Source organism: Aeropyrum camini SY1 = JCM 12091, assembly GCF_000591035.1.
In the GTDB taxonomy this organism is placed as follows: domain Archaea; phylum Thermoproteota; class Thermoprotei_A; order Sulfolobales; family Acidilobaceae; genus Aeropyrum; species Aeropyrum camini.
This window is the reverse complement of record NC_022521.1, coordinates 1,144,214-1,595,994: the sequence shown is the minus strand read 5'-3', so window position 1 is coordinate 1,595,994 and position 451,781 is coordinate 1,144,214. Positions and strand designations below refer to the sequence as shown.

Here is a 451,781-nt window from a genome sequence, read left to right as displayed (position 1 = left end):
ATTTGTAGTTATCATGAACAAATATGGGTTTTCTTGTGCTAACCGTAGCTTTGCTTCGGTGACGTTTTTCCCAGGCTTCGCCTGCTATTAGCGGCTTCTCTATTCCCAGCTTCTTTAGGAGGCTCTCGGGGGTTCCTGAGTATCCGGGGGTCAATAGTATGTATGCCGCCTCGTCAATGTTAGGGGTCCGTCTGAACTCTAGGCTGCCTGGCTTATCTAGCCTAGCTATTGTCGCTTTATACCTGATGCCTCTCCTCGAAAATTCTAGCTCTAGCCTTTTTTAACTTAATTTAGTCAAGGCCGCAGTGTTACTTATGGTTATAAAAATCGGGAAAAAGATACCTGTCTAAAGCTAGTTTTAAATAATGCTTTATCGCTTGATATCTTAGTGTTAGAGCTAACGCATAGAAAAGAAGACATAGGGCTTTAGGAGGCTCCGGAATAGCATTAATATCTCGTGTAAAATAGTTTCCAGCCTAATTTACCCGTCTCAATAAGCTCCTTCAAACATTTCCGCTCGGGTTTGATATTACTTGTGTGAATGATTCGCCGTTTAACCTAGTGAAATGAGATTTTTAGAGAGATTAAATATCTCTGAGGCAACCTCCCTGCTCACGCCTGTAAACGGGGGGTTATTCTTACCATTGGAAAAGGCATACAATTCTTCTTTGAGATCCTGAAAGACTTTATCAATTTCCTCTGACAGCTGAGTGTCAGGTAGTTGAGAGCAGTTGAGATGGTTTCTAACAATGTCTAATATTAATACATTAAGGTAGGTCTCCATATTCAAAAATCCCTCCCTTAACTCGAAGGGCATTTCTAAGCCTGCTCCCGAGTAGGCTATCTGTAAGTACCTATTGAGTTCGACTAGAGCGTCCCTTTCGTCCTCAAGCATGCTTTTGTACATTGCGGCTTTACCAGGCTCTGAATCTTCAAAGTGTGTAAAGTTACAATCGTATTTTTCTAGATCGTTTCTCAGGAGAGACAGCCAGGTGCCGAGGTGGGCTAACCGTTTACTCTCTTCATAAGCACCGTAGAGCGCTGTTCTCTGAATAGAGTCTAATCTATTGTTGTGTTCATGTATATAAGTTATCGTGGGTGTTAGAATGGCAAGAACAAGTATTACAATAAGCAGTACACACACCTTAAAAGGCTTAGTTAGACGTAGATTCAAGGGTTTCCCCTTTTTCGCTAATAGTTGGCCAATATTAAAAGCCTACTCTGCAGCATACATAATCCAGCTCGCCAACGTTCATAGCGCCGATGACTCAGTAGCGGCCTCATCACATCCCAAAACGCCGAGCAGCTAAGAGTCGCAGGCTTCCACTATGAGTATCTACGCCTACCTAGCCTATATGATCTAAGTAGGGTATAGCGCTTAGCCTACAGTCTTCCCTAGACAAAACCCAAGGCCTGTAGCCTCGGTAGCGACTACACTCCCATTTCGCCGAGAGGTTAGTGAAGCCCGCCTCACCTCATAAGAGCTACCCTGTAGACAGGAGGCGGTTGAGTACACCGCAGCCACGAGATGCACCGAGGAGGGAGGAGGGAAGCGAGGGTTTAACCCTCATAAGACTCCCACACAAAGCCTACGCCACCAAGCTAGCTTACAGGAGGGCTAAGAAGATAGCTAAGTCGTGGCGGGGCCCGTCGAGATTCGGAGCCTGGAACCACCAGCTCCGTAGACCCACGCTATAAATGTTAAGATTGCATGATTGCTTGGAAGAATGCGATATATACTCCTCAATGATTATTTTATGATAATGTAATATTATAATGTAATATTTTGAGGGTAGAGGTTTTAGAGTGCCCAAGACCCTTCCATATTAGTTACATAGTTAGTTATAGAGCATTCAAACTGCTAAAGCCCATGTTGGCCTAGATGAGATGAGGAGAAGGTTCTTACTACGATGAGAAGCATGTGAAGAGTAATATTATAGGGTATTTCGGAGACCGATTGGATCCATTAGCGGTAAAGTGAGCCTGTATTGCGCAAGCCTCACACTAGTGATGATCCTCGAGATGTGGAAGAGAGCAACCCTGCTCAGCAAGTTCTAGAGTCTTAAAGTAAACATTAATTATGAGTCTAATAGAGTTGGGGAAGAAGCTAATAGGATTACATCACGCAAGGTCATTTAAACTTACTACGTTTACCGTGTCACTCGCAATACGAGAGAGTTTTTGATCTTCTGTTACAAGCACTAGGTTATATTTTGCGGCTAAGGCTATATAAGACGCATCATAAATTGTTGCCCCCTTGGAGACCGCTATTCGGAATATACTTTGCTCGAGACCCCTGGGCTCGAGTACGACCATTTCACGGATTACTTCCGTAAAGTCGCTGACCAGGGAGCCAGCCTCCTCTGGATCAAGCCTATGTAGCAGGTTAGCCTCTTTCCAGAAGGCATTGAGAACTTCATATACTGTTAGCCACTGTATTGCTTGCCCACCCAGTGGCACTAGTTTAACCTCTCTAAGTGCCCTAACGATGCTTGATGCATCAAACAAGTAAGTGGGTCTCGTCATCTCGCCTCCCTATCCTCGCGGATCAGCCTCACTACTTCATCCACATCTATCTTAGCTAGTATATTGCCCTTCCTCTTTAGCCTTCTCTCTAACTCCACTAATTTACGCCGGCGCACCTCCTCCTCGAGGGTCCTTCTTATAAGCTCGGAGACGTTAATGTTCAACCGTTTAGCCTCTTCTAGAAGCTCCCTCCTAACCTTAGCAGAGACAGTAACATACCTACCCATACGGTAGACACACCATGTAGGATATTATATGGCTACAACTTATAAGAACTATGGCATGGATATGCATTAAATCAAAGCCTCTATCCCGTAGACACGTTGGAACATAGCCAAAATCGAAATGCTCAGACCTTAAATTAAGAAGGGCTAGTAGAGAACTAGCTTCTAACTTCCAGCCCCACACAAGCCGCCATTAAGACTTCAGAAAACATTAAAGGACTACTATTATTGATTTTATGAGAGTCTTCAGATAGAACCAGCCTGGAGGCTGTATGAGAAGGACACAGATATTCCAGACCAAAAGGAAGCCCTCTGAAACCATTAGCAGTTGTAGAGTCTACCATTACACCATGTTGAGGGGGGCTTGAAGGGAGTTAAAGGGTTATCGGAAGCTTGCAGAAAAGCGGGAAAGTAGCTAGGCTGAAGAGCCTTTTGCAGTCTCTAACTTAGATTATTTATTGTATTTATCAGCATATAGTTCTTCGAGACAACTGCTGTGCTGAGAGTTTCTGGAAAACTGGTTATCTGGTTATATTAACAAAAACAAATTAGGAGCAATATGATGCATTGTATGCTTGAAGAGGATCTAGCAAAACGCTTAAGTGGCGGGCCCGCCGGGATTAGAGACCCGGGACCCCAGCGGCTCCGAAGGCCCGAGACATATAAACGACGTTTCCAGCGGAAACCATGGTTTGCAAACGTGTTTCGCTAATGATAATCGTACAAGATACCCAATGATGATAATCTGGAAACATCCAGCCTATAGGAAAGGCTTATTGCCTCAACACCCTAAGCTTATGCTTAGGGCTAGGATATGTCTAAGGTTATTAGAGTGAAGTATGAGAATGGAGTTCTCAAACCTCTCGAACCTTTGGATCTAGAAGAAGGCGAGGTTCTGCTAGTATCAATTAAGAAGCCAGTAAGAAAACTCTTTGGGATTCTCAAGAGAAGGAATCCTCGAGTCAAACCTGAAGATGTTGAGAGGGTTATAGAGGAGGCAGAGATTGAAGGTCCTCTATGACTCTAACGTACTAATAAAGTATCTGGCCGGAGATGATAAGGCAAGAACCCTAGTAGAGAAGGTAATTAACGGAGAGTGGGAAGGATTCATTACGGGAATAGTAGTCAGCGAGACTATATACATTTACTTAAGACTTGCATTAGATGTCCCCCGCTATAAGCTTAGAGAGCTAATTATCAAGCAAGATGAGAGGATTAATAACCTCCTAGAGGAAGATATAAGACCCCTCCTCTCCTTCTTCAACCTAATAACGACGGAGACTAACATCGAGGAGCTCTTAGACATTATAGAAAGCTATGGACTACTACCTAATGATGCATTAATAGCAGTAGCCGCACTCAAACATGGCATAAGCACAATTTCTACTTTCGACGAGGACTTCAGACGAGTTCCGTGGCTAAGAGTTATTCCCTAGTCTCCCGAGAAATTATCGGCTAGGATTATTAGTAGTGAAATCGGGAATTACTCGTTTTCCTGCCTAGGTTTATAAGTTATAGCCTCCTCCTAGGGGGGAGATAGTTTATATATAGGTCTAGCGGCGGGCCCGCCGGGATTAGAGACCCGGGACCCCAGCGGCTCCGAAGGCCCGAGACATATAAACGACGTTTCCAGCGGAAACCATGGTTTGCAAACACTCTTCACGAGCTATTATCAGTTAGGGCATCAATTATGATAATCTGGAGACATCCAGCTTTTCGGGAAAGGCTAATTGGCTAGATAGCCTATAAGATTAGGTTGGGTGCAAAGAGTGTCCAAGGTAGTTAGAGTGAGATATAAGGGCGGCGTATTGGTGCCTGAGGAGCCGCTTGACATGGAGGAGAACAAGGAGCTTCTCGTTAAGATAATTGATGTAGAGGAGAGGAGAAGGATACTAGAGAGGTATCGGGGTGCATTGGGCCGTGTAGACGCAGAACTCCTAGAGGAGGCGGTAGAGGAGGCCGAGCATCTTTGATATACGTCGACTCTAACGCTCTAGTCTACCTGCTACATGATGTAAAGCCGAAATCAGACCTGGTCATTGATGCCCTATCCAGTAGCGATGAAGTATATACTAGTCTTAGGACAATAGAGGAGGCCTCATACATTCTTGTGAGGATATACTTAAGCAAGCACTATGGAGCCAGAGGTATACATCAAATACGAGAAATAATAAGAAAATACGGCTTAGAACCTGTCAAAGACGAGTTAGCTACTCTACGCCGCTTGCTATCTGATTATAACGTAATAATCCTGCAAGATAAGGCAACTATAAATGAAATACACGAGACAATGATTAAGTATAAATTGCTTCCAGGAGACGCCATTATAGCCTTAACATGTAAACACTATGGAGTAGATACAATTCTCACATTCGATGAGGACTTTAGACGAGTACCATGGCTAAAAGTTAATCCTTAAAATCTAAAGGTGGGTAACTATTCTATCACGTGATTATCAAGGCTGAAGAGGCATAATCCATAGTCTGAGATTTTACAGGTTTAATTCATCCCTCCCGATGTTAACGATGGCGTAGAAGATGTTGTGGCGGGCCCGCCGGGATTTGAACCCGGGACCGCCGGCTCCGAAGGCCGGCGCTCTGTCCTGGCTGAGCTACGGGCCCTCCTTATTGGTTTTGTTGCTTGTGGGTGTGTTATGGTTTTCCTGGGGTGTAATTGTGGTGTCTAGGGGGGTTGTGGTTTTTGTGCTGCTTGGCTTGGTTTCGCTGTTTGCTGATTTGACTTATGAGGGTGCTCGGGGTGTTGTTGGGCCTTATCTGGAGTTTCTTGAGGCTGGGCTTGCTGTTGCTGCTGCTGTTTCCGTGGGTGATCTTGTTGCTTATGTTGCGCGGCTCTTCGGGGGCTTGCTCGCGTATAGGCTAGGGTCTAGCGGCGCATACTGGGGGCTGGTGTTTCTAGGTTATACTGTCAACCTGGTTGCAGTCCCCCTCCTCGCATTTGCGGGAAGGTGGGAGGAGGCTTTCCTCCTGGTTCTCGTGGAGAGAGCTGGTAAGGGGTTGAGGGCTCCTGCTAGAGATGCTATTTTAGCCGAGGTTTCTGGGGGGCTGGGCCGGGGGGTTGTTTATGCGGTTCACGAGGCCATGGACCAGGTGGGGGCTATCTTGGGGCCACTGCTGGTTATGGCGGCTCTCTCCAGCGGTTTTGGGTATAGTGGCGTCTTCACGCTTCTAGGGGTTCCCGCCCTCGTCTCCCTGCTTCTACTCATCCTCGCTTACATACTCTACCCTAGTCTAAAGTCTGCCGAGAAGCCGCATGGAGGCCATCCGCCGTTTGTGAAGGTGGTGCCGTTGGCCGCTGCGGCTGGGCTCTCCATGGCGGGGTTCATCCACTGGATCCACGCCTCTTTCAGGTACAGCGTTCAGGGTGTTGACACCTCTTTGATAGCAGGGGCCTACGCTGTGGCTATGCTTGTCGACGCCCTGGCCGCAATCGCACTGGGAGTCGCCTACGATAAGGTCACACGCGGTGTAGTCGCCCTCGTCCCCCTTGTGGCGGCGGCGTCAAGCCTGGCAGTGCTACTGGGCGCACCGCTAGCCCTGGCAGCCATACTGTGGGGCGTGGCCATGGGCGGGTTCCAGAGTGTTTTCCGGTCGTTAGTGGCAGACTCCCTTGAACCACGCCTGAGGGGGCTGGGGTTTGGCGTGGTCTACTTCGCCATGGGGCTGGGGTGGAGTGTTGGGAACATTGCTATGGCAAGTCTGCCCGTGTGGGCGGGTGCTGCCGTGGCGTTGTTAGCGGATGGAGGAGGAGCGGTTGCAATGCTGAGGCTAGCTAAAAAACAAGGGGGATAAAAGTATAGTAGGGGCTCGCTAGGCCTCTCCAGCCTCCCTCAGCCTGCTTATCTCCTCCACCAGGAGTGGCCTGACTAACTCGTTGGTGTACTCGGTAAGCTCTGTAATAAGGGCTGTGAACCCGTTCGTACAGCCCCTCGCCGTCGGTATCAGGTGGGCCGAGGCAAAACGGCTAAACAGTTTGAGGTATCTTACCACCTCCTCCCTATCATCCCTCGCAAGAGCCATCGCCGCCTCGCGAAGGATGCTCGAGGCGAAGGCGAGCTGGACGGCCAGGTGGTCCGGCCGCAAGGGCTCTCCAGCCGAGTAGCCGTGGTTCTCGTAGAAAGCCTCTACAGTCTTCCTCCAGACAAGCCTAGCAGCCTTTGTGAGGTCCTGGCGGCAGTCGGTGGATGTGAGCCTCGCTGCATCCTCCGTGCTCAATCTCTTGACGGCTTCCTTGAGCTCCGCTACAAGCTTTTCAGCCGCGGGGGAAATGTCGTCCAGACCATCATCTATATCGTCTCCGGTTGCCTTGTAGAGAAGTAGAGCTGAGGCGAGACCAAATATGTTGGAGACGCCTAGGAAAAAAGTGGGGTTTAGGTTGTGGATATGCTTCCCCAAGGCTATGATCCTCCCTACCATACTATGTATGGATAGGTCTTCTCGAACTCGTGCTTCTCCCCCGTCTTCCGTATCCTGGCTACGTTGAAGTAGTATGCCTGGGCTGCCCCTATTATGCTTAGAAGCGGCCATCCTCCGAGGCTTGGGTCGCTCATCTCCGCCACGTTGGGGGTTATTCCGTTGAACCTCCACTTGTCTGGCTCTGCCTGGTTATAGTATGCTGGGGTGCTCTTTGTGAAGAGCACCTTCTTCTTGAGCTCGGGAAGCCTCTTCACCGGGTTGACAGCGTCCTCAGGTATTTCCTCCCTCTCAGGCAACTCCTTTATGAGGCTCGCTAGCCTGCTGTCCTTGACCTCGAAGTAGCTTGGCTTCTTTACAACTGTGTCTGCCCACCTCCCCATGCCGTATGGAACCATTATGACGCCGGGTGGGACGGTGGGCTCCACAACGACGGGTGCCTTGAACCTGCCAGTTGGTGTTTCAACCTCTACAACGTCTCCTGTCTCTAGGCCAAGCTTCTCAGCGTCCTTCGGGTTAACGACCAGATAGTTCTCGGGCGATATCTGCTTTATAGCGTAGTAGAACTGGCTCCTGTGCTTCGTGAACAGTGGGCCCGTGGTGAATACTAGGTGGAATGGGTACTCGCTTTCCGGATAGATCTCCCTGAGGGGCGTTCCGTAGAAGCTCTTTGAGCCGCCCTTGACTGGTGCGTAGGTTGATGGCGGTATGTACTTGGGTCCTCCCCAGAACTTGGCTCCCGTGACGCTGTTCCTAGTCTTGGCGAGGTCCTCGTTCCATAGCATTAGCGTCTTCTTGAACTTCTTCCTCTTGTTTGGCACCTTCCTCTTAGACACTCCGTTGGGATGGAATGACTCCTCGTAGCTTGTGAAGACCCCTCCCCTTGCGAGCATGTATGCTACGTACGGCCACTCGTCCGGTATTAGGTGCTTGAACTTGGCCACCGGGTAGTTCTCCTCCACGAATTTGACCTCCTCCTCCGGCACGTTTTCTGGTATGATTCCCATGTCCTTAGCGTGCATGGCGGCGTTGGCGTACACTCTCATTATATAGTCCCACAGGTTGTCGAGGTCGTAGCTCTTACCCTCGTGGTACTTTAGACCCTTTATCGCCCCCTTGCCAAAGCCCGGCATACCGAGGGCCTTGCCAGTGTCTATGAAGAACTCCCAGAAGCTAGCATACCTCTCCGGCTCGCCTATCTTCTGTGTGAGCGGCATGACGACAGGGCTTCTCGCAGCCTCCGCTAGAAGCACTCCACCGCTGCTCGCATACAGGTATTGCATGCCTAGCGTGCCTGTCTCGAGGTAAGTTGTATCGGGGACGATATAGTCAGCGTAGAGCATGGTCTCGTTTATGGTTGTAGTTATTGCTATGAACAAGGGTAGCTTTTTAGTGTCCTTAAGCACCTCTATGAACTTCACTCCATAGTTGGCGGCGAGCACCGGGTTGGCGTAGAATAGTATTAGGGCGCCCATCTTGTATGGATACTCTTCCGCTATGCCTGCGAATATCTCGGTGTAGCTCTCCTCGGGAGTGTGCGGGTACCACGGCCTCTTAGCGGGGTACGGGTTCTCCCCCTTCTTCACCTTGAGCCAGTACTCTAAGGTGTCCTCATACTTTGCTTTATGCCTGTCTATCGGCGGGCCCCACTTCACAGGCTCTCCGAAGCCCTTCTTATCGACATGGTAGACGTAGCTGTTATACTTGGTATGGCCTGCCCTGGCCAGGAGGCCTCCCTTCCTATGATAGTTCCCTACTAGGGTGTCGAGAGCCCTGTATGCCCAGACAGCGTATTCGCCGTTGGAGTGCATCCCCACACCGCGGTGGATGTATGTGCCTGCCATTGGGGCCGCTTCGGCGAAATCCCTAGCCATCTCCAGGACTTTCTCCCTCCATTCCCTGAACTCGCTGGAGCCGGGCTCGTAGGGGCTGGCTATGGATAGCCACTGGTCTATGCTTCGGGAGAGGGCCTCGTCCTTTAGGATCCGGAATGAGGTTTTCACCTTGACTCTCTCGCCGGTTGTGAGAACTACCTCTCCCTCCCAGTCTATCTCGGCCTTATCCACGCTGTCGTAAGTTGCAAGGCCTTCTTCCGTGAATACGACTGGCTTGTCGCTGTCTTCCAGCCCCACGTCTTTAGCCTTCAGATACTCGCCCCACTTCTCGTGGCCCTCCTCCATTATGACTAGCCAGGTGGCGTTGCTATGCACGGGATAGCCCTTCCGTTCAGCCGCCTCCTCGTTGGGTATCTCGAGGAACTCCTTGTTGTACTTCTCATTCTCAATTATCCACCTGATGAGGGCGAATGCCAGAGCTGCGTCGTAGCCGGGCTTTATCGGAATCCAGACTATGTTCCCGCCAGCATCGGTTCTCGGAGCAGTGGGGTTTACGTAGTAAATCTTGAGATCGCCCTCTCCAGCCCTGGATATCAGGAGGCCCTGGCCCGTGGCGCCCGGGTGGAGTCTGCCCATGCTAGCCCCGGCCATTATGATTACCTTGCTGCTGACAGGATCCGGCTGTATGTCATGGTAGCCCGCCCAGAGGTAGTTTGCAGCGTAATATCCAAGCTGGCATGAGCTAGTGTGCCTTAGCCAGTTAACACTACCGAAACCGGCTATCCAGCGGGCGCTCATGTAGTCGGTGTGTCCCTGGCCCCTGCCCCTGAGGTAAGCGACCATGTTAGCCTTAGTCCCGAGATCCGGCCTGTCAGGGTCAATCAGTATGTCCTCTAGCTTGAGGCCCTTCTCACCCAATATTTTAGACCACTTCTCTTTAAACTCCTCTATCTTCATTACTATATCCTCGTAGCTAGTCTCGGGCTTCTTCGCATACTCGAGAATCTCTTGCACATCCTTCTTCATATCAGACAATATGGCGTTGGGGTCTTCAAACCCGGCTTCCCTCAGCTTTCCGTATACGAAGAAGTCCCTCAGGCCCGGCAGCCTCTCGCCTGTCTCCTCTATCACACCGCCCTCGACAACCTCCATTATCAGCTGCTCCCAGGAGATCGGCTTCCACTTACCACTCCCCCTAGGACCAGCCCTCTTGAGTGGCACCAGAACTCTGTACGGGTCGTATAGGTAGTATATTCCATCCTGCCCTCTGGGGCAGAGGGTGCCGTGCCACTTGGTTAGCGCCTCCTTGACTGGGGTATTGTACGGTAGATGGTAGAACCGGAGGTGCTGGCTACCGAGCTTACCATTGCCGTTGAGCGACACAGCCCTGTTGTATGGGTGGTACGGGTTCCCCTCTATCCTCTCCACAATCTCGAGATCTCCTACCTTCACAACTCTAGCCTTTATCCCACACCTCACGTTGCAGCCAAGGCATGACGAGTAGACGTACCTCACGTTAGCTCCCATCTGAAGGTCGGGAGCTATTCTCTCGAACTTCGGACGGACTAGCTGTGATAGCACCGGCTGCAGTCCTGCTCCCGCTACAAGGAGGGAGGCTATGGCGATTGAGCCCTTAACGAAATCACGACGACTAACCATATTCCATCACCTCCCCTCCCCAGCGATATCCCATCTTGAAGCGAACTTGCCGTTCCACGGGAAGATCCAAAGCAGTATTGTAAATACGAACACCGTCCAGGCGAGGCCACCAACGAGTAGGCGGATCTCCCAGCCTTCTATAGCATACTCTAAGAAGCCGGCCTCGGTTCTCGAGAGCAGCTGAGGGACTATCACCACGAGCCACTTGTTTAGTATCTCCGTAACAACAGCCAGGGCGGCTATAGCGGCTACAGAGTGTATGTTCTCTCTAACCTTCGGTATCAGCAGAGACACGAGTAGAATTAGCGCAAGTATATAGTATGCGTTGTCTATGAACATGGACCCCCTGAGAGACTCGTAGTATTCTATACCCTCTCCCGGGAGCAGGTAATACCCTACTCTAAGTATTTCTGAGGTTATCTCCGTAACCAGGGCTGCTGCTAGGCCAAAGAGCATTATTAGGCTCAGCGTCTTCATGGTTCCGGCATCGATGCTCTCTCCAGGCGAAAATCTTGCCGCTATGTAGTATGCTACTGTTACAAGAGCCGCTCCCGAGAATACTGCTGAGGCCAGTAGCCTTATAGGCAGGCTGGGGTCAACCCAAAGTATTCTCGACTTAATGCTTGCCAGGAGTATGTCGAAGTATCCGTGGAAGAGTATAGCGAGGATCACTCCTATGATGGAGAGGATTTTTACAACCCTTCTGTCCCTCTCCACATCTTCTCTACTATATCCCCTGCCAAGCGATAGTATCCTGTAGATGATATTTCCTGTCGCTTCTGCCTTAGCAGCCATGTCGGCCCTGTACACGAAGATGAGGTTAAGCAGCGCCACTACGAGCAGAGGGATATACAGTATACCGAAGAACGCCATGGGCGATACTCCCGGATAGGCGTCGGAGGGTATAACGTGGGGTCTCAGGAAGATCTCGAAGGCTCTCTGAGGCTGCTTCAAATCGACCATGGGGAATATGGGGGCTGATATCAGAAGTCCCACGCTTATTATTAGCGATAGCCCCGCGACCCTGTATAGCCGCTTTACGCCGAATCCGTAGGCCAGCGCGCTCACTAGGTAGCTGCCAGCGAGTATTCCTGTCATGAGGGGGTAGACTACTAGGAGCACCCCCCATATTGCCCCTCCTGCTTTAAAGTCGTACGCCATCTCGTTGGGCAGAATGTTGCCGAACTCGGGGAAAACCTCGAACACTTCACCCACACTCACAACCCATCACCCCCTACTAGGTGTTAGCCTCTTGGGGCAAGTCCTTGTAGAATATCTGTGGGTCGTTGCCGGTCCACGGCTTGAGCTGCTGGACATTGTTGCTCTTTATGAGCTTCGAAACCTCGCTTTCTTCGTCGGCAAGCTCGCCGAACACCCTTGCACCCGTCGGACAGGCCTCTACACAGGCGGGAAGCATGTCGGAGTATATTCTGTGGACGCAGAAGGTGCACTTGTCCGCGACTCCTTTGATGGGGTTGTAGAACCTAGCTCCGTAGGGGCAGTTCTGTATACATGCCCCACAGCCTATACATAGGTCGTCATCCACGAGGACAATGCCGTCCTCGTTGACGTAAGTTGCCTTTACAGGACAGACCTCAACACAGGACGGGTTATCACAGTGGTTGCACTGTTTGGGGACATAAACGGGAGTACCGTCCTCCTTCACATACCTTTCTATCCAAGTCCTATATACTCCTATAGGCAAATTGTTCTCGTGGGCACAGGCAACGACACACGCGTAGCAGCCGTAGCACTTGTCGACGTCAATAAACATCGCAAAGCGTCTGCCTCTTACCCTCTCGCTGGCTGCCTGAGACTTTATTGTGACGGATCCTAGCAGTATGAGGGATGACGTTGCCACTGCCGCTTTTGCTGTCTTCTTCAGGAACTCTCTCCTCGTATTGCACGTGCTACATGATGCTGAAGGGGAACGCTTCATTAGGCACCCCTCCCTCATGCCTATATATTGTAATATACAGTTTGATATTGGCTATCCAAGCACATATTTATAATTTTTAAAATATACAATTGTTCCTGATACTATAAATGTCGCGAAGAACAAAGCTTAAATACCGTACTTGTTTCTTGGAGGATTTTCCGCTTACTCATAATGGTCCCAGGCATTACCGCAATCTTCAGAACAGGACATAGACTTAATTCTTAATCCCACTTAAGTGGTCTATCAGGTATTATATATGTTATCGTGGATTAGCAGCCTATAACGGCTGCTTCGGGGGTGAGGCCTTGTCTGAGGAGGCTCTTCCCTTCGAGGAGAGGTACTATCCTGACGCTGAGAAGTATCTTGGTTATTACAGGAAGAGTATAGAGAATATCGAGCGCTTCTGGGATGAGAGAGCCAGGGAGCTCGTATGGCTTAAGCCGTGGCACCAGGTTTTGGATAGAGAGAAAGCCCCGTTCTACCGGTGGTTCGTGGGGGGAGAGACGAACATAAACCTCAACGCGCTTGACAGGTGGATTGGGACCAGTGTAGAGAACAAGGTGGCCTACTATTGGGAAGGGGAGCCGGGGGACAGGAGAGTTCTCAGCTACGGCGACCTCTATAGGGAAGTTAACAGGCTAGCTTACGCCTTGAAGGAGTATATCAGCGTAAAGCCAGGGGACAGGGTTGCGATCTACCTTCCGATGATACCCGAGCTACCCATATCCATGCTCGCCGTGACCAGAATCGGGGCCATACACAGTGTGGTCTTCTCGGGGTTCAGCAGCTGGGCACTCGCCGACAGGATTGTCGACGCTAAGGCGGATGTACTCATAACTGCGGACGGCTTCTACAGGAGAGGGAGGATAGTAGATCTCAAGAAGAACGCCGACGAGGCTGTGAAGCTCGCCGCCGATCAGGGTGTCAGGGTTAGGAAGGTTATAGTCGTGAAGAGGGCTGGAAACGAGGTCAGGTGGAGCAGCGAGCTCAACGTTTGGTACCACGACCTTATGAAGGAGGTGCCTGAGAAGGTCTATGTGAAGCCAGAGCCGAGGAAGTCTGACGACGTGCTCTTCATACTCTACACCAGCGGGACGACAGGAAAGCCCAAGGGTATAATGCACAGCGTAGGCGGTTACATGACCTACGTCTACAATGTATTCCGCTGGAACTGGGATCCAAGGCCCGAGGACGTTTTCTGGACTGCAGCGGATATAGGCTGGATAACGGGCCACACCTACATAGTCTACGGCCCGCTGATGCACGGCGAAACCCAGATCATGTACGAGGGGGCTCCAGACTATCCGAACCCCGGTAGGATCTGGGAGATGGTGGAGCGCTACGGAGTAACGGTCTTCTACACCAGCCCCACCCTTCTCAGGCTGCTCAGGAAGTATGGGGACGAGTGGGTTGAGGGCAGAGACTTCTCCCGGCTAAGGCTACTGGGTACTGTGGGGGAGCCGATTAACCCTGAGGTGTGGAAGTGGTACTACGAGAAGATAGGCTGGAAGAGTGCGCCCATAGTCGATACGTGGTGGCAGACAGAGACGGGGGCGGCAATGATAAGCCCCGCGCCCGGGATAGCGCTGGTCCCTCTGAAGCCGGGCAGCGCTACGCTCCCGCTACCTGGGATTGTGGCTGACGTCCTGACAAGTGACGGAAGGCAGGCAGGTCCGGGTGAGAAGGGCTATCTGGTAGTGAGGGAGCCGTGGCCTGGCATGATGCTGGGTATATGGGGAGATCCAGATAGGTATGTGAGGACCTACTGGACCAGGTTCAGCAGGCCAGAGGAGGGAGTCTGGATCTACTACCCGGCGGACTATGCCGTTAAGGATAGCGACGGCTACTTCTGGATACTAGGCAGGGCGGACGAGGTCCTCAACGTGGCTGGCCACAGGATAGGGACGATAGAGCTTGAGGACGCTCTCCTAACGCACCCAGCAGTAAGCGAGGCGGCGGTGGTAGGTGCGCCCGACCCGGTTAAGGGTGAGGTTCCAGTAGCCTTCGTCGTCCTAAGAGCCGGCTACGAGCCTAGCGAGAAACTAGAGAAGGAGCTTAGGGAGACGGTGAGGAGGCTGATAGGACCTATTGCAGAACCCTCCAGGATATACTTCGTGGAGAAGCTTCCGAAGACTAGGAGTGGCAAGATAATGAGGAGGATAATGATAAGCCTGCTGCGCGGCCAGCCAGTCGGTGATGTCACAACACTTGAGGATCCAAGTGCTGTAGACGCTGTTAGGAAGGCGCTAGAGAGGGGGAAAACGGGATAACAGGATTCGACACCCGTCATTCTAGCTAGTTTTTATTAAGCACCTCTCGTCCACAACTTCCAAACCATGTTTTTAACGGGTGGCCGACCAACCCTATCAAAGCAGAGAGGATAACTATGCCTTCCAGAGTCGAGGGTAAACTCGTACTAGCAATAGCCATAGCCCTCGTGGGAGCAGCCGCCCTCTCAGTGGCCGCTCTTATGGCGGGGCAGTTCATCGTCAAGATGAGGGTCGACGTGCCTGGGGCTCAGCTTAGCCCTGATACCGTCGAAATCCCCCTAGAGATAGACACCCCCCAGGGGCGGGAGGTCCTCGCCGAGGCAGCAGTTCTAAGGGTTTACGGCGAGGGAGTGGCAGTCAAGTTCAAAGCTCTCGAGCCGGAGGTTCATGGCAGTGTAAGCCTGATAGCCAGTGCAACCATAACCCTGGAGGGTGCTGGGGGAAATACCGTTATTCATATGCCATGCATTCTAGACCTTAACGTGGGCTGTGTAAGGCCTCTCGCCATAATACCCGGATACGACTCCCCCCTACCTTTAAGCCCAGGAGAGTACAAGGTTAGCATCGAAATAGCATGGTCATCTGCTTCAGGAAAAGGCGAGATAAACCTGCCAGTCACTATAGAATACATTGTAGAGGGGCAACAGCCCTAGCACCATATACGGGGGGCTTATCAGTTCGTGTCTAAAGGCTTTTTAGGGTGTTTGTAGAAGTTTCCAGGAATCGGCCGACCCATAATGTGAAAACGACTGAAGCTTGTCCACCCCACGTCATTCAGTAGTTTTAAAGAGCAGGCAGGCCACTATCATCTTGTGGATCCAGCGATGACTGACATTCTTCCTGACAGCGAGGTCCTCGGCATAATTAAGCGGGCAGTGTTGATGCGGTTTGGAAGTAAGGGGCTGTTTAGAGTCGAGAGGGCTTAACGTGCGGGATACTAAGTTAACACTGAACGGGTAATCTACAGTCCTGGGGGGCTTACCGAGTCCCAGTGTTACTGTATAATCGCCTGCATCCTCCGGTTTACCAGTCTTACAGAATCTTGTAAATTGGGAGGCTTAGACATGTTACTCCTCCCATGCAAGCCTGGAACTGCCGTATCCCGAGCTCAACAACTTTGAACCCGTGTTGCTCCAGAAGATCTCGAGTCTGGTTGTAACCCGCTGGCAAGAGAACTTTGCCGCCGCCTAGGTTTAGGAGGTTTGCGGCCTCCCTCTCCTCCCAGGGTATTTCTATCACGTCGAAACCATGCCGCCTGAATATGCTTCTATCGTAGAGGCCTTCGGCAGAAGCTATAGCCGACCCCCCCAGGTAGCCTAGGTAGGAGAGCAGGTGGAGTCCTTTAACCCTGACCGTCTCGATGTTGACGCCTGGGAACGCTTTTCTCAGGGTTTCTACGCCATCCATGCTAGTCCTCGAGGACAGGCCAGCAAAGACCACTCCCTCTCCGGTGACTAGAACATCGCCCCCCTCTAGTGTTCCGGGTGGTCTCACACGAATTATCTCAAAACCCCTGGCCGAGAGTATAGGTGCCACATGATTCTCCTCGCCCCTCCTGGGGGAGGCGCCGAAGCGGGCTAGAACGGCGACTCCACTCCTCCCTCCAACCACGGCCGTGTCCTGTATGAAAACGCTGTCAGGATAGTCCTCCAACGGCTCCAACTCATTAACAGTGATGCCAGCGGAGCGGAGACTCTCAACATAGCCTCTATACTGGGCCTGAGCCTCCTCATAGCTGAACTTCGCGGCCCCTCGATACCCCGGCTCGGTTATGCAGCGCGACATAGAGTGTGGTGGCCTCCTCGTGAGAACCGTGTCGAAAATCCTGCCGCCCATCCTTACCAATCCACCTGCCGCCGTGTCCCCAGGGGTTATTGTATATAGCCCTCTATTCAAAATATGTATCCCGATAAATGCGATTACCTCGTAATCCACGGGATGGCGGTGGGGTGTGTATTGTCGAGGGTGAGGAAGGCCGGGTTTATAGAGTTGGAGGGCCTCGCTATAAACGGTCTACTGAGGAGCGCCAGGCTAGAGGAGTGTGACAACCCCCGGGGGTGGTATAGGGTGGTTGCTGAGGGTGTGGACGGCGAGGTCCTGGAAACGCCCTGTGCAGAGGCAGATGCGGCCAGGAGGTTCCTAGCGGTGGTAAACAGCTATCTGGGTAGATGGGGTGGGCTACCGCAGGGAGAGAAGTGATACTTGGTAGAGGAAGGGCCATCACGTATGCCTTTAAACGTGATTCGAATAAATGTTTAGCTTTTAGCCTTCGTGTAAATCAATTAGGTTTTATCATTCTAGAGGGTGATAAGCATAATAATACGGAGCTCAATATAATGATTATAGAGGGATAGGCCACCCCATGGGGGGAGGACCCCCCGGTATTGAAAGTCCTGGGGGGTGGGAGGTTATGCTGAGGCTCAAGCAGGAGCCCCCCAGGAGTGTTGAGAGGCCTCTAAGGGTTGGTGTTCTCAGGAGGGAGAATGGTCAGAGGTATATTGAGATAGATGGTAGGAGAATAGGGGTTGGCGGTCCCCTCCCTGCTGTTAGGGAGGGTGAGAGGCTCGTTAAATACACGGGAAGCATATGCCCCTACTGCCTCAGGCTCCTGCCGGCTGTGATTGTTGCGAGGGGAGGCAGGCTCTATATAAGGAAGAAGTGTCCCAAGCACGGTGAGATAGAGGACCTCTACTACGGTGACGAGAGGTTCTACTGGAGGCAGATGAGGTGGGAGGAAACGGGCCTCGGCCTGGCGGGAGCCGGCCCATACACCACGGCCACTGCACCTTGTCCCTATGCATGTGGCCTTTGCAGCCTCCACGAGAACCATAGCGCACTGGTCAACATAGTGGTGACGAATAGATGCGACCTCTCGTGCTTCTACTGTTTCTTCTACGCTGAGAGGGCTGGCTACATCTACGAGCCAAGCATAGAGCAGATAAAGTTCATGGTGAGGCAGGTTGCGAGGCAGAGGCAGGGGAGTGATGTACACGTTAACATCCAGATAACAGGCGGAGAGCCAACCGTGAGGGAGGACCTTGTAGACGTTGTAAAGGCTATCAAGGAGGCGGGGGCGCACTATATACAGCTTAACACCAACGGCATAAACGTCGCCCGCAGATACATAGACAATCCCCCGGGGGCTGTCGAGTATGTAAGGAGCCTCAGGGAGGCCGGGGTCAGCGTTGTCTACATGAGCTTCGACGGCGTCACACCCAAGGCCAACTGGAAGAACCACTACGAAGCCCCCTTCGCACTCAAAGCCTTCAAGAAGGGCGGCCTGGACAACGTTGTCCTCGTCCCAACAGTCATAAGGACGATCAACGACCACGAGGTGGGAGATATAATCAGGTTCGCGGGCAAGCATATCGACGCCGTCAGGGGAGTTAACTTCCAGCCAGTCAGCCTAACAGGCATGATGAGAAAGCATGAGAGGGAGAGGATGAGGATTACCATACCCGACGTTATAAAGAGGATAGAGGAGCAGACCGATGGCCAAATACCCATGGATGCCTGGTACCCCGTTCCCGTTGTGGCGAAGTTCGTCAAAGCGATAGACGCCCTAACAGGCAAGCTCTACGACACTCTCAGCAACCACCCCGCCTGCGGCTCGGCGACCTACGTATTCGCCCTCGAGAGGGACAGATATGGAGTGCCCAGAAGGTTCCTCCCTATAACCGAGGTCATAGATGTGGAGGGCTTCATCGAGTTCCTCGAGGAGGAGAGGATAAAGCTTGAGCACAACGGCGGCAAGCTGTCCAGGCTTAAAGCGGCGGCGGAGATAGCGTGGGTGGCTAGGAGGTTCATAGACTTCAACAGGATGCCGAGGAACCTGGACATATACAAGCTTATAATAAGCATATTCCTGAGGAAGAACTACGAAGCCATAAAAGCGTTCCACAAGAAGACCCTCTTCCTCGGTATGATGCACTTCATGGACAGGTACAACTACGACATAACAAGGGTTAGAAGATGCAACATACACTACGCCCTCCCCGACGGGAGACTTGTCCCCTTCTGCGCCTTCAACGTGCTCGAAGACATCTACAGGGACAACGTGCAGAAGCGCTACGCCAAGGCCAAGAACCTCAGGATAAAAGGGTTCAACCCAGGCGAGAAGTACGACAGGAGGAGGTATATCAGGAGGATCCTAGAGAGCCCAATATACAGGGAGGCGTACAGGGGCATAATAGATGTAGACGCCGTGGCCAAGCTACCACCACCCTCTCCCCACGGGCAGTAAAGGCTGGAGGGCGGTTGAAACTCGGTGGAGGCGCGAGAGTCTTAGTAGCTAGCCCTGGCCAATCAGTATTCCCTAGAAGTAAATGCATAATTATATAGGCAGTACCTCCTGCTAGGCTAAAAATAGTCGGCAGAGTTTTGATTCGTCTAAAACTCCTTCGAACCGATATACACCCTACGCTTTAACAGTGTTAATGGTGAATAAGTTTGGTAACTGACTACCCAGGCCCTCTGGTTAGTATCGAATGGCTCGAAGCCAACATCAAGAGAAGCGATGTAAAAGTTATCGAGGTAGATTACGACCCGGCTACAGCCTACTTCGTAGGCCACATCCCCGGAGCACTCCTCATAGACTGGAAGAGAGATCTCAACAAGTATCCGGAGAGAGACATCATAGACCCCGTGGGCTTCGAGAAGCTAATGGCAAGGCTCGGAGTAGAGAATGGAGACCACGTTATCCTCTACGGAGACTACAACAACTGGTTTGCCGCCTTCACCTACTGGGTCTTCAAGATGTACGGCCACCAGAGGCTAAGCCTCCTAGATGGGGGTAGGAGTAAGTGGATCGCCCTAGGGAAGCCGATGTCAAGGCCCGCCAGCAAGGAGCCGCCTCGTGCCGATAGGGAGAGCAGTTACAGAGTAGTCACAGTCGACAGCAGATACCGCGTTTTCTTCCTAGACGTATTGAGAAGGCTGCACAACCCCAACACCGTGCTAGTCGACGTCAGAAGCCCCGAGGAGTACAGGGGAGACATAACAGCCCCGCCAGAGTACCCTGAGGAGCAGGCCCAGAGGGGTGGCCACATACCCGGGGCCCTAAACATACCCTGGAAGCAAGCAGTGAGGGACGACGGGACCTTTAAATCGCCCGAGGAGCTTAGAAGCCTCTACGAGACCAAAGGAGTAACACCGGATAAGGAGGTGATAATGTACTGCCGGATAGGGGAGAGAGCCTCCCACACATGGTTCGTGCTCAAAGAGCTGCTGGGCTATCCCAACGTCGCGGTATACGACGGCTCCTGGAGCGAGTGGGGCAACATGGTTAGGGCCCCCGTGAAGCGGGGGGACGAGCCCTGAGCGGAGAACTCGACGTCAGAATCATAGACTTCAGAAAGATCGAGGACAAGTGTGGAATGCCCAAGATTGAGGCCTTCGAAACCTACGTCGCACAGCTTGCAAGGCCCGGGGAGGTCTACGAGGTTGTGATGAGAGACCCCGACACGTGGCTGGCGGTCCAGAAAATAGCCGAGGATATGGGGTTCGAGGTCCTAGAGGCTGGTAGGAGGGATGATGAGAAGGTTTACTATGTGAGGATACGGCTGGCTGTATAGAAGTGCTGATAAAGGTCTCCAAGGGTTTAGTGTTGGAGGGAGGATTAGGACCTTGTGTAACCTTTTTTGCATGAGTAATAGCAAAAGGCTTTAGCTATCCCGATGTTAAATGTCTAGCTTTCACTATTTAAATCCCGGCAGTACCGCCTGGCAACATGGATTGGTAGCCTTGGCGTTAGCCAGCAACTCGAGGCTACTCATTGCTGCCGGCGCCGTTTTTCTTCTGTTGATCCTAGTTGCAGCCGCTTTCGTCATAACATCTAGAGGGGGAGGAGAGGCGCCTGAGACCGGAAGAGCTACGGGCACGACTACACCACCCGAGGCTACAGGCGGGGAGACCACAACGCCAGCTGCTTATGAGGTTACGACTTCCTCGGTGACGACGGAACAAACCAAGCCTATCACTGTACTGGTTCTCTTCGACGTTGGCGGTAGGGGCGATCTCAGTTTTAACGACATGGCTGCGCTAGGGGCTGATAGGGCGGCTGAGGAGCTCGGCGTGGATGTAGTTTTTCAGACGCCCCAGAGCCTGGCGGTCATGGAGAGTGTTCTAGATGCTGCAAGTAGGAGTGGCGAGTATGATCTAATCGTCCTTGTAGGCTTCCTATGGCAGGAGCCGCTTGAGAAGGTCGCGCCTAGATACCCGGAGCAGAAGTACGCTTTGATAGACGCCGCCACTAGGGAGAGGTATGACAACGTGGCGAGCTACCTCTTCAGGGAGCAGGAGGTGGCAAGCCTTGTCGGCATAATCGCGGCCGACATAGCCAACAACATCTCCCAGGCTACCGGCGAGGAGGCTAAAGCGGGTGCTGTCGCGGGGATGGACATACCCCCGCTCTGGAGATTCCACATAGGTTACCTCTATGGAGTCCAGTACTACAACCAGGCCATGGGTACGGACGTCGAGATGGTGTGGACGTATACAGGCAGGTTTGACGATCCAACGCTGGGCAAGACTACAGCGGAGCAAATGCTACAGCAGGGAGTCAGGGTCTTCTACGGGGTAGCAGGGCTCACACACGTGGGCATGTTCAACGCAGTCAAGGAAGCCGCCTCGAGAGGGGTTACAGCCTTCAGCATAGGCCAGGACGCTAGCCAGGAGTGGTACGACCCTCAGACTATAATTATAAGTGGTTTGAAGAGGGTTGACGTGGCGGTCTATACTGCCATAAAGGATGTTGTGGATGGGAGGTTCAGAGGCGGCATAGTAAGCTTGGGCCTCAAGGAGGGCGGCTTAGGGCTGAGCGACGAGGAGATTATAAAGTACTTCGCCGAGATAGCGGCGGAGACCGGCCAGCTACCGGAGGGCTTGACGCCGGAGAAGGTGGTCGAGATAGTTATGTCCCAGAGGGAGAAGTGGATAAGCGACGACGGGTGGAGGCTTGTGGAAGAGTTGAAGCAGAAGATTATCAATGGAGAGATAAAGTTCGTGACACCGCAAGACCACGACACTTACGACAGCATAATAGAGGAGCTAAAGGCTGGAAACCTTGAGGCTGCGCTAGAATCTTAGGCCGGGTGGAGCTATCCCGCCACACTCTTTTTATCCCAACCGAACTCTATGGATACTTGTTAACTGGAGTTAAGGCAGTGTTATCCAAGGAAAATGTTAAGTGAGACAGGGCTCCGGGGACCGAGGCCTTCACGGGTGGCTACGGTATGAGCGGAAACGGCTCCGGCGACGCTGGCCTCGCCGTTGCTATGAGGGGCATAGTAAAGGTTTACCCGGACGGTGTAAAGGCTCTAGACAACGTTGACTTCACCCTAAGGGCTGGCGAGGTACACGCTCTCCTCGGCGAGAACGGGGCGGGTAAGACCACGTTAATGAGGATACTCTACGGAGAGATCAAGCCTACGGAGGGGGAGATTTATGTTTGGGGCCGGAAGGTCTCCTGGAGGGGGCCGTGGGATGCTATAAGGAATGGGATAGCCATGGTTTACCAGCAGTTCAGGCTAGTCGAGAGTATGGCTGTTGAGGAGAATATTGCAATATACCTCTCCAGCCTAGGCCTTGGGAGGAGTGAAGCTCGGAGGAGGACGCTGGAGACTGCGGAGAGGCTTGGACTCGAGATTGACCTCGGAAAGACGGTTGCAGAGCTTCCCATGGGTGCGAGACAGCGTGTCGAGATTATAAAGGCCCTGAGCGGAGGCGCGAAGGTCCTCATACTTGACGAGCCTACTAGCAACCTTACACTCCTCGAAGCGGAGAAACTGTTCTCAACCCTGAGACTGCTTAGGGACATGGGTGTCAGCGTGGTCTACATCACCCACAAGCTGAGCGAGGTCCTGAGGGTTGCTGATAGGGTTACGGTCCTCAGAAGGGGTAGGGTCTCGGCGGTCATTGAGGATGTAGGAAGAACGAGTGAGGAGGAGCTGGCGAGACTCATGGTCGGCACCCTCCCCCCACCTACCTCTAGGCCGCCGGGCAAGGTGGGGCGTAAGCTCCTGAGCGTAAGCAAGGTTAGCGTCGTTGTGGATGGCGTAGAGCGGGTTAGGGAGGTAAGCATAGAGGTTAGAGAAGGCGAGATTGTGGGGATCGCTGGCGTTGCGGGTAACGGGCAGGAGGAGCTTGTAGACGCTATAATAGGCCTCCGGAGGCCGGTTAGGGGGAGCATAGAGGTACAGGGGAGAAGGATTGAGAAGAGCCTCGACTTCTACAGGGCTGGAGGCGGCTACATAGCTGGTGACAGGGGGAAGGTCCTCGCAATGGACTATAGTGTCGCCGAAAACATCGCATTCCTCTACTACACAGCCTCCAAAACCCTCCTCCTGAGGAGGAGCAAGCTGGAGGACCTTTTTAGGGGGCTCGTGGAGAGGTTTAGGCTGGTGGCTAGGAGCCCATGGACTCCCGTGGGCAGGCTGAGCGGCGGTAACCAGCAGAAGGTTATTGTGGGGTCCGAGGTCCTCAGGGGGTTCAAGCTACTAGTGGCTGTCAACCCGACGCAGGGGTTAGACATTGCCACAACGTCCTTCGTCCGCAACATCCTCTCGGAACTCGCGAGGCAAGGAGCCGGAATACTGCTCGTATCAACAGACCTGGATGAGATCCTAGAGCTGAGCGATAGGATATACGTGATGTCCGGAGGCCGGGTCACAGGCGTTCCCGAAAGGGGTCAGGCTACTCCTGAGAAGCTGGGGGTGCTCATGGGTGTCTAGAATACCGGTAGCTATAGGCCTGGGAGACCTCGGCCTGACCCTAGCGGCAGTCGCCCTGGGCTTGGCAGCGGGAGCTATCATCCTCGCCCTCGGGGGGGCTGATCCTCTGAGTGGTGTGGCAGACATTCTCCTGAGCTTCATCTACTACCAGGAGATATTTCTGGTGAGGTCCTCTATTCTGGTTATGACTGCCCTCGCGTTTGCGATCCCATTGAGGATGGGTTTCTTCAACATAGGGGCGGAGGGGCAGCTTTATGCGGGGGCGGCGGCCGCCCTAGTCGCAGCCCTCACACTCCCCCACACCCCTCTCCCCGCATTATTGGCCGCAGCGGCTGCGGGGGGTCTCATGGGGCTGTTCGCTGGGCTCCTCAGGGTGAAGCTGAACATTAACGAGGTCCTCACCACCATAATGCTCAACTGGATAGCATTCTGGAGCCTCAGGTATGTTGTTGTCGAGTATCTCGCGGACCCCATATACTCTCACCTGACCCTCGAGGTGCCTCCGGAGGCCAGGATTCCCTGGATACCAAGTGAACTCCTCCCGGCCCCCCTCGGAGAACATCTAAGGTCAGGGTTCCCCACGATAGTCTTTCTCTCGCTTGCCACAGCGCTAGCCGCCTGGGCAATCATTTATAGGACGGTGCCCGGTCTCAGATATAGGTTCGCGGGTGCAAACGAGTATGCAGCGGCCAGCAGGGGCGTGACCGTCGAGAGAGTCAAGCTCGCCTCCATGGCTGCCGCGGGAGTCCTGGCGGGCTTGGGAGGCGCCCTCCTAATATTGGGACATAGTTATAGGATAGATTCGACCCTCTCAGGCCTCTTCGGCTACGGCTTCGAGGGCATCGGGGTAGCCCTAATCGGCAGGAATAACCCTCTAGGCATAGTAGTGGCTAGCCTATTCGTGGGAGACCTGGCATCCGGGAGCGAGAGGATACAGGTCACGGCCCGGATCCCAGCTGAGCTGGCGGACGTTGTCAACGGCGCGATTATATTCACCGTGGCAGCCCTCTCGGGCCTAAGATACACAGGCATACCGCGAAGGCTCCGCTCTATAGCTGGAAGGCGGGGGTGAGGGCCTGTTGACACTGGTGGAGGCTGTTCTGGGGGACTTCACTAGTCTGGCCCTGCTCGCGGCATCAGCAATGGTCCCTATAACGCTAGCTTCTATAGGTGAGATAGCCTCTGAGAGGGCCGGGATTGTGAACATAGGGCTTGAGGGCATAATGCTTGCGTCAGCCTGGGCTGCTGTGGCTGTCTACATAATGACGGGCTGGGGCCCTCTGGCAGGCTACCTGTTAGGAGCACTTTTAGGGCTTTCTATAGGCGTTCTCCACGGCGTTGTGAGCGTATATCTGAAGGGCGACCAGATAGTTACGGGTGTAGGGTTGAACATCTTCTCGGCGGGAGCCACGGTAGTTGGGACCTACATGCTGTGGGGCACCTTCTCAAACAGCCCCCCTGTAGAGCCCATGCCAGGCTTCGTGATAGCGGGTGTAAGGATAAGCCCCATGGTGCCTATATCCCTCGCCGCCGGGGCTGCCGTCTGGCTCTTCCTATACAGGACCACAACTGGGCTAAGGCTGAGGTCCTGTGGCGAGGATCCTAGGAGCGCGGAGGCTATGGGTGTTAACGTTGCCCTCTACCAGATTGCCGCTGCAGGGTTCGCGGGCCTCATGGCGGGATTAGCTGGGGCGTACCTCAGCATAGACTACCAGGGGGTATTCGCCAAGAACATGACGGCTGGTCGCGGGTTTATAGCCCTCGCCAACGTAGCCTTCAGCGGCTGGAACCCCCTGGTGGCCCTGTTGGGCAGCTACGTGTTCGGCTTTTCAGAGGCGCTCGCGATATATCTCAACATAGTCTTGGAGGCAACGGCTGCGAGCAACCTGGTAAACACTATACCTTACATAGCAACACTGGCTGCAGTCACCCTAATAGCCTTCAGGAAGCCAAGGATGCCCGCCTGGCTAGGCCGCCCCTACATCAAAGAATAGTGGCAGGGGAGTTACACATAAACCACAATCATTTAATTAGTCCTTAACCGTATACGGAGGACCTCCGGAGCGAACCACCGTCTCCTCCACGAAATTCATGTTATGTAGCATCGCTGGATAGCCGGACGAGTCTCAAGCACCCACGAGGTGCTCGGGAGTAGTCGATGAACCTGCTGAGGATCAAGGGGTTATAGCAAAGCCTAACGGTGCCAGACAAACATCACCCCCTCCAGCCTAGCGTAACTACTCTCTGTCCGGGCCTCCCACCTAACGTGGAGGCAAGTGGCTGAAAGACGCTATCCCGCCGTGAGTGCGGTAAGCTAGCCAATAGATAACGGCTTTGCTTCACTTCTATTCGACCCTGCTGAGTCTCAGAACCTTGTCGTCTCTCCCTCGCGGAGTCCCCCTTCCATCCTTGTTGCTTGTGGCCACCAGTATGGAGCCGTCCCGGTCGAACACGATATCCCTAAGCCTCCCAAATCTCCCTTCAAAGGCCTTCTCGGCCACTACACCCTCAGATGAACTCAGTATTTTGACTCTAAGAATCATCTGGCCCCTCAGACAAGCTATCAGAAGGTCACCCTCAAGCCCCCTAAACTGGCCGCCTCTAACGAAAGAGGCTCCAGAAGGTGCCCAGGTCTCTCTACCGCTCTCGACAATGGGGTCTATGAACCCCTCCGCACCGGCTTTGCCCACCGTGTCGGGCCATCCATAGTTGCCCCCGGGGGCTACAACGTTGACCTCATCCCTACCTGTGGGGCCGTGCTCGGTGGCCACTAGGAAGCCCTTGGAGGGATGCCAGTCGAGACCTTGGGGGTTCCTGTGGCCATAGCTGTACACTGGAGATCCCGGGAAGGGGTTGTCGGGAGGCAGGCCGCCGTCCTCGTCAACTCTCAATATCTTGCCTTCAAGGCTACCCAGGTCCTGGGCTAGTCTTGGCCTGGCGGCATCCCCCGTCGTTATGTAGAGGGCTCCGTCGGGGCCGAATCTTATCCTCCCCCCATTGTGGATAATACCCCCTGGTATCCCGTCTACAATGGCCTCTGACGCTATAATCTTCATGCTGTGTCTGTCAACCCTTAATCTAACAACCCTGTTGTATACATCACTACCCCTGAAGTAGCTGAGGTATCCGTATAGGTAGGGTTTTGAGGGGAACTCTGGGTGGAGAGCTATACCCAGGAAACCCGCTTCCCCCACGCTAGCAACGCTGGCGGTGTAAGCCAGCTTCTTAGAGCCCCTAGCATCCACGTATACAAGCCTCCCAGGCCTCTCGCTCACAAAGAAACTCCCATCCCCTAGAGGAGCTATTGACCATGGTACCTCTAAGTCCTCAGCAACAACCTCAACTACAGCAATTGGCTCCAGCGACTCTCCCCCCGTCTTTTCAGCAACACCTTCCTCACTCCCAGCCTCCGGGAGCTGGCGTCTCGGTGGTGAAAGCACGTACGCTAGTGTTCCAAGCGAAGCCACGGCTCCTGCTATGGCCAATAGCTTGAGGAATCTCCTCCGACTTATGCCCCCCATTGTTGTACGGTGGCCTCCTCAACGCCTCACTTTAAGGCCTCTACCCCTAGTCTCCTCACTATTCTGGAGGTATCAAGGGAATTAACGGCGAGCCTCCACTGCAGCCTCCCTCCAGCCTCAAGTCTCTCAACAACCCCCAGGACCTCTAGCCTCCTCAGGTGTGATAGGGTCTCGCCGAGGGCGAGATACTTGCCCAAAGGTGGGAGGCTGCCCCAGTTCTCAGCCCCCCTCCATCTGACCCTTTGTGCAACCTCGAAGGCCGTTGCTTTACCTATCTTGCCTAGTATGTTAACTATCTCCCCTAGCCTATCCACGTGGTGGGCTATAAGCTCTCTGGTCCTTGTAGCCACATCTTTTATTGGGTCTCCGTGGCCCGGGAGCCCCTGGTAACCATCCATCTCCCTGGCTATCCTGCTAAGGCTAGATAGATAGTCTCCCAGGGGGTCGGAGTCCAGGCTGTGCAGTGACACGTGCGGCGTTATGCCTGGGAGCACGGTATCGCCCAATAGGACCTTCCTCCTACCATGGGAGACCAGTACTATGTGGCCAGGCGTGTGGCCGGGAGTCTCCATCACGAGGTAATACCCGTGCCCCGGCATCCCAATCCTATCGCCCTCTCCCAGAGGCTTGGGACTCAGCTCCGCCACAGCACCATAAGCCTCGGCCACCCTGACGGCCGGGGAGGACCTCGCTATCTCCTCGAGAACCGTCCTGGGAGTCCCGGCTAGGGCGAGCAACTCCAGGGCCCCTCGGAAATACTGTTCCACCCCAACGTGTAGAAGGAGTTCCAAATCGCCCCTTGCTAGCATAAGCTCAGCCCCCAGAGCCTCACACAGAATAGCAGCCCCCGTTAGATGGTCTACATGGTAGTGGGTGACTACAACCCTTTCCAGCGAGCGGGGGTCTACGCCAAACCTCCTAAGCCCCTTTAATAGCGTGTATACGCTCTTCCCCGAGAACATGCCTGAGTCCACCAGTACCGTTGTCGGCCCCTCTGTGAAGGCGTAGACATTGACGCTACCGAGATCCCCTATGGGAATCCAAGCCTCAACCCTAAACGGCATCCCGCCCTGCACCTTTCCCGAATACCCTCGATAACGGCCGGGCCTCTTCGTCCTGCCAAGGTACATTAGCGGCCTATATGTTTGTTTCCGGGCTACACATTCCCCCGTGGAAGTCGTCGACGGTGTAAACAGCCTTAGCCTCCCCCCAGGAATATGTCGTGATCGCCAGCCTCAACAACGTCCACAAGCTCCAGCTCCACAGCGGCTGAAGCCTCCGCTATCAAGGGAGCCCCAAGGACCTCGCCCCTCACAATGTTCAAACCCGCCTCCTTTATCTTACCCGGGAGTATCCTCTCGGACACGTCGCCGAGGAACGGAGCCTTATCAGCGAGCCTAAAGTCTAGGAGGTTGGAAAGCGAATACTCCACTATCACTCAAAAGGTTGTATGTAAACCTCTCGGGTGCTATAGCCACAGCCATGATAGGGGGTGTGAAGGAGGCCTGCATCCACCACGTAGCCAGCATGCCCCCCGCACGGCCCTGGTGCTCTGTGGTGACCACAACTGGTATGACGGGGTAGAGGACCCGTTCTAGGGCATCCAGGCTAATCCTCCCAACAGGGCCACACCAGCTAAAGATCCCACTATGTTAACAACGTATAAAGTGCAAGCCCTGTCAGGCTTAGTCCTCGAGGAGTCTGGTAGGAGGCGGTCTCATATAGTCTTATAGTCTGGGGTCAGGGTTATAGTTTGGATGTAGATATATACTTTAGAAATACGAGTAATGATTGAGAAGGTGGGGCGTGTTTGAAAAACGATTATATGGTGGTGGCCGAAGGCCTGGTGAAAGATTACGGCGGGTTCAGGGCTGTGGATGGAGTGGGCTTCAAGATAAACAGGGGAGAGCTGTTCTCCCTTCTAGGGCCTAACGGTGCGGGCAAGACCACCACTATAAAGATGCTGAGTACGCTCCTAAAGCCGACGAGCGGCGAGGCTTGGATAGCCAGCTATAGTATAGTTAGGGAGGCGGGGATGGTTAGGAGGGTCATAGGCCTAGTCCCCCAGGACCTCACAGCGGACGATGAGATGAGCGGGTGGGACAACGTGTATATACAGGCGAGGCTCTATGGGCTACCCCCTGGCGAGGCGAGGGAGAGGACTAGGGAGGTCCTCGAGTATCTAGACCTAATGGAGGCGGCTCGCAGGAGGGTGGCCACGTACAGCGGGGGTATGAGGAGGAAGCTGGAGATTGCGATGAGCCTTGTCCACAGCCCCAAGGTCCTCTTCCTGGACGAGCCCACCCTGGGCCTGGACGTGCACTCGAGGAGGAGCTTGTGGAGGTATATCGAGGACCTCAAGAGGGGAGGCGTGACCATACTACTTACAACCCACTACATGGAGGAGGCCGAGATCCTCTCGGACAGGGTCGCGATCATCGATAGGGGGAGAATCGTGGCCGAGGGCACTGCAGACGAGCTGAAGGCTAGGGTGAAGGGGGAGACTATCTATATCGAGCTGAAGGATCCGGCTTACATAGAGCCCCTCACCCAGACCCTGAGAGTGAAGCTCGGCCTCGAACCCAGCGTGGTGGAAGGCAGGGTTTCGCTTAGGGTGGACCGGGCCGACACGATGCTGCCGGAGCTCGCCAAGGCTCTAAACGGCTTTCCTGTGAAGTCTATCAGTATCTCAAGGGCGACGCTTGAAGACGTCTTCATAGAGCTTACGGGAAGAACCCTAACAGGGGGAGAAGAGCCCTTCGACCCGTTTAAATACAGGAGGATGATCAGGGGGGTGAGGTGAGATGGCTGGGATCATAGTATCAACCTTCATCCTCACCAGGAGGGAGATAGTTAAGTGGGTTAACAGGAGGTCAGTTCTCGTCGTCAGCATTATCACACCCATATTCTGGATAGCCCTCTTCGGCAAGAGCTTCAACCTCTACAACCTCGTCCAAACCAGCGACCCCAGCCTGAGCCCCGCCGTGGCGGAGGCTGTCAGGACTGTTATGACGAAGAGACTAGAGAGGGTTTTCGGGACGCCTGACTACTTCACATACGTCGCGACAGGCATGCTCGCCGTGTTCAGCCTCTTCCAGAGCATGTTCGGGGCTGTGGGGGTCGTCTTCGACAGGAGAATAGGATATCTAACCAGGCTCCTAGCCTCCCCCATACCCAGGTTCAGCATATTCGCCTCAAAGGTCCTGGGAACCCTGTTCAGGATAACGGTGCTGAGCCTCGTACTCCTCGCCATAGCCTACCCCCTGGGGCTCCACCTCAAGCCTGGGATAACGATCGTGGACTTCGTGATGGCGTGGATAGTACTCATGCTAATGAGCCTAGGCCTCTCATCAATATTCACGGGGATGGCCTTCAACATATCACACCAGGAGGTCCTCTTCGCCCTGGCAAACCTCATAAACCTACCACTCATGTTCACCTCCAGCGCCCTCTTCCCTATAGACCTCATGCCTAACTGGCTCAGAACAGTGGCCCAGGTTAACCCAATAACACACGCAGCCGACCTTGTGAGATACTATCTCGTGGGGAAGCCCATCGACAATCCAACGGTGTCAACAGCATACCTAACCATACTAACCCTACTCCTACTAGTCGCCGGCTACATGCTTGCGAGAAACGGTGTTAAGGAGGCCTGACGAGACCCATACCCCAGGGACACGCATCCTTCCACCCCGTTTATATAGGCGGAATAGTATTCCCGCGGACCTCTAGTAAACCGTGACCCCTATCTAACCTGGTATGGTGCTTACCGCGTGGACAGCCCCACATACCCTGTTGACAAGATATTCCTAACTAATTGCGAGGCCACGCCGGGCCTTCCCGTCTTCTGCCTAGAGAGGTGGCAGAGCAGCCTCGAGAACAGCGCTAGATACCTCCTGAGCGAGAGCGGGGTTGAGCCTCCCTCTGCGGATGCCCTTGTTGAGATGGGGATAGACCTTGATATCAAGGGTGCCGTGCTGGGTTATGGATGGACTCTCGGCGAGCCGGGGCTTAGGGAGAGTGTGGCTGGCGTCTACTACCGGGGACTGGTGAGTAGAGAGCACGTGATCATAACCACCGGCTCAGCCGAGGCGAACCTACTCTCCGTTATAGCCCTAGTTGCCCCTGGTGACCGCGTCGTCTTTGACATGCCCAACTATATGCAAATACACGGTCTCCTCAGGATGAGGGGCGCGAGAATCCTGGAGGTTTGGAGGAGGCGGGAGCACGGGTGGAACTTAGACCCCGGGTTCTACGTAGAGTTGATTAGGAGGGAGAAGCCCCGGGCCGTGTTCATAACCAACCCCAACAACCCAACCGGTGCCGTCGACGGCTACAAGACCTTAACAGAGATCGCTGCGGAAGCCGCGAGAGCGGGCTCCACCCTGGTTTTCGACGAGCTGTACAGAGGCCTTGAACACTCGGCCGAGCCAGCCCCCACGATTCTAGAGCCAGCACTGGAACACGGGGCCAACGCTATATCCGTCTCGGGGCTATCCAAGGTCTACGGCCTCCCAGGCCTGAGGATAGGATGGGCGGCGGCAACCTCTAGGAGGCTCAGGGATAGGTTGTGGATGGTTAAAGACTACACAACAATATCCCCGCCAAAGCCTAGCGAGCACATCGCGAGCCAGATCCTGGAGAAGGGGGCGTGGACCCGGCTAGCCGAGAGAGGGAAAAAGATAGTTCTCTCTAACCTACGCCTCCTCGAGGACCTCACGACGCGAGCGCCGTCGGTAAACCTGTGGAAGCCCGGGGCAGGAGCCTACGCTATGCTCGAGACGGGGGTTGAGGATACTATAGCTTTCTCTCTAGACCTCTACAAAACCCACGGTGTCCTTGTAAACCCTGGAGAATGCTTCGGACTACCTGGAACGCTGAGGATAGGCCTAGGCCATGAGAATAGGGAAGAGTTCAGGAGGGCCGTGGAGCTGACTGTAGAAATGCTGGGGAGCTACGCCGACTAGCATCCATAATTACAATCTATATCTACAAGAGTAGTAGTGTATAATGGAGTGTAAAGGGCTGGAACCCCAAGGCTCGTCAACACGGGTTTAGCCGGGTCTCCTATACCCCCAGGTAAGCCTGCTTTAGCCGGGGGTCTTTCTGCAGCTCCTCAGGCTCGCCCTCCAGGACTATCCTCCCATTCTCCAGTATGTAGCCGTAGTCCGCTATGCTAAGGGATATGTGCACATTCTGCTCGACCAGCAACACGGTCTTCCCCTCCTCGTCCCTGAGCCTCTTTAGTATGGATGCTATCTCCTGGACGAGCTTCGGCGCCAGACCCAGGCTAGGCTCGTCTAGCATGAGGACCTCGGGGCCGGTCATAAGCCCCCTGGCTATGGCTAGCATCTGCTGTTCGCCCCCGCTCAGGGTGCCAGCCTTCTGGTTCAGCCTCTCCTTAAGTCTTGGGAAGAGGTTGAACACTATCTCGAGGTTCTCCTCCATCCTAGCCCTTGCCCTGGGAGGGGTTGCGCCTAGAACGAGGTTCTCGTGTACAGTTAGGTTTGGCCAGAGCCTCCTTCCCTCGGGGACTAGAACCAGGCCCATCTCCACTCTCCTGTGGGTTGGAAGCCTTGTTACGTTGGCCTGGCTGAAGATTATTCTCCCCTTCCATGCAGAGAGCACGCCCATTATGGTCCAGAGGGTTGTGGTCTTGCCCGCCCCGTTGCTTCCTAGCAGGGCTGTTATCCCCCCCTTCTCGACGCGTAGCGATACTCCGAATAGAATCTGCGTCTCGCCATAGCCCGACGCTACATCACGAACCTCTAGAAGAGGGTGTGACACCACTAGCCACCCCTCCTTCTCACAAACTTGAGGGCCACTTCAGGGTCTCCAAGGTACGCTGTTATCACCTCAGGGTCGGAGGCCACCTCCTCCGGCTCCCCCTCAGCTATCTTCCGCCCGAAATGTAGCACCACTACCCTGTCCGCAATGTTCATTACAGCATGCATAATATGCTCGATCATCATTATGGTTGCCCCCACTCCCGCCTCACATTATCCAATAGACATAGCATTCTCTCCACCTCCACCGGTGTCAGGCCTGCGAGGACCTCGTCCAGGAGGAGGAGCCTAGGCCTTGCCGCGAGGTCACGGGCTAGCTCTAGCCTCTTCTTCTCCTGTATGTTTAGGACCTTGGCCGGGAGATCCGCCTTGCCGTCGAGGCCTACGAATCTAAGGGCCTCAAGCGCGGCCTCACGGGCCTCATCCTCGCTCCTGGCGCTCCCTCCGAAGAGGGTGCCTATCATAGCGTTCTCAAGCACTGTAAGGTCTGGGAACGGCTTGACGATCTGGTGGGTCCTCGCTATACCCAGCCTCGCAACCCGGTAGGGCTTCCAGCCTGTTATCTCGACCTCCTCACCCCCCCCGTCCGGTAGACCACTCTCCCGCCGTCCGGCCTGTAAACACCTGTTATCACGTTGAAGAGGGTAGCCTTCCCCGCTCCATTCGGGCCTATGACACCGAGTATCTCGCCCTCCCTCGCCTCGAGGGAAACATTATCTAGGGCCACCAAGCCGCCGAACCTCCTCGTCACCCTATCAACCCTCAGAACTGCTGTACCCGCCACAACCAACCACCCCCAGCAACTCTACTCGAGTATACTCCTAAGCCTGGGCATCCTCTCCCTGACCACCCCCACTACCCCCCGTGGCGCGAACGATACGACTAGGATTATGAGGGCTCCGAGTATGAGCAGGGAGAGCTGTGCGGCGATAACCTGCGTGTACCATTTCAGGGGATAGTATATGAAGGCTCCGACTAAAGGGCCTGTGAACGTTCCTATCCCGCCTATCGAGTTCTCCAGTATCATTATAACGCTGTGTGACAGCGAGAAGTAGCCTGCTACGTTGAAGGAGGTTCTGAAGGCGTCCGCCACCCCCCACATGCTGGCGAGAACACCGGCCGTCACGAAGGCGGCTAGCTTATACCTATAAGTATCCACACCCATGACCTCCGCGGCATCCTCATCCTCCCTTATAGCTGCCAGACCTGTGCCAAACCTAGAGACTCTTACATAGTAGGCTATCAGCACGGTCAGTAGAAAGACTGCGAAGTGGAGCCAGTAAAGCTTCACAGTAGTTAGCCCCATGTTCGGGAAGGGAACCTTCTCCCCCACCGAGTTTTCGAAACTCCTCATAACAAACCTCGCTATATTCATCACGGCAAAGTTAAGCCCTATAGTGGCGATGGCGAAGAAGGCGCCCCTCAGCCTAAGGACAGCGGCCCCGATCGTCGCCGCCACGATGGCTGAGAGGAGGCCAGCTAGGAGGAGGCTCTCAATATAATATAGTATTAGGCTGCCGGTGGGCAGGAACCCCCCGCTCTGGGCTACAGCACCAAGTATTTCATCTCTGGCCATCTCGCCCACGACATAAGTGGCTGAGAAGCCTCCAATCCCTATGAAGACGGAGTGCCCGAAGCTCACGTAGCCGGCATAGCTCATGATAACGGCCATCGAGAGGCTGAGGCCTATGAGCCTCATCAAATCCATAGCCTGGCTAATCATAAGGGTAGAGCCCGTGGAGGGGCCAGCAAGGCCTACTAGAGCTGCAGCTCCTAGCAGTATCGCTGGGACAACGGCGCTACGCCTAGGCAACGCCCACCACCTCACGTCTTCTCGCCGAAGAGGCCCTGAGGCCTCACTACCAGCATCACAATGAGTATAATGAATGCTGCGGCCAGTGCAAGGGCTTGCTGGCCCGTGGTCGAGAATATCAGCTGATATATGACACCTAGTATGATACCCCCTAGAAAAGTGCCTATAATGTTACCCAGGCCCCCCAGTACTACTACTATGAAATCAAGGGGGGCTATGTCTATCTCGGCGTCTAGGGTGACCGACTTGGTGTATATTATGTAGAGTACCCCCGCTACAGTGGCGAAGACTGTTGATATGATTGTGGTCCAGAGCTTGACCTTGACCGGGTCAACGCCAACTAGAGCCAGCGCCCTAGAATCCTGAGCGACCGCCCTAATATAGAGCCCTAGCCTGGTCCTGGTTAGGAGCATGTGGGCAGCGGCCATAACTGCGAGTGAGAGTAGAGCCACGAGGATCCTGGTCTTCTCCACTGCAACGCCAAACACCGTAAAGTTGGCGGCTTCCAGGGCGCCCAGTATATTGATGGTTCTGTGGAATACTCCGGAGGTATAAATTGATGTATAACGAAGTGGCTACCATATATGACGAGGCCAGCGCCAAAGGTTGTCATGAGCGTGGCCATCTCTTCCCTAAGCGTTATAGTGTCTATCCTCCCTATAATCATGTGGAGTGAAATGTAGTAGAGGGCCGCCCCCAGCGGGACGCCCACTAACCCGGCTAGGACGAGGGCGTGTATCGGGCTTAACCCCATGGCCGTAACCATGAAGGCCGCCGCCATAGCTCCGAACACAACGGCGTGGCCGTGGGCCAGGTTTACAACCTTCATTACACCCCAGATTAGAGTAAGCCCTATTGCGATGACGCCTAGGAGGCTGCCGAAGAGAACCCCGTTTATCAAGCCGCTTAACAGGGTGGCGGCTGTAACCTGCAATCCGCCTGTACACCCTCCCGTATCCCTTCCTCTGTACAGCTAGGCAGAGGCCTGGGTTATGGTTGGCTGAAGCCCAAAGCTAAACTATGTCTAGGGCTAACGCCTCGTTAGTACTAACACGGCCGCGGCCAGTATTATGATGGCTATCACTATCGCTGCTATCGCGGCTGTAGAGAGTCCGGCCTCCTCGGCTTTGGTAGTTGTTGTGATTTCACCAGCTCCTTGGGTGGGTTGTTTGGTTTCTCCGGGGCTGGCCGTCTCCTCTGCGGGCCACCAGTTGGTCGGTGCTATGAGCGGGTCTCTCTCAGCCACCTCAGGCGGATATGTTATGTGCCTCTCCCTCCTGCCACTGCATGAGTAGCATGGGGTGTCCTATCTGCTTGCCGGTGGCAGGGTCTATCTCCAGCGGTCCGAAGAATGTCATAATTTTTAGGCCGTTGAAGGCCTCCCGCACCTTATCGCTATCCCTAACCGCGTCAGAGCCGTAGAGCTGGTACGCCTTCTTTATAGCCTCCACCAGGTAGACGACAGCAGCCCCAGTCTCCGCCGCCTGGTAAGCTGGTGACTCTAGGTTTGGGCACTCCTGCTTGAACAGGCTTAGCCACTCATCTGTAGTCGGGCCAGCCCACTGTAGCCATAGCTCCTGGGCTTTCTGGGGAGAGTAGGGGGCTCTCTCCACTGGCTTGAGAAGGCCACGCCGTTTACAACATCATTCCCTAGCTCCTCCTTAAACTTAGGCTGGGCCGGAGCCACGAGTATAGCAAGGAACTTGAGCTTCCACCCGAGGCTGTGTGCCTGGCCGACCAGGGCTTTACCATCCTCGTAGTGGCCACCGCCCAAGAGTACATCGGCACCTCTGTTAATAGCCTCCTGTATGAACGTCGAGAAGTCTTTGGTCCCAGCCTCGTAGTCGGCCTCGTATACCACCTGGAGCCCTAGCTCGCTTATCCTATCCTTCAAGCCCTCCTTAACCTTTTGGGCGAAGGGCTTGTTCTCAAATATCAGCGCTATCTTCGCCCCCGGAATTTCATCGGCAACAAGCTCTGCCGCCGTCTCCATGTATCTGCTTGCGGGTGTGAGGACCTGGACTATATACCTGTAACCCTGCTCGACTATCGAGTCGCTGGCGCCGCCATGACTCAATATCAGCTTGCCCTTCTCGTTCGCGACCGGAAGGGCTGCAAGTGTTAGAGTACTGCTGTAGGGCGCGAGGAGGAAGTCCACGCCGTCCTCCTCCACAAGCTTCGTGTAGAGGCTAGCTATATTGTCCTTCTTAGACTCGTCATCATAGTAGACGAGCTGGAGCTTGTACTTCTTACCTCCCACGTCGAAGCCGCCCTGATCGTTATACCACTTTATAGCAGCTTTTATGCCGCAGAGGGCCTGTAAACCTTCTGTCTGTACTTCCCGGTCAAGCTTATTGTTATACCTATCTTTATCGTCTCACCCGAAACCTGCTCGGTGTAGACATCGGCGGCGGCGTATAGGGAAAAGAGGGGCGACGCGAGCAGGACGGCGAGGATGGTGAGGGCAGCAGCCTTGCTAAAAGACGGCCGCAATATATACACCTGGATATATCACTAATCCCACATTGGGGGGGTAATATTTTTAATGTGCTTTATAAGACCGCAGTTTACCAAATAGGTTAGTTAGGGTTCTTAAGGAGGTCGTTGTTGATAGCCCTACTGATTTGTAATAGTATCATAGTTCCATGTTGAAATTTTGGGATAGCGTAACCGTGGAAAGTCGATGGTGCATCCTCTTGGGCCGCCGACAGGTATCACCTTCTATATATAATGTGGAGTAGAAGTCTCGCCAGGGTGTCTGGCCGCGTGAACTCCCAGCGGAGGCTAGCATTCATAGTAGCCTCGGCACTAGGTATATCCACCATGACCAACGCCCCCACCCTGGCAAGCGGATATGGCCTCGCGTTCGCAGCCGAGTATTACGCTGTGCTTGCATACAGGCCTAGGGAGGCTGCACTCTATATACTGGCCGCACACCTCCTGGCTCTACCTATCCTGGTTCTCTCAAAGGCTGTATTCCCCGTTGTTGCTCTAGCGAGCCTCTTCCTCCGCCCAGTAGGCGTTTACGCCGCTGGCATGCTGGCGAGGGGTAGTGGGCCAGCCACCGCTGCTATTGTTCTCGCGGGTGTTGAGCAGCTCGAGGCCCTTAGCGTCGCGATTCTGTATTATGGTGACGACGGGATACACGCCTCTCTAGCCATTTACGGAGTCTTAACAACCCCGTTCGTCTACATGGCATTCAAATCAATAAGGAATGGAGACTCTGTAGGTGCCGCAGCCTCCCTGACCGCGCTAATCCTCTACTGGCTCGGCACATACTCGCTGCCCGCAGTACCCGCGGTTGCAGCGTCCGCCGGGGTCCTGTTGATTCTCCACGTTCGGGAGACGATTGTAAGAGGGGGCACAGCCTCTAAGGCCCTAGCCCTCGCATCCACGGCTCTCATAATCCTCGGCCTGGCGCTGGGGGGAGGTCCCCTGGCCCTCAACTCGAAGGCCGCCCTATACCCGTTTAACCCCAACAGCTATAGTGGGGAGAGGTGGGCGCAGCTGGAGCCTGGGGAGTGTCCGCCATCGAGTAACGTGTTCTCTGAAACTCACACCCCTGAAAGGCTCAGGATAGTCGATACATGTATCACCGTTGAAGGTAGGGTGTCTTCCATACCTAGCTTCGCCAGCGATGGGGACTTCTTCTTCGACATAGAGCCGGTAGATAAGGGTCTTCTCGGGATCGGCAACCACATACTACGCAGGGGAGGGCTTCACATCGAGGTGGTCCCAGGCGACTACTTCGAGGTCCTCGGACACCTGGGCGGCGGAGTATGCCCTGGAGACGTTGTCAGGGTGACCGGGGTATACGTCTTCGACACCGACCATGGAATGTGGGCAGAGGTTCACCCGGCCTTCTCTATAGTGATTCTCGAGAGGGAGAGCGGCCAAAACTGGCCAGCTTGTGTTCAAGGAGTTGAAGCAGGGGGATAAGCCTCCCAGGACGTCTAGGTTTCGACTTAACCCAATGTCAAGTACTTTCTTAAACACCGTGCTGATAACGATACCGGCTTGACTCTCTAGGGTCTAACATACATATCATTAAGTGGGATGCCGAGTAAAAGCCAAGCTTCACGGGGACGGTCTCTCTAGCCAGTAAAATGCTGGTATACTTCCGACCTGCGGTGACCGAAGGTGGGTCACCTCCTATAGTTGAGTGTTATTGCCATTATGGCCGCCGCCGTGCCTATGAGAGTGCTCCCGTCATCGCCCAGCAACGCCACGAGCCACAGCGGTATAGAGCCCCCAACCCCCAGCGCAATCACAGCAAGCTTTACAGCCGCAGCTGCAAAGAGGCCCGACTTTAAGCCCCTTAGGTAAGCCCGGCCCATCCGGTATAGCCTGGGCGCGTCTGCAACGCCGTTGACGAGAACCGCGTCGGCAAGACTCCTCACAGCATCTATATTGCCCACCGCCACCCCCAGGTCGCTGGCTGCTAGGGCTTCGAGATCGTTCACGCCATCTCCAATCATTGAGACTGGCCCGTACTTCTCCCGTACCCTTCTAATAACCTCTAGCTTGTCCTCCGGCTTGAGCTCCGCATAGTACTCCTCGATACCCAGCTCCCTAGCAATCTTCTCAACCTTATTTCTCCTATCACCGCTAGCCAGAACTAGCTTGAGCCCCATCCTCTTCATCTCGCCTATAGCAGCCTTTGTCTTCTCACTAACCTCCTCACTCATACATATAGCCATGGTTGTCCCATCTATATGCGCGAACACGGGCACCTCATCGCCACAAGGGTTTCCCGGCCTTAAGCCGACCTCCTCCTCCAAGAACTTCTCCGACCCGAGGAGGAGTGTCCTGCCTGAGACAACAGCCCTCAGCCCCTTTCCAGGAACCTCCTCAACCCTCTCCACGCTCCCCATGGGCTTCCAATGCCTCGCTATCGCTATGCTAAGTGGGTGTAGGCTTGTTGAGGCCGCGGCTGCCACGAGATTGAGCAGACCGTCCCGGCTTGCCACACCCCTCAGGACAACAACCCTTGAGGGCTTGAGCGTGCCCATCGTTATGGTTCCAGTCTTGTCTAGTACCACAGCCCTTATCTTGCCAGCCGACTCAAGACTCCTGCCCCCCCTAGCGACTATTCCTCTTGTTGCGAGGGTTGCTATGGAGTAGCTGGTTGCCGCCGAGCTGGCTATTATAAAGGCGCTGGGGCAGCCTGCGAGTAGGAGGACCACGCTCTTCTCAGGTCCTAAAATAACATATGCAGCAGTGAAAGCGCCTATAACAATCACAATCATATACGGAGCGAGCCTGTCTATGAGCCTCTGCGTGGCCCCTTTCTCCCGAAGAAGCTCAAGGGCGTTCGAGACTATCCGCTGAATAGTGGACTCCGAGCTGGTTTTCAGAGCCTTCACCTTAACCGGCTGGCCGACGTTGATCGCTCCACTCTCTATAGCTCTACCGCTCTCCACCGTGACAGGCTCGCTCTCGCCTGTTATCAGTCTGAGGTCGAATACACCTGTGTCGAGGAGCACACCGTCCACCGGTACCGCTTCTCCCTTCCTGACTAGAACCACATCTCCAGGCTTGACCTGTGAGGGGTCAACCTCCTCTATAGCTCCATTCCTAATAACCCTAACCCTCTTGGGAATCAGCTTCCTAGCCTCGTCGAGCCGCCGGAGCGCCAGCTTTTCAACCTGTGCCTCTAGACTCTCCGCAAAGCTGTATAGGAGCATAATTATTAGGCCTTCGAGAACTATGCTGTGGTACGCTAGTATGAACCCTACTATTGCCATTAGAAGCTCTACAGTTAGTCTCTTCTCAAGAACCAGCTCCCTGACTGCTGCTATAGAGATTATGAGAGTCACGACCCAGATCGCGGCTATAGAAACCTCACTTACACCGAGAAACCACAGTAGTATACCTGCTATGCTTAATAATCCCGTAACAATGAATACTTCTTTTTCTGCATGATGACCATTTTCATCTTCATCCATGGCGTGCTTGCGTTTTTGTTCTTCGCTCACTACGCTCCACCCCACCACTACTTTTGGGTTTCTCAAGGTATATTAAAATTCAACAGTACCTAATGAAAGTTTATTAACTTGCTAAATAGAATTTATTAAAGGGTGACACGGATGGTAGCAGTCATCAGCGTGAGTCTACCCGACGACCTTGTTAAGAAGGTAGACAGGGCTGTAGAACAGTATGGTTACAGGAGTAGAAGCGACCTAATAAAAACCGCGCTCCAGACATTCCTAGAGGGTGAGGGTAACAAGTCGTCAGGCAATTATAGGCTCATTGTTGTGCTAAGCGACCATAAGGCGAGCCCGTATGTTGACAAAAACATAGTCGGCCTGATACACAGCTACAGTGAGGAGCTAATAGCACTCTATCACCAAATACTCCAAGGCCCCTACTGCATAACAATAGCCGTCGTGGGAGGCAAAGACGATTGGAGAACAATAGTCAGAAAGCTGAGGAGCCTCAACGGAGTGCTAGGAGTACAGTCTCTACCCATATGAGAAGATCGCACATAGAAGCGGGACACTAACAGAGTGGGCTCTACAGAGGAGATAGACCGTTTTCCACAATGCCAAATCCTCAATCATTATAGGTTCCCCGGGGAACTATTACAGCATAACTATTTAGCTTAAGCGAATCATAGCCACTCTCCTTTAATTCGATCTAGGAATATGCTGTTCTCAGACCACCATAAAACTTGGGTACAGTTGATTAGATGGAGGTACAGAGGGTGCTCGCCGTCTTGCCCGCCAGGCGGATATTTGCCCTAGCGGCTGCTATGATTCTACTCGTTACCGCTGGCTACACAGCTTACAACATAGTTAAGACTCCAGAGTCCAATAGCCAGCCTGGGAAGGCTGCAGAGCTGGGTCACATAGACTTCAAGACCATAGATGGCGAGACAGTCAGCCTCGCCGATGTTGAGGGGAGAGTTGTTATCCTCTGGTTTATGGCTGCCTGGTGCCCCTCCTGCGTGTATATGGCGGACGTGTTAAATAGTCTCCATGATGAGTATGATGGGATTACGATTATAGCTGTTGACTTTTGGACAAAAGAGTCTTTAGAGGTTCTGGGCTTAAATAAGCCTGGCTACCCGCCCCCAGACTCTCCGGAGATGTTTAGAAGATTCGTGAATAGTTATGGGGACCCCACGTGGATATTAGTTATGGATGATGGAACCTTAGTCAAGAGGTTCGACGTCAAATCTATAGATTACATAGTGATCATGGACAGGTCAGGCAATATCCTATACACCGGTGCGGCCCCAAGCCTCGCCGAGCTCGAGTCTGTAATTAAAAACTTTCTAACGGGGTGAAGTCCCGTGACGAATCCTAGACCGGGTGGGCTGGTAAGAGGCTTACTGCTTAAACCTTACATCTCATCCCTAAGAATCTTGTCGAATCCAAGGTGGAAAAAGCTGTTCCTCATGGTGTTTACCGGGTTTCTAACGTTATACCTGCCAGCATCAGGCATGCTTAGGCTAGTAAGCTCTTCCAGTATATCAGCCTCGGTATTTCCAAGCCTCATAGCACCCAGCTTACCAGCCGTAGCAGTCTCCCTGGGCAAGATGGTGCTAGTGCTTGACACGCCGCTCATTCTACTCGGTGCTATTGTCAGCTCATACTTCGCCCTCAATATCACACTAATAATGTACCTTAGCTCGGATGAATGCGACTGCAATGTAGGGTCTAACGATATTGACAAGACTGGACCAGTAGGGGGTAGATTAACATTGTTAAGAACCATAGCCTCAACCGCAATACCATTGTTAGCTGCATCCTCCTGCTGTATAGGAGTCCTGCCGGTGGCACTCTCAATTATGGGCCTTAGCCTAGGATCCCTGGCCTTCACCCTGATACTAGCCAAGTACTGGATCCCTCTTGCCGTAGCATCCCTTATCCTACTACACTACAACACTTACACTCTATCGAAGAGAATCTCTAGCCGAGGAGGTCTGAGGCTCGGGAAACTACCCAGTTAAACAGCATGGACACCGGTTTTAACAGGCAATTCAAACACCAGCTACTAGTGAGGGTGGCATTTTGAAACCCGGGTCTAGAGGGTTGGATGCAATAGATGTTGAGATATTGAGGATACTGGCTAGAGACTGTACCACCACCACAAAAGAGATCTCCCAGGCGGTGGGAGTGAGCGTCCCTAACGTGAGGAAAAGGATTAGAAGGCTGAGGGCGCTTGGAGTGCTTAAAGGCTGTAGAGCATCAATCGACCCTGAGGTCCTAGGCACGCTAACCTACCTAATACTTTTCCAGGCCCCCGAAGGCAGGGGAGGCAATGGAGAAGTTTCCATACTAAGATCTGGCGGAGTAGAGAGGATATTCTATTCGTCTAAACGGGGGCTCGGAGCTGCTATCGCAAGGACGATCGACCCCTCCGGTGTTGAAAAGATTGTGGGGGATATAGAGAATGCTGGCTTCAACGTCGTAAAAACCATATACATTGACAAGGAGGTAGGCGACGAGCCCTGGGTCCCCGAAAAGCCTCTTGAAAGGGTTCAGCCAAAGTGCTCCTTCTGCCAGAGCATAATAGTTGGCAGGCCGTACACTGTTGTACTAGAGGACGGGAGAATCCTTGTTTTCCATAACGAGAGGTGTGCAGAAGCCTATTTCAAACTAGGCCCTCATACTAGAAGCAAACACTAGTAAAGAATTTCTAACCTCCCAGTTCATTGAGGCGCCAGGGTTCAAGGTCTTTGATGAAAAGCTAGACTAATTTTTCAGCGCTATGGACGGCTTTCCTCTATATTTTCATTGTTTCCAACATTACCTCATATGAAATTTTCCTCTATTAATACCAGAAGAGATCAAATATATATCAGTGGCTCTCCATGTTAAACTTATTAATTCATGACGCATGTCCTAAGGGATGGTTAACGAGTGTCCGAAGGAAATAACGGTGGGCAAGATAAGGGCTTGAGGATCACCAGGAGGGAGTTTCTCGCAGCAGCAGGTGCCGGGGCGGCTGCTTTCATCGTCGGAGCTGTCGTAGGGAGAACGGCTTTTCCAAAGGAGAAGGAGGTTATAAAGCCAGGGCCTACTGAGACCGTGACAGCCACGACTACTGAGACGGCTACTGTCACACAGACTCAGACGCAGGTCCAGCTTGTCGAGAAAAAGTATCCCAGGGTTAAGATAGCCAATATCAGCGAGCTCAACACCGGCCAGCCTGTCTTCAAAGAGTACATAGGCCATAGAATCGTTGTTATTAAGCTTGGTGAAGAGGCCGTCAACGGAGTAGGCCCGGAGAAGGATGTTGTAGCGTTCAGCATGCTATGCACCCACATGGGCGGCTTCCTGATATTCGATAGCAACACTAAAACCCTAGTCTGCCCTCTGCACTTCTCCCAGTTCGACCCAGCCAAGGGCGGCCAGCCAGTGATCGGCCACGCCACAGAGTATCTACCCCAGGTTATCCTCGAGTACGACGAGGCCACTGGGGACATTTACGCCGTAGGTTTTACGGCCTTGGTGTATGGGCGTTATGATAACCTTCAGGGGGTGAAGGCGTAATGGTGTATCCTAGGAGAGGAAGGGTTCCCTTACCCCCCAAGGGGGCGCAGCGCTACACGACCATGTGCCAGTTCTGCAACGTCGGATGCGGCTATGACGTGTACGTCTGGCCTGCTGGCGCAGAGGGCTTCCCAGAGCCTGGGGGGCACGGCATCGAGTATAAGATAGTCGACGAGGCTTATGGGAGGAATCTTGTGAAGCAGCCGGACTTTACAAAGGAGCACGTGGGTCTGAGCGCGGAGGAGGGAGAGCCCTGGATCTCCGAGGCTATGGTTGTAAAGACGATAAGGAGGACCTGGGAGAAGGGTAGAGGCACAGGAAGCTGGAGAGAGGTTTACGTCGCACAGATACCCAGCCCCGAGTGCCCCATAAACTGGGGCAACCATTCGGTGAGGGGGGGAACGCAGGCTGAGAGGATATGGAGCCCATGGAACATAGCAGGCGAGAGGAGGCTGACAAAGCCCCTCGTAAGGTTCGGAGGAAGGCTAGAGCCTGTCTCCTGGGAGTACGCGATCGACCTTGTGGCCAGGGTCGTGAAAGGCACTATAGACAAGTGGGGCGTAGAGAGGCCTGGATGGGGTAAGGAGGGCCACGCCGTATTCGCACACCGTATGGACCATGGGGGCGGCGGAGGAGGTGGAATGATATTCAACACGGTAGTCGGCCTATTCTTCTTCTACGGCGTTAGAACGGCTTTCGCCAGGATACACAACAGGCCGTTCTTCGGCCCCGAGAACCCTGCGGCGGGCGATGCAGGTCCCGGCGCCATGAACACCTCCTACCATGACCTGAGGCTAGCGGACGTGATAATACTTTGGGGCGCCAACTCGTACTCGACAGCTACTGTCATGTTCGTAAAACACGTCCTGGACAACCTGAGGGGGGCTACCAAGGGTGAGAAGCAGAAGTGGTTCAACCCCGGGGAGCCGATAATAGACAGCAGAATAATAATAGTTGATCCCAGGAGAACTGAGAGCGTCGAGGCGGCTGAAGCCGCTGCGGGGAAGGATAGGGTCCTGCACCTCCAGATTAAGCCGGGTACCGACATAGTGCTGGCTAACGCCATAGCCAGGGTTATATACGAGAGATACAGGGATGTGGTGGACGAGTTTGTAAACCACTATAGAAGCGCCGCCTCCAGCTGGGGCTTCAACTGGGACGAGGACGGCTTCCAGAAATACCTCTCAGACGCCCTCCAAGTTGGCAAGAAGAGTCTGGACGAGGTCCTCGCGGAGGCCGAGAGCATCACCGGGGTGCCGAGGGATAAGATAGAGCTTGCTGCAAAGTGGATAGCCGAGCGTAAGAGCGGCGGGTATCCCAAGAGAGTATGGCTAATGTACGAGAAGGGCATAATATGGAACCAGAACTACAGGTCGATATACAGCCTCTTCGACCTCTGCATGATAGCGGGCGCCACCAGAGGCGTCCCAGGATGCGGCTGCCAGAGGCAGGGAGGCCATCAGGAGGGCTTCGCAAGCCCTGCCCCCCCACCGCCGCCGTGGACGGAGGAAAGGCACCACATAGCCTACCCCGACAAGAGCCTGTACGACGAGTACTACAACACCAAGTACCCTAGGGCCGACTATTTCATGCCCACAACTGACTTCAGGCTCGCCAATGGAGAAGGGAAGGTGCTATGGGTCATAGACATGGATAACTACAGGCTAGCCCCCAACTCCCAGAGGCTCAAGGCTGTCGTAGGCGATAGAGCCTGGAGAGTCACCAGGTACGTGTTCGCCGAGGCCTACGCCAACGTAGGGGGGAAGGAGTCGCAGCCTAACTACGACCCCGGAGCCCTAGAGCCCGTGATAACAACGCCGCCCTCCTCGAAGGAGTACGCGGAGAAGGTCCTCCAGGCTCTCGAGGAGACGGGAGGCCTCTTCGTCATAGTAGAGGACATATACCCGACGTTCATGGTTGAAGATGCCCATGTCGTCCTGCCCGCTGCTTTCAACAATGGCGAGTGGCCTGACGTCAGGATGGGAGTCCACGAGAGGAGGTTCAGGATAGCCGATGCCTGGCTAGATCCACCTGGCGAGGCCAAACCAGACTGGTGGATACTGGCCAACGTCGCCAAGAGAATAGTGGAGCTTTATGAGGAGGAGGGCAGGGGCGACGACCCTGTTGCAGAAAGGTTTAGGAAGGCCTTCCAGCCCATCTGGGATGCTATGGAGGCTAACGCGAGGGATCCGAGTGTTGAGGTTGAGAACGAGATTTTCAAGACCTATATAGCCAATGCTGACGAGGCCTACGCGCGTCTGGGAGTACACTGGGAGGTCCAGTTCTGGACGCCCGAATTCAAGAAGCTCGACCTCAACATAATGAGGAAGCTGAGGACTATAGGGACAGTGCTGCCCATAACAAAGCTAGATGTGAAGCCCGACGGCACCATCGAGGTCAGAGGCGTCGTCAACCTCATGGAGCCCGCCCTCAACGACACCTACAGAGAGGAGGTAGTGGTGGTGAAGCCCGACGGCACCATCACAAGGAAAATCGAGGTTGTCCCGTCCAACGAGACAGTCAGGAGCTACGTCCCAGGCCATCTAAAGCCATGGCCTGCTGTCTGGGATAAGTATCCGCCCTACGTGGACGAGCTGATAAGGAAGGGCTACAAGTACTGGGTAGTGAACGGTAGATACAACGCCATCTGGCAGACAGGCTATGCCGACCCGAATGTAGTTGAGATAATGGCCAGGCACCCCATGAACATCGTCCAGGTCAACCCGGATGACGCCGCTAAGGAGGGTCTAGAGAGCGGTGACATAGTAGTTGTGTACAACGACTATGGATCCACAACAGCCATGGTATGGGTGACCAGGGTCGTGGCCCCCGGAACAATATTCCTTATCATGGCCCATCCCAAAGCCGTGGGCGCCAACGCAGTGACAACACCGAGCGTGGACCCAGCAGCACAGAACCCGGACTACAAGCTAACCCTCGCAAACATAAGGAAGATTGGAAGAGCCCACGAGACGTTGCTAAAGACAGTGACATTCAAGGAGATAAAGTTCGCCGTCCGCTAGCCGTACTCACACCCCTAAACAAAATTTTCTCTAAGCTTTTTAACCCCTAATTCTCCTTTCCCCATCCTTAATTTTCCCACATCTTTGAGGCTATGGTTTGGAGGATATGTTTCTTAACCTTATTAGCCCAGACACTATATGTCGATTTAATAACAAGATATTTCAATAGTTTTATACATGTAGAACCTGTGTAGGCGTGGAAGGTGGTAAATTGGCCCAGAACAGGACTTTAGTGATGGCGGCCGCGGCTGCAGTGGTTATTTTAGTAATCCTGATAGCGGGGTACATGCTACTGGGGGGAGGCGGGGCTGAGCAGCAGCCCACGGCCACAGAGACGGGTACGGGGAAAGCCACCGAGACCTCTCCCACAGGAGAGAAGACGGTTATTCGGTGGGGTACTTCCAGGGTAGGCTCCAGCGGGTATAAAGCATTAACAACTCTGGCCCAGGTCCTAAACCGTGAGATACCCCGGAGATAGAGATAGTTGTTGAGCCCCAGTCCGGCGCCATAGCCAGCATGAAAGGGTTCGCCACAGGCGATCTCGACGGGGCCTACGGGGCGGATATAGCGTTCAGAGAGATGTACACTGGCACCGGGAGGTTCGAGGGGTTCAAGGCGGATAGGCTGCCTGTACAAACCCTATGGGTCTTCACTATAGACATAGGCCTCGCCGTGCCCAAGGATAAGGCGGGGGAGTTCAAATGCTGGAGCGACTTAGACGGTAAGACAATATTCACGCTACCACTGGGCTGGGATACGGGAACGGCGTTGAGGAAGGCTCTGGACACCCTTGGTATAAAGTACGAGCATAAAGAGCTTGATCTAGAGGCCGTTGCAACCAGCCTCAGCAGGGGAGACATAGTAGCCACAGGTGTTTATGTGACGGGTGAGAGGAGTGTCGCGCCGTGGATACAGAACATGCTGGCCCAGATAGACCTAGTGGTCGTAAACCCGTGTCCAGAGGAAGTTCAGAAGCTGGAGCAGGCTGGCATACCTGTCGCCAGGGTGTCCGCAAATGCCTTCCCAGAGCCGGTGGGTGTTGACGAGTTTGTGGGTGTCAGGATATTCTACGGGTTCCATACGGGCCTGAACCTCAGCGAAGATATAGTCTATAAGATTGTTAAGGCGACGTACGAGAACATAGACGAGCTTGCGAGCCTCGACCCCGCGTTCAGCCAGCTCAAAAACGACTTCGTGGGATTCCAGGTTCAGGCTATAGACTCGCTGGCAGATCTAGTCCCTGTCCATCCAGGACTCGCCAAGTTCCTGAAGGAGATGGGGGCCTGGAAGGACGAGTGGAGAATAGCGGGCTCCTCCTAGAGAGAAACTCGCTCAGAGAGGGTGCATACACCGCTTTGAGGCTGGGAAAGCCGCGGGCCGAGGACCTCTATCTTGTAGCTTCCCTGTTTTTTACAGTAGCCCTCCTATACTACTACTACACAGGGCTTGGCGGGCCGATTCTCCTAGCTACAGTTATGGTCCCCTACACAGTGTTTCTAACCCTCCTATCCCTCTATTTGAAAGGCGGGCCTGTAGCCAGGCTACCGAGAGCCCTCAACGCCGGAATAGTTGTCCTCAGCCTGCTAGCCGCCCTCACCGTCTCAGGCTATATAACAGCCGAGTTCAGAGAGCTGAACACTGTTAGGCTAGGGTCATACAACACCCTCGACATCATAATAGGCGGGATCGCCTTCTCCATGGTTATGTTTGCAGTCCTCCTGAAATACAGGGCGATATTCATACTCAACGCACTCCTATTCCTCTACACACTAAACGGGAGCTGGGCCCCCTACCCGTTCGACCACCCCGGAATAAGGTTGGAGCGGATAATCACCGCTATGAGCGTAGAATTCGAGACGGGCGTATTCGAGAAGCTTCCCCAGCTCGCCCTCACCCTTATAGGGGCGTTCATGCTTTTCATAAGCATAGCTCAGGCCTTCGGTGCCGTAGACAGTGTAATACGCCTTGTAATAGGGGTCCTCGGCTCTAGGCCTAGGCTCCTTCCACAGGCTGCTGTTGTAGGCAGCATGATTATTGCGATGGTCAGCGGAAGTGGGGCGGCTAACGCGGCATCCACGGGTAGTATAACGATACCGCTGATGAAGAGGGCTGGCATGCCCCCGGTAAAGGCTGCAGCGATAGAGACGGCGTCGAGCATTGGAGGCCAGCTTATGCCCCCGATAATGGGTATAAGCGCCTTCGTGATGGCCGACTATCTTGGAGTGTCCTACTTCGACGTGGTGGCCAGGGGCTGGGCGCCAGCTCTCATATACTATATAGGGCTTGCCCTGGCGGTCTATCTAGCATCTAGAGCCTTTCTAGCGGGCTCCACAACCTTGAAGCTGGAGTACGGCAAGCTAGAGGTGTACAAGGCTTCTAGCCTGGTGGCCTCAATACTCCTCCTGATTATTCTTATGGGGCTGAAGAGGGAGTACCCCGCCTACGCTGCCCTACAGTCATCCATCCTACTATTGGCTTTACTAGCCGCTTCTGAAGGGGCCGCCGGGAGTGGCCTTAGGGACAGGGCTGGTAGAATCCTCGGGAGGCTTGCAGAGGCCCTCAAGATATTCTCCGGCTTCGTCGCAGACATCACCATACTCCTAGCGGCCCTGGGCGTGATGACCGGGCTGATGACTATAACAGGAGTTCCCACGAGAGTCGGCTTCCTGCTCCTCGAAGTGGGCGCCGGGAACAAGCTCCTACTGGTCGCCCTAGCGTTCGTCTTCGGCTACCTAGTAGGCCTCGGCCTCCCGCCAGTGGTTACCTACATATTGACCGTGGTCGTTATAGGCCCCTACATGCTTCAAGCCGGGTTTAACCCCTGGGCGGTCCACTTCTACGCTTTCCTACTCGGAGTTATGAGCGAGCTCAGCCCCCCAACCAGTGTGACGGCCGCCGTTACAAGCAGGATAGCCGGTTCAGGGTTTGTAGAAACCATGCTGGAGGCATTGAGATTCGCCATACCCCTATTCACGGTGATGGTTGGAGTTCTGCTGGAGCCGGGCCTTGTAGCAGAGCCAGGCCTACCCCAGCTCATACCTGCGTTTAAGGTGCTCGCAGCCACTATAGCGGTTGTGGCGGGGCTAAGCGGGGGGTTCCACATCCTGATTAGACTGGCGGCAATCGCTATAGGGCTAGCCATACTCGTACTTATCTAGCAGACCCACCCTCCCTCCATCACTTACACAGCGAGTCTATTCTAGCCGACTCGGCCTCAAGCCTCTTAAGGAGGCTCAACACGCTTGCCACCCTCTCCCGATCAAGACCATACTCCCTAGCCTCTAGCAGAACATCAGAAGATAGAACTCTTGATAGAATCCTCAATTCCCTCGCTAGACTAGGCAGCCACTTGCAGTCCGCCGGGTCTGGTCTCCAGCCCTCAAGCACATGGAGCGCCTCAACAAGATACGACTCCACCTCAGATAGAAAGGCGTCGCCGATCCTCCCACCCCTCCTGGCAGCGAGCCTCCAGATACTCCTGTACACGTCAATCCATGACAATGCCCTGACCCTCCGAGCCGGGTTTGCCCCGGGCTACTCTGAAACGTCCCCCACCACAGCCCCAACGGCTTCTACAAGCTCTTTGGGGTTGAATTCTAGAAGGGTGTTTACACTGCCCCCTCCTCCGTACACCCTCTCCCTGTTAAGAAGGGAAGAGTCAACCACGACAACAATGCCCTGGGGGAGAGCTACCGGGGGGACGCCGCCTACGGGATAGCCTGTCAACTCCAGGACCTCCCCCGGCCTCGCTAGCCTGACGGGCTTGCCCACCAGCCACCCCAGCTTCCTCAGGCTGAGCCTCCTGCCCCCCGGGACTATAACGGCATAAGCGTTGCCCTCGCTGTCAAGCGCTATGAGAGTCTTCACAATATTGGACTCGTCCACACCCACCCATCTGGCGGCCTCAGCTACCGTACGGGTAGAGCCGGGCATCTCAAGGAGCCTCCAGCTTAGGCCTCTGGCTTTGATCCACTCCTCAACCTTACCCGTCATAGGCGACACCCTATCACGCTACCAAGCTGTACACATACTGTGCAGGGTTAAGCTGGCCCTCAGTATATACGTAGTTTCGCAGCTGGCTAGAGTTTTTCTAGCATCCTAATGCATGTAAGGCAGGCCTGAGTCTCGCCTATAGGTTCCTGAGCCTTTCAACCCCTCTAGCTTGAGGCGCGATTCTATAGACACCTCCGCCTGCGGGGCTGAAGCTGGTTCCAAGCCTTCCAGCAACGCCCTCCCTCAATGCCAGGTGGTATACGGTGGAGGAGGCCATTCCTGCCGCCCCTGAGTCTTCGAATATAAAGTGCTGGTAGTACCTCTTCACCTCCTCCCCCAAGTCATCCCGGCTCCCCGCCGCCAGGTATAAGGCGGGCTCAAGCCTTCCTGCCGAGTCCTTCAGGGTGAGAACCGCTATGTTGTAGGCCGTCTTCACGTGTTCATAATGTTTTGCTAGAAGCCCGCTGAGGTCCTCGCCAGTCAGCTCCGCCTCCCTGGCTATAGAAAGCGCTAGTAGGTGTGAGTCGGTGTATCCCTCCGCCCTAACCCCGAGAGAGGCGGCTAGGCTAGACTTCTCCAAGGACCCGTTGTGAGCCAGGTAGAACTCCATAACGCCATCCCTCATAACAGCCTTAACAGCGAACGGGTGGGCATTCGCAGTGCCACGCGGCGAACCCCTACTGGCGCGGCGTGCATGGATTATGAGGAAGGCCTCGCCAGCATCTTCAAGAAGCCTCCCAACCCTACTCGCAGCGCGCCGTAGCCCCTCGAGGTTCTCGGAACAGTCGTCAGACGGCCCCCCATAGGCGTCGAATCTTTCATAAACGGCAAACCAGCCCTCCTCACCCTTCCTACTCAGAAGTATGAAACCGTATCCATGACAGTGCCTCGCATCATCATGGATGCGATCCAGGTACGGATCATATTCCGCGGCGCTGGCAACAAGAGAGGCGAGCCTGCCCAGGAGCCTAGCCCCCTCGGGGCTCCAGGCATAGCCAGCTAGAAGCCTGCACAAACAGTTGCAACCCCCAAAGGCCCAGAGACATAGTTTTATGGTACACAAGCTAATTATGCTATCAGCTCACCTACCCTTGAGTGCTAGAGCCAGCCGAGCCTTCAACTTTAACCCTATTTTCCTCGTAGAGTACGAGGCCGATGCCCATAAGGACAATGGCCATGAGCAGTGCCTCGACAATCTCAAGCTTCTCACCCAGTATAATCCACGCCAGCGCCGCCGCCCCCACCGGCTCGCCCAAAATGGGGACAGTAGCTGCTAGGAGGCTGAGCCTGCGTAGGAGAAGGTTTATCAGGGTGTGCCCGCCCAGCATGGGGAGTAGTGCTAGGAGGGCTAGGTAGAGGTAGACCTCTTCATTGTAGCCTGTGAGGGGCGCCTTGACAACTAGGATCGTTAGTAGGGCGCTCACCAGGGCTGCGGAGCCGTAGACTGGGAGGGTATACTCTAGGGTGGTGTACCTCTGCCTGAGACCCTTACCTATCGAGAAGTAGGCTGCCACCGCCAGCATCCCGGCGAAGGCCAGCAGAAACCCCTTCAGCGGGTCGCCTCCCGGGGGCGAGCTCGCCCCATGGCTCGAGTAGAAGGCTATACCCGCGACTCCCGCCATAGCGGCAAAAGCGCCTAGGAGCTGTAGCGGGGTGTACCTTTCCCTGAACACCCGGTAGCCGACAAGGGCTAGGACAGCCGGGTAGCTGTCGACCACGGTGACGCTCATGGCGACGCTCATGTGGAAAAGGCTGGCCATCCAGAGGTCGAAGTGAAGGGCGAGGGCTGTGCCGGAGGCTATAGACAGTAGAAGGTCCATGCCTTGTGGGAGGCTAGGCCTCCTGTGGGAGCCAAGGGCGTATGCGGCGGCCAGTATGGAGGCGGTGAGTATCGTGCTGAGAACCAGCCTCCACGTCGCCGCCGCGAAGCCGTGGACGCCAGCGAGCCTAACCAGTATCGACGCTGTGGATACGTTCGCCACAGCAATAGCTAGGACAGCATACTCCCACCTCACGATTCCATATTGTCCTGTGGAGAATAGTCTTCCCAACAATGAGCCCCTCAGAGGTAAGTATCTTGACTATAGTAGAGACTTTAACATGTTTCGCCGACAAGTCACGGAGAAGGTGGATGTTTCTTGGCTCGACACGCCTGCATCCTAGGCCCAGCAGCGGCTGCCGCAGCGTGGATTGTCATAGGTGTCTCCTGGGCTTTAAACTCTGGATGGTTCGTGTTCACGGAGCATGCCTTCAGCGATCTCGGCGGCGGGGCTGCAAGGTATCCCTGGGTCTATAATTATGGCTTGATACTGGTTGGCCTCATGGTCGTCCTCTACTCCCTATGCCCCTACAAGGTCTCCCTCAACAAGATCGAGGCATTCGGCTCCGGCCTCCTCCTAACAGCGGGTATTTTTCTCTCCCTCATAGGCGTCTACCCGGCGGGGACCAGGCCCCACGTGTTCGTCTCTACATGGTTCTTCGTACAGATGGATATGGCCCTCATAGCACTCTCGCTCGGAGCCTACAAGGTGCGACGAAGTAGCGTAAGCCTAGCATCCCTCCTGATATCCCTCGTGGCCTTCCCCGTCTACATACTTGTAGGCCTGACTGCTGGCTGGCCCAGCGCCGCTGTGGCGGAGGCGTACGGGATTGTGGTGATAGACGTCGTTGTCCTTCTACTCACTCTGGACTATCTCGGCCGGCGGGTATAGACTCCGCCCTAAGTATCCGCCCGAGTAGAACATGCTATAGGGCTGGAGGGGTGTAGACCGCTTCCTTGACCGGAGAACCGAAGTGCCAGAGGCCAAACAGGCTGGCCTCGGCGGGGAGCAGGTATCTGAGGCAACACTCCTGCGACCCCGTCGACTGGCGACCCTGGGGTGTTGAGGCTTTCGAGACGGCTAGAAGGCTAGACAAGCCCCTGTTCGTCAGCGTGGGCTACAGCTCCTGCCACTGGTGCCACGTGATGCAGAGGGAGAGCTTCTCAGACCCAATGGTGGCCGATGTCCTCAACAGGGTGTTCGTCATGGTAAAGGTGGACAGGGAGGAGAGGCCGGACGTTGACAGCATGCTTATGAGGTACTGTGCCCTGGCAAGCGGGAGCTGCGGGTGGCCGCTCAACGTCGTCCTGACGCCAGACGGTAAGCCGTTCTACGTCGCCACCTACATACCCAAGGAGAGCCTCGTGGCGCTGGCGATATCCCTAGAGAGGCTGTGGAGGGAGAGGAGGGCAGAGGTCCTGGAGGTCGCTGAGAGGGCCAGCGCCATGCTAGACCAGTACAAGCTGGCCCTAGCCCCAGGCAGAATACCCAAGCCCGGGGACCTGCTGGAGAGGGCTGTATCCACCCTGGAGGGAGCCTACGACCCGGCCTACGGCGGCTTTGGAAGGGGCATGAAGTTCCCCATTCACCAAGCCCTCCTACTCCACGCCAGAGCCTCCCTCACCGGGGATTCGAGAGCCCTAAGCATGCTCACCGGCACCCTAGACCACATGCTCTTCAGCGGGGTATACGATCTGGTCGAGGGCGGGCTCCACAGGTACAGCATAACCAGGGACTGGAGGCTGCCGCACTACGAGAAGATGCTGTACGACCAGGCGTGGATAATCCAGGTCCTCACCGAGGCTTACATAGCCTCGGGCGACAGGGTATACCTCGACTTCGCCCTATCCACACTAGAATTCGCCAAGTCCTGGCTCTGGACGGGGAGGGGCTTCGCGTCGAGCGTGGACGCCGACACGAGCGAGGGCGAGGGGGCCTACTACACCTTCACCCTGGAGGAGGCGGAGGCCTACGGCGGCCTCCCGCCCGAGGCCATAGGCCTCTTCAACCTTTCGCGGGAGGGGAATGTCTTCGACGAGGCCACCGGTGCTAGGACCGGGAGGAACCTCCTCCACGTGGGGGAGCGGCTGGAGAGGGCTGCTGAGAAGCTGGGGTTAACCCCGGATAGGGCCTGGGAGGTCCTCTGGGAGGCTAGAAAGGTCCTCATAAATGTTAGGGGTGGGAGGGAGAGACCTAGGGTTGACGGGAAAGTTCTAACAGACTGGAACGGCATGATGCTCCACGCGCTAGCCCACCTCTACTGGGCCACGCGCGACCCCCAGGTCCTAGAGCCCGCCAGAGCCCTGTGGAGGCTCGTGGAGGAGAGGATGGACGGAGACAGGATCAGCCACGCCTGCTATGGAAACGCCGAGTGCGTCGAGGGCATGCTGCCTGACTACGCCTATCCCGCCGCCGCGCTCACAGCCCTCTACACAGTGACGGGAGAATCCGAGGCTCTAGAGACCGCCAGGAGCCTGGTAAAGGATATGATAGACCTGCTGTGGAGCCCCGGGGGAGGGTATTTCAGGCTCTCTCCACCAGGCCCGCACAACCCAGACACGCCCGCCGACGTGGAGGACACGGCCTACCCCGGAGCCTACGGCACCGCGGTCCACGCGCTTCTACTAGTCCACAGGGCCACCGGGTGGATGAGGGCTAGGGAGGCGGCCCTCAGGGCTCTTAGAAGGGTTGCGGCGAGGCTGGAGCAGGATCCAGTGGCCCACGCATCACTAGCCCTGGCCACCCTAAACACCGCCCCCCTCGCCGTCGAGGTCTTCGCCCAGGGGGCTGGCGAGGGTTTCAGGGGCGAGGTCCTCGAGAGAGTATACAACCCCTACCTGGTACTCCACATAAGCCCGAGGCCCGAGGACCTCAGGAGGCTGGTAGAGTACGCGGCCTCAATGCCCCCCGTGGAGGGCGGTAGGCCTACGTTCTACATTTGCCACGGCGGCGTATGCTGCGAGCCGCTGAAGGACAAGTGGAGTGCCCTAGATGTGGTAGCGCGGCTTTCGAAGAAGCTGGGGTAGACGGCCCCCGGTGTGGGTGTTGAGCCGGTTTGGCGGGGAGGCTCTCGCTAGCCTAGAGCATAGGATATCCTGACCTTCCTGCTAATCCTGTCGAGAAGCCTCCAGTCCCCGTAGCTCAGCCTCCACCCGGCTGCCCCCGCGTTCTCCCTCGCCTGCTCAGGGCTCTTCGCCCCCGGTATTGGTATGGTGTTCTCGCTGTAGCCAATGATCCAGTTTAGAGCGACCTGGCTGGGGGTCTTGCCATACCTCTCGGCGAGGCTCTTTAGAGCCCCGGCGATCTCGAGTATCTGAGCGTAGTTCTCTGGGTGGTAGACGGCGTCTCTAGACCTAAGCTTCTCGTCGCTCCTGACTTCCTCGAGGCTGTACTTACCGAGCACAGCGCCCTTGGCGAGGGGGCTCCAGGTGAGGAGGGACGCTCCGAGCTTCTCCGCGAGGGGTATGATCTCCTGCTCAGCCTCACGCTCCACGAGGTTAAACCTGTACTGCATAACCTCGACATCAATCCTTGACAGGCAGCTTCTGAAAGCCTCTACCATAGGCGGGGGGTGGTTGCTGAGCCCCACATACCCGATTCTACCCAGGGCTACGAGCCTTTCAAGAGCCCTGGCGTACTCGCAGGCGGGGACGTGCCTCCATATGGGTGGCCAGTGAACCTGCATGACGTCTATGCTATCGACGCCAAGCCGTCTAAGGCTTATCTCTACAGCCTTGAACACGTCGTCGCGCCCAAGGAGCTCGCCAGGTATCTTAGAGGCTATGACAACCTCTCCCCTCGCCACTCCGATATCCCTGAGCGCCCTGCCCACAAACTCCTCACTAACACCTCTGCCGTAGAGGTATGCAGTATCTATGAGGTTGATACCCGCCTCCACCGCTGCCTCTATTATCGACTTGGCCGCGGCATAGTCGGTGACGCCCCAGAACTCGCTGAACTGCCACGTGCCCAGCCCTACCCGCGAGACTTTTATACCAGTCTTTCCGAGTCTAGAATACTCCACAGGCTGTACACCAAGCCTTAACCCTGTTCAGGCCCGCCGCATTTATAGTACAATGAGCGTCTTGCCTCCCCCTTCAGGAGGGGGTTGTATAGGGGCCTCCCGCCCGGGGTTACAGGCTGGAGGTGGCTAGAGTATAACAACCTCGACCCCCGCAGGGTCCCGATAGACCCCGGGCTCCGCTTCTCCCCCGGGCGGCTTCATAGTATAGCTCCTAAGACCCACCGCATACCTCTCCGGCCTGGCGCCCCTCACCCCCCACGCCGTCTCCCATATGTTCGCAGCCACGTGGTGATGGTAGTCTCCATAGGCGAAGAACAGCGCCCCCGGGTATCCTCTCTCCGTCACAACCATACCCAGAACCCCCGCGTAGAATCGTTCGGCCTCTCCGAGATCAGCCACCTTGAGGTGTATATGGCCTATTGAAGCCCTGTACTCCATGGGGGAGCCCGCCTCGGCAAGCACCCTTGGTTCTAGAGGCTTCGTCACCAGCCTCCGGCAGGGCTCATCCTTATCCCAGTAGACCTCCACACCGTTTCCCTCCGGGTCGAGTGTGTAGAGTGCTATTGTGAAGCAGTGGTCCGAAGCCCCTAGGAGGAGAGACCCCATCTCCCTAAGCTTACCCAGGACAGCCCGCAGCGCCCCGGGACTGTCCACGGTGAAGGCTATATGGTAGAGGCCTGAGGCGCCGGGAGGCGGCTTCTCAGCCTGTGGGTTGTGCTGGAGCACCAGCTCCGACCCGGCCTCCAGCCTGTAGACAAGCCCTCCAGGCACTGGCTCTGGCTTGCTGTCGAGGATGGACGAGTAGAACCGGGCTGCCGCTTCAAGCCTCCTAACCGTCAGTATAGCTTTTCTTATTACGAAGCCGTGGCGCATCATAGCCACCCTTAGTTATTTATGAGCCCCGCCAGGAGCGAGCCCCCGTCTACATGAGAGGTTACGCGTAGGAAAGCCTCTAGTATCTGTAGTAAGCACAGTTTCCACCTAACGTGAACAAAATTTACTAGATAAAGTAGATATGTTTTGTATATCACAGGCGTATTGGAGGTGTTATAAAGGGTGGAAGGGCATGACTGCCCCATCACAGCTGCGAGCAAGGTTCTAGCCAGGAAGTGGAGCCTCGTGATAGTTTACCATCTCCTAGACGGTGAGAAGGGGTTCGCAGAGCTAGAGAAGAGTATAAAGGCTATATCGTCTAAGACGCTATCCGAAACCCTCGAGGACCTCAGGAAGCTAGGAGTTGTTGAGAGGATAATAGAGCCTGGCCCTCCAGTCAGGGTCAGATACAGGCTGACAGACATGGGGAGAGACCTAAGGGGGGTTATACTAGAGCTCGCCAAATGGTCCTGCAAGTGGGTATCCCCTAGTAGACACTGTAACGATATTATCGACAAGATCGCCCCCACAGCCCGCCTCGACGAGCCCCAGAAAAGCCTCACCCTTCAGCATACACGGCAAATAGAATAATTAGGAGAACACTAGACCCCAGGGGACCGGAGGGTGCCTCCGATATTATGGTTTGCGCCACATCTACTCTTCGGGGGAGTCGGGGGGGCTGTTGCTCGGGGCCGGAGGTCGTGAAGCCTCATGGCATATGTTATTGAGGCTGAGGGGCTGGTCAAGGAGTATAGGATGGGGCTGCTCCCATGGAGAGCTAGGATAGTCAGGGCCCTGGACGGGGTGGACCTTAGGGTAGCCAGGGGTACACTCTTCTCGCTGCTAGGACCTAACGGGGCCGGGAAGACGACTCTAGTCAAGATACTCTCAACCCTTCTCATACCCGACAGGGGGTGGGCGAGGGTCTCAGGCTTCGACGTGGTCGAGGAGGCTGGCGAGGTGAGGAGGAGGATAGGGGTTGTACTCGGAGGTGAGAGGGCGCTGTACTGGAGGCTCTCAGGCTGGGACAACCTATGGTTCTTCAGCCAACTCTACGGCATACCCCCCAGGGAGGCTAGGAGGAGGGTTAGAGAGCTTCTGGAGCTGGTGGGTCTGGAGGAGTGGGCTCACGTGAGGGTTGAGAACTATTCTAAGGGTATGAAGCAGCGGCTCCACATAGCTCGGGGGCTCATAAACGATCCCGAGGTCCTCCTCCTGGACGAGCCCACAATAGGCCTTGACCCGAAGGCCGCCAGGGAGGTGAGGGGGATTGTCAGGAGGATTGTGAGGGAAGGGCGGACTGTACTCCTCACCACACACTACATGGTTGAGGCGGAGGAGCTGTCGGACAGGGTTGCCATAATCAACGGTGGCAGGATAGTGGCTGAGGGGGCGCCAGAGGACCTCAAGTCTCTGGTCAGTGGTGGCAGTATTGTGGAGCTTAGGGTGGCCGGAGGTGTGGGGGTAAGGGAGGCGGTGGAGAGGCTGGGCGGGAGGGTTATTAGCGTGGGCGAGGTTGACGGGGCTAGAGTGTTCAAGGTGCTCGTCCCCGAGCCAGACTTCTTCATAGAAGCCCTGCTCAGCGAGCTTCCCAGGCTCGACGCCAGGATTAGGGGGCTCGACGTTAGAAGCCCGAGCCTAGAGGACGTGTTCATTAAGCTAACCGGTGGTGGGCGGGAGTGAGCCTCGGGTATCATGTCAGGGTTGCCACGGCTGTGGCCATCAGGGATTTCAAGATAAGGATAACATACATACCCTGGATAATCAACAGCCTCCTCCAGCCCATAGTCTGGACCTACATACTGATATACACCTATAGGGCCGTTATAGGAGGCGCTTCACAGCCTCTCCAGCAGCACGGGTGGCCGTCGGACTATGTAGGCTTCCTAATACTCGGCCAGGTCCTCCTTAGCCTGTTCAACGCGCTGAACTGGAGGGCGGGAATGGCTATACAGAGGGAGAGGTGGTTTGGGACTCTAGAGATAGTTTTCCTAACCCCAGCCAGCCGTCTAATAATGCTTGCGGGCTCCAGCATCTACGGCTTGATAGACGCGGGATGGATAAGCTTCACCGCCGCCGTTATAGTCTTTCTGGCCACGGGGACGGGGTTCCACGTTCAAGACCCAGCAGCAGCCGTGCTGTCACTGTTGATGGCGGTGGCGGGGGCTGTATCCATGGGCATAGGCCTCGCGGGCCTCTACGTTCTAACCCGCTCGGCCGGCCCCCTCGCTGTGGCTATCCAGTATCCCCTAAGGTTCTTCTCAGGCTCCTCCTTCCCACTAACAATCCTCCCCGCAGCCCTCCAGTACGTCGGCTACGCGCTCCCCCTCACCTACGGGATAGAGGCAGCCAGGATGGCTCTCCTGGAGGGCGCCTCTCTAGGGGATGTGTACCCGTTGATCCTCAGGCTCGCCGCCATATCACTCGTAAGCATGTCCCTTGGGATACTATTCGTGAGGTGGGCTGAGAGCCTTGCGAAGAAGTACGGGTGGCTCCACACATTCTAACCGGGCTCCCCCATCCCGGGCTAGAGTCCTGCTGGCGAGCGCCGAGGTTTACGCGAAGGACCTGCTAGCACTCTACAGCACGTGGGGCTTCATGCTGGTGCGCCTCAGCGTCCCCATGTTCATGATAGCCACAGCCTGGGCTGTGTCGAGGCTCGCTGGTGGGGCGAGCCCATTCGAGTCCCTCGGCTACGGCGACTATGTAGCCTTCGTAGCCATAGGATTCTCCCTCTACAGCCTACTAACCGCGACCCTTTTCGACGTTGGTGAGAGGCTTCACAGGGAGCTTGTACAGGGCACTCTTGAGGCCGTCCTGGTAACCCCGGCCAGCAGGTTCGCATGGCTCTTCGGAAACGCCCTGGGTAGCCTGGTGGTGAGCCTTATGGACCTTGTTATCGTGCTGGCGTACTACAGCCTCATATTTGGAGCAGGCGGTCTCCACCTGGATGCAGCGCCCCAGGCCGTCCTGGCCCTAGCCCTGGGCTTCGTGGGGATGCTTGGAATGGGCCTCCTACTAGGGGGTATCGTTGTTAACTTGAAGGAGCCGCACGCATTCAACGTTATGCTCACCCCCTTCCTTATGCTGCTATCCGGGATGATGTTCCCCGTGGAGGTCCTCCCCAGCCCGCTTAAGGGGGCGGCCGAGCTAGTGCCCCTAACCCTAACCCTAGAGGCTGTGAGAAGCCTCCTGCTCAAAGGCGAGGACTTCTCGTCGCTTGAAGGGCTGCCGCAAAGCTAGCCCTGGAGGCTGTTGTCTACACTCTAACAGGGTATGTGGTGTTCAAGGCGCTTGAGGGGAGGGCTAGGAGGAGCGGCGGGCTCACGAAATTCTAAAGGGCCCGCTCCCTATACTACGCCCGCCTGGCTCACATGCTCATCCTGAGGGTGTAGTCGAGGTTGAGGGGCGGTATGTCGTCGCGGTCCACCTTAACCTCCACCAGGGCGGGTCCCGGTGAGGAGAGGACCTCGAGCGCCCCACCCTCATCACCAGGCCTGCTGACCTTGGCGTAGCGGACTCCGAAAGCCTCTGCCAGCCTCGAGAAGTCTGGGTTGGAGAGGAGTGTCTCATAGACTCTACCACCCTTCTGGAGGACTTGCCTAAGGTAGAGGACCTTGTACGAGTCGTCGTTCACCAGCACTATCTTCACGTCGAGGCCTTCCCTCACAATAGTCTCTATATCCTGCACAGTCATCATGAGCTCCCCATCCCCGGCAACGCAGAGGTGGTAATCGCCGGGAAGGGCTTTAGAAGATCCTATAACCGCGGGTAGGGCGTAGCCCATGGCCCCGAGGTTGGTTGCGGCCAGGAAGCCCCCAGGCCTGTATATCCGGATGTGGTTGTAGGCGTATAGTATATGCGTCCCCTGCCCGCCGCTCACTATCCTGCCCCGAGGCATTCTCGAGTTTAGCAGCCTGAAGAACCTGTCTGGATTTGCAAGCCTAGTACTCCTCCTAACCGCCTCATCCAGCATGACCCCCCACTCCCTTCTAAAGCCAGCCACCATCCTTTCCCACTCCTCGAGCCTCCTCGCCCCGCCCGCCATCTCCGAGAGCTCCTCGAGGGCCCTCACGGGGCTGGCGTTGACAAGGTCATAGTAGCGGGGCCTAGCCTTTGTAGAGGGATCCTGGGATATCATGACCACGTCGCCCTGCGGCAGCATGTTGTAGCCGTAGGTCGTTATATCGTCGAACTCGTGGCCTAGGACAAGCACCATATCGCTAGACTCGAAAGCCCTGTCAGCCGCCAGGCTCCCGCCGCCGAATCCGATACGCCCTAGGCAGCGGGGGTGGTCCTCCGGGCAAGCCCCCCTCCCGTTCCCGCTGACCACGATATAGGCTCCAGTGGCCTCCGCAAGCCTCAGAAGCCTCTCCTGGCTAAACCACGGATTATATACAAGCTCCCCCGACGCAAGTATCACCGGCCTCTTAGCCTCCATCAGCATCGAGAAGAGCGTTTTACCGTGACCCCCCAGCCCGGGGCCTGCTACGGGGGTGCGGGGGATGCGTTTTAAAGCCTCCTCGCTAATGCTAGCGTTAGACCTCCACAGGTCCTCGGGCACCTCGACAACCGCGGGGCCCATGGGCGGGGATAGGGCGCTCCTCAGAGCCTCGGCGAGCGTGTCGAGGACCTCGCCAGGGCTCTCAACAACACCATAGTACTTGGCTAGGGGACGGGCTATCGAGGCCTGGTCGACCTCGAGCCAGGCGTCAAGACCCCTGAGCCTCCTCCTAACACCCCCGCTGACCAGGAGAAGAGGGACGCGATCCTTAAAGGCTATACCCAGGCTGATAGCGGTGTTCAGGAACCCCGGGCCCGCGTGAACTGCAGCGGCCGCCAGACGCCGGGTTACCCTGTACTCGGCGTCCGCGGCCGACACCGCTACCTGCTCGTGCCTCGTAGTCACAAAATCTATCCTATCCCGGTGGTCGTACAGGGCGTCAAGGAAGTCGACTATGCTAGTCCCAATAATGCCGTATACCCTCTCTACACCCGCCGCCGCCAGCCCCCTGGCTATAGCCTCGGCCACGGTTGCCACAGACAATCACCCACCGTTTAGGTCCATGTTCACGACGGCCTCGGGCTTGCCTCCCTTCAGCACCCTCACCACATTTTCAATGGAGAACTGTATGATCCTAGACCTGGCGTCCGTGTTCGCCCCCGCTATATGGGGCGTAAGTATGAGGTTCGCCTCACCCTCGGCCGCAGCCTTGATGAGCGGATGGTCGGGGGGAGGCGGCTCCCTGCTGTAAACGTCCACTGCAGCCCCAGCTATCCACCTCTCCCTGACTGCCCTCGCCAGGGCCTCCTCATCCACGATCTCACCCCGGGACGGGTTTATGAGTACCGCCGTAGGCTTCATCATCCTCAGCTCGCCCTCACCTATCATGCCCCGGGTCTCCCTGGTTAGGGGTACGTGTATAGACACCACGTCACTCTCCCTCAATAGACGCGGCAGGCTCCTATACTCAACCCCCAGCTCCCGCTCGGCATCCTCCATCCTAACCTTGTCGAAGTACACTACACTGACGCCGAAGGGCCTGAGGCGTCTAGCCACCTCCCTCCCTATCCGGCCAAGGCCTATGATACCCCATGTCTTACCCTGCAGGTCGAAAGTACCCATCTCCATGAGCCTCCACTGCGGCCAGCCGCCCGCAACCGTCTCCCTATGGGCGTAGATGAGGCGCTTCAGGAGGGCGAGGCCAGCCATTATCGTGTACTCTGCAACAGAGACAGCGTTAGCGCCACCCGCGTTTGCCACCGGGATACCGTGCTTTGCACACGCCTCAACGTCTATATGATCGTAGCCCGTGCTGGGCTGCTGTATAAGCCTAACCTTCTCCATAGCCGCGCACATCTCAGCGTCTATCCTCATCTGGAAAGTATAGTCGCCGATCACCACATCAGCGTCCCTCAGCTCCTGTAGGACCCTATCCCTGGGGAGCCCTGCTACACTCACAACCTTGATATCGCCAACCTCCCTCTTATAAGGGTCGAAGAGGGCCTCCACGAACTGCGCGGGCAGCGGGCTCATAGAGACTATCTTAAACGCCACTGAACCCTCACCAAGACCTCATAAAGCCCCCGCCCGCTATTTATTCATGTAAAAATTTATGTAATGTACAGTGGCCATATGGGGGGAAGATAATACATGGGTCTCACCAGGCCACACACGAGATAGGAAGGCAAGGGCGAACAAACCTTGGGGTGCAGGCAGTGGGTATAGTGAAGGCGTTAATAGGCTTCGACAAGTCGGACTTAGAAGCCCTACGGCGGGACAGCAGGGAAAGCAGGAGAAGGATAGAGGAGCTGGAGCGGCCCTATCAGCGCTTGAGGAGAAGATAATGGAGATCCAGGCGGTGATAAGCGGGGGGAAGCCTCTAGGTGTTGAGGGCGAGAAGGTCGGGGCGGAAGCCCGGGAGGCATCCCGTTATGTTGATAACGACGGGGGCGAAGAAAACGGTGGGTTGGAGGCTGAGGACCTAATACTCTCCTATCTCGAGAACAGCGAGGCAACCCCCTCTGAGCTGATCCGGCGAACAGGACTGTCGAAGAATCGGGTTTACAACATCCTTAAGCACCTTGTGGATAAAGGTGTTGTTGAGAAGAGGAGAGATGGTAGACGCGTAGTCTATAGCTTAAGGAGGGTTGAGCCGCAGGCAGCCTCCTCCAACCAGGGGTAACTGGAGATACGTGTCGCATTCTACATATTGATAGGCCGGAGAGAGTGCCGTAGCCACGAGAGCATCCTCGAGGGTATGGGCCGCGGCTAGGTGCGCCTACCCGCGTTTATAGACAGCACGTGGCCAGTTATACCCCGGCTCCTGCTAGGGTCTGCCAGGAAGAGTATGGCCTCCGCTACATCTTCGGGCTTAAGTATGATCCTGAGGGGGTGGAGGCTCGCTATCCTCTCCCTCTTCTCCGGCGTGTCTAGGAAGCTCCTCGTCATGTCCGTCTCGACAAAGCTAGGGGCTACGGCGTTAACCCTTATACCAAGGCTTGCGAGCTGGACTGCCAGCCTCTTCGTGAGCCCTATAACACCCGCCTTGCTGGCCGAGTACGCTACACCCGCCACAACATTCCCCGTCTCCCCCGCGATGCTGGCGACATTAACTATGGAGGCCCAGGGAGCCCTCTTCATGAGGGGTAGCAGAGACCTAGTCATCAGGAACACCCCCGTGAGGTTAACCCTCAGTGTCTCCTCCCACTCCTCGATAGACGTCTCCTCAACCCCGCCGAGCTGTAGAACGCCTGCGGCGTTGACCACCACATTCAGATAGGGGACGAGCTCGCCGACCCTCGAAGACATTGAAGAAACGCTAGCAGGATCGCCAACATCAACCCCGACAGCATAAGCCTCGGGAGCCCCCAGCCTCTTAGCCTCCTCCACCACCTTCTCCGCAAGGTCAGCCCTACGCCGGTAAGCGACTACCACGCTCCACCCCTCGCGTGCAAAACGGAGAGCAGTAGCCCTCCCAATACCCCTACTACCACCAGTGATAAGAGCATAAACACTACTCAACTTCTTCTCTCCTGCGTTGTAGAATTTCGGCGCTCCCCTTAAAAACTCAATGTCAACAATTTATCGAAGGCAAGATTATTATGTTCAAAAAACCAATACTATTTTGTCGGAACCAGGGCCATAAACATCTGCTAGGTATCTAGAAATGTGTATGATTTTACTTGCACTCCAATTAGTCTCAACAAATATATCGCAAACCAGCTCGGGATTCCTGAACTCGCTGCCATCTTCATGCTCATCTACATCATTAACAACATACCTGTGAGAATTTGGCAGCCCAATCGGTAAGTCTTATTTGGATATATACGAGTTAGTGTAGAGGAATTTGACTACATTGACTAGAACATCTTTCCAACGCCTAACTCTCATTTCTCCACATGTTGTAACATGTTGTAATAATAAATTTAGGAGGAACTCTTTCACCAGAATAAACATCTCTTCCTATAAGCTTCAAAGCTATTTCACTAATCCTCTCACCAGTTAACGTTCTTCCCCGCCTTCTACGTCTCTCAGCTTTTCTAATTTCTTCATCTAAAGTCATCAAATCAACGCCGTAAATACCATTTACCCATCCAGACCTGATACTCCAAGGATCCTTAACCCCTTCACTCATTAATCTGCTCTCTAGTAATTGCCTCCATAGCCATCTCAATAACTTATAGAACGTCTCAGGAGGAGGAGTTTTCAATAGATCCACTTCATCTAATGCTGTGTTAAACTTACAATTATACATGATCCATCTTCTTCCATCGGTTATAACCAGGTGGCTAACTTAGTGGTTAAGATATGCCTCACATTTGCTAATCTCATCCATAAGCCTATCCGGGCTAACGCCCAGCCTTTTTGCTTCAACAACGATGATAGGATTACCATTAATTTTCAAAGCATAATCTGCAGTAACGCCACTGTCGAACTTATATTCTTTCTCTACGAGTCGAGGATCTCTTACGTCCCACCCTAGAATAGCTAATATTGGCTCTATTAGAGCTGATTTTGTGGTGGCCTCTGTAAGAGTTTTCTTTGTTTTCTTTTTGGGCTCATACTCACGTATTTTCTCTAAAGCTTCGATGATAACGTTGACTATTTTATCTAAAGACAATCCATGTACACCCAATAATTAAAATAATTTTATATTTCAAATTAATTTTTCCCATTATAAATAACCAATTAACTAGGCTAGTTATTAGTATATAGAGCTTTTGAAAATTGATTCTCACAAGCTGTAAAACAAGATATTATCCTAATATGCCAAAAGTAGGTCATCTAAATTTTATGGACAAGATAAGATTATGGCTGATCTAGTCAGTCTATTTTAATCGGCGGCTAGCTCTCTACCTCGTGGTAGGCTGTTAAGCAGTTTTTCCGCGTTGAGCCGGAGTATCGCCTCCTTATCGCTCTCGTCAATTTCTAGCGATAGAATCTCCTTAGCGGCTGTCGCCACGTTATAGCCGGAGACGTATGGGTAGTCGCTTCCGAAGAGGATTTTGTCAGCGAAGCCCTCTTTAGCGGCCATAGCTGCGAAGAAGGGGTCTGCCGCGCTTGTGTCGGCGTAGACGTTCTCCAGATGGAGTGCCTTGAGGGTTTCCTCGAAGAATATTCCGGGTTTGAGGGCGCTGTAGGCTCCAAGGTGCGCTATTACGAAGGTTAGGTTCTCGAACCTCTTGGCTGCGTTGGCCACGTAGCTAGGCCTCGCCTCGCTGCAGAACCTGGTGAGCTCCCATGGTCCTGGGTCGCAGCCTGTGTGTACTACGACCAGCCCTCCCGCCTCCTCCACAGCCCGGTAAACCTTGTTTAGCCTTGGGCTGTCGGGCCGTGTGAAGTGGAAGGTGGGGAATACCTTAACCCCGAGTATGGTGGGATCACTTCTGACAATCTCTGCGATCTCCTCTTCACGGCCTGGAGAGTAAGACACTATAATGTGGAAGAACTTGGGGTCCACAGTCTTACACGCCTTGAGGTCCTCAGGCCCCCTCCTGTGCTTGTGGAAGTCCCCAAGGAAGTCTTCCAGGAATTTCTCCGGCTCCATAACCATCCGGCCGATATATCCCACCTGTTGGAAGGCTAGGAGGTCGAAGTCCTCCATAGCCGCATCGACGATCTCACGGGGTGTGACCCTGCGTTTTACGGCCTCGAGGCTCGCGTCCACACCTATAACGATAGCCCCCACAGCCCCAGCAGTCAGCTCCTCGAGCAGCAGCCGGCGGCATGACTTTGCAGGGTCCCTTATCCAGTATGGCATATGCACGTGGAAGTCTATGAACTCCACATCAGCTCCCTTCAACCTTCCCGGCACCACCGCCACTTCTACCGGCTCCGGTGAGGGGCCACCAGAATCTACTCTTCAGTAGTGCCATCGCCGGGGGTATAAGCAGTAGGGAGGCTAGTATCCCTGCGAGTATAACTCCTAGGGAGAGGCTCACGCCTATCGCCTGCAGAGCCTCGACCCTGCTTAGGGTGAGCCCGGCGTAGGCTCCGCCCATTATGAAGGCTAAGCCAAGGACTAGGCCTGTGCCTGTTGAGGCGGCTTCGATATAGTATCTCGAGCCGTCTCCCTTGAGGAAGGCTTCCCGAGCGTGGTTCACGTAGAAGCTTATATAGTCCATTCCCACTCCGAGCAGCGCCGCGGCCAGAAGCACAGGGGCGAACCATGGCGGCTCGATGCCTGTCTGGCTTGATAGGAGGCTTACAGTGGATAGGGACCAGGCCGCCGCGAAGAGTATACTGGCCACGCCTGAGAGGGCTGCTGGTATGCTGCCGTAGAACACTGATATGATTGCCGCCACCAGGAGAGCGGCCGCCGGTATGACCCTACTGTAGAACGCCCTATATAGGTAGTCTCTCAGGTCGAGGTTTATAGCCGCACTACCTCCCACCAAACTGTCTGGGTCGACCTCCTTAACCCTGCTCCTCAGCTGCTCGACACACTCCACGGCCTCAGTGTTTAGGGGGTTTGTGTCGAGGACGACATATACCAGCCTGCCATCCGCCTCCGCCTCCCTAACGCACTCCAGATCATCGGCAGCATCAGCAACAGTGGACGCTATGGAAGCAGTGGAGGCCACTATATACTGTGGGAACAGCCTGGGGGCGTCGTACTCGCTTAACAGGTGCTGCATAGACTCGTACACCCCCGTCCCCTTAGGGAGGCTTATCATAATGTCAAAGCTCCCCTGGAAGCCGGTGGCAGCGTAGTACACCCCCGCTAAACCAGCGACAACAAGGATGGGGAGTAGAATGGGCGCCGCCCTTCCAGCGGTCGAGACTAAGCCTTTGAATAGCCTGGACCCTGGCTGGTAGGACTTGTAAGGGCAGGTGGGGAACCACAGCACACTGGCCCACCCTACGAGGGCTAGTATGGCGGGTGTTAGGGTGAGGCTAGCCACGGCCACGGAAAGTATTGCTATCGGTACTGTGGCTCCTATGGACTTCACGAAGGGGAACTCGAAGGCGAGCATTAGGGAGGAGAAGCCTGCCGCAGCCGCGAAAGCCCCAGCTAGCACGGGCCTCACACTCTGGGAGGCCGCTTTACCCGCCGCCTCCCAGGCTCCTCGAGAGCCTCTCATGTTGTCCCGGAACTTCTTGGTCACGTAGGCGGAGTAGTCTATACCCAGGCCGAGGCCTGTTGTGAACACTATAGCCCTCGACTGGCTTGTGACATCCACTATATCGTTGGATGCGAGGAAGTATAGGATGGCGAGGGCTACCGTGAGGCCCGCGCCTATACCTATGAAGGGTATTATGACCCCTAGGATGGTGCCTATAACCACCGCCAGTATTGCAACCACGATGATGGAGCTTGCCATATCGCTCCTCCTGAGGTCCTCCACCACGGCGTCCTGCAGCTCTTTCCTTAGGGCCTCCTCGCCCGCCAGCATTACCCTAGAGTCAGTGCCCAGAGCATCATCCACAAGCCTCTTGACATCCTCAGAAGCAGACTTAACCTCCTCATAGCCTCCCCTGCCTAGGTAGACTATGAGGAAGCCTTCCATGTCATCCTCAACAAGAACACCCTTGAACCCCTCTAAAACATTAGCAGCAGCCTCGTAAGCAGCCTCCTCAACCAGCCTTTGGACAACGGCCCCCTCATCACCCTCCCTCCATGCCTCCTCAGCAGCGCTGGCAGCCTTCTCCGCAAGGTCCTCCGGCATGCCCTGGAGAATCATCTGCTGCTGAAGGTATAATCTTATCCTTGAGAGGGCCTCCTCCTCGGTGAGGGGTGGCGTAGGCTTCAGCACGGCCTCCGCTATATCTATGGCTTGGGGTGGCGTGTTAGACAGAACTAGCCTGGCCGCCGCCTCCTCGACCATTCCCCGGACAACCAGCCCTGCCACTTCCGGAGGTAGACCTGAAACCCGGGATACTAGGGCTTCTAGAGCCTCGTCTAACGCCTCCCCAGAAGCTATGGCGCCCGAGGCCTCTGGGTCGTAGGCAGTTAGTATCGAAGCGAGGTCCTCAGGCTGTAATGTCGTGGTGTTTGCCTCCGCTAAGGCTAGTTGAGCGGAGGCGAGGGCGGCGGTTTGTAGGTAGGAGTTGTAGTCTCCTCTAGCGAACGCCGCTGCCAGAGCCTCTCCGTACTCCGGCGGAAGGCCTCTTGCCAGGAGAACCTGAGCCACTGCCTTTTGGAGGGCCTTTTCGGCCGCCTCCTCTGTGCAACCCTCTGAAAGGAGTGTGTCTACGTAGAGGCTGTATGCATCCTTAACGTTGTCCGGCAGCCGTGAGGCGGCCTCCTCCGCCACAGCCCTTGCCGCAGCGTTAGTTACCTGCCCAGCGATATCCTCAACTACAGCCTTTAGCCTAACCTGACCCGCCTTAGCGTCCTCAGCCATGAATAGCTTTAGCTCCGGTGCCTGGGAAACGGCCTGCAGCCACGCCTGGTGGTAGGCTTGAAGGAGGCTGGTCTCTCCTATCTTTGCCGCCGCTGCCTTATATGCTATTTGGGCCGCGGTAGCGTTGTCAAATGCTCCCGGGCCTCCGAGGTTGAGAGTCTCTGTGTACACGTAAACTATGAAACCCCTCTCGACAGGGTCGAGGTCCGCCTCCGGAACGTATGTGAGCAGTGTTACGACCGTTATGTCGACATCCTGGAGGCCCGTGGTATAGGCGTTGGTGTAGAACTCCAGAGCCCCTTCAGTTCTGACTACGTCTAGGTATATAGACGCGTATACAGGGCCAACGCTGCTGCAAATCTCTATAACAGGGGTTGAGGCCGACTCCATGACGCCCCTTAAAGCGGCTAGCTCTCCCCATGAAGACGCTAGGCTGGAGTAGGCCTTGTCAGTCTCCACTAGAAGGAGCTTCAGGCTGTCCGTCGACTCTGCAAGGCTCTCAAGCCTCCCCGACGCTTCCTGGTAGGACTTCCATATGCTATAGCCGCCTTCGAAGGCCTGCACTCCCCCCTCCACAGCCTGCTCCAGCGCGGGCTCCAGGCTCTCCACAGCTTTGTCCACAATATCTATCCATGAGAACAAACTATATTTCACTCCCAGCTCGTCGTAACCGTGATTCTTCAGCGCCCTATAGCTGGAGGGGTCCAAAGGCTTCTCCAGGCCAGCGACCAGTATTAGAGCGTCGGCGGAGCCCAGAACCCCCAGAACACTTGCAGACCCGCTCTGCCCCTCCTCGCTTAGTATCTTCGCTACCTCCTCCTCAGCCATCCTACTCTCCGCAGTCTCCGGCAGGAACGACTCGGTCTCTGTGACCAGCACCTCGTCGAGCTTTAGCGCATACGGTGCCAGTAGCGCGGCGACTATGAACCAAGCTACAAGTATTAGTATGTGGTAGCGAGCCACCGCCTTGTAGAGAACCCTCGGCAAAAGCCTCGACACCCGAAATATGGGGCGTTAACGGAAAATGGTTATAAACGATACACGGTTAGAGTTTAGTGTAAAAAGGTTTCTACCCTCTAACCCGCCCCGCCTGAGACGGTTAGACACGGTTTTTGAGGTCCTCAAGCGATACAACCCTCCTAACATGGTAGATCTCCCCAGCGATGACCCCGTCATCCCTCGTTACACGCACCAACACGGAGACACTCCTCCCTGCCACTCCGACAATCCTAGCATTAACCAAAACCCTCCCGCCTACAGGGACTGGGGCAAGGTGTCTCACAAGCGCCTCGACGCCCACGCTAACAATATCCTCAGGGAGACGCCGATCCAGGCACTCCCTCGCGGTCACCTCGCCGTAGAGCAGCATGTAAGGTGTGGCGAGGACCTCTAGTCCCCGGCTCCTGAGATGCGCGGCGGCGTGCCCCTCCTCAACAACCCATTCCCTCTCGCAGAAGATTCCCTCAAGCCCGTCTAAACCTAGCATCACCCCACCCACCTCATAGTTACAGGCGCCACACCTTAATTGAGCCCATGGGGATTATCAGGTGTTAGGAGAAAGCCCTGGGCATTATACCCCGCAGACCGTCGAATATAATGGATACCGCGAAACCAACCATGAGAAAGGCTGTAAACTTTGCTACCAGCAACGAGCCGTGCCGCCCTAGTAGCCTGGTTAGCCTGAGACTCGCATAGAGTATAGGGTATGCCACGGCCAGGTTGACCGCAATGGCTATCAGGGCCACAGCAACACCGCTCGAGCCCATTATGTACATTACAGTCGCTATACTCCCAGGACCCGCAAGCAGGGGCGTTGCAAGCGGAAACACAGCGACCTCGTCGCCAGAGGGCTCCGAGTAGCCTATCTTGATTTCGAAGAGGTCTGCCGTAGCGTAGATCAAGAGTAGAAGGCCAGCCGCCACTTTGAACTCGTCCATAGAGACCCCAAGTATGTCGAGAACCGCAGAGCCTATGAGGGTGAAGGATAACAGTATCGCTCCTGCACTCGCCAATGCAGTCCTTACTATCCTCTCCCTCTCCCCCTCCGGCCTCCTAGACACTATAGAGGCTACATAAGGCGACACGCCTACGGGGTCAAGCACTATGAAGAGGAGTATTATAGACGATACGATAGAATATATATCCGTCATGAGGCTGCCCCCCGAGGGGTGACTAATTGCAGCCTCCAGCTTGGAGGGCTGCCTCGATAAACGACTCTAACTTCTCAGGCGGTACCAGCCCAACCAGACGGCCCGCCTCCCTACCTCTTATAAACGCTATTATTGTTGGTGTGCCCATTATCCCGAGAGCGTCACTCATGAACGGAAATCTAGCCAGGTTAACTGCTGTAAAGAGGGCTTTCCCGCGGTAGAAGCCCGCTGCCTCCTCAAACACCGGTTTAAGCATCCGGCAGTAGGGGCATGTGGGGGTGTAGAAGAACGCTATAACCACCTTACAGTTACTCAGCATATCCCTCAGCTCTCCAGGCTCGAGGACCTCGACCACGGCGTCGCCATAATCCACTCTACAGCAGGTTGTAGCCTCCCTGACGATGCTGGCCGCCTTTCTCCTCAGTATCTCCCTAAGCTCCGGGTCAACCTCCATTCCAACCACCCCCGACCCCCCCCCGGGGGTTTCAGGGCCAGGTAGTAAGCATGGATGCCGACGGTGAAATATATGGCGGAATAAATATCAGGACAGTCTGTAGAGCGGGGTTTGTGGTGGCTGAGGTGGAATGCATATTCTGCAGGATAGTAAGGGGAGAGGCGGAAGCCTACACGGTCTATAAGGGCAACGGCGTGACCGTCTTCCTCGACAGATACCCGGCGTCGAAGGGCCACGTACTTGTCGTTCCAGACGAGCACTATGAGAGTGTCCACACAGCCCCACCCAGGGTGGCTGCCAAGGTATGGCTGGCCGCCTCGGCAATAGCGCGTTACTACAGGGAGAAGGCTGGGGCCCCGGCTGTTAACGTGTTGACAAACAGTGGCAGGTACGCGGGACAGATTATATTCCACTTCCACGTCCACGTCATACCCAGGTGGGGGCCGCCCAGGAGCTTCTGGGGAGACCGGCACGAGATAACCCCGAGGGAGGCTAAGGAGGTCCTGGAGATGCTTCAGGGTGTTGGAAAGCTCGTTGAAACATACCTCAGCGAGCTAGGCCTGAGGGTAGACTGAAACTCCCCCGGGGGCCTCCTCCCAGGGGGTTTTAGGTTCGTAAATATCACACCCCTTCCGGAATAATAGAATGTTTGGATTTTCCATGGACGGCACGCTACTTTATGGGGATGCCGGAGAATGGCATTGGAGAGGGTTCTCATAGTCGACGGCTACAATGACGAGCCTGGAGGGCTTGGCGTTCCACCATACATCGACGTATACCCACGATACATAGCTGGGGCGCTGTGGAGCGTGGACAAGAGTATCCGAGTAGACTACGTGGATGTGGATAGATTCAGGAGGAGCAGGACCTGGCTCCAGAGGGCTACAGGGTATGACGTTGTCGTTTTTATAGCTGGAGTTGTAGTGCCCGGGAGGTATATTGGTGCAAAGCCTGCTGAGCCGGAGGAGCTTATTACCTGGGCTAAATTGATAGAGGGGCCTCTCAAGATACTGGCCGGCCCGGCGGCCAAGTGGGGTCTCGGCGTTAAAGGGGGAACCATAGCGTATCCTCCCTGGAAGTTCAGGAGGGAGGGTTTCGACATCCTTGTCACTGGTGATGTTGACGAGTACTTCCTAGACCTGGCTCTACACGGCGTGGAGAGGGCTGATCCAGGGAGGGTTAGAGAGGACTACAGTATAGTCGACAGGATAGCACCTATAGGCGCTAGAATCGTTAAGCAACACCCCAGCTACGGCCGTAACCTTATTGCGGAGATAGAGACCTACAGGGGCTGCGCACGCTGGATCTCAGGAGGCTGCAGCTTCTGCGTCGAGCCCCTTAGAGGTAGGCCTATACAGAGGAGCCCCGAAGCTATAGCAAGAGAAGCGGAGGCCCTGTATAGAGCAGGCGTGCTCCACTTCAGACTCGGGAGACAGGCGGACATACTGGTATACGGCTCCCCAGGGCTGGACAGCGAGGAGTGGCCCCCTCCAAACCCTAGAGCCCTTGAGCGTCTGTTCACCGGAATCAGGAGCGCCGCGCCGGGGCTACGGGTTCTACACATCGACAACGTCAACCCCGGCACCATAATAAGGTATCCCATGGCCTCGGAGAAGGCGCTAAAGACTATTGTAGAGCTGCACACACCAGGGGACGTAGCTGCTATGGGCTTGGAAACCGCTGACCCCAGGGTAGCCAAGATAAACAACCTTAACACCCATCCCGAGGACGTTCTCGAGGCTATTAGAATCGTAAATAAGGTAGGCTCACAACGCGGATGGAACGGCATGCCCCATCTCCTACCCGGCATAAACTTTATACTGGGCCTCCCCGGCGAGAGGGGCGAATCCTACAGGCTCAATAGGGAGTTCCTAGAGACTCTTCTCAAAGAGAGGCTACTCGTAAGGAGAGTAAATGTCAGACGGATCCTGATACTTCCAGTAGCAAGGGCCTCTAGAATGGACGCAGGCATCTGGGGTAGGAGGGAGAGGCTCGCCTCCAGCTTTATAAAGTGGGTGAGGAGCGTGTTCGACCCTCAAATGCTCTCCATTATAGCCCCCAGGGGAACAGTGCTGCGAAGCCTTTGGGTTGAGGAGTGCTCCGACGGCATCTGCTACGCAAGACAGCCCGGGAGCTACCCCCTCATAACCGCTATCAAATGTAGACTACCGCGCGGAACCCTACTGGACAGGGTGATGGTCACTGGGGTTCATTCGGGGAGGAGCGTCGAGGGCGTCCCCTTGCCTCTCTCGCGGTATTCCAAGAACAGTCTGGTAAAGACTGTGGAAGGTCTAGGAGAACCAACGGGTGAGAGTGGCTGGCTCTGCAGCTAGCTACGCCCGAGTAAACCTAAACAATATAAGCCCGCGGCTTAACCCCTTAGCAAGCTTTTGAAGGGTTTATAAGGAAGCGTGGGGAAATGCTGTTTACCCCTATGAAATCTCTCAATCGTCCGAAAGTCTAATTTATACATAGAGGGGTGGGTCCTGCTGAGCAGTGTGGAGACGAGGAGCTGCGGCTCCATAGATTGCCTGGAGACCTCTGAAACTCTTGAATCCGAAGTTGAGGCTGAATCCGTCGATGCCGAGTTCTACAGAAAGATATATGTGGGGCTGACTGTAGCTAGTTTAAAGCATTTCCTCTACAGCTCGCTTGCGGGGCTCGTGTGGTCCTTCTCTCTATTTTCGATATTAGTGGGCTCTATAACTATATGGGGCTTCGACTCTGATATGGCGCCAAACTATCTAGCATTAGTGCCCGCTAGCCTAACTTGGCTTATCCCCAAGATAGTATCCCTGGGTTTTGCGGAGACGTTCATCACCCTAATGTTCCTCCAGTTTATACTACTTGCCCTAGGACTGTGGATCTATTTTATATACAGAATGGTCACCTACCTTAGGTCTGCTTTCTACCTGGCTGTAGTGGCTAAGACGAACCCTATGCTCCCAGGCCTCTCAGGCTACCTGATGCTGGTATCCTCATTAATGGTTTTCATCGGCCTTCTAACAATATACACGGCCCCAGGCACAATGGTCTACCTCGCTGGCAACATTGTATTCATGATTGGCTTGTCACTATACGCATTTAACCTCAGCGACTCTCTACGCCTTGCACGGGTCAACACTAAGATACCCTTCTACATACTGTTAGCCGCCCCGGTAGCCCACATGGTCAATACAGCAGTAGGCCTGCTCGGCTTTACAGGTTTTGCCATGCAGTTCATAGCATCCCTCGCTCTACTAGCAAGGCTAAGGAAGAGCTTAAACAGGCTCTACGGTTCTAACGGGGAGGACGTTATTGAGGCGATCTCTAAAGCCCTAAACGGGTAGCCCTCCTACCGGGTCAGAGGAGGGCGGTGAGCCAAAAGTATGGGCCTTCCAGCCTTATATCCCGGCTTGGTGTTGCCCTTACTTCCTTACACGCTCGAGAGGAGATAAGGGGAAGAGATCTCTAATAGCCAGCTAGGAGTGTGGCTAGGATGATTTGAAAGTGGGCCTGTATGCTGCTATTACGTAGGCTAGCAGCAGTAGGAGTGTAGCCCCTTGAAGTACTATCCTGGCGATTTCCATGTAGTGGTAGTATCCAACCATTACAGACAGCAGGCCCCCTATAACGTTCTTGGGGTGCAAAAGACTCTCCTCGCCCACATTCAGCAGCTGCACCTTTGCACCTAGTATGCCCAGTTCTATACCCTCCTCCTCGAACCACTCAAGCAGCTCGTGGGTGCCGTATCCCACTAGCCCGGACGCTACGAAGGCCAGCAGTATCGAGGTCCCCATGAAGAATGTTCTAAGGTTTATCCTCATGCCCAGCCAGTACACGGCTACTCCTAGGGCGAGTGCGCCAAGGGTGCCGGCTCCGACACCTACGGTAGTAGACATTGGGTTTGCCACAAGAAAGGGCGCTGTTATCAGGACGATCTCTAGGACCTCGCGGAAGACGAATATGAAAGTGATGATGGCTACAGCGCTGGCCGAGAGACCCGAGGCTAGCTTCGCCTCTATCTCTCCCTTAATCTTTGGACCATGCCTGACCCCCCAGACTATTACAGTCCCTATTACCAGTGCAGCGAGGTACGACATACCAGCCTCCACGAGCTCCTTCTCTGGGAACCCCTTGAAAACAGTATATATGCCGGCCCCTAGGATGACGCCCAGAGCCACACTCAAGAGGGCGGACGCGTGAACTATCTTGACCTTCGCGTGCTCTCCCATCTTCTTTAGCAGCATAATTATTATTGTGCTTAGCAGTATAGCCTCGAAAGCTTCTCTGAACGCTACCAAGCCGGTCGCCAGAGCCTCGCTCAAGTTTAACACCGTTTACATGTATTTGAAGCAGCAGGCTTTAACCCCTGTTAAAATTGAACGGTGTTTTACGTAAAAACAGTTTCCAACATAACCTGGCTCGGAGGTCCCGCGAGCCTAAGGGCGCCACTCTATTTTTCTAATGTTAACCCGAGTGCTAGGCCGAAAACTGACATGAGGAAGTCTAGGACGTCCCTGAAGCTTATTATACCCACTGGGACACCCTTCTCGTCGACTACTGGGAGGTGTCTGACGTTGGTCTCGCTCATCTTTCTAACAACTGTTAGCAAGTCGTCGTCGGGTCTAACGACTATTGGGTTTTCCGTCATTATCTCCCAGACCTTATGCTTAGTGGGGTCCCAGGCCTCGCTCACCACATAAACTATATCCCTCTCGGTCACTATACCGCGCAGTCTACCCTCTTCATCTACAACAAGCACACTTCCTATCAAGTTATCCACCATAAGCTTGGCGGCACGGGTCACCGGCTCCTCGGGCCTGACGGTTACAACCTCTGTAATCATAATGTCGCTTGCCCTGACGGGGATTCTCCTCTTCTTCCTTATGAAGACTACCATGAATATTCACCCCATATGACTTAGTTGTCCCCCGCAGCAATATTATGTATAGCGAAAGCCTAAAGGGCTTCTATTGTTAAATTTCAGCTAGCCCTGGACGACTCTACGTAACACGACTATATATCCCGTGAAGCTGGCCAGCCACTCTCCCGGTCTAACCGCCCCTGGAGACAAGTTTATAGTCCTTGCCATGGTCTCAACACCCCCCTGTAGCATCCATCCGCCGGGTAGGTGATCCAGAAGTTTCTCCAGCTGGGTCGACGTAGGTACGAAAGCCACCGCCACAGCACTAGGCTTAACCTCGGGCCCGAGGCTCTCCAGGGCGCTCCAAGGGTCTGGCATGTCTAGCACAACGCCGTCCAGAGGTCCTACGCCCTCCACGGCAGCGGGGTCTCTAACGTCTCCCAGCTTCAGGTCAACACAGTCCAGGAGGCCAGCGGATTCCAGGTTTCTCCGCGCAGCCTCCAGGTTCTCACGTTTAACGTCCAGGCCTATCAGCCTGCCTGTGGGGCAGAGCCCCATAGCAAGGACTGTTGTTAGAAAACCGCTCCCCACCCCCGCCTCAAGTAGCCTCGCTTCCGGCCTGGCGCCGGCTAGGATCGCTATCAACCCTGAGTCCTTTGGGTAGATAACCTGTGTCCTCCTTTCGTAGAACCCCTCCATAAGCTCGGCTATACTAGGTTTCACAACTGCAACGGCTCCAAGCCGGCTCCGTAGGAGGACTCCCCATGGCTTCCCCAATATTTTCCGGGCTGCTATGACGCCCGCTATTGTCGAGTATGTGGACTCGGCGGATATCCTTATATAGTAGCTCCTCCGCTCGCCCTTCATAGACTCAGCTATCAAAACAGCGGGGCAACCCTCTGCAACTACCTCGCACCCGTCAGCCCCCAAGCCCGCCAACCCCCGCTATGGCGGGCGTTATGAAAATCTCAATGACGGCTGCAGCGAGAAGCATCGGAACGGTTACAGCGTACATGGCCAGAGTATTCTCCACAGTTTGGCGGAGGCCCCTGCAGTAGATTAGGCACCTCATGCCAAAACCGACACTCGCCAAAAATGCAGGTATCTCGAGGACTCCATGGGGTATGATTAGCAGGAGAGCCACAGTTAAGTTCAAATCCTTCACGTCCACCGCGTATTTGAGAGCGGTCCCCACAATGTAGCCGTTGAGGCCGACCACCGATAGACCAGGTAGTATAAGTAGTATTGTTAACACGTATGTGAGGGTGGCTGCCAGGAGGTTGTTTATAAATATCCCGAGGGGCCGAAGCGCAGGAGGTAGCTTAAGGATCAATCCAGCCTTTTCTGATAGCGGATCCAGGAGGGTATAGTCGGGTTTCACATAGCCTACCCAGACACCAGCTAGGAATGCTACAGCACCCAGGGAGAAGCCCAGCAGCACTATTCCCAGGCCCGGCAGCCTCCTACGGGTCAAGCTCTTCCTCCCCCCTTGCAAACATTCACTACTCCGGGGTTCACGAGTGAGAGCAGGTTACCTCCGCCGGGCCTGAAGGCTATAACGCTAACTACGGCGAAGCCCCCAGCCTTTAGCTCGAGAGCCCCGCCAACAAGCTCAATTATGGTTTCCTCCATCCAGGGGTTGTGCCCGACAAGTATGACACCGTCATCGACACCGAACTTCTCAAGATCTTCTAGCCCAACACCAGAGTCGGGGGCTAGCCAATCGGCTATAGCATAGCTCAGTTTCAGCGTTCTGGCCAGGATCTCGGCCGTCTCTACAGCCCTTCGGTAGGGGGACGATAAAATCTTCTTGAAGCCGGCGCCCAGGAGGAGCCGGCCTCCGCACTCCACCTGCATAACACCCTCCCGGGTGAGCCTCCTCTCCCTGTCGCTCACTCCCTCCCTCCGGGGCTCTGCCTTACCGTGTCTGTAGAACACTATCAAAGCCAACAGATGATCACCCCAAGACCCCGTGGTAAAGTATCCTATAGAGAACTAAATTATTGGACGGCCCTAGCAGCCTAACGGAGGGGAGCCCGATTGGCTAGGGTTGTGGGGATAGATCCTGGAACCGGTTCAATGGATGTTCTCGGTTTCGACGACGAGTCAGGAAGAGTTTTCCTGGAGGAGTCTATCCCCAGGGATGAGGTGACCAGGGACCCCTCACTCCCCCTAAGGATTGTTGAGGAGGCCTCCAGGAGGATTGGCGGTCTAGACGCTGTTGTGGCGCCGAGCGGCTATGGCATGCCCCTTAAGAGGGCTGCCGAGGCTACCGCCTGGGATATTTGCGAGGCCACGTTTATCCACTCCAGCGACGAGGTCCTGGGCCTCAGGATAGTGGGGCTTAGGAGGCTCATGGCCCTCTTCTCCGCTTCAAGCCTTCCAGCGTGGTTCACCCCCGGCGTGATACACCTCCCAACGGTTCCATCTTGGAGGAAGGTTGGGAGGATTGACATGGGGACGGCGGATAAGCTCTACACTGTCGCGGCGGCCTTGAAGACAGAGGTGGAGTCCCATGGTGTGGCTCCGAAGGCTGCGAGGTTTATCGCGGTCGAGGCAGGCATGGCGTACACGGCCGCTATAGCCGTTGTTGACGGGAAGGTTGTGGACGGTGTTGGAGGTACCAGCGGGTTCCACGGTTTCATGGGGGGAGGAGCTATGGACGGGGAGGTTGCTTATGCCCTCGCAGCTGTGGCTCCAAGGTTCAGCAAGGCCATGCTTTTCAAGGGAGGCGCCGGATGGCTGGCGGGTGTTTCATCGCCTGCCGAGCTCGAGGAAAAGGCTCACGGGGCCGCCGCGCCTAGCGCCGAGGCTGCTCTGGAGATGCTGGGAGAGGGCGTGGTTAAGAGTGTGGCGGCACTGCTGCCATCCCTCAGGCCGGAGGGAGGGGTTGTCAGGGTTTACGTGTCTGGTAGGCTATTCTCCCACGGGCGGCTGGGGAGGGAGCTTGAGGGTAGGCTCGAGGACTTCATAAGCTCCCTAGGCCTAACCCCCCGTATACTCAGGGTTGAAAGGCTAGGCTCCAAGACTAAAGAGGGGGCTACTGGCGCAGCATTGATAGCCAGCGGCCTCGCGGGAGGCCGGTACAAGTGGATCGTCGACCAGCTCGAGCTCGCGAGGTCCTCGGGCAGCATATTCGACCATCTCCCGGTTGACGATGACCTCAGGAAGGCCATTAGGCTTGAGTTTAGGAGCTGCGCCCCCTTAGGCGAGGCTTAATAGCCCTACAGGCTAACCTAGACAGGGGTGCCCAGGATAATGGCAGTACAGCCTAGGAAGATAGACGTCTACGACTCCGTCCACCCCCCGCGATGTACGAGCTGCGGCAGAATAGTAGAGCCAGGCTCTACAGCTACTCGGTTCCCCTGCCCGAACTGTGGGGAGGTAGAGATTTGGCGCTGCAGCAGGTGCAGGAAGCAGGGCGCAACCTACACCTGCCCGAACTGCGGCTTCACAGGGCCGTAACAAAGGGGTGAAACGCTATGGCCAGGGTTGCGGTTGTAGTGAAGGTATATCCAGATGATGTCAGCATCGAGCCTAAGACGCTGGCCGAGAGGATTAAATCCAAGCTCCCCCAGGGCTACGAGGTACTGGCAGAGGGGGAAGTACCCATAGCATTCGGCCTTAAAGCACTAAAGCTAGTCATAGCCATGAACGAGGAGACAGAAGGTGGTACCGAAGAGGTCGAGCAATTCCTGAGGAACATAGAGGGTGTTCAAGAGGTAGAGGTAGAAAGCGTCTCGAGGATGCAGTAAAATGGCTCCTTTACTGAGCGAGGAGAACCACAGGGAGAGCACCTGGGACTGGGAGAGCCCCGCTGTATCCAGAGAGTGCGGCACCCCTTCGAAGCCGAAGAGGCGGGAGAAGAAAAGACCTGAAGACGGGGAGAGGGAAAGGGAGAAGGATGGTGACGAATAGGGGGTCCGCCCTCCTCATTAGAACTCGAGCATCCCCCAGTGTTGGAAAAAGGGGGGTAACACCCCGGGGCCCCCAAACTCTTAATTAATAATCCCCCCTCTCCAAGTTCTATAGTGGGGATTAGAGGGCCTTGTCCAGCAGCGGTTTCGGCGTTAGAAGGCCGGTTAAGGAGGCTATACTCAGGGTTGCGGAGGCTAAGCCTAGGGATTCGGGCAGGAAGAGGGTTAGAATCGATATCGACATAATGAAGGAGCTGGGGGTTGAGCCTGGCGATGTTGTCGAGATTGAGGGTAAGAAGAAGACTGTTGCCGTAGTCATGCCAGCATACCCTGAGGATATGGGTCTCGACATAATAAGGATGGACGGTATACTGAGGAGGAACGCTGACGTAAATATTGGTGAGAAGGTTATTGTAAGGAAGACGAGTGTCAGAACCGCCACCAAGGTCAAGCTCGCCCCAGTCAGCTATACCATGACTGTTGACGAGGGCTTCAAGAGGTATGTGAAGAAGAAGCTGCAGGGCGTACCCATAACCGAGGGCGATATCGTTGTCGTCCCCGTCATAGGCCAGGCTGTCCAGCTGCAGGTGGTCGATGCGAGGCCTAAGGGCGCGGTGATTGTTGCCGAGGAGACTATAGTAGACGTTCTCGAAAAGCCGGTGGCACAGAGCAGAGTTCCTAAGGTCACCTACGAGGATATAGGGGGTCTTAAGGAGGTAATCGAGAAGGTTAGGGAAATGGTAGAGCTCCCGCTGAGGCACCCGGAGATCTTCAAGAGGCTGGGGATAGAGCCTCCGAAGGGTATTCTCCTCTACGGGCCTCCGGGTACTGGTAAGACTCTGCTCGCAAAGGCCGTTGCAAACGAGGCCGACGCGTACTTCATCTCTATTAACGGCCCGGAGATTATGAGCAAGTATTATGGGGAGAGCGAGCAGAGGCTTAGGGAGATATTTGAGGAGGCCAAGAAGAACGCGCCCAGCATTATATTCATAGACGAGATAGACGCCATCGCCCCCAAGAGGGACGAGGTCGTCGGGGAGGTCGAGAGAAGGGTTGTGGCCCAGCTCCTAGCCCTGATGGACGGGCTTGAGGCTCGGGGGAACGTGATAGTCATTGCAGCCACCAACAGGCCCAACGCCATAGACCCTGCGCTGAGGAGGCCCGGAAGGTTCGACAGGGAGATCGAGGTCCCCCTGCCCGACAAGCATGGGAGGCTTGAGATACTGCAGATACACACCCGGCACATGCCCCTGGCGGAGGACGTGGATCTGGAGAAGCTCGCCGAGATGACGAAGGGCTTCACGGGGGCTGACCTCGCCGCCCTGGCGAGAGAGGCGGCCATGTACGCCCTTAGAAGGTATCTACCCGAGATAGACCTCGAGCAGGAGTCCATACCCGTGGAGGTCCTAGAGAAGATGGTAGTGACTATGGAGGACTTCCTCAAAGCACTGAGGGAGATAACCCCCAGCGGGCTCAGGGAGATCCAGATAGAGGTTCCCGAGGTTAGGTGGAGCGATATAGGTGGCCTTGAGGATGTCAAGCAGGAGCTGAGGGAGGTTGTTGAATGGCCTCTCAAGCACCCCGAAGCTTTCACGAGGATGGGTATTAGGCCTCCTAGGGGTGTGTTGTTGTTTGGCCCTCCGGGTACTGGTAAGACTTTGCTTGCTAAGGCTGTTGCCACTGAGAGCGGGGCGAACTTCATAGCCGTCAGGGGGCCGGAGATACTGAGCAAGTGGGTAGGAGAGAGCGAAAGAGCCATAAGAGAGATATTCGCTAAGGCGAGGCAGCACGCCCCCGCCGTAGTATTCTTCGACGAGATAGACGCCATAGCCCCGGTGAGAGGTACCGACGTGGGTACCAGGGTGACGGAGAGGATTGTCAGCCAGCTGCTGACCGAGATAGACGGGGTCTCAGACCTTCACGACGTCGTTGTAGTTGCCGCCACAAACAGACCGGACATGGTTGACCCGGCCCTCATGAGGCCTGGGAGGCTCGAGAAGATGATATACGTCCCGCCGCCCGACTTCAGCTCGAGGCTCGAGATCCTCAGGATACACACAAGGAAGGTTCCACTGGCCGAAGACGTGGATCTAGCGGAGATAGCCAGAAGAACGGAGGGCTACACAGGCGCCGATATAGAGGCCCTGGTCAGGGAGGCTAGCCTCGCAGCGTTGAGGGAGGATATAAACGCGGTCGAAGTGTCCATGAGACACTTCGAGACGGCGCTGAAGAAGGTGAAGCCTAGCGTGACACCGCAGATGGTAGAATATTATAAGAGGTGGCTCGAGACGGTCAAGCAGAGGCAGGAGGAAGCCAAGAGAGAAGCCCCCACCATAACACTTTGAACACGCCCCCGCTACACGGAATGGGGTGGGATAGCTGTGAGTTCGAGGAGCGAGACCTGGGTTCCCTCCACTCTAAGAAACCTGGTTTACGAGACCATAGTCAAGAGGACTAAGAACGGGCAGACGCCGATAACGGAGAGCGACCTCATACTCTACCTTGAAAACGAAGGGCTTAAAGCGAGTAGGAGGGAGATAGTGAACATTCTCATGGAGCTAGAGACCCACGGCTACGTGAGAGTTAAGAGTAGCGGTGAGGAGGAGAGGCTAATCATATACACCGGTAGGTGATCGGCACTCAAAGTATGATACAGGTTATCTCTCCTCCAGCACCCAAGCTATACTACGGCTGGGGGATGAAGTGCGAACCCCCCTCTTGACTCTTCGAGGGGTGGCGTCGCTGAGCCCCTCACGTCCCGGCCTGGGGGGTTGTGATGTGGGGCCAAAGCGCTGACCCGCGTCCAGGGTGTTGTGTTGTTGAGGCTGGTTGCCGCTACTGGCGATATCCACTCCCCGCGCTACCTTAACCTGCTCAGCCACGCCCTGAAATCGTGGAGTGGCGGAGAGCCGTGTATGGTTTTGCTCGCTGGAGATCTAGTCGAGAGGGGACGTGCCCACGCGTTCTCCCCCGCGTTTAGACTGTTAAGGGAAAGGTTCGACAGCTCGGTGTTCGTAGGCGTGTTCGGCAATGAAGACTGGGAAAGGGAGGAGATGGCCAGGCTTTACCGTGAGGTGGTTTGGCTGGATGACTCCGTCTACACAGGTGATTGTGGCGGGAGCAGCGTCGCTGTTGTAGGCTCCACAGGGTCTCTAGACAGGCTGACTGCGTGGCAGAGGAGGAATATGCCTTGGCTGGCCGACGTGTTTAGGAGGAGGCCCAGGGTTCTCGAGGGGCTCGTGAGGGAGGCGCGGCGCGAGGCTGACTATGTCATCCTTCTAACCCACTATGGAGTGGCCCGGGCCACTGTGGAGGGTGAAGACCCGAAGATACATCCTTACTTGTATAGCAGTAGTATGGAGAGGATGCTCTCCAGGGCAAGGCCAGACGCGGCTGTTCATGCACACGCCCACAACGGCAGGCCCTACGCCATTGTACACGGGGTCCCCGTCTATAACGTTAGCCTCCCGCTAGTCAGGAGAATAGTGGACGTTAAGTTGGGTAGGATGCGGTTAGACGCGTTCCTCTAGCATAGACAGCACGGCCTCGGCCAGCACCCCACCATCCTCCGGGTCCAGCGCGCCGTGGGTGGTTAGCTTTATGTCGAACACCCTCTCGGGCCTGGCCAGCGACAGTATATCCCCCGTCCTCACACCCCACGGGACGCCTCCCATCATGGAGGCTTCAACAGCCCTCCTCCAGACACTCCCCGAGAAGAGATAGACCCTACCCCACCCAGACACAAGCACTACACTAGACCTCTCCAGGACACCCCTGGTAGGGGCGGCTATATCACTGTTTGACTCTGCAACAATGAGGCCGCCCCTATTTAAAAGGCTATCCAGGCAGGTGTCAGCAGCCTTCGACGCAGGCTCCCCAAGAACCTCAGCTATAAAACCGGGCTTCACCTTGAAGGGAGGAGGTTTAATGTGGGAGATAGCATCCTCAAGAGCCTTCCTAACACCCCTCGGCACCTCTTGTAGCACGCCGTCGGCCATTAAATGTATAGTGGACAATCCCCTCGCTAGACACTCGCTCACCCTAACTACAGCGAGATTGCCAGCCAGCAAGAGTAGGAAGCCGCTCGGACTGCCCACGGTTTTGTATGGCGGGAGTGAAAAGCCAGCAACAGGGTTCATAACCCTCAAATCGAGGTCCTCGCCAGACGCTCTGTAGAGCTTTAGGGTGTCCCACGTTACCAGGAAGCCCCTCTTCTCCGTCTCCTCCAGGACCTCAGGATGCAGCCACATGTTAGTAGCCCCAGCAGGCTTGAAGCCTTTCGCTTCGAGACCGAGAGATCTGAACGAAGCCAACAATCCTGCTGCAAGACTTGTTTTACCACTATCCTCCCCTAGACCAGCGACTAGGACTAAACTACCCCCCTTCAAAACGCGCTAACCCCCCATAGGGGGTCTCTACACCCTTCTATCCCAGCTTCCCGGGGGGGCTAGAGGCCCCGCGGCGGAGCTGTGGGCACTCTCTTCTTCGGTAGGTAGAGGGGACTCCTCCGGTTCCTAGTGAAGAGGACTAGCACCCCTTCTTCTTCGAGAATGCGCAGCACCCGGCGGGCTATGCTAACCTTTATCCCCATTTTCTGGGCTAGCTTGTGAGGTGTAACCCACTTCTCCCTCTCAACCTCCCTCCTCGCCTGTGCCACAAGCTTTTCCGTAACCTCTGGTATGATCTCCTTAAACCCCTGCTGCTTCTCGCCCTCTTTCGCCGTTTGGGCCTTCCTCTTTGCCATACCCTACTCACCACAGTCTCTAGGCTCGGTCCTTCAGGGTTTATTAGTTAATGGCACCCGGGGGGCAGAAACATTAGATCAAGGGGTGTATGGGAGCCTCTTGCCGCTGGGCTCCACCGCCCCCTATGACCCCGCACCCCAGTGAAAAGAGGTGGTGTGGGCGAGGAGGGAACCGCACCACGATGAGACAGGAAGACACGGAGTGGTACGGTTAGAGGAAGCGGCTATACCCTCAATGCCTTCTCAAGCTCTTTCTTAACCTCCATCTTCCTCTCCCTGAATATCCTCTTGTCCATCTCTTCGACTCTCCCTGTTATCAGGGGGGTGAACTCCATGTGCCTCAGCACGTCCTTCTCTAGGTCCACGCCCGGCGCCACCTCCACTAGTCTTAGCCCGCCGCTTTCGAGCCTGAACACGGCTCTCTCGGTTATGTAGAGCACCTCCTGGTCGTTGTACTCCATGGCTGAGCGGGGGTTGTACAGGATCTTGTACACGCTCCTCACAAACTTCCTTATATCCCCCTCCCGCCTGATTACAAGCCTGCCCTCCTCGGCAACAATGTCTCGCTTACCAGCGGTGAATCCTCCGGCGAAGTACAGGTTAGGGCTTCCAGCTGCTATCACGGAGAAGCCGCCCGGGCCGGGCAGCCTGTCAGGCAGTATACTCGAGTTCACGTTTCCCTCCCTGTCCACCTGGAGGAATCCAAGGCTGGCGGCGTCGAGTATGCCTCCCTCGTATATTGTGAATTGGTCAGGTATGCTGAGCATAGCGTAAGGGCTTATAGCCAGTCCAAAGTCGGGGCCTGTAAACGGTATCCCGCCCCACGGGCCCGATTCTATGGTTATCTCCATGTACTCGGCTACATCCTCCTCAACTGCCACGTGGGCTACAAGGCTGGGTATGCCAACCCCAAGATTGACTATTATAGGTCTGCCCTCCTTCGCCACAAGCTTGGCCATCTCAAGAAGCACCCTCCTAGCTATGATCTTCCTGTGGTCGAGCGGCAGGGGCTCGGCGAAGGCTGGGGATAAGGGTGTTATTATCTCTCCGCTCACCCTCCTATCCATATCCATGGAAGCTCCCTGCCAGTGTTTCTCCCTCGGAGCTACTACTACATAGTCTATTAGAGGACCTGGGACCGCAACGTTCTTGGCACGTATGTTGCCGAACCTCGCAACCCTTAGGACCTGGACTATGTTGAAACCCCTTCTCGGCCTCGCTTTAACCGCCTGTGCAATGTTGAGTATGGTCCCCTGTATCCCCTCGTCCTCAATGCTCACGTTGCCCTTCTCATCTGCTGTTGACCCGCGTAGGAGGCCGACCTCCGGCTTGGGAGCCTGGTAAAGTATATATTCTCTCCCATCTATCTCGAGAATCCTGCCCCTAACCCTGCCTGCCTTCCTAGCCTTCTCGTTGAGCGCGCATCCACCTAGGCGAGGGTCGAGGAACGTGTTAACGCCTACCCTGCTGAGCACGCCAGGCCGGCCGCTTCCAACCTCCCTGAACCAGTACGCCATTATACCAATGCTCCAGGTGTAGGCTTCGAACCACTCCTCTATAATCATCTTCTGCAAAGTCCTGCTCCAGCCGTAGAAGGGTAGTAGCATCCCCGAGATGAACCCTTCCTCCCCCCTCCTGTACATGTCCTCGGCAATCCTGTCTATACCCCTACCAGGAACTCCTGGGAAGGTGTCGCTAATTATGAACAGGTCCCTTGGGTGTCCGGTTTTCAGGTATAGCCTATAAAGCTCCTCGACGAGGTACTCCGGCGTCATAGCCATGTTAAAACCGCTTATGGCAACGACGGATCCATCCTTGATGTTGGCTAGCGCTTCCTCAGCGGTAACAGTTTTCCCTAGCCCCAGGTATGAGATTTCTTCAAACGACAAAAGACAGCCACCACACCTAATTGTTAGAGGGTCTGCCTTCAAAAAGTGAGGGTCGAGTTTACGCGGTTGACAAGCTATTAGGTTGGTGGAGAGGTTTGGGATGTAAAAAGCCTGTGAAGATCTTCATCTCGGACCACGCCTCAGGGGTGAAAAGGGTGTTCATCGCCTACCTCCATCCCAGAGGGTGTATGGGCGCCTCCTCAACCCACCTCGACATACCGGAAGACGCCTTGAGGGGGACTATCATAGGTGCCATAGCCCTTAGCCGCGGTGCAAAGATTCGAGTCTCAACCATAGATGGCTGCTTCAAGCTTGAATACCAAGACTTCCCTCCGGTGGTTATGTGTGTTGAGGGTGTTGAGCCGAAGAGGGGAGTAGGGTATGTCAAGAGGAGGGAAAGGGGAAGAATATACCTCAGCCTACCATGCCTCCATACATAGCTATCCATAGGACTTCACAGGTTCGGTGAGTAGATGACCAGGCAGCCGTTCAACCTCCCTAACCTCCTTCAAAACCAGCCTTCTCCCTAGAAGTGCCAGCAATATGAGCAGGGACGCCGAGACGGCGAAGGGTGCCATAGGAGACAGGGCGTCGTATAAGAGTCCGCCTATATAGGGGCCTGGGGCTCCCGATATACTTCTAACCGTGTTCACCTGGGTATAGCCCGTCCCGCCCTCCCCCCTAAGCATTGCCACCATCTTATTGTACGAGGGGACCCAGCTGGCTATGGAGACTCCCATAGAAACCATCGCTATGTAGACCCTTATGGGCGTGGGGTCCGTGAGCAGGAGGGCTGTTAGAGCGCCCACAGCCTCGCTGACCACCAGCCCGAGGACAGCGCCCAACCTGTCGACAAGCCTGCCAGCCAGGGGCAGGGTAGCCGTCTGAACAACGCCACTTACGGTCACCGCCAGCCCGGCCTGGAACTCGGAGAAGCCGTGGTTGTAGAGGTGGGCTGTTAGCATTTGGAACCAGAGGCTCCACGACAGCCTGTCGACACCTATGAACACGAGAAACCTGCCGAAGCCTGCATCTGGTTTGATCAGGCTCAAGTACGCCTCTAGAACGCTCCCAGGCCTGCTAACCTCGCGGAGATTCACGCGAGTGGAGAGTAGTGTAAATAGCAGGAGACCCATTAGACTTGAGGCGGCGAGGACCTCGAACGCGCCCCGGAACCCAAGAGCCCCTGAGATGTAGCCTCCCGCTGCTGGCCCAACAAGCCGTGAAGCGCTGAAAACGCTGCTCGTGACACCAACGATGTAGCCTAGGCTGTTTACATCTATGCTTCTGGCGAGGAAGCTCATCCTGGAGGGCTGGCCCGCCATAAACGATAGGAGGAATAAGAGGTAGCTGGCTGTGAGGCCGCTTAGACCGGGTTCCATAATGAGGATGGCGATTCCAGCGAACTGGAGTATACCCGTTATGATAACCCATATTCGCGGCCCCATCCTGTCTATATAGACCCCGAGCGCTGGCAAGACCAGTGCGGAGAACAGGCTTGAAACGGCGATCACTCCACCTATACTCTCCATGCTGTAGCCGAGGCTCCGCATGTACATAGGGAACAGGGCCATATAGCCGCCGACCGCAAACCCCCTGAACACGTTGTACGCCGCTACAGCTAGTGCAGCCCTGTTTAACCCTCCCCACCCCTCTTCCGGCTCGCTGTTCTCGCTGTAGCCGTGGAGAGGGCTTGTAGTCTGGAGTAGATATAGAGAGGGCATAGACTTCCCAGGAGCCGCTAAGCCTTCTTCCTGAGGAGGGCGTAGAAAAAGCCTGTAACACCGTGCTTATGGGGCCAGGCCCTCATCGTCCCCGGCAGTATTGGCGACTCTTCGTACGGCCCGTGTAGTGGCACCAACTCCAGGTTACCCCACTTTTTTAGGGCGTGAAGTATAACATCCTCACCCTCCTCCGCAAGTATGCTGCACACCGTATACAGTATCAGGCCGCCGGGCTTCACAACCTCTACGGCGGCATCCAACAGGGTCTTTTGAAGCCTCTGAAGCTCCATTACTCTCTCTCTGTTGAGCCTCCACCGGGCGTCCACATTCTTGTGAAGGCCGCCGGTGGTGCTGCAAGGCGGGTCCAGGAGAACCTTGTCCACGCTCTCTCTACCCACTATTCTGGCGGCATTGGCGGCGTCCGCCTTCACCACTGCTATAGATGGCTCCGTGCCTGTGGCCTCTACGAGAGCCTTCATCCTCCTGAGCCTATCCCAGTATATGTCGAACCCCACTATCCTAGCTTGGAGCCTGGAGAGTTCGGCGAGGTGAGTGGTTTTACCGCCTGGGGCGGCACACATATCGAGAATTAGCTCCCCCGGCATCGGGCTGAGGAGAGGCGCCGCAGCTGCACTTGACTCGTCCTGCGGCACTATCTTCCCCTCGGCCAGCAGCTTTGCTAGGGTATCGTTGAATGGTCCCTTGTATCTTATTACACCCTCTACTCTCTCTGAAGGCCATGCGTAGAGGCCGCTAGATCTTATAGTCTTATAGACTTCTTCAAAGCTCGCTTTTAGCGTGTTCACCCTCACGCTGTTTACTGACGGTCTGTTTATCGCGTTCAGCAGCCTTTCAAGCTCTTCATCACCTGTAATAAGCCTCCTGGCCATCTGCACGATGTCAGTAGGCACCATATATTTCGCCATGAACTCTTCCTCCAGTGTCGAGGGCTTCCAGGGATCGTCGAGGAGCCTCTCGACAACCTTGTGCACAAGTCTAGCCCTTCTCCACCCGTAGCGGGAAGCCAGGATTGGGAGGCCGTGGCGGAGGAGAGCTGAGACAAGACTCCTGTCCCCCGTCTCGTCGAACTGGGCAAGATATGCAGCCAGCCTAAGGGCCTGTCTTAGCATCGGGTCGAAGCCACGTAGCTCTTCAAGTGGTAATCCCAAAGCATGGGCCACGGTTCTATCGAGAACCCCCTGCATCCTAAACATCTTGTACATGATCGCGGTGAAAACCCTGTCATACTTGGAGCCGATAAGGCCGTGGCGGGCGAAGATCTCTCTCTTACTAACCTGGGCAGGCTTCCTCTTTTCGGCCGCCTCAAGCGCCTCCAGCAGAGCCCTGATCTCCCTTGCCCCGTATCTGAGCACCAGCTAGTACACCCCGGCTTGAATCTCCAGGAAATCCCCTCTAGCGAATATTGGCCTGGGATAGTATAGTTATGTCTATTCCTGGGTGGACATGGTGGAGGGTCTCGAGAAGTTTAAGGGGCTCTTCGACGCGCTAGAACCTAGGAGCGAGGGTCAGAAGGAGCTTAAAGAAGCTCTTCTCTCCGACGTGGACTTAGTCGGCGTCTTCGGCCCCACCGGCACAGGGAAGAGTCTATTCTCCATAATCTACGGGATAGCAATGGTTGCCGAGGGCAAGTTTAGGAGGGTAGTCCTCGCAAGGCCAGTTATAGATGTTGTTACGGGGCGAGAACTAACAGTTATGACTGACGCCCAGTCATATAGAAGGCTTGCCGCAGAATATCTAATGGACATCCTCTCGGGTTTCCTAGGGGAGGAGAGGGTCAGGGAGGTGTTGTCGAGCGAGAGCCTCGTTCTCGTAGACCCACATTTCCTGAGGGGTAGAACGTTCGACAGCAGCGTCATTATAGTGGACGACTCGCAGAGCATGCCACCCGAGGCTATAGTGGAGATTATCACGAGGCTCGGCACGGGGAGCAAGCTGATAGTCATCGGGGATCCTGTGTTCCAGAGGACAGTCGAGCCGGGAATGGATGGTGCTAGTATGGCCAGGGAGATCCTTAGCAACGAGCCCACCGCTGAGGTCGTTGATCTGGGGTTAAAGGATATTGTTAGGCCAGGTGCAAAGAGAGGAGTCAAAATGCTCATGGAGCTGCTGATGAGGAAGAGGGAGTTAAACCAGGCTGAAAAAGAAGTTATAGAGGCTGCCCGGGTACACTCGCCAGACGCAGACATAATTACAGCCGTCGACCTCCAGGACGCGAAGAGGAGATGGGGTATTGAAAGCGACCACGTCCCCGACGTGCTTGTCATAGTTAAAGAAGGCCACCTGGGCCGTTTCATCGGCAAGGGCGGCGAGAGGATCGAGAAGATAGAGGGTGATACAGGACTTAAAATCAGGGCTATAGAGCATACTCTAGACTTGAAGGAGATAGTCAGGGCGGTACACCCAGTCAGCTGGATACACAAGCACGTCATAGACTTCGACTTCGCTGGTCCCCAGCTCAAAATAAAGGTGGGTAAAGAGCATATGGGCCCTATGCTGGGGCAGAAGGGGACTCACATAAGGTTCTTAGACGAGATAGTGAGGAAGCTCCTCGGTGTTGGCGTGTTCGTCGAGGAGGCCGAGGAGAGGCGGAGGAGGCGGAAGAGGAGATAGCGCCCCAGGGCCTAATCCTCGTAGAGCTCGACCCTAATCCTAGCCTTAACCCTGTCCCTCGAGAAAGGCGGTGTCTCCGGTCCTAGCTCCACAGCTATCACAACCGGATTGCCCATGTCATCCGTAAACCTAACCTCAGCAACATAAGTCGGCTGGGGGCCTCCCCTCTCCATCATCCTCATCATACCCTCGTAGAGCCTCGAAATAGCCATCTGAAGGGCCACAGGGCTTGAGAAGTCCTCAGGTTTAAGGCTAAGCCTCAGAAAGTCTTTAACAACCCTCCCTATCCTAGCCTCCCCCTCGAAATCCTTCGAAACGCCCTGCTCCAAATCAACCACCCGCAGATACCCCTCCATAGCCCGTCAAGTTGCCCTCCCAGATAAATAAACACTAGCCGCAAGCCCTCAAACATAGGAGAGAAAGGGCCAGCGCCGACAATATGGATAAATGCATCACCGTGCACCAGAGACAGAAAGCACCGGCCACAAAAACCTCCAGATAAACTAGGTAGGGAACCATGACTGCACCTACGAGGGAGAGAATTGTCGTGGAGTAAAGGAAAATCCTAGAGCCCTTAACCCAGTAGGCCAACGCCGCTAGAGACAAAAAAGTAAAATACACTGGAGCAATCACGCTCAAATGAACAACGCCAAACAACACAGCCTGGGGAATACTATAAACACTGGAGCAATCGACAACAGCTAAACCGACGTCACCAATCTCGCAAACACCAGAGCCAGTAGAGTACTCGAAATAGCCAGCAATACTGGCGGCGTAGCCAAGTAGGGCAGCGGCGAGAAGAACCGCTGAAATCCTCGACAAGCAGACCACACCCACAACACACAACTTACTATTACACAAGGAGGGGAAAAGCCTTCACTAAACCCCCCCTTATAAACCTGTAGGCCCACAATAAGCACCTTAACACATTATAAGCAAAGGCCCACAATAAGCACACAGGAGTCCAGGGTTCCTGAGGGCCCTGGACCACCCGAAACCGGATGCCAGGGGCCGAGCCCAACAGGGCCCGAGAGGCCTATGGCGGGGAGACCCGAGCATTAGGCAGCCCGAGAGACTAGCCCTCGGGGGGCTCCGAAAGGGCCTCCAAGGCGGCCCCCCACCGCCTTGGAGAGACCCTGGGGGCGGAGAGCCGGCCGGCCTAGTCTCTCGGGCTGCTCACGCTCGGGCTCCTCCGCCCACGCTTCTCGGGCCTACATGAGCTCGGCTCCCTGCTCCTAACTCCGGTTTCGGGCCTAGGGCCCTCAGGAACCCTGGACTCCGCCTCTCATCCAATTACTCCGTACTTTTAGAAATTAGGAGAATGGGAAGGTTATGGTAAATATTCAAAATATTCTCCGTCGATGTCTTGCCCGAGTAAAGAAAGATTTATTCTTCTCCTCCTCTCCAGGAGGTTTGGGTTCTATATTGGGGGTCAGGCGAGGGTACTCTCCCCATCCTGGCTTCGGCCCTAAAGCGTCTCTTCATCCCCATTCCCGGGTTCTTCGAGTATGGTGTGTTTATTAGGGTTTCTAAGATTTCTCGAATTAGAATTTTGGGGGATCCACTAGTTTCCAAGCTATGTCTTTAGCCTTCTCAAGCTTTCTCTGGTGATCCGCTAGGAATCTCTCCAGCTTTTCCCAAGCTATCTGCTTGCATTCTCCACATAGTATTTTCCCGAGTCTGCAGCTAGTGTATATGTGCTTCACTTCATCGTCATCAGGCATCAGGTGGTATAGGTCCATGTGATACACGCTACATATCTCGGGTATGCCGCCCAGTCTCCTCTGCTCTTCAGCCGTTGCCCTGCCTCCTGTCAGAGCTCTGAAGAGTTTCCTCCTAGCAGTCTCTGGAGGGTCTGTGAGGAATATAGTGGAGTCTGGCCTGCTACTGCTCATCTTCTTCCCGTCAAGACCTGGCTGGAGCTTGTGGTACGTGCTGGCGGGCCTTTCAAGCTCTACCACGCCCGTCATACGATCGGCCAGGTCTCTTGTGAGCCTTAGGTGGGGATCTTGGTCTGCGCCTACAGGAACTACTACGTATCGGTAGCCGCCGTACTCCTCAAGCTGTACGTGGAGTATGTCGGCCGCCTGGGTTAGCGAGGCCATTATCTTTGCGGGTGTAAGCCCGCCGTAGATAGCCTCCATCTCTGCAGCTGTAACTTTCCCTGAGAATAGCTGGATTAGCCTGTAGTACGGTGTTCCCCTGTTAGTCTGGAAGTAGAATTCCGTATCCTTAGGGTCGAGGCCCAGGGCTATCATGTTAGCTATATACTCCTCAACAGCTATCTTCACAGCCTCATCTCTACCTATCCTTCTAACTGCGAAAGCCTCTGCATCGGCTATGGCTATAAAAACCTTGAAACCATTCCTCTGGAGGTATATGAGCTGGTCTACTGTGAGTTTGTGGCCGAAGTGGAACTTCCCGCTAGGCATGAATCCCGTCAGCACTGCAACAGGCTCGCCCCTAGCCTTCGCCTCTAAGATCTTGTCGAAGTCCCTATGACCAAAGATTATGCCTCTCCTCATTAGGATGCTAGGCTCCATACCAACCCTGCGCAGTAGAGGCAGAATATCGCTGAAAGGTCTAATACCAAACGTGTGCAAAAGCCTATCATAATCCTTTATCTCGACTGCCCCCCATGGATCGAGCCTGTCAGCCGCCACAAACGCTGACCACCTCATAAACGCGAACCCACGCTAGGAGTCTTAAAATTTAAGCCCAACCTCTATGCAACTCTAACCCAAAAAGTGGGTTGGTATGGCTAGTCTGAGTTGATGCTCTTCTCTATCGAGCATCGAGCTAAGTGAACCTATACTGTATCCCCCTACCGCTCCTCGGGTATCTCCATGAAATCTTGTCTTTAGGAGTTATAACCCTACAGAGGGCACACTCAACGCATCCTTCATAGCTGAAGAGAAGCTCCTCGCCCATTTCCGTATAGCATGCAGCAGGGCATAGAAGCGCGAGGGCCTTTTTAGGTATTCCCCTCTGGTTTTCGGCGCCCCTGGGGATCTCTATGTGGGGGTCCTCAGCAACGTCCCACACGTTCCTCTGGAGTATGTCCTCTATGCTCAGCATTCTATCCTCTACCTTGGTCGACACCGCCTCCCTTCACCCCACTTATGGAGTCACGCTCTTTAGAGGGCTTATTTAGCAGCCCATCTGCATCCCTGGGGCTTTACTGTCCACATCTATAACTACTATTCCTCCCCCACGGCTCCTGGCCCACTCCCCCAGGGTTTTTGCCATGGATGATGTTGTGACTACAACTATCCTCCCCTTCAGGTTGCTGATTGCTTGTATGGCCTCATCAGCGCTAGCAGCTTCAAGTGTTTCATCAGGCCTTAAACCCTTGACAGCAAGCCACCTGAGTATACGGGATAGAGCCTGCTCGTCTTCCTTAGGTGCGAGAGCTACTATGACTCTTGTGCCTCCACTACCCCCCGCTTGGGTTAGCTCTTTTAGCCTCGAAAATATCCTGGAGAGCAAAGGGCTGTGCACCGAAAATTTTGTAGTTATATTGGCTAGTATAACTGTTGTAGTATAGATTCCAGTTAGATAAACCCGCCAGGGGTTAGCCGCCGCGTATGAGGCCGAGTAGCTCGGGGCCAGCGTAAGAGGCGGAGTAGCCTAGAGTATCCTCTATCTCGAGGAGCCTGTTGTATTTCGAGGTTCTCTCGCTTCTAGCAGGAGCCCCCGCCTTAATCATTAGGGCCCCGGTTGCAACTGAGAGGTCTGCTATGAATGTATCCTCAGTATCGCCGCTCCTGTGGCTAACAATATGAGCTACCCCTCTATCCCTTGCAGCCTGAATAGCCTCTAGCGCTTCAGTTAGAGTCCCTACCTGATTCACCTTTACAAGTAGCCCGGTGACAGCTCCGTCGGCGGAGGCTTCCTTGACTCTCTCGGGATTAGTTACGAGAAGGTCGTCCCCAACAATTAGGGTTCTCGCCGAGAGGGCTTCGACCGCCGCTTTAAAACTTTCAAAGTCGTCCTCGCTGAACGGATCCTCGAGATAAACTATTGGATAGTTCTCAACGAGTCTCTGGTATATGTTGAGGAGCTCTTCTCTTGAAATGGCCTTGCCCTCAACGAGATAGCGGCCGTCCCTGTAGAGCTGACTGGCTGCAGCATCGATTCCAAGGGATACTTCGCGGCCAGGCTCGTAGCCAGCCTTCTCGACAGCCTGAACCAGAGTCTGGAGAGGCTCCTCCGCCTTTCTCATAGGCGGGGCAAACCCTCCCTCATCCCCAACGTTAACCGCGGTTGCGCCGTACCTCTCCTTAAGCAGCCCCCTAAGCTCTCCATAGATCTCCACAGCAGCCCTTATGGCGTCCGTGAAGCTGTTGAACCCGTGAGGCACTATCATGAACTCCTGGAAATCCAAGTCGTTACCTGCGTGAACACCGCCATTTATGACGTTGAGTATAGGTATTGGCAGTCTCCTAGCCCCTGCACCCCCCAGGTACTGGAACAGCTCGAGCCCAGCCTGGTCTGCGGCGGCTCGAGCTGTCGCTATGCTTAGAGCAGTGGTAGTATTCCCTCCAATCCTAGACTTGTTAGGAGTTCCGTCAAGCTCTATCAAGAGCCTGTCTATATACGACTGCCTCCTGGAATCCACGCCCTCCAGCCTGGGGGCTACTATCGTGTTTACTATAGCCACTGCCCTTGAGACACCCTTACCCCTCCACTTCCTCCCTCCGTCCCTAAGCTCCACAGCCTCCCTCTCACCCCTGCTGGCGCCGCTAGGCGCTATACCCCAGCCATACCCCCCGCCAGCCAACTCTACGTAGGCCTTGATAGTTGGGTTCCCTCGGCTGTCGATAACCTGGAGCGCCCTGACGCGTCTTATATTGAAAGCTTCTCCACCCACCTTCCAACACCGCATATACCACGGGTTGGAGGGCTGCCCGTTTAAGCCTCCCCAGGGGAAACTCTAGCTTGAGGCGGCCAGCATCCGGGGGCATCTACTTTGAGGATACTTATAGTTGGAGCGGGGAGGGTTGGTAGAGAGCTCGCTAAGAGGCTTAGCCATGCAGGCTACTCTGTCACTATCGTCGACAAGGACGGGGAGAAGCTCGAGATAGCACAGAGCGAGGCTGACGTAGAGGGGTTGCAGATCGACGTTACGGATCCACGCTTCTACAGCGAGATAGATATACCTAGTTACGACGTTCTTGTCGCCGCCACTGACAGAGACGAGGTTAACCTCTTCCTAGTCGCGATGGCCATGGCCTATGGAATGGAGAAGATCTATGTTAGGGTTAGGATGAAGGAGACGGTTAGGATCCTGACGACTCTGGGAGTCCACGACATGATAGTAGAGCCTGACATCATTGCCGGGCTCCTCTACTCCAGCATAACAGGCAAGGGCAGGCCCATCCTGATATCAGACGTCTTCGTTGGCCGGTATGTTGTGGCAGCAGCTACGGTGACTAAACAGAGCCCCGTCAGGGGCCAGAGGCTGAAAAACTTGCTGAAGCTAAGGGATCTCGAGGGGAGAGTTAAAGTCTTGGCTGTTTTCGACGGCAACGAGCTTAGGGACCCAGAAGAGATTTCAACTATAGAAGAGGGGCATACAATAATAGCCCTAGTCGACAGGGAGTATTTGGAAGAGTTCGCGAAACTCTACTAGCAGAATAACCAGCCGGGGTGTGTGAGCCTAGTGGAGCAGCCCCGGTGTAGTGCCTGAGCTGGGGTGTAGTAGGCGTTGGCCAGGATGTCTCTCACCAGCGATCTACAAGCTATCTTGCCAAGCTATGAGTCCCTCATAGAGATATCGATGCGGCTCGCAGAGGCCTTCCTAGTAGTTTTAGCGGGGTTGGCCGCCGTTCTTTTCGTGAGGAGCCTCACCAGGAGGCTCACGGCGGCTAGGATATTGGATGAGAGCAGCGCCTCCCCCTTCTACAGGCTCTCAAGAGATCTCATAGTACTGATAACTATCATGGTTGCCCTCTACGTAGTCACAGGAAGCAGGTTCATCATAATACTCATAGCCGTCCTCCTGGCGGCAATCCTCCTGGCAACATGGGATCTCCTTATGAATATGGCGGCGTACTACGCCATAATAATCACAAGAATAGTCAGCAGAGACGAGTACATCATAATGCCGAACGGGGTTAGAGGGTGGGTTAGGGATGTGCGGCCTCTCTTCGTCATCGTGGAGACAAAGTATGGGGTGTACCACGTGCCCAACTCAACAATGCTCAGGCTCGGGGTGCTGACGAAGCGGGAGAGGTCGTACTACAGGCTAACGGTGCGCGTCTGGGGACTCCCGAGTCAGCAGCTTATAGATAACGTGAAGGACGCTTTAGATAACGTAGTAAACACTCTCCTCCCAGAGGAAGAGAGGTCGGTAGTGATGAAGCGGGTCATCATAGACGAGATCTCTGAAGATAGTGTAACCATAAGAGTTATAGTAGGCATGCCCCACACCGAGCCACGGCCCGAGAGGCTCGCAGACTTTGTGGAGCGGCTTTCGAGAAGGCTCCAGGAACACGGGATTAACCACTCTATAACCCTCGAAGAACAAGAAGGATATGAACAGAGGTGGGGTGCTACCCTTGGCTAGGAGGAAGAAGCAGAAGGACCCGTACATATGCCCCTCCTGCGGCGCTAGGGCGGGAGAGGTTGAGAAGACGTGGACACTAGTATCGCCACTTCCCGACAGGTACGGTAGAATAACCATAACTGTCATGGCAGTCTTAACCTGCCGGGAGTGCGGCTACAGCTGGAAGGCTCCTATACAGAAGATGAAGACCGGTGGTGACGAGGAGGCGGCCGCACGTGGCGAGGAGCCGCCCCGGCGTCCCGGACAGGTAATAGAGCTCGACCTCGACGAGATATTAAAGGGGGAGGAATAGCCTCATATAGATAAACGATTCTTTCACTCACTCCCACTCTATCGTTGAGGGAGGCTTGCTGGTGATATCATACACAACCCTGACGACCTCGGGTATCTCGCTAGTTATCCGCCACGCTATCCGCTCAAGAAGCCACCACGGCAGCTCCGCAGGCTTTGCAGTCATCGCGTCCATAGACTCCACAGCCCTCAAGGCGACCACATAGCCGTAGCTCCTGGAGTCTCCCCTCACCCCCGTTGCCTTTGAAGCAGTTAGAACAGCAAAGTACTGCCAAAGCCTCCCACTCAGGCCAGCCGACTCCACCTCTTCCCTAACTATGGCGTCTGCATGGCGGACTATCCTCAGCTTCTCCCGCGTCAGAGGCCCTTCCACCCTCACAGCCAGCCCAGGCCCGGGTACGGGCTGTTTCCACACCAGCTCCCTCGGGATTCCCAGCTTCTCGGCGATAACCCTAACCTCATCCTTGTAGAAGAGTCTAAGCGGCTCAACCAGCTTTAGCCCCATATCCCTGGGAAGACCCCCGACGTTATGGTGCGTCTTTATAACGTCTGCCCCGGGGCTGGCCCCACTCTCTATGACATCCGGGTAGATAGTCCCCTGCACTAGATATTCTGCCCCTAACTCCCGGGCCACTAGCTCCAGGACCTCAGCGTAGAGACGGCCCACCACACGCCTCTTCTCCTCAGGATCAGCCACCCCTTCCAGTGCGGATAGAAACTGCTCCCCAGCGTCGATAATCATGGGCTCTATACCAACTGTGGATAGTAGTTTTAGAACTCTCTCCACCTCGCCCTCCGGATGTAATCCATGATCTATGAAGACCGGGTGTAGCCTGTCTCCTAGGGCTTTCTTGGCGATGAGGGCGGCTACAGTGCTGTCAACGCCGCCGCTAACCGCAGCTACAGCACGTGCATCGCCGACCTGCAGCCTGACACCCTCCACAAGCTCAGACACCATATCCCCTGGTCTCCAGCTCCGGGGGACTCCAACAACTGAAAGGAAGTTATCCAACAACTCCATACCGAACTGGCTATGCCTAACCTCCGGGTGCCACTGAACACCGAAAACCCGGCTCCCCAGCTCCATAGCAGCAACGGGGCTCCCGGGGCTCCTAGCCAAGACTTTGGCTCCACGGGGGGGCCGTAGAACTGCGTCGTAATGGCTCATCCAGACCTTAAACTTAGCTGGAAGGCCGTCTAGCAGAAGGCCGTGGTCGAGGACCTCGACCTCGGTGGGGCCGAACTCGGGGAGGGGGCTCCTGCCCACCTCGCCTCCCAACACCTTCGCGAGGAGCTGGTGGCCATAGCATATACCCAGGACGGGTTTTCCGGATTCAATCGCCATTAACGCCGCCTCGTCGTGCCGGGACTCCCACACACTGCCTGGGCCTCCGCTTAAAATGACCCCAGCCGACCGGGAAACTGCATCGCCAACAGCATCTAGGTTAACAGCCGGTACAATCTCGCTGTAAACACCCAGCTCTCTTATCCTCCGTGCGATGAGGTGGGCATACTGGCCTCCAAAGTCTACTACCAGGACGCTGTCTAGATCCCAGGCCTTACCCATATATCTAGCCCCGTTTTTGAGTTTCAGCTGGCTAAGGGTGATATTTAGGGTGATGGAGGGATCCGGCCGCAAGGCACCCGCCTTCATCGCCCTCCGCGTGACACGCGGGCCTACGGCGGGCACGGGTCCACTTGAACACTTTAGCCTCCATCTCTAATATTCATTAACGCCCTCCAACATGCCAGTGTCGCCCGGCCCCGAGCAAACCGTCCGGTAATAGATATTACAGACAGGCTCGATAGAGGGGTTATGGTGGAGCCTCTATGGTTCTATACACTAAGCCACCCAGTGTTACCGCCTCAGACGAAGCGTTCTTCGGGAGGCGGACGCCAGTCATAGTCCCCGTGTTCAAGGAGGGCGACTCCATAAAGCTTCCCGAGGGGCTTCCCGAGGACCTAGCCTCTCTGATTAGAGACGGCTATGTCTCGAAGGCCGTCTCACCCGAGCCTGGGAGCACCGCAAAACTCCCTTATAAAGGCGGGTTGGTTGTTACTGCTGGCTGCGGTGCACCAGGCGATCTTGAGGGGGTTAGAAGGGGGTTTGCAGCGGCATCGAGACAGGTTATAGACTCGTTCGAGGAAGCCCAGCTCTACCTATCGGGCTTGGATTCCAATTCTTCCACCGAAGCTCTAATCGGATCTCTCCTCGGCGCCTACAGGCTTGAGGAGTTCAAGAACACCAGGAAGAGGAAGCTCCAGAAGCTCTGGCTGTACGGAGGCAGTCCTAGGGTAGACTATGCACAGGCTATTGCAGAGGGGGTTTATCTAGCTAGAGATATAGCAAACGCGCCGCCGCACAGGCTACCTCCGGCTAAGCTGGCCGCCACTGTTAAGGACCTCTTCTCCCAGTTCGATAATGTTGACGTAGAGATATTCAGCTACGAGAGGCTGGTTGAGGATGGTTTCGGGGGTATAGTGAGTGTTGGTATGGGTAGTGATGAGAAGCCTAGACTGATAATAATAAGGTACACGGGCGGTTCCGGCGAGCCTATAGCACTCGTAGGAAAGGCGGTTGTATTCGACAGCGGAGGCATCAACCTCAAGCCAAGCCAGGGCATGACCCTGATGAGGGCTGATAAAGCTGGCGGAGCAGCAGTTGCAGGAGCCCTATGGGCGGCAGCTAGGCTGGGGATTAAGGCTAACCTCGTAGGCCTTATACCAGCTGTTATAAACGTTCCCAGCGGCTCGTCATACCTGCCAAGCGACGTCATAAGAATGTGGGACGGCACGCTAGTTGAAATAACTAACACGGACGCAGAGGGAAGACTAATTCTAGCGGATGCTATAGCCTATGCTGCAAAACAGCTCGGGGCGAAGACCGTTATAGATCTTGCCACCCTGACGGGCGCCATTGTAGTGGCCCTAGGGCCGCTCATAGCTGGCCTCTTCACCCGCAGTGACAGCCTGGCAAAGGCTTTCGAAGAAGCCTCAAAGATAACTGGAGAGAAGCTTTGGAGGATGCCGATGGAAGACGAGTATGCCAAGAGCCTGACACAGCCTGCACAAGCCGGGGAGATAGTGAACGCCGCCCAGAGATACGGGGGAGCCATATTCGGCGCCCTCTTCCTAGAAAGGTTCGCACACGGTAAGGAGTTCGCACACCTGGATATAGCGGGGCCAGGCATAGCTTTCGAGGCGGGGAGCCTAGCACCGCCCTACTGGCCGGAGAAGGGCATGGCTCCCGGGTATGGTGTGAGGCTTCTGATAGAGGTCCTCAACAGCCGGGCGGGAGGGGGTGGCTAGCCGTTGGGAGTGTTCGACAAGTGTAAACCGCTCATCGGGGTAGTACACCTCCCGCCGCTACCAGGCTCGACAGGCTACAGAACCCGCCGCTACCCCCCCAGGCTCGGGAAGCTATGGAGCCTCGAAGATATAATAGAGTACGCCGTGTCAGAGGCCTCCGTATACGAGGAGGCGGGCTTCGAAGGGGTTATACTGGAGAACTACGGTGACACTCCCTACCCGAAGAACCCGGGCCTCATGCAAGTGGCGGCCATGACCAGGATTGTGAGGGAGGTGGCTTCGAGGTTAAACATACCTATAGGGGTCAACATGCTCAGAAACGGTAGCGTTGAAGCACTAGCCTCTGCCTACTCAGGCGGGGGGAGCTTCATACGTATAAACAGCCTGTGCGAGACCCGACTGTCCCCCGAGGGTATCATAGAGCCCGACGCCGCCCGCCTCGCGAAAAGCCTAGCACTACTAGGCATTTTAGAGGAGAGACGTATAGAAATGCTAGCGGATGTTGACGTGAAACACAGCTACCCACTGGCTGAGACAAACATAGCCCAGACTGTCAGAGACTGTATAGAGAGGAGCGGAGTACCAATAGCGGCAATAGTAATAACCGGCCACGCCACGGGAGGACCTCCAGACACTGACGAGGTAGTCACCGCGGCCAGGACAGCCGCAGAATATGATGTTAAAACAATAGTTGGAAGCGGCATATCACAGCTAAACCTATCGAAATACTGGCACATAGCAGACGGGTTCATAATAGGTTCTAGCATAAAGCTCGGAGGAAAACCCTGGAACCCGATAGACAAGGAAAAAGCCAGGCTATTGGCATCACTAGCAGAAAGGCTTAGAAGGATAACAGAAGGTTGCTGACTCCAGAACCAGCATGCATCCTCCCCAGAGCGGAATCACAAGGTTACAAGGCTAACCCGGGTAGGATGGAGAGTAAAACCCGGACTGAGGTGCCGCAAGGCACCGGTGAAGACTCCTAGTCCAACTGACTACCCAATTAGAAGCTGCCCCAAGAGCATATAAGAATACTTTCCATGACAAATTTTTCACAGCACCTGCGGTTACATGGGCCGAAACAAACACCGGTTCCAGGTTACCGGGCCAACGGGATTTTGGCTTTAGTTTAAGAGAATAGAGGAGACCAGACCAGCTGATAGGAAATACAGGGACGGAGTTTAGCTTAATGACTGCTATAACACACGCAGGATTTCAGGGGGTTAGTGTTGGCTACAGCTTACCAGATCGCCCAGCTGCTTCATGTGCTTGCGGCTTCTATTTGGATAGGCGGTCATATCATAATTGCCTTAGGATACCTACCCAGGTTCATAACCACGGGTGATTTCAGACCTCTCCAGGAATTTGAAAGCGTCTACGAGAAAATAGGGTTGCCGAGTCTGGCGGTAGCGGCTATCACTGGGATGTACATGGCAACCCAGCTTGGCTGGCCCCGCGGAGCCGTCAGCAGCCTAGTCAACCTTAAGATACTGCTCTTGGCCGCCATAGTGTTGTTGGCTGTTGACGCCCGGTTCAGGATAATAAGGAGGCATAGACGAGGGTATAGTATAAGTAGAGTCGACATGGCTGCCCATATTATAGCTGTCACCTTAATATCCATTATCCTAGCCGTAGTAGGGTGGGAGATAAGATATTAGAAGGGGGTTCCCCTTCAGAGCGGGATAACAGGGACCTCCCCAAACCTCTTCAGGAAAACCTCGTCGCCAGGCTCCACCCCGTCTATAGGGATTATTCTAACACCTACTACGCCGCCCTTCGTCCTAGAGTAAGCCCTTGCATCTAGAAAGAGCCCGGCAACACTGTCTATAGAAGCCGGGGTCACTGCCATATCGAGGCCAGCTAGACACACTCCTGAAAGCCTAAGGAGATCCCTAGCCGAGGTCTCAAGCTCAGCAACCCTGACTTTCAGCTTAGAATCCTCCGCAACAGGGAGTTGAACCTCGTTGAAACCAACGGTTTTCCCCAGCCTGGAAGCTGCATCGGCTATCGTCTCGTTAACAAGCCTTAGACCGTGGGCGAATCCCGGCTCCGGAAGCCTAACGCCAGCAACTTCCTCTACGAGTGCAAGGCTAGACTCCTCCATCCAGGGCGAGACGCTTAAATCTACACCGGCGAACGACCCGCCTACAGCCTTCGCCACAGCCTCGGTATACTCTTTCGAGACGCGTGCCGCATAAACGATGGAATCGCCTACAGCCGAGAGCCCGCCTGTTCTAAAGCTCTCCAACAGGAACCTCGGGTATAGGAGAGCCGCAGTCACACTCCTGGCCCTGCCCGGGCTGGTTGCGAGCGGGAAGTAAGGGGTTAGAAGGCCTGTTCCCAGCGGGTTTAAACCTATGTGCACTGCAAGATCAGGGCTCTTATCGCTCAGGCTGTGTATAAGGCGGGAGTAGCCTCTAGCCTCTTCCCAGGAGCCCTCGACGAGTGCCAAGCTTAGGAAGAACCCTCTCTCGAGGATGTCATTTACAGCATCAAAATCGCTGGGCGAAGCTCTATGTAGGCCGAGATTTATAAATACTCCCTCGCCTTCGACTAGATGCTCCAGCTCGGCCGCCCTCCTCACAGACTCCGCAATATTACCCCCTGACGCTAGCACCGCCCTGAGGCTCCAAACCTCAACACCCCTCTCAGCGGTTACACGATCAATAACCTCCTTAGCCTTAAAGACTGAATCCTCGATAATGCCTACATCAGCGTTGGCCTCAAAATGGATCGTAATAGCCCTTAACTTGAACCCAGGGTCTGCCAAAACAATCCCCCTCCAAACTAGATGAAACCCCAGGGTAAAAACCTGGAGTATACCCGAAGCGTCGCTCGGATTCAATAGCCCCGCTGGAAAGAATGCACAGCTGAGCGTTTACTCCTCCCAAGGATAAACCTAGTCTCATCCTGTGTAGAACAGGCTCTAATTCTCATCGTTTATAAAAGGCCGGGAGGGGCCCCGGTCATCCATCCCCCGGGTTGCGGGAGCGTCGCAAAGAAGCTAGCATAGTCCGGGGCCCACCCGTAAGTTAGGTAATTTACAGTGAGAAGCTTTATAGTGATCATCGATCGAGAAGGCTAGGTGTTAGTACTAGGGGGCTATCGGTCTAAACTCATGCTCTTAACTGTGTATGGCCTAATACTTACTAGGTCAATACGATATATCACTTTATACTCATATTTTTCAGATATTCCCAAAGCCCGATACCTCCCTTCGATAATATGTAAAATTTATTAATAATCAATGCATATCATTATGTTATGGTGTGTAACAGGAAATGTCCGAAGAGGTGGAGGTTAAGAGGGCAAGAGTATCAAGAGTTATAAAAAACAACATGATTGATTTTAGGCTAGCACAGATCATTGAGGCTTTAACCCGTTACTCAACGGAGGAAGGCCTACCGCCTTCTATAAAGTCTTATGCACAGAAGCTCGGCCTGGCAGAGAGAAATTTATACAAGCTTGTTCAGAGGGCCAGAGCTGCTGGCTTCCAGTTTGGAGTCTCTATAAACTATGAGAGACTCGACCTTAGCCAGGTCGTCATAGTCGGCAACAGCCCCATACTAGCCGATGTACCGCCTAAGAGCACAGCCAGGCTTCTCGACGGCCGTTTCATGCAAACGTTCATAGTTCCCGAAAACTGTCTTGAAGAGTTTGCCAACAGCGTTGAAGCAGACGATATATATTTCGCACGCCTGGTATGGGGCTCGAGGCCCGCCCTGGCCAGTATACCCTACATCCGGATGGATCCATACTACAAGCCTGACAAGAGTGTTCTTGACAGTATGAAAAAAGTGTTTATGGAAGTGTATGAGAAAGGGCTTCCCGACATCGCAGGCCGAAGGTACCCCGCTGACAAAGTCGTTGTCCTCCTTCTACTGGAGGCGAACATAGACGCCCTACGGAGCGTTGCAAGCATGGCAAGAACCTACGGGCTGAGCCTGATAAAGACCCAGCGGAAGTACTACAGGCTTTGGAAGAGGAGGGCGATACTGGGCTACAGACTCAGGTGCGCCCCATACTGCACACCCAGCGGTATAGTAGCGGTCCTGAGGCACCACGATCCTGAAAGGCTGGCATACGCCCTCCCAGTCATGCCACCTGTCGCGAGCGCAGCAGTTGCCACTAGCCATGCTGACAAGAAGCCTGTAGTGCTGTTACAGACAATGGGGTCGGGCGAGACGGTGCACCATGTTATGAGGATTCTCAGGGATATGGGCGTGGCCATAGACAGGATCTACCCCTATACAAGCCCGGAGAGCTTGACTAGGGAGGCTATTAAGAAGGCCTACCTGGCACCTATAGGAACACCGTTGGAATGCCCCAAAGTCCTGATGGGAGCTCCCTGAAAAGACAGGTTTGGTACTAGCCGAGAACAGTATTAGGGAGGACCAGACAGCCGTGGCCTTTGACTAAAGATTAAAAAGGGGTTTTGTTTGAGGTCCTCGCCGTGAGGTTTACGGTTTACCTTAGGCAAACCTAGCCTCTGTCTTCGGCGCTCTTCTCCTCCAACTCTTCCTCTATCCCCAGCGCCTGGGCTATCTCCTTGTATCTGTTCCGGATCGTAACCTCGGTAACGCCCACTACATGTGCTATTTCCTTCTGTGTCTTCCTGATTCCGTGTTTGAGAGCGGCTAGATATACAGCAGCTCCCGCAAGTCCACCCGGGTCTTTACCGGCTGTTAGACCTTTCTTCCGGGAGAGATCTATGATTTTGATAGCCTCTATGGCGACGTGCTCCGGTAGGCCTAATGCGCTTATTATAGTGTAGACGAAGTTCTCGGGCTTCCGCACAGGTATTTTTATGTTAAGGTCTCTCACCAGGAGCCTATAGCTCCTGGCGACATCCCTACGAGTCTCAGCATCAACATTCCCCTTCATAGCCTTTATAATATCGGTCAGGCTATGCGGCAGGCCGTGTATACGCGAAGCTGCATAGAGGGAGGCGGCGACTATGCTCTCTATGCTCCTACCCCTGGTGAGCCCCTTCTCCATAGCCTCCCTATATATCTTGCTTGCATCCTCAACCACTATCTCCGGCATACCCATCCTGCTGGCGACCTCGTTAATCAGGGATAGTGCTGTCTGCAGGTTCTTGTCGACACTCGTTAGAGGTCTAGCCGAGAGGCGTGGGGGCCTTCTAGGCAATATCTTCCTCTGCTTAATACCCTTGGGCCCGTGGTCCCTGGGGTGCTCGAGGCTCGCCTCCACACCCATATAGTGGTGGGAGTACTTGAGAGGACCTCCATAGTGGGTCTTCTGCTGTCTCTCCTCGGGTGTGTACGCCTTAACATCGCTCTCCGTACCTATAATATCCTCCCCAATTATCTCGCCAGTGTCGGCGCATATCTTCAGCCCCCTAACCGGGTCTGTGACTATGTTTTTACACTTGATCTCCCCGCTTTCCTCCCCCGAGGAGCCCTCGTCGTAGGGTATTTCCGAAACCATTTCAAGCACCCAAAATATATAGGTTACCGCTCATGTTATGGGCGATACCTTTATAAATCTTGGAGAGGGGTGTTAATAAGCTTTTCTGTCTAAATACGTTTTGAGAGGTGTTCGTATATAAACTTGAGGGCGTTCCTATAGACTTTCAGCCTGTTTTCTAGCTTAACTACACCATGCCCTTCGTCCTCTAGCCTAAGATACTCAACTCTCACGCCCAGCGATGAGAGCGCGTTAACAAGCTGCTCCGCTTCGCTCACGGGGACTCGCGGGTCCTTAGCACCGTGAATCACCATTAGGGGGGCCTTTATATTCTCTACATAGCTTATGGGGCTAAGCTTCAGCATCACCTCGCCATGGACTTCAGGGTCCCCATACTCGGCTATACGGTATTTCCTCCTGTAGGGGCTTGTATTCCTGATAAAAGTGACTAAGTTCACTATCCCAACAATCTCGACACCACATGCCCATAGATCAGGGTATAGAGCGAGAGACATAAGCGTCAGGTAGCCGCCGTAGGAGCCGCCCATAACACATAGCCTAGAGCCGTCTACCAGCCCCGCCTCGACAGCCGCCCTGACGGCGTGGTAAACATCGTGAACAGCGTTTATACGCTTCTCCACGTCGTCGAGGTGGACAAACCTCCTCCCATAGCCCAGCGAACCCCTATAGTTGGGTGCTATAGTCGCTATACCCATAGCCGCCAGCGACTGCGGAAAAACGTTAAACCTAACTCTCTCCTGGCTCTCTGGCCCCCCGTGTAGGTAGACGACGGCTGGCGGAGGGTTGGAAAGCGGCTCGGGAGGCGGATAGAACAAAGCCCTTATCTCCAGACCGTCAAAGCTCTTATAGGAGAAGTGCTGTGGCTCCACAAAGACCTCTTCTTTCAACCATGCCTTCGGGCTCCTAGTAAGCCTTGAAACCTCATCACCGAGCTTTACAAGGTAGATTTCTACACCCTGCTTAGGAGTGCTGAGGGAGAGAGCCGCTAGGCTCAGACCCTCGTTGAGGTCCATGTTGAGGAGGGTTCCTCTGGGCAGACCTTCAATAGGGTGGGGGTTGAGAAGCCTCCCTCCCCAGTCTATCTTCGCGGTGTAAATCCTGCTTTCTCCATCAACGTTTATCGAGTATAGCACCGTGTTCCCAGAGATTTCAAGCGCCTCCACGTCCCATTCTTCCTTTAAGACGAGCCGCCTCTCGCCTGTTTCGATGTCTAGAAGCGCGATGCCTGCGAACTCACTGTCCATGTTGCTTATAATCATGGCTTTCCCTCTCCCTATTGGGCGGGGAGCTATGTTTAGCTCCTCGCCGCTGTGTCTTGTAAGTATTCTTACTTCGCCATTGTCAACGTTAACCACAACTATATCGCTATCAAGATTCGTGTTCCTCTTAACAGCCAATAACCTCCTATCGTCAAGCCATGAAGACGCGGCTACGATGCCCTCCCCCTCAGCCACCATTCTAGTCTCTCCCCGCGCTAGATCAAACACGTAAAAGTCAAAGTCGACCCCGTTCCTCCTGTTGCTCGTGAAAGCGAGTAGCCTGCCGTCTGGGCTCCAGGGGCCTAGCATGTTAATGCTATCGTCCTCGCCAGACACGAGCTTTACGCCCTGCTCCTCTCCCGCTATGTAGATAGACCACTTTTCATCCCCGTCCCTGTCCGTGGAAAAAGCTACAAGCCCATCGGGCGAGATCTCGAGGGATCCGACCCGCCTCTCCCAGGGAAGCCACAGGTCGCTGAATCCGTTACAGCTTCTCCACAAGTTGGGCTGGTTAGACGCGGCATCCGAAATGTAGTATATACAGCCTGTTGAAGGGTCTATCCGGGGGGTGTGGGAAGTCTTGATAGCTAGAAACCTCCTGACAAGTATGTCTATATCCAAACCGAATGCCACCGGGTTTTAGCGGGTTAGGCCGTGGAAATTAAAACCCTAGAGGGTTTCGAGCTTAGCACCCTCCTCAGCCATCGACGCGGTAAAGGCTTGGGCGGCGTCCCCGGTCACAGACCTTAGCCCACTCTCAGCCTCCTCCTCCCGAAATAGCCCTATAACGCAGCCACCCCATCCCGCGCCGGTTAGCTTAGATCCCAGGGCGCCAGCCCTTCTCATCCGGTAAACTAGCGTTTCTATTTCGAGGGATGAAGCTCCCAGGGCCGATAGGAGTCCCTGGGCTGCGTTCATAAGGAGGCCCAGCCTCTCCGCGTCACCCCTCTCGATAGCCCCACGGGCCTCCCGCGATATTACGTCTGCCGCCGTGTATATATGGTTGGAGGCTTCCCCGAGTGATTCGGCAACGGAGAGAACATGCTCAACGACATCCCTGGTCTGTCTTTCGATCCCTGTGTCGGCAATGAGAAGCGTAACTCCTGCGAGCCTCTGCTCTAGTCTAACGGGCTCCTCGCCCCTCTTATAGGCTAAAACCCCTCCCTTCACGGCTATAGTAACGTCAACACCGCTCGGCCTGCTATGAGCTATTCTCTCACCCTCCATAGCCACGCTATAGAGCTCCTCCTCAGACAGGGGATCCCCGTGCATGGCAGAGTATGCGAGGGCGTAGGCCACCATGCTGGCTGCGCTGCTCCCTAGCCCAGCCCTCGGCGGAATTTTGCTCTCCACCAATATCCGATGGGGCACTACGCTGTAACCCCTGGCAGCTAGGCTCCTCAACACCGCCATGTAAGGCTCGAGAACGGTGCTCACGCTAGCCGCGGTTCCTTGTCCGGGAAGGGGGGCATGGTGGCGCCCCAACATGCTGCTCTCCAGAACTATACCGTCTCCTCCGCTCTCAACGGTGACACGCAGCCTCCTACCTATGGCCGTTACTATAGCCATGGAGCCTCTGACGACGAAGTGCTCGCCAACTATTATAACCTTCCCCGGGGCCGAAGCGCTAGCAGCCTCCCTCATCGGGTTCACCCCAGACGGGGACTATTACAGGACTATCCTGAATGTACGTTTTGCCTAGGAGAAGCGCGATCTCAGCCTTAGCCAGCTCGTATCCTATGTATCCAGCGTGCTCGCATGAGACAGGGAACCTAGATGTTAGGGCTCTGAGAAGGCTTGTAGGCTTTCTGCCCTCAAAGGTAACAGGCTCACCCCCCCTAGGGTAGAAGGTGAGCATTATTACCCCCCTCTCGTGGTCGACCTGTATATGCGCGTAGCCAGCATTGTCCATAGCGGGCGGTATGTAGCCGACGCTAACCCTCTCACCCTCGGGGTGTACTGGCTTGGGCGGCTTTCTAGGCTGCTTCACCACGAAGAGCCTAGTGAAAGGTATCCTCGCAGAGAGTAGGGCCTTAGCTGCAGAAGCGTAGCTCACAGCCTCTGCGGCCTCAGCTGTGGAGCGGTAAGACTTGTAGCTGTCCTCGACGACATAGTAAAGGGAGGCTCCAGCCTCGAGCGCCAGCAGGGCGAGAAGGGCATGGACGCCATGGCTGTCTGCCTGCACCTCTTCAGCAACATTGGCCGCAGAAAAGACGAGAGGCACGCTCAGCAGCCCAGAGGCTCTCCTCAGCCTCTCGAGGCTCTCTAGAAGCCCTAGTGGAGGGGGCGAGAGGCTGACGTCTACGACAATCTTATGATACCCCGAGGACCTCAAACCCCCGACAGCACTGGCAAGCTCCTCAGGCCGCTCACCCGAAACCATAATAAACGCGTCCCCAGGTAGACGTTTCTCCCTAGTCAGCTCCACCGTCAGGCCAATGGGCACTATAACGCCAGAGGCTCCGGCGTCTAGAGCTGAGGATGCATGGTCCATGGTTGGAGTTTCTGCAATCACTGGCGCCTCTTTAAGAGCTGACAAGGCCAGCCGCACCTTATTATATACAACCTTAGGCTCGTCATCGAACCCGGTTCCCACAGCCACTATAGAAGCCCCATCCCCCTCCATCCGGGCTGCAAGCCTTGGAATCTCCCTCTCGGAAGCCGTAGGGGGTATCTCAGCGACAACCAGCATAGGAGGAGGCCTCAGAGGTATCCTAACCCTCCCCACTCTAAAAGCCTCCTTAACAACTATCTTCGACGCGTAGTCACCAAGATTAACAACCTCCTCAGCAGGTCTCTCGGGGTCTAGCTTCCCGCCGGAGCTAAGAATGCCTATTATATCCGGTATATAGACCGGGCTAACTGTACCCTTATAGACGGGCCTACCAACAACCCTCGATATCTCCCTAGCGTCCCCCCTTACATGGCCCGGTATAACCAGCACATCAGCCGACCTAGCCCTATCCAGCAAGTCCTTCTTCGAAGCCAGTATCTTTGCTATCGTCCTGGCGCTCAACATCCCTATAGCGTGCACCGGAAGGTCTATAACCTCGGCTTCGAACCCCGACTCCCTGAGTATATCCTCCACTAGCCTTCTCGCCGACCTGCTCGTTATCAATCCAACCCTTATTCTACCCTTCAGAAGCAATCCCCCCGGGTTGGCTGGAGCCGAGTTGCCATTAGGCTAGAGATTTGAAGCTCTCTAAGACCCTCTCAGCACTACTCGTACCTATAATGTCAGCCCCGGCTCCCACGGCCAGTATGGCGTCAATACCCGTCTTTATGCCTCCACTAGCCTTAACACCCAGCCCAATAGGCTTCGCCAGCCTTGCGAGCCTGTAAACCGTCAATGGATCCCCGCCCTTGGTATAAACCCCCGTGCTAGTCTTCACAACATCAGCCCCCGCCCTCCTAGACGAGTCTACCAAAAGGGAGAGCTTATCGTCGTCCCAGAGGGGAGCCTCCAATATGACTTTCACCAAAGCCCCATAGCCCTTCGCAAGCCTCACTATATCTGACACCTCTCTATACACCCCGTCGGGGCCCAGCGAGAAGTTGGGAACAACATCAAGCTCCTTAACACCGGCCTCTAGCACCGCCTGGGCTTCCACAAGCTTCGCCTCGAGGAGTGTCTGGCCTAGAGGGAAGCCTATAACGCTGCACAGCTTAACCCCGAGCTTCTCGGCAAGCTTAGACACCCTAATAGAGTGGGCCGGAGTCAGCACTGCACATCTAAACCCATGCTCCGCAGCCTTTTTGACGAGGTCCTCCGCATCAGCCTCTGTAGCCTTGGGGTTTAAGAGTGTAGAGTCAATCCTAGCCGCGAGGTCCTCTGGGCCCCCGATCCTCTCCAGGCCCTGCTGCAGTATCTCTCTAGCTGAGGGCAACCCGGATACCCCCTCCAGACTACAAGTGGTGCGGAGGACTATTAGATTACCGCATCTGCAATCCAAAGGTTATATTTGCTCTATGCCAACATCTTAATACTAACCCACAGCAGGACAAATGATTCCCCTACAAGCCTCAATTATAAAGTAGGTGTCTAGTATTGGCGGCTGCTGAAGATCTTAAGAAAAAGTTCGAAGAGCTTTTCCAAAAGGCTAAGGAGAGCCTCCCCGAGGTACAGTCGTGGAACAAAGTCTACCAGATAGTACTCGAGGACGGCGGCGAATTCTACATTGAGATAAGCGGCGGCGAACTAAAGATCGCCGACGGCAGGCATCCAAGCCCAATAGCCACCCTAACGCTCACCAGCGACACATTGAAGGAGATTCTAGACGGCCAGACGGACGCGATGAAAGCCTTCATGATGAGAAAGCTGAAAATAACCGGGAACGTCCTAGACACAATGAATCTAAAACGGATAATCGACGCTGGCCTAGGCCGGCTCTAACCACCCCTCCATAGCATGCATGCTGGCCTCGAGAAGTCTCCCCTGGCTATTTTTAGCAGGGTATAGTATTTGTTGAAGCTCCTCCCCACTAACCCCGCCTCAACGCCCTCCAACCTCATCAACGCCACATCACACATCCCAGCACCCTCGGTTATAATGGGTGGCTCGACACGCAACGCCTCATAGCCCCAACCTAAAATCCCCCTGAGCAGGTAGCGCGGCAGCCCCGGATCCTTCACACCCTGCAGCCTGGCAACAAGCATAGCCTGCCTAGCCTCGTCCCAAGGATCGAGCGTATTCCAGGCCGCGTTGTCTGTTCCGAAGGAAATCTTCACTCCAACCCTGTAGGCTTCTGCTACCGGGGGGAGGCCGATGCCGTGCCACATATTGCTACGTGGGGAGAGGACCAGTATAATATCGTTCTCCCTAAGAAGCACTAGGTCCTCGCGGGATAGGTGCGTGCCGTGTATAATCGCATCTACACCTATATCCAGCGCCGCTTCAAGGTCCCCCTGCAGCCTCATCTCCCTAGTCTCTGCAACGTGAGCGTGTATCGTCATGCCACTGTTGCGTAGGGGGCGAACCCTCTTGGGGTCTATGTCGAGAGGGCTGTTCAACCCGATGCCATCGCATCCCTCGAGCCCGTAAGGATCCCCAGGCCTTCCCATGAGCGCTATCGAGGTGTACAGAAGCCCCAGACTCGAGAGGACCTCCCTCACCGGGAGGCAGCCTCCAGCAGCTGGCTCCCTGAAGTCGGCCGCCGCCTTAACACCCAGTTCCTCTAGAGCCCTGTAAACTTCGACAGCAGCCTCTGCACACGCCTTCTCGCCCGCCTGCTGGAGCAGCAGGTGCTTCAGCCCTCTTGGAGGCGCCACGAGTTCCTCAAGCCCAAGCTCGCTCCCCACCTCGGGCCACTGAACGTCGCTGGAGTGTATGTGAGCGTTAACCGTGGGAGGTAGGGCTATAGTGTATTTGGGAGACGACTCTGGGCACGAGTCAGATGAGGCTATTGATGATAATGCACCGTCATGCTCGTCGAAAGACAGGCAGACAGCCTCTCTGGCCTCCAGCTCCTCACCTATGAGAGCGTAGTCTACCCTCACCGACAGCATGCTGATATCCCAACTCTTAACTTTAAGGTGTCGCAGTAGAATTGATATAATAATCCCGGCTTTCAGCGGCCATATAAAGGGGTCTATAAGGTAAGAAGAAGGGTGTAAATACACTATGAGTATGTACCTCAGCAGGAACCGGATAATATTGAGCCAGGCCTTCATTATATTGTATTCTCTACTGGCCTCTATCCTTGGGCGCAACTGGAAGACTTTTGCCGTTATAATAGTACTCTTCATAATCCTCAGCGTCATCATGTCAAGGAGATCTAAAGGCCCCCTCGGTGTTAAGGCCGACCCCGCCGAGATAGAATCGGCGAGAAGGCTTTACGAGGAGAAGGGGGCCAGGGAGCTGCAGATGAAGGATGAGGGGCTCGCGAGCGATCTGCAGGAGCAGTCTAAAGCGCTCATGTCAATGAACCTGATTATGATCGTGGGTCTAGCCTATTTTATACTGTTCTGGAGGTTCATAGACCCGCTGTACGAGTTTATGATTTCTAACGTGACGTCGCACGAGCTTTTAGCGCATTTCTTAGCTTTCCTAGCATATTTTGAAGGCTACTTCCTAGTCAACACTGTAACCGCCTACGTAGTGTCAAAGAGGTCTGGACCGATGATAACAATAAACATGCCTACCGAGTATTCTGTTAGTGAAAAAGGAATAGTCTACAAGGGGCTGCTCTCTAAGACAGCGATTCCCTTCCCCCTGCCCGAGGGTGTTAAGGTCAGCGTTAACGAGCAGAGGAAGTTCGTGGAGATAAGGAAAGTCAACACTAAAACCGACTTCAGGCTGAGGCTCTACGCGCGTAACCCCAAGAGGCTCTACACTATAATAGAGCGTTACGGCCTCGGAAGCCGCGAGAGCCGCCGGGAGGAAGGCTAATGTGCTCCTCCTTCGAAGATAACCTGATGCCAGCCCTAGACGCTGTTTCCGCCACAATCCTGTGGACCCTAGCAAGCAGGTTCACCAGCCTCTCCTCCTCCCTGGCCTGCGCGTAGACTCTGAGCTTTGGCTCTGTGCCGCTTTTCCTAACTAGGAGCCACGAGCCATCCTCATAGTCTATCCTAACCCCGTCTATAGGTAGAATGCCCACTGCGCTGCCTGTTAGGGAGTGGGACAGCTCTTCAACAACTTGCTCGTAGAGCCTATCCCTCTCATTCTCTCCCCCGAGAACGTACGAGACCCTGGCCGAGGGGTAGTACGGCAGCATGTCAAGAAGTTCTCTAGGGCTCTTCCTGGTTGATAGGGATATGTGTGCTATTAGGGCAGCCTGATATATGCCGTCCACCCAAAGGCCCCAATCAGGGTCTATTAGCTTCCAGGGCTCGGCGGCTAGGACCGCGTCGGCCTCCTGGAGGAGCTTCTCATGTATCTTACCTAGCCTGCTCCTAATTATACTCCCGCCGAGCTCCTCAACCACCTCCTCCACCTCAGACCCCACGTCAACAGAGACCACCACAGAGCCCCTCTTCTCCCGCAGCTTCCACCATGCTAGCAGAGCTATCACCAGGTCCTGCTTGACGAAACCATATCCAGGGACTCCCAGAGCAGTCCTATCAGCGTCTCCATCGTGGGCTATAAAAGCGTGCACCCCAAGCGCCGAGGAGGCTTTTATGAACGGCTTGAGCACGTCGGGCCTAGGCTCTGGGTGTCTGCCCGGGAAGTGTCCGTCGGGGTGGCAGTTGAGGGTATACACTCTGCTAACGCCTATGCTCCTCAGTATAATTGGTGTGACTCCGCTGGCCGCGCCGTTGGCGCAGTCTACTGCTACTGACAGGTCGCCGCCGCCTTTTACGCTGGCCCTAGCAATAATGTCTTCCATGTAGTAGCTCAGCATCTCCCTCTCGATTCTAAGTATACCGACGGAGTTCCAGTCTGCAAGGTAGCCCTCAACCCCCGCCTCTATGATAGACTCAAGCTCCTCCTCCTCGATCCTGGTGAGCTCCATACCCTTCCCGTCGACAATCTTTATCCCATTATCCCAGGGCGGGTTGTGGCTTGCAGTAACCATAATGCCAGCCTTGCTCCCGCTCCTCACAACCGAGTACGACGCGGCCGGGAGAGGCGCTTGGCCTACCAGTATAGCGTCTACACCGCCAGCCATAACCCCTGAAGCCGCCATACTGGCTAGCAGAGGGCTCGTGGTTCTAACATCATGCGCGACGACAATGCTACCGCCGCTCCCCACATATCCCGCAAGGGCTAGTCCAACCTGGAAGGCTAGGAGGGGGGTTACCTTCCTGAGATACCTTCCCCTTATCCCCGCGGTCCCGAAGAGCCTAACGCTCCCCCCCATTTCGCTCACCGCCGCGCTTCAGGCTGGAAAAGACGCCCTCGGGAGGGCCCACGTATATGGCGGCGAGCCTTCCCTCTCTCACCCTAAAGGGCTTCACCAGCACAAGAATATCGGGCCTCCCGAGGTCGACTCTCCTCTCTATGCCTTCCGCAATAATCTTCACAGCCTCCATACGAGGAATCTCCCTCCCTTCCCGGAGAAGCCGGGCTTCAAGCCTTATCGCGAAGCTTCCCGGACGCTCGGCTGTGAGTAGGCTGTGCACAGCCTTCCTAACCTCCTCAACCTCGGCAGGCACAATTCGAGTCACCGGTATCACCCTGAGGACAGGCGTGTCCTCGGGCAGCCGTTCCTCGAGGCGTCTCCTAAGCTCTATCGGATCCTTGTATGAGGCCCTGGCGAATATCACGTTCATCCTCGTAGCTATTATGTAGACCTCCCCAAGGGCGTACCTCAGATCCTCGATAGCCACGTCCCTATACTCCCGGTAGGGGAGGAAAGAGGCTATCAAGTTGGCCTCGTATATCGAACGCCGCCTCCCCCTAAACCACATTCCCCTATTATCCCTCACTGAAAATGTGAAATGTGAAAAGTTTAAATACCCGGGTGTGTTATCACCTGTCTGGTGCCCAAGTGAGATGGAAGAAACAGTATCCAGCAGCCTTTACCAGGTTGCCAGGACGCTTAAGAACGAGCTGCTTAAGATAGGCGAGATCATATCCCGCCACTCATCCCAGATACTAGTGGATGTGGATAGTGAGAACCTACCCAAAGTGCTCTCCAAGCACAGGGTAGCGGTGCTACTATTCACCGCGGAATGGTGCGGCAGGTGCATACTAATGCAAGATACACTTGCCAGGATCGCAAGCAGGCTCTTCAGAGACGACATCGTCTTCGGCCGGGTAGACGTTGACAGGGCTTTCAGCGTCGCCGAGAGGTATGGTATACAGCACATACCCACAACGTTAATAATAGTTGACGGAAAGGTTGTGGACGCCCTAGTCGGTAGCGTAAGCGAGGAGAAGCTCCTAGAGAGGATATCCCGCGAGCTGGTCGGCGGGAAATCAAACTAGAGGTTAAAAGCTGGAAAGCGAATATCCACTTGTCCTTTTATAGCAGCCGAGGTCCTCGCTTCCCCGCATACTAGGATCTCCGGGAAGGAGCTAGCCTCCCTCCTGCCCCTATAAACAGGGGTTAAGCTAGACCTAACCATAATCGCCTGGCAGCCGAGCTCTAATGATGAGTAGGAGCTAGATGTTAGTAGGAGCTAGATAAGTGTGCTGGCGCGGGTGTAATGCCGGTGGGGCCGGGGGCGTAGCGAGAGTGTAAGGAGGGTTCTAAAGTGGGGTGGCTTTCCGATAGGATAGACAATGCCAGGGTTGGCCCGCTACTAACCCTAGTTGCGATGGTTGCCGCTGTCTTTGCAGCCACTTATGTATTCGAGATTATCGCGGAGAAGGGGGGCCATTTCAGCCTGGGGGTTGTAGAGTTCGAGTTTGAGGTTGAGTACGACATACTCGTTATCGTCCTCGTCGCCTTCTACATCCTAGTCGCCACGAGGATAGCCCACATTGTAGGTCTGCCGCCCGGGGTGGTTGAGATCGTAATGGGCGCCCAACTGGCGTTCTGGGGCGTCAAGTCCACCGAGGTCCTCGCCCTTCTAGCGGCAATAGGGGCGAACCTGCTTCTCTTCATGGCGGGAAGCGAGATCGACCTTGCCCTCCTCAGGGGCATATTGCCTCAGGCTGTTATAGTGGCTTTAGTTTCAGCCCTAGCCCCCCTGGCTTTGACAGCTGCTCTCCACATTACCCTGGGGCTTAATCTGACCTCCTCCCTAGTCATATTTGCATCGCTCTCGGCCACCAGCGTGGCCCTCACCTACCTCCTCCTCTCTTCTTACAGGCTGGTGAGGAGTAGGCTGGGCCAGCTCGCACTTGCCTCGGCTATGCTCCTCGACCTCTCAGGCATGGTTATGCTTAACATAGCCACCGCCTCTATCAGCCCCAGCTTAGCATTCTACATAGCTATACTGCTAGCTGCTCTACTCCTCTACCCCCTACTACCCCGGCTGGGTGGTGCTCCCTTCGAGGCTGAGATTAGGCTTATAACTATGACGGTGATCATACTCGGGTTTCTCAGCGACTTTGTGGGGGTCCATAGTGTACTAACAAGCTTCATACTCGGGGTGATAGCGTCGGAGACCGTGAGGACGAGGGTGCAGCTCCGGGAGAAGCTCGAGAGCCTGGCAACGGGGTTCTTCACGCCGTTCTTCTTCATAGCCTCGGGGATGAGCATCGACCCGGGGATACCCCTCCACTACGTAGCCCTGGCCCTCGCGGGGGGCGTTGCCCTTGCTCTGGCGAGGACCTACACCGTCTACATCTACTTTAGGTTCACCGGCTCAAGCAGGAGGTCCTCGCTTATAGCTGCATCGAGCACTGCCATGCTACTGACGGTGACGATAATAGCCGCGTCGGTCGGCCTCCAGCTCGGCCTTATAGACAGCCTTATGTACTCCATGCTGGTGTGGATAGTGGTGGGCACTATACTAGGCTCCTTCGCCCTTGTGAAGATGCGCTAAACACTCGATATAACAGCCCCCACGTTATCAACGCTAGTAGCCCAAACACGGCCCCCACCAACCTTCTCGACAGCCTTCCTGGCAGCATCCACTACGTCGGAGACCCTCCTTGCAGGGACGAGCCCGTAGACGGTTGGCCCCCAGCTGCTCTGAAGGCCGCTCCAAGCCCCCGCATCGACAATCGCGCTGATTATCTCCTCGGCCTCGCTGCAACAGTACACCCCGCCCTGCTCTCCAGCCCAGTACTCGCCGAGCCTTCTGTTAAACTCGCCCATCCACCTCGCAGCGTCGCCCCACCTGCCCTCGGCCGCGTTTGCCATTATACCGAGTAGAACAACCCTCGACGCCCACCCCGCCATGCCGGGGTCCATAGAAGGCATCCTAGAGAGCAGCTCCTCCTCCCTCCTCTTAATATCAAGGATCCGCGGTATAGGCCTCTCGGGAAGCGCGGCCACCACCCTGACCGATCTTGGAACATGCATCCTGAAAACCAGGGGTGGGGGTCTCCGCTCCCCCCTTACGAAGCCACCGTCCACTATGAGCCCCCCCTGCTCGAAGCTGTAGAGGCCTAGGGCTGATACCAGGCTCCTCCCCGCCGCGACTGCGAGCTCCTTTAAGTCGAGAGGCTCTATCCCGCATATCCTGTATACGGATGCCCCTATTGATAGGGCGAGAGCGGTGGTGGAGCCTAGGCCAACGTGGGCTGGTATCTCCCTATGGATCCTGAGTCTCACACCCCCAACACTACACCCCCGGGATTCAGCCTTCTCCAGGTACAGCCTGGCGAACCTCTCTACATCCCCCCTACGGCCACCCCCCAAGACCTCGACTCCCCGACCCGGGGAGGCTTCCAGGACTAGCCTGGGCTCTTCCAGCGCCAGGCCAACGGTACCGTAGAGCCTGCCTATGGAGCCTTCTATATCATAGTTGCCAGCGTGTACATGGCTTGGCGCCGAGATTCTTACGGCGTTGAACACCCGCCTACACCCTCTGACTCTGTTTACGCCCCAGACGTATATCCCTCCCGGGCGGGCACACCTTAGCAACCTGGGTGGTTAGAGTGGTCGAGTGGGTAGAACCCTCATTTGACAGGGATAAGCTGAGGAGCGTCATGGCGAGGGCTGAAGCAGTATTATCGGAGAAGGATAAGGCTAGGGAGGAGGCCATAAGGCTGGCCAGGGATGTAGTCAGGTACTCAGGGTGGGCCGTGACCGCCGTGCACAAGGGGAGTCTAGAGGAGGCTAGAGGCCATCTCAGAAGAGCCGAGGAAGCCGTCGGCAGCATGAGAAGGGTGTTGGAGCCGCACCCCGACCTCATGTCCTCGGGCTTCGCCAACAACGCTTTCAGCGAGTACGTTGAGGCAAGGCTATTTATAGACGTTATAACAGGGAGGGGCCTAAGCTCCCCCGAGGAGCTTGTGGTACCTATAGTCCCCTACCTCCAAGGCTTAGGAGACCTGGTTGGGGAGCTTAGGCGTCTCGCGCTAGAGCTTGTCAGGAGAGGCGAGTTCAAGAAGGCTTGGGCCCTGCTGGACATAATGGAGGCTATCTACCTTGAGCTCAGGAGCCTGGACTACCCGGAGGCCCTGCTCCCGGGGGTGAGGCACAAAGCTGACGTTGCAAGGAGGCTTGTGGACGATACTAAAGCTATGCTTGCCGACCTCGAGTCTAGATCTCATCTTGAAGCTAGGTTGAAGGATGTTTTGAAAAGGCTAGAGGCCTAGGCTGGCTAGCTCTCTCTGCGCAGCCTCCAGCCCGAGACCCAGCCTCGCCTCCCTATAGCCCAGGCTGGCTAGGGCCCGCTCCACCGCTGCTACCGTCGCTACTAGATCATTGGCGTCCACCTCACCCATGTGGCCAACTCTAAAGATCCTCCCCTTCAAACTCCCCAGACCCCCTGCTATCTCGACGCCCCTCTTCCTCATCTCACTGTAGAAGCTGGGCCACTCGACACCTTGGGGCAGGTAAACTGCGGTGACGGTCCAGGCCCTGAAGGGCTCTTCCGCCACCAGCTTCAGCCCTAGAGCCTCCATAGCGCTTGTGAAGGCTCTGGAGAGGGCGCGGTGCCTCTCGAACCTGTTCTCCAGACCCTCCCTAAATATCCTCTTCAGGCTAGCGTTCAACGCGAACACAAGGTTTACAGCAGGCGTGATATGGTAATTCCTGGTAGACTCCATCTCGCGGGAGAGTGAGAGGAAGTCGAAGTATATCCCCCGGGGCTCCTTCTTCTCCAGCTCCCTAGAATACTCGCTGCTGAAGGCTACTATAGCCAGCCCCGGGGGTGTGCTGAGGGCTTTCTGGCTCCCAGTTAGGGCGACATCAACACCCCATTCATCCAGCCTCAGGTCCATGCCCCCCACGCTTGCTATACCATCCACCACAAGCCTGGCACCCCTCTTCTTCACAGCCCTCGCCACCTCCTCTATAGGGTTGGCCACAGAGGTGCTAGTCTCGACGTGCTGTATGAAAACCGCGTCGACATCGCCGGCCTTGTCGAGAGCATCTTCAACATCAGCCGCACCGAAGCCCCTGCCCACGGGTGACTCAACCACCATCACCGAAGCCCCTAGAGACCTTAGGATCCTCTCGAAGTAGCCCCCGAAGAACCCTGCTTTAAGCACTAGAGCCCGGGTGCCGCGGCCTGCCACGCTTCTAACAGCGAACTCCATGCCGAGGCTGCCACTACCGGGTAATAGGAAGACCCTTCCCGAGGTCCTGAACAGCTTCTGGAGCATCCCCACGGTTTCGCTGTGGATCTCGTCGAACTCGGGGGATGTGTGGCTTATCACGGGCTTGGCCATAGAAAGAAGTACCTCAGGGTCGACTGGTGTAGGGCCTGGAATCATGAGTAGCCTAGCCATATATCCTACACCATCAAATCAAAAATGATAGTTAGAAGTAAAACGCTGTGCAAGTAGGGAGGTATAAACCCGTAAATCCGGTGTCAAAGCTCGCCGGCAACACTGAGCAGCCTAGCCAGCGCTACGGGTAGCGGCGTTCCAGCTTCCCTGGCTGCTTCCAAAAGAGCCTCCGCTATCGTGGGCTCCTCATAGTCCGCCTCGAACAGGCGGGCCAGGACACCAACGCTAATCTCCGGCAGAGCCTTGAAGAACCAGGGGTCGCTCATCACCCTCTCTATCCCCCTGTGCCTAACCAGCTCCTTATAGACGAAGCTCGACTTCAGCTTCTCCTCATACACCCTGAGTGTTTCCTCGCTAGTGTCTCCCTTAGAGAGGGCGTGGATTATGGTTTCGGCGGCGAGCTTGCCGCTGTAGGCCGCGAAGTCAACCCCCCTTATGGTGTAGCCCGTGTTCAAGAGCAGCCCGGCCGCGTCGCCAACTACAACAAGGCCGCTTATGGCGAGCTTCCGGGGCATGTAGCCCAGGCCCCCCTCTATTGCGAGCCTTCCACCATACTCTGCTATGTCGCCGCCAGCCCAGAACCTCTTGAAGTAAGGGTGGAGCCTCAGCCTCTCCACCATCCTGCTCACATGCTCTCTTATCAGACCCCTCTCAGCAGCCTCCACCGCGGATGCAACCCTCAATACTATGCCGACGCTGACGCTGTCGTTCATAGTGTATACGAAGCCTCCCCCGGGCAGCCAGTTGGTAATGTCGCCTGCGATAAGCCATGCTAACCCCTCCTTCCTGTCCAGGCCGAACCTAGCCTCTATCTCGTCGGGCTTCAGCCTAATCACCTCCTTGACGCCTAGGGCGAGCCGCGAGGGATCCGGGGGGTCTACAAGGCCGAGCCTCTCCAGCAGCATCCTGTTTACGCCCTCGGCGTCGACAACAACCCTGGCCTTCACCTCGTCCCCGCCGCTCCTAACGCCGGCGACACTGCCATCCTTAACCAGTATCTCGTCGACAACGACCTCGTCCACAACAAGCGCCCCAGCCTCCTCAGCCTTGGCGGCCATCCACTTCACAAGCTCAGGCAGGTATGTGGTGAACGCGACAGGCCTCCCCAACCTATACTCCACAGTCGCCACTCTATCGCCCTTCGTCAGGCTGAACCTCTCAACCCTAACCCACCGGTGTATAGGAGCCTTCCTGTCCAGGTCTGGCCACACATCCCTCAGAGGCTGGGCGTAGACCTTGCCGCCGAAGAGGCTCTTGGCACCCGGCTCCCTACCCCTCTCCAGCACGAGAACCTTAAAACCCGCTCTCGCCAGGACCGTGGCGGCGGCTAGCCCCCCCGGGCCGCCGCCAACGACAACCACGTCGTAACTGCCCTCAACACCCTGGGCCGACACCGCACTCAACCCCCTAGCATCTAAGCCTGGCCCCCCTGAGGGGCGGTTCTCAGAGCCTCCGGGCCGAGCAGCTCCTCAAGGTACCTACTCCTCTCCTCCTTAAGCCTCCTAAGCTCCTCTATGAGGGCGGGTATAACCTCCCTGTAGTCAGCGACGAGGGCATAGTCGGCCTGTCTCATGATAGGGGCGTTCTCATCTATGTTCACAGCCACTATCCTCCTAGCCTCCCTCACGCCGACCATGTGCTGTGCAGAGCCGCTTATGCCAACGGCTATGTAGAGAATAGGTTTCACGCTCTTACCCGTCTGCCCAACCTGCCTCTCGGGAGGTATCCAGCCCGCGTCAACCGCCTTCCTCGAACCCGCTATAACCCCGCCCAGGAGCTGGGCCAGCTCCTCGAGTATTCTAAACCCCTCAGGGCTTCCCAGACCCCTTCCGCCCGATACTATGACCTCAGCCTTCTCTATAGGAACCTCGCTCCTTGGTATCTTAACCCTGTTCACAAGCCTCGTCATGGGCTCGGGAGGCTCCACCTCCTCCCTCACGATCCTGCCCTGCCGTTCCTGCCTCCTCTCAGGGAGGGGGAACACGTTGGGCCTTGCAGTCCCGATCTGGGGTCTCCTAAACGGGGTTCTGATGTACGCAAGCATTATAGCCGAGAATGGGGGCCTTATCAGGAGCACGTCCTTAGTCTTAGGGTCTACGTCGAAGTCTGTGCAGTCGGCTGTTATACCCGTTTTGAGCGTGTTGGCCACATAGGGCGCCATCTCCCTGCCGCGAGCTGTGGCTGCGAAAAGTATGACGGAGGGCTTATACTTGAGGGAAAGCTCTACTATGACGCTCCCCACGACATCAGGATAATACTCGGACAGCCTCTCATGCTCCACCACTATAACCTCGTCTGCACCCCTCTCTATCATCTCCCCCGCTAGACGGCTAGCGCCGGGAGGACCGGCTATAACCCCCACAACATCCTCGCCAAGCTTATCAGCAATCCTCCTAGCGGGGGTTAGCATCTGTAGGCTCGCCTCGCTTATGCCACGCTCGTCGAGCTCCGCCACAACCCAGACGTTCCTGAACTCCTCAGGCTGCTCGCAGGGCCACAGGCTACATATCTTCTCGCAGTCAACCCTGCCCACGGGCCATCACCCTCCCCACAGGGCTTTGAGTATGAGGTCCCTGGTCTCACTATCAGTCAAAAGCTTCCTAAGGAGCCATCTAGCCCCGTCCCTCGGGTCCCTCGGCCTATAAACCTCAGCCCTCCTCGGGATCTCTGGGAGGTAGGTGACCTTGGCGACTATTGTAGGGCTACCTTTTAAGCCGACACACCTCGGGTCGAGGCCGAGGTCCTTGTTTGAGACGATCTTGTACGGCCTCTCCCTCTTGAACCTCAGCTTGCCTGACAGGGTTACCTCCCGGGGCTTGAAGGCCCTTATTGCGACTGAAGCCACCGCCGGGAGAGGGAGCTCATACGTCTCTATATAGTTCTCGACAGTCCTCTCCACCACAAGCCTTCCGTCGCTGATAGCGGCCTTGCGGACGTAGTAGACGTAGGGCCACTGAAGCCAGCTAGCCACCTGCGCCCCTATATGGGCTGTGCTCGAATCTATAGTCTCCTGGCCGAAGAGAGCCAGGTCAACCCTCCCCCTCTCCCTCTCGATATACTTTATACCCTCGGATAGGACGTAGCTTGTCGCCAGGGTGTCTGCGCCTGCAAAAGCCCTGTCGCTAAACATGTAGCCATAGTCAACCCCCATGCCTATCAAGTGCTCCAGCCCCTTCAGGGCTGGCGGCGGGCCCATGGTAACCGCTATAACCTCCCCACCGTACTGGTCCCTCAGCCGTAGAGCCAGCTCCACAGCAGCCAGGTCTGGAGGGTTGATGATGCTCGGGACACCCTGCCTTATCAGGGTGCCAGTCTTGGGATCTATCCTAACCGCCTGAGTGTTCGGCACCCATTTAAACCCTACTACGATGCGCAGCCCCATCACGAGGACCCGGCTTAGTAGGGGGGCTTCCGCGGCGATAAACTCTAGTCATACAAGCCAGTATACACCAGGGCCTGAAAGGTATATTTACAGCGGGCTGGATACGGGTTAACATAGACCCTCCGGAGCCTGTGTAGATGTTTAACCATTATCCTGCAGCGGCCCGCCGAAAACATCTAGCTAAACACGCGCTTCCCCCCTCACCCTGCCGTCCGCCGCCATGGCGGCTATGCTCCTCCTCAAGTATTCCACGTCTCCTAGGGATAGGGATTTCTCGAGGGCGTTCAGCGCCTCGTCCGGGTCGACGTGAAGCCTGTTTAAGGCTAGGCTCTCAAGCAATGCAGCCACCGCCAGGGCTAGGCTCCCCCTGCCTAAAGGCTCCATGCTCGCAATCTCGAAAGCAAGCTGGGCTGACTCAGCCGTCCTCCTCTCCAGGCAACTACCCCTTATCTTACGGTAGACTGTCAAGGCCTGGACCCTAGAGGCCTCGAGGAGCTGTGCTGCATCATCCCTGGGGGTTATGGTGGCTAGACTGAGCCTGTAAACCTCTGACGCCAGCCTCGCTATACTTTTGAGGTCGAGATGTCTCGATCTGCAGGATCCTTGCAAGATCCCCCCGTGGTCCCACCAGCCACTTCAAACCTTTATAAGCATACTTTCGGCTTCCAATATAGAGGTGTTCGGCGGGACATTGGACAGAGAAGCCCTCGACAGGAAGAGAGCGTGGGTCACCAAGGGGCCTATAGTGAAGGTCATACTGGCCCTGGCTACCCCTATAGTCGCTGCCAGGCTATTAGCGGCCACGCAGGAGAGCGTCGACGCCATATTCCTAGGGAGGGTTAGCACCGAAGATCTCGCCGCGCCCGCCGCCGCCAGCCCGCTCCTATGGCTCTTCGCGGGCCTCGGGATGGGGGTTAACACCACACTAACCACCCTAGTGTCTCAGGCGATAGGCGCTAGAGACTATGCATCCGCCCAGAGGTACGCCTCCCAACTCCTAGGCGCCACCCTAATACTGGGAGTAGCCAGCGCCCTAGCCATAATACTCGCCGCTCAGACCGTCTTCATACTCCAGGGCTTCACAGGCAGGAGCCTGGAGGTAGCGCTGGCCTACACTCTCGTCGAGGCTCTAGGCATGCCCTTCATGCTAGCCCTCTTCTACTTCAACGCCATAATGGCGGCCTCCGGCGACACCAGAACCCCATTCAAGGTCTCAGCCCTCTCAAGCATACTCAACGTGCTTCTCGACCCCATACTCATATTCGGCCTCATAATGCTACCTCCCCTAGGAGCGGTTGGGGCTGCGGTCGCAACAGTCCTCGCCAGGGCAGCGGCCGTCTCCATAGCCTTCTACCTACTATTCAAGGGCGCACCCGGTTTCAGTGTGAAGCCCAGCATGCCAAGCCGGCGGCTCCTTGGTCTAATGCTGCGCATAGGCGGCCCCGTTTCGCTCCAGAGGCTTGTTGTTAGCTTGGGATTCCTGGTTATGATGGGGATAGTGGCGAGGCTCGGGCCCCCCGTGGTTGCGGCTTACAACGTCTCCCTAGTTATAATACACATAGTCCAGTCCGCCACATTCGGCTTCAACATAGCAACGGCGACAGTAGTGGGTCAGAACCTCGGAGCGGGTAACATCCCAAGGGCGATTAAAGCGGCGTATGTGGGGGTGGCCCTCGTGTTCGGCCTCCTCTTCATAGGGGCTCTCGCCATAATAGGTGGTAGAGAGGTTCTTGTCTCAATATTCACCAGCATAGATGAGGTGCAGTTCTACGCTGAACGGATGATATCCATAGTAGCACTGGGCATGCCATTCCTGGGCGCGTTCTTCACGGCCATGGGGGTAGCCCGGGGGAGCGGCAGGACGGCTTTCATATCAGCCCTGGGGATCGCAAGGCTATGGCTACTACGGATACCAACAGCATACATCCTAGTCTACATGTACACGCTAGAAGACATGGGAGTGTGGCTCGCTATGACCCTCAGCAACATAGCCGCAGGCACCCTGGCAACAGCATGGGTGGCCAGCAGAACATGGGCAAAGCCTCTAGTGAAACGCAAAATACCCAAAACACCCAGCGAGAAAACCCCCGCCATCCCGGAGCCAACAATAAACAACACGGGCTAGCCAAAACAAGAGGAAAACAGGACGCTAAAGCCTTAGAGAGCTTGAAACCCCCCGCTTATAGTTAAAAACCGCCAATAGCCAGGAAAACATTCATGGATCAGGCAATAGCCTGCGCGGGCGGCCGTCGTCTAGCCTGGACTAGGACGCCGGCCTTCCAAGCCGGTGGTCCCGGGTTCAAATCCCGGCGGCCGCACCACACGACGGCAAATCAGATAGCTGAGGTGATATCGATATCTTCCTAGTCACAATATTAAGTTTACGGTGAGCTGGGATCCGACAATGTAACGTTATGGAGTGTACAGTTCATGAATGACAGCGTTCTTAGCCTTACGTTGTCCGATAGCCTGTATAGCGTCAGGTTTGACTGCCTATAGGCTACCTGTACTAGGTTCGCTCTCTCCAGGGCGTTAACATGTTTTATCACGTTTTTATGGCTCATTCTAACGTTCCTCGCTATCTTCCTTATAGAGGCGGGTTTTCCCAGCTCGGCTAGGTAAAAAAGTATTTTCATCTTAGGATCCTCCTGGTAAAGACTCATAATCTGGTTTAGGAAGTGCTGTAGCTCGTCCTCACACCTCGTGCTAGCTCTTTCCCCTCCCTTACTGCCTTTACCCATATATACCATACCCTGTTAGATTTAAACTCATCCCTTATCATATTACAGGTGTTCTACAAAAACCCTTATAAGCATATTGTGTAATGTACAGAACGTATCTTTATTAATCTATGTGTAATATCAAATCAAATGTATTTCTCTATAATTTGGTTTTTGTATCTTGTAATCCAGTCTTATTTTTACCAATCTACAAAAATTCATTCAGTTTTTTCGTCCTTCCGCTTCAACGCTATGAGAGCCTTCGGTATAAGTAGTGTGTAGCCAAGGTACAGTAGAATAATGACTGTTGAAACGGCGGCTAGGTTAAGGTAGAACCCCGTGTAATTCTTCACGTATACCGCCTCTATCTTCGCTGGGCCGGTGACGATGGCTGTGTCGCTGGGTTTGCTACTGTTGAAATCGCCTTTCCACCCGGCAAATACATATTTTATGCCGTACCCCGAGCTGACAGTCTCTGGGGCGTAAAGCTTTACTTTCTCGCCTAGAGAATACCATCCGTCGCCCCTGAGGTCCTGGATCTGCAGCACGTTCGACTCAACATCAACCCGGTATTGGACCTGCCATGTCGCCACAAGCCTAAGCGGCTTCTCAACATTAATGGTTAGTCTGGGACTAGGCGACTCCACGTCCCCCGTCCAGCCTGTGAATACGTACCTGGTATCCTCTCCAGCCTCCACAATATCTGGCACGCTCACCACAGCTATATCCCCGCTTCTGTAGTATCCCGAGCCCTCCACCTCTCCCACGGGCGTTAGAGCCTCCACATAGTAGTACCTGTCGTACTGTGCAACAAGTTGTGCAGGCGCCAAGACTTTCAGGCTGAGTGTTCTCGAGTCGAGGTCGACATCAGGATCCACAGCACCGCTTTCAACCTTCCAACCCGAGAAGCGCCACAACGCCTCGCCATCGCCCACCTCCTCCTGCGCAGTCACCGTTATTATCGAGCCCTCCTCGAACCATCCCCCCTCAGTCACCTGTGCCCCCTCAACTTCGGCTGAAACCTGAATCCTGTACTCTATCTTCCAGTAGGCCTTCACCGTCTTAGGCTCAAAGAGGTAAATGGATGTTTGGCTTAACTCGGGGTTATACCTCTCGCTCCACCTCAAGAAGGAGGCTCTCACTCCATCCCCAATTTCTATAGTATCGTCAACGCTTATCTCAACCAGGCTTCCCGCCGGATACCACCCCGAGCCCTTTGAGCTACCGTAGGGCGAAACCACCTCCAGGAAATACTGTTTTTCATACACAGCCACCACAGACTTGGGCTTATCCGCTACCACTGATACCTGCTTCTGATTTTCGCCGGTGTTCCACGTTTTGAAGACATACCTTTCACCGTCATCTGTGTACCATGTGTCTACTATCACCTCAACAGTATGTGTCGAACCCTCTTCCCATTCTAGCCGGATTGGCTGGGACGTGCTGGGGAAATAGATCACCCCATCCACGCTTATAGGCAGGCCAGAGGGGTAGGTGGCCACGTATATCCTTACGGTGTTCTCCTCCTGGGCATTAGCCGCTGGAGAGGCCAGGGTGAGCATGCCCAGGAGGAGTATCATCAGAGCTATCAGTTGTTTCAAATCTATTATACCACGTGGTATTTGTACTTTCAGATAGTTATATGTTCGGCACGTCATCATTGCCAAGCCACGTGACATCTCATCACCCACCGCCATACCAGAAAACACCGCTGGCTAGCCTCGTAAGATTGCGTTGAGCGCCTGTTTAAGCCATAGAGAAACTCCGCCGACATCAGGCACTACCCCGATCACCCTCCCCCTAACTTGCTCGGGCTTGACAGGGTCAGAGTCGGGGGCTTCGTTCGCGTCCCCCTTAGTTATGTACTCTATAGAGCCTCCGCCGCCTTCTCGAACCTCTATAACCCTATGTATCACCGGGCCGTTGGTGCTAGCATAGAGAATCACATCCCCAATTTTAACATCTCCAGGATCAACGCTCGAGACTATGACTATATCTCCCCTCTCAAGCTCGGGTTCCATGCTGCCCGATAACACCACTAGGGCGTAGTATCCGAGCAGGCCGTGGCTGAGCCACACTCCTACCACTGCGAGTATAGACAACCCTATCATGAGCCTGTCGGCTAGGGTTAGAGGCGATCCTAATGTTGGTTGGGCGGTCATCGATAGAAAAGTTATGACTATGACAGCCACAATAACATGCACTAGTATAGCGTCCGTTGTATACACGTTAGGAAGCACGGGCATCATAACCCATGCTAGAGCCGTCGGTAGCCTTAGGGAGACCGAGCCTATGTAGCCGTAGTATAGGCTTGCCACCCCGGCTGCCAGGTTAACTGAAAGCAATGGGAAAGCCCAGGAAGCAAAGTTTCTTACCCCCTCCCCCGATGTTAGACCCTCAACCTGAGATGGATTGAGATAAACAGCCATGATGAGCAGTGTTGACATTAGTATCGCTAATGCTGGACGCCTGTATCCCGTCCTCCAGATAAAAGAGGTCCTTAAGGCCTCCTCGCCAGCCACAAGTGCTAGAGATAATACAGAGTTGTAGAGTATATAATAAGGTGTGTGGATATAGGGGCTCTTACCTAGCCCCGTTAAAACGGTTCCAAATACAACGTATAGAGAAGCCATGAGGACTCCAGCGCCAAACGGTGCCAGCGGCGGGTACCTGCCGAGAACGCCCGAACTATGTATAAGGGGGCGCATAGCAATGAACCCGCCAGCCCCCAGTATGGCGGCTGTAAGAAGCCGGGCATCACCTCCTATGACGCCTAATCGCATGAGCCAGTGTGCCATAGCAGCTGAAAGGAGCAACGGCACTAAACTGCTCAGGCTGTTAATAGTCGATTCCGGAAGCCTCTCCCCGGCTGAGCCATGAAGCCGCGGCCCAGTCCCCCTGCTCTCCAAGTATAGCAATCCCCCTAGGGTCCGCAGTCAAAGCTGGTGTTGAACGTCTCAGCTGCGTCTTTCCAGTATACATAGTTATCCTGGTCTCCATTGACTAACGCGTCCTCAACAGCGGCTATGAGCGAAGAAGCGTCATAGACTGTGCCATCATAACTTATTTCGTAGCCATCCGCATACCCGGAGACGTGGTTGAGCCATAAGGCGAGAAGCTGAGCCTCAACCTTCTCTTCCATATCTGCGTAGGGCGGCTTAAGCACCGCTAGTGCCTCAGCCGCTCTGTCATAGATAGACGGCTGGTCGAAACTGAAAATCTGGGAAGAGCCGTTTATGGCTAGGAGCATGTCATCTAGTTCAGAGAGGGAGAAGAAACCACTCCCCTGAATTCCTAGAGCCGCCGAAAACTGGTGCTGCCAGAACCCCTTGCTCCTGGGGCAAGTGTAATCCGCGACAGATACTCCCACTGAGATGTTCAAATCCTCACTCCACAACCCTTTAGACGGTGGTATTGACAGGGCGGCCGCTAGGATCGTTAGTAGTACTAGCACTATGGCAAGCCCTGGCGGACTCCGAGTTCTTCCATCGGACTTCAAAGAGATACATCCCAAATATTATAGTTATAATTCAAAGTATATAAGTTTTTGCACAATAATATCGGATTTAATCGAGAAAAAATAAAATGTTCACCCCGCAAGGGGTGTATAGGCCCTATGCTCGCTTCTGCCCGTTACAGCGTCTACTCCTACCAGTAGCCTAGGTTAGTCCTCCGACACAACCATGTCGTACTCGTTCCACTGAACAGCCTGGAGTACAACACAGAAGTTGTAGACCTGGTTCTCATCAGCCTCCTGGACCACCACTATATCCATGCCCATAGCGGCGTCCTCAAGAGGCTCCAGCTGAACGCCGAAGTTGTTACCCCACCACATCAGTATGTCACCGTCGAAGAGGTAGACTCCTTGGTCTTCAATTTCGTTCTTATTTATCTCGTGATATGGACCATGGTCTATTGTGTTATCGCAGTTCTCGTCTATCCAAACCTGAGCTATCTTTATAGGAACAGTGCCATTGTTTCTAACGTCGAATGTTAGCTGTGTGTAGTAGAATGGGTATGCATTGTATATGTTGAACTCTAGTGTATCCCAGTCGCCGTCACCATCGGTATCATGTGGTATCACTTCGTCGCAGCCGACGTCCTTTGTCACCCTCACCGGCGACTGACCACTCCAGTCATAAGGCGAGGAGAACGGTGGGGTTCCCTGCGGGTATAGGTTCCAGTCGTCTCCAGATAACGGTGCTGTACTTTCTGGGTCACCATCGTCGGGTAAGTAGCATGGGTCCTTGCTTTGCCAGCTGTTGTCTATGAACTCCCAGTCAACTTCGCCTGTGTCTGCTGTCATGCTTATACTAAGGTCCTCGCTCCAGAGTGCAAAAGCTCCTGCAAGGGCAGAGACAGCCATTACTGCGAGCAGTGTTGCCAACACGCCAGTCTGTTTATTCATTTTCACCACATCCTTCATTGTTCATTTATATAAAAATATTATGAAATTTAGGTTATACCTCCGTCACACCTAGTCTATATCCTTGTTATTACGGTGAGGTGAACTCGTTCCACTGGACTACCTGAATTTCTATTGTCGCATTGTATGTCGAGTTCTCATCAGCATCGTTGCTAAGGTGAATCACCAGGAAGTCGTAGCCAACGTCACCAGGTTCGAGCTGTGTGCCAACTACAAAAGTATCCGGCGGGTTTAGATCTAGGTCATCATAGAAGCCGAACTCCTCGGCAACTGGAGATATCTCATCGGTTGTGAATTCAATTGACTGCACCTTGAGCGGTATAGTGCCAGTGTTCTCAAGGTTCAGCTCACACCAGTATGTTATGCTGGGGTATGCGTTCGTTATGGTAACGTCGATACTCTTACCGTCTTCACTCAATACACAGGATATGCTGGACACATCCTTGACCGTGGGATCAGGCTCGCCCATGCTGGTTGCTATGTCTTCCTCGTTGTCGCCCATACCTTCTACACTTAGAGCTGCGTCGAGCTCTCCCGTCTCGACCGTAACGTCGATCGTTAGGAGCTCGTCCCACAGGGCGAACACGCCCCCGAGACCCGCGGCCGCCAGCAGCGCCAGCATTAGCACTGCAGGGGCCTTAGCTATGTCTCCTAGACTCAAGATGTTTACACCTTTTTCTTTTGGATTCTTGACGCCAGGAAGCCATTGTCCTTGGCGGGTGCACGCACCCGCCTCGGCCCCTAGAGGGGTTTTGGCTCTCCTGGAGTCCGGTAGTTGTTAGTAAGGTGATAGTAAACTTACAGGTTGCCCACCACGCGTTACCCCAGGTTTATAAGCATCCTCTATATCCTCGGACTGTTAAGACGGCTTAACATATAAAACCTTAATTTATATCCTCCGACATGAGGTTTTACTCTTGGCCAGTGGTAAAGGTGGGAAGTTGTGAGCCTCAGCCACCTCGGGCCTGAGAGGAAGCTTGCGCTGGCCGCTATCTTGGGAGGGCTGGCGGTCTCCCTCAGCGTCATCAGGATTGATGTAGGGCCTACAAAGGCTTTGCCGTGGCAGCATATGGTTAACGTGGTCGCGGGCGTCATCCTCGGGCCGTGGTGGGCCAGCGGTCTCGCCCTCGCCGTTGGGCTCGTTAGAATGGCCCTCGGTATTGGGACCATCTACAGCATCCCCGGCGGCATACCAGGCGCTCTTCTTGTAGGTCTGGGTGCAGTGGCCCTGCTGAGGCTAGGTAGAAACCCCATACCGGCGGGTCTTCTGGAGCCTCTCGGCACCGCCGTCGTAGGCTTCCTCCTTGCCCTCTACATTTTCGCTCCTCTCATGGGGGATGTCGAGGCGTGGAGAAGCGCGTTGACAGTTATATGGCTGGGGTGGCTTGCCAGCACTCTTATAGGAACAACCTTAGGTGTGGCGGCGCTCGTAGCGCTGGAGAGGAGCGGGGTTGTACGGCTCAGGCCTCCTGATAGTGGGCGAGCAGGGGAGGGGTAAGACGAGGCTTACATGGTACATAGCCAGCCTCCTAGCCAGGCTGGGGCTAGAGGTTGTGGTGGCTGACTTCGCCCCTGACGTTGCAGGCGTGGGGAGGCCGCTCCCCCCAATACCGGGTGCCAGGGTGCTGAGGCCCCGGGGGCTTAGGGCGCCTAGGCTGGAGTCGCGGGGAGACTGTAGAGTGGCGTGGAGGCTGGCCAGGTATAACGCTGTGCGGACAAGCAAAGTGTTGGAGGAGGCTGCGGGGGAGCCTGGGGATGTGTTGGTTGTGAACGACGCCACCATCCACCTCCACTCAGGCGGCCTAGGGCTTCTGCTAAAAGCCGTGGCTAGACACAAGGCCAGCGTGGTCAACGCCTACCTCGGTAGGAGCCTTGGGGGTGGATGTGGTATAGCGGCGAGGGAGGCCCGCATGGTCGCCATGCTGGGGGAGGTCCTGGGTAGGGTGTGGAGGGTTTGACTGTACTCCGGCTTAGGGGGGTGTGGTACCGCTACCCGGGTGGAGATTGGGTGCTGAGGGGTGTAAGCCTTGAGGCCCCAAGGGGTGTCACGCTTCTAGCAGGCCCCACCGGGGGTGGGAAATCCACTATTCTGAGGGTGGCTGCGGGGCTGGCGACGAGGATATATGGAGGCGAGCTGAAGGGGGAGGTCGAGGCTCTCGGGAAGCCTATGCTGGTACCCCAGGATTACGACCTCTTCATCCTCTCGCTGACGCCCCGGGAGGAGCTGGAGTACTGTTTCGAGTCCTCTGGCCTGCCGCCGTGGGAGGCCCGGAGGGAGGCGGTGAGGCTGGCTGAGGAGCTGGGCATCGAGGACCTCCTCGACAGGAGGGTTTCCAGGCTCTCTGCGGGGGAGAGGCAGAGGGTTGCTATCGCCAGCGCCCTGGCTCTCGGTGCGGAGGTGCTACTGCTAGACGAGCCCCTCGCCTACCAGGACCCGGTTGGCGTGGGGAGGCTCCTCGGACTACTGCAGAGGCTGGAATTGGAGGGTGTGGTCGTGGCGGAGCATAGAGTACACTACCTCCTGCCTATAGCCAGGAGCATATACCTCGTGGCCGAGGGCAGAGCCCGGCCTCTGGGCCGGGAAGAGGCGGGCCAGGTGCTGGCGGAGGTCCTAGAGCCGGGGTTGGGGGGTGTGGAGTCGTGTACGCGTGGCTGTTCCAAGGGGTGAGTGTTTGGGGGAGACTGTGGGAGGTGTCCCTCTCCATCCCCACTGGTGTAACAGCAGTCCTAGGGGCGAACGGCAGCGGGAAAACGACGCTCCTCAAACTCGCAGCGAGGCTGCTCAAGCCTGATAAAGGCCTGGTCATAGGGCCTAGGAGGGTTGGGGCAGCCCTACAGAACCCCTATCTAGGCTTCCTAGGCCCCACTGTGGCCGAGGACCTGGCCAGAACCGCTGGAGGTAGGGGTGCAGCCCTCAGCCTCCTTAGGGAGGCTGGGCTGGAGTATGCCGCGGAGAGGAGCCCCTTCACGCTAAGCATGGGGGAGGCCAGGATACTCTCTGTCCTCATGGCCGTCTCCTGGCAGCCTGAGGCGGTTGTTATAGACGAGCCCACGAGCGGTCTTGACGTGAGTGGGCGGAGGTGGCTCGCCAGGGTTATAGCGGGGCTGGACACGCCGGTCCTCATAGCAGGCCATGACCTAGACTTTGCCGCCGCAGTGGCGGACTGGGCCGTCGTCCTGGGCGAGGGTAGGGTTAGGGCTGAAGGCTATATGGACACAATACTCGAGACGATATCTAGGAGGCCTGATCTAGGGCTGGAGCCCGGTCCCGCGGTCAAGGCGGCTCTAGAGCGGGGGTTAGACCCGCGCTGCACGGCTCGATGTGTTTACGGTGTTGGACGGTGAGCCCGAGGCTGCATCCCCTCACAGCCATGGCCTCTATACTAGCAGTGTTCACCCTACTCTACCTTGACAAGCCCATAACCGCGACACTCCTGGGTGCAGCCCTAGCAGTTGCGGGCGGGGTGTTCACACGCGCCCCCGGTCTAGTCCTATGGCTCGCCGTCCCCACCCTCGCCGTAGTGTGGGTATTCCACGGTCTAGAGGCCGCAGTCGATACTTCGCTTAGGGTCCTCTCAGTCGCCCTAGCCTCCAGCGGGAGCCTCTCTATGGTCGGGCTCCACGAGTTCAGGCGCTTCCTAGAGGCCCTGGGCCTTAGCCCCAGGCTGGCTATACTCCCTGTGCTTATAGCCAGGCAGGCTGACGCCTCCATCAGCCAGGTGCTCGAGGCTCTCGACGCTCTTAGGGGGAGGGGGCTTAGGGGTTGGAGGGCTGTGGCGGGGCTGGCTATCCCCCTCCTAGCCTCGGCCTTCTCCTCCTCAGCTATACTGGCGGAGGCTATCGCAGCCAAGGTGCCTGGGGAGAGGCGTGGCCCGCGTGGCCTCCGTGCGGTGGGGAGGCCTGGTGTCTGGGACGCGGCGGCTGCAGCATTCACACTCGCCCTCCTGCTCGCCGGGGTTCTCCTGGGCCTGCCTTGAAGAGCCTGGTACATGCTAATAGTCTTTACTACTGGCATGTATAAAATAACACTGGCTCTCCGGGGGTGTGCTGTAGTGGCTCCTGTGAGGAGGACGAGGATCCCCGTCGCGTTGACTATCGCGGGCAGCGACAGCGGGGGTGGGGCCGGTATACAGGCTGACCTGAAGACGTTCGCCGTCATGGGAGTCCATGGAACCTCAGCCATAACAAGTATAACAGCCCAGAACACCCTCGAAGTCAGGGCCATCCACGACGTGCCCCCCGAGGTTGTTAAAGCTCAGGTCGAGGCTGTTGCCGACGACCTGGGGGTGGACGCTGCTAAGACGGGTATGCTCAGCAACACGGGGATAATACAGGCCGTTGCAGAGGTTGTCGACAGGTACGGCTTCCCCCTGGTAGTTGACCCCGTCATGGTCGCCAAGAGCGGGGCCAGGCTTCTGAGGCCCGAGGCGGAGGAGGCTCTGAAGAAGCTCATAATACCTCGTGCAACCGTTGTTACCCCCAACGCCCCCGAGGCCGAGGTCCTCACCGGGGTTAGGGTTGTAGACCTCGATAGCGCCAGGGAGGCGGCGAGGATTATAGTTGAGGAGATGGGCGCGGAGGCTGCGGTCGTCAAGGGGGGCCACCTCAGGGGGGAGTACGTGGTAGACGTCCTCTACCATAAGGGGGGTTACAGGCTTTTCAAGGAGAGGAGGATAGAGAAGGCCACCACCCACGGGACGGGCTGTGCATTCAGCGCAGCCATAGCGGCGGGCCTCGCCAAGGGGAGGAGCGTGGAGGAGGCTGTTGAGGTCGCTAAAAAGTTCATAACCATGGCCGTGGACTATGGCCTGGAGATAGGGGGTGGCCACGGCCCTGTGAACCCGGTGGCCTGGCAGGCCATACCCGCGGGGAGGTGGGAGGTCCTGGAGAACCTCGAGAAGGCCGGGGAGATGCTTAGGCAGGCCGAGGATGTAGTTCACCCCCTCGTACCCGAGGTCCTCATGAACCTGGCCATGGCGATACCCTACCCCTACGCCAGAACCCCTCTAGACGTTGCTGCGTTCCCAGGGAGGATAGGGGTGTATATGGGTAGGCTCGTCTTCAAGGGCAAGCCCGAGTTCGGGGCCTCCAGGCATATGGCCCGCCTGGTCCTCGCTGCAATGAGCATTAACCCCGACATCAGGGCTGCAGCCAACATTAGATATTCGAGGGAGGTGGTTAGGGCGGCCGAGGACCTCGGGCTCCAGGTCTACCGGGGTGATAGGGGTGCTGAGCCTCCTGATGTTAAGGCTAGGGAGGGGGGGACCCTCCCCTGGATGCTTAGGAGGGCCTACGAGGGCCTCGGCAGGCTGCCTGAAGTGATATATGATGAGGGTGAGGTGGGTAAGGAGCCGATGGTGAGGGTGCTAGGGAGGACGGCGGTGGATGTAGCCCGGGTGATAGTTGATATAGCCAGGCGGGTCGCCCGGGGCTAGCGTGGAGCACGCCCCTCTAGGCCTCCACCCTTCTTGAAGCAGCTTTTCTAAGCCTGTTCATGACGGCGAGGCCGATTCCCCTCTCAGGGAACGGCAGGATTATAGCGACGTCAACCGCGCCTACCTCGTCGATCCGGCGGAGAGTCTTGAAGAGCCTCCTAGCGGCCACGGTCGTATCGTATAGGGGTCCCAGCCTGAATATCCAGGCTGGCTTGGCGCCCCGTCGCAGCAGCATGGAGGCTACGGTGTCGACGAGCTCGTCGGGGCCGGCGAGGGCGAAGCGCATCCCCCGGGCCTTCACAGCCTCCCTTACAGCAGCCTCGATAACCCTCTCAACAGCCCGGGGGTCGCCGTCGATTAGTATCAAGGGTGTTTCCGGGGCGTAGTGTCTATACTTCATCCCTGGCGCCAGAGGCCTCTCCGAAGCCCTGAGCCCCCTGGCCTCCGGGGGGACAACTACCCGCTCCCCCAGCAGCTTCTCGAGGACCTCCACGGGTATGGGGCCGGGCCTTAGCAGCACGGGAGGGGTCCTGGTGAGATCCACTATTGTCGACTCTACCCCGAAGAAGGTCTCGCCAGCATCGAGTATCACATCAACCCTGCAGTCCAGATCCCTCACGACATGCTCACCGCTGGTCGGGCTCGGCCTTCCGCTCGGGTTGGCGCTCGGAGCCGCAACAGGCCTGCCAGCAGCCTCTATCATCTCCAGGGCTACCCTGTGGGCGGGCATCCTGACGGCCACCGTGCCGAGGCCGGCGGTGACGACGCTGGGGACCTCGGGGCTCTTGGGGAGCACGACCGTTAATGGTCCTGGCCACAGCTTCTCCACGAGCTTGAGAGCCCTCTCCGGAATCTCGGCGGCCACCAGACGGGCCATCCTGAGGCTTGATACATGGACTATCAACGGGTTGTCAGGGGGCCTCCCCTTAACCTCGAATATCCTGGCCGCCGCCCGGGGATTCAGGGCATCCGCCCCCAGGCCGTAGACGGTCTCCGTGGGGAAGGCAACTAGCCCCCCGCGCTTTATAGTCTCGGCGGCCCTTTCTACAGCCCTCCTGTCAGGCTTCTCGGGGTCCAGCCTGTATATCTCGCAGCTCCTCCCCACCCCGGTTGAGGACCTCACTGAGCTCCACCCCTACCCTAGAATCCTCGGTAAGGCCGAAGAGGTCCCGGGAGATCTTTCTCACCGCATCCTTCAGCGTGGTCATCACCTTGTGCTCCCTAACCCCCAGCTCCTGGGCCACCTCTCCCCAGCTCTTAGCCTGGAGCACCTTAGCCACCAGGACCTTCTTCTCAAGCTCCCCCAGCTTAGGCCTGGCCTGGGGCTCCATAACCCAGTAGGAGAGGGCCAGCTCGCGTATTATGTCGGTCGCCGCCTCGTAAGTCATGGGCCCGTAGTTGTAGATCCAGAGCCTGTCCAGCTGTATCCTCGTAAGCCTGGGCCTGTAGCCGGGCTCGAGCGCCTTAGGCTCCATCTCGAGCAGGAGCATCGCGTCGCCGAGCTCCATGTCGCTGTAGGTGTCGTGGAGGCTGTTCAGCAGTTTAAGCTTGAACTCTCTGGCCGCAACCATTATCGCCTTCTCGGCCCTATCGGTTATGGGCTTCATGACGAGGCTCGTGTACTCACCGCTGACAGGGTTCCTGTCCGGGCTGAGGTGGAGTACCAGGAACCCGTTCTTAAGCCAGAACCTGAGGAGCTGCTCGTTTATGCCGAAGCCGCTGCCCAGCCAGTCGTAGCCTCTCTCCACGCTCTCCTCGTAGAGCCTCGAAAGGAGCCAGCTGCCAACCCCCCTTCCCTGGACTTCGGGGTGTGTGGCTATCCTGACTATCCTCCACCCGACCATCCTTCCAAACTCCCGTATCCTAGCGTGCTTCAGCATCCTGTCGGGTATTATGTTGCCCGCGATCTTCTCCCCCCTCAGAAGCCTGTCTATCAGGTCCTCACCAAGACCACCCTCTTCAGCCACCTGGGCCGCGCTGACGATCTTCCCCTTCCCCGAGGTCCTCACAGCCCTTATGCTGTGATGGGGGGCATCAGCCAGCATACCAAGGTCGTCGGGCTCGTTCCTATAGTGGGCTAGAACGTATATCCCGAAGAGCTGCCTCAGCGTGTCCTCGCCCTCCGGGCTGAAGAGCCAGCTGGGGTCGAGCTTGAGGTACTCTAGCCTCCCCTCCCTTATATCCTCCAGGTCCTCCTCATCCAGCTCAGCCGGCTCCGCGTTGAGGAGCAGGGTGTTGTAGAGCCACTTTTCAATCGGGTCTTCGGGGGCGTATCTTATGGGCTCTTCCATCTTAAACTCCCTTATTATCGTGTCGCCGCTCTTCTTCACAGCGGAGAGGAACCTGACGTTGAAGCCCCTGCCTGCTCCCTCGTAGCCGTGTATCGTGGCTGAGAACACGAGCCTCCTATGAGCCCTCCATATCTTGTGGAGGAGTGGTACGTGTATCCCGCTCGCCTCGTCCACCGCCACTATATCCCCCTGAAGCCTCACCACCGTCGCCGGCTCCCAGTACTCGAGGCTGAACTTCCTCCCCTGGATCTCTATTATCCTGCCCCCCCTCCTCACGGGCTTGGGGTCTAGCCCTAGGGTCTCCGCAGTCTTTAGAGCGAGCTCCATAAGGCTCTGAACGTTGCCGGGGCTGGGCGCCGTCACTATTATCCTCACCCTATGTTTGACCTTGCCCAGCTCGTTGGCCAGCGCCACGAGGCCTATGCCGAGGGCGCTGCTCTTACCGCGGCCCCTGTCAGCGGTTATCACAATCATCTTCCTCCTCCCGCGAGGCGGCTTGTCGTAGAGCCACTCAATCAGCCTCACCGCCTCGAGCTGGTCCTGGGTTAGGGCGAGCCTGTACACCTCGGGTGGGAAGAGGCTCTTCTTAGGGGGCTTTGGCTCCCGCCTCCTGTACTCGCCCGGCTCCTCAGGCTCGCCGCTCAAGATCTTCCTCGAGTCAGCGTCGTAGACTATGATGCCCCTGTTGTGCTCCAGGAGCTTCCTCTTAAACCATGTTATGAATATGTGCCTCGGCTCCTCATGGCCCGGGACTAGAAGGTTTCTCTTGAAGAGGGTTAGGGACCTGTCCCACCTGTCCCAGGATGGCGCCTGCAGTATGATGATGCCACCCCCCTCGACAACCTCCACCAGCCTCCCCACATCGTTCGGCTTGAGGTCGTTAGTCAAGTCGAGGACGAGCGCCTGGAACGTGGTGCCCAGGAACCTGTCGCTCTCCTCATACCTGGCCGTAACCTGCTCTAGCATACTCCCCTTCTCCTTCACAGCCCTCTTAACAATCTCCTTCCTCAGCCTGGCGTCGTCGAACTCGTCGTGGAACATGTAGAGGATCTTGAGCGGCCTCCTCTCCACCGTCCTGCGGTAAACCCTCTCAAAGTATAGGAGGAGCCTTGCAGTGCCGGCACCAACCCTCACGGGGTCGGAGCCGCTGACGACCACCATCACCCTATGCCTCTTAGGTATGGCAACCCTTAGAGCGGCGCCCACAAGCCTCACTAGCCTTGTAAACCCCGGCCCGGCAGCCCTGTTGAGGTCCTTCAGCACCTCTATAGCCTCCCGCTCAATCTCAACCCTGCTCTTCAACACCCACCAGCCCCCCGGCCCGGCGACGTGTGGGCGGGCGCCCGGGGCATGCTCCCTCTTAGGAGGAGCACCTTGTGTAGGGTAGAATGGGTGGAGGGTTTAAAATATGGTGACTGGGATGGGCTCCCCTAGGGTCACGCTTGTGCCGAGGGCTTGAAGTGTAGTATGTCCAGTATGTTGCCCTTCCTCTCCTCCGGCGGCCTGAAGACGGGCTCCACAGGCATCCCTATATATATCTCTTCTGGATCTGCATCTACATAGTGGACTAGGGCGCCCTCAGCGTCTTCCGGCGCTATCACGGCTATGATGATCGGCTTCTCCAGAGGCTTCCCCTCCAGGCTCTCGTGGACCACGGTGTAGGATTCCACATACCACGGCCCGAGGACCTCGGCGATCTCGCCCCTAGTCATGTCGGGGCAGAAGGTGGTAGGCGGCACGTAGACTGTGTCGCCACACTTGGTACCAACTATCCTTCCCTCACGCAGTGCCTTAGCAAACTCTAGGCCGTGAAGCCCCGGGGTGTATACATACTTCTCAACCTCCATCCTCCCCGGAAACCTGTAGACCGTCCACGGGTTTTTACTCCACTGGGCGTTCACAACCGCCACCCCCCTAGCTTTTCACGGGCTCGAAGCACTCTAAATCCGTCACGCTGCCTATCCTCTCCTCTGGAGGCCTCCACCGCGGCCTAACCTTCATCCCTATAACCCTCCCCGTCATAACGTCCTCCTCGCTGACGCCGCACAGCTTGTGGAACATGCCCGGGAACTCGTACTCGTCCCCTTTTCCAGAGTAGCCTGGCGCATAGAGCCTCACCACCGCTATTATCTCCGGCTTCTCCATCCTCTCCCTGAAAGTTGAGATGTAGCTAACAACAGCCGTGTGGACCTCGCCCTCACCACTAACCTCGACCCACTCGCCCGTGGGCGCGAAGCAGTATTCGCAGTAGCTCCTAGGAGGCACGTAGACCCGGCCGCAGCGCGGGCACCTAACCCCCAGTATCCTCCCCTCTCTAAGGCCCTGGAGGAACCTGCTCTGCGCCTGGCCTGCGGAGAACATGTACTTGGCCTCCGGAGTATGCTCCACCAGGCCGGGGAGAGCCCTTAGATCCTTATCGCTGAGGTAAGTACCGGGGAGCTTCTTACCGCCATCAGGCACCACACACCACCCCCCTAGTTGCCCATGACCACAACCGTCCCGGCCTGCATAAGGTCGCCCCAGGCCTGGGCGACGCCCCGGTGCACCGGCTTCTTCACCTGTCTGGCGCCAGCCTCGTATCTGAGCTGCCAGAACAGCTCGGCAGCCTTCATAAGCCCCGCAGCGGCTATGGGGTTGCCCACCCCGAGGAGGCCGCCGCTGGGGCTTGTGGGCAGCTCCCCGCTCCTGTCAAACCACCCCTCCTCCAGGAGCTTGGGCGCCTCGCACGGCCTCGCCAGCATTAGCCCTTCTATATGGTGGAGCTCCTTATAGTCGAATGGGTCGTAGGGCTCCGCGAAGTCTATGTCCCTCCACGGCCTCTCGATGGCAGCCATCTTGTAGGCCATCCTGGCCGCGTACTGCACGTACCTAGGATAGCCAAGCTCCCTGTTGTACCAGTGTGTATTATCCAGGGTCCAGCCGACGCCCTCTATCCAGACGGGGCTATCGGTTATCCTCCTCGCCTCGTTCTCGCTCGCCAACACGAGGGCGGCGGCACCGTCGCTAACCGGGCTGACGTCCAGCCTGTTGACTGGCCACACGAGGACCTCGCTGTTCAGCACATCCTCCACGGTAATGTTTGCAGCAGCCTGGGCCGCGGGGTGGTCGAGGGCATTCCTCTTGTTCTTAACGCTCACCAGTGCTATCGTCTCCTTGGAGGCGTTGCACTTGTGCATGTACCTCCTCATCTCCAGCGCGAAGATCCACAGGAGGTTCGGGCCGAGAGGCCTCTCTAGCACGGGGTCCCAGATGTAGGCGAACACTCCCTGGGGGTGGGGTCTGGCAGGGCTCATCTTCTCCTCGGCTACAGCCAGCACGGTCCTGCATAGGCCGCTGGCGACGTGCCACCACGCTGCTATAGGCACGAAAACACCCGTGCCGCCGCCGACGTAGACCCTCACAGTAGGCTTGAAGAGGCCTCCGCTGCCGTCAGCCAGGTACTCGCCCTTCATGTGCACCCCGTCGAAGGCGTCTGGGGCGCTGCCGATTACGACGCAGTCTATGTCCCTGATTGTTAGGCCGGCGGAGTCGAGAGCCTGCTTCGCCGCCTCCCACGCGAGCTCCCGGGGCGTCTCCAGCATTCTCCTCCTGAAAAGGGTGATGCCCGCCCCCACTACAGCTACCTTACTCTTAACATGGATGTTAGGCCTGGAAACCATCACACATACACCCCCACAATAGAGTTCTAGACCCCGAGTATAACCGCCATGGCGGTCCGGGTAGGGGGCCCACGCCAGGAGACAACCAAAGCCCTCTCCCTCCCTGGCTCAATCTCCTCACCCATAGACAGCAACCTCTCGTAGGCCTCCAGAACCCGGCATCCCCCGGTAGCCTCTAGGGCCACGCCCGCGGCCAGGCTCCCCCCGCTGGGGTTTACTGGGTAGCTTCCCGTCGGCTCCGTGTCACCGGCCTCCAGCATGCTGTAGGCCTCCTCCGCGCTGGCTATGCCAGCCTCCTCCATGGAGAGTATCTCCATGAAGGAGTACCTGTCCTCGAGCTCGGCAAAGCTTGTAAAGGTCTGCGGCTTTCCGCTCAGCCCTGCCATGGCCTTGGCCATATCCACGGCCATTCTAATGCTGGGCATCGCATCCCACTGGTGCCACGCCAGCGAGCCGGTTCCAGACTCGGTAGACCAGCCAACCCCCTCTATCCATACCGGCGTGTCTGTATGCCTCCTAGCGGCCTCCTCGCTCGCCACCAGCATGACTATTGCAGCGTCGCTGAAGGGGGCTATATCATACCACGTCAAGGGATCAACAACTGGCTTAGCCGATAACACGTCTCCAACGGTCACAGGAGCGGCGTGGCCAGCCCTAGGGTTGGAGAGCCCCGCGTTCTTGTTCTTAGCAGCCACCATAGCCAGGGTCTCTCTTCCAACGCCCGTTCTGGCTAGGAACGCGTTAGCCATAAGCCCTCCCAGGAAGTGGGGGTTCGGAGGGTTGAGGGGCCTCAGGTAGAGGGGGTCTAGAGCCATGTCGAGCACCCCCTTCATGGTGGCTATGTCGCTCGGCTTTGCGTGGGCCTCGACAGCGACAAGGTCGAAATAGCCTGTCCTCACGAGCATCACAGCCTGTCCGAGGCACTGGATAAAGTCTCCGGCAACCGTTGAGGTGGGCCTGAGTACCCCCCCTATGGGCTCTGGGGCGAACTCGTCGGTTATCGCTATCCCCTCCCAGTAGTCCTCCTGGCAGGAGAAGAAGGCGTCCACATCCCTCCTAGGGTCCACGCCTGCCCGGCTATAGGCCCGCATAGCCGCCTCGAACATCATTTCCCTGAAACTGAGCTCCCCTACTTCAGGCTTGAACCCGTACCAGCCTGCGGAGACTATAGCAGCCCTGGCCAACTCGGAGCCCTCTTAACCTAAGGGTTTGGTGTAGTGCTGAAATAGTGTCCGCCTTGGCGTGTAATGACTCGCCAGCCCTTATCGCTGGGCTCGGTTTTGATTCTTGGACGAGTGGCTCTTCGATAGTATATATTTTAGTAAGTTGAAACAACTTGACTGCCTCCCGCCCCCGGGTAATGTTGATGTAGAGGGGTGGGTTTATTGGGGGATGAGGTTAGGCGGCCCTTCCTCGAGGCCTTCGGCGAGTCTTTGGAGCGCAGAGTCAGGGGGGTTATGCCCGACCCGTTCATCTTCGCCATACTCCTGACTTTCATAGCCATAATACTCGACCTAATCCTGCTCAGGCCCATCCAGCATGTGGGGCTGGGTGGCACTGTCAAGTTCCTAGTCTACAGCGCGTGGTACGGCGGCTTCTGGAAGCTCCTCACCTTCAGCATGCAGATGACCCTTATACTGGTGACGGGCTACGTAATAGCCTACCACCCCCTCGTATACAGAATTCTCTCCAGGATAGCGAGGCTGCCGAGGGACACGAAGCAGGCCGCGGTTCTAGCGGCCGGAGTCTCCATAGCCCTCTCCTACCTCAGCTGGGGCCTCAGCCTAATCGGCGGTGCTATACTGGCTAGGGAGATAGGGAGACAGGCCTCCCTGCAGGGGAGGAAGATCCATTATCCAGCGGTCGTAGCCGCCGCGTACAGCGGGCTCGGGCTAACCTGGCACTGGGGCCTCACCGCCAGCGCCCCGCTCCTGATGAACACGCCGGGCCACTTCCTGGCTAGCGTTGTGAAGGAACTCTACGGCACGGAGACCGTGCCCCTCTCACAGACCATCTTCCACCCCTACACCATCATAAACTTCCTGCTGATAACTCTGGCCGCCCTGGCTATCTACTGGCTTATAAGCCCATCACGAGGGCCGGTTAGGGGGATAGAGGAGTTCGATCCTGAAGCTCTTAAGGAGGAGGCCCCCTCGGGCGAGAAGCCTAGGGTGGAGACTCTCGCGGACAGGCTGGAGAACTCGAGAGCCCTAGCGATACTCACCGTCATCCTCGGCTTCACGGCGGTCGCCATAGAGCTGTACACGAGGGGGATAAGCAGGGCGCTCAACCTGAACACTATGAACTTCATATTCCTCATGACAGGCCTCCTACTATACGCGAACCCCATGAGCTACGCCAGAGCCTTCTACAGGAGCGTCACCTCCGCAGCAGGTGTTATACTGCAGTTCCACTTCTACGCCGGCATCTTCGGCCTTCTCAACACGCCGTTCGAGCCCCTTGGCAGGAGCTCTGCCCAGATAATTGCAGAGGGTCTTGCCAACGTGTCAACACCCTTCATATGGCCTGTGGTGGCATTCATAACCGCAGGCATAGTCAACCTTTTCATACCCAGCGGCGGCGGGGAATGGGCTGCCATAGGCGAGATACTCGTTAGGGCTGGCCACGAGCTAGGAGTCCCTATAGGTAAGACTATAATAGCTTATGGCTTCGGAGACTCGTGGACAAACCTCCTCCAGCCATTCTGGGCGATACCGCTGCTCGACATAACCAGGACGAGGGCCAGAGATGTCTTCGGCTACACCATAGCCCTAATGATACTTATAGCCCCCGTGGCCGCGGTAACATTAACCCTAATACCCTACTAGCCAGGCTTTCCCACCTTTTTAGAGGTTTAGGAGCGGCGGGGCCCGGTGTCTACCGCCTGCCGCTCAGCTTTCTCGCCTCCCTCTCGGTCTCCCTGAGTATGAGTATGTCTCCTATCCTGACAGGGCCTATAACGTTCCTGGTCAGTATCCTACCCTTATCCCTGCCCTCCAGTATCCTAACTCTAACCTGCGTCACCTCACCAGTAACCCCTGTACGGCCTATTATCTGTATAACTTCGGCTGGGAAACCGAACTCCTCTATAACGCTACTCCTCTCCCCCTCTCTAGCCGACAACCCTTCAGGCACCCCGGGGGATGTCATGGGGGTGAAGACTATTAAGCCTCTCGCATAACCCTCAAGGGTGTTGGGTGTCCATAGAATGCCCAAGTCGAGGACCTGCAGCTTCTGCGGCGGGAGCATAGAACCCGGCACAGGGGTTATGTACGTGCTCAGGAACGGCCAGGTACTCTGGTTCTGTAGCAGCAAGTGCTACAAGAACTTCGTGAAGCTTAGGCGGAAGCCCGATAGGCTAGAATGGGTTAGGAAGGTTAAGAAGAGCCTGCTGGACTAGGGCGCCCGCCACCCGTTCATGGGGGCCTCTTCGGCGGTGTGGAGGGGTGTCTGGCGAGGAGGGTGGCCTAGCCAGGCTGGCTGTTAAGACTGTGCTTATAACACCTAGCGGCGCCCTCTCCCCAGGCCCCCTCTCCCTAAGCGCCATAGTGGCGGGCGCCTACCTAGGGTGGGTGGGGGGCGTTTTCGTGGCTCTCGGCCACATGGCCTTCGAACTCCCCTTCGTGTTCCTCCTTCTAAAGGCTAGCTCCTCTATCGAGTTGTACATAAAGAGGCTCTACCGCCCACTTACCACCGCCATCTCGCTCTTTATACTCTACTTCTCGATCCTATCCTTCGAAGCCGCAGCCAGAGGCCCTGGGGCGGGTAACAGCGCCATACCCCTCGAGCCTTCTAGCTATGCCACCGCCTTTGTAATAGGCGTGGTACTCACGGGGTTCAACGCCCACTTCCTCCTCTGGTGGGTTAGCGTAGGCTTCCCACTGATAACGGGGGCTGCAAGGAGCCCTCCCCTCGGGGCGCTGGTTATGTATGCTAGCCACGTGTGGATGGACTTCGCTTGGCTTGCACTCCTAGCGGGGATGGGTGATGTGGCGTCCACGTTCGCCCCAGCCTACAGGGCCCTAATGGCTCTGGTGGGGCTTATGCTCCTCCTCTTCGCATTCGACCTCCTGGCCAGAGCCTGGCTCGGCAAGCGCCTCCTCCCACTCTAGTGTTAGGGGAGCCACCCCTGCGCCCCGCTGAGCGGCGTATCCTTATTATCCCTACGATCCAGAGTCAAAGCCCCGGTGGAGTCGAATGGCTGTGGAGAGGACTCTCCTCGTGGTCAAGCCGGACGGCGTGGTGAGGAGGCTTATAGGCGAGGTGGTGTCGAGGGTGGAGAGGAAGGGGCTTAAAATAGTTGCCATGAAGATGATGAGGCTGACGAGGGAGAAGGCTGAGGAGTTCTACAGTGTCCACAGGGATAAGCCCTTCTTCGGTGAGCTGGTGGAGTTTATAACCAGCGGCCCGGTCGTGGCGATGGTAGTCGAGGGTGATGAAGCTGTGAACGTTGTCAGGCTGATGATAGGGGCTACCGACGGGAGGAAGGCTGCGCCTGGAACTATACGAGGCGACTTCAGCCTCGATATAATGAAGAACATAGTTCACGCCAGCGACTCTCCTGAAAGCTTCCAGAGGGAGTTCAAGGTTCTGTTCAGCGAGTCGGACGTTGTTGAGTGGTAGACAGTGGCTGAGGGCGTCTAGCCCTCGCTCCTCTAGCCCGCACGCTTTATTTTAAGCCTGAGAAGCACCTTGCTGTATTCGCTGTCCCCCGCCTTCCTCTTAATCTCCGCTATCTCCCTGAGAACGTCGAGCTCGTCCTTAGACACGAGGTCCTTGAACTCGGTGAGTATATTGTAGGCGTGCTGGGCCGGGACGTTCGTGTAGAGTATATCCCCCTCGCTGGCGTGCCTCCCTATAAGTATCCTCCCCTGTATCGAGATGGCAACGGCCGCCCCGAGCCTTGCCTCCTCGAGGCTCCTGTCCCTATCCTTTATAGCCATTATCCTCCCCAGCTCCCTCCCCTGGCTGTCCATAACCGGGTAGCCCGGCCTTATCACGCCCCCGAGGACCTCGACGCCGACTATGGCGGGGTCGCTCCTCCTGAACACGTAGCCCGGCAGTATCCTGAACTTCCCGGGCCTGATCAGACTGTTGAGCGCCCTCAGCCTCTCGGCCTCCTTCTCGCTCTTAACCCACTCCTCGTAATCCTCGATAAGCTTGTATATAACGCTCTCCCTGAAGATCCTTACACCGGCCCTCGCCGCCTCCTCCTCGGCCTCCGGGAGGACCTTCACGTTGAAGGCCAGCACTACACCTAGGTACGGGTCTATCTTGCGGGTGACCGCGGCGTCCAACACGTCGGATCTCGATACGGGGCCTATGTCTGCAAGCCTGACTGGGACCCCCCTCCTCCTGAGCGCCTCCACCAGGGCCTCCAGAGTCCCTAGGGTGTCGGCCTTAACCACAACCCCTATATTCTCGGTCCTGAACCTCAGCTCCTCTATCTCCCTCTGAACCGCCTCCATAAGCCTTCTAGCCTGCTCCTCATTCTCCGCCGCATATATGGGGCTGCCAGCTATAACGTCGTCAAGGCCCGGCGCGGCTATCCTAACGCCAGCCGCGGCGTAGACGCGGTCCACCTGGACGAACCTCGCCTCCCTACTCCTGATGTCCTGGAGCGGCGCTGGCATGAGGAGGGCTCTCACCCTGGTCACAATAGGCCCCTCCCTCCCGCCGACCACTATTATATCCTCCTTCTTTAGAACCCCCTCGTATATGACGGCGTCTACCACAGTGCCGAAGCCCTGCATCTCCTTGACCTCAAGGACGACACCCTTGGCCGGGCCCTCAGCGTACCTCAGCCTATCCCTGAGGTAAGTCTGGGTGAGGCCTGCCAGCACGGCCAGCAGCTCTGGTATACCCTCCCCAGTCCTGGCGGAGACCGGAACTATGGCTATCTTCTTCCTGAAGTCCTTTATCCTCGTGAAAAGCTCCGCTGGCAGGCCCGCCTCATACATCTTGCCTACAATCTCGTACACCCGCTGCTCCAGTATCTCCCTCACCTTCGGGTCCTGCTTGCGTATGGTCTCTATGAACGGAGCGTCGGGGTGAGGCTTCCAGCCGGGTATACGGTCTATCTTGTTCGCCGCTATCAGGAAGGGCACCCTCCTCTCCTTAAGGAGCTCCAGAGCCTCGTAGGTCTGAGGTTTGAACCCCTCCATTATGTCGACAACTAGTATTGCGAAGTCGGCTACGCTGCCGCCGCGGCGCCGGAGGTTTGAGAATAGTTCGTGGCCAGGCGTGTCTATGAAGAGGAGGCCGGGTATAACAAGCTTAACAGGTATAACCTTCTTAAGGGGCTCTGCAACCTTCTCGATAACCTCCGCGGGTACGATGCTCGCGCCTATATGCTGCGTGATCCCCCCAGCCTCCTTCGCCGCAACCGCCGTCCTCCTAATCTTGTCAAGCAGGGTCGTCTTACCGTGGTCTACGTGGCCGAGGACGACCACTATAGGCTGCCTAAGCCTCCTCCCACCAGGCCTGGTGTCACCGTCTCCAGACATGAATTCCACCCCGTTGAGATATAGGGTGTCTCGTTAAAGCTAATTAGGCCGTGGAGTCCTCACCCAACGTGTGGGCTGGACCCCAGGGTGGGGTCCGGCGTTGGAGGTGCGTGGAGAATGGCTGAGGAGAGACCTCCACTAAGGGTGGTGATATCCGATCCCCGCGCCGGGGATAAGGTTGTAAGGGTTAAGGTAAAGGGGGTAGACGACATAGAGTATACCGACGATATGAGGAAGACGAAGGAGTCTGACAGGAGGAAGCTCCCCATAGCAAGGGTCAGCAGGAAGCTTTTCGAGGAGCTGAACCTCGGCGAGGTGGGCGTGCTTACCCTGAGGTTCAAGACACCAGACGGCAAGAAGGTGAAGGTCCCGTTCAAGGCGGAGGTGAAGGAGGATCTTGAAGACAATGTTGTCGAGGTTAACATGGAGCTCCTCGGAGAGGCCGCCGGGGAGCTCGAGGCGGAGGCAGACGCGTTTAGAGCCAAGTCCTGGCAGATAGCCGTCCCCGACGAGGTCCACGTGAAGCTAGCAGGCCTCGAGATAGGGGACGTGTTCGACGGAAGCCTCATAGGCATGCCGGGCCTCAAGTTCAAGATAAGAGGTGGGACGGACGCGACGGGAATACCGATGCACCCGGGAGTGCCGGGCTCGGGAAGGTACAAGGTGCTCCTAGCAGGCCCCCCGGGATTCCACCCCAGTGAGAGGGGTGAGAGGAGGAGGAAGAGCGTCAGGGGGAGGATGATACCCGACCCGAGGGGTGAGAGGAGGAAGACGGCGCTAGCCCAGCTTAACATAGTCATCCACTACGGCGGCAAGGAGGAGGCGTGAAGACCCCCTGGGGCGGGCCTCCCTCTTTATACCCTCCAGCCAGACCCCTATAATGCCCGGGTTCTGTGCCTTGAGCGTTGGAGACAAGCGCCAGCCCGAGGTAAACATCGGTGTTGTTGGCCACGTAGACCACGGTAAGACCACGCTTGTCCAGGCTCTTACGGGAGTCTGGACTATGAGGCATAGCGAGGAGATAAGGCGTGGCATGACCATCAAGCTGGGCTACGCCGACGGGGAGGTTTGGGAGTGCGAGGGCTGCGGCTTCCCCGAGAGGTTCAGCCCGGAGCCCGTGTGCGAGTGCGACCCGCAGGCAAGCGCCTCCCTGAGGAGGAGGGTCAGCTACGTCGACGCCCCGGGCCACGAGATATTGATGGCGACGATGCTGAGCGGTGCAGCGCTCATGGATGGGGCCCTTCTGGTGATAGCCGCCAACGAGCCCTGTCCACAGCCCCAGACGAAGGAGCATCTGGTCGCTCTTGAGATTATAGGTATAAAGAACATTGTTATCGTCCAGAACAAGGTAGACGTGGTGTCTAGGGAGAGGGCTAAGGAGAGCTACCAGGAGATACTCGACTTTATAAAGGGGACGATAGCCGAGGGGAGCCCGATAATCCCGGTGAGCGCTCTGAAGAGGGCTAACATAGACGCTGTACTGGCCGCGATAGAGAAATTCATACCCACCCCTCCCAGGGACCTGGATAAGCCTCCCGTGATGTACATAAGCAGGAGCTTCGACGTCAACAAGCCGGGCACACCGCCCGAGAGGCTTGTGGGGGGTGTGGTTGGAGGGAGCATTATACAGGGGGTCTTCAGGGTTGGCGACGAGATTGAGATAAGCCCTGGAGTGGCGGTGAGGAAGCCCGGGGGGAGGGTGGAGTATGTGAGGCTCCACACTACCATCACCAGCCTGAGATTCGGAAGTATAGAGGTTGAGGAGGCGAGGCCCGGGGGTCTCGTCGCCATAGGCACTCAGCTCGACCCTAGCGTGACCAAGGCCGACAACCTGGTGGGCAACGTCGTCGGCAAGCCGGGTATGCTGCCCGAGCCCCTCACCACCCTCAGGATAGAGCACCACCTGCTCGAGAAGGTGGTTGGCATGAAGGAGGAGACCAGGGTTGAGCCTATCAGGCGGGGGGAGATGCTAATGCTCTCCGTAGGCACGGCTATAACACTGGGGGTAGTCACGAAGGCTGGGAAGGATGAGATAGAGCTGCAGCTCAGGAGGCCGGTGGTGACATGGCCGAAGGCGAGGGTCGCCCTGAGCAGGAGGATAATGGGGAGGTGGAGGCTCATAGGCTGGGGCCTGGTAAAGTAGTTGTCCTCCTAGACTCGAACACACTCATCCTAATGGCCTCAGGCGCCATAGCCCCCAGCATGATTTTGGAGGCGATAAACTCCCGCTTCACCCCGGCCACCACATCAGCGGTGGTGGCAGAGCTGGAGAGGCTCGCGGGTGCACACGGGAAAAGGCTCCTGGGTAGGAGGGCGCAGACCGCCCTCAGGCTCCTCAGGCAGATGGGGGTAGAGGTCCTCGAGACCGAGAGCAGAGACGCCGACGACAGCCTCGAGGAGGCCGCCGAGAGGCTCAAGACGGTGGGAGCCAGGGTTTACGTCGCCACCAGCGACAGGAGCCTGAGGAGGAGGCTCCGCCGGAGGGGGGTGCCGACCGTCTACTACAGGTCCTCGGAGGCCAGGCTGGAGGCCGACTGGTGGGACGCCCTGTAGCTGGTAGAGGCCCTACTATATTATGGCCCGGCGCCCAAACCAACCCTCCAGGGGTGCCCGTGCTTGGTCCTGTGCCCCGGGGTTGGAGAGGCTAGGCCTGAGGACGCTATCTCCACCGAGGATATGAGGGCGTATGAGATAAACGCCGAGCACCTAGGGGTCTCCATCGAGCTTCTCATGGAGAACGCTGGAAACGCTGTGGCCAGTCTAGTCGAATGCCTACTAGGGGGAGCCCGGGGGGCGAGGGTGGTTATCCTCGCCGGCAAAGGGGGGAACGGTGGAGACGGTGTTGCAGCGGCCAGGAGGCTTGCCGCCCGTGGGGCTAGGGTTGAGGTCCACCTCTCACACCCCAGCGGCGAGGTGTCGCACCCGGCTGCGAGAACTATGCTCAGAGGGCTTAGGGCGAGCGGCGTGCCGGTGCTCGAGCCAGGCTCCCCTGGCTGGCTAGACCTCGGGGGTGTGGACGCCGTGGTAGACGCGCTCCTAGGCATAGGCGTCAAGGGCGGCCTCAGAGGCGGTGTGAAGGCGGCTGCAGAAGCCTACAACCGGTCTGCGGGGTTGAAAGCCTCGGTTGACGTCCCCACGGGGGTAGACCCCGACACGGGGGAGGCTGTAGAGGGTGCTGTGAGGTCAGACTACACGGTGTCGATGCACAGGCCAAAGAAGGGGCTCTTCAAAGGCTCCGCTCCACTCTACGCTGGCGAGGTCCTCACCGCCGAGATAGGCATACCCTGGGGGGCTGAGCACTATGCAGGCCCCGGAGACCTGGCCGCCAGGATACCCAGGAGGCCGAGGGACGCCCACAAGGGCGTAGGAGGGAGGGTTCTAGTCGTGGGTGGCAGCAGCGAGTACGTAGGCGCCCCCATCCTAGCCGCCCTTGCCGCCTACGCCGCCGGCGTCGACCTAGTCTACCTGGCCTCCCCCTTCTCCAGGGAGGCCGCGCTAGCCAGGCCCGAGATAGTGCCGCGGAGGCTGGAGGATGCGGTGATGACGGTTGAGAGGGTCCACTCGGTGGTGGCAGGGCCGGGGATGGGGGGAGAGGGCGAGGAGTTGCTGATGCAGGTCCTCGCCGCCTCGAGGGAAAGGGGTGTGCCCGTCGTTGTTGACGCCGACGGCCTCAAAACACTGGCCAGAAGAGGGGGCAGTCTCTGGGGGGAGGCGGTGCTAACCCCCCACAGGGGGGAGGCCAAGCTGCTCCTAGGGGGCGAGGACCTCCCGCCCCTAAAGGCTGCCCGGGAGATAGCAGCCCGGTACGGCGCCACCACCGTTGTCAAGGCCCCGGTGGACGCGGTCTGCACGCCCGAGGGTAGGTGCAGGGAGTCGCCATGGGGGGCTCCGGAGATGAGTGTCGGAGGCACTGGCGACGTGCTGGCGGGTGTTATAGCAGGGTTCCTCGCCAGGAGGAGGGCTCTAGGCCTCCCCCCAGACCCCCTAAACACCGCCGCGGCAGCCCTATACACGGTGGGAAGGGCTGGCGAGGTTCTAGTGGCTGAGGAGGGGATGGTGCATCCCGCAAGGCTAGTTGAGGCTGTGAAGAGGGTTGCAGCAGGCCGCGGAACGTAGCCGCTGGAGGCCTGGGGGTGCGCCGAGGTGGCTTCCGAGGAGAGGCTGAGCCTCACCTCGTGGGACGGGGGCACCACAGCCTACATAACCCTATCCCCCCCGACAGGGGGCGGTGACACCCTGTTCATCCTCCACGGCCTAGGGGAGAACGGTAGGGTCTGGCTCTACACTGGAAGGCTAGCGGCGAGTCTAGGGGTTAGGGTTGTTATCCCCGACCTTAGGGGCCACGGGGGGAGCAGGCCGGGGAGCGGCGGTGTGTCCCTAGGGGCTATGGCTATGGACCTGGAAGCCCTTGTCAAGCAGGAGGGGGTCGGCAGGGTACACCTAATGGGCTTCAGCCTCGGGGGGTTTGTGGTGCTTGAGGCCGTGGACAAGGGCCTCCTGAAGCCGGGGAGGGGTTTTCAGAGCGCAATCATGGTTGGGGCGCTGCACAGGCCTGCGGACCCCGAGGGGATGAGGGCTAGGGCAAGGCTGGCCAGGGAGAAGGGTGCTGAGGAGGCGGCGAGGGCTATAGCTGTAGCCGTATACCGGGGGGTTAACAGGGAGGCCGCCTACCAGGCCGCCCTAAAGCTCCTAGAGAGCCTAGGCCCCCGGGTCTACGCGAGCATAGTCGAGGAGCTGGCTGGCCGCGACTACAGCCAGGCATTCAGGAGGCTTACAACAGAGGCGCCCACCACCGTTGTGGTGGGCTCCAGAGACCCCCTGGCCGCCAGTCTGCTCGAGGAGGCTCGCCGCATACTAGGCCCGCGGGGGAGGATAGTCGTCGTAGAGGGGGCGGGCCACCTTGTCCATCTCGAGGCTGCCTCTAGGCTCGCCGAAGACCTGAGGACACACCTAGACTTCGCCCTCGGCCGCTAGGGCCTCCAGCGAGGACCTGAGGCCCGGGTTCCTGGAGGCGAGCCACTCCAGTATCCTATCGCTCCCACCCCCCGGCCTTGAAACCCTGGTGCCCCCGGGTGTTGGGCGGACCTCCACTACCCTCCACCTCAAGCCCCGGTGTATCGGCTGTAGGCGGCCGGAGATTACCTCGCCGAGCACGTCCTTGCAGAGCCTCCTGGCCAGCCTTGCCCTCCTAGCCTCCTCCCTAACCTCGGGCTCCACAGGAGGGCCCACCAAGCCCCCCGCTATCAGCCTGTTTAGCTCCTGGCCAAGCCTCCTCAGCATCCACCTCCAAACCCTTCCGGGTGGTGGAGGCGGCTCTGAGAGGAGGAGTGTCGCCCGCTCTATATAATGCCTGAGGACCTCGCCGGGGCTGCCCCACGGGGCCGCGGCCACGCCGGACGGCCTCTCCTCCAGCCAGACAGGCCTCCTGGACGCGAGGAGGCAGATCTCCTCCGGATGGAGGTGGCGGGATAGGTGGGCCTCCAGGAACAGGCTACCCCGCCCCCTTCCCATGCTATACTCGTAGTAGGGTAGTGAAACCCTTGTCAACCCTCCAAACACCCCTCACCCCCCAGCATGTGGACGAGTCTCTCAACATGCTCCAGAAGCCCCCAACTCCGGGCGAGGGCCATGGCCTCCTCGAGGCTGCCCCGGCCTATGTCGCCCGCCCTAAACCCTGTTCTCACGTACACGCATGACCTCCAGAACGTGGCAAGCAGCTCGGCCACCCTGGCTATCCTCGCCTCCAGGGTTGAGGCCTCCTCAAACTCCCTGTACAGCTTCTTAGCCTCCTCACTCACCGGGAGGGCGGCGAAGGCCCTCGCTTCGGCATCCCTCTTCTCCCTCGAGAGCCCGGCCCTCCTGGATATATCGCCTATCACGCTCTCCGCCATGTCGTGGTATAGGGCTATGGCCACAGCCCTTTCAGGGTTGACGGGGAGGCCCTGGGACCTGGCCATCCACGCCATCTCACCCGCTATAACCGCGGCGGCGAAGAGGTGCTCCGCAACCGTCTCCGCCAGCTGGTGTGGGACGCCTCTAAGCATCCAGCCGGTCCTGGATAAGCTGGAGAGAGCCTCGAGAACATCTCCCAGGGTCTTCAAGCCACCACACCCACCTCTATGGTGTTTAGCCTGAGAGGGGGGATAACGCCCTTCTTCACCGTCCACAGCTTTATATAGTCGTCCTCGGAGACTAGGCCTATCCTGAGCATGTAGACCATGCACTCCGGGGTGGCCGCTGACTCAAAAAGCCCGCCATTCACCATAAGGTCGAGCCCGCTCACCACATCAGCCCTAGAGAGGGCGCATGAGCCGCTGGGGTGGGTGTGGACTGCGGCGGCCGCCGAGTCTCCAAGGCCAGGTATGGAAACCCTGTACTCCTCCCCCTCCAGCAGCACCACCCTCCCGTCAACCAGGTACACTAGTATATACTCTATACCGCTCCTCGTGGTCTCCCTGGCGAGGCTCCTGAGAAGCCGCCCCTCAAGCCTCCACACCTCCCTGGGGAGGCCTCGGAGCACTGTGGAGAGCCTCTCCACACCAATGCCCGGGGCCACCAACACCCTGGAGCCGTCGTCGAGCTCCCACGAATACTCCCCGAGGGAGTTGCCTGGCGCCTCAACCTCCACCAGAACATCCCCGCCCCTGCGTCTAGGCTGGGAAACCCGGACAGCATCGGGGTCGTAGTCTTCATTGTACTCCTCGACAGCCCTGACTACGGCTGCCACCACCGCAACCAGCCTCGACGCCTCCGTAGTCCTCAGCTCCTGCCTCTTCAAAACCCCCTAACACCCTGGCTCCACAATATCTAACAGCCGCCGAGGCCTACTAGATATTGCCCTGGGGCCTGAAGGGTTGGCTGGAAGGCTCGTCCTGCTTCTTGCCCTTCTGGACGAGGCGGCTGTGATACTGCTTGTTGTAGGGGGCGCCGCCTACCTAGCCGGGAGGCTAGGGCTGCTCTCACCAGTTGAGGCGGCGGTCATGGTCTCACCCGTCGCCATCTTCCTAGCCGTGGCTGCGGCCAAAGCTGTGGAGGCTATGGCCAGGAGGCCCCGGGTGGGGGTGGACGCCCTGGCCGGCTCCAGGGGGAGGGTTGTAGAGGTGAGGGAGGGAGGAAGGCTGCTGGTTGAGGTTGAGGGGGAGCTCTGGAGGGGGACCCTTCTCAGGGGTTCCGTGAAGCCTGGTGATACAGTGGTTGTCAGGGGTGCCCGGGGCCTCGTACTCCTGGTGGAGCCGGAGGAGGGCTAGAGCTTCACATACTCCCTGCCTATCAGGTCCCTCGCTATGATATACTTCATTATGTTCTGGGCTCCCTCCGCCCCCACGAGGTATGAAAGGGTGCCTAGCAGGCCCCTGTGTACGTCCACCTCCTTAGTGAAGCTTATGCCACCTATTATCTTCATGGTGGCCTGGAATATCGAGAACGCCGTGTCCACCGCCTTCAGCTTGGCCGACGCGCTGTAGAGGTTAAGCTCCTCCCTAGACGCCTCACCCCTGACATACCTGTCCGCCGTCCAGGCGGCCCTGTAGACGAGGAGCCTCGCCGCCTCAAGCTCTGCGAACGCCTCAGCTATGGAGAAGCTGACGCCCTGGAAAGACGCTATAGGCCTTCCCCCGAAGAGCCTCCTCTCCCTAGACCACTCGACAGCCCTCTCAAGAGCCCATTTGGCGGCCCCGATGTTCGCGGCCGCCACGAGTATCCTAGCAAGGGGGAAGCCCTCCATAGCAACATAGAACCCCCTCCCCTCTCCGCCCACGAGCCTCGAGCCGGGCACCTCCACCCCGTCGAGCCTTAGTATGCCCGTTGATATGCCGTGTCTCCCGATCGTGTCGAGGATACTGTACTCAAGGCCGTCTGCCAGGCGGCCACCCCATTTTCCTGTGAATGCGAAGGCGGAGAGCCCCCTGTGGCCTTCACCGCCCGTCCTGGCTAGGAGGAGCCAGCCCCCGTAGTCTAGGGTCTCCAACGCCTCCCTGACGCCGCTAATGAGTATCTTCTCGCCGTACACCCTATACGAGTCTCCATCCCTCTCCGCCCGCGTCTTTATCCCGGCTACATCGCTGCCACCACTGGGCTCGGTGGAGGCTATCCCGAAGAACATCTCCCCCCTAGCAACCCTCTCAACTATACCCCCAGCCACATCAGGGTTCCCGTGGCGGGAGAGTATGAAGGGCCATGCGTTGTTAAGTAGAGTGTAGACGGCGGTTGACATGCTGGGGTCGTGGTAGCCTACCTCCTCGGCGGCTATAGCAGCCTCAAGCCACCCGCCGCCCTGCCCCCCGAGGTCCTCCGGGCAAACAAGCGCGAGGACACCCAGGCTCCCGAGCCCCCTTATAGTCTCCGCAGGGAGAACTCCAGCCTCATCTATCTCCACCCACCTGCCGCCGCCCAACAGCTTCTCGAGCCCCCTCCTGAGGCTCTCCCTGAACAGCTCTAAATCGGGACCTAGGGAGAAGTCCACGACGCGTACACCTCCGGCCCTATAAAATACTGTATAAAACTCTATATTTCCCAGGCGTCGAAGAATTAAAGCGAAGCCGTGAAGAGCTATAGTGTAGCCGGGGTACGGGGGGGGCTTGGGCTGAGTTGGCCAGGCTGAAGCTCTACCTCGCGTTGATGAAGACGGTTGTCGAGAAGACTGGCCTCCCTGTCCCAGCTCCTAGAGACGTCGTCTACAGGTGGGCCCGCGGCGAGAAGCCTCCCAGGAGGGGTAGGGCCTACCTGTTCACCGGGGGGCTGTACCAGCTCGCCCCCTATATAAGGGCTACCGTACGGTTAATGGAGAGGCTCGAGTCGATAGGGCTGCTGGAAGTTGGGCTCAGGGCTTCTAAGGTTGTGCCGCCAGGGCTGGCTAGGCTTGCCGTGAGGCCCCCGGGTAGCGAGGTTAGGAGGGCAGAGTCCATCGTATCCCGCATCTACAGGATGCTCAGGCCGCTGGAGGTGGCATACCCGTACGACGCCGACGCCTACAGCGGCGCCATACTATATGAAAACGGTCTCGAATCCTCCTTCGAGAAACATATAAACAGGGTTTACCGGCGTCTGCGGGAGTCTGGTGTTGAGAGGATTGTGACCATCGACCCCCACACCACTCACATCATGAGGACCGTCGCGCCGAAGTATGTAGACGGCTATAGCCTCGAGGTCGAGAGCTACCTGGAGGTCCTCGACAGGGCTGGCGGGGTGAGGCTAGGCTCGAGTATCGGGGAGGCCGTGATACACGACCCATGCTACTACGCGAGGTTTGAGAATGTCATAGGGGAGCCCAGGAGGGTGGCCGAGAGGGCTGGCCTCAGGCTTAAAGAGCCCCCGAGGGCGGGGAGGATGACCTACTGCTGCGGCGGGCCTGTGGAGGGTTTGATGCCGAGGCTTGCGAAGAGGATAGCCAGGGCTAGGCTAGAGGAGCTGGAGAGCGTTTCGAGAAAAATTGTAGTTGCATGCCCGATATGTATGATTAACCTTGGCGACGCAGCTGTGGGTAGGGGCGTCGAGGTCCTCGACATCTCTGAGGCTCTAGAGCCCGTCAGCGGCTCCTCCTGAACTCTATCCCGTCTACGCTCTTAACAAGGGTACCGCGGTAGAGGAAGCTTATCTGCCTAAGGGCGGCGTGGTAGTCGAAGTCGTTGAGAGCGCTTATCCCGTCGAGCGGCACAACCACCTTGTACCACCTGAGGGCGGCGCTGCCAGCCGTGTGGAGCACACATATGTTCGCTACAGTACCCACAACAACCAGGCTCCTTATCCCATAGACTCTCAGAAGGTCGTCCAGCATCGTACCGTAGAAGCCGTCGTACCTGGTCTTCATCACCACTATATCCCTGCCCTCGACAGGCTTCAGCTCGTCCACTATCCTCCAGCCCCAGGTGCCGTATCTAACATGCTCCCCCCAGATCTCGAACTCGGGGTCGCCTTCATAGTGGGTGTCCTGGGTGTAGAAGACCCTCACGCCGGCGGACCTGGCCTTCTCCAGCAGCCTCCGTATAGGCTCTATGGTGGCCGGCGCTGTGGGGACGAAGAGCTTGCCCTGAGGCTTTACGAAGTCGTTCTGCATGTCAACTACGATAACAGCAGTCTCGTCCGCGGGAAGCTCGACCCTATCAACAACAGGTATCTCAGGCACCTCCACGGTCTTCCTTAGCACAGCCATAACTCCCCACCTCGCATCCTCCACGATAATAATATATACCCTTGAGAGCGTTAAACTATCAACTATACCCGCCTCCGGTCCGGAGCACCAGGGATGCCGGAGAGGCTCCTTAGGGGGCCCTCAAAGCCAGGGGAGTCGTCACAGCCCTTTCGGCTCCGACGATGCGGGCGTCACCCGACGGGCGTTCACAGGGCCCGTATTAATGTTCGTCGGGAGCCGCGGGTGATAGGGTTTCAAGCGGGATTCCGGTCTAAGGCTTTTAGTATGCTTTCTAGGGTTGCAACGCTCACTAACCTCACACCCATGCTGGCCAGCAGCTCCCTAGCCCCCTCACCCCTATCCACTAGTACTAGCGCGGTGGTTACGGTGTAGCCGCTGTTCCTGAGGACCTCTACGCTGCTGGCTATGCTGGATCCTGTTGTCGCCACGTCATCCACAACGACGACCCTGCCTCTAGGCGGTTCTCCCTCCACCTGGGACCCCGTTCCATGGCCCTTCCTCTCGGGCCTGACATAGCCGAGGGGTTTTGACAGGCGTAGGGCGAGCATTGCAGCCCAGGGCAGGCCTCCTGTGGCCACGCCTATCACCGCCGAGGACCTCGCCAGCTCCTGCGCCCCCGCTTCTAGGAGGAGGTCTAGAGCAACCGTGTAGGAGGACTCGTCACCCAGGAGACGGCGCATGTCTATGTACACGCTGCTCCTCCTACCGCTGGAAAGTACGAAGTCTCCCCTCAACACTGCTCCTCTTTTCTTAAGGACCTTTGCAAGCACATCCGCTAGTTCCTCATGCGACAAAGATGTCGCCCCCACTAGTGTTGTAGTTTAAAGCTCCACGGCTTTAACTAGGACCGTTTCATGTGGAGGCGGGTAGGAGCCTCTCCGGACACCTCTCTGCAATAGACCCGGCAACACTCCTTAAAGCCGAGACCGGGTCGGGCGACCTGGTGACTACCCTACCAACTATCTCGTAGTCGGCGCCGCCTAGGCATATGGCGTCACCCGGCCTCCCGCCCTGGGCCCCAACGCCTGGGCTCATTATAACGGTCCTCGGCATGGCCGACCTAACCCTGGCTATAACCCCTGGCCTTGTAGCGGGGGCCACGACACCCCAAGGCCGAACCCTGGTGGCGACGGAGATGAGCCGGTCTAGGCAGGGGTCTATCACCTCCGCGGAGCCCTGGTGGCTCATCGACAACACTAGGACCAGCCTTACACCCATACCCTCCAGAGCACCCTTAAGCTCCTCCAGAGCACCCTCCGAGCCTATGAAGGCGTGGGCTATGGCGGCGTCGAACCCCCTGGCGAGGCTCTCTACAGCGAGCCTCATCACATAGCCTATGTCCGCCAGCTTGAGGTCTAAAACCCTCAGCCCCCCTCCGCTGCATAGTCTAGCGGCCTCCGAGACGGCTTCCGAACCGCCCAGGGCTAGCATCGGCAGGCCCACCTTAATACCCGCCCCCTCGCGGCAGGCCAGCCTGGCGATGCCTAGTAGCTTCTCAACATCGCCCTCCACCGCGGGGTCGAGAGCCACTATCACCCGTTTAACCGCTAAACCCGCACTACCCTGGCTCAACGAGGCCTCCCATCAGGCCTATAGGGCAGTCATGAGGGAAAATTATAGTTGCCAGCGTCCACAGTGATTCTAGTGGCAGCGTCTAAGGGCTGCACTCCGCTCGCGCTTTCGCTGGAGGGTGTTTGGAGGGTTGGCTTCGGAGAGTCTTGTTAGGATACCCCTTGACCTGTGGCCCCGCAGGGGCGGGTGGCGGGGGAAGGTTGTTAAGGTGTATAAGAGGCCGGGCGATGCTGTGGAGAAGGGCGAGGTCCTAGCCGAGGTTGAGATTGAAAAGGCTGTGCTGGAGATCGAGAGCCCCGTCTCGGGCAGGGTTAAGAGCATAGTCGGCGAGGGTGAGGAGGTTACGCCAGACACTGTGGTAGCGGTGGTGGAGGGCCCTGGCGATGGAGGCGGCTAAGCCGAGGCTTAGGGTTAGGATAAACGACTCCTACGTTAAAGTGGCCAGGCTAGTGGCCAGCCTGGGCGTCGCGACAGTCTGCGAGGGCGCCCTGTGCCCCAACATTTTCACCTGCTGGGGCGAGGGTACGGCGACGTTCATGATCATGGGTGACACCTGCACGAGGGGGTGTAGGTTCTGCTATGTGAAGAAGGGAGCCCCAGAGCCCCTAGACCCCCTGGAGCCCTATAAGGTTGCGCTAGCCGTCGACGCGCTCGGGCTCGACTACGTGACCCTCACTAGCGTGGACAGGGATGACCTGCCTGACGGGGGGGCCAGCCACTTCGCCGCCACCGTTAGGGCGATAAAAAGCCTCAGGCCCGCCACCATAGTGGAGGCTCTCATACCCGACTTCCAGGGTGTGGAGGAGCACGTCAGGCTAGTAGCGTCCAGCGGGCTCGAGGTCCTCGCACACAATATGGAGACCGTGGAGAGGCTGACCCCCCTGGTTAGGGATAGGAGGGCTGGGTACAGGCAGAGCCTGAGGGTTCTCGAGGTGGCAAAGCAGGAGGGCGTTGTGACCAAGTCTAGCATACTGCTGGGTCTGGGGGAGGAGAGAGAGGAGGTGATAGAGGCTATGAGAGACTTGAGGAGCGTGGGGGTTGATATCCTGGTGCTGAGCCAGTACTACAGGCCTAGTAGGAAGCAGCTGCCCGTGGCGAAGAGGTATAGCCTCTCCGAGTTCCGGGAGCTGGCTGAGAGGGCGCTGCGCATGGGGTTCGCCTACGTCGTGGCCCACCCGCTGGCGAGGACCTCGTTCAAGGCTAGGGAGGCGTACATGGCTGCGGTGAGGAGGATTGGAGCTGAGGGTAGTGGTGGACGGGCCTAGAGACCCCCGGATGAATATGGCCATAGACGAGGCGATACTGAGGGCTGGGCCGGCGCCGACTCTCAGGATATACATGTGGCTCCCGGGCGGCCTCACCATAGGGAGGAGGCAGAGCGTAGGGGAGGTCAGCCTGGCCGAGGCGGAGAGGAGGGGGTACGTGCTCGTCAGGAGGCCCACTGGAGGCGCTGCCCTCCTCCACCCGTGGGAGAGGGAGGTGACATACTCCATAGTCCTAAACAGCAGCCACCCATTCTACAGCCTTGACGTCGCCGAGAGCGCCGCCATGATAGCGGGCGGCGTGGCCCTTGCGCTGGAGGAGCTTGGCGTAGCGACTAGCGTCGGCGGCTATGATCCTCCCCAGGGAGTCTCAGGAGGCCTCTGCTATGTTAGGCCTGGGAGCAGCGACGTGGTGGTGGCGGGTAGGAAGGTGTCCGGGAGCGCCCAGAGGAGGATAGGCGGGAGGCTGCTTCAGCACGGCACCCTGCTCCTCCGGTTCGACCCTGAGGAGTGGGTCTCCATAATACCCGTTAAGGGGGCGGGGGCTAGGGAGCTGGCCTCCAAGATCGCAGGCATCGAGGACCTAACCAGCAGGAGCTACAGCTTCTCCGAGATAGCCAGAGCACTGGTGAAAGGTTTCTCCCGCGCCCTCGGTCTCCAGCCCAAGCCCTCCGGGCTGAGCGGGGAGGAGGTTGAGGAAGCCCTAAGGCTGTATGAGGAGAAGTACTCGACCCCAAGGTGGAACCTCGAGGGTGAAGAGCCTTAGGCGGGGGAGCGGTTATACTTAGAACCCTAGGTGGGTCTCCACACTTCAACCTGGCGCTGGAGGAGGCTCTCCTTGAAGAGTCGGGGGAGCATGGTATAGCTTTGGCCAGGCTATGGCTAAACCCTGATAGCGTGGTGATAGGCTACACTGTCGACGTGGAAAAGGAGGTCAACACCAGCCAGGCTATGGCGGAGGGTATACCCGTTGTTAGGCGTATAAGCGGGGGCGGCGCCGTATTCCACGACCTAGGCAACATAAACTTGTCGATATACATACCCCGCAGGCTCGGTGTCGACGAGGCCTACAGGCTTGTCACGGGAATTATACTTAGGACCCTCCACTCCCTAGGTCTAGAGGCTAGGGTTGAGAACGGCAATGACGTTGCAGTAGGCCCATGGAAAGTCTCCGGGAGCGCCGCCGCGATAAGAAGCAGAGCCACCCTCGCCCACGCCACCCTCCTTGTAACCACAAACCCGTCAAGAATAAGGAGACTCGTCATACCGCAGCTCCACAGGGTTATCCGGGGGGAGGTGACCCCCGTCAAGTACAACCCCAACAGTCTTGACGAGATAACCGGGGGGAGGATCCGGCTGCAACAGGTTGCACGGCTCCTCGAATACCATGTGACGCAGACCCTCGGGGGGGTAGGGGAGGTCGAGCAAGATATACTGGGGGAAGCCTTCGAAAGGGCTGGAGAACTGTGTAGGGCTAAGTACTCTGCAAAGGGGTTCTGGAGCCCCCTAGGCACGGGGGGCTGCGAGAAGCCTAGAAAATCCGAGCTAGCCAGAACAGCGCAACTATAGGAGGGCCCCTCGGCTAGGGGAGCCGGCCTGCACATCAACGCCCCGGAGGGGGCGTCATGACTCCGCCATACGCCTCACTGGAGCCCCTGTTAAACTAGTGTTTGGTGGTAGTGGGGTATAGACTTTAACCTGGGCTACCCACGCGGTTCCCTACTTATTTTACTATCGTAGTGAACAAAATTAGGGGAGGCTTGTCTTTATCCGAGTGGTGGGGGCTGTGAAGGATGCCTGCGACGAGAAGAGCCCGAACGCCCAGGGCTATGATAAGGAAGAGCCGACTGAGCCCCCTAGTGGTGATTGTATGGTTATAGTGTACAACGGCTACGATAGGATTAAGGATTATCTGGACAGTCTTAAACCTATGCTATACAGATACAACACCATCATCAGGCCCACCGGCTACTACCTCAAGCCGGTGCACAAGGTCTACTATAAGACCCCAGACGGCAGGTCGAGGATCTACGAGTACTATGGAAGATACTGGTGGCGTATAGAGGGGCGGGGTAGCAGGCGCAGGCTAGTCTACGTGGGGAAAGATAAGCCTGCTTCCCTACCCGAACCCCCAACAACAGGCCTCGAGGATGTGAAGCTTATTATCGAAGGCAACAATGTTATACTCGACTGCCCCTCGTACAAGAGGATAGAACATATACTCTCGGGCCTACATGTAGAAGCTCTCAAATAGAGCGGCAAGACCTCCTTAGAGGCCGCGGTGTCTGCAGCCCGCTCACAAGGCTGGAGCAGGGCAGGCTGGGGGCCGGGCTATGGCAAGCCGTTGCATGCCGGCGCCTCTTCTCACCACAAGGTTTCGCCGAGGCCCTTCGACGACACGCCTAGAAGGTCCGTGCTCCTCCCCGCCCTGGACCCGTTGGGCGTGGCCACCGAGTTCTCCAGGAGTTCAATCTCAACCCTCGACTCCAGCTCGAGCCCTAGCCTCTTAGCGGCGTTACCCCTGTTGACAGCTATTTCGAGATGGCCAAAGCTGTTCTCGTACGCAACCAGCTCGCCGGGGTTCGCGTCTCCGAACGTCTTACCCATCTTTATCGTGTTGCTCGCCATGTTGGTTCTAAGCACTATCATCTTGTATAGGCTAAGGTTGATGCCGAGCTTCTTCGGTCGTATGCTTAGGGCCACGTTGCCAAACTTGTCTATATACACTACCGTGGCCCTGAAGGCTGATGCACCCATCTTCTCCACATGGTCTATGCTGGCCCTCCTAATCCTCTCAGGCTCTATCTCGTCCCCCAGCTCCTCCAGCGAAGCATGTCCCGCCGCTATGAGGGCGCCGGCGGGCGCGAACACGTCCCTACCGTGGAAGGTTCTGCTTATGCTCCACGGCTTCAACGTTCCCGCCGCAGAAGAAGTCTTCATCCGCGCAAGGCTGCTAACATCCTTCTCCCTCAGGGCGTAGACGCGTCTCATTCCATCACTCATCACAGCGGGGTAGAGGACCCCGTTGTCAGGTCCTATGAATATGTAGTTTTCGGTCTCAACCGCAAGGGCGTGCCTGGATGTGCCGACGCCGGGGTCGACAACCGCGACTATAACCGAGCCTTTAGGCAGCCAGTGGTACGTGTGGGCCACTACATAGGCCCCGGCGAGGGGGCTAAAGCTGGGGACGGAATGGTCTATATCGATTATCTGTATCTCCCTTGAAATGCTTTTTATGATAGCCCTCATGATACCCGTGTATGGACTGTCACCGAAATCCGTCACAAGGCCTATTACCTTGGAAGGCTCGACCATGGTTTAACCACACACCCTCGCACAGATTAGCAACACACCATCACGCTAAAACTCCTATCTATCCTCCTGAACCTCTACTTGAGCACCCAAGGGATTATAAAGGTTGACACTCCTGAGCGTGGGGCCTGCAAGTGGGCAAGAAGGCATTCACGCTCGGTGCACCATATTAAGCCTTCGAACCTGAATCTACATTTAATCTTAGGTGGAAGATAGTGGCTATGAATCTGCCGGCCGACAATGAGGGCAAGATAAAGCTCGCCATGAGTATACTAGTCACTATAATAAACGATACAGGCGTGCCCCGCAACATTAGGAGGGCAGCGGCTAACGCTTTAACCCACCTGAGAGATCCCCGGCTATCCCCTGCAGTTAGGGCGGCTAACGCCATAAGCGCCCTGGAAGAGGTTAGCCAGGACCCGAACATGCCTTTCTACGCGAGAACTAGGATATGGCAGGTTATAACCATCCTCGAGACCGTTAGAGATTGAAGGGCGTCGAAGAAGGCCTCCAACACCCCTCTAAACGGCCGTGGGGGGTCTGCGTCCGGTTGCTATACGCCGTGAGGGTTAGGGGGATATACGCCACCGCGCTGGTCGCGCTCGCCCTTAAGAAGGGCTACCTGCTATCCGACCTCAGCAGGACTATGCTCAGCAGGATACAGGTCCCCGTTTCTGCTAGGCCCCCAAACATCACTGTCAAACATGGCGAGGAGAGTAGAGACGAGGTTGTTATACATGGGTTCCCCTACGAGGCTGGAGAGAGGTTTGAGCGGGATCTTCTGGAGGAGGTTGGTCATGCTGCGGTGAGGAGGAGTATCCTCGGTCTGAGAAGTGTTGTAGACGCGCGAGCTGTGGAGGGGTGTAGGGCTGAGGGGCCCGGTGGGGTCGAGATCGTCATCAGGGGTGGCGAGTGCCCCCAACCCGGAAGCATGGTCAGGCTCACAGTGGTTAGGAGCCCCCCTGGGGAGTCTGTTGTGGAGGGGAGGCTCGGGGTGGAGTTGACCGGCCTCACGGCCAGGGTATCCCACCCCGGCTCTGGGGTGAGGGTTAGCAGGCACCTCTCAGGCGAAGAGGCGGCTAGGGCCTTGAAAGCCGTGGAGGCGAGCGGCGTAGACCTGAACAGGTTCTCGGTGCACGTTAGAAGCGGTGCTAGGCTGGTGGGGGAGGAGGATTTGTCGGCCGAGATCAGACGGCTGGCGAGAGAGGCTGAGAGGCTGTGGGGAGAGGGGCCTGGGAGAGAGCTGGCCGTTGTTTCCCGGGGGGAGTACCTCTCCCTAGTTTACCTTCCTAGCACAGCTAAGAGGGTTATGGACGGGCTGAGGGCAGGCCTCTACCCCACCGTCAACAACCACCATAGCCTGAAGAGCTGGAGCAGCGATGCAGAGGGCCTGTTAACCGACTTCGCGGAGGAGGGGGTCAGGGAGGGGTTTTGGGGTGCTGAGGCGGGGGATCTCATAGTCAGGTTCATATCCTCAAGACTAGTCGGCAGGACAGCGGTGATACTCCACAGGAGGCCGGACGGCGAGACCATAAGGCTGGGGCCATTTAGGGTGTCTTCCTACAGGCCCAATGCAGGGCGTGGGGGGGAGATCGTGCTCGAGAGGACGTTCAGGAGTGCTGGTGTCTACGACGGGCTAGGTTTGGAGAGGCGTCCTGGAGACAGGGGGGTGACCAGCGTGTTCCTAGGTGACTGGCTCACCGTCCATGAATACTATGACAGGGCTGGTAGGCTGCTGGGCGTGTATGCTAATGTTAACACTCCTCCTGAGGTCGGCTTCGAAGGCGTCAAGTACCTCGACCTTCTCGTGGATGTGGTAAAGAGGCCTGGAGAGGAGCCGGAGATCATAGATAGGGGCGACCTGGAGGTGGCGTGTAGCTCCGGCCTGCTGACGGACACGCTGTGCCGTGAAGCGGAGAGGCAGGCTGAGAGGGCCTTAGGCCTTCTAAAGTCCAGGTACCCCTAGCTGGCCAGGCTCGCGCCCCTACTGTCGCTACCGCATGGCAGGCTCAGGGGGAGGCTCCTCCAAAGGTTTCCGCAGGGTAGAACTAGGGGGGCGCTGCTCTCCCTCAGAATCCTAACCACCTCTTGAGTGGGTGTGGTGTAGAGTCTCACTGCATGGAGGAGCCTTGGCTGGACAGTGCGTACGACGCGTCCTACATGCTTTTCAACGGCTGCCCTAGCACCAGGCTCCGATACGACAACCCATGAGCCCCTTGGGGCACCCTCTAAAGGCCTGAGCGTGTGTGGGTCGAGGACCTCCCCGCCAGGAGGGACATCCGCAGGCGCGGGCTTAATCTTGCTCGGCCAGTCCATAGGGACTGCGAGCCTTCCACCACGTCCTCGGGGGTTATAGAGTGTGCAGGACGCTGTGGAGCTACAGGCGAGCAATACATATCCCAGTGAGACTAGCAAACCTATTATGGGACTGGGGGGCTCGACGCCCGACATAGGCCCTCCCGCTGTAGAGCCGGCGTGTCGTAGAGGCTTAAAGAGCGTGGCGGAAGGGAAAGCTACACACAACGCCGTTTGACCCGGGGGGTGGAGGCTTTCGTGAGAGGCTTGAAGAGCTGTGCGGGTTGCGGTAGGCCTAGTGAGGTGCTGTTGCGAGGACTCTGTCCGGAGTGTTTCGATAAGAGGCATGGGGTCGTGGAGGGTCTGCCCAGGGAGCTGGCTGTAGACGTTTGCACGTCGTGCGGGAGAATCAGGGTTGGACACAGGTGGCTGTACTACCGTACGCCGGAGGAGGGGGTCGGCCTTATACTCTCTAGTATTGCATATAAGCCTGTCCATCCGGTTGAGCAGGTCGTGCTGGAGGGATGGTCACTCGAGACAAGCCTGGACTGGAGGACCAGGGTGAGGCTCCGTCTAAAAGCCTCGCACCAGGGCCTAGCGTTCAATGTATCCCGAAGTATTGTCCTGAGGCTGAACCCCTCCACGTGCCCGCTCTGCATTGTCAAGAGGAGCGGAGAGTATGACACACTAGTCCAGGTTAGAGGGGCGGCGGCTGAGGATACTGTGGAGAGGGTTCTAAATACTCTCGACCCGAAGGAGGCTCCCGTAGATGTTATCCCAGTCAGGGGCGGCGTGGACGTATACTTCCACCATAGAGGCGCCGCGGCTAGGTTCGTCTCCAGACTAGGTTCCATAGCGCGTGTCAAGGTGTCTAGAATAGTGTACGAGCACGTTGGGACAAGCAGCATGGGAAAGAGGAGATCTAGGAAGACAATAGTAGTCAGGCTGGAGGGTGCTTCACAGCGTGGGGAGAGGTAAAAGCCTCTGGAGGGTACAAGGCATGAATGGCCTAGGGAGGTTAAGGGGTTCAAGCCTTGGAGGGCATCGACGAGGCTAAGAAGGTTCTCCAGGAGACTATAACCCTAGCCAAAAAACTCTACGGCAGGAGATGGATGGACGCTATAGAAAGGCTGGAGGAGATGTACGACGGAGACCCGTACTGGGTTCTAGAGCATCTTAGGAGGGAGGCGAGGAGGAGAGGAGTAGGGTAGGGGCCTGCCGCGAGGCCATATTTTATCACTGGCGGTCGGCTATACCCTTTAAATGGCCCCGCTGTAGAGAGCCCGCTCGAGCCCGCCGAAGGACGGCGTGTGAGTGAGAGCGGGTGTCAGGGGCGGGGTACATGTTGCTCTCCCTCGCTAGCACGGTATCGGCCATCCGCCAGTAATCTACAGCCTACTAGAACTATGAACGCCGCGGCCCTCATCCTCTTGTATGACGACTTGGGGAGTACGCCCGCCTTTTTGAGCCGTTCAACACTAGAAGCCAGCTCCTCCACCCCCACCCCCAGCCTCTCCGCCGCCTCCCTAAAGCTCCTGGCCCTGGATATCGCCTCGAGGATTGCAAGGTCGCTGCTATCCAGGGTTTCGCAGTGCAGGAGAGGTTCAAGGAGCGAAATTATAGCATGGTCTACAGCCTCCTCAACTATCTCCTTCAAGTCGTCCGTGGATGACACGACCACGTCAGGCAGCACTATAAGTTCCACCCCCAGCTTCTCAGCAAGCCTGCGGGCCCCCTCGTCCGCACCCCGAGCTATTATCATGGGTTTCATGCCCGATACCAGGCTGTTGACGTATGCCTGTCTCACCGCGTTTATATCCGCCATTCCAGCCTTAACCTCAACCGAGTATTTCTGGCCGCCCTTCTCAGCAACTATGTCGATCTCCCCGACTTCCACACCCCCCTCTTCAATCGGAACGTGGAAGTCGAGCACCCTGAAGCCCGACCTCTCAAGTATACGGGCTGCTATCTCCTCGCTATTCCTCCAAGCCCTTCTACCCGCCAAGGCGCCCTACCACCCAGAGCCTCCCAAAGGCTCGCCTCAAAGTGTAGCGGCGCGAGCCTAACCACAACTCCACCTATTATAAGCATGCTAGACTCTCTAGCCAGCTCTGAGGCCTTAAACCCAACGACACCCCCTCCCAGAGCCAGCTCGGGATCGGCGACTACGGCGATCTCCGCCCCTCTAAGGTTGAGCCTGGCCTCGAGACCCCTCCTAACGCCGCTCCACCACTCCTCCCATCCCACCCTCCTGGCCCCAATGCTTAGGACCTCGACTACTCTCCCGCTGTACTCTCTACTCGTGACCACAATGAAGTACGGCCTCGGCCTTACCTTAAACCCCTGCAGCCAAAGGTTCATCGGCCCTGAGAGTATGAAGTCGGAGCCGGACTTCTGTATGCGAGACGATATCACGTCTAGATGCCAGAGGCTGTCAACCAGCTCCATACTAATCAAGCCCGTGCACGCGGGACAGGGCGGTAAGGCTTCTGAGTCGAACTGTAAAACCGGGGTTACAGGTCGCCCCGTTTAGGCGTGAGGGTCTTATAGCTGGAAGCCCTTGGGCTTCCTCTGCTCCTCCGGCCTTATCTTTACTATCCCGTAGTGTACGGCGCAGCTGACACAGTAGCATTTCGTGACCGGGTATCTCATTATTATGGCTCCCTTCTTCTCAAGCTCCTCGGCCAGCTGTGGGTCCACGGGGCTGTACATCCTGGTTACACATATGGCCTTGTCCGCGGGGACGACCCGGCCGCAGTTGTCGCACTGTACTGTGCCGGCCTTCCCTTTAGCCCCTTTCCTTCTACCCCTGCTTTCCCTCTTCTTGGGCATCCTCTTCATCCACCCTCGCTTAGGGGTTTGTTGTGGAAAAGCTTATTTATATCTACACCCTCCAGCGGCTAGTAGGTTTTCGCCAGCCTTATCCATGCTACGGCGGGGCGGCCGCAGACGGGGCAGCGTTTACCATCCTCAACCGGCTCCTCCGGCCAGGGGGTTCCCAGCACTTTCCCGTTAACCCTCTCCTCCATCTCCAGGCCGCAACTCTCCCTACCGCACCACGGGACCTCAGCTATCCCCCTGCGGCTTTCAACCCACTCACCCGCATCCTCGAGGCTATCAGTCCTGAGTAGTCTCTCCTTGAAGAAGCTCTGAGCCCTCCTCCTAAGGTTCGACTCGACCTGGGCCATCAGCTCCCTAATCCTACCCTCAGCTTCCCCTAAAGGCGCCTCTACCTTCTCGAGGGTGTCTCTCCTAGCTATCGTCAGGGTCTCCTCCTCGGCCTCTCTGAGCCCTATCTCCACTCTTAGTGGTACCCCCTTAGCCTCCCAGTAATAGAACTTGGCTCCAGGCCTCTCCCACTCTCTATCGTCCACGTGAACCCTGAAACCAGCCTTCTCCAGCCTTTCCGCCACGCGTGCGGTATACGATAGTACTCTCCCACGCTTCTCCTCGTCACCCGGCGTTATGGGTACGATTACAACCTGGATGGGAGCGACTGAGGGGGGTATAACTAGGCCCCTGTCATCACCGTGCACCGCTATCAGGCTGGCCACAACCCTATCGCTCACACCGTAGCTTGTCTGCCAGGGATGGTCTAGACGCTCGTCCCTCATCTGGATTCTAAAGTCGAAGGCTCTGGTGAAGCTCTGGCCCAAGTGGTGGACTGTGCCTATCTGGAGGGCTCTGCCATCTGGCATGACCGTGTCGAATGCTATTGTATAGAGGGCTCCAGCGAACTTGTCCCACTCGGGCCTCTTGGATATAACGTAGGGAATTAGGAGCCTGTCGAATATGGCTTTATAAACCTCTATAGCTTCCAGGACCTGGCGCTCTGCGTCTTCAAAGCTCTCGTGGACCGTGTGGGCTTCCTTGAAGGTTGTGACCTCCCTCAGACGTATCATAGGCCTCGTAGCCTTGGTCTCATACCTGAATATGCTTACAACCTGGTAGTACTTCTTGGGCAGCTGCCTATAGCTCTTTATCCAGAAGGTCTCCATATAGGTTATGCTAGTCTCGCTCGTCGGCCTCAGAGCAAGCTTGACGTCGAGCTCCTCCCTCCCCCCATGGGTCACCCAGTAAACCTCGCCCTCGAACCCCCTGATATGCTCGCTCTCCCTCCTGAGCAGGTGCTCAGGTATGAGGAGGGGGAAGAGGACCTCCTCATGGCCTGTTGAGTCGAGCAGCCCTCTGATAACCTCTAGCACCCTACGCCTTATCTGGAAGCCATAAGGCATCCATACACCCATACCCTTCACTGGATACCTGCCGTAGTCATAGACCTCGGCAGCCTCGATAACCCAGTCAAACCACCTGGGAAAGTCGCTCATCCACTTCTCCCTTGAGGGAGGCCTCAGCGCTCATCCCCATGGATGGGGTGGGTTGTTGCAGCGGGTTATAATTTAGAAAATTAGAAAACTGGTGGAAAGTGGTGTTGGCGTGGAAGAGCCTCACACCACGAGTAGGAGAAGCAGGGCTATTAGCAAGCCGTATATAGCTATTCCCTCGCCGAGCACGACGAATAGCAGGGACCTTCCGAACATTTCTGGCTTCTCGGTTATGCTGCTTATGGCGGCCGCCCCGGCAACGCCGACCGCATAGCCACCCCCTATTCCTGCCAGGCCTACGGCGAGGCCCGCACCTATTGCCTTGGCCGCGAACTCCAGCGGGTCAGCAGCTTCCTGGGCCGCAGCTGTGTATGAGGAGAGGGCCAGCGTTATCAGACCCAGCAGCATCAGGGTCCTCGACAGAATCTTCATAGCCTACCACCGAAAGGTACACAGCCCGCCGGGAGGGGTGATATTCTATTGACCCCAATTGTAGCCGGGAAAACGAGTTTTACCACTAAGGAGTGGTAACGAAGCTTTCACCCTCCCCCGCCGGAGATTATAGACTCTATGATACTATAGAGTTCCGGGTCCTCGCTCTTGATCCTCTCCAGGGTCCACGGCCGCCACCCACCCTCCTTCACTCTCCTCAGCACATTCCTGATCCACGACTTGTAGATCTTCCTACAGTTACCATGCCTCTCGCAACAAACCCTAAGGAACTCCTCTATAACAGCCTCGGCTTCACCCGGCTCCAAACCCTTCACGTTCACTAGATACCTGCTTATAACATATAGTATCAGCCTAGAACGCCCGTCGGGCACGCCCGACCTGAGTACAGCCTCCACCCAAGCGTACCTCCCCTGGCCAGTCCCTGGAGACCTCCTTTTAGGGCATGATCCAGCCTCCCTACAAGCCTCCTCTAGAAACATCCTGTAAGCGTCCCTACACTCCTCGAAGCCCCTCTCCCCACAAGCCCTCAGAAGAGCCTGGTAGGCCTCATCCACGCCCAAACCCGCACTCCCCCGCGCAAAGCCGCCCCCGGAGACTCTAAATCCTTAAATCCCTCCGCACACCTATTTTAACCCACAGGCCGGGAGTGGGTCAGACGGTAGCCGGGTCGTCTAGCGGCCCAGGATGCGGGGCTCTGGCCCCCGTGACCGGGGTTCGAATCCCCGCCCGGCTACCACCACCCCAACGCCCTCTTTGCCTCAGCTATATTAGCCCTCCGGCCTCCGATTCAACCCGCAGGGGGTGCGCCGGCTGTGGCGAGGGTTAGGGGAGTTATACTCGGCTACAGGAGAGGTACAAATACGCAGTACACCCAGCACGCCCTTGTGAAGCTTCTCCTAGACGATCCCCGGAAAGCTGGTCTATACGTGTCGGGAACAGCCCTCTATAGGGACAGGTACGGTAACGTCTACAAGGGGAGGGTGCTGAGGCTCCACGGGAGGAGGGGCGGGGTTGTTGTAGTCAGGTTTAAGCCACCTCTCCCCGGGCAGGCCGTAGGCGGTGTGGCTGAGGTAGTGAAGGAAGAGGGCGGAGAGGGCTAGAGGCCCGCCCTCCTGTTAAGCCTTCTCAAGCCATTCAGGCTCACCCGAAACCGTCCTCCTCCTAACCCTGTACCCCATGTAGCCTGCCGCCTGCTCAACGATTCTAGCAGCAAGCATCAGCTTCACCGCCTTAGCCCCGGGCTGGCCTCCCCATGTCTTGTGGCCTGCGTGGGGCTGGCCCCAGAAGCCCCGGAGCACTACAGACTCCGCCTCGAGGGCCATAGCCAGGACCACCGCGCGATCGCCGTCGGTGTAGCCCAGTGGAGCTATTACTGGCTGTGGAGTTGATGGAGAAACCTGGCTGGAGTAAACGATCATGAACCCCGGCGCCCTCCACGGCCTCGTCACCCACCAGTTGTCGCCGTGGAGGTGGAGTATGTAAGCCTGAGTGTAGGCGTGTATCGATGTGGCTAGGAGGGGGTTTAGGTCCCCATCCCCGGTTGTGAAATGAAGCTTGACCGCCTGGCCAGCCGCCCATTGAGCCGCGGCCTCCGGGCCGGCTAGGACCTCGCAGCCCTCCCCAGCCCGGCCACCAGCACGGGGCCCTATAATACAGACTTGCCTTCCCCGGGCCAGCTCGTAGAGCCAGGCCAGGGCCTCGCACGTTTCCAGAGGGTCTGCATCAGCCCTTAGCTGCGCAGCCGTCTCTCTATGGCGGGGATGGCCCATGACAGGCTCGACAGCCGCCGTGTAGATTTTCTCGAGAGGCTCAAGCCTCTCCAGCAGCATGTAGAAGATCCTGCAGGGCAACCCGGGCAGCCTCCACTAGGTCCCTCCTCTCCGGCGCGCTCCTCTCCACACAGGTGTAGAAGCTCCTGCCGAGCGCGGCTATATCGACACCTAGGTACTCCCTGAACCCGGCCTTAGCCTTCGTAGCCGCTACCAGAAGCTCCACGAAGCAGCCGTAGGCCCGGTAGTAAGGAGTCTGGGGTGCCTGGACTAGCCGCTTGAGCCCGCCCTTGCAGATGAACCACAACACCCCCTCCTCCTCACCCTCCCTGACGGCGGAGCAGGAGTACCAGGAGCCTAGGCTGAAGTCGGGCTCCGGGCAGCCGCTCTTGTAGGAAAGCCTCTCCTCAAGGCGGTGTAGGTAGCTCTCCATGAAGGCTAGTGGGTCGAGGGGGGCTAGGAGCCTGAGATCCACCCTCCAGCCCCTCGACTCAGCTATCTTCACCAGCCCGACACCGGGGTATAGCCTGAACCTCCAAGCCCCTCCAGAGCCTATTACACCCAAGGGCATGGTGTACCTTTCCCCACAGGGTGCCGCCACGAACTCTAGCCATACACCCTCTGGCAGTCCACTCCCGGCCAACCTCTGGCCACCCACGTATAAGGGATCCCGATCGCTAACCGTTAGCTTTAGGGGTTGAGGGGTTGGCTTCAGGGGATTTAGAGAGGCTCCTGCTAGGGTATGCTCTAAGGGATGCCGTCAAGCACGGTGGTAGGGCTAGCGTGGGCAGCGTTATGTCGATGCTCCTGGGAGACCATCCCGGGCTGAGGAGTAGGGCTAGGGAGATAGCCTCCCTGGCTAGGGGCATTGTGGAGCGTGTGAACTCTATGCCCCTCGACAAGCAGAGGAGGCTCCTCTCAGAGCAATACCCGGAGCTCGCCAGGTTCGAGGAGAAGCGTGAGGAGGGCGAGAGAGGGCTTCCCCCCCTTCCCGGGGCTGAGCGTGGCAAGGTTAAGCTTAGGTTCGCCCCCAACCCCGACTTTGTCATACACATAGGCAATGCTAGGCCCGCCATAGTTAATTACGAGTACTCCAGGATGTATCGCGGCAAGATGGTTCTCCGCTTCGAAGACACAGACCCGAGGACGAAAACCCCGTTGAAGGAGGCTTACGAGCTCATCCGCCAGGACCTCAGGTGGCTTGGCGTGTCCTGGGACGAGGAGTACATCCAGAGCCTCCGGATGGAGGTGTTCTACGGTGTGGCGAGGAGGGCTATAGAGAGGGGCTGCGCCTATGTGGACAACTGCGGTAGGGAGGGTAAGGAATTCCTGTCACGGGGGGAGTACTGTCCCACGAGGGATCTAAGCCCTGAGGAGAACCTGGAGCTTTTCGAGAAGATGCTTGAAGGCGAGTTCTACGAGGAGGAGGCGGTGGTTAGGATGAAGACGGACCCGCGGCACCCCAACCCTAGCCTGAGGGACTGGGTGGCGATGAGAATTATAGACACGGAAAAGCATCCACACCCGCTTGTGGGCAGCAAGTACGTTGTGTGGCCGACATACAACTTTGCAGTCAGCGTCGACGACCACATGATGGGGATAACACATGTGCTTAGGGGTAAGGAGCACCAACTGAACACTGAGAAGCAGCTCGCAGTCTATAAGTGCATGGGCTGGAGGCCCCCCTTCTTCATACACTTCGGAAGGCTAAAGCTGGAGGGCTTCATACTGAGCAAGAGCAAGATAAGGAAGCTTCTCGAGGAGAGGCCCGGCGAGTTCATGGGCTATGATGACCCCAGGTTTGGAACGATAGCCGGTCTGAGGAGGAGGGGTATTCTCTCGGAGGCTATAAGGCAGATCATTCTCGAGGTGGGGGTGAAGCCCACAGACGCCACTATAAGCTGGGCAAACCTGGCGGCAGTCAACAGGAAGCTCCTGGACGAGAGGGCGGATAGGATAATGTACGTCGAAGACCCGGTCGAGATGGAGGTGGAGCTTGTCCATGGTGAGTGTAAAACCGCGGAGATACCGTTCCACCCCAGCCGGCCCGATAGGAAGAGGAGCATTACGGTCTGCACTGGCGACCGGCTGCTCCTCTCGAGGGAGGATGTGGTGGAGGGGAGGCAGCTGAGGCTCATGGGCTTCTCCAACTTTACAGCCAGCCACGGTGTCCTCAGGGAGGTAGACCCCAGCCTTGAGTATGCGAGGAAGATGAGGCTGCCCATAGTCCAGTGGGTGAAGAGGGGCGAGGAGACTAGCGTTGAGGTCCTCGAGCCCGTAGAGCTCGAGCTCAAGAAGCACAGGGGGTACGCGGAGGAGGCTTTAAGGAGCTATAGCGTAGACAGCCGTCTACAGTTCGTGAGGTACGGGTTCGTGAGGGTAGACAGCGTCGACGATGGCGTCTACAAGGTCATATACACCCACAGGTAGGCCTCCGGAACGCTTAAATATCGTGGGTGATAAGAATCCTTAAACCCGGTCGAGGCTGATGTCGCGCCAATGGATTTAGCGAGGTTCAGGTTCGACCTCTCCGTGGAGGAGGTCCCCACCTCCTGGTACAACATCCTCCCTGACCTACCAGAGGCTGTTCCTCCGCCTCTAAACCCCAAGACGGGAGAGCCTGTAGACCCCTCAGCCCTGACAGCCCTCTTCCCGAAGGCGCTGATAGAGCAGGAGGTCAGCGGCGAGAGATACATACCTATACCAGCCGCAGTCCGCGAAGCCTAAATAGCGTTCGCCAGGAGGCCTACGCCCCTCCTAAGAGCTGTAAACCTGGAGAGGATGCTTAACACCCCAGCGGAAATCTACTATAAGTATGAGGGGGTGACCCCTACTGGTAGCCACAAGATAAACACTGCCCTGGCACAGGCATACTACAATAAGCTTGAGGGTGTTGAGAGGCTTGTAACCGAGACCGGAGCCGGCCAGTGGGGGTCGGCCCTCTCAGCAGCCGGCGCCTACTTCGGCGTAAAGGTTAGGGTGTACATGGTGAGGGTGAGCTACCAGCAGAAGCCATATAGGAGGACGCTCATGGAGCTCTACGGAGCCGAGGTGTATCCCAGCCCTAGCGATAAGACGGAGTTTGGTAGGAAGCTTCTGGCCGAGAACCCCAACCACCCCGGCAGCCTAGGTATAGCTATCAGCGAGGCTATAGAGGATGTGCTTAAGAGTGGGGGGAACGCTAGGTACAGCCTGGGCAGCGTGCTCAACCACGTGCTCCTCCACCAGACCGTTATAGGGCTTGAGGCGGAGAAACAGTTCAGAGAGGCGGGGGTCTACCCCGACATAATGATCGGTGCAGTAGGCGGGGGCAGCAACTTCGCCGGCTTCACCTACCCGTTCATAAGGCACAGGCTAAAGGGCTCGAGTTCTACAAGGTTCATAGCAATAGAGCCTAAGGCCAGCCCTAGCATGACAAGAGGAGTCTACACTTATGACTATGGGGACACCGCTGGCCTCACCCCCCTTTTGAAGATGCACACGCTGGGCCACACATACCAGGTGCCCCCGATACACGCTGGCGGCCTTAGGTACCATGGCGTTGCTCCGACCCTCAGCGTTCTCCTTAAGCACGGCATTGTGGAGGCAAGGGCTTACCACCAGACTGAGGTGTTCAGGGCTGCACACATGTTTACAAGGGCCGAGGGTATAGTGCCCGCACCGGAAAGCGCCCACGCAGTCAAGGCGGCTATGGACGAGGCTGTAAAGGCGAGGGAGGAGGGTAGGAGGGTTGTCATAGCCTTCAACCTCAGCGGCCATGGACTCCTGGACCTGCAAGGCTATAGAGAGTACCTGGACGGCGCCCTCGAGGACTATGAACCCGAAGATATACCTGCGTCTAAAGAGGATTAGGGTAGTAAGTCGCAAGAGCCCCAAACCCGCGTAAAGCCTTCTTCGAGGCTCAAACCTTTTTCAACAACGCCTCGTCACATTATCAATCCGTGGTGGACGCAGTTTTGCTCGGTGGAGTTGCCTCCATCAGCGTGGGAGCCTTCCTCATAATACTAGGTCTCGGAATGGTCGGCTTCGTCTTCTATACAGCATACGACGCCTACAATACATTCAGAGTCGAGGTGGAGCCTGCAGCCAGTATAGCTGAGGCTATAACCGTTAACAGTAGCATACTGATAGATATGCTGGTAAAAGTAGCTTTCCTAGCCATCGCGCTGGCAGCTGGCTCGGTGGTCCTCTCCAGGGGTGTCGACCTTTTCCGAGGCTGCCCAAAGGAGCGGGGGTAGCAGGCTTCTACCTTAGACAGCCGTAGATGATCTTGGAAGAGTGTTCGGCGGGTGTCTGAAGGTTGAGGATCCTCGAGCTATTTATAATAGCCTCCGGTCTGCTGCTAACCGCATTAGCGGCTGCCCCACTATACGACTTCGCCTCCAGCGTCAGGGAGGGGGGTTTCCAGCTTGAGACATATGAGAGAGGAGATGTAGTGGTGGTCAGGCTGGCCTACACCGGCTCCATTGAGCTCTCCGGCGCGAGACTCATAATAACGGCGGGCGGAGAGGCCTACCAGGGAGGGCCTGTGGACCTCGCGGGCGGGGGGTATGTTGAGGTCGAGATCCCCCGGGAGGCTGCGCAGAAGGTGGAGGATATTGTGTTCGAGGCGAGGATCGCCGGTCTCTACAGGCTAGAGATTGACATGGGGGTCGAGGGCGTGGGGGCCGGGCTCCATGGCTAGGGATGAAGCTCTGACCTGGCTATTTAGGTTCGCCAGGGCTGCGTTCCTGGGGCTCCTGGACCTGACATTGGTAGTGTTAGTATTCGGAGTCTTGCTGCCCAGCATCATAGCCATCCCACAGGGGGGAGTGGGTCTCAGCGGGGCCGGTACTCTAGTGCTCGCCATCTACCTCCTCGTAATCGCGGCTAGGGGGTTGAAAGGTACTGTGCTGGAGCCTGTGTTCAGGTCCTCAGCCCTACTGTTGGGCTTTATACTCACCATGGCAGTGGTAGGGGATGGGGTTGTTGACATGGAATACAGCGCCGAGGGTGCTAGAGTGGCTGTTGAGTTCGACGCCAGCCCCCTCTACGGCATAATACTTGGCTTCATCATACTGCCCTCCATCGCAGCACAGTTCATATCATACCTGGTAAGCCTCGCCTCCAGAGGCTAAAGGAGGCGCGGCCAGCTGGAACAAAAAGCCCCAGGCATCTATAACTGTGTAGAGGTGTAAAGCTTACTCTCGGGAGGGCTTTGATGACGTCTGCCGCTACCGAGGGGCTCCAGCTCCCACACGGCGAAGGGGTGCTGGAGCCTTGGTGAGGCCCGAACCCCTGGCTGACGCCCTCCACCCGCTGCGCAGCAGGCGACTAACATATTTACCCATAATCCGACCAGGGTTCGGTTAGGGGATGGCTGAGGGTTGTCCAGCAGGCTTAGGGGTAGGCTCCCGGAGATAGTTGCCGTCGCCCTCGCGGTACTGTTCGGAGCCTTGTCGCTGTACTTCTTCGGCAACGCCCTCAGCCTCATAACTCTCGAGGAGCCTAGGGTTGCGGCTAGCCTTCTCGCCGCTCTTATAGGCCTGGCTCTGCTATCAGCCTCTGTAAGCCTGGCCAGATCCCTGGTGTTGTCCAAGGCCCTCGAGAAGGAGGAGTAGTCGGCCCCTTGAACCGCCCGCGCTCCTCCTAGGCCTCCGCGTATGCAAGGCTTGTCTTGTGCATCACGTCGCCCGACCTCACCCACAGTATATCCCCCCCGGCGCGGAGGCCTAGGAGGCCTCCCCAGTAGCCTGCGACTGTGAATTTCAGCCTTGGCCTAGGCTGTATTGGGTCTGAAATGCCCGGCGGCGGCTCAACGGCGAACAGCTTCCCGCTCCAGGTTACGCTGGCGAGGCTTGAAGCCTCCTCAGCCGCCCTCCTGAGGGCTATTAGTGGCTCCATCCTCCTCAGGTACCTGGCTACTCTCGTCTTCCTGGTGGTCTGCCTTGCTATCCCTCTCCTGCTTATCTCTATCTCTAGGATCCTAGCCCTGTAGGCGCTGTCGAGGACGGCTACCGTGGTCGCTGCTATGTGGGGCTGCTCCGCAAGCCTCTCCAGGATCCTGAACCTCCTGGTGACCCCGACTTTCACTGGGGCTGAGGGGCTGTAGAAGGCTGCCAGGTAGACCGCGTATTCCGCCTGCACAGCAGCGTCTAGAGCCTTACACGCCCATAAACCCCTATCTCCATGTGAACCAAAGCACTCGTCGTAGAGAGCCCTCTCACTCCTCCTATGCTGCCTGCAGAAGCCCTGGGCCGGGGTGGTGCAGTATATCCTGGTTAGGGGGTTGTCTCGCCTATCCAGAGGGCCGCTGTGCCACCTACACATCTCTATCCACGGTCTAGGGGCGATCTCAAGCCTGACGTCACCTCTTATCAGCTCTGCGTCGGGTGTGGGGGGCTTGTGCACTATGAGCCCCTTGAGATCAACCCTGTAGTAGTCAAGGTCGAAGTTCTCCATCCCGCCTAGAGTCGCTACAGAGACCCTCCTAGTGCCTTGGGGGACGAGGTCCTTGTAAACGGAGCGGGGGACTATCGCTCCAGCCAATCCATGCCGCCCTCCACAGCCTCTAGCAGCGCGGTGGCGGGTATCAGATGATAGCCTGTCCTGTACTTCAGCTCATAAACCGTCTCGTAGCTCGCCCTCTCCACCAGCCAGAAGGCAAGCCTCTCCCTTGCTACTTCACCGGGGAACCCAGCCCTGGATAGTGCGTCTATGTAGCTGGCCTCGATAACCCGGTAGCTAGCCTCAACCCAGCCTCCCAGCTCCCCCCTAGCCTTCTCTATAGCTGCATCCACAGTCTTCCCCTCGAGAGCCTGGGCCGCGAGTACGCTGGCGTAGTCCAGGCTCCTCAGAAGCGCCGCTAGATCCCTCTCAGGGTGCTCCTTCTCCATAGCCCCTGCAGGCTGCCTCGAAGGCTCGCCCTCGAAGTCGGTAACCACTATCCTACCGCTTCTAGAAACGAGCACCTGGTATAGGTGAAGGTCTCCGTGGATCTGCATGGCCACACCGCCTCTGAGTCCCCTCCACTCACGCCTATACAGCTGTCGCAGGGCGGAGGCGGCCTCGGCGATGATACGGGCCTCCTCAGCCGGGAGTCCACTGGCGAGGTCCTCTATCATTGCGGCCCTCGACGCCAGCCTCCTTTTCCACCTCTCAACAAGAGCCTCCGCGGGCTCCTCAGGTTTGCACCAAGATTCCCTGCATGAGGCCAGGTTGGCGTGGATCGCGGCCACGGCGACCCCGAGGGAGCCGGCTTCTGAGGGGACTGCGGCCACCCCGGTTTTAAGGCTCTGCTTAGCGGCTTCGATAAACAGGGTGGCCGCGGGCACCCCCTCCACATACTCGTGTATAACCATGTACGGCCTCCCCTCTAGGGACGCCCTGCAGAGGGGGCGGGGCGCTAGGGGTAGGCCGTATCGCGCCAGGGTTCTGAGGAGAAGCCACTCCCTGTCAACAGGCGGGGGCCTCCTGTAAACCTTGGCCAGGAGCAGGCCGTAGGGTCTGGAGAGGAGCCGGTACGACATGCTCCTCGGGCCAGCGCTCTCCAGCGAGACCTCCTCGACAGATACGATGGGGTGTATACACTCGACGTCAAGGCCCGCGCCCCCCCGAAGGAGGGCCTCCATAACCTCTCTCCCAGACTCTGCGTCGACCCTACCGCGGTGCGCTATAGCCGCCAGTGGCTCGTCGCACTCCACACCGGTGATAATGGTGAAGCCTCCTCCCGCGTCGCTGCAGGCAATGCCGCGGCAACCCCAGTACCAGGGCTTGGAGTACACCTCCCTCTCCAGATCGCCAGGACACCTCCAGCTAGCTGCGCTCCGGCTCGAGGCTCCTCACCTCGGAAACCCTGCTCCTAAGCATGGCCACTAGGTCGTGCGGATGGATGCTCTCCAGGCTAACGGCCTCAACCTGCAGCAGCGCATCGCCGGGTATGTAGGGGATCGCCGCTATCCTCCAGGCCGCCTCCCGGACAACGTCCTCCACGAACATAGGTCTTGTGAACGCCTCGAGGATCAGCCTAGCCTCCTGCGGCTTCTTTAGTAGTGTGAACGTGGGTGCCGAGAAGCTTAGGAGGAGGGCTCTCGCGAGGTCCTCTATCCTGACCATAACCTTCTCGGTGTCTACCGTGCCCTTCAGGAGAACCTTCTGGCTGTGGCTCGGGGCTTTCGAGGGGTCTCTGATCCCCTCTTCCTCCGCTATAGTTGTCTGGGCGCTGGGGCAGACTGTCATCCCCCTCACGGAAACGGCGACCCGCCACCTCTCTACACCAGACCTGGTTAGGGAGACTGTGACCGCCACGCCCACGGGCTCGCGCCCCTTAATACCCGCGGCTTCGAGGTCTATGTAGTACCGCGTCCTCGCCCTTACAGTGGCCTTCTCAGCGTAGCCGTGCCTTGAGAGCAGCTCTTTGGCTATGGCCCTCAGCAGCCCCTCTATACTCCTCGCCCTCCTCTCCGAGACTACCGCCTCCACAGCCTCGATGTTCCTTGAGAGGTGGACCCCCCGTTTGCTCCTGTCCAGGTCTACATACACGTCTAGCTCTAGGTCAAGCGTTATAGGCCCCTCAGGAGTCTCCAGCAATGTCCTCCTCCTAACCCCCCGGAAGCCGACCCTCTCCAGGTAGAGGGGCTTGGGCGGCTTCAGGTCCTGGACGTCCATCTAGCCAGCACCTCTAGCGAGATCTCAGCCGCGGCCACAGGATACTCCAGGCCGAAGGCTTCGAGGACCTCGGGCTTAACCTCTCCTATATACCCCAGCGTCTCGCCGCCGACCCTGATAACGGCGGCCCTCCCCTCCATGAACATTGGGTGGCTCGCCTCTCCGACCTCGAACTCGACGCCGATGATCCTCAGAACAGCGTAAACAGGGGCCTGCACGTCCTCGAAACCAGCCTCCTCGTCTAGAACGCCCAGGGCGAGCCTCTCCTCGTCACGCGGCTCCCCATCCTCAAGGTAGACAGTACTGCCAGCCTCGAAAACCTTCACCGGCTTCCGCCTATGCTGGTTCTCCCTAAGGGTTTGAAGCAGGGTTATCAATAGTGTGGGCCTCAGGACGCTGTACTCCTGCTGGACAGGGTTTAGCACCTCGACTGCAATGCCGGAGAAGCCAGCGGCCTCGACAAGCCTCGGGCTAGTCAGCACCAGCTGCACCACCTCTGTGAAGCCAAGGCCGACGAGCAGGTCCTTGACGGCCCTGTAAACCTGGGTCTCCCACCTGAGGCTGCCGCCGTGGAACTTGCCAGGCCACCGGCGACCTAGTGCCTCGTAGCCTATGGAGATCGCTATATCCTCGGCCAGGTCGACCTCGCCTAGAATGTCAGCCCTGAAGGGGGGCACCCTAACCTCTACGACACCCCCCTTGGGCGTCGCGTTGTGCCTCATCCTCCTGAGGTGGAGGGCTGCATCCTCGGGCGACACCTTAACCCCGAGGAGCTTGGAGACCGACCGCGGGTCTAGAGTCCGTTTAGCCTCTGATAGCAGGGGTGTTGAACCCCAGGCTGTACTAGACCCCTCTAGCCTTACCATGCCAACCCTGGCGCCCCTCCTCTCGGCGAGGCTGGTTACTATTATGTCTAGGGTCTTCGCGACGAGCTCTGCCGACGTTCCTGTGACGTCTATGAAGAGGTCTCTAGTACCGGGCTCGACGCGGGTTATCTCACTGTTTATAACTGGAGGGGCTGCTATGACCTCGCCTCCGGAGAGGAGGAAGGGGTGGCTGTCGTCTTTCGCCGCTAGGCCGCCGTAGAGGTTCCCCTTCTCGTCTACTAGTAGGAACTCCCTGAAGCTCATCTCGGAGCCTCCGTAGCCTAGGGGTTTCATCCGAGTGTCTATGGGTAGGAGCTTGTACTCCACAATGTTTGAGGGGAGCTTCGCCAGGTCGTGGAAGCCTATTGCTATCTTGGCCCTCCTCCTCCCCAGAGAGTCGTGCAGCTTCTCCTGGAACTGTATGAGCTCCTCGAGGAATAGCTCGTCGACGCTAACCCCGTACACAACTGCGGCCCCTATATAGGGCCTCTGCGGCACCCTCTCAACCCTCAGGAGGACCGGGGCCTCGACAACCTCCGGCGGCCTCCAGCCCTCCTCGAGCCCCGCGATACCCTTGACCGCCCTCGCTATACCCTCTCCTATGAACATGTCGGGCCTGTCAGGATTGACCTCCACCTCCAGCACGCCCTCCTCCGGCTGCTCGACCTCACACTTCAGTCTAAAGAGGAGCTCCTCCAGCTCCCCTAAGCCAAGGCCTGTGAGGTCCTCCAGCCTCTCCTTCCTAACCCTGATCACCGGCACCCTAGAACCACCTCACCCTCATACCTCTAACCTCGTCGACGTCTCTAGTGTAGAGTTTGCGTATATCGCTCACCCCGTAGAAAGCCATCGCCAGCCTCTCAATACCAAAGCCCCAGGCCCCCACGGGGTAGTCGACGCCGACCGCCTCCAGGACCTCGGGCCTGAACATTCCAGCCCCGAATAGCTCCAGCCACCTCCCGTTAGGGAGTCTCACATAGCCCTCTACGCTGGGCTCGGTGAAGGGGAAGTAGGCTGGCTTGAACTTCAGCTTGAGACCAAGCATCGAGGCTATCTCGTCGAGCCTGCCAAGGAGGTCCCTGAAAGTGTAGCCCTCATCCCCCTCTATCCCGTCGAGCTGGTGGAACTCTGGGAGCCTCGTGGGCCCTACGGCGTCGCTCCTGAAAACCTTCCCCACTGTAAAGAACCTGGCGGGCGGGTTGGGCCTTGTCGCTAGTATCCTTGCGGATACTGCCGTGGTCTGGCTTCTGAGTATGTAGCGTGAGGCAACTTCGGAGCTCCACCTGTACTTCCAGCCTCTCTCGTGGACAGACGCCACCCTCTCCACCAGGTCCGAGTAGCCTGAGAGGTCACCCCGCCTGGGGCTTTTTATCCAGAGACTGTCGTGTATCTCCCTGGCCGGGTGGTCCTGGGCCTGGAATAGCACGTCGAAGTTGAATAGCTCCAGCTCGACAAGGGGGCCGCGGACCTCTCTGAAGCCAAGCTCCCTCAATATATCCCTTAACCTCTCTATGAACTCGGCTAAGAAGTGTCGGCGGGCCGGCAGAACCCTCGGGGGCTCGGCCTTCACGTTGTACGTCTTGAACCTGAGCCGCCTCCACTCGCCGCTCTTCAGCATATCCCTTGTGAGACCTGCGGCCTCAACCCTCGCCCTGGCCAGGGCCTCCTCGGGGTTTACCTTCACCCTCAGAACTATGCTCCGCCTAGCCTCCCTTCTAATGAGACCTCTGCTCAAAGCCTCTCTAAGCAGCTCACCCCCGTCTGTGGGCTTAGAACCTGAGGCAACGTTCTCTAATAGTTTTTTCAGGGGAGTTATCGTCTTAAGAGCCTCGGCCTGATCTACGGCCAGCCTCACTACACCCCCGGCTATCACCACCAACCCCTTCCTAGCGGCCTGGCCCAGTGCTATGCCCGCCTCCTCTCCTAGAGCCCTCCTAACCTCCTCAACACTAGCCTCCCCACCCCTGCCTGCTAGGAAGAGGACTAGCTTCTCCTCGGGCAGCCCCCGCTCTAACGCATCCCTACCCCTCTCGGTTAATACATAATGCTCCTCAACCCTCTCCTTGACCTCGACTACACCCTTTTCTGCCAGTAGGTTTGAGAGGCTGGCCAGGCTGCTCTTGTCGACGCCGAGTATCTTGGCGGCTTCCTCGAGCGTACCCTCCCTGAACCCCCTCTCAGCCATGAGCCTTAACAGCCTGTACTCGCCCTGGCTTAAAGTAACTTCCAACGCTGATAACCCTAGGGGAACAGTGTCAGCTTGGGGGCTATATCACTCTACCGCCCCCGCTCTGGCGGCGGTTTCGAGGACCTATCCGCGATATATATCATATATATACTGTTATTTGGCGCTATAGCCCCATAAGCACCAGCGGATATCATGAGCGGATGCAACCAACCCATCACCCGGGGTAGACTGAGGGTGGATGGGTTGCAGAGGAGCAGCGAGGCCTGGCTCAGGGAGCTTGCCGCATCAGGCTTCTCCTTCCCCCGGGTTAGAGCCAGAAGGCTGAGGATCCACCCCGGTGTCAGAAGCCTGGTTGCAGAAACTAGGCTAGACCCTTCAATGTTTATACTCCCCCTGTTCGTCGAGGACGGCCTCAAGTCTCCCAAGCCCCTGAGAGGGCTTCCAGGACATTACAAATACCCGCCCGAGTCGCGCGAGCTGGTGGAGCTTGTCTCCCGCGCGCTAGACCTCGGCGTAAGGAACTTCCTCATCTTCGGCACACCGGGTATGAGGAACTTCGAAGGATCCGAGGCCTGGAGCCCCCGGGGGCCCGTGCAGCGGGCTATAAGGTTCATCAGGGGGGAGATGGGTTGGAAGCCCGTGGTTATGGCGGACGTCTGCCTCTGCGGCTACACAGACCACGGCCACTGCGGCTATCCCAGGGAGACGCCCAGGGGGGTTCTAATAGAGAATGACAGGTCTATAGAGGCTTATGGTAGGGTGTCCGTCAGCCTAGCCGAGGCAGGGGCCGACTTTGTAGCCCCCTCGGGCATGATGGACGGCCAGGTTGCCGCCATTAGGAGGGCGCTGGACGAGGCTGGCTACACTGAAGTTGGTATCATGAGTTACAGCGCGAAGTACGCCAGCGGCTTCTACGGGCCCTTTAGGGATGTTATGGACTCGTCGCCGCGCTTCGGTGATAGGAGGAGCTACCAGATGGACCCTAGGAATAGGTTTGAGGCTGTTAAGGAGGTTCTCCTCGACGCTGTCGAAGGTGCGGACATCGTCATGGTGAAGCCCGCCCTCAGCTACCTGGACGTTATAAGCGAGGTTAAGAGGAGCATCCCCTGGCTCCCCCTCGCCGCTTACAACGTTAGCGGCGAGTACCTCATGCTCAAAGCGGCCGCCGAGAAAGGGCTGGTAGACTATGAGACCCTCATGCTGGAGGTCCTCACAAGCATAGCGAGGGCAGGAGCCGACGCCGTAATAACGTACCACGCCCTCGAGGCGGCCGAAGCCCTCAAGAGCAGTAAGACACCCTTCTAGACCCCCACTACCCTGGGATCGGGGCTCTGAGAGGTGGAAGCGTTGGCATCAGGCGAGAAGAGTAGAATGCTCTTCGAGAGGGCTAAGGAGCTATTCCCGGGAAGCGTCAATAGCCCGGTTAGGGCTGCCGTCAAGCCCTATCCCTTTTACGTTGAGAGGGGGGAGGGCGCTTACTTGTACACCGTAGACGGCGCCAGGATCGTTGACCTGGTGCTAGCCTACGGCCCCCTCATACTAGGCCATAAGCACCCCAGGGTTTTAGAGGCGATAGAGGAGGCCCTGGCCCGGGGGTGGCTGTACGGGGCGCCCGGCGAAGCCGAGGTCCTCCTGGCAGAGAAGATACTAGGCTATGTTAAGAAGGGGGGTATGATAAGGTTCGTCAATTCAGGTACAGAGGCCACAATGACAGCCATAAGGCTTGCTAGAGGGTACACTGGGAGAGACCTCATACTGAAGTTCGACGGGTGCTACCACGGCAGCCATGATGCTGTTCTCGTTGCAGCTGGGAGCGCGGCTGCACACTACGGCGTCCCTACCAGCGCGGGGGTGCCTGAGGCTGTCGCCAGGCTAACCCTTGTCTCCCCGTATAACGATGTCGAGGCTCTGGAACGCGTCTTCGCCGATTATGGAGACAGGATAGCGGGAGTCATAGTAGAGCCTGTTATAGCTAATGCTGGGGTTATACCTCCCCGCAGGGAATTCCTAACGGCCCTCCAGAGGCTTTCCAGAGAAAGTGGGGCGCTTCTGATCCTGGATGAGGTGGTTACAGGGTTCAGGCTCGGCCTCGAAGGGGCTCAAGGCTACTTCAACATTGAAGGTGACATAATTGTTCTGGGCAAGATAATAGGCGGCGGCTTCCCGGTCGGCGCTGTGGCAGGGTCTAGGGAGGTGATGAGCCTCCTAACACCCCAGGGCAAGGTGTTCAACGCGGGAACGTTCAACGCGCACCCCATAACCATGGCTGCCGGGCTGGCCACGCTGAAGGCTCTCGAGGAGGAGCCGGTCTACCGTGTTTCGAGGGAAGCGGCAAAAGCTCTCGAGGAGGCGGCATCCGAGGTCCTCGACAGGACGGGCTTACCCTACACTATAAACAGGGTGGAGAGCATGATGCAGCTTTTCATAGGAGTCGAGGAGGTTTCCAACGCTGCCCAGGCGAGAAAGGCTGATCAGAAGCTCTACGTCAAGCTCCACGAAGAGATGCTCAGGAGGGGCGTATTTATAGCTCCCTCGAACCTGGAGGCAGTATTCACGGGCCTCCCACACCAGAGTGAGGCCCTAGAGATTGCGGTTGAGGTCCTCAGGAACTCGCTCAAGACGGTGCTGGGGTCTTGAGGGTGAAGGTGGCGGCGAGAGGGAGTAGGCTCAGCCTCCTGCAGGTAGAGCAGGCCCTGGAAGAGCTCTCCAGGTACGCGGGAGTCTCGGTGCACTGGGAGGTGGTGAGGGTGAAGAGCACTGGCGACGTGTGGAGCGACAGGCCGCTGGAGTCAATTGGAGTCGTAGGGGTGTTCACGAGGGAGGTCGACAGGGCCGTGGCGTCTGGGGCTGCAGACATTGCCGTTCATAGCCTGAAGGACATGCCAACCAGCGGTTACGGTGGCCCTCTCAAAATAGTCTACATAGCCAGCAGGCCGTCCGCCAGAGATGCCCTCATATCACGACAAGGCCCTGGGAGGGTCGAGGACCTGGAGCCCGGTTCAACCATAGGCACATCCAGCGCGAGGAGGAGGGCTCTCTCCCTCCACTACAACCCGAGGATCAGGGTGGAGAACCTCAGGGGCAACCTAGACACGAGGCTGAAGAAGCTTAGGGAGGGCCTCTACGACGCCATACTTGCCTCGGAGGCGGGCCTCATAAGGCTAGGCGTCGACGTAGAGTACACGCCCCTAGACCCGAGCTACTTCCCCCCAGCGCCCGGCCAGGGGTTCGTGGCTGTCGTAGCCAGGGTTGGGAGCGAGGTCGAGAAGATGCTACGAGATTTGGACAAGCCCCCATGGTGGCATGTGGCCTGGGCTGAGAGGGGTGTGCTTGAGGGGGCGAGTGCTGGCTGTAGAACCCCTGTAGCCGCATATGCTGAGCCGCTGGGCGGGAGCATGGTTAGGGTGACCGCCGCCGCCCTCTCGCCAGACGGAGCCAGAGCCTACTGGGCTAGAGCCGAGGGGAGGATCGAGGAGGCTAGGAGAATCGGCGTCAGTCTTGGAGAGGAGCTGTCACGGGTTGTGGAGGGCTGGCATAAAACAGGAGGTGGCTCTTAATGATAGACAGGCTCGCCATGATAGGGGTAAACGTTAAGACCTCCTCCAGGGAGCACGTGGCCAGGCTTGAGAAAGAGTGGGAGAAACACCTAGACACTATAGGTTATGCATCGAGGGGCACCATCATAATAGCAACGTGCAACAGGTTCGAGGTCTATCTAGACAGCCCATCCCGGCTAGTGGAGGACCTCGCCTCCACCATAGCCTCCCCCGGTGGAGAAGGCCTGGTAAGGCTACAAGGTATCAATGCCGCCAGACACCTCTTCAGAGTGGCCTCGGGCCTCGAGTCTCAGATAATAGGTGATCACGAGGTCCTAGGACAGGTGCGCAGAGCCTGGCTTAAGTCTAGGGAGAAGGGGTTCACCACGCCTCTGCTCGACGAGGTGTTCCACAGGGCTCTCAAGACTGGGGCCAGGGTTAGAAGCGAGACGGGCATATCGTCGGGTGGAGTGGGGTACTCCAGCGCGGCGGTGTCTCTAGCAGCCAGCCTCCTAGGAGGTGGGCTTAACGGGGCGAGAGTTGGCATAGTGGGGGCGGGCATGGCTTCCGTAGGCATAGCCAGAGCATTGTGCACCAGGTGGAGACCGAGAGTTGTAGCGGTGTTTAACAGGACTCCCGAGAGGGCTTGGGAGGTCGCTGTCAAGTGCAGGGGCGTGGAATCCCTGGTACTACCGCTTGACGAGCTGGCGAAGCTTCTAAAAGAGTTAGACGCTCTCTTCGTCGCCATAGCAGGCTCTACCAATATTCTGGAGAGAGGGAGGATTGAGAGGAGCGTGAGCCCCAGAGTTATAGTAGACATCTCAAACCCGCCGGTTACCCCGAAGGTGGCGGGCAGGGTTTTCCATATGCCCGAGGTTGAGGAGGAGGCTAAGAGGATAATGGAGGAGAGGCTGCGTTGGCTCCCCACAGCCGAGGCGATAATAGAGGAGGAGCTGGAGGCCCTGCTGGATGCCCTCTCTAGGAGAAGGGCTAGAGAGTCTTCGAGATCCGTCATGAGGGCCCTCTCCATACTCGCCGAGAGGGAGTATGAAAGAACGCTTGCTAGCCTTAGGAACGGCGTCGACCCCCGCGAGGCCGTGGATCTCGCACTCAACTCCTACACAAAAAAAGTAGGGGGCGCGTTGAGAAGGCTTCTCGAAGAGGCAAGTAACAGGGGTAAACTGTCGCTGGAGGACATAGAGGCTATACTAGTCAGCGAGTTCGCTAGGATAGCCGAGAACTCCGGGTTTAAAACGGTAGCACCAGGTGAAGTGGGGTTATCTGTAAAGAGAGGCGGCTGCCAGCGCTAAACTCTGGGATAAGGCTTGGAAGGCTGCGGCGCCAGAGTCACCAGCAAGGGGGCAATACTACTAGGCTGCAGCTTTGCCGCCGACGCCTACCATAGAAGGCCCGTTAGGATAGTCACACATGCTCATGAAGACCACATGAAGGGGCTCTCACGGAGCGTGAGAGAGAGCCTTCTCATAATAGCCACCCCATACACCTTTAGGTTTCTCGAGGTACTGGGGAAGAGGGTGCCTCCCGAGAGGAGGGTCGAACTCCCCTACGGGGCCTCGCTGGATTTCGACGGTGAAAGGGTGACGCTAGTCAAGGCAAGGCATATAGCAGGCAGCGCCCAGGTCTTAGTGGAGACGGGCCACGGCAGGTTTGGCTACACGAGCGATTTCAAAATGCCCGGTACACCACCCCTCCAGGACCTCGACATCCTAGTAGTTGACGCCACGTATGGTAGCCCCAGACTCCAGAGGAGGTGGAGCGAGTGGGACGCCATAGCCGCTCTCATAGAGATAATAGACAGGTTCGTGGGGGAAGGGCCAGTGTGGATATACGGGTACAACGGTAAACTCCAGGAGGTCATGGCGCAGCTACGGCTAAGGGGCGTGGACTACCCTTTCGTGGCCGACGAGAAGACTTACAGGCTCTCCCTCATAGCCAGCGAGTTCTACGGGGTAGACCTAGGAGAGGTGGAGATCTACACCGGAGGCCCAATAGACTATTCGGCAGTAGTGTTCCTCCACATGACAAGGCTCAACAGTATCAGGAGATTTCCCGGGGTCCACGTCAGGCTGACTGGCTGGGAGATGAGAGCCCCCGCCGCGTGGTCGGGAGATAGGATGATAAACGTTTCCTTCAGCGACCATGCAACATTCAGGGAGATCATAGACTACATCAGGGAAGCCGGGCCGAAGAGGGTTATCGTGGACGCCTACAGGGGTAGCGACGCCTGGTTCACCGCGAAATATATCGAGAAGGTCTTGGGAATACGTTCTGAAGCTCAGCCCTAATGCATGAAGATCAGGGCTCATGGGGAGCCATGGCTCCTCTCCAGCCCTACATGTATGATCCGCTCATCTCTATGACGTACAGGATCCTGCCCTGTGAACGCCCGGTTCTGCTAGAGTTGTTTGCAGAGCATAAGGATGTAGTTACTGGCAGCAGTAATTTTAAAGGGAGTATGTATTTCCCGCGCATATACAAATATTAACGCATGTTAGCGCCATCTTACAGCGTAGCCGTTTAAAGGCTGCGGAGAACCAGATTTGAGGGGATCTCTTAAGCTGGTTGCACTACTTGGTGTCCTGGCAATAATCCTGCCCGCCCCTCTCTCAAGCCTTGTAACTGTAGGTAGTCCTGCCTCGCTATCGTTCGAGGACCCTACTGGAGATGTAAACTACTTTGCCACCGAGAACATATTAGACGCGAGTTCCGGGGACGTGAAGAGAGTATCTGTAAAGCTCGATCCCGACACAGGCGATTTTACGGTAGTGGTAGTAGCTGAAGGCTCTGTACCCGAGCCGGGTCCCGTGGAGGAGAGGGAGAACCTTTTCATATTTGTAACTCTTGACTTGACGATAGAGGCGTCTAAAGGTGAGGATGGATGGGCGAGTATCCAGGCCAGTGTAGCAGACATGTATATGCCGGGAGCTGGGAGGCAGACAATGGCGGCAGCCACGGTAGAATTTGAAGGTGGCTCATACACTTTCATGGCCAGCACGCCTGAGGCGTCCGATAATACCTACATCCTAAACTTCACTTTTGACACTACAATTACAAGTGGTATAGACGAGATTCTTTCAAACGCCGACACCCTAGACGTTTATGGTTTCTTCGCTATAGGCGTGTTTGACGCCACAATGAGCCCCGTCCAGACTATCGAAGACCAGCTGGACTTCAGCATAGGAGGTGGCGGTGAGAAGACCGGGACAACAACCTACACGGGGATACCCATCACCTATACCTACACAGAAACCGAGGAGCCAAGTGAGGACGAGCCCTTCTATTCACTCCTACAGACTAACAGCAACAGCGTGAGCGTGGAGATAACAAGGATAGAGGGCATAAAGATTGAGGCTATAACAACAGAGGACGGTATGGTGGAGATTAGCTATTCCGTTGAAGTGAGCGGGGTTTCAAGAGGAGCCCACCACGTGGGCCTGGCCATCGAGGTGTTCGTCTCAGGGGAGTTCGCGACCTCGCAGGCTGTGAATACGATGATCGGCCCCGACATATCAGCGCTATACGACGACAATCTCGCAGACGGGTATAGGCTAGAGATATCCTCCACCCTGCCCGGGGGCATTGGTTCGATAGAGGGAGTCATCTCGATGGAGCCCATTAATCCTGGGGACTGGAGTGAATGGATCTACACTATGAAGCTTACAAGGAAAGTCCCCTCCAACTCGCCCGATCTGAGCGCAGTTGAGAGGAGCCTCTTAAGAGGTGAGATATCAGAAGAGAATGTAGAGGCTAAGGTTGTGGCGATAGCTTTCGAAGACGCTTCCGAGGAGAAGTACGCTGTCGATATAGAAAGTGTGCCCGTTAAAATATCAGTGACGCTCGGGGGAGAAGCGCCATCGGACGGCGGAGGCGAGGCCACAGCAACAGAGACAGGACAGACGGGTATTACGGGGACAACAGAACCGAAGACGGAGGCTTCGACCCCTAGGCAAACAACCAAGACAGGGGGAGGCGGCGTAGAAATAACAACTACGGGCGGAGAAGAAGCCGGTGAAGAGGACGCATCTGGTGGCGGAGAGGAAGGAGGCTTCCCAATGACCCTCGCTATAGCAGCTGTAGCGGCTATCGTATTAGGCGGCATAGGCCTCTTCCTCCTCACGCGCAGATAAAGAGCCCGTGAAGATTTTTTACCGCTGGCTCGGCACCCACAAAAGCGCCAGTGTAGGCAGCAGGGTCTGTGCACTCAGATTCGCAGCCAGCCCGCCCAGCGATGATAAGGCCTAATCTATAAGGGTAGTCGCTTATACCTGTCTTTTGGGGCTGATACGAGTGTTGGCACTGATTCTAGCCGGAGGCTACGGTAAAAGGCTAAGGCCTCTCACAGAGCATAAGCCCAAGCCCCTGCTTGAGGTGGCTGGGAAGCCTGTCCTAGTCCACCAGATAGAGTGGCTCCGATACTACGGCGTTGAGGAGTTCGTCCTCCTCGTAGGCTACCTAAAGGAGAGGATTATAGAGGAGATGGGTTCGGGGGCTAAGTTCGGCGTTAAGATAACGTACGTGGTCGAGGACAAGCCGCTGGGCACCGCCGGGGCCCTCTGGAACGCTAGACACATAATTGAGAAGGAAAACCTCGTCCTAGTAGTCAACGGGGACATAGTCACCAACATAGACCCCGACCCCCTGGTCAGGCTTGTCAGGGAGAGGGAAGCTGTGGCCGGGATAGCTGCAGTACCCCTCAGGAGCCCCTACGGTATTCTAAAGCTCGACGACGGCAATGTCACAGGGTTCAGGGAGAAGCCCTTCATATACGACTACTGGATAAACGGGGGGCTCTACGCCGTCAGCAAGGAGATAGTGAAGTATCTCCCCCAGCAGGGCGACATTGAGAAGACAACATTCCCTCAGCTGGCCTCCGATGGAAAGCTAGTGGCGGCTAGGTATGAAATACCGCCTTTCTACTGGAGGAGCATAGACACTTTCAAGGATATAGAGGAGGCGTCTAAGGAGATCGAGGACATGGGTGGGCTCGTACCGCCCCAGAAGGGTTGAACACCTGGCTTCTGAACACTATTGTGTAGGCCGGGGCAGAAACTGCCGCCCATCCAAGAGCCCGCAGAATTACGGGCCGGTTTCGGCGGCAGGGCGGGCCCCCGGCCCGAGCCCCCTTCATGAGCCATAATTGTTTTATAGCCAGGCTTTAAGTCTTCAACACACCTAGTCTATAGTCCGGTGCCCGGTTGTTGCATGAGAATGCTAGACGCTTCGATGTTGATGCTCTCCTCAGCATAGCCAGGCTCTCCTCACCACGGCTCTCGAGCAAGGGCGACATAGCGTTTTCGGCCGTTATACCTGATTTGGGAGCCAATAAGAATCGGCCTGAGATAAGAGTTGTCTGGCGCGAAGGGGGCGAGTCCTACTACCAGGGCGAGGGCGACTCTATGCCCTCATGGAGCCCGGACGCCTCGAAGCTCGCATTCGCGAGCAGGAGGGGCTCGGGCAAGGGTGAGAAAGGGTCTGGCCTCTACATCGTTGGGAGAGGAGGCGAGCCCAGGAGGGTAGCATGGTTCACTCATGGGGTATCCGAGCTCGGATGGGCTAGTGCCACAAAGGTGTACGTTGTTGCTCCTGTGGCCGACGAGAAAACACGTGACAAGGATGGAGACTATGTGGCCACAGATAGACTCCCCCTATGGTTTGATGGTAGCGGTCTAGTAGCGGGGTTAGCCGACCAGATACACCTGGTTGACGCCGAGTCTGGGAGGACCTCGAGGCTCACCAGCGAGGATCTGGGTGTTCTTACCGCCGAGCCTTGCGGCAACAGCATCTATTACGTCACCCTGAGAAGATGGGTCGATCCCCTCGACACTGTGGTCAAGAGCGTACCCATTAGTGGTGGGGAGCCGGAGACGGTCCTCGAGGGCCTGACGGTCTCACAGCTGCGCTGCATAAATGGGAGGCTCTTTATGCTGGCGCATAAACGAGAGATAGGGCTTGCAAGCCACAGTAAGCTGTACCTCCTCGAGGATCGGGGCAAGACTTCCTGCCTAACATGCGGTATCCTGGATAGGAATATATGGTCTATAGCAGGGGGATTCGGAGGAGAGCCTGTGATAGTCTATGCAGACAGGGGCAGGAGCGTTATCGCCGCCGTGGAAGGGCGGGTTGAGGACCTAGTTAGGGGGGATATGATAGTTGTTCAGGCAGACTCCAATGGAGAGGAGGTTGTGTACATAGCCTCCTCACCAACGGAGCCCCCGGAGGTGTACAGGTTTAAGGGCGGGGATGTTGAGAGGGTGTCAAGCATTAACCGCTGGGTTGTCGAGGAGTTCAGACTGTACAAGCCCCGGAGAGTCGAAGTAGAGGCGGAGGGTGAAGTTGTCGAGGGCTGGTACATAGAGCCAGAGGGTGAGGAGAGTAAGCCCCTAATCCTATTCATACACGGAGGGCCAAAGGGCATGTACGGCTATGGATTCTACGGTGAGATGCAGCTCTTCGCGTCCGAGGGCTTCACAGTGGCCTACGCCAACCCCAGGGGTAGCGACGGGTATGAAGAGGAGTTCGCCGACATAAGGGGTAGGTATGGGGATACCGACTACAAGCAGCTAATGAAGTTCCTGGACGCTGTTGTAGAGAGTAGCCGTGTTGACGAGGGTAAGATGGCCGTGACTGGTATAAGCTACGGTGGTTACATGACAAACGTCATCGTAACGAAGACGAGCAGGTTCAGAGCAGCTGTGAGCGAGAATGGTATAGCCGACTGGATAGCGGACTTCTGGGCGGCAGACATAGGTTACTGGTTTGACCCCGACCAGATAGGCGGCACTCCCCTGGACAATCTCGAAGAGTACGTTAAGAGGAGCCCCGCATTCCACGCAAAGAACGTGAATACGCCAGTAATGATAATTCACAGTGTGGAGGATTACCGTTGCTTCATAGACCAGGCACTCGCAATGCACACAGCTCTAAAGGTCAACGGCAAGGAAAGCTTCCTGGTAGTGTTCACTAAGGGAAGCCACGGCCACAGTATACTCGCGTCGCCACGTCACAGGAGGAAGAGGCTCGAGCTCAAGCTCAAGTGGATAAAAGAAAGGCTTGGCCTCGCCAGCACAAGCGATAAGGGGGAAGCAGGTGTAGGAGGCAAAAATCATCGTTTATAGCCTATCTTCCTCAGAAACTCCTTCCTCTCCCTTATATCGTCTTCGCCCTCAACACCTAGAGGCTTAAACCCGTCCGCCACACCCAGGAGGGCTCTCTGATCCCCGAGGTCGGCAACAACAACCTTCACAGGGTTAGCTGTAGCCGCGTCTATCGATACCACTTCTTGAACGCTCTTTATGGCGTTAAGCACATTAATAGGCCACCCATTCCTAATGTACACCACAAAAACGTGGCCTGCTCCTATCTTCATACAAGCTTCGATAGCCTTCTTCCTGAGGTCCTCATCGTTTCCATCATGCCTGACAAGCCTCTTACCGGAGGCCTCGCAGAACGCTATGCCAAACTTCAGCGAGGGGCAGCTAGTCACGAGGGCCTCGTAAAGGTCCTCAACAGTCTTTATAAAATGGCTCCTACCTATTATGACGTTAGCACCCTCAGGAATCTCTATATCCACAACTTCGAGCTTTACACTCAATACATCCCACCCCCCATTATATCCATGTAGAAGTAACTGTCCATCCGGAAGTTTAAACAAACCAGCTGGACTCGGATACGACCGCACTCATCACACGTCTCAGGAAAGCCCGCCTATCCTCATCGCCCATCCAGGATACTTAGCGAGGGAAAGCTATTACATGCCTACCAGGGGAACACGTTACCGCTGAGTGGACGGCTTCAAACCTTATAGGTTCCAGAGATTGGTTTAGAATAGTGGTCCCGCCGTAGCTCAGCGGCAGAGCGCCCGGCTGTAGTGGGACACGGGCGGAGTAACCCGGTGTCTCCCCGCAGACACCGGGTGGTCCGGGGTTCGAATCCCCGCGGCGGGACCACTATGGTCCCCCGCCCCCGGACCACCTCCGGCTTAGCCTCTCCTCACCCCTCCCAACTGAGGAGATGCTGGGGTGGGAAATGTGGAGTATGGATAATGCTGCACCATAGTTAATAGGGTTGTTCATGTCTTGTGGCAGCAGGTTCTCAGCATTGAAAAGCTATCTATCTTTACCTTTACATTGATGCTAAGACTAGGGCTCCGAAGAGGTGCTCCCCCTCTCTTCGAAGAGCTTTTCAGCCATAGTCTCTATATGCTCCCTCATCTCCTCCACTAGCCCCAGCATCTCAGCCCTGGCTAGTGCTGTCTCAAGCATTTCGAGAGCGTGGTTGAGATGGAGCTTATCCACGCCCTCCCCTCTTAGGGCTAGCTCTATCCCGTAGCTAGCCTTGTAGAGCGGCGCCAGCACCCATGCCTTCTCATCGGGGGCTAGCTCTCCCCAGGTAGGTGTGCACTGGATCAGGAACGCAGCATTTATCATGGCCTTCGCTATCATCGCCTGCTTATACTCCTGCCCCAGCCCCCTCAGGTCCTCAGACGAGAGGAGGGCCTCGAGGCTGAGTATGGAAACAACAGCCTCCGGGTTGCTGCAATACTCCCTTCTCTTCTCGAGAAGAAGCTCCCTGAGGTCCTCGTCCATAGAGGATATCAGCTCTTCGAGCCTCCTCTCAGCATCTTCAAGACTCTCCTGCCAATAGATCTCCTCCAACACCTCCCTGAAGGCCTCTGATATCGGATCCACGTTACTGCTACTCATACCCCAAAATCACCGCCTCAAACCCGAGGTCCGCCGCATCGAGTGGGGAGCCTCCACACCGAATTAGTATGTGCCCGCCGATATAAGTCGGCGTCCCATTATAGCACAGGGTATTACATAGTTAAGGGGTTGTGTAGGGTGGGGATGCCAGCCTTTTACACCCGCTTCTCCTTAAATATGCATTCCCACCACTATCCCTGCTTGGCGTCCGCGGGGTTGAGATTATTGACGAGGTTGTAGACGGTCCCAGCGCGTTACGCTGTGTCGCCTGCGGATCCAACTATCCCTCCTCACCCTCCCTATTCACCTGCCCTAGGTGCGGGGGCCTGCTGGAGCCCGTATACTCCAGCGGCGGGACTCCGAGGGGTAGGGGTGTTTGGAGGTATAGAGACCTTCTGCCGAGGGCCCGCAGGATTGTCACTATGGGCGAGGGGTCAACCCCTCTCGTCAAGCTGGAAAACCTGTCGAGGATGTTGGGCGTTGAGGTATACGGGAAGCTCGAGTTCCTCAACCCAACAGGCAGCTTTAAAGACAGGGGTATGACGGTTGGCGTCAGCGTCGCCGCTTCTTTCGGCTACCGCATTGTAGCGGCGGCCAGCACTGGCAACACCGCGGCCAGTATGGCGGCGTACGCTAGGAGGGCTGGGGTCGAGCCAGTCATACTAATCCCAAAGGGGGGTATAGCGTCTGGCAAGCTCTCACAGATACAGGCCCTGGGGGCTTGGATACTGGAGGTTGAAGGCACCTTCGACGACTCCCTGGAGGCCGCTAGGACCGCTGCCGTGAAGGGCCTGGCATATTCCCTTAACAGTATAAACCCCTACAGGCTGGAGGGGCAGAAAACCATTGCGTTTGAGATTCTCGAGGACCTGGATAGTGTAGACTATGTAGTAGTGCCTGTGGGCAACGCGGGGAATATATCGGCCATTTGGAAGGGATTTAAGGAGGCAAGCCTCCTAGGCCTACCCAGCATTAAGCCCAGGATGGTGGGTGTACAGGCCGAGGGGGCGTCACCCCTGTATAAGGCCTGGGCTAGCAGGTCTGGAGCCGTAGAGAGAGTTAGGAACCCCAGCACAATAGCCTCAGCCATTAGGATTGGTAATCCTGTTAACGCGGCGAAGGCGCTTAGAGCCGTCGAAGAGTCTGGAGGGTTGATGGCTTCGGTTAGTGACGGCGAGATTCTAAAGTCATTGAGAATTCTAGCCGAGCATGAGGGGATGCTGGTGGAGCCCGCGAGCGCGACAAGCCTCGCAGGCCTTATAAGGCTGCGAAGCGAAGGCGTTATACGCGATGGACGTAGAGTAGTGCTAATACTAACCGGTCACGGCCTGAAAGACCCCAAGGCGCTAGAGTTCATAGCCAAGGGTGCGGGCTTTAGGAGGACATCAGCGAACACAACGGAGGAGGCTCTACTCAAGCTGGAAGAGATTGCAGCCCACAGCGTATAGCCCCCCTGCCCGTCTAGACCCTCGGGTCTCAGACTACTACAGACTTCCCATTCCCCATACCCAATATATCTCCATTTAAAATGCCTCGCTGTGACAGGCTAGGTATGGTGCGGGAGTTATGGCTAAAGCTGTAGATCCAGTATGCGGGATGGAGGTGGAAACATCCACAGCCACGTATAAAACCGTTTATAAGGGGAAGATATACTACTTCTGTAGCCCCCAGTGCAAGACAGCCTTCGAAAAGAACCCTGAATACTACTTAACCCACGGTCCCCAGGGCATGCCGGGCCATGAGCATCATGGGCACCATCACGAGCACCACGGCCACGGGCACAGCTGCTAATGTTAACCCCCCATACCCCTCTTTCTAAGCTCCTCCTCTCTAAGCACCCTCCTCAGTATCTTGCCGACACCGCTCTTCGGGAGATCGTCCCTTATTTCAACCTCCTTAGGCACCTTGTATGGGGCTAGGTTCTGCCTGGCGAACTCTATGATGTCCTCCGGCTTAACCTTCCCCTTACACTCTTCCCTCAGAGATACGAAAGCCTTAGGCACCTCGTTATACTCCGGGTGGGGGACGCCTATAACTGCGGCTTCCCTGACGCACTCGTGCCTGTAGAGAACCTCCTCTATCTCCCTCGGGAAGACGCTGTAGCCTTTGTACTTTATTATGTCCTTCTTCCTATCCACAATGTAGAAGTAGCCGTCCTCATCCATGCGGGCCATGTCCCCTGTGCGCAGCCACGTGAGCCCGCAGCAGTCGAAGAACACTTTCTCGTTCTCCTCAGGCCTGTTGTAGTAGCCCTTCATAACCTGAGGGCCAGACACGACCAGCTCCCCCACCTCTCCAGGTTCTAATAGTTCGGGGGCTTCGGGATCAGCTATCGCTGCCACCGTGGAGGGCACCGGGAGGCCTATGCTGCCGTAGCGTGCCTCGCCTAATATGGGGTTGACATGGGTCACAGGGCTCGTCTCAGTGAGGCCGTATCCCTCTCTAAGCTTTGCTCCGGTAAGCTCCATAAACCTCTCGGCAACAGCCTTCGGCAGGGGCTCCGCACCGCTTATACATACCTCCAGGCTTCGAAGGTTGAACTTCTCAACCTGGGGGTGGTTTATTATCATCCTGTAGAGCGTGGGTACCCCGTGGAAAACCGTGGCCCTATACCTCTCGATATCCCTCATGATCTCATCGATATTCGGCCTTGCATAGACTATTATGGTTGCCGCTTTATGGACTCCGCTGTTCAGGACAGCGGTTAGACCGTAGATGTGGAACCATGGTAGTGCCCCCACGAAAACATCCTCCCCCCTCACTCCCCTCTTGAACCACGCATCAATCTGGAGGACGTTGGCCAGCAAGTTCCTATGGGTCAGCATAGCCCCTTTCGGGGTGCCAGTGGTTCCGCCAGTGTACATTAGAGCAGCCACATCCTCCCGCGGGTTTATATCGGGCTTGGAATCGATCGGCTCGTGCTTGAGAGCGTCCATAAACCTCTTATGAATGCCGCCTCTGGGCGGGCTAGGCGGTCTCCTAAACAGCTTGTACAGCACCGCCTTAAGCCCCGGAAGATAATCTTGTATGCCGGTCCATAGCACCTCCTCAACACTGCTTGGCAAGCCTGCGACAACTTTCTCCTTAAACATATCTATAGCCACAAGAACCCTGGCCTTATTGTCGGAGAGCTGGTGGTGTATCTCCCGGGGGCTGTAGAGAACGTTCATCGGGCTCACAGTCGCCCCCGCCATAAGGGCTCCGTAGAAGGCTATGGCGAACTGGGGTGAGTTGGGGAGGAAGAGGCCGACTACATCTCCTTTACCCACCCCTCGAGAGCGGAGATAGCCTGCGAACCTGCGGGCCGAGTCGAATAGCTCCCTGTAGGTAACCCTCCTACCGTAGAATATGAGTGCGGCCCTATTCGGGAACTTGGATGCGGTTTCTTCAAGAATCCAGTAAAGGGGCTTATCTGGGACCTCGATATCAGCCGGGACACCCTCATCATATTTTTTAAGCCAGGGGCGTGATAGATAGGCCTCCGCCGCCTTTGACTTGGCTTCCTCCAACTAACACACCTATAAACAACTATTGTATCCCACAGCGTTTTTTTATGTAATAATATAGGTGGAGCTGGGGCGCGCGTTCGATAGGAGGGGTTGCAGAGGTTTGGATAAAAGCATTATACTCCACATATCAGATATTCACTGTAGCCTTGGGAGGCTTAGGGATATACTAGCTTCGCTCCCTATAAAGCCCCTGATCTTGGCGGCTACAGGAGATTTCGAGTGCGAGAAGGCGGCTGTAGCGGTTCTTGAGTGGTCGAAGAGGGAGTGCGTCACTCTTCTAGCAGTAACTGGAAACCTTGACCATGCCGGGGTCAGGAGGGTTCTACACAGCTCGGGCGTACTTATCGATGGGAGGCTTGTTAGGGTGGGTGGGCTTGTGTTCGCCGGGGTGGGGGGCATGGATCCAAGGACAAGTAGGGAGATGCTCCTTCGCTCCATAGAGTCCAGCAGGTTACCCATAGACGTACTATTAACCCATCATCCCCCCCATGGCATCCTCGACACTACCTTCGCGGGTGTCAGGGCCGGTCTACACGACCTCAAAACCCTGGTGGATATGCATAAGCCCAGAGCCCACCTGTTCGGGCATATACACGAATCCCCGGGTATTGAGGTCGTTGGAGACACAGTCTTCGTGAACCCAGGGCCGGCGTATGAGGGGAGGTACGCTCTAGTTAAGATATTCAACGGCTTTGTGGAGGCGGAGCTGCACACAGCATAATACACCCTAAACCGCCTAGGAGCATTAGGATGCAGTGCAGCCCGGGGGGACGGTAGAGTGGTAACGGGGCCTGGGGACGTGGAGGAGAGGGCACTGCAATACATCAGGAACGCCAGGAGCGCCATAGAGAGGCTTAAATCCAGGCTTGGAGAAGACAAGAGTAGTACAGCCCCTCTGGACATAGGAAACCTTCTCGACGCAGCCGAAAGGTACGTGGGGGATGCGGAATACTACGCTTCAAAAGGGGACTACGCCACAGCCCTTTCGGCCGCCAGCTACGCGGAGGGCTTGATAGACGCCCTGAAGTACCTGGGTGTGGAGGAGCCCGAGTGGCCTGACAAAGCTCCTGAAGAGATACGCGTCTTCGTGGGAGGCACCTTCGAGGTGCTACATCCCGGCCATATAGAGCTCCTGAAGTACGCCAGCAGCCTGGGTAAGCTGCATGTAGTCATTGCACGTGACTCGACTGTGGAGAGGTTAAAGGGGAGAAAGCCTATACTAAGCGAGTCGTCTAGGCTGAAGGTAGTTTCCGCGGTTAGATACGTATACAACGCGTTCCTTGGAAGCGAAAAAGACTTCCTCGACTCGGTGGAAAAGGTTAAGCCCCACATCATAGTTCTAGGGCCCGACCAGGGGTTCGATGAAGAGCAGCTGGCTTCAATGGTGGAATCTAGGCTCGGCTATAGGCCGGTGGTGAAACGGTTTAACGAGAAAATCGAGTTTGAGGAGGGGCTCAGAGGAGTGCGGGATATATACCGCAAGGTCTGCTCAAAACTCTGCAATGATAAATAGTGAATCCGGGTCCGCATAGATAATCCATCTCTTGCAATAACGACGATGAATTTATTGAATTCCCTATATTTGCCTCGGCAAACAACCGGTTGATATATCTCAGGGGTTAAGTGGGGTTGAAGACAGCTCTATACCCAGCAGCATTGCTAGCCATTATCCTCGTGGCTTCCGTAACACCCGCCCTAGCCGCCGGGTCAGACCAGGAGATGGGTGGCTCGCAGGTTTCCTGCGAATCAATGATAGTCGCCGTGTCTAGCTCGGGTGAGGGCGTCACTGGGAGGCTCGTAGTCACCGTAAGATCCCCTGGAGAGGGGAGGGTTTTCATCTCAACAAGCCCGGCCAGCCAGCTGGACACTCTTGGCAGCGCCAGGGTAGCTGCTTTCGCGGCAAGCCTCGCGGCTGGTGTGGACATGTCAAGGCTGGACTACTACTATGTAATAGAGTCTAGCAGCATAGTTGTCGGAGGGCCGAGCGCCGGTCTGGCAATGGCCCTCGCAACATACTCCCTCCTAACAACAGGGTCATGCCCAGAGGGTTATGCGGCGACCGGCATGATACTGCCCGACACGAGCGTGGGTCCTGTTGGGGGTTTGAAGGAGAAGCTTGAGGCGGCCGCCTCTGCTGGGGCAAAGATTTTCCTCATACCCCACGGCCAGGAGAAGTATACATACATAGCAAGGAAAGTCGAAAGGTCAGGGCCAATAGTTAGAATAGTCTCCACCCCCGTGTCGATAGACCTAGTAGAGTATGGCAAGAGCCTGGGCGTAGAGGTTGTGGGGGTAAGCACGCTGGTAGAAGCCGCCAAGGTCCTCGGACTGCCCACTCCAGAGCCGAAAGCCTACCCCCAACCGTCTCAACAGATCCTCACCATGCTAGACCAGTACACCGTGGATACGGTCCAGCTGGCTAGGGACCTGGTTAACGGAATGGACGGGACGCTGGTCCAGAGGGTGCTGGAACTGTCGGACCAGGCCTTAGACCTCGTTGACGAGGGATTCTACTACGCTGCAGCGGTGGAGGCGACTCTAGCCTTCTCTTACGCCAAAGCCGCTGTGGAGGTTAGTGAGACCGCCAACGGAGACTTCGACGTCACCAGCCTTGTAGAAGAGTCGCAGAACAGCATCTCAACTGTTATGGAGAGGCTGGAGGGAATCAGTGGAGTGACAGATGTGAGCCTCGATGCGGCTCTCAAAGCCTACGGAATCCTTGGCGAGGCCGCCTACGAGTACTCAACAGGCCTGGATATGCTGGTGGAGAAGGATGGAAGGTACCTCATCCCTGTGAGCATCCTGGGAGGCGCAAACTATGAGGGCGTTATAAGGATAGCATCCGCCCTATCGCTGGCAAGATGGGCGGAACTCTGGGCCAGCATTGCCGAACCCTCCCAGGGAGGGGTTGCTCTCGATGAGAGTGCCTTAGAGAAGCTAGCTCGGGTTGTGGAGTCGCAGGCAGTAACTACAACAGCATACGTGATACAGATTGGTAATGAAACTGGTAAGCGCGGCTACGAGAGGTCAGAGTACCTTGTCAGCCTAGCCCTCTCCACCAAGGACAACCCTCTCGAGACCGCAGGCTATTCTGTTGAGGCTATCGCCGCAGCCTCCTCATACCTCCACGATGCATTCACCCTGGAGCCTGAGTCAGCGGCGGAGGGCATAGCAGGGCTAGCCAGCTACATCGCTTCCCAGCTCCCGATGCAGTCTGCACAATACCCAAAAGCGGCGTTAGCCTCGATCGACGCGATGGAGGGCATAGAGAAGCTGCTGACATCCAGCAAGGCACTACTCTACCTCGGCTCCGTAGCTCTAGCGCTAGGTGCGGAGAAGGCGCAGATACCTGAGAGCATACATGCCTCAACGGAAGCCGCAGAGACGGTGACTGTTACACAACAATCAACATTGACGGTTACAAAAACTGTGGAGAAGGAGATCCCCGTGGAGAGTAACGCTGGAGCATATTCTATAGCAATACTACTAGCGGCCGTGCTTTCCCTGCTGCTAGGAGCGGCTATCTCGAGATTATTTAGATGACTGTAAATATAATATAAAAGTTTAGAGGTAATGGGTTATAGGCTGGATAGTAAGGCTCTAGTGGGCGTGGGGTCTAGCCTCCTCGTAGAGCAGCTTGGGAGGCTTCTCAGCCGCTCTTCTAAGATATCTCCTAGCCTCCTCCACATCCTCTCTGCTGGCTGGCGTGTCCCAGCAGAACCACCAGTCTAGGCAGCGGTACTGGCCTGACTCCAGCCTGGCCCTAGCCTGGTCCTCTGTAGTCGGCGGCGGCACTATGAGTCCCTCGCCTATTATCTCGTTGTTGGGCCAGTCGGCAGGTACAGCCCTCTTTAAGCTGTCACCAAGCTTCAGAGCCTTCACTATCCTTAGTATCTCGTCAACTAGCCTGCCGAGCTCCATGGGGTAGTATAGTATAGTTCTGATCACGCCTCTACCATCGACTACGAAAACACCTCTAACCGTATGGGTAGCGCTCTCAGCGTGAAGCAGGCCTAGTCTCCTAGCAACAGTGCCCTGTGGATCTGCTATAATCGGGAACGGTATCCTGACGCCTATGTGCCTCTCTATCCACTCCTTCCACTTTATATGGCTGAACACGCTGTCAACGCTAAGACCTATAAGGTCCACACCGAGCCTCTGGAAGTCCTCGTACCTCCTTGCAAAGCTAACGAACTCAGTGGTGCAAACCGGCGTGAAGTCTGCTGGATGGCTGAACAGTACAAACCACTTACCCTGGCTAACATAGTGGTCGGGTAGCTTGATAACGCCGTGATCGGTCACGACCTCAATCTCGGGGAATCTCTCTCCGATCAGGGGTATGCTCCCAGGCATACCCCCTCCCCTCGCATCTATCTCACTATCATCCAGTATTTTATTTATTACTAATAATTACCGGAAGACCATAAACTCTAACACATATCCATATTTTGAAAAATCAAAACAGGCTAAATGAAACCCATATATCCACGAAAGCATAATAAACGGTCCACTAGCCGTTGTACTCTACCCGTCCACACCACCCTAGTAGAAGGGAGGAAGGGAGTTTGAGGGAAGGCTAGATTCGCCCCCTTCATACTTAGAGTTAGAGGAGCCTACTACCTCCCCTCTTTATCTTGGCAAGTAACTGTATAGCTGTGGCTTTACATGCTTAAGGACTGGGAGCGAGTTGCGGGCCTTGGCCACTTCACTAAGGTCTATTTCCTGCTCGAGCACCCATTCCCACGGGGGGGCTTGGGCTAGGGTGTAGCCAAAGGGATGAACGATCATGCTACGCCCCACGAAGTTTGGCCCCGCGTTGGATGCTACAGCAACGTATGAGGTGTTCTCGTGTGCCCTAGCCCTGGATAGAACGCTGAGCGCTTCCTCCTTGCCAGGCCCTTTATACCATGCAGCAGGGACTAGGAAGAGGTCTACTCCACCGTTTAGAGCCTGGGCTCTGAATACCTCGGGAAAGCGCAGCTCATAGCAAATCGCAACCCCTATCCTGGCTCCACAGGCCTCCAGAGGCCTCCAAAGCCTGTCACCGGGCTCTGTAAAGCTACTCTCCTTATAGCCATAAGCGTCGAAAAGATGCGTCTTACGGTACACACCCATTATCCCCCCGTCCTTACCGTAGAGCACAGCAGCGTTCGCAACTCTCCCGGAGGAGGTCCTCAGAAACATGTGACCTAGCACACAGGCGCCAAGCCTCTCAGCCATCCTGGAGAGCTCCTGGGACCACTGGCCCTCCAGGTCCTCGGCAGCCCTATAAACAACATCCCTAGCCAGGCCCGTAGGATCGAACATGAGGTACTCAGGAGTAACCACTATGTCAGGCGAACTCCTTATCTCGGATGAGAGCCTCCTAAGAGACTTCAAGTTAGCCTCCTTATCATGAGTTGAGGCCGATTGAAGCACGACTAGATCAAGACGAGCCATGACCATAAACCCCCAAACCCAGCTGAAAATAGTCTGTCAAAACGATTCTTAAACCCCCCGCTATCCGTCAGAAGCGGAGTAGAGTGCCAGGTACGGCGGAAGAAGTTTCTCTCCCGGCAAGGAAAAGCCATGCAACAGAGATCAAAATCCAGGCCTAATGCCGTTTGGTGAGATGAGCTTGAATATAGTGTGTGGACAGCGAGTGAACCCTGGGTTTTCAGTGTTTATTTATGGGAGGAAAAAAGAAAGAATTAAAAATTAAAAAGAAAGTTAGATGTTCTCTACTTTAATATTCTCACAGCTATGCCGGATAACACCACTACTGCGGCTGCTATAGCTACTACTCCAGCTATACCGCCGGGTATTAAGTCGAGCAGGCCGGAGAGAGGGCCTTCATCCTCCGATATGAAAGAGGTGACCGTGGCCTGAGCGCCTTCCTCGGTCTTCGTCAGAGTCGATGTCGTGACACCCGGTGCGTACACGGTAGTTGTTACAGTTTCGGTCGTGCACGCGCTGACGCATACACTTCCGCTGACGAATAGGCCTGTATATTGCCCATGCACATCCGTAACTCTAATCTCGATCACATGGTTCCCCTGGCTTAGGTTTGCCTGGTAAGACGCTGTAGTCTGGAATGCATACTGCCCTGTATGGGTCTGGACTAGGGTGCCGTCAATAAATAGCTCGCCAGAGTCGTCGGCAGTCCACTCCATGACTAGCTGCCCTGGAGCTGGTAGGTAGAAGCTTATGGCGTATGTTGTCACGGGCCTGCTTGTGTAGTTATAGTCGGGCTTGCTAGGGTCTTGAATGTCAAAGTAGGCTGTTATCCACTGGCCGGGGAAGCCTTGGACCCCCTGGAATGAGGGCCACGCAGAAAGCTGTACCGATGAGACCGGCCTGCCCATAGGCTGGCTTGTCCCCCAGTCTGGCGCCTGCAGCATTGGGTTCTCGAGCGTGCCTAGAGGGTCAAGTACTCCGGGCGACTTGCTGCCGGTGCTAATGTCTATGCAGTAGGGCTGCTGGGGGAAGGTTGGGGTCGCCGTGCCTGGAAATGTTGTTGCTGTGTCGGTTGTCGAGGTTATTATGGTCTTGGTTACAGTGATGGTTGTTAGGGTTGTTGTGGTCGTTGTAGATGTAGATGTGCCTGTATCGCCACCCTCGTCTTGGGGAGCTAATACTACGTAGAGGCCGCTGAGTATTGTTGGATTGTCTATAACAGTATTTATCAACTGTGACTGTCCGGTTATATCCGTATTAGTTATTTTAGAATCCTTCACCGCATCGCTCCGAGGCAATGCTATCTGCTGTGAGAGGACCGGGGAAAGGCTGCTAGGGGCCAGAGCGCCTGGGAAAGGCTGGCCAACCACCTTACCCGCAGCGTGGATAAACTGGTTACCGTCAGCCTTCACGTCGTTGAACACTGTGCTGCCTCCTGTGTAGTCGTAAAGTGCTGTCTGGCTGGGGCTACCTCCGGTAATAATACCCAGGAAGGCTGTTGCCTGGCCGTTGGACTGCATTGACGCGTAGCCTGAGATATAGATGTTGCCGGACTTGACATCAACACCTGTGACAGCGTCGTCAAGCGGCGTGTCTATAACCATGTGCCAGAGGTTAGTCCATGTTGCGTTCGTGAAGTCGTAGCTGTTGGCTGATGCGAAGCCGAGGCTTCCACCTGAAGCCAAAACGCTGCTGCCTACGAGCACCACATCGTTACCGTAGAATGCAACGTCCAAGCTTCTCTCATGCCCTGGAAGCTCTAAATACATTGAGGAGATGAGGTTTAGGTTAGGATCTAGTATGACAACGCCTGCGTCGTCAAAGCTCATGTCAGTGTTGTTGAAGAATGTTGCGGCCACAGCTATATAGCCGTAGTAACTGCTCGAAGGATCCTTCACGACGTCTACTTTCTCGAAGCCGCTATAAGCATACAGGAACTTTACGGTACCGCCCACCCCCGAGGCGTCTCCAACTGCGATGAATCCAGCTTGGGGTAGGTTGAGGAAGCCTTCAAGGTTCCCCACTATAACGTAGGCTCCGTGAGCCGGGCTGTAGACTATACCATTTACCACAACATTCTTGGCGGATTCGACACCGAACACATAGTCGTCTATTAGGAGGCCTTGATTAGTATACCCTGCTATTACACCCAAACTATATGACTTCTTAGTATAACCCACCACAACAGAGCCCGACTGATCCTTAGCAGCAACATCGTTGAAAACATCATCTCCTGACCAGTTGCTATTCCACTTGGCTGTCGCGAGATTCGTAGTACCTAGGTACGTTGTGAGGACTCCGTCGAACCCCGTGTCGGTGTAGACAGTTCCGGCGGCGAAGTCGGAGTACTGGAGCAGCGCAATACCCGTTTTAGAGCTTATAGCGTTGTAGATAAGGCTTCTCCCGTAGGTGTGGGAGTCGTCTATAAGCACCGTGTAGGCTGCTGAGACGCTGCCCTGAAGGGACGCGAAAAGTATAACGAGGAGAAGCATTGCAGCCGATACGGCCAGAACTGCTCCTCCAAATAATTTTGACATATCTTTGTTTCACAACCTTCTACTTCCACCGTAGAACGTGCACTTCGCCTCTGATATCGTGAGGTTTATCGACCAGTATGTGCTTTTGCTACTATGGATACAAAATATATATTTTAAGGGGTTGCCCTAGCCCATGTGCCGCTACTCCATTCCGCGGATTTTCTTAGTATTGTGTAGATATGAAGAAGCGACATAAAGAAAAGGAATGTTCCGGCTAAGAGGCCTGTAAGCCAAAGGATCGGAGTTCCCGGTACTATTTTAACTGTGAGCATTATGCCATTAGCAGCTGCAGAAGTTTCCTCATGGAACCCCTCCGAGAGCAGGTAGAGGTCTAGGGTCGCCCTCTCAACGAGCAGCGCCGATCTTTCTATGCTTGGTGAAGACCTTATGCTGGCCACGTTATATCCAGCCGCCATTATGGAGGCTAGGGCTAGATACTCCTCAGGGCTTAGTGTGTTCATCGCTTTATTGAGGTAGTAAATCATGAGTTCATGATATTCGCCGAAGTGGCCCTTAACCATGGGCGCCTGCACCGAGATATATACGTGGGAGAGTCCCTTCCTCATAATTACGGTATCTATCACCAAACCATGTATCCCTATAGCCTCGCCGTTAGCCTCGAACCGTAGATCCGCCTCCACAGGCTCTCCATCAACAGCCATGTACAGCCTGAGGCTTACCCCGGATGGAGCCTTACGCGGCACTTTAAAGCTCTCTATATCTTCCCCGGTCGCCCGCGAGACAACGCCGGACTCTAGCAGGCCTGATATGCTTGAAGACAAGACATCCGCCAAAACCTCCGCCTGGCCCTTGTAAACCATAAAGTAGAGGAACTGGCCTCTGTCCAGCTGGTATGGCAGTTCTACATCCACCGAATCCAGAGAAATCAGGCCCGAGGTCACCTTAAGAGCTGCTCCCCGAAAAACCGTGGATCCTGCCGCTGCTACTCCCTCTATACTACTGTTGTTCTCGGCGGGATAGACTGTGGCTTCCCCTATTTTTACAGTTATGTTTCCGAGGATGATTTCGACAGGCTCCTTGAATTTAATGTAGAGGTATGAGTAGGAGTCTAGCTTTAATGGGCTGTCGAGCCCGTGGACAACCAGCTTCTCGGGGTAGAAGACAATACTTACGACGCCACCCTCTATTCTCCCGGTCTCCGAGTCAAGCCTGGGGTCCACAGCAACCTCCAGTCCAGTATTAACGAGCTGTATAGACGCTTCCCTATCTTGTATCCATAGTCTGTTAGCCCCAGTTCTCACATCTACAACAGTTAAGTCGGCTAAGCCGACTGTCGAGTCGAAGACGCCTATGTACTCTGAGATGCTAGTTGAAGCCTGGAGGAGGGTCCGGATAGCCTGGTTTGACTGGGATTCTATGGATGCTAGCCTATATTCCCTCACAGCTGATGCTATATCCTCGTCAATCAGCTTTAGAGCTTCTCTAGCTGTATATAATAAAATGTTTTCGTCGAGGTTGTTCTTGAGATCAATACTACCTTGGTGTGTCTCGTAGTCGAAGCCTTCGTATGATATAGTCACCCCCATAACATTAGCTTCTCCCCCCAAGGGTACGAACACTTCTTCGGCATATCCCCGGTTATAGGCGTAGCTGCCGCTCAACGCAACCGAAACTAGAATCATGAGCATTGAGGCGTGCACAAGCTTTTCCAGTATGATCCTTAGTGTGTACACGCCTTTCGCAGCTCTACCCCTAATCACGCTATAGGTTTTCCATAACGCCATGGTTAAAAGTGTAGAGCTAGATATCGAACCTCCCGCCAGCAGAATAGCCGAAGCCAGGTTCGTCGCTTTGTCGGATAGGGGCGATACGACTAGAGTACCCCTAATAGTGGCGAGCCCGATTATAGATAGTGCGACTGTTAATGTTATGAAGAAAGCATAAACCGCCTTTCTCCCCGCCCATACTGACAGGTAGTATCCTGCCACGGCATAGAGGGAAGCCAGGGCCAACGGCATCATGAGCGTGTTATAGAATCTCACCCCCTGCTCAAACGACGGCGGCTGGGTATTGAAGCCGAGGAGCTTCAACAGAGAGGGTGTGAATAGTGAGGAGTATACTATTAGAGCTGCGATGGCTATGGATGAGGAGCCGATAATCAGGAGCATGGTTGAAAGCTTACCAAACCCGGTGACTCTAGGGGGCTGAGTTGGCTGGCGCAGGTTACTCTGCAGCTCATCAATTAGCGCTCCGATGCCATCGGAAAATAGCAGTATTGACACTATCATGAGTATCAGAGAAGCTGCTAACAGTATCACGGCTGCAAAGCTCTCAGCGGCGAAGCTGTGGAGAGGGCTTACGCCGCTCCTCGTAACGTAGAGAGCGAGGAATACAGAGCTGGCCGCATAGGCTGCGAAGCCCCGGCGCAAGTCCTTGAGAGGGCCTATCATGTGTATCGAAGCGACCGCTGCCAGCCAGACTGAGAGCTGGCTTGTCTCCACAGGATCCCATGCCCAATAGCCTCCCCACCCGAACGTCTCGTAGCTCCACATCCCGCCGAAGACGAGTCCAAATGTGAGAAACGCGAGGCCAAGAAGCTGGGTCGAAAAGCCCGATTTATACCCTAGGGCCAGTGCTAAGGACCCGACAAGTATGAAGCTGTAGCCCAAGAAGGTGGAGGTGGGGTGAGGCACCACCCAATAATTCTTGAGCAGAGGGTTAATGCCGAGTCCTCCACGATCTACAGGCCCAGTGCCAAAGGCTCCCATGAGAATTGCTGTGGACATTGAGGCTAAGACCAGGAGTGCAAAAACCATCATAGCAAATCTGTTTAATCCCTTATTTAGCTTAGTTTGGAGAAGGATGGCTAGAGACAAAAAGGCTGAAAACAGGTAGAGGCTACCGCCCCCTCCCGACCAAGCAGCCCCGATCCTTAGGTATAGTGATAGATCGTTCGAAGCGTTTCTCGCAACCTCATCAAGGCTGAAGTCGAGGGAGACAAAGGCCGCTATATACGGAATCCAGCCAAGCACCACCAAGAGCAAGCTTACCATAAACGTCCTTTTTGCCGCGGCCTCTCTGCCAACTGCTAGAAGTAAAATTGTTAAGGCCAGCAATAGATAAGCTATCGCTGGCAGGATTGTTGCATAGTGCAGGCCAATCATGCTAGACATACAAGCAATACCCCCCGGAGATCCTAGGCTACTCCAAGTGAATAGGCAAGCATATACACGCCACCTATAGACACCGCTATATAGCCGGCTTTCATCAGTCTAGCCGAGCTCATCATGCTTTGGATCTTAGCCTCCCCAATCCTCACCGCAACCACTGCAATCGCTACCGGTATTCCTATGCCGACCGAGAAAGCCGCCAGGGAAACAAGCCCGGTTTCCAGGCCGCCACCCGCAATGAGCAGAAGACCGCCGAGTACAAGTGGAAGGCTGCACTGAACCGAGAGCACTCCGTAGAGCAGGCTGAAGCCTAGCAGACCACCTCCACTCCGGGTCTTTATGGCTGTGTAAGTGGGTATACCCATTATCTCGAGGATGCCTGATGAAACCAGCGCTAAGGAAGCTGCGAAAAGTATAGCCTGGCGAAAAGGCTCGAGCAGGGCTCCAACAGCTAGAAACAGGGCACCTATCAAGCCGGCCCCCAGGGCGGCTAGGGCGGGTGCTAGAGGTACAGCATATAGAGGCGGTTTACCTCCCGATGACACGCCCAATCCTGTAATGTACGAGTAAAGAACAGGGAGTACGCAGGGTGACAAGGCTGCTATGAATCCTGCTAGAAACGCGGTAATAATCGTTACCGTGCTAGACAGTGATAAGCTTGATCCCTGGCCAGGTAGGTCAATGGGCATAGCTGATCCGCCTACAAACTCTGTGGACCCCTCTAAACCGCTATCTTGTTTGAGCCCAGCGTCTATCCAATTCCTAATCCCCTCCTCTATATCGCCCTTAAACGCTCCCACGTACCTAGACAGCTCTCTACCATTCTCGAATAGCATGAAAGTGGGGGTGCCTGTAACACCATGCTCCAGGAAGGCGTCAGCAGTGTCGTTATCAAGCTTTATTACCACCATCTTAACTCCTTCATAACCACCCTGCTTACAAATCTCAAGCCAAACAGGCTCTATCACCTTGCAGGTTGGGCATGTTTCGCTGGAAAACATAACAGCTATCCTCTCACCAGTCTCTATAAGCCTATCAAGCTGAGGCGACGATTTCAGGTAACATTGTGACGAGTATACCAGCGATACCTGGCTAAGCTCGCCAGCTAGAAACCCTAAAAACGCCCCTCCCAGGACTACTCCTATCAGCAGGACTAAGCCTAGAGTCAAGTGTCTGCCCGCTTCCAGCCTAAGGCTTCCCCGCCTCTCCATCGTGAGAATGAACCTCCAACCCTCGTGGACAACTAGACTATCCAAACCTTACAATTATTACCAGCTTAACACAATTTTATGGTATCTATATCTCTCCCGCGTGTTATTCCTCCTCGGGAAAAACTCTCGTATATGCTAAAAATATTTTAGTTAGCAGGGTAGTTAAACACGGTTAAGAGCTAAAACCCTCTGGCAACCGTTCAAAAAAGTGTCATATACATGAGTTCGGATAAGTGGGTTATTCAAGCTATAAGCAAACTGCTTTATTCAATTTAATCATAAAACTAGGATCAATTGTTATGTTTTATATAAAAATGGACAAAACTATTTATAAGATTTCGTTATGTCTAATGATGATGATGCTCGTGCGAGTGATGTTCTTTCATGTGTTTTTCAAACTCTTCCTTTGAAGAAAATTTTATTCCGCACTCCTTACACTCGTACTCCTCCACAGCTATGCACCAGATTGGCATAGTGTGTTTACTTACTAAAAAAGTTTTAACTACACTTGTAATATACACTTATAGTCGGGCTGCGACAGTCACAGTCAACTAGTCGTAGGATGAGTGAACATAACTTGGTGATAACCGTCTTTAACTGTTTCAGAATTTTAGTACGTAATTCAGCAAGCATCGGATAATCTGGCGGGTAGACGAAAAGTTGTTTAAAGCGCTTAGGGCCTCGCTTTTTGTTATGCTAGGTTTATAGTCGTGTGATTAGGCTCCTTAGATAAGGGTGTGTTTAGTGTGTCTCATTATCGTCCTCCTATAATGAAGCCCTTTAAGGCCAGGGTGGCTGGGCGCCGTGTACCTCGTGTTGGCTGGAGGTGGCTTGGTGGGCTTACTGTTGAACACGAGGGGAGAAACCTACATCTCCTCATGACTGGGAGCATAGCCCGATGGTTCCCCCTCGGTGAGCTAGTCGAGGTTGAGCTTCGTGAGGAGCCTGAGGATATTGGAGGAGTAATGGTGGCTCCAAGGGAGAGCTATAGACTCTGGAGGGTCTACCGGGGGGAGGAGAAGGTTCTTGTATGGCCTGTGTGGAGTAGGGTTGTCTCTGTTGAAAGAGAGGCTGTTCTAGGCAGGAGTGTATATAGCTATAGACTCCTGGCTAGGGAGGCCTACACTGAGGATGATTATAAAGAGATAGTCGGGCTGGAGCAGTATCACTACGCCAGCAAGGAGGAGATAGTTGCTATATGGAAATGCCCGGTTTGCGGAGCTTATGTTGAGAGTAATATTCAGCCTGAATGCCCTACGGACAGGGTCCCCATGAAGCTTCAAGAGATAAGGGGGAGTCTTCCTAGCAGCAGGTTTATGGTTATCGAGCTTCTGGACCGCAAGCCGTACGAGCCTAAGATAGTGGGGTACGTGAGGGTCGACACCCCAATACCCTTGATGCACCGCCGCGTCCCAAGGCCAGACGGCGGCTTTGAAGTGGAAAAGATGATTAGGGAGAAGGTGTTTCCGAAGGACTGGTTCCACCCAACTTTCTGGCCTGTCGACCACCGTGATAGGAGGAGCCTTCTAGCAAGGTTCAGGGAGCTTGCTAGGCTCTACGGCAGCCGGAGGATAGCTAGGGCGGCTGTGGGTGAGGAGATAGCGGATGAGGCGCTGGCTCGGGCTAACACCGCGGCCGCGAGGATAGCCAGAGTTGTGGTCCACCCTGACTACAGGGGCGACGGCCTTGGGGTTGCCTCGGTACGGCTGGCTCTTGAATGGATCAGAGAGAGGAGAATCCCGGAAATGAAGAGGGCGAAGCATGTGGTTGAGACTATAGCTCAGATGGCTAGGTATAACCCGTTCTTCGAGCGAGCCGGTTTCAAGTACATGTGGGACACGGCCAGCGGGCGTCCTGTGCTGATGTACCCTCTGAGCGATAGGGCTAAGCGCATCATCGAGGAGTTCCTGTCCAGCGACCCGGTTGCCAGGAGCCATGGAGGAGTGCTCTACAGGCCCAGGTATAAAGCCGGTGAGAAGCTTAGCGGGCCTGTTTCCCTTTCCGGTGTTACTAAGTCCTATAGAAGCACCCTTGACATAGAGAGGCTTCCCGAAGAGCTTCAGGAAGTGCTCAGGGCGTTCGGCGCCGAGAGGAGGGTTGTTGAGAGGTATGTCTTGAAGGATGTCAACATAACTGTTAATCCTAGCACCGTTGCAGCTGTGGTCGGGGCTAGCGGGGCGGGCAAGACTACATTGCTACGCATGATACTTGGGAAGGCACTGGGAATTGAGAGCGATAACTATAGCCCTGATAGGGGTGAGGTTGCGGTCCCCTCCAATGTTAAGGCGGCTGCACTGCTCCCGGGAGAGATAGAACCCTCCTTCGGGAGTGAAACCCTGCTAGAGCATGTGGCCTCTAAGCTTGGAGACCCCGGCGCGGCTGTCGAGGTCCTAAGCAGCGTGGGCCTGGGGGACGCGATATTTTTCAGGGCTAGCTTTAGGGAGCTTAGCACAGGGCAGAAGGAGAGGGCTAAGCTGGCCAGCCTCCTAGCTGAAAGGCCGAACCTGCTGGTTATAGACGAGTTCATGGCCCATCTAGATCCTCTGACTGCTAGAAGAATAGCCCGCAAGCTGGGCAGGCTGGCGAGAGGCCAGGGTATAACCCTAATAGTTTCTACTAACAGGCCGGAGATACTGGATGCTCTGCAGCCTGATACAGTGATCCTGGTTGGCTACGGGTCGGCGTTCCAGGAGAAGCCAGAAAAGGTGTTGAGGGAGGTGTGAGGTTTGGAGTGCTAGGCTCTCGACAGCCTCATCCGGGTATATATCTCGTCTTAGTGTAGTCATATATAAGCGTTCCATACCTACATCATTAATAACCTTTTGGAAGTGGGGTTGGAGGATAATATTTGGTGCAAAAACTCAGGAGCGCGCTTTTAAAACTTGCATCAGCAACCATGGCGCTAGCCCTCCTAGTCTCAACAGCTCCACCTGTATACACGGCCCAGGCTTACGAGAAGGATACGCACTACTACCTCACATACTACCTAGCCCTTGCCACCTGCTTCGAGCCGATAGAGGCTAGAATTATAGCCAGTGCGAACATGTCTGTAGATCTAGACTCGGACACCTCGCCTCTCCCCGGCCTTAGTACTGCCATAAAGAAGACGATAGACGATTATGTGAAGAGGTATGGGAGAGCCGCTTACGTCCTGCTCCCTAACATTATCGTTAGGGCTATTATCGACGAGTATAATAGGTATACAACACAGTTGAAAACGCTCCACTCGATGGGCAGTCCCTCCGAAGTAGCCTCCTACCTGTCCAAGAGCAAGTCCTCTGTCCACGGGGGCTTCGCCTCTGCGGGGCCAACACAGGGTGTATTAGTAGGCTACGGCGTCTACCTCCACGCTATGCAAGACTCCTTCGCCCACACAGGGTACAGCCCTCCCCTTGGACATGCGGTGGCATCTATAATTAAAGGCCGTGACCCCGACTCTCTCGCATCCGACCCTAAGAAGACCGAGTCTATGATAAGGAGTACTGTTAAGGACATGCTAGAGGTGTGCAACATACTGAAGAGGACGCCGAGGCTCTACACTAGCTCTACAGATCCAGCACTCTCTACGCTCTCCTCGAAGCTAGTCAAGGGTAGCGACCCCGCGTGGAAGTGGTTCAAGTTTGAGGCCGATCCCAAGGTTATGACGCACCTCAAGAGGCTTATCGAGAAGGAGATATCCGCGCTACCGCCCATAGTGTCGTCTCCCAAGATTCCTCCGATAATAGTTTTCGACCTAAACGGGAAGGGCTCGCCTGTAACTTCGGCTGGAGGCTTGAAGACCAAAGGCGTGACGACAGACCCTCCAGACCTAGCTTTAACGCTTTTGAACACCAGCTATTCCGTCAAGGAGGGCCCTACTATTGTGATTGAGGCTGACGTAGAAGTTTTCAACATGGGAGACGTCGACATGACGGAGGATATGCTCATGTGGGCTATCCTTCTCGGGAGCAACGAGGAGACCCCCGTCTACAGCGCTTCCGCCGTCTACGATACACCTCTGGCTGTGAGCGATAGACGGACTTACACTATAGGGGTCGAGCTGAGCCTCCCTGACTCTGGTTATACTGGCGAGGACCTTGTTGCATATATAGCTGTAGAGGGTGGTAACGACGAGCTAAGCTTCTCCAACAACTACGCCCTCATCTACCTCTCTAGCAGTGATATCCAGAAAATTCTCTCCGGAGAACAGCCGGGAAGCGGAGCCTCCGGAGGAGGTGCAACCTCAACATCTACTGTGACTGTAACAGAGACGAGTATAAGCTACAGAACTATAACATCAACTGTAACAGGAGGTGCAACAGCCACGGTTACAAAGACAGAGACTTTTACCGGGGTGGGAACGTATACGACTACGATTGGCACGATAACCAAGACTCTATCCACAATCACAACATCAATATGGAGTGTCCTCGGGCTGGACACACGCACCCTAATTATAGCGCTGGCTGCGCTTATAGTGGCTGCAGCTGTCCTGAGGCTCCTTCTCAAATAAGCTTTAGGAACGGTAGAGGTGGTGCCCGAGACTTTCCCTAAACTTTTTCAGCGGTCTGAGGGGAGTAGAAGGGCTATGGCAAATGCTATTGCTGAAAGGGCTGCTAGGAAGGAGAAGTAGGTTGAGGGGCTAGATAGGAATAGTGTAGCGGCCGATGCGAGGGATACTGTGAGGATCCTGCTAACGAACCCTATGGCCCCTGCAGCTTTGCCTTGGAGCCGCTTATCGTAATAGGTTGATATCCACTCCATTATCACTGGGTATGCGGGGAGCATGACAAGCCCCGCCAGCGGGATCAAAGCCTGCACTGCAAGCCTGCTGGTCTCCAGTGCCAAGGCTAGGTATAGTACGGCTACCAGTAATGCCGCCGCCCTGATGTACCACGACCTAAGCCCCGCCCTGATAACTCTGGGGGGTACGACCAAGACGCCCACCAGACCTGCTAAGAGTGCTAGGGCTACAGAGCGGCCAGCTATATCTCCCAGCCCCTTAGTTGACAGTGCAGCCTCAAGCCATATCGACATGTTGTCGAACAGCGCAACACCCAGGCCTAGTATCAGGCCGAGAAGCCATAGATCCCTCCTGCCAACCACTAGTCTAAACTCCGAAGCTACATCCTTGAAACCAAGACCAGATCCCGCCTGTTGAGGTAAGGCTTGTAGACCTGCTACATATAATATTATGCTGGCTGCCGATACGGCTGCGATAGGTATGTTTAACCATTGGAGGCCGAGCCTAGTGTAGATGTAGTAGCCTGTTCCCAGGGCGTATATGATCCCCAGATACATGGCGAAACTTAGGAGCGAGACCACGGTGTCCCTACGCTCAGGCCTGATCGTTGATGCTGCGGGGGCGAAGGAGTTGAGTAGTAGGGGCTGGCCCAGTGCAGCGAGGACCTGGCATGCCAGCAGCCACTCGTAGCTGAGGGGGTCTAGAAGCCTCAGAACGCCCGCTACTCCTGTCAGAAGCACACCCACAGTAAGCCAGGTCCTGAAAGCCCTATCTAGAAGTACGCCGCTAGGGATTGTAAGCGCTAGGAAGGCCGCAGGGTAGACTATAGCTAGGAGGCCAACCTCTTCCTTAGATACGCCCAGATCCTCGGCGACAAGGCTCGTCACTGGTGAGTAGGTGACCCATATCGCCTGGCTCGAGAAGACGGAGAGGGCTAGGCCTGCTAGGAGCAGGGAGCGCCTCAACCGTGGTACACCTCTACAGTAAGCTCTCTGGCGAGGTCCTCAGCCACGTCCGGCGGTATCGATGAGAGGATCCACGCTATGATGACCTGGTCGTACGGGGTCCTCCCTATCATACCAGCCAGCTCAAGAGGCCCCCTGCTTTCTAGGAGGTGCCTTGCCTCCTCCAGCTCCTCAGGAAGCGGCTCGCCTGAGGAGGCCCTAGCGTCCCTTAGGAACTGGGGTGTCACGAGCTTGTGGATGGGGGATATCGTTAGATGTATATTCGGCGGGGCTAAACCCTTCACACCGGGCTGTAGCCCGAGTATCCAGCCCCTTCTAGACATGTTAGCATGGAACCTCAGGGTATCCACGGGATCGTCGAGAGCTACCGAGAGTATTGTCGACTCTATAGGGGCTATGCTCCTAAAGCCAATAGACTCTAGACCCCGCATTATCTCGTCTCTAGCTTCGACAGCCTTTCTGGCAAGCTCTAGATACCCCCTACGGCCCAGGTAGTTTGCCACGGCCCATGCGGCTGCTAAGGGCGCTACGCTCCTCGAGGATAAGACTGTTGCGTTTATAAAGGGATACCCGGGCCACCTGAGGTCGGCGAATATGCTGTGTTTCTTCAGGCTCCCATCCCTGAATAGAAGCACTGAAGCCCCTTTAGGCGAGTAGCCGTACTTGTGCAGGTCCATTGACACGGAGTACACCCCCTCGACATCAAAGGCGAACGCCCCATTGTACAGGCCTAGCTCCCTCATGAAGGGTAGTATGAAGCCTCCTATGCAGGCGTCCACGTGGAGCCAAACCCTCCTGCCGGACAGGGCCTCGGCAACGCCCCTAACATCGTCGACAGTGCCGTAAGGGTAGTTTGGGGCCGAGACGACAACCATGGCGGTGCCATCGTCTACCAGTGATGCGAGTCTGTCAATGTCAACCCTCTTAGACCCCGGGTCTACAGGGGCTATAGATAGCCTCATACCCAGATAGCTTGCAGCCTTTCTCACTGAAGGGTGGACGGTTTGAGGCGCCACGATACCCGGAGTCCGAGAGCCGCCCAGGGATCTATACCATTCCCTCGCGGCCATAGCCGCCAGTATTATGCTCTCCGTGCCTCCGTAGGTCACTGTTCCGACAACACCTTCAACACCTCCAGCGAGGCTTGAGGCGAAGGAGACGAGCTCCCTCTCGAAGAACAAGGCGCTCTTGAACACTGTAGGGTCGAGGGCATTGGTGTCTAGAAACATTTCAAAAGCTCTGAGGGAAACCTCCTTCACGCCGGGATCTCCCGTCTCGTAGAGGTATGTGAAGAGCCTGCCACCCTCTCCCCTAGCGTCCATTGCCCTTATCTCGGCAAGCCTTTTCACAACCTCCTCCACTCTTCCGCCTGACAACTGGTACCACCGTTGTCACACTAGCATCCAAACTAAACCCAGTTCCTAATAAAGATGCTACTTTACGCAGCATGTATTCTAGCCTGAGTGCCCGGCTGGGTATGACTTACCGCCTTCTAACCCTCCACTTAACCATGCCACTCTCAAGAATAGGCTCCAGCTCGGCCCCGTGGCAGCCTATGTAGCCTCTTACAGCGGTCTCGACTAGTATGGCAAGGGTAGGCGTGGCTTCCGCCCCATACCTCTTCATAAGCTTTGATGCTAGGAGACCCACCGGGGCCGGAGCCCTCGACAACTCCTCCATAAGAGCTGCCCAGGCGTCTTCCAGCCTTTCTATGTTCATCTCAAGGAGCCTCTGAGCCTCCTCTCCCTTTACAGGTTTTCCATGGCTAGGCACAATGACCTCCAGCCTGTTTACCATGTCCTGGAGGCTAGTTAGAGTCTCCAGGGCCTGGCAGGGGTTGGAGTGGTATGGGACAGCGTACGCCTGCAGCACTCTTTCTCCAAATATAGAGTCGGCCGCGTAGAGGACGCCATCGGGCGTCTCAACCCCCGTCTGGCCGGGTGTATGGCCGGGTAAGGGCACTAGCCTCAGTGGCTTAATCCTCTCCGCCTCGAGCGGCTCCACGTTATCAACGTCTTTGGCCTTGAAGAGCAGGTAGTCCTCGGCACCCGTGAAGGGGTATCCGAAGGTGTAGTGGAGCCTCATGGTGCTGTATCTAACCATGGGAAGGTCCTTCCCTGGGGCCAGGATGGCGGCGGGTTGGAAGCCCTGGTATAGCGTCGAGAAGTGGTCGCTGTGGAAGTGGGTAACTATTGCTACAGCCTCCCCTCCAAGCTTCTCGACGGCTTTGGAGAGCTGTTTAGCCCTCTTCTTACCGTGCCCTGGGTCTACGAGGAAGACCGTATCGCCGTGCTTGTAGAGGAGTGTAGAGGGGCTGCCCTTAAGCAGCATTGTGTCACCAGCAAGTGTAAGGAGGCTCAAGGAAATGTGCACCACCTGTAAAGGCCTAGCGCCCCCCTATATACGGTTTTCCCCGCTGGACAGCTCACCAGACTCTTTCCAGAGCGAGCCAGGCTCCAGGGGGTAGTGGCACGCGTAGAGCCTGTCCTCTTCACCCGTTAGAGGGGGCTCGAGGCTCTTACACTTTGCATCGGCCAGGGGGCAGCGGGGGTGGAACCTGCAGCCAGGGGGTATGGTGACTGCACTGGGCACCTCCCCCGCTATGGGGAATCTTGGGGGCTTCCTCCTGCTGACGGAGGGTGTAGATGTCACTAGAGCCGCTGTATACGGGTGCCTGGGATCCTCTATTACGCTCCTCGGATCACCGACTTCCACTATCTTGCCAAGGTACATAACGGCTATCCTGTCGGCAACAGCCCTGGCGACAGCTATGTCGTGGGTTATGAGGACTATCGTCGCCCCGGTCTCCCTGTGGTAATTCATTATAAGGTCTAGGATGGAGGCCCTCATGGAGACGTCTATCATGGAGACGGGCTCGTCAGCCACTATAACCTCGGGCTCGAGTATCAGCGTCCTCGCTATAGCCACCCTTTGCCTCTGACCCCCGCTCAGCTGGTGGGGCCTTCTCCAGTAGAACTCTCGGCCGGGCGTCAAGCCTACGCTCTCCAGCATCTCAAGGGCCTTCCGCCTGGCCTCACTGCCTGTAGCAAGCCCGTGAATGACTAGGGGCTCTGCAACCTGCTCTCCCACCGGCATCAGGGGGTCGAGGCTCTTGTAGGGATCCTGGAAGATCATCTGCAGCTTCCTCCGGAGTCTCCTATCCCGGGATAGCTTCTGGGGTGTGAGAAGCTCTCCCCTATACCGTATCCAACCCTCTGTCGGCTCCTCAATACCGACGATGACCTTACCCAGCGTCGTCTTCCCGCAACCGCTCTCGCCAACTACAGCCAGGACCTCGCCCTCCCGTATATCAAGGCTCACGCCGTCCACAGCCCTCACAACGGCGTCCGGCCTCCCTAGAATTCTCTTTAGAAGAGTATAGTACACGGGGTAGTGCACCTTCAGGCCTTCAATGCTGATTATCGGGCCGCCGTTCATCGAGTATGCTCACCCCGAGCTATCTTATGAGGCATGAGTGGCTCCTCCCTCCGTCTACCCTCTTAAGAGTTGGCTCTGTAGCGGTGCACACACTCTGTCTCAGGGGACAGCGGGGGTGGAACCTGCAGCCCGGCGGGGGGTTGCGGAGGTCTGGGGGGGAGCCGGGTATCGGTTTTATCTCCCTGTCCTCCCAAGGGTCTGGCACGCTGTTTACCAGCATCTCCGTGTACGGGTGGATGGGGTGCGAGACAACTTCTACCGCCGGGCCCACCTCCACCAGCTCTCCTGCATACATCACCGCTATTCTATCGCTGTACTCTGCGGCTAGGCCTATGTCATGTGTGACCAGCAGAACAGTGAGACCCCGCTCTTCCTGAAGCCGCTTCATCAAGTCCATTATTTTAGCCTGCACTACTACGTCGAGCGCGGTGGTGGGCTCGTCCGCTATAAGTATCTTAGGCTCGAGGGCGACTGCAGCGGCTATAGCCACCCTCTGCCTCTGACCCCCGCTCAGCTGGTGTGGGTATACGGAGGCCCTATCCCTCGGTATCCCGACGAGTTCTAGAGCGTCGCCCGTCAAAGCCTCTGCCTCCCGGCGGTCGAATGCCAGGCCGTGCTCGAGCAGGGCCTCTGCTATCTGGCTCCCCACAGTACGGTAGGGGTCTAGGTAGGCTGTGGGGTCTTGGAATACCATCCCTACCTCCCTGCCCCTGTACCTCCTGACCTCATCGTCTGCGAGGCCCAGGAGGTCTACCCCCGAGTAGATGATACGCCCCTCAACGATCCTTCCTGGGGGCATGATGAGGCGGGGGATACTGAGGGCCAGGGTGCTTTTCCCGCTGCCGCTCTCCCCTACTATTGACAGCCACTCGCCCTTGTCTATAGATAGGCTTACACCGTCCACCGCCCTCACTATTCCACTGAGGGTATGGTAGTAGACCTTTAAGCCGCGGATTTCTAGTATAGCCATAAGCCACCCCCTACCTGGCTAGACGGCCCTCGCCCGGAACCTCTCAGCAAGCCCCTCTCCCACCATTGCAAAGCCTAGGGCGAGGGTTAGTATGGCGAGTCCGGGGAAAAGCGTTAGCCACCAGCTGCCGGAGAGGAACTGCTTAATCCCGTAGCTTATGTCGAGCCCCCAGTCTGGTGCCGGGTAGGTGACTACGAGGCCGAAGAAGCTTAGGCCAGCCTCAGTCAGTATCGCGTCAGCGCTTGCCAGGCCGTAGACCACGAGGACCGTGGGCATTACGCCGGGGAGTATGTGGCGTGACATTATCCTTGAGTGTGGGGCGCCTAGAACTCTGAGGGCTACTATGTAATCCTGGGTCTTGGTCTCGATGACCCGGGCTCTAGTCATCCTGAAATAGGCTGGTACGTAGACCACCATGAGTGCTATAGCTGCGTTGATAACGCTGGGGCCGAGAACGCTGGCTATTGCTATGGCCAGTACTATACCGGGGAACGCGTAGAGGCTGTCCATTATAATGCTTAAAACCCTATCGAGGGGGCCGCCGAAGTAGCCGCTGACCAGCCCTAGGGGGACGCCGATTATTAGGCCCATAACGCTGGAGAGGAGAACTACCTTCAATACAATCCTGGTTCCAAGGACCACCCTAGAGAACATGTCGTAGCCTATCTCGTTGGTGCCGAAGGGGTGCTTGAGGGAGGGGGGAGAAGGATGCTCCGCCACGTCTCCGACTTTGCTGTAGGGGCTGTATGGGGCTATGTAGGGTGCCGCCACGGCGACCGCTATGTAGAATATTATTATAGCGAGGCCAGCTACTATGAAGCCTGAGCCCGGCCCCGCTAAGGCCTTTCCCGGGGGGGGAATCGGCACAGCTGCCACCCCGCTAGTATCTCACCCTGGGGTTTACGATAGCGTAGATAATGTCTACTATAAGGCTGACCATGCCCACCATGAACGCGAAGAAAACTGTGACACCCTGGATGGTGCTATAGTCCCTGTAGGATATCCTTTCTACTAGAAGGCTGCCCAACCCCGGCCAGCTGAAGGCCGCCTCCGTCAGCACCGCGCCCCCGAGGAGTATAGCGAACTGGAGGCCCATCATTGTTATCGTCGGTATCAGGCTTATCCTCAGCATGTGGACCGCTATCCTCGACTCCCTCAGCCCCCGGGCCCTGTAGGCTATAGCCACCTCGCTCCTAAGAGCTTCTGCAACATGTATCCTCACCAGCCTCGTGTAAACACCGCTTAAAACTATACCAAGCGTTAGGGAGGGGAGTATCAGGTGTTCAATAGCGCTCACTAGAGCCGCCGGATTGGCTGTTATTATAGAGTCCAGCACGTAGAGCCCCGTCACAACGTTGAGATCAACCCTAGGGTCTATTCTCCCCCCTGTGGGGAGAATTCCGAGCTTTATGCTGAACACATACTTTAGCATGAGGCCGAGCCACGGTATGAAGAGGGTATACGCAACTATGCTCGAGGTCCTCAGAAGCCTATCCACTAACCCTCCCCGAAACGCGGCCGCCACTCCGCTGCCGACGCCCAGGACAACGCTGACCATGAACCCAAATATAGTGAGTTCGAGTGTCGCTGGAAACCTTTCCAGAATATCCCTGGCGACAGGCCTCCCGTACAGGGTCATGCTCTCGCCGAAATCCCCCCTGAGTACACCTAGAAGATAGTCAACGTACTGTCTCCATAGAGGCTGGTTCAGTCCCAGCCTCTCCCTGATAGCCTCAAGCTCCTCAGGCGGAACACTACGAGTCCCGAGAGCGGCTGAAACAGGGTCGCCGGGTATAACCCGCAACACTATAAACACTACAGTATAGAGAATCAGAACTGTAGGCACTATAGCCAGAGCCCTGGTGACAGCATAGCGGAGCAGGCTCAAGACCCTATACACACCCCTAGCTCACGTGCACCCCGACCATATACCGCATACCGATAAGGTTAGGGCGGAGGGAAAAGCTTACCGCTAAACCCGGACGTGTGGAGTTGATTGGGGAAAAGTAGTGTTGGGAGTGAGTCTTTTAGAGCCGGGCTCACTTAGAAATGCTTGAGTATATCAGGAACTGTAGCGGGCTTACCTCTATGCTAGTAACCTCTGTCGACGTTACCACGAAGAGCTTGCCCTGCACCAGCGGTATGAACGGTGCTTCCTCGGCAAGTATCTCCTGCACCTGCTTATAGAGCTGGGCCCTCTCGTTCATGTCCGTCGAGGTCATAGCCTGCCTTAGGAGCTGGTCCACCTGGGGGTTGGCGTAGCCTGTTCCTGTCCACGAGTTGGCCGTGCTTAGTAGGAATGGTGTTAGGAAGTTGTCGGGATCCAGGTAGTCGGGGTACCAGCCCAGGAGGCTAATCATCATCTGCCCGCTGCTCAGCTGGTCGACGTAGGTTCCCCACTCGCTGCTCTTTATCTCCACGCTTATTATTCCAGTCGCCTCCCACTGCTCCTTTATGACGGCGGCGAGGGCGGCCTCGGTGTCGCCGTAGTGCTCTGGAGTATACCATAGCTCGACCATCAGCTTGTTAGACTCGTTGTAGCCAGCCTGGGATAGGAGCTGCCTGGCCAGCTCCAGGTTGGGGCCTTCACCGTACTTCTCCTTGAACGCCGGATAGTGGCTCCACATCCCCGAGGGGACCATGCTGTATAGCGGTTCCATAGTGCCCCTGAATACCCTGTCCACTATGTCCTGCCTGTCTATGGCGGCGGCGAGAGCCTGCCTAACCCTCACATCGTCTAGAGGCGGCTGAGACACCCTGAGGACAAGATACCTTATGAACAGGCCCGGCACCTCCTTAACGTTATAGCCCTTGTTCTTCAGGTCCTCAAGATCGCTGGGGTTCAGAGTCCTCCAGGCTACATCAATCTCCCCGGCCTCCAGAGCGCTCCTCAGGTCCTCGCTACCCTCGTAGAACCTTATTATAACGCCGTCGTTCTTCGGCTCCTCGCCGAAGAAGTTGGGGTTCGGCTTTAGCCTGAGGTACTGATCCCTCACGAACTCGTCTATCATGTAGGGGCCGCAGCCTCCCCAGGTCGCGTCGGGCGCCGGCTGGTCCTCAGGGTAGTTGGGGTGGACTGGGTAGTAGGGTGGTGTTGCCACGACAGCCAGGAAATAGCCTGTGGGCTGTTTTAGCGTGAACTTGACAGTCCACTGGTCCAGAGCCTCCACATTCTCGACAAACTCGGTGACAAGCCAGCTGGGGTCGCCCTGTATAGTCATAACCCTCTTTATACTCCTCACAACAACGTTAGCATCACATTGAGTGCCGTCAGGGAACTTAGCGTCCTGCCTCAGATGGAATATCCAAACCTTCCCACCATCCTGTGACTCCCAGCTCTCGGCAAGATAGGGCACTATGTTACCCTGCTGATCGTAGGTGACAAGCCCTGCCATAACATTACTCAGAACCTCCCACGTGAAGAAGTCGTAGCTGGTAGCCGGGTCGAGCTCCGTCACATCATCGGTCGTCCCAATGACGACGACATTAGCCGCCTGTTGCCTGAAGAACAGCATGTAAAAGCCAGCAGCAATGACTATGATGACTATGACAGCCGCGAGGATAACGCGTGTGTTAGCTAAAGCCATACCGAAACCAACCCCACCTTAATAAGGCACTATTTACTTTAGTGAAAACCCTCAAATATTTATATCTTAAAGGACGAATTGAAGTTATGCCATCCCACTACAATGAACTGTTTTACTGCTGCCATGGCCAGCGAGTCATACTAACACGGTGAGAGGTTAGGCTGGTGAAGCGTGTGAAACGCATTATCCTCGAGTTTGGAAAAAGCCTATCCGCCCCTAACAGCCTGTCTTCATCTCTCGAGCCAGTGTTAATGTGCTTTAGCTCTATCAGCGTCTCTACCTTTCTTCATACACCGCCCCTGTAGGGTGGTGTCCAGGAAACCCCGTGTCATCATGCATAGCCTGTCACCGCCTTCCATTCGCGGCCATTAGCTTACTCCTATCTTTTCACAGTTTTATCCTCCACTCTTGTTGTAAACTATGTGTAGGGAGAGCCGCTACTTCAAGATTCTTATTTTCAGGCGTATAACATTGTTTTACTGCTTGTTCCTGTTGTTCATAAGTTTCTATGTTTTCTTTGATTTTGTATTCAATATTAATTTAGCCGAAGAGATCTTTAATATCTCTGCAACCATACTTTTAATTATATAGATTATATGAGTGTAGCAGGTGATGCGAGCATGGGATTCCAGACTAACAGGACCACTATCTACATAGCGGCAGCCATTGTCCTCATAGTTATCATAGCGGCAGCCGTCTACATAGCAACGAGGCAAGCTCCCGAGACTGTTGAAACCGAGACAGGTACCGCGGCGGAGACAACCCCTGCTACCAAGACTGAGGCCGAGGCGGTTGAGCTTAAACCTCTCACCGGCAATGTACGGGAGGACATAGTCAACATAGCACGCTTCCTATCTGCGAACGGAGTCACAGAGGCTAAATACAGGGTTCACGGTTCCGGCGATCCAAACAGCATTATGAGGGTTTACGGTATAGTGGAGGCTGCGGCGAGGCTTAACAAGATACTTGAGGATGAGGGCGTCAACTTCAAAATAGTTATAGAGGATATAAAGTTCTCTGCCAACGCCGACGAGCCCGCGAAGGTTTTCCAGCAGAGCTTCCCCTTGAAGCAGGAGGCTGATATAATTGCAGTTAGCTACAGGTGGATATCCACATTCGCCAAGGAGGGATACCTGCTTGATATAACTGACTATGCGAACGCCTACATGGGGACCGAGCTAGAGGACTACTACGACAGCCTCTGGAGCAGCGTCACCTACAAGGGGAGGATTTACGCCCTCCCCCAGGACACAGAGGCCAGGCCCCTTTACATACTGAAGCCTGTTATGGAGTGCCTCGGCTACGACGCATGGGATATTGCGAAGAAGATCGACTCAGGCGAGTATACATGGAAAGACGTGATGAGGATTGCCAAGGAGGCTGTGGATAACGGCTGCTCCGAGTGGGGTGTTATACACAGGAAGGGGAGTGCCCACCCCGACCTGGTGCAGTTCTACTACGCCTTCGGTGGTGAGTTCACCGGCAGCAACCCGGACAAGCTCTACCTAAACCTTGAGGCCCTCTACAAGTGGCTCGCAGTAGAATATGCCCTGGCCAGGAACGGCCTCACCCCGGAGAACATGCTGGAGTGGGACTGGGCAAAGCAGATACACCCAACCATAGTGTCGGCTAAGACGGCGTTCGACATAGGAGGCACCTGGTACTGGACCGAGTGGCAGACCAAGAAGTACTACACAGACCCACAGACTGGTGAGCAGAGGGGCTTGACTCCTGAGGAGGTGAAGGAGAGGTTCGCATACAGCCTCTTCCCCGCGGGAGAGCCTGGCAAGAAGCCTGTAACCCTCAGCCAGCCCTTTGTCTGGATGATAAGCGCCAACGCTGGTAAGCTTAACCCGAAGTACGACGATCTGAAGGAAGCTTATCATAGAATAGCGTTCCTATTGATACTGAAGGCTAACGATCCCGACCTCGTGGCCATCCACAGCATAGTGAGCGCCCACATACCCATAAGGGAGAAGGCTGCCCAGCTGATGGACGACCAGCAGTTTGTAAACAAGCTAGCCCAGGGTAACCTGGACATGTTCATCTCCGACGAGGCCAGACAAGCTTTCGTCGACATAGCGAAGAAGACTGCACACCCGATTAACATAGAGTTCCTGAAGAGCGTCACCTACATGCTCGAGTACACCCACATACCGCCGCTGCACCCGTCCTACCAGCCTCTGGCCGAGTTCTTCAAGGATGCAGTGGACTTCGTGCTGAAGGGCCAGATGACTCCCGAGGAGGCGACGAACTACGTCGTCCAGAAGATACAGGCAGACCCCGAGCTCGCCGAAACCATAGAAATAGTCGGCAGCATACCTACTGGATGGGAGATAAGCCCCTAGGGGGTATAGAGGAGGTTGAGGCTAGATAGGCTCTTCACACTGGCTTTTTTCCTGGGCCCCGCTCTACTGATCGTGATTACGTTCTTCTTCCTCCCCCTGCTTCTGACTGTTTACACCAGCTTCACTAACATGAGGAACTGGAACGTCGACGCCTATCTCTTCGACATTGTTGGCCTATACAATTATAAGGTGCTCATACACTTTGCCAAGTACGATCCGATGTTTAGGAACGCCCTTATAACCACTGTGGTTTTCGTCGCAGTCACACTAGTCGTCAACGTGCTTGGGGGCCTGACTCTAGCCATACTGACGTTCTTCCTCGAGGAGAGGATATCGATACACTACAGGCTCCTATGGCTTCTGCCGCGTATGACGCCCGTGGCGGTATACAGCCTGCTATGGTACTACTTCTTCCATAGCGACGCTATAGGAACGCTGAACAGGATACTCCTGCTAGCAGGGGTTATAGAGAAACCTATAAACTGGGGCAGCTACATGCTCCCCCTAGGCACATGGTCTATACTCATATTCGTCAACGGCCTAGTCGGGGTTAGCTTCGGCATGATCGTGTTCTACAGCGCCATAAGGAGCATACCCTGGGAGTACTTCGCGGCCGCGAGGGTTGACGGCGCCTCGAACCTAACGATAGTCAGGAGGATAATAGTCCCGATGATAAGGTGGCACCTCCTCTTCGTGACCGTCTGGCAGATGCTGAGCCTCCTAACAACCTACACCCACATATTCCTCCTCTACGAGTGGGGCGTGGTTGACAGGACCTGGGGCCAGACCTGGAGCCTGCTAGTGTTCAACCTAGCCTTCCTTCCGGTGGGAGAGCTGAGGCAGGGGCTGGCCGCTGCAGCGGCTACCGTGCTTGTTGTGATAGGCGCTATCCTGGGCCTCATCACACTTAGGATACTCGGGTTCCAGAGGATGATAACAAAGCCTAGAGGTGACATATGATGGGTGAGAACCCTCTGGAGGAGGTTGTTGGTGGAAGCATCTCTAGGAGACTCAAGATCGTCATAGCCCTAGCCCTACTACTGGCCGGCAGCCCTATAATACTGACTTACGGGCTCCTCATACTGAGCAGCTTCAGCACCAACATGGTGACCGACCCGCTGCTCACCGACTTCCAGCCAACCCTCGACAACTGGATAATGTTCCTCAGGGGCCAGATAACCTACGCCACCGGAGGCCTCGAGAGGAACGTCATTGAGATGACCCTCGTAACACTAACAGTCGCCGTCGGCGTCGCACTAACCGCAACCCTAGTCTCCCTGCTAGCGGCCTACAGCATATCCAGGATGGAGTTCAGGGGGAGGGGGGTGTTCACGGCCGGGCTGATAATGCTCCACGCCTTCCCGGGGGTAGCGTTGATCATAGGAGTCTACATGATATTCAGGATAATAGGCGACATCCTAGGCGTGCTGGGGGAGGAGTTCTACGCCATAGCCTATATAATACTCGCCAGGGCGGCGCTGGAGGTGCCCATGGCCATATGGCTCTTCAAGGGCTTCTTCGACAAGATCCCCTGGGAGCTGGAGTGGAGCGCCCTCGTTGACGGCGCCAGCAGGGTTAGGGTGTGGTGGAGCATACTAGTGCCTCTAGTGAAACCGGGTATAGCTGCTGTACTCATATTCACATTCCTGGCTGGCTGGGAGGAGTTCATCTACTTCTACGTATTCCTCAAGCCATTCGGGATAGACAGCCTGCCCACCTTCATAGAGGAGATAGTGGCCGCTGCGGAGAACTACCAGCTAACCATAATAGCAGCGGCCGGGACGTTCTACCTCCTCCCGACCATAGTGTTCTTCATACTCACCCAGAAGCTACTGCTTGAAGCGTATAGCGGAGGGCTGAAAGGCTAGCCTACAAGCCGGCGACCCCAACACCTTCCCACCCCACTTCAGGGTAAACCCCGGATTTACAGTGTGTTCCGGGTTATGTAGGGTCGTGCAGCACCGTTATTCTGGTGTCGACCAGGTGGCCGGGAGTAGTATAGCGGCCAGGGTTGCTAGGATGGCTGCTTTCGGCGAGGGTTTAGAGGAGGGAGATCTTTCCCCCCATCTGGCGTATGCTGCAGCCCAGGTTGCAGACCTTCTTAAGTGGGAGACTGGTGTCTGTCCCTTCTGTGGCCGCAGGCTGCAGTCGCGGAGGGGGTATTATATCCACCTGGTGAGGGTTCACTCGGGGGATATAGCTAGGCTTGTTGATCGTGTTGCAGAGAGGGGGGCTTCAAGACGAGGCTTGTGAGGGTCCTAAGCCACCTCCTACCATGCTCCGTCTCGAGCACCAGGTAAGCCACGTCCTCCTGAACCTCGGCCTCACCCTCCAGCACATACACGCTACCCGATGGCGCGTACCACTCTATATCCTCCTCCTTTACCGAGGCGTAGCCTCCTTGCTTTTTCATACTCTCCATGATCCTCGGGAGCCTAACCACCCCCACCCTCAGAAGCTTTGCGGGCCTGGGGAAGAGGGGCCTCGCCTGGAACCTCTTCGCAACGCCGTACTCCCCCCTTATTATCTTGTCGGGCAGTGTCTCGTGGCTCCTGCTCCTGGATATAAACTCTATCTCCACCTCGACATAGTCGCTCGTCTTAGCCCTGCTCTCTATAACGTAGCTAAGCGTGTCAAGCGGGTCGCCCTCCTCCGTGAAGCCCTCACTCCTCTCTAGCTGCAGAACCCCCAGCAGCGCGGGGCCAATGCGGATGTAGCTCTTCTGGAAGGTCCTCACCCTAACGTTGTACTTCGACAAGGTCTACTCCCATAATAGGTATTTCTAGCCCGAGCCGTTATCATATTTTTAAGGTGGATACGCTGTTGCCCCGGGAGAACCCCACACTGGATGTTCAGGAGAGGGTTTTGGAGATAGAGGGTGAGACTGCATTCGCATACCTCGCCGTGGCGAGGAAGCTCGCTCAGGAGGGCAGGCGCGTTATAAGCTTCGGCATAGGCCAGCCCGACTTCCCCACGCCCCTCCATATCAGGGAGGCGGCTAAGAAGGCTCTGGACGAGGGTTTCACAGGCTATACGGAGACCGCCGGGATACCTGAGCTGAGGGAGGCCATAGCATGGTACCTAAACTCTAGGTACGGCGCGGACGTCTCCCCCGACGAGGTTATAGCGACTACTGGGGCTAAGACGGCTATATTCCTGGGTATGGCTCTCTATCTCAGGCCTGGGGACGAGGTTATAATACCCGACCCCAGCTACTACGCCTACGCGCAGGTCGCCAAGCTCTTCGGCGCGAAGCCTGTGTACGTGCCCATGAGGTTCGAGCCGGGCCTTGGCTTCAGGTTTGATATAGAGGCTATAGAGAGGGCTGTGAACGAGAGGACTAGGATGATAGTTATAAACAACCCTCACAACCCGACGGGAAGCGTGTTCCCCCCCGAGCAGGTTGAAACCATCCACGAGATAGCGAGGAGGAGGGGGATAATCATACTTGCCGACGAGATCTACGACAACTTTCTCTACACTGACAAGCCGTTCAAGAGCACCCTATCCCTCCCCGACTGGAGGGATAACCTAGTCTACGTCAACGGGTTCAGCAAGACCTTCAGCATGACCGGCTGGAGGCTTGGATACGTGGTGCTCAGGAGTGAGGTCATACCGAAGGCCCTAGACCTCGCGGTCACCATATATAGCTGCCCCCCAAGCATAGCCCAGAAGGCCGGTGTAGCCGCCCTAAAGGGCGACTGGGGGCCTGTGAGGGAGATGGTCGACGAGTTCAGGAGAAGGGCGAGAATACTCCACGACATACTATCCCAGGCCGAGGGTATAGAGCCTTACCTACCGGAGGGCGCCTTCTACATGTTCCCCCGCGTAGCCGGCCTCCTAAAGAAGACCGGGCTCAACGTTGAGCAGCTAGCCGAGAAACTGCTATACAACTACGGAGTCCTCGTCCTGCCTGGCACCAGCTTCCCTGAGAACGTTGGGAGGGAGCACGTGAGGTTGAGTTTTGCCACCGCAACAAGCGACGTGAAGGAAGGGGCGGAGATAATAGTCAGGGCTTCTAGGGAGCTCTCCAGAGGCTAGCCCGCTTTCCGTCCAAGACTTCGGGGGTAGAGGGTGGATAGGCTCCTGCCCAAGAGTTTTTACCATAGACAGCCCGACATTGTGGCTAGAGAGCTGCTGGGCAAAATCCTTGTCTCCTGCACCAGCGGAGCATGTATGAGGTGTATGGTGACGGAGGCTGAGGCCTACTTCGGCGAGTGCGACCCCGCCTCCAGGGCCAGGAGGGGTAGGGGAAGGATATGGAGGGCCCTCCATGGGGAGCCTGGGAGGGCTCTGGTTTACGGTATGCATAGACAGTGGCTGCTCAACATAGTAGCCCACAACGAGGGTATGGCCGGGGCGGTGCTGCTGAGGTCCTGCCAGCCCCTCGAGCCGCCGAGCCTAGAACCCCCTCCCATAGGGCCTGGGAGGCTATCTAGGGCCCTCTCAATAGGCAAAGAGCATGACGGAGTCCCGCTCTACTCTAGCAGCTCCCCCCTGAGGATTGAGGACCCTCCGGGGGAGGTGGTGCACAGTATAGGGTGCTCTGGCCGTGTGGGCGTAGCCGAGGACCTAGAACTCCCCCTCAGGTTCTACATAGTGGGAAGCCGCTTCGTCTCTAGGGCCCGGGTCTCTCCACCCCCTAGACCCTGCCTGGCCGGGGGGAGAGCATCTCCACACACCTAGTCCCCCCGTGCTCCACAACCCTCCCCCGCTCCAGAACGTGGAACACCTTGAAACCCCTGTTATAGAGCCAGTCGGCTATCACCTTCCGGTGGCACCTCCACGGAAGCCTCTCGCTACACATAACAACAGGCCTCGCCCCCGCCTCGGCCAGATAAGCTATAACCTCCAGCCCCCTCCAGGCGGCGGGGCTCGAGGCGAGGTAGGCTGCGTAGGCGTTGAACCCCTCCGACTCGAAGCAGGAGAACGAGGACCTCAGCGAAGGGTCAACATCCCTCCCGAAAGACCTATAGCCACCCAGGAAGGGTAGGTGGATATAAGCCAAGCCCCGGCCCCTGAGAAAACCCTCCAGACTCTCCCTAGACAGCCATGGGTACCGCCTGCTCCTAGGCCACCTCCTCACGTCAACCACAACCCTAGAACCCACAGATCCGGCGAGACCCGCAATCTCCTCCAGACTCCTCGAGCCATGGCCAAGCGTATAGGCCTCCCTACCCACACCCAACCAACCCCAGCCAGCCAAACCCATTAAGAAACCGGGGTAAAGAGCTGGGCTAAGTGGTGATGCTAGATCTATATAGGGTCCAGCAGGCATTCATACATAAACGGCTGGGGCCCGGGTTGAGCCCCGCAGCCACGGGGGGCGATGATCTGCTATCCCGAGCCACGAGGAGCACCGTAAAATGACTCGGACAACCCACGAGGGTGGCCCGGGTAGCTCAGCCTGGATAGAGCGCCGGACTGTGGATCCGGAGGTCCCGGGTTCAAATCCCGGCCCGGGCCCCACAAACCACTCCTGAAATCATTCCAACCAGATTTCTCTATTTAGGCCGTCCACTATCTGGTTTATAAGGAGCCTAGGCATACACATGCATTGTGCTGCCAATCAAGGCTATTATTAAAATAATGCAAAATTCAATATAAACTTGTCTTCTGCAGTGTCACTTGTGTTTCACCCTCCCGTTATTTTTGAAATGAAATCTTCTAGAGGTTCATCGTTTGCGCTTAGCTTTTGTACGGCTATCTCTCTAAGCTTTATCATAAGGATAGGGTTCCCAGTGTATGTAAGGGCTTTTGAAGAATTTTGTCGGGTCCAGGATTACGTTGTCCGGGGGCTTAACGTTGTTGAGGCTATACACCTTCCCATCCTGTATTAGATACGCCCACGGGCCCCAGATGAAATCGTAGTAGACCTGAATGCCGTTTGGCTCGGGTTTTATGAATACAAGATACTGGTTCCCCGGTTCTAGCAGTGGGAAGGGAGATGCTACATCCTCGATTGTCAGGTTGGTCTTGTTTATGGAGTCTTTAGCTATGAAAGCACGCAACAACAGTTCGACCGTATTACCATCCCTAATTGTGGATATCAGCTCGTCGACGGCTCTGCTCTGAGTCTCAGGAGTCTCAGCACGGTCACATAACTCTGGGGATTTAATGCATTACGATTTGGGAGGCATAGTCATAGTGTTCTCGGGTTTAACGATTACCTAGTCAATCCTGGCATCGTAGACGACATAAGTGATGGTATCACTGTAGCGGTAGACGGTTTTAACTGATGTAATAGTCACAATAGCTACACCGACCCCTCTATCTAGTAGGTCTTGGAATGGGTTCTGGGAATCAGCATGAGGCCATATGAGGTCGCTAAACGAGGCAGCGCCACCAGTGACAGCTTTTATGTACTCATCTAAGGGAGTGACCATGCTTTCAACCCCCTTCCAACCACTATACTTCTTCTCAACTTGTTCAGCAGCAGACATAGTATCCCTGTTAGTGTCTCCAGGGGGTAATGCTAGAAAGTATGCTAGGAGGGGTAATGATATAACTAGTGCAGCCGTCAATAGCATGAGTACGACGAGTTTCCGCACAAAGGGCCCCCTTCATTCTAGAGTAAACTTAAATTTAATTAGTTTAAAATATAGTAGGATTAGCCTACCAACTGGCCGCTATTGTTTAGTGCTAGGATAATTAGTAAGGTTTGTCTAAGCTTCTTGCCTGGTTAGTTATAATGATAGTTATAATGAATATGAATCGGGAATATCATCTAGTGGTGTATATTGTCATGCATAAACTTGGTTATCCTCGGCTGTTTAAGATGTTGTTCGGCGTGTTGCTAGTATCATTCGCTATTAGCGCATACTCCAACCTAGAGTATGTTAAAAACGAAGAGAGGGTTGCCAGTAGCTTGGTAGATGGCTCGGGATTCCACGTGTCAATTCTGGCTGACGACATTATGGCGCTCGCCAGCAGCTATGACAGTGACCCCGAGAGGACGCGCTTCCTGGTTGCCTCGGCGGTAGTTAACTCGAAGGCACTGGCAACATTAAGTAAGGCGCTAAATGATTTGGAGGGCGACGAACATTATAGAAAATGGTATCTAGTATACGGGAGCCTATTCATGTATTTCGCAGGCCTCACCGGTAAGGAGCACGAGGACATTGTAAATAAGCTCTCCGAAGACGGGGAAGCCCTACAGAAAATAGCCGCCGTACTGGAGAGGGCCGGAAGCAGTACAAACCCCTTCGAAATACAACGGGAAGAGCTGGACAACCTAGTAGATCTCGCCAGTGCACTTGTTACGAGCGGCAACGATTAAACAAGAGTTGGGAACTACTGCTTTGACACTCACAATTATCGTAGAGAATAGGTTAGACGAGATACGTTATATTCACAGCTAGCGGCTGTGTGTTCGTGTTAAGCTTGTTAAAAGGGGGTTTCACTGATTATATGATATTGGCGGGGCTTCACTTTGCCCATCCTTGAGTGGCACCGGCCAGGCGGCTCTCTGCTGTTCGCAGCAGCTATAGCGGCTCTCCTAGCCGTGGCCTCCGCAGCCTACTTCCTGCTGTCGCCTGGAAGCTCCGGCTCAGATTTTATGCTGCCTATGGGCCAGTTCTCTGGGAGGACTAGCGTTATCGAGGGTTTCGAGCCCTCTAAGACTATCGAGTACGAGTTTACTGTGGATGGGCTGGAGGTCCGTGTTGTCTACAGCTTCTACACCGACGAGAGTCTACTGAGGAACTTTGTCTCCCTCCTGGAGGAGTACTGTAGTGGCTCGAGTTCCGCCGACCTGTGCGACAGTGCCCCCGAGGCCTGGGCGGATGGCGTGGATGATCTTGCGCTTCTGGACGTCTACATTACGCTGGCCAACCTGGGCGGGGAGACGGTGGAGCTGGGGTATGGGGGGCCGCTGGCTTCCTGCTACACCAGGAAGGCTGTGTACGAGTTCTTCGGCAGGGAAGAGCCTCAGTGGCAGGGGTTCTGGGTTGAGTTCGACGTCCGGGAAGGCAGCCTGCTCAAAGGCTTTTGCATATTCCAGTTGGCCCTCAAGACCGTGGACCTCAAGCCCGGCCACTATGTTGACGAGAACCTTGTGTTCCTGGTGGAGACGCCGTTCAAGTCTGTGGCAGAGGTTGTGACCCCGGCTGGCTTCAAGACCGAAGCACACGCCGTGGAATACCCGTAGCCCTGGTGTAGACGGGTTTCTTACAGCTCAGCCCTGGTTAGGTTTGGGAGGGTGAGGGGGCCCGTGGTTCCACGTTACCCCGCCGCATTTATCAGCAGGACGGCTTTTCACATTGGCGAGGTGCGGGGTGTTGACGGGTGTTACTGGCGTCCCCACTCTCGACAGGCTCCTGAACCCGGTGCCTCGGTCGGGCTGGGTTGTGGAGGTCTATGGGGGTGCGGCGAGGCTTCTGGCCCATACCGCGGTGGCTGAGGCTTCCCGCAGGGGTAGGGTGGCTGTTGTTAACGTGCAGGACTTCGGCGGGTTCGACCCCTACCTGGCGGCCAGGCTCTCCAGGCTGAGGGGCGGGGACCCGGGGAACATACTGTTCGCCCGGGCCTTCAGGCTCCACGACGTGGCCAGCCTGGTGGTGGAGGCCTCCTCAACAGGCGCTGGCACGGTTGCCGTGGTGGACCCCTTCAGGTTCGCCCCCAGAACCCCTCTGGCATACAGCCTCCTAACCCGCATAACGGGGGCCCTCCGCGCCGCCGCCCGGGATAGCCTTGTTTTCGTTGCTAACAGGGTCTCCCAGTTCGGGAGGCTAAGGCCTGAGGGGGGCCACTTCCACCACCACAGCGTCCACGTGATAGCCCGGGCTGAGTGGAGGGGGCGGGGGGTGTTTGCTACGCTGCTGAAGCACCCGGCGAAGCCCGTGCCCCAGGCCGCTCTAGCCCCCGAGCCTGAGTTGGGGGTGAGGCTCCTATGGGCAGGACAGCGGCCCCTGGAAGAGTACTTGTAGAGGCTGAGGTTGAGAGGCTCCGCAGGCTCATCCGCCACCTTAGGAGCAGCGAGGATAGGAGGCTCCTCGAGGACCTGCTCTCCAGCTACAGGAGGATACTGGAGGCCTACAGGTACGTGCCGATGAGCGACCCCATGGAGCCCGTCTACATAGCGATGATACTGGAGGCAGCGAGGTCCTGCAGGGGGAGTGGTGGGGAGGGTGGGGGAGAGGCTCATACTTGACGCTGAGCCCCTCGGCGGCAGACTGCTCCAGCTAACAGTAGCATCGCCGGGCGGGGGGCTCGAGGCCCTGAATGTCGGGGCGGCGGCCCGCGCCTACCTACTCCCCATCAACACGGATGCCAGCACCCTGGCCAGGGGCGTGGAGGCGGAGGGTGTGGAGGCCTGGGTGGAGGACTGGCTGTCTCCCCCCAGGTATGACAGGCTGGTGGAGGTCGTTGTTGTGGAGGGCGGGTGGGAAGGGGTTGGGCGTGTGGCCTCGGCCCTCGAGGCCCGGGGAGTTGCTAGGAGGGTTAACAAGTATCCAGGCCCCCTGGTGGAGGTCCTCTGGCGCCTGGGCCTCCGCCCCGGCTGCCCCCTGGGCAGGGTGTGCGGCCCCCTCGAGGATTATGAGGTCCTGTCTTTGGCTGTCGTGGAGGCCTACTCCTGGCACGGCCCCATATCCAGCCCCGTGGAGAAGCCTGGACGGTTCAAGGTAGTGTGTGGAGGCTGGGAGGAGGCGGTGGGTAGTGTCGACGGGGCTTTGGATGTGCTCAGGGGCTGCAGGCCCCATGTAGTCGTTGCCAGAAGCCCGGTGAGGCTAATTCTGGAGGGTTCCTCCCGGTTCCGCGAGTACATGTGGTTCGAGCCCGACAGGAACCTGGTGGGGCCTCGGGGCCTCGTAGTGTGGATGAGGCTATCCTGGCTGCCCTACACAATGGCCCATGGAGCCCCTATAGGCAGGGTGCTGACCGCGGCTGAGGCTAGGGAGGCTTATAGGAGGAGGTACCTCCTGGACGAGCGTGCGCCCCGGCACGAGAGGTTCAGGAGCCTCAGGAGCCTTGTGGAGTCTGACATGCCGGGGGCTGCTAGACTGCCCGAGCCCGGTGTTTACTGGGGGGTTGTACAGCTGGACTACTCTAGCCTCTACCCGAGGCTCATCTCCATGTATAACATAAGCGCCGAAACTGTCGACACGCCGTGCGAGAACACCCTAGACCCCGCGCCCGGCTACGGGGGGCACAGGATGTGTATGGATAGGAGGGGGCTTGTATCCGAGGTCCTCGGCAGGCTTGTGGCCCTCAGGGACGAGGCCCGGAGGCGGGGGCTGAGGGAGGAGCAGGAGGCTATAAAGTGGATACTCGTCTCCGGCTTCGGCTACCTAGGCTTCAGGAACAGCCTCTTCGGCAGCATAGCGGCCTACGAGACTGTGACGGCCGCTGCCAGGAGGGCTCTGGCCGCTGCGGAGGAGGTGGCTGTGGAGATGGGGTATAGGCTCATACACTCCCTGGTAGACTCCATCTTCATACAGCCAGTGGAGCCCCGCGGCACCCCAGGGGAGGTCGCCTGGGAGATTGAGAGGCGGACTGGGGTTCCCGTGAAGATAGAGGCCGAGTATACGTGGCTCTACATACCTCCCACCAGGAGGGGCCACGGCGCGGTTAACAAGTATTACGGCGCCCTGGAGAGCGGGGGCGTGAAGCTGAAGGGGGTGGCGGCCGTCAGGCGGGACACGCCTGAGATAGTTAGGGAGGCGCAGGCGTCAGCCATAGCAAGGCTGGCGGAGGCCAGGCACCCCGGGGAGTGGCCCGGGGCCGTGGAGAGGGCGTGGGGGGAGATAGGGAGGTATGTGAAGCTTCTTAGAGAGGGCACACCGCCGATAGAGAAGCTGGTTATAGAGAGGAGGGTAGACCCCTCCTCCTCGAGGAACACGCCGTGGAGAAGAGCGTGGGTTAAAAGCCCCATCCAGACGCCCACGGTAAAATACGTTGTAGCCGGGGGAGGAAGACCGCACCCAGTATGGCAGGGGCCGCCCCGGAGTATAGACAGGCTATACTACATAACTCTCCTACAAAGGGCGGCCGAGGAGCTGCCCAAACAGCCCCGCCAACGCCAGCCATAGCCCGACCCTCAGCCCCTCCGGGCAAGACCATACAGTCTAACGCTTACAAGATCCCAGCATAATATCTAGTATCGTGGGCTGGGGGTGTTTGGGCCAGCGAGGTCCTCAGCACCCCCCGGTACGAGGCTCTGCTCCGGGTGCTGGGGTGGTGCACCCTGGCTGCTAGAGGTGCTGTTGTGGATCTAGTTGCAGAGGCTAGGCGGTGTGGCGGCGTTTTTGCAGCCATCGTAACAGCCCTGAGGAGGGCTAGGGTTGGTGATAGGATTAGGTTTGTCTATGAGGGGGGCCAGGAGGGGGAGGTTAGGCTTACCCTGGAGAGGCTTTCCGAGCTCGGCATGGTGGAGATCGTGAGTCTTGGCGGTGGGGAGGCGGTTGTGACTAAGAGGGGGTAGCCTCGGCTTTTTTCCTAAGCTCTCTGACCACCTTGGCCACGGGGTCTCCCTTGACCTCTCTCATCGGCCTGCCGCTACCGCCCCTCCTAGCCGCTACCACGCCCGCCAGCACGCTGAGGGCCAGCTCCTCCGGCGTCGAGGCCCCCAGGTCTATGCCCGCGGGGCTCTCTATCTTCTCCAGGTGCTCCGGGGGCACCCCTTTCCTCGCCAGCCTCCTTAGAACCTCCTCCGCCCTGTTCACGCTAGCCACTAGGAAGACCCTAGCCACAGGCTTGCCGAGTATCCGGAGCAGTATCTCCACATCGACGTCTGTCCTGCCCATTGTGGCGAGGACCGGGTATGTGTGGCGGTCCAGCCTTACTCCGGCCTCGTCCAGGGAGGGGAGAACCCTGGCCCCCGGGTAGTCCTCCGGCCTCGCTGCAGCGTCGACCACGGTGACCTTGAAACCGAGCAGCTGGGCCAGCCTGGAGAGGGTCTTCGTGACCTCATTATGGCCGAATATCGGTATATGGGGCTTGGGGTAGGCTGGCTCCAAGTAGACCAGCACCTCTCCGCCGCATGGGGTGCCCACCTCTATAACGTCCTCGGAGACCTGCTTAAGGGTCTCGCCCGACATGACCAGCTTGACAAGCTTCGGCCTCCCCTCCTTCAAGGCCGAGAGGGCTACTGTGAGCAGCGCGTTCTCGCTACACCACCCCCCAAGCCACCCCTTTACCGTGCCGTCGGGTAGTATAACCCCCTTCGATCCCACCCTCGCCGCCGCCGAGCCCCTCACGCTGACAACGGTGGCTATGACGAACTCCCTCTCCTCCTCCATAAGCCTGCTGACCATATCCACAAACTCCCGGAGGCTCTCCTCGTCGAACCTGTAGCCTCCTCCCACCTTTTACGCACCACCTAAACCCTAGCCCCAGTGTAGCAAGACGGGCGGCCAAGGGTGATAAGCATGAGTAAAACCCTGGGGTGAGGGGGCTAGCCCGCCTCGCCCAGCTCCCTCTTCACCCCCGCTATCACGTCGTTTATCATCCTCCTTGCCAGGCTGTCGAGCACCCTGCCCCCCATGCTGGCAGCGAGGCCTCCTACATTGCCCTCGAAAACCCAGCTGACCCTGCTGCCCCCTCCGGAGGGCTCTACTGTGAAGGTTAGGGTGAAGTCGAGGGTGCTGCCAGCGCCCCTGCCCGAGCCCCTCACCGTGGCCCTGCTAGGCTTCTCCAGGTCCTCGAATGAGGCCTTAACCCTCGCATCCCCGCGGAGAGGTCCTAGGCTCAGCCTGAGCTCTATGGTGAACGTTCCGTCGTCGACCTCGACGGACTTGAAACCTGGGAAGGCGCGGGAGAACCTGCGTGGGTCGGTGAGGAACTCGAAAACCTCCTCAGGAGTCTTAGAGACCTCGAAGGAGCCTTCATACCTAACCTTCAATGCTCCAGCCCCTCAATAATTATGTTATATGCAGGCTTCCGAACTACTTAACCTGGCCATGAGTTCGAGGTAAGGGTCGCGAGCCATGGAGGGTCTCGACACCCTGATGGCACTATCCGCGGCGGGCGTGCTCAGGCCCAGGTCAGGGGTATTTGCCGTAGTGCTCGCTGCGGGCCTCTCGAGGAGGATGGGGTTTAACAAGCTGCTCGCACCCCTCTGCGGGAAGAGGGTTCTGTGGCACGTTCTAGAGCTTGTAGCGGGTTTTGAGGGTGTTCTGGAGGGTGCGGTTGTTGTTACGAACAGCGAGGTAGCCGAGGTCCTGGGGAGGGAGAGGCCTCCGGGGAGGCCGGGGTTCTTCAGGGTTGTGGTGAACCGGGAGCCGTGGAAGGGTTTGAGCAGCTCCGTCAAGCTAGGGGTTGAAGCCGCCCCCAGGGCCAGGGCCTACCTGTTCTTCAACGGCGACAGGCCTTTCGTCTCTAGGCTCACGGTCGCCAGGGTCCTCGCCCTCTACATGGCCAGGAGGCCGCTTATAGCGGCCCCCATGGCTGGCGGGGCTATAGCCCCTCCCGTAGTCGTGGACTCCAGGCTGCGGGGCGAGCTGCTTAGGCTCTCGGGGGATACCGGGGTTAGGAGCCTCTTCGGGAAGTACAGGGGGCGCATGGAGGTCGTGGAGGTTGACGACCCCGGGCTACACCTTGACATAGACACTCCGGAGGACCTGGATAGGGCTTCGAGAAAATGCTCTAGGCTAGCCGGTGAGTCTGGGGAGGAGTCTTAGGAGCTTCCTGGTGTTAAGCAGGGTCTCGAGGTCTATGGTGAGGTGGGCTTGACGCCGTATTACCCTCATAGTCGAGGGCTCGCCCCCCGCGTCCCTCCTCGGCGACTCAGGGGTTACCCATACGAGGAAGCCAACCCTCCGCCTCAACTCGGCCAAAGCCGCCTCCAGCTGTCTCAGGTCGCCCAGGTCCCAGCCGTCGCTGAACACCAGGGCGGCGGCGCCCCTGTGCAACGTGGGGCCGTAGTTCTCAAGCAGCTCCTCCACAGACTGGCTTATCCTGGTGCCGCTCCCCCATAGGCCTTCCACGCGGGATACAAACCTCCTGAGGTCCTCAGCCCCCCCGGCTGCCTCCACCAGAGGGGTGGCTCTAACGAGCCTGGTGCTGAAGAGGAAAGCCTCGTAGCTGCCCGGCGGTAGCCGTCGGAGGGAGTTTAGGATTCCCAGTATCCACGGCCAGTAGTCCTTCATAGAGTTGCTCACGTCCAGCAGCACTAGTATGTCGGTCTTGCTCCTCTTCCTGCTAGACCTGGCCAGCCTCACGGTCTCCCCGAAAGTCCTGAGCGACCTCCTCATAGACCTTCTGAAGTCGATCATACCCCTCCTCCTAGGAACCCGCCTTCTCCCCTCCTCCAAGCCCAGCCTCCTCCTGAGGAGGACTAGGCTCCTGTATAGAGCCCTGGCCTGGCTGGGTGAGGGGAGGTCAACACCGGGTTCGCCCCAGCTAGCGTCCACGGGGCTGTAGATGCTTAGGAACCTCTCAACCGGGCTCCCCGCCTCAACCTCCACCTTGACAGCGACCCTCCTCCCTGGGACCTGAATAGCCGTCCAGGCCCCCCTCCAGTAGACGTCGAAGAGGTAGTCGAAGAGCCTGTGGCGACCTGGGTCTTTGGCCAGCGCCGCTCTGAGGGCCTGCTTCAGCCTCTCGAGGTCCTCTGTGCCTACGAGGCTCGCGGCGAGGGCCGCGTCTATGGATTCGGCGACTGTGCATCTTATCCCGTTCTCCCGGAGGAGTCTGGCGAACTCTACAACCCTCTCCTCCAGGCCTACTGCCTGCAAAGCCGCGTTAGCCCCCTAGAAGGTCGTCTAGGGAGACCGCCTCTAGGTCCTCCCTGGCCTTGAACAGGCAGGAGACCGTGTCCTCTAGGGCCCTCCTGTCTATATCCCTGTAGCCGAGGGCCCTCAGCCCCTCCACCCAGTCTATGGTCTCGGAGACGCCCGGCTTCTTCAAAACAGCCTCAGACGCCCTTATCCTGGCCACAACGTCTACAGCCTTCTCCACAAGCCTCCTCTCAACACCCTTCACCCTCCTCATAACTATCTCCACCTCCCTCTCCTTGGGCGGGTAGGTTACGTAGACGTAGAGACACCTCCTCCTGAGACCCTCGCCAACCTCCCGTGTCCTGTTCGAGGTGATTATCACTATAGGCCTCTTCTCCGCCCTGAAGGTGCCTATCTCCGGCACCGTCACCTGGAACTCGGCGAGGAACTCGAGGAGGAAAGCCTCGAACTCCTCGTCGGCCCTGTCAACCTCGTCTATCAGCAGGACGGGGGGCTTAGGCCCCCTGTATGTGACCGCCCTTAGGAGCGGCCCCTTCACCAGGTACTTCTCAGAGTAGATCTCCCGCTCTATACTCTCCACATCACCACTCCTCTCCAACATCCTTATAGCAAGCAGCTGCTTAGGATAGTTCCAGTCGTAGAGGGCCTGGGAGGCGTCTATACCCTCGTAGCACTGGAGTCTTATCAGCTCTGTTCCCAGGGCCTCGGCGAGAACCTTGGCGAGCTCCGTCTTACCGTTACCCGGCTCCCCCTCGACCAGAAGAGGCTTCCCAAGCTTCAGGGCCAGGTAGAGGGCCATAAGGAGGTCCTTGCTGGGTATGTAATCCCTGCTCCGGAGGAGATACTCAAGCTTCTCCGGGGTAAGCTGCCTCAGGAATCTCTCCCACTCCCCCTCCATCAAACACCAACCTCGAATACAGTAGCTTAACCCAGGGCTAGAAGCTTCTATAGCCCCAGTATGGATAGGGGTTAGGAGCATGCGAGGTTAAAAATGTGGGTGTAGCGTGGGGCTCGGGGGGTTTAGCCTTGTGTCCTGGAAGCGCGTTTGAAAGCCCTTGTTAGAGCCTGCTTTGTAAGGGCTCTAGCCATCCTCCTCCTATACTCTGCGGAGGCCCTGATGTCTGTGGGCGGGTTTATACCCTCCGAGGCTCTCTCCGCCGCCCTGGCGATGAGGTCCTCGCTGAGCTTCTTGCCCTCAAGCTCCTCCTCAACGCCTCTAGCCCTGACAGGCTTCTCGTCGACGCCCGTCAAGCCCACTCTCACCTTCTCCGCAGTCCCGTCACCGGAGAGCTGTACTAAGGCTGCCACCCCCACTATAGCGAAGTCTGAGGCTCTGAAGACCAGCTTCTCGTAGGCTGTTCCGAAGGAGCCTGTGAGAGCCGGCGCCCTGATCTCTACTAGGAGCTCGTTGGGCCTGAGGTCTGTTATGTAGGGGCCTATTATGAAGTCCTCTAGCTTGACGACCCTCTCCCCCGACTTGCTCTTGAGGACGACGCTGGCCTCGAGAGCGGCTAGGGTCGCCGGGTAGTCGGCTGCGGGGTCTGCGTGGGCCAGGCTGCCCCCTATGGTGCCCATGTTCCTCACCTGGAGGTCCCCTATCTTGGAGGCCGTCTCGCTGAGCAGGGGGTTCTTCTCCTTCAGCAGGCTCGACTCCTCGATCTCGTTGTGGGTCGTCAACGCCCCTATCCTTAATTCGCCGCCCTCCTCCCTAATGTAGGAGAGCCCTGGGATCCTGCCGATGTATATCACGTAGGCCGGCTTCACCAGCCTCAGCCTCATCATAGGTATGAGGCTGTGGCCTCCGGCCAGTACCTTAGCGTTTTCCCCGTACTTCTCGAGCATATCCAGAGCCTCGTCGAGGCTCCTGGGTATGAGGACCTCGAAGCTAGCCGGGTACACTACTTCACCACCCCCTTATCCTTAAGGGCCTTCCAAATGTTGTGGGGCGTCAGGGGCATGTCTATGTGCTCCACGCCCATGTGGGCCAGGGCGTCTAGCACCGCGTTCACGACGGCTGGCGTGGATGCTATGGTGCCCGTCTCACCTATACCCTTTGCGCCCAGCGGGTTGTGGGGTGAGGGCGTCTCCACGAAGTACGACTCTATGTTCGGGAGGTCCTTGGCGGTGGGTATCATGTAGTCGTTGAACCCTGCTGTGAGGAGGTTCCCGCTCTCGTCGTAGACCGCGTACTCGAAGAGGGCCTGTGCTATGCCCTGGACGACTCCCCCGTGTACCTGGCCCTCGGCCAGCATCGGGTTTATTATCACGCCAGCGTCGTCCACCGCCACATACCTCAGTATCTTCGGCTTCCACGTCTCCCTGTCAACCTCCACTATGCAGACGTGGGTGCCGTAGGGGAATACGAAGTTCTCGGGGTCGTAGAATGTGGTGGCTTCTAGCCCGGGCTCGAGGCCCTCTGGCAGCTTGTCGGCTAGATAGGCCTCGAGGGCCACCTCCTGGAACGACACGCTCTTCTCGGGATGGCCTCTCACGTAGAACTTGCCCTCGGAGAATACAACGTCCTCCTCCCTAGCCTCGAGCATGGCGGCCGCTATCTTCCTCGCCTTCTCCCTTATCCTCCTGGCGGCCAGGGCCACGGCGCCACCACCCACCGGCGTTGTCCTGCTGCCGTAGGTGCCAAGGCCGAAGGGCGTCTCGTCAGTGTCGCCGTGTATTATCTCGACATCCTCCACAGGGATGCCAAGCTCCTCAGCCACTATCTGGGCGAAGGAAGTCTCCTCCCCCTGCCCGTGCGGGTGGGAGCCGGTGTAGACGCTCACCTTGCCCGTTGGGTGCACCCTTATGGTGACGCTCTCGTATAGGCCTAGGCCGAAGCCGGTGGCCCTAGCTATCCTAGAGGGTGCTAGGCCGCACATCTCTATATAGCTGGATATACCTATCCCTATCAGCCTGCCCTCCTGCCTAGCCTTCCTCTGCTCCTCCCTCCACTTCTCATACTCTGCTATCTGAAGCGCCTTCTCAAACACCTCCTTGTACTTGCCGCTGTCGTAGACCAGGCCTGTCACGGTAGTGAAGGGCGCCTCATCGATGAGGTTTCTCCTCCTAACCTCGGCAGGGTCGAGGCCCAGCCTCCTAGCTATCAGGTCCATAACCCTCTCTAGTATATACGTCGCCTCCGGCCTCCCAGCCCCCCGGTAGGCGTCTACCGGGGTCGTGTTGGTCAGCACACCTAGAACCTCGACGTCGACAGACTCGATCTTATAGGGGCCCTGGAGCATGAGGCCGAAGAGTATGGTGGGGACTCCAGGGGCGGCTGTGGATAAGTAGGCGCCCATGTTGGCCAGGGTCTTAACCCTTATCCCAAGAAGCCTCCCATCCCTGGTTGCCGCGGCCTCCACGTACTCCACATGGTCCCTACCGTGTATGGTGCCCAGGAAGTTCTCCCTCCTCGTCTCAACCCACTTTACGGGCACCCCCAGATCCATAGCCAGCCTGGATACTATGACCTCGCCGGGGTAGACGGGTATCTTGCTTCCGAAACCCCCGCCCACATCGGGGGCTATAACCCTGATCTTATGCTCAGGCAGGCCCAGGACGCCGGAGAGGACGAGCCTGTGCACGTGGGGGTTCTGCGAGGTAACCCACAGGGTCAGCTCCTCGAGGCCCTTGTTGTAGCTGGCCACCGCACCCCTAGTCTCCATGGCGCTTGGTATGAGCCTCTGGTTTATCATCCTCTGCTTGATAACTATGTCAGCCTTCTCGGCGACCTTATCGAAGCTCTCCCCGCCCGTGAACCTCCATTTGAAGGCTATGTTGCCTGGAGCCTCGTCATGGAGCTGGGGGGCCCCGGGCTTTATAGCCTCCTCTACATCCACAACAACGGGAAGCGGCTCGTACTCGACGTCTATAGCCTCCAGAGCGTCGTAGGCTGTGTACGGGTCCTCGGCCACGACAACGGCCACAATATCGCCAGTAAACCTCACCTTATCCTGGGCTACAACAGGCCAGAAAACGGGTTTCAAGTCGGCGTTAGCCAGCGCCCAGGCTGTGGTGAGGGGTGCGACCTTGTCTTTGAAATACTCTCCCGTGTAGACCCCTATGACCCCCGGCATCCTCTCCGCTTTCGACGTGTCTATAGACTTTATCCTTGCATGAGCGTAGCCCGCCCTCAGGAACGCGGCGTACACCATGCCCGGGAGCTTAATGTCGTCGACGTATAGGCCCCTACCCGTTATGAAGCGGGGGTCCTCTTTACGCTTAACCCTTTTACCGATATACTTCCTTCCCTGCGACAAGGCTATCCACCCCTCATCCTCTCAGCCGCCCATAGCGCTGACCTCACTATATTGACGTAGCCAGTACACCTGCACAGGTTGCCCTCTATAGCCCTCCTGACCTCGCTCTCGGTAGGACTCTTATTCCTGCTGAGGAAGTCGTGCAGGGTCATTATCATGCCTGGCGTGCAGAAGCCGCACTGGAGGCCGTGGTTCTCCCAGAAGGCTTCCTGTATAGGGTGGAGCTTGCCGTTCTGCTCGAGACCCTCTATAGTGGTTATCTCCGCCCCGTCCACCATGAATGTGTAGACTGTGCACGACTTGACCGCCTTACCGTTTACGAGTACCGTGCACGCCCCGCAGTTGCTCGTGTCACACCCGACATGAGTCCCTGTGAGCCCTAGCACGTCGCGGAGGAAATGGACGAGGAGCATCCTGGGCGGAACGTGGTGGGTATACGTCTTACCGTTTACTTTCAGGGTTACACGCACAAGGGGTGTCGCCGCTTTAGACACCTCCAAAAACTACACCTCCTCTACAGGGTTTTCTACCACTATGTCTATGCTAAGATGACATATAGAATCTGGATTGTCGTTTTGACTATTCAAAACATTGGCTTCGGGGGTACAACATATGCTAGGAAAGCGGAGCTGGTTATAAGTTGGCAGCCACCCCCCGGCTAACCCCCCTCTCCTGCACTTCCCTGCCTTGGGAGGTATGGTGTCGGCTGGGGTAGGTACTCGACTCCCGGCCTGTTGGCAGGGGCCTGCGGATAGAGTTCCATTAGCTGGTAGACCTCGGGAGGCACCTCGTCGCTCACAGGCAGACCCATCTCCTTGGCCCTCTCAAACGTTATAGGGTAGTCATGTGTCCATCTCCCCTCTGTTAGGAGAACTGCAATCTCCCTAGCCTTCTCAACACCCACCTTATCCTGAAGAAGCTCTGTAATTACCTCCCTCATCTCCTCTATAGCCTTCTCAGCAACATCCGCCATTATCAGGGTGGTGTCTTGCGCATCCTTACCCTTCATCTTGGCAACCTTCACTACGCTGGGAGCTGGGACTGCGGGCCCGGTGGGACCAGCTGAGAGCTGAGGGTCTAGGGGGCCTAGGACGGCGTTGGGATCCATTCTTATCTCATCGGCGGCTAGGGCTATCAGAGTGCCTCCACTCATAGCATAATGGGGCACTATAACGATCTTCCTGCCTTTATGCCTCTTGAGAGCCCTGGCTATCTGGCTCGCGGCGAGCACAAGGCCCCCTGGCGTGTGCAGGATAAGAGCAATAGGCTTCTCTGGGGGGGTGCTTCTAATGGCTCTCACCACAGCCTCACTATCATCTATATCTATAAACCTCCTCAGGGGTATTCCGAAGAAAGATACCCTTTCCTCCCTGTGTATCATGGTTATGACCCGCCAGCCATACTTCCTCTCCATACTCCTTATCAGCTCCAGCCTAGCGGCCTGCAGCCTCCTTACAGCTAGTACGGGGTTCAGCATGGAAGCAAGCAGTAGTAGCCAGAAGAGGAGCCATACAAGGCTAGAGAAATCAAATACCACACCAACCACCCTGCCTTCATTCTGAAGCCATTTACTCCTTAACAAGCTACTATTCTAAAACTCTCCTTGTTTAAACCTTTTTACGATAACTACAAAACCTTACTCATCTATAAACGAATCCTTCTCCCTGCTTGTTAGTACGGTGGTGGCTTTGGCCGGGAGAACAGGGGAGTTTAAGATAGTGCTGCAACCCGTTACTGCGGAAGCCTCTCCAGCAGGAGAGGCTGTGAAGGTAGATGTCGGTGGTGTATCGATAACCGTCTACCCTGAGCGCGAGGCAGGCGGTCCCGAGAAGGGTCTTACACCCCTCGGCCTTTTAGCCGCGAGCCTTGCTTCCTGTGAGGTTCTGATGAGCAGGCTTGTGGGGCGTATGCTCGGCTATAATAGCTTTGATGTGAGGGTGAGTGTCACGGCTGATGTACAGGTCGGCGAAGGGCTGCGAAGCCTAAGCGTTAAATACGTGTTTAAAGGTATTGAACCCAGCGCGGCGAGGCTCATAGTCGGTAAGGTAAAGGAGCTATGCCCGGTCTACAATACTTTAGCTAGGAACGGTGTGACAGTCAAGGAGGAAGTTAGAGTGGAGTAACTGGGGTAGAGTATCACCGAGCGGTAAATTAGTGGAAGCCCCTATCTATATACTACCCGCTAGTTAGGCTTAAAACCTTTATATTGCGTCTGGACTAACCCTTAATATCCTGAGGAGCCTCGAAGCCTGGCTCAAGGGTGCTATTGGATTTGAGAAGGTTCCTTAAGAAGCTATCGCGGCTGCCATCATCACTCCGCAGCGGGGATAAGGGCGGTAGACCCGTCTCTCCCAGGCAAGCCAGCAGGGGCCTTGAAGAGAGTGAGAGTCTTGACGAGGTTATCAAGAGAGAGGAGATAGCTCTTAGACCAGCCATAGAGGCCAGCCTAGATGCGAAGCTTCTCAGGCTAAGCGTTGTGTATAAGCCCGTAAAAACCTACAGCATAGAAGACCCGTGGGCTAGAGTAATAATACTTCAACACAAGGACACTGGCGAGTACCTATACTACGTTAACGAGGTTGAAATGAACAAGACCGAGCAGGACACCTACAACAGGATAATGGAGATCCTGAACTGGGAGCTAAGGCACCCCACGGAGGAGGAGTTGAAGAGCTTACCTGGAGCTACAATAGCTGAGAAAGAGAGGGAATTCCTGGTACGGCAGATCAAGAGGATAGTCAACATCTACAGGATAAGAATGGCAAGCGACATCGAGGAGGTTTCGTGGAGTAAAATACTGTACTACATGATTAGGAACAACGTAGGCTACGGCCCCATAGACGTTCTAATGAAGGACGAATACCTGGAGGACATAAGCTGCGACGGCGTCGGAAGGCCTGTCTACGTTTGGCATCAGGAGTACGAGAGCATAAAGAGCAACATCATATTTGAAGACGAGAGGCAACTGGACCATATGATACTCCTGCTCGCACACAGGGCAGGGAAGCATATAAGCGTCGCATTCCCCGTGCTAGACGCAGTCCTGCCCGAAGGGCATAGGGTCGCTGCAACCTTTAGAAGGGAGGTTAGCACGCAAGGCTCAACATTTACCATCCGTAAGTTCAAGGCGACACCATTAAGCATTGTAGATTTGATCATAGGTGGTACTCTCTCCCCGGAGATAGCCGCATATCTCTGGCTGATGGCCGAGTATAGGATGCCAGGGATAATCATGGGTGTAACCGGATCCGGCAAGACGACAACGCTAAATGCGATAGCAACGCTCCTAAGGCCAAACGTCAAGATAGTCACTATAGAGGACACCCCAGAGATAAAGCTGCCCCACGAGAACTGGGTTCAGCTAGTGTCAAGGCCCAGCTTCAGCGTGACGGGCGAGTCGAGGGGCGAGATAAGCCTTTACGATCTGGTTAGAGTGAGCCTGAGGTACAGGCCCGACGTGATTATAGTGGGTGAGGTCAGGGGTGAAGAGGCCTACGTACTGTTCCAGGCCCTAGCCACTGGTCATGGGGGGCTTACCACCATACACTCAGAGACCATTGAGGCAATGATAAGAAGGCTTACATCACCCCCTATGAACATACCGGAAGGTTATATACCCCTACTTAAATTCGCCCTCGCGGTAAAGAGGGTTAGGCTGCCGGACCCAACCAGCCCAGAGGGCCATAGGATAGTGCGTAAGGTAACTGATGTCTGGGAAATTACAGGCCCATCCAGCAATGAAGTCATAGAGGTGGCCAGGTGGAATCCGTTCACTAAGGAGCATGAACACTACATAGAGAATAGTGTCGCCGTGGAGGAGATAGGGAAGCTAGTGGGTCTAACTAAAGACGAGGTCCTCACAGAGGTGGATAGAAGAAAACTTGTTCTAATATGGATGGCAAAAAGCGGGATTAGGAGGTATAGGGAGGTGGCGCCGATAATCTTCAAGTACTATTATAACCCTAACGAGGTATATGAGAAAGCAGCTAAAGAGTTGAAGATGGATGCCATATAGCACGGTTTCCACGAAACACCGGTTATAGCCTCTAGTCTGGGGTGCGGGAGCGTGTCTATACTAGATCGAATACCGCTTGCCCGGAGGTTAAGGAGGCGGAGGCAGAGGGAGGGGGTATACAGGGCCGAGGTTAGAATCACCTTTTCCGACATCGTAGACTATATAGCCTACAATTATTTCTCATGGCTGGCGGTAAGGCTTGTTAAAACGTTCGAGCTTGAGAGAAACCTTAGAATAGCCGGTATACCAGTGTACCCCGTCATGTACATGTCCCGTCTACTTTTAATATCTGCAACTGTATTCCTGTTAGGCGCTTACTTCTCGTTCTGGATCCTGCTTAGCGGTCTCTCAATAATTATCAAAGCACTGGTAGTCCTACTTGCCCTTGCCGCTCCATTCCTAGCTTTTGCAGCGGGTCTCATGTACCCCTCACTCAAAATAGGGTCGAGAAAGAGCGGGATCGAGACTGAGCTACCCTTCTTTGCAGCCTACCTCTCCATAATGGGAAGAGGTGGTGTACCCGTAAGCATAGTGATAGACAGGGTAGCTAGCCTAAAGATATTTAAGGCTATGAGAGTAGAGGCTGAAATGATAAAAACAAAGATAAAGCTGCTAGGCAAAAACCCTCTTGATGCTCTGGAACAGCATGTCCTAGACAGCCCCAGCAGCGTGTTCAGGGATTTCATCCTGGGCTACACTACCGCGGTGAAAATAGGGTCGGACGTGATCCACTATCTGGAGATTAGAACACAGGATCTATTCGAGAGGCGTCTCAACGATATAAGGCTACTGGCAGAGCGTATGACCCTGTATCTCGAGATATATCTTGTGGTGGCCGTCATAGCCACTATAGTATTCTATATATTCTTCACAATAAGCAGCGTGTTCCCAGGCAACCTGGGAGGCGTGGGCTCGACCCAGTACGCAAGCACTACCCAGCTTATACTCTACAGTTTCCTTGTGCTTCCAACCATAAACATTATAATGCTCCTCCTGGTAGACAGAGCCAGGCCGAAGGAGCCGATAGAGATCAACGATCATATGGTGGCACTGGTTATTTACAGCCTGCCCCTTGCGCTGGCTCTCCTGCCTATAATTTACGCCCTCTCGGGGATTAACAGCATCCTGGCTAGCGGAAGCCCCACGAAAGCCGACATTCTAAGGGTATCGGGGCTCGCAGGGCTCTTCCTCATAATGATAAGCATACCTCCAGCCATTTCATTCTTTAACGTGACCAGAGCCAACAGGGGTATAGGGCTAGCCATGTCAAACTTCCTCAGAGACTTGGCTGAAACTAGGAAGACAGGGCTTAGCCCAGAGCAGAGTATAATAACCCTCTCCTCCAGGGACTATGGGCCCCTTTCAAGGGTTATCAGGCGTATCGCAACCAGCCTCCAGCTCGGCATGTCCCTCGAGGATTCCGTTAGACGTGCAGTAAGGAGGATCAAGGATTGGGCTACACTTTCTGCTCTCAGGTTCCTGGTTGACTCTATAAGCGTGGGTGGAGGAAGCCCCGAGGTGTTAGACGCTCTTGCGCGATACACCTACGGGCTAGTGAGTATACAGGATGAGTTCAGGAAGAGGACTAGAATCTACATAATAATGCCCTATCTTGGAGCAATAATCGTGGCCGCTTCAACGCTGGTAATGCTTGGCTACACTATAAAGACTCTCCAGGTAGTTAACCCCGAGGGGGCCACGGCTGTCGCTGTTGTCCCGGAGAACATAGGTGTTGTAGGGCTTATACTTGCTATAGGCGTGATACTCAACTCCTGGATGATGGGACTTATGGCTGGCAAGATAAGGGAGGGTACCATAGGCGCTGGCTTTATACACAGCATAATATTGATAGTGATAACTCTAGCAATAGTAACATTGGGGGTGTTCCTACTGCCCATAAGCTAGCTACCTCTACTGGCGTGGAAAGCATGCCCAGGCCGATGAGGAGTATTGGCCTTTAAGAAAGGCCCCCACCGGGGTCTATGTCTGGGGGAGCGATTGCCGAGGCCCCGTGTGCATGCCTTACCCAGCCGTCTCCCCGGAGTCTAGCATCTCCCTTAGCTTTCTGGAGACTATCTCGGAGACCAGCCTCCCATCGGCCCTGCCCCTCAGCCTAGACATGGCTCTGCCCATAACCAGCCCAGCAGCCCTCTCCCCCCTCCTCAGAATCTCTTCCTTCAGCTCAGCTACTATGCTGTCAACTATGCGTTCCACCTCCTCTCGTGATAGCCTTTTCAGCCCCAGCTTCTCTACCGCCTCTTCCACGGTAGAGCCTGGGTTGCTGGCCAGGTACTTCACTATCTCTGCTGCAGCCTCTCTAGCTATCTCCTCCCCGGCCACCATTCCTATTATCTTCTCTAGGCTGGCATCGCTAACCTTCCACACATCTATACCTTCCCCCTCTAGGCCCCGGAGTACTACGACGAAGAACCCCGCTATGTAGCTGGGCTCCAGCTTTCCCCGGTATTTCTCCAGAAGGGTGGTTATAAGCCTGTACCTCTCATCCCTAATGACCTCCCACGCAAGCTGGTCTGAGAGGCCGTACTGGTCTTTAAGCCTCTTGGCAACAGCCTCGGGAGACTCTGGTACATAACGCTCTGCTATCGACATTACACTATCATCCACCCTAAGGGGCGGTATATCGGTCTCCGGGTACATTCTAGCGCTCCCAGGCCTGGGCCTTAGATATCTTGTTGTGCCGTCCTCCAACGCGGCCCTAGTCTCCTCGGGTACACCCTCGAGTGCTGTTGCAACCCTCTCTAGAACGGCTTTAGCAGCTTTCAGAGCGTTTGAAGGTCTATCCGCTATGAGGGCGAACGCGTCCACCCCAGGATCTCCTCCGACAGCTTCATATATCTTATCAACATCATCCCCCGTTATACCATACCCGGGGAGTTCGTCACTGTGTATAATGCCCCCCACGCCCCCCCAGAACCTAGCGTAGTCTGCCAGCTCTGTTCCGAACCGTCTGCCGGGCATGACCTCCATGCCTACGATACCCTTCATCCTAGGCAGTTTTACAGCTATAACCACGCCCCCGCTGGATAGCGCCCTCTTTACAACCCTGCTTCTGGACCCTGCGAGAAGACTGGAGACGTCGACAGGCTCGACCTTCTCCAGCTCCTCCCTGGTTACCCCCCTCTCCCTCAGCATATCCCTTATCATGAGCAGGTTTAGCTGCCTCAGGACCTCATACTCCACAACCTTTGGTATCAGCTCCAGCCTCTGGACACCCTTTATCTCCGTCTTGGCGCCCCCCCTGATGCTGACGTTGAGGTCCTGCCGGATAGTGCCTATACCCCTCTTAACCCTGCCCGTCAGCCTGAGCATGGTTCCTATGGCGAGCGCCACTTCCTTAGCCTCCTCGGGCGTCTCTATAACCGGGGCCGTCGCGATCTCTATAAGGGGTATGCCGAGCCTGTCTAGCCTGTAGATAACGTATCTACCCTTCTCCCCCACCTTCCTAGCCGCGTCCTCCTCAACAACTATAGTCTCTATAGGCACCTCCTTACCGCCAACCTTGATTGAGCCGCCGAGCGCCACAACCGCCGTCCTTTGGAAGCCGCTCGTGTTGCTCCCGTCTATCACAGTCTTCCTCATAACGTGGACTTCGTCCACTATCGACGAGCCGAGGGCCTTCGCCACCGCCACGGCCACAGCCACCGCCTCCCTGTTTATAGGGTGGGGAGGCTCCTCGTCGGCCTCAACAAGACACGAGTGGTCGAGAGGCGCCTGGTAAAGGTATAGCCGGCCCTTCCTCCACTCAAAGAGGGCGGCGGGATCCACATCACCCAGCTCACTCCGAGTGGGCCTAAGCTGCCTCACGAACTCGTCATGCTCCTCCTCCCCAAGCTCCGCTGGACAGCTGCAGAAAAGCTTCTCCCTAGTATCCAGCTGCTGGTGTATCTCGAGCCCGACCTTCAAGCCGACATCCCTATAATCAACCCTAGACAATGCTACACACCCCCAACATGGCGGTATAGCCTTAGTATGTGTCTCTCGCTTAGCTCCCCCGCGAGGTTCCTGTGAAAAAGCTCCCTAACCTCACTAAGGTCCTGAGTTCTAGCCAGTATCCAGGAGAGCTTAGCATAGGCCGCCTCGCTCGTCATATCGCCCGCTGGTATGGCGCCGGCGGCAAGCATCTTCCTGCCAGTGCTGTACACGTTCAAGTTTACCCTGCCGAATATCGTCTGGGTCGTGACAACCACAGGCACCCCCTCGTCCCTAGCCCTCTCCAACACCTTCACCGCGTCGCTGCTGACGTGGCCAAAGCCCGTTCCCTCAACTACTATACCCCTGAAACCCCTGTCCAGAAGTGCGTCCAGGACCTCCCCTATCAAACCGGGGAAGTGCTTCACCAGCGCCACCCTCTCTTCAAACCCATTCTCAGCCTGGAGGTCGGACTCGCCCCTCCTCCTATAGTCGCCCCGCAGCATCTCAACCCTACCTTCAAACGGGTATATCCTAGCTAGCGGCCTGTCGTTCACGCTCTGGAAGGCGTCTCTCCTGCTAGAATGCATCTTCTTAACCCTCACACCCCTATGTGCGAGAGCATAAGTATCCCCGGTCTCACCATGCATTACAACAGCCACCTCGGCGAAAGGCGCCCGAGACGCCGCCAGCACGGAGGCTGTGAGGTTGAAGGCCGCGTCGCTGCTTGGCCTGTCGCTGCTCCTCTGGCTGCCTGTCAGGATAACCGGCCTCGGCAGGCCCCTGTGGAATGCGAAGGAGAGGGCTGAGGCTGTGAACGCCATGGTGTCGGTGCCGTGAGCTACTACAACGCCCTCGTAACCCGCCTCCAGAACCCTTGCAGCCTTATCCACTATGGCCTCCCACATCCTCGGCTTCATATCCTCGCTTAGTATTGAAAATAGCTGCTCGGCCTCGATAGAAGCGTACCTCTGGAGCTCCGGTATAGTGGATGCAAGCTCGGAGGCGTCTAGGTAAGGTTTGACAGCGCCCGTCTCATAGTCTACACGGCTAGCTATTGTGCCGCCAGCACCAATTATGAAGACCTTCTCCCCGGGGGGCTTGATGGCCTCTTCCAGAAGCGGCACGGGAGCGCCCGGCGTCCCTGGCTTCAAGCTGCCCTTAACAACAATATCATCACCCTCTCCGACAAGAACGCCTATATTATACCCGTTATCTAGCTTGATAACGACGGTGTCCGGATGAGAAGTCTCGTGCTTAGGCATAAGAACGCCCTTGAAAACGGATCCGTCGCCCCTTCTAACCTCAACTATATCGCCAGGCTTAGCCCCAGCCTTCGAGAGGAGCCTGGCCACAACACCCCTGTAACCGTAGTAGCCTGAAGAAGCTTCAGCCAGGCTAAACCACCCCGGTGTCTTCCAGTTAAAGCCTGGAGGGGATAATCTGTTTCCCCGAGTAGAACGGGTGGCATGGAAGGAGTAGAAATATCCTGGCCTAAAATATAGTCCGCCTGGAAAGAGTTTTTGAGATTTACGTTTTAAACAAAGAAAATATTCCAGCTAAGCCCTAGCCGAAGCCACCTTCTCTATCCTTACCTGATACTTCAGCCTGTTTTTCAGCCTGGGCGGGTAGTTCTTCTTCTGCTTAGCCGGAAGGCGGGGCGTCTGCTTCCTAACCTTCCCAGCCTTGGTTAGACTGCCGTGCGTACCCATAGATCCTCCCCAAATCTACATTATCCCTGGCTCCAGGGCTATTTAAACTGTATCTCCGTCAAAACAGCCCCTGCGGCCCAAGGTTCTCGGGCTCTCTTTATTATCTATTTAAATCTCAATGGTAGACGTTTAGATTTGGTATTAGTCTGGGGTGCTGGCCAGCTTGAGCGGCAACGGCGGCAGGGTATACATCGCAGATCTGGCTATAGGTCCTGTGGCCCTCAGGGAGGATGGTAGTATTCAGGAGTACGAACTCTTCCCCCGAAGCGTGGATGAGGCTGTGTCTGAGGCGTTGAGGCTTGAGGATGAGGGGTTTACTCTAGCCCACGAGAAGCTTGGCAAGAAGCTGGCCGAGTCAGGAGTCGGTGCTCTAGTGGTTGAGAGTGAGGACACTGCCAGGCACTTTTCCAAGCTAGGTTTAAGCGTGGAGGTTGAGCCTGGAAACAATGTAGCCCTCCAGGCTAGGGAGAGGCTTGTGAGCTTGGGCGTTGAACTCGGCTTCTTCGGCAGCGAGGAGGACGCTCTTAACTGGCTTTACGAGGTCGAAGTCGAGTATACTAGGAGGAAGCTGCGTGGTGCTGCCCAGAAGAGGGATATGCTGGCTGCGCAGGCTATCAGAGCTATTGACGATATAGACAAGACTGTTAACCTCTTTGTAGCAAGGCTTAGGGAGTGGTATAGCATACACTTCCCCGAGCTAAACGACCTGGTTAGGGAGCACGAGGACTACGTTAAGATAGTCTCCTCAGTAGGGCACAGAGACAACATAACGGTTGAGAGGCTCGTTGAACTCGGCTTCAGCGAGGAGAAGGCTAGGCGCATAGCAGAGGCGGCCAGGCAGAGCATAGGAGCAGATTTGTCTGAGATCGACATACAGGCCGTCCAGACCCTAGCCAGGATAACAAGCGAGCTCTACCAGCTCAGGCGTAGGCTGACCGAGTACATAGAGCAGGTCATGAACGAGGTGGCCCCCAACATAACAGCGTTGGTAGGCCCGCTTCTGGGGGCCAGGCTTATCAGCCTGGCGGGAGGCCTGGACAAGCTGGCCAGGATGCCCGCCAGCACAATCCAGGTCCTCGGGGCCGAGAAGGCTCTCTTCAGGGCTCTGAGGACAGGGGGCAAACCGCCTAAGCACGGCATAATATTCCAGTATCCCGACATACATAGGAGCCCAAAGTGGCAGCGGGGTAAGATTGCAAGGGCCCTAGCCGCTAAGCTCGCTATAGCCGCTAAGGTAGACGCCTTCACAGGCCGGTTCATAGGCGACAAGCTCAGGGAGGAGCTTAGGAGGAGGATAGCCGAGATCAAGAAGATATACGCCAAGCCTCCCAAGAGGAAGAGGGAGGAGAAGCCGCCCCAGCCGAGAAGGGCTAGGCCACCTAGGCGGGGCCGCCCGCCGAGGAGAAGGAGGGGAGGGAGGAGATAGAGGGGGTGAGGACCTGTGGTTGAGGTTGTCAGCGTTAGAGAGCATGATATGTGGAGAGGGGTCTACGTTGTGGAGCTTGAGGACGGTAGCCTCAGGATAGCGACAAAGAACCTGGTACCCGGCCAGAGGGTCTACGGCGAGAGAATATTCAGGTACAACGGGGAGGAGTATAGGGAGTGGAACGCCTACAGGAGCAAGCTCGCGGCCGCACTCCTCAAGGGTCTAGTAGAGCTGCCTATCAAGGAGGGCGACAGGATACTCTATCTAGGCATAGCAAGCGGTACGACGGCAAGCCACATTAGCGATATAATAGGGCCCCGCGGCAGGATATACGGCGTCGAGTTCGCTCCCAGGGTTATGAGGGACCTGCTGACGGTAGTGAGGGATAGGAGGAACATCTTTCCTATCCTGGGGGACGCGAGGTTCCCGGAGAAGTATAGGCACCTGGTGGAGGGTGTGGACGGACTCTACGCCGACGTCGCCCAGCCCGAGCAGGCTGCAATAGTAGTTAGGAACGCGAGATTCTTCCTTAGGGACGGGGGGTACATGCTAATGGCTATAAAGGCGAGGAGCATAGACGTCACCACAGAGCCTAGCGAGGTTTACAAGAGGGAGATTAAGACCCTAATGGAAGGGGGTCTCGAGATAAAGGACGTCGTACACCTAGACCCGTTCGACAGGGACCACGCCATGATCTACGCTATTATGAGGCGGAGGTAAGGCTGGGCCCGGAAGGTAGGCCAGATGAAGCAGGGCAAGGCAACCAGGAGATACATAGAGACAAGGTATAGGGAGACGGCGAAGAGGCTAGCACAGAACATACCCAGGGAGACGGTAACCCTATACGAGGCGTCTAGGGGACGCGTGAGAATAACGCTGTACTCGGGCGAAACCCACATACTCGACAGGGCGGAGGTGCAGAGTATCCTAGAAATAGCACCACCGTACTTCTGGAAGCTTGCCAGGATACCCATAGTTTTGAGGTACGAGAAGACCGCCTCAGGGGTTGCAAGATACGTGGTTCAGGGGGACAGCTGGCAGAAGAGGCTTGTGGAGATAATAGTTAGAGGCGACTACAGCCCGGAGGGGCTTGGGGAGCTGACGGTATCCCAGTTCCAGAAGCTAGTAGCAAGGTACAGGTCGATTTTCTTCGTGACAATATCCCCCTAGCAACCCCCTATCCAGCGCGGGTAGGCCCATTATTTTAGCCCCTAGTTCCACACCTTCCTAGAGGCCGGGCCGCCTGAGGTGTGTTAGAGGTTGTTGAAGGACAGGTTTATAGCCGATATAATCTCCTCGAAGTATAGCCTACTAGGGGGTAGGGTTAGGGTCTGCGGATGGGCTCATAGGATAAGGGATCTTGGCAGGCTAAAGTTCGTACTCGTTAGGGATAGGAGCGGGGTTATACAGGCGACTGTCAAGAGGGGGGAGAGCCCTGAAGAGGCTCTCAGGGCCGCTGAGGACCTGAAGCTAGAGTCGGTTGTGTGCATTGAAGGCGAGCTGCGGCGAGCTCCCACCAGGGAGGGTGTTGAGGTTAAGGTCGAGAGGCTTGAGGTTCTGAACTCCCCGGTCGAGCCCCTCCCTCTTGAAGTTGAGGGGTCTGAGAAGGCTTCGCTACCCACCAGGCTAAGGTACAGGTGGCTCGACCTGAGGAACCCTATGGTCTCCGCCATATTCGAGCTCGAGGCTATGGTGGCGAAGGTCTTTAGAGACTACTATTGGAGCCAGGGCTTCGTGGAGATATTCACACCCAAGATTGTCGCGGCGGGCACGGAAAGCGGCGCCGAGGTTTTCCCGGTGGTTTACTTCGACAAGACGGCCTTCCTCGCCCAGAGCCCCCAGTTCTACAAGCAGTTCGCTGTTATAGCGGGGCTTGAAAGGGTTTTCGAAATAGGCCCTGTCTTCAGGGCCGAGCCCCACCACACCTCGAGGCACCTAAACGAGTATCACAGCCTCGACATAGAGGTCGGCTTCATAGAGGGCTACAACGACGTTATGAACTATGTAGAGGGCTTCATGAGGGCTATAGCCAGGATGCTGGAGGAAGAGGGTAGGAGGATACTCGAGCTATACAAGGTCGAGCCTCCAAGGATACCGGCATCAGGCATACCCAGGATACCGTTAAGGAAGGCCTACGAGATACTCGAAGAGAGGTTCGGGAAGAAGGTTGAGCACGGCGAGGACCTGGATAGCGAGGGTGAGAGGCTGATGGGCGCGTACGCCAGCGAGGAGCTAGACTCGGACTTCATCTTCATAGTGGAATACCCCTGGAAGGTTAGACCCTTCTACACCATGAGGAAGGAGGACGAGCCGGATTGGACGTACAGCTTCGACCTTCTATACAGGGGTCTCGAGATTGTTACGGGCGGGCAGAGGGAGCACAGGTATCACAGGCTGCTGGATAACCTCAACGACAAGGGGCTGGACGCAGAGAGCTTCCAGTTTTACCTAGACTTCTTCAAACACGGAGCACCGCCACACGGCGGCGCGGGCATGGGGCTGGAGAGGATAGTTATGCAAACCCTAAGGCTGGAGAACATAAGGGAGGCTAGAATGCTGCCTAGAGACACTGAAAGGATAACCCCCTAACCCTAAACGGGAACCTCTAAAACCTCCTAGCAACCTAAAAACACTAACTGGGGCCGGGGTGGCCGAGCGGTCTAAGGCGGCGGGCTGCAGAGGACCTCGCCCGTAGAGACCCGTTAGTTCCCGGGTTCGAATCCCGGCCCCGGCTCCATAGAACTCATAAAACCGCGAGAACACCCATACCGCTACCGGGTGCCGCGGTAGTATAGCCCGGCCCAGTATGCGGGCCTTTCGAGCCCGTGACCCGGGTTCAAATCCCGGCCGCGGCACCACAGGCTGGGGGGTAGCAGTCACCCCCTATTCCTCTTGACGACTATGCTTACAGAGGCTCTTCTCAGCCCTTTCGTCAGCCTCTCTATCGTAGTGTCTTCCCTCAGCCTGGCTGTGGCGACGTTTTCGTGGCCGCCGAGGTCCTCAACTAGGCCCAGCTCCTCCAGCTCTTTAGCCAGCATCTTAGCCTCTCCGGCGGAGGACCTCAACACTAGAACCCTCACGCCGTCGTCTCTCTCGAATAGGAGGGCTACCGGCGTTTTAACTATCTTGTGTATGAAGCTCGCCAGGGCTGAGGCGCCTGGCCTCCTCCACTTACCCCTAGCGTCCACGAAGGAGACTATGCCAACCTTCACAGACGACATGGCAAGGTCTGTTGCAACCCTTCTAACCTCCTCATCAGCCTCCCTAGACTCCTCTAGGCTGGCCTCGACTATCGTCTCACCCGATCCGGGCAGCTTGGTAGGCTCGAAGGGGAGGGGGTTTGCAAGCCACTCAACATACCTCCTCCAGACATCTGGGTCCCTCCTCCTGTTGAGAGTCTTTGATATTGATGCTGTCAGGTTTACTATACTCTTCGACACGAAGCCCCCTATAGCCTTGCCTCCGCCCTCCAGGACTGCCACACCCTTGACGAAGTTGTTGAGCCTTGGCGTAAGCCTTATGCCAGCTGCCTCCAGCGTGTTCCTGACTATAAGGGAAGTCGGCATAACCCCGTAGAAGAGGAGTATCCCGAACTCCGCCTCAAGCTCCCTAGACCTCTTGAGCGTGGAGTCGTGATGGTCGAAGTAGAGCATAGACTCTATCTTCTCCCCACAGCTCTCTAGATAAGTCTTCAGCCCAGCCTTAACCTCCTCGGTGTACGGTATGTCTAGTATAACCACAATATCCCCGCATCCCAGGGACCCAGCCTTCTCCTGGAACCCGCGGGGCCCCGACGGCTCCATCTCCACAAGAGCCTTCCCCCTATGGGGGAAAGCCTCCCTATACTTCTGGGAGTAGTAGATCTCTGCTGCTGAGACCACGCCATCGGCATCCCAGTCAGCAACAATAACAACCTTCTTCAGCCTAGCCTCTTTCCCCACTGTCTAGCACCCGTTAAACCTCGTCTAGAGTATAATGCTCCTGCCCTCCCGTGAAGTATATAGTTGCTTAAGAGCTATTTTTAATCTTGATTAGCCTTGCCTAGCCCGCCCGCCTAGCTACACAAGGAAGGGGGGGCGGGAGGCCTGTTTCCCCGCTTGCTCTAGCCCTTCCAGTACCTCCTGGTGGAGACATAGTCCTCCTCGGCCTTTATGAGCGCCAGGTAAAAACGGTTTTCGCCGTAGAGCTGTAGCTCTCTTAGAAGGCTTCTAGCTCTCTTGGGCCCTACTCCCTGGGCTGATAGCGCCTCAGCTATGTATCTAGCCTTACCCTCGACAGCCAGTGAGATGTATAGTCTAGCCCTCTCCTCAACCTCCTTGGCGAGCTTCGCCTCATCCCGGGCGAGTCTAGCCCCCTTCCTCTTCCTTGAGTATGCTTCGGCAAGCTTCTCACCAGTCTCGGTGGGAGGTAGGGGAGCTAGGGCTAGGGATCCACAGTAGGGGCATCTATGTGCTGTTCCGTAGGGGAGGTCTGCCACCCTTCTTTCATGTCTCCTCCCGCATGAGACGCATAGGAACACTATCCTCTTCTCCGACAGCCTCCTCTTCTTGGCCTCTATTATCTTATCCAGGCCCAGTGCTTTCAGGCTAACAGCAGCGTCTACCCTAAGGTAGGGGTTAGTTATGGTTTCCCTGGCGAGTGGGGAGAGCTGTTTGAGCTCTACTACAGCTACATCGCTTACATCGTCTAGAAACTTGTTCAGAGCTTCTACATCGAGCTTCTCGTGGACAAGCTCCTTCACAGTCTCTATGTCGACTGGGGTGCCGTGCATGGCGTCCGCCATCTTCCTTATAATGTCGAGGAATAGGGTGGCGTCGGGGTCGACAACCCCCATCCTCTTAGCAACCTGGTAGAACCTCACCATATAGGCTCTACTCCTCCTGACTGCGTCATACAGCATTCCTAGCCTCTCAGCCGGGTCGAGCTTGGCGAGGGTTTTTAGAGACTTTGCCACAAGCCTGCCGAGACCTCTCGAAGCGGGCGACTTAAATACTATAGCGTATGGTATATAGTGGAACTCTACGGCGACGCTGCTCTCCATAAGCTTGGACAGGAGGAGGCTCAGGGCGAAGTTTCCTTTGCTCCCGAGACAAGCGTAGAGTATGGCCACTCCCTCTGCCTCTTCAACCACAGGCCTCTTCCACGAGAGCGCCGTGCCCCATAGTCTCGCTGTCTCCTCAATAGTATCCAGTATCCTCTCTGCATACCTCTCCTCAAGCCTCCTAGCCTTGAGGAGCCTCCTACCAGCCTCCCTATCGTTCATAGCAAGGCTTATGATGCTGCAGACCTCCCTCGCAACCTTGAAGTCGACAGGGATCAACTCCCCCTCCCACGCGGGGATGGCACCCTCAACCTCCCCCTCTGGCGACACCAGCACCTTGCCAGCGTCGATGTCAACCTCCAGTATTTTCCACACCTTACCCCCTAGCACTATGTAGGGCTTGGACCTTGGGTCAGAGGCCTTCATAAGCCTGAGCTGAACAAACCTTTCCCCCACCTCACCCACATCCCGGCCGGAAACAACGTCATGCACTTTGAAAGTCTTCTCGTCCGGTATCATCGAGACTCTGTAGAAGTAGCTGTAGGTTCTAGAGGACCTCCCCAGCCTGCCTCCTGGGCCTAGCCGTATCACTCTCACGTCGCTCAAGATGCTGGCTATGTCCTCGACCTCCTCCATCCTCAGTTCACTGTAGGGCGTGGTGGAGACGGAAAGCCTGTAGACCTCCTCCAGGGTAGGGGGCTCCGAATCTATGGCGGCTCCCGCCATGAAGTGGGCCAGAGCGTCGTACGGCTTCTTAGGGACGGTAATGTCTTCTAGATCGCCCTTCATAGCTCTGAACGCTATTACATGGGACTCTAGGGCCTCGAAGAGGTTGTCCACCGTGACTATCACAGCCCTACTCTTCTCGCCGAACCTGTGGCCAGACCTTCCAGCCCTCTGCACCATTGCGGTTACTTGACGAGGCGACAGGAACTGTACCACCAGGCCCACCCTGCCAACGTCTATCCCCAGCTCTAGGCTGCTCGTCGCTACTATAGCCTTCACCCTACCGCTCTTGAAATCCCTCTCGACACGCTCCCTAACATGGCGGGAGAGGCTGCCGTGATGTGCCGGCACCTCCTCACCAAGCTCCCGGGAGAGGGCGTAGGCCAGCGTCTCCACCGTGGACCTTGTGTTAGCAAAAACCAGTACGGAGCCGCCCTCCTTCTTAACTATCTCTGCAATCGCCCTAACACTGTTGTCCCAAAACCTGCCTTCATCACTAACAACCACTACTTCAACGTCATACTCCTTCGGGCTAGTGTCTATGACCATAGAGACGTGCCTGCCGGAACCAAGTAGTGAGGCCGCTCTTGAGAGGCTGTGTTTAGACACTGTTGCGGAGAGCCCCACCCTCTGAAGCCTCATACCAGCCATGAGTTCCAGCTTCTCCATGTTGAGGAAGAGCTCGACACCGCGCTTACTCTCCATTATCTCATGTATTTCATCCACAACAACTGCTCTAGCATGTTTCAGAACCTCCTTCGCCCTCCTAACTGTTAGGAGGAGTGCCAAGCTCTCGGGGGTAATTATCACTATGTCCGGCGGCCTCTCGAGAAACCTCCTCCTTAAGGACTGGACGGTATCCCCGTGCCTTACCTGGACTGTATAGCCAAAGAGCCCCGCCAGCCTCTCAACCCTCCCCCCCAGGTCTCTATTCAGCGCCCTAAGGGGGGTAACGTAAACTATCTTGACCCCGCCGCCCCTAGGCACGCCCCGGTCCTTCATCCTGGCGAGAAGGGGAACCAGAGCGGCTTCAGTCTTGCCCGAGCCTGTGGGCGCCACAACCAGTGCGTTAAGACCGCGATATATTATGGGAAATGCCTTCTCCTGAATAGGCAGTAGTCTCCTGTAGCCCGCTGACTTCAGCAGTTCCAAAACCCATCCCGGTATGCTAGACCCCTCCATAGCACACCACACAGCCGCCTAGGGTTTCCAGTGCCTCACACTGCCGCCAGACATAATACAATATTGCTAGAGGGCTTAACAAGCACTAAAACTCCCCGTAATCCACTTGGGGCTCGGTCTGGTTGGGGCGTGCAGCCGCCGTGGCCGGCGTTGCCAAGGCCTGTCGGATATGGTATCTAAAGCCAGCTTCCATAGCCATAGCCACAATACTACCTATGGCCGCTGCAGTTTATTTAGGGCTGGAAGACGCCGTCTTCGCTGGCCTAGTGGCCGTCTATTGGGTTCTAGGAGCTATAGTTTACAGGGTCTCAAGCAGCTTTATAGCAGGCTTCTCAGTGCTATCCCTCCCCCTCTACCTCTGGCCCCCGGGCGATGGTACTCCGGTCAACCCCTCCGTCTACGCCGCACTCTCGCTCCTGGCCGCGGTCTCTGCAAGGGTTTTTGCAAGGCCTAGAATTGAAGGCCCTTATATCGACCCCTCTATAGAAGCCGTGGTACTGGCGGGTAGGTTTAGTCCGGCGGCTCTGGCAACTGCCGTCGGCTTTTCAGCAGCACTATGGCTAGGTTTCCCTCCCCCCAAGGTCTCCCTGCCTCCATGGCTTGCCTTAGTCTCGGCTGCCGCGGCATCTATAATGCTCTCACCATTCTCCACAGGCAGGCTATCCGGCGTGGTCTTGGGCCTCGCATCAATATTTGGCCCCGCATCCCTCCTTGTTTCCTCGCTGGCAGCATCCTTCAAGCCCTATTGCTACTCGTGCCCGGGACGTAGGATCGAGGGTGATCTAGTGCTCGCCATAGCCAGGACCTGGCCAACCCGGGGGCTTGAGGTCCTAGCCGATGGTAGGGTGGTGGCATGCGCTGCAGGCGAGCCCCGGGTGGGTGAAAGATCGTTCACGGCTAAAGACCAGTATGAGACCCTTGAAGGAGAGGGGTGGACGGTTAAGAAGATCCTGAAGATGGGGGGAGAGCTCGTATACCACGGCTGCAGGGGGGAGGTGCTGGTGGTGGCGCCGCGTAACACTAACTCCGGTGTGAAAGAGTTGAATAGGCCTGAAGCCTATCCACCTTAAGGGTGCAGCTCCTATTGTCGGAAGATGTTGAGAGGGAGGAGGAAGTCGTAGCCGAGGAAGAGCCGGGGAGTCTCGAGCTGGTGACAGAGGAGGCTGCCGCAGAGGAAGCCGTGGAGGAGGAGGCTGAGGATGAGGTTGCATATATCTTCGACATAACAAAGCCAGAACTCATAGATGTTATGCTGAAAGTAGCTGACACGCTAGAAGCAGTCGCTAAAGGCGACACTACTGTAAGCGAGGCCCTAGCCTACCTATCCACAGAAGGTATTGAAGAGGTCCTGGCGCAGACTAGAAAGCCCGTTAAGAAAAGATCGAAAACTAAGGCCAAGAAGAAGGAGAAGAAGGCTGCTGCAAAGAAAACCAAGGCTAAGACTAAGAAGAGCTCCAGCGGAAAGTCGAAGAGCAAGAGTAAATCCAAAAAAGCTTCTTCAAAATAGACCCCATATCCATACCTTATCCTTATCTATAGTTTGAGGCTTAGCGGTTACCCGACGTGCAAATACATCTAGCTATCTCCAGCCTGAGGGCGATCCCAGGGGGCCCAGGAAATCAGGGGTGCCCTAAGCTATCTCCAGCCTCTTTATCGCGACCTCGTATCCCATGCTTCTGAGTATCTCTGCAAGAGTCTCCTCGTTTATCCTCCTGTCAAAGTGTATGCCGACTATCCTCTTGTCGCCCTCCTTAACCAGCTTTACCTTGTCTACTATAACTTTGCCCAGTATCATATCGTTCATGCTCTTTGAGGGCACTATATAGTCTTTGAACTTCTTCTTCGCCATATCGTAGAACGCGTCGAAATTCCTGATTATCCTGTAGGTCTCGCTGGCGTCCTGCGACTCGAACCCCAGCCTCCGAGTAACCTCTTTGAGAAGCCTCTCAGCCTCGGAAGCCTCGAGCTCGATATACTTATACTTCCCCAGGTCGACGACTATCTCCACCACACCCTTCTCCGGCATATTCCGCACCCCCTCATTAGATCGAGATATCCACGTTATATATCCTAGCTAATCCACCCTACACTATTGGATATGCTGGGGGCGTGTTGGATAGCGCCTCTCGGGGGTGTGTGTGGTTGTTCAGGCTGGTTTACACTGCATCGACTAAGTTCAAGTATATTGCCCAGACCCTGGCTAAGATAAACGATGAGGGCGTCTTCGAGTTCTCTCTTGACGGTTTGAGAGCGTGGATAATGAGCCCCGATAAGACTAGCCTGGCTATACTGGAGATGCCTTCGCTTAGCTTCGACGAGTACATGGTTGAGGAGGAGATGAGGGTAGTTTTGAGGACGGACGAGCTGAATAAGATATCGAGGAGGGCCACGAGAAACGATGACATTGTTTTCCAGTGGAATGCGGAGGAGCAGGCTCTTGAAGTGGAGTTGAGAGACAGGAAGCTGGGGTTCTCCCGGAAGTTCCTGGTTCCCGCCACCTCCGTTGGTGCGGAGGAGATGAGGAGGCTCAAGCTCGAGCCCACGGTGTCCTTCACCATTCTAACTGACGACCTTAAAGCAATGATCCAGGATGTCAAGGTCGTAGGCGACTTCGCCGAGTTCGAGGCCAGCGAGGGGCAGGTAGTCGTTAGGAGCCAGGCCGAGGAGAAGGAGTACGAGTGGGTTATGAAGCCCGGCGATGTGCTTCTCAGCCTGGAGGTTGAGGAGAACGCTAAGTCGATATACTCTAGGCAGGTCCTGGAGATAGCCACAAAGCCCGTGGGGGCCGCCGAAAGCGTTAAAGTATCGTTCGCAAGCGACTACCCGATGAAAATAGAGTACACATTCCCAAACGGTGAGAAGATGGAACTTTATATGGCGCCCAGCCTAGCTGGCTAGGGGGTAGCATTACGGGGTCTCTTTCCTAATCCTCCTAGAGAGCTTGCCGCCTCCAGGCCCCCCGCCCGGTTTTGCCCTTCTAACGGATTCAAGCAACTCCACGTCAACATCCGTCCTCCTATGCCTGGCCCTTCCGCCGCCGCATCCCATGTATGCACCTAGTAGGTTGAAGCAGTGACCACAGATAGGATGGTCTCCACACTCGTAGGCTGCGGGGCTCCTCCCACACATGCTACAGGCCAGCCACCTCAACACACCCCTGGGCATGGTAACCTCAACACCCCGTCCACCGTCATGCTGGTCGGCATCGCGGCACTTATAGGGTGTAAGCGCTGAAGCCATCATCCCTCGCCGCGGCCTACCCCAACGGGCTCCTCCCAGGGCTTGTAGCCCGCCGCGGATGCCGCGGTTCATCGGTTGAGGCCAGTATACCCTATTGGATAAATTGTGGTGATAACGCTTAGCCCGTTAGCCTAGCTCCCGCACCAGCCTCCCAGCCTCTGTTTAAACCTTAGAGCGTCGTCGAAGGAGTGTATGTTGTTAAACATTACGTACGCCTCCCTCCACCCGCCACCACATATTATTGACGCTAGCATCTCCAAGTCGCTGTCCGTATACTTATACCTATAGTTCACCTCGGCACCACCCAGCCCGTGGAGCCTCGCATACACTATCTCCTGTCCTCGAGGCGGTAGCCTCTCCCTCAGAACGTCCCCGGCTATTATGAGGCCAGCCTTCCTAGCAGTTTCCTCTAGGAGATCCCGGTTATTCCACCAGGTTCCCCTGGGCTCCCACGCTATAGTGAAGCCTCCTCTCTCCACATTATTGAAGAACTCTACCACCCTTTCCGAATTGTCTTCCGAGGCTCTAAATGTAGCGGGCGTCTGGACGACGATAATCCTAGCCTTGAGGGCTGAGGCTGACTCTAGGGTTACGCTCCACGCCCAGAGATTCTCCCTGGTGAGCTTGAAGCCGCCGTACGCACTTCTATCCCCCACGACCTCCCTCTTCAGCCTCCTCCACAACCGGAGGTTGTAACCATGCGTGACAAGCATCCAAGCCTTAACTGTGAACTCGAAATTCTCCGGCGCCTCCCTCCTCCAGCTTTCCAGCTGGCTCTTGGGAGGCGGGTCGTAGAATGTCTGCTGCACCTCCACTGCGTCGAGAAGCCTGTAATGGATTCTCCTCCCCCTCTGGAAGCCGCAGGTTCCCACCACTACACGCAAGAAGCTGCCCCTCCCGGGCTTCGAACTATATTTCCCCGGAGTCTTGAGTCTATTAAAGGGGGTTGGACTATGGCCAGGGGTGTCTCGCAACTGCTATCCAGTCCCGTGGAAGAGGCTGCTGGGAAAGAGGTTCCCGTGCTAGACAAGGACTTCTCCCTCGCCGAGATACTGAAGGCTATAGAGAAGGCTAAGGTTGATAGAGCCTTCCTTACAGAGGGTAATGCCATAAGGGGCGTTCTCACGTTCCGGGATGTGCTGGATAAGATTGCAACTGTTAGGACGAAGCAAGCCTATATTGGGGGGCTTCACGGCAGCAGCTTCATGAACGAGCCAGTAAAGTATGTCCAGGCGGGTGAGGAGCTGTCGAGAGCGCTTGAAATAATGGCTAACGGGATGTTCACCAGCATCCCAGTGGTTGATAGCCAGGGGTCGGTGGAGGGTGGTATAACTAGGTTTGAGCTGGCAAAACTTGTTAAGGACCTAGAGGTCTCCCAGGATGCCAGTGTCAGGGATGTCATGAGGACGTTCCTTGTGAGCGTGAACCTGCAGACAAGGATCCTCCACGTTAGACAGCTGCTCTACGAGTATGATATTAGCGTTATACCGGTTATGGATGAGGGCCGCTTCATAGGAGTGGTAGGTCTGGACGAGCTGCTTGCCGTGATAAAGAGCTTCTACAACCTAGCGAGGGGGGAGCCCAGGAGGCATACCCCGCTGAAGTACGTCATAGTCGCTGACGCAATCAGGATGAGGCCGCCTGTAGTGACGCCTGATGCAAGCCTGGCGGAAGCAGCCGAGAAGATGTTGGAGAAGAGGTATAGGGCTGTTATAGTTGTTGATAATGAGAAGCCCGTGGGCTTTATCAGCGGTATCGAGCTCGTTAACTTCCTCCTAGCGAGAAAGTAGCTACCCACCCCAGGGCCACCGATAGAAGCTGCAAGACGGCTACCCTACATCAGCAGGCTTGAGACGTGCTGGCGGTAGGTTAGAGGCGCCGAGTCTCGGCGGTGAGACCTGTGGAGGAGGAAGAGGAGAGGAGAGGTAGAGGGGCGAGGTTTATAGTAGACTCTATGCTGGGTAGCCTGGCTAAATGGCTTAGGCTGATGGGTTATGACACCCTATACTCAAGAACATACTCAGACTGGCAGATACTTAGGATAGCCAAGAGTTCCGGGAGGATAATAGTAACTAGGGATAGATGGCTGCACAGCAAGGCTAGAAAGATGGGCTTGAAATCCATATACATAGAATCCCTTTCAACCCAGGAGAGGCTTGCAGAGCTTGCGGCTAAGGCCAGAGTGGATCTTACCCTCGACCCTGGGAGGAGCAGGTGTCCCCTATGCAACGGAGAACTCAAGCCCGTGGACAAGGAGGCCGTTAGAGATAGGGTCCCCGAGGCTACCTATAGCGTCGTCGACAAGTTCTACGTCTGCACACGCTGCGGAAAAGTGTATTGGGAGGGGGCTCACTGGAGGAATATGAGGAAAACCCTTGAGGAGGCTATTAAGCTTAGTAGGCTCAGAAAATCCTAGGCTAAGGGGGGTGCAGCAGGAGATTGGGTATAGTCGATACAGCCAGGGAGTACATAGTCGCCTGGCGCCGTATACTAACCCTAGCCAGGAAGCCTGACGACGAGGAGTACTCGCTGCTCCTCAAGCTGAACTTGCTGGGGTTCACACTAGTGGGCGGTATAGGCTACTTGATACACATAGGCTACATAATATTAACTTCCGGGTGAGGCCTTTGGACGGAGAGGCTGACGCGAGGTTCTACGCCATACTTGTAACTAGCGGTGCTGAGGTTAATGTTGCAACCATAATAGCCGAGAGAGTTAGAGCACTAGGCCTGGACATAAGGAGCATAATAGTACCCCCCAGGATAAAGGGCTACGTAATACTAGAGGCACACGACCCCGGGGACGTGTACGACGCCACGAGGGGGCTAAGGCATGTGAAGCGGAGGCGGCCACTCATACTCAAATTCGAGGAGGTTATGAAACTTGTCAAGCCTGAGGTAGAGATACCGGCCTTGAAGCCCGGCCAGGTCGTCGAGATAGTGGCGGGCGCGTTCAAAGGTATGAAGGCCAAGGTTATAGACGTAAACCAGGCTAAAGGCCAGGTCACAGTATCCCTACTAGAGCCCCTCTTCAGAGCTACAGCCACCATACCAATCGACGAGGTCAGACCCCTGGAGGAGTAGCACACACAGCCCCCAGCAGGCTCCCCCTCTTCTTTACGAATTTAACCCTGCGTTCCTCTAGCTCTCTGAGGGTGTAGGCATTATGGTAAAGGGAAGCCAGGTGAAGCCCTCGACCACCGAGCTGCTGCTCAAGGCTGTGGGGGCTAAGGCGCCCAGCGGCGATCCCATCCACCAGAAGATTGGGGATCTGCCTTTCGAGAAGATAGTTGAGATAGCTATTGAGAAGAAGCCGGACCTCCTGGCAAAAACCCTGAAGGCTGCGGTAAAGACTATACTCGGCTCGGCCAGAAGCATAGGTGTGACTGTAGATGGGAAAGACGCCAAAGAGGTGACTAGGCAGGTAGATGAGGGTGTTTACGACGCGGTCCTAGCCAAGTACGAGGGAAAGTGGGAAGAGGCGGAAGGCTAATAATATATCCCCTATGATGCTCTAGGCCAATAGGGGGTGTTGTGCTTGTCGCAGGAAGCAGTGTTCGCCAGCATCGAGGAGGCTATAAGCAAGTCTCTGAAGCTGGGTAGGGGTAAGAGGTTCAAGCAGTCTGTGGAGATTATAGTGGCGCTTAAGGATATAGACTTGAAGAGCCCGCAGGCCAGGATAAGGGAGACTGTCTTCCTTCCAAACAGGCCTCCCAAGGAGGCTAAAGTGTGCGTCGTTGCTCATGGAGACATGGAGCTCCAGGCCAGGGAGGCGGGAGTCGAGGTCCTGAACCGGCAGGATCTCCAGAACCTCTCGCAGAATAAGAGGGAGATTAAGAAGCTGGCCCGGAGGTGCTACTGGGTTCTTGTAAGGGCCGATCTTATGGGCCTCGCAGGCAGGATACTTGGCCCCGCACTAGGGCCTAGGGGGAAGGCTCCCGTGCCTGTGCCGCCCAACGCGAACATAAAGGATTTGATAGAGAGGTATAAAGCGGCCGTGTGGGTTAGGATTAGGAACCAGCCCCAGGTTATGGCCAAGATTGGTACTGAGGATATGAGCCCTAAGGAGCTTGCTGAGAACGCGCTCGCCGTAATACAGGTTATAGAGAACAGGCTTGGTAGAGGTAAGATCGCAAGGGTTTACGTGAAGAAGACTATGGGGCCGCCTGTCGAGGTCCCCGCTCTAGGTTGAGGGGGGTGTGAACGGTGAGCCTTGTAGGGCAGATGTATAAGAGGGAGAAGCCTATACCCGAGTGGAAGACTCGAATGCTAAGGGAGCTTGAGGACCTCTTCAGGAAGCACAGGGTTGTGCTGTTTGCAGACCTCACAGGCACGCCGACATTCGTTGTGCAGAGGGTGAGGAAGAAGCTTTGGAAGAAGTATCCTATGATGGTGGCTAAGAAGAGGATTATACTCAGGGCTATGAAGTCGGCTGGCGTCGAGCTTGACGAGAATCTCTTGGACGATCTAGTCAGGGGTCAGATGCTCCTTGTCTTCGCAGACGGTAACCCCTTCAAGATCGTTAAGGAGGTGGAGAAGGAGAAGGTTGCCATGCCCGTCAAGCCTGGGGATAAGGCTGAGTCGGAGATCAGGATACCAGAGGGGATGACAAACCTCACTCCCGGCCCTATACTGAGCGTCTTCGGGAAGCTGCGCATCCAATACCAGGTGAGGGGTGGTAAGATCTACATAGCCAAGGAGACTGTCGTGGCGAAGCCGGGCGACACAATAAGCGAGGACCTGGCCGGGCTCCTTATGGCGCTTGGGATAAGGCCTATTGAGAAGGGGGTTAGGGTCAAGTTCGCGTTAGACGGGGGCGTGCTTATAACCGAGGAGCTCCTGAGGCCGGACATAGATGCTCTCAGAAGCGATATCCTGGAGACAGCGAAGGAGGCCCTAGGCCTAGCCGCGGAGATAGTCTACATCCCAGTGCCTGAAGCCGTCGAGGCAGCCATAGTGAAGGCGGCGCTTGCTGCCTCCGCGGTGGCGGCGGAGACAGGGTTTATAGCGCCCGGCACTGTAGAGGATGTTGTCAGAAAGGCTATAGCCGAGGAGGCGGCAGTCGTGGCTCTCCTGGGCGACAAGGCGGGAGAGCTGGGAATAGAAACGGCCGCCCCGGCGGCAGCACCAGCAGCAGAAGAGAAGGCCGAGGAGGAGAAGAAAGAGGAGGAAGAGGAGAAGAAGGAGGAAGACCAGGAGCTCAGCGGACTCGACAGTATCTTCGGCGGCTTCTAAACCCTTATTAGGGCGAATAGGAGACTTTCGGGAGAGGATTAGGGTGATACGACATGGCCCAGGAGGGGAAGGCGTATATACACCTCGCCCTAGCCATCTACTACGCGGGCGGTAAAATAGATGAGGAGACACTCAAGAAAGCAGCCGAAGCAATAGGGCTACAGGTAGACGAGGCTAAGATAAAGATGCTGGTAGCCAGCCTGGAGGAGGTGAACCTGGAGGAAGTGCTGAAGCAGGCCGTGGCAGCCCCAGTAGCAGCCGCGGCGGCCGCCCCGGCGGCAGCACCAGCAGCAGAAGAGAAGGCCGAGGAGGAGAAGAAAGAGGAGGAAGAGGAGAAGAAGGAGGAAGAGGTCGACCTCTCCGGCCTCTCAGGCATGTTCGGCTTCTAAGGAAACCGGCAACACGCTTGACAGCCGAATCCACCACTCCCCATCCAAAGCCCCTTGGCACAGCTTTTCCCCCCAGCTCTCCCATGTTTTGGCTAGTCCAACGTTGCGATCCATGTTCGGCTGATAATTAAGACAAATTTAGCCCTCTCGCACTACGTTCTTATGATTCAAGGGGTGCAGAGGCCTGGTTAGTGTAGACCCTTCAGAGTATCAGCTAGAGTTCTTTAGGGAAATGGGCTTCCTTAGGAAGGAGGGCTCTAGGTGTAGAGAGGCGTTCTGGACTCTAAATCCGGAGTTTAGCGAGCCGCAGGACGCGCCCTGCGTTGAATACTGGTTCGACAGGGTCAAGTCTGTACCTGGCATGAGTGTGGGGGAGGCTCGTGAGGCTTTCCTTAGCTTCTTCGAGAAGCATGGCCACACGAGGGTTCCCCCAAGGCCCGTGGTTGCTAGGTGGAGGGAGGACCTCTACCTAACTATAGCCAGCATTGTGGTGTTCCAGCCCCACGTTACAAGCGGCCTGGTGCCCCCTCCCGCGAACCCCCTGGTCATAAGCCAGCCTAGCATAAGGCTTGAGGATATCGACAATGTTGGGATAACTATAGGGCGGCACCTGACCTCCTTCGAGATGGCTGCACACCACGCATTCAACTACCCCGATAAGCAGGTTTACTGGAAGGAGGATACGGTGAGGCTCGCCTTTGAGTTCTTCACACAAGTACTCGGCATACCTCCGGAGCTTATAGTGTTTAAGGAGTCATGGTGGGAGGGCGGCGGTAACGCGGGGCCGAGCTTCGAGGTGGCTGTCGGAGGGCTCGAGCTAGCCACGCTGGTGTTCATGAAGTATAGGGTTGTGGACGGGAGGTATGAGGAGATACCGCTAAAGATAGTTGACACGGGTTATGGGGTTGAGAGGCTAGCGTGGTTCACCCAGAAGACTCCGACTGCCTTCCATGCCATATACGGCAGGCTTGTTGACGACTTTAGGAGCATGCTCGGCGTCGACAAGCCCGATGACAGCGTTATGTGGGCTGCATTTCGGGTTGCAGGCTTCCTAGATCCTGAGGATCCCGAGAGCCTGAGAAGCTACTACCATAGGGTGGCCTCCGCCACAGGCCTTGACACAGACGCTGTTAAGACTATCCTCACCAGGGAGGCGAGGCTCTATAGCGTGCTGGACCACACCAAGACAATAGCACTCATGCTTGGAGACGGCATAGTGCCGAGCAACTCCGGCGAGGGCTATTTAGCCAGGCTTGTCGTTAGGAGGGCGCTAAGACAGCTATCACTACTGAACGCCGAGGCCCCGCTGGTCGACCTTGTAGAGAGGCAGGTTAAGTTCTGGATGAGAGACTTCCCACAGCTTAGAGAGAACCTGGACTATATACTCGACGCTGTGTCCCTTGAGGAGGAGAGGTTCCGCGAGGTCCTGAGGAGGGCCAGGAGCGTGGTGGAGAGGGAGATAAAGAGGAAGAGGAAGCTGGGTGTAGACGACCTAGTAAGACTGTACGACAGCATGGGCATACCGCCCGAGATAGCAGCCGAGATAGCGTCAAGCCGGGGGGTAGTGGTTGAGGTTCCCCACAACTTCTACTCGCTAGTGGCGGCGAGGCACAGAGGTCCTGAGAAGGTGAGGGGGTATGGCTTCGAGGAGGCGAAACTCCCTAGGGATGTGGTGGAGTGGGCTAGCGGGTTTGGCGAGACGAGAAGGGTGTTCCACGAGGACCCCTACGCTAGGTCGTGGAAGGCGAGGGTTCTCGGCGTCAGGGGCCGCTACCTCGTAACAGACTCCACGATTTTCTACCCCACCGGTGGGGGGCAGATACATGATACAGGGCTAGTGAGAGTTAACAACCAGCAGTACAGGATAGTAGACGTCCAGAAGGTGGGAGATGCTATAGTCCATGTCGCCGAGAGGGATATTTCCGCTGAGCCGGGTGACGAGGTTGAGATGGAGATTGACTGGGAGAGGCGCTACGCCATAATGAGGCATCACACGGTAACCCATGTTCTTATAGCCGCGGCTAGGAGGGTATTAGGCCGCCATGCATGGCAGGCTGGGGCAGAGAAGACCGAGGAGAAGGGTAGGCTCGATATAACACACCACAAACCTCTGACACGGGTTGACATAGAGAAGCTGGAGAACGTTGTGAACCAGGTTATAAGGGAGAGGCGCAGAGTTTGGGAGGAGCTTGTGGATAAGAACGTCGCGGAGGAGAGGTACGGGTTCACGATATACCAGGGCGGGGTTCCCATGGAGAAGAAGCTTAGACTGGTTTTCGTGGAGGACTGGGATGTAGAGGCCTGTTTTGGAACGCACGTCAGAAACACTGGGGAGATAGGAGGTTTCAAGATCGTATCCCACTCTAGAATACAGGACGGCGTCGTCAGGCTAGAGTATGTGGCTGGTGATAGGGTTGCTATGTACGCGCGGGAGCTGGAGGAGAGGCTAGCCCGCATTGGAGACGCCGTAAAAGCATCCCGGGGGCAGGAGGAGGCTAGAGTTAGGGGGCTCTTAGCCAGCCTCGAGGAGGCTAGGGCGGACCTCAAGAGGTATAGGGAGTATTGGGTTAAGATGGTTGAAGAGGCGTATGCATCCAGAGCCAAAGAGGTCCAGGGGGTTAAGATACTTGCCGTGGAGTCGATCGAGAGGGACAGAAGGACTGTCCAGGATATACTTAGGAAGCTGACCTCAAGGCATGAGGACCTCATAGCAGCTCTCGTTATAGAGGGTGAAGGCTACACTCAGGTCGAGATGGCTGCGGGCTCTACGGCCGCGGAGAAAGTCGACCTGGGTGCGGTGGTAAAATCGGTTTTAGAGAGGGTTAGAGGCCGCGGAGGGGGGAGAGGTAGCTATGCAAGCATGAGAGTGGAGGGAAGGCTTTCCGCGGCCGAGCTGGAGAAGCTGCTGGCCGAGGCGATTGAGAAGAAACTGTAGACTTGTATGCACTACCTTATTCGAGCACGGCGCCCTTCGACCTCTCCACCAGGTTTACCACAGCCTCGAGGGAGCTTGGCACAGTCTCCACCATGGGTATTTCTACAAGCACGCAGGGCTTCCTACACACTCCAGACCTAATCTCGTTTAAAGCTTTAGACTGGATCTCTTGGACGCCTAGGCGCGAGGCTATGTCAGCGGGGAGTATCCTGTTGACGACTATTATGGACGGCTTAGCACCCATGCTCTCGAGGAACTCCACCGTCTTGCGGGCCTCGTAGACGGGGAGCGGCTCTGGAGTCGCGACTATGGCGAACGAGGTCCTCTCCCTGTTACCCAGATCCCTCGATAGCCTTGAATACCTCTCTTTCAACTCTCTCAGCCTGTCGAGCACAGGATCGTCCACCTCCGGCTCCCGCCCTATGCTCCTCGCTATGACATACCTTAAACTGACTATCCTCTCCCTGATCCCTATCAGGCTCTCGATCCAGAATGTGTAGAGCCTGGGTAGACCAAGTATCCTGAGCGTCAGCCCGGTTGGAGGCGTGTCTACAACCACATACCTAAACCTCGTGTCGCTGTAGAGCTCCAGTACTTTCCTGAGATACACCTCCTCTTCTAGGCCTGGCGCGTTCTTGACTATCTCCACAGTGCTTTCTAGGTTTAGAACCTTCAGGCCCGGCATGATACGCTTCATCAGCGTCATGTACTCGGAGCTGAGTTTGTCGATATCCCCGCCTGTGTCGAACTGCATGGCGTATAGGCTCCCTCTAACGTTGTAAACCCTGTTAACCTCCTCCAGCCCTAGATACTCCTGAAGATGCTTAGCCTGGTCTAGGCTGATGACTAGTGTCTCGCCTAGCCTCGATAAGAGGGTTGCCAACAGTATGCTGACCGTAGTTTTCCCCACACCCCCTTTGCCAGTTACAAAAACCACATGCGGACCCTCGCTGCCAGTGATAGCGGGTATGGCCTTCTCCACCAGCCCTCCTAAACCAACACCGCCCACGGCTCTCTATCCTCCTAGGCTCGCATAAGCCGCTAACCCGTCTCTATACTTGGCGTGTTTCTCAACCATAACAGCTATCTCCTCCTCCATATGAGCAGCCAGCTCTACCGCAAGGCCCAGCGGCGCTAGGGGCATTCCAGCCAGGCTACCTATTATGACTGTGGCGAAGACGTTTTCAAGCTCCTCAAGCTCCATCTGCAGAGTATCAATAGCATGGCCAGACATCATAGCCCTTAGGGTTATTGCCAGCTCGTGGAACATGCCTTTAAGCACTTCCGAAAGCTTATAGACAGCCTGTACGAGGGATACAGGCATGACTTGTCATCCCATTAGTTAAAAAGTGTGTTGATGCAGGGTGAAAAAGAGTAGTGGCGGGTAAAGAATTATGCCTGCTGCTGCGTCGCAGCAGCCTGGCCGCTGAGCCTGTTAAAGTTGATCACGAACAGGGCGAACAGCAGCAGGCTGAGCAGTAGGGTGAATAGTATCATGGAGCCTGCGCCCACCTGCTGTATAACAGGCAGTACTGGCAGTACCACAAGGAGCCACCACGCCAGTCCCGCAGTCACTGTTACCCAGAGGAATAGGGAAGGCAGTAGTATCAGCAGTCCTGTCCCGCCCCTCACGTTTAGCACGCCGTAGACCCAGAGGGCACTTGTCAGTAGGGCTATGGCGGCGAGCATCTGGTTTGCTCCGGCGAAGGCAGGCCAGACTACGTTATATGCTGCCCTGTATCCAGTGCCTATCTCGAGAACCGGGTACGCCATAGCGCTGCCTATTATCACCACTACTAGGCTAGCCACCCACTTGTTGGTGATTATGGAGTATAGGTTCTTATCAACGTTAGCAAGCCAGTCGAATAGCTCCTGCCAGGCGAACCTGGCAAGCCTTGTACCCGTGTCGAGGGTGGTGAGGACGTACATGGAGAGCATGAGGCTTGCGAACAGGGTGAAGAAGCTGTATCCCGTGTCGAAGCCCACTCCGAACATCTCGAACGTCTTCGCAAGCGTGTAGCCGTAGCCCACCGCGTATCTCGGTACAGCAGCGAGCTCCAGCATGTTGTTCTCTATAACGCCCTTCTGTATAAGCTCTGGGGCGTTCCACGCGAAGGATATCGGTATTATAACGGCCAGGCCGGAGAGGGCTCCCTCGAGGAGCATTGCACCGTAGCCTACGAAGAGGGCGTCAAGCTCGCTTGCTAGCTGCTTGCTCGTCGTGCCCGAGGCAACTAGGCTGTGGAACCCGCTTAGGGAGCCGCAGGCTATTATGAGCGGTATGGCCGGCCAGAACGGTGTTGGCTGGCCAGCTATTATGTTGGGCTGGAAGGATGTGTACGCCGGCCCTTTGAGGCTCTGTGTTCCGAGTAGTATGGCTGCTATCGCAGCCAGACCTAGGCCAGCCCAGAGTATGTAGGCGTTTAGATAGTCCCTAGGCTGCAGTAGATACCATACTGGCAGGCTAGCCGCGAGGAGCGCGTAGAGCCCCAGTATTATGACCCACCTGTGATAGGCTACCCAGCCTCCTTCTCCGGGTGGGAGGCTCGGGTCGAAGGTGCCGATCACCACGCCGTGGTTGTAGGAATATATGAACGCGGCGACGACTAGAACAATTGTTATAGCTGTTGACGGCCCCATACCAAGGCCCATCCTATACATCATGATGCCTAGCAGTAGGGCTAAGGGCATGAAGAGTATAGATAGCGTTGCAACCCTCGGGTCTCTAGCGAAGAGCGATGCTGCTATGCTTGCGAAGGCAGCGTAGACTAGTATCAGCGTGAACAACACGTATATCAAGAAGAGGTACCTAGCCCTTCTCCCCATCAGATTCTCGCCAACGCTAACTATAGAGATGCCCCCGTACCTCACGCTCGCCATTAGGGATAGGTAGTCGTGGACGGCCCCCATGAAGACGTTGCCGAAGAGAACCCAGACTAGGGGGAGAAGCCAGCCGTAGGCCATAGCTATGGCCGGGCCGACTATAGGTCCGGCCATAGCTATGCTGGCGAAATGGTGGCCGAAGAGGACGAACCTGTGGGCGGGTACGTAGTCTACCCCGTCGAACTTCGCTATAGCTGGTGTTTCCCTCTCTGGGGACGCCCTAACGACCTTCTCCTGGAGTATATTCCTACCGTAGAAAAGGTAGGCCACAGCATATATCGCCAGTATAATAGCTACCAGGATTAGTATAGGCATACTCACAGCAAATCACCTCCCCGCCGCCTTCTTAACAGCTGCTGGCGTCTCGCCGAAGAGGAGAGCAGGGCCTATCAACACGGCGAACCATCCAAGTATCAGGGCGGCAGCGTCCGCGGAGAACTTCTCCGTAGACCCTATCGTCTCGTTCACAAAACCCGAGTATATAGCATAGAGTATCAGCAGCACTCCGACAGCGGTGAGGAGAGCACCTGCTGCCTGCTTCGGCTCCACTAAACCCACCCCCACATAGTGGGTAATGCTGCTCTAAGTTTCTATAATAGAATGTTCTATAGTTAATAAAGTAGGGTAAGGAGAATGTATATAATCCTAAAAATTTCACTGGATAATACTGAGAGGTCTATTAAACTCCATCCTCGCCACGGGTGACATAGACTCTACTCCAGCTCCTGGCCAGTGTCCCCAGCATTAGCCTCTGGGAATCACATACAAATCCACGGGCCTGTCTAGGGTGGAGAAACAATTCAGCTTTGTAGACCAATTATTGCTATAGTGGGTGAGGCTTATTAATGGCCCGGTCTGTTATAGTCTCGGCAAGCGCGGTCTACTCTCATGAAGGTGATTACATGGGGGACTATGTTCTCGTGGAAAACGGGCGTGTGGAGACTGTTAGCAGGGGTGAACCCCAGGTTTCTGTGGGGAAGAAAATGTCTCTCGAGGGGGTCCTCCTACCTCCGCTGGTCGATGCCCACCTGCACATGCGCTCCTTAGGGGCTAGCTTCAGGATAGTCAACCTAAAGGGAGCCGCTTCCCCGGAGGAGGTTGCCAAGAGGCTAGCAGCGGCCGGTTCGCCCATAGCGGTGGGCAGAGGGTGGAACGAGGAGGAGTTCCAGCCGGGGTCTAGCCTTGATAGGAGGGTTTTGGATTCTTATCTAGGTGATAAGCCTGCCCTCGCTGTTAGGATTTGTGGGCATGTAGCCGTCGCAAACTCCGCCTTCATCAGGGAGACGGGGATCGACAAGCTCTACCCCAATCTTGTCGATAAAGAGAGGGGCCTTCTCCTCGAGGACGCCGTCTCATACGCAGTATCCGTAGCCATGAAGACGTTCAATAACGAGGAGCTCCTTAGGGACGCGGCCGCAGCGCTAGCCTCGGTAGGGGTGTTTGGGGTCTCTTCAATGGCGTGCAGCGAGGATGAGGTCCTCGCCCTATCTAGGGTTGGCGATACACTGGAGGTTAGGGTGGCGTGCTATCTGAGGCGCGGTGTAAATCCGCCGGCTAGAAGGGAGGGTGTGAAATGGGGTGTTGTGGGGGTGAAGCTTTTCGCCGACGGGAGCCTTGGGGGGCGAACCGCCTACCTGAGAAACCCCTACATCTCGGGAGAGCGTGATGGGTGGCGAGGCTTGAAACTACTCTCCAGCGGTGATATAGAGGAGGCTGCAGTATCCAACAGCTCACTGGGTCTTGCAACAGCGGTTCACGCTATAGGCGATGCCGCGCTGGACGAGGTCCTGGAGGGTTTCAGCAGGGCTGTTTCCAGGGGTGTAGAGCCGGGGATGCTTAGGGTAGAGCACGCTAGCCTAGCCTGGCCCAGCCAGATAGAGAGGCTAGCCAGCCTTCGCGTGTGGACTGTTGTGCAGCCTATGTTCAGGGTTAGCGACTGGTGGCTGGAGAGCAGGGTGGGGGCTGACATGCTTCATGCAGCCTATCCCTTCGCCTCAATGCTCAAAGCCGGCGTAAAGCTCGCGATATCGACCGACGCTCCAGTAGAGACTTACGACCCCGCTGAGACTTTCAAGGCCGCGATAGGCTTATGCAGCTCGAGGCTCTGCAGGGAAAGCGAGTCCCTCACGCCCAGGGAGACCCTCAAGCTCTACACCCTAAACTCCGTCCTAGCCTCGGGAGGCCCCGTATTAAGCCTTGCCAGGCTCCAGCGGGGGGTGCCGGCGCTTTTCGCTGTGGCTAACGTTGACATCCTCAACTCTGGTCGCAGAGAGCTGGAGAACTTGAGGTTTAAAGGACTTAACCTCGAGAGATAGCTGTTTCCGAGAACACCGCAACAACTGCTAGCTATTGGAGCGGCTGGCTGAGGCTGATAGTAGCTCTCTCCCCACGGATGGGCGACGGCTGGAGCGAGTATCCTGGTTAACCAACACCGCTGTAAGGCAGCGGGGACGGGAGCTAGCAGTACTTATATATTCTCAACTCTAGGCCGCATATCTTCACTATTAACACCTCCATTTTAAATCCACTAGAATAACACAATTCAGTCTAATAAGGTGGGGAACGGTATGGTATTTCCCTTCGCCTCCTCGGAGGATTTTAGGATAGAGCTTACGGAGGAGCACGAGCTGTTTAGGAAGTCTATAAGGGAGTTCGTAGAGTCTAAGGTTTTGCCTCGCTGGAGGGAGATTAAGGAGACTAATAGAATACCAGAGGAGATACTAAAAGAGGCTGCAGAGCTCGGAATCTTCGGCGTAGGTATACCTGAGGAGTATGGCGGCCAGGGTGGAGGCCATCTTATGACTGCTCTTTTGACGGAGGAGATAGCGAGAGCTGTTCCCGCGCTAGGCGTGACTATAGGGGTTAACCACCTCTTCGCTGTCCCTATACTCCTCTTCGGGACGGAGGATCAGAAGAGGAAGTATGTGACCCCTATAGCACAAGGGAAGGCGAGGGGCGCGCACGCCAACACAGAGCCCACTGGGGGGAGCGACGTAGCGGGGATAAGGTCGACTGCCCGCAAGGTTAACGACCATTACGTGATAAACGGTAGAAAGGTCTTCATAAGCGGTGCCAAGGATGCCGACTACCTCGTAGTATCCGCCAGGACCAGCCCGCCGAGGGAGGATAAGAGGTGGTGGGGGATAAGCGTGTTTATAGTTGAGAAGGATATGCCCGGTCTTAAAATAGGGCAGCAGTTTAAGGTTCTTGGCATGAGGGGCGAGCAGCCTTACGAGGTTATACTAGAGGATGTTAAAGTCCCCGCCGAGAACTTGGTTGGAAATGAGAACGAAGGTTTCAAGGTAATAGTGTCGACATACGACTACACAAGGATAGGTATAGCGGCCCAGGCTGTGGGCATAGCGCAGGCCACGTTCGAGAAAGCCCTAAACTACGCGCTCCAAAGGGAGGTGTTTGGGCAGCCTCTGATACAGTTCCAGATGATAATAGACAAGCTTGCTAACATGTATATGAAGCTAGAGGCGGCACGCCTCCTCACTTACTGGGCGGCCACGCTGGCTGATAAAGGCAAAAGAGAGTTTATAGTAGCAGCCAGCCTCGCGAAGGCCTTCGCAACAGAGGCCGCTGAGTGGATAGCGAGGCAGGCCATACAGATCCACGGGGGCTATGGAGTAGACCCTGAGACCGGTGTTGAAAGGTACCTAAGAGACGCCATAATAACGACGATTTACGAGGGTACAAACGAGATACAGAGGCTGACAATAGTCAGACAGCTCGTCAGGCAGGCCTTCGGCCTTAAATTCTAGCCCAGCTAAAGGGACAGGCCGCGAGAAGTATCTCCAAATCCAGCACCTTTTACCGGTTTAAGTAGAGGAGCCTAGAACGACTAGAATCCTAGAACAAACTGTTTCCCATAACCGCATCACCCTGTTTCTATAGTAGCATGGTTTTCACCGGCTATGGCCCCACCTCACACCACCCAAGGCCGGGAGCACCCGCTCCCACCGCCCAAAAAGCTCAGGCTAAAGAAGCCGTATAGGCGGAGAGAGTATGGGTCCTACCAAGACAAAAGAATACACATCTCAGCGGGGAAACCAAAATCTTACGTTTCCTACTTCCTTCCTTAAAATCCGAGTGTTTATCGCCAGTTCGATTCTAAAAGATCGCGTGGCCTTGGTTTACAGATCTAACCTCGAAGAACTGGCCTAGACCCAGGTCGTCTCTCACAACCTCAACGTCCTCGAGAGCCGTCCAGGGTAGGTTAACGTAACTGTAGGCTTCTTCGGCGGCCAGAGGTAGTACCTGGAAGCCTAGGGGAGCCTCTATTCCCCTCACAAGCTCTATCCTACCCACTATATCGTCGGGCATCTCAGCAGTTATAATATAGAGTTTTCTCCCCGATCTAACAACAGTGACCCTACCCCCGCTGAATGTAGATATCTTCCTCCTGAGAGCATCTAGCGGGAATGGTATGCCTGCTGTGGGACTAGCTCCTGATAATGGCTCTTCGATACATCGCACGGCGGACTCCACTATCCTAACAGATGCCTCGAGAGACTGGATCCCATCCTTTCTTCTGGGCCCGGGCCCCGCCGAGTAGAATATCATGTAGAGCCCTAGGTCCTCAACAAGGGTGCGCGCATAGTCTAGGAGTGCCACGTCGCTCCACTCTATCGAGGGGCACGAGTTGTATAGCAGAGCGTAGAGCCCGGAGAGGTCCTCGTCAACAGGCCCCTCAGCTATGCCACTGTACGAGAGCGATAGCAGAGCCTCCTTTGCCGCTCTCCACGACTTTAGTATAACCCATCTATAGTCTCCAGCCGCCATATCGCTCCACACGCTCTTGAGCGTTGACCTGGCCAGGTCTAGTAGAGCTTTAGCAAGCCTTACTCTCTCCCCGGGCAACTCCTTCGGGCCCCTTGATACCACTGTATACTATGTAGAGTTGAAATTAAGTGGTTCTAGCCTGCTAATAGGCTTATATAGCGCTACGGTGAAAGGCTTAGACCCCAAACCTGCAACCCTATCCAGCGGGGACCCCGTGTTGGTTGAGGTGAAAATTATAGACACAACGCCCGACCCGTTCTCGGGGAAGATGGGCAGCTACATACTAGTATCGCCGGATGGCGAAGCCGCTATGATTGACAGCGGGCCAAAGACCTCCTGGAGTCGAGTCGGCGAGGAGATACGATCTATGGGGGTCAGGCTGAAATATGTTATACTCACCCATATACACCTCGACCACGCTAGCGCAGCTGGCAGCATAGTGCGTAGCCTGGAAACCGTGGAAGCCGTCTTCGTCCACCCCAGAGGCGCCCGCCACATGGCTGATCCCGAGAGGCTCTGGCAGGCGTCAAAACAGTTTCTCGGAGACTATGCAGACTTCTTCGGCAAGCCAGAGCCTGTGCCGGAGAATAAAATCGTAGTGCCTGGTGACGGGGAGGTCCTCGAACTCTTCGAGGGGGTTAGGCTGCACGTTATCTACACGCCGGGCCATGCATCGCACCATATGAGCTTCTACCTGCCCGAGGGGAATATCATGTTCACGGGAGACTCGGCTGGCGTCTCCCTGCAGGACGATGACGGAACGTTGATAGAGTTCCCCACAACACCTCCCCCCTTCAAGCCGGTGGAGTATGTAAATAGTCTGGAGGCGATGGCGAGGTTCAGGCCGGAGAGGCTGGCGTTCGCCCACTATGGCGTAAGAGGAGAGGGCATGGAATACTTGAGGTGGCATAGGGAGGATATTATAAGGTGGATCAGGGAAGCTGTCGAGTATGTTTCGAGAGGCGGGGGTGACGCGGAGGAGCTCATGAGGCTTCTCGCAGACAAGCTTGAAAACGCTGGTAAAGCCTACAGGGCCAAGAACCCCATAATCTCGGAGTTCATGTACAGGGGGACTATACTGGGCTTGCTGGACACCGCCATTAGGGGGGAGTGGAAGAGGCTCCACTTCTAGGTCAAAACGCGTCACAGCACAAAGAGCGCCGCAGCCTGCACGGCGAGCAGAACTGCTAAAACTGCCTCTGGCAGGCCTAAAACCAGCCTCCTCTTCACACGTCTCAGCCTAAACCCCCTTAACTCCGCGGATATCCCCACCCAGACGGCCCTCTCCAGGGAGACGTTTAAGAGAGGAGCTATTATCGACATGTAGTCGCCTGGCGAGATGGGTATGGTCCTGTAGCCCCGCAGCCTCCTAACTGCCATGACCTCGCTCAGATCCCTCCTTATCAGAGGGAAGAGTCTGAGGGCGAAGGCAAGGCTGAAGGCCAACCCCTTAGGTAGCCCTAGCTCCTCGGTAAGGCTCCTCAAGGCATCTCTAGGGCTTACCAGTGAGACGAGGAGGAGCCCGGCGCCGGCAAAGCTGAAGACTCTCAACGCTATAACAGCCGTCGTCTCCACCGCGAACTGGGGTATCTCGACTACCCAGATCTTAGCCACCACCTCTCCCGGCTCCCTGGCGAGCCCTGTATAGTATATTGCTAGGGCGTTGAGGAAGGTGCCAATGACTGTTAGCGGTATTAGGAGCACTAGAAACCTATATCGAGCGAGGCCTAGCAAAAAGCCCGGCACGCCTGTGATTAGGAATGTAGCCAGCAGCTCCCTCCCACTCCCCACTATAGCTATAACGGTCACTAGAACGCCATAGATGAAGAGAGCCCATGGCCTAGGTTTAAGCCTGGCCACCGCCTTCAACCCCAGTGCCTCCAGGCCTCCTCCATAGCCTCAACAGCCCTGCGCTTATCGACCTCCGAGACTATTCCTTCCCTAACCATATACACCCTATCGGCCGTGTCGGCCACAAGCCTAACGTCGTGGGTGGCCACCACAACGGCAGAGTCAGTAGACAGCTCTAGCATGGCGGATCGCACACTCTCGTAGGCACTCTTGTCGAGCCCTGTAGTCGGCTCGTCTAGAAGAGCTAGTTTTGGCCTATACGCCAGGGCCACCGCTAGACCCACAATCCTCCTCTGCCCGTGGCTAAGGCTGTAGGGTGAAGAGTTCTTCAAAGCTCTATACCAGGAGAATCTGGAGAGCAGTCTTTCAGGATCGCCGCCGCCCCTGACCCTAGCCTCAGCCACCTCCCGCTCCAGCGTTGGTGCTACGAAAACGTAGTCCGGAACCTGAGGCACGTAGAAGCTCCTGCCTTTAACGCTAACCCTGCCCTCAATAGGCTTTAGCAGGCCAGCCAACGTTTTAAGTAGAGTAGTCTTGCCTGAGCCGTTGGGGCCAACTATAGCAACAACCTCCCCCCTACAAGCCTCGAACTCCGGTACCTCGACTGTGTAGCCCCCTCTATAGCCCGCTACAAGTCTACGTGCGGAGGCTATAGGCTCCTCGCAGACACTCCTACCCTCAGCAACACTAGGTTCTCCCGCGTCCACGCCAAGCTTCTCCAGAAGTTTTACGTCCGCCCCTGTGCCAGGAGACTCGTAGGCCATGGATCCGTCCCTAATTACTATAACGCGGTCGACCAGGTCCAGGAAGTAGCGTGCCTTATGCTCTATAACCACAACGTGCTTACCCCTATTCTTCATCTCCGCGACGAACCCTCTGACGCTGGCTATCGCCCATGGGTCGAGGCTCGCTGTAGGCTCGTCGAGCAACAGGTAGTCTGGGTCGTGAGCTATAGCCGCTGCTATTGTCACCCTCCGCTTCTCACCGCCAGAGAGGTCCTCTATGCTGTGGAACTCCTTGCCAGACAAGCCTACCTCCCTAAGCATCTTCATAGTCCTCTCTTCAATATCCCCGAAGCCGAGGTTCTCTAGTGTGAAGGCGACCTCGTCATATGGAGTGGGCATAGCCACCTGTTTTTCTGGATCTTGCAGCACAACGCCGACAAGCCTGGGGACCTCGTTGAATCCGCTGGGCGACAGCGGGTTAACCCCACCTAGCGATACGCTGCCCTCGACCCAGCCCTGCAACAGGTTTGTCAAGACCCCGGTGGATGCTAGGAAGAATGTGGTCTTTCCCGAGCCTGAGGGCCCGGCTATCATGATAACCTCTCCCTTCTCAACACTAACTTCAACGTTTCTCAACACAACCTTGCCCTGAGTGTACCCCGCACCCCTTATCGCGGCTCTGAGCAACACTATTACCACTTGAAAGTAGTAACAGGAGTTAGACTTTAAACACTGGCATATACACGGAGGCCTCAATCCCTAGGGCGCCTAGCAGCGTAGACAAGATCCTTGCCGACTGTCTCCCGAGTGGTTAGTAAAAACCAATATTACCACTAGTAAGTGGTAATATTTTTGACGGTGTTGGCTATGTCGGTGGGGGCCGGAAGCACACACGCGACCAGAACCTATTACTACTATATAGTGGACTTTGCCAAGCTAGGTGTAGTGGCGGTAATAGCTTCTATAATCTTCTACCTAGCCTGGTACGTCTACGACTTCGGCACTACACTGCTGGGGCCGATACTCGGCGTTATAGTCTCCTACGGCCTATGGTATACAGGCGCTATAATGGGAGCTGTCCTCGTCAGGAAGCCGGGCTCCGCCTTTCTAGGAGAAACCCTCGGAGCTTTCCTCGAAGCAATACTCCCCACGCCAGGGGGCTTCACAAACCTGGTCTACGGCGTCCTCCAGGGTCTAGCAGCAGAGCTTGTATACCTCTACCTAGGCTACCGCAACCTCACGGTGATAACCTCAGCCCTTGCAGGAGCGGCTTCTGGTGTGGGAGCTTTAATAGCTAACTTCGCACTCTATAGGGAACTCATCTTCGAAGTATCGCCGAAAGAGGGGGCTATACTTGTGGCGGCTGTAGCTCTAGCCTATGCAGCAAGCGGAGCCTTATGGGCCGCGATAGTGCATAAGACCCTGGAGACTACGGTAGCGAGGAGAGCCTAAGATACGCAGCGAGACACTATCTTTTTGACAGTATTACTCAGCACTTTTAGCTACTAAAATTAATTAAACAATCTACGGGTATGGAGCCTTGGTTCTAGTCGACACCGTGGGTGTAACAGAGCTAATCATAATATTCCTTATAGCGTTAATAGTGTTTGGGCCCGAGAGGCTCACAGAGATAGCGAGAAACCTTGGGACCGCAGTAAAAGAGTTTAGACGCGCCATGTCAGAGGCGGGTGAGGAGAGGAGGAAGAAGGGTCTGGATTAAGGCTGGAGTCCGGGAGCCTCCGAGGCCGCCGCTTTCCTAGACCGCGCCCCAAACCATACAGCCAGCTTCAATGCTATGAACAGGGGTAGAGTTAGAACGAGCATCCCAAGGCCCGTGCCGTCGGGGCTGATAACCGCGCCTAAGGCCAAGAGGCCGAGGAGCACCATCCTACCCTTATCGCCTGAGAGTATGTTTGGGCTCACTATCCCGGCCCTGACGGCCCCATATAGTAGAACGGGTGTCTCGTACAGTAGGCCAACCCCAACTATAACGAGTATGCTTGTCTGCAGTATGTTATTGACATCGGCGAACGCTACCAGCTTGTCACCTATAAGCACAACGCTTGTGATAAAACTTATAGCATAACCTAGGGGTAGAATAACCTTAAACGCTATTAGAGCCCCGAGAATGAAGAGGCCAACTGCTATGGGGCCGAGTGTCCTGACAAACCTGTCCTCATGAGGGTAAAGCGCGGGCTTTATGAACGCATAAAGCTCGTACGCCAGGAGGGGGCTAACCACTAGTAGCCCCATGAGGAGCGCGGTTTTTATAAGCAGGGAGAGGCCGGCGAAGGGGCTCGTCTGTATGAGCCTCACCTCTACATGGTACCCCAAGACGTCTACAGAGCTGGGTACCACCGAGTTTATAAAGTACTTTGTGAACACGGTCAACAGCGGAACATAAGGGGTTATACTCACCGGGACCAATGGGACGATTATCGATGCCACAACAAAAGCTATAGCAACCTTTCTCAACCGCATTATAAGCTCTTGAACGTGGAACCATACGTCAGCCTCGATATCCCTATTCTCCTCAACCCGCTCCTCTTCAGCGACAGCGCCCGCACCCAATCCTTTCTACTCCCTAGTATATCAAGTATATCTCATCCTAGGCTTAGATATCTTAACCTCCCAGAACGGAGATGCCTGGCTAGGTATGCCGAGACTTTAGTAAGATAGCATATTAACATAGACCCTCCATATAAATAGTTTGGATGGTGGGTGTAATGATAATACCAGGAGTTAACGTCCTCCTAGGCCAGGCACTGATACCAGTAGGAGTAGCACTGCTAATCATACTTATACTGCTGTCGATGAGCATAAAGATAGTCAGGGAGTATGAGAGAGCTGTCATCTTCAGGCTTGGAAGGCTTATAGGGGTTAAAGGCCCTGGGCTATTCCTCATAATCCCCTTTGTAGACACCCTTGTAAAAGTCGACCTTAGAATAGTGACTGTTGACATTCCGGAGCAGAGGACTATAACCAAGGATAACGTGACTGTTGGTGTCGATGCCGTCGTCTACTACAAGGTCTTCGACCCGGAGAAAGCTGTTGTTAGGATAGAGAACTACCACTACGCTGTAGTCATGCTGGCGCAGACTACTCTCAGGGACGTTATAGGACAGGTAGAGCTTGATGACCTCCTCACTAAACGTGAGGAGATTAACAAGAAGCTACAGGAGATTCTGGACCAGCTAACAGATCCGTGGGGGATTAAAGTAACGGCTGTCACGATAAAGGAGGTTAAGCTGCCGGAATCCATGCTAAGAGCGATGGCGAAGCAGGCCGAGGCAGAGAGGTGGAGGAGGGCTAGAATCATAGAGGCCGAGGGAGAGAGGCAGGCTGCCAAGATAATGGCTGAGGCAGCCGAGTTTTACGAGAAGCACCCGGCAGCGCTGAGGCTGAGGGAGCTGCAGACACTCATAGAGGTGGCTAAGGAGAAGAACCTGGTGGTGGTGACACCACTTAAAATGGGGACGGATGACATGATGGGCCTCATGGCCCAGAGTATGCAGGGTAGGATAATAGAGAGGAGAGAATGAGGGTTTGGAAAGGCATGAAGGCGGGTGGAGTGAAGCGGTTTTTACCCCTTCTGGCCGCTGCAGTCCTCCTGCTAGCACTAGCCCTAGTCTACTCCTCCCCGCATGCGCAGGCGCAGGAGACAGGTGAGACTACAACCGTGGCTGCCAGTGAGCAGCAAGTCCCAGGTAAGGCTGATTTCGAAAGTCTAGTTGAGGAGTGTAAGGCTTACGAGAAGAAGTATGGTATCATGCCGGAGGGCACTCCGTATGATAGGGTGGTGGGCCCTAAGGCTCTGGTTATTAGGATAGAGGGTACTATTGATAATGCTATGAAAGACTACCTTGAACAGTCTATCAGGAGGGCGGAGAGCGAGAACGCGGTTCTCATAGTCGAGCTTAACACCCCCGGCGGCTTCGTGGATGCTGCCACTGAGATGGTTGTCACCATATCCAAAGCCAGGGTCCCAGTCGTGGGGTATGTCGTTGAGAAGTGGGCGGAGAGCGCAGGAACTATGATACTAATGTCCACGCATATAGCTGCTATGCAGCCCGGCACCATAATAGGCTCTGTACAGCCTATAGCATACGACCCCACCACCGGCAGCTACCAGCCCGTTCTTGACTCGAAGATCATTAACCCTATAGTCAAGACCTTATGCGAGCACGGGGCGACCAGAGGCAGGAACCCCGAGGCCCTTGTCAGGTTCGTCCTGTACAACGACAACTATGGCGCTGAGGAGGCTCTGGAGAAGGGTGTTATAGACCTTATAGCCCAGGATAGGGGCGAGCTACTCCGCCTCCTCGACGGGAAGGTGGTAAGGCTGCCTATAGGCGAAACTGTGCTCATAGACACCAACGGCAGCTACGAAGTCCTCGAGCCCGACCTGAGGATAAGAGTTCTACACTCCCTCTCCGACCCAATGCTCTCAGGCATACTCTTGAGCATAGGCGCTTTGGCCCTGCTATTCAGCATCGCAAGCGGAAACCTCCCAGGCATTGCGCTTGGGGGCTTCCTGCTTGTTCTCGGCCTCGTGGGCTCGGGCTTCAGCCCTAACACAGCCGCCCTAATACTCATAGTGGGAGGGTCGATACTCGTCTTCATAGAGCTGTACACACCAGGATTTGGAATAATAGGGGGTACTGGCATAGCCATGCTAGTCTTCGGTGTCATACTACTCCCAATAAGAGGCGAGGGATTCGCCGTCAGCGAGAGCTACACGGAAACCCTCCTCTACACTACCTACGCCCTGGGCATCACAATGGGCGGCCTCACAGCGTTTGTCGTGTACAAGGTTGTCAAGGCTAGGAGGGCTCCCCAGGCTTTATGGAAGCTTAAAGGGGCTGTGGGAGAAGCGGTGGACGATATCCCAGAAGGCGGGACAGGCTTTGTATTAGTGGAGGGTGAGTATTGGAAGGCGAAAGCTGTTACACCGGTGGCTAGGGGAGATAAGATAGTTGTTGTCGATAAGGAGGGTCCGTACCTGGTGGTGAAAAAGGCAGAGGAAGATGCTGAGAAAAAGGGGACACTCAAGCGCTAAGCTCTAGAGGGCTGGAGCCGCGGCCACCTTAACTTTTAGGCCGAGCTTCTCACCGATGATTAATGCAGCCTTCTCCCCGGAAAGTAGCATGGCACCGAAGGTCGGCCCCATCCTCGGCAGTCCGTACACCTCAGCTACAGCTATACCCGCGATAACAAGGCCGGGATACACCTCACCAGTCTTCTCTACAACAAGATCCTCACTCCTTTCAACCCACATTGGGCCTAGCCTAGAAGCATTTACTAGCCCCCTCTCAGCCAGCTTCCTAGCTACCACGGCGTCGTGTCCAGTAGCGTCGACGACATACTCCGCCCTCAGGCCCACCGGATCTACACATGTTATTTGACGTGGCAGGGCCTGGACAGGGCTCCAATTAACGACGACTCCTGAGACCTTTCCGTCCTCTACTATAACGTCGTCGAGCATCGTTAGGTTGAGGACCTCCGCTCCGGCTTCCAGGGCTCTTGCTACCAGTTTTGCGGCTAGGAGAGGCCCCTTAGTACTGAAGAGGCCCTGCTTCACGGTCTCATAGGGGACGCCAAGCTCGTCCAGTATTCTCTCGGCTGGAGCCCTTATTGTTACAGGGTTCATGAAGTAGCCTCCCAGCCAGAGCCCGCCACCGAGGTAGTTGTTCTGCTCTACTAGGAGAACTCTAGCTCCCGCTTCTGCCAGCCTCCACGCGGCTGTGAGCCCGGCCGGTCCAGCGCCGACCACTATAACATCGCTCCTGAGATGCCTCTTTAGAGTGTTGTAGAAGCCTTCTAGTATGGCCTCCGTAACATCGGCCTCATTAACCTTCGCGAACATCATGTTACTATTCACCAATAGTAATTATCACTATAACCAAGGCTTATCGTTTAGTATGTACAAGGCAGCCTCTATAGGCATGCGGAAGACCGCCGAGCATATATGACCCTGCTTTCGCTAAATTAGGCCGGCTCACCGACAATTCTTATCGCGGTGCGGCGTTTTGGGCGAGACTATAGCTAGAACCATGGCAAAATGGGTTTACTCTCTGAAGTTTAGCGATATACCAGGCGAGGTAGTGGAAGAGGTTAAGAAGAGAATAGTGGATACAGCTGGTGTAGCCGTGGGAGCCTTTAACGAGGAACCAGTGAAAATCTCCAGGTCAATAGCATTGGGCACTACCGGCTCGAGAATATCCTCCCTAGTCTGGGGCACCCTAAGCTATGCATCAGCAGACCAGGCCGCATTCACCAACGGCTGTGCAGCCAGGTATTTCGACTTCAACGACACCTATCTGTCGAAGGAGGCTCTCCACCCGAGCGACACTATACCAGCCCTCGTGGCTGCGGCCGAGATAGTAGATGCAGACGGTAAAAGCCTCGTTGAGGGTATAGTAGCCGCCTACGAGATAGCCGCCCGCCTTGCTGACAGCTACAGCGTTAGATCCAGGGGTTGGGATCACACAGTGTATATCGGGATAGCCAGCGCTGCCGGTGCAGCCAAGATACTTGGTTTAGACGAGAATGGTATAGAGCATGCAATAAACATAGCAACGACCACAGGCTTGGCCCTTAGGCAGACTAGGGCGGGGGAGCTTAGCATGTGGAAAGGCTGCGCCGCCGCCCATGCAGCCAGAAACGGTCTCTTCTCAGCGCTCCTAGCATGGAAGGGTATGACAGGTCCTAGCCCGGTGTTCGAAGGCAAGTTCGGGTTCTTTAAAGTAGCTCTATGCGGGGACAAGTTCGAGCTGGCGCCGCTCGGTGAAGGCGGGTTTAAGGTCATGCAAACCAGCATAAAATACTGGCCAGTAGAGTACCACTCCATGAGCGCGGTAGAAGCTGCCCTCAGGCTGAGGGAGAAAGCTGGAGAAATAAAGCCAGACGACATTGAGAGCGTCGAGGTTGAGACGTTTACCGTAAGCTACAAGATAATAGTTGAGGACCCGGAGAAGTGGGATCCAAAGACGAGGGAGACGGCAGACCATAGTCTACCATATATTGTTGCTGCATCCCTCTTAGACGGTCGTGTATGGCTGGAAACGTTCAAGCCGGAGAGATTTCTGGCCGAGGATGTGAGGAAGGTGATGAAGAAGACTAGTATAAGGGTTAACCCCAAGTATGACGAGATATACCCCGAAGGCATAGGTAACAAGATTAGAGTTCGCCTAAAGGACGGCCGCACACTAGAGGAAGAGTCAATATATCCGCCGGGCCACTTCAGGAACCCGCTCGACAGAGGTGGAGTTGAGGCAAAGTTTAACAAACTGCTAGAAGGCCTAGTGCCCGAGGAGAGGAGGAGGGAGTTCCTGGGGGACGCGTGGAACATAGAGAACCTCAGACGCCCCTTCGAAATATTTAGGTCACTCTCGGTGATGGAATAAAATAGTGGCGTAGAACTCTCCCTCCCCTATTTATATCTATACTCCACTTTCTTATCTCCTCACTGTGTAGACTGCAGCCGCGCTTATCACGGCACCAGCTATGAATGCCAGGAGCGCCAGTATACCATTCCTTTCAGACCTAATCTTGTAGAATTGCAGCTCCTCCTCGAGCTCAGCGATTTTAGCGTTCCAATAGTCGTCTCTGCCCTGGAGCTCATCCAGCTTCCTCTTCAGCTCCTCGTTCTCACTCCTTAGATTATCCAGACTGCTCCTAAGCGTCTCGATTCTGCTGTTCAAATCAGCTATCGTTCTTTCGAAGCCGAATCCCGTGGGGACGCTGGCCTTGATACCTGGATAGATGCTAGCCACCTCGTCGAACACGTCTGTCGAGATTATAGCGTAGGCATCGTAGACGGAAAGTACGAGGGATGCTTTGAAAGAGTCTTTAGAGCCTGGTTCGAAGATTTGGTTTACGAAGCCGAGGACTAGTGTTAGCTGTGTTGCCGTTTCGCCTTCTCCAGCCGATACTTGGTAATTGGGGTCTACCACGGCCACTGTGTCGCCATGCACATCCTTAAGGCCAAGCAACACCCTGGGCTCTCCCTGATATTCCGTGACTACCACAATACTCTCAATGCCAGAAAAGGTAGCCCTACTCTCTAGATCGACTGCCTCTATCTTAGCTTCTCCCCCACTAACTACGGTGTACGCTGTCTTATAGAGAGACCCCTCCTCAACGCTAGAGGCGAAAACAAGGGCGGGGCCTCCGAAGGGGCTTTGCAGCTGTACTCTCTCCCCACTATCATTAGTTATCTCCACCTCGACATCTATCTGCGGCTTGTAGGAGTAGAAAGTTAGACGGGCCTCGACTACTGCGGCTCCAACCGTAGATCTCAGAGCTACTGTAGAGAAAGTATCGGAATCTACCGCCGAAACCACCTGCCATCCTCCAACCGGTGACCCTAACCCCTGACTACCCACAGAGATTAGGTAAGCCTCCATACCTGCGCCAGCGTCCAGCAGAGTCCTCGTCCCGCCATCGACTGTTCTTACATCAACATACACGAACCGCCCTGTCTCAAGGTCTATCCTTACAGTGTAGAAGTAGCTGTTGACCGATAGTATGTTTTCCTCCACAGAATACTCTACAGCGACCTCGTCGGAAAGGGCGTACGCCATCGCAGGGTAAGTGCTAGTGAGGAGGGCGGAGATAGCCCACGCCAGCAACGCCAGCTTAAAAGCCCGCCTACTCCAAACCATTTTCATACAGCACCTACTTGAATCGTTAAACGTTCAGCCTTTAACTATTACTATCGGAAAATCCGAAATAGATTGTAAAACCTCCGAAGGAGCGGAGCCGATGCTGAGTAGCCGGGAGTCGAACCCTCCCATAGCCTGCGGGAGGGTTGTGACGAGTCTGCTAGACGCTGAGGACCTAAGCAAATCACCGTCACCATATTATACGAACTCTGATCCGGTGGTAGCGGTCTGATAAAGGAATTATCGTCATCTCCATATCCCTCAGTCTGGGGAGTAGTCTTCATCCCGTCCTAGAGTCCTGCTTTAGGATTTATCAGCATTAGGCCTGAAATGCTTAAAATCCCGACCGCCCAATAATGAATAGTCATTATACATCCAATATCCAATACAGCGTTCATTGTAGCAGAGTTGAATAGGGTATGGAGATAGCGATAGCCACGTACCACACCCTGTACACAGGAGCTTATGGCACCGGAGTATTGACTTCGCCGGACCGTCTTCTAGAGTAGGGTTGCCGTGTAGCTTGGGGCTTACCACTATCCGGTTTAACAGCTTATGTCATATACTTCTATTTCCTCCCCCATCTCGTCTAATTCTCTTCTCGTGTGGACGCAAGCCTTCTCTCCGTGAACTCGATTTTGAGGCCTTGTTTTTCTGGTATCTTCTCGGTTGTGTTTTAGTGAAGACCTCTCCAGGCTCTCCTTCGCCATCTCATCCTACCCCTGTAGACACGGTTTTAGCCTTCTTGTTAATATACTCGAGGACCTTTTCCCTAAGTATCATGAGCATCCTCCTCTTGTCCTCCATTAGCACAACATCGCTGTAACCCCTCACCACTATGCTATGAGCCATCGGCGAGGGATAGGGGAGGGGGCCTCTAATCACTATTTCTATCTCGCCTTTCCTCACCCACTCGAGCACCTTACTGGCTGCATCTATATCCATATAGTCTTCGAGAATCTCTCTGAAAGTCTCTTTTATAGGCGGGCTATCTCTCATCTCCTCTAGAAAGATCTCAAGCAACTTCTGGCTGTTCAGCTGAAGCCTCTCAGGGCTAACCTCCCTTCCCTTGTACCTCCTGAGCACTATAAACATTCTCGCCGCTACATGCTTGAACCTCCTTTTCATAAGCTCCGTCCTCGCGATAGACTCTTCCAGCATATACCTTATGTTCTCGGGTGTCACATCGTGTACAAGCTTCTCCAAGAGGCTTTTATTCGGCTTACTGGCTCTGGATACTGTTAGCATGAACCCGTTGTCAGTGACAGCAACCCTGACAGGAAGGCTCAGTCTGCGTGAGAGCGCTACGGCATAGGCTCTCGATAGAGCATCGTTAACCCGCCTGCCAAATAGAGTGTGGAATACTATCCCCCATCCATCCTCATATGGGAAGTACTCTATTAGCACCAGCTTATCGGAGGGTACAACACCTACATAGTCTAACTGCTCAAGTATGTACTCCACAATAGTTCTGGCAGCCCTCTCCTCCAGCATGTACTCCCTAACAAGCTTCTCCACGGCGGCCTCTGGATCGCTCCTGGCCAGGCCGCTGAGGAGCCTCCTAAACTCGCCTACCTTCAGGGCGCTGTCGAAGCTCAGCGGCAGCATCTCGCTGAACCAGCTGGGGACTGTGGGCCTAGCATCGTCAGCCCTCTCAACTATTACCTTCAATCCCTCGCTCTTTAAGAACCGATACGTCCTGCCCCCCAGGACAAATACGTCTCCCGGTACCAGTATTTCCACGAACTCCTCCTCAAGGTCTCCAACATATTTTCCATCCCTAGTGTAGACCCTGATCTTAGTCTCATCTGGTATCACGCCGACGTTAAGCAGGTATATCATCCTTGCACTCTTCTTCCTTCCGAACAGGCCCTCCTCCTCGTCTAGCCATATCTTGGAGTAGACTCCCTCACCCTCGAGACCGTGCTTGCCCGCCAAGAACCTTACTACCGACATGAACTCTTCGAAGCTCAGGTCCTTGAAGTTGTAAGCCCGCTTCACAACCCTGTAGGCGTCCTCGAGGCGCCACTTCTTCTCGATGCTCATGCCAACAATGTGCTGGGCTAGGACGTCTAGGGGCTTCATGGGGATCCTAGCACGGTCTATAAACTTCTTCATAGCGCAGTCCGCAAGCACAGAGCACTCTATCAGATCGTCCCTGTCAACAACTATCAACCTACCCTTGCTCACATCCCTAATCCTATGGCCGGCCCTACCCACCCTCTGTAGGAGACGGCTAACGCTCTTCGGGCTGCTTAGTAGAATAACCAGGTCTATATATCCTATATCTATCCCGAGTTCGAGGCTCGTGCTAGATACAACAACCTTCAGCTCTCCTCTCTTAAGCCTCTCTTCCACGTCCAACCTGAGGTTTCTAGACAGGCTTGAGTGGTGGGCCTCTATCTGGTCCTCCCCAGCTATCCCCTCCTTTACCAGTATTTGTTTAAGCTTGTGGACAACCCTCTCGGTAGCGCTGCGCGTGTTCGTGAATATCAAGGTGGTCCTATGCTGCTTTACAAGCTCAGCTATCTTCCTGTATATCGCCTCGTTAATCTTGTCCGGAGGGTCTCTTAGAAGGTCTACATCAGGCGTTATAACCCTTATGTCTAGGGGTTTTGCGAACCTGGCGTCTACCACATATACATCTCTAGGCCTCCCGTCATTATTAAACCCTCCCAGGAAATTGGCCACAACGTCTAGGGGGGCTATAGTTGCGGAGAGGCCTATCCGCCTCAACGGCCCCCCGCCAGCCTCTCTAACAAGCTCCTCAAGCCTTTCCACGCTAACCATTAGGTGGGCGCCCCTCTTGTTAGATGCTAGCTCATGTATCTCGTCCAGCACGATCCACCTTACCGTGGATAATCTTTCCCTGAACTTCGGGGCCGCTAAGGCGGCTGCCAGGCTTTCGGGAGTTGTTATAAGTACATGGGGCGGGTCTCTAACCATCTTCTGCTTCTCATAAGGTGTAGTGTCGCTCGTTCTAACAGCCACCTTCACTTTAGGAGGCTCTAAACCCATCTCCCGAGCCTTCTCCCCTATTCCCCTAAGCGGCTCCTCGAGGTTCCTCCTTATGTCGTTGTTCAGAGCCCTTAGGGGGCTCACGTAAACAGCTAGTATGCCTGCTTCTTCCCAACCGTTCTCCAGAAGATACAGAATTTCATCTATGACTCCCAGGAAGGCCGCAAGTGTTTTACCGGTTCCTGTGGGGCTGGATATCAACACGCTTTTCCCCTGCTTAACAAGGGGAATAGCATGTCTCTGGGGCTCTGTGAACGAGCCATAGGTTGATTTAAACCACTCGGCTACATAGGGTCTGAGCATCGACAGTATCTCCTCGTCGCTATAGCCCTTCTTATTCAACACTAGCCTTTCTAGCGCCAACCCTTCTACACCTTCTCGGCCGCCCCTTCACCCGTAGTTAATGGGGGGTTCCAATGGTTATGTGAGAAAATCGCTAGCCTCTAATTTCTCTTAATATCTAATCTACTGCTCCCGCTTGCCACACTCAATATTGCCTGTATAAAGTATGTTAAACCCTCTACAACCTGCAAAATGTTTATTAGCATGTCCGCTCTACACTGGGAAATCATGTGTGGTTAGGTGCCATGGAGCCAGGTAAACTTAGAGGTTTTTCTCTTTGACATGCGAACATTGCGTGTCAATTTCTAGGAGAAAAACTTAAATATTCTATTTGACATAACTTTTACGAAGGCACACATGCCTGAGCCTGATCCCCTGAGAGATATAAGCGGGCGTGAAGATGAACGGCTCCTCGTCCACTATACAGACGTGGCAGGATACATGAGACAGGTCGAGGTTCCGCTGAGTAACCTTGATAGAGACTACGTGGCATCCTTCGACGGCAGTAGCGTCTATGGCTTTACTCCAATTGAGAACAGTGATCTACTCTTAAAACACGTGCCAGAGACTCTAGTCAGCGTTCCCTGGAGAAGCGGTCTTTGGAGGACGATAGCCGCTGTCTACAGCCCCAGAGGGGAGAGGAGCCCGCTGGATCCTAGATTCGCCGCTGAGAGGGCTGAAAATGCGCTCTCATCCATGGGCTACCGGGTTAAGGCGGGGGCGGAGATAGAGTTCTTCATTTTCGATAAGGTTGGGGCAGAAGTTCTAAACCCCACTAGAGGTCTAGGCTATGCTGTGGAGAGCAGGGAGCAGCCTGGTAGAGAGGATGGGATCTTCAGCCAGATCAAGAAGTCGTATCATATGCCAGAGCCTTCGGACAGCCTCCTAGAGTATAGGCTTAGGCTCGTAGAAGCCTTGAAGAAATTCCAGGTTGACGTTGCTGTGTCGCACCACGAGGTCGCTGTGAGCCAGGTAGAGGTTTCAGTAGGTTCTAGAGGGAGCTTAGCAAGGCTAGCCGACGACATAATAACGGTTAAGTGGGTTTCCAGGGTTCTAGCCCGGATGGACGGGAGGGTGGCCACGTTCATGCCAAAGCCTATATACGGCGACAACGGGTCGGGCATGCACCTCCACCTCAGCCTATGGAGCCCCAGCGGGGAGAACCTCTTCGCTGGCGATGGGGAGGAGCATCTCTCGGAGACAGCCCTGCATTTCATTGCAGGCATCCTCGAGCACGCCCGCAGCCTAAGCGCAATACTATCCCCCACTACAAACTCGTACCGCAGACTAGTTGCTGGCTATGAGGCCCCAGTATATGTTGCGTGGGGCTGGAGAAACAGGAGCGCCATGATCAGGATCCCCGCAACCGCTGGCAACAGAAGGGCGGTCAGGATAGAGGTTAGGAGCCCCGATCCCACGGCGAACCCCTACCTAGCCTTGGCCGCCCTGTTTATGGCCGGGCTTGACGGCATAAAGAAGAAGCTCCAGCCCCCAGAGCCCTATGAGGGCAACCTCTACAAGATCAGCCCCGAGGAGCTGAGGGAGAGGGGTATAAAGACGCTACCGCGAAACCTGGATGAGGCTCTTGACGAGCTGGAGTCCGACAATGAGTATCTGAGGCCTGCCTTCACAAGGGAGCTGCTGGAATCTTACTTAGAGGTTAAGAGGAGGGAGGCGGAGGATACTAGGCTATATCCACACCCAATAGAGGTATATAAGTATTTCAATCTATAACACTATACAAACCAATTTCTTCCACACTCTCGAAAGCGCTAATACATAATAAACTGTAAAGAACAAGTCAAATACTTGGGGACCAGAGGATGCCCATAGGCATACCAAGCCTCGGCGTACCCGAGCTGGTCTTAATCCTTCTAATACTGCTAATAATATTCGGTCCTTCAAAAATACCCGAGATAGCCAGAAACCTGGGTCTAGCAGTGAAGGAGCTGAGGAACAGTATCTCGGGCGAGAGCGAAGCGTCCTCCACCCAACAGGCTAAGAAGAATGCTGGCGGCGAGAAGGAGGAAAAGGGTTAGCCTCTCCCAAAGCCTATAATAACGGGAAACCCGGAAACTTAGGAGCAAAATATATTTGCCTTTTTTTACGGTTTTATATAAGCACTAAATACATACTTTACTATCGGTGTATAGATTAATGGTTAAGTATGTTCTTGAGAAGGGCCCTGCATTTACAGTCCTTAAAGTCGAGCTTAACGAGGGTGAGAGCGTCTGGGTAGAATCTGGCTCGTACATGCTGAACAGGGGAGATATAGAGGTTAAAACCACCATGGGGGGAGGCATAGTCCGCGGCCTTCTAAGGGCTGTGGCTGGCGGTGAGAGCCTTTTCTTCAACATCATAACAGCTAGATCAAAGAGCGAGGTCTGGATAGCCCCCCCAGTCACCGGGGATATAGCCGCTGTAGAGCTCAGCGGGGAAGAGGTGTACATACAGGATTCAAGCTATCTAGCCCACATCGGTGATGTGGAGGTAAGTGTTGGATGGAGAGGCTTCAAGGGGCTTATAGCCGAGGGTGAGCTTGTCTGGGTAAAGGCTAAGGGTCATGGCACCGTCTTTATAAACAGCTTCGGAGCCCTAGAACATATAAAAGTCGGTCTAGGCGAGAAAATTACCATAGATAATGGTCATTTCGTGGCAATAAAGGGGGGAAGATGGAATATTAGGAAGTTCGGAGGCTGGAAAACCTTCTTCCTGGGAGGAGAAGGCGTGGTAGTGGACGTGGAAGGGCCAGCAGACCTTTGGGTCCAGACTAGAAATCTCCCTGCGTTCGCCGGTATCCTAGGCAAATTCATACCAAGCAAGAAATAAGGCGATACAACTTTAGATCCCGCCTTTTGAAGCCTCCCCAGCATCCAGTACACATAGGGGGCGGCGTAGGATGCCTACTATAAAGTTTTTCGAAGCAAAGTCTCTTGTCGACAGTAAGGCTGGTAAAGCAGTCGTCGAGGGGGACAGGGAGTTTGAGCTTGCTACCCTTAACCCCTCTTTCATGCTGTCACTGCTTTCGGCGTGTATAGGGAAGAAGGTTGCCGAGAATGCCAGCGTCGATAGAGTTAGCGTTTCTATAGAAGCTTATGTCGACATAGATAAGCTTCTCGACGGCTCCGAAGAGATAGAATATATAGTCATAAGGATCAGGGCTCCCGCTCCCAGGGAGGTGGTTATGAAGGGTGTTGAGAACTGCCCGGTGCTAAGGCTAATAGACAAGTCCAAAGTAAAAGATGTTATTGTTGAAAATGCCCCCAACACAGCTGAAGGTTGAGGGCGTCCTACCGGGTTGGCGCCCTATTTTCATACGTTAGAGTGTTAACGCCTACGATAGTACTCCCTGCTCCTTATAATACTTCTCGGCGCCTGGGTGCAGTGGTATAGGCACTATTGGTGCCTTGTCGAGGCTTATGTCCTTGGCCCTTGCGTGGACAGTCTTTATCTCGTCTAGATGCTCGAACATGGTTTTAAGTATCTCATAGGCTATATCCTCGGGTACATCCTTGTCTATAACCAGAAGCGCTGTGACTGTAAGTGTAGTTACATCCTCCTTTTGGAAGTCGTAGCTGCCGGCTGGTATCGTGTATTTCAGGTAAAGATTACCTAGACCAGCGTCCTTCAACTTCTGAATAGCGTCGTCTGGGACCTCAACAAGCACAACGTCAACCTGTGTTGCTATCTCCTCTATCTTAGGCGTGGGGACTCCCGCTACTATGAAGAGTACGTCGACGGTGCCTTGCTTCATTGCGCTGCTAGCCTCGGCGAAGCCGAACTCTACTTTGTCTATCTTATCCCAAAGTCCCAGAGCGCTGAGTATGGTGTATGCCGTCGCGTATAGGCCGCTGCCTGGGTTTCCTACGGCAACCCTCTTGCCCTCTAGATCCCAAATTGTTTCTATTCCTGCTCCAGCCCTAGCTACTATCTGTATAGGCTCTGGATAGAGTGCCGCTAGCGCCCTGAGGTCCTCTACAGGGTTGCCCTCGAAGTCCTTAAGAAGCTTGCCGTTGTAGGCGAAGTAGGCTACGTCGCTCTGCATCATGGCTAGCTGGTAATCGCCTGCTTTTATGCCCTTAGCGTTTGCCACGCTGGCTCCGCTCTCCTGAGCTTCTATCTCGACTTTATCACTGTATTTCGAGACGACCTCTGCTATCTTGAAGCCCAGGGGATTATATATGCCACCGGGTGATCCGGTGCCCATTACCAGCCTAACTTCCTGTCCGCCTTGTAGCAGGAGGTATCCTGCTATTAAGACGATAACTATGACTACGGCTGCCCCTGCAATCATTAGCCTCTGATTCATAGCCAAGCATGATCACCCTGTTCATATTGTGCTATAGATCACTATACCTTAGATCCGAGTGGCATACTTAATAGAGGATAATGATGTAGTATATATGTAAGCTTCCGATAGTTAAGCAGTGAAAATACAATAAAGTTCACCGGCGTAGATAGTCTCAGCTTTAACCAACGGATCTTCTAGTGTAGATGAGTCCGGCCACGTAGCTTGCCAAAGCTAAAGCCACTATCACCGGGTTCAGCGTTACCGACAATGCGGAAAAGAGCACCATAGCCGCTCTAAGCGGCTTGTTGCTGAGGGGCCTGTCGAAAACCCACCCTATAAATCCGCTTGACGCGACATGTATGATTATAAGCACTACTGCTATAGTGTATGCTAGCCTTATAGCCTCATCCACCCCCCAACTGTCAACCGTTACTATCAATATAACTGGCGAATAGACAAACACGAAGGGTAGTATGTACTTTGCAAAACCATAGATGGTAGCGTTTATCGCTGTCCTCCAAAAGTCTGCGCCAGCTAGCACAGCCCCTACAAACGCCGCTAGAGCTACAGGAGGAGTTATGTCCGCCAGTATCCCATAGTATAGGACGAACATGTGTGACGCCAGCGTCGCCTCCAGCTCGGCATAGCCTAGGCTCTCCTTCAAGTATCCCGCTAGTGTACCTGCAAGTATAGTGGCCGTTATAATGTAGTTAGCTGTCGTCGGCACCCCCATACCCAGTATTATGCTGAACACGGCTGTAGCTATCAGAAGCAGCATTAGTATCCCCATGCTGAGGGTGAGGAGCATGTCTCCCAGAGTTTTATGTAGGTTTGTAAATGTTATCATAGACTGTATAACGCTGGCTGTAGCTGCCGCAAGGAAGACGGGTATGCTATTTTTAAAGCTAGACTCTACAGCCCTGACAGTAGCGGCTGCTAGCTCCCTAAGGCTTCCGCTAAACAGGCCGCCCACTAGTGCAATAATTATTGAAGTCCCGCCTGCGAAGAATAGTGACTGCGCAAGCCCCATTGGGGTCGAGACCAGCGGGATGACGACGGTGAGGGCCAGCAGCAAGAGTATTAAAGTGTTGGGTAGCCGCACAGCCCTCTCGCCGTAGATGATCGTGTCGATCACATACACAGCCACCGTGGCCAGTATACCCGCCATCACAGCGTGATGGGGGGCGAGCTTCAGGAGTCCCACTAGGATAAGCGGTATGGGTAGGAGGTAGTAGAGCCTGTAGAGTAGCGGTCTAAGGGGCGGTAGCTCGCCCTCTGGAATCCCCCTGAGGCGCCTCTTCTTAGACTCCTTATCTACGAAAACGTAGATGCTGTAGAAGTAGAGTATAGCGGGTAGTAGCGCTGCCACCACAACCATGCCATAGGGTATGCCCACGAACTCCGCCATTATGAAAGCCGCAGCCCCCATAATCGGGGGCATCAGCTGGCCTCCTGTGGAAGCAACAGGCTCTATAGCCCCTGCAACCTCTGGAGGGAAGCCAGCCCTCTTCATGGCTGGTATTGTGAAAGTTCCGGTGGTAAGCGTGTTGGCTACGCTACTTCCGGATATCGTGCCCATCAGGGCGCTTGAGACAACGGCAACTTTCGCAGGGCCCCCAGGCTTTCTACCGAAGAGTGCTGTCATCAAGTCCGTAATATACTTTCCAACTCCAAGCTTGTCCAGGAACGAGCTGAAGAAGAGAAATATGAAAACGTAGTAGACCATGACAGTGAGAGGTACACCCAGGAAACCCTGGTTCTGGCTTATGAACGCCGTTACCAGCCTCCTAAAGACTTGTAGCCCCTCTACACCGAAGGGGGGATGGGTGTATGCATAGATAAATCCGTAGGCTGTGAAGACAGCCATTATCGCGGGAAGAAGTATACCCAGGCTCCGTCTAGTCGCCTCCGCCAGGGCTATCAGTATAGCGAGGACGAGAGCGAGATCCAGCCATGAGAGCTCCTCTATGGTGAACTCCACCGTCTTGTACCTGGCGTAAAGGTAGACGACATAGAATGGGGAGAGGCCGGCTATGATAGCTAGAACATAATCATAGAGTGGCACCGTGTCGTAGGGGCCCCTAGCCCTGCTTATGGGGTAAATTATGAAGGCTCCAGCTATTACGAGGCCGAGTACTATAGCCTTCGCAGGATATAGCTGGAAGAATATATCAGGGTACTTGTAGAAGTTAGGCAGCTCTAAACCCATGCTCTCCAGAAACCTGTAGAGCACTAGACCGAACTGCATAACATAGAATACCTCTAGAAACGCCATGAACGCCGCAACCGCAAGGATAATCCTAGCCGAAAGACCCCAAAGCTCCCTCTCGCCGATAACCCTACGAATAACCTCGGAAGCCCTATCAGAACCCACGCCTCAACACCACTGCACCCAATCCAGGCAACATAGCAGCACTCCCCGCCCCCAGACCCTAGATATATCATTTGCAAACACGCGGGTAGGCTGAGGCTAGCTATCCTACTAACATAGTCTAATCGGAGTATCTTCTAGGCCCCCGGGTAATAAATTGTTAGGAGGCTAGACTGTGTGTTGTGAAAGACTAAATAGCTGGGCGGGGTAAGGTAGGCGTTGGAAGCCTGGGCTCGGCCCTAGTGTTTCGGTGGAGAGTGTTGGGTAGTAAGGGTGAGGATGGACTTTGGGGCGACGCTCTCTCCCTGTTCGTAGGCGGCGCTCAAGGCGGGCTTAGGAGAGAGTTCCATAGTATAGATCCCCTGATAGTCTCTCAGGCCAAGGGCTCTAGGATAAGGGATTATATGGGGAGGGAGTATATAGACTTCCACATGGCGTTCGGCGCCATAGCCCTAGGCCATAATGACGACTACGTTGTAACGCGGGTTAGAGAGCAGCTTGACAGGCTCATCCTCCACGGGGCTGGTGTCAGCGATGTTGAGATAGCCTTTGCGAAGAAGCTAATCGGAAGGTTTCCCATGTATGATAAGGTGTTGTTCACCAACAGTGGCAGCGAGGCAGTAATGATTGCTATCAGGCTTGCGAGGGCATACACGGGTAGGGACCTCATCGTCAAGTTCGACGGCAACTACCACGGCTGGCACGACTACTCCATGTACAACGTCAAAACCCCCGCCTACAAGGGTAAGACCGCTGAATCGAAGGGGATTCCGGATGCAGTAGCATCGACAGTCGAGGTCCTCCCCTATAACGACTTAGAAGCTGTAGAGAGGTTCATGGAGAAGTTTGGCGACAGGGTCGCCGCTTTCATACTAGAGCCTGTGGCCCACAGCATGGGCGTTATACCGGCGGAAAGGGATTTCGTAGCAAAACTTAGAAGGTTGTGCGACAGCCACGGTTCGCTGTTGATCTTCGACGAGATCATAACCTTCATAAGGGTGAGCGACAGGGGCATGCAGGACTACTTCGGCGTCAAGGCAGACTTAACCACTGTTGGCAAGGCTATAGCCAACGGCATGCCCGTCGCCGCACTATTAGGCGGCGGCGAGGTCATGGAGCTGCTGGGCAGGGGGGTTGTAAGCAGCGGGACGTACTCCGGCCACCCCCTCTCTATGGCGGCGGGGGTGGCTACCCTGGAGAAGGCGGAGAGGGTTGGGCTAACCCGCGTGCTGAACCGGAAGGCCAAGGACCTCGCCGGGATTCTACGGGATCTGGCGGAGGACCTCGGGGTTGAGGCTGTTGTATCTCAATTCGGAGGCTCGGTAAGCATATACTTCGGCTTGGACAGTAGGCCCAAAAACCTGGAGGAAGCACTTAGAGCTAATGGCAAAGCCTATAGGGCCTTCGCAAGCGAGCTAAGGCGACTTGGTATACTGGTTACGCCAAACCCGCTGAAGAGGATGCACCTAGCGTACTCCCATGGTGGGGACGAGTTTGAAGCCTTCCACAGAGCGGCGGAGAAGGCGTTGAGGACTGCCAGGGAGTATTTGTGAGGAGAAGAGCCCGCGGCTTAATAGTCGCCGTTAAGGGGTTTTTAGGGCTAGAAGGCGGCAGCCTCTCGTGTCAACCGGTCTGCCGTCGAGCTTTATATCAACGTTTCCCCAAACCCCAAGGTTATAGACTACACTCTTCCCCCTGTAGACGTTGAGGCTGGAGAACACTAGTACTCCATCCTTGAGATAGACGGAGCCGGAGCCGCCTAGGTCCTCGAGATTATAGGGTGTGCCGGCCCCGGTCTCGGGGATGCGCACCTCCCTGAGCCAGAACCCTCTTCTGCCCACCGTCATTATGTTGGTCTCAACCTCCTTGTGTACACTGTGGAGGAAGGATATTTCAACCTCATCCACGGTTTCGGACCAGGCTTTCGAGTAAAAGGTGGAGCTGCAGCGTATAACTATATCGTAGCCAGCCTGGCTGTCGTCAAGGCTGGCCAGCCAGAAGAGGGAGAGCGATATTATTGAGAGCGCGAGTAGGAGCCTTGGAAGGCTCAAAAACGGTCGCCCCTAGGCTTTCCCCGGGCTACACGGTCTTTACGTTTACTATGAACCTCTTGAAGAGCCTCCTAAACTCCTGGGGGCCTACTATCGGGCTGCCATCCTCCCGGCTTATTGGCTGGAGAGCCGGGGGGTTGTCTATTCTGTAGGATGGGTTCCTCTGTGACAGTCTCTCCTCGTACGTATCCTTCAGGGGGTTGACGTAGAACACGCCTACGGGTATCCGGGTGCCCCACTCCTCCGCCTTCTTGATAGCGGCCGCCTTCTTCTCTTCATCCTCAGAGGGGTCCCTCACTATGGGGTCCCAGCTGGGGTCGTCCTCCAGCTTGTATAGCCTGTCCTTGTAGAACTCCGCTGTGTATATGTCGTTGTAGGTTACGCACGGCTGGAGAACGTCTATAACCGCGGAGCCCTTATGGTTTATTGCCGCTTTGAGTATCTCCTTGAGATGGTCTACCCACAGGGAGTAGGCTCTGGCCACGAAGGTGTAGCCTGATGCTATTGCCAGGGCTATCGGGTTCACAGCGTCCTGGAGGTTGGGGACTGGCAGGCTCTTGACCTTCTCCCCCCTCCTCAGCGTCGGGCTGGCCTGGCCCTTCGTCAGGCCATACACCTGGTTGTTGTGTATCAGCACTGTGACATCCAGGTTCCTCCTGCCTAGTGCCACGAAGTGGGCAACGCCTATGCCCAGCAGGTCGCCGTCTCCGCCGTTTATGATTACCTTAAGCTGTGGGTTAGCGAGTTTTATCCCTGTGGCGAATGCTATGCCCCTGCCGTGTATCGTGTGGACCCCGTTGACGTTTATGAAGTGGGGTGTCTTGCTGCTGCAGCCTATGCCGGACACCACGACTGTCTGCGAGGGATCTAGGTTCAGCTCGGCGAAGGCCTTCTGCATGGCAGCAAGTATGCCGAAGTCGCCGCACCCGGGGCACCAGTCGGACCATACCTCTGTCCTGTAGGATGCTACACCCCTACTTGCCATAGCTCAACACCACCCTATCCCTACCATTCTTAACTATGTCCAAAACGCCCTCCACAAGCTCGTGGAGGTATATGGGCCTCCCCGTCCACTTTAAAATATGTTTTCTAAACACGAATCCCGTCTCCATCGTGACTATCTTTGAGGCCTGGCCAAGGTAGTTGGCCTCCACAGCAATAACCCTCTCTGGCTTGAATCTGGAGAGGACCTCCGACACCCTCCTCTTCGGCAGCGGGCTAAGCATCCTGAGATGCAGGTAGGCGGCGCTCACACCCTTCTCCCTGAGCCTCTCTATCGCCTCTAGAGCCGGGATCTTAACAGAGCCCCAGCCGACGAGCAGCACGTCAGCGTCCTCCCCGCCATAGTATTTCACCCTGAAGTCCTCAGGTATCTCCCGGTCAGCAATCTCCATCTTCTTCCACCTCCTCTCGTACATGACCAGCCTGTTGACAGGATCCTCGTCAATGTGGCCGAACTCATCGTTCTCATCGCCAGTATACCATGTTATCGCTCCCGAGCCGAGTACAGGCCTCTCGGCTAGCGGCTGGTCCCTGGGGAACCTCTTGAAGGGGCCTGGAGGCGCCTTGAAGAGCGTCTTGCCCCTATCTATCTTTATAGACCCCCAGTCGGGGAAGGGTATGGAGGCTACCATATTGGCCAGGAACTTGTCCAGCATGTGTATAACGGGCATCTGGTACCTCTCCGCCAGGTTGTAGGCTTCTATAGCGTCGTAAAACGCCTCGAGATGGTCGCCGCTGGAGAGTATTATCCTAGGGAACTCGCCGTGGCTAGCGAATAGGGAGAAGAGGAGGTCTGACTGGCTCCCCCTTGTTGGCAAGCCGGTGCTGGGGCCTCCCCTCTGGTAGTATGTTATTACTATGGGCACGTCATTCTTCCCCGCCCAGCCTAGGGCTTCGACCATTAGGCTGAAGCCTGGGCCGCTCGTCGCCGTTGAAGCTCTAGCACCTGTCAGGGCCGCGCCTATCACACTGCTTATAGCAGCTATCTCGTCCTCTGTCTGGAGAATCGCTATGGAGCCCAGGCTCTCGCCATCAACCTTGAGGCCCTCGAACTCCTCCAGCAGCACGCTCTCATCGCTGGCCGGGGTTATGGGGTAGTAAGCCTGGTACCTTATGCCCCCCACAACCTTACCCATAGCCACAGCATCGTTGCCCGAGGCGACTATGTACTCCCCGGTCTTGGGCTTGGCCGGCTCTAGCTTAAGCTGGGCTCCATACTCCTTCTCCACCTCATCCGCCACACTCGCTATGAAGTCCCTGTTTATCTCCAGCACCTTAGGCCTGGAGCCGAACCTCCTCTGTAGGCCAAGGTCGAGTGCCTCCCTGTCAAGGCCGGTGAGCCCTGCGATCGCGCCTATGAGTATGCTGCTCCTAAACCTCTGGGCCTGCGCCCTCGAGAGGCCGTGCTTCTTTATCAACACGTCGAACAGAGCCGTGAAGCTAAGTCCTATAACCCTAACACTCCTCTCCTTCTCAAGATACTCCACAACCTTCTCCACGGTGAACGGCTCAATACCAGCCTCCTTATACTGCTGCATCAGCCTGCTCCTCAGGTCGGGCTCCATACTCGCTATCTGCTGTAGCCTGGTGCGCGCCGTCCCTAGATCGTAGAGCAGGAAACCGCCGTTCCCAATGTCGTCCCAGTGGGTGAACACGGTCTCTGCATCCATAGCACCCAAGAAGTCCACAGGGTAGTAGAGAGGCCTGGCCTCGCCACTGCTGGACACCCTTATGTGTATATAGCTGTGCCTGCCGACAATGTTGCTGAAATACTCTCTATTGGCCAGCACGCCGTAGCCCAGGTTGGCATAGGCGGGGGCTAGGACCTGCATTGTCGTCTCCAAGCCCGAGCCCTGAGCCCCCCCTACTAGGAGGATAACGTCCTTTCTCATTTTAGAAAGCACCACCCTCCATGGGTTCTACACGTATTCAATATTGTAGAAATCCTACGTAGACCTTTAAAGTTTAAAATTATATCATGCCGAGATTGAACCTATAAATATGTTATGCTGGCCAAGGCGGCTCGATCCGGGAGCAAGCTAAAAATACATATACCCCAGACTCCTCTAGCCTTAACGGGGTGAATTGAGAATGTGCATGACCCCGAGTAGCGAGGACATACAGCTTTACGATGAGGCTAGGAAAGCGTTCAAGGAGAAGAACCTGCAGAGGCTGAAGGAGATCTACAACAGGCTGCTCGAGATAGATGCGAACCCGGAGATAGTATATATAGTACAGAGGATGATAGACGAGCTCGAGGGTAAAAAGGAGGAGGCCAGGCAGGTCTGAAAACCCTGGGCGCCTGGGGGGGTCAGGCGACTAGCTCTCCAGCTATTTTGTTAGCCTCTCTCACTACCTCGTCGTAGTCTGGCTCGTTTAACGGGTTGTCGGTTACCCACTTGTAAGCTACAGTACCGTCGGGCTTGACTATGAACACAGCCCTCTTAGCCACCATCTTTAGCCCCTTCAGGTCCTCGTGGTAGACGTTGTAGAGCTTTATAACCTCCCTGTTATAGTCTGAGAGCAGGTTGAAGGCGAGCCTGTTCTCATCCTTAAACTTCTTGAGGCACCATGGGCTGTCCACGCTTATGGCGAGGACCTCCGCGTTAGCCTTCTCCAGCTGGGCCATCTTGTCCCTGAATGTGCACAGCTCCTTTGTGCAGACGGGGCTGAAGGCCGCGGGGAAGAATATGAGGACCGCGGGCCTCCCCTTTTTGAGGACCTCGTAGAGGCTGACTGGCTCGAAATCCTGGTTGGGAAGGGTGAAGTCTGGCGCCTTGTCTCCAAGCTCAACCAAGCCTTTCACACCGTTAAACAAAGTCTACCTCCAGAGCCTTTAAACAACAGCAGCACGGCTATACATTAATTACGGAGAAACCGGACTCGTAATAGCCTGATAAGCCCTTAACACTGATAACCAGGCCCGCCCACCCTCCTACAGGTTGGTGTAACTACAGTTGGAACATCCTTGGATACCGAATTCGCACAGGGCGGTGCTGGATGAGATGTTGGAGGCTATGGGGGTCTCTTCTGTCGACGATCTCTACAGGGATATACCCCCCTCTATAAAGCTGTCGCCGGAGGAATGGGACTCGCTCCCGATAGGAGAGGGGAGGCCCCTCAGAGAAGCCGAGGTTCTTGCCAGGATAGAGAGGCTTCTCTCTAGGAACAGGTACTTCACAGACCCTCCGCCGTTCATGGGCGGGGGGGTCTGGCCCCGCTACATCCCCTCCGCAGTCAAGGCCCTTATAAGCCGGGGTGAGTTCCTCACAGCATACACACCCTACCAGGCCGAGATAAGCCAGGGGCTGATGCAGGCCCTCTTCGAGTATCAAAGCCTTGTGGCGGAGTTGCTTGAGATGGAGGTTGTTAACGCTAGCCTCTACGACTGGAGCAGCGCCGTGGGCGAGGCGATTCTCATGGCTAGGAGGGTGACGAGGAGGGAGAGGGTTCTAGTCCCGGAGACTATGAACCCCCTCCACCTGGAGACGGCGGCTAGCTACGCCTACGGCGGCGGGGTTAAGATAGAGGAGGTTAGGGTTGATAGGGAGACGGGGTTTATAGACTTGGAGGACCTGGAGCGTAAGCTCTCGCACGGCGACACCGCAGCCCTCTACATGGAGTATCCGAGTAGCTACACCGGGGTTATAGACGAGAACATTGAGGCTGCTGGGGAGGCCGTGCACAGGGCGGGAGGTCTCTTCATCCTGGGCGTTGAACCTGTGAGCATGGCTCTCCTCAAGCCGCCCGGGAGGCTTGGAGCTGATGTGGCGGTTGGCGACGGCCAGCCCCTAGGCCTCGGCCTCAACTATGGGGGCCCTTATCTCGGCGTTTTTGCCGTGAGGTGGGAGGGCAGGCTCGTCAGGCAGATGCCCGGGAGGCTTATAGGAATGACTGTGGACGCCGAGGGCAGGAGGGCCTTCGCCATGATACTCCAGACCAGGGAGCAGCATATAAGGAGGGCGAAGGCGACGAGCAACATAACAACCAACGAGGCCCTCATGGCCATAGCCGCCGCCGTCTACCTCAGCCTACTAGGCCCCCAGGGCCTCAGGGAGGTTGCAGAGGCCTCCTGGTACATGAGCCACTATGCCGCCAGAAAGCTCTCCGAGTTGGAAGGCGTTAGTGCGCCCCTCCTGAGAGGCGAGTTTATAATGGACTTCACGGTCAGGCTACCCATAGACGCTGCAGAGGCTAGGAGAAGGCTCCTCGAGAAGGGGGTGCTGGCCGGGATACCCCTGGGGGGCTTCTCCTTCTTCACTAGAAACGACATGCTCCTCACAGTCACCGAGGCACATAGTAAACGCCATGTGGATCTACTGGTTGATCTACTCGACAGTGTACTGGGTGGTTAGGGTTGGTGTGGAGGCAGTCTAGGTGGGATGAGCCGCTTATAACAGAGATGTCTAGACCGGGGAGGCGGGGGGCTCTCCCTCCGCGGCCCGGGGAGGATGTGGTAAAGGCTGTGGGCCCCATTCAGCTGCCGCGGACTCTAGCCAGAGACTCTCCCCCGAGCCTCCCCGAGGTGAGCGAGGTTGAGGTTGTGAGGCACTACACTAGGCTCAGCCAGATGGCATACGGGGTAGACAACGGCCCGATCCCCCTAGGGAGCTGCACGATGAAGTACAACCCCCGGGTGGCTGCCCGGCTCGCCTTCGACCCCCGGCTCGAGACTCTACACCCCCTCCAGGACGACGAGACCGTGCAGGGCGTGCTGGAGGCTATTTACATGGTTCAGGAGTGGCTGAAGCACATAACCGGTATGGACGCCTGCACCGTCCACCCAGCCGCGGGCAGCCAGGGGGAGCTTGCTGGGGTTTTGATGATTAAGAGGTTCCACGAGATACGGGGGGAGCTAGATAAGAGGAGGGTTATAATAGTGCCCGACTCCGCCCACGGCACTAACCCCGCCAGCGCCGCCATGGGGGGGTTCCAGGTTGTCGAGGTGCCAACCGGGGATGACGGTAACGTCGATATGGAGGCCTTGAAGGCCGCTCTCGGCGGGGACACAGCAGGCCTCATGATAACCAACCCCAGCACCCTCGGCCTGTTCGAGGAGAACATCCTCGATATAGCCCGCCTAGTGCACGAGGCGGGAGGCCTCCTCTACTACGACGGGGCCAACCTCAACGGCATCATAGGCAGGGCGAGGCCGGGGGATATGGAGTTCGACATAGCCCACGTTAACCTGCACAAAACCTTCAGCGTACCCCACGGCGGCGGCGGCCCCGGCTCCGGGCCCGTGTGCGTGAGGAGGGTTGAGGCTGCTCCCGGCGTCACACTGGAGGACCTCCTACCTGGCCCTAGAGTGGTGTACAGCGAGGATGAGGGGTTGTACAGGGTGAGGCCGCCTGGCAGGTGGAGCGTGGGCAGGCTTAGAGCGTGGATAGCGAACACCCTCGCAGTCCTCTGGGCCTACGTCTACATACTGGCTATGGGACCCCAGGGCCTCAGGCTTGCGGGTGAGGTTGCGGTTGTAAACACCAACTACTTCATCAAGCTAATGGAGGGCCACTGGGGCTACAGCCTACCCTACGCCCCAGGGAGGCCTAGGAAGCATGAGGCTGTCCTCAGTGCTAAGCCTCTGAAGAGGGAGACGGGCGCCACTGCGGAGGACGTTGCGAAGGGCCTGTTAGACGCCGGCCTCTACGCCCCCACAATCTACTTCCCCCTGATCGTGGAGGAGGCTCTCATGATAGAGTTCACCGAGAGCGAGACGAAAGAGAACATAGAGGCCTACGCAGCCAGGCTAAAGGAGATAGCGGAGGAGGCCAGGAGAGACCCATCCACCCCCAAGAAGTGGCCTAGGAACACCAGCTCAGCCAGGGTGGACAACGTGAGGGCCAACCACCCTAGAACCGTCACGCCCACCTGGAGGGTTGAGGTCCTCAGGAGGCAGGGCAGGCTGGGGCCGCTGAGGTAGAGTTAACTGCGCCTTAACTCAACCACCCCCGAGATAGAGGTTGAGTTAACGGTAGAGTTAAGCACCCAACGGTTGAAAACAGGTTAACCACCCCCCTAACCACCCCTAGGTCCCTGAAGGCGGCTAACCCTATGTAGACACGCGTCCATCAGGTAAGGGTGGAATAGAGGTTACCTGGGATAGCCCATAGCCCCCTTTCCAGATAGGCAGGGCGCGGCGGGGTATTACCTCTGGGGAGAGTTGAAACACACCCACACCCCCCAGGTACTCCTCCTACACGGCTGCACGTCTAGGTCCTCCCCCGTTGGGCTAGATCACGGGCGCATATCCCAATGTTTTCTTTCCCCAGGGTATTACCTTATTCGGGAGTTGCAGCGTTCAACCCGACCCCGAAGATAGTACCGTCTCCGCGGATGACATTCAGTTTTAAAGCCGGCATATAGCCCATGGAGCATTATCTACGGTGTCGGCCGTCATCCGAGTATCACCATGGCCTGGGCCTCTGCCTGGCACGGTAGGGTCGGGTGTATTAGACGGTTGATCCACGGGTGCACTATCCCCTCAGCAAGTCTCTTACTATGTGCAGCTGTTAATGCCCCTCTCTCCTGCGCAGGATATCAGCCCTCTAGACCGTATACTCTAGCGGGGCGGGATGAGGTGTGACTCCAATTCTGAGCCGTTCGGGCCGTGGGGAGATCCACCCCTATCTGACCGCTTCCCATGGCCCGGTGGTGGTGTAGAGTGAGGCTTATACTCCCGGTGAGCAGGGGGGCTGGTAATGTTGAGGCTGCGTTGACGGCCGCCTCTAGGATATGGGAGGAGCGGGGGTTCGACTCCGCGACTCTGATACATGTCGGCGCCCGGGATGCCGCCCGGAGGGTTAGAAGCCTTGTCGAGCAGCATCTGAGGGTTGACGTGAGCATCGAGGACCTCAGCAGCCACGCCATCCCCGAAGTCCAGGGGGAGAGGACGCTCCCCGAGGTCCTCAGGAGGATTTTCAGGGAGAAGTTCTGCGGGGAGGAGGGTGTCGTGGTTATATCCAGCGCGGGGAGGAGGCTTGCGGCTAGCACGGCGCTGGCCAGCGTCTCTGCGGGGTGCAGGCTCGACGTCGCCCATGTACACTTCTACTGGGGCCCCTGGACGGGGCTCATATACCCGTATGTGCCTCGTAGGCTGGAGCCGATTATCCTTATGCACAGCGTTGTGGGGACTGTGGGCGGGCGTGGGAGTGTGGCCAGCAGGTTCCCCGACCTAACCTCGAGGGATAGGGAGTGCGAGACGCCGTGGGGAGGCGATCTACCGCCTCTACGCTGCAGCGTTGCAGAGCTCGCGCGCCGCCTCAACAGTGTGCAGGCGTTCAGCGTGGCGGGGCCTCCTCTCAGGGCGGAGTGCGGTGTGGCCAGGATTGAGGTCGACGGCCTGGAGTCCATCAGGCTTAGGCTTTGCCACCCCCAGGACGTCGCTAACTCTGCTGCAAGAGTCGCTAGACTCGCCGCAGGCCTGGCTGACAGGAGGGGCGAAGCCCTTGTTCAACTGCCAGCGTGGATGGGGGCAGCGAGGCTTCGGGGTGTAGACGGCGCGTTAGGTGCAGGGGTTATTATAGATACCAACCTAATCTACTTCGGCATACACAACAACGCCCTAGAAGGCCTCAAGGTCTACATACCCGAGTGCGCAGTCCTCGAGGTGCAGAAGAGGGTGGCTAACGCCGTGAAGAGAGGCGGGCCGAGCAGCTCAAGCGCGGTTGCAGACGTCTTAGCCTACCTCGCCCTCCAGGACCTGCTTGCCTCGGGCGCCAGCATAATACCAAGCGGCCCTCCCCCCTGCGACGTGGGGATAACCAGGATAGACCTGACGCTGCTCGAGGGGAAAACTCTGGCCACTGGCGACAGCGGGGCGTACAAGTTCTGGAGGGGGCACCCGATAAGCAGGATATCCCACGACATAGTCCAGGCTAGCTTCGAACCCCACAGCGTGGAGCTCGACCTCAGGGTGGACCCCTCGGAGCCCGCTACCCTGGCTAGGCCCTACTACTCCCTCTACCAGGGTATGATAGCGCTCGCGCTGCTGGCTGAGGCCGGCGTGTCGGGGCCTGTCAAGATCGAGGCCGAGGATGGGAGTGGCGGTTTGAAGAGGGTTAAGCCGCCCCTTGGGGCCGTTAGGAGGTTCCTGGGCCTCGAGGCCGGATAGCCCCAGCCTTCTGTGGAGGGCTGGTAAACATTCTAACCCGTGGAACACCTTCCAGCACTATGGTTGGGTGTGTCTGTTGGGCGAGTGGCTGAGGGTTAGGATGAGGGCTGTCCTCAAGAGTCTTGATGTTGTGGAGAAGACGCTCGACATAATATACGGGGTGCTGGGTGACTATGGCTGTAGCCCGGGCTTCAGAGCCCCCACTTGGCTGCTTGCATCCTGCAGGAGTGATAGCCTGGTCAAGGCTAGCGTTAGGCTCAAGATGCCCCTGGGCGGGGGGTCTCTGGAGCCGGGGGAGATTGTTGTGGAGGTGTCTTCGAGGGATAGCAGCAGGATAGTGGAGCTCGCCGAGGCGGTGTTCCTGGCCCTCAGGAGCGAGGGCCTCCCTCTGGAGCTAGACTAGCCTCGTACACACCCTCTATATCCGGCACGTAGGGCTTGGAGCCGTCGCCGTACTTCTCTAGCGCCTCCCTGATCAGCTCCCTGATCCTGGTGAGGACCTCAGGGTAGCTGTAGCCGGAGCCGGCTAGGCGGCCTTCAACCACAGCTGGCCTCCCCGCCACCGACACCCAAACGGGGAGGGCCCTCCCCGCTAAGATGTCCTCTAGGCCGGCGTCGTAAGCAGCGAAGTCGCCGTCGTGCAGGGCGAGATACGCCCTGTAGCCGCCTATAGTAGCCTTGTAGAGTATCTCCTGCAGCCTGCCAGGGTACAGCCTGTTGATGAGTGGCAGATGCCTGGCCACCGTTCCTATGAGAAGCGGCCAGTCGCTGCCGAAGCCGTCGACCCCCTCTAGCGTTGGCCTCGTCCTGCGGTAGAGTATCTGGTTCGACGCCGGGCAGGAGATACACCTGACACCTGTGGGGAGGTCCTCGACCTCCATGCAGTGCACCGCAACTATCCTAGCCGGGTAGGGCCCTCTGCCCAGTACTTCCACGAGCCTCCCAGACTCGGGGACCCCCTCGCTTAGATGCATACCCACTATACTCCTCCTCCTCCTGGCCGCGGCCTGAAGCGCCCTTCTAATGCTCTCCGGCCTGGCGGTTCCCAGGCTATGGACGAAAACGCCTATCTTAGCCAAACCATCTCTAAGCAGTCCCTCCAGCCTCTCTATCTCAACCTCCACCTCACCAACGCTCGGCCAGCCAGCCCTGTCCATAACAGTGGGTAGGAAGATAGCCCGCGGCCTGGCGGGCAGGCTTAGCCACCCCCTGACGTTGGCGGAGAGCCTGCCAGTTGCGGCCACGAGCGTCGCCCCCTCGAGCAGGGATCTGGAGAAGGCGGCTGCCGCCAGCCTGGAGGAGAGGTCTAGATCGCTTCTAACAGCAGCCTCGTCAACCCTGAGGAGCCTTGTCTCGAGCCACTCATAACTGTTGCTCCAAACCCTCGAGGGCGCAAGCCCAGCATCGACCACCTGCGTGTGCATGTGGCCGTCGCTGAACCCCGGAACAACCACTGTCTTGAAGTAGAGGTCCTCCTTGTAGGGAGCCCTAAACCCCTCCACTATCCTACCATACACCACAGCAACATCAGACTCAATAAACCCCATGGTCCCAACCCGTCTGGAGGGCCGCGCGCCCCCGAGCCTGGCGGCGCAGGCTGGGGGGCTTGCTTCACGAGGTGTGGCAGGCCTCTGCCGTGTGGGAGGCGCTGCTTTTATCTAAAATATCTGGCATTCCGGTGTTTATAAGCCTTGAGGCCTCCAGCTCAATGGGGGAACTCTAGGGAATAATGTTGTTTATATCCAGCTTAAAGACCTTGATTCTCCACAGCATTAAGATCTCTGGAGGCGTGTAGCCATGACTGTCTTGCTTATCCTCCACTACCTCCACCTGCTCCTAGCCTCCATATGGATAGGCTTCCTGGTGGCCGCCCTGGTAGCCTCATTCAGGGGTAGAGACCAGGTCCTGGCGGTTCAGAAGACCCTGGGCCCAGCGGCTATGGGTAGCCTGCTGCTCCTAGCTATTGTTGGCATAGGCATAGCCCTGGCAAAGTACGACGCCGGCCCTGGAGACTGGTTCCAGTTCGGCACCCACATCGGGAGAATTGGGGAGAAGATAGTCTCCTGGATTGTAGCTGCAGCCACAGGCTTCTACATGGTTCACGTGGCGGGGAAGAGGCTAGCGGAGGGTGAATCAGGCCTCGGGGGCTACCGGGCTTCCGCCTTTCTAGCGCTGCTGGCCAGCCTAGGCGCCGCTCTGCTGGGCTCCATGCTCACCCTAGGGGTCTAGCAGCCTGAACCTTACTTTATCCCCGTCGGAGATCTTCAACACGTCCCTTAGATAGACGTCCGCAACTATCTCAACCACGTCTCCCTTGTAGACTGTTATCTCCGGCCTGACTATGTGGCCCCTTACCCCTCCCTCGATCTCCACGGGGAACGCTATGACCGCCGCTAGCCTCTCACCCGGTATACGGGGGGGTTCTATCCTAACGCCCCGCGCGCCCTCTATACACTCGCTAAGCCTCTCCGCACCCTCCCCCATCTTAAGGTTAAGCGTTCCAGGGTAGGGTGTATAGCCCAGGGCTCGTCTGAAGTTTCTGGCGTATATGCTCACATAGAAGGAGCCGTGGCCGAGGCCGCTGAAGACTGTGCCCTCGAAGACCCCACAGTCCAAAGCCCGCTAGCACCTCTGCGGTGTAGAGGGGGCTTTACTTGCCGGTGATTAAGCCCAGTATCCTGGGCTGGGCCTGGAGCCCGTCCTCTATGTAGCTCTTCACCAGGTAAACGCCCAGGTAGACTACAGGCGTGTCGAGCACGGCTATCACGAGCTTTATTATATACTGGCTGTATATCATGGCCCATAGGGTCGACAGGCTGACCGGCTCTATGCCTGAGGCTGCGGGCGAGAGGAGGGGGATTATGTAGAAGGCTAGGGATAGGAACACTACGGTGTCGATTAGCTGGCTGGCCCATGTACTCATGTTGTTTCTGAGCCACAGCCACCTGCCGCGTGTTAGCCTCTTCCAGAAGTGGAAGGACCATACGTCGTGGTACTGGCTGATCAGGTAGGCTGTGAGACTAGCTATTATTATGTTGAACCCGGCCATAACGACCTTAGCATACTCATCCTGCTGTACTGGGCTGAAGGGCGCTGGGGGGGAGGATATGGCCGCGTATGTGAGGAAGAGGGCGACTATCTGTGAGGCGAACCCTGCGGCCACCACAGCCCCAGCAGCCCTCCTACCGTAAACCTCGCTCACAATATCCGTAACTATAAATGTCACGGAGTACGCCACCACCCCGGCGGGACCGACGAGGGTTATGAGCCCAGGTATCTCTATCATGAAGAGCTTGGCCGAGAGATAGTTAGCGCTGACTAGCGCTACAGAGAACACAGCTGCAGACAGTATGAGGGGCCACACACTCTTGTCTAGCCTCTCCCCTTCCTCTTCCATGAAAGTCTACACCCTGAAAGGTCTACGCATTTGCAGAGCCTAATAAGGCTGGCCCGCATGCTTAAACTGTTAAGCAGACGCCTCACCGGTTTAGCCTCAAATACCCCTGACACTCCTATGATACCCGGGGAGAATAGAGGATTCTACAGTAGCCCTATAGGCTATAGCGTGTTCCCTGGCCGGGGGGCCGTAGGGGTAGCAGTGTTGAGCTCCGGATCTAGGGTTTACGTTCTAATGCGCAGCGTCTATGGCGGTAGGAACGCGTTCGCCCCGGTAGCCTCAGCACTAGCCGCCTCTGGCTTGGACGTCAGGATTAGGATTGTGGAGTCTAGCCCCGAGCCCATTGCTAGAGAGCTTCTGGCCAGGGGGAGGCGTGTTGTGGTTATGTACGGGGTCACCAGCCCTGCCTTCCTAGAGCTGGCAGGGGAGATCCATAGGGTTTCGAGGATTGCACCCACAATCGTAGGGGGCCCGCACGCCGCGGGGGCTTACTGGCAGGTCCTCAGGCTCGGGGCAGCGGCCGCCGTCGTCGGCGACGGGGAGATAGCGGCGGTTGAGGTAGTGGAGAGGGTTGCAGAGGGTATGGGGCTTGAGGAGCCCCCCTCCAACACTGCGGTTAGAAGCGGCGGGAGATTTAAGGTGGGGCCGGTGGCGCTGGCTAGTCTCGACGACTACACTCCCCACTACCCCCAGCTCGGGCTCTACCCGCCTATAGAGATTATGAGGGGCTGCAGCTACCGCTGCAGGTTCTGCCAGGTACCCTGGGAGTTCAAGTCGCAGGTCAGGTTTAGGAGTGTCGGCTCTGTTGCAAAGGCGGCGGCCGACTACGTGGCCGCTGGCAAGCGTGAGATAAGGTTTATAGCGCCAATAGGCTTCGCCTACGGGAGCGAGGACCTAAGGACGCCGAACCCCGCGGCCGTGGAGGAACTCCTGTCAAGCGTGAGGGCGGTGGGGGGCAAACCCTATCTAGGCAGCTTCCCCAGCGAGACGAGGCCCGAATTCGTCACCCCCGAGATCCTACGGGTTGTCAGGAGGCTGGCCTACAACAGGAGGATCTCTATAGGGCTACAGTCGGGCAGCGACATGCTTCTCGAGAGGATAGGCAGGGGGCACGGTGTTGACGAGGCTGTGAGAGCCGCTGGATTGGCTTTGGAACACGGCTTCACGCCAGTAGTCGACATAATATTCGGGATGCCCGGGGAGGATGAGGAGGATGTGGTCGAAACGGTCAAAGCCATGTACAGGCTCTCCGAGATGGGTGCTAGGCTCAGGCTACACCACTTCCTACCCCTACCCGGCACGCCCTTCGCGAGGATCCCTCCCAAGCCGCTCCACCCCCTCTATAGGAGAGCAGTGCTGAAGCTCCTCGGGCGGGGCGTCCTCGAGGGCTACTGGAGAGAGCAGGAGAGGCTGGGGCTCGAGATCTACTGTATGACGGCGCTAGACCCGGCCCCCACCAGGGAGCCACAGCCCCTCAGGGGGTCTGAGAGGCTATGCTCCAGCGTGTGGAAGGCTATAGCGCCGGCCAGGCTCGAGCCCTACTCGGGCGTGGTGGAGGGGCTGGAGCATAGGGCGTAGTATGTTAGGACTATCTATTTACCTCCACTTAAGAATGTCTACGACCTTCGACTATACTATTGGTAGAAATTATGGCTACAGCAAGGGCGGGGGTTCTACGCAGCCCGGTTTACATTGTGGACGGTGTGAGGACTCCGGTAGGCAAGTTCGGCCGGAGCCTCAGAGACTTCAAAGCCGTTGACCTAGCCGCCCTAACCATAAGGGAGCTTCTAGAGCGCACCAGCGTCGACCCCAGCCACGTCGAGCTTGCTGTGTACGGCCACGTGATAAGGGCTGGCACCCACATGAACACGGCTAAGCAGGCAGCCATCAAGGCCGAGCTAAGAAACGATGTGGAGGGCTTCAACGTCGACATGGTGTGCGCCAGTGGAATGGCCTCCGTAGTGAAGGCCTCGCTGCTCATAGACGCCGGGATGTACAGCATAGCGCTGGCGGGCGGTATGGAGAGTATGAGCAACGCCCCCTTCATAGCCCCCCCATCGATACGATGGGGCGTGAGGCTGATCTACCAAGGAGCCCTTGAGATGAAGGACGCTATGGTGAGCGACGGGCTATACGACCCCCTAAACCAGCTGGTAATGGGGCAGGAGGCGGACGAGACCGCCTGGGAGTACAAGGCGGATAGGGAGGAGCTAGACTGGATAGCCTATGAGAGTAACATGAGGGCGGCCAGGGCGTGGGAGAGGGGTCATATGCAGAAGTACACCATACCGGTCAAGGCTGGAGGAGGCGTTGTGTTAGACTATGACGAGGGGATAAGGCCCGATACGACCGTGGAGAGGCTTTCAAAACTACCCCCGGTCTTCACTCCCAGGGGGCCCCACACCGCCGGGAACAGTAGCCAGTTGAGCGACGGGGCTGTCTCCCTCCTCGTAGCTGGCGAGGATGCCGTGAGGGAGATGGGTCTCAAGCCTAAGGCCAGGATCGTGGGCTGGGCATACGCCGGTGTTGACCCCCGCAGGTTCCCGGTGGCCCCGGTCTACGCCGTTAGAGCGCTGCTGGATAAGCTCGGCTGGAGGGTAGAGGATGTGGACTACTGGGAGAATAATGAGGCGTTCGCCGTGAACAGCCTGATAATGAATAGGGAGCTGGGAGTGCCTTATGAGCGGCTGAACGTTGTAGGCGGCTCCATAGCAATCGGCCACCCGCTGGGCTCGACCGGGGCCAGGCTCCTTCTGCAGCTGGCCTACACTCTCGAGGAGAACGGGGCTAGGCGGGGCGTGGCCTCCATATGCCATGGGCTAGGCGGGGCGGCTGCGGTTGCCATAGAGAGGGTCTAGCCTAGGCTGCACTCCCGAGGAGAGGCAACCCTGGGAAGCATAGCCAGGACCTCTGCAGCCGTAGGCATGTTACTGCTACCTCTCTTAAGCACCTTAGCAGATCCTGCAGCCACAGCCAGCCTAAGCGCCCCCCCAATACCCCATCCAGCCTTTACAGCGATATTGAAGGCTGCGTCGAAGGCGTCTCCAGCCCCGGTCACATCGATCGGCTCTAGCACCGGCGTCCTGTCTAGCGTAAGGCAGAGGCCTCTCTCGATTACAGTGGCACCGCCTCTACCGTGCTTCAGCACCAGCCTCCTCAGCCCAGATTCCAGGAGCCTGCTAGCAGCCTCCAGGTCGCCGTTACCGCTCATCCCCCTCAGCTCCGAGGTGTTTATGAACATCCAGTCCACCCTCTGGAGTCTGTTCCACAGGCTCTTCGGCCTCTTGAAAGCCTCACCGCCTGGGTCGTAGCTTAGGGTGCACCCTCTTGGTGCGTAGTCGAGAGCCTGGGGGGGCACGCTGGCCATATGCACATGGCACTCGCCCCCCGCCCCCTCAAGAGGCTCCTCCTCGATATATTTGAGCAGCTCCTCGTTGGCACCCCTCATCGACACCATGCTCCTGTGAGAGTCGCTAGCCACAACCATAACAACGACAACGCCGGAGGGCCTGTCAACTGTCCTAACCCTCGATACATCCACCCCCCGGCTCTTCAGCATGTCCACCACGCCGAGCCTCTCCATCTCCCTGCCAGCAACAGCAACCAGAACGGGCTTTTGGCCTAGAAAGGCGACCGCTATGGCATAGTTAGTGGCCGCCCCGCCCACGCCTATCCACGCGTCACGGGCGAACACAACCTCCTCTGGCCCTGGAAGCCTGTCGACGGAGAGGCTAATGTCCAGGTTGATGTTGCCTACCGCTATGTGCGTCTGCACGCCAGGCCCGGGTAGAACCATTTCTTACCCCTCCTCTCCCTCTCCCTGTCCCAGCGGGCCAGAATGGCCACCGCCTCTGAAGCCACCCTTGCTGCGTCTTCAACGCCAGCGTTAACGACGAACTCCCCGCTGACCCTATTAGCTACGACAGCGCAAACGCACCCAGCCCTGGCGCCGTAGAGCTGGGATAGGGTGAAGAGGGCCGACGCCTCCATCTCGAAGCCTAGAGCCCCCGCTGACCTGAGTTGCGGTATCACATCTGAAGCCGCCGGCGTCATATAGCCCCTGAACCCCGGCCTCCCCTGTCCTAGGTAGAAGCTGTCCGTGCTGGCCACAATCCCGACCTTATACCTAACCCCCAGCGTCTCAGCAGCCTCCACCAGAGCTGCCACGACATCATAGCTCGCCGCCGCGGGGAACCCGGGGGGAGCGTACTGGCCGCTGGTACCCTCCATCCTAACCGCCGCCGACCCTATAACGAGAGTGCCAGGCCTAAGATCATCCCTTATACCCCCCATGGTGCCAACCCTTATAAAGGTCTCAGCCCCAACCCTCAGCAGCTCCTCAACAGCGATGGCCGTGCTAGGGGAGCCTATCCCGGTGCTCGTCACGCTTATCGGCACACCCTTGTACCGGCCGGTCCAGGTCCTGTACTCCCTATGGTGCGCCACCAGCCTGGCCTCATCCCAGAGGCGGGCTATCAGGTCCGTCCTCTCCGGATCTCCCGGGAGGAGAACGTAGCGGGCAACGTCGCCCCTCTTAACCCTCAAATGATACTGGAGCCCCTCCTCGCCCTCGGGCCGGGCGGCGCTTCTTAGACGCTCGTCGCCCAAGGCCTAAGCCCCCACACTCTATTACTGTAAACCAGGTTTTAGATAGTGTTGGTGGGTGTGCGGCTTGGGCATTATACGATTCGGCCCTGCGGGCAAGCCTGTGGATTTTAAAGGGGACATAGTCAAGGTTCCAGAGTTCCTCAGGAGCATAGGTCTAGACGCCCTTGAGTATGAGGCCGTCAGAGGCGTCAAGATAAGCGAGGCTAAGGCGAGGCGACTGGGCGAGGCGGCCAGAGAAAACGGTGTCACGCTGAGCATGCACGCCCCCTACTATGTAAACCTCTCCAGCCCCGACAGCAGCGTGGTTGAGAGGAGTATAAAGAGGCTCTACGACTCTATGGTGGCGTCGGAGTGGATGGGAAGCTACGCGGTTGTGGTGCACCCGGGCTACTACAAGGGGCTAAAGAGCAGGGAGGAGGCTGTCAAGAGGGTTATAGACGCGCTGAACAGGCTCGTGGAGTCTCTACCCAGCTGGGTGAAGACCCCCTGGATAGCGCCCGAGACAATGGGGAAGCAGAGCCAGGTGGGGAGTTTGGAGGAGACTGTGGAGATATGCCTCAACACCCCCCGGTGCAGGCCCTGCGTTGACTGGGCCCACCTCTATGCCAGGGCCGAGGGGATGTTTGTCACAAGCGTGGACCAGGTTGTCAAGGCTATAGAGTACATAGAGTCTAACCTGGGCAAAACCGCCGTCGACCCCCTCCACACGCACTTCTCCAAAATAGAGTACGGTAGGGGTGGGGAGAGGATGCACCATACACTGCGGGAGGAGGGCTACGGCCCCGACTGGAGGGTGGTGTGTAAGGCGTACAAGGAGACGGGTATAGACGCTGTAGTCATCAGCGAAAGCCCGATACTCGAGAAGGACGCCCTCCTCATGAAGGCTATATGCCAGGGCGGAGAACCCGGTTGAGGATAAGAGCCCCGCTCCCAAGCTGAGAGGTTGGTGGAAAAAGTATGGGCAAGATTGTTAAGGTGATTCTAGACGACCTGCCGCACCATCCCCTACATAAGATGTGGCTCGAGCTGGCTGAGAAGATAGCGAAGGAGCTTGGCGTCGAGCTGGAGGTCAAAAAGGAGGACTACGTGTTCGCCATGGAGCACGGCGACACCGACGATCTCGGCATGACATGGCTCCCCCAGCTCTTCGTGCAGCTGGAGGATGGGAGTGTCAAGCTTGTCATGAGCCAGTTCCCCTTCGACCCGGCAACAGGCAAGAGCGACCCTGACAAGGCCTACGAGGAGGCCAAGTCCAAGGTGGAGGCTATAGCTAGGGACCCCTAAACCGCGACCGGGCCCCTGGCGGGCGTCATTGGTATTATTTCCATGCCGCCCGCCCCCAATAGATCTGGGGGGCGGGTTTGCCGGGTTCTGGAGCGACGCTTGTTTCATTCCAGCTCCTAGACGTTTCCTACGAGATGAGAGGATCCACATCCGTCATCATTCTCTGGGGGCGGGGGGCCGACGGGTCTAGGATTGTGATTTTCTACAGCGAGTTCAGACCCTATTTCTACGTTCTGCCGGACGGCAGTGTAGGGCTGGACCAGCTTACCGCTATGATAAGGAGGCTCTCAAAACCCTCTAGCCCTATAATCTCGGTTGAGAGGGTTAGGCGGAGGTTTATAGGTAGGGAGGTGGAGGCTCTCAAGGTTACAACCATGGTTCCCGCTAGTGTCAGGGAGTATAGAGAGGCTGTTCGCAGGCTGGGGGGCGTTGGGGATGTCCTCGAGGCCGATATACCATTCGCCCTCAGGTTCATCATAGACTTCAACCTATACCCTATGAGGTGGTATGTGGCTGAGGCTAGAGAGACTGCCGTCCCACACGGGTACAGTGTAGACAAGGCCTACGTCCTCTCAGGGAGTATACGTGAGGACGAGTCAAGGGTTCAGGAGGACCCGCTGAAGGGCTTGAGGGTTCTAGCGTTCGACATAGAGGTCTATAGCAAGATGAGGACGCCGGATCCCAAGAAGGATCCTGTGATAATGATAGGGTTGCAACAGGCTGGAGGGGAGGTTGAGATCCTAGAGGCTGAGGACAGGAGCGATAGGAGAGTTATAACAGGGTTTGTCGAGAGGGTTAGAGAGGCCGATCCAGACATTATAGTCGGCTACAACCAGAACAGGTTCGACTGGCCCTACCTGGTTGAGAGGGCTAGGGTCCTCGGCGTGAAGCTAACTGTGGGGAGGAGGAATGTGGAGCCTCAGCCTGGCCTCTACGGACACTACTCCGTCTCGGGCAGGCTGAACGTCGACCTCCTAGACTTCGCGGAGGAGCTGCACGAGGTCAAGGTTAAGACTCTCGAGGAGGTTGCCGACTACCTGGGCGTCGTGAAGACGGAAGAGAGGGTGACGCTGGAGTGGTGGCAGATTGGCGAGTATTGGGACGACCCGTCCAAGAGGGAGATACTCAGGAGGTATTTGAGGGACGATGTCAGGAGCACCATGGGTCTAGCGGAGAAGTTTCTACCCTTCGGGGCACAGCTCTCACAAGTCTCTGGACTCCCCCTTGACCAGGTTATGGCTGCCAGCGTTGGCTTTAGGCTGGAGTGGAGGCTTATACGCGAGGCCGCGAAGCTCGGCGAGCTAGTGCCAAACAGGGTTGAGAGGGGCGAGGGCAGATATGCGGGCGCCATAGTACTCAGGCCCAAGCCCGGGGTTCACGAGAACATAGCCGTGCTAGACTTCGCGAGCATGTACCCGAACATAATGGTAAAGTACAACGTGGGCCCCGATACACTGGTCAGGCCTGGGGAGGAGTACAGCGAGGATGAGGTGTACATAGCGCCTGAGGTAGGGCACAAGTTCAGGAAGACACCGCCAGGCTTCTTCAAGAAGATACTGGAGAGGTTTCTAAGCTGGAGGAGGCAGATCAGGGGTGAGATGAAAAAGTACACGCCTGACAGTCCCGAGTATAAGCTCCTGGACGAGAGGCAGAAGGCTATAAAGCTCCTCGCCAACGCGAGCTACGGCTACATGGGATGGCCCCACGCTAGATGGTATTGTAGAGAGTGTGCCGAGGCCGTTACTGCGTGGGGCCGTAGTATCATTAGGACGGCTATTAGGAAGGCTGGTGAGCTGGGGCTTGAGGTTATATATGGCGATACTGACAGCCTCTTCGTTAAGAACGATCCCGAGAAGGTGGACAGGCTGGTAAGGTTTGTCGAGGAGGAGCTGGGTTTCGATATTAAGGTCGATAAGGTTTACAAGCGGGTGTTCTTCACCGAGGCTAAGAAGAGGTACGTAGGGCTTACTGTAGACGGAAAGATAGACGTTGTGGGCTTCGAAGCCGTTAGAGGCGACTGGAGCGAGCTAGCGAAGGAGACACAGTTCAAGGTCGCCGAGATAGTCCTCAAGACGGGTAGCGTAGACGAGGCTGTGGAGTATGTTAGGGGGATTATAGAGAAGCTCAGGAGGGGCCAGGTGGACTTGAGGAAGCTCGTCATCTGGAAGACCCTAACCCGGCCTCCATCCATGTACGAGGCCAGGCAGCCCCACGTAACTGCGGCCCTGTTGATGGAGAGGGCCGGCATAAAGGTGGAACCTGGAGCTAAGATAGGGTACGTGGTGACTAAGGGCTCGGGCCCGCTCTACACCAGAGCGAAGCCCTACTTCATGGCTAGCAAGGATGAAGTTGACGTCGAGTACTACGTGGACAAGCAGGTGGTGCCGGCTGCGCTGAGAATACTGCAGTACTTCGGGGTGACTGAGAAGAGGCTCAAGGGGGGAGGGAGGCAGAGCACCCTCCTCGACTTTATGAAACGGGGGAAATAATTCCCCTCGGCGAAAGAAATCTAGTACGGGCAAGGCCGAGAGAGGCTTAAACCCCTCGGCTTGCAGCCGTGCTGCAGTTAGTCAAGTGATAATGTGGCGTGAACGGGGTGTATGTGGATATGAAGTATCTTATCAGGGCTAGGCTGGAAGTTGACGGTAGGGTTGAGAAGCATGATGTAATAGGCGCCATATTCGGCCAGACAGAGAGCCTCCTGGGGTCGGACTTCAGCCTGGAGGAGCTCCAGAATAAGGATAAGCTGGGCAGGATCCACGTAGAGCTTAAGTACCAGGGGACTAAGACGGTCGGCACTATATCGGTTCCTAGCAACCTAAGCAGGGTGGAGACAGCGATAATAGCCGCGATGCTGGAGACCATAGACAAGATAGGCCCCTACCCGGCTAAGATAACAATCGAGGAGATACGGGACCTCAGGCTGGAGAGGCTGGAGAAGATAAAGCAGAGGGCCCGCGAACTCCTTAAACTTATGAAGGAGAAAGAGCCTGACATAAGGGAGGTGATAAGGGAGGTTCTGCAGGAGGAGCACGCCAAGGCTCAGGTGGCGAAGCTCATCGAGTACGGCCCCGAGAGGCTGCCGGCCGGCCCCGGCGTCGAGAAGGCTGACACGATAATAGTGGTCGAGGGGAGGTCGGACGTTAACACTCTTCTCCGCTACGGTTACACCAACGTTATAGCCCTCGGCGGCGCCAGGGAGAAGGTGCCCGAGACCATAAGGCGGCTGGCCGAGCAGAAGAAGGTTATCCTCTTCGTCGACGGGGATAGGGGAGGGGAGCTTATACTGAAGAACGTCCTGCCCCAGATGAAGGTGGACTATGTTGCTAGGGCGCCTGAGGGGAGAGAGGTAGAGAGCCTCACGGGGAGGGAGATCGCCCAGGCTCTCAGCCAGATGAAGCCTGCTGAGATAGTTGCCAGGGAGCTGGGAATAGAGGCGGCAGCCCCGGAGAAGCCCGCCGGGGAGGCTATGAAGCCTGGGGAGGAGGCGGCAGCCGAGGCTAAGGAGGCTAAACCCGTTGCAGAGCCTAGGGAAGAGAAGGCTGAGAAACCCCCCGAGGAGAGGCCGCCCACCGTCAAGTTTACCATACCTAAAGCCGTGTTAGAGGCGGCTAAGGAGCTCAGAGGCACGCTGGAGGCTATAGTCTACGATAAGGAGTGGAGGGAGATAGAGAGGCTGAAGGTTAGGGAGCTTTACGACTATATAAGCAAGAGCGAGCCCGGGAGGATATATGCTGTGGTGTTCGACGGCATTATAACCCAGAGGCTCCTCGACATAGCCTCCGAGAAGGGCGTCGGCATAATTATAGGCAACCGGATAGGAAACAAGATAACCCACAAGCCCACCAACGTGAAGTTCCTGACTTTCAGCGACCTCTTCTAACCCCGCAACCACTCCCGCCCCGCCAAACAACCCCTTTATAATCTATGTTTAGGTTGTGGGGTAGGGTGCGTCGCCTCCTTGCTGATCCTTGTTACTGGCACCCCCGGCACCGGTAAGACTAGTGTCGGCCGTCTCATAGCTAGGGAGACGGGGTGCAGGTTTGTAGAGTCCTCCCCCCTCCTAGAGGCCCTCGGCGCTACTTCTAGAGACCCTACTGGCAGGGCTACCTTGATGGTTGAGTGGAGTGCTGCGGTCGACCGTCTTAGGAGCCTGGATATCGGGTGTTGGGTCGTCTCAACGGTAACCCCCTCACTCTGGCTGGAGTCTCTTGGCCTTGAGGTGGCGCTAGTGGTGCTTCTCAGGACAAACCCTCTACTGCTTGAAGAGAGGCTAGAGGCGAGGGGGTGGCCTAGGGGTAAGGTTGTGGAGAATGTTGTTGCAGAAGCTTTCGGGGAAATAGCATGGGAGCTGGTGGAGTATGGGTTTGAGAGTGCGACCATCGAGGTGGATACAAGTCTCAGGAGCCCGAGGGATGTTGCCAGAGAGGTTTTCGACCGGGCCGAGAGGTGGGATACTGGTATCAGTATCGACTGGTTTGAGAGCGTGGAGGTGGCCAGCAGGGTTGCAGAGCTACTTGGGAGGGGTTATCTTAGCGAGTACCGGGTATCCTAGGCTGGGGGCGTAGACGACAGCCTCGCCCCTGCCTAGGTGGGGTAGCCTGGCTGCTGTCTCCCTGGGGAGGCTTAAGGCCGAGGCCACAGACTCCAGGTCTCTCCACCACCTGAGGGAGTGGATTATCTTTGTGTTAGTGTTCGACACCGCCCTGAGTGGGAGCAGGTAGGGGTTTTGGGTGGCGAGGGCTATGTAGAGGCCGAACTTACGAGACTCGGCCATCATTACGGAGGGGAACGACTCCTCCCCATCGAAAATGTTGTGGGCCTCATCTATGACCAGCATGAGCGGCCCTATATCGCGGTTGAGGACCTTGTGCTGGAGGTATGCGGCGAGGAGTATGGAATAGGTTTTCCTCAGCTGCACGTTCCTTATAGAGCCCGTGTCCACTATGTAAATCCCCTCGCCCCCCAGGGAGGGCCCCTCCCCCTCAGCCAGGCTCCGGCCTGCACGGCTTGCTAGAGGGCCGAGCCTCCGCATCAACCCCCTCTTAACCTCTCTATCCCACCTAGAGTTCTCCTCCAGCGCTTCAATTATGCTGTAAAGCTCGGCCAGCCCCCGCGGCTCGCGCTCCTCAAGAATCTTGAGCAGCATGTAGTGCTGTGGCTCCGTAAGGCCGAGGGCGCTCGACAGTAGAGCCGCCTTAACGCTATAGTCCCAGTCGAGGCTCAGGGGGTTTATACCGCCTTCTCGCCCCGGGTCTATCACTCTAGGCCTACAGCCAGCCCCCTTGAGGATGCTCCGGTACTCCCCGTGCCAGTCGGCCACAACAACAGGAAGCCCAGTATCGGCGGCGCCGCAGGCTATCGTGGAGAGCGTGGTAGTCTTCCCGCTTCCCGTGCTTCCGAAGACCCCTATATGCCCCTCGATATCGCCCCTGTCAAGGTATAGTGGCTCGGGTGTTGGGGTGTCGAGCCTCACACCTATCTTGAGGAGAGAACCTCCACCGGGGGAGGGTGGGGCTGCCGGCTTGCTGGCCGGGGCCACTAGCGGTGGTGTAGAGCCTCTAACACCCAGGAGTCTCGAGAACTCCCTGGCCAGGCCCCCTGCCTCTCCAGCTTCCAGGGGTGCAACCTGGACTCCGGGAACGCTAGAGGCTATTATGGAGGAGAGAACCTCGAAGTCAACCCTCAGCTCGTCAGGGCTGTCGTTAGCCACCGCTACGACCACCCGGGAGTAGCCCCTGTATACTGAGGAGATCACAATATACTCCGACCCAGACTGCCTCGACCTAGAGAGTATCAGCCTGGAGACCTGTGACGCGGCCTCTAACCCCCCACGGCTTATCCTAACCTCCATAAGCCTAACCCCCCCAACCCCACGCCCCTCCCCAGCCCCGCCCTCCCCACGAAACAAGCCCCCGAGAACCCCAGCAATAGTAAAGCCCCTGCGGTGCCTTGCCGCTGCCATTGCAACAGCCAGTGCTGAGGAAGCGAGCACTAGCCTGTAGGTTCCTAGAGTGAGGACCTCGAGTGCACCCGCGCTGAAAGCTACGGCGAGCAGCCTCACGTGCATAGGCGCATCCCTAACCCGATCGACAGCCCTAGACAGGATGTCCCTATACATCCCAAACCCCCTACTATACACTCTGGATGGGGGTGGCGGTCAGGGGGGCGGTGAACCGGTTTTACTCCCGAAAGATCTCCCCTCCTGTAAGCCTGGGTGGTGTTGCGAGTTGGATATCGTGGCTGTTGATATTGGCGCTACATGGGTTAGGATGGCTCTTGTCAGGGATGGTGTTATAGAGGGTCTTAAGCGGGAGCGCAACCCCGGTACGGAGGAGGGTTTAGCCCGCGTTCTCAGCAGCCTGGCCAGGGAGCTAGCCGTCGGGAGGGGTGAAGTTGGGAGTGTGGGTGTCGCCTCCATAGGACCGCTGGACCTCCAGAAGGGCTACATTGTTGGCAGCCCTAACATTAAGTCGCATATAATACGTCTTAGCACCCTGCTCAAACGGCTCTTCCCAAGGTCTAGGGTGGCTATTGCCAACGATGCTGTTGCAGCCGCCTGGGGCGAATACCTCCTGGGCGTTAGGGCGGGGACTCCTGACCTTGGCTACATAACCATGAGCACGGGCGTGGGGGGAGGCTTCGTGGTAGGCGGGAGACTCCTGCTCGGGTCTCGGGGCAACGCGCATGAGGTGGGTCATATGGTTGTCGACATGTGGTGGGAGGGGGGTAGGTGTGGCTGCGGCGGTGTAGGGCATTGGGAGGCTATTGCCGGGGGGAGGTGGATACCCAGGACCTCCCAGGTCCTAGCCAGGGGCTGGAGGGGGGCGGAGACTAGGCTCTATAGGGCGGCTCTGGAGGGTAGAGTGGGGAGTGCTAAGGAGGTGTTTGACGCGGCCGCTGGGGGCGACGATTTCGCGCTACACGTGGTAGACTATGTAGCCAGGGCTTCGGCCGCTGGTATAGCGTCTGCGAAGGCGGCGTACGACGTGGACGTGGTTATTATCGGCGGCTCCGTCTACCTGAACAACAGGCGCCTACTCAAACCGCTTATAGAGAAGCATCTGGAGGCCTACTCACCATTCTCGTCAAAGATAGACGTCGTGGACGCGAGCTTCGGGGAGAACGAGGGTATAATGGGCGCCTACGCCATAGCCTATAGAAAGCCGGAGGACCTCCCCCTCTTTTAGCGGCCAGCCATGGACCCGGGGGGCTGCAGGGCATGAGGATAGTAGCCCTTGAAGGAATAGACGGCTCCGGAGTCTCCACACACTCCAAGCTTCTCCACGGGAAGCTTGTGGAGGCTGGCGTCCCGTCATGCCTCTGGAAGGAGCCCACTGAGGGGCCAGTCGGCGGGCTGATAAGGGGGTTTCTGAGGGGTGCAGGCGGGGCTGTTGACAGCGATGTTATGGCCCTGCTGTTCGCCGCCGACAGGCTCTGGGGGCTGCGTCTAGGCGTGGCCGAAAGATGCGGGGGGCGGCCTGAGGTCCTAGTGGTGGATCGTTACAAGTACAGCAGCCTAGCCTACCAGGGCATAAGCTCCGGGCTAGAGTGGGTTGACGCGATCAACTCCAAGGCGCCTGAGGCTGAGGTATTGGTGTACATAGACGTTCCGCCCGAGGTTGCCATGAGGAGGATAACAGCCCGCGGGAGGAGGGAGGTTTTCGAGACCCCCGACTTCCTATCCCGAGTCAAGACCATGTACGAGGAGGTCCTGAGGCTCGCCAGCGGCCGAGGCGTTAGGGTGGTGAGGGTTGAAGGGGTCAGGGGAGGGGTGGAGAGAAGTATTGAGGATGTGCAGAGCGAGATAGCTGCCAGGGTTTTCGAGGCCCTAGGGCTTCCGGGGCCCTAGGATCTCGACGAGACCATCGCTATAAACCCTCAACCTGTCCCCGTCCCTAACCCTCTCGAAGAACTCCGGGGGGAGTCCATCGTAGAGGGGTATGCCTGCTAGCACGCAGCCCGCTATAACTATGGGCTCCGCCTTCTCCATGAGTATGGCCAGCGGGGCTACCCCGTTCTCCTTTAGGGCGTAGATCACGTAGCTACCCACTGTGCTCCCCCGGCTCCTCCTGATAACGGCAACCTTCCCGGCGAGGCTCTTGCCGGAGCTGGTAGCCCCGGTCTCGGGATCCACCTCGCCGTAGAAGCTTAGGCTACCTATAACAACAGCCGGGCCCTCAGCCTCCCCCCCGACTATGGGCCTCGACCTGAACCTGAGGACCTCCACCTACAGCCACCCCTAGGTGTAAGAGTACCCTACGACACTAGCTTTGGGAGGGCCTCTATAGGCGCCAGACCCACCTTCACGCCCTTCCTCGAAAGGTAGAAGTACGCCTTGTAGCTGTTAGTAGCCACCCCAACTCCCCGAGCGCTGCTGCTGAAGGGGCTCACTATAAGGCAGGAGTCCCTCACAAACCTCACACCCAACCCCCTGAGCCTCTCTACCAGCCCCTCCCTAAGGGCCTGCAGGTATAGGCTCCTGGAGACCGAGACGACCGTCCTCCTACCGGCCCTCTCCCCAGCGTTCGACAACGCCCTGTAGAGCCTCCTAAGCTCCTCGATGCTGGCGTGGGGACAGCCGACGTAGAGTATGTCGGGCTCGAAGCCGGGGGCCAGCTCCTCCATCCTCCTGGCTAGATCGCCGTAATCCATGGTAACTACCTCCTCTACCGCGCCCCCCGGGTCCCCGGGTGTCACGCCGGTTATGTGAACCATCGCCAGGCTTCCTGCCGAGCCTACTGCTGCTGAGAACTCCTTCAGCGCCGCCTCCCCGCCCAGGGGGGCGTCTAGGAGGGGGGGATGCTCGTCCCTATGCTGTGCAGCTATAACCTCCCCAAGCACCCCCGCTTCAGTCTCGTCCAGCACCTTCGGGGTCTCAAGCCTATATGCCACCCTAGGCTTCCTCCACTCGGGGTCGTGAGCACCATAGAAGTACGTCCTGCCCGCTATGCCAGCCATCAGGGCCAGAGGCCCGCCTTCACGGTTTGTGTGTATCCCCAGGACGCTGTTGGCGTAGGCCACAGCGCTGGACTCGCCCCAGGCTACACTATCTCCCTCCCTGAGCCCAACCCTCCTAGGCACCTCCGTGTAGTAGGGTGTGCACGTGAGTATCAACTCCGCACCCATAGCCTCCAGAGCTCTAAGTATCTCGCTCTGGGCCTTCACAACCCTGGGGCTTAGACGCACCATGGGTAGCGCGCTAGGGTCTTCAACATCATAGCTTACAGGGTTGACTGTGGTGGGAACGCTGAATCTAGCCCCGATCTCGGCTAGCCTGGATAGGAAGCGGAGCCCAGCGTCGCCTATCGTCATGTAGCTTGCCCCCGAGACGTGTGCATGCTTTATAGGTATAAGCCTCTCAGCGCCGACAGCCTCCCCTACCTTTACTATAACCTCCAGCGCCTTCGCCTTGGCCTCCCCCTCTTCACCGGCCAGTATCCTCTCCTCCTCCCTCGTCAGGTACAATACCCACCAGCCCAATACCACAATCTCATATATGCGGGGTTAATACTTTGGTTTAGAGCTAAACAATGTTTATACTGGGTGTAGATGGCTTGGGAGGGGGGGAGATCAAGGTCAGGCTTGTGCCCGAGGGCGTGGAGAAGGTTGTAGAGGCTGGCAGGCCGCTTAAGGCGGGCGAGCTGCTGAGGATTTTGGGTATGAACGAGGAGGTGGCCGTCGTGCTCAGGGACGGGAAGCCTCTGCTCCCCGAGGACCTCGTATCCCCAGGGGAGTCTGTGGAAGTTGTGAGGGTGCTCTCCGGTGGCTAGGTGCAGCGTCTGCGGCGCACCCGCGGTAGCATATATCAGGTACCAGAAAAGGTACATGTGCAGGGACCACTATCTCGAGTTCGTCGAGTCGAAAGTCGAGAGGGCTATACTGAGGCACAGGCTTGTTAGAAGGGGGCAGAGGGTTCTGGCCGCCGTATCCGGCGGTAAGGACAGCTCTACACTTCTCGCCGTCCTCTCGAGGCTCTCGGGCAAGCTAGGCTTCGAGCTGGTGGCTCTCTATATACATCTGGGCATCTACGACTACTCGGAGAAGAGTAGGGAGGCCTCTCTCAGGCTCGCCCGCCAGCTTAACGTGCCCCTCATAGTTTTCGACCTTAAGGAGGTCCTCGGCGCTGGCATACCTGAGCTCGCACGGGCCTCTAAACGGCCGCCCTGCAGTGTATGCGGCATGGTTAAACGCTACGTCATAAACGCCGCCGCAGTGGAGCTGGCGGCTGATGCTGTGGCCCTAGGCCACAACGCAGACGATATAGCGGTGTACAACCTGAAGTCCTTCCTCAACCAGGACCTCGAGGCGATATCCAAGCTCGGCGTCAGAACGGAGAGCATACCCGGCGTGGCAGTGGGTAGGATCAGGCCGCTATACTACGTGTACGAGAAGGAGAGCTTCCTCTACTCCCTCCTAGCGGGACTCCCCTTCCTCCACGAGGAGTGCCCCTTCGTAGACAGACGGCAGATGGAGGTGGAGCTGAAGGAGACTGTGAACCAGCTCGAGGATAAGAGGCCGGGGCTGAAGCTTCAGATGGTGTCCAAGCTCGCCAAGAGGGTTGAGGACTATCCTAAGCCCGGGGGCTCCATAGGCAGATGCCCCTCCTGCGGCCTCCTATCCTCAGGTGGGGAGTGCAGCTTCTGCAGGGTGACTAGGAGGGCTCTTGGGAGGCCTATGGGGCCTGTCGTCAGAGAGTGGTTTAGGAGGAGGGCGGAGGAGCTGGGGCTAGGGGCTAGCCGGAGGAGCTCCTTATCCTGATTATCTTCGGCTTGCCCATTATAAGCCAGTACTCCACTGTGACTCCCGGCTGCAGCTTAGCGGCCAGCTGCTCCTCCTCCTCGCTACCCCCGGGCTTCTCAACCTCGAACGTGTCGTAGGTCTCCAGATCCATTATCTGGAGCATGTCACCCATGTCAGCCAGCACCTGGCCCAGCCTCTTCTCTATCACGGGAATCTGGACCCTGGTGTCAACAGGGGCCACCAGGCTCTTCTTCTGCCCGGAGAAGATGCATATAGCAACAACATGGGCCTTCGCGCTCCCGTGCTTCCCAGTCTTAGCCCTGCTCATCTCCACGATCCTGCAGGGCTCGCCGTCAATAACTATATAGCTCCCCTTCTTCAGGTCGCCCAGCGTTGCATAGTTTACGCTCATCCTGCAGCACCCCTAAGCTACTAGGCGCCAGCGGAAGGTTTAAATATTGGAAGCCGGGATGGGGCCCGCGACTGTCCACTATATAGTCCGCCGCAGGCAGTATATAGAGTATTGAGTGGTGGCTGAAGCGTTGGATAGCAGGGTTGCCTACAAGAGGAGGCTACAGCTCACGGGGCGCTCCACCTATATCGTGAGTCTCCCCAAGGAATGGGTGGAAACCTGGAGGCTGGGTAGGGGGAGCGAGGTAACCCTTGAGGTTATGCCCGACGGCAGCCTCAAGATAGCACCCGCTGCACTGGAGAGGCCTGCAAGGAGAGACAGGCGCGTCATAGACCTTCGTGGTAAGAAGCTTGACCTTTCTTTCGTCATCAAGAGTGTAATAGCCTCCTACCTGGCAGGCTACGACGAGGTCCTCCTACTCTTCGGGGATAGTAGTGTTGACGCCGTGTCGAGGATTAGGAGTATAGTAGAGTCCAACATACTCGGCTTCAACGTTCTAGAGGAAGGCCCGGGATACATAGTGTTCGTCTCCGTGGTCGACCACAGGAGCATGGAGTTCTCACGGGCCCTATCAAGGATGGCCAGGATAGCGTCTGACATGATTAGCGACGTAGCCAGGGGGCTGGAGAGCGGGGATAGGGGGCTGCTGGACCTTGTAGCCGAGAGGGACCAGCTCGTCGACAAGCTCTACCTCTACATGGCCAGGCAGATGACTATGGCGTCCAGCGGCAGGCTGCCGCTCAAGGACCTCGGCGTCTACTCGCCCGCCGAGATAGTACACCTCTTCCTCGCAGTCAAGAGCATAGAGAGGGTGGCCGACCACGCCACAATACTATCCCTCAGAGTCTCAGCCAGCCTAGGCGCAGGCATGAAAGTCGAGAACGGCCTATCAAGCCTGGTTATGGAGGCTGCCGAGGGCTTCTCCAGGAGTGTAGAAGCCCTCATAAAGGCCGACGCGGCCCTAGCCGCGAGCATAGCCCCCGCGCTGGGAGAGTATAGGAGTAGGCTAGAGAGCATGACGGCCCAGGAGTTCCTAAGAGGTGGCGGAAGCCTCCTACGCTACCTCGTCATAGACAGTATGAGAAGGATAACAGGCTACTCTCTGGACATAGCGGAGGCGGCGCTAGACATTTCAGCGGTAAGGGAGAAAGCTAAAAGTGAGGGGCCGTGAAGAGGGAGTTTTCGACGGACCCTAGCCAAAACCCCGGGGGATGATGCGAGCCCTAGGCCGAGCCCGCCGTCGAGCGTTTTTGCGGTTTTACAGGTAGTCCTCCACGAACTTTCCATTCTCGAATATGACGTCGCCATCTGCATAGACCTTTGACTCCCTCCTCAGATCCTTGACCATGTCCCAGTGTATCGCCGACTGGTTTCGCCCGCCAGTGCTGGGGTAGGCCGCTCCGAGGGCCATGTGCATTGTACCGCCTATCTTCTCGTCGAAGAGTATGTTCTTTATGTGCCTCTGTATGTCGTAGTTTAGCCCGAAGGCGAGCTCGCCCAGCCTCTTTGCCCCCTCGTCGGTCTCCAGAATCCTTTTGAGATGCTCCTCTCCCTTTAGGGCAGACGCTTTCACCACCTGGCCCTTTAGGAACTCGAGCCTTACACCCTCCACCTCCACACCCCTCCATACCGCCGGGAAGTCGAACGTTATCACGCCATCGACACCGTCTTCATGCGGTGCTGTGAAGACCTCGCCCCCGGGCATGTTCTTCTTGCCGTCATCGTTTATCCACGTTCTCCCTTCAACCCTGAACACTATGTCTGTGCCCCTGGACACCACCCTCAGCTCGGACGCCTTGCTGAGGAGGGCAGCCACCTTCTCCTGCCACGCCGCCTGCCTTCTCCAAGCCGCAACTGGATCGTCCTCGTGCAGCTTCAGAGCCCTAACTACGAAGTCCTCGAACTCCAGAAGACCCATACCAGCCTCCTGGGCCAGGCTTGGCGCGGGGTAGGCCGTCACAGTCCATCTTAGGCTGCCCTCCCCATCCCTTTTCATGAAAAGCTCTGTTAGGGGTCTAGACGCCCTGCTACGCCTCGCAACCCTCCCGGGGTCCACCGTTGCCAGGGGCTTGGTGTGTAAGGGGCTTATGATGCTTATTGTTGCGTCCACCTTCTCCAAGATATATACATCTATCGGTGATATGTAGTCCAGGAGCTCTTCAGGGGCGAGCCTGTACATAGCCTCCGCAACATAGTCGTCCCTCAGGTTGAGCAGGGGGTATGCCCCCCGCGCGAGGACCTCGAGTGCAACCGCCCTGGCAAAATCAACCGCAGGCTGGCCGAAGGACACTGCAACATCGTCCCCTTTGGAAGCCGATACACAATAGTCTACGAGGAGACGAGCCGCCTCACCCATCCTGCTATAAAACCTGTACACGGCGGCACACCCCAACTATGCAGCCACACCTAGTGTTTTGCAGCTTGGTGGTGTTAAACTGTCGCCCACGGCCTAGTCGGCTGGGCTGTACCTCCTAGGCTTAATGGGTTTTTCCAGGCAGATCATGCCCCCCGTTATCTTCTCTATCAACCCCCTGGTGGACGGGGTTAGGTCGAGCCTGAGGGCCTCGTCAAACGTGTAGAACCCCGCCTCCTCAGCGTCATCCCCAGCTCTTGGCTCGCCCCCCAGGTCCTCGAGGAGCACAGTCACAAGAACATAGTGGTACCTAACCCCCTTCTCGTCCAAAGTTATAGCATCGTCAACGTTAACCACACCCAGGGGGCGGCCCTTAACACCGGTCTCCTCCTCCAGCTCCCTCACAGCAGCCTCCTCGAGAGTCTCCCCCAGCCTCACATGCCCCCCGGGTATGCTCCACTTGCCCCTACCCGGCGAGTACCTCCGCTTCACCAGCAGGATCCTCCCACCCCTTAACACTAGACACCCTACCCCAACGACAGGCTGGCTGGGATAGAGCCTCGCCACCCGCAAGGCACCCTGGGTCAAATACATAAGGCGTCCAGCATGCAGGCTAGGGGCATCTTGTGGAGCCCCATTTAAACCCGGGTATCCTCCCCCTCTTATACCCCGTGTTAGCGTTTAGAGGCTTGGTGGCGTCTAACCCCATCTTCGCTGTGAGGCCGTCGGCTGCGCTCGGGTCGAGGGTCGAGCCCCTGGCCCGGGGTATTACGACCAGGTCCTTATCGGCCTGGAAGCGGGTTGCTATCGCCCACTCCACCTGCATGGGGTCGTCGACGTCCACGTCTCCATCAACAACTACCACGTGCTTGAGGCTTGGGTGTGCCGCGAACGCCGCCATTATCGCTGTCTTCCCGTCGCCATCGTGCTGCTTCTCAATAGCAATCACCGCATGGAGCCACCCCCCACTGGCGGGGGTGAGCCTCACGGCCCTAACCCTGGGTATGGCCCTCCTCACCGCCTCCCATATACTCGCCTCCCTGGGGAAGCCCATCAGGTTAACATGCTCTAGGCTCCCCCCCATTATAGTGTGTGTATACTCCCCCTCCCTATAGTAGGCTCTCTCGAGCCTTACAACGGGCTGCCTCCTCACTCTATCGTAGGTGAGCAGGGCGTCGACATAAGGGCCCTCCTCAACAAGCTCTCCAGTTATCCAAACATCGGCCACCATAGCCGCTCCCAGGGGGACGGGGTTGCCGTGAACGGGGCTCTTGTAGACCTTCATAGACCCCCCGAGCATGCCAGCTGCCACTCCAAGCTCGAACACGCCCAGAGGCGGGCTTGTGGCGGCGGCTAGCAAGACGGCGGGGTGCACGCCCACAATTATGGTGGCTGGGAGGTCCTCCCCCGCATCCCTAGCCCTCCTGTAGAGGTGCCAGAGGTGGCGTGGAACTATGCGTATGGCAGCCTTATCCCTGCCTAGTATTAGGAGTCTATGTATGCTGGCGTTGCAAACGCCCTCGTAGCAGGCTATGACGATGCCCGACGAGAGATACTGCCCCGCCTCGCCCTCGTAGAACTTAGCCGCGGGGAGCCCCTCGAAGCCTTCCGGCAGCTCCTCCAGCGGCGGGCTATCCACATGCTCCAGCCTCCCGGGGCTGGTGGAGGACGCTATTATCCTGGCGTACGCATCCTGGTCGGCCGAGACCCCCAGTGCTTTGTAAAGCTTCTCACGGGTATCTACTATGTTAATGGCTACGGGCTGCCTGACACCCTCAATCCTCGCCAGAAGGGCGGGGCCGCATCCCTGAGTCTCGGCTATTAGCCTGGCTACCTGGTAGTCCCTGGAAAGAGTCTTGTCAACATACTTATACCCTACATTCTCCAGAAAGCTCTTCAGACTCGCATCCTCCATCTCGATAGACCTCTGTAAGCTATTGTAATCGAAGCAAGTATATCCTTATCAGAGAAGAGGCCCGAAAGCCCTCCAGGCGGCTCGTACGGCGATCTAGTGGAGCCCCACTCCTCGACGATGATGTAGCCGAGGCCAGCTGCCGCCAGGCTCTTCTCAGCCTCCTCGAAGCTGGGGCCCGAGCCTAAATATACGGCGCTCCCCTCGTGGGGTATTCTGGCTAGAACACCCTCTACAGCAAGGCCCAGATCCCCGCAACCTCCCTTCCACTCCCACAGAACCAGGCCGTCTGCCAGGGCGACCGCGGTGCACATCCTGCCGGGGTCTATACCGACGGCGACATGCATGAATCCCGATCCCGGATGGGCTAGGGCTGTGTAGAGGGCCTCCAGGGGGTCCTCTCCGGAGACCAGGCGCCTGCAGCCCAGCTGGGCTATAAAACCCTCGGCCCAGGTCCTCTCCGGGCTACCTAGGGGCGGTAGTACGGCTATCTCGCAGCCCCCACGCGGGGGGTGGGGGTGGCTGCCGGGCACCTCCAACTCTATCCCCTGGCGGGCGAGCAGCTCCATATGCTGCTTCACAACCCTAAGCGCGGAGGGCCTGCCGTCTAGCCAGAGTATACGTTTCACAGTCCTGCCCAGTACGCAGCACCCCCGCCGAGAGGTTTTGAAGGCCTGTCAACAGGGCCTGCTGTATCCATTGGTAAATTATTAACCATTACCCCAAAGATTATATAGGCCTCGGGAGCTCGTTGGGGCCGAGTGCGAGGTGCTGGAGTTGCCGGAGTTCGAGATTCTAGAGTCCTATGTTCTCTTCGGGGAGAGGAGGTTCAGGGTTAGGGAGAGGGGTAGCGGTATAGTGTTCAACGTTGCAGCCTCCAACGATGAGGAGGCCCTTAACAAGGCTAGGGAGATGTTCAAGAGGATAAAGGCTGATAGGGTGCTGAAGCCTTGAGGGGGAGTGCTAGTACGAGGCCCCTCGTCACGGGGGTTATATTCATAGCAGTAGGCATAGTCCTAGGCATAGCATACCCATACCTCCTCCTAGACTCTAACATAGAGAAGTTCCTGGCCATAGTCAGGTACACTCTCATAGCAGTATCCATAGTTGTCGGGGCTCTTTTTATCAGCACAGGATCAATACTAATCTACGGGTGGCTGAAATTCCATGCTAAGAGTAGTGGCGAGGAGTAGGAAGGACGCCAAGGCAGCTAGGGCTGCGTTAGACAAGTTCATGGGAGGATGGGGCATAGAGGTGGAGAGCCTCGGCGGCCCCAGGGGCGGCGCGCTGGAAGAGGCTATACTGGAGGAGGCGAGGCCATTCACCGTATTCCTCATGGGGAGGGAGGACCTCGGCCCCGATAGTATAGAGAGCCTGGAGAGCCAGCTCCCCCCATTCTCAGAGGTGGCGGTGGTTAAGGGGTCGAGGGTTAGGAACGTGAGGATAGAAACAATATACGCCTCCCTCAACAGCGCCAGGGCTAGGCTTAGGCTTAGGACCCACTGGAGCGGCTCCACATTCATTCTCTCCCGGCAGCCCGGCGCTGTAGAGGTCGAGCACCTCCCCTACAGTCCTCAGGGTGACAGCTTCTTTGTCTACGGGAGGGGCTCTAAGGTCCTGGGCATGTTTATGCAGAGGAGCGTGGGAGGGGCTGCCCTACTATTCAAAATGTATGGGGGGAAGCATCTGGTATACGCCGGTCCCCGGCCCCTTGGGGAGCTGGTGATAGACAACTCTAAGCCTCTACCCCAGGGGAAGCTGTATAGGGGTGTTAAGCCTGTTCGCGTGGGGCTTGAAACACTAGTAGAGGCTAACAGGAGTATCCTGGCTATGCTAGAGCACCACTCTGTGGGGGTCCTGAAGAGGGCGGGTGAAGACGTTGACACGGTTATAGTGCCGTGGAGCGGCGGTAAAGACTCGACCGCAGCCCTCCTCGTTGCTGTCGAAGCGTTCGGCAGGGAGGCTGTTAGAGCTGTCTACGTCGACACGGGAATAGACTTCATAGAGAATGCGGAGTACGTTGAGAAAGTGGCCTCCTCCCTTGGAGTGGACCTGGTCTATGCGAAGGCGGACGTAGACGATGGCCTCCTAATAGAGGGGATGCCGATGCCGGACCCAGAATACCGGTGGTGCACCGGAAGGAAGCTCGACGCCCTCAGGAGAGCGTTCCAAACGCTCTCCAGCGGCAAAACAATCATAGTAACAGGGGATAGGGACGGAGAGTCGGAGAAGAGGGGCCGAAGACCGCCCCTCAGGCACGACGAGAAGCTGGGGTACCCTGTAGCTTCGCCCCTGAAACTATGGAGTGGAGGCCACGTCCAGCTCTACATACTCTCGAAGGGCATACCGCTCAACCCGCTCTACGAGGCCGGGTTCTACAGGATAGGCTGCTACCTATGCTTCGCCCTCAGGAGCTGGGAGATAGAGGTTATGAAGAGGAACGGTATAATGGATAGAATACTCAGGGAGAGGCCTGGGCATAAGGAGCTTGTGGAGAAGTTCCTCGAGTTGAAGAAGAAGGGGTTTGGAGGCGACCTTGGAGCCTGCATATGCGGGGTCTAAAGGTCGGGCAATATACTACCTCGTTACCCTACCCTCTATAACTTCCAGGGCCCTCCTCATTGTAGAGTCGCTGAGGACCGCCTCCCTTATGGGCCTCACTATCTCGACCAGACTCTCTGCTACAGCGTTCTTGAGGTCCAGGGGGTGCAGCCTCCCCTCGGCATAGTCTCTCTCCAGCTCCTCGTAGCTCACATACTCTACAGGGCCCCCATACCTGGAGGGCCTCTCCACCCTGAGTATAAACCCGTCTCTAGCGAATAGAACGTACCTAGCTATCTCGAGCACAGGGTTACCCTGAACCTGCCTGGCTGGGCAGTAAGCCTTCCTTATCTTCCTCCTTATATCCTCGTCGCTGTCAACCACGAACACAGCAGTCTCAGGCTTGGACTTGCTCATCTTTACCTCGGCCAGTACATCATCTATCTCACCCGGGGAAGCCTCCATCCTCCCCGGGCCCTGGAGGCTAGAGATTATGGGGGTGTGGATTGCAACAGGCTTCTTCCTGCCTAGCTTCTCGGCCACATCCCTAGCCAGCATATGCGCTTTCCTCTGATCCATACCTCCAAGGGCTATGTCGAGGTCCATGTAGAAGATGTCAGACACCTGCATTAGGGGGTATATGAGTTTTGAAGCGTCGACCTCGGCCTCCTCAGCCCTCCTACCCATTATAGTTAGCGCCCTCCTAACCCTCGCCAGGCTGGCCCTCTTGGCAACCCTTATGACAAGCCCCCAGTAGTCTTTATCGCTGGCAAGCTCCTCAGCGTCCACAAACCTAACCCTCTCAGCGGGAACTCCGGCAGCCTCCATAACACGCCTCACAATCCTCGCGGCAGTCCTAATGAGTTCCATGTCCCCCCCGAGCTTATCGTTTATATAGGCGTGCCAGGTAGCCTCTAATACGGAGAAATCTACACCGGCCTCCACCAGATCCTTAACCTTATACATCCACACAAGCCAGCCTATATGGGCGACGCCGCTGGGCTCATAGCCTATGTAACCCTTAATACCCCCGCCTGACTCCAGTAGCCTCCTCAACTCGTCGACGGTAACAATTTCGACGGTATTCCGAGCAATCCTGTTGAACCTCTCTTCAACATCCACAGGCAGCCACCCCGGCTCTCGCCAACCGCTAATACTCCAAACTCGAATCTGCCTACAAACAGAGTTATAAGATATAGCTGGGAGGAGGGGGTTTGAAAGGGCCGAGCCGTAGGAGGTGTTAGGTGCGACTAGACGGGAATTAGGTGGGGATTAAACGTGTTAAAAAGGGATGTATCTCTCTTTACTGGGGGGCTGGGGGTTTACTCCTCCTCCCCGCCCTTCTTCTCCTCCTTCTCCTCCTCTTCCTTCCTAGCGGCTATGACGTCGTCGATCCTCAGTATTAGGGAGGCCACCTCTGTAGCAGCCTTCAGCGCGTTGAGCTTAACCCTCATAGGCTCTAGCACTCCCCTGCTCCACATGTCCACTATATCGCCAGTGTCCAGGTCTACGCCGTACCACTTGTTCTCAGGCCTCTCGTGGGCACTCCTCAGCTTGACGAGAACCTCTATCGGGTCGTGGCCAGCGTTGTGGGCTAGGGCCTGGGGTAGAGCCTCAACAGCCCTAGCGAAGGCCTCGACCGCCAGCTGTGTCTTGCCAGGCAGCTTAGAGGAGTACTCGTACAGCACCTTAGCGATCTCCGCCTCGACGGCGCCGCCGCCAGCCACAATCTTACCATCCATTATGGCGTCGGCCACTACGCTGAGGGCGTCGTGGAGGGCCCTCTCAGCCTCGTCGACTAGCCTCTCGAAGCCGCCTCTGAGTAGTATGGTGACGCTCTTCGGGTTCTTGGCGCCCTCTATGAACACCATCTTATCCTCTCCGACCTTCCTCTCCTCAACCAGCTCGGCGTAGCCGAGGTCCTCGGGCCTGAGATCGTCTATGTCGGTCACAATCCTAGCGCCCGTAGCCCTGGCTATCTTCTCTATGTCGCTCCTCTTCACCCTCCTCACAGCCAGTATACCCTTCTTCGCCAGGAAGTGCTGGGCCACGTCGTCGATGCCCTTCTGGGTGATCACGACGTTAGCACCGGTAGCGGCGATCTTCTCGATCTTCTCCTGGAGTATCCTCTCCTGCTTCTCATAGAGGGCCTTTATCTGCTCGGGGCTGGTTATGCTAATCTCCAGGTCTATCTCGGGCTTCTCTATCTCTAGAGGCGTGTCGAGTAGCGCTATCTTGGCGTTCTCAACCCTCCTGGGCATGTCGGGGTGGACAACCTCTTTGTCGAGCACTATACCCCTGACCAGCCTGGTGTCCCTTAGGCTGCCGCCATGCTTCTTGACGATCTGTATGTTGTTCAGGTCGACATACCACTTGTCGCCCCTCTTCTCGGCTATGGTCCTGACGGCCTCTACTGCGAGGTCCGCGAAGTAGTCTCTAGCCTCGGCTACAGCCTTGCTGTTGAGGCTGGTCTTGGCTATTAGCTTCAGCTTCTCAACATCGTCATAGGAGACGGGCTCGGCTATAGACTCTATAACCTCGCTGGCCTTCCTGAGGGCCTCTTTATAGCCCTCCACAATTATCGTCGGGTGGATATTAATGTCTAGAAGCTTCTCAGCCTCCTTCAGAAGCTCGCCCGCGAATATGACGGTGGTCTTAGTCCCGTCGCCCGCCTCATCCTCCTGGCCCTTACTTATCTGCACAAGCATCTTGGCAGCAGGGTGGGCCACATCCATCTTGTCCAGTATGGTGGCTCCGTTGTTCGTTATAGTGATGTCGCCCAGGCTATCGACCAGCATTTTATCCATGCCTTTCGGGCCGTAGGTCGTTTTCAGAATCTGGGCTATAGCTCTTACAGCCATTATGTTGGCTCTGAGGGCCTCACGGCCGTAGGACCTCTGGGTGCCCTCCTTGAGTATTATAACTGGGATACCTACAGGCTCTGTCATAGGCTGCTGAACCGCCATCTCTATCACCCGGTCAACCATAAGTTCCGGTAAACTCTAAGTTACTACGCTTCTATATAAGCTTTTTCAAGGAAGCAATGGATGGAAAAGCTTAAAAACACTAGCAGAGGCGAACATTATAAAGCCTCGCGGAAACCCTCCCTTAACGATCCGGGGATCGCAACATGGGTAAGGTTAGAATAAGGCTTGTTAAGAGGACTGCTAGAAGGCTTCTCGAAAAGTATCCTGATCTCTTCACAGGCGACTTCGAGCACAATAAAAAAGTAGTATCACAGCTCATAGAGTATAGGAGTAAGAAGCTTAGAAACCAGATAGCAGGCTATATAACACACCTCGTCAATATGGCGGCCAAGAGGAAGAAGGCTGAGGAGGCGTCTGCTAGGATATAAACAGGAGACCAACCTCCTCCAGCCTGGCTAGCTACCCGGGAGCCCTCTGCTCCTATATCCTAAATCCTAGTCTACACAAGGCTCTCAGGTTTCAACCTTGATTAAGCCTGGCTCTCTCATAGGATATTATAAGACTAGATCGTCGGGCCTAGCGGGGATAAGATTATGAATAGCGTCTATTCGACGGAGGGAGGTTCTAGCTCCACTAGTAGGAAGGTTAGAGTCAGGCTAATGGGAGGCCTTAGGGAGAGGGTTGGAAGGGAGATCATAGAGGTTGAGGGCGGAGAGCTTGGCTGGAGTGCTGTTTTGAGGAAGGCTGTTGAGCAGGTTGAGGGGCTTAAGGAGGCTATAGACGAGGAGGGGAGGCCTAAGCCAGGCTACCTGGTTTTCGTCGATGGAGTCGACTACCGCCTACTGCCAGAGGACCAGGAGGTGGAGGAGGAGGTTATTGTGCTGCCAGTAACCCACGGGGGTTCAAAGGAGGTTAGTGGTAGGAGGGTTGAGCTTATACACCTCACGTGGAGGGATATAGAGCATGCTGTTAGTGATGTCGCCGATAAGATAGTTAGGAGCGGTTTCGAGCCGGAAGTCATAGTTGGTATACTGAGGGGCGGCATTGTCCCCGCCCTCCTCCTCGCCGACGCTCTAGGCGTCAAGAATATAGGTGTGGTCGAGATTAAGCTCTACACATCCGTGGGGGTTAGGAAGCCGAGACCCTTCCTAAGACAGCCGCTCGTGATAGAGGTTAAAGACAAGAATGTTCTTATAGTGGATGACGTTAGCGACTCTGGTTTAACCCTGCAACACGCTATAGAGGCTGTTGACCTCTACCTTCCAGCCCAGGTAAAGACAGCCACACTATATATAAAGCCCTGGACAAACCTGGTGCCAGACTACTACTCTAAGAGCCTGGATAAGTGGATCGTGTTCCCATGGGAGAGGAGGGAGGTTGAGGAGGAGCTCAGGGCATCGGGCTATAATGTTTGAGATCCACACTCCCCTCATCCCCATCTACCTAGCCAGAGTAGAACCTCCTCCCAAACAGCCTGACGAGGAGTTGCAAGCGGGCGAGGATCCGGTTACCGTGTACTACACGGGGGATGAGGATCCCGGGCCGTGTAAGGTAGCTATAGCATACCTCTACATGCTTGAGGACCGTACAGCGGGATCTGCTAGAATCCGCAATCCAGCACTGCACGTGAAGATAATCTCGCTAGGACTTAAACAGCTCTCTGAGCTGAAGCCAGCCGAGAAGTTTGATGTAATATATATTGTAGGTCTGTCTAAGGATAGTCTATTGAGGCTACTCAATCTTCTAAGACTCGAAGCTTCTGAGGGCGGCAGGAAAGTATGCAGCCAGCGGGAGCTAGAGGAGGTTACCGCGTCGAGGGCTATGAGGCTTAAGCTGTGAGCAACACTCTCAACACCATGGCCATCGCTCGCTAATACCGTAGAATATGAATCTCCATCGCTACGTGAGGCCTAGCAGGTACTCGTAACCCCCTATACCGCCAGGGCTCCCCACTGGAACACCGTTCCACGCTGTCCTCGACACTCTCTCTATTATCTTGTCTAGGCTGTAGTGCGGCATATTGTTGTGCCTCATCATATCCCTGATATACATGAGCTTCTTCCTGGTAGCCTCTCTCACCGCCCCTGCGGCTAGCTCGTCCGAAAGCTCCTCGAGCGCTATTGACGCTAGGTTTAGAATGCTCTTCTTAAACGGGTCTTTCTGGCCCTTGGCTATCTCCCTGTAAAACTCGGAAAGGCTGATAGCCTGCCTCCAGAGGAAGGGTACAGCCATTCTCCTCTGGCACCCGGGAAAAAGTTATGAACGCTGTATAGGGTAGGGGGTTCAGCGTAAATGATACTGGTGTATTCACACGGTGATACTGTGTTGCTTAGAGCGGGTGCTTGTTCTATATTGCCGAGAGAGCTTGTGATAAATCGCTGATGACGTCAGCCACATCTTCAAGACCAACGCTCAGCCTCAGCAGCCCCTCGGTTATACCAAGCTCAGCCCTCTCCACGGGGTCTAGGTTGCTGTGGCTGGATATGGCTGGATAAGATATAATCGTCTCGACCCCTCCGAAACTCGGGCTGGGCGTCACAAGCTTCAGCCTCGAGAGTAGCCTGAACACCTCCCCCCTTCCCCCCCCTATCTCGAAGCTCACCACTGCACCGTAGAGCCCGTTCAGCTCCTTCCTAGCCAGCTCGTGGTCCGGATGGCTGGGAAGCCCTGGGTAGTAAACCCTCTTCACCTTCTCACGGCTCTCAAGCCACTCAGCAACCTCCAGAGCAGCCTTGGACTGGGCTTCAAACCTGGGTTTGAGCGTCTTCATTCCGCGCCACGCCAGGTAGGCGTCTATAGGCTGCATAATAGTTCCCATGATCTTTCTCATGTTCCAAAGCGGTTCAAGATCGTCATCAAAACCGCCCGATATGGAGCCGCCGACAACGTCGTTATGCCCTGAGATGTATTTGGTAAGGCTCTCAAGGGAATAGCGAGCCCCCCCCTCCAGCGGCCTATATGCTACTGGCGTCGCGAATGTATTGTCTACTACAACCCTAGCACCACAGCTTCTCGCCTCCCCATAGACCTCGCTCAGAGGCGGTACTCTGAGTGTTGGGTTGGCCATCGACTCCACTATAACCAGGTCAGACCAGCAGACGAGGTCTAGGAGGCTCTCCCATGGGGGGCCAGCCAGCCTAACCTCGACCCCGGTTATCGAGGAAACCATTTCTAGAAGGCTTCTCGTGGAGCCGTAAGTTAGCCGTTCAAGAAGAATCCTCCGAGCCCCTCTGGCTATCTCGTAGAATACTAGTGTAGAGAGTGCAGCCATCCCACTGTTGAAGGCAAGTGCCCAGCGGCCTTCCTCCAGGCTAGCCAGGGCCTCCTCGAAGCCTAGCACTGTAGGGTTGTTCTCCCGCCCATACTTAAGATCGCCTACTCTAGGATACTCGCGCTCAAAGCTGCCGGGAGGGTGGACGTAGATAGCTGATACGCTCACGGGAGGCACCACAGGCTCTCTAGCCGGGTCTTTCGAAGGCCTCCAGCCGCCTCTAACCCACCTTGTAACCCAACCCACAGCACATCACCCTACTAGATAGGCTCCTGGGCCGGGCTCAGCAACGGTAGCCAGAGGGTTCTCGCAGCATGCGCAGGCCTCCTCCATGGCAGACGCTATCTCAACCGCCGCCTCCCTGCTAGCAGCCAGAGCTACCATGGAGGGGCCAGCTCCGCTTAGTGTGAAGCCTAGTGCGCCCGCATGGAGGGCTGCCTTTCTCACCTGGCTATAGCACGGCACGTAACTCCTTCTACGAGGCTCCACTATCTCGTCAGACATCATGAGAGCCCCCATCGACTCTAGATCGCCGTTAACCGCGGCCGCTACAATGCCTGCCGCCCTCGAGAAGTTCCTCACTGCCTCGCCGAAACCGACTCTCTCCGGTAGCACACTCCTCATCACACCCGTCTTACCCTCCGGGACAGGGTTCATCGGCGTCACCACCGAGAACCAAGCCTCCAACGGGACAGTGAAGACGCGGAGCCTGCCCGCAGAGTCGCTGGCTACTATAGCAAGCCCGCCGAGTATACTGGCGGCTGCATTGTCGAAATGGGGCTGCCCAGCCGCCGCCCTCTCGCCCGCCCCTGCATAGAATACTAGCTTCTCCTTGGCGAGTTCCATGTCTAGAGCGTGAGACACTGCAACAACCGCTGCAGCAGCAGAAGCCCCGCTGCTGCCTAGCCCTCTGCCAGGCGGCACGCCCTTGTATATCCTAATCTCGACCTCGGCCTCAACACCCTCGCTATTAAGTAGCTCCCGAACTGCTTCTGCGGCTGTGTTGGAACCTGGCGAGACGCCTACCGAGAACTTGCCCTCCACCCTATCCACATAAACGCCGCCTCCACGGCCGGTGCAGATTTTAGCCTCAACCTCGTCGTAGTAAGCATTCAAAGCCACCGCTAGAGCGTCGAAGCCGGGGCCTAGGTTGGCTGCGGAGGAGTAAGCCCTAGCCCTAGCTCTGGAGCAGGCCAAAGCATCTAGACACCCCCACGGCTTTCTAAGGGGTTTTGATAATACCTCTTGACAATATAAAGATTACCCCTGGCAACACGCTTTCCGCAGCCCAATCTAAAGCTCAACAACCTACTGGTTAACGGTGAACAGCGTTGGGCGGTCTAAAAAGGGTCGAGGACCTCGAGAGCAGCCCTCCCCCCAGGGGCTCTAGGATAGCCATGGTTATGGACTTCCACCCTAGCTCAGTGGGAGGGGTGCAGTCGCATGTAAGGGATCTTACACGCCTCCTCCAAGATCTCGGTTACGAGGTAATTATAGTATCGAGGGCTCTGGGGAAGGGCGATGTAAAGGATCTTGAGGCCGAGGGCCACTACATAGTAAAGCCCCTCTTCCCCCTGGAGATTATCTTCGTCCCACCCGACCCTTTCGACCTTAAGAGGGAGATCAAGACGCTGGGTCCCGACATAGTACATTCACACCACATATACACCCTAACCAGCCTACTAGCCCTCAAGTCAGCCCGGGACCTAGGCCTGCCCAGGGTTGCCACCAACCACTCCATCTTCCTCGCATACGACAAAGTAGCCCTCTGGAGGATAGCTTCTATAGTGCTACCGACCAGATACCTCCTACCCAATGCGCAGGCCGTCATAAGTGTGAGCAGTGCCGCGGACAGGATGGTAGAGGGTATAGTTGGCGATAGCGTTGACCGCTACATAATACCTAACGGTGTTGACGTCGAGAGGTTCAAGCCATCGACGCCCAAGTCCGACTATCCTCTGGTCCTTTTCCTCGGTAGGCTTGTCTGGAGGAAGGGAGCCCACGTCCTCGTCAGGGCTTTCAGGCAGGTGGTAGACGAGATTAGAGACGCGCAGCTGTACATAGGTGGTAAGGGCGAGTTCGAGCCGATAATAAGACTACTAATAGCGCGCTACGGCCTAGAGGGTAATGTTAAGATGCTTGGAGTCGTCCCCGAGTCGGAGAAGCCGAGGCTATACTCCCTCGCCTGGGTAACAGCTGTGCCCAGCATAGTGAACGAGAGCTTCGGTATAGTAGCCTTAGAATCCCTCTCCTCCGGGACGCCAGTAGTAGCCTCGAGGCAGGGAGGACTTAAAGACGTGGTAAAGCATGGCAAGACCGGATTACTAGTAAAACCGGGCTCCTCGAGAGAGCTTGCCAAAGCACTAATAACACTGCTCCAAGACAGCGGGCTCAGAAGGAAAATGGGCGAGGAGGCCAGGAAAACCGTTCTCGAGCATTATGACTGGAGGAAAGTGGTGCCAAAGATTCTCAAAGTCTACGGCTACTACATGAGTGCGAGGCGTTGAAGACCCCGTTGTATAAACTAGGGCTATGTGTTTGGGGTTAGCGTAGTATTTCCTGCGTGGAGGAGCAGCGGCGCCTCGGTTATCAAAGTGCTCAGGCCCTCGATACTCCCCAACTTCTCCTGAGCCATGCTACTCGTATTCCCCGTCTCCCTGAGGGGCGACAGATGCCGCTTGCCTTAGGCACCCGGGTATAGCCTTGTTCTCCACGAGTTCGGGACATCTTGGCTGGGTGAAGCCCTCTCTCCCCTCCAGATAGCTGTTGAGGCTGGCGGGCTCTGTCCTGAGGGTGTTCTCCCGTAGGACGCAGCTGGGGCCTGCCCACCTGAACAGTCTGGGGTGAACCCTGGATAGTTCTCGCCAGAGAAGCCAGGCTATGTGGCGTATCTCCCACTGGGCCCTGGTGCACATCCTTAAGGGGAAGAATACTTGTATAAGCTCCCTAGCGTTCATAGTGACTACTATTCTAGTCCTCAGCGCGTCGGGAAGGATGTAACGGGCGTCCTCCCGTCTTATACCCTGCGAGAGTAGCCTGTAATAGGCTGCCGTTGCTTTTAGGTACGCATCAACAACCCCCCCTCCACCGTTCCTAGCCAGCACGCTGGGCGGCATGACGAAGGCCTTTGCCACTACCCCAAGCTTCTCACTATCCGACAGTTCGCCAGCAGCTCTCTCAAGGGCTTGTGAATACAGCATGTACGCAGCCTTCCGCCCTCCCTCGGTCTCTGACGGTTTAGGGGGACAGTTTAGACCTAGGTACTCGCAGGCTTTGAGAGCTGCTTCCCTGAGGTAGCCCTCGCTGTACCTGTGACTCAGCTGTGTATAGCTAGCCACCCTGTGTCTAACCAGCTGGTGGCTGGCCACTCTCGAGAGCCCTTCCACCATGAATGTGTAGACGCTGTGCTCCCACGGGCTGAAGTGTTGTCTCCTAAAAGTCTCGAGTATCCACTTCTCCACCTCCTCTTCTCCTATGCTCAGAAGCCTTTCCGCGGGACTGCGGGAGAGGCTAACCTTACTAGCCACGGCCACAATACGCTCTCCTTCGACAGTGTACTCTAGGAGCCTGACGGAGATGCCTAGGCTGGCTTCAACCCTGTAGGATGCCAACGACGCCCCGTGAGACTTCATGGCATGTGTGGTGGATGAGGAGATGAGGTGGGAGAGGGGGGGTGTAGACGTTTTATGGCGCTAACCATAAAAACTCTAGGAGCCTAGAGGTGGCACGTCTTACAGGTAGAGTTCTCGGTTAACTCTACCGTCACCCCCTCATCGCCCTCCACAGTCTTCACCTCAAACACCTGAGCCAGCCTAGGGTCGCGCTCAGCCTCTCTAGGGTTGAGCCTCCTCCTCGGAAGTGCCATCCTCGCCTTGCGCACCCTCCTCAGTATCCTGCCCTTCAGACCGCCTTCCTGGGCTCCGAATACTATGACCTGTCTGCCCTTGCTCTCGTCCCTGTAGACGGTGAAGCCTTTCAGACCGCCTAGCCATGCCGCCAGGTATGAGGCCTCCACATCTTCCGGCGTGGCGGTCTTCGGTAGGTTGACAGTCTTGCTTATAGCCTGGTCTACGTAGAGCTGGGCGGCTATCTGGTGTGCCAGGTGGTACCATAGGGGGAAGTCCATGCTGGTCGCGTATTTTCTAGCTAGCCTGGCCAGCTCCTCGAGGAAGCCCTCGCTCACCTTCCCCTCGAGCTTCTCCGCCACAACGTTTAGAGCCCACCTCAGGCTACCTTTATGCCTTCTAACCTCCTCGTAAACAAGCTCCAGCGCATCCCTGCCCACGCCATACCTCTCCGCCGCCTTCAGCAGGTCCTCCCTAAACCGCGATACAACCTCTAGGAAGGTCCCCACAGCCACCTGCCTCTTGTAGACCAGGGCGAAGTAGGGTTCTATCCCGCTGCTAGTGCCCGCCAATATACTTATGGTGCCGGTTGGAGCTATTGTTGTAGTCACAGTATTCCTCGGGGCCTTAGCCCCGAGCCTTCTACCGTACTCCCTAAGCAGCCTCCACGCCTCCAGGGGCTTATAGACTGCTAGAGCCAGCAGGTGCCTCGGGCTTCCCACAGCCTCGATACCCATCTCAACCGCTTCTACCGCCATAGCCTCAGAGATGCCGAAGACCTTTCTTGCAACACTCTCGAGAGCCTCCCTGGTGACAAGCCTTACACTACCGTCTCTCTCGAACCTAGCCCCGAAAACCCTCTCCAGCACCTCTGCGGAGGGCCTGGTCAGGTCAAGGCTATGATACCTAACCTTAAACCACTCCCCCTCAAACCTAGCAACCATACCAGCTTTAACCAGTGCTGGGGTGTGGAGATCTGCAAGCACCTCTGGGCTACCCTTCTCTCTACACTCCAGGCTCCTCCAGTCGAATACACTGCACTCGAAGGCCGGTGCATGGCCTAGCCTTGCACCCATCTCCCAGCTTCGCTTCCAGCTGAAAACCTCCAGACCAGCCATCAGTATTGTTGTGAACGCGACTGCCTCCTCAGAATCGTAAGGGTAGCCGAGGCCCGCCAGAGCGTCAGCCAGGCCCATTATGCCGAGGCCTATCTTGCGTGTGAACTTGTTAGCCCTGTCCTGCCTCTCGTCCGGATGCCTGTTCAAATCTATGACGGCGTCCATAGCCTCCGTCAGGAATTCGACGTCGCCGGCGAACCTCTCTAGGTCGAACCTACCCTCGGCTACGTACTTGTCAACCGATATGCTGCCCAGGTTGCAAGGTTCGAAGGGGTATAGAGTCTGCTCTGAGCAGGGGTTTGTAGCGTTCACAGCGCCCAGCCACGGTGTAGGGCTCCACTTGTTGTGGTTGTCAAAATACACTAGACCCGGGTCTCCACCGCCCCAGGCGGCTTCCACTATCTCCTTCCATATCTCTCTTGCAGGCACCACCCAAGCGTGCACGTTCTTCTGCCTCGGGTCAGCGGGCATTCCAGACTTCCTAGCCTGCTCCTCAAGCATCTCCAGGGCTCGGGGGAGGGCTTCCCTAACAACGTCTTCATACAGGTTAAGATAGGGGTTGTCCAGCAGCCACGGGTGCTTCTCTATTAGGTTGCCGAGTCTTCCAAGGCCTGTGGCCCTTGATACGCTGTAATGTATCCTATAGATACCTGTCTTATCGCTAGCGGTGTACCTAGGGTTGACCATCCACCAGTCTCCGCCCTCGATAACCGCCTGCATGAATGCATCGTTAGCCCCAACGCTTATGTTGAAGTTGGTTAAGTTTGCATCCTGAAGCGGAGGCTTCTTGGCTTGTATGAACCCTGCATCCTCTATAGTCCACCATCCATGCCGGGACAGGCCCTCCACAAGCTCCACAAGCTCGCTGGGAACTTCATAGCCCTCATCGCCCAGCTCCTTGATAACCCTGGAGAAAGCGTCAATCAGCTCCTGCACCTGCGGTGGAAGACTGTTCCTCAGGGCTACCGCAGGGTCGAAGCCAGGTGTGTAAATGTCGGGATGCCACACATGCATTATACCCATGTTGGCACCTCTACGCTTGCCACCCTGTTTAACAAGCTCCGTCACTGTGTCATAGAGTCTCATGAAGCTCATTGGACCGCTGCTGTAGCCGCTGGTGCCCCTAACCACATCCCACCTAGGCCTCAACTCGGAGAAGCTGAAGCCCTGGCCACCGCCCCATTTGAATGTCTTGGCCTGGACGGTGGCTGCATCCATAATAGACTCCATGTCGTCGTAGACGGGAGTGACGTAGCATGCTGAGAGGGTGCCTCTTGCACCATCTACAAACATGTTAAATAGCGTGGGCGAGTTGAACATGAACCTCCTCTCAACCAGAAGCCTATACAGCCTCTCTGGGTCCACCCTCTCCCTAAAGCCCAGCGCCACCCTCCTCATGACCATGCTAGGCGTCTCGAGAAACCTGCCCAGCTCATCCTTAACCATGTACCTGGCCATAAGAACCCTTATGGCGTTATAGGTGAAGCCTAAGTCGTCGCTGCACAAGCCCCCCTCTCCAACACAGCTGGGTGTGGGAGTGAGGAGGCCGTTGTTGAGAGCCCTCTCCCTGCCACGCCGTGCATCGACGACCTGACTGTAAATCCTCTTCAAGAGGCTCCTGCGGGCTTCAAGCTCTTTGGAGGGGTCGTAAACAGACTCTTGAATAAGCTTAAGCTCTATCTCGTCGCTCATTCTATTAATCACCCCCGCTAAACCTAAGGTATTGTGGCTTAGCTACTGTTATTCGAATCCAACGCTGTTAAAGCGGCAACAAATTTTGTTCATGTAGGGACCACCGTTTTAGCAGTTGAATGGTATTATCATAAAAGGGAAGCCAATAATACAGATGGTTTAAACATGCGTATAGCCTAATCCATGATTTCCGGGGTTTATACGAACTGTGTTAACCTTTGGTTAACAGACGGCAAGAAGAGGCAAGGAATCGCCAGCCAGTGAAGCCTAAGAGTCCAAAGCGTTTAAAGGCCGCGTATCGAAAATCCTGATTATCGGTGCGGGGGTGCCCGAGCCTGGCCAAAGGGGTCGGGCTCAGGACCCGATGGCGTAGGCCTGCGTGGGTTCAAATCCCACCCCCCGCACCACTTAGCGAGTGACCACAGTCTTTACAACAGTACCTTATCTGGTAGGATAACTAGCTCGCAAGTGTCTGGCTTGTCAACGTACATACTGGTAGCGCGTGTTTACACGCGGTTTTAATGGTGCGAGGCCCGGGACCCTCTGTTAACTGTTATAGTGTTTCCAATGCTGTGAGCTTAAATTTGGTGCCAAAAACACTACTTTATTTACTAGGCGCCGTGTGCTTTCAATGGCCTCCGAAGGCCCACGGCCTCTCTTGAGTTACGCTGGCTCATAGTTGGGGGGCTGGGATCGAGGGGTGTTATTGGCCTTGGCTAGTGTAAGGCTTGACGGCGTTTGGAAGGTTTTTGGCAACGTTGTTGCCGTCAGGGATGTTAACCTCTATATAGAGGATAAGGAGTTCGTGTCTATACTGGGTCCCAGCGGCTCCGGCAAAACTACTTTGCTTTACCTTATAGCAGGTATTTACAAGCCTAGCAGGGGTAGGATCTACTTTAACGATAGAGACGTCACCGACTTGCCCCCTAACAAGAGGAATATAGGCCTCGTCTTCCAGAACTACGCCCTATACCCCCACATGACGGTGTATGAGAACATAGCCTTCCCTCTTAGGCTAAGGAACCTCGGCGAAGACACTATAAAGGAGAAGGTGTCTAGCGCCGCCAAGCTACTCGGCATAGAAGGGCTCCTGGACAGGTATCCCTCACAGCTCAGCGGGGGCCAACAGCAGAGGGTGGCCTTGGCGAGAGCCCTGGTTAAGGAGCCCGAGGTCCTTCTTCTCGACGAGCCCCTTAGCAACCTAGACGCACTTCTTAGGATAAAGATAAGGAGTGAACTGAAGAAGCTGCAGAAGGAGCTGGGGATAACCGCTATATATGTAACCCACGATCAGAGTGAGGCTCTTGCTATGGCCGATAGGATCGCCGTAATAGCCTCGGGTGTTATACAGCAAGTAGGGAAACCGTGGGAGATCTACCATAAGCCGAGGAATGTCTTCGTCGCCAGCTTCATAGGCACTCCCCCCGCGAATCTTGTGACAGTAAATCTTGACAGGAGTAGAAAGTGCCTGCTACTACCCGGCGGCGGCCGCTACTGCCCGCCGAGGCATATTGCAGAGAAGCTGGCGGCCGTGGATTCTGACTCCATAATACTGGGATTCCGGCCGGAATCAGTAGTCCTGTCTGAAAGCCCCTTAGGTGACTACGTGTCTATAGAGGCTGAGGTGTATACGGTTGAGACGCTAGGGCGAGAAAACATAGTCACCCTGATAGTTGGCAACAGCCAGGTTAAGGCAATAGTCCCGCCGGTTGTCGAGCCCAAGCCTGGCAGCAGGATCTATATTAGTATAGAGGAGGATAAGGTTATGTACTTCGACCCCAAGACGGAGATCAATATAGAATACCTCGAAGCCCCTGGAATGGAAGAGGCCATAGCAGAGCCCATGCACACGCCCAGAAAACAGGATATGGAGGAGGGGTAGTCCGGAGAACATGGTATGGAGATTCGAGTAGAGGGACTCTCCCTGAGGACGGTGACATAGGACGATTTAAGAAGGTGGAGTCTAGAGCCCTGGGCAGGCGGCTACCAAGCCCTAGCTAGTCTTAGGCCCTGGTACTGTGCTCACAGGTATCCCGGTATCTGCACTTTGAGCAGCGGTGGGGCGATGGGCTGGGCACCGGCGGCCGTTCTCCCCTCCAGTACTCTAACAGACTGCGGAGCCTTCTCAAAGCCTCCATTCGACTATATATCTCGGTGTAGATTACGCCGCAGCCAGTCTTCCGAGGCTTGAAGCCCTCCTGCACTCCCTGTCTTAGAAGGTCTTCCAGGCACTTTTCGCCCCGCCCTACAACAACCGCAATTACGCTTCCATCGCCAGCTAGCCCGTTGTCCTCGAGAAGAGCTGTCGATATGTAGAGATACACCACGTCTGCCGCAAGTCTCCTGGGCGGCTCCCTTATAGCTGTCTTCCCCACTACAGCCGCCTTCCCACCGTCAAAAAACACGAAGTCGGGGCTGGCCACCAGCGGCACCCCCATAACCTCTCCATACACTGTAACCCTTGCGAGGCCTCTCTCAGACTCCTCCACAATAACCCTCCTGGCAACACGTCTCGCTAGCCCCTGTGTAGGAGCGCGGCTCCGGCCTAAGTCTAGGTGAACCCTATACTCACAGTATAATTGCCCCGCGACCATTGACGCGGGCACCAGACCAAGCTTCCCTGCGGGAGACACCACACTCCGACACCCTAGATAGCTGAAGGCTGGTACTACTCTATGAGTCGTAGTATCGAGGGGGTAGAGAGTACTCCGGCGCCCTGGCCACCTCTAAATTACTCTAGCTTCATACAGATAATAGTTGGTGTAGTGATATGGAGGAAAGCTCGCCTGAGATACCGGTGGCAGTGGCTGTTAAGGTTTCAAGACTTAACGACCTCGTTAGGCTCGCCTCGGTGAACGCGGTCAGGATGTCGGTAAGCCCGATATATAGGTTTAAACATGGTGGCAAGGCCTTCTACATGGTGCAGACCGTCTATAAGGATTACTATAAACAATATGGAGTGCCCATAATATATTATTACAGCGAAACCCTCGATGATGGGGAGGACAATGCTCCTGGCTATGTGCTGGTCAAGGTTGACGAGAACGGGGAGAATGTGGAGCTCGGTAATAGAGTCAAGCCGGGATGGCTTGCAATACCCGTAGTCAACCTCGAAGGCAAGCCAGCCTATGTTCCGGATGATATTACTTGATCCGCCGACGCTGCCTCGGAAATCGTGGGCTGAGTCCTCTCAACACCCTCCTCCAGCAGCCCCCTGAGTGTTAGCCCGCTTTCTATAGCAATGAGGACCTTCCTTCCCAGGCTTGTCAGTGTGAACACCTTATGGCTCCCCCTACTATATATAGTCTCTGCGAGCCCGAGCTCCTCTAGCATCTGGAACGCCGCCAGAATTTTATAGCGAGGGGCGCTGACAACCCTAACAGCATCGCCCGGAGTGAGGACGCCGTTTTCACCTATAGCCTTCAACACTGTATATATGAGCCCTTCCAAGCGGTAGTCCCCCAGTAGAGGGTAGGTGTGTTTAAAGAATAACTGGATGACAACCCGATATTACCACCTCCGGGGGGTGTACTGTATAGTGCCGAGGCATAGGAGGACGCCTGTGGTGAGGGCCAGATGCATAATAGAGAGGAGGGACGGCCGGCTCCTCGTTCAGTGGGACCCTAAGAAAGAGGCCTACGTATTCCCGGGAGGTAGGGTTGAGTATAGCGAGAGTATACCTCTATGTCTCGTGAGGGAGATGAAGGAGGAGGCGGGGATTATAGTTGAGCCCGATAAGCTTATGTACATAGTGGAGGTGCTAGAGACGGATCAACCTTTCCACGAGATACTCTTCTACTTCACATGCAACTACAAAGGAAACCCGAGGAGCCGTAGCAAGTTCGTCCAGCTAGAGTGGCGGAGGCTAGACGAGTTTATAGAGAAGCTATGGCCACAAAGCCTTGCCGAGGTCTTGGCTAAGCAGAGTGAATCGGCAAAGCCGTACTACCTCGTCATAGTGAACGGGAAGATAACGTTCATAAAAAGCCTCTAGGGGGTCGGAGAAGTTCGCCCCACTCATCCCCCCGGGAAGCACCAAGCCTCCCGGGGGATCGTTTCCCGGATTCCTCGTCAAACCCCCACTCTACCTAAACTCCAAGCCCAAGGCCCATAACCGCTAGCAATTCACAAAACCGCCAGCCACACTCGCCCCCCACCGAGGGGCGCTCCGTCACGGAGAACCCATCAATAGAACCTGAGGATGGTGGTATCAGGTATTAAGTGAGTTAAGTGAGAGTTTAGGTAACGAATGTTAATGAGGAAAGGGGCTTGAGGGTGTTCACCTGTGCAGGGTGTGCTTAGGGTTGCTGTTGTACAGCCAGTGCCTGTGAATAACGATCCTTCGCATCCTGGAAACCCTGCGAAAGCAGCAGAGCTTATCTCAAGAGCCTCCCGTCTCGAGCCGGATATTGTTGTTTTTCCCGAGTACTTTCCATTCCACGAATCGAGGAGTCTCCTCGATGCTGTCGCCGATTCAGGGGTTTACGTGGTCGCTGGGGTGGCTTATAGGGAGGGCGGTAGGCTGTACAACACGGCGACTATTTACTCGCCGGATGGGCAGCCGCTGTACAGGCAGAGGAAGAGGTATGTTGGCAGGCTTGAGAGGAGGCTCTGGGGCTTCGATAGATGGAGGGGCGACTATGCGGTGGTGGATATAGGCAGGGCCAGGCTTGGTGTTGCTGTATGCGCCGACTTCTGGAGCTTTCCTGAGGCCGCCCTTGAGCTTTTCCTCGGGGGTGCTGACGTTTTCATAAACCCTTCATACATGTTCAGCATGGAGCAGCACTGGGTGAAGGCTAACCTCTCTAGAGCCCTAGACTTCTACACGCCGGTAGTAGGGGTTGACATGGCCTCGTTCCCTCTATTCACCAAGCGCTACACTTTCCGCGGTGGGGGTCTCAGCCACGTTATAGTACCTCCCTCGACAGGCGAGGAGGCCAGCGCCTGGTGGGCGTCCGGGGCCAGCAGTACAGACGGGTGGGTTAGGCTTAAGCTGGGCAGTGGGGAGGAGATGGGTGTTTACAGTATAGACGTCCAGGGGGTCTCAAGCCTGAGGAGGGATTGGTGGAGGCGTATGAGGGGTGTGGATCTTGATGAGTGGTTGAGGGAGGCTAGGAGTAGGCATAGAGCGGCCTCCATCATAGACGCCCGGCAGCCGCGCCCGGCTAGGGAGTCTTTAGTGTGAAGCTTACTGTCAACCCTAGACAGGGATGTGCAGTTTAGGATCCTTCTAGAGCTGGCCTGTAGCTGCGGCCGCGAGTATAACTAGGCTCGAGGAGAGGGCGATTAGTATGTTGTCGTCTATTGCCCCGGCCTCAACCCTCTCCACCGCCGAGGAGACCAGGGCAGCCGCCAGGCCTATCCAGCCCGCTATAGCCACGCCTATGGGTATCGAAACAGCCGCCATAGCTACGTTACCTAGCCAGTGTTTAGTGCGGCGGCCGAACAGCAAGTTCCTAACTATACCTGTGGCGGCGTCTCCAAAGCTTATGAAGAGGGCTGGTAGCACGGCTATCCAGGGGTCGCCGGTGTAGCACCATAGAGCAGCCATGGAGGCTCCCCAGGCTATGTTGAAGTTGACGTCATACATGTTATCCGAAACCTGGAACCACGAGAGCCTGCCATGTAAGGCTAGCAGTAGTGCAGCTAGCGTTAGTGCTGCGAGCGTAGGTAGTAGTGGGCTGGTGAAGAGCACTGGTACTAGGAGGGCGACAACACCCCCAGCGGCTACGTGTATAAACTTCCTCACATAATACCGGCTAGACTCCTCGCCTACACCTCTCTTCACCAGCGCTGAGTGGAGGCGCCTCGATACCGGTATGACAACGAGCATCACATATAAGGCAAGCACGGTTATGGCTGCCGCCTCCCTGAGGGGGCTGGCGGGCAGGAGGCTGCAGCCCTGCATTAGATGTTTCACCTCACATGTATCTCAACTATATCCCCATCCTCCACTACATGCTCCGGCCCTACCCTCTGGCCAGGGTACTTAGCGCTCTTTCCCCACACCCTGGCGTATTTAAACCTCCTAACCAGGTCCTTATGTATATGCCTGGCAACATCCATAACAGTGGACCCCCGGGGTAGCACCAGCGGGTCCTTGTCAGGCTCCTTGTTAGGCTGCTTAGTGTACACCCTCACTATATTTAGCATCCTGAAAAGCCTGGGTGCGACCTCCCCGAGCCCATCCCCCCTTACTGCCGAGGCTACTATGGCCTCTATGCCCATCTCGCCCAGCCTCTTGAGAGCCGGTTTAACGGTTTCACGAGCCCCGGGCAGGTCGACCTTATTCAGTATTGCTAGTGCTGGTTTCCTGACAAGGTTTATGTAGACAGCGGCCTCGACGTCGTCAAGGCTTACGTCGCCCTCTATATAAACTATGGCATTGTATATCCTATACTGTGACAGCAGCCTCCTAACATCGTCCTCCGTAGCGTCGGTGAGGCGCCCAGGCCCCTCTATCCTTACGCCGGTAACCTCCCTCGACTTCATAATCCTCGCCAGCCCCCTCCTACCAGTTATGACTATCCCCCTATCCTCAACCTCCCGAACAACAGCATCGATAGTCTCAACAATGTTTGTATCGTCAAGCGAGAAGACCAGTATTATAGCGTCAGCGTTCCTAGCCAAGCCTAGAACCCTGTTGTTGACCGATGAGCCGCTTCCCGGCAGCAGAGGTGGCGTATCTACTATTTGAAACTGTATATCCTCGAAGGGGAGCATGCCAGCCCGTGGCATGCGTGTGGTGAAGGGGTAGTCGGCTATCTCGGGCTTGGCGTTCGTCAGGGCGGCGAGTATGCTACTCTTCCCCGAGTTGGGAGGGCCTATGAGGACGGCCTGGCCAGCACCGCTCTTCTCGACGAAGAAGCTCGGGCCACCGCCTACACGCCTCTTCTTCCTCTCCTCAAGCTCCTCCCTAAGCTCGGCCAGCCTCCTTCGGGCCCAGAGGAGGAGGTTCTCTGTCCCCTTATGCTTCGGCACTGCGCTTATAAACTCTTCTAGAGCCTGTATCTTCTCCTCCACGCTCTTTGCGTCACTGTATTTAGCGAGCTTAGCCTTAGCCTCGGGAGGCAGATTCGCTGGCAACCCCTAGACAGCACCCTCCAGCCCTAGATCCAAGTTATCTCTATTAGACAGAGGCTGGGCTAATGAGACTTACCGCTATATAACCCGGGTTTCGTGGTTTACGCTCCACCGCATCCCTCCTGGGGGACATAGTGTATAGTTTATATCTTTATCCCTGCACAGGCAAAACATCTACTCTCAGACATGCGGCGGGGTGTTGTGAGTATTGCTTATCCAAGGACAGGTTCTGGGGGGGTATCCTAGGAGCAGGTATGTTAGGAGGGCTTTGAGGAGGCTGGAGCAGGGCGAGATCTCCAATGTAGAGCTGGCGGGGGTGCTGAACCAGGCCTCCTCGGCTGTCATAGGAGCCCAGGTCTCCCAGGGTTTCCCCTATGTGGTCGACGGTATGCTCGACTGGCACGACATATTCAGGCCGTTCTCCAAGGCTTGGAGGAACGTTACCCCCACAAGTCTCTTGAGGTATTTTGACAATAACTTCTTCTACCGTATACCGCTTTTCACCGGCGAGCCGGAGCCTACGGACCCCGTGCTGGCGCCCAGGGTCCTATCCTACTCCCATGTCGCAGAGCCCGCTAGGCTCAAGGTTGTGGTGCCAGGGCCAGTGACCTTCACCCTGATGTCGAGGAACGAGTCCGGTATCTCGGACGAGGAGCTGGCTGAGGCTATAGCCAACCTCCTGGCTGACGAGGCCGAGCGGGCTGTTAAAGCGGGGGCTGGTTTCGTCCAGATAGACGAGCCCATCCTCTCAGAGCCGAAGTCGACGAGGGACCATGCTGTGCTGGCGGCGGAGCTGGCCGGGGTTATAGCTTCTAGGGCTGGGGGTGCGGAGACTATGGTTTCAGTATACTTCTACCCGCCCAGGCCTGAGGTTTACGAGGCCCTTCTAGACGCTAGGGTAGACTATGTGATGGTGGATCTCGTCGCAGCAGGGTCTAGGGGGGTAGAGGTTGTGGCCAGCAAGGGATCGGGAGAGGGGCTGGCGCTGGGGGTTATAGACGCGCGCAGTATATACAGCGAGAGCTTCGAGAAGGTGGAGGCTGTGGTGAGGAGGGTTGTGGAGAGTGTGAAGCCCGAGAAGCTCATACTAACGACATCGACATGGCTGGACCTCATACCATACCGGTATGCAATCAGGAAGACCGCGCTCCTAGGACGCTACACACACGCTCTAGCAGAAAAGCTCGGCGCCCAAATAGCTATCGCAGGGGGTGAATAGGGGTGTCTAACGGCTACTCCGTACCCAGAAAATTCCCCACAACAGTTGTGGGCAGCTACCCGAAGATAGGGCCCGCTGCCGAGGCTATAAAGAAGAGGAGGTCAGGCGAGATTAGCGAGGAGGAGTTCCACGGGATTGCGAGAGAGTCTATAAGGATGGTGGTGGAGGACTACCTCTGGGCCGGCGTCGACATCATAAGCGACGGCGAGCAGACTAGGGAGGATATGGTAGTGTATTTCGCCGAGAGGCTCAAGGGCTATAGGGAGGGCGACTGGGTTAGGGTATTCGACAACGTATACTTTAGAAAACCCATAGTAGCGGGGAAGGTGAGGTGGGTTAAGCCGATGATAATAGATGACTGGGAGTACGCGAGGAGCATAAGCGCTGGAAGGCCCGTGAAGTTCATAATAACAGGCCCTTACACAATGCTGGAGTGGAGCTTCGACCTACACTATGGCGACAGGAGGGAGTTGATATTCGACCTCGCCAAGGCGATAAGGAGGGAGATAGACGAGGCGCTCAGCCGGGGAGCCGAGTATATTCAGGTCGACGAGCCGGCCCTCTCAACCAGACCCTTCAGGGAGGAGGCCGAGCTGTTGAAGGAAGCACTAGAAATAGTCTTCAAAGGAGTCGGCGCCAAGAGGATAGTTCACATATGCTACGGGGAACTGGAGAGGATACTGCCCTACATACTCGACTATCCCGTCGACCAGTTCGACCTAGAGATGAAGAACAGCAACTTCAGGCTGCTTCCATACCTTAAGGAGTATGGGTACGACAAGGAGATAGGCTACGGCGTTATCGACGTCCACAGTTTCCAGATAGAGAGCGTGGAGGAGGTGAAGGACGCTATAGACAAGCTCATGAAAGCTGATATTGTGGGGCCCGAGAAGGTCTACGTAGACCCGGACTGCGGCCTGAAGAGGCTGCCCAGAGAGGTGGCTAGGGCCAAGCTGAGGAACATGGTGGAGGCAGCAAGGATTGCACGGGAAGAGTGGTGACTGGATAGGGAAGCTTCCCCTCTCAAACCTGGCTAAAGTACTCCAGCAGGCTGGCAGGAGACGGGCCGGATCCACCCGGGTAGGCCCCTCAGTGGGCGAGGACGCGGCCATAGTAAGCCTAGGCCCTATAGACCTGGTTATGCATCTAGATCCAATAACAGAGGCGGGCACCCTCGCCGGCTGGCTCGCTGTTCACGTGGCCGCCAATGACATAGCCGTGACGGGAGCCCGCCCCAGGTGGGAGATGCTCGCTGTCCTCATGCCCCCGGGCTCCAGCGAAGATAGCCTCGCCTCCCTGCTCGGCGATGCTGTTAGGGCGGCTGAGGAAATAGGCGTCGAGATAGTGGGTGGCCACACTGAGGCGGCGCCCGGGGTTACCAGGCCCATCATAGTGGCGGCTGCAGCTGGAATAACTTGCGGAGGATGTACAACGCCCACCAGCGCCGCTAGGCCCGGGGACCTGGTCCTCCAGGTCAAACCCGCCGCCCTCGAGGGTACAGCCATAATAGCGACAGACTTCGCCGACATGCTCAGGAGCCGTGCTGTGGGCGAGGATGTTATAGCCGGGGCTAGGCTGCTTGCTTCTAGGGTAAGTATAGTTGAAGAGGCTATAGAGCTTGCCGAGGCGGGTGTTGTCAGCGCCATGCACGACCCCACCGAGGGAGGTGTTATAGGAGGCCTCGTGGAGATGGCCCTGGCCTCCAGGACTGTTATCGAGGTTGAGGAGGACAAGATAATACTAGGAGAGGCGACTAGGATAGTGGCTAGCACCCTAGGCATAGACCCCTTACGGCTTATAAGCAGCGGCACCCTCCTCGCCACAGTGCCTCCAGAGAAGGCTGGCGAGGCGAGTCGTGTCCTCGAGGAGATGGGAGTGGAGTACTCGTTCATAGGCAGAGTGTCCGGCAGGTCAGGAGAGCCGGCTCTAAGGCTGGTCACGAGCAACGGGGTCAAGACGTTTAGGGAGCCTCCTATGGACGAGATCGCAAGGCTCCACGGCTCTACAGGCTCAGGCTAACCTCGCACAGGCTCCTCCAGCCCTCCCTATATAAACCTTCGACACTCCTGCAATTCTATCTCGAAGATTCACGACCAGTAGCCCCGCCATCGCGGCGACAACGAAATGCAGCTTGCAATTCTATCTCGAAGATTCAAAGGACAAGGGTGCTATTGCAAACCCGGAGGGCCTACCTTGCAATTCTATCTCGAAGATTCATAAACCGTTATGTCGGGGATTGGGGCTGGCTGCAGACGTGCTTGCAATTCTATCTCGAAGATTCTGCACATGGTTTTGTTGGTGTGCGTTGTAGTGTCTACAGCCGATACTATATTCTATTTTCCACCCTGCCATCCCGGGGGCGGGAGGCTAGTCAACTCTATCACATAGATAAACCCCCGGCCCCCGGGGGTTTATTGCACGGCCCCCAGCCCTAGCCCGGGGGCCTCGCCATATGGGGGGTCCACACGGAGCCTAATAACCCTTACCAACGAGATAAGAGTATATACTCCCCCAGCCGGAGGGGAAAACATTGAGGTACAAAAACAACCACACACAAAAATATATACAAACAAGGAGGGAGGTCCAACCAAACCTAATAAACATAACCCCAATCTAAACGTATATACATCCCTCCAGAAAAGGGGAAAAGATTTGGGTGCTGTCTTTTAGGTGTATGCATTGTTGGGGTCTTATTTTCTTATGTGTTATCTAGCTAATATTGGGAGGTGTATTCGGATTAGTATTCTTAATGGTAGCCTGGAAGTTTTAGCCAGAAGGGTTAGGGGACGGTCTTCTGGTTGTGGTTTATGGTTTCTACTGGATAGAGTTGCAAGGGGTATAACACAGGCGATTTTTCGAGATAGTGAAAGCGTTATAGGGAGGGAGATAGAGTTTAGACTGTTTATATTGTTTATGGTGGAGTTTTGGTGGGCCCGCGGGGATTTGAACCCCGGACCTCCGCCGCGTCAGGGCGGCGTCCTAACCAGGCTAGACGACGGGCCCTTGGGCCCCAGTGGTAACAGTTCTTATCGGGGCGGGGTCTTATAGGTTTCCGCCTTCTATGCTTCAAGTTTTACCCTGTGGTTCGCACTATACCTTAACTGGGTATTAGAGGACCTCTATCTTGGAGGTGTCTTTAGGCTTATGCCCGGGCTTAGCTGCTATGAGCTTCGCTCAGAGTTTCCTGAGCTGGAGAGGGGGGTTGTTTATCTGGATAATGCTGCGAGCACCCTTAAGCCCCGGCGTGTTGTAGAGGCTATGAGAGAGTTCTCTTATAGGAGCTACGCCAATGTTCACCGCGGCGTCCACAGGCTTAGCATAGAGGCTAGTAAGGCTTACGAGGAGGCGCAAGACGTTGTGGCCAGGCTCGTGGGGGGCAGCTGGGACGAGGTTGTCTTCACCCGCAACACTACCGAGGCTATGCAGCTAGCCGCCCTAACGCTGGCCTACAACGGCCTCCTCAGGGGCGGCGAGGTCCTGGTGACAGCTGGCGACCACCACTCCACACTGCTTCCCTGGGTCAGGGCCGCCAGGCTAGGGGGTGGAAGGGCCAGGATACTACCCCTGGACGGCAGGGGGGTGCCCAGGTGGGATCTGCTAGACGACTATGTAACAGAGGATACAAGGGTTGTGGCGGTTGGGCATGTGTCCAACGTGACCGGGGCTGTAGCACCCGTGGAGGACGTAGTGAGGGCCGCAAGGAGGGTGAGCGCCCTCGTCGTCCTAGACTCAGCCCAGGGAGTCCCCCACCTGCCAGTAGACTTCAGGAGGATGGGGGTTGATATGGCGGCCTTCAGCGGGCACAAGATGCTGGGGCCAACCGGTATAGGGGTGCTTTGGGCCAGGAGAGATCTACTAGAGGAGCTGGAGCCGCCGCTAGGCGGGGGAGGAACTGTATCTAGGGTTAGGCTTAAGGGGGGCTCGGTCGAGATAGAGTGGGAGGAGCCTCCGTGGAAGTTCGAAGCCGGGACACCGCCTATCATAGAGGCCGTCGGCCTTGCAGAGGCGGCTGAGATGCTCATGGAGATAGGTATGGAGCGGGTGGCGGAGCATGAGGACGAGCTCACAGGATACACTATGAAGCTGCTGGAGCCCCTCTACAGGGAGGGCCTCATACGCTACGTAGGCCCCGACAATCCGGGGGAGAGGCACGGTATAGTCTCTATAACCACACACCTGAAAAGCCCCGACGAGCTGGGCCTCCTCCTGGACAGGAAGGGGATAGCAGTCAGGACAGGCCTGCACTGCGCCCACATACTACACGACCATGTAGGCGCCAGCACGGGGAGCGTGAGGGCCAGCTTCTACATCTACAACTGCAAGGAGGATGCCGAGAGGCTCGCAGAAGCCCTAGAGGAGATACTCACCACGAGGAGGTAACGCTTTTAGCCACAGCAGGAGATAAAACGAAAGAGGATCCAGGAGGCGAAGGAGAGGGGGCCCGTAGCTCAGCCAGGATAGAGCGCCGGCCTCCTAAGCCGGTGGTCGGGGGTTCAAATCCCCCCGGGCCCGCCACACCACCAGGGAAAGGGCTGGGGCTCCTAACTCATATGCCTTGGGTAGAGGCGTCGAGATAGCTCAGGTCTTTAGCGCGTAACTTAAATTATCCGTACTACCACTAGCGTTGACTCCCCGTCTCCTCCCTAGGCTTCCTCTCTCTGGCGAGCCTGTGGCTTATCTCATGGTTTATAGCGTCCTTCACCTCAACCTTATCGGCCTTAAGAAGAAATATGGGTCTCCCCAGTATCCCGCGCCTCGCCTCCGACTCAATACTGGGGTCCATGCCCTGCTCGGGCATGGCAACATCTACTTGCCCGGGCTTGCGGACTTCAATACCTCCCTTGCCCGGGCTTGCTCTCTCGCCTGCGAAGGTTTCTACCCGATGCTCCGCGCCCATCTCACCCTGCTCTTCAATCTCGACGGGCTCCCTCCGCCTGGCCTCTTCCCCCTTCTTCTCTCCACTACCAGACAAAATGTTAACCTCCTTAACTACTAGACTAGATATATGACATGTTATATTTTGTATTTAGAGAGTCCTACTATTATTTACAAGTCTAGAATCTCTGTAAATAGACCTTATCCTCGTGGAAAGCTGCCAGGCCGAGGAAGGACAGTAGGCCTACATTGAGCAGAAAACTCCTGAGCTCTCTCCTCCTAGACCCTGTTAGTAGCTTTTTGAGGCTGCATTCTTCGAGCTGGTAATTGCAGTACACCTCAATACCATGCACCGCCCCACATGTCGATGCTTTCTCCCTGCTGCAAGACTCTAGCAGGCTTACAGCGTTGTCTATGTCCACAGCGTTCTCTAGAAGCGGCCTATACACCTCAATGTAGTATTCGTACTCGTTTCTTATGCCGTGGAAGAATCTCTTGAGGACTCCCTCCCCGCCCTCCTTTGTCGAGGATATGTAGCTGTGGAGGGCGTATATGATGCAGTTGAGGCGGTGTATCTCGAACCCTGTGCTACCGGGCTCGTGACCCACTATAGCAGTGACACGCCAATCCCCGGCTTTGCCTGGGTCGAGTAGAACGCGCAGTCTAACCCCGTTCACCTCGAAAACCCCTCTAGCATCCTCGTCCTCGGGAACAAGCATGTCATCCCTCCTCTGGAAACCGAAGCCATAGACTTCCTCCAGGTAGTATATGGGTGTGGAGAAGAAGCTGTTCAGCATGAAGGACACCGGGTTGTACAGGGGGAGTATTCTCCTGCTCGAGTCCAGCACGTCCCTCAGGGCGTAGACGGCGGAAAGCGGGTCTTCAACATCATACACCCTACCCGCCGCCAATTCCTCCACGTTATAGCCTCTACTCCTAAGCAGCTGCTCCAGCGTTGAGGCTATGCTCGCTATAGCGTCGACCACAACGCTACCCTCACCCGCCACCACTATATCCCGGCCAGCCTCCCGCGGCCCCACCCCGCCAAGCACCCTAGAAGCGAGCTTCCTTAAATCGTCTCCAGAAATCCTTATGCCCAGGGCCTCGCTGGTGAAAAGCCCTAGAGCCCTATGGCTATACCTTTGCTCGTCGACCTTAAAACCGCCGAGCACCATCTTCCTAGCACTCTCACTCTCGCCAGCCAAAAGCTCTTCAACACTCTTCCCAGCAAGCCTACCCTCCAGTTCTCTGTAGAGTCTTAGAAAGCCGCTGGCATGGGTGTAGAGGCGGGCTAGGAGGTTCCAGAAGCTATGCCACTCCTCCCTGTCGAACATCTGGCGCCTCAATTCATCTTCAAGCACTTTTGATCTCCCAGAATTATTGGAGTATTAAGTTAAAGCGCATTTATGTGGTTATAGTAATTTAGAGTTTTAGCAATAGTTTAGAGGGTTTAAAGGTTATCCAGTATGTATTTATATATGCCACGAGCTGAGAATTTTTAGGAACAGTGTTCTCCACTTCAAAAGATAAATCATACTAGGTTTCTATTTCCTCCTCGAACGGCTCTGCCCCGAGATATTTCCTTGCAAGCATGTCTACCTCCTCGTCCACAGCCTCTCTGAACCCCTCATTCTCTGCCAAGCTCTTCAGGCTCTTGATATCCTCGCAGGCAGCTATAGCCCGCTCAAAGGGTATGGGGGCTATGAGGTTGTAGTCCTCCAGGAAAATCTTGAATATTTTCCTCCTGCTATCTACAACCACATGTATACACGGCGGGTTGTCGCAGCGGTAGCTCTTCTCCACTTTCCTGGGCATGGCGGCGGCACCTACTACAGTATTCTCTTACCACACTACAGGTTTATAGTTGAGGCCCAGCCCCTCCATACTATTCATGCTTGCCCTGGCTTTGGTCACAGTTCTCCACCTCCACTATTATGTTCCTTATCTTCAGCCCTGATTCCCCCAGCTTCTCAGCTATCCCCCCCAGGTCGACGTCCATGTCTGTTATCTTGCCTGTGTCGAGGCAGTGGAGGTTTATGTGGAAGTGGGGCCTGTCTATATGTATCTTCCCGTTTATCTCGAACGTCTTTATGAAGCCCAGCTCCTCCAGCAGCTTGAGTGTGTGATAGACTGTGGACACGCTTATACCGGGCATATCCCTGGAGATCTTCTCGTGGATCTCCCTCAAGCTCTCGTGCTTTTCCACGTTACCGAGGACGTACTTTACGAGAGCCACCCTCTGGGGGGTGAGCCTCATACCCCTTTTCCTAATCATGTTGAGGACCTGGTACAGCTGCTTATCGTCCACACCGTCCACCTCGGGGGCGGCCAGCCCAGGCTCTGCAGCGTGTCCCTTAAATATCCTCTGGCCTCCACGGTCTTTATAACAACATATTTACGTCTAGCGTCTCAGAGGCCCACCAGCGGGTAGTACTGCGGGGGGTAGCCGTCTTGGGTAGGAGGCCTGTTGACAGCCGCCTCTTCAGGCTGCTCTGGGGCAGGCTGGCCCTCCAGTTCTCGCCCGAGGCTGCTGATGCCCTACTGAGTGTTGGGGGGCTTGAGGTGAGCTTTGGTGCTGGAGGGCGTGTGAGGCAGGTTTGGGCGGGGGGTGAGCCGTATCTCACGCTTAGGGCTGGGGACGGGTATTTCAGCCTCTCTCGGAGGGCGGGCGAGGTCCTCAGGAGGGCTGTAGCTAGGCCTCGTTTCAGGGTTGTAGTGGGGAGGGGTGTCGAGCTGGTGGGCTCCGTGTTCGCCAGGCAGGTTGTGGGTGGTGACGATGGTTTGAGGCCTGGGGACGAGGCTGTAGTTGTCGACGAGGACGATAGGCTGCTGGGTGTGGGCAGGGTTAGGATACCCCTAGTTTTTATAAGGGGGCTTGACAGGGGAGAGGTTGTTAGGCTTAGGTGAACGGGGGGTTCTAGGGTTTGGTTGAGGAGATTAAGGTTGTCAGCGACCTGTCCAAGGACGAGCTTGAGGGCGCCACTGCCGTAACGGGCTTCCGCGGCTTCGGCCTGGTGGGCTACCTCGTCTCCAAGCACCTAGCCCTCTCCCTGGGCTCCAGCAAGAGGGGCTATATACTCTCCCCGGTCATGCCCCCGGTAGTCATAGTTGAGGACGACGGCCCGGGATACCCGTTCGACATCTACTACTCGCGGGACAAGAGGGTGCTAACCATCGTCCACAGGGCCAACCCCGAGAGGGAGGTCCAGGACGAGTACCTCTACACGCTGGCCCTCTGGCTGAGGGAGATGGGTGTTGGGAAGGTTATACTCGTGGGAGGGCTTAACATGGAGTTCATGCCGCGCGAGGAGAAGCACGGGTACAGGTGGCTGGCCAACAGGCACTACAAGGGGCCCCAGCTCGAGGCCCCAACTATGGAGGCGGGGCTTGGCGTGGTGGGCCCCCTAGCCCTACTCTACATGTACCTAGACTATCTAGGCGTCCCCGCCGCCATGGTGCTCCCCTACAGCGTGGCGGAGAGAGTCGACTACGAGGCAGCAATAAGGGGTTTGAAGGTTATAGGCGGCAGTATAATAGGGGTTGAGATACCCACGGACGAGATAGAGAAGATGGCCTCCATGCAGCGTGAGATATTGGAGACGCTCAGCCGTATGATAGAGGGTGAGGAGGAGAGGGAGAGCGGCGGTATATACATGTAGTCGGGCGTTAGGCGTGCTATGGGCTAGCGCAGGCCTCATCGACCTCCAGATCCACTCCCGCCAAAGACCTAAGCGCCTAAACAGTCCGGGCCTGCCACTCAACCCTGCCGCAGTACTCCAGCCTAACCTGGAACCCCCTGGCCCTTAGCGTCGACACCGTGGAGACTATCTTAGAGGCTAGGTCTTCTATGACCTCCTCCGGCAGCCCCTCCTGCGGGTAGTCCATCTGGAGGGAGGGGTAGGCGCCGCAGGCCTCCACAGGAATCACGCCCAGGAACGGCTGGTAAAAAAGAATCCACTCCTCCCCGCCCACCATAGACTCGCACTCCCCAGGCTCGGGCTTCGGGTCCAGAGGCTTCAAAACAGCCCTCCCGCCACCCCACCTCTCGGCTACCGCCTCAACCAGCCTCGCCGCATCCCCATAGAACCTCCTGAGCCGTGGGTTGCTTAGGCTCTCAACCCCGTACGCCCTAACACCCCTCACAACACCCCTACCCCTCGCCGACCCTCTCTCCAGCATGTCCACATACCTGCCCATCCTAGCCATAACCCTCGCCGTGGAGGGGTGTTTCCTGGAGGTCTCCTCAAGCAGCTCCCAGAGCCTCCCCTCGCGTATAGCCTGCTTCACCCTCCTCAGCGACGCCGCTATCACGTAGAGGTTGTGGAGCGCCAGGAGCCTCGTCCTCTCCCCCCTATCCATCTCCCTGAGCTCCTGGGGTGTGTACCTGCTGCAGACGGGGCATGAGCAGGGTAGGTAGTCGAGGTCCTCAATCCTGTACACCCCATGCTCGGTTATGTAGCGGCCCTCCCTAGCGTAGAGTATGTAGGAGGCGGAGTCGAAAGTGTCGACACCAAGGGCTACAGCGTAGGGTAATACCAGGGGGTGGCCCGCGCCGAACAGGTGGACGGGCCTGCCCCAGGGTAGGTGTTTCTTAGCCCGGTACACAGCCTCGACAACCACGTGGTACATATAGCGCTCTAGGAATACTGTGGGGCTCCCTATGCCGTACATCCTGTAATAGCCCAGCCTGCTCCCCACCCTGGCGCTCTCCTCCACCAGGTCGAAATACCGGCCCCCCTGGACCGGGTAGACCCATATCCTCTCGTCACCCTCTATCATGCCCCGAGCCTCCACGGCCCTCCTTATAGTCTCCCTAACACTCTCCTCAGCCTCCCTCCTCCCAACATCCCCCGTGGGTATATCGAGTATCACAGCTATGTCGCTCCCCAGCCTCTTCTGATACTCTATAGCCTCCTCCTGGCTCAGCTCGACCCCGCCGTACTCGAGTATCTGGTAGGCCCCGGAGTCCGTCATTACAACACCCTGGAAGCCCAGGATGCCGTGGACACCCTTCTCGGCCGCCTCCCGGCCGAAGCGCTTCCACAGGAGGTAGGCGTTGGTTATAACCTGGCCGAACCCGGCGGCCCTAACCTCCTCCACACTAACCTCCTGCCTATAAACGTCTATCACCGGGAAGAAGGCTGGAGTCTCTACGGCACCGTGGGCCGTGTAGATCCTGCCTATCCTGCCAGCCAAATCCACATCCCTAATCTCAAACACCGCCAGGGCCACACCCATTCATCCAGCAAGGCGGCCAACGTTAATAGCCCCGGAATCCAAGCCCCGGTTTGAGGGTGGACGGCTTTTGGCTGCCAAGCTGGATCTCAAGATCGAGGAGATAGAGCCCGGGAGGCTGCAGGGACAGCTGATAGCGACGGCTAAGTCGAGAAAGGCCACTGTAAAGTTTGACGTGATAGAGGACCTCATACCACTCTCCAAGGGGGATAGGATCGTTATCGAGGTTCGAGAGGAGAAGCCCTCGAGCCTTGACAAATACGTCTTCTGCGGCCACGGCTACAAGGTGCCCTCGGAGAAGGATGGTGTTGACATACTGTCGGTGTGGGGCATAATATTTGTCTTCGAGCCGCCTATAGATCTCCAGGCAGAGAAGAAGTATTATATATGCATTTACAAGAGGGAGCAGAAGAGGAGGGCTAGGAAGAAGACCGCCTAAGCGAACCATGGAAACCCGGGAGTAGCGCGCCAGTAGAGCGCGCCCCCCCGGCGGCTCGTGGGGGTCGGGATAGGAGGCTATATAACGGTGGCTATGGTGTCGTCCCCGCTGCTCTGCGGGGCTCTCATGAAGGGGTCTCCACCGCCCCTCTTCTCCAGCGCCGCCTTAACCTTCTCCACCGCCCTGACCATATCGTCCATGGTTATGACCCTTGATCCCCGTCTTATAGCGTTGTAGCCCGCCTCTACCACGACCGCCTTGAGGTCGGCGCCGCTGAAGCCCTCGGTAAGCCTTGCTATGGCCTCCAGGTTGACGTCTGGGGCTAGCTTCGCCCTCCTAGTGTGGATGCTAAGTATCTCAAGCCTCCCCTTAAGGCTTGGTAGGGGGACTTCTATTATCCTATCGAACCTGCCGGGCCTTAGGACGGCCGGGTCTATGAGGTCTAGCCTGTTTGTCGCGGCTATGATCTTGACGTTGTCCAGGGGGTTGAAGCCGTCTAGCTCGGCCAGCAGCTGGAGCATGGTCCTCTGCACCTCCCTATCCCCGCTAGTCCCTATGTCGACTCTGCGGGATGCGATGGCATCTATCTCGTCGATGAACAGTATTGAGGGGGCCTTCTCCCTGGCCAGCCTGAATATCTCCCTCACGAGCCTCGCCCCCTCCCCGATAAACTTGTTGACAAGCTCGCTACCAACAACCCTAATGAAAGTTGCCTCCGTCTCCCCCGCCACAGCCTTAGCCAGCAGAGTCTTCCCCGTCCCCGGGGGGCCGTGGAGTAGAACCCCCTTGGGAGGGTCTATCCCGAGTTCCCTAAAGAGTTCAGGGCTCTTTATGGGGAGAACAACAGCCTCGTATATCTCCCTTATCTGCTCCTCCAGCCCCCCGACGTCCTTGAAGAACACCTTCGGCCTCTCCTCAACCTCCATAGCCTTAACCAGCGGATCATACCTCCCCGGCAGCACGTCGACGATGGTCGACCCCCTGTTGTTGAGGGCTACTATAGACCCGGGCTTGAGGGACCGGGTGTCCACGCCGGCTGCAACGTTAACTATAAGGTTGGGGCCCGTGCTGCTCTTCACCACCACCCTGTTATCGTCTATGACCTCAAGGACGACCGCCTCTATGTAGGGCGGCGAGAGGAGCTTGGTTATCTCGTTCTTATAATACTCTAGCTCCTTCTGGAGGCTTATCTTCTCCTTAGTCAGGCTGCGCACCTTATCCTTGAGTATCCTTATCTCAACATCCCTCTCGCCGTGCCCCCCGTTATGTTTATGGCTCCTGCTACTCCCTGCGCTGCTTAAAGTCATCTAATCCCCCGTAAACCAATTTAAAGCTAACGGTGTTTAAAAGGCGTGAGGGCCTATATCAAAAAGTTTAAGACGCCGCCTGCACTTGGGTATTTAGGTCCAGACGGCGCCTTAGTATTACTATAGGTGCTCCAGCGGTTTGAAGCAGGCCAGCGCCTACTGCGAGCTGTGCGGTGCTGAGATAAGGGGTAGGCCCTATAGAGTTAGCGTTGAAGGGGTTGAGATGGACCTGTGCCTAAGCTGCTACATGAAGCTAGCCAGGAGCGGCAGGGCCCAGCTGTTGAAGGAGGCGAAGCCCGGCAGGCGGGGCGGGGGTAGAGGGGGCTCTGGAGGCGTTCGGAGGCACCGGAGGGTCCCGATTGACATGTACGACCTGGTGGAGGATTATCCGGAGAGGATTAGGGAGGCGAGGGAGGCGAGGGGATGGAGCACGGCTGTTCTGGCTCAGAAGCTCAGGATAAGCGAGACTATGCTCAGGAGGATAGAGTCTGGCAAGCTGAAGCCGAGCCTAGATCTAGCCAGGAGGATGGAGAAGATGCTGGGTGTCAAGCTTCTCGAGCCTGTGGTTGACGAGGAGGCATACTACGACGAGGAGTATGGGAGAGACTATATAACGCTGGGGGATATAGTGGTGGTAGACAGGGATGAAGAGTAGAAGGAAGGCTCTAATGGTTATACCCAAGCTTCTGGAGAGGCATCTAGACGAGGCCCTGGCCCTTGCCGAGACTGCGGGCTACGAAGTCGCCAGGCTCTGGAGAAACAGGCACCCCAGGATAATCAAGACTGGGCTCCTAGACGTTATAAAGGAGGAGGCGAGGTCCTCGGGTGCCGAGGCCCTCATATACTACGGCGACCTCCAGCCATCCTCCAAGTTCACCGTAATGAAGGAGACGGGCCTGAATATCGTCGACAGGGTCCTACTCATACTGGAAATATTCGCGCTACACGCCTCCTCCAGGGAGGCGTTGCTCCAGATAGAGGCGGCTAGGATAAAGCACGAGATACCCCTCGCCAGGGAGTTCGTGAGGCGGAGCAAGATGGGCGAGTACCCCGGCTTCCTGGGCCCGGGCATGTACGCGGCCGACCAGTACCTCAGGCACCTTAGGAGGAGGCTGGTCAAGATAAGGAGGGAGCTGGAGAAGATAAGGAGCACCAGGGAGCGCAGGCTCTCCACCCGGGCTAGAAGCGGCCTCCGGCAGGTCAGCATAGTAGGCTACGCCTCCGCAGGCAAGACCAGCCTCTTCAACCTCCTGACGGGGGAGGACAAGCCTGTGGGGCCAGAGTACTTCACAACTCTCCAGCCCAAGCACAGCAGGATAACATGGGGGGGTGTGGAGGGGGTTCTAGCGGCTGACACTGTAGGCTTCATACGCGACGTGCCGCCCGAGATAGTGGAGGCGTTCCACGCGACGCTGGCGGAGGTTAAACACTCCGACGCCATAATCTTCGTGATAGACGCCGCGGAGCCCCTAAGCGATATAGAGGAGAAGCTGCACGCTGGCATAGACACCCTGGCCCGCATAGGAGCCCTCTCAGCACCAATGATAATAGCGGCGAACAAGGTCGACGCCCTGCAGCCCCCTGATCTCGGCGAGAGACTCGCATTTATAGAGAGGGAGGCCAGCATACTCCCCCACAAACCCCCCGTTATACCTATATCAGCCAAGACCGGCTGGGGGGTAGACAGGCTTGTGAGGAGCATCTCAACAATAGTCAACGGGAGGAGGCTAGAGAACCTCCCCGAACCGGGGCTCAGAGACTAGCACAGCCCTCAAACCCTCCTAACAACCCGGGGGGTGATTCGCGGTTTGAAGCCCGGCGGGCCATACGGTGACGTCTACGTTCTGAGGCTGGGCCACAGGCGGGAGAGGGATAAGAGGGTGACAACCCACGTGGCCCTAGTCGCCAGGGCCTTCGGGGCCACCGGCTTCGTCCTCGAGGGCGTGTGCGACGAGGGGGTGGTGGAGAGTGTTAAGGGGGTTGTGGCGAGGTGGGGCGGCCCCTTCACGGTTGAGTGCGGCGTCTCGGGGAGGCGGTACGTGAGGATGTGGAGGGAGGGTGGGGGTGAGGTTGTGCACCTCACCATGTACGGGGTTAACGTTGACGATGCTGTCCCTGCTATCGCCGCTAGCCCCAGGAGGAAGCTCGTTGTTGTAGGTGCTGAGAAGGTTGAGAGGTTCTACTACGATGAGGCAGACTGGAATGTCTCCGTGGGGACGCAGCCTCACAGCGAGGTGGCGGCGCTGGCCATATTCCTGGACAGGTTATTTAGGGGTGAGTGGAGGTTTATAGATTATAGTGGAGGGTTTTTAAGGGTTATGGAGAGCCCGAGGGGTAAGAGGGTTGAAAGGAAAGGGTAGGAACAGGGCTGTCAAGAGCCTGGAGATATACGTTAGGAAGCTGGCCCAGGCGAACGGGATAAAGCCTGAGATGGCGGCCCACATATTCCACTTGATATACGAGGAGACCCCAAACGGTGGGATAAGCGACGACGACCTGGAGAGCCTCACAGGCTACAAGCAGAGCGACATAAGGAGGATACTCAGGCTTCTGGGTGATAAGAGGATTATAGTGAGTAGGAAGGGGAGGCACCCGAGGAAGGAGGCGACACGCTATTTCTGGAGGATAGACAGCGACACTATAAACGTGTCCCTCCTAACCCTGAAGAAGAAGGTTCTCGAGAAGCTCGTGATTAAGGAGGCGCACGACAGCGGCAACTCCTACTACACCTGCCCCAGATGCGGCTCCAAGTACAGCTTCGACGAGGCCTTCACCATAGACTTCACCTGCCCCAGATGCGGCGAGGTCCTGGAGGAGGCTGACAGCAGTGAGGGGCTGGAGAGGCTCAGGCGCACGATAGACGATCTGAGGGAGGAGATAGCAAGGGATGAGTCGAGGATTTACCGCGGCTGACATCTTCGCCGGCGGGGGAGGCTTCTCCAGGGGCTTCGAGGAGGCTGGCTTCAGGGTAAGGGTGGCTATAGACAACTACCCACCCGCGGCCAGGACTTACAAGGCAAACTTCCCCCACACGGCATTCATAGCCGACGACGTGAAGGAGGTGGGTTTGGACGAGATAGCCGGTGTCTCTGGCCTGAGGCCGGGGGAGGTTGACGTCGTCATAGCCAGCCCCCCGTGCGAGCCCTTCACGGGGGCCAACCCCAGGAGGATGGAGAGGCCGCTCGACAGGCTCTACAGAGACCCTGCCGGACAGCTCTTCCTACACGCGATAAGGCTCATAGGCCTGCTGAAGCCCAGGTTCTTCGTCATAGAGAATGTTCCAGGCGTAGCCCACCCGGAGATAGAGAGGGCTGTGAGGATAGAGCTGTCGAGGGCTGGCTATAGGAGGGTGTACTTCAACCTTCTGAGGGCCGAGGAGCATGGGACTCCAAGCAGGAGGCTCAGGGTCTTCGTCTCCAACGCAAGGCTGAACCCCCCGCGGAGGAGGGGGCCCAGCGTTGGCGAGGTCCTCAGGGACCTCCCAGACCCCGGGGCGGCGTGGCCGCCGAACCACGAGGCGCCCCCCAGCCTCCCAGCCAGGAAGATGAGGAGGGCCTCCAGGCTCAGGGCGGGGGAGGGGCTCATAGAGTTCCAGGGGGCCGGGGGAAGGAGGATACCCAACTTCATAAGGCTCGACCCCAGCGCCCCCGCCCCCACGGTAATGGGGTCTCGGAGGTTCATACACCCCTGGCAGGACAGGCTCCTGACTGTGAGGGAGCAGGCGAGGCTGATGGGGTTCCCGGACTACCACATATTCCTGGGCAGCAGGGACGCCCAGTATAATATGGTGGGTGAGGCTGTCCCCCCACCCCTGGCGAGGGCTATAGCTGAATACCTCGCAGCCCTACTCGAAGAGGGGAGGGGTGTGTAGTAGGGTTGCGCCTGGAAGTTATACCGGTGCTCCACAACGTCTCCAGCGTCCAGAGGGTTGTGGATATGGCCAGGCTATCCTACAGCCTCGGCCTCGACACCCTGGTGGTCACTAAGGCCTACGGAGGGGCGGCCCAGTCCGGCGTCCCAGAGGCTATGAGGCTGGCTCTGAAGCTGGGCAAGAGCCTCGTCGTCCTGCCGGAGCTGCGGGACGCCGTCAACCTCCTGTCCCCCAGCCAGGTCCTGGCGGTGACGCCCTCGAGGGCCGATAGGATGGTGGGCCCCCGGGGGCTCGAGGGGCTGGAGGGGAGGGTGCTTGTGGTATTCAGCGGTGGGGAGCCGGAGTTCGACCCCAGCGAGGCCGCGGGGGCCGTGAGGGTTTATATAGAGGGTGTTGAGGGTAAGGTCGGCCCCATAGCGGAGGCGGCCCTCATCCTCTACTTCCTCCTCCGGGGAGGCGGTGATGGGAGAGGATAGGCTTAAGGGGGGTATAGTAGGGCTCCTGAGCGAGGCCAGGCGTCTAACAAGCATAATGATAGACCTCTCCATATACAGCGTCGCCTTCGGAGACCGCCTAGCCGCCCTGGAGACCTTGATGCTTGAGGACGATGTGGACGAGATTATAAGGGAGGCTGTCGGCCTGCTCAGCCTAGCTGTGAGGGGGCCCGGCCACACGGGGCTTGCTAAGGGTATAGTGGAGCTGGCTGCCGCGTTCGACAGGGCTAGCGACGCAGCAGGCGACCTAGCGCAGCTCGTCCTCAGGGGCTACCCTCCCCACAAGTACATAACGGCCGCCGCCATATGCTGCGGCGAGGTCGTGGCGGCCCTGAAGGCGGGGAGGCCGCTGGAGAGGCTGGACATGGTCGACGTCCTTATACTGAGGAGGGGTGGCAGGGCTGTGCTGAGCCCCGAGGGTTTCTCCATAAGGGAGGGGGACGTCCTTATAGTGAGGGGGAGCCTGGAGGCGCTGCTCGAGACTGCCGAGGCTATAGGCGCCAGGCCCCCCAGCCCCCCGGCCGACCTGGAGACGCTAATGGCCGACGACACCGCCCGGGGGGTGGCTAGGGCCAAGGTCCTCGCGAGGGCGGGGTTCGACGCCTCCCTCTACAGCCTGCTGGTGGGTGATGCAGGGCTAGCCCGGACTGTTCTTGATATGGAGGAGATGCTCGACAACGATATAATAAGCCTCATGGAGGATATAGTGTCCCAGGTGCTCACTGGCCCCCAGACGCTGACCCTCATACTCTTCCTCAGGAGCCTGGAGGACTTCTCCGACGCGGCTGCCCGGGCCGCAGGGCTAGTTGAGACCGAGCTCCCGAGCAGGGTGCTGGAGAGGACGATAGAGGACCCGTGGGAGTCGTACCTGGCGCTCGAGTACAGGGGGGAGAGGAGGAGGCTCTCGGAGCTTGGCCTCGACGAGGAGGGTCTTGTTATTGTTGCTGCCAAGGTCGGCGGCAAGTGGATCATACCCTTCCTAGAGGACCCGGAGATAGGGCGGGGCGACACCGTTCTAGCAAAGATCTACGCCGGCCAGGCCGCCACCCTTAAGGAGCTGGTTGAGTCTAGAGGATTCGTGGTTAAGAACCAGTAGTCCAAGGGGCGCCCATAGTTGCCCAGGATACCTCCCGAGCTGTGTACGAGGTGCAAGGGGTACAGGCTCCTATGCGGCCTACCCTCCTGCCCCATACTAGACAGGCTGAGGAGCCAGGCCAGGAGCCTTGAGAGGGCTGGCTGGTCACAGGAGCTCCACGGCTCCACACCCCCCTCCATACTCGTGGGGGAGAGGGGCTACCCCGGCGTTAGACTCTACTACATGCTCCCCCCGGGCGTCACAGGCCTCGAGGCCAGGAGGTACGAGGACCCGGCGGGCTGGAGGACCTCCCGCACCCCCATAGGGGCTATAGTCAGGCTCAGGAGCGAGCTTGTCGCCGGCGTCTTAAAGGCCGACGCCCGGAGGCCCCACGAACTCCTGTACGAGAGGGAGATAGGCCCCGCAGCCCTCTCCACCAGGCCTGTCGACAGCCTCCTAGAGCTAGCCCGCCGACCCGTGCCCAGGGTCTCCTTCGACGGCTACACCAAGCCCGTGGGCCCCACAGCCCCCGCGCGCAGGGTCGAGGTGGAGGGGAACCCTAGGCTAGAGAAGCCCCTGGAGAGGGCTATATGGGAGGATGAGAAGGCCGAGGTCCTCGCCTGGGAGCTGTATAACCGGGGGGTTAACGTCTACACGATACAGAGAGCCCTCTCGATAGGGTTCCTAGGCAGGCTGAAGGCTAGGAGGCTAGTCCCCACGAGGTGGGCCATAACAGCTGTGGACGAGATGCTGTCCAGGAGGCTTAGGAGGCTCCTCAAACACGCCCCCGAGATAGGTGGGGTGGAGGTCTACTACTCCGAGTACCTCCACAACAGGTTCCTAGTAATACTAAAACCGGGGCCCGGCTGGATGGAGTGGATAGAGATATGGCATCCACACACCGTCTGGACCCCCGGCGCAGGCGTGCCCATAGCCTCAGTGGTGCGCGAGGACCCCCTGGGCAGGAAGAGCATGGAGGACGGGGGCTTCAGCGCCGCCAAGCTGCCGGTGCTAGAGCACCTATACTCCCGGGGCAGGAGGGCTGACGTGATAATAGTGAGGGAGGTCCTCCCACAGTACTACGCCCCCGTGGGCAACTGGCATATAAGGGAGACGGTCAAACACGCGCTATCCCAAAAACCGCTCGCCAGAAACCCCCAGCCAGGCGAGCTCGACGCCCTAGCCGCGAGGCTAATAGGCGAGTGGAGCCTCGCTAAGAAGCTCTCGCACCTCATGAAACCCAGGAGAACCTTGGAGGACTACATGGCCTAGCCTATCCCCACTCAACAGCCCCGGACACGGCGGGTTGCGGGTTTTATGTTTCCCTCAGTGTCCTAAACGTGTTAACCCCCCGGTTTACACGGCCGGAGGCCCCGGTACTACCACCCCTCACAATCCACACCCTGTTAGGAGCACATTATTACTGTGGGGTTGGTAGTGTCTGACGACATCTGGAAGGCTGTTAGAGAGTATCTGGAGCAGCATGAGGAGGCTAGGGCTAAAGCCCGTGGTAGGAGGGGGCCTAGGAGCAGGCTTGTCGACGCAATTTTAGTCATGCTCCTGGCCAAGCCTATGAGGGCCGCCGAGATAGCGGGTATACTCGGCTACAGCACCCGCTACATATCCAGCTACCTCAGCTACTGGAAGACGAGGGGCTATGTAGAGTACGAGTCCGGCCTCTGGTACCTCACCACCCTTGGCGAGGAGTATGCCCGGGAGGTCCTCGACAGGGAGAGTAGGGACAGGTTTAACGAGTTCGCCGCCGTGGCGCAGCGTATACTAAACAGTTTACCTGATAAGAGGGCAATAAACAGCAAGAGAGAAGCCCCGCCGCGGAGGCAGGCTGGCCCTCCCTTGCCATTCATTGCCGGGTTAAAAGGTAAACCAGGCAATAAACAGCAAAACAGGGGTCTCGCAGCCTCCTGCGCCTTCGACGTGATAAGCGAGGAGATAGACGAAGAAGAGGCCGAGATAATGAGGTTCCTCCTAGACCACTACGCAAAATGGGGAACAACATACATTTACCTAGACCAGCTGCAAGAGGGAATGCAGGCCGACTTCCAATGGCTGGTGAAGAACCTGAGGAGCCTGCAGACCAAGGGCTTCATATACATATACCGAGACCCCCGCCTGGGCATGAGGGTCGGCATGTCCAAGAAAACAAAGGACGTGGTGGAGGCGTGCAGCGCCGGCCTCGAAGCCTAGCCCCTAGACACCAGTACCTACTACATTACACCCCCCATATTATGGTCCGGGGGGTTCTGGCTGTGTGATTGTTTGTATTACAACCTACAGTATTACCTTTTGTATCATTATATCTGTATTACCTAGACAAGAAAACCTCTAGATAAGCTTGCGCCTGGGGAGGACTCCTTTGCCGGGTGTGGTTGTATATTGTATCGTGGAATTGTGTATACCGGGGGGTTAACGGTGGCTATGTGGTGAAAGAGGGGAAATACGTGTGCCACGACCGGCTACCTGCATAGCCTCTCGACAACTATCCTTAAGGCGGCGTTGTAGGCTTGGGGTAGGCAGTTCTGGGGGACGAATATGATTGTGGAGCTGCCTGTTATGGCGAGGTCCTCTACGGCCTCTACTATGTAGGCCACCGGCGGGCCCTCTACCCCGGGGAAGAGGGGCCTCCCATTCTGGGTGCCCCCTATCACCGCTACTTTGCAGCCCTCCTCCACCAGGTAGTCTCTTATCTTGTACACGGACGTCAGGTCCTCGGGGGGGTCTATGTTCGGGAGTACTATGGCCGCCCCCCCCGGGTATGGGGTTCGCCGTCCCTGTGTGGACCTTTAAGACTCTGGAGAGCGTGGCGGCGAGCTCCCTCCCCCTGCCTGTCGTCTGGAAGCCCCGGCCAGCCTTCTCCACTAGCCCCAGCTCGGACATTATCTCCAGGAGGGTCCTGGTGGAGGCCTCGCCCAGGCCCAGGAGCCTAGCGAGCCTCTGCCTCCCCATCCTCTCGCCCTCGAGTAGGCCGAGGGCCCTGGCGGCGTGGTAGGCTGTGAACGTCGGGGTGCCTCCCTTCCTGGGCCTGGCCATCTCTAGCAGCGATTTGAGGAGTATACACTCACTCCTCCCAAGCATCCTCAACAGCCTCCAGCTCGAACCCCAGCTCGTCGAGGAGAGAGACGAGGTCCTGGGGGGAGACGTCCCTCCTGAGGAGGGCCTGCCTAACCCTCTCCCACCTCGGGGTTACCCTTATCCCGAACTCCTCCCACAGCCACTCAGCCACTATCCGGGGCTCGACCCCCCACTCCTCCAGCCTCTTGACAAGCCTCTCCTTCACAACCCTCTCGCTAGGCGCCAACCCCTCGCATCCCAGTATTGTAGAGGCGGTGCTCGGCCCCCTTATCCAGAGCGGCCCGGCCGCGGGGCACCAACATAACCTCCGGAGGGGTACTTAGGCCATTGTGGTGTGGAAGGGTTGAGCCTTCACAGGCTTAAGGGCAGGCACCTCCTCTGGCTGGCGGACTACACTGGCGAGGAGATAATGCATATGATAGAGTTGACGCTGGAGATGAAGCGCCGCTACTACTCGGGTGAAAGGGTCATACCAGCTCTCCGGGGGAGGAGCGTCGGCCTGCTGTTCGAGAAGCCGAGCACGAGGACAAGGATAAGCCTGGAGGTGGCCGTCGCCCAGCTAGGGGGTCACACGGTCTATATGACGCCGGGTGAGACCCAGCTCGGCAGGGGGGAGACTATAGCCGACACAGCCAGGGTACTCTCGAGGTATCTGGACGCGATAGTTGCAAGGGTTAGGAGCCATGCCACCCTGGAGGAGCTGGCGAGGCACGCCTCAATACCGGTTATAAACGGGCTTAGCGACCTCACCCACCCCCTCCAGGCTATAGCGGATATGGCTACCATACTGGAGAAGAAAGGTAGGCTCGCTGGGGTTAAGCTCGCGTTCGTCGGGGACGGGGCTGACAACGTGCTACACAGCCTCCTCCTCGCAGGCTCGAAGCTGGGGCTCCACATATCAGTAGCCACACCACCCGAGATAAGGCCGGACGAGAGGATACTCTCCAAAGCCCTAGAGGCCGCCCGGGAGAGCGGCGGGTCTGTGGAGATTGTGAGCGACCCTTACGAGGCCGTCAGGGAGGCTGACGTCGTCTACACCGACGTGTGGGTCAGCATGGGGCAGGAGAGCGTTGCGGAGGAGAAGGTTAAGCTGCTCAAGCCGTACCAGGTCGACGCGAGGCTTATGGAGGCGGCTGGCGGCGGGGCTATATTCATGCACTGCCTCCCCGCCAAGAGGGGCCAGGAGGTGACTGACGAGGTCATAGACGGCCCCTGGAGCGTTGTGTGGGACCAGGCCGAGAACAGGCTGCACGCCCATAAGGCTGTGCTCTCCCTGCTAATACCCTAGTGGCCCTATGCTAGGGCCTCCTCGACGACATCCCACACGGCGTCGTCGAACACGGGGAACCCGGCTGGCCCCAACCCTCCAGCGGCCTCCAGCATCCTGAACACGCCGTCGACAACCTCCTCTATACTCGGAACCCTGCCCTCCGCCAGGACGACGCCGTCGACAATCAGCACAGGCAGCCCCCGGGACTGGGACTCTAGGCTGTCGGAGGGTATCTCCACAACGCTAACCTCAAGGGGGACTCCATACTCCCTAGCGAGTATCGCGGCGGCCTCCCTCACAACCCTCTCCGCCAGCCTCCCCCTCCAGTCTATACCCACGTAGATGGTCGCCTCTACCATGCCCGACCCCGAGGATATATAACTCTGCACCCCGTTAAGCAGGGTGTGCCGCTGTAATACACATGCAACCCTGGGGCGCCGCTGGTGTTTAAGAATCTCTAAGCCAACACTTTAGGTTTAGGGGTATCAGGTTGAGTCAGGGTAGGCTTGAGGAGAGGCTCACCATATCTAAGAGGGAGCTGGCGAGGCTGTTGAGGGAGCTTAAAAAATGGAGCGCCCCCGCCACCGTGCTCCTGAGCCTCTACATACCGCCGGGCAGGCCTCTCAGCGACGTGATGACGCTGCTGAGGCAGGAGTATAGTATAACGGATAACATAAAGCTGAAGAGGACCAGGCAGGCGGTTAAGAGGGCCCTCTCCGCCGCTATGGACAGGCTGCAGATGCTGACCTCGACCCCGCCCAACGGCCTGGTGATCTTCTGCGGGGAGGACATGTCGACCGGCAAGTTCGAGTGCTTCATGTTCAGCCCCCCAGAGCCTATAAGGGTCTTCTACTACAGGACCGACAAGAGGTTTATAACAGACTTTCTCGAGGATATGGTGGAGGATAACAACGCCGTCGGCATAATAATTGTGGAGAGGGACCAGGCCACTATAGGCCTGTTGAAGGGAGCCAGGCTCGAGGTCCTCAAGGAGCTGGAGGGTTTCGTGCCGGGCAAGCACAAGATGGGCGGGCAGAGCCAGAGGAGGTATGAGAGGATTATAGAGCAGATGGTAGACGAGTTCTTCAAGAAGGTTGGCGAGGAGGCCAGCAACCTCCTAGTCCCCCTGGTTGAGAAGGGAGTGTTGAAAGGCGTGATAGTTGCGGGGCCGGGTCTGGCTAAGCAGGAGTTTGTTGAGGGCAACTACCTGGACTACAGGCTCAAGAAGATACTGGCCCCGGAGCTGGTGGACGTGGCCTACCAGGGGCTGCAGGGGCTTAAAGAGGCTGTCATGAAGGCTGAGAAGGTTGTAGAGGCGCAGATGTATAGGGACGCTGTCAACGCTATGGAAGAGTTCAAGCTGCACCTAGCCAAGGGGACGGGCATGATAGTATATGGGGAGAAGGATGTCGAGGCGGCGCTAGAGATGGGGGCGGTGAAGACGCTCCTCATACACGAGTCTAGGGAGGACCTGGAGGAGTGGGCGGAGAAGGCTAAGAGCTCGGGGGCACAGGTCATAGTGGTGCCGGAGAGCCTGGCGGAGGCCGAGTGGTTCCTAAAGACCTTCGGCGGCCTGGCCGGCATCCTGAGGTTCAGGATATCGACGGTCTAGTCGGAGGCGAGGGACCACCTTATCCTCTCCACGCCGCCTATCTCCTCTATAAACCTCGCCGTAGAAGGGGTTACAGTGCTCCTCCACCTCTCGTCGCCCCTTGCTATCCACATCCTGATCTTCTCCCCCCTCCACTCGTCGCGGTTGAATAGGGGCGGCCTCTCCACGTTGACCCCCGCGTCTAGGAATATCTTGGCTATAACCGGGTTCCTCGTGAGTATAGTGTCAACCCGGGGGACGTAGGATAGGACGTAGTAGACGCTGCCTATACTTGTCTCTAGGGTTCTGATTGTCGCTGTTATAGCCTTCTCGAGCGGGAGGCCCGCGTCGAGGAATGAGAGCCTGATCATCTCAATCCTCTCCCCCGCTGTGAAGGGGTTCCTGGGCGTGTAGTTCTCTGAGGCCATGCCGACGAGGAACACTATCTCCTCGTAACCCCTCTCGAAGGCCCACTTAACTATAGACAGGTGTCCCTTGTGGAAGGGCTGGAACCTCCCGAATATAAGAGCCCTCAACAGCGCCACACCCTCCAACGCCCCATGCCTGGCGCTCGACAAACACTATTTACCCCGCAAACCCGATAACCCTCAGGGGGTGGAAGACTTGGCTACGGCTAGAGAGGCGTTCGAGGCTAAGAAGCTGGCGGCTAGGTACGGCATAGTCGGTAAAGTGGCCGCAAGCTATAGGATGGCGGGGTATGAGGTGGACGTGATGGACGGTAGTGCAGAGGCCCCAGCGCACTTCAAGGCGTGGCGCCGCGGGGAGAGCCTGGTCGTTAAGGTGTATCAGAAGAGTGGTAGGGTGCCCATATCCGTGGTGGAGGAGCTTGCCTCAGCCTCTGGAGACTCTAAACCCGTTCTAGTTCTCTACGGGTCCGGGCCCAAGCTAACCTCCGAGGTCCTGGAGAAGGCTAGGGAGCTGGGGGTCAGCATAAGGAGGTTCAGGTCATAAGCCTCCTGGACCCCAGTCCCTGCCCTCCATCTTAGCAGCCATCCTCCTGAAGGGACAGTCCTCCCAGTGCCTCTCACACTTCTCCACCGACACCGAGGGGAGGGGCCTCCCCAGTACCTTGCAGAAAGCAATGTACTCTCCCCCTCTCTCCCGCACCTCGAAATACTCGCAGCCGCTTCTCGGCCTCCTCCTTAGGACGTATATGCGGGGATAAACTATCTTCTCGCTCACCCCTAGCCAGACCCCCGTGGACACCCCACAGTTATACATGGCTTCTGGGGAGTTATAGGCCTCTAAACCTGGGTGTCAGCCGGAGATGGCTGGGCTAGGCTAGCCTGTATTTCCTCTCCATCCACGGCTTGTAGCAGATCTCCCACCACACGTCCTTGTAGTCGTCGGGCACAGCTTTTGACAGGGTCTCCAGGGTTACCCACTCCCTCCCCTCTTTGAGGGCTATGAGGTCCTCCTCGTAGCTGCAGGTGGCGTGGTGGATGGCCGCCACAGCCTCCCACCCTACGATGTCGGCTAGCTCGTAGTCGGCCATAACCCTATAGCCTAGGCTCTGGAACATTCTAGCGCTGGCTGTGTTGCGCAGCTCTATGGTGGCCACGTAGAAGTGGGGGGTGCCGAGCTTCTCCTCGCAGGACGACACCAGCAGCTTGCCCAGCCCCCTCCCCCTAGCCCTCGGCAGGACTACTACGTAGTATATGACACCCAGCTCAACCCTGGCCTCAGCCCTGTAGCAGACCACAGCCCCCGCCTCCTCGCCGCCTAGCCTAGCGACAAGCCCCACCGCCCCCTTCAGCCTCTCGAGAGCCGCCCTCGCGTAGTATCCATGATATCGGCCCATAACCCTCGACACTATATCGGCGGCCAGGCCGGGATCCTCAACCACTTCTACACCGGCCACTGCTAATCACCCGATCTCCAACGCCAAACATCAACTCTCCAGCCACCGGGCTTTAGAGACCCTCCTTGGGAGACAGGGGCTCCCGGCATGTATAGCCCTATGCGGGGAGCCTCCATATCCTGAGCCCTAACAGCGGAGTTTCTAAGGTGTGAACAGCTTTCGACGGGTTAAGCTGCTCTCCAACGTTATTTGAACGTTTGTGGGTGGAATGCTTAATATAGTGCTTGGTGGTGCAGGGTTTGGGGGAGTATCCTAGGGCTTGGATAGTGTCTGTGGGTAACGAGCTTCTCATAGGGAGGACTGTGAACACGAACGCCGCGTGGCTGGGCAGCAGGCTAACGCTACTGGGCTTCGACGTGGAGAGGGTTGTGACTGTGCCGGATAGGGTTGAGGATATAGCGGAGGAGGTTGAGAGGGCTCTGGGCCGGGCGAGGGTTGTGATAACAACCGGCGGGCTGGGGCCGACCTATGATGACGTGACGCTCGAGGGCGTGGCCAGGGCTCTGGGCCGGGGGCTCAAGCTCCATCCGAGGGCTCTGGAGATGGTGCGGAGCTTCTACTCTAGGAGGGGGCTCGGGCTTACCGAGGATAGAGTTAAGATGGCTATGCTACCCGAGGGAGCCGAGCCTCTGGATAACCCTGTTGGCGCTGCGCCCGGCGCGGTTGTTGAGGCCAGGGGCACTCTAGTCGCCTCCCTCCCCGGTGTACCGAGGGAGATGGAGGCGATGTTTGACAGGTCTCTGAGGCCGCTTCTAGAGGGCATAGCCCCGCCCGGCGCTGTGGTTGAGTGCGGTCTAACGGTGAGGGGCGTGCCCGAGTCGTCCCTAGCCCCCTATATAAAACGGGCTTCGAGGGTTTCCAGGATGGTGTATGTTAAGAGCCACCCCCAGGGGTCGGAGCTTGGGGAGCCCGTGGTGAGGGTTAGGGTGCTGGCTAGGGGAGCTACTGAGGAGGAGGCGAGGGCGGAGGCTTTGAGGGCCCTGGAACATGTTAGGAGGGGGGTTGAGGAGCTTGGCGGGATTATCTCCGAGGAGGATAGTTGCTGAGAAGCTCCTGCTCACCGCGGCTATAGTCGTGGCGGGGCTAGCTATAGTGTTAGTGGCTGACTCTAGGGAGTCGCTGCTGCTCATGGTCCTGGGGCTTGTTGTGATAGCGTTAGCACCCTTCCTGAGCCTGGCTATAGTGGTGGCGAGGTTTAGGAGGGTTGTTCGGGGAGGGAAAAGGGGATAACCCCCGCTTTTTAACAGTTGTTAAAATGGGTGTTTGAAATGTCGGCAGAGGAGGGGGGCGGCCAGCCCAGGATAGTTTTAGAGGGGCCTAAGGAGCTGCTCGACAGGATCGTCGAAGCCTTGAAGGAGGTCTACGACCCTGAGATACCGGTTAACGTGTATGACCTTGGCCTCATATATGAGGTGAGGGTTGAGGGGCCCAGGGAGAGGCCGAGGATCAAGGTTAAGATGAGCCTTACCGCGATAGGATGCCCCGTCAGCGTAGCCCTCCCGGCGTATGTTGAGGACGCCATAAGGGAGGCCGTGCCGGAGGCTGAGGACGTCGAGGTCGAGGTGGTCTTCGACCCGCCGTGGACGCCGGAGAGGGTCACCCCCGAGGGTAGGGAGCTCTTAAAGACTATATACGGCTACGATATTGTGGAGCAGTGGAAGAGGGCCGCCCAGCAGCAGTATTGAGGTTAAACGCCGCCAAACACACCAGTAGAGAGGGGTAGAGCCGCGTGTCGGGCGGCGACGTTAAAGAGCGTATACTGAGGCTTATAGACGACAGCGAGAACACCTGGCTGAAGGCCGCATTCTACGGCGACCCCAAGGTGTCGGCTATTCTGGAGAGGCTGTTTGAAGCCTGGGAGTCAGCCGGGAGGCAGGGGATGCCTATAGACTATGCGACGAGGGAGGAGCTTGAGGACCTGGAGAGGGCGGCAGTGAAGTACGCCTCCATGTCTGAGGCTGAGCTGCAGATGATAGCCTACGGTAGGATAGCTGGAAGTGACGAGGGCCTCAGCCTGGCGAGGTTTATCAGGAGGCTTCTGGGCCTCGACTAGGCGGGCGGCCTCTTCCTAGGGTGTATCGCGTCTGTGGGCGCCCTCTTAAACACCTCTAGGTAGCGCCTCAGGACCTTAGGTATAGCGACAACACCATCCTCATCCTGGAAGTTCTCCAGTATAGCTGTTATAGTGCGGGTGCTGGCTACCGCCGTCGCGTTGAGGGTGTGAACGTAACCCCTCTCCATCCCCTTCCTCCTAACCAGCCTGATGCCGAGCCTGTAGGCCTGCCAGTCTGTGCAGTTGCTGGCGCTAACCATCTCCCTATACCTACCCTGGGCGGGCATCCAGGCTTCGAGGTCGTACTTCTTTATGGCGCAGGCCCCGAGGTCTCCCGAGGCTATGTTGACAATCCTGAACGGGATCTCAAGCCCCATGAAGATTTCTTTCGCATTTCCTATCAACTCCTCATGCAGCCTGCTACTCTCCTCGGGGAGGCTGTAGACGAACTGCTCTACCTTGTGGAACTGGTGCACCCGGAATATACCCTTCAGATCCCTGTTGCCAGCGCCCGCCTCCTTCCTGAAGCAGGGGCTGACCCCTACAAGCTTGAGGGGGAGGTCTTCATCGTATATCTCTGAGTTGTAGTATAGGGCGGCCAGGGGGTGCTCAGCCGTGGCTATAAGGTAGAGGTCCTCGCCCGCGATCTCGTATATCGCGTCCTTGAACGTCTCCAGGTCGATGACCCTGCTCATCACGTTATACCTAAGCATGTAGGGGGGTAGAACCAGTATGTAGCCTCTGCTAGTCATAAAGTCTATCGCATACATCAGCAGGGCGAGGTCTAGGAACACTAGGTCCTCGAAAAGGTAGTAGAACCTAGAGCCGGCCACCTTGGCAGCCCTCAACGTGTCCCCTAGCCTCAGCACCTCCTCCATCATGTCAGCATGCCCACGCGGCCTCCAGTCTATCACCTCGTATTCCACATTGAAGCCATAGGCCTCCGTCTGCTCCCTAAAAGAGTCGAGATGGCCCCTCCACACCCTAGGCCTCCCCCAGAACTCCACAGGCCGCGTAGCAGTCTCATCGCCCACGGGGACGTCCAGGGCCACTATGTTGGGGAGGCTCAGTAGAGCCTCCTCCCTCTCCCTCTCAACCTTTTTCAACATCTCCTCAAGCTCCTCCCTCTCCCTCAAAAGGCTCTTAGCCTCGGCTATCAGCCTCTCCCTCTCCTCCCTGCTACCCGCCTTCGCAATCATCCTGGTTATCTCATTATGCCTCCTCCTAACCTCGTTAACCCTTGTGAGCAGCCTCCTCCACTCAACGTCCAGGCTATAGGCCCTGTCAACTATAGCAGGGTCCATAAGCCTCTTGCGGACGTGCTCCTTAAGAGCCTCAGGGTTGCTCCTGAGTAGCTCGAGAATACTCCAGCCAGCCACCCCATACACCCGAGAGGAGGGTCTACACATGGGGAATTAAAACCATTATTAGAACACGGGAAACCCCCCCAACCCCGTAGGCAGTTCTATAGCCTCCGGCCGCACTAGAGTCTAGGGTGGTGGATGAGGACTCCTAGCCAGGGGGAGGCCCTCAGCGGGGGCTCGTGAACGGTGGACCACAGTCCGACGCCTTGCTACTGTAAGCCCTGCCTCTCTCCCATCCTCCTTGAGGCGGTGTCGCCAGCCCGCTTCTCCGCCTCTCTGAGGATCTCTCTGGCCTGGGGTGAGAGCTTCTCCGAACCCAGGCTCGACTCCACGATCGTATCTTGGGGGATTGCCTGGGCTAGGCTCTGCTCTATGGTTGTGAGGAGGGATGTGACGTCGGGAGGGAGGTCTTGCGCCTGTTTCACAGCCTGTTTAACAAGCTCGTAAGGCAGTTTCATGAGGTCCTCAACCGCCTCTATGGAGGGTTGTAGTGTTAGTATGGTCTCTAGCCTGAGCCCTATGGCCTCCAGTATATAATCTATATATTCCAGCCTTGAAGCCAGCTTGCCAGCGTCCTCGCTGTCTAGCATGTATAGCCTGCTCTTGTAGACTCTCAGCTTTAACCTAGCCTGCCTTACAGTGGCTAGAGCCTCAACTATTTCCCTCCTTCCACTACTCCTCCTGCGCCCCCTTCCAAGCCAGAACCGCAAGGTAGAGGTAGCCCCGGGGGTGGTGTTTGTTGTGTCGAGGTTAAAACGTGTAATACCTCTCCCCTGGAGCCCTAGCCGGTCCATACATAAACAGCCGCTATTTCAGCGTAGAACTCTATCCTTTCGGCCGTCTCGGATAGTATCTGGGGGCACACCATGGAGATGACCTTGGGGGTGAAGGAGTAGGGGCGCTCCGCTGTGAAGACTGGCTGGAGCTGGCCTCCCCCTGTTGGAGTTGGAGTGAACACTGCTAGTAGGGGTGAGGGTGTTCCGGCTATGAATCCGCAGCCGCTGCCGAACACTGTCTCCTCTCCCCCTAGCCTGGAGACCGCGTCCGCAAGCAGCTTGACCAGGAGTGTTTTCTGTACCCTTTGAACGTTCTCCGCTGGCTCGCCTGTGAGGCCTGGGAACATTTCGACTCTGAGCCCCGGGGACACTATTCTCGAGGCCCATGGCGTCTGGAAGGGCGAGGCAACGCTCTCGTCAACCATCTCGCCAGCCTTTAGAAGGGTGAAGAGGCTGTTCATGTCGTAGACTCCGTTAACTATGAAGTATACCCCCGCCTCTTGGAAGGACTGCGCCACCGGCCTCGGGTAAAGGGCAAGCAGGTTGTTGTTGATGTCGTAAATACCCAGGAACCCCTCGAACACCACTATGTACACGCTACCCGGCTCCAGGGATAGGACGTCCCTCAGAATATAGTTAGCCCCACCCTCCGTTCCAGCCAGAACTCTCGCGACGTCGAACGCACTATCTACGAAGCGGACGTTAGCACCCGATTCTATGAGGGGCCTGTAGATAGGGTTGGCTATTACTGTTGCACCGCCCCCCGAGCTGTTGAGGGCCTCGATTACTGGGGGCCATGGGCTCGGGGCGCTGGTTGTTATGCTTAGCGAAGTCGGCTGGTAGCTCTGGAACGCGGCGTAAACGCTATGGCCTAGGTATGCGGTGGAGAGTATAAGCGCTATGAGAAGCGAGAGTATTATTACTCTCCCCATCTCATCCTCCCTGCTCGAGAGCCCGACGCGTTTTAGAGCGTTTACAGCATAGGCGGAGAGGGCGGCTAGGGCCACCACCGCCTGGGGGGCCATCTCGCTGTTGAAGCGGGAGTAGATGACGGCTGCCGCCAGCGATGCCAGAAGCGAAACAGCCAGGACCTCCTCGCCGCCGAGAACGCCCGAGGAGTAGAGTCTGTAGGCAACGTATAACATTCCGGCGGCTGCGAGGACTGTCCAGAGCGCGGACTCCCTGAGAAGCCCTTCAAGACTAGCCGGACTGGCCGTCGCACCTAGTATGGTGTCGGCCGCCGGGGGGGCTAGATTCAAAGCGGCCTCAACCTCTGGAGGCGCTCCAGCAACTCCTGCCAGGAGGGCGAAGATAGACATTGTGATGGCTGCTGTAGAGGCCCAGAACCCCATGGGGGGCTTGGCTAACCCTGCTGCGGCCGCGGCCGTTACAAGAGCCGCCAGGATAAGCATTGCCAAGTCGAATGTTAGGCCGTACTCCCAGAGACTTCCGGAGAGGAGGCCGCCTACGAGGAGGCCTCCCGCCGCGGCAAACGTCCCCCTAGCAGCTCTAGCATCGCGGGATACTGCTGTTGCGGTAAGAAGAGCCGCGGTGGCGGCGGCCGAGTATCCGTTAGCTGGCCATACAAGGCCCGCTGCTAGGGCTGTGGCGCCTGATGCAACAGCCCTACCCTGGATAGCTAGTGCAACGGCTGTGAGGGCGAGGGAGAGCCCCAGCATTGCGAGGGTCCCATCGTATAGCCGGCCAGCGACGGTCACGGCATATATGGTGGGGGATAGGGTGTACAGTATCGAGGCTAGTATAGCGCCGACGGGGCTCCTACCCGCGGCCACATAACCCACGTAGGCCACGGGTATAAGGCCGGCCAGCCAGAGGATGGGCGGCAGCAGGGAGGCGAGGAGTTTAGCCTCGACGAGGGGCTCAAGCATGGATACCAGCTCTGGGAGGGCGGCGTTGCTGAACTCCTCTACACCGCGGGCCGCCGCCACAAGCCTCCATCCATCCCCCGTGCCCGGGCTAGTTACAACCTCTAGCGACGGGGAAACCCTGGCTAGGAGCCCTACTCCGCCTAGAACGCCTATTACCAGGGATGCTATGAGGGGCATAAGCTCTGCTGTACGGCGCTCCAACCTGCTGAGAAGGCTCCGAGGGGTTGTGCTCAATCTCCGCACCTAATCTGGGAATCGGGTTCAAGGCGGGTTCTTAAATTACTTGGGCTTGACCTAGAACTCCCAGGCGTGCGACTTGGACACTTGTGTAACTGTTACTGTTACAACTGTTTCTAGAATATAAGAGCTTGGATACTGTTGTATCAAAACTCCAGGCTGGTGTTTACGATGCCCGGCTCGCCCACTAGGGTTGTCATACTAGGAGCTGGTGGGAGGGACTTCCACAACTTCAACGTTATGTTCAGGGACAACCCTTCATACAGGGTCGTCGCATTCACAGCCGCCCAGATCCCCGGGGTTGCTGGGAGGCGATACCCGCCGGAGCTTGCTGGCAGCCTCTACCCCTCCGGCATACCGATCCTCCCAGAGGATGATCTGGAGGAGATTATTAGAGACCAGGCTGTAGACCTGGCTGTACTGGCCTACAGCGATCTGAGCTATGAGGATGTGGGTAGGATAGCAAGCAGGGTGCTATCCGCGGGGGCTAGCTTCAAGATCATCGGACCCCGGGAGACTATGCTTCTCACGTCTAAGCCCGTTATAGCCGTGACTGCCGTGAGGACCGGGGCTGGGAAGAGCAGTGTCTCCAGGGCTATAGCCAGGATTGCTAGGGAGAGGGGCTATCGCATAGTGCCCGTGAGACACCCCATGGTATATGTTGCCATAACCCCTGATATAGCTGTTCAGAGGTTCGAGTCGCTGGAGGACCTCGATAGGTACGGTGTTACTGTTGAGGAGAGGGAGGAGTATGAGGCTTACATTAAGATGGGCTTCACGGTCTACGCTGGCGTAGATTACGGCGCCGTACTTAGGGAGGTGGAGAAAGAGTCCGACATAATACTGTGGGACGGGGGCAACAACGACCTACCCTTCTTCAAGCCCGACTTCATGATAACTGTCGCCGACGCCCTGAGACCAGGCCAGGAGGTTGGGAGTTTCCCTGGAGAGGTTAACGTAAGGCTTGCAGACGCGGTTATAATAAACAAGGTCGACAGAGCCCCTGAGGAGAGTGTCCGGAGGGTTGAGGAGAACATAAGGAGCGTTAACCCTAAGGCTCTCATATCAAAGGCTGTGAGCGAGGTGGAGGTCGACAATCCTGACTTGATAAGCGGGAAGAGGGTTGTAGTGGTGGAGGACTCCCCCACAGTCACCCACGGCGGGGCCCCCTACGGCGCCGGATACGTTGCGGCGGAAAAGTACTCTGCAGCCGAGATAGTAGACCCCCGCCCCTACGCTAAGGGGGTTATAGCAGAGATGTACAATGAGTACCCCCACATGGGCCCCGTCGTGCCGAGCACAGGCTATACCCCGAGCCAGCTCAGGGATCTAGAGGAGACTCTCAACAGCGTGCCTGCAGACGTTATAGTTTCGGGCACGCCCATAGACCTGGAGAGACTGCTGAACCTTAACAAGCCCGTCGTTAAGGTTAGATTCGCGGTTAAGATAGTGGAGGGACCCACTCTAGAGGAGCTAGTCGATATGTTCCTGGAGAGGGTGAAGGATAGACTGCCCGCGAGATAGCAGAGGGGCTCCAAGATAGGTGGGCCTCTGTGGGCGGAGGTAACCTGGCTGTTATAGCCCTGGGTGGCAACGCCATAGCCGGCCCCGGAATGGATGTGAGCGTGGAGGGCCAGAGGTCAGCGGTTAAGAGGGCCTCTTCAATAATAGCAGACACCCTTTCTAGCGGGTGGCAGGCTATCATAACGCACGGTAACGGGCCCCAGGTTGGTTACCTGTCAGAGGCTTTCGAGGCTCTCCCACCCGAGAAGCCCAGGCAACCCCTCTACATAGCAACAGCCATGACGCAGGCATGGATAGGGTTTCTGCTTAAACACTCTCTCGAGGAAGAGCTAAGAGCGAGGGGTATGGAAGCGCTGGTGCCGGTGGTGATCTCTAGGGTACTGGTCGATGCAGGCGACCCCTCCTTCAAAAACCCCTCCAAACCCGTAGGCCCTATCTACAGCAGGGAGGAGGCCGAGGAACTCTCTAGGATGTATGGCTGGGTGTTTAAGAAGGACCCGCGAGGCGGCTTCAGGAGAGTAGTGCCCAGCCCCAAGCCGCTGTCAATAGTCGACATAAACCTTATCGCCAAAGCCAGCGCAGAGTCTCCGACGGTGGTGGCTCTGGGTGGAGGCGGTATACCGGTGGTGAAGGGGCCTGGAGGTTCCCTGGCGCCGGTTGAAGCAGTTGTGGACAAGGACCTGGCCTCCAGCCTGCTCGCGACCCAGATCAACGCCGATCTGCTAGCCATATTGACGGATGTGCCCGGAGTCGCCGTGAACTATGGCCGGGAAGACGTGAGGTGGCTTAGAAGGGTGAGGGTGCATGAGCTGAAGAGGTATCATAGCGAGGGCCACTTTCCACCGGGGAGTATGGGACCCAAAGTCGAGGCCGCCATAAGCTTCGTCGAGTCTACTGGGAAGCCGGCCGTCATCGGGAGCCTGGAAGAGGCCCGCCGGGTCCTCACTCTAGAGGCCGGCACTATAGTGACACCATAATAAACCCGCTGCAGACAAGGGATAGAGGGCCGGAGAGGAGCGGGCGTAGCAGCGTCTTGCAGCATAAACTCCAGATATGTCTGCTGGCCCCTGGATGTTTTGGAGCTGGATATTTCGTGTTTGTGCATCACGGCTGTGGAGGTGGCTAGGACTTGGGTTATGGCGGCTTTAGGAGTTTTGACAGGATGCTCAGCATCGAGATTGAAGAGCCCCTTTCATGGGTACTCGGGCTGGCTGCAGTAGCCTTTGCGTGGGGTAGCTGGGATATTCTGAACCCTCGGTTCTTCGTCTCGCCAGACTTTGTAGCCGTGTTCCTGGGCTTCGTGCTCCACGAGGCTGCCCACAAGCTGGTGGCGATAAGAATGGGCATGAAGTCAGAGTTCATAGCCTACGGGCCAGGCCTGCTGATAACGTTTCTCTCGGGGCTCGTGCCCTTTATAATAGTGCTTGCGCCTGGCTATGTGAGGAGCATACACACTGGCTGGACGCACCCTAAGGGCTTCCTATATTCTGTGGCGGCGGGGCCGGCGGTCAATATAGCCATAGCCCTCGGCGCCGCTATCATTCTTCAGTTCTCACCAGCCTATATGGCAGCCTACCTGAGGGCGATTTTGGACCTTAACGCTTGGTTCGCCTTCTTCAACCTGCTACCGGTGCCCCCACTGGATGGTAGCAGGATATTCAGGGTAACCCCCACTTGGTGGGTGGTTATGCTAGTCTCCTCTATACTGCTGCTAGCCCTGTAGACCCGCCAGCGGCAGCCGGGCGTGTCCAGCGGGGCTTAACACTCTATTTTTGAGGATAGGTATAAACAAATAATTGATATTTCGATTGGAAAACAGAATATTTAGACGAGTAGGGCCTGGGGGTGGAGTATATATGTCGAACGGGGCTGGTACTGGGCAGGAGGAGTTCGAGGGTGTTGAGAAGGGCGAGGAGTCTCCTAAGAAACAGTGGGTTGTGAAGATGATTAAGAGTGCTAGGAGGTATCATAAGCTCTGCCCATACTTCGACAAGAAGACGGGCCAGTGCCTCCTCTACCCCACTGTTGTTGGGGGGCTTGGCAAGTGCGATAGGGAGGGTAGGTATGAGAACTGTCCGATCTTCATAAAGTTCCTCGAGAACGCCTACGACACGTACACCCGCAGGAAGAAAGTATTGCCGAGGGACTTCCAGGACCTTGTGAACCAGGTTTTCCTCCTAATGTAGCCAGGCGTCCCGCTGGGGGGTAGATAATTCAGCCTGTTTCCCGGAGTTTTTAGCATATACCCAAGCCTAGCCCTCCCTTCCACATTATTAGCCTGAGCTTGTGGAATCGTTATTTACGAGGATAGCCTTCAGCACCGGCCCCTTGTAGGCGCCCTCGGCTGGAGGAGGTGCCGGCGGTAGTGGCTGGGATTACTCCTGTAGAGGTTGAGGCTTTGATTGATGTGGTGGAAGACGTCATATTGAAGCTTGAGAAGCTCAAGCGAAGACTGGGCGACCAGTATTCAGGGCAGGTTAACAAGTGGATATTCACCTTCGCCTATATAAGGGAGGGTTTGAAGAGCATAGCCGAGAAGCTTGAGGAGGGGAGATACATATCCGCGTCGAGTGAAGCGTGCGAGGTGGAGAGGCTGGTGAACGCTAGGATTATCAGCCTGGATGAGAACGACGCTATAGGTAGCTCGCTTAGGGGAAGCCTCGCTGCTGTTAGGGGTTTTGTTTCGAGGCTCTGCGGTGACAGGGGCAGAGACGTTTAAGTGTTGTGGGCTGCAGCGTTCTTCGGGGGCGTTGGAGGCCGTGCCTCGAGCCCCCAAGAGGGGCCTGGTGTGGATGGGATGCCTATGCCTTTGGCCTCCACAGCTTCATCCCTCATAACCCTCAGGTAAGGGTTGTGGGAGGCTGGTAGCCGTTCACCCGAGCCGTGTTATCATATATCAGGTTATGAAACTATATCACTGTATTAGGCATGGGTGGGGTCATCATGGTCTCCCTTGGGCAAGCTATGGGAGCTGTGCTCCCCTCACCCATCCGAGGGGCACCAACACATTCATTAAACTTTAAGTTTTATGGGGCTTAAGCCCCTTGAGTGAAATGTGTCTTGCGCTAAGGTTACCGTTTGATGCATGTTGTAGTGGAGCTAGACTGCTATTGGCTACTGCCTGTTTGTTTAGACGCGCCGTTCTTCATCTACACGAGCTTATCCTAGAGGAGAAGACTCTAATAACATCGCTCATAGCTTTGAAGAGAATGTATAGGAGGCGTTTGCAGAAAATACTGCCTAATCGTAGATATGTTGATGGAGCTATCACCCTAGTCTACTCTATCTATGAATCCGCTCAGGCGCTGAATGTACCATTTAACGAAGTAGAGTTCGGGAACTGGCTATTATTTCAGCAGAGTGAGGGGGAGCATCCATGTAGAAACATAACACTAGAGTAGTTGATAGAATAGTTATGAAAGCACCTATGTACAGTATTGAGGTTGAATATGTGAACCCTAAAGGGACAACTCATTCCAGAGAACATGACATAATAATGAGGAGGTATGGCTTAGATAGGCATTCAACATCAGCCTACCTGATAGCCCTACGTGGCATAGAAAGACATGTTTTGATACAGAGAGTTACAGTCTAATGTTTCTGCCCCCACCGGTTTAAACAAGATGGAGCGGTGGGGGACAAACGGCTTTGGACAGTACTATATTTTTTGAATGTAAACTATTTTACAATCCGGGATGAGCGGGCAGGTCTCGGCCTCTACTGAGCCTGTGATGAGGCTTTAGGCCTGCGACCCTCTGGCTAGTGCGTTTCTACAAGGGGCGGGGTTACTGGCTGGCTACGCCCACACTCTGCGCCACGGAGACCATGGCTATGGCGGCTGCTGAATAGCGGAGTATTAGGGAGAGGTCTCCCTTCTCTATCCTCAGCCTCCTTGATAGAAGCGCAGTTAATGGGTTAACCTTTCCGTTTATCACGTCGAGCCAGTCGCTCAGCTTACCAGAGATTATCACGGGAGCATCGGCCCTGCTAGCGTCGTCGAACCACTCGACTCCGAGACACCTGCCATCCTTGAGGTCTAGTATAAACCCAGGGCCCATGTCGCTTATTTTGAAGAGTATAGGATGCTTCCAGCCTCTGGCTGCACTCCTATATTTCTCCGAGGAGTCTAACGCCTTGCAAAACTCTTCCGCCCACTCCCTGCTTGGAAAACTAGGCCCAGCCACCCCGACTACCCCCGAGAGCCGTCCGAGAAGCTGGCGTCACTACTAGTACATGTTGTATAGCAGAGTTTTTACTTCTTCCAGGGTGGGCATGACAGGGTTGAAGGCGAGCTCGGGATCCCTGAAAGCCTCTTCAGCTATCTCATCAGCTAGGGCAACATATTCTTCTCTCCCAAGATCCACAAGCTCCCTAACCCTCGCGGGCTGTCCCACTTTCGCGTAGAGGTCCTCTATATGGTCGGCCAGGCTATCCCTAGGCTCTAGACCTAGGAGAGACTCGAGTATAAGCTTCAACTGTCCATACTTATCCCCCGCATATACACTCCTCGACTCGTTAAACCTGACTACATGTGGAAGCACCATGCCGACTGTAGCCCCATGGTGAGTCCCAAGCCTGGCTCCAAGTGGGTGGGCTATTGCGTGGGCAAGGCCGAGGCCGGAGTTTGTGAAAGCCATACCAGCCATAGTGGCTGCGAGATGCATCTCAGCCCTGGCCTCGTAGTTCCCCGGGTTCTCAACGACCTCCGGTAGCCTCCTAAAAACAATCTCGACAGTCTTCACCGCAAGCGCGTCTGACAGTGGGTTGGCGTTTGTAGACACCAGGGCTTCTACGCTATGCGCCAGAGCGTCAACCCCAGTGCCCACGGATAGCTTCTTGGGCATGCCTAGCGTTATGGAAGGGTCGAGTATTGATGCGTAGGGCACCACCTCGTAGCTGCCGACGGCGACCTTCTCTCTGCGTCCCTCAGCAATCCTTGTGAGTACAATACCGTAGCTTGCGTCGCTGCCTGTGCCGCTGGTAGTTGGGACAGCCACTAAAATTACGCCTGAGTCTTCGAGGCCAAGATGCTCGAAGGGAGCCAGGCCGTCTAAGCTCGCATCAGGCCTAGCGGTCTTTACAAACCCGGCTTTAGCCGCATCTATAACACTACCCCCGCCAACAGCTATTATGGCCTCAGCCCGGCACCTCCTAGCCTCCGAAGCTATAGCGTCTCCCACCTCAAACCCAGGCTCCGGCTCGACCGCGTCAAAGACACAAGCTTTAATCCCAATACTAGCGATGTGCTCTATAGCCTCCTTGAACCAGTCCATACCAGCGATGACAACATCAGTCACAATTAGGACACGCTTAACTCCCCTATCGCCTAAGAGAGTTTCAAGAGCTCTGGGGAGGTCCTCTCTATACACTATCCTGCGGGGGAAGACAAATTCAACCATAGAGGAGCACCATGATAGGAATACTCGACATAGACTCTATATTAGAATCTGCCGCTGTAACCCGTCTAGAGATGCTGGGACGGTACCCTAGCATGAATTTTTAGAAAAGAGTCTCACCGATTAATGATTAACCAGTATCACCTACAACTCTGGCTGGCTATACTGCTAGGGTTGTCGGGGGCTAAGTACCCGTGGTCACCCCCTAACCCGTCTGCGGGTCTGGTCCCACGGGTCGGCGCAGCCCCCGGTACTAATGTAGGGCAACAACGTTTTTCCCCGTTTCCGCAGGCTTAAGCCCGCCCTACCGGGATAGGCTCATTATATCGGCTATGGTCTCTATTCTAATGTCTTTGTCATCGAGGCTGTAGTGTATTTTCACGAACTGCTTCCTGAACTCTTTCACCTGCTCTGCCACCTTCTTTGGATCCTCCTTGTCCACGAGCACCCTGCGTATGAGTCTTGCTATTTCCTCCATCTCCCCATGCTTCATACCTAGCCTTGTGACCTCCTGCACTCCTATCCTGATCCCGCTCGGGTCTTTCACAGCCTCGGGCGGATCCCAGGGTAGGAGGTTCTTGTTCACTATTATGTTAGCCTCTTCAAGGAGCGTGGCACACTTGGCACCTCCCCCCAGGTCTCTCACGTCTACAACGACCTGGTGGCTCCGTGTGTATCCTAGGTGTTCTCCAATAACCTTTAGCCCCTCGGCCGCTAAGGCTTCAGCCAGCTTTCTGGCGTTGCTGGTAATCTGGGAGGCGTATTCTCTCCCGTAGAGTATCATCTCTACTGTAGTTATGGCAGTGGCTGGTATCCTATGGAGGTGATGATTGCTTACCCACCAGGGGAAGATTGTTTTTGATACCTTCTTGTAGAGCTGCTCGTCACTGAAGAATACAGCGCCTCCCTGGGGGCCTGGGAAGGTTTTGTGTGTTGAGCCTGTAACAGCGTCAGCACCCCTCTCGAGAGGATTGGGCCATGCACCCCCCATTATTAGCCCCAGCACGTGGGCCGCGTCGTAGACCAGCTTACCTCCAACGCTGTGTATGGCGTTAGCTATCTCCTCAGCAGGATGTGGGAACAGATATACACTGCCTCCCAGCACAGCGAACCTCGGCCTAACCTCTTCTATCAACTTAACAGCCTTGTCAACATCAACATTCATGTTCTCCTCGTCGTAGGGCATGGCAACCTGCTCTATCCCTAGGGCGCCTAGAGTTCCAAATTTTGTGTGGCTTACATGGGCTCCGGCCTGTACAGGAGCTATCACGGCCTTGTCGCCAGGCTCCGCTAGGACCCTGAAGACGCTTGCATTGGCTATAGTGCCGCTGACGGGCCTCAGCTCTACTAGGTTAGTGCCCATCATACTTCCCATTAACTCCCCGGTTAGCACCTCAAGCTCGTCTATGTAGCGGGCTCCCTGGTAGTACCGCTTGAAGGGCTTGCCCTCCGCGTACCTGAACATAAAGTCGCTCATATACGCCTTGAGCGCTGTGAGGCTCATAATATTCTCCGAGGCTATAAGGTTTATAGACTCCTTGAGCCTCCACGTGTTATGCCGGGTAGTCGACTCTACTATCTTAAGCGCCACGGAGAGGGGGTCTGTAAGGTCGAGTTTCTTCAAGAGGTCTCCACCTAGTTAACTCTATATTCTTGTTACCGATAAAACCGTTCACTGAGACCCGAAATATACTAGGGGTTGTGGTCATGCCACTTTTCCCTATTGACTACAATGACTTCAAACCAATCGGTAAGACTAAAGAGCGGCTCTCTGCAGTGGGGCTTGGCACCTGGGCTATTAGAGACTACTCGTCGGCCCTGGAGTCCTATGTCTACGCCATAGAAAGGGGTATTAACCATATAGACACGGCGGAGATGTACGGGGCTGGCGAGGCCGAGAGGTTTGTGGGCAGGGTGTTAAGGAGCGTTGGTAGGGATAGGGTTTACGTCGTGACTAAGCTTTATCCCTTCAGGTTTAGGGATCCTGATGAGGCTGTGAAGGCGGCGCGTGCCAGCGCCGAGAGGATGGGGGTCGGCTATGTAGATATAATCCTCATACACTGGCCCGACCCTCAGACTCCCATCAAAGACCAGATAAGGAGTCTAGAAGCCATAGCTGAGGCCGGTCTAGCACGCTATATAGGGGTCAGCAACTTCTCCAAGGAACAGCTAGAGGAGGCTCTGGCCGCCACTAAGAAGCATGAGATTGTGGTAAACCAGGTTAAGTACAGCGTGCTTGACAGGCGTGCCGAGGACCTCATACCCCTGGCTGTGGAGAACTCTATACTGTTAGAGGCATACTCGCCGCTGGAGAGGGGGCATGTAGCCGAGGTTAGGCTACTGGCGAAGATAGGCAGGCAGTATGGCAAAACGCCTGTTCAAGTAGCGCTTAACTTCATAGTGTCCCGGCCGAACTTCATAGCCATACCAAAGGCCGAGAGAATGGAGCATGTCGACGAGATACTAGGGTCGCTCGGGTGGAGGCTCAAGCCGGAAGATATAGAGCTTATAGAGGAGAGGCTGTAAACCGCCAGACCCCAGAGGTGGCCCTAGCTTGGACGGCGACCTCGCCCACCCCTCCATGGATATTCTGTATGAGGTTAACGATTACCTTAAAGGAAAGACTATAGTGTTGGGTGTTACGGCCAGCGTTGCTCTCTACAGGTCGCTGGACCTGGCGCGCTGGATGTTGAGAAGGGGGGCTAGGGTTATAACTATCATGACGCCGGAGGCGGCCAAGCTGGTGTCGCCGGAGATGTTCCACTGGGCCGCTGGAAGCCCTGTATACACGGGATTCACTGGAGGCGTGGAGCACATATCAACAGCCAGGGAAGCCTCAGCCATGGTGGTGGCTCCAGCTACTCTCTCCACACTGGCTAAAATAGCCTACGGTGTTGCTGATAATCCAGTGGCGCTAGCCGCTGTATCTATTATGGGCTACGGGAAACCTGTTGTGGCAGTGCCAGCTATGCACGGTAACATGTACGATAGTCCCCAGGCCAGGGAGGTTGTAGCTAAGCTCAGGAGCCAGGGGGTGCTCGTGGTCGAGCCTAAACTAGAGAAAGGTGTGGCTAAGTACCCTGAAACCCATGCTGTGGGTAGAGTAGCTGCCGCCCTGGCGAGGAGAGGTTCTAGGGATCTTGAGGGGGTTAGGGCGCTTGTAACTCTAGGAGCCACTAGAGAGTGGCTTGACAGGGTCAGATTCATATCAAACCCTAGCAGCGGTGTGATGGGGCTGGAAGCGGCTCTAGAACTCTACGCTAGGGGGGCTGAGGTCGATGTAGTGGCTGGGCACGCAAGCGTTGAAATACCTCACTTGTTCAAAGTTGTGAGGGTGAACACGACAGAGGATATGGCGGCCGCTGTAGAGGAGCTGACTAGCATGAAGGAGTACGACGCTGTAGTGGCCGCAGCCGCTCCGGTAGACTTCAGGCCGGCTGGCAAGTTTGAGGGTAAGATAAGGAGCGGCCAGAGGCTGGTCCTCGAACTCGAACCAACCCCCAAGGTCTTGGATAGTATAGCCAGGAAGCCAGGGGTTCTAGTAGCGTTCGCCGCCGAGTATGTTGAAAGTGTGGATAGTCTTCACGGCCCTGCTATGGAGAAGTTGGAGAAGTATAACGCTGACCTGGTGGTAGCTAACAGGGTGGGTGTGGAGGGGGTGGGCTTCGCCAGCCCCAAGTTGGAGGTTCTTATGCTTGACAGGAGTGGGAGGACTCTGCTTAAAGGCTCTTTCCACAAGGAGATTGTCGCCGCGGCGATAGCCGACACAATAGCAAAGCTGCTTTCTAGATAGAAATTGGTAAGGGCGTTGGAGCTAGTGTTCTCATTATCATTTTATGGCTCCCCTCACCGAATGCTTTGTCTGGTGTGAATAGTTTTGGCTGTCAACTATAAGGTAAGTATAGACGATGTCGTTGACATGGATTACAATGGCGTGAGAAATGTTCTCACAAAGTTCCTCAAGGCATATCTCGAGGCCTCAGGAGCCTCGGGCTATGTTGTCGGTATAAGCGGGGGTGTCGACTCCAGCCTCGCACTGGCCCTAGCCGTAGACGCCGTAGGAAGCAATAGGGTCACAGCCCTTGTAATGCCGGATCGCGAGGTTACTCCCGAGAAGGATGTGAATGACGCTCTGAGGCTTGCTAGGAGTTTTGGTGTTGAACATGCGGTAATAGACATCTCACCCGTAGTTATGGTGTATACTTCAACCATACCAATCTACGAGTATGAGGAGAAAGATAGAGTCCCGGTTGGAAACCTTAGGGCTAGAATACGCGCCAACGTACTATATTATTATGCAAACAAGCTGGGTAAGCTTGTTTTAGGCACTGGCGATAGGAGCGAGTATCTAATAGGCTACTTCACAAAGTACGGTGATGCTGCATGCGACATAGCACCGCTGACGGTTCTATATAAGTCTCAGGTCAGGAAGCTCGCAGAGCTTATGGGCGTGCCCAGGGATATAGCTTACAAGCCCAGCAGCCCGAGGCTGTGGAGGGGTCATGAGGCGGAAGCAGAGCTTGGCCTATCGTACAACGAGATTGATATTATACTCTATGCCAGGTTCGATCTTAACGTGCCATGGGAAGAAATCCCCACGGTAACCGGGTTGGACAGGTCCAAAGTCGAAAGGGTCAGACTCCTCCATGAAACCAGTAGCCACAAGCGCTCGCCTCCAGCCTCCCCCTCGCTGGAGGAAGTGAAAAGGTATCACAGGCGGGCCGGCGGCACGTAGGCAGGGGCCGACAAGCAACAACCACTATAGTCCACGGGGATATGGAGGAAACAGTCGGATCCGGCTCGACAAGCCCATCGGCCCCTGGAATGTGGGCCTGCGGCGCGTGCCCGGGCTAGGGACTCCCCATCTCCAGGGACTTCCCTATCTAGATGAAGAGTAAATCTCACGCAGTTATATCATTATTCAGTTAACACGATACTCTCAGGTTTACTTGGACAGGAATGATGTTTTAGATGACCGTTTAAACAGGGTTTCTACCGCTCCATGATAGCCACCGCCAATGCGTAACGTGAAAGTTCGAGGGGATGATATGGGGAGTTAGGCAAGACACCGGATTCTAGCCTGCTAGCTATGCTCTCGCCATAAGCTTAGAGAAGTAACGTTAATTCAATCCAGGATTACTTTGTACCCCGCCTTACCGATCCGCCTTCATCTTCATCCCCCCTTTGGGGGTCTCGGCGGACGTGAGACCGGCGGGGCGTCCATAGTTTTAATAATGAAGTGCTTCTGGGGGTATATCTGGCTTAGTGGTTGAAGATCACCTGCTTTTCCTACCTAGTGTGTAGGCATGGTAGGCTGAGATGTGGTACTCCAGGTCTCGGGGAGTGGAAAATATTGCCTCGCAGAGGGGGCATCGCAGCATGCCATCTATCGTGGCGACTCGGAACAGGGAACCCTCTGTTATCAACGTCTTATAACCTTCTCTATCCCCCTTTCGCTGTGTTTTTGAACCCTCCATTGTGCGGCACCCTGGATGGCAGCCTCAATCTGTTTTGGTCGAAATACTATAAGGGTGTTCAGGTTTCCAGGGGCGAATCTTACTCCCCCCGCCACTATTGGATACGCAGCCCACGAGCGGAGCGCGGGCTGCTCTGGAGGCTGGTGTGTATAGCGGTATAAAGCCTTAGGGCTTCACAGTAATTTTCTAGGGGTAAATATTCGGTAGACTATAGTGTGGGAAGGCGATGGTGATGTCTGGAGGCCCTCTTGACAGGCCTTTTGCGTCGCGTGTAGCAAGCGTAATTAAGGAGTTTTATAGTGGAGAAGGTTATACTGTAAAGGAGAACGAGCACGCTATGGATATCATAGTGGAGGCTAACGTCGGTGTTACCAGGATAAGGATAGGGTTCCTCGTAGACTGTGGTGGCGACTTCTACTCTTGTATTGGGAGGGCGTATGCTGCTTGGAAAGACGGTGTTATAGATAAGGCGGTAGTTATTATTTCCGACCAGTCCGTACCGGCGAGCCTTGCAGGCAAGTTCGGTTTTATAGACTTTGTGTTCAGGGATGAGATTGAAGCTATGGTTTCTGCAAGTACTGTGGAGGCGGAGAGGGTTGAGACTCTATACTATAGGCCTAACGTCAGTGTTGAGGATGTCGCGAAGCTTGCTGAAAAACATAGGGGGAGGATCATAAAGAAGGGGGAGTTCGTGGGCGCGTCGACAGCATTCATACCGCTCTACTGCTTCGACGTGGATTTCCACACGGTTGATTTCGTGGAGGAGGCTCTTGAGCATGCGACAGCTGTGCTATGCTTCGACGGCATAACAGGAAGCACAATCCACTATGACGAGGGGCTAAGGATCCTGGGGGAGTGGAAGGGGCTGGGTCTGCTGAGCAACGAGGCGGTGGCGGTTCTAAAGAGAATAGCCGAGCTTGGGGAGGCGAGCATAGCGGAGCTTAAGGAGGAGTTCGGCGGCAATGTTGATATAGAAAGCATTATAGAGGTGCTAGTTGAAAAGAGGCTCGTCGAGCCCGTAGGCATGGACATATTTACCCTGGCCGAGCCGCCCCTGGAGGCGGCTCAGCTAGAGAGGATCCTCGAGTCCAAGTTTGCGGGGTTTAAGGCTGTCGGCAGACCGGGCTGTGGTTTCACGCTGACGCCCCGTGTTAGCATGCACAATATAGTTAAGATACTGTCAGCCTTCGGCGGGGTGAAGGGATATAGGATTGTATACTATCCTCTGCTCCTGCTGGTTTACCGTAGGGAGGTTAAGGGTAGGACTATAGAGATTACTATACTAATCGATGGTCTAGTAAAGAAGAGGCTAGCGGAAGTTGAAGAGCTGCTTGGCGAGAGCCCCGCAGTGGCTGATATAGACAGGATAATTGAATATATATTGAAGAAGCGTGATATAGAAGTCTGCCAACAATAAGATTTCAGGATGCCGCTAAGCCCATAGCCCTTGGCACGTCGTTTCGCGTGCTGAGGCTTAGGCTCTCCTCGCTAGCATCTTCACCGCCAGCAGACACTGCCTCCATAATAATCTCCGCTAGATCCTCCGGTGTTACTGATGTCCTCAATGCATCCTCCAGGTTTATTCGTTTGCGGCCTACCTTTATAGAGGGGGGTCCACAGTCGAATATACATGAGAGCGTCTCAACACCCCCCTCAACCCTCATGTAGATCTCGAGGAGGTAGTTACTCCTGATTATTTTAAGCGCCTCGAAAACCTTGAAAGCGAGCTCAGAGCCCGAGGCCGAGCCTGGATAGAAGACTACTTCCATCCCACACACCCCCCACTCCGAGACTAATACAATATCCGCTGAAACATTTGAGGGGAGGCTTATTAGGGGTTTAACCCCCTGTATTCCTATGATAATCCTGAGGTGCAGTACCTGCAAAAGGCGCTATCTCAGGGTAGAGGGTGTTGATGAACCGAGAAGCCCAAGAGAGCCAGGGAGATGTGAGAATAAGGAAGGCTAGGGCTCAGGATATACCTGTAGTTATGGAGATAAATCTAGAGAGCCTCCCAGAGAACTACTGGTACGGCTTTTACAAGTACATTCTTGACAACTGGGGGGAAGCGTTCCTAGTAGCTGAGATTAGGGGGGAGATAGTAGGCTACGCTATGAGTAGGGTGGAGCACACCTCTGATCCAGTGCTTCTCGGTATGAAGGATGAGCTCGAGGGGGATAAGAGTGTTATAGAGAAGATACTGGACGCGATTAGAAATCAGCTGAGCGAGGAAAGGCCGGTGGGGCATCTGGTGTCCATAGCTGTGAGACCCAAATTCCGGGGGCGGGGGATAGGGTCTATGCTGTTGAGCGAGACGATATATGTAATGGAAAATGTGTATAAAGTTGACGCAATATTTCTCGAGGTAAGAGTTTCGAACACCCCTGCAATAAGGCTCTACGAGAAGTTCGGATTTAGAAAAGTTAGGAGGATTAGAGGGTACTACAGAGATGGCGAGGACGCGTTTGTAATGGTGAAAAGACTGATATAAGCGTGTTCGGCGTCCCCGGAGGGAGGGACAAGGATAATCAAAAGCTTGAAGCCGTAGGATCTGCTACCAGTCGACGCCGAGACGAGTCTTGTATTCCCTGTAGAGGTTCTCAACCCTGTCTACCCATTTTGCTAGGTCCTTAGGATTCTCCGGGTATTCGTAGTATAGCTTCTTGACCTTAGACATGTATTCTGCCACTACCAGCAGTTCCATAAGCTTTGTAGGCCTTCCGAGCAGCTTAGCCAGGACCTTAGCCTTTTCGAGCAGCGTTAAGTTCAGCCTCCTTATCTCACCCTGGGTGCTAGCCTCCACGAGGCTATCAACGTTTGCCAGCCCATTCCTCATAGCCCACTCTACCTCCTCGTTGGTCAGGGTCTGGAGGTATATCCTTAGAATGTCTAGCCCCGCCTGTTTCGCGCCAGTACTCCTCATGTAGCCTAGGTTTACGTCCCAGAGAGTCTCAACAGAATAGTCGCCCTTCTCAAAAGCTTTTTCGATGCCTCTAGCGGCATACATAGCGGCGGTCATGGCATAACCCATACCGCCACCGTGTACAGGGTTTACAGTGTAGGCGTTGTCCCCTATACTAACAAAGTTGTCCCATACTATCGTGTTGGCGGGCCTACGTGTCGGCAATAATGCCCCAGCCTCATTTAGAAGCCTTACAACCCTGCCTGTGTCGGGCCTCCTCGATAGATATTTCTCGTAGAGGTGTCTGGGGTGTGGATACCCCCGGCCCCTCTGAACGCCTATCCCTATGTTGGCTATCCTCCTCCCCTTTGGGAAGAGCCACCAGTAACCGCCTGGCGCTATATCGGCGTTTATGTAAATCCTTATAACGTCGGGCTCCTCTATGTCATAGTCGAGCTCTACTATCTTCCTATATGCCACGGCGCTATCGGTGGGTTTCAAGGGCTCGACCACGGGCCAGCTGCTCGGGAGCTTCCTCTTAATAGCGCCTCCACTGCCAGTGGCATCTACAACTATTTTCGAGTAGAACTTTATGTAGACGTCTCCGTCTTCTCCATGCTTCTTTGCATAAACACCAGCCAGCTTTCCATTCTCGATAATAGGTGATAGAGCATGTGTATTCAGGTAGACGTCAACACCCGACTTTTCAGCCTCCTCTAGAAGCTGTAGCCCATACTTGTTCCTATCTATCATGAACCCTCCTTCCGGCTCGGAGAGCCTGATTTTCACCTCCTCTGAGGGGCTGTAGATATCCACCGCGTTTACGATCTGCATCATGGCCTCTCCCTTCGGAAGCGGTAGGCCTGTCTCTAGGAAGTGTCCCTTACCTATAGCGTCGCCACAGGGTTTGCCCCAGACTCTGCTAAAGTCTGCTATATCCAATCCCGCTACTTTAAGCCCGGTATCCTTGAGGAGGTATGCTAGGGAGGATCCCGCTGGTCCAAGACCAACTATAACAACATCATACCTATACTCTGTAGCCAAGCCGGAACACCCATGCCATTAACATATTTCGTAACCTTACTCTCTATTTATCTGAGTTGATATATAATTATATGATAAACAGTTTAGACGCTGGCCAATGTTTGGGAGCGGCGTAGATAAACTTTAGACACTCCAGTCCAAGACCAAGACTTTATTGAGCTCGGCCGAGTATATCAATTAAAATGGTGGTGTGTATGAGCTGGTTTAGGAGGAGGAGAAAGAGCTTCTTCGACATAATCGAGGATATATTCAGGGAGTTTGAGGAGGAATTTAGAGAGCTAGAAGAGGAGTTCGAGAAGCTGGCTTCAAGGGTTCAGAGCGGGGGAGAGGAGCTCGGCAAAGGCCCCTACATATACGGAGTGAGGATAACAATAGGCCCAGACGGTGTTCCCAAGGTTGAGGAGTTTGGTAACATAAGGATGGCTAGGGGGAGGCCTCAGATTAGGGAGGAGATGGAGCCGCTGGTGGACGTTATTGAGAGAGACGACGAAGTATGGATTGTAGCCGATATTCCCGGAGCTAGCAAGGATAAGATTAAAGTTAGGGCTACTGAGGATAAGGTTGTGATAAAGGCGGAGAACGGGAAGAAATATTATAAAGAGGTGGAGCTGCCGGCTAAAGTGGATCCCAAGAGCGCTAAAGCGTCCTACAGGAACGGCGTCCTAGAGATTAAGCTGAGGAAGGTTAAGCCCGCTGAGGAGGGTACTGAGGTTAAGGTTGAGTAGCCTGATTGCAATCTCTGCAAATCCATAATCAACTTTTCTCTCATTAACGCGTAGAGGGTGGAGTATAGCTGTCAGGCTCCAACATTCAATAGATAAACATAGAGACGGTGTGCCCAGAGGGTGCTCGTGTTGGCCGGAGAATCTCCTGGAGGCGATGTTCTAGAAAGGCTTATAGCTGAGAGTGGGAAAACCCCCATTAAGATAGCTGAGGTTGATAATGCGGTATGTCCGGCCTGCGGAGCACGAGCCATGAAAATCTCCGAGTATCTATACAGCGTTCCATATTTCAACAATATAATCATCGGAGTAGGCGAGTGTAGGAGCTGTGGCTACAGGTATAGGGATGTGCGATTAGCAGAGGCGACGGAGCCTAAGAAAATTATTGTCACTGTTAAGGGTGAAAAGCAGCTGAGGTATCTCCTGGCCAAGTCGCCCTTGTCAGCAGTGTACATACCAGAGACGGGTCTGGAAATGATACCCGGTGCAGTTAGTGTTGGTTTCATAACAACTGTTGAGGGGATACTCCATAGGTTCCATGAGGTGGCCCAGGTAGCGTGTAAGGAGGGCGTTGTTGATCCGGAGGATCTTGAGAAGTGCAAGGGCGTTATAAAGTGGATAGAGGAGGCTATAGAGGGTAGACGGGCTTTTACACTTGTCATCTGCGACTTTGACGGGCTTAGCAGGGTTATAGGAGAACCCCAATATGTGCGAGAGGAGGACATTGACGAGAAGTGCAGCTCGCTGAAGCCAGGGTTCATGGAGTAGTATCTTGCAGCCATGACAGGTGGAGGCGAGGTACTTAGATGCTTTTTAAAGGTTTTTGAGCTTGTCCAGCTCTTGCAGGGCGTTTCTGAGGCTGGCTAGCTTGGACTCATCATCTTCGGCTGTTATAGCCTCGACGAGGTGGGCCACAACCTTGTAGAGCGTCCCTATGGCTATGGAGTGGCTGTCAATCCTAGACTCGAGTACTTTCGCCCTGGCCGAGAGACTGTCAACAAGGTCCTCCAACACCTTGATTGCTATCTCTAGATCCGACTCTTCGTGGTGATGATGGTGATGGTGGTGCTCGTGTTCGTGGTGGTGTTCCCGCTCGACCTCCTCTACTATCTTCTCTATATCTTCCTTCTTCTTGGGAAGCGTCATACGCCTCCTAGGCACCCTGGAGCCACCAAGCTCTTATCAGTTATTGCAGGTATTAATATCGCTACGAGCGCGAGAATACTATGAATGTGGCCGATGAAGAGTGGTATTACCGCCTAGTTGGTGTGGATTGCGATGACGATGCCCCAGTGCTGAGGCCTCTTGTTAAACTTGTTAGAATGTTGTTTTACGGGTAGTAACGGGTTAAAACACCGTGCCAGCCCTATATGGGGGGCGAAGGAACTTTTATCACCACAGTCTTCACAACCCCGTTCTCCATTATAAGCCTTATATTCAGGTCTATATCCCCTAGTTTGGAGAGCGGCGACAGGGCTCTCCTAACCTTCTCTAGGCTGGCTATGCTGGTTTGAAGCCCCCTGGCCACATTGGTGAGCAGGTTGGTCTCGGAGAGAGGTTCCGGGTTTATATAGACTTCAACCCCGTTCAGCTTTGCAGCGGTTGTTGTTTGTCTTCCAGCAATCCTCTGCCCCCCAGCCAGCTCCGCGAATATCTGCTCCAGCTTCACGGCGGCCTCGCTGAGGGTCTTAAGCTTCTCTATATCCCGTATTATGTCGCCTAGCACCGCCTTCTTCCTCTTGATCTCGTTGTCGAGAAAGTCGAATAGCTGGCTGACATTAGTAAACTCGTACACATCCACGGTGGAAGGCTGCTCTTGCTCGGACAAAGGGCTTCACCCACATTCTGATCTTTGGGCCTCACCCAGTTTATAAGGTAACAGGGGTATTGCTGCGGTGGGCCCGCCTACCCCCTTATGGAGAGGGGAGACTGGGCCTTTCACCGCCGGGGTCTCGATGTTTCGTCCTAACCTCTGTTCTCGTATTCCATGTTTTTGCCAACTCCTCTATACTCCTAGCGGCCTTCTCCGCCACTTCCCTAGTGGCGTTTAACATACACTTAGCCATGCACTCTCTAAGAGCCTCGGGTCTATCCCTCAGCCTGCTACATTTCTCGTAGAAACAGACTCTTTCAAGGGGCTCCACGTTTATAGTAACTATTATAAGGTTGTCTACTCGAACCTTCCTAACTACACCCTTTACACCAGCCTCCTCGATTATCTCTTCTACATCCTCCTCTCTAGCCAAGTCTACGTCCAGTATTGATGAGCGGGTAGGGCTTACTAGCCCTCTGGCTATTGTGATGGCCAGCTCAGCCTTGCTCCTAACCTTCAAGGCCCTCTAGCCCCGTGCCACTCTAGCGTTGGGCACGGAGGAATTTAGGAGTTAGGCCCTTCTATATCAGGCGAAGTCCCCGGGGGAGGTTAGCTCCTTTTAGGACGTTCCAGCTTGGTCTCTAAGCCTCTTACGCCGATGTAGAGTGTGCGGCCGCTGGATCCTGCTGCTGCGGACACGCGGATTTCCCCTCCCTCGAATAGTTCTAGAGCAACATTGTATTCGAAGGATACTACCCATAGGCCCTCTTGTGAGCGGGCGCACGGCGGGTAGTGGAGCGCGGATGGCTGGCCGGGGGGTATGTGGAGTGTTGTCTCTACCGCGTTTAGCGTAGGGGTGTCTATAGCCCAGTATGTGCTTAGTGGTTTGCACGTAGAGCCGGGTTCTAGTGGTGCTGCCACGAACGTCACCCTTCTGCCCTCTACTAGCCTTCTCCTCCAGCCGACGCGGTACGAGCCTTGTAGCGGCCCCCTGTATTCTATAGTGTCGAGCTCTGGCCGTCCCAGCTTTTCGAGGGTTTCCAGCAGGGTGTAGGGGTCTAGAGCTTCAAACACAACAATGTCTATGTCGGAGTAGGCTGGGTTTGAGGTTTGCGTTGCTAGGGAGCCTGTGAGGCCGAACCCTCTTAGCGGGAGCCTCTCTAGAGCCCGCGCTATCTTGTGTAGTGTTTTTAGCGTCCAGTAGGGCCCCTGCCTGTATACCTGGTCGAGAGCCTCCGCCGGGTGAATGTAGAGTGTAACGTTTTCTGAGGGGACGTAGGGCATGTGGACGTTGTAGAGCCCGTCGAAACGCATATCGAGACCCAGTCTCCTGGCGGAATCCTCGACTCCGGTGGGGGTGTAGTGCTCCAGCGTTCTACAAAACCTTAGACCAGCCCTGCTCCAGGGAGCGTCTTCCATGCAAGGCTCGTACTTTGGAATCGCTGGTATGAGGCCTGGAGGGGATGGCACGCCTACTGCCTGGTGTATCCTGGAGAGCCTGTCGAAGATCATGGCTCCGTGTACGTGGCTTAGGTTCCCAGCCTTGTACATGGTGGCCCGCCTCTTTTACCATGCGCTGGCCATAGGCTTCAGGTGGCCTTTCAGGTCGGGCGACGCAGTTATTGCGCCATTTTGGTCTGCGAAAACCTCGAGAACACCGGCGTAGACCCCTGGCTTGAGCTCCTGGTAGCTCGTCCTCCAAGTCTCGACAACAGCGGGAAGCCCCAGCTTCAGCAGAACAGCTCTGTACCTTGCTGGCACTAGTATACTGTCTAGCGCCTCCTGTTCCCCAGTTATTTCTAGCGGGCCTGCGTAGAGGCCTAGAGGGGTGAGCCTTTTCGAGCATTCTCGTGGGGTGGTGTATCTGAGTATTCTGAGGGTGTAGCACGCGGTCTCGCCGCCGTTCTTTATGCACGAGTCTAACAGTCTAGCACTATCTAGTGGGTACTCGCTTCTCTTGTGTTTGTGCCGCACTATGGCGCCTCTGGACTTGAGGTATTTCAACGCTAGATAGATTTCGTCGGGGTCTCCGTAGACTATCAGGTCTACGTCGCTTCCTCTATCCTCGGCGAAAACGGCCCAAGAGCCTGTTAGCCCTGCTAGCTCGGGGTTAACCTCCTCTAGCAGGTGCTTTATAGGGTGTGGCAGGTCGGGGTACCTTAGCTCCAGCACCCTCCAGGGGTTTACAGGCTTTGAGGAAGCGGCATCCAGGCTCAGCATGGGGACGGGCCCGCCTCTGCATGGGAAGTGTTCTATCGTCCAGAGGGGCGCCTGCTCTATGCTGCGTGGGTCTAGCCTTTTGCCGCCCCTCCTGTAGGGTGCTGCCACTACCTTGCCCGGCGGGTGTTCATACCCCTTGACTATCCAGTACTCGGCGGGGCTTCCAGGAGCCTCTACTATCCAGCCTTCGACAAAGCTGTATGCGGAGGTCATAGCTCTACGTTGGCATGCATGTTCCTCATGTACTCCTCGTCTATGCCGAGCCTGGTCATGAGGGAGTATATCACTCCGTCGAGGAAAATCATTGTGGTGTCTTCGAAGAGGGTTCCTAGGGGGGCTAGGGGCTCGTGTATACCAAGTATCTGGCGGGCGAAGTAGTCGTCCATCTTGCTGGACTTTGTCCGGCCTGGCACCCTAACCACTATGTCTGCGAGGCCTCCCAGGGGGCTGTCGGGGTATGTAGTTATGGCAGCTACTGTGGCTCCAACCTGTTTAGCCGTCTCAGCAGCCGTAACTATCACCTTAGTCCTACCCGAGCCGGATATCGCCACGACCAGGTCGCCCTCTCTGACGCTGGGTACTATGGTTTCGCCGAGGACATAGGAGTTGAAGCCTAGGTGTAGGAGCCGCATTGCGAACGCCTTGCCCACGAGGCCGCTCCTGCCGGCCCCCATTACAAGAACCTTGCGCCCCTCCCTGTAGACCCTTTCCAGCTCTTCGACAAAACGGTCTACCTGGCCCACGTCTATCTCGTTTATAGAGTTTATTATGAAGAGTGCTATTTCCGACATTGTTTTGAAGACGGGGTGGGAGAGCTTGGAGTCCCTGAGGTATATGTTAAGCTGCACAGGGTTACCCCCCGTGTGAGACCCTTCCATTATAGAGCGTTTCCGCGGGAAACCTTTAATATGGGGTAGAGCTGGAGGCTGCGGGACTTCGGCTCAGCTAAGGGTGGTTTAGGTGGTTCGCTGCGTTTCAACTCCACACCATATAACAGCGCTGTTCAGGCCTGTCCCCGGGCCCGGCCCTGGCTATAGCGGCAGTATAGGGGCTGGGCTGGCTGTGGAGCCTAGGGCAAGGTTCTGCCGAGGCTTAGAGGAGTTGGAGGGGGAATATAGGCTCCCCCAGTTTGAGAAGGCTGCAGGGCTCCTGGGGGCTAGGCCGCGTGGACGGCTGGTACACCCTTTACCCCCGGGGAGGGGGTATGCGGTTAGCGCCGCCTCTGCGATACTCGGCGCTCTTGCCGCGTCTGTTGAGAGTGGCGTGGGCGTGCTTAGAGCCTATAGGGCTGCCCACGATGTCGAGGTTTCAATGTCCACGGGCCTGGGAGACGTGGCCTCCATAGCCTGTGGCATTGGCCTCGTGATCCGATACTCCCCAGGGCCTCCGGGTGAGGCTCTTGTGGACTGCATCCCCACAGGCCCCGGGCTCTATATAGTGGCGGGTGAGGCCGGCTCAATGGACACCAGCAGGCTTATAGGATTGTATTCTAGCCAGAGGTTTGTGGACGAGGTTTCCCGTAGCCTCTCCAGAATATTCAGGGAGCCTAGCTTGGACAGGTTCTTCGAGGAGGCTGAGAAGGTGACCACGCTGCTGGGGCTTGACTCGAAGCTGGTGGGCGTCGAGGCGGGCCGGATAATTACTGGGGTGGACGACGTCTACGGGTACTACGTAAAGAAGAGGGTGCTGGTGGTTGCCGTGGGTGAGGAGTCTGTCGGGGAGATAGCCAGGAGGATGGCAAGGGCGGGGCTTGCTGTGAGGCTTCTCAAACCCTCCACAGGCCCTCCTAGAGTGGAGTAGCTCCGCAGCCTGGGGGTGGGGGTGTTCTAGAATATCCCTCCTCCCGGGGACCATGGTTTTGAGGGTGTGGGCAGCTTGCATGAGGGCTTTGAGATACCTAGGAGCCATCCTAGGTATGAGTCTCTCGTTGCTAGGGAGAGGCTTGTTGAGATGTTTGAGAAGGGGGTTGTGGTGCCTCAGGGGCTTATAGCCCATGGGAGGGGGGAGTGTTTTGACTATCTTCTGGGGGAGAAGAGCCACGATTTCGCTCTTGAGGCTGGGAGGGCGACGGCGGCGTACCTGCTGTTGTCGAGGAGGCCTGTGATCTCCGTTAACGGGAACTACGCGGCGCTAGCCGCGGGTGAGATTGCGAGGCTATCCGAGGTCCTCGGGGGCAGGGCTATGGTGGAGGTTAACATATTTTATAGGACTGAGGAGAGGGTGAGGAGGATACACGAGGTCCTCGAGTCCGCCGGTGTTAGGGGTCTACTACCCCCGGACTGCGAGAAGACCCGGGTTCCCGGCCTGGAGAGCCCCCGCGGCATAGTTTGTGCTGAGGGCATAGCCTCCGCAGACTTCGTGCTGGTCGCCATAGAGGATGGTGACAGGACCGAGGCTCTTGTTAGGTGGGGTAAGAGGGTTGCAGCTATAGATCTCAACCCGTTCAGCAGGACGGCGCAGAAGGCTAGTGTGACTATAGTGGACGAGGCTGTCCGGGCCACTAGGAATATAGCCGGGTTTGTTGAGGAGCTTTCCGGAGCGAGCGAGGATAGGCTTAGGAGTATTGTGGAGGGCTATAACAACAGGGAGATACTCTCGAGGGCTTTCAGGGCTATATTAGATAGGCTCTCCAGCGCCGCTGAGTCGGGCATTCTCACCTAGCAGCCTCGCCTGGCTCCGGCTTGAGGCTGCCAGGGCTTTTTCCGCCTCCGACAGTATCTCCTCAGCTAGAATTATCTCTCTTTCCAGCTGCTCCTCATAGTTGTAGGCCTCTTCGAGGAACCTGGCCAGGAGTGGTAGTATTTCGAACGCTATCTCCCTCACCACTCTTCTATCCCTCTGTGTCGGGCTTCTGATTGTGGAGAGCCTCCTGAGTTTTTTAAGCAGTTTCTCCGGCTCCAGGCTCCAGAACTGGATCCTAAGAACTCTCACCTTGGGATCCAGGACCTCCTCTTCCCCGCCCTCATACTCCCTGACAGCCTTCTCAACAGCCCTCCTATCCCTTATCCTCCACCAGTGCTGATTCGAGGATCTGAAGCTAGTCTCTATTACGCCATACTCCCTCTCAAGCCTCGCTAGGAGGAGGCTGGGGTTGTACTCGAGCCCGTAGCTGGCTATCCTGGCCTTGAGGCCCTTGAAGCTGAAGTCCCCCGGCCTCGGCCCCCTCGCTGGAGACTGTGACTCCTCCAGCATGGCCTTGAGCACGATGTAGCCCTTCTCGCCGTATCTTTCGAGGAAGCCTCTCAGGCTATCCACCGCTCGGTGGCACCTCGCCGTGGCTGGGGGGCTGGGATTTTTTCGGGGGCCTCCTTTGTTATTATGGGGTTTCGGGTATAATTGCGTATCCTGGGCTCTCTGGGGGGATAGGTTTCCGGTGGACAAGAATAGTTGCGGCTGTCTAGAGGGGGGCTACGCAGCCTGCCTCTGCGGTGTTACGAAGAGTGTTAGGGGGAGGCCTATACTGAAGGGTGTTACGCTTGCCGTGGGCTTCGGCGAGATCCACGTGCTTGCGGGGCTCAATGGGGCTGGGAAGACGACTAGCTTGAGGGTGTTGATGGGCCTCCTCTCGCGTGACTCGGGGGAGGCGAGGGTCCTTGGTGTAGACCCTTGGAGCAGGGGGTTCGAGCCTGTTAAGAGGGAGGTGGGCTACCTGCCAGAGGATGCCTCGGTCTATGAGAGGCTGACCGGCATGGAGAACATACTTTTCTATGCTAGGCTCTACTCGGGCTGGCGCGGTGTAGAGGAGCTGGTGGAGAACGCCGTGCTCTACAGCGGCCTTTCGCGCGAGGACCTCTCTAGGAGGGCTGGGGGGTATAGTAAGGGTATGAAGAGGAGGCTCCTCCTGGGTATAACGCTCATGTCCAAGCCCAGGCTCGTGGTGCTCGACGAGCCCACCTCCGGGGTGGATCCGATAGCATCAAATAGAATAAAGAAGATTTTGAAGGGTCTTTCGCGTGAGGGGAGGGCTATACTCGTCACGACACACGATCTTTCGTTTGCGGAGGAGATTGCGGATAGGGTGACCATAATACATGGGGGTTTGACTGTTGCCAGCGGCCATCCGCACAGGCTTATGGAGGAGTATTGTGGGGAGACGTTGGAGGAGGCTTTCGTAAACGTAGTCACGGGTGACGGCTGTTGAGGCTATGGTCGGTGAAGACTATACTTTGGAAGGAGCTTCTCGACCTATCCCGCGATTACAAGACCCTGGCATACGTCGTGGTGCTACCCCTAGTCGCCCTCCCAGGTCTCGCCCTCTTCTCTGGGGGGCTCTACTCGGCCCAGTCTATAGACGTCTACATAGTGGATGCCGACGGCTCCGAACTCTCGAGCTTGTTCGCCGAGGGTCTTTCCAGGTATCTGGAGGGGGGCTTGCCGGGTGTGGATGTTAATGTGGAGATAGTAAGGGGGGTGGAGGGCTTCGACACCCCCTTTGGCTCCATAGCTGTGGTGATACCAGAGGGTTTTTCAAGTGGCCTTGAGGACCTCGATGGTAGAGTGTCTATAAAGCTCGTGGTGACGCCCGGCAGCCCCCTTGCAGGCCAGGTAGCGTCTCTTGTGGAGGGCTACACGTCGCAGTTCGAGAGGGCTGTTGTGGAGAGCAGGGTTTCCAGGCTGGCCGATGCTGCTGGTGTCGAGGTTGACGTTGACAATCTCCTAGACCCTCTGGAGGTGGAGAGGGAGTACATAGGCTTTGGAGGGGGTGCTGCGGGCGCCCGGGGCGAGGCGGTTGCTATGAGCGCTAGGGTTGTTGCCTTCAGCCTCTTCTTCGTGGTTAACCCGGCGATAGTTTTCGTCTCCGACTCTATAGTGGGGGAGAGGGAGAGGAGGACGCTGGAGAAGCTGCTGCTCACGGGGGCGTCGAGGCTGGAGATTCTCGCTGGCAAGATGGCTGCAGCCGCTGCTCTAGGACTTGCCGCTGCGGCTGCGGATAGTCTAGCGCTGGTAGCGTTCTTCGCTCTCTCCGGCTTCGGTCTGCTCCTCACCCCCCTTCTAGTGGTATCGTGGGCGGCCTCCTCCACCCTCCTTGTCGTGCTAACGGCGGGGATTACGGCATTCATTAGCGCGAGGAGCGAGACGATCAGGTCCGCGCAGAGCGGGTCTTTCATAGTGTTGATGATAGCCCTAGCCATATACTTCTCCGCACTTGTGGTCGACTATTCGAGACTCCCCTTCTGGATCTCCATAGCACTCCAGGCAATACCCTTCACACACGCCAGCCTGGCCGTCATAAAAGCGTCTGTGGGCGACCTCATGGCCACAACCCTGCACATGACCGTGCTCGCAGGCTTCACAGCCCTCTTCATAGCAGCGGCTGCACGAGAGTTCTCAAGCGAGAGGATTATCCTTCTTAAGTAGGGGGCTCTGGTGGTTGATCCCTCCCCATATCGGGGTTGAGAGCCCCAGTCGGGGTCCGCTATCCTCTTCACAGCCCCCACCGGGGGTTTAGACGTCTAACCGGGTTATCTGTGCCTCGTCTCCCCATCCTTTACTGGTTATACGTTGGGGGGCTGGCGTCCGTGCGTGCTAGGCGCTGGCAGCCAGGTCGTCCAGCGTGATCTACATTATTACTCCCGGGTTTTTAGGGAGGGTTCTTGACCCGGGGGGCGCAGGCCTAGGCTCTGGATAGTATTTATCTCCCCGTCCTTACAGCGTATCTTAGCGTGTTTTTCGTGTTTGAGGCGATCCGTGCTACTTCTTTTAATAGTGTTTTGGCGGCGGCTCTGCTGCCCTGGTTTATGTAGGTTGTGTAAACGCTGGTCCAGTCTATCGCTAGCACTAGAGCGGCTATGGCTAGGCTGAAGCCTAGGCTGACTGCGACTAGCATTAGCACGGCGCCGAGTGGATATCCTGTGGCAGGCGCCTCGGGGAGTAGGTAGTCTAGGAGGGCGCTTATGAGGCCTTTGGATGCTCTGCCGACACCGTAGAATAGGGTGACTAGGACGAGCTTGCCTGTTATGACTGCTATGGAGAAGTATAGGAGGTTGTAGAAGGTGGCCGCGAGCGGTATATATATTATGTCGTCGGGTATCGGGAGGAGTGCTATGAAGAATATTGCTATGGCGAGGCTAACCTTAGCCCGCCTAGACTCCATAAGCTTGGAGGAGTACTTTTTGACTAGGCGGCCACGGCCTGTCCTGGAGAACAGGTAGAGGCTGGCGGCGAAGAGCGCGACCTTGCCGATGCCGGCACCGAGGCCAGCGTAGAGGGCTGTTGCAAGCCAGTGTGAGTTCTCGCTGACGGCTGCGTAAGCCGAGATTACCGTCAGGTAGAAGGGTGGGAGGCCTGGTATGGCGTTGTTTATGAATGACACTATTGCAAGGCCTGGCAGGCCATACTCCTCCACGATATCCACCATGAGCTGGTAATCCATACCTCCGCACCCGCCGTCGATGGGGTCAGGCTTGTTACCCGCGATCCCAGCCCCAACGGGCAGCCAGCCCCAGTGGGGCTCCGCAACGTCCCTGCCTCATCACACCCAAAGGATAACACTAGTGGGACGCGGCTTTAAGCGGGAGAAACCGGCTACCCCACCACCAACCCGGGGGGCGCCTCAACCCTGCGCGGGCTCTACACCGCCCCCAACGGGGGCTTCCGCCCTTTCGAGCAATGTCACCGGCGCCCTCACAAACCTATAAATTAGGCTGGAGGGGTTAAACCGGTTCGCAGCGTTACACAATTACCCCTTCCTCGAAAGCTATATACTATATAACGGGCCCGCGGCTTCCCGGCGGCGGCGCGGGGGCGACGCGGGGTTGAACCCCCGGGCTGTAGAGCCCCTCTCCTCCGGGATGAGCCTCCAGCCTCCAGCCGCGGGCACACCAGAACCCGGCGCTGCGCTGTTTAAAGTTTAAACGCTTGGGGGAACGGTTAAGCCAGAAGTAAGACCCCCCCGTAAGTATTATAACCCTCCGGGCTCTAGACTAGTATTCGGCACTGCCGCCCCGCAAGCCTCACCGGGGGCGGCTGGTGCCTGAAGCTTAATCAAGTGGGAGCCCGAACACCCCCGGGAGACTACCTCGGGGAAGTTCGGGCTCGACAGGGCTCTAGGACGGCGCCCTTCTAGGGGGTAGGGGCGGCTACGCTCGCCGCCCCCGTATGGGAGCCTGTAAAAAGGCTCCCTCCCCCCCTCTGGGCCCGCGAGTAGCCTCTCCGCCCTCGGCTGGCCGCCTAGGGGTCGCGGCCAGCCGCGGCCGTAACTCCGGTTGATCCTGCCGGACCCGACCGCTATCGGGGTAGGGCTAAGCCATGGGAGTCGAACGCCCCGCCGCTGCGGGGCGTGGCGGACGGCTGAGTAACACGTGGCTAACCTACCCTCGGGACGGGGATAACCCCTCGGGAAACTGGGGCTAATCCCCGATAGGCGGGGGGTGCCTGGAAGGGTCCTCCGCCGAAAGGGGCCGCGGGGGGTTATCGCCCGCGGTCCGCCCGAGGATGGGGCTGCGGCCCATCACGGTAGTTGGCGGGGTAATGGCCCGCCAAGCCTACGACGGGTAGGGGCCGTGAGAGCGGGAGCCCCCAGATGGGCACTGAGACAAGGGCCCAGGCCCTACGGGGCGCACCAGGCGCGAAAACTCCGCAATGCGGGCAACCGTGACGGGGCTACCCCGAGTGCCCCCCTTGGGGGGGCTTTTCCCCGCTGTAAGTAGGCGGGGGAATAAGCGGGGGGCAAGACTGGTGTCAGCCGCCGCGGTAATACCAGCCCCGCGAGCGGTCGGGGTGCTTACTGGGCCTAAAGCGCCCGTAGCCGGCTCGACAAGTCCCCGCCTAAAGCCCCGGGCTCAACCCGGGGAGTGGCGGGGATACTGTCGGGCTAGGGGGCGGGAGAGGCCGAGGGTACTCCCGGGGTAGGGGCGAAATCCATTAATCCCGGGAGGACCACCAGTGGCGAAGGCGCTCGGCTGGAACGCGCCCGACGGTGAGGGGCGAAAGCCGGGGGAGCGAACCGGATTAGATACCCGGGTAGTCCTGGCTGTAAACGATGCGGGCTAGGTGTTGGGCGGGCGTGCGAGCCCGCCCAGTGCCGCAGGGAAGCCGTTAAGCCCGCCGCCTGGGGAGTACGGCCGCAAGGCTGAAAGGTCCGTGGGAGGGGGTTCTCACGTGGTTAAGTAGAATTGTCACCCTCCCCGGGCCCAGCAAACTTAAAGGAATTGGCGGGGGAGCACCACAAGGGGTGGAGCCTGCGGCTTAATTGGAGTCAACGCCGGGAACCTCCACCGGGGGCGACAGCAGGATGACGGCCAGGCTGAAGGCCTTGCCCGACGCGCTGAGGGGAGGTGCATGGCCGTCGCCAGACCGGCTGTAGGCGCCCGCACGGCACGCTGAATATATAAAAATAAAATAGGAAAACAGAAGTATTAGGAAAATCTTAAGTTCCCTTTACTGTTTAAACATGATTAATAAACGCGCCGTGCGGGTGCCTGGGCTGGGGCGAACTCGTGCCGTGAGGTGTCCTGTTAAGTCAGGCAACGAGCGAGACCCCCGCCCCTAGTTGCCATCCCCGGGGCGACCCGGGGGGCACACTAGGGGGACTGCCGCCGCTAAGGCGGAGGAAGGAGGGGGCAACGGCAGGTCAGCATGCCCCTAAACCCCCGGGCTGCACGCGGGCTACAATGGCGGGGACAGCGGGTGCCGACCCCGAAAGGGGGAGGCAATCCCTCAAACCCCGCCTCAGTTGGGATCGAGGGCTGCAACTCGCCCTCGTGAACGTGGAATCCCTAGTAACCGCGCGTCATCATCGCGCGGTGAATACGTCCCTGCCCTTGCACACACTGCCCGTCGCTCCCCCCGAGGGGGGAGAAGTCGTAACAAGGTAGCCGTAGGGGAACCTGCGGCTGGATCACCTCCCGAAGCTAGGCGGCAGCCGGGGGCGGGCTCGTGAAAGGCCTGTGAGGGGGGTGTGGGCGCCGTCCTAGAGCCCTTTATGGTTGATGTTTAGTGTGTTGGATGCAGCTCAGGAGCCGTGGGCTCCTGGGCGAAGGGCGCGAGAGGGCTAGCCCGGGGTGCTACTGCGTGGATCGCGGTCGAGCCCCGGGGGCCCTGCTGTGAGCGCCGCCTCCATCCACCAGCGGGTGCAGCCGAGGGTCCGGGGCGCCCGTGCGGGGCGCATGGCCGCCCTAGACAGCGCTCCCTGCCTTGGGGGGCTGCTGGGGCGCCTGTACACTGCAGGCCGCCGGGCCCTTGGGGCCCCGCCCAGGCGGGCCTACGGCACCTATGCCGCCCGGGGGATGGCTCGGCTCGGGCGCCGAGGAAGGGCGTGGCAAGCTGCGATAAGCCCGGGGTAGGCGCAGGCAGCCGTCGAACCCGGGATCCCCGAATGGGACTTCCCGCTGCGGGCGAAGAGCCCGCAGCGCCCCCGTTTGGGGGCGGGAACCCCCCGAAAGGAAGCATCTGAGTAGGGGGAGGAAAAGAAACCAACAGGGATCCCCTGAGTAGGGGCGACCGAAAGGGGGAGAGCCCAAACCAATCCCCCACGGGAGGACCGTGGGGGGATGAGGGGTTGCGGCCCTGCGGCTGGGGCTTCGAGCCCCGGCGGGCCGACCCACGGTAGCCGAAGTGGGCTGGAATGCCCCGCCGTAGAGGGTGATAGCCCCGTAGGCGAAACCGTGGGGGCCCGTGCCGCAGGGCAGAGTACCACGGCTTGGTATTGCCGTGGGAAGCTGGGAGGAACCGACTTCCAAGGCTAAATACGTCCCGAGACCGATAGCGAACTAAGTACCGTGAGGGAAAGCTGAAAAGAACCCCGGGAGGGGGGTGAAAAGAGCCTGAAACCGGGCGGCGACATACGGTGCGGCCCGAAAGGGGTGAAACCCCCGAAGGAAACCCGGGCGACCGGGGAGTACGAGGGGGTCGGACCGGGGTCGCACCGTCCGTCTTGAAACACGGGCCGGGGAGTTCACGGCCGTGGCGAGCTTAAGGGGGTCAACCCCGTAGGCGCAGGGAAACCGACAGGCCCGCAGCCGGGGGCGACCCCGGTGAGGGGCGGGGTCCTAATAGGGCCCGGAGTCACGGCCGTGAGACCAGAAACCGGGCGATCTAGGCGGGGGCAGGGCGAAGCCGGGGGAAACCCCGGTGGAGGCCCGCAAGGGTGCTGACGTGCAAATCGCTCCCCTGACCCCCGTCTAGGGGTGAAAGGCCAATCTAGCCCGGAAGATAGCTGGTTCCCGCCGAAGTGGCTCGCAGGCCAGCCCCGCCGGAGGCCGGGCCGTGGGGTAGAGCTACTGATTGGGCGTGCAGGGGGCGTAAAGCCCCCGGCGCCCAGTCAAACTCCGAACCTGCGGCCGCCGTAGATGGCGGGAGTGGGGTTCCCCGGGGTAAGCCCGGGGGCCGAGAGGGGAACAACCCAGACCGGGGTTAAGGCCCCTAAGTGCCGGCTAAGTGCCAAGCCAAAGGGCGTCCCCCGCCTAAGACAGCGGGGAGGTGGGCCTAACAGCAGCCATCCTCTAAAGGCGGGTTACCTCACCCTTCCACGTGTTGGGTTTAACTGATTTGGTATTACATTCTGTAGTTCATGCCAGTATAGGGTAGAAGGCCTATGAAGTCTACACTTGCCTACATCGCCGGGTTAGTGGCTAGTGATGGCAACATAAATCGTTATTATTTACCTTTGGGTGGGGTGCCCGCCGGAGAGGGAGTGCGTAACAGCTCACCCGCCGAGGCGGGGGGCCCCGAAGATTGGTCGGGGCTTAAGCCGGCCGCCGAGACCCCGGGCCGCGGCTCCGATGGAGCCGCGTGCGGTAGGCGGGCGTCGGGGTGGCGTAGAAGCCGGGCCGCGAGGTCCGGTGGAGCCGCCCCGAGCGCGGATCCCGGCGGTAGTAACAGCGAAGCGGGGTGAGAATCCCCGCCGCCGGAAAGGGCAAGGGTTCCCCGGCAATGGTCGTCAGCCGGGGGTCAGCCGGTCCTAACCGGGACCGTAACACGGATCCCGGGAAGGGGAAACGGGTTAACATTCCCGTGCCGCGGGGGTACGCTTCGCGGCAACGCAAGGCCCCACCCCCGACGCCTCGGGGTAGGCGGACCGGGGGCCCCCTTAGGGGGGCGACCCGGCTAACCTGCCGAAGGCCGGGGAGTGCCGTAACGGCGAGAACCGGCCGAAGGGGGGAATGGCCCGCCTATGGCGGGTTCCGCCGACCCCTGGGGCCCTTGAAAAGGGGGTGGGGAAGGATCCCCCGCGCCCGTACCGAGAACCGACACAGGTGCCCCTGGGTGAGCAGCCCAAGGCGTCTGGGGGCTAACCCGGGCCAGGGAACTCGGCAAATTGGCCCCGTAACTTCGGGAGAAGGGGTGCCTGCGGTCCTGGGGCCCGAACCCTGGGACCGCAGGTCGCAGTGCCTAGGGGGGCCTGACTGTTTAACAAAAACATAGCTCCCCGCTAGCCCGAAAGGGTGTGTACGGGGGGTGAGCCCTGGCCACTGGCGGTCCGTGAAACCGGGGTACAACCCGGCGAAGCGCCGCTGAAGGCCGGGAGTAACCCTGACTCTCTTAACGGGGGTTATCCACCGCCAGTCACAGCATATATTAGGGTTTTGGTTTCTTGGCTTCTTATTGAGGATAGATTAGAGTGGATCAGTGTCTACTGGAGGGATATGTGGCGGGAATAATAGATGCCGAAGCTAGCCTCTCAGTAAGCATAAAAATTCAAGAGGATCTAAGATGTCGTGTACGCGTCGATCCTGTGTTCAGTATAACACAAGACAGCAAAGACGTGTTAAACGTGGTGAAAAACTACTTTGGCTGTGGCAGGTTGATGCCGAAACCAGGTCAAGAACATCTAACATTATATGTGGTTGATAGGCTAGAGGCTCTTGCTGATTGTCTAATCCCTAAATTGGATCGTCTACCATTAATCGTCAAGAAAAGAGGATTCGAGATGTTCCGTGAGATTGTATTAACGTTAACCCGAATGAAATATAGACGAGTCGAGTGTTGCGTCATAAGAGACTTGGTATTGAAATCGTACTCCCTATCTAGCCTAAATAAAAAGTCTAAGCGAAAACGCTCGCTAGAAGAAATTTTGAAGATTATTCCTTGTGATAAGGCGGTGGAGCCCCCGGGAGAAAGGTAGCCAAATGCCTTGCCGGGTAAGTTCCGGCGCGCATGAACGGGTCAACGAGGTCCCCACTGTCCTGGCCCGGGGCCCCGTGAACCCCCTGAGCCGGTGCACAGTCCGGCATCCCCCCGCAGGGAGAGAAGACCCCGTGGAGCTTTACCGCAGCCCGGCGTTGGCCCCCGGGTGGGGGTGCGTAGCGTAGGTGGGAGCCTGTGAGCCACCCTCTCCGGGGGGTGGGGAGGCGTCCATGAAACACCACCCACCCCCGCCCGGGGGCCTAACCCCGCCCCGTGTGGGCGGGGGACAGCGTCGGGTGGGCGGTTTGGCTGGGGCGGCACGCCCGCGAAAGGGTAACACGGGCGCCCAAAGGTCGGCTCAGGCGGGTCAGAACTCCGCCGTAGAGTGCAAGGGCAAAAGCCGGCCTGACCGGACCCCTGAAAGCAAGGGGTCCGGCCGGGAAACCGTGGCCTAGCGCACGCTCGTGCCCCCTCGGTGGGGGCCGGGCACGACAGAAAAGTTACCCCGGGGATAACAGAGTCGTCGCGGGCGAGAGCCCCCATCGACCCCGCGGTTTGCTACCTCGATGTCGGCTCTTCCCATCCTGGGGGTGCAGCAGCCCCCAAGGGTGGGGCTGCCCGCCCATTAAAGGGGAACGTGAGCTGGGTTCAGACCGTCGTGAGACAGGTCGGTCTCTACCCGCGGGGGGTGTGGGCCGCCTGAGGGGAAGGTGCCCTTAGTACGAGAGGAACGGGGCGCCGCGGCCTCTGGTGTACCGGTTGTCCTGGTGGGCAACGCCGGGCAGCTAAGCCGTAGGGGGTAACCGCTGAAAGCATCTAAGCGGGAACCCCTCCCCGAAAAGAGGCGGCCGTTGGGCGCCGGCCTCGAGCCGGCGTCCACGAGGGCTCCCGTAGAAGACGGGGTTGATGGGGCGGGGGTGTGAGCCCCGAGGGGGCTTAGCCCCCGAGGGGTGTAGCCCGCCGCTCCCAATCGCCCGAGGCCGTAGGCTGCTCGCCTGGGGGCGGACAGCATGGTGTATAGCTGCGCTGTCCGCCCCTGAGCGGGGTCCAGAGGGCCCGGCGGCGTCTGCTGCTGGGGCCCCAGCGGCCACCCGGAGGGGCGGGGAGCGCTGGGGGAGTTGGCCCTAGCGCCCCGTGCTGTGGGCCGCCCACTGGATCCTCGGCTTGTGTTGTGCCCTGCTGGTGGATGGAGGCGGCGCTCCAAAGCTGCTCTCCTGTTTTATCGGGTATCCTTGCTAGTATAGCCTAGGCTATACTCCATACTTTAACACCTGTATGCACCGTTAGATCCTCCTTGGTGCCCGCGGCTTGGCCAGTGTTGTTGAGCTGCTATCCAGGCTTGTCGAGGTGGAGAGTGTAAACGATCCTTCCGCTAGCAGGTATGTTGGTGTTAGCGAGGGGGAGGAGGTTAGGCGTATTTTGAAGGAGCATACGGGGCTGGACATGGAGCTTGTGGAGAACGAGGGCGTGCCCATACTACTCTACATGACGGGCTCCGGGAGGCCTGTGACCCTCTTCATGGCCCACTTTGACGTAGTCCCCCCGGGGCATGGATGGAGAGTTACCGAGCCGTTCAAGCCCCTAGTGCTCGAGGGGAGGCTCTACGGGCGGGGCGCCGCAGACGACAAGTCCAACGTGGCCGCGATATCGCTCGCCCTCTCGGGCTTCGAGCCCGCCCGCGGCACTGTTGTGGCCGCCTTCACTGGGGACGAGGAGATAGGCGGGGGGAGAGGGGCTGGATGGCTAGCCGAGAGGCTGAGGTCCGAGGGGCTATGGCCGGACTACGTTGTTAACGGTGACGGCAGCATGGGGGCTGTCATAACGAGGAGGAGGAACGCCTTCAACGCTGTAGTGAGGGTCAAGAGGGAGAGCGGGGAGGCCGAGGGGGTGTCGAGGAGCGTGAAAAAGCTGGGGCTCCGGGTGAGGGGGAGGCCCACGAGGCATGCAGCCTACTTCATCCCAGGGGTAGACACCCACCCCCTCCTGGAGGCCGCCGCCCTCGTCAGGGAGGCTGGCCTGCTCGCCTCGAGCCTCAGCGGCGAGTGGGTGAAGAGCAACGTACTCCCCGGGAGCGTAGAGCTCGAGGCTCTAGAGCCTGGCGGCGACGGCTCGGGGGTATACGACGCCGGCCTCACAGCACTCCTAGCAAGCCTCATACCCCTCTCCCGAATAACGCCCACAGGCCTCCTCTACAGCGACTACGGCGTCACGGCGACGCCCAACGTCTACAGGCTAGAGGGGGGCTGGCACGAGGTTGTTGTCGACGTTAGGGCCATGACCGGTGACCGGAGCGTCGTCGAGGAGGCGGTTGCCAGGAGCCTCGAGGAGAGCCTGGGGTCGAGGGTTGAGTGGGAGTACAGGGTCGAGGGTGGGGGAGGCTACCTCTACACCCCCCGCAGCGCCGAGCTCGTGAGACTCGCCCTAGCCATAAACACGTCGCTAGGCCTCCCCGGCGAGCCGAGGGAGGCTGCGGGGGCGAGTGACAGCAGGTACTTCAGCCCGCGGGGCTCCCAGGCTATAGACTACGGCCCCCTCGGCGGCAACATACACGGGCCCGACGAGTACGTCTATATAGGCCATCTTGAGGTTGCGGTAGAGTTCTACAGGCGACTCGCAAGCACGATACACGGGTAGCAGCGCCGAAACAACCCTCCACCGGGGTAGGACGGCTTGGCCCTGCCCGGCCTAGGGCTCAAAGGTAGCCTGCTCCTAGCTCTAGCTGGCTTTGCAGGCCTGATGGACACGGCGTTCCTACTAGGAGTTGTCGCGGCGTATGCCGAGCACCTGGGAGCCTCAAAAGCGGAGGCGGGCTTCATAGCTGGGCTATACAGCATGGTAGCCATACCAGCCAGCCTCGCCGCAGGCCTAGCCGTGGACAAGGTTGGCAGGAAGAAGGCCCTAGTGGCAGGGCTGGCATGGGATACGCTGGCCATAGCCCTCTACACCACCGCCTCCACCCCCGGGGAGCTGGCTCTCTACAGGGCGCTCCACGCCATAGGGGGGAGCCTAGTCTACCCCGCGTTCTTCTCTATAGTGGGAGACGCGGGCGGGAGGGGGAGGGAGGGCTCGGCGGCTGGACGCTACCTGGCGGTGGTGGGTGCAGCTGTCGCCCTAGGCTCGGCCGGGGGCGGGCGGGCCGCTGAGGCTCTCGGATTCCAGAACGCGCTAAGGCTCCTTGCCCTCATACTAGCCCTCGGCACCGCCGCCGCCATAGCCCTCCCCTACAGAGACCCAGGGGTCATAAGGAGGGGCGGGGTAGCCCGGGGCCTCGCCGCCTCCAAGGCTAGGGTGCTAGGGGCGGCGGCTACAATGGCCAGCCTCTACCTGGGCTTTGGAGTGCTAGTAGGCGGTTTATCCACAGCCCTAACAGGGGAGGGGGTAGCTGGGGGTGAGGAGGAGGCATCGGCGGTTGCAGGGATGGCTATAGGCCTAGCTTCCCTAACATCGCTGCCAGCCTTCCTCCTCGCCGGCAGGCTTATAGACGCTGGCCGCGGCGCCCTGGCGATAGCGTCTGCAACTGCCTCAGCGCTAGCCGGTGCCTCGCTTCTAGCCCAGGCCCACTCCGCCGGGGAGGTAGCCCTCTTCGCCGCCCTCTACGGCCCCCTCATAGGGGCTGGCATGACCCTCAGCACATACCTGGCCATAACAGTCCCTCCATGGTCGAGGGGCACCTCAGTAGCGGTGCAGCAGGTGAGCAACATACTTGGAGTAGCCCTGGGAGCCCCCCTCGGCGGGATCCTAAGCGGGGCCATGGGGCTCGAGGGTATAGCTGTTGGAGTCTCCTTAAGCACGCTCCTACTCGCCTTCTCCTCCCTCCTAGCCCTCAGGGCGGCGGGGGCGAGGTCCTCAGGTTAAATCGGCCCAACCAACACAACACTGTGGTGTGGCTAGCCCTCAGGGGGCGGTGAGCTCTTGGACGCAGTTCTAGAGGCCGAGGGTATAGTTAAGCGGTACAAGGGTCAGACGGTGCTCGACGGGGTTAGCCTAGAGGTAGGCCGCGGCGAGGCGGTCGGCCTCGTGGGCCCCAACGGCGCCGGGAAGACAACGCTCATAAAGGTCTCGCTGGGCCTGGCTAGGAGGGACGCTGGTAGGGTGCTGCTCAACGGCCTAGACCCGTGGAGGGAGCCCGGGGCTAGGGAGGGGGTGGGGGTTGTGTTTGAAAGGCCTAACCTACCCTCCTCCATGCCGGTGGTGGAGTTCCTCGAGTCCGCGGCGGCCGTCTACGGCTCCAGCCCCTCCAGGGTTGACTGGGCTATAAGGGCTGTGGGGCTCGAGGGCCACGAGTGGAAGGCTTTCTCGGAGCTGAGCGCGGGGCTCAAGCAGAGGGCAGCGATAGCCCACGCACTCCTAGGCGAGCCCAGGTTCCTCGTAGCCGACGAGCCCACCTCAAACCTAGACCCCCTGGAGAGGAGGGAGGTCCTCAGGCTCCTAGCCAGGCTCAACAGGGAGCACGGCCTATCCCTCCTCGTCTCCAGCCACGTCATAGTAGAGCTGCTGAGAGTCGCCACGAGGATATACGTGCTCACAGCCGGCAGGCTGGCGGCGAGGGGGAGGCCGGAGGAGCTGTTCAGGAGGGCCAGGCTAGCGAGGCTGAGGACCTCAGACCCCAGCCGAGCCGCAGCACTGCTCAGGAGCCTAGGCTTCAGCGCGGTGGAGGACGGGCTGGGGGTTCTAGTCAGGGTCGAAGAACCCCTGCCGGGCTTCTACCAGGCGTTAGCACATCTCGCCAGGCAGGGCGTCGAGGTCCTCGGCGTCGACCTAGTGGAGCCGGGTGTGGAGGAGGCGATGGCCGGTTGAGCAGGCCGGGAGCGCTGAGGAGGACCGGGGTAATAGCCCTCGTCGACCTTATGGACACCCTCAAGCCCCCGGGGCTGGATGTCCTCGTAGTTATAGTTGGTAGTCTAGCCTCCGTCCTCGTAGTAATCCAGCCCTTCACAAGCGCCTCATACATGCTGAGCTACGCCCTAGACCCCACGCTCTTCGCGGCAACCATATTCCTAGCCCTCCGAGGCGCCGCGGGTATAACTGGTATGATGGAGAACGGGCTGCTCCAGCTACTGGCCTCCTACCCTGTCAACAGGCTCCACCTAGCCATAGCCCTCTACACCAGCAGAGTGCTAGTACCCAGCCTGGTTATACTAGGCGCGCCGACAATAGCTGTAGCCATAGTCATGCTGCCCGTGGCCATAGGCAGCCCCGTAGAGTACCTATCCACATTCCTAGCCTACACAGTCCAGGCGGTCATGTACGGCTCCTTCTTCATGCTAATAGCCCTTGCCACCCGCAGCCCCGGGACGAGCGGCATACTGAGCGTGGCGTTCTACTTCGCATACATAGTAGTAGCCTCGACACTCCTCTACCTCCTCGGCAGGGTGACCGGGAGCCAGATACTGGTGGACCTGGGTACGGCCTCATACCTCCCAGGAGTGGTGGTGCTCTACTACGGCGGGGGCGAGATACAGCCCTGGCAGCCCCTCCTAGTACCCCTGCTAGCCCTGGCAGCCGCCTCCTCAGCCCTATCATACTTCACCAGGAGGCTAGAGCCTTGAAGACGGGGAGGATACTCGCGGGCCTAGCCGCCAGACTGCTAGCGGCGCTAGGCGTTATACTGATAGTAGCCGGCCTAGCCGCCAGCCTCTGGGGAGTCAAGACCGAGAGCATCTGGTCAGGCACAATACCAGTGGGCACCGGGGGGGCCGCGGTCATAGCAGCCATGCCCACAGCATCCTCAGGCACGCTGGATGTACGGCTGGAGGGCGTGGGCCGGGCCTACCTCCTCACAGTCTCGGGAGACCCCCTCATGCTGTTCGACGCCCTGGCGGCGATAAACATAGAGATAACAGGGAGAAACGTCGAGCCAGACATAAGGGCTGGTATAGTCTATGGGTGGGGCGTGGTGAAGGCTAGCCAACAGACGATACAGCTCCTACCCACCATAGGGGCTGTCGAGGAGGTGGAGCCGCAAGCCGGGGTAGCAGAGGCGGAGGCGAGGATAAAGCCCGGCACGTCGCTAGCCATAGTAGCAGTACCCCTCGGCAGCGAGATAGGCTTCACCCTGGATTACAAGGTTGAAGGCTACTCTAGAACCCCTGAGCACATGCTCATAGCCGCAGGCACAGCCACAGCACTCGCAGGGCTAGCAGCCTACTCTAGGGTATCCCGGAAAGCTGCAGCCCAGAGCAAGACCAAGTAAATCCCGCAGGCGGCAGGATCCCCCTTTTAAACTAGGCTCACCCGCTGTAATACCGTTTTTGAACACCCGGCTAGACGCAAAAACCGGGGGAACGAGCCTCCCAGATAGAACTCCCTTAAATACTTGTGGACGGCCGGGTATTACGCCACGAGGATCAGCCTCTACAGAACAAAGAGACTATCTATTATAACTGGCCCAAGCGACAAAAGGGTGCGAGATCGTGAGGCGGCGTAAAGGTATTGTGGGTATTGAGGCTGCGATAGTTCTGATAGCTTTCGTGATAGTGGCTGCGGCGCTGGCTTTCGTCGCCCTGAACATGGGTCTGTTCACCACTCAGAAGAGCAAGGAGGTCATGCAGAGGGGTCTTGAGGAGGCTACCTCCGCCCTTGAGGTTGACGGCAGCGTAATAGCCCATGTAGCCACAGGGAGCGTTGACGCCGTAGCCGTCCCCCTCAAGGTATCGCCCGGCAGGGAGGGTGTTGACATGTCGGTTGATAAGGCTACTGTCAGGGTTATGCTGCCGAGCGGCTTCTACGAGAACGCCTACTGTGGAGTCTTCGACGGCAGCACCCTAGCCGACAGCAAGCTTTCCACGATAATAAATGACACCACCATCGATGGAGCATGCACAGCTGGATTCGCTTACCTTGTGATATTCAACGGCGATGGAGACAGTGTACTGGAGCATGGCGAGAAGGGCCTACTGGTCATGGAGCTACCAGCATCGCTAAACAGCTATGATGAGTTTAAGGTTGAGATAAGGCCTATCCAGGGGGCTGCCCTGACGGTAGAGAGGATGATTCCCGCCTCCCTCCCGACGGATGGTGCTGTGAGCCTTGGCTAGCCAAAAACAATTTTTTTGTAATATAAAACATTTTTTTATAATATTATTTGTAAGTTTAAGGTAGATTGCTTCGATGACGCTTGGAGAGGTGTGGAAGCCGACCTGGGTAGTTGGAGGGAAGCACTGGGGGTGGCCAGCATGGGAGGTGGGGACAGCGACAAGGAGCTTAAGGAGCTTCTTGAGTCCCTAAGAGAGGTTGTTCTAGAGCTTAGGAGTATGCTTCTTGAGTCTAGGAACCCTTTGAGGAAGGTTATGGTTGATGAGGGTGAGGGCAATGATGGTGAGAAGGGGGGTGAGGAGGAGCTCGCCCCTGTAAGCGCCTCCCCCAGGATATTCACACCCAACATCCCCTTGTCTAGCTCGTATCCGAGATTATCTCAGGCAACAAGCCCTGGAAGCAGCGAGAATAGCAGCTCACATACCCCTAAGCCCCAGAAGGCTATTGAGACCCCGGGTGATAATAGCGGTAGTGAAAGTGAGGCCTCTAGAGAGGATATGGAGGGTCATCCTTTCGAGGCCGATAGTTTCGAGCGCTTCGGGAGTGTTTACGAGGCCACCGTCAAGAATATCTCTAAGCCTGGTGGAGTGGGTGGTCACCCCAGCATTGCTGATCTGGTAGATGTTGCCAAGACTCTCTGGAACCTAGGAGAGAGCATGCCTCCAGAGGTCCTGGAGAAGATAATTGATTTGCTAGAGGCTTCGGGGCAGCTTGATGGGAGGAGGAGGGAGGTTGTTAGAAAGTATATAGACCTGATGAGGGAGGCCAGGAAGCTAGGCCTCACACCCGAGGAGCAGATCATAGCTGTCTACAGCATAGCTAGGAGCCTTGGGGTCAGGGATGAAGAATTTGAGAAGGAAGTGTTTAGGCTTGTGGTGAGGCTTCTTGGTGGTAGGAGATGGGAGAATCAACAGTAATAGCCCACGCCCTCCTCACCATAGTTGCGGTGACTATGGCCAGTCTTTTCGCGGGGATAGCAATTTTCAGCTCGTACGAGATTGGAAACTCTCTCCAGTCAATCTATAAGAGCATATCCGATAAGATGAGGACGGAAGTTACCCTGGTCTACATAGTGTACGATGATGCGGGCAATGTATACAGGATATATTTAAAGAATACTGGTCTCACCCCGATGACTAATCTCGAGAGAATGGAGGTTTTCCTCGGCCCATACGGTGGCGAGCTCGACTACTACACCTATAGCACTACGGGGGGCCAGGGTACCTGGAGCTACGTTGAGCACGGCTCCCAGGATGGGGTATGGGACGTGGGCGAGCTCATCGAAATTGTGGCCTACCCTCCATCTGCGTACGCGAACCCGGTTAAGCTTATACTCGTAACCCCCACCGGCGCGAAGATGTCGTTCGTAGAGCCTGCGGGGTGACTGGGCGGTGGGGGTGTCTACCGCCGTTTCGGGGGCTATAGTGGGTATAGCGCTTATCGCTGTTCTCGCCCTGGTAGGAGGCTATCTAGTATCCTCAGTTGACACGCTGGTTGCAGAGAACTTCAACGAGAAGATAATGAAGGAAAACATGTACTCTGGCATTCAGCTTGAAGTGTACAGGGTTTACGTGGACCAGTTCGATATACCAGAAGCGGTTGAAATAATTAATACAGGATCCAGGCCGATATGGGATTTCGCGTCGTCAGACCTCATAATAGTCTTCAAGAATTCTAGGACGGGTATCACGCTCTCCCTCCCCCTCGACTACGGTGCTGAATGGATGCCCACACTCATAGGAAGGATCGACGCTGACAGGGGTATCACATACGTTACATACATCGGCGGGGAGCCTGTATACCCCGGAGAGACAATCGTCCTCGACATAAACCTAAGCCAGAGCACAAAGAATACAATAGTTTCTCTAGAGATGGACGAGGTCACAATAATCTTCACCTACTCCACAGGCTCGAGAGCACTATTCTCATACCTAAGGTGAGGAGCCTTGGCGTCGAACGGGAGGGTAAACGGTAAGGTTGAGATAGTTCCAACCGGGAATGAAGAGTTCGATATAAAGCTGGGTGGGGGTGTGCCTTTCCCCAGCCTACTCATTATCGAAGGCCCCCACGGCACGGGAAAGACAGCCTTGTCACAGCTCTTCTTGAAGGGAGCGCTGGATATGGGCCTCAGAGGCCTGGCTATAGTCACAGAGTCAACTATAAGGGGGTACATCCTGAAGAGCGAAGCGGCCGGGATAAGCTTAACAGAGCATTTCCTCAAGGGGAGGCTTGACGTATACTCTACCCAGTTCGAGGGGTCTAGATGGGGGCGCCGGAGCGCCACTGTTCTACTCGACATGATCTCGAGGTTCCTCGACTCCGAGTCACACAGGTACGAGGTCCTCGTAGTGGATAGCCTGAGCCACATGGCGATCTACTCATCTCCCATAAGAGTTCTCAACTTCTTCAACACGGTAAGGCTAATAGCGGACAGGGGCAAGCTAGTCATACTTACCCTCCACGAAGGCGTCCTCAGGGAGGACCTAACCACCAGGGCTAGGGCAACCTGCGATGGATACATGAAGCTCTCTCTAGCAAGCCTTGCTGGCAAGACAGTGAAGGTTTTGAAGATTGTGAAGCTCAAGGGGGCTAGAAGCCAGTTCGACCCGACCATAACGTTTGACGTGGACCCATCCTTCGGGATAAAGCTAGTCCCGATAGCCCTGGCGAGCGTCTAAGGGGGGTGAGTGGCTTGTCGTTCCTAAGGGTGTTTGGGAGGCGGCGTGGGAGGGGGCTTAGGGATATTGAGGTTAGCGAGCCCGAGTTCGGGGACAGGCCGGAGTATCTGGAGGAGTATATAAGGAGGTTTACCTCGGATACCGGCAGGGAGGAGCCGGAGCTGGTGGAGAAGATTCCTTCTACCATGAAGAACGCGAGAGAGTTCAACGTGGTATACCCAGTGGGCTTCGGCATATTCATACACGCCTACAACGATCCTTTGTCGGAGAGCGGGTACAACAAGTATGTCGTTGTGGAGCCCCCGAAGCCCCCTGAGGACCTTGTTAGGCTTATAGACTATAGGATAGCCTTTGTTCTGAGCGAGGAAGATGCCCCGAGGAGTAGCCAGGAGAAGAAGAGGATTCTCCTGGCCGCTCTCGATAAGGTTGTCACGGTAACCTCTACAGAGAATCTAGGGGGTGGTGACGGCGGCAACGGTAGCTGGCAGTATGCTGTCAAGCGTGGCCGCATAGTAGTGCCTGAGAAGTACTATAATTACCTGAAATACCATTTCATAAGGGAGAAGGTTGGAGTCGGCCCTCTGGAACCATTCCTCAGGGACCCCTACCTAGAGGATATTTCCTGCAACGGAGTCGGCCCCGTCTATGTAGTGCACAAGATGTTCAGGAGCCTGGAGTCAAGCATTAGGTTTGAGAGTGAGAGCGAGCTTGACGACTTTATACTTAAGCTAGGCGAGAAGATAGGTAAGCCGATAAGCCACGCCAGGCCAGTGGTGGATGCTACACTACCCGATGGAAGCAGGATTAACATAGTTTTCGGTAGCGACGTCAGCCTCAAGGGGAGCAACTTCACTATAAGGAAGGTCTCAAAGATTCCGATAAGTGTTACACAGCTGATAAAATGGGGCACGTTCGACGCCAGGATAGCGGCCTACATGTGGATGATGCTGGAGGAGGGTATGAGCGTTTTCATATGTGGAGAGACAGCAAGCGGCAAGACCACAAGCCTGAACGCCATATCCGTCTTCATAAGGCCGGACGCCAAGATAGTTACTATAGAGGATACAGCCGAGGTAGTTCTACCCCACCCCAACTGGACGAGGGAGCTCACGAGGAACACTGGGAAGCCTGAGACCAGTGTAACTATGTTCGACCTTCTAAGGGCCGCCCTGAGGCAGAGGCCCAACTACATTATAGTCGGAGAGATAAGGGGTGCCGAGGGTAACATAGCCTTCCAGGCTATGCAGACAGGGCACCCGGTGATGGCTACGTTCCACGCAGCCAACCTAAGCAGGCTGCTTCAGAGGCTCACGAATCACCCTATAAACGTTCCAAAGACTAACATAGACAGCCTAAACATAGCGTGGTTCCAGAGCGCCGTTCACGTGAAAGGCTTCCCTGCTAGGAGGGTTCTAGAGATAGACGAGATAATAGGGTACGACCCCTCAAGCGGCGCTATAGCAGCTGTACCATCGTTCACCTGGGACCCGGTGAGGGACAAGTTCATATTCTCGGGCCGAGGGGCAAGCTACCTGCTTGAGGAGAAGATAGCTACTATGAAGGGGATACCTAGGAGGGAGTTGTCTATAATATATGAGGAGCTGGAGCTGAGGAGGCGCTTCCTGCAGACCCTTGTTGACAAGAATATTCTAGACTACTTCGACGTCTACAAGGCTATAGTGAGGGCCTATAACATCGGGGTGGAGGAGGCTCTGAAGCGTCTCGAGAGGGACGAGCTGTTGGACTAGGCTAGGGCGTGATAACTGTGCCCCGGCTGCGGGCTACCGCCAGAAAGGCTTTCTACAGGGTCGGGTTGATACTTCTCGGCCTGCCCGTAGCCGGGGCTGTCGCAGCCGTAATGGAGCCTCCTACAAGCTATCTGACTGCCATAGTAATAATGCTCACTTTCGCCGGCCTCCAGGCTATGCTATACTTGATGGCCTCCAGGATACACGTCCTCGACGCCGAGCTACTCTACATACTCCTCCACATGAGGCTGGTAGCCTCGGGCAAGCCACCGGTGGGCCGGATATTCAGGGCGATAGCAGACTTCCCCCAGGTATACGGCGGGTACTCGAGGCTGTTTAGAAGCATATACGATCTGGGAAAGGAGTGGGGCTACAGCTTTCCGAAGGCAGTATCGATTATGGCGGATTCTGTCGAGGGGGAGATACTAAGAAACATACTACAGAGGCTGAGCGGGGTTCTGGCTGTTGGTGAGGATGTTGAGGAGTTCTTCGAGAGGGAGTACAGGACACTGCTGGCCGAGTATGAGAACGTTTACACCCGGACAATGAACTCGGCCAGGGTGTTGCTGGGGATATACGTAACCATGCTTGGCAGCCTAGTCTTCCTGGTGTCCACGTTTATGGTGCTAGCCTTCTTCTTCGGCGGCGACACCAGGATACTCTACCTCTCCTACGCAGCAGTGACTGTAGGGGCGGTGCTACTGGGCCTGCTGGTCTTTATGTCCCTCAAGCAAGAGCCCTTCGAGTATAGGGGAGACCCCGAGATCCTCAAGTACAGGCTCTTGAAGGCCGCTGGCGGCCTTGCCATGGCACTTGGGGCGGCTGTGGGGGCAGGTATAGTCTACCTAAGGGGCGGCTTGGACTTCACAGGCCTGGTAATGGCCTACGCGGCCGCGGGGCTGCTTCTACTTCCAATAGGTATTCTGGCTAGGATGGAGGAGTCTAAGGTGAGGAATGTAGACGAGTTCTTCCCGGTATTCATAAGGAGCTACGGCAGCCACCTCTCGACTGTTGGTAACATGGTGAAAGCCCTAGAGCCCCTCCTAATAAGCAACCTGGGTATATTGATGGGGCCGATAAAGAGGCTCTACACGAGGCTGAAGAACTCTATAAACCCCTCCATCGCGTGGGACCTTTTCTCGGCCGAAACGGGGAGTGAGATGGCTAGGAGAGGAATAATCATTTTCACGGACACCGTGGAGGCGGGAGGCGACCCAAACCTGGCGGGGGCTCTGATATCGGATCATCACAACGATATGAACCGTCTTAGGAAGCTGCGATACCAGGTTGCCAGCACGTTCTCCTCTACTCTCTTCATAATGCATGGTGCTGCGATTATAATACTGTTGATTATGAGCAAGCTTCTAGAACTCTTCTCCAACATACTGCAGCAGCTCACAACACAGCTCCCCCCCGAGATAGCATCCATATTCCCCTTCAGATCCATGGACGTCAGCCTCCTCCCCCTCCTTAACCTCGTCTTCGTGACAACACTGGTCATAGTCAACAGCGCCGTGGTTACAAGAGTGACACCAGGCTCAAAAACATCCTTCTACTTCTACCTATCCCTCTACCTCCTACTCTCAGCTGGAAGCATATTCATAGCAGTTGAGATTATAGACTTCGTTATAGGGTCTATAGTGGTCCCCCAGGATATAGTCCCGCAGCTGTGAAGAAGGGGGGATGAAAATCCTGGGATGCTAGCCCCGTTTAAAATGCCTGGAGTCTAGACTAGCTACCGGGTGGGGATGAGGAGTTTTGCACGTCCCCTAGCCCCTAAACTGGGGCTGTGTGGAGCCTCCACCGGTTCCGACCGCCGTCCTAGCCACGCTGTACTTCGTCCTCAGGCTCTCTATGAGCCTGTGGAGGAGGGTGTAGGCCTTGCTAGCCTCCTCCGAGTTGAGGACGAGTATGGTGTCGACATAGCAGGATATAACCTGGGTTATGTTTATCCCGCTCCGGGCCAGGAACCCCGTTATATAGGCGACTACCCCGGGCGTTGTGACTATGCTTCTAGGGCTCACAAGTATAACGGCGCTCTGGCCGTCTATAACTTCTATAACGTTCGGCAGGTTCTCCAGGACTTTATCCTTGTCCTCCGAGGCTATGATTATGGTTGCCGTCCTGAGGCTCTGGACGAACTGTATAAACCTGGAGTTCTCGCCCAGCTGTGATACAATTTTAAGCGCCCTAGTTATACTCTCTCTAGGAACAGTTACAACTGATATATAATCTTGCACGGCGAGAGCGCTAGCGGCTATTATCCTCTCAATCTGCCCTATAGGCTCTGACTCAAGCTTCTCGGCGAGCCTCACAAGGGCCATCTTAACCGCTACAACACTATGCCTCTCTCCAGTAGCCTTCTCGAGGTCCTCGGCTAGCCTTCTGGCTAGAGCGCTGTAGTTGACTATGCCCTTCCTGAGGCACTCGAGCAGAACGGGATCTCCCATAACATACTCTCTGACAAGCCTGGCCGTGGCCCCCGACACCACCAAGCACCCCTGCAGTTACATTTGTAACTATACTACCTTAAAAGAATTCAACTGTAGCGATATTTTAAAAAGGACCTGTTATGAAAGGTTGGAGAAGGCGATAGGCAATGGCGGTTCTGGAACCCAAAACACTAATCGCCGTCTTGGTAGCTCTAGTTGTGGGCTTGGCTCTAGGGGCAGCCGCCTATCAGGCTGTATTCTCCGGAGGCCAAGCTAGCCAGCCCGAGATGCAGGCTCTCCAGGAGAAGTGTTCCGTCGGCTACGGTCTCCTGGGCGAGATTAAGGAGAGGGGTGTGCTTAAGGTTGGAACGAGCGCTGACTGGCCTCCATACGAGTATATAGATCCCCAAGGTGGCTACGCGGGTATCGATATTGAGCTTGCGAAGAAGATAGCCGATGGACTGGGTGTCCAGCTCGAGATTGTTGACATGAAGTTTGCTGCGCTCTTCCAGGCCGTTCAGAGCGGTAAGGTGGATATTGTAATAGCGGATGTGGCCATGAAGCCTGAGAGGCTTGAGGCCGTTGACTTCACCATACCCTACAGGTGTGAGACGGGTAAGGCTATAATAATCAAAGCGGAGGACGCTTCAAGCTACACAGGCTTCGACTGGCTCTCCGGCAAGAAAATAGGTGTACAGTCGGCAACCGTCGAGGAGGAGCTCGCCAACAAGTACTTCGGCGGCAAGGCGGAGATAGTAACCTATGATAGAGTTTACCCCGAGATGACAATAGCTCTTAAAACTGGCAAGATAGACGCTATGGTGGCTGCCCCAGATGTTGCCAAGCTGATAATCGCTGCTGAGGAAGGTCTAGTGATAATAGACCAGATACCCTACTTTGGCTGCAGCACTGTAGTAGTCCCCCACTGTGCCTTCGAGCTAAAGAAGGAGGTTTCATCGATAATATGGGATCTCATACAAAGCGGAGAGCTCCAGAAGATAATAGACCAGGAGATGGAGAAGTGGCTGCAGCAGAGCTAGGCGGCATTCAACCCAGCCTTCAACCACTGGCCTTCCAGCATAGGCCCCGAAAGCTGCGCTCGAGGACCCGGCGTCTCGGAGGCTAGTGATAGCTGTTTCGGGGTGTAGATGCGTTGCTGGACCTAGCTGTAGAGTATCAGGACTACATACTGAGGGGGGTGGTATACACTATAGCCATAACGCTCATATCCCTGTCTATGGGCTTCACGATATCACTAGTTCTCACAGCAGCCAGATTCCTAGGCTTTAAACCCCTTAGGCTCGCGGCGGAGGCTTATATAAACTTCTTCAGAGGCACCCCCCTGCTGGTCCAGATATTGATGGTTTTCTTCGGTCTACCCAGCATAGGTATTAACCTCTCGGCTTTCCACTCCGCGGTCATAGCTATAGGCTTAAACAGCGGGGCCTACCAGGCGGAGATTCTTAGGGTGGCGATCAAGGGTATACCTGAGGAGCAGATGCTGGTTGCGAGGAGCCTAGGCCTCTCTGAGATAGAGATTATGAAGGGTGTCGTCATACCTCAGGCTGTGAGAAACGCTATACCAGGGTTGACTAACGAGGCCGTTATACTCTTGAAGGAGAGCAGCCTAGCGAGCGTTATAGGCGTAATGGAGCTTACTAGGGTGGGAGAGTATATGGTGAGCGCTACGTTCAGGGCGTTAGAGGCCTACCTTCTAATAGCGCTTATATACCTCTCGCTCTCAATGATCGCATTTAGGCTGCTGAAGAGAGCCGAGAAGAGCCTGGCTATACCAGGCTTCGAGAGGTGGGTGTAGAGAGGGTGGCAGGGCTTCTAGAAGTAAGGGGTCTTGTGGTCTCCTATTCTGGAGAAAAGGTATTGAAAGGCGTCAACGTTAGCCTAAGCCACGGTGAGAAGCTTGTTATAATGGGCCCCTCGGGCTCGGGCAAGAGCACTCTTCTAAAAGCTATACCGAGGCTCGTGGAGCCCGACTCCGGGTCAATACTGTTCAGAGGAGTCGATATAACCAGGCTTTCGGGAGCAAAGCTTAGGATGGCGAGGAGGAGAATAGGATATCTACCGCAAAGCTACAGCCTCTTCCCCCACATGACAGTACTCAGGAACATAACATACCCTCTAGAGAAGGCTCTAGGACTGAGCAGAAGGGAGGCGGAGGAGCGGGCGTTTAAATACCTCTCTATGCTTGGGATCGAGGACCTCGCCCACAGGCACCCGGCAAGACTGAGCGGAGGCCAGCAGCAGAGAGCCGCCCTGGCGCGAGCCCTCGCCATGGAGCCCGACATTCTCCTCCTCGACGAGCCTACCAGCGCTCTGGACCCGGAGTCCAGGGCAGACGTGCTGGAGGCTCTCTTTAGGGTTGCAACGCTGGGCAAGGCCATGATTGTCGTGACGCACGAGGCTGACTTCGCCGTCAAGGTGGCGGACAGAATGGCGTTCATGGAGGAAGGTGTTATAAGGGAGGAGGGCAGGCCGTCGGAGCTTGTTGAGGGTAGCGAGAGGGTGAGGAGGTTCCTGGAGTCGCTTCTGGAGAGCTGCGCTCCCTAGCCCTAGCCTCTCTTCCTCGCTATCACAGTGTAGGTGCCTAGCAGGTCGTCCCTCTCAACGATATCGTACTCGAAACCCTCGTCCTCGAGTATCGAGAGCACGGTGTCGAAGCTTAGTATAGCGTCTTCACCCACGATCTCAAACTCCTCACCCGGCTTTGCCTCGCTTATAGTAACCAGAAACCTGTACTGAGGCTTGTCCCTGCAGCTCCTGAACGCCTCCTCCGTGAGCTCTATCTTCCTCAGAGTCTGTCCCACACTCACCACCCCCCAGCCTGTCATCTCTCTTCCGGGGCCCCGGGAATCCCCATTGTATTGTATGGTATCCTGCGCGGTTATATGGCGTGGTGTTTCCTGGCGCGGGTGCAAACGAAGCCGTAGTCCCCGCTCCACGCCTCGACGGGCTCCTCCTCCCTAGGCCTTTCCCAGGGTTTGAAGCTGAGTGTTGCAAGCTGCCTCTCCAGGCTGAAGCCTACACTACGGAGCATGTAGTGGTGCATGGAGTTAGTTATGAAACGAGCCTTACTGTAGAAGGGGTGGCCGGCTCTCCCCCTGGCCTCATAATACTCCCCCCAGCTGCTATCCCTGGGCACTATGCATGAGACGAGAACGCCACCCCAGGCTAGAATCCTCCACGTCTCCCTAAGCAGCTCCTGGGGGTCGTCTGCGAAGCACAGCGTTACCACTATGAGTGCCGAGCCGAAGACGCGGCTTCTGAAGGGCATCCTCTCTCCAACCCCAGCTACCAGCAGGGGCACACCCCTCTCCCTGGCTTTCCGCAGCATGCCAAGGCTAGGGTCTAGCCCGGCCTCAGCACCTACTAGGCTGGCGAAGAACCCGGTGCCAACCCCAACCTCTAGAATAGGTCTAGGCGCGCCTTCTAGGGCTCTAGACACAGCCTTGGCCTCATTAGCCGCTAGAATACGGTTCTCCTCATACCACCTATCGTACCTCTCGTGGAGCATATCGAACAGGCGGGCTGTGGACGTCTCTCAACACCCCCCGTACAATCACTTGGAGCCTAGCCTCTCGAGCCGTAGACCCAGAAGGTCTGCCGCCACTCTGAGAGCCTCCGAGCTGTCGCCAAGGGTTGCAACGTAGTGGTTGCCTATGCTCTCCTCCAGGATCTTTGAGGCGCCCGGCATGCGCACTATCATCTGGCTCTCACACTGCATCTCCCGTTCTGGACGCCCCCTCTCTATAACGCCTACACCCACCCTGAGAAGCTGGAGCCCTGGATCCAGCCTAGATACCGTTACCTTAGAGCCTTCGGGGAACC

General features: G+C 56.4%; 456 protein-coding genes, 10 tRNA genes, 2 rRNA genes and 2 pseudogenes (1 of these 470 cut by a window edge). 248 read left to right on the top strand and 222 right to left on the bottom strand.

What is annotated here, in order from left to right; genetic code table 11:
• Positions 1–553: 553 nt before the first annotated feature.
• The 3 genes from ACAM_RS08320 to ACAM_RS08310 form a co-directional block, all read right to left on the bottom strand.
• The gene (locus ACAM_RS08320; RefSeq protein ID WP_062661306.1) at positions 554–1,174 is read right to left on the bottom strand and encodes a hypothetical protein; all 621 of its coding nucleotides are present in this window, start codon (positions 1,172–1,174) and stop codon (positions 554–556) included.
• Positions 1,175–2,121: 947 nt separating this feature from the next.
• Positions 2,122–2,526 carry a type II toxin-antitoxin system VapC family toxin gene (locus ACAM_RS08315; RefSeq protein ID WP_022542379.1) on the bottom strand — a complete coding sequence of 135 codons (405 nt, stop codon included), beginning with the start codon at positions 2,524–2,526 and terminating at the stop codon, positions 2,122–2,124.
• Complete coding sequence (locus ACAM_RS08310) at positions 2,523–2,753, bottom strand: type II toxin-antitoxin system CcdA family antitoxin (RefSeq protein ID WP_022542378.1); 231 nt, start codon at positions 2,751–2,753, stop codon at positions 2,523–2,525. The genes ACAM_RS08315 and ACAM_RS08310 overlap by 4 nt, the downstream gene beginning before the upstream one ends.
• A gap of 829 nt (positions 2,754–3,582) precedes the next feature.
• On the opposite strand from ACAM_RS08310, the gene ACAM_RS08305 reads away from it, so the two are divergent.
• The 4 genes from ACAM_RS08305 (at position 3,583) to ACAM_RS08290 (ending at position 5,169) form a co-directional block, all read left to right on the top strand.
• The gene (locus ACAM_RS08305) at positions 3,583–3,771 is read left to right on the top strand and encodes an antitoxin AF2212-like protein (protein ID WP_420804954.1); all 189 of its coding nucleotides are present in this window, start codon (positions 3,583–3,585) and stop codon (positions 3,769–3,771) included.
• Positions 3,755–4,186 carry a type II toxin-antitoxin system VapC family toxin gene (locus tag ACAM_RS08300; protein WP_022542376.1) on the top strand — a complete coding sequence of 144 codons (432 nt, stop codon included), beginning with the start codon at positions 3,755–3,757 and terminating at the stop codon, positions 4,184–4,186. Before ACAM_RS08305 ends, ACAM_RS08300 begins: the two co-directional genes overlap by 17 nt.
• Positions 4,187–4,519: 333 nt before the next feature.
• Positions 4,520–4,723 carry an antitoxin family protein gene (locus ACAM_RS08295; protein ID WP_022542375.1) on the top strand — a complete coding sequence of 68 codons (204 nt, stop codon included), beginning with the start codon at positions 4,520–4,522 and terminating at the stop codon, positions 4,721–4,723.
• A complete protein-coding gene (locus ACAM_RS08290) occupies positions 4,720–5,169 on the top strand; it encodes a PIN domain-containing protein (protein ID WP_022542374.1) in 450 nt (149 codons plus the stop codon). Before ACAM_RS08295 ends, ACAM_RS08290 begins: the two co-directional genes overlap by 4 nt.
• A gap of 124 nt (positions 5,170–5,293) precedes the next feature.
• On the opposite strand, the gene ACAM_RS08285 is transcribed toward ACAM_RS08290, so the two are convergent.
• Positions 5,294–5,371, bottom strand: a tRNA-Arg gene (locus ACAM_RS08285).
• A 57-nt stretch (positions 5,372–5,428) separates the two neighbouring features.
• Between ACAM_RS08285 and ACAM_RS08280 the strand changes: the two genes are divergently transcribed.
• Positions 5,429–6,559, top strand: coding sequence for an MFS transporter (locus ACAM_RS08280; RefSeq protein ID WP_158318606.1), 1,131 nt, complete (start codon positions 5,429–5,431; stop codon positions 6,557–6,559).
• Between the two features lie 18 nt (positions 6,560–6,577).
• Here the strand turns inward: ACAM_RS08280 and ACAM_RS08275 are convergent, their stop codons facing one another.
• Genes ACAM_RS08275 through dsrO form a run of 4 tightly spaced genes read right to left on the bottom strand, consistent with a single transcriptional unit; the run spans position 6,578 to position 12,613 of the window.
• A complete protein-coding gene (locus tag ACAM_RS08275; protein ID WP_022542372.1) occupies positions 6,578–7,162 on the bottom strand; it encodes a molecular chaperone TorD family protein in 585 nt (194 codons plus the stop codon).
• A 14-nt stretch (positions 7,163–7,176) separates the two neighbouring features.
• The gene (locus ACAM_RS08270; RefSeq protein ID WP_022542371.1) at positions 7,177–10,674 is read right to left on the bottom strand and encodes a tetrathionate reductase subunit A; all 3,498 of its coding nucleotides are present in this window, start codon (positions 10,672–10,674) and stop codon (positions 7,177–7,179) included.
• A gap of 6 nt (positions 10,675–10,680) precedes the next feature.
• Positions 10,681–11,895: an NrfD/PsrC family molybdoenzyme membrane anchor subunit gene (gene nrfD, locus ACAM_RS08265; protein WP_022542370.1), complete on the bottom strand. Its 1,215-nt coding sequence runs from the start codon at positions 11,893–11,895 to the stop codon at positions 10,681–10,683.
• A 16-nt stretch (positions 11,896–11,911) separates the two neighbouring features.
• The gene (dsrO, locus tag ACAM_RS08260; protein WP_173391731.1) at positions 11,912–12,613 is read right to left on the bottom strand and encodes a sulfate reduction electron transfer complex DsrMKJOP subunit DsrO; all 702 of its coding nucleotides are present in this window, start codon (positions 12,611–12,613) and stop codon (positions 11,912–11,914) included.
• A gap of 305 nt (positions 12,614–12,918) precedes the next feature.
• Between dsrO and acs the strand changes: the two genes are divergently transcribed.
• Both acs and ACAM_RS08250 read left to right on the top strand, forming a co-directional pair.
• Entirely contained in the window at positions 12,919–14,883 is a 1,965-nt protein-coding gene (gene acs, locus ACAM_RS08255) for an acetate--CoA ligase (protein ID WP_022542368.1), read from the top strand.
• Between the two features lie 116 nt (positions 14,884–14,999).
• Positions 15,000–15,536, top strand: a complete 537-nt coding sequence (locus ACAM_RS08250; protein WP_022542367.1) for a hypothetical protein — start codon at positions 15,000–15,002, stop codon at positions 15,534–15,536.
• Positions 15,537–15,915: 379 nt separating this feature from the next.
• Here the strand turns inward: ACAM_RS08250 and ACAM_RS08245 are convergent, their stop codons facing one another.
• The gene (locus ACAM_RS08245) at positions 15,916–16,719 is read right to left on the bottom strand and encodes a dimethylarginine dimethylaminohydrolase family protein (protein ID WP_148706497.1); all 804 of its coding nucleotides are present in this window, start codon (positions 16,717–16,719) and stop codon (positions 15,916–15,918) included.
• Between the two features lie 129 nt (positions 16,720–16,848).
• Here ACAM_RS08245 and ACAM_RS08240 point away from each other — a divergent pair, with 129 nt between their 5' ends.
• The 8 genes from ACAM_RS08240 (at position 16,849) to ACAM_RS08205 (ending at position 25,606) form a co-directional block, all read left to right on the top strand.
• Positions 16,849–17,082 (top strand): hypothetical protein, encoded by a 234-nt coding sequence (locus ACAM_RS08240; protein WP_232502351.1) that lies wholly within the window; start codon positions 16,849–16,851, stop codon positions 17,080–17,082.
• A gap of 211 nt (positions 17,083–17,293) precedes the next feature.
• A complete protein-coding gene (gene tes / locus ACAM_RS08235) occupies positions 17,294–19,126 on the top strand; it encodes a tetraether lipid synthase Tes (protein WP_022542363.1) in 1,833 nt (610 codons plus the stop codon).
• A 206-nt stretch (positions 19,127–19,332) separates the two neighbouring features.
• Positions 19,333–20,202: a sulfurtransferase gene (locus ACAM_RS08230; protein ID WP_022542362.1), complete on the top strand. Its 870-nt coding sequence runs from the start codon at positions 19,333–19,335 to the stop codon at positions 20,200–20,202.
• A 56-nt stretch (positions 20,203–20,258) separates the two neighbouring features.
• Positions 20,259–20,456: a nicotinic acid phosphoribosyltransferase gene (locus tag ACAM_RS08225; RefSeq protein ID WP_022542361.1), complete on the top strand. Its 198-nt coding sequence runs from the start codon at positions 20,259–20,261 to the stop codon at positions 20,454–20,456.
• A gap of 169 nt (positions 20,457–20,625) precedes the next feature.
• Complete coding sequence (locus ACAM_RS08220; protein WP_022542360.1) at positions 20,626–21,969, top strand: BMP family ABC transporter substrate-binding protein; 1,344 nt, start codon at positions 20,626–20,628, stop codon at positions 21,967–21,969.
• 146 nt (positions 21,970–22,115) lie between these two features.
• The gene (locus ACAM_RS08215) at positions 22,116–23,612 is read left to right on the top strand and encodes an ABC transporter ATP-binding protein (protein ID WP_022542359.1); all 1,497 of its coding nucleotides are present in this window, start codon (positions 22,116–22,118) and stop codon (positions 23,610–23,612) included.
• Positions 23,605–24,684: an ABC transporter permease gene (locus ACAM_RS08210; protein ID WP_022542358.1), complete on the top strand. Its 1,080-nt coding sequence runs from the start codon at positions 23,605–23,607 to the stop codon at positions 24,682–24,684. Before ACAM_RS08215 ends, ACAM_RS08210 begins: the two co-directional genes overlap by 8 nt.
• Before the next feature lie 16 nt (positions 24,685–24,700).
• Positions 24,701–25,606, top strand: a complete 906-nt coding sequence (locus ACAM_RS08205) for an ABC transporter permease (RefSeq protein ID WP_232502350.1) — start codon at positions 24,701–24,703, stop codon at positions 25,604–25,606.
• A gap of 351 nt (positions 25,607–25,957) precedes the next feature.
• Here the strand turns inward: ACAM_RS08205 and ACAM_RS08200 are convergent, their stop codons facing one another.
• The 4 genes from ACAM_RS08200 to ACAM_RS08560 form a co-directional block, all read right to left on the bottom strand.
• Positions 25,958–27,133: a PQQ-dependent sugar dehydrogenase gene (locus ACAM_RS08200; protein ID WP_022542356.1), complete on the bottom strand. Its 1,176-nt coding sequence runs from the start codon at positions 27,131–27,133 to the stop codon at positions 25,958–25,960.
• Positions 27,134–27,159: 26 nt separating this feature from the next.
• On the bottom strand, positions 27,160–28,197 hold the full coding sequence (locus ACAM_RS08195) for an MBL fold metallo-hydrolase (protein WP_158318605.1): 1,038 nt from the start codon (positions 28,195–28,197) through the stop codon (positions 27,160–27,162).
• A gap of 134 nt (positions 28,198–28,331) precedes the next feature.
• Positions 28,332–28,565, bottom strand: a complete 234-nt coding sequence (locus ACAM_RS08190) for a flavin reductase (RefSeq protein ID WP_082398120.1) — start codon at positions 28,563–28,565, stop codon at positions 28,332–28,334.
• Complete coding sequence (locus ACAM_RS08560; protein ID WP_082398119.1) at positions 28,531–28,662, bottom strand: flavin reductase; 132 nt, start codon at positions 28,660–28,662, stop codon at positions 28,531–28,533. Before ACAM_RS08560 ends, ACAM_RS08190 begins: the two co-directional genes overlap by 35 nt.
• A gap of 281 nt (positions 28,663–28,943) precedes the next feature.
• Between ACAM_RS08560 and ACAM_RS08180 the strand changes: the two genes are divergently transcribed.
• From ACAM_RS08180 to ACAM_RS08170, 3 genes are all read left to right on the top strand, one after another.
• The gene (locus ACAM_RS08180; protein WP_022542353.1) at positions 28,944–29,936 is read left to right on the top strand and encodes a daunorubicin resistance protein DrrA family ABC transporter ATP-binding protein; all 993 of its coding nucleotides are present in this window, start codon (positions 28,944–28,946) and stop codon (positions 29,934–29,936) included.
• Between the two features lies 1 nt (position 29,937).
• A complete protein-coding gene (locus ACAM_RS08175; protein WP_022542352.1) occupies positions 29,938–30,789 on the top strand; it encodes an ABC transporter permease in 852 nt (283 codons plus the stop codon).
• Positions 30,790–30,906: 117 nt separating this feature from the next.
• A complete protein-coding gene (locus ACAM_RS08170) occupies positions 30,907–32,100 on the top strand; it encodes a pyridoxal phosphate-dependent aminotransferase (protein WP_022542351.1) in 1,194 nt (397 codons plus the stop codon).
• A 100-nt stretch (positions 32,101–32,200) separates the two neighbouring features.
• On the opposite strand, the gene ACAM_RS08165 is transcribed toward ACAM_RS08170, so the two are convergent.
• The 10 genes from ACAM_RS08165 to ACAM_RS08130 form a co-directional block, all read right to left on the bottom strand.
• Positions 32,201–32,923, bottom strand: a complete 723-nt coding sequence (locus tag ACAM_RS08165; protein ID WP_022542350.1) for an ABC transporter ATP-binding protein — start codon at positions 32,921–32,923, stop codon at positions 32,201–32,203.
• Complete coding sequence (locus ACAM_RS08475) at positions 32,923–33,105, bottom strand: ABC transporter ATP-binding protein C-terminal domain-containing protein (protein WP_232502296.1); 183 nt, start codon at positions 33,103–33,105, stop codon at positions 32,923–32,925. The genes ACAM_RS08165 and ACAM_RS08475 overlap by 1 nt, the downstream gene beginning before the upstream one ends.
• Positions 33,105–33,425: an ATP-binding cassette domain-containing protein gene (locus tag ACAM_RS08520; RefSeq protein WP_269763795.1), complete on the bottom strand. Its 321-nt coding sequence runs from the start codon at positions 33,423–33,425 to the stop codon at positions 33,105–33,107. The genes ACAM_RS08475 and ACAM_RS08520 overlap by 1 nt, the downstream gene beginning before the upstream one ends.
• 53 nt (positions 33,426–33,478) lie before the next feature.
• Positions 33,479–33,703, bottom strand: coding sequence for an ATP-binding cassette domain-containing protein (locus tag ACAM_RS08515; RefSeq protein ID WP_269763794.1), 225 nt, complete (start codon positions 33,701–33,703; stop codon positions 33,479–33,481).
• 21 nt (positions 33,704–33,724) lie between these two features.
• Entirely contained in the window at positions 33,725–34,732 is a 1,008-nt protein-coding gene (locus ACAM_RS08155) for a branched-chain amino acid ABC transporter permease (RefSeq protein ID WP_022542346.1), read from the bottom strand.
• Between the two features lie 11 nt (positions 34,733–34,743).
• Positions 34,744–35,205: a branched-chain amino acid ABC transporter permease gene (locus ACAM_RS08510; protein ID WP_022542345.1), complete on the bottom strand. Its 462-nt coding sequence runs from the start codon at positions 35,203–35,205 to the stop codon at positions 34,744–34,746.
• Positions 35,136–35,666: an ABC transporter permease subunit gene (locus tag ACAM_RS08505; RefSeq protein ID WP_022542344.1), complete on the bottom strand. Its 531-nt coding sequence runs from the start codon at positions 35,664–35,666 to the stop codon at positions 35,136–35,138. Before ACAM_RS08505 ends, ACAM_RS08510 begins: the two co-directional genes overlap by 70 nt.
• A 313-nt stretch (positions 35,667–35,979) precedes the next feature.
• Positions 35,980–36,345: an ABC transporter substrate-binding protein gene (locus ACAM_RS08530; RefSeq protein ID WP_022542342.1), complete on the bottom strand. Its 366-nt coding sequence runs from the start codon at positions 36,343–36,345 to the stop codon at positions 35,980–35,982.
• The gene (locus ACAM_RS08135; RefSeq protein WP_232502349.1) at positions 36,264–37,025 is read right to left on the bottom strand and encodes an amino acid ABC transporter substrate-binding protein; all 762 of its coding nucleotides are present in this window, start codon (positions 37,023–37,025) and stop codon (positions 36,264–36,266) included. The genes ACAM_RS08530 and ACAM_RS08135 overlap by 82 nt, the downstream gene beginning before the upstream one ends.
• Positions 37,026–37,033: 8 nt before the next feature.
• Positions 37,034–37,225 carry a hypothetical protein gene (locus ACAM_RS08130; protein ID WP_022542340.1) on the bottom strand — a complete coding sequence of 64 codons (192 nt, stop codon included), beginning with the start codon at positions 37,223–37,225 and terminating at the stop codon, positions 37,034–37,036.
• 273 nt (positions 37,226–37,498) lie between these two features.
• Here ACAM_RS08130 and ACAM_RS08125 point away from each other — a divergent pair, with 273 nt between their 5' ends.
• Positions 37,499–38,671 (top strand): hypothetical protein, encoded by a 1,173-nt coding sequence (locus ACAM_RS08125; RefSeq protein WP_022542339.1) that lies wholly within the window; start codon positions 37,499–37,501, stop codon positions 38,669–38,671.
• A gap of 206 nt (positions 38,672–38,877) precedes the next feature.
• On the opposite strand, the gene ACAM_RS08120 is transcribed toward ACAM_RS08125, so the two are convergent.
• Positions 38,878–40,710 carry a heavy metal translocating P-type ATPase gene (locus ACAM_RS08120; protein ID WP_022542338.1) on the bottom strand — a complete coding sequence of 611 codons (1,833 nt, stop codon included), beginning with the start codon at positions 40,708–40,710 and terminating at the stop codon, positions 38,878–38,880.
• Between the two features lie 111 nt (positions 40,711–40,821).
• Between ACAM_RS08120 and ACAM_RS08115 the strand changes: the two genes are divergently transcribed.
• Both ACAM_RS08115 and ACAM_RS08110 read left to right on the top strand, forming a co-directional pair.
• Positions 40,822–41,208: a CopG family ribbon-helix-helix protein gene (locus tag ACAM_RS08115; RefSeq protein ID WP_022542337.1), complete on the top strand. Its 387-nt coding sequence runs from the start codon at positions 40,822–40,824 to the stop codon at positions 41,206–41,208.
• A 215-nt stretch (positions 41,209–41,423) separates the two neighbouring features.
• Positions 41,424–42,023: a TlpA family protein disulfide reductase gene (locus ACAM_RS08110; protein ID WP_148706493.1), complete on the top strand. Its 600-nt coding sequence runs from the start codon at positions 41,424–41,426 to the stop codon at positions 42,021–42,023.
• Between the two features lie 56 nt (positions 42,024–42,079).
• On the opposite strand, the gene ACAM_RS08105 is transcribed toward ACAM_RS08110, so the two are convergent.
• Positions 42,080–42,574 (bottom strand): hypothetical protein, encoded by a 495-nt coding sequence (locus tag ACAM_RS08105; protein WP_022542335.1) that lies wholly within the window; start codon positions 42,572–42,574, stop codon positions 42,080–42,082.
• A gap of 176 nt (positions 42,575–42,750) precedes the next feature.
• Here ACAM_RS08105 and ACAM_RS08100 point away from each other — a divergent pair, with 176 nt between their 5' ends.
• From ACAM_RS08100 to ACAM_RS08075, 6 genes are all read left to right on the top strand, one after another.
• The gene (locus tag ACAM_RS08100; protein ID WP_022542334.1) at positions 42,751–43,368 is read left to right on the top strand and encodes an Lrp/AsnC family transcriptional regulator; all 618 of its coding nucleotides are present in this window, start codon (positions 42,751–42,753) and stop codon (positions 43,366–43,368) included.
• Between the two features lie 234 nt (positions 43,369–43,602).
• Positions 43,603–44,235: an arsenate reductase (azurin) small subunit gene (locus ACAM_RS08095; protein ID WP_062661257.1), complete on the top strand. Its 633-nt coding sequence runs from the start codon at positions 43,603–43,605 to the stop codon at positions 44,233–44,235.
• Entirely contained in the window at positions 44,235–47,258 is a 3,024-nt protein-coding gene (locus ACAM_RS08090) for an arsenate reductase (azurin) large subunit (RefSeq protein ID WP_022542332.1), read from the top strand. Before ACAM_RS08095 ends, ACAM_RS08090 begins: the two co-directional genes overlap by 1 nt.
• A 211-nt stretch (positions 47,259–47,469) precedes the next feature.
• The gene (locus ACAM_RS08085) at positions 47,470–47,736 is read left to right on the top strand and encodes a hypothetical protein (RefSeq protein ID WP_022542331.1); all 267 of its coding nucleotides are present in this window, start codon (positions 47,470–47,472) and stop codon (positions 47,734–47,736) included.
• Between the two features lie 38 nt (positions 47,737–47,774).
• The gene (locus tag ACAM_RS08080) at positions 47,775–48,578 is read left to right on the top strand and encodes a TAXI family TRAP transporter solute-binding subunit (protein ID WP_022542330.1); all 804 of its coding nucleotides are present in this window, start codon (positions 47,775–47,777) and stop codon (positions 48,576–48,578) included.
• Positions 48,579–48,613: 35 nt separating this feature from the next.
• Entirely contained in the window at positions 48,614–50,416 is a 1,803-nt protein-coding gene (locus tag ACAM_RS08075; protein ID WP_148706492.1) for a TRAP transporter permease, read from the top strand.
• Positions 50,417–50,435: 19 nt separating this feature from the next.
• On the opposite strand, the gene ACAM_RS08070 is transcribed toward ACAM_RS08075, so the two are convergent.
• The 4 genes from ACAM_RS08070 to ACAM_RS08055 all read right to left on the bottom strand — a co-directional run bounded on the left by ACAM_RS08070 (position 50,436) and on the right by ACAM_RS08055 (position 53,302).
• Positions 50,436–50,759 carry a hypothetical protein gene (locus tag ACAM_RS08070; RefSeq protein ID WP_022542328.1) on the bottom strand — a complete coding sequence of 108 codons (324 nt, stop codon included), beginning with the start codon at positions 50,757–50,759 and terminating at the stop codon, positions 50,436–50,438.
• A gap of 33 nt (positions 50,760–50,792) precedes the next feature.
• Complete coding sequence (locus tag ACAM_RS08065) at positions 50,793–51,251, bottom strand: YbaK/EbsC family protein (protein ID WP_022542327.1); 459 nt, start codon at positions 51,249–51,251, stop codon at positions 50,793–50,795.
• A 136-nt stretch (positions 51,252–51,387) separates the two neighbouring features.
• Positions 51,388–52,266, bottom strand: a complete 879-nt coding sequence (locus tag ACAM_RS08060) for a class II glutamine amidotransferase (protein WP_022542326.1) — start codon at positions 52,264–52,266, stop codon at positions 51,388–51,390.
• 70 nt (positions 52,267–52,336) lie between these two features.
• Positions 52,337–53,302 (bottom strand): DMT family transporter, encoded by a 966-nt coding sequence (locus ACAM_RS08055; protein ID WP_022542325.1) that lies wholly within the window; start codon positions 53,300–53,302, stop codon positions 52,337–52,339.
• A gap of 87 nt (positions 53,303–53,389) precedes the next feature.
• Between ACAM_RS08055 and ACAM_RS08050 the strand changes: the two genes are divergently transcribed.
• Entirely contained in the window at positions 53,390–53,962 is a 573-nt protein-coding gene (locus ACAM_RS08050) for a DUF998 domain-containing protein (protein ID WP_022542324.1), read from the top strand.
• Positions 53,963–54,027: 65 nt separating this feature from the next.
• Complete coding sequence (locus ACAM_RS08045; RefSeq protein ID WP_022542323.1) at positions 54,028–56,097, top strand: thioredoxin domain-containing protein; 2,070 nt, start codon at positions 54,028–54,030, stop codon at positions 56,095–56,097.
• A 47-nt stretch (positions 56,098–56,144) separates the two neighbouring features.
• Here ACAM_RS08045 and ACAM_RS08040 read toward each other — a convergent pair whose 3' ends face one another.
• Positions 56,145–57,095 carry an aldo/keto reductase gene (locus tag ACAM_RS08040; RefSeq protein ID WP_022542322.1) on the bottom strand — a complete coding sequence of 317 codons (951 nt, stop codon included), beginning with the start codon at positions 57,093–57,095 and terminating at the stop codon, positions 56,145–56,147.
• Between the two features lie 126 nt (positions 57,096–57,221).
• A complete protein-coding gene (locus ACAM_RS08035; protein WP_062662832.1) occupies positions 57,222–57,968 on the bottom strand; it encodes a VOC family protein in 747 nt (248 codons plus the stop codon).
• 183 nt (positions 57,969–58,151) lie between these two features.
• Here ACAM_RS08035 and ACAM_RS08030 point away from each other — a divergent pair, with 183 nt between their 5' ends.
• From ACAM_RS08030 to ACAM_RS08015, 4 genes are all read left to right on the top strand, one after another.
• Positions 58,152–58,559: a winged helix-turn-helix transcriptional regulator gene (locus ACAM_RS08030; RefSeq protein WP_022542320.1), complete on the top strand. Its 408-nt coding sequence runs from the start codon at positions 58,152–58,154 to the stop codon at positions 58,557–58,559.
• Between the two features lie 120 nt (positions 58,560–58,679).
• The gene (locus ACAM_RS08025; protein ID WP_022542319.1) at positions 58,680–59,651 is read left to right on the top strand and encodes an ATP-binding cassette domain-containing protein; all 972 of its coding nucleotides are present in this window, start codon (positions 58,680–58,682) and stop codon (positions 59,649–59,651) included.
• Positions 59,648–60,475, top strand: a complete 828-nt coding sequence (locus ACAM_RS08020) for an ABC transporter permease (RefSeq protein ID WP_022542318.1) — start codon at positions 59,648–59,650, stop codon at positions 60,473–60,475. The genes ACAM_RS08025 and ACAM_RS08020 overlap by 4 nt, the downstream gene beginning before the upstream one ends.
• Positions 60,441–61,211 (top strand): ABC transporter permease, encoded by a 771-nt coding sequence (locus ACAM_RS08015; RefSeq protein WP_022542317.1) that lies wholly within the window; start codon positions 60,441–60,443, stop codon positions 61,209–61,211. The genes ACAM_RS08020 and ACAM_RS08015 overlap by 35 nt, the downstream gene beginning before the upstream one ends.
• A 127-nt stretch (positions 61,212–61,338) precedes the next feature.
• Here the strand turns inward: ACAM_RS08015 and ACAM_RS08010 are convergent, their stop codons facing one another.
• Together ACAM_RS08010 and ACAM_RS08005 are read right to left on the bottom strand one after the other, a co-directional pair.
• Positions 61,339–63,009, bottom strand: a complete 1,671-nt coding sequence (locus tag ACAM_RS08010) for a thiamine pyrophosphate-binding protein (protein ID WP_158318604.1) — start codon at positions 63,007–63,009, stop codon at positions 61,339–61,341.
• A 6-nt stretch (positions 63,010–63,015) separates the two neighbouring features.
• The gene (locus ACAM_RS08005; RefSeq protein ID WP_022542315.1) at positions 63,016–64,026 is read right to left on the bottom strand and encodes a 2-hydroxyacid dehydrogenase; all 1,011 of its coding nucleotides are present in this window, start codon (positions 64,024–64,026) and stop codon (positions 63,016–63,018) included.
• Between the two features lie 161 nt (positions 64,027–64,187).
• On the opposite strand from ACAM_RS08005, the gene ACAM_RS08500 reads away from it, so the two are divergent.
• Both ACAM_RS08500 and ACAM_RS08000 read left to right on the top strand, forming a co-directional pair.
• Positions 64,188–64,316, top strand: a complete 129-nt coding sequence (locus ACAM_RS08500; protein ID WP_269763793.1) for a hypothetical protein — start codon at positions 64,188–64,190, stop codon at positions 64,314–64,316.
• Positions 64,316–64,654: a helix-turn-helix domain-containing protein gene (locus tag ACAM_RS08000; RefSeq protein ID WP_022542314.1), complete on the top strand. Its 339-nt coding sequence runs from the start codon at positions 64,316–64,318 to the stop codon at positions 64,652–64,654. The genes ACAM_RS08500 and ACAM_RS08000 overlap by 1 nt, the downstream gene beginning before the upstream one ends.
• Positions 64,655–64,740: 86 nt before the next feature.
• Here ACAM_RS08000 and ACAM_RS07995 read toward each other — a convergent pair whose 3' ends face one another.
• From ACAM_RS07995 to ACAM_RS07960, 8 genes are all read right to left on the bottom strand, one after another.
• The gene (locus tag ACAM_RS07995) at positions 64,741–65,493 is read right to left on the bottom strand and encodes an SDR family NAD(P)-dependent oxidoreductase (protein ID WP_062662700.1); all 753 of its coding nucleotides are present in this window, start codon (positions 65,491–65,493) and stop codon (positions 64,741–64,743) included.
• Positions 65,494–65,851: 358 nt separating this feature from the next.
• Positions 65,852–66,106, bottom strand: coding sequence for a hypothetical protein (locus ACAM_RS07990; protein ID WP_148706490.1), 255 nt, complete (start codon positions 66,104–66,106; stop codon positions 65,852–65,854).
• 159 nt (positions 66,107–66,265) lie between these two features.
• Positions 66,266–66,592 carry a hypothetical protein gene (locus ACAM_RS07985; RefSeq protein WP_022542311.1) on the bottom strand — a complete coding sequence of 109 codons (327 nt, stop codon included), beginning with the start codon at positions 66,590–66,592 and terminating at the stop codon, positions 66,266–66,268.
• Between the two features lie 213 nt (positions 66,593–66,805).
• Positions 66,806–67,774 carry an amidohydrolase family protein gene (locus ACAM_RS07980; protein ID WP_022542310.1) on the bottom strand — a complete coding sequence of 323 codons (969 nt, stop codon included), beginning with the start codon at positions 67,772–67,774 and terminating at the stop codon, positions 66,806–66,808.
• Positions 67,761–71,306: an MMPL family transporter gene (locus ACAM_RS07975; protein ID WP_022542309.1), complete on the bottom strand. Its 3,546-nt coding sequence runs from the start codon at positions 71,304–71,306 to the stop codon at positions 67,761–67,763. The genes ACAM_RS07980 and ACAM_RS07975 overlap by 14 nt, the downstream gene beginning before the upstream one ends.
• 112 nt (positions 71,307–71,418) lie before the next feature.
• The gene (locus ACAM_RS07970; RefSeq protein ID WP_232502348.1) at positions 71,419–71,805 is read right to left on the bottom strand and encodes a thioesterase family protein; all 387 of its coding nucleotides are present in this window, start codon (positions 71,803–71,805) and stop codon (positions 71,419–71,421) included.
• 64 nt (positions 71,806–71,869) lie between these two features.
• A complete protein-coding gene (locus tag ACAM_RS07965; protein WP_022542307.1) occupies positions 71,870–72,469 on the bottom strand; it encodes a MarC family protein in 600 nt (199 codons plus the stop codon).
• Positions 72,470–72,491: 22 nt separating this feature from the next.
• Entirely contained in the window at positions 72,492–72,923 is a 432-nt protein-coding gene (locus ACAM_RS07960) for a thioredoxin family protein (RefSeq protein ID WP_062662694.1), read from the bottom strand.
• A 116-nt stretch (positions 72,924–73,039) separates the two neighbouring features.
• Here ACAM_RS07960 and ACAM_RS07955 point away from each other — a divergent pair, with 116 nt between their 5' ends.
• The 3 genes from ACAM_RS07955 (at position 73,040) to ACAM_RS07945 (ending at position 76,252) form a co-directional block, all read left to right on the top strand.
• On the top strand, positions 73,040–73,498 hold the full coding sequence (locus tag ACAM_RS07955; protein ID WP_232502294.1) for an HIT family protein: 459 nt from the start codon (positions 73,040–73,042) through the stop codon (positions 73,496–73,498).
• Between the two features lie 120 nt (positions 73,499–73,618).
• Entirely contained in the window at positions 73,619–75,256 is a 1,638-nt protein-coding gene (locus ACAM_RS07950) for a radical SAM protein (RefSeq protein WP_022542304.1), read from the top strand.
• Between the two features lie 165 nt (positions 75,257–75,421).
• The gene (locus ACAM_RS07945; RefSeq protein WP_022542303.1) at positions 75,422–76,252 is read left to right on the top strand and encodes a hypothetical protein; all 831 of its coding nucleotides are present in this window, start codon (positions 75,422–75,424) and stop codon (positions 76,250–76,252) included.
• 144 nt (positions 76,253–76,396) lie between these two features.
• Here ACAM_RS07945 and ACAM_RS07940 read toward each other — a convergent pair whose 3' ends face one another.
• The 5 genes from ACAM_RS07940 to ACAM_RS07920 all read right to left on the bottom strand — a co-directional run bounded on the left by ACAM_RS07940 (position 76,397) and on the right by ACAM_RS07920 (position 79,719).
• Positions 76,397–77,230: an FTR1 family protein gene (locus ACAM_RS07940; RefSeq protein ID WP_022542302.1), complete on the bottom strand. Its 834-nt coding sequence runs from the start codon at positions 77,228–77,230 to the stop codon at positions 76,397–76,399.
• 128 nt (positions 77,231–77,358) lie between these two features.
• Entirely contained in the window at positions 77,359–77,805 is a 447-nt protein-coding gene (locus tag ACAM_RS07935) for a CBS domain-containing protein (RefSeq protein ID WP_022542301.1), read from the bottom strand.
• Positions 77,806–77,892: 87 nt separating this feature from the next.
• A complete protein-coding gene (locus ACAM_RS07930; protein WP_148706489.1) occupies positions 77,893–78,699 on the bottom strand; it encodes a tRNA (adenine-N1)-methyltransferase in 807 nt (268 codons plus the stop codon).
• Positions 78,689–79,243 carry a stage II sporulation protein M gene (locus ACAM_RS07925; RefSeq protein WP_022542299.1) on the bottom strand — a complete coding sequence of 185 codons (555 nt, stop codon included), beginning with the start codon at positions 79,241–79,243 and terminating at the stop codon, positions 78,689–78,691. The genes ACAM_RS07930 and ACAM_RS07925 overlap by 11 nt, the downstream gene beginning before the upstream one ends.
• Complete coding sequence (locus ACAM_RS07920) at positions 79,240–79,719, bottom strand: SixA phosphatase family protein (protein ID WP_022542298.1); 480 nt, start codon at positions 79,717–79,719, stop codon at positions 79,240–79,242. Before ACAM_RS07920 ends, ACAM_RS07925 begins: the two co-directional genes overlap by 4 nt.
• Positions 79,720–79,809: 90 nt before the next feature.
• Between ACAM_RS07920 and ACAM_RS07915 the strand changes: the two genes are divergently transcribed.
• The 7 genes from ACAM_RS07915 (at position 79,810) to ACAM_RS07890 (ending at position 85,216) form a co-directional block, all read left to right on the top strand.
• Positions 79,810–80,988: a DUF1464 family protein gene (locus tag ACAM_RS07915; RefSeq protein WP_022542297.1), complete on the top strand. Its 1,179-nt coding sequence runs from the start codon at positions 79,810–79,812 to the stop codon at positions 80,986–80,988.
• 39 nt (positions 80,989–81,027) lie between these two features.
• On the top strand, positions 81,028–81,234 hold the full coding sequence (locus ACAM_RS07910; RefSeq protein ID WP_082398360.1) for a zinc finger domain-containing protein: 207 nt from the start codon (positions 81,028–81,030) through the stop codon (positions 81,232–81,234).
• Positions 81,235–81,251: 17 nt separating this feature from the next.
• A complete protein-coding gene (locus ACAM_RS07905; RefSeq protein WP_022542295.1) occupies positions 81,252–81,524 on the top strand; it encodes an elongation factor 1-beta in 273 nt (90 codons plus the stop codon).
• A 1-nt stretch (position 81,525) separates the two neighbouring features.
• Positions 81,526–81,687, top strand: coding sequence for a hypothetical protein (locus ACAM_RS08380; protein WP_022542294.1), 162 nt, complete (start codon positions 81,526–81,528; stop codon positions 81,685–81,687).
• A gap of 130 nt (positions 81,688–81,817) precedes the next feature.
• Entirely contained in the window at positions 81,818–84,031 is a 2,214-nt protein-coding gene (locus tag ACAM_RS07900; protein ID WP_022542293.1) for a CDC48 family AAA ATPase, read from the top strand.
• A 36-nt stretch (positions 84,032–84,067) separates the two neighbouring features.
• On the top strand, positions 84,068–84,319 hold the full coding sequence (locus ACAM_RS07895) for a hypothetical protein (protein ID WP_022542292.1): 252 nt from the start codon (positions 84,068–84,070) through the stop codon (positions 84,317–84,319).
• A 186-nt stretch (positions 84,320–84,505) separates the two neighbouring features.
• Positions 84,506–85,216, top strand: coding sequence for a metallophosphoesterase family protein (locus ACAM_RS07890; RefSeq protein ID WP_022542291.1), 711 nt, complete (start codon positions 84,506–84,508; stop codon positions 85,214–85,216).
• On the opposite strand, the gene ACAM_RS07885 is transcribed toward ACAM_RS07890, so the two are convergent.
• The 3 genes from ACAM_RS07885 to ACAM_RS07875 form a co-directional block, all read right to left on the bottom strand.
• On the bottom strand, positions 85,199–86,074 hold the full coding sequence (locus ACAM_RS07885) for a P-loop ATPase/GTPase (protein WP_022542290.1): 876 nt from the start codon (positions 86,072–86,074) through the stop codon (positions 85,199–85,201). The genes ACAM_RS07890 and ACAM_RS07885 overlap by 18 nt on opposite strands.
• A gap of 59 nt (positions 86,075–86,133) precedes the next feature.
• Positions 86,134–86,430 (bottom strand): 30S ribosomal protein S25e, encoded by a 297-nt coding sequence (locus ACAM_RS07880; RefSeq protein ID WP_022542289.1) that lies wholly within the window; start codon positions 86,428–86,430, stop codon positions 86,134–86,136.
• 224 nt (positions 86,431–86,654) lie between these two features.
• Positions 86,655–88,319 (bottom strand): acyl CoA:acetate/3-ketoacid CoA transferase, encoded by a 1,665-nt coding sequence (locus tag ACAM_RS07875; protein ID WP_022542288.1) that lies wholly within the window; start codon positions 88,317–88,319, stop codon positions 86,655–86,657.
• A gap of 95 nt (positions 88,320–88,414) precedes the next feature.
• Here ACAM_RS07875 and ACAM_RS07870 point away from each other — a divergent pair, with 95 nt between their 5' ends.
• A complete protein-coding gene (locus ACAM_RS07870) occupies positions 88,415–88,759 on the top strand; it encodes a hypothetical protein (protein WP_022542287.1) in 345 nt (114 codons plus the stop codon).
• Here ACAM_RS07870 and ACAM_RS07865 read toward each other — a convergent pair whose 3' ends face one another.
• Both ACAM_RS07865 and ACAM_RS07860 read right to left on the bottom strand, forming a co-directional pair.
• Positions 88,760–90,043 carry an MFS transporter gene (locus tag ACAM_RS07865; protein ID WP_022542286.1) on the bottom strand — a complete coding sequence of 428 codons (1,284 nt, stop codon included), beginning with the start codon at positions 90,041–90,043 and terminating at the stop codon, positions 88,760–88,762.
• Positions 90,044–90,060: 17 nt separating this feature from the next.
• Positions 90,061–91,416, bottom strand: coding sequence for an RsmB/NOP family class I SAM-dependent RNA methyltransferase (locus ACAM_RS07860; protein ID WP_022542285.1), 1,356 nt, complete (start codon positions 91,414–91,416; stop codon positions 90,061–90,063).
• A 94-nt stretch (positions 91,417–91,510) separates the two neighbouring features.
• Between ACAM_RS07860 and ACAM_RS07855 the strand changes: the two genes are divergently transcribed.
• On the top strand, positions 91,511–92,674 hold the full coding sequence (locus ACAM_RS07855) for a PhoH family protein (protein WP_022542284.1): 1,164 nt from the start codon (positions 91,511–91,513) through the stop codon (positions 92,672–92,674).
• 11 nt (positions 92,675–92,685) lie between these two features.
• On the opposite strand, the gene ACAM_RS07850 is transcribed toward ACAM_RS07855, so the two are convergent.
• The 6 genes from ACAM_RS07850 to eno form a co-directional block, all read right to left on the bottom strand.
• A complete protein-coding gene (locus ACAM_RS07850; RefSeq protein ID WP_022542283.1) occupies positions 92,686–93,003 on the bottom strand; it encodes a hypothetical protein in 318 nt (105 codons plus the stop codon).
• A 61-nt stretch (positions 93,004–93,064) separates the two neighbouring features.
• On the bottom strand, positions 93,065–93,496 hold the full coding sequence (locus ACAM_RS07845; RefSeq protein ID WP_022542282.1) for a vitamin K epoxide reductase family protein: 432 nt from the start codon (positions 93,494–93,496) through the stop codon (positions 93,065–93,067).
• Between the two features lie 722 nt (positions 93,497–94,218).
• Positions 94,219–95,337 (bottom strand): tryptophan--tRNA ligase, encoded by a 1,119-nt coding sequence (locus ACAM_RS07840; protein ID WP_022542281.1) that lies wholly within the window; start codon positions 95,335–95,337, stop codon positions 94,219–94,221.
• Between the two features lie 136 nt (positions 95,338–95,473).
• The gene (locus ACAM_RS07835) at positions 95,474–95,776 is read right to left on the bottom strand and encodes a ferredoxin family protein (RefSeq protein ID WP_198407778.1); all 303 of its coding nucleotides are present in this window, start codon (positions 95,774–95,776) and stop codon (positions 95,474–95,476) included.
• Positions 95,777–95,824: 48 nt separating this feature from the next.
• Positions 95,825–96,163, bottom strand: a complete 339-nt coding sequence (locus tag ACAM_RS07830; protein ID WP_022542279.1) for a hypothetical protein — start codon at positions 96,161–96,163, stop codon at positions 95,825–95,827.
• 85 nt (positions 96,164–96,248) lie between these two features.
• On the bottom strand, positions 96,249–97,547 hold the full coding sequence (gene eno / locus ACAM_RS07825) for a phosphopyruvate hydratase (RefSeq protein ID WP_022542278.1): 1,299 nt from the start codon (positions 97,545–97,547) through the stop codon (positions 96,249–96,251).
• 99 nt (positions 97,548–97,646) lie between these two features.
• Between eno and ACAM_RS07820 the strand changes: the two genes are divergently transcribed.
• The 3 genes from ACAM_RS07820 (at position 97,647) to ACAM_RS07810 (ending at position 99,537) form a co-directional block, all read left to right on the top strand.
• Positions 97,647–98,309: a potassium channel family protein gene (locus tag ACAM_RS07820; protein WP_022542277.1), complete on the top strand. Its 663-nt coding sequence runs from the start codon at positions 97,647–97,649 to the stop codon at positions 98,307–98,309.
• Between the two features lie 75 nt (positions 98,310–98,384).
• A complete protein-coding gene (locus ACAM_RS07815; protein ID WP_022542276.1) occupies positions 98,385–99,245 on the top strand; it encodes a mechanosensitive ion channel domain-containing protein in 861 nt (286 codons plus the stop codon).
• Positions 99,238–99,537: a hypothetical protein gene (locus tag ACAM_RS07810; RefSeq protein WP_022542275.1), complete on the top strand. Its 300-nt coding sequence runs from the start codon at positions 99,238–99,240 to the stop codon at positions 99,535–99,537. Before ACAM_RS07815 ends, ACAM_RS07810 begins: the two co-directional genes overlap by 8 nt.
• Positions 99,538–99,564: 27 nt before the next feature.
• Here the strand turns inward: ACAM_RS07810 and guaA are convergent, their stop codons facing one another.
• The gene (gene guaA, locus ACAM_RS07805; protein WP_022542274.1) at positions 99,565–101,103 is read right to left on the bottom strand and encodes a glutamine-hydrolyzing GMP synthase; all 1,539 of its coding nucleotides are present in this window, start codon (positions 101,101–101,103) and stop codon (positions 99,565–99,567) included.
• A 263-nt stretch (positions 101,104–101,366) separates the two neighbouring features.
• Between guaA and ACAM_RS07800 the strand changes: the two genes are divergently transcribed.
• From ACAM_RS07800 to ACAM_RS07790, 3 genes are all read left to right on the top strand, one after another.
• Positions 101,367–102,845, top strand: a complete 1,479-nt coding sequence (locus ACAM_RS07800; protein WP_022542273.1) for a leucyl aminopeptidase family protein — start codon at positions 101,367–101,369, stop codon at positions 102,843–102,845.
• Positions 102,846–102,854: 9 nt separating this feature from the next.
• Complete coding sequence (locus ACAM_RS07795; protein ID WP_232502346.1) at positions 102,855–103,712, top strand: BtpA/SgcQ family protein; 858 nt, start codon at positions 102,855–102,857, stop codon at positions 103,710–103,712.
• A 362-nt stretch (positions 103,713–104,074) separates the two neighbouring features.
• Positions 104,075–104,503, top strand: a complete 429-nt coding sequence (locus ACAM_RS07790) for a CopD family protein (RefSeq protein WP_022542271.1) — start codon at positions 104,075–104,077, stop codon at positions 104,501–104,503.
• A gap of 14 nt (positions 104,504–104,517) precedes the next feature.
• On the opposite strand, the gene ACAM_RS07785 is transcribed toward ACAM_RS07790, so the two are convergent.
• Positions 104,518–105,615, bottom strand: coding sequence for a DUF711 family protein (locus tag ACAM_RS07785; protein ID WP_022542270.1), 1,098 nt, complete (start codon positions 105,613–105,615; stop codon positions 104,518–104,520).
• A gap of 511 nt (positions 105,616–106,126) precedes the next feature.
• Here ACAM_RS07785 and ACAM_RS07780 point away from each other — a divergent pair.
• Positions 106,127–107,197 (top strand): hypothetical protein, encoded by a 1,071-nt coding sequence (locus tag ACAM_RS07780; protein ID WP_022542269.1) that lies wholly within the window; start codon positions 106,127–106,129, stop codon positions 107,195–107,197.
• Between the two features lie 130 nt (positions 107,198–107,327).
• Here the strand turns inward: ACAM_RS07780 and ACAM_RS07775 are convergent, their stop codons facing one another.
• The 5 genes from ACAM_RS07775 to deoC form a co-directional block, all read right to left on the bottom strand.
• Complete coding sequence (locus ACAM_RS07775; RefSeq protein ID WP_022542268.1) at positions 107,328–108,296, bottom strand: transcription initiation factor IIB; 969 nt, start codon at positions 108,294–108,296, stop codon at positions 107,328–107,330.
• 89 nt (positions 108,297–108,385) lie between these two features.
• The gene (locus ACAM_RS07770) at positions 108,386–110,176 is read right to left on the bottom strand and encodes a S9 family peptidase (RefSeq protein ID WP_022542267.1); all 1,791 of its coding nucleotides are present in this window, start codon (positions 110,174–110,176) and stop codon (positions 108,386–108,388) included.
• Positions 110,177–110,224: 48 nt separating this feature from the next.
• Complete coding sequence (mvk, locus tag ACAM_RS07765; RefSeq protein WP_022542266.1) at positions 110,225–111,199, bottom strand: mevalonate kinase; 975 nt, start codon at positions 111,197–111,199, stop codon at positions 110,225–110,227.
• Positions 111,183–112,673 carry a dihydropteroate synthase-like protein gene (locus ACAM_RS07760; protein ID WP_158318603.1) on the bottom strand — a complete coding sequence of 497 codons (1,491 nt, stop codon included), beginning with the start codon at positions 112,671–112,673 and terminating at the stop codon, positions 111,183–111,185. Before ACAM_RS07760 ends, mvk begins: the two co-directional genes overlap by 17 nt.
• Before the next feature lie 61 nt (positions 112,674–112,734).
• Complete coding sequence (gene deoC / locus ACAM_RS07755) at positions 112,735–113,442, bottom strand: deoxyribose-phosphate aldolase (RefSeq protein WP_022542264.1); 708 nt, start codon at positions 113,440–113,442, stop codon at positions 112,735–112,737.
• A 161-nt stretch (positions 113,443–113,603) separates the two neighbouring features.
• On the opposite strand from deoC, the gene ACAM_RS07750 reads away from it, so the two are divergent.
• Entirely contained in the window at positions 113,604–113,948 is a 345-nt protein-coding gene (locus tag ACAM_RS07750; protein ID WP_022542263.1) for an SCP2 sterol-binding domain-containing protein, read from the top strand.
• Here ACAM_RS07750 and ACAM_RS07745 read toward each other — a convergent pair.
• Entirely contained in the window at positions 113,945–115,060 is a 1,116-nt protein-coding gene (locus tag ACAM_RS07745) for an amidohydrolase family protein (protein ID WP_022542262.1), read from the bottom strand. The genes ACAM_RS07750 and ACAM_RS07745 overlap by 4 nt on opposite strands.
• A 115-nt stretch (positions 115,061–115,175) precedes the next feature.
• Here ACAM_RS07745 and ACAM_RS07740 point away from each other — a divergent pair, with 115 nt between their 5' ends.
• On the top strand, positions 115,176–115,943 hold the full coding sequence (locus ACAM_RS07740) for a DUF2208 family protein (RefSeq protein WP_022542261.1): 768 nt from the start codon (positions 115,176–115,178) through the stop codon (positions 115,941–115,943).
• Here the strand turns inward: ACAM_RS07740 and ACAM_RS07735 are convergent.
• Both ACAM_RS07735 and ACAM_RS07730 read right to left on the bottom strand, forming a co-directional pair.
• On the bottom strand, positions 115,888–117,357 hold the full coding sequence (locus tag ACAM_RS07735; protein WP_022542260.1) for a phosphopentomutase/phosphoglucosamine mutase: 1,470 nt from the start codon (positions 117,355–117,357) through the stop codon (positions 115,888–115,890). The two genes, ACAM_RS07740 and ACAM_RS07735, sit on opposite strands and share 56 nt — an antisense overlap.
• Entirely contained in the window at positions 117,341–117,907 is a 567-nt protein-coding gene (locus tag ACAM_RS07730; RefSeq protein ID WP_062661689.1) for a THUMP domain-containing protein, read from the bottom strand. Before ACAM_RS07730 ends, ACAM_RS07735 begins: the two co-directional genes overlap by 17 nt.
• An 85-nt stretch (positions 117,908–117,992) precedes the next feature.
• Between ACAM_RS07730 and ACAM_RS07725 the strand changes: the two genes are divergently transcribed.
• Positions 117,993–118,427 (top strand): thioredoxin family protein, encoded by a 435-nt coding sequence (locus ACAM_RS07725; RefSeq protein ID WP_022542258.1) that lies wholly within the window; start codon positions 117,993–117,995, stop codon positions 118,425–118,427.
• A gap of 269 nt (positions 118,428–118,696) precedes the next feature.
• On the top strand, positions 118,697–119,935 hold the full coding sequence (locus ACAM_RS07720) for a cation:proton antiporter (RefSeq protein WP_022542257.1): 1,239 nt from the start codon (positions 118,697–118,699) through the stop codon (positions 119,933–119,935).
• Here ACAM_RS07720 and ACAM_RS07715 read toward each other — a convergent pair.
• Positions 119,932–120,912: a GHMP family kinase ATP-binding protein gene (locus ACAM_RS07715; RefSeq protein ID WP_022542256.1), complete on the bottom strand. Its 981-nt coding sequence runs from the start codon at positions 120,910–120,912 to the stop codon at positions 119,932–119,934. The two genes, ACAM_RS07720 and ACAM_RS07715, sit on opposite strands and share 4 nt — an antisense overlap.
• An 83-nt stretch (positions 120,913–120,995) precedes the next feature.
• Here ACAM_RS07715 and ACAM_RS07710 point away from each other — a divergent pair, with 83 nt between their 5' ends.
• A complete protein-coding gene (locus tag ACAM_RS07710) occupies positions 120,996–121,658 on the top strand; it encodes a translin family protein (RefSeq protein ID WP_022542255.1) in 663 nt (220 codons plus the stop codon).
• Here ACAM_RS07710 and ACAM_RS07705 read toward each other — a convergent pair.
• The 5 genes from ACAM_RS07705 to ACAM_RS07685 form a co-directional block, all read right to left on the bottom strand.
• Positions 121,647–122,795: a pyridoxal-phosphate-dependent aminotransferase family protein gene (locus tag ACAM_RS07705; RefSeq protein WP_022542254.1), complete on the bottom strand. Its 1,149-nt coding sequence runs from the start codon at positions 122,793–122,795 to the stop codon at positions 121,647–121,649. The two genes, ACAM_RS07710 and ACAM_RS07705, sit on opposite strands and share 12 nt — an antisense overlap.
• An 83-nt stretch (positions 122,796–122,878) precedes the next feature.
• Positions 122,879–124,189 carry an FAD-dependent oxidoreductase gene (locus ACAM_RS07700; protein ID WP_022542253.1) on the bottom strand — a complete coding sequence of 437 codons (1,311 nt, stop codon included), beginning with the start codon at positions 124,187–124,189 and terminating at the stop codon, positions 122,879–122,881.
• 20 nt (positions 124,190–124,209) lie between these two features.
• Positions 124,210–125,328, bottom strand: a complete 1,119-nt coding sequence (locus ACAM_RS07695) for an electron transfer flavoprotein subunit alpha/FixB family protein (RefSeq protein ID WP_022542252.1) — start codon at positions 125,326–125,328, stop codon at positions 124,210–124,212.
• Between the two features lie 6 nt (positions 125,329–125,334).
• A complete protein-coding gene (locus ACAM_RS07690) occupies positions 125,335–126,144 on the bottom strand; it encodes an electron transfer flavoprotein subunit beta/FixA family protein (protein WP_022542251.1) in 810 nt (269 codons plus the stop codon).
• 213 nt (positions 126,145–126,357) lie between these two features.
• Positions 126,358–126,786: a hypothetical protein gene (locus ACAM_RS07685; protein ID WP_022542250.1), complete on the bottom strand. Its 429-nt coding sequence runs from the start codon at positions 126,784–126,786 to the stop codon at positions 126,358–126,360.
• Between the two features lie 82 nt (positions 126,787–126,868).
• Between ACAM_RS07685 and ACAM_RS07680 the strand changes: the two genes are divergently transcribed.
• Both ACAM_RS07680 and ACAM_RS07675 read left to right on the top strand, forming a co-directional pair.
• On the top strand, positions 126,869–128,302 hold the full coding sequence (locus tag ACAM_RS07680; RefSeq protein WP_022542249.1) for an MATE family efflux transporter: 1,434 nt from the start codon (positions 126,869–126,871) through the stop codon (positions 128,300–128,302).
• A 117-nt stretch (positions 128,303–128,419) separates the two neighbouring features.
• Positions 128,420–128,498 (top strand) — tRNA-Gly (locus tag ACAM_RS07675).
• Between the two features lie 60 nt (positions 128,499–128,558).
• Here ACAM_RS07675 and ACAM_RS07670 read toward each other — a convergent pair.
• The 6 genes from ACAM_RS07670 to ACAM_RS07645 all read right to left on the bottom strand — a co-directional run bounded on the left by ACAM_RS07670 (position 128,559) and on the right by ACAM_RS07645 (position 133,984).
• Positions 128,559–128,918: a winged helix-turn-helix domain-containing protein gene (locus ACAM_RS07670; protein ID WP_158318602.1), complete on the bottom strand. Its 360-nt coding sequence runs from the start codon at positions 128,916–128,918 to the stop codon at positions 128,559–128,561.
• Between the two features lie 197 nt (positions 128,919–129,115).
• Positions 129,116–130,594 carry an InlB B-repeat-containing protein gene (locus ACAM_RS07665; RefSeq protein ID WP_148706480.1) on the bottom strand — a complete coding sequence of 493 codons (1,479 nt, stop codon included), beginning with the start codon at positions 130,592–130,594 and terminating at the stop codon, positions 129,116–129,118.
• A gap of 18 nt (positions 130,595–130,612) precedes the next feature.
• Entirely contained in the window at positions 130,613–131,806 is a 1,194-nt protein-coding gene (locus tag ACAM_RS07660) for a signal peptidase I (protein ID WP_022542246.1), read from the bottom strand.
• A 14-nt stretch (positions 131,807–131,820) separates the two neighbouring features.
• Positions 131,821–132,396: a hypothetical protein gene (locus ACAM_RS07655; RefSeq protein ID WP_148706479.1), complete on the bottom strand. Its 576-nt coding sequence runs from the start codon at positions 132,394–132,396 to the stop codon at positions 131,821–131,823.
• Between the two features lie 165 nt (positions 132,397–132,561).
• The gene (locus tag ACAM_RS07650) at positions 132,562–133,014 is read right to left on the bottom strand and encodes a hypothetical protein (protein ID WP_148706478.1); all 453 of its coding nucleotides are present in this window, start codon (positions 133,012–133,014) and stop codon (positions 132,562–132,564) included.
• Between the two features lie 379 nt (positions 133,015–133,393).
• Positions 133,394–133,984, bottom strand: coding sequence for a hypothetical protein (locus ACAM_RS07645; RefSeq protein WP_022542243.1), 591 nt, complete (start codon positions 133,982–133,984; stop codon positions 133,394–133,396).
• A 282-nt stretch (positions 133,985–134,266) separates the two neighbouring features.
• On the opposite strand from ACAM_RS07645, the gene thiW reads away from it, so the two are divergent.
• The 6 genes from thiW to ACAM_RS07615 all read left to right on the top strand — a co-directional run bounded on the left by thiW (position 134,267) and on the right by ACAM_RS07615 (position 138,758).
• Positions 134,267–134,821 (top strand): energy coupling factor transporter S component ThiW, encoded by a 555-nt coding sequence (gene thiW / locus ACAM_RS07640; protein ID WP_022542242.1) that lies wholly within the window; start codon positions 134,267–134,269, stop codon positions 134,819–134,821.
• A complete protein-coding gene (locus ACAM_RS07635; RefSeq protein WP_022542241.1) occupies positions 134,775–135,281 on the top strand; it encodes a hypothetical protein in 507 nt (168 codons plus the stop codon). The genes thiW and ACAM_RS07635 overlap by 47 nt, the downstream gene beginning before the upstream one ends.
• Positions 135,278–135,991 carry an ABC transporter ATP-binding protein gene (locus ACAM_RS07630; protein WP_062661704.1) on the top strand — a complete coding sequence of 238 codons (714 nt, stop codon included), beginning with the start codon at positions 135,278–135,280 and terminating at the stop codon, positions 135,989–135,991. The genes ACAM_RS07635 and ACAM_RS07630 overlap by 4 nt, the downstream gene beginning before the upstream one ends.
• A complete protein-coding gene (locus ACAM_RS07625) occupies positions 135,964–136,668 on the top strand; it encodes an ATP-binding cassette domain-containing protein (RefSeq protein ID WP_022542239.1) in 705 nt (234 codons plus the stop codon). The genes ACAM_RS07630 and ACAM_RS07625 overlap by 28 nt, the downstream gene beginning before the upstream one ends.
• Positions 136,665–137,300: an energy-coupling factor transporter transmembrane component T family protein gene (locus tag ACAM_RS07620; protein ID WP_022542238.1), complete on the top strand. Its 636-nt coding sequence runs from the start codon at positions 136,665–136,667 to the stop codon at positions 137,298–137,300. Before ACAM_RS07625 ends, ACAM_RS07620 begins: the two co-directional genes overlap by 4 nt.
• A 75-nt stretch (positions 137,301–137,375) precedes the next feature.
• Positions 137,376–138,758, top strand: a complete 1,383-nt coding sequence (locus ACAM_RS07615) for a bifunctional hydroxymethylpyrimidine kinase/phosphomethylpyrimidine kinase (RefSeq protein WP_022542237.1) — start codon at positions 137,376–137,378, stop codon at positions 138,756–138,758.
• 16 nt (positions 138,759–138,774) lie between these two features.
• Here ACAM_RS07615 and ACAM_RS07610 read toward each other — a convergent pair whose 3' ends face one another.
• The 6 genes from ACAM_RS07610 to ACAM_RS07585 all read right to left on the bottom strand — a co-directional run bounded on the left by ACAM_RS07610 (position 138,775) and on the right by ACAM_RS07585 (position 145,892).
• Positions 138,775–139,881: an L-threonylcarbamoyladenylate synthase gene (locus ACAM_RS07610; protein WP_022542236.1), complete on the bottom strand. Its 1,107-nt coding sequence runs from the start codon at positions 139,879–139,881 to the stop codon at positions 138,775–138,777.
• Positions 139,817–142,354: a tRNA(Met) cytidine acetyltransferase TmcA gene (locus ACAM_RS07605; protein WP_232502292.1), complete on the bottom strand. Its 2,538-nt coding sequence runs from the start codon at positions 142,352–142,354 to the stop codon at positions 139,817–139,819. Before ACAM_RS07605 ends, ACAM_RS07610 begins: the two co-directional genes overlap by 65 nt.
• Positions 142,355–142,485: 131 nt before the next feature.
• A complete protein-coding gene (locus ACAM_RS07600; RefSeq protein WP_022542234.1) occupies positions 142,486–142,950 on the bottom strand; it encodes a Zn-ribbon domain-containing OB-fold protein in 465 nt (154 codons plus the stop codon).
• Between the two features lie 13 nt (positions 142,951–142,963).
• Positions 142,964–143,509 carry a Zn-ribbon domain-containing OB-fold protein gene (locus ACAM_RS07595; RefSeq protein ID WP_148706477.1) on the bottom strand — a complete coding sequence of 182 codons (546 nt, stop codon included), beginning with the start codon at positions 143,507–143,509 and terminating at the stop codon, positions 142,964–142,966.
• Between the two features lie 14 nt (positions 143,510–143,523).
• Positions 143,524–144,708, bottom strand: coding sequence for a thiolase domain-containing protein (locus tag ACAM_RS07590; protein WP_022542232.1), 1,185 nt, complete (start codon positions 144,706–144,708; stop codon positions 143,524–143,526).
• 26 nt (positions 144,709–144,734) lie between these two features.
• Positions 144,735–145,892: a thiolase domain-containing protein gene (locus tag ACAM_RS07585; RefSeq protein WP_022542231.1), complete on the bottom strand. Its 1,158-nt coding sequence runs from the start codon at positions 145,890–145,892 to the stop codon at positions 144,735–144,737.
• A 201-nt stretch (positions 145,893–146,093) separates the two neighbouring features.
• Between ACAM_RS07585 and ACAM_RS07580 the strand changes: the two genes are divergently transcribed.
• Positions 146,094–147,536 (top strand): short-chain fatty acid transporter, encoded by a 1,443-nt coding sequence (locus tag ACAM_RS07580; RefSeq protein ID WP_022542230.1) that lies wholly within the window; start codon positions 146,094–146,096, stop codon positions 147,534–147,536.
• Between the two features lie 49 nt (positions 147,537–147,585).
• Here the strand turns inward: ACAM_RS07580 and ACAM_RS07575 are convergent, their stop codons facing one another.
• Complete coding sequence (locus tag ACAM_RS07575) at positions 147,586–147,858, bottom strand: 30S ribosomal protein S28e (RefSeq protein WP_062661779.1); 273 nt, start codon at positions 147,856–147,858, stop codon at positions 147,586–147,588.
• Positions 147,859–147,916: 58 nt separating this feature from the next.
• Here ACAM_RS07575 and ACAM_RS07570 point away from each other — a divergent pair, with 58 nt between their 5' ends.
• The 3 genes from ACAM_RS07570 to ndk all read left to right on the top strand — a co-directional run bounded on the left by ACAM_RS07570 (position 147,917) and on the right by ndk (position 149,331).
• Positions 147,917–148,108 carry a 50S ribosomal protein L24e gene (locus ACAM_RS07570; RefSeq protein WP_022542228.1) on the top strand — a complete coding sequence of 64 codons (192 nt, stop codon included), beginning with the start codon at positions 147,917–147,919 and terminating at the stop codon, positions 148,106–148,108.
• Between the two features lie 46 nt (positions 148,109–148,154).
• Positions 148,155–148,820, top strand: coding sequence for a LysE family transporter (locus ACAM_RS07565; protein ID WP_022542227.1), 666 nt, complete (start codon positions 148,155–148,157; stop codon positions 148,818–148,820).
• An 85-nt stretch (positions 148,821–148,905) separates the two neighbouring features.
• Positions 148,906–149,331: a nucleoside-diphosphate kinase gene (gene ndk, locus ACAM_RS07560; RefSeq protein WP_022542226.1), complete on the top strand. Its 426-nt coding sequence runs from the start codon at positions 148,906–148,908 to the stop codon at positions 149,329–149,331.
• A 32-nt stretch (positions 149,332–149,363) separates the two neighbouring features.
• Here ndk and infB read toward each other — a convergent pair whose 3' ends face one another.
• The gene (gene infB, locus ACAM_RS07555; protein ID WP_022542225.1) at positions 149,364–151,214 is read right to left on the bottom strand and encodes a translation initiation factor IF-2; all 1,851 of its coding nucleotides are present in this window, start codon (positions 151,212–151,214) and stop codon (positions 149,364–149,366) included.
• A gap of 117 nt (positions 151,215–151,331) precedes the next feature.
• Between infB and ACAM_RS07550 the strand changes: the two genes are divergently transcribed.
• The 5 genes from ACAM_RS07550 (at position 151,332) to ACAM_RS07530 (ending at position 156,188) form a co-directional block, all read left to right on the top strand.
• Positions 151,332–152,042 carry a S6e family ribosomal protein gene (locus ACAM_RS07550; protein ID WP_022542224.1) on the top strand — a complete coding sequence of 237 codons (711 nt, stop codon included), beginning with the start codon at positions 151,332–151,334 and terminating at the stop codon, positions 152,040–152,042.
• Positions 152,043–152,112: 70 nt separating this feature from the next.
• Positions 152,113–153,357, top strand: coding sequence for a translation initiation factor IF-2 subunit gamma (eif2g, locus tag ACAM_RS07545; protein WP_022542223.1), 1,245 nt, complete (start codon positions 152,113–152,115; stop codon positions 153,355–153,357).
• Positions 153,324–153,767: a hypothetical protein gene (locus tag ACAM_RS07540; RefSeq protein WP_022542222.1), complete on the top strand. Its 444-nt coding sequence runs from the start codon at positions 153,324–153,326 to the stop codon at positions 153,765–153,767. The genes eif2g and ACAM_RS07540 overlap by 34 nt, the downstream gene beginning before the upstream one ends.
• A 63-nt stretch (positions 153,768–153,830) precedes the next feature.
• Positions 153,831–155,330, top strand: a complete 1,500-nt coding sequence (locus ACAM_RS07535; RefSeq protein WP_022542221.1) for a bifunctional ADP-dependent NAD(P)H-hydrate dehydratase/NAD(P)H-hydrate epimerase — start codon at positions 153,831–153,833, stop codon at positions 155,328–155,330.
• A 27-nt stretch (positions 155,331–155,357) separates the two neighbouring features.
• Complete coding sequence (locus ACAM_RS07530) at positions 155,358–156,188, top strand: alpha/beta fold hydrolase (RefSeq protein ID WP_022542220.1); 831 nt, start codon at positions 155,358–155,360, stop codon at positions 156,186–156,188.
• On the opposite strand, the gene ACAM_RS07525 is transcribed toward ACAM_RS07530, so the two are convergent.
• Genes ACAM_RS07525 through ACAM_RS07515 form a run of 3 tightly spaced genes read right to left on the bottom strand, consistent with a single transcriptional unit; the run spans position 156,165 to position 157,992 of the window.
• Complete coding sequence (locus ACAM_RS07525; protein ID WP_022542219.1) at positions 156,165–156,761, bottom strand: hypothetical protein; 597 nt, start codon at positions 156,759–156,761, stop codon at positions 156,165–156,167. The two genes, ACAM_RS07530 and ACAM_RS07525, sit on opposite strands and share 24 nt — an antisense overlap.
• The gene (locus tag ACAM_RS07520; RefSeq protein WP_022542218.1) at positions 156,758–157,315 is read right to left on the bottom strand and encodes an HD domain-containing protein; all 558 of its coding nucleotides are present in this window, start codon (positions 157,313–157,315) and stop codon (positions 156,758–156,760) included. The genes ACAM_RS07525 and ACAM_RS07520 overlap by 4 nt, the downstream gene beginning before the upstream one ends.
• Positions 157,312–157,992: a hypothetical protein gene (locus tag ACAM_RS07515; protein WP_022542217.1), complete on the bottom strand. Its 681-nt coding sequence runs from the start codon at positions 157,990–157,992 to the stop codon at positions 157,312–157,314. The genes ACAM_RS07520 and ACAM_RS07515 overlap by 4 nt, the downstream gene beginning before the upstream one ends.
• Before the next feature lie 76 nt (positions 157,993–158,068).
• Here ACAM_RS07515 and ACAM_RS07510 point away from each other — a divergent pair, with 76 nt between their 5' ends.
• On the top strand, positions 158,069–158,461 hold the full coding sequence (locus ACAM_RS07510) for an NfeD family protein (RefSeq protein WP_022542216.1): 393 nt from the start codon (positions 158,069–158,071) through the stop codon (positions 158,459–158,461).
• Here the strand turns inward: ACAM_RS07510 and ACAM_RS07505 are convergent.
• Positions 158,458–159,675: an acyl-CoA dehydrogenase family protein gene (locus tag ACAM_RS07505; RefSeq protein WP_022542215.1), complete on the bottom strand. Its 1,218-nt coding sequence runs from the start codon at positions 159,673–159,675 to the stop codon at positions 158,458–158,460. The two genes, ACAM_RS07510 and ACAM_RS07505, sit on opposite strands and share 4 nt — an antisense overlap.
• Before the next feature lie 125 nt (positions 159,676–159,800).
• On the opposite strand from ACAM_RS07505, the gene ACAM_RS07500 reads away from it, so the two are divergent.
• Positions 159,801–160,754 (top strand): (Fe-S)-binding protein, encoded by a 954-nt coding sequence (locus tag ACAM_RS07500; RefSeq protein WP_022542214.1) that lies wholly within the window; start codon positions 159,801–159,803, stop codon positions 160,752–160,754.
• Here the strand turns inward: ACAM_RS07500 and ACAM_RS07495 are convergent.
• The 3 genes from ACAM_RS07495 to ACAM_RS07485 all read right to left on the bottom strand — a co-directional run bounded on the left by ACAM_RS07495 (position 160,738) and on the right by ACAM_RS07485 (position 162,933).
• Positions 160,738–161,361 carry a cysteine hydrolase family protein gene (locus ACAM_RS07495; RefSeq protein ID WP_022542213.1) on the bottom strand — a complete coding sequence of 208 codons (624 nt, stop codon included), beginning with the start codon at positions 161,359–161,361 and terminating at the stop codon, positions 160,738–160,740. The two genes, ACAM_RS07500 and ACAM_RS07495, sit on opposite strands and share 17 nt — an antisense overlap.
• A 233-nt stretch (positions 161,362–161,594) precedes the next feature.
• Positions 161,595–162,155 (bottom strand): orotate phosphoribosyltransferase, encoded by a 561-nt coding sequence (pyrE, locus tag ACAM_RS07490; protein WP_022542212.1) that lies wholly within the window; start codon positions 162,153–162,155, stop codon positions 161,595–161,597.
• Between the two features lie 58 nt (positions 162,156–162,213).
• Positions 162,214–162,933, bottom strand: coding sequence for an orotidine 5'-phosphate decarboxylase / HUMPS family protein (locus ACAM_RS07485; protein ID WP_022542211.1), 720 nt, complete (start codon positions 162,931–162,933; stop codon positions 162,214–162,216).
• 130 nt (positions 162,934–163,063) lie between these two features.
• Between ACAM_RS07485 and ACAM_RS07480 the strand changes: the two genes are divergently transcribed.
• The 5 genes from ACAM_RS07480 (at position 163,064) to ubp (ending at position 166,449) form a co-directional block, all read left to right on the top strand.
• The gene (locus ACAM_RS07480; protein WP_022542210.1) at positions 163,064–163,330 is read left to right on the top strand and encodes a biotin/lipoyl-containing protein; all 267 of its coding nucleotides are present in this window, start codon (positions 163,064–163,066) and stop codon (positions 163,328–163,330) included.
• A complete protein-coding gene (lipA, locus tag ACAM_RS07475) occupies positions 163,317–164,198 on the top strand; it encodes a lipoyl synthase (RefSeq protein ID WP_022542209.1) in 882 nt (293 codons plus the stop codon). Before ACAM_RS07480 ends, lipA begins: the two co-directional genes overlap by 14 nt.
• Positions 164,167–164,961: a lipoate--protein ligase family protein gene (locus tag ACAM_RS07470; protein ID WP_022542208.1), complete on the top strand. Its 795-nt coding sequence runs from the start codon at positions 164,167–164,169 to the stop codon at positions 164,959–164,961. Before lipA ends, ACAM_RS07470 begins: the two co-directional genes overlap by 32 nt.
• Before the next feature lie 14 nt (positions 164,962–164,975).
• A complete protein-coding gene (locus ACAM_RS07465; protein ID WP_420804959.1) occupies positions 164,976–165,764 on the top strand; it encodes a lipoate--protein ligase family protein in 789 nt (262 codons plus the stop codon).
• 217 nt (positions 165,765–165,981) lie between these two features.
• Positions 165,982–166,449: a UBP family nucleoid-associated protein gene (gene ubp, locus ACAM_RS07460; protein WP_022542206.1), complete on the top strand. Its 468-nt coding sequence runs from the start codon at positions 165,982–165,984 to the stop codon at positions 166,447–166,449.
• 110 nt (positions 166,450–166,559) lie between these two features.
• Here ubp and ACAM_RS07455 read toward each other — a convergent pair whose 3' ends face one another.
• Complete coding sequence (locus ACAM_RS07455; protein WP_022542205.1) at positions 166,560–167,510, bottom strand: SAM hydrolase/SAM-dependent halogenase family protein; 951 nt, start codon at positions 167,508–167,510, stop codon at positions 166,560–166,562.
• A 218-nt stretch (positions 167,511–167,728) separates the two neighbouring features.
• Between ACAM_RS07455 and ACAM_RS07450 the strand changes: the two genes are divergently transcribed.
• The gene (locus ACAM_RS07450; protein ID WP_131159443.1) at positions 167,729–167,998 is read left to right on the top strand and encodes a stationary phase-response protein; all 270 of its coding nucleotides are present in this window, start codon (positions 167,729–167,731) and stop codon (positions 167,996–167,998) included.
• A 59-nt stretch (positions 167,999–168,057) separates the two neighbouring features.
• Positions 168,058–169,473, top strand: a complete 1,416-nt coding sequence (locus tag ACAM_RS07445) for a ribonuclease FAU-1 family protein (protein WP_022542204.1) — start codon at positions 168,058–168,060, stop codon at positions 169,471–169,473.
• Here ACAM_RS07445 and ACAM_RS07440 read toward each other — a convergent pair.
• A complete protein-coding gene (locus tag ACAM_RS07440) occupies positions 169,470–169,958 on the bottom strand; it encodes a hypothetical protein (protein WP_148706475.1) in 489 nt (162 codons plus the stop codon). The two genes, ACAM_RS07445 and ACAM_RS07440, sit on opposite strands and share 4 nt — an antisense overlap.
• Positions 169,959–170,048: 90 nt before the next feature.
• Here ACAM_RS07440 and ACAM_RS07435 point away from each other — a divergent pair, with 90 nt between their 5' ends.
• Together ACAM_RS07435 and ACAM_RS08400 are read left to right on the top strand one after the other, a co-directional pair.
• Positions 170,049–170,780: a 60S ribosomal export protein NMD3 gene (locus tag ACAM_RS07435; protein WP_338029084.1), complete on the top strand. Its 732-nt coding sequence runs from the start codon at positions 170,049–170,051 to the stop codon at positions 170,778–170,780.
• Positions 170,781–170,836: 56 nt separating this feature from the next.
• On the top strand, positions 170,837–171,013 hold the full coding sequence (locus ACAM_RS08400; RefSeq protein ID WP_022542200.1) for a hypothetical protein: 177 nt from the start codon (positions 170,837–170,839) through the stop codon (positions 171,011–171,013).
• A gap of 116 nt (positions 171,014–171,129) precedes the next feature.
• Here the strand turns inward: ACAM_RS08400 and ACAM_RS07430 are convergent, their stop codons facing one another.
• From ACAM_RS07430 to priX, 6 genes are all read right to left on the bottom strand, one after another.
• Positions 171,130–171,807 carry a YraN family protein gene (locus ACAM_RS07430; RefSeq protein WP_022542199.1) on the bottom strand — a complete coding sequence of 226 codons (678 nt, stop codon included), beginning with the start codon at positions 171,805–171,807 and terminating at the stop codon, positions 171,130–171,132.
• Positions 171,768–172,250, bottom strand: coding sequence for a hypothetical protein (locus ACAM_RS07425; protein WP_022542198.1), 483 nt, complete (start codon positions 172,248–172,250; stop codon positions 171,768–171,770). Before ACAM_RS07425 ends, ACAM_RS07430 begins: the two co-directional genes overlap by 40 nt.
• A gap of 96 nt (positions 172,251–172,346) precedes the next feature.
• Positions 172,347–172,634 (bottom strand): 30S ribosomal protein S26e, encoded by a 288-nt coding sequence (locus tag ACAM_RS07420; protein ID WP_010866942.1) that lies wholly within the window; start codon positions 172,632–172,634, stop codon positions 172,347–172,349.
• Positions 172,635–172,702: 68 nt separating this feature from the next.
• Positions 172,703–174,130 carry a proline--tRNA ligase gene (gene proS, locus ACAM_RS07415; protein ID WP_022542197.1) on the bottom strand — a complete coding sequence of 476 codons (1,428 nt, stop codon included), beginning with the start codon at positions 174,128–174,130 and terminating at the stop codon, positions 172,703–172,705.
• Between the two features lie 120 nt (positions 174,131–174,250).
• Positions 174,251–174,550, bottom strand: a complete 300-nt coding sequence (locus ACAM_RS07410) for an ATP synthase subunit c family protein (RefSeq protein ID WP_420804958.1) — start codon at positions 174,548–174,550, stop codon at positions 174,251–174,253.
• A gap of 116 nt (positions 174,551–174,666) precedes the next feature.
• The gene (gene priX / locus ACAM_RS07405) at positions 174,667–175,134 is read right to left on the bottom strand and encodes a DNA primase noncatalytic subunit PriX (RefSeq protein WP_232502345.1); all 468 of its coding nucleotides are present in this window, start codon (positions 175,132–175,134) and stop codon (positions 174,667–174,669) included.
• A gap of 106 nt (positions 175,135–175,240) precedes the next feature.
• Between priX and ACAM_RS07400 the strand changes: the two genes are divergently transcribed.
• Positions 175,241–175,316: transfer RNA gene (locus tag ACAM_RS07400), tRNA-Gln, on the top strand.
• Between the two features lie 76 nt (positions 175,317–175,392).
• Entirely contained in the window at positions 175,393–175,680 is a 288-nt protein-coding gene (locus ACAM_RS07395; protein ID WP_022542194.1) for a 50S ribosomal protein L35ae, read from the top strand.
• Between the two features lie 15 nt (positions 175,681–175,695).
• On the opposite strand, the gene ACAM_RS07390 is transcribed toward ACAM_RS07395, so the two are convergent.
• Both ACAM_RS07390 and ACAM_RS07385 read right to left on the bottom strand, forming a co-directional pair.
• Positions 175,696–176,430 carry a hypothetical protein gene (locus ACAM_RS07390; RefSeq protein WP_022542193.1) on the bottom strand — a complete coding sequence of 245 codons (735 nt, stop codon included), beginning with the start codon at positions 176,428–176,430 and terminating at the stop codon, positions 175,696–175,698.
• On the bottom strand, positions 176,390–176,992 hold the full coding sequence (locus tag ACAM_RS07385) for a PNPOx family protein (RefSeq protein WP_022542192.1): 603 nt from the start codon (positions 176,990–176,992) through the stop codon (positions 176,390–176,392). Before ACAM_RS07385 ends, ACAM_RS07390 begins: the two co-directional genes overlap by 41 nt.
• A 62-nt stretch (positions 176,993–177,054) precedes the next feature.
• Here ACAM_RS07385 and ACAM_RS07380 point away from each other — a divergent pair, with 62 nt between their 5' ends.
• The 6 genes and pseudogenes from ACAM_RS07380 to ACAM_RS07355 all read left to right on the top strand — a co-directional run bounded on the left by ACAM_RS07380 (position 177,055) and on the right by ACAM_RS07355 (position 181,949).
• On the top strand, positions 177,055–178,779 hold the full coding sequence (locus tag ACAM_RS07380) for a glutamate--tRNA ligase (RefSeq protein ID WP_022542191.1): 1,725 nt from the start codon (positions 177,055–177,057) through the stop codon (positions 178,777–178,779).
• Between the two features lie 69 nt (positions 178,780–178,848).
• A pseudogene (locus tag ACAM_RS07375) lies at positions 178,849–180,201 on the top strand (TrpB-like pyridoxal phosphate-dependent enzyme).
• 104 nt (positions 180,202–180,305) lie between these two features.
• Positions 180,306–180,587 (top strand): hypothetical protein, encoded by a 282-nt coding sequence (locus ACAM_RS07370; RefSeq protein WP_022542188.1) that lies wholly within the window; start codon positions 180,306–180,308, stop codon positions 180,585–180,587.
• 62 nt (positions 180,588–180,649) lie between these two features.
• Positions 180,650–181,033, top strand: a complete 384-nt coding sequence (locus ACAM_RS07365; RefSeq protein WP_022542187.1) for a hypothetical protein — start codon at positions 180,650–180,652, stop codon at positions 181,031–181,033.
• Positions 181,026–181,466 (top strand): hypothetical protein, encoded by a 441-nt coding sequence (locus ACAM_RS07360; RefSeq protein WP_022542186.1) that lies wholly within the window; start codon positions 181,026–181,028, stop codon positions 181,464–181,466. Before ACAM_RS07365 ends, ACAM_RS07360 begins: the two co-directional genes overlap by 8 nt.
• A 249-nt stretch (positions 181,467–181,715) precedes the next feature.
• Positions 181,716–181,949 carry a hypothetical protein gene (locus ACAM_RS07355; RefSeq protein ID WP_022542185.1) on the top strand — a complete coding sequence of 78 codons (234 nt, stop codon included), beginning with the start codon at positions 181,716–181,718 and terminating at the stop codon, positions 181,947–181,949.
• A gap of 28 nt (positions 181,950–181,977) precedes the next feature.
• On the opposite strand, the gene ACAM_RS07350 is transcribed toward ACAM_RS07355, so the two are convergent.
• The 5 genes from ACAM_RS07350 to pheS are packed head-to-tail and all read right to left on the bottom strand — an operon-like array spanning position 181,978 to position 188,091.
• Entirely contained in the window at positions 181,978–182,877 is a 900-nt protein-coding gene (locus ACAM_RS07350) for a DUF2797 domain-containing protein (RefSeq protein ID WP_022542184.1), read from the bottom strand.
• A complete protein-coding gene (locus ACAM_RS07345; protein WP_022542183.1) occupies positions 182,862–184,112 on the bottom strand; it encodes a phosphotransferase in 1,251 nt (416 codons plus the stop codon). The genes ACAM_RS07350 and ACAM_RS07345 overlap by 16 nt, the downstream gene beginning before the upstream one ends.
• Positions 184,113–184,143: 31 nt before the next feature.
• Positions 184,144–184,995, bottom strand: coding sequence for a GTP cyclohydrolase MptA (gene mptA / locus ACAM_RS07340; protein ID WP_022542182.1), 852 nt, complete (start codon positions 184,993–184,995; stop codon positions 184,144–184,146).
• Complete coding sequence (gene pheT / locus ACAM_RS07335; RefSeq protein WP_022542181.1) at positions 184,977–186,623, bottom strand: phenylalanine--tRNA ligase subunit beta; 1,647 nt, start codon at positions 186,621–186,623, stop codon at positions 184,977–184,979. Before pheT ends, mptA begins: the two co-directional genes overlap by 19 nt.
• 1 nt (position 186,624) lies before the next feature.
• On the bottom strand, positions 186,625–188,091 hold the full coding sequence (gene pheS, locus ACAM_RS07330; protein ID WP_022542180.1) for a phenylalanine--tRNA ligase subunit alpha: 1,467 nt from the start codon (positions 188,089–188,091) through the stop codon (positions 186,625–186,627).
• 201 nt (positions 188,092–188,292) lie between these two features.
• Here pheS and hemB point away from each other — a divergent pair, with 201 nt between their 5' ends.
• From hemB to ACAM_RS07290, 8 genes are all read left to right on the top strand, one after another.
• A complete protein-coding gene (gene hemB / locus ACAM_RS07325) occupies positions 188,293–189,354 on the top strand; it encodes a porphobilinogen synthase (RefSeq protein WP_022542179.1) in 1,062 nt (353 codons plus the stop codon).
• A gap of 42 nt (positions 189,355–189,396) precedes the next feature.
• Entirely contained in the window at positions 189,397–190,686 is a 1,290-nt protein-coding gene (gene hemL / locus ACAM_RS07320) for a glutamate-1-semialdehyde 2,1-aminomutase (RefSeq protein ID WP_082398200.1), read from the top strand.
• Positions 190,687–190,688: 2 nt separating this feature from the next.
• On the top strand, positions 190,689–191,606 hold the full coding sequence (hemC, locus tag ACAM_RS07315) for a hydroxymethylbilane synthase (RefSeq protein WP_232502344.1): 918 nt from the start codon (positions 190,689–190,691) through the stop codon (positions 191,604–191,606).
• The gene (locus tag ACAM_RS07310; RefSeq protein WP_022542176.1) at positions 191,606–192,895 is read left to right on the top strand and encodes a glutamyl-tRNA reductase; all 1,290 of its coding nucleotides are present in this window, start codon (positions 191,606–191,608) and stop codon (positions 192,893–192,895) included. The genes hemC and ACAM_RS07310 overlap by 1 nt, the downstream gene beginning before the upstream one ends.
• A gap of 15 nt (positions 192,896–192,910) precedes the next feature.
• Positions 192,911–193,891: an MBL fold metallo-hydrolase gene (locus tag ACAM_RS07305; protein WP_022542175.1), complete on the top strand. Its 981-nt coding sequence runs from the start codon at positions 192,911–192,913 to the stop codon at positions 193,889–193,891.
• Positions 193,892–194,146: 255 nt separating this feature from the next.
• Positions 194,147–195,733 carry a hypothetical protein gene (locus ACAM_RS07300; protein ID WP_022542173.1) on the top strand — a complete coding sequence of 529 codons (1,587 nt, stop codon included), beginning with the start codon at positions 194,147–194,149 and terminating at the stop codon, positions 195,731–195,733.
• A gap of 160 nt (positions 195,734–195,893) precedes the next feature.
• The gene (locus ACAM_RS07295) at positions 195,894–196,613 is read left to right on the top strand and encodes a nucleotidyltransferase family protein (protein WP_062661742.1); all 720 of its coding nucleotides are present in this window, start codon (positions 195,894–195,896) and stop codon (positions 196,611–196,613) included.
• Positions 196,614–196,804: 191 nt separating this feature from the next.
• The gene (locus tag ACAM_RS07290; protein ID WP_022542171.1) at positions 196,805–198,721 is read left to right on the top strand and encodes a S9 family peptidase; all 1,917 of its coding nucleotides are present in this window, start codon (positions 196,805–196,807) and stop codon (positions 198,719–198,721) included.
• Here ACAM_RS07290 and ACAM_RS07285 read toward each other — a convergent pair.
• Complete coding sequence (locus ACAM_RS07285; protein WP_022542170.1) at positions 198,709–199,197, bottom strand: adenosine-specific kinase; 489 nt, start codon at positions 199,195–199,197, stop codon at positions 198,709–198,711. The two genes, ACAM_RS07290 and ACAM_RS07285, sit on opposite strands and share 13 nt — an antisense overlap.
• A 241-nt stretch (positions 199,198–199,438) precedes the next feature.
• Here ACAM_RS07285 and ACAM_RS07280 point away from each other — a divergent pair.
• Positions 199,439–199,552, top strand: a tRNA-Tyr gene (locus ACAM_RS07280).
• Positions 199,553–199,744: 192 nt separating this feature from the next.
• Here the strand turns inward: ACAM_RS07280 and ACAM_RS07275 are convergent.
• Entirely contained in the window at positions 199,745–200,308 is a 564-nt protein-coding gene (locus tag ACAM_RS07275; protein WP_022542169.1) for a hypothetical protein, read from the bottom strand.
• 197 nt (positions 200,309–200,505) lie between these two features.
• Between ACAM_RS07275 and thrC the strand changes: the two genes are divergently transcribed.
• Positions 200,506–201,756 carry a threonine synthase gene (thrC, locus tag ACAM_RS07270; RefSeq protein ID WP_338029097.1) on the top strand — a complete coding sequence of 417 codons (1,251 nt, stop codon included), beginning with the start codon at positions 200,506–200,508 and terminating at the stop codon, positions 201,754–201,756.
• 118 nt (positions 201,757–201,874) lie between these two features.
• Complete coding sequence (locus ACAM_RS07265) at positions 201,875–202,099, top strand: YHS domain-containing protein (RefSeq protein WP_062661750.1); 225 nt, start codon at positions 201,875–201,877, stop codon at positions 202,097–202,099.
• A gap of 2 nt (positions 202,100–202,101) precedes the next feature.
• Here the strand turns inward: ACAM_RS07265 and ACAM_RS07260 are convergent, their stop codons facing one another.
• Positions 202,102–203,817, bottom strand: a complete 1,716-nt coding sequence (locus tag ACAM_RS07260; protein WP_022542167.1) for a long-chain-fatty-acid--CoA ligase — start codon at positions 203,815–203,817, stop codon at positions 202,102–202,104.
• A 100-nt stretch (positions 203,818–203,917) separates the two neighbouring features.
• On the opposite strand from ACAM_RS07260, the gene ACAM_RS07255 reads away from it, so the two are divergent.
• The 3 genes from ACAM_RS07255 (at position 203,918) to ACAM_RS07245 (ending at position 207,360) form a co-directional block, all read left to right on the top strand.
• Complete coding sequence (locus tag ACAM_RS07255) at positions 203,918–204,538, top strand: metallophosphoesterase family protein (RefSeq protein WP_022542166.1); 621 nt, start codon at positions 203,918–203,920, stop codon at positions 204,536–204,538.
• A gap of 57 nt (positions 204,539–204,595) precedes the next feature.
• Entirely contained in the window at positions 204,596–205,330 is a 735-nt protein-coding gene (locus tag ACAM_RS07250) for a DUF357 domain-containing protein (protein WP_022542165.1), read from the top strand.
• Between the two features lie 116 nt (positions 205,331–205,446).
• The gene (locus tag ACAM_RS07245) at positions 205,447–207,360 is read left to right on the top strand and encodes a S16 family serine protease (protein WP_022542164.1); all 1,914 of its coding nucleotides are present in this window, start codon (positions 205,447–205,449) and stop codon (positions 207,358–207,360) included.
• A gap of 57 nt (positions 207,361–207,417) precedes the next feature.
• On the opposite strand, the gene ACAM_RS07240 is transcribed toward ACAM_RS07245, so the two are convergent.
• The 6 genes from ACAM_RS07240 to ACAM_RS07215 all read right to left on the bottom strand — a co-directional run bounded on the left by ACAM_RS07240 (position 207,418) and on the right by ACAM_RS07215 (position 216,584).
• Positions 207,418–208,170 carry a peroxiredoxin gene (locus tag ACAM_RS07240; RefSeq protein ID WP_022542163.1) on the bottom strand — a complete coding sequence of 251 codons (753 nt, stop codon included), beginning with the start codon at positions 208,168–208,170 and terminating at the stop codon, positions 207,418–207,420.
• A gap of 276 nt (positions 208,171–208,446) precedes the next feature.
• On the bottom strand, positions 208,447–209,256 hold the full coding sequence (locus ACAM_RS07235; protein ID WP_158318600.1) for a carbon-nitrogen hydrolase family protein: 810 nt from the start codon (positions 209,254–209,256) through the stop codon (positions 208,447–208,449).
• A 281-nt stretch (positions 209,257–209,537) separates the two neighbouring features.
• On the bottom strand, positions 209,538–211,790 hold the full coding sequence (locus ACAM_RS07230) for a hypothetical protein (protein WP_022542161.1): 2,253 nt from the start codon (positions 211,788–211,790) through the stop codon (positions 209,538–209,540).
• Positions 211,791–211,903: 113 nt separating this feature from the next.
• Positions 211,904–214,924: a cytochrome c biogenesis protein CcsA gene (gene ccsA, locus ACAM_RS07225; protein WP_022542160.1), complete on the bottom strand. Its 3,021-nt coding sequence runs from the start codon at positions 214,922–214,924 to the stop codon at positions 211,904–211,906.
• 23 nt (positions 214,925–214,947) lie between these two features.
• Positions 214,948–216,177, bottom strand: coding sequence for a thioredoxin family protein (locus tag ACAM_RS07220; RefSeq protein WP_148706473.1), 1,230 nt, complete (start codon positions 216,175–216,177; stop codon positions 214,948–214,950).
• Positions 216,178–216,479: 302 nt separating this feature from the next.
• On the bottom strand, positions 216,480–216,584 hold the full coding sequence (locus tag ACAM_RS07215) for a C2H2-type zinc finger protein (RefSeq protein ID WP_198407777.1): 105 nt from the start codon (positions 216,582–216,584) through the stop codon (positions 216,480–216,482).
• A 318-nt stretch (positions 216,585–216,902) separates the two neighbouring features.
• Between ACAM_RS07215 and ACAM_RS07210 the strand changes: the two genes are divergently transcribed.
• Both ACAM_RS07210 and ACAM_RS07205 read left to right on the top strand, forming a co-directional pair.
• Entirely contained in the window at positions 216,903–218,855 is a 1,953-nt protein-coding gene (locus tag ACAM_RS07210; RefSeq protein ID WP_173391737.1) for a GNAT family N-acetyltransferase, read from the top strand.
• Between the two features lie 128 nt (positions 218,856–218,983).
• Entirely contained in the window at positions 218,984–220,624 is a 1,641-nt protein-coding gene (locus tag ACAM_RS07205) for a hypothetical protein (RefSeq protein WP_148706470.1), read from the top strand.
• A gap of 47 nt (positions 220,625–220,671) precedes the next feature.
• Here the strand turns inward: ACAM_RS07205 and ACAM_RS07200 are convergent, their stop codons facing one another.
• The 8 genes from ACAM_RS07200 to ACAM_RS07165 form a co-directional block, all read right to left on the bottom strand.
• The gene (locus ACAM_RS07200; RefSeq protein ID WP_022542156.1) at positions 220,672–221,820 is read right to left on the bottom strand and encodes an MFS transporter; all 1,149 of its coding nucleotides are present in this window, start codon (positions 221,818–221,820) and stop codon (positions 220,672–220,674) included.
• The gene (locus ACAM_RS07195; RefSeq protein WP_022542155.1) at positions 221,817–223,196 is read right to left on the bottom strand and encodes a pyridoxal phosphate-dependent decarboxylase family protein; all 1,380 of its coding nucleotides are present in this window, start codon (positions 223,194–223,196) and stop codon (positions 221,817–221,819) included. The genes ACAM_RS07200 and ACAM_RS07195 overlap by 4 nt, the downstream gene beginning before the upstream one ends.
• A 106-nt stretch (positions 223,197–223,302) precedes the next feature.
• A complete protein-coding gene (locus ACAM_RS07190) occupies positions 223,303–224,181 on the bottom strand; it encodes an MBL fold metallo-hydrolase (RefSeq protein WP_022542154.1) in 879 nt (292 codons plus the stop codon).
• 36 nt (positions 224,182–224,217) lie between these two features.
• Positions 224,218–225,258, bottom strand: a complete 1,041-nt coding sequence (locus tag ACAM_RS07185) for an ABC transporter ATP-binding protein (protein WP_022542153.1) — start codon at positions 225,256–225,258, stop codon at positions 224,218–224,220.
• 19 nt (positions 225,259–225,277) lie between these two features.
• A complete protein-coding gene (locus ACAM_RS07180) occupies positions 225,278–226,228 on the bottom strand; it encodes an ABC transporter ATP-binding protein (protein ID WP_022542152.1) in 951 nt (316 codons plus the stop codon).
• 18 nt (positions 226,229–226,246) lie between these two features.
• Positions 226,247–227,095: an ABC transporter permease gene (locus ACAM_RS07175; protein ID WP_232502291.1), complete on the bottom strand. Its 849-nt coding sequence runs from the start codon at positions 227,093–227,095 to the stop codon at positions 226,247–226,249.
• Positions 227,096–227,108: 13 nt separating this feature from the next.
• Positions 227,109–228,116, bottom strand: coding sequence for an ABC transporter permease (locus tag ACAM_RS07170; protein ID WP_022542150.1), 1,008 nt, complete (start codon positions 228,114–228,116; stop codon positions 227,109–227,111).
• 151 nt (positions 228,117–228,267) lie between these two features.
• Positions 228,268–229,815 carry an ABC transporter substrate-binding protein gene (locus ACAM_RS07165; RefSeq protein ID WP_022542149.1) on the bottom strand — a complete coding sequence of 516 codons (1,548 nt, stop codon included), beginning with the start codon at positions 229,813–229,815 and terminating at the stop codon, positions 228,268–228,270.
• 620 nt (positions 229,816–230,435) lie between these two features.
• On the opposite strand from ACAM_RS07165, the gene ACAM_RS07160 reads away from it, so the two are divergent.
• The 4 genes from ACAM_RS07160 to ACAM_RS07145 all read left to right on the top strand — a co-directional run bounded on the left by ACAM_RS07160 (position 230,436) and on the right by ACAM_RS07145 (position 234,416).
• Positions 230,436–232,163, top strand: a complete 1,728-nt coding sequence (locus ACAM_RS07160; protein ID WP_022542148.1) for an ABC transporter substrate-binding protein — start codon at positions 230,436–230,438, stop codon at positions 232,161–232,163.
• A 15-nt stretch (positions 232,164–232,178) separates the two neighbouring features.
• Positions 232,179–233,123, top strand: a complete 945-nt coding sequence (locus ACAM_RS07155; RefSeq protein WP_022542147.1) for a carbohydrate ABC transporter permease — start codon at positions 232,179–232,181, stop codon at positions 233,121–233,123.
• The gene (locus tag ACAM_RS07150) at positions 233,123–234,031 is read left to right on the top strand and encodes a carbohydrate ABC transporter permease (RefSeq protein WP_173391728.1); all 909 of its coding nucleotides are present in this window, start codon (positions 233,123–233,125) and stop codon (positions 234,029–234,031) included. The genes ACAM_RS07155 and ACAM_RS07150 overlap by 1 nt, the downstream gene beginning before the upstream one ends.
• Before the next feature lie 115 nt (positions 234,032–234,146).
• Positions 234,147–234,416, top strand: coding sequence for a C2H2-type zinc finger protein (locus ACAM_RS07145; protein ID WP_022542145.1), 270 nt, complete (start codon positions 234,147–234,149; stop codon positions 234,414–234,416).
• On the opposite strand, the gene ACAM_RS07140 is transcribed toward ACAM_RS07145, so the two are convergent.
• Complete coding sequence (locus ACAM_RS07140) at positions 234,364–234,921, bottom strand: hypothetical protein (RefSeq protein ID WP_022542144.1); 558 nt, start codon at positions 234,919–234,921, stop codon at positions 234,364–234,366. The genes ACAM_RS07145 and ACAM_RS07140 overlap by 53 nt on opposite strands.
• A gap of 65 nt (positions 234,922–234,986) precedes the next feature.
• On the opposite strand from ACAM_RS07140, the gene ACAM_RS07135 reads away from it, so the two are divergent.
• Positions 234,987–236,204 (top strand): pyridoxal phosphate-dependent aminotransferase, encoded by a 1,218-nt coding sequence (locus tag ACAM_RS07135; RefSeq protein WP_022542143.1) that lies wholly within the window; start codon positions 234,987–234,989, stop codon positions 236,202–236,204.
• A 33-nt stretch (positions 236,205–236,237) separates the two neighbouring features.
• Complete coding sequence (locus tag ACAM_RS07130) at positions 236,238–236,849, top strand: DNA-3-methyladenine glycosylase (RefSeq protein WP_022542142.1); 612 nt, start codon at positions 236,238–236,240, stop codon at positions 236,847–236,849.
• On the opposite strand, the gene ACAM_RS07125 is transcribed toward ACAM_RS07130, so the two are convergent.
• A complete protein-coding gene (locus tag ACAM_RS07125; protein WP_158318599.1) occupies positions 236,806–237,345 on the bottom strand; it encodes a DUF488 domain-containing protein in 540 nt (179 codons plus the stop codon). The genes ACAM_RS07130 and ACAM_RS07125 overlap by 44 nt on opposite strands.
• A 209-nt stretch (positions 237,346–237,554) precedes the next feature.
• Here ACAM_RS07125 and ACAM_RS07120 point away from each other — a divergent pair.
• Positions 237,555–237,632 (top strand) — tRNA-His (locus ACAM_RS07120).
• 242 nt (positions 237,633–237,874) lie between these two features.
• On the opposite strand, the gene ACAM_RS07115 is transcribed toward ACAM_RS07120, so the two are convergent.
• Positions 237,875–238,177 (bottom strand): hypothetical protein, encoded by a 303-nt coding sequence (locus ACAM_RS07115; RefSeq protein WP_022542140.1) that lies wholly within the window; start codon positions 238,175–238,177, stop codon positions 237,875–237,877.
• Positions 238,178–238,333: 156 nt separating this feature from the next.
• Positions 238,334–238,714 (bottom strand): hypothetical protein, encoded by a 381-nt coding sequence (locus ACAM_RS07110; RefSeq protein WP_062661444.1) that lies wholly within the window; start codon positions 238,712–238,714, stop codon positions 238,334–238,336.
• A gap of 140 nt (positions 238,715–238,854) precedes the next feature.
• Here ACAM_RS07110 and ACAM_RS07105 point away from each other — a divergent pair, with 140 nt between their 5' ends.
• The 6 genes from ACAM_RS07105 to ACAM_RS07080 all read left to right on the top strand — a co-directional run bounded on the left by ACAM_RS07105 (position 238,855) and on the right by ACAM_RS07080 (position 243,585).
• Positions 238,855–239,442, top strand: a complete 588-nt coding sequence (locus ACAM_RS07105; RefSeq protein WP_148706467.1) for a hypothetical protein — start codon at positions 238,855–238,857, stop codon at positions 239,440–239,442.
• A 153-nt stretch (positions 239,443–239,595) separates the two neighbouring features.
• Positions 239,596–240,312, top strand: a complete 717-nt coding sequence (locus tag ACAM_RS07100; protein ID WP_022542137.1) for a hypothetical protein — start codon at positions 239,596–239,598, stop codon at positions 240,310–240,312.
• A 130-nt stretch (positions 240,313–240,442) separates the two neighbouring features.
• Entirely contained in the window at positions 240,443–241,090 is a 648-nt protein-coding gene (locus ACAM_RS07095; protein WP_022542136.1) for a hypothetical protein, read from the top strand.
• A complete protein-coding gene (locus tag ACAM_RS07090; RefSeq protein WP_022542135.1) occupies positions 241,054–241,314 on the top strand; it encodes a DUF8156 family protein in 261 nt (86 codons plus the stop codon). The genes ACAM_RS07095 and ACAM_RS07090 overlap by 37 nt, the downstream gene beginning before the upstream one ends.
• Positions 241,292–243,193: a DNA polymerase domain-containing protein gene (locus ACAM_RS07085; RefSeq protein ID WP_148706466.1), complete on the top strand. Its 1,902-nt coding sequence runs from the start codon at positions 241,292–241,294 to the stop codon at positions 243,191–243,193. Before ACAM_RS07090 ends, ACAM_RS07085 begins: the two co-directional genes overlap by 23 nt.
• 137 nt (positions 243,194–243,330) lie before the next feature.
• Entirely contained in the window at positions 243,331–243,585 is a 255-nt protein-coding gene (locus ACAM_RS07080; RefSeq protein ID WP_022542133.1) for a hypothetical protein, read from the top strand.
• On the opposite strand, the gene ACAM_RS07075 is transcribed toward ACAM_RS07080, so the two are convergent.
• Both ACAM_RS07075 and ACAM_RS07070 read right to left on the bottom strand, forming a co-directional pair.
• A complete protein-coding gene (locus ACAM_RS07075; protein WP_022542132.1) occupies positions 243,572–244,468 on the bottom strand; it encodes an XdhC family protein in 897 nt (298 codons plus the stop codon). The two genes, ACAM_RS07080 and ACAM_RS07075, sit on opposite strands and share 14 nt — an antisense overlap.
• A gap of 89 nt (positions 244,469–244,557) precedes the next feature.
• Positions 244,558–245,004, bottom strand: coding sequence for a CoxG family protein (locus ACAM_RS07070; RefSeq protein WP_022542131.1), 447 nt, complete (start codon positions 245,002–245,004; stop codon positions 244,558–244,560).
• A gap of 85 nt (positions 245,005–245,089) precedes the next feature.
• On the opposite strand from ACAM_RS07070, the gene ACAM_RS07065 reads away from it, so the two are divergent.
• A complete protein-coding gene (locus ACAM_RS07065) occupies positions 245,090–245,782 on the top strand; it encodes a nucleotidyltransferase family protein (protein WP_148706465.1) in 693 nt (230 codons plus the stop codon).
• Here the strand turns inward: ACAM_RS07065 and ACAM_RS07060 are convergent.
• From ACAM_RS07060 to ACAM_RS07035, 6 genes are all read right to left on the bottom strand, one after another.
• Complete coding sequence (locus tag ACAM_RS07060) at positions 245,753–246,838, bottom strand: vWA domain-containing protein (RefSeq protein ID WP_022542129.1); 1,086 nt, start codon at positions 246,836–246,838, stop codon at positions 245,753–245,755. The genes ACAM_RS07065 and ACAM_RS07060 overlap by 30 nt on opposite strands.
• A 7-nt stretch (positions 246,839–246,845) precedes the next feature.
• Positions 246,846–247,739: an AAA family ATPase gene (locus tag ACAM_RS07055; protein ID WP_062661460.1), complete on the bottom strand. Its 894-nt coding sequence runs from the start codon at positions 247,737–247,739 to the stop codon at positions 246,846–246,848.
• A 122-nt stretch (positions 247,740–247,861) separates the two neighbouring features.
• On the bottom strand, positions 247,862–248,740 hold the full coding sequence (gene cutB / locus ACAM_RS07050) for a glyceraldehyde dehydrogenase subunit beta (protein WP_022542127.1): 879 nt from the start codon (positions 248,738–248,740) through the stop codon (positions 247,862–247,864).
• A complete protein-coding gene (cutA, locus tag ACAM_RS07045) occupies positions 248,740–251,097 on the bottom strand; it encodes a glyceraldehyde dehydrogenase subunit alpha (protein WP_022542126.1) in 2,358 nt (785 codons plus the stop codon). Before cutA ends, cutB begins: the two co-directional genes overlap by 1 nt.
• Before the next feature lie 2 nt (positions 251,098–251,099).
• Positions 251,100–251,591, bottom strand: coding sequence for a (2Fe-2S)-binding protein (locus ACAM_RS07040; protein WP_010866868.1), 492 nt, complete (start codon positions 251,589–251,591; stop codon positions 251,100–251,102).
• A gap of 164 nt (positions 251,592–251,755) precedes the next feature.
• Positions 251,756–252,634 (bottom strand): SDH family Clp fold serine proteinase, encoded by an 879-nt coding sequence (locus ACAM_RS07035; RefSeq protein ID WP_022542125.1) that lies wholly within the window; start codon positions 252,632–252,634, stop codon positions 251,756–251,758.
• A gap of 151 nt (positions 252,635–252,785) precedes the next feature.
• Between ACAM_RS07035 and ACAM_RS07030 the strand changes: the two genes are divergently transcribed.
• The 3 genes from ACAM_RS07030 (at position 252,786) to ACAM_RS07020 (ending at position 257,017) form a co-directional block, all read left to right on the top strand.
• The gene (locus ACAM_RS07030; RefSeq protein WP_022542124.1) at positions 252,786–253,220 is read left to right on the top strand and encodes an OsmC family protein; all 435 of its coding nucleotides are present in this window, start codon (positions 252,786–252,788) and stop codon (positions 253,218–253,220) included.
• A gap of 149 nt (positions 253,221–253,369) precedes the next feature.
• Positions 253,370–255,112: a type II/IV secretion system ATPase subunit gene (locus tag ACAM_RS07025; RefSeq protein WP_022542123.1), complete on the top strand. Its 1,743-nt coding sequence runs from the start codon at positions 253,370–253,372 to the stop codon at positions 255,110–255,112.
• 51 nt (positions 255,113–255,163) lie between these two features.
• On the top strand, positions 255,164–257,017 hold the full coding sequence (locus ACAM_RS07020) for a type II secretion system F family protein (protein ID WP_022542122.1): 1,854 nt from the start codon (positions 255,164–255,166) through the stop codon (positions 257,015–257,017).
• A 117-nt stretch (positions 257,018–257,134) separates the two neighbouring features.
• Here ACAM_RS07020 and gatE read toward each other — a convergent pair whose 3' ends face one another.
• From gatE to ACAM_RS07005, 3 genes are all read right to left on the bottom strand, one after another.
• Positions 257,135–259,066, bottom strand: a complete 1,932-nt coding sequence (gene gatE / locus ACAM_RS07015; protein WP_022542121.1) for a Glu-tRNA(Gln) amidotransferase subunit GatE — start codon at positions 259,064–259,066, stop codon at positions 257,135–257,137.
• Positions 259,067–259,068: 2 nt separating this feature from the next.
• Entirely contained in the window at positions 259,069–260,397 is a 1,329-nt protein-coding gene (gene gatD / locus ACAM_RS07010) for a Glu-tRNA(Gln) amidotransferase subunit GatD (protein ID WP_022542120.1), read from the bottom strand.
• Positions 260,398–260,601: 204 nt separating this feature from the next.
• Positions 260,602–260,754, bottom strand: coding sequence for a 30S ribosomal protein S30e (locus ACAM_RS07005; RefSeq protein ID WP_010866860.1), 153 nt, complete (start codon positions 260,752–260,754; stop codon positions 260,602–260,604).
• Positions 260,755–260,917: 163 nt separating this feature from the next.
• Between ACAM_RS07005 and ACAM_RS07000 the strand changes: the two genes are divergently transcribed.
• The 6 genes from ACAM_RS07000 to ACAM_RS06975 all read left to right on the top strand — a co-directional run bounded on the left by ACAM_RS07000 (position 260,918) and on the right by ACAM_RS06975 (position 265,038).
• Positions 260,918–262,180 (top strand): hypothetical protein, encoded by a 1,263-nt coding sequence (locus ACAM_RS07000; RefSeq protein ID WP_022542119.1) that lies wholly within the window; start codon positions 260,918–260,920, stop codon positions 262,178–262,180.
• Between the two features lie 15 nt (positions 262,181–262,195).
• Positions 262,196–262,900: a fibrillarin-like rRNA/tRNA 2'-O-methyltransferase gene (locus ACAM_RS06995; RefSeq protein WP_022542118.1), complete on the top strand. Its 705-nt coding sequence runs from the start codon at positions 262,196–262,198 to the stop codon at positions 262,898–262,900.
• Positions 262,901–262,924: 24 nt separating this feature from the next.
• Complete coding sequence (locus ACAM_RS06990) at positions 262,925–263,350, top strand: DUF61 family protein (protein WP_022542117.1); 426 nt, start codon at positions 262,925–262,927, stop codon at positions 263,348–263,350.
• A 90-nt stretch (positions 263,351–263,440) separates the two neighbouring features.
• Entirely contained in the window at positions 263,441–264,769 is a 1,329-nt protein-coding gene (gene aspS, locus ACAM_RS06985) for an aspartate--tRNA(Asn) ligase (RefSeq protein WP_022542116.1), read from the top strand.
• A gap of 52 nt (positions 264,770–264,821) precedes the next feature.
• A tRNA-Cys gene (locus ACAM_RS06980) sits at positions 264,822–264,917 on the top strand.
• A gap of 43 nt (positions 264,918–264,960) precedes the next feature.
• Positions 264,961–265,038: transfer RNA gene (locus ACAM_RS06975), tRNA-Glu, on the top strand.
• 18 nt (positions 265,039–265,056) lie between these two features.
• Here ACAM_RS06975 and ACAM_RS06970 read toward each other — a convergent pair.
• Together ACAM_RS06970 and ACAM_RS06965 are read right to left on the bottom strand one after the other, a co-directional pair.
• Complete coding sequence (locus ACAM_RS06970; protein WP_022542115.1) at positions 265,057–266,121, bottom strand: hypothetical protein; 1,065 nt, start codon at positions 266,119–266,121, stop codon at positions 265,057–265,059.
• 161 nt (positions 266,122–266,282) lie between these two features.
• A complete protein-coding gene (locus ACAM_RS06965) occupies positions 266,283–269,129 on the bottom strand; it encodes a DEAD/DEAH box helicase (RefSeq protein ID WP_022542114.1) in 2,847 nt (948 codons plus the stop codon).
• A 122-nt stretch (positions 269,130–269,251) separates the two neighbouring features.
• On the opposite strand from ACAM_RS06965, the gene ACAM_RS06960 reads away from it, so the two are divergent.
• On the top strand, positions 269,252–270,199 hold the full coding sequence (locus tag ACAM_RS06960) for a hypothetical protein (RefSeq protein ID WP_022542113.1): 948 nt from the start codon (positions 269,252–269,254) through the stop codon (positions 270,197–270,199).
• Between the two features lie 14 nt (positions 270,200–270,213).
• Entirely contained in the window at positions 270,214–270,636 is a 423-nt protein-coding gene (locus tag ACAM_RS06955; protein ID WP_022542112.1) for a hypothetical protein, read from the top strand.
• A 123-nt stretch (positions 270,637–270,759) separates the two neighbouring features.
• On the opposite strand, the gene ACAM_RS06950 is transcribed toward ACAM_RS06955, so the two are convergent.
• A complete protein-coding gene (locus ACAM_RS06950; protein ID WP_022542111.1) occupies positions 270,760–271,155 on the bottom strand; it encodes a hypothetical protein in 396 nt (131 codons plus the stop codon).
• Positions 271,156–271,271: 116 nt separating this feature from the next.
• On the opposite strand from ACAM_RS06950, the gene ACAM_RS06945 reads away from it, so the two are divergent.
• On the top strand, positions 271,272–272,027 hold the full coding sequence (locus ACAM_RS06945) for a DNA polymerase sliding clamp (RefSeq protein ID WP_022542110.1): 756 nt from the start codon (positions 271,272–271,274) through the stop codon (positions 272,025–272,027).
• A gap of 9 nt (positions 272,028–272,036) precedes the next feature.
• Here the strand turns inward: ACAM_RS06945 and ACAM_RS06940 are convergent, their stop codons facing one another.
• Both ACAM_RS06940 and ACAM_RS06935 read right to left on the bottom strand, forming a co-directional pair.
• Positions 272,037–272,369, bottom strand: coding sequence for a hypothetical protein (locus tag ACAM_RS06940; protein WP_148706464.1), 333 nt, complete (start codon positions 272,367–272,369; stop codon positions 272,037–272,039).
• Positions 272,370–272,500: 131 nt separating this feature from the next.
• A complete protein-coding gene (locus ACAM_RS06935; RefSeq protein WP_232502343.1) occupies positions 272,501–273,244 on the bottom strand; it encodes a DUF72 domain-containing protein in 744 nt (247 codons plus the stop codon).
• 78 nt (positions 273,245–273,322) lie between these two features.
• Between ACAM_RS06935 and ACAM_RS06930 the strand changes: the two genes are divergently transcribed.
• The 9 genes and pseudogenes from ACAM_RS06930 to alaS all read left to right on the top strand — a co-directional run bounded on the left by ACAM_RS06930 (position 273,323) and on the right by alaS (position 280,927).
• Positions 273,323–274,159 (top strand): CBS domain-containing protein, encoded by an 837-nt coding sequence (locus tag ACAM_RS06930; RefSeq protein WP_022542107.1) that lies wholly within the window; start codon positions 273,323–273,325, stop codon positions 274,157–274,159.
• A gap of 110 nt (positions 274,160–274,269) precedes the next feature.
• Positions 274,270–274,785, top strand: coding sequence for a Mut7-C RNAse domain-containing protein (locus ACAM_RS06925; RefSeq protein ID WP_022542106.1), 516 nt, complete (start codon positions 274,270–274,272; stop codon positions 274,783–274,785).
• 23 nt (positions 274,786–274,808) lie between these two features.
• Positions 274,809–274,991: a protein translocase SEC61 complex subunit gamma gene (locus ACAM_RS06920; RefSeq protein ID WP_022542105.1), complete on the top strand. Its 183-nt coding sequence runs from the start codon at positions 274,809–274,811 to the stop codon at positions 274,989–274,991.
• Between the two features lie 5 nt (positions 274,992–274,996).
• On the top strand, positions 274,997–275,452 hold the full coding sequence (locus ACAM_RS06915) for a transcription elongation factor Spt5 (RefSeq protein WP_022542104.1): 456 nt from the start codon (positions 274,997–274,999) through the stop codon (positions 275,450–275,452).
• A gap of 106 nt (positions 275,453–275,558) precedes the next feature.
• Positions 275,559–275,861, top strand: a pseudogene (rpl11p, locus tag ACAM_RS06910) (50S ribosomal protein L11); the annotation flags it as partial.
• 45 nt (positions 275,862–275,906) lie between these two features.
• A complete protein-coding gene (locus ACAM_RS06905) occupies positions 275,907–276,560 on the top strand; it encodes a 50S ribosomal protein L1 (protein ID WP_022542102.1) in 654 nt (217 codons plus the stop codon).
• Positions 276,561–276,574: 14 nt separating this feature from the next.
• Positions 276,575–277,603 carry a 50S ribosomal protein L10 gene (locus tag ACAM_RS06900; RefSeq protein ID WP_022542101.1) on the top strand — a complete coding sequence of 343 codons (1,029 nt, stop codon included), beginning with the start codon at positions 276,575–276,577 and terminating at the stop codon, positions 277,601–277,603.
• Between the two features lie 53 nt (positions 277,604–277,656).
• Positions 277,657–277,992, top strand: a complete 336-nt coding sequence (rpl12p, locus tag ACAM_RS06895; RefSeq protein WP_022542100.1) for a 50S ribosomal protein P1 — start codon at positions 277,657–277,659, stop codon at positions 277,990–277,992.
• Positions 277,993–278,176: 184 nt separating this feature from the next.
• Positions 278,177–280,927, top strand: coding sequence for an alanine--tRNA ligase (gene alaS / locus ACAM_RS06890; protein ID WP_148706461.1), 2,751 nt, complete (start codon positions 278,177–278,179; stop codon positions 280,925–280,927).
• 16 nt (positions 280,928–280,943) lie between these two features.
• Here the strand turns inward: alaS and ACAM_RS06885 are convergent, their stop codons facing one another.
• From ACAM_RS06885 to ACAM_RS06870, 4 genes are all read right to left on the bottom strand, one after another.
• Entirely contained in the window at positions 280,944–281,936 is a 993-nt protein-coding gene (locus ACAM_RS06885; RefSeq protein ID WP_148706460.1) for an ArsA family ATPase, read from the bottom strand.
• Positions 281,937–281,942: 6 nt separating this feature from the next.
• A complete protein-coding gene (locus tag ACAM_RS06880; RefSeq protein WP_022542097.1) occupies positions 281,943–282,251 on the bottom strand; it encodes a DUF7990 family protein in 309 nt (102 codons plus the stop codon).
• A 68-nt stretch (positions 282,252–282,319) separates the two neighbouring features.
• A complete protein-coding gene (locus ACAM_RS06875; protein WP_022542096.1) occupies positions 282,320–284,125 on the bottom strand; it encodes a carbon starvation CstA family protein in 1,806 nt (601 codons plus the stop codon).
• Positions 284,126–284,137: 12 nt separating this feature from the next.
• A complete protein-coding gene (locus tag ACAM_RS06870; RefSeq protein WP_022542095.1) occupies positions 284,138–284,359 on the bottom strand; it encodes a hypothetical protein in 222 nt (73 codons plus the stop codon).
• Positions 284,360–284,655: 296 nt separating this feature from the next.
• On the opposite strand from ACAM_RS06870, the gene ACAM_RS06865 reads away from it, so the two are divergent.
• Complete coding sequence (locus tag ACAM_RS06865) at positions 284,656–286,125, top strand: amidohydrolase (RefSeq protein WP_022542094.1); 1,470 nt, start codon at positions 284,656–284,658, stop codon at positions 286,123–286,125.
• A gap of 252 nt (positions 286,126–286,377) precedes the next feature.
• Positions 286,378–287,577, top strand: coding sequence for an acyl-CoA dehydrogenase family protein (locus tag ACAM_RS06860; protein WP_022542093.1), 1,200 nt, complete (start codon positions 286,378–286,380; stop codon positions 287,575–287,577).
• 349 nt (positions 287,578–287,926) lie between these two features.
• On the opposite strand, the gene ACAM_RS06855 is transcribed toward ACAM_RS06860, so the two are convergent.
• Positions 287,927–288,676, bottom strand: coding sequence for a hypothetical protein (locus ACAM_RS06855; RefSeq protein WP_022542092.1), 750 nt, complete (start codon positions 288,674–288,676; stop codon positions 287,927–287,929).
• Positions 288,677–288,824: 148 nt separating this feature from the next.
• On the opposite strand from ACAM_RS06855, the gene ACAM_RS06850 reads away from it, so the two are divergent.
• Complete coding sequence (locus ACAM_RS06850; protein WP_232502342.1) at positions 288,825–289,730, top strand: MBL fold metallo-hydrolase; 906 nt, start codon at positions 288,825–288,827, stop codon at positions 289,728–289,730.
• 11 nt (positions 289,731–289,741) lie between these two features.
• Here ACAM_RS06850 and ACAM_RS06845 read toward each other — a convergent pair whose 3' ends face one another.
• Both ACAM_RS06845 and ACAM_RS06840 read right to left on the bottom strand, forming a co-directional pair.
• Positions 289,742–290,458 (bottom strand): energy-coupling factor transporter transmembrane component T, encoded by a 717-nt coding sequence (locus tag ACAM_RS06845; protein WP_062661490.1) that lies wholly within the window; start codon positions 290,456–290,458, stop codon positions 289,742–289,744.
• 5 nt (positions 290,459–290,463) lie between these two features.
• Positions 290,464–291,861: an ABC transporter ATP-binding protein gene (locus ACAM_RS06840; protein ID WP_022542089.1), complete on the bottom strand. Its 1,398-nt coding sequence runs from the start codon at positions 291,859–291,861 to the stop codon at positions 290,464–290,466.
• Positions 291,862–292,041: 180 nt separating this feature from the next.
• Here ACAM_RS06840 and ACAM_RS06835 point away from each other — a divergent pair, with 180 nt between their 5' ends.
• Positions 292,042–292,626 (top strand): ECF transporter S component, encoded by a 585-nt coding sequence (locus tag ACAM_RS06835; RefSeq protein ID WP_062661496.1) that lies wholly within the window; start codon positions 292,042–292,044, stop codon positions 292,624–292,626.
• Between the two features lie 88 nt (positions 292,627–292,714).
• Positions 292,715–292,894, top strand: coding sequence for a Sec-independent protein translocase subunit TatA/TatB (locus ACAM_RS06830; protein ID WP_022542087.1), 180 nt, complete (start codon positions 292,715–292,717; stop codon positions 292,892–292,894).
• Here ACAM_RS06830 and tatC read toward each other — a convergent pair.
• On the bottom strand, positions 292,891–293,745 hold the full coding sequence (tatC, locus tag ACAM_RS06825; RefSeq protein ID WP_022542086.1) for a Sec-independent protein translocase TatC: 855 nt from the start codon (positions 293,743–293,745) through the stop codon (positions 292,891–292,893). The genes ACAM_RS06830 and tatC overlap by 4 nt on opposite strands.
• A gap of 155 nt (positions 293,746–293,900) precedes the next feature.
• On the opposite strand from tatC, the gene ACAM_RS06820 reads away from it, so the two are divergent.
• Both ACAM_RS06820 and ACAM_RS06815 read left to right on the top strand, forming a co-directional pair.
• Positions 293,901–294,716: a slipin family protein gene (locus ACAM_RS06820; RefSeq protein ID WP_022542085.1), complete on the top strand. Its 816-nt coding sequence runs from the start codon at positions 293,901–293,903 to the stop codon at positions 294,714–294,716.
• A gap of 14 nt (positions 294,717–294,730) precedes the next feature.
• Positions 294,731–296,233 carry an NfeD family protein gene (locus ACAM_RS06815; RefSeq protein ID WP_062661501.1) on the top strand — a complete coding sequence of 501 codons (1,503 nt, stop codon included), beginning with the start codon at positions 294,731–294,733 and terminating at the stop codon, positions 296,231–296,233.
• Between the two features lie 3 nt (positions 296,234–296,236).
• Here ACAM_RS06815 and ACAM_RS06810 read toward each other — a convergent pair whose 3' ends face one another.
• Positions 296,237–297,043 carry a sulfide-dependent adenosine diphosphate thiazole synthase gene (locus ACAM_RS06810; RefSeq protein WP_062661503.1) on the bottom strand — a complete coding sequence of 269 codons (807 nt, stop codon included), beginning with the start codon at positions 297,041–297,043 and terminating at the stop codon, positions 296,237–296,239.
• A gap of 160 nt (positions 297,044–297,203) precedes the next feature.
• Between ACAM_RS06810 and ACAM_RS06805 the strand changes: the two genes are divergently transcribed.
• Entirely contained in the window at positions 297,204–298,580 is a 1,377-nt protein-coding gene (locus ACAM_RS06805) for an MmgE/PrpD family protein (protein ID WP_022542082.1), read from the top strand.
• Positions 298,581–298,631: 51 nt separating this feature from the next.
• Here ACAM_RS06805 and ACAM_RS06800 read toward each other — a convergent pair whose 3' ends face one another.
• Complete coding sequence (locus ACAM_RS06800; RefSeq protein WP_022542081.1) at positions 298,632–299,840, bottom strand: hypothetical protein; 1,209 nt, start codon at positions 299,838–299,840, stop codon at positions 298,632–298,634.
• 100 nt (positions 299,841–299,940) lie between these two features.
• Here ACAM_RS06800 and ACAM_RS08495 point away from each other — a divergent pair, with 100 nt between their 5' ends.
• Complete coding sequence (locus tag ACAM_RS08495; RefSeq protein WP_256204934.1) at positions 299,941–300,072, top strand: hypothetical protein; 132 nt, start codon at positions 299,941–299,943, stop codon at positions 300,070–300,072.
• Positions 300,073–300,385: 313 nt separating this feature from the next.
• Here ACAM_RS08495 and ACAM_RS08375 read toward each other — a convergent pair whose 3' ends face one another.
• Complete coding sequence (locus ACAM_RS08375) at positions 300,386–300,550, bottom strand: hypothetical protein (protein WP_156315743.1); 165 nt, start codon at positions 300,548–300,550, stop codon at positions 300,386–300,388.
• A gap of 1 nt (position 300,551) precedes the next feature.
• Complete coding sequence (locus ACAM_RS06795) at positions 300,552–303,221, bottom strand: ATP-dependent helicase (RefSeq protein WP_022542080.1); 2,670 nt, start codon at positions 303,219–303,221, stop codon at positions 300,552–300,554.
• A gap of 336 nt (positions 303,222–303,557) precedes the next feature.
• On the opposite strand from ACAM_RS06795, the gene glnA reads away from it, so the two are divergent.
• The 4 genes from glnA (at position 303,558) to ACAM_RS06775 (ending at position 306,483) form a co-directional block, all read left to right on the top strand.
• On the top strand, positions 303,558–304,934 hold the full coding sequence (gene glnA, locus ACAM_RS06790) for a type I glutamate--ammonia ligase (protein WP_022542079.1): 1,377 nt from the start codon (positions 303,558–303,560) through the stop codon (positions 304,932–304,934).
• Positions 304,935–305,023: 89 nt separating this feature from the next.
• Entirely contained in the window at positions 305,024–305,239 is a 216-nt protein-coding gene (locus tag ACAM_RS06785; RefSeq protein ID WP_022542078.1) for a Sec-independent protein translocase subunit TatA/TatB, read from the top strand.
• Between the two features lie 118 nt (positions 305,240–305,357).
• The gene (locus tag ACAM_RS06780; protein ID WP_022542077.1) at positions 305,358–306,029 is read left to right on the top strand and encodes a TIGR00266 family protein; all 672 of its coding nucleotides are present in this window, start codon (positions 305,358–305,360) and stop codon (positions 306,027–306,029) included.
• A 70-nt stretch (positions 306,030–306,099) separates the two neighbouring features.
• A complete protein-coding gene (locus ACAM_RS06775; RefSeq protein WP_022542076.1) occupies positions 306,100–306,483 on the top strand; it encodes a hypothetical protein in 384 nt (127 codons plus the stop codon).
• 51 nt (positions 306,484–306,534) lie between these two features.
• On the opposite strand, the gene ACAM_RS06770 is transcribed toward ACAM_RS06775, so the two are convergent.
• Both ACAM_RS06770 and ACAM_RS06765 read right to left on the bottom strand, forming a co-directional pair.
• Positions 306,535–307,509, bottom strand: a complete 975-nt coding sequence (locus ACAM_RS06770) for a TAXI family TRAP transporter solute-binding subunit (RefSeq protein ID WP_232502341.1) — start codon at positions 307,507–307,509, stop codon at positions 306,535–306,537.
• Positions 307,510–307,669: 160 nt separating this feature from the next.
• The gene (locus ACAM_RS06765) at positions 307,670–309,865 is read right to left on the bottom strand and encodes a TRAP transporter permease (protein WP_022542074.1); all 2,196 of its coding nucleotides are present in this window, start codon (positions 309,863–309,865) and stop codon (positions 307,670–307,672) included.
• 257 nt (positions 309,866–310,122) lie between these two features.
• On the opposite strand from ACAM_RS06765, the gene ACAM_RS06760 reads away from it, so the two are divergent.
• Positions 310,123–311,415: an aspartate aminotransferase family protein gene (locus ACAM_RS06760; protein WP_022542073.1), complete on the top strand. Its 1,293-nt coding sequence runs from the start codon at positions 310,123–310,125 to the stop codon at positions 311,413–311,415.
• Positions 311,416–311,445: 30 nt separating this feature from the next.
• On the opposite strand, the gene ACAM_RS06755 is transcribed toward ACAM_RS06760, so the two are convergent.
• The 3 genes from ACAM_RS06755 to ACAM_RS06745 are packed head-to-tail and all read right to left on the bottom strand — an operon-like array spanning position 311,446 to position 314,807.
• Entirely contained in the window at positions 311,446–311,913 is a 468-nt protein-coding gene (locus tag ACAM_RS06755; RefSeq protein ID WP_022542072.1) for a DUF1850 domain-containing protein, read from the bottom strand.
• 28 nt (positions 311,914–311,941) lie between these two features.
• Entirely contained in the window at positions 311,942–312,898 is a 957-nt protein-coding gene (locus tag ACAM_RS06750; RefSeq protein ID WP_022542071.1) for a 2-oxoacid:ferredoxin oxidoreductase subunit beta, read from the bottom strand.
• Positions 312,888–314,807: a 2-oxoacid:ferredoxin oxidoreductase subunit alpha gene (locus ACAM_RS06745; RefSeq protein WP_022542070.1), complete on the bottom strand. Its 1,920-nt coding sequence runs from the start codon at positions 314,805–314,807 to the stop codon at positions 312,888–312,890. The genes ACAM_RS06750 and ACAM_RS06745 overlap by 11 nt, the downstream gene beginning before the upstream one ends.
• Before the next feature lie 199 nt (positions 314,808–315,006).
• Here ACAM_RS06745 and ACAM_RS06740 point away from each other — a divergent pair, with 199 nt between their 5' ends.
• Entirely contained in the window at positions 315,007–315,204 is a 198-nt protein-coding gene (locus tag ACAM_RS06740) for a hypothetical protein (protein ID WP_062661511.1), read from the top strand.
• Between the two features lie 22 nt (positions 315,205–315,226).
• On the opposite strand, the gene ACAM_RS06735 is transcribed toward ACAM_RS06740, so the two are convergent.
• Complete coding sequence (locus ACAM_RS06735; protein WP_148706458.1) at positions 315,227–315,712, bottom strand: peroxiredoxin; 486 nt, start codon at positions 315,710–315,712, stop codon at positions 315,227–315,229.
• Between the two features lie 160 nt (positions 315,713–315,872).
• Between ACAM_RS06735 and gcvPA the strand changes: the two genes are divergently transcribed.
• The 4 genes from gcvPA to ACAM_RS06715 all read left to right on the top strand — a co-directional run bounded on the left by gcvPA (position 315,873) and on the right by ACAM_RS06715 (position 321,431).
• Positions 315,873–317,270 (top strand): aminomethyl-transferring glycine dehydrogenase subunit GcvPA, encoded by a 1,398-nt coding sequence (gcvPA, locus tag ACAM_RS06730; protein ID WP_022542067.1) that lies wholly within the window; start codon positions 315,873–315,875, stop codon positions 317,268–317,270.
• 5 nt (positions 317,271–317,275) lie between these two features.
• Positions 317,276–318,838 (top strand): aminomethyl-transferring glycine dehydrogenase subunit GcvPB, encoded by a 1,563-nt coding sequence (gene gcvPB / locus ACAM_RS06725; RefSeq protein ID WP_062661530.1) that lies wholly within the window; start codon positions 317,276–317,278, stop codon positions 318,836–318,838.
• Between the two features lie 741 nt (positions 318,839–319,579).
• Positions 319,580–321,028: a hypothetical protein gene (locus tag ACAM_RS06720; RefSeq protein ID WP_022542065.1), complete on the top strand. Its 1,449-nt coding sequence runs from the start codon at positions 319,580–319,582 to the stop codon at positions 321,026–321,028.
• 76 nt (positions 321,029–321,104) lie between these two features.
• Positions 321,105–321,431 (top strand): hypothetical protein, encoded by a 327-nt coding sequence (locus ACAM_RS06715; protein ID WP_022542064.1) that lies wholly within the window; start codon positions 321,105–321,107, stop codon positions 321,429–321,431.
• Here the strand turns inward: ACAM_RS06715 and ACAM_RS06710 are convergent.
• Positions 321,397–322,575 carry an amidohydrolase family protein gene (locus ACAM_RS06710; RefSeq protein WP_022542063.1) on the bottom strand — a complete coding sequence of 393 codons (1,179 nt, stop codon included), beginning with the start codon at positions 322,573–322,575 and terminating at the stop codon, positions 321,397–321,399. The genes ACAM_RS06715 and ACAM_RS06710 overlap by 35 nt on opposite strands.
• A 250-nt stretch (positions 322,576–322,825) precedes the next feature.
• On the opposite strand from ACAM_RS06710, the gene ACAM_RS06705 reads away from it, so the two are divergent.
• The gene (locus ACAM_RS06705; RefSeq protein ID WP_022542062.1) at positions 322,826–323,257 is read left to right on the top strand and encodes a hypothetical protein; all 432 of its coding nucleotides are present in this window, start codon (positions 322,826–322,828) and stop codon (positions 323,255–323,257) included.
• On the opposite strand, the gene ACAM_RS06700 is transcribed toward ACAM_RS06705, so the two are convergent.
• Together ACAM_RS06700 and ACAM_RS06695 are read right to left on the bottom strand one after the other, a co-directional pair.
• The gene (locus ACAM_RS06700; RefSeq protein WP_022542061.1) at positions 323,246–323,644 is read right to left on the bottom strand and encodes a DUF120 domain-containing protein; all 399 of its coding nucleotides are present in this window, start codon (positions 323,642–323,644) and stop codon (positions 323,246–323,248) included. The two genes, ACAM_RS06705 and ACAM_RS06700, sit on opposite strands and share 12 nt — an antisense overlap.
• Before the next feature lie 34 nt (positions 323,645–323,678).
• Positions 323,679–324,425 carry a queuosine precursor transporter gene (locus tag ACAM_RS06695; RefSeq protein ID WP_022542060.1) on the bottom strand — a complete coding sequence of 249 codons (747 nt, stop codon included), beginning with the start codon at positions 324,423–324,425 and terminating at the stop codon, positions 323,679–323,681.
• A gap of 204 nt (positions 324,426–324,629) precedes the next feature.
• On the opposite strand from ACAM_RS06695, the gene ACAM_RS06690 reads away from it, so the two are divergent.
• Positions 324,630–326,003, top strand: a complete 1,374-nt coding sequence (locus ACAM_RS06690; protein ID WP_022542059.1) for a TIGR04013 family B12-binding domain/radical SAM domain-containing protein — start codon at positions 324,630–324,632, stop codon at positions 326,001–326,003.
• Positions 326,004–326,074: 71 nt separating this feature from the next.
• Positions 326,075–327,283, top strand: a complete 1,209-nt coding sequence (locus tag ACAM_RS06685; RefSeq protein WP_148706457.1) for an acetyl-CoA C-acyltransferase — start codon at positions 326,075–326,077, stop codon at positions 327,281–327,283.
• On the opposite strand, the gene ACAM_RS06680 is transcribed toward ACAM_RS06685, so the two are convergent.
• Positions 327,280–328,221 carry a carbohydrate kinase family protein gene (locus ACAM_RS06680; protein WP_022542057.1) on the bottom strand — a complete coding sequence of 314 codons (942 nt, stop codon included), beginning with the start codon at positions 328,219–328,221 and terminating at the stop codon, positions 327,280–327,282. The two genes, ACAM_RS06685 and ACAM_RS06680, sit on opposite strands and share 4 nt — an antisense overlap.
• Positions 328,185–329,033, bottom strand: a complete 849-nt coding sequence (gene udp, locus ACAM_RS06675) for a uridine phosphorylase (RefSeq protein ID WP_022542056.1) — start codon at positions 329,031–329,033, stop codon at positions 328,185–328,187. The genes ACAM_RS06680 and udp overlap by 37 nt, the downstream gene beginning before the upstream one ends.
• Positions 329,034–329,097: 64 nt before the next feature.
• Here udp and ACAM_RS06670 point away from each other — a divergent pair, with 64 nt between their 5' ends.
• The 5 genes from ACAM_RS06670 to ACAM_RS06650 all read left to right on the top strand — a co-directional run bounded on the left by ACAM_RS06670 (position 329,098) and on the right by ACAM_RS06650 (position 334,872).
• Positions 329,098–329,946, top strand: a complete 849-nt coding sequence (locus ACAM_RS06670; RefSeq protein WP_022542055.1) for a deoxyribonuclease IV — start codon at positions 329,098–329,100, stop codon at positions 329,944–329,946.
• Positions 329,947–329,990: 44 nt separating this feature from the next.
• Positions 329,991–330,317 carry a hypothetical protein gene (locus ACAM_RS06665; protein ID WP_022542054.1) on the top strand — a complete coding sequence of 109 codons (327 nt, stop codon included), beginning with the start codon at positions 329,991–329,993 and terminating at the stop codon, positions 330,315–330,317.
• 77 nt (positions 330,318–330,394) lie between these two features.
• A complete protein-coding gene (locus tag ACAM_RS06660) occupies positions 330,395–332,806 on the top strand; it encodes a DNA-directed DNA polymerase (protein WP_022542053.1) in 2,412 nt (803 codons plus the stop codon).
• A 119-nt stretch (positions 332,807–332,925) separates the two neighbouring features.
• Positions 332,926–334,200 carry a DNA primase DnaG gene (gene dnaG / locus ACAM_RS06655; protein WP_148706456.1) on the top strand — a complete coding sequence of 425 codons (1,275 nt, stop codon included), beginning with the start codon at positions 332,926–332,928 and terminating at the stop codon, positions 334,198–334,200.
• Between the two features lie 78 nt (positions 334,201–334,278).
• Complete coding sequence (locus tag ACAM_RS06650) at positions 334,279–334,872, top strand: adenylate kinase family protein (protein ID WP_022542051.1); 594 nt, start codon at positions 334,279–334,281, stop codon at positions 334,870–334,872.
• On the opposite strand, the gene ACAM_RS06645 is transcribed toward ACAM_RS06650, so the two are convergent.
• On the bottom strand, positions 334,831–336,438 hold the full coding sequence (locus tag ACAM_RS06645; RefSeq protein ID WP_022542050.1) for an ATP-binding protein: 1,608 nt from the start codon (positions 336,436–336,438) through the stop codon (positions 334,831–334,833). The two genes, ACAM_RS06650 and ACAM_RS06645, sit on opposite strands and share 42 nt — an antisense overlap.
• A gap of 118 nt (positions 336,439–336,556) precedes the next feature.
• On the opposite strand from ACAM_RS06645, the gene ACAM_RS06640 reads away from it, so the two are divergent.
• Positions 336,557–337,507 carry an ROK family protein gene (locus ACAM_RS06640; RefSeq protein ID WP_232502338.1) on the top strand — a complete coding sequence of 317 codons (951 nt, stop codon included), beginning with the start codon at positions 336,557–336,559 and terminating at the stop codon, positions 337,505–337,507.
• Between the two features lie 32 nt (positions 337,508–337,539).
• Positions 337,540–338,169, top strand: coding sequence for a dTMP kinase (gene tmk / locus ACAM_RS06635; RefSeq protein ID WP_022542048.1), 630 nt, complete (start codon positions 337,540–337,542; stop codon positions 338,167–338,169).
• Here tmk and ACAM_RS06630 read toward each other — a convergent pair.
• Together ACAM_RS06630 and ACAM_RS06625 are read right to left on the bottom strand one after the other, a co-directional pair.
• Entirely contained in the window at positions 338,149–338,547 is a 399-nt protein-coding gene (locus ACAM_RS06630; protein WP_022542047.1) for a phosphomevalonate dehydratase small subunit, read from the bottom strand. The two genes, tmk and ACAM_RS06630, sit on opposite strands and share 21 nt — an antisense overlap.
• Before the next feature lie 29 nt (positions 338,548–338,576).
• Positions 338,577–339,785: a phosphomevalonate dehydratase large subunit gene (locus ACAM_RS06625; protein ID WP_022542046.1), complete on the bottom strand. Its 1,209-nt coding sequence runs from the start codon at positions 339,783–339,785 to the stop codon at positions 338,577–338,579.
• Positions 339,786–339,874: 89 nt separating this feature from the next.
• Between ACAM_RS06625 and ACAM_RS06620 the strand changes: the two genes are divergently transcribed.
• Both ACAM_RS06620 and ACAM_RS06615 read left to right on the top strand, forming a co-directional pair.
• Positions 339,875–340,090, top strand: a complete 216-nt coding sequence (locus tag ACAM_RS06620; protein WP_022542045.1) for a ubiquitin family protein — start codon at positions 339,875–339,877, stop codon at positions 340,088–340,090.
• The gene (locus ACAM_RS06615) at positions 340,083–341,078 is read left to right on the top strand and encodes a PP-loop family protein (RefSeq protein WP_022542044.1); all 996 of its coding nucleotides are present in this window, start codon (positions 340,083–340,085) and stop codon (positions 341,076–341,078) included. The genes ACAM_RS06620 and ACAM_RS06615 overlap by 8 nt, the downstream gene beginning before the upstream one ends.
• Here the strand turns inward: ACAM_RS06615 and ACAM_RS06610 are convergent.
• Positions 341,053–341,472 (bottom strand): translation initiation factor IF-5A, encoded by a 420-nt coding sequence (locus ACAM_RS06610; RefSeq protein ID WP_022542043.1) that lies wholly within the window; start codon positions 341,470–341,472, stop codon positions 341,053–341,055. The two genes, ACAM_RS06615 and ACAM_RS06610, sit on opposite strands and share 26 nt — an antisense overlap.
• Positions 341,473–341,602: 130 nt before the next feature.
• Here ACAM_RS06610 and ACAM_RS06605 point away from each other — a divergent pair, with 130 nt between their 5' ends.
• Entirely contained in the window at positions 341,603–342,643 is a 1,041-nt protein-coding gene (locus ACAM_RS06605) for a phosphate signaling complex PhoU family protein (protein WP_022542042.1), read from the top strand.
• Between the two features lie 87 nt (positions 342,644–342,730).
• Here ACAM_RS06605 and ACAM_RS06600 read toward each other — a convergent pair whose 3' ends face one another.
• From ACAM_RS06600 to ACAM_RS06585, 4 genes are all read right to left on the bottom strand, one after another.
• Complete coding sequence (locus ACAM_RS06600; protein ID WP_022542041.1) at positions 342,731–343,849, bottom strand: aminopeptidase; 1,119 nt, start codon at positions 343,847–343,849, stop codon at positions 342,731–342,733.
• Positions 343,850–343,921: 72 nt separating this feature from the next.
• Positions 343,922–344,392 carry an NUDIX hydrolase gene (locus tag ACAM_RS06595; RefSeq protein WP_022542040.1) on the bottom strand — a complete coding sequence of 157 codons (471 nt, stop codon included), beginning with the start codon at positions 344,390–344,392 and terminating at the stop codon, positions 343,922–343,924.
• A 46-nt stretch (positions 344,393–344,438) separates the two neighbouring features.
• Complete coding sequence (locus ACAM_RS06590; protein WP_022542039.1) at positions 344,439–345,740, bottom strand: anhydromevalonate phosphate decarboxylase; 1,302 nt, start codon at positions 345,738–345,740, stop codon at positions 344,439–344,441.
• Positions 345,722–346,366: a hypothetical protein gene (locus ACAM_RS06585; protein ID WP_022542038.1), complete on the bottom strand. Its 645-nt coding sequence runs from the start codon at positions 346,364–346,366 to the stop codon at positions 345,722–345,724. Before ACAM_RS06585 ends, ACAM_RS06590 begins: the two co-directional genes overlap by 19 nt.
• Before the next feature lie 148 nt (positions 346,367–346,514).
• Between ACAM_RS06585 and ACAM_RS08370 the strand changes: the two genes are divergently transcribed.
• The 3 genes from ACAM_RS08370 to ACAM_RS06575 are packed head-to-tail and all read left to right on the top strand — an operon-like array spanning position 346,515 to position 348,299.
• The gene (locus tag ACAM_RS08370; RefSeq protein WP_022542037.1) at positions 346,515–346,691 is read left to right on the top strand and encodes a hypothetical protein; all 177 of its coding nucleotides are present in this window, start codon (positions 346,515–346,517) and stop codon (positions 346,689–346,691) included.
• Positions 346,688–346,930, top strand: a complete 243-nt coding sequence (locus ACAM_RS06580; protein ID WP_022542036.1) for a hypothetical protein — start codon at positions 346,688–346,690, stop codon at positions 346,928–346,930. Before ACAM_RS08370 ends, ACAM_RS06580 begins: the two co-directional genes overlap by 4 nt.
• Complete coding sequence (locus ACAM_RS06575) at positions 346,905–348,299, top strand: phosphoadenosine phosphosulfate reductase domain-containing protein (RefSeq protein WP_022542035.1); 1,395 nt, start codon at positions 346,905–346,907, stop codon at positions 348,297–348,299. The genes ACAM_RS06580 and ACAM_RS06575 overlap by 26 nt, the downstream gene beginning before the upstream one ends.
• 15 nt (positions 348,300–348,314) lie before the next feature.
• Here the strand turns inward: ACAM_RS06575 and ACAM_RS06570 are convergent, their stop codons facing one another.
• Together ACAM_RS06570 and thsB are read right to left on the bottom strand one after the other, a co-directional pair.
• Positions 348,315–349,400 (bottom strand): tyrosine--tRNA ligase, encoded by a 1,086-nt coding sequence (locus ACAM_RS06570; RefSeq protein ID WP_022542034.1) that lies wholly within the window; start codon positions 349,398–349,400, stop codon positions 348,315–348,317.
• A gap of 200 nt (positions 349,401–349,600) precedes the next feature.
• A complete protein-coding gene (thsB, locus tag ACAM_RS06565; protein WP_062662770.1) occupies positions 349,601–351,244 on the bottom strand; it encodes a thermosome subunit beta in 1,644 nt (547 codons plus the stop codon).
• 164 nt (positions 351,245–351,408) lie between these two features.
• On the opposite strand from thsB, the gene ACAM_RS06560 reads away from it, so the two are divergent.
• From ACAM_RS06560 to ACAM_RS06550, 3 genes are all read left to right on the top strand, one after another.
• Complete coding sequence (locus tag ACAM_RS06560) at positions 351,409–351,633, top strand: 30S ribosomal protein S17e (protein ID WP_022542032.1); 225 nt, start codon at positions 351,409–351,411, stop codon at positions 351,631–351,633.
• Between the two features lie 165 nt (positions 351,634–351,798).
• Positions 351,799–352,620 (top strand): phosphoribosyltransferase family protein, encoded by an 822-nt coding sequence (locus tag ACAM_RS06555; protein ID WP_022542031.1) that lies wholly within the window; start codon positions 351,799–351,801, stop codon positions 352,618–352,620.
• Positions 352,583–353,044 (top strand): hypothetical protein, encoded by a 462-nt coding sequence (locus ACAM_RS06550; protein ID WP_148706454.1) that lies wholly within the window; start codon positions 352,583–352,585, stop codon positions 353,042–353,044. The genes ACAM_RS06555 and ACAM_RS06550 overlap by 38 nt, the downstream gene beginning before the upstream one ends.
• Positions 353,045–353,104: 60 nt before the next feature.
• Here the strand turns inward: ACAM_RS06550 and ACAM_RS06545 are convergent, their stop codons facing one another.
• The 3 genes from ACAM_RS06545 to ACAM_RS06535 form a co-directional block, all read right to left on the bottom strand.
• Positions 353,105–353,437 (bottom strand): hypothetical protein, encoded by a 333-nt coding sequence (locus ACAM_RS06545; RefSeq protein WP_022542029.1) that lies wholly within the window; start codon positions 353,435–353,437, stop codon positions 353,105–353,107.
• Between the two features lie 115 nt (positions 353,438–353,552).
• Complete coding sequence (locus tag ACAM_RS06540) at positions 353,553–354,722, bottom strand: aminotransferase class I/II-fold pyridoxal phosphate-dependent enzyme (RefSeq protein WP_022542028.1); 1,170 nt, start codon at positions 354,720–354,722, stop codon at positions 353,553–353,555.
• 6 nt (positions 354,723–354,728) lie between these two features.
• A complete protein-coding gene (locus ACAM_RS06535; RefSeq protein ID WP_022542027.1) occupies positions 354,729–355,673 on the bottom strand; it encodes a homoserine kinase in 945 nt (314 codons plus the stop codon).
• Positions 355,674–355,807: 134 nt separating this feature from the next.
• Here ACAM_RS06535 and ACAM_RS06530 point away from each other — a divergent pair, with 134 nt between their 5' ends.
• Positions 355,808–356,983, top strand: coding sequence for a glycosyltransferase family 4 protein (locus ACAM_RS06530; protein WP_022542026.1), 1,176 nt, complete (start codon positions 355,808–355,810; stop codon positions 356,981–356,983).
• Between the two features lie 129 nt (positions 356,984–357,112).
• On the opposite strand, the gene ACAM_RS06525 is transcribed toward ACAM_RS06530, so the two are convergent.
• Complete coding sequence (locus ACAM_RS06525) at positions 357,113–358,087, bottom strand: FAD-dependent thymidylate synthase (protein WP_022542025.1); 975 nt, start codon at positions 358,085–358,087, stop codon at positions 357,113–357,115.
• A 104-nt stretch (positions 358,088–358,191) separates the two neighbouring features.
• Positions 358,192–361,131, bottom strand: a complete 2,940-nt coding sequence (locus ACAM_RS06520; protein WP_022542024.1) for an adenosylcobalamin-dependent ribonucleoside-diphosphate reductase — start codon at positions 361,129–361,131, stop codon at positions 358,192–358,194.
• 319 nt (positions 361,132–361,450) lie between these two features.
• Between ACAM_RS06520 and ACAM_RS06515 the strand changes: the two genes are divergently transcribed.
• A tRNA-Leu gene (locus tag ACAM_RS06515) sits at positions 361,451–361,538 on the top strand.
• A gap of 305 nt (positions 361,539–361,843) precedes the next feature.
• Complete coding sequence (locus ACAM_RS06510) at positions 361,844–363,013, top strand: ABC transporter ATP-binding protein (RefSeq protein ID WP_022542023.1); 1,170 nt, start codon at positions 361,844–361,846, stop codon at positions 363,011–363,013.
• Positions 363,014–363,134: 121 nt separating this feature from the next.
• Here the strand turns inward: ACAM_RS06510 and ACAM_RS06505 are convergent, their stop codons facing one another.
• Positions 363,135–363,620, bottom strand: a complete 486-nt coding sequence (locus ACAM_RS06505; RefSeq protein ID WP_022542022.1) for a PD-(D/E)XK nuclease family protein — start codon at positions 363,618–363,620, stop codon at positions 363,135–363,137.
• Positions 363,621–363,901: 281 nt separating this feature from the next.
• Here ACAM_RS06505 and ACAM_RS06500 point away from each other — a divergent pair, with 281 nt between their 5' ends.
• Complete coding sequence (locus ACAM_RS06500; protein WP_022542021.1) at positions 363,902–364,282, top strand: hypothetical protein; 381 nt, start codon at positions 363,902–363,904, stop codon at positions 364,280–364,282.
• Here the strand turns inward: ACAM_RS06500 and ACAM_RS06495 are convergent.
• The gene (locus tag ACAM_RS06495) at positions 364,258–364,581 is read right to left on the bottom strand and encodes a hypothetical protein (protein WP_022542020.1); all 324 of its coding nucleotides are present in this window, start codon (positions 364,579–364,581) and stop codon (positions 364,258–364,260) included. The genes ACAM_RS06500 and ACAM_RS06495 overlap by 25 nt on opposite strands.
• Positions 364,582–364,669: 88 nt before the next feature.
• Between ACAM_RS06495 and ACAM_RS06490 the strand changes: the two genes are divergently transcribed.
• Positions 364,670–365,125 carry an NUDIX hydrolase gene (locus tag ACAM_RS06490; protein WP_022542019.1) on the top strand — a complete coding sequence of 152 codons (456 nt, stop codon included), beginning with the start codon at positions 364,670–364,672 and terminating at the stop codon, positions 365,123–365,125.
• Between the two features lie 291 nt (positions 365,126–365,416).
• Positions 365,417–366,316, top strand: a complete 900-nt coding sequence (locus tag ACAM_RS06485) for a carbon-nitrogen hydrolase family protein (RefSeq protein WP_022542018.1) — start codon at positions 365,417–365,419, stop codon at positions 366,314–366,316.
• A gap of 45 nt (positions 366,317–366,361) precedes the next feature.
• Here the strand turns inward: ACAM_RS06485 and ACAM_RS06480 are convergent, their stop codons facing one another.
• Together ACAM_RS06480 and ACAM_RS06475 are read right to left on the bottom strand one after the other, a co-directional pair.
• Positions 366,362–367,039 carry a hypothetical protein gene (locus ACAM_RS06480; protein ID WP_062662768.1) on the bottom strand — a complete coding sequence of 226 codons (678 nt, stop codon included), beginning with the start codon at positions 367,037–367,039 and terminating at the stop codon, positions 366,362–366,364.
• A gap of 8 nt (positions 367,040–367,047) precedes the next feature.
• On the bottom strand, positions 367,048–368,217 hold the full coding sequence (locus ACAM_RS06475; protein ID WP_022542016.1) for an OBG GTPase family GTP-binding protein: 1,170 nt from the start codon (positions 368,215–368,217) through the stop codon (positions 367,048–367,050).
• 205 nt (positions 368,218–368,422) lie between these two features.
• Here ACAM_RS06475 and ACAM_RS06470 point away from each other — a divergent pair, with 205 nt between their 5' ends.
• The 3 genes from ACAM_RS06470 to ACAM_RS06460 are packed head-to-tail and all read left to right on the top strand — an operon-like array spanning position 368,423 to position 371,452.
• On the top strand, positions 368,423–369,433 hold the full coding sequence (locus tag ACAM_RS06470) for a methylcobalamin--homocysteine methyltransferase (protein ID WP_022542015.1): 1,011 nt from the start codon (positions 368,423–368,425) through the stop codon (positions 369,431–369,433).
• 2 nt (positions 369,434–369,435) lie between these two features.
• Complete coding sequence (locus tag ACAM_RS06465; RefSeq protein WP_022542014.1) at positions 369,436–370,434, top strand: methionine synthase; 999 nt, start codon at positions 369,436–369,438, stop codon at positions 370,432–370,434.
• Positions 370,415–371,452: an AIR synthase family protein gene (locus ACAM_RS06460; protein ID WP_022542013.1), complete on the top strand. Its 1,038-nt coding sequence runs from the start codon at positions 370,415–370,417 to the stop codon at positions 371,450–371,452. The genes ACAM_RS06465 and ACAM_RS06460 overlap by 20 nt, the downstream gene beginning before the upstream one ends.
• 906 nt (positions 371,453–372,358) lie before the next feature.
• Here the strand turns inward: ACAM_RS06460 and ACAM_RS06455 are convergent.
• Positions 372,359–372,436: transfer RNA gene (locus tag ACAM_RS06455), tRNA-Val, on the bottom strand.
• A gap of 141 nt (positions 372,437–372,577) precedes the next feature.
• Between ACAM_RS06455 and ACAM_RS06450 the strand changes: the two genes are divergently transcribed.
• Entirely contained in the window at positions 372,578–373,813 is a 1,236-nt protein-coding gene (locus ACAM_RS06450) for an aminotransferase class V-fold PLP-dependent enzyme (RefSeq protein ID WP_022542012.1), read from the top strand.
• 57 nt (positions 373,814–373,870) lie between these two features.
• Positions 373,871–373,948, top strand: a tRNA-Arg gene (locus tag ACAM_RS06445).
• A 103-nt stretch (positions 373,949–374,051) separates the two neighbouring features.
• Here the strand turns inward: ACAM_RS06445 and ACAM_RS06440 are convergent.
• The 4 genes from ACAM_RS06440 to ACAM_RS06425 all read right to left on the bottom strand — a co-directional run bounded on the left by ACAM_RS06440 (position 374,052) and on the right by ACAM_RS06425 (position 376,616).
• Complete coding sequence (locus ACAM_RS06440) at positions 374,052–374,405, bottom strand: hypothetical protein (protein ID WP_022542011.1); 354 nt, start codon at positions 374,403–374,405, stop codon at positions 374,052–374,054.
• An 82-nt stretch (positions 374,406–374,487) separates the two neighbouring features.
• A complete protein-coding gene (locus ACAM_RS06435) occupies positions 374,488–375,669 on the bottom strand; it encodes a hypothetical protein (RefSeq protein WP_022542010.1) in 1,182 nt (393 codons plus the stop codon).
• A gap of 175 nt (positions 375,670–375,844) precedes the next feature.
• On the bottom strand, positions 375,845–376,123 hold the full coding sequence (locus ACAM_RS06430) for a hypothetical protein (protein WP_022542009.1): 279 nt from the start codon (positions 376,121–376,123) through the stop codon (positions 375,845–375,847).
• Between the two features lie 70 nt (positions 376,124–376,193).
• Positions 376,194–376,616, bottom strand: coding sequence for a Fur family transcriptional regulator (locus tag ACAM_RS06425; RefSeq protein ID WP_022542008.1), 423 nt, complete (start codon positions 376,614–376,616; stop codon positions 376,194–376,196).
• Positions 376,617–376,759: 143 nt separating this feature from the next.
• Here ACAM_RS06425 and ACAM_RS06420 point away from each other — a divergent pair, with 143 nt between their 5' ends.
• Positions 376,760–377,215, top strand: coding sequence for a PUA domain-containing protein (locus tag ACAM_RS06420; RefSeq protein WP_022542007.1), 456 nt, complete (start codon positions 376,760–376,762; stop codon positions 377,213–377,215).
• Between the two features lie 17 nt (positions 377,216–377,232).
• Complete coding sequence (locus tag ACAM_RS06415; protein ID WP_022542006.1) at positions 377,233–377,967, top strand: proteasome assembly chaperone family protein; 735 nt, start codon at positions 377,233–377,235, stop codon at positions 377,965–377,967.
• A 76-nt stretch (positions 377,968–378,043) separates the two neighbouring features.
• Here the strand turns inward: ACAM_RS06415 and tgtA are convergent, their stop codons facing one another.
• On the bottom strand, positions 378,044–379,540 hold the full coding sequence (gene tgtA, locus ACAM_RS06410) for a tRNA guanosine(15) transglycosylase TgtA (protein ID WP_232502290.1): 1,497 nt from the start codon (positions 379,538–379,540) through the stop codon (positions 378,044–378,046).
• Positions 379,541–379,613: 73 nt separating this feature from the next.
• Between tgtA and ACAM_RS06405 the strand changes: the two genes are divergently transcribed.
• Entirely contained in the window at positions 379,614–379,982 is a 369-nt protein-coding gene (locus tag ACAM_RS06405) for a DNA-directed RNA polymerase subunit G (RefSeq protein WP_022542003.1), read from the top strand.
• 77 nt (positions 379,983–380,059) lie between these two features.
• Here the strand turns inward: ACAM_RS06405 and ACAM_RS06400 are convergent, their stop codons facing one another.
• Positions 380,060–381,289, bottom strand: coding sequence for a proteasome-activating nucleotidase (locus ACAM_RS06400; protein ID WP_022542002.1), 1,230 nt, complete (start codon positions 381,287–381,289; stop codon positions 380,060–380,062).
• A gap of 139 nt (positions 381,290–381,428) precedes the next feature.
• On the opposite strand from ACAM_RS06400, the gene ACAM_RS06395 reads away from it, so the two are divergent.
• From ACAM_RS06395 to ACAM_RS06355, 9 genes are all read left to right on the top strand, one after another.
• On the top strand, positions 381,429–381,944 hold the full coding sequence (locus ACAM_RS06395) for a multiprotein bridging factor aMBF1 (RefSeq protein ID WP_022542001.1): 516 nt from the start codon (positions 381,429–381,431) through the stop codon (positions 381,942–381,944).
• Positions 381,934–383,052, top strand: a complete 1,119-nt coding sequence (gene hflX, locus ACAM_RS06390; RefSeq protein WP_022542000.1) for a GTPase HflX — start codon at positions 381,934–381,936, stop codon at positions 383,050–383,052. Before ACAM_RS06395 ends, hflX begins: the two co-directional genes overlap by 11 nt.
• Before the next feature lie 45 nt (positions 383,053–383,097).
• Positions 383,098–383,649, top strand: a complete 552-nt coding sequence (locus ACAM_RS06385) for a tRNA ribose 2'-O-methylase (RefSeq protein WP_022541999.1) — start codon at positions 383,098–383,100, stop codon at positions 383,647–383,649.
• Positions 383,633–384,202 carry a TFIIB-type zinc ribbon-containing protein gene (locus tag ACAM_RS06380; protein WP_022541998.1) on the top strand — a complete coding sequence of 190 codons (570 nt, stop codon included), beginning with the start codon at positions 383,633–383,635 and terminating at the stop codon, positions 384,200–384,202. Before ACAM_RS06385 ends, ACAM_RS06380 begins: the two co-directional genes overlap by 17 nt.
• Entirely contained in the window at positions 384,177–385,160 is a 984-nt protein-coding gene (locus tag ACAM_RS06375) for a DNA cytosine methyltransferase (RefSeq protein WP_022541997.1), read from the top strand. Before ACAM_RS06380 ends, ACAM_RS06375 begins: the two co-directional genes overlap by 26 nt.
• 5 nt (positions 385,161–385,165) lie before the next feature.
• The gene (locus ACAM_RS06370; protein WP_022541996.1) at positions 385,166–385,636 is read left to right on the top strand and encodes a RecB-family nuclease; all 471 of its coding nucleotides are present in this window, start codon (positions 385,166–385,168) and stop codon (positions 385,634–385,636) included.
• Entirely contained in the window at positions 385,623–386,750 is a 1,128-nt protein-coding gene (locus ACAM_RS06365; protein WP_062662656.1) for a potassium channel family protein, read from the top strand. The genes ACAM_RS06370 and ACAM_RS06365 overlap by 14 nt, the downstream gene beginning before the upstream one ends.
• A gap of 18 nt (positions 386,751–386,768) precedes the next feature.
• The gene (locus ACAM_RS06360; RefSeq protein ID WP_022541994.1) at positions 386,769–388,001 is read left to right on the top strand and encodes an Nre family DNA repair protein; all 1,233 of its coding nucleotides are present in this window, start codon (positions 386,769–386,771) and stop codon (positions 387,999–388,001) included.
• A 165-nt stretch (positions 388,002–388,166) separates the two neighbouring features.
• Positions 388,167–388,934: a hypothetical protein gene (locus ACAM_RS06355; protein ID WP_022541993.1), complete on the top strand. Its 768-nt coding sequence runs from the start codon at positions 388,167–388,169 to the stop codon at positions 388,932–388,934.
• Positions 388,935–389,203: 269 nt separating this feature from the next.
• Here the strand turns inward: ACAM_RS06355 and ACAM_RS06350 are convergent, their stop codons facing one another.
• Positions 389,204–389,443 (bottom strand): hypothetical protein, encoded by a 240-nt coding sequence (locus tag ACAM_RS06350; RefSeq protein WP_022541992.1) that lies wholly within the window; start codon positions 389,441–389,443, stop codon positions 389,204–389,206.
• A 77-nt stretch (positions 389,444–389,520) separates the two neighbouring features.
• On the opposite strand from ACAM_RS06350, the gene ACAM_RS06345 reads away from it, so the two are divergent.
• The gene (locus ACAM_RS06345; protein ID WP_062662649.1) at positions 389,521–389,736 is read left to right on the top strand and encodes a hypothetical protein; all 216 of its coding nucleotides are present in this window, start codon (positions 389,521–389,523) and stop codon (positions 389,734–389,736) included.
• Positions 389,737–389,805: 69 nt separating this feature from the next.
• Here ACAM_RS06345 and ACAM_RS06340 read toward each other — a convergent pair whose 3' ends face one another.
• Positions 389,806–390,045 carry a hypothetical protein gene (locus tag ACAM_RS06340; protein ID WP_022541991.1) on the bottom strand — a complete coding sequence of 80 codons (240 nt, stop codon included), beginning with the start codon at positions 390,043–390,045 and terminating at the stop codon, positions 389,806–389,808.
• A gap of 117 nt (positions 390,046–390,162) precedes the next feature.
• Between ACAM_RS06340 and argF the strand changes: the two genes are divergently transcribed.
• Positions 390,163–391,107, top strand: a complete 945-nt coding sequence (argF, locus tag ACAM_RS06335; protein ID WP_022541990.1) for an ornithine carbamoyltransferase — start codon at positions 390,163–390,165, stop codon at positions 391,105–391,107.
• 5 nt (positions 391,108–391,112) lie between these two features.
• On the opposite strand, the gene ACAM_RS06330 is transcribed toward argF, so the two are convergent.
• Positions 391,113–391,448 carry a thioredoxin domain-containing protein gene (locus ACAM_RS06330; protein ID WP_062662647.1) on the bottom strand — a complete coding sequence of 112 codons (336 nt, stop codon included), beginning with the start codon at positions 391,446–391,448 and terminating at the stop codon, positions 391,113–391,115.
• 131 nt (positions 391,449–391,579) lie between these two features.
• Between ACAM_RS06330 and prf1 the strand changes: the two genes are divergently transcribed.
• The gene (gene prf1 / locus ACAM_RS06325) at positions 391,580–392,701 is read left to right on the top strand and encodes a peptide chain release factor aRF-1 (protein ID WP_022541988.1); all 1,122 of its coding nucleotides are present in this window, start codon (positions 391,580–391,582) and stop codon (positions 392,699–392,701) included.
• Here the strand turns inward: prf1 and ACAM_RS06320 are convergent.
• On the bottom strand, positions 392,698–393,258 hold the full coding sequence (locus ACAM_RS06320; protein WP_022541987.1) for a nicotinamide-nucleotide adenylyltransferase: 561 nt from the start codon (positions 393,256–393,258) through the stop codon (positions 392,698–392,700). The genes prf1 and ACAM_RS06320 overlap by 4 nt on opposite strands.
• 46 nt (positions 393,259–393,304) lie before the next feature.
• On the opposite strand from ACAM_RS06320, the gene ACAM_RS06315 reads away from it, so the two are divergent.
• Complete coding sequence (locus ACAM_RS06315) at positions 393,305–393,652, top strand: hypothetical protein (protein ID WP_022541986.1); 348 nt, start codon at positions 393,305–393,307, stop codon at positions 393,650–393,652.
• Here ACAM_RS06315 and ACAM_RS06310 read toward each other — a convergent pair.
• The gene (locus tag ACAM_RS06310) at positions 393,647–393,883 is read right to left on the bottom strand and encodes a hypothetical protein (RefSeq protein WP_022541985.1); all 237 of its coding nucleotides are present in this window, start codon (positions 393,881–393,883) and stop codon (positions 393,647–393,649) included. The genes ACAM_RS06315 and ACAM_RS06310 overlap by 6 nt on opposite strands.
• A 94-nt stretch (positions 393,884–393,977) precedes the next feature.
• Positions 393,978–394,562 (bottom strand): GNAT family N-acetyltransferase, encoded by a 585-nt coding sequence (locus ACAM_RS06305; RefSeq protein ID WP_022541984.1) that lies wholly within the window; start codon positions 394,560–394,562, stop codon positions 393,978–393,980.
• 239 nt (positions 394,563–394,801) lie between these two features.
• Between ACAM_RS06305 and ACAM_RS06300 the strand changes: the two genes are divergently transcribed.
• Genes ACAM_RS06300 through ACAM_RS06285 form a run of 4 tightly spaced genes read left to right on the top strand, consistent with a single transcriptional unit; the run spans position 394,802 to position 396,615 of the window.
• The gene (locus ACAM_RS06300) at positions 394,802–395,608 is read left to right on the top strand and encodes a nicotinamide mononucleotide deamidase-related protein (RefSeq protein ID WP_022541983.1); all 807 of its coding nucleotides are present in this window, start codon (positions 394,802–394,804) and stop codon (positions 395,606–395,608) included.
• On the top strand, positions 395,574–395,792 hold the full coding sequence (locus ACAM_RS06295) for a hypothetical protein (RefSeq protein ID WP_022541982.1): 219 nt from the start codon (positions 395,574–395,576) through the stop codon (positions 395,790–395,792). Before ACAM_RS06300 ends, ACAM_RS06295 begins: the two co-directional genes overlap by 35 nt.
• 38 nt (positions 395,793–395,830) lie before the next feature.
• The gene (locus tag ACAM_RS06290; RefSeq protein WP_022541981.1) at positions 395,831–396,247 is read left to right on the top strand and encodes an iron-sulfur cluster assembly protein; all 417 of its coding nucleotides are present in this window, start codon (positions 395,831–395,833) and stop codon (positions 396,245–396,247) included.
• Positions 396,248–396,291: 44 nt separating this feature from the next.
• Positions 396,292–396,615 carry a hypothetical protein gene (locus ACAM_RS06285; RefSeq protein WP_022541980.1) on the top strand — a complete coding sequence of 108 codons (324 nt, stop codon included), beginning with the start codon at positions 396,292–396,294 and terminating at the stop codon, positions 396,613–396,615.
• On the opposite strand, the gene serS is transcribed toward ACAM_RS06285, so the two are convergent.
• From serS to ACAM_RS06270, 3 genes are all read right to left on the bottom strand, one after another.
• Positions 396,612–398,024: a serine--tRNA ligase gene (gene serS / locus ACAM_RS06280; RefSeq protein WP_148706453.1), complete on the bottom strand. Its 1,413-nt coding sequence runs from the start codon at positions 398,022–398,024 to the stop codon at positions 396,612–396,614. The genes ACAM_RS06285 and serS overlap by 4 nt on opposite strands.
• A 164-nt stretch (positions 398,025–398,188) precedes the next feature.
• Entirely contained in the window at positions 398,189–398,689 is a 501-nt protein-coding gene (locus ACAM_RS06275; RefSeq protein ID WP_022541978.1) for a Snf7 family protein, read from the bottom strand.
• A 71-nt stretch (positions 398,690–398,760) separates the two neighbouring features.
• Positions 398,761–400,878: a hypothetical protein gene (locus ACAM_RS06270; RefSeq protein WP_062662639.1), complete on the bottom strand. Its 2,118-nt coding sequence runs from the start codon at positions 400,876–400,878 to the stop codon at positions 398,761–398,763.
• A gap of 174 nt (positions 400,879–401,052) precedes the next feature.
• Here ACAM_RS06270 and ACAM_RS06265 point away from each other — a divergent pair, with 174 nt between their 5' ends.
• From ACAM_RS06265 to ACAM_RS06245, 5 genes are all read left to right on the top strand, one after another.
• Positions 401,053–402,405, top strand: a complete 1,353-nt coding sequence (locus ACAM_RS06265; protein WP_022541976.1) for a cyclic 2,3-diphosphoglycerate synthase — start codon at positions 401,053–401,055, stop codon at positions 402,403–402,405.
• A 29-nt stretch (positions 402,406–402,434) separates the two neighbouring features.
• Entirely contained in the window at positions 402,435–403,382 is a 948-nt protein-coding gene (locus ACAM_RS06260) for a carbamate kinase (RefSeq protein ID WP_022541975.1), read from the top strand.
• A gap of 152 nt (positions 403,383–403,534) precedes the next feature.
• Positions 403,535–404,128: a zinc metalloprotease gene (locus tag ACAM_RS06255; RefSeq protein ID WP_022541974.1), complete on the top strand. Its 594-nt coding sequence runs from the start codon at positions 403,535–403,537 to the stop codon at positions 404,126–404,128.
• Between the two features lie 133 nt (positions 404,129–404,261).
• On the top strand, positions 404,262–404,591 hold the full coding sequence (locus tag ACAM_RS06250) for a hypothetical protein (RefSeq protein ID WP_022541973.1): 330 nt from the start codon (positions 404,262–404,264) through the stop codon (positions 404,589–404,591).
• A gap of 179 nt (positions 404,592–404,770) precedes the next feature.
• Positions 404,771–405,124: a hypothetical protein gene (locus tag ACAM_RS06245; protein ID WP_022541972.1), complete on the top strand. Its 354-nt coding sequence runs from the start codon at positions 404,771–404,773 to the stop codon at positions 405,122–405,124.
• A gap of 1,066 nt (positions 405,125–406,190) precedes the next feature.
• Here the strand turns inward: ACAM_RS06245 and ACAM_RS06235 are convergent.
• From ACAM_RS06235 to glyA, 3 genes are all read right to left on the bottom strand, one after another.
• A complete protein-coding gene (locus ACAM_RS06235; protein ID WP_022541970.1) occupies positions 406,191–406,589 on the bottom strand; it encodes an SCP2 sterol-binding domain-containing protein in 399 nt (132 codons plus the stop codon).
• Positions 406,590–406,631: 42 nt separating this feature from the next.
• Positions 406,632–407,804 (bottom strand): iron-containing alcohol dehydrogenase, encoded by a 1,173-nt coding sequence (locus ACAM_RS06230; RefSeq protein WP_022541969.1) that lies wholly within the window; start codon positions 407,802–407,804, stop codon positions 406,632–406,634.
• Positions 407,805–408,105: 301 nt separating this feature from the next.
• Positions 408,106–409,425, bottom strand: coding sequence for a serine hydroxymethyltransferase (glyA, locus tag ACAM_RS06225; RefSeq protein ID WP_022541968.1), 1,320 nt, complete (start codon positions 409,423–409,425; stop codon positions 408,106–408,108).
• Positions 409,426–409,508: 83 nt separating this feature from the next.
• On the opposite strand from glyA, the gene ACAM_RS06220 reads away from it, so the two are divergent.
• The 3 genes from ACAM_RS06220 to ACAM_RS06210 all read left to right on the top strand — a co-directional run bounded on the left by ACAM_RS06220 (position 409,509) and on the right by ACAM_RS06210 (position 412,536).
• Complete coding sequence (locus tag ACAM_RS06220; RefSeq protein WP_022541967.1) at positions 409,509–410,327, top strand: aldo/keto reductase; 819 nt, start codon at positions 409,509–409,511, stop codon at positions 410,325–410,327.
• Between the two features lie 28 nt (positions 410,328–410,355).
• Positions 410,356–411,594 carry a bifunctional phosphopantothenoylcysteine decarboxylase/phosphopantothenate--cysteine ligase CoaBC gene (gene coaBC, locus ACAM_RS06215; RefSeq protein WP_022541966.1) on the top strand — a complete coding sequence of 413 codons (1,239 nt, stop codon included), beginning with the start codon at positions 410,356–410,358 and terminating at the stop codon, positions 411,592–411,594.
• Positions 411,595–411,678: 84 nt separating this feature from the next.
• Positions 411,679–412,536: an NAD+ synthase gene (locus ACAM_RS06210; RefSeq protein WP_022541965.1), complete on the top strand. Its 858-nt coding sequence runs from the start codon at positions 411,679–411,681 to the stop codon at positions 412,534–412,536.
• Positions 412,537–413,077: 541 nt separating this feature from the next.
• On the opposite strand, the gene ACAM_RS08365 is transcribed toward ACAM_RS06210, so the two are convergent.
• Positions 413,078–413,227, bottom strand: coding sequence for a hypothetical protein (locus ACAM_RS08365; protein ID WP_156315864.1), 150 nt, complete (start codon positions 413,225–413,227; stop codon positions 413,078–413,080).
• A gap of 283 nt (positions 413,228–413,510) precedes the next feature.
• On the opposite strand from ACAM_RS08365, the gene ACAM_RS06205 reads away from it, so the two are divergent.
• The gene (locus ACAM_RS06205; RefSeq protein ID WP_148706452.1) at positions 413,511–414,695 is read left to right on the top strand and encodes a hypothetical protein; all 1,185 of its coding nucleotides are present in this window, start codon (positions 413,511–413,513) and stop codon (positions 414,693–414,695) included.
• 4 nt (positions 414,696–414,699) lie between these two features.
• Here the strand turns inward: ACAM_RS06205 and ACAM_RS06200 are convergent, their stop codons facing one another.
• On the bottom strand, positions 414,700–415,047 hold the full coding sequence (locus ACAM_RS06200) for a hypothetical protein (RefSeq protein WP_022541962.1): 348 nt from the start codon (positions 415,045–415,047) through the stop codon (positions 414,700–414,702).
• Between the two features lie 146 nt (positions 415,048–415,193).
• On the opposite strand from ACAM_RS06200, the gene rimI reads away from it, so the two are divergent.
• Positions 415,194–415,769, top strand: a complete 576-nt coding sequence (rimI, locus tag ACAM_RS06195) for a ribosomal protein S18-alanine N-acetyltransferase (RefSeq protein WP_022541961.1) — start codon at positions 415,194–415,196, stop codon at positions 415,767–415,769.
• 63 nt (positions 415,770–415,832) lie between these two features.
• Here the strand turns inward: rimI and ACAM_RS06190 are convergent, their stop codons facing one another.
• Positions 415,833–417,224, bottom strand: a complete 1,392-nt coding sequence (locus ACAM_RS06190) for a digeranylgeranylglycerophospholipid reductase (RefSeq protein ID WP_022541960.1) — start codon at positions 417,222–417,224, stop codon at positions 415,833–415,835.
• A gap of 194 nt (positions 417,225–417,418) precedes the next feature.
• Here ACAM_RS06190 and hsp20 point away from each other — a divergent pair, with 194 nt between their 5' ends.
• The gene (gene hsp20, locus ACAM_RS06185) at positions 417,419–417,949 is read left to right on the top strand and encodes an archaeal heat shock protein Hsp20 (RefSeq protein WP_022541959.1); all 531 of its coding nucleotides are present in this window, start codon (positions 417,419–417,421) and stop codon (positions 417,947–417,949) included.
• Between the two features lie 129 nt (positions 417,950–418,078).
• Entirely contained in the window at positions 418,079–418,714 is a 636-nt protein-coding gene (locus tag ACAM_RS06180; RefSeq protein ID WP_022541958.1) for a ZPR1 zinc finger domain-containing protein, read from the top strand.
• Between the two features lie 45 nt (positions 418,715–418,759).
• Here the strand turns inward: ACAM_RS06180 and ACAM_RS06175 are convergent, their stop codons facing one another.
• From ACAM_RS06175 to hxlB, 6 genes are all read right to left on the bottom strand, one after another.
• Positions 418,760–419,107, bottom strand: a complete 348-nt coding sequence (locus ACAM_RS06175; protein WP_022541957.1) for a hypothetical protein — start codon at positions 419,105–419,107, stop codon at positions 418,760–418,762.
• Between the two features lie 205 nt (positions 419,108–419,312).
• Positions 419,313–419,774 carry a hypothetical protein gene (locus tag ACAM_RS06170; RefSeq protein WP_022541956.1) on the bottom strand — a complete coding sequence of 154 codons (462 nt, stop codon included), beginning with the start codon at positions 419,772–419,774 and terminating at the stop codon, positions 419,313–419,315.
• Between the two features lie 85 nt (positions 419,775–419,859).
• Positions 419,860–420,279 (bottom strand): hypothetical protein, encoded by a 420-nt coding sequence (locus ACAM_RS06165; RefSeq protein WP_022541955.1) that lies wholly within the window; start codon positions 420,277–420,279, stop codon positions 419,860–419,862.
• A gap of 89 nt (positions 420,280–420,368) precedes the next feature.
• Complete coding sequence (locus tag ACAM_RS06160; protein WP_022541954.1) at positions 420,369–421,310, bottom strand: hypothetical protein; 942 nt, start codon at positions 421,308–421,310, stop codon at positions 420,369–420,371.
• 15 nt (positions 421,311–421,325) lie between these two features.
• Positions 421,326–422,192, bottom strand: coding sequence for a hypothetical protein (locus ACAM_RS06155; protein WP_022541953.1), 867 nt, complete (start codon positions 422,190–422,192; stop codon positions 421,326–421,328).
• The gene (gene hxlB / locus ACAM_RS06150; protein WP_022541952.1) at positions 422,189–422,827 is read right to left on the bottom strand and encodes a 6-phospho-3-hexuloisomerase; all 639 of its coding nucleotides are present in this window, start codon (positions 422,825–422,827) and stop codon (positions 422,189–422,191) included. The genes ACAM_RS06155 and hxlB overlap by 4 nt, the downstream gene beginning before the upstream one ends.
• Positions 422,828–422,939: 112 nt before the next feature.
• Between hxlB and ACAM_RS06145 the strand changes: the two genes are divergently transcribed.
• Complete coding sequence (locus ACAM_RS06145) at positions 422,940–423,779, top strand: pantoate kinase (protein WP_022541951.1); 840 nt, start codon at positions 422,940–422,942, stop codon at positions 423,777–423,779.
• A gap of 75 nt (positions 423,780–423,854) precedes the next feature.
• A complete protein-coding gene (locus ACAM_RS06140) occupies positions 423,855–424,640 on the top strand; it encodes a phosphopantothenate/pantothenate synthetase (RefSeq protein WP_022541950.1) in 786 nt (261 codons plus the stop codon).
• Here the strand turns inward: ACAM_RS06140 and ACAM_RS06135 are convergent.
• The gene (locus ACAM_RS06135; RefSeq protein ID WP_022541949.1) at positions 424,596–425,234 is read right to left on the bottom strand and encodes an SH3 domain-containing protein; all 639 of its coding nucleotides are present in this window, start codon (positions 425,232–425,234) and stop codon (positions 424,596–424,598) included. The two genes, ACAM_RS06140 and ACAM_RS06135, sit on opposite strands and share 45 nt — an antisense overlap.
• Before the next feature lie 118 nt (positions 425,235–425,352).
• Between ACAM_RS06135 and ACAM_RS06130 the strand changes: the two genes are divergently transcribed.
• Positions 425,353–426,120, top strand: coding sequence for an ABC transporter ATP-binding protein (locus ACAM_RS06130; protein ID WP_022541948.1), 768 nt, complete (start codon positions 425,353–425,355; stop codon positions 426,118–426,120).
• The gene (locus ACAM_RS06125; protein ID WP_158318598.1) at positions 426,117–427,337 is read left to right on the top strand and encodes an ABC transporter permease; all 1,221 of its coding nucleotides are present in this window, start codon (positions 426,117–426,119) and stop codon (positions 427,335–427,337) included. Before ACAM_RS06130 ends, ACAM_RS06125 begins: the two co-directional genes overlap by 4 nt.
• 274 nt (positions 427,338–427,611) lie before the next feature.
• Here ACAM_RS06125 and ACAM_RS06120 read toward each other — a convergent pair whose 3' ends face one another.
• Positions 427,612–428,352, bottom strand: a complete 741-nt coding sequence (locus tag ACAM_RS06120; protein ID WP_022541946.1) for an SNARE-associated domain-containing protein — start codon at positions 428,350–428,352, stop codon at positions 427,612–427,614.
• 825 nt (positions 428,353–429,177) lie between these two features.
• Between ACAM_RS06120 and ACAM_RS06115 the strand changes: the two genes are divergently transcribed.
• From ACAM_RS06115 to ACAM_RS06050, 14 genes are all read left to right on the top strand, one after another.
• Positions 429,178–430,827: ribosomal RNA gene (locus tag ACAM_RS06115) — 16S ribosomal RNA — on the top strand.
• 351 nt (positions 430,828–431,178) lie between these two features.
• Positions 431,179–435,034: ribosomal RNA gene (locus tag ACAM_RS06110) — 23S ribosomal RNA — on the top strand.
• Together the 16S and 23S rRNA genes form the textbook arrangement of a ribosomal RNA operon.
• A 319-nt stretch (positions 435,035–435,353) precedes the next feature.
• The gene (locus ACAM_RS06105; protein WP_022541943.1) at positions 435,354–436,679 is read left to right on the top strand and encodes a M20/M25/M40 family metallo-hydrolase; all 1,326 of its coding nucleotides are present in this window, start codon (positions 435,354–435,356) and stop codon (positions 436,677–436,679) included.
• Between the two features lie 36 nt (positions 436,680–436,715).
• Positions 436,716–437,900 carry an MFS transporter gene (locus ACAM_RS06100; RefSeq protein WP_022541942.1) on the top strand — a complete coding sequence of 395 codons (1,185 nt, stop codon included), beginning with the start codon at positions 436,716–436,718 and terminating at the stop codon, positions 437,898–437,900.
• A gap of 57 nt (positions 437,901–437,957) precedes the next feature.
• Positions 437,958–438,842 carry an ABC transporter ATP-binding protein gene (locus ACAM_RS06095; RefSeq protein WP_022541941.1) on the top strand — a complete coding sequence of 295 codons (885 nt, stop codon included), beginning with the start codon at positions 437,958–437,960 and terminating at the stop codon, positions 438,840–438,842.
• Positions 438,839–439,594: a hypothetical protein gene (locus tag ACAM_RS06090; RefSeq protein ID WP_022541940.1), complete on the top strand. Its 756-nt coding sequence runs from the start codon at positions 438,839–438,841 to the stop codon at positions 439,592–439,594. The genes ACAM_RS06095 and ACAM_RS06090 overlap by 4 nt, the downstream gene beginning before the upstream one ends.
• On the top strand, positions 439,591–440,238 hold the full coding sequence (locus ACAM_RS06085) for a hypothetical protein (RefSeq protein ID WP_022541939.1): 648 nt from the start codon (positions 439,591–439,593) through the stop codon (positions 440,236–440,238). Before ACAM_RS06090 ends, ACAM_RS06085 begins: the two co-directional genes overlap by 4 nt.
• Before the next feature lie 220 nt (positions 440,239–440,458).
• Entirely contained in the window at positions 440,459–441,082 is a 624-nt protein-coding gene (locus ACAM_RS06080; RefSeq protein ID WP_022541938.1) for an archaellin/type IV pilin N-terminal domain-containing protein, read from the top strand.
• Positions 441,083–441,220: 138 nt separating this feature from the next.
• Positions 441,221–441,997 carry a hypothetical protein gene (locus tag ACAM_RS06075; protein ID WP_022541937.1) on the top strand — a complete coding sequence of 259 codons (777 nt, stop codon included), beginning with the start codon at positions 441,221–441,223 and terminating at the stop codon, positions 441,995–441,997.
• Complete coding sequence (locus ACAM_RS06070; protein WP_022541936.1) at positions 441,979–442,464, top strand: flagellin; 486 nt, start codon at positions 441,979–441,981, stop codon at positions 442,462–442,464. Before ACAM_RS06075 ends, ACAM_RS06070 begins: the two co-directional genes overlap by 19 nt.
• A gap of 7 nt (positions 442,465–442,471) precedes the next feature.
• Entirely contained in the window at positions 442,472–443,020 is a 549-nt protein-coding gene (locus ACAM_RS06065; RefSeq protein WP_148706449.1) for a hypothetical protein, read from the top strand.
• A 6-nt stretch (positions 443,021–443,026) separates the two neighbouring features.
• The gene (locus ACAM_RS06060; protein WP_022541934.1) at positions 443,027–443,758 is read left to right on the top strand and encodes an ATPase domain-containing protein; all 732 of its coding nucleotides are present in this window, start codon (positions 443,027–443,029) and stop codon (positions 443,756–443,758) included.
• Between the two features lie 65 nt (positions 443,759–443,823).
• Complete coding sequence (locus ACAM_RS06055) at positions 443,824–445,506, top strand: type II/IV secretion system ATPase subunit (protein ID WP_148706535.1); 1,683 nt, start codon at positions 443,824–443,826, stop codon at positions 445,504–445,506.
• Positions 445,507–445,523: 17 nt separating this feature from the next.
• Positions 445,524–447,179 carry a type II secretion system F family protein gene (locus ACAM_RS06050; protein WP_148706448.1) on the top strand — a complete coding sequence of 552 codons (1,656 nt, stop codon included), beginning with the start codon at positions 445,524–445,526 and terminating at the stop codon, positions 447,177–447,179.
• Between the two features lie 96 nt (positions 447,180–447,275).
• Here the strand turns inward: ACAM_RS06050 and ACAM_RS06045 are convergent, their stop codons facing one another.
• Complete coding sequence (locus tag ACAM_RS06045) at positions 447,276–447,995, bottom strand: ACT domain-containing protein (protein ID WP_062662322.1); 720 nt, start codon at positions 447,993–447,995, stop codon at positions 447,276–447,278.
• Between the two features lie 110 nt (positions 447,996–448,105).
• Between ACAM_RS06045 and ACAM_RS06040 the strand changes: the two genes are divergently transcribed.
• The 3 genes from ACAM_RS06040 to ACAM_RS06030 all read left to right on the top strand — a co-directional run bounded on the left by ACAM_RS06040 (position 448,106) and on the right by ACAM_RS06030 (position 450,503).
• Positions 448,106–448,978, top strand: a complete 873-nt coding sequence (locus tag ACAM_RS06040) for an ABC transporter substrate-binding protein (RefSeq protein WP_022541930.1) — start codon at positions 448,106–448,108, stop codon at positions 448,976–448,978.
• A 113-nt stretch (positions 448,979–449,091) separates the two neighbouring features.
• Positions 449,092–449,754, top strand: a complete 663-nt coding sequence (locus tag ACAM_RS06035; protein ID WP_022541929.1) for an amino acid ABC transporter permease — start codon at positions 449,092–449,094, stop codon at positions 449,752–449,754.
• A gap of 5 nt (positions 449,755–449,759) precedes the next feature.
• Positions 449,760–450,503, top strand: coding sequence for an amino acid ABC transporter ATP-binding protein (locus tag ACAM_RS06030; protein WP_022541928.1), 744 nt, complete (start codon positions 449,760–449,762; stop codon positions 450,501–450,503).
• A 2-nt stretch (positions 450,504–450,505) separates the two neighbouring features.
• On the opposite strand, the gene ACAM_RS06025 is transcribed toward ACAM_RS06030, so the two are convergent.
• The 3 genes from ACAM_RS06025 to ACAM_RS06015 all read right to left on the bottom strand — a co-directional run.
• Entirely contained in the window at positions 450,506–450,766 is a 261-nt protein-coding gene (locus ACAM_RS06025; RefSeq protein WP_156315827.1) for a hypothetical protein, read from the bottom strand.
• Positions 450,767–450,837: 71 nt separating this feature from the next.
• On the bottom strand, positions 450,838–451,467 hold the full coding sequence (locus ACAM_RS06020) for a class I SAM-dependent methyltransferase (RefSeq protein ID WP_022541926.1): 630 nt from the start codon (positions 451,465–451,467) through the stop codon (positions 450,838–450,840).
• A gap of 45 nt (positions 451,468–451,512) precedes the next feature.
• Positions 451,513–451,781, bottom strand: partial view of an L-fucose/L-arabinose isomerase family protein gene (locus ACAM_RS06015; protein ID WP_022541925.1) — the 3' portion only. It continues 1,024 nt past the right edge of the window; the window shows 269 of its 1,293 coding nt (coding positions 1,025–1,293); its start codon lies off the right edge, out of view — the gene reads right to left on this strand; the stop codon is at positions 451,513–451,515.

Bases quoted from the DNA above. Each gene is read 5' to 3' on its own strand.
- ACAM_RS07935 (WP_022542301.1), bottom strand. From the start codon at position 77,805: ATGGTAGTCTTCATAAGGAAGAAGAGGAGAATCCCCGTCAGGGCAAGC.
- hsp20 (WP_022541959.1), top strand. From the start codon at position 417,419: ATGAGCTGGTTTAGGAGGAGGAGAAAGAGCTTCTTCGACATAATCGAG.
- ACAM_RS07590 (WP_022542232.1), bottom strand. From the start codon at position 144,708: ATGGTTTCCAGGCCTAACATCCATGTTAAGAGTAAGGTAGCTGTAGTG.
- ACAM_RS06710 (WP_022542063.1), bottom strand. From the start codon at position 322,575: ATGGGGTTTATTGAGTCTGATGTTGCTGTGGTGTATGGTAGGATAGTG.
- ACAM_RS07965 (WP_022542307.1), bottom strand. From the start codon at position 72,469: ATGACGGATATATATTCTATCGTATCGTCTATAATACTCCTCTTCATA.
- ACAM_RS08495 (WP_256204934.1), top strand. From the start codon at position 299,941: ATGCTGAGTAGCCGGGAGTCGAACCCTCCCATAGCCTGCGGGAGGGTT.
- ACAM_RS07105 (WP_148706467.1), top strand. From the start codon at position 238,855: ATGATAGTTATAATGAATATGAATCGGGAATATCATCTAGTGGTGTAT.
- ACAM_RS07440 (WP_148706475.1), bottom strand. From the start codon at position 169,958: ATGTCGGGCGTCGAGCCCCCCAGTCCCATAATAGGTTTGCTAGTCTCA.
- ACAM_RS08200 (WP_022542356.1), bottom strand. From the start codon at position 27,133: ATGGGGGGCATAAGTCGGAGGAGATTCCTCAAGCTATTGGCCATAGCA.
- ACAM_RS06450 (WP_022542012.1), top strand. From the start codon at position 372,578: ATGCCCGGGCTTAGCTGCTATGAGCTTCGCTCAGAGTTTCCTGAGCTG.
- ACAM_RS08225 (WP_022542361.1), top strand. From the start codon at position 20,259: ATGCCCAAGATTGAGGCCTTCGAAACCTACGTCGCACAGCTTGCAAGG.
- ACAM_RS06815 (WP_062661501.1), top strand. From the start codon at position 294,731: ATGAAGGCGGGTGGAGTGAAGCGGTTTTTACCCCTTCTGGCCGCTGCA.
- ACAM_RS07360 (WP_022542186.1), top strand. From the start codon at position 181,026: ATGGCTAGGGATGAAGCTCTGACCTGGCTATTTAGGTTCGCCAGGGCT.
- ACAM_RS07740 (WP_022542261.1), top strand. From the start codon at position 115,176: ATGAGTATGTACCTCAGCAGGAACCGGATAATATTGAGCCAGGCCTTC.
- serS (WP_148706453.1), bottom strand. From the start codon at position 398,024: ATGTGTAGACCCTCCTCTCGGGTGTATGGGGTGGCTGGCTGGAGTATT.
- ACAM_RS07150 (WP_173391728.1), top strand. From the start codon at position 233,123: ATGGGTGAGAACCCTCTGGAGGAGGTTGTTGGTGGAAGCATCTCTAGG.
- ACAM_RS06020 (WP_022541926.1), bottom strand. From the start codon at position 451,467: ATGCTCCACGAGAGGTACGATAGGTGGTATGAGGAGAACCGTATTCTA.
- ACAM_RS06930 (WP_022542107.1), top strand. From the start codon at position 273,323: ATGGCCAGGGGTGTCTCGCAACTGCTATCCAGTCCCGTGGAAGAGGCT.
- ACAM_RS06590 (WP_022542039.1), bottom strand. From the start codon at position 345,740: ATGGAGGATGCGAGTCTGAAGAGCTTTCTGGAGAATGTAGGGTATAAG.
- ACAM_RS07090 (WP_022542135.1), top strand. From the start codon at position 241,054: ATGGGCAGGACAGCGGCCCCTGGAAGAGTACTTGTAGAGGCTGAGGTT.
- ACAM_RS08110 (WP_148706493.1), top strand. From the start codon at position 41,424: ATGGAGGTACAGAGGGTGCTCGCCGTCTTGCCCGCCAGGCGGATATTT.
- ACAM_RS06740 (WP_062661511.1), top strand. From the start codon at position 315,007: ATGTGCATGACCCCGAGTAGCGAGGACATACAGCTTTACGATGAGGCT.
- ACAM_RS06665 (WP_022542054.1), top strand. From the start codon at position 329,991: ATGGGCAAGATTGTTAAGGTGATTCTAGACGACCTGCCGCACCATCCC.
- ACAM_RS07575 (WP_062661779.1), bottom strand. From the start codon at position 147,858: ATGACATCCCCCGGGGTGCCTGAAGGGTTGTCGGCTAGAGAGGGGGAG.
- ACAM_RS06220 (WP_022541967.1), top strand. From the start codon at position 409,509: ATGCCACTTTTCCCTATTGACTACAATGACTTCAAACCAATCGGTAAG.
- ACAM_RS07420 (WP_010866942.1), bottom strand. From the start codon at position 172,634: ATGCCCAAGAAGAGGGAAAGCAGGGGTAGAAGGAAAGGGGCTAAAGGG.
- ACAM_RS07775 (WP_022542268.1), bottom strand. From the start codon at position 108,296: ATGGTTTCGGAAATACCCTACGACGAGGGCTCCTCGGGGGAGGAAAGC.
- ACAM_RS06500 (WP_022542021.1), top strand. From the start codon at position 363,902: ATGGAGGAAAGCTCGCCTGAGATACCGGTGGCAGTGGCTGTTAAGGTT.
- ACAM_RS06940 (WP_148706464.1), bottom strand. From the start codon at position 272,369: ATGGCTTCAGCGCTTACACCCTATAAGTGCCGCGATGCCGACCAGCAT.
- ACAM_RS07455 (WP_022542205.1), bottom strand. From the start codon at position 167,510: ATGGTCGAGCCTTCCAAGGTAATAGGCCTTGTGACGGATTTCGGTGAC.
- ACAM_RS07730 (WP_062661689.1), bottom strand. From the start codon at position 117,907: ATGTGGTTTAGGGGGAGGCGGCGTTCGATATACGAGGCCAACTTGATA.
- ACAM_RS06250 (WP_022541973.1), top strand. From the start codon at position 404,262: ATGTCGAACGGGGCTGGTACTGGGCAGGAGGAGTTCGAGGGTGTTGAG.
- ACAM_RS06205 (WP_148706452.1), top strand. From the start codon at position 413,511: ATGTCTGGAGGCCCTCTTGACAGGCCTTTTGCGTCGCGTGTAGCAAGC.
- ACAM_RS08025 (WP_022542319.1), top strand. From the start codon at position 58,680: ATGGCATATGTTATTGAGGCTGAGGGGCTGGTCAAGGAGTATAGGATG.
- ACAM_RS06820 (WP_022542085.1), top strand. From the start codon at position 293,901: ATGATAATACCAGGAGTTAACGTCCTCCTAGGCCAGGCACTGATACCA.
- ACAM_RS08080 (WP_022542330.1), top strand. From the start codon at position 47,775: ATGAAAGGGTTCGCCACAGGCGATCTCGACGGGGCCTACGGGGCGGAT.
- ACAM_RS06965 (WP_022542114.1), bottom strand. From the start codon at position 269,129: ATGGAGGGGTCTAGCATACCGGGATGGGTTTTGGAACTGCTGAAGTCA.
- ACAM_RS08215 (WP_022542359.1), top strand. From the start codon at position 22,116: ATGAGCGGAAACGGCTCCGGCGACGCTGGCCTCGCCGTTGCTATGAGG.
- ACAM_RS07495 (WP_022542213.1), bottom strand. From the start codon at position 161,361: ATGGCTGTGCTAAGGAAGACCGTGGAGGTGCCTGAGATACCTGTTGTT.
- dnaG (WP_148706456.1), top strand. From the start codon at position 332,926: ATGAAGTATCTTATCAGGGCTAGGCTGGAAGTTGACGGTAGGGTTGAG.
- ACAM_RS06120 (WP_022541946.1), bottom strand. From the start codon at position 428,352: ATGGATTACCAGCTCATGGTGGATATCGTGGAGGAGTATGGCCTGCCA.
- ACAM_RS07055 (WP_062661460.1), bottom strand. From the start codon at position 247,739: ATGGAGGGGGAGTGGGAGAGATTCCTGAGGCAGCTTACCCCGGAGAAG.
- mptA (WP_022542182.1), bottom strand. From the start codon at position 184,995: ATGGACGTCCAGGACCTGAAGCCGCCCAAGCCCCTCTACCTGGAGAGG.
- ACAM_RS08380 (WP_022542294.1), top strand. From the start codon at position 81,526: ATGGCTCCTTTACTGAGCGAGGAGAACCACAGGGAGAGCACCTGGGAC.
- ACAM_RS06265 (WP_022541976.1), top strand. From the start codon at position 401,053: ATGCCCGGCTCGCCCACTAGGGTTGTCATACTAGGAGCTGGTGGGAGG.
- ACAM_RS06040 (WP_022541930.1), top strand. From the start codon at position 448,106: ATGGCGGTTCTGGAACCCAAAACACTAATCGCCGTCTTGGTAGCTCTA.
- ACAM_RS08000 (WP_022542314.1), top strand. From the start codon at position 64,316: ATGGAGATCCAGGCGGTGATAAGCGGGGGGAAGCCTCTAGGTGTTGAG.
- ACAM_RS07905 (WP_022542295.1), top strand. From the start codon at position 81,252: ATGGCCAGGGTTGCGGTTGTAGTGAAGGTATATCCAGATGATGTCAGC.
- ACAM_RS06290 (WP_022541981.1), top strand. From the start codon at position 395,831: ATGTCGGCAGAGGAGGGGGGCGGCCAGCCCAGGATAGTTTTAGAGGGG.
- ACAM_RS07705 (WP_022542254.1), bottom strand. From the start codon at position 122,795: ATGGCTAGGCTACTCATGATTCCAGGCCCTACACCAGTCGACCCTGAG.
- thsB (WP_062662770.1), bottom strand. From the start codon at position 351,244: ATGGCGGTTCAGCAGCCTATGACAGAGCCTGTAGGTATCCCAGTTATA.
- ACAM_RS06880 (WP_022542097.1), bottom strand. From the start codon at position 282,251: ATGCCTGTATCCCTCGTACAGGCTGTCTATAAGCTTTCGGAAGTGCTT.
- ACAM_RS07725 (WP_022542258.1), top strand. From the start codon at position 117,993: ATGGAAGAAACAGTATCCAGCAGCCTTTACCAGGTTGCCAGGACGCTT.
- ACAM_RS07865 (WP_022542286.1), bottom strand. From the start codon at position 90,043: ATGCCCTCTCTATATCTACTCCAGACTACAAGCCCTCTCCACGGCTAC.
- ACAM_RS08250 (WP_022542367.1), top strand. From the start codon at position 15,000: ATGCCTTCCAGAGTCGAGGGTAAACTCGTACTAGCAATAGCCATAGCC.
- ACAM_RS06155 (WP_022541953.1), bottom strand. From the start codon at position 422,192: ATGACCTCCGCATACAGCTTTGTCGAAGGCTGGATAGTAGAGGCTCCT.
- ACAM_RS06865 (WP_022542094.1), top strand. From the start codon at position 284,656: ATGGCCCGGTCTGTTATAGTCTCGGCAAGCGCGGTCTACTCTCATGAA.
- mvk (WP_022542266.1), bottom strand. From the start codon at position 111,199: ATGAGGGAGGCTGCTAGCGCTTCGGCCCCGGGGAAGGTTATAATAGTT.
- ACAM_RS08560 (WP_082398119.1), bottom strand. From the start codon at position 28,662: ATGCTGGCTACGTGGTGGATGCAGGCCTCCTTCACACCCCCTATCATG.
- ACAM_RS07185 (WP_022542153.1), bottom strand. From the start codon at position 225,258: ATGAACGGCGGCCCGATAATCAGCATTGAAGGCCTGAAGGTGCACTAC.
- ACAM_RS06610 (WP_022542043.1), bottom strand. From the start codon at position 341,472: ATGAGCGTAAACTATGCAACGCTGGGCGACCTGAAGAAGGGGAGCTAT.
- ACAM_RS07780 (WP_022542269.1), top strand. From the start codon at position 106,127: ATGTCCGAAGAGGTGGAGGTTAAGAGGGCAAGAGTATCAAGAGTTATA.
- ACAM_RS07005 (WP_010866860.1), bottom strand. From the start codon at position 260,754: ATGGGTACGCACGGCAGTCTAACCAAGGCTGGGAAGGTTAGGAAGCAG.
- rpl12p (WP_022542100.1), top strand. From the start codon at position 277,657: ATGGCCCAGGAGGGGAAGGCGTATATACACCTCGCCCTAGCCATCTAC.
- ACAM_RS07990 (WP_148706490.1), bottom strand. From the start codon at position 66,106: ATGAGTGAAGGGGTTAAGGATCCTTGGAGTATCAGGTCTGGATGGGTA.
- ACAM_RS06780 (WP_022542077.1), top strand. From the start codon at position 305,358: ATGGTTAAGTATGTTCTTGAGAAGGGCCCTGCATTTACAGTCCTTAAA.
- ACAM_RS07735 (WP_022542260.1), bottom strand. From the start codon at position 117,357: ATGGGGGGGAGCGTTAGGCTCTTCGGGACCGCGGGGATAAGGGGAAGG.
- ACAM_RS06400 (WP_022542002.1), bottom strand. From the start codon at position 381,289: ATGACTTTAAGCAGCGCAGGGAGTAGCAGGAGCCATAAACATAACGGG.
- ACAM_RS06685 (WP_148706457.1), top strand. From the start codon at position 326,075: ATGGCTACAGCAAGGGCGGGGGTTCTACGCAGCCCGGTTTACATTGTG.
- ACAM_RS06705 (WP_022542062.1), top strand. From the start codon at position 322,826: ATGACTGTCTTGCTTATCCTCCACTACCTCCACCTGCTCCTAGCCTCC.
- ACAM_RS07970 (WP_232502348.1), bottom strand. From the start codon at position 71,805: ATGCTAGGTTTAGACGGGCTTGAGGGAATCTTCTGCGAGAGGGAATGG.
- ACAM_RS06950 (WP_022542111.1), bottom strand. From the start codon at position 271,155: ATGCCGGAGAAGGGTGTGGTGGAGATAGTCGTCGACCTGGGGAAGTAT.
- proS (WP_022542197.1), bottom strand. From the start codon at position 174,130: ATGAGCGACTTTCCCAGGTGGTTTGACTGGGTTATCGAGGCTGCCGAG.
- ACAM_RS07165 (WP_022542149.1), bottom strand. From the start codon at position 229,815: ATGGCTTTAGCTAACACACGCGTTATCCTCGCGGCTGTCATAGTCATC.
- ACAM_RS07670 (WP_158318602.1), bottom strand. From the start codon at position 128,918: ATGGGTAAAGGCAGTAAGGGAGGGGAAAGAGCTAGCACGAGGTGTGAG.
- ACAM_RS06520 (WP_022542024.1), bottom strand. From the start codon at position 361,131: ATGAGCGACGAGATAGAGCTTAAGCTTATTCAAGAGTCTGTTTACGAC.
- ACAM_RS06680 (WP_022542057.1), bottom strand. From the start codon at position 328,221: ATGGTTCTACCCGGGCCTGGCGTGCAGACGCACATAGCGGTAGGCAAC.
- ACAM_RS07240 (WP_022542163.1), bottom strand. From the start codon at position 208,170: ATGCCTGGGAGCATACCCCTGATCGGAGAGAGATTCCCCGAGATTGAG.
- ACAM_RS07880 (WP_022542289.1), bottom strand. From the start codon at position 86,430: ATGGCAAAGAGGAAGGCCCAAACGGCGAAAGAGGGCGAGAAGCAGCAG.
- infB (WP_022542225.1), bottom strand. From the start codon at position 151,214: ATGTCTGGAGACGGTGACACCAGGCCTGGTGGGAGGAGGCTTAGGCAG.
- ACAM_RS06160 (WP_022541954.1), bottom strand. From the start codon at position 421,310: ATGTACAAGGCTGGGAACCTAAGCCACGTACACGGAGCCATGATCTTC.
- ACAM_RS07425 (WP_022542198.1), bottom strand. From the start codon at position 172,250: ATGGAGCTGGTTGACAGCCTCTGGCATCTAGACGTGATATCGTCTCGC.
- ACAM_RS08090 (WP_022542332.1), top strand. From the start codon at position 44,235: ATGGTGTATCCTAGGAGAGGAAGGGTTCCCTTACCCCCCAAGGGGGCG.
- ACAM_RS06555 (WP_022542031.1), top strand. From the start codon at position 351,799: ATGAATAGCGTCTATTCGACGGAGGGAGGTTCTAGCTCCACTAGTAGG.
- ACAM_RS07570 (WP_022542228.1), top strand. From the start codon at position 147,917: ATGCCCAAGTCGAGGACCTGCAGCTTCTGCGGCGGGAGCATAGAACCC.
- ACAM_RS06330 (WP_062662647.1), bottom strand. From the start codon at position 391,448: ATGGTAGAGGCGACCATCTACGTGGGTATAGACTGGAGGGGGAGGCTG.
- ACAM_RS07180 (WP_022542152.1), bottom strand. From the start codon at position 226,228: ATGGCTATACTAGAAATCCGCGGCTTAAAGGTCTACTACCATACCCTC.
- ACAM_RS06860 (WP_022542093.1), top strand. From the start codon at position 286,378: ATGGTATTTCCCTTCGCCTCCTCGGAGGATTTTAGGATAGAGCTTACG.
- ACAM_RS06545 (WP_022542029.1), bottom strand. From the start codon at position 353,437: ATGGCTGTACCCTTCCTCTGGAGGCAGGCTATCAGCCTTTCCGAGTTT.
- ACAM_RS07230 (WP_022542161.1), bottom strand. From the start codon at position 211,790: ATGTCAAAATTATTTGGAGGAGCAGTTCTGGCCGTATCGGCTGCAATG.
- ACAM_RS08195 (WP_158318605.1), bottom strand. From the start codon at position 28,197: ATGCCGTTTAGGGTTGAGGCTTGGATTCCCATAGGGGATCTCGGTAGC.
- tmk (WP_022542048.1), top strand. From the start codon at position 337,540: ATGAGGATAGTAGCCCTTGAAGGAATAGACGGCTCCGGAGTCTCCACA.
- ACAM_RS07950 (WP_022542304.1), top strand. From the start codon at position 73,619: ATGGCATTGGAGAGGGTTCTCATAGTCGACGGCTACAATGACGAGCCT.
- ACAM_RS08035 (WP_062662832.1), bottom strand. From the start codon at position 57,968: ATGCGCCACGGCTTCGTAATAAGAAAAGCTATACTGACGGTTAGGAGG.
- ACAM_RS08315 (WP_022542379.1), bottom strand. From the start codon at position 2,526: ATGACGAGACCCACTTACTTGTTTGATGCATCAAGCATCGTTAGGGCA.
- ACAM_RS08065 (WP_022542327.1), bottom strand. From the start codon at position 51,251: ATGACGGGTAAGGTTGAGGAGTGGATCAAAGCCAGAGGCCTAAGCTGG.
- ACAM_RS06775 (WP_022542076.1), top strand. From the start codon at position 306,100: ATGCCTACTATAAAGTTTTTCGAAGCAAAGTCTCTTGTCGACAGTAAG.
- ndk (WP_022542226.1), top strand. From the start codon at position 148,906: ATGGCTGTGGAGAGGACTCTCCTCGTGGTCAAGCCGGACGGCGTGGTG.
- ACAM_RS07235 (WP_158318600.1), bottom strand. From the start codon at position 209,256: ATGGCTCGTCTTGATCTAGTCGTGCTTCAATCGGCCTCAACTCATGAT.
- ACAM_RS06810 (WP_062661503.1), bottom strand. From the start codon at position 297,043: ATGATGTTCGCGAAGGTTAATGAGGCCGATGTTACGGAGGCCATACTA.
- ACAM_RS06200 (WP_022541962.1), bottom strand. From the start codon at position 415,047: ATGGAAGTAGTCTTCTATCCAGGCTCGGCCTCGGGCTCTGAGCTCGCT.
- ACAM_RS06785 (WP_022542078.1), top strand. From the start codon at position 305,024: ATGCCCATAGGCATACCAAGCCTCGGCGTACCCGAGCTGGTCTTAATC.
- ACAM_RS07275 (WP_022542169.1), bottom strand. From the start codon at position 200,308: ATGAGTAGCAGTAACGTGGATCCGATATCAGAGGCCTTCAGGGAGGTG.
- ACAM_RS06770 (WP_232502341.1), bottom strand. From the start codon at position 307,509: ATGAATCAGAGGCTAATGATTGCAGGGGCAGCCGTAGTCATAGTTATC.
- ACAM_RS06230 (WP_022541969.1), bottom strand. From the start codon at position 407,804: ATGGTTGAATTTGTCTTCCCCCGCAGGATAGTGTATAGAGAGGACCTC.
- ACAM_RS07265 (WP_062661750.1), top strand. From the start codon at position 201,875: ATGGCTAAAGCTGTAGATCCAGTATGCGGGATGGAGGTGGAAACATCC.
- ACAM_RS06695 (WP_022542060.1), bottom strand. From the start codon at position 324,425: ATGGAAGAGGAAGGGGAGAGGCTAGACAAGAGTGTGTGGCCCCTCATA.
- hflX (WP_022542000.1), top strand. From the start codon at position 381,934: ATGAAGAGTAGAAGGAAGGCTCTAATGGTTATACCCAAGCTTCTGGAG.
- ACAM_RS06575 (WP_022542035.1), top strand. From the start codon at position 346,905: ATGCTAAGAGTAGTGGCGAGGAGTAGGAAGGACGCCAAGGCAGCTAGG.
- dsrO (WP_173391731.1), bottom strand. From the start codon at position 12,613: ATGAAGCGTTCCCCTTCAGCATCATGTAGCACGTGCAATACGAGGAGA.
- ACAM_RS07745 (WP_022542262.1), bottom strand. From the start codon at position 115,060: ATGCTGTCGGTGAGGGTAGACTACGCTCTCATAGGTGAGGAGCTGGAG.
- rimI (WP_022541961.1), top strand. From the start codon at position 415,194: ATGAACCGAGAAGCCCAAGAGAGCCAGGGAGATGTGAGAATAAGGAAG.
- ACAM_RS08175 (WP_022542352.1), top strand. From the start codon at position 29,938: ATGGCTGGGATCATAGTATCAACCTTCATCCTCACCAGGAGGGAGATA.
- ACAM_RS08310 (WP_022542378.1), bottom strand. From the start codon at position 2,753: ATGGGTAGGTATGTTACTGTCTCTGCTAAGGTTAGGAGGGAGCTTCTA.
- ACAM_RS06875 (WP_022542096.1), bottom strand. From the start codon at position 284,125: ATGCCTATACTAATCCTGGTAGCTATTATACTGGCGATATATGCTGTG.
- ACAM_RS06375 (WP_022541997.1), top strand. From the start codon at position 384,177: ATGAGTCGAGGATTTACCGCGGCTGACATCTTCGCCGGCGGGGGAGGC.
- ACAM_RS08115 (WP_022542337.1), top strand. From the start codon at position 40,822: ATGGTAGCAGTCATCAGCGTGAGTCTACCCGACGACCTTGTTAAGAAG.
- ACAM_RS06645 (WP_022542050.1), bottom strand. From the start codon at position 336,438: ATGTATAGGGACATCCTGTCTAGGGCTGTCGATCGGGTTAGGGATGCG.
- ACAM_RS07665 (WP_148706480.1), bottom strand. From the start codon at position 130,594: ATGGCGGTGGGTGATGAGATGTCACGTGGCTTGGCAATGATGACGTGC.
- ccsA (WP_022542160.1), bottom strand. From the start codon at position 214,924: ATGTCTAGCATGATTGGCCTGCACTATGCAACAATCCTGCCAGCGATA.
- ACAM_RS07210 (WP_173391737.1), top strand. From the start codon at position 216,903: ATGAAGCCCTTTAAGGCCAGGGTGGCTGGGCGCCGTGTACCTCGTGTT.
- ACAM_RS06480 (WP_062662768.1), bottom strand. From the start codon at position 367,039: ATGCAGGGCTGCAGCCTCCTGCCCGCCAGCCCCCTCAGGGAGGCGGCA.
- ACAM_RS07065 (WP_148706465.1), top strand. From the start codon at position 245,090: ATGGAGGGTCTCGACACCCTGATGGCACTATCCGCGGCGGGCGTGCTC.
- ACAM_RS07960 (WP_062662694.1), bottom strand. From the start codon at position 72,923: ATGGAGGTTGACCCGGAGCTTAGGGAGATACTGAGGAGAAAGGCGGCC.
- ACAM_RS08475 (WP_232502296.1), bottom strand. From the start codon at position 33,105: ATGATGATCGAGCATATTATGCATGCTGTAATGAACATTGCGGACAGG.
- ACAM_RS07160 (WP_022542148.1), top strand. From the start codon at position 230,436: ATGGGATTCCAGACTAACAGGACCACTATCTACATAGCGGCAGCCATT.
- ACAM_RS06075 (WP_022541937.1), top strand. From the start codon at position 441,221: ATGGGAGGTGGGGACAGCGACAAGGAGCTTAAGGAGCTTCTTGAGTCC.
- ACAM_RS07310 (WP_022542176.1), top strand. From the start codon at position 191,606: ATGATAGACAGGCTCGCCATGATAGGGGTAAACGTTAAGACCTCCTCC.
- ACAM_RS07910 (WP_082398360.1), top strand. From the start codon at position 81,028: ATGGCAGTACAGCCTAGGAAGATAGACGTCTACGACTCCGTCCACCCC.
- ACAM_RS06365 (WP_062662656.1), top strand. From the start codon at position 385,623: ATGGGAGAGGATAGGCTTAAGGGGGGTATAGTAGGGCTCCTGAGCGAG.
- lipA (WP_022542209.1), top strand. From the start codon at position 163,317: ATGGAGGCGGCTAAGCCGAGGCTTAGGGTTAGGATAAACGACTCCTAC.
- ACAM_RS06750 (WP_022542071.1), bottom strand. From the start codon at position 312,898: ATGGCAAGTAGGGGTGTAGCATCCTACAGGACAGAGGTATGGTCCGAC.
- ACAM_RS06745 (WP_022542070.1), bottom strand. From the start codon at position 314,807: ATGAGAAAGGACGTTATCCTCCTAGTAGGGGGGGCTCAGGGCTCGGGC.
- ACAM_RS06835 (WP_062661496.1), top strand. From the start codon at position 292,042: ATGTCGGTGGGGGCCGGAAGCACACACGCGACCAGAACCTATTACTAC.
- tes (WP_022542363.1), top strand. From the start codon at position 17,294: ATGCTGAGGCTCAAGCAGGAGCCCCCCAGGAGTGTTGAGAGGCCTCTA.
- ACAM_RS07450 (WP_131159443.1), top strand. From the start codon at position 167,729: ATGAATCTGCCGGCCGACAATGAGGGCAAGATAAAGCTCGCCATGAGT.
- ACAM_RS06430 (WP_022542009.1), bottom strand. From the start codon at position 376,123: ATGCCCAGGAAAGTGGAGAAGAGCTACCGCTGCGACAACCCGCCGTGT.
- glnA (WP_022542079.1), top strand. From the start codon at position 303,558: ATGCCTGAGCCTGATCCCCTGAGAGATATAAGCGGGCGTGAAGATGAA.
- guaA (WP_022542274.1), bottom strand. From the start codon at position 101,103: ATGGGTAAGGCCTGGGATCTAGACAGCGTCCTGGTAGTAGACTTTGGA.
- ACAM_RS08375 (WP_156315743.1), bottom strand. From the start codon at position 300,550: ATGGCGAAGGAGAGCCTGGAGAGGTCTTCACTAAAACACAACCGAGAA.
- ACAM_RS06560 (WP_022542032.1), top strand. From the start codon at position 351,409: ATGGGTAAGGTTAGAATAAGGCTTGTTAAGAGGACTGCTAGAAGGCTT.
- ACAM_RS08270 (WP_022542371.1), bottom strand. From the start codon at position 10,674: ATGGTTAGTCGTCGTGATTTCGTTAAGGGCTCAATCGCCATAGCCTCC.
- ACAM_RS07800 (WP_022542273.1), top strand. From the start codon at position 101,367: ATGGTTCTATACACTAAGCCACCCAGTGTTACCGCCTCAGACGAAGCG.
- ACAM_RS06800 (WP_022542081.1), bottom strand. From the start codon at position 299,840: ATGGTTTGGAGTAGGCGGGCTTTTAAGCTGGCGTTGCTGGCGTGGGCT.
- ACAM_RS06070 (WP_022541936.1), top strand. From the start codon at position 441,979: ATGGGAGAATCAACAGTAATAGCCCACGCCCTCCTCACCATAGTTGCG.
- ACAM_RS07550 (WP_022542224.1), top strand. From the start codon at position 151,332: ATGGCTGAGGAGAGACCTCCACTAAGGGTGGTGATATCCGATCCCCGC.
- ACAM_RS06990 (WP_022542117.1), top strand. From the start codon at position 262,925: ATGAAGCAGGGCAAGGCAACCAGGAGATACATAGAGACAAGGTATAGG.
- ACAM_RS08245 (WP_148706497.1), bottom strand. From the start codon at position 16,719: ATGGGCGGCAGGATTTTCGACACGGTTCTCACGAGGAGGCCACCACAC.